Origin of the sequence: Streptomyces sp. NPDC002994 (assembly GCF_040611155.1) — a bacterium.
Classification (GTDB): domain Bacteria; phylum Actinomycetota; class Actinomycetes; order Streptomycetales; family Streptomycetaceae; genus Streptomyces.
This window is the reverse complement of record NZ_JBEXNQ010000002.1, coordinates 1-398,995: the sequence shown is the minus strand read 5'-3', so window position 1 is coordinate 398,995 and position 398,995 is coordinate 1. Positions and strand designations below refer to the sequence as shown.

Here is a 398,995-nt window from a genome sequence, read left to right as displayed (position 1 = left end):
GTTGATAGGCCAGATGTGGAAGCCCGGTAACGGGTGGAGCTGACTGGTACTAATAGGCCGAGGGCTTGTCCTCAGTTGCTCGCGTCCACTGTGTTGTTCCCGGGTTGCGAACAGTTATCGCACCGGTTGAACAGATCCACTTACTTAATTGAAGAGTGTGCTTGTTCGCTAAGCCCGATAGGGTTTCGGTGGTCATAGCGTTAGGGAAACGCCCGGTTACATTCCGAACCCGGAAGCTAAGCCTTTCAGCGCCGATGGTACTGCAGGGGGGACCCTGTGGGAGAGTAGGACACCGCCGAACAATCTTTCAGGACCCTTGGTCCAGCGTTCATGCTGGATCAAGGGTCTTTTTTGTTTTTCCGAAGCGCGTCGGATGGCCGACTGCGCGAGAATGACTGCGTTACCCCAAGACAGGAGCCAACCGATGTCCACCAACTCTTCCGACGATCGCCCGGAGCGCGAGCCGCGCCGGCGAGACGGCGATGACAGGGGCGGATACCGCGGCGGTCGTGACGACCGTGCGCCGCGCCAGGACAACGATCGCGGTGGGTTCCGTCGTGACGACCGCCCCACCGGCGGAGCGCCCCGTGGTGGTCGTGACGACCGCCCGAGTGGTCCGCGCCGTGATGACGACAGGGGCGGGCGTCCGAGCGGTGGTGGCGGTGGCTTCCAGCGTCGTGACGACCGGTCAGGCAGCGGCCCTCGCCGTGACGACAGCCGAGGCGGCCGTCCGGCCGGCGGCGGTGGCGGTGGTTACCAGCGTCGTGACGACCGGCCGAGCAGTGGGCCGCGTCGTGATGACGAGCGTGGCGGTGGGTTCCGTGGCGGTCGTGATGACCGTGCGCCGCGCCGGGATGACCGTCCCAGTGGTGGTGGCGGCGGGTTCCAGCGTCGCGACGACCGTCCGAGCGGTGGTGGCGGCGGGTTCCAGCGTCGTGACGACCGTCCGAGTAGTGGTGGTGGCGGGTTCCAGCGTCGTGACGACCGGCCCAGTGGTGGTGGCGGTGGTTACCAGCGTCGCGATGACCGTCCCAGTGGTGGTGGCGGTGGCTACCAGGGTCGCGATGACCGTCCGAGCGGTGGTGGCGGGTTCCAGCGTCGCGATGACCGTCCGAGCGGTGGTGGCGGTGGCTCCCAGGGTCGTGACGAGCGCCCCAGTGGTGGTGGCGGTTACCAGCGCCGGGATGACCGTCCCAGTGGTGGCGGCGGTTTCCAGCGTCGCGACGACCGCCCCAGTGGCGGCGGTGGCGGGTTCCGTGGCGGCCGTGATGACCGTGCGCCGCGCCGGGACGACCGTCCCAGCAGTGGTGGTGGCGGGTTCCAGCGCCGTGACGACCGTCCGAGCGGTGGCGGCTCCCAGGGTCGTGACGAGCGCCCCAGTGGTGGTGGCGGTTACCAGCGTCGGGACGAGCGTCCCAGTGGTGGCGGGTTCCAGCGTCGCGACGACCGTCCGAGCGGTGGTGGCGGCGGGTTCCAGCGTCGCGATGACCGTCCCAGTGGTGGTGGCGGCGGGTTCCAGCGTCGCGATGACCGTCCCAGTGGTGGTGGCGGTGGTTACCAGCGTCGGGACGAGCGGCCCAGTGGTGGTGGCGGGTTCCAGCGTCGGGACGATCGGCCGAGCAGTGCGCCGCGTCGTGATGACGAGCGTGGTGGCGGGTTCCGTGGCGGGCGTGATGACCGTGCGCCGCGCCGTGATGACCGTCCCAGCAGTGGTGGCGGCGGGTTCCAGCGCCGGGACGACCGTCCGAGCGGTGGTGGCGGTGGCTACCAGCGTCGCGACGACAGCCGGGGCGGGCGTCCCAGCGGTGGTGGCGGCTATGAGCGCCGCGACGACCGGCCGAGCAGTGGGCCGCGTCGGGACGACGACCGCGGTGGCTACCGCGGCGGCCGCGACGACCGTGCGCCCCGTCGTGACGACCGCGGCGGTGACCGCGAGGGGTACCGCGGGCAGCGTGACGACCGGGAGCGGGAGCCCATCAAGAGGCTTCCCATTCCCGAGGACGTCACGGGTCACGAGATCGACAAGGACGTTCGGCAGGAGCTCCAGAGCCTGCCGAAGACCCTCGCTGAGGATGTCGCCAAGAACCTCGTCATGGTCGCGAACCTCATCGACGACGAGCCCGAGGAGGCGTACGCGTACTCGCGTATCGCCCTGAGGCTCGCCTCGCGAGTGGCTGCGGTGCGTGAGGCCGCCGGCTTCGCGGCGTACGCGACTCAGCGGTACACCGAGGCGCTTGCGGAGTTCCGCGCGGCCCGCCGTATGACCGGCAGCGTGGAGCTGTGGCCCGTGATGGCGGACTGCGAGCGCGGGCTCGGGCGGCCGGAGCGGGCAATGGCGATGGCCGGTGAGCCGGAAGTGCTGAAGCTCGACAAGGCCGGCCAGGTCGAGATGCGTATGGTCGCGGCCGGTGCGCGGCGGGACATGGGGCAGATCGATGCGGCCATCGTGACCCTCCAGGGGCCCGAGCTGGCGTCGAATTCGGTGCAGCCGTGGACCGCGCGACTGCGGTACGCGTACGCCGATGCGCTGCTGACCGCCGGGCGTGAAGCCGAGGCGCGTGAGTGGTTCGCCAAGGCGATCGAGGCGGACAAGGATGGTCTGACGGACGCTTCGGACCGACTCGCTCAGCTCGACGGTGTCGACTTCGTCGACGCCCTCGATGAGGAGCGCGAGGAGTCCGGTGAGTCGGCGGCCGAGGCTAAGGCTGAGACTGTCGTGAAGGACGACGTCGACGTCGACGTTGAGGACGATGACGCGAGTGGCGTGGAGCCTGTTGAGGGCGACAAGGACTGATTGAGTCCGCGTGAGTAAAGGGCGGCACCCCCGGTGGGGTGCCGCCCTTTCGCGTTTCCGGGGGTTCAGCTCACGTCGAGGCTGCGCAGGACCAGGCCCGTCGCCGGCTTCGGGCCGAACGACGTGGATTTGCGGGGCATCGTGACGCCCTGGCGGGCCAGGTCCCGGACGATTTCCTCGCGTACCGGATGCATCAGGACGGCCGTGCCGCCGTGGCGTTCCGCCTGGGTGACGGCCGCCTCCGTGCCGTGGATGTACGCGATGTGCTCGGGGGCGTCGGGAATCGACCACAGGTGGTCGAGCAGAGTGGCGTGCAGGACCGTCGCGTCCAGGGTCCGCCAGGCCGCGGGGCGGTCGGCCGGGATCGTACGGGACAGGAGGGTTTCGTCCGGGCGGTCGATCAGGTGGTACGCGCCGTCTCCCGCCAGGAGGAACGCGTTGCCGGCGGTCGCCGCCTCGGCGAGGGCGTCCAGCGCGAGGGGGAGCGGGCCTGGGACCTCGCGGATGCGGAAGGTGTCGGCGACCGCGGCGAGGGCGTCCGCGACGGGGAGGCGGTGCAGCACGCGGTGGATGGCGCGGACCTGGAGCGGGTAGCGGGCCGTGTCGATGAGGAGGACCAGGCCGGAGCCCCAGGCGCCGGCAGCCGGGTGTTCCGCCTGGAGGCGGAGGTACGTCGCCCAGCGGTGGTGGCCGTCCGCGATCAGGGCTTGGTGGTGGGACAGGTCCGCCGATACTTCGGCCAGTTCGGCGGGGTCCGTGATGGACCACAGGCGGTGGCTGAAACCGTCCTCTGTGGTGGTGGACAGGAGCGGGGAGCGCAGGATGGTGCGTTCGATGACGGCGGTCGCGCCGGTGGCGTTGCCGCCGCTGCGGTAGGTCAGCAGGAGCGGTTCGAGGTTGGCGGCCGTCGCGCGCATCAGGGCCGCGCGGTCGGCGACGACGTGCGGCATGACGTCCTCGTGGGGGAGGACGATGCCCTCCGCCGGCGGCGTGAGGGTGAGCGCGCCGATGACGCCGCGCTGGAGCAGGTCACCGCTGCGCTGCTCGTACACGTAGAGGGACGGTACGGGGTCCGGGGCGAGTACACCTTCGGACAGCCAGCGGTGCAGGGTGTCCGCGGCCTGCTGGTTGCGGGTGGCGGGCGTGGCGGCCTGCGGGAGGATCAGCCGGACGATGTTGTACGGGTCGGCCGATTCGAGGTGATGCAGGCCGTCGGGGCGTACCACCACGTCGTACGGCGGGGACGTGACGGCGGCCAGGCTGCTCACTCGCTCGGGGACGTAGCGCAGTCCACGGAAGGGGGCCAGGCGCAGGCCGTGGTCCTCGTCGGACCGACCAGGTGTACTCATTGGTGCATCGTAAGTGGGGTCGTCCTATGGGCGATGATCGGGGGACAGGCACCGAGCTAGGAGTGGTACGGAATGAGCCAGCAGACCAGGACCCGGCCCGACGCGTGCGCGCGTGCGCTGAGGGAGGCGTACGACACGGCTCTGCTGGACCTGGACGGTGTCGTTTACGCGGGCGGTGAGGCCATCGCGCACGCGGTGGACGCGCTCGCGGTCGCCCGGGACGGCGGGATGCATCTCGCGTATGTGACCAACAATGCTTTTCGGACGCCTGAGGTGGTGGCGGAGCACCTCACGGAGCTCGGGGTGCCTGCGGAGGCTTCCGATGTCATTACGTCGGCGCAGGCTGTGGCTCGGCTGATCGCGGATCAGGTTCCTGGTGGGGGGCGGGTTTTGGTCGTGGGCGGTGAGGGGCTGCGGGTCGCGCTGCGTGAGCGGGGGCTGGTGCCGGTGGAGTCGGCCGACGATGACCCGGTTGCCGTGGTGCAGGGGTACGGCGGGCCCGATCTGGCGTGGGGGCGGTTCGCGGAGGCGTCGTATGCGGTGGCGCGGGGTGTGCCGTGGTTCGCGTCTAACACGGATCTGACGATTCCCAGTGCGCGGGGGATCGCGCCGGGTAACGGTGCGGCCGTGGAGGTCGTACGGATCGCCACGGGCGCGGAGCCGCCGCAGGTGGCGGGCAAGCCGTTGCCGCCGATGCATCGGGAGACGATTCTGCGGACCGGGGCGGAGCGGCCGCTGGTGGTCGGGGACCGGCTGGATACGGACATCGAGGGCGCGAATGTGGGGGGCGTGGATTCGCTGCTCGTGCTGACCGGCGTTACGGACGGGGCGCAGTTGTTGGCGGCTGCGCCGAAGTATCGGCCGACTTATGTGGATGCGGATCTGCGGGGGTTGCTTACTGGGCAGCCCGAAGTGGCCGAGGCGGGTGGCGGGTTCGCGTGTGGTGGGTGGACCGCTTCTGTGCGGGGCGCCGAGCTGGTGGTTGAGGGGGAGGGGGCGGCGATGGATGGGCTGCGGGCGTTGTGTGCGGCGGCTTGGACGTATGCGGGGGACGGGGTGTGCGGGCTGGACGGGAGCAAGGTGCTGGACAGGGTGGGGCTTTAAGGGCCCGCCCTGCGGAGCTTTTCCCTACCCGCCTCTTCCCGACCTGGGGCGCTGCCCCAGGCCCCGCTCCTCATACGCCGGAGGGGCTCCAACAGAGCTCCATGCGAGGGTAGGCTAACCTAACTTCGTGTTGGTTGAGAGTCCTCCGAAGCAGAGCGCGGTGCAGATCCCCGCGTCACCCAAACGCAATGCCGTACGTGCCGGGGGGTTGGTTGTCTCCGTCGGTGTGCTGCTGTTGGTCGTCGGTGCGAGTATCGCGATTGGCGCCAAACCGCTTGCGCCGGGCGAGGTGTGGCACGGACTGTTCCATGCCTCAGGCACCGGCAACGACGTGATCATCCAGGACGTGCGGGTGCCCCGCACCATCCTCGGTGTGCTCGTCGGTGCGGCGCTCGGGCTGTCGGGTGCGGTCATGCAGGGGCTCACCCGTAACCCGCTCGCCGAACCGGGAATCCTCGGGGTGAACGCGGGGGCCGCGGCCGCCGTTGTGTCCGCCATCAGCTTCTTCGGGGTCACCTCCCTGACCGGATATGTCTGGTTCTCGTTCATCGGCGCGGGAGTTGTCTCCGTGCTGGTGTACGTCCTGGGTGGCAGCCGCGGCGCCACACCGGTACGGCTCGCGCTCGCCGGCACGGCCATGACCGCCGCCCTGTACGGCTACGTCAACGCCGTACAGCTGATGGACTCGGCCGCGCTGGAGCAGATTCGCTTCTGGACCGTCGGCTCGCTGGCCTCCGCCGACATGGAGATCATCGGCAAGGTCTGGCCGTTCATCGCCGTTGGTGTGGTGCTGGCGCTGCTGATCTCGCGGCCGCTCAATGCCATGGAGATGGGCGAGGACACCGCGAGGGCGCTGGGTGCGCATCTGGCCCGTACGCGCGTACTCGCGATGGTCGCCGTGACGCTGCTGTGTGGTGCCGCTACCGCCGCTTGCGGGCCGATCGTCTTCATCGGGCTGATGGTGCCGCACCTCGTCCGGGCCATCACCGGGCCCGACATGCGCTGGATCCTGCCGTACGCCGCGGTGCTCTCGCCGGTGCTGCTGCTGGGCTCGGACGTCATCGGGCGGGTCGTCGCCCGGCCCTCCGAACTCCAGGTCGGCATCGTGACCGCGCTGGTCGGCGGGCCCGTCTTCATCCATCTCGTACGCCGCCGGAAGATGGCTCAACTGTGACTGTGACCGTCAGCCCCACTTCGCGGACGCGGGCATCCCGCGCGATACGCACCCGCGGCGGGTTCTCCTTCCGGGTCGAGCCCAGGGCACTCCTCGCCACGCTGCTGCTCACCGCCGCCGCGCCGGCCGTGGGGGTCGTGCTCATCGGCAGTGGCGACTTCCCGATGTCTCCCGCTGACGTCGTACGTACGCTCCTTGGAAACGGCACCTCCTCGCAGGAATTCATCGTCACCGAGCTGCGGATGCCGCGGGTCGTCGTCGCGCTGCTCGTCGGTGCGGCGCTCGGGCTGTCGGGGGCCGTCTTCCAGTCCATCTCACGCAATCCGCTGGGCAGTCCGGATGTCATCGGATTCGGGCAGGGCGCTACGGCCGGCGCGCTGGTCGTGATGGTGCTGTTCAAGGGCAACGCCCTCGCGGTGACGGGAGGCGCGCTCGTCGGCTGTCTGCTGACGGGAGCCGCGGTCTACTTCCTCGCCTGGAAGCGTGGTGTGCACGGCTTCCGGCTGGTGCTTGTCGGGATCGGGGCGGCCGCCATGCTCACGGCGCTCAACCACTACCTGATCACCAAGGCCAGCATCGTCGACGCGACCCGCGCCACCGTGTGGATGACCGGCTCGCTCGACGGGCGTGGGTGGGAGCAAGCGTGGCCACTGTTGGGTGTCTGCGCCGTTTTCGTTCCGCTGGTGCTGGGGCACGGGCGGTCGCTGCGCATGACGGAGATGGGCGACGACGCGGCGTACGCCCTCGGAGTGAGCGTGGAGCGAGGACGGCTGGTGCTGATGCTGTCCGCCGTACTTCTCATCGCGGTGGCCACGGCCGCCGCCGGGCCCATCGCCTTCGTGGCGCTGAGTGCGCCACAGCTCGCCCGCCGGCTGACGCGCTCGCCGGGGCCCAACCTCGGGGCCTCGGTCTCCATGGGCGCCACGCTGCTCGTCGTCGCCGACTGGGCGGCCCAGCAGGGCTTCGGCGACACGCAACTGCCGGTGGGTGTGGTGACCGGGGTGCTCGGCGGCTGTTATCTGCTGTGGCTGCTGGTGACCGAGCGTAAGGCGGGACGTATATGACGATCGAGAAGAACCTCAGGAGCATTCCAGTGCAGCGTCAGCGCCTCAGTGCGGAATCGGTGACCCTCGCCTACGACCAGCGGGTCATCGCAGAGGACCTCTCCGTCGAGATACCCGACCATTCCTTTACGGTCATTGTCGGGCCCAACGCGTGCGGCAAGTCGACGCTCCTGCGCGCACTGTCACGGATGCTCAAGCCCACGCGGGGGCGGGTGCTGCTGGACGGGAACGCCATTGGGTCCATGCCCGCGAAGAAGGTCGCCAGGACGCTGGGGCTGCTGCCGCAGTCGTCCATCGCACCGGACGGGATCACGGTCGCGGATCTCGTGGCGCGCGGGCGCTACCCGCACCAGGGCCTGCTGCGGCAGTGGTCGCCGGAGGACGAGCGGATCGTCGAGGAGTCGATGGACGCGACGGGCGTCGGCGAGCTGGCCGACCGGTACGTCGACGAACTGTCCGGCGGGCAGCGGCAGCGCGTCTGGATCGCGATGGCGCTGGCCCAGCAGACGCCGCTGCTGCTGCTCGACGAGCCGACGACCTTCCTCGACATCCAGCACCAGATCGACGTGCTGGATCTGTGCGCGGAGCTGCACGAGACGCAGGGGCGCACCCTCGTCGCCGTACTGCACGACCTGAACCATGCCGCGCGTTACGCCACGCACCTGATCGCCATGCGGGACGGCGAGATCGTCGCGCAGGGGCCGCCGGCCGAGGTGGTTACGGCGGAGCTGGTGGAGCGGGTCTTCGGGCTGCGCTGCCAGGTCATCGACGACCCGCAGACCGGGACGCCGCTGGTGGTGCCTGCGGGGCGCCAGGCGCGCGGCGGCCGGGCCGCTGTGGCCGTCGGGGCGGCGGGGGCTACAGCGGCTACAGCAGCTTCCTGAGGCGGATCAGGTCGCGGAAACCGGCTTCGAGCCTCACCCGGCCCGAAGCCCAGGCCCTCGCGAAGTTCAGCTCGCCCCCGACCATGGCGACCAGGTCGTCACCGGTCATGGCCAGGCGGATCTCGGCGCGCTCACGCGGGGGACCGTCGAAGGTGTCCCGTACGTCGATCCGGCCGCCCGCGAGGCGGCCGGTGAACGTGATGTCCAGATCCGTGATGTGACAGCTCAGGGAACGGTCGAGCGCCGCTGCGCTGCGTACGCCGTCATCGGCCTGAGCCAGATTGTCCGAAAGTTTGTCGAGTGCGCTGCGGCACTCCTCCGTCGTTGCCATCGGGATCGACGGTACCCCAGCGCTTCGGGGTAGCGTCGGGGCATGAACCACGAGGTCGAGGACAAGGGTGAGGCGGCGGCAGCCACCGCTGCCGCCACGGTGTACGACCCGGCCGCACCGGCGCCTCTCGGGGTCGAGCGCACCCCCACCGGGCACGCCGACGTCGACATGCTGCTCGAACGCCTGGGCGACGCGGACCACCTCGCGGCGGACGGGCACATCGAGGTGTACGAGGATGTACACGGGGGGCTGCGTGAGGCGCTGACCGCGCTGGACGCACGACCGGGACCCCCGGTGCCCCCTTCCTCGTACGACATCAGGAGCTGAACCGAACGTGGCAGGAGTCGCGCGCCGCCGCCTCGACGCCGAGCTGGTCCGCCGGAAACTCGCACGCTCACGGGAGCACGCGAGCCAGCTGATCGCCGCAGGGCGGGTGAAGGTGGGCGGCGCCGTCGCGACCAAGGCCGCCACCCAGGTCGAGACCAGCGCCGCCGTCGTGGTGCTCAAGGACGACAACGACCCCGACTACGTCTCGCGGGGCGGGCACAAGCTGGCCGGTGCGCTGGAGGCGTTCGTACCGCAGGGGCTGAAGGTCGAGGGGCGGCGGGCGCTGGACGCCGGGGCTTCGACCGGTGGATTCACCGATGTGCTGCTGCGGGCGGGGGCCCGGGAAGTCGTCGCCGTTGATGTGGGGTACGGCCAGCTCGCGTGGTCGCTGCAGTCCGATGAACGGGTGACCGTCAAAGACCGTACCAACGTGCGGGAAATGACACTCGAGACGATTGACGGGGAGGCGGTCGACTTGATCGTCGGTGACCTGTCTTTCATTCCGCTGGGGCTGGTGCTGCCGGCGCTGGTGCGGTGTGCCGCGCCGGACGCCGATCTCGTGATGATGGTGAAGCCGCAGTTTGAGGTCGGCAAGGACCGGCTGGGGAGTGGGGGCGTCGTGCGCAGCCCCGAGCTCAGGGCCGAAACGGTCCGGTCTGTGGCGCGCCAGGCGTGGGGGCTCGGGCTGGGCGTACGGGGCGTCACCGCCAGTCCGCTGCCCGGGCCTTCGGGGAATGTCGAGTACTTTCTGTGGCTCCGGGCCGGAGCTCCCGAGCTCGACCCGGCGGATGTTGACCGTGCAGTGGCGGAGGGGCCGAGTTGACAACGACGACAGCGACGACCGAGACGACGACAGACAGATCTGCTGAGCCTCCTGGGGGAGCACGCACCGTATTCCTGCTCGCGCACACCGGACGCCCCGCGGCGATCCGCAGCGCCGAACTGGTCGTACAGGGGCTGCTGCGCAACGGCATCGGGGTGCGCGTGCTGGCCGCGGAGGCGGCCGATCTGCCGCTGCCGCCGTCCGTCGAGACGGTGACGGAAGCCTCGCCGGCCGTACTCGACGGCTGTGAGCTGCTGATCGTCCTCGGGGGGGACGGGACGCTACTGCGCGGCGCCGAGTTCGCGCGCGCCTCCGGAGTGCCGATGCTCGGCGTCAACCTCGGCCGCGTCGGCTTCCTCGCGGAGGCCGAGCGGGACGACCTGGACAAGGTCGTCGACCGGGTCGTCACGCGTGCGTACGAAGTCGAGGAGCGTATGACCCTCGACGTCCTCGTGCGTAACAACGGTGATGTCATGTACGCGGACTGGGCGCTCAACGAGGCCGCCGTGCAGAAGGTTTCGCCCGAGCGGATGCTTGAGGTGGTCCTGGAGATCGACGGGCGACCGGTGACCGGGTTCGGCTGCGACGGCATCGTCTGCGCCACCCCGACCGGCTCCACGGCGTACGCCTTCTCGGCCGGCGGGCCCGTGGTCTGGCCGGAGGTGGAAGCGCTGCTGATGGTGCCGATCAGCGCGCACGCGCTGTTCGCCAAGCCGCTGGTGACGTCGCCGAATTCGGTGCTCGCGGTGGAGGTGCAGCAGCACACGCCGCACGGCGTGCTGTGGTGCGACGGCCGCAGGACGGTCGAACTGCCCGCCGGTGCGCGGGTGGAGGTGCGGCGGGGTGCCGTGCCGGTGCGGCTGGCGCGGTTGCACCATGCGTCGTTCACCGACCGGCTCGTCGCGAAGTTCGCCCTTCCGGTGTCGGGGTGGCGCGGGGCGCCGCACTGAGTCCAGGCGTCGGCCGGTGGCCGGCCGTACAGGGCCGATCTTGCCCACCCTGAGCTTGTGAATTCGTGCTGAGGGGCGGGGGCCGTCGAAATGGGGGGCCGGAACCTCGTAAGGTCGTGTCCGTGTTGGAGGAGATGCGGATACGGTCGCTGGGCGTCATTGATGACGCCGTCGTCGAGCTGTCACCCGGGTTCACCGCGGTGACGGGTGAGACCGGCGCGGGCAAGACCATGGTCGTCACCAGCCTCGGGCTGTTGCTCGGCGGGCGCGCCGACCCTGCCCTCGTGCGGATCGGGGCCAAGGCCGCGGTCGTCGAGGGGCGGATCACCATGCCCGCCGACGCGCCGGCCGCCGTACGGGCCCAGGAGGCGGGGGCGGAACTCGACGACGGAGCGCTGCTGGTCAGCAGGACCATCTCGGCCGAGGGGCGTTCGCGAGCCCATGTGGGCGGGCGCTCGGTACCCGTGGGGCTCCTCGCGGAGCTGGCCGACGACCTCGTCGCCGTACACGGGCAGACCGATCAGCAGGGCCTGCTGCGGCCGGCCCGGCAGCGGCAGGCGCTCGACCGGTACGCCGGAGACGCCGTCGCCGTACCCCATGCGAAGTACGCGGCCGCGTACCGGCGGCTGCGGAAGGTGGCGGTGGAGCTGGACGAGCTGACCACGCGGGCACGTGAGCGTGCGCAGGAGGCGGATCTGCTGCGCTTCGGGCTCGACGAGATCGCGGCGGTCGAACCGCGGGCCGGTGAGGACGTCGAGCTTGCGGCGGAGGCGGAGCGGCTGGGGCATGCGGAGGCGCTGGCGTCGGCCGCGTCTGTCGCGCATGCGGCCCTTGCGGGGAATCCGGAGGATCCGGAGTCTCTCGATGCGAGCACCTTGGTGGCCGGGGCTCATCGGGCGCTGGACGCGGTGCGGGCTCATGATCCGGCGCTTGCTGTGCTTGCTGAGCGGATCGGTGAGATCGGGATCCTGCTGGGAGATGTGGCGGGCGAGCTGGCGGGGTACGCCGACAATCTTGACGCGGATCCGCTGCGGCTGGCCGCGGTGGAGGAGCGGCGGGCGGCGCTCACCCAGCTCACACGCAAGTACGGCGAGGATGTCGGGGCTGTGCTCGCGTGGGCCGAGGAGGGGGTTGCGCGGCTGACCGAGCTGGAGGGTGACGACGACCGGATCGGTGAGCTGACCGCTGAGCGGGACGCGTTGCGGGACGAACTGGCGGGGCTGGCGCAGGCGTTGACCGATGCGCGTACGGAGGCGGCGGAAAGGTTCGCCGACGCCGTTACTGGTGAACTGGCGTCGCTGGCCATGCCGCATGCTCGGGTCACGATTGATGTGCGGCAGACCGAGGACCCTGATGGGGTTGAGGTCGGTGGGCGGCTGGTGGCCTATGGGGCGTCCGGGGTTGATGAGGTCGAGCTGCTGCTCGCGCCGCATCCTGGTGCTCAGGCGCGGCCGATCGCCAAGAGTGCTTCGGGGGGTGAGCTCTCGCGGGTGATGCTGGCGGTGGAGGTCGTCTTCGCCGGGTCCGATCCCGTACCGACGTATTTGTTCGACGAGGTCGACGCGGGTGTGGGCGGCAAGGCTGCGGTCGAGGTCGGGCGGCGGCTTGCGAAGCTGGCGAAGTCGGCACAGGTTGTCGTGGTGACGCACTTGCCGCAGGTCGCGGCGTTCGCCGATCGGCAGTTGCTGGTGGAGAAGACGGTGGACGGTGCGGTGACCAGGAGCGGGGTCACGGTGCTGGAGGGCGAGGACCGGGTGCGGGAGCTTTCGCGGATGCTGGCGGGGCAGGAGGACTCGGAGACTGCTCGGGCGCATGCGGAGGAGTTGTTGGCTGCGGCGCGGAGCGATGCGTAGGGCGTGTGCGTGTTCGCGTGGTTGCGGTTGGCGGGCTCGTGCGGGTGCGTGCCGCTCCGGGGGCGGCGTTCGGAACTGCATGATTTAGGCGCGCTGCGGGGTCTGTTGAAGTGACCGGCGTCCTGCCCACAAATCACGCTTTACGTTCCGAACACCACCCCCTGCGCGTCCCGCACCCTCCCGCGAGTGGTCGCTTCCGCCGCTGTTCGTAGGGTGAGGCTTATTGGTTTCGGTGCGGTTGCCGTGTACGGGGCCGCTGATCACCCTTGTGGGTGATGGCTGTGAGGTACGACCAGGGGGTCGACCCTTTCGTGGTGCCGGAACGCGCGTGCGGGCTGGCATTCTGGGCGACGCACCACGTCCGCCGTTCGACGCCGACTCAGGAGCTCCGACCCACGTGAGCAGCACCCCGGTCCCGCCGTACGGCCAGCCGCCGCTGAGTGTCGTCCAAGTCCTCGGCGGCGGGAGCGCGGGCAGCAGCGCGCACGTCAGGTCGCTGGCCGCGGGGCTTGTCGCGCGGGGGCTTCGGGTCAGCGTCTGTGCCCCTGCGGGGCTTGAGGCGGCGTACGACTTCGGTGGTTCCGGGGCACGGTTCTTTTCCGTACCCCGGCGCAGTGATCCTGCGGCCGTGGCGGCGTTGCGGGCGGCTTGTGCGGACGCGGATCTCGTGCACGCCCATGGGCTGCACGCCGCCGTGCGGAGCGCGCTGGCGCTCAGGGGGCGGCGGATTCCGCTTGTGGTCACCTGGCACACCCGGGCGGACACCGAGGGCCCGCGAGGGCATCTCGTGCGGCTGCTGGAGCGCAGGGCGGCCAGGGCGGCCGCCGTGGTGCTGGGGACGTCGTCCGATCTGGTCGACCGGGCGCGTACCAGGGGTGCGCGTGACGCGCGGCTCGCGCCGGTGACCGTTCCCGCGCCGCGTCCGCCGGTGAACTTTCCCGAGAGCAAGGCGCGTGCCGATCTCGGTGCGGTGGACCGGCCGTTGATCATGGCGGTCGGGAGTCTTGTACGGAGCCGGGGATACGGGGCCCTCCTGGACGCGGCCCGGACCTGGCGCGAGCTGGTTCCCACGCCGCTGCTGGTGGTCGCCGGCGAAGGGCGTGAGCGGGGCGCCCTTCAGCGGCGTATCGAGGCCGAGTCGCTGCCTGTCAGGCTTATTGGCCGGCGTGAGGATGTTGGGGAGCTGCTTGGTGCCGCCGATGTCGCGGTGCTGGCCAGTCGGTGGGAGGGGCGGTCCGTGCTGGCGCAGGAGGCGCTGCGGGGTGGGATTCCGCTGGTGGCCACGGCGGTCGGCGGGGTGCCGGAGCTGGTGGGGGATGCGGCTGAGCTTGTTCCGTACGGGGACAGTGAGGCGCTCGCGGGTGCCGTCGTCCGGTTGCTGGGGGACCCGGCGCGGAGGCTGTGGCTGGCCGAGGCGGGCAAGGCGCAGGCCGCTACCTGGCCCACCGAGGACGAGACGGTGGCGCAGGTGCTCAGCGTGTACGACGAGTTGACCGCCTCTTAGGTGGTGTGGCGGCGGGCTCGCAGGGCGAGGCTCAGGGCCAGGACCGTCTGGGGGTCGTCGAGGTCCGTGCCGAGCAGTTCGGAGATGCGCGCCAGGCGGTTGTAGAGGGTCTGGCGGTTCAGGTGCAGCTCGCGAGCCGTTTCCGCCTTGCGGCCCGCGTGGGCGAGGTAGGTCTGGAGGGTCGGGAGGAGGGGCGGGCGGGACGTGCGGTCGTGGTCGCGGAGGGGGCCGATCGCCCGGTCGACGAAGGCCGCCAGGTCCGGGTGCTCGCGCAGGCGCCACAGGAGCAGGTCGATGTCGAGGCGCCTGGCGTCGTACCAGGGGCGGTCGGAGAGTCCCTGAGCCGCTGTGGCTGTCTCCGCCGCGTGGCGCAGGCCCGCCGATGCCGCTGTCCAGCTGCCGGCTACGCCTACGACCACCACGGGAGGATGCGCGCCCGCGCGTTCCAGGCCGGCTCGTTCCACCCCGGCGCGCAGGGCCGCTGCCACGCGGTCGGCGACCGCCGTACGTTCTGATTCGGAGCGCAGGCCGAGGAGAAGAGGTACGCGGCCTTCTACCGGGCGTACGCCCAGGAGGACCGGTACGCCGACTGCGGAGAGCTCCTCCAGGACGGCTCGCGCCAGGACGGCCCAGTTGCCCGCCGGGGCCAGCTCGGCCGCCAGCCGCATCACGACGGGGAGCAGCGGGCCCTCGCCCGGCTTGAAGCCGAGGACTCTGGCCTGCGCGGGGGCGTCCTCGGCCGCGATGCGGCCCTCCGCGAGGTCGGTGAGGAAGTCGCCACGGCCGCGCGCGGCCAGTTCTTCCTCTTGGCGGGCCTGCATCAGGACCACCGCGAGGATTCCGGCCGCCCGCTCGGCCGCGATCCGGTGGACGGGGAGGAGGGGGGAGGAGACCGCGAGGAGCGCGATTCTGGCCCGTACGGCGCCTGTGCCGTGGCCGCCGCCCGGTACGTCCACGATCACGCCGTTCGCGGGCGGGCCCTCCTCGCGCGCCTCGCGCTGTCCGCGCAGGCCCTCCCACACCTGGAGGGGGTCGGCGCAGGCTTCACCCGACTCGGGTGCGGCCGCGTAAAGGAGCTGTCCGTCCGCCGTCTCCAGGAAGACCGGGTTGGAGGTGAAGTCCGCGAGGATGCCGAGTACCTGGGGAATCCCGCCGCCGCCGAGCAGCGCCTCCGTGCAGCGCCGGTGGACCTCCTCGGCGCGCCGCAGGAGTGTGTAGTGGCCGTTGACGATCTCGGTGTGGACCTCTTCGGTCACCGATACGAACGGCACCTCGCGGTGCAGCTGTACGAGCGGGAGCCCGGCGGCCCGCGCGGTCTCCACGATCGTCGAAGGGAGGCGGCTGAAGCGCGGGCCGAGTTCGACGACCAGGGCGGCGATCCCCCGGTCCGCGAGGCGGCGTACGAAAGCGCGCTGTTCGGCGGGGCGCGTACCGAGGCCGAGGCCCGTCGTCAGGAGCAGTTCGCCGCCCTTGAGCAGCGAGGCGATGTTCGGCACCTCGCCCGCGTGCACCCAGCGCACCGTACGGTTCAGCCGGTCGGCGCAGGCGACGACCTCGGGAAGTCCGCTGCGGAGCCCCGGCAGCTCCAGCGCCCGCCGCACGGTGATGCCGCCTTGCGTTTCCACTGCGATGTACCTCGTGACGTTGTTCCTGCCGTGCCCCAGGAAGGCACCGCATTCGGTGGACGCTACCCGCGTGGCTGTTCCAGGAACATCACCCTGCGGTTACGAGACACATCGCGTGGTCCCGTGGGCCGACAAGTCGTCGCCCCTGCGCAGCTTTTGAGTGACCCCGTGTCGATTGTGGTGTGCGTCACTCGCGCCAAGACTGTCGCCCCCGTACATAGAGAGAGGGCGCGGCATGTCTGACAAACCCGCACGTGAAGTCCAGCGGCTCAAGGCGAATTCCGTCGGACTGGTCGGTGTGGTCTTCATGGCGGTCGCCACCGCGGCGCCGATCACCGCGATGACCGGAAATCTCCCTATCGCCGTGGGCTTCGGCAATGGGACGGGGGCTCCCGCCGGTTATCTCTTCGCCACGATCGTCCTGACCGTCTTCTCGGTCGGATACGTCGCCATGGCGAAGCGCATCACCGCCGCCGGAGCCTTCTACGGCTACATCTCGCACGGCCTGGGCCGCATCGCGGGCATGGCGTCCGGGATGCTCGCCGTTCTCGCGTACATCGTCTTCGAGGCCTCGATCGTCGGCATCTTCGCCTACTTCGGCCAGACGACCGTCGCCGACCAGCTCGGTGTCGACATTCCGTGGATCGTGTACGCCGCCGGGATGCTCGCCGTGACCGGCGTTCTCGCGTACTTCGACATCAACATCACCGCCAAGGCCCTCGGCATCATGCTCGTCGCCGAGATCGCTGTGCTTTTCGCCGTTGCTACGGCTGTTCTGCTTGCCGGCGGCGGTCCGGACGGCATTCCCGTGGAACCCATCAATCCCGTGAACGCCTTCACCGGCACGTCGGCCGGGCTCGGTCTCTTCTTCGCCTTCTGGTCGTGGGTCGGCTTCGAATCGACGGCGATGTACGGCGAGGAGTCCCGCGACCCGAAGCGGGTCATCCCTCGCGCGACCCTGATCTCGGTGGTCGGCGTGGGGCTCTTCTACATCTACGTCTCCTGGATGACGATCGCCGGCAACGGGCTCGACGGCTCGGTCAAGGTCTCGTCCTCCGCCTCCCCGCTCGATCTCTTCTTCGACCCGACGGAGGCCTTCATCGGGGCGTGGGCCGTCGACGCCTTCCAGTGGCTGCTGCTCACGGGTTCGTTCGCCTGCGGCATGGCGTTCCACCAGTGCGCGTCGCGTTACCTGTACGCGATCGGCCGCGAAGGCTTCCTGCACCCGGCTCTTGGGCGTACGCACCGTTCGCACGGGTCGCCCTACATCGCGTCGTACGTCCAGTCCGGCATAGCCACCCTGCTGGTCGCCGCCTTCTGGCTCGCCGGTGAGGACCCGTACATCCACCTGTACACGCTGCTGGCGATCCTCGGCACGATGGCGATCCTCATCGTCCAGACGCTCTGTTCGTTCGCGGTGATCGGCTACTTCCGCAAGAACCACCCGGAGGACCGGCACTGGTTCAAGACCTTCACCGCCCCGCTGCTCGGCGGCATCGGCATGATCGCCGTCGTCGTACTGCTCGTGATCAACATGGAGACCGCGGCCGGACTCGCCGCCGACTCCCTCTTCTTCAAGCTGATCCCGTGGATCGTCGGCCTGGTCTTCTTCGGCGGCCTCGGACTCGGTCTCTATCTCAAGGCCAAGCAGCCCGACCGCTACGCGATCATCGGCCGGATCGTCCTCGAGGACGCGGCCGAGCGCACCGACGACAGCGAAACCAGTCAGCCAGCCGCGACCGTCTGAGGAGCTCTCCCATGTCCCGTACGCACGTCATGCACGCACTTCGCCAACTCGCCGCTGAGCACGCCGCCGCCCGCAGGCTTCGCATGCCCGCCGCCGAGGTCCGCGGCTCCAGCCGCCGTGAACTGCTCGGCCGCGCCGCCGCCCTGGGGCTCGGTACGGTCCTGGCCGGGCCGGCAGTGACCGCCGCCCAGGCCGCGCCGGCCCCGGTAGCCGCAGGGGGCGCCGGGGCGCCCAGAATCGCCGTGGTCGGCGCGGGCATAGCCGGCCTCACCGCGGCCCTGACCCTCAAGGACGCGGGCCTCGGCTGCACGCTGTACGAGGCCAACCCTGACCGGGTCGGCGGCCGCATGTGGACCCAGCGGGGCCACTGGGCGTACGGGCAGACCTCCGAGATCGGCGGGGAGCTGATCGACACCAGCCACAAGAAGATCCTCGAACTGTGCCGCCGTTTCAACCTGCCGACGGAGGACTTTCTGGGCGGGGGGCCGATCGGCGCCGAGGAGGTGCTCTGGTTCAACGGGGTGTACTACCCGCGCGAGCACGCCGACGACGACTTCAAGGACGTCTTCCAGGCTCTCCACCGCGACCTCCAGGAAGCGGGCGAGGTGAAGTGGAACCAGACCACCCCGGCCGGCACGGCTCTCGACAACATGTCGATCCATGAGTGGATCGACTCACGCGTGCCGGGCGGGCACTCCTCGCAGCTCGGACGCTTCATCGACGTCGCTTACAACGTCGAGTACGGCGTCGAGACGAGCGAGCAGTCGGCCCTCGCCCTTGTCCTGCTGATGGGCTACCAGCCGAACCCGGGACACTTCAACGTCTGGGGCCTGTCCAACGAGCGCTACCACATCACCGGCGGCAACGATCAGCTCCCGCGCGCCATCGCGCAATCGCTGCCGGCGGGCACGATCCAGATGGGCAAACAGCTCACGGCGGTAAGGGCCAACGCCAATGGCACCCAGACCCTTACCTTCACCGACGCGGGAACGACCACCACCGTCACCGCGGACCACACCGTCCTGTGCGTACCGCTGCCCGTCCTCCAGCGCCTCGATCTGTCGGGCGCCGGCTTCGACCCGCTCATGACGAACCTGGTGCGCGATGCCCGCATGGGCAACTGCACCAAGCTCAACATGCAGTTCTCGTCGCGTCCGTGGCGCGGCGAAGGCGCCTGGCCCGGGGTGTCGGCGGGCGACTGCTTCACCGACATCGACGTACAGCAGACCTGGGACACCACCAAGCTCCAGCCCGGGACCGGCGGCATCCTCATCCAGTACGGCAGCGGGCGACTCGCCAAGGCGCTCACCCCGGGCACGCCCTTCGCCACCGAATCGGATCCGTACGTACGGGACCTCGCGGCGCGCCGTTCCCGTGAAGTGGACGCGTTCTTCCCGGGAACGTCGAAAACGTGGACCGGGAAGGCCCAGCTGTCAGCCTGGCACCGCAATCCGTACGCCCTGGGTGCGTACTCCTACTGGCCCATCGGCTATCTGCACCGGTACGCCGGCTACGAAGGCACCGCACAGGGGAACGTTCACATCGGCGGCGAGCACTGCAGTTACGACTTCCAGGGCTTCATGGAGGGCGGCGCGACCGAAGGGGAACGCGCCGCCCGTCAGGTGATCGGCAAGCTGGCCTAGAAGGGCGAGCCGGCCGAGTCAGCCGCCGTACGCACCACTCGCCGTCAGCCGCAGTGCCGTGTCGATCAGCGGCACGTGGCTGAAGGCCTGCGGGAAGTTGCCGACCTGGCGCTGCAGCCTGGAGTCCCACTCCTCGGCGAGCAGCCCCAGGTCGTTCCGCAGTCCCAGCAGCTTCTCGAAGAGCTTTCGCGCCTCGTCGACCCGCCCAATCATCGCCAGGTCGTCGGCCAGCCAGAACGAGCACGCCAGGAACGCGCCCTCGTCGCCCGCCAGGCCGTCCAGGCCCTCGTCGTCACCAGCGGTCGGGTAGCGCAGTACGAAACCGTCCTCCGTGGACAGCTCGCGCTGGATCGCCTCGATCGTGCCGATGACCCGCTTGTCGTCGGGCGGCAGGAAACCCATCTGCGGAATGAGCAGCAGGGAGGCGTCCAGTTCTTGCGAGCCGTACGACTGCGTGAAGGTGTTGCGCTCCGGGTCGTAACCCTTCTCGCACACATCGCGGTGGATCTCGTCGCGCAGCTCGCGCCACTTCTCGACCGGGCCGTCCGCGTCTCCCATCTCGATCAGCTTGATGGTCCGGTCGACGGCGACCCAGGCCATCACCTTCGAGTGCACGAAGTGGCGGCGCGGGCCGCGCACCTCCCAGATGCCCTCGTCCTTCTCGTTCCAGTGGTCTTCCAGGTAGCGGATCAGCTTCAGCTGGAGGAGCGAGGCGTAGTCGTTGCGCGTCAGACCTGTCATGTGGGCCAGGTGCAGTGCCTCGGTGACCTCGCCGTAGACGTCCAGCTGCAGCTGGTGCGCCGCGCCGTTGCCGACCCGTACCGGAGTCGAATTCTCGTAGCCGGGCAGCCAGTCCAGCTCCGCCTCGCCCAGCTCACGCTCGCCCGCGATCCCGTACATGATCTGCAGGTTCTCCGGGTCGCCCGCGACCGCGCGCAGCAGCCACTCGCGCCACGCACGTGCCTCTTCGCGGTAGCCGGTGCGCAGCAGCGACGACAGCGTGATCGCCGCGTCGCGCAGCCAGGTGTAGCGGTAGTCCCAGTTGCGTACGCCGCCGATCTCCTCCGGCAGTGACGTCGTCGGCGCGGCGACGATGCCGCCGGTCGGGGCGTACGTCAGCGCCTTGAGGGTGATCAGCGAGCGGATCACGGCCTCGCGGTAGGGCCCGTGGTACGTGCACTGCTCGACCCAGTCGCTCCAGAACTCGGCGGTCGCCTCCAGCGCGGCCTCGGGCTCCGGCAGCGGCGGCGCCGCCTTGTGCGAGGGCTGCCAGCTGATGGTGAAGGCGATCCGCTCCCCGGGCGCGACGGTGAAGTCGGAGTACGTCGTGAGGTCCTTGCCGTGCGTCTCGACCTCGGTGTCGAGCCAGACCGAGTCGGGCCCGGCGACCGCGACCGTGCGCGTGTCGACCTTGTGGACCCAGGGCACCACACGCCCGTAACTGAAACGCATGCGCAGCGCGGAGCGCATGCGCACGCGGCCGCTGACCCCTTCGACGATCCGGATCAGCTGAGGCGCCCCGTCGCGCGGCGGCATGAAATCGGTCACCCTGACAGTGCCGCGCGGGGTGTCCCACTCCGATTCGAGGATCAGAGAGTCCCCGCGGTAACGGCGGCGGGCAGCCGCCGGTGGTCCGGCGTCGGCCGCGTGCGCGGGGCCGATCCGCCAGAACCCGTGTTCCTCGGTGCCGAGCAGTCCGGCAAAAACGGCGTGAGAGTCGAAGCGGGGAAGGCACAGCCAGTCGACCGTGCCGTCCCTGCAGACCAGTGCCGCGGTCTGCATGTCTCCGATAAGTGCGTAGTCCTCGATGCGCCCGGCCACGTTGCAATCTCCAGTCGAACGGCCACGTCCGCCCCAATGGGGCACTTGCGGTCAGGGGATTTTCGACGAGCTCTTGGTCCCGGGAGCGGGCGGTGATGGTGCCTTCGCCGGCCGGCTCGCAGCGATGTATCCGAGCAGGATACGTCGCAGCCAAGTGCTCTGCGCGACGGTACCGGCAACACGAGTGTGCCGAACGGGTGAGCCAGGGGTGAGTTGTGGGTGAGCTTTGTGTGAGCCGCAGGTGGCGCACGTGGCAGACGATGCTGCTCGCGAGCACGAGACGCGGCGCGCGGCCGGAAGCAGCCCCGCCCCGTCGCTGATACCCTGGTACCCCGTGGACCGGTGGCCAGTCTGTGACGATCAGGCGCCCCGAAACCGCAGCGACGGCACGACCCGGATTCCGGGCCGGCAGCCGGTACGCACCTCACTACGCGACCACGGGAGCCCCCTCTTGGCGATGCCGCCCAAATCCATGACGACCAAGCACATCTTCGTCACCGGGGGTGTCGCCTCCTCCCTCGGTAAGGGCCTGACGGCCTCCAGTCTGGGTGCGCTGCTCAAGGCGCGGGGCCTGCGGGTCACGATGCAGAAGCTCGACCCGTACCTGAACGTCGACCCCGGCACGATGAACCCCTTCCAGCACGGCGAGGTCTTCGTCACCAACGACGGCGCCGAGACCGACCTGGACATCGGCCACTACGAGCGCTTCCTCGACGTCGACCTCGACGGCTCGGCCAACGTCACCACTGGTCAGGTCTACTCCACGGTCATCGCCAAGGAGCGGCGTGGCGAGTACCTCGGCGACACCGTGCAGGTCATCCCCCACATCACCAACGAGATCAAGCACCGCATCCGGCGCATGGCGACGGACGACGTGGACGTGGTGATCACGGAGGTCGGTGGCACGGTCGGCGACATCGAGTCGCTGCCGTTCCTCGAGACCGTCCGCCAGGTCCGCCACGAGGTCGGCCGCGACAACGTCTTCGTCGTGCACATCTCGCTGCTGCCCTACATCGGCCCGTCCGGTGAGCTGAAGACCAAGCCGACCCAGCACTCGGTCTCGGCGCTGCGCAGCATCGGTATCCAGCCGGACGCCATCGTGCTGCGCGCCGACCGTGAGGTGCCGCTGTCCATCAAGCGCAAGATCTCGCTGATGTGCGACGTCGACGAGGGCGCGGTGGTCGCCGCGATCGACGCCAAGTCGATCTACGACATCCCGAAGGTGCTGCACACCGAGGGTCTGGACGCGTACGTCGTCCGCAAGCTGGACCTGCCGTTCCGCGATGTGAACTGGACCCAGTGGGAGGACCTGCTGGACCGGGTCCACAACCCCGACCACGAGGTCACGGTCGCGCTCGTCGGCAAGTACATCGACCTGCCCGACGCGTACCTCTCGGTGACCGAGGCGATGCGCGCCGGCGGCTTTGCCAACAAGGCCCGCGTGAAGGTCAAGTGGGTCACCTCCGACGACTGCAAGACGCAGGCGGGCGCCCAGAAGCAGCTCGGTGACGTCGACGCGATCGTCATCCCGGGCGGCTTCGGCGAGCGCGGCGTCAACGGCAAGGTCGGCGCCATCCAGTACGCCCGCGAGAACAAGATCCCGCTGCTGGGCCTGTGCCTCGGCCTGCAGTGCATCGTCGTCGAGGCCGCGCGCAACCTCGCCGGCATCGAGGACGCCAACTCCACCGAGTTCGACGCGGCGACCGCCCACCCGGTGATCTCCACGATGGAGGAGCAGCTGGCGTACGTCGAAGGAGCGGGCGACCTGGGCGGCACCATGCGCCTGGGCCTGTACCCGGCGAAGCTCGCCGAGGGCTCGATCGTCCGTGAGGTCTACGACGACCAGCCGTACGTCGACGAGCGCCACCGCCACCGCTACGAGGTGAACAACGCCTACCGCGCGGAGCTGGAGAAGAAGGCCGGTCTGGTCTTCTCCGGCACGTCCCCGGACAACAAGCTCGTCGAGTACGTCGAGTACCCGCGCGAGGTGCACCCCTACCTGGTCGCCACCCAGGCGCACCCGGAGCTGAGGTCGCGTCCGACCCGGCCGCACCCGCTCTTCGCCGGCCTGGTGAAGGCGGCTGTGCAGCGCAAGACGGGCAAGTGACGCGCTAGCGGTACGCGATACGGTTGACCGGGGTACGGGCCTGATCAGGGCACGTGCCCCGGTTTTTCTTTGTACGAGGGAGGACGGCTTTCATGACCATCAAGGACGCGCCCGAGGAATGGCAGGTCACCGCGACCGCGGTTCCCTTCACGGGTAACAAGACGAGTGTCCGTACGGACGACGTGGTCATGCCCAATGGCAGCGTGGTGCGTCGGGACTACCAGGTGCACCCTGGTTCGGTGGCGGTCCTGGCCCTCGACGAGAACGACCGTGTCCTGGTCATCCGCCAGTACCGGCACCCCGTGCGCCAGAAGCTGTGGGAGATCCCGGCCGGCCTGCTCGACGTACCCGGTGAGAATCCGCTGAGCGCGGCTCAGCGGGAGCTGTACGAAGAGGCGCACGTCAAGGCGGAGGAGTGGCACGTACTGGCCGATGTCTACCCGACGCCGGGGGGCTGTGACGAGGCCGTGCGGATCTTCTTCGCGCGGGACTTGTCGGCGGTCGAGGGTGAGCGCTTCGAGGTCGAGGAGGAGGAGGCCGATATGGAGCACGCGCGGGTTCCTCTTCCGGAGCTCGTGCGGGGCGTGCTCGCCGGGGAGCTGCACAACACATGCCTGGCGGTGGGCGTCCTCGCGCTGACGGCCGCGCTGGCGGGCGACGGAATCGACGCTCTGCGCCCGGCTGACGCGCCGTGGCCGGCCCGCCCCTTCGAGGCCTAGGCCTGTCTCCTGCGGAGCTTTCCCCTACCCCGGACGCCCTGCGGGCGTGTCCTCAAACGCCGGGTGGGCTGGTTTTTGCTGCGCTGGATCCGCAGAGTGCGGCTACCTCGAACTCGGGCAGGCCCCAGACCCAGGCCTCGCACGTCCCTGCGGGCGTGTCCTCAAACGCCGGGTGGGCTGGTTTTTGCTGCGCTGGATCCGCGGAGTGCGGCAACCTGAGCACGGGCTGAGCCCTCGGCTCGGGTGAGGGCCCTGGGCAAGTCCAGCCCCTCCGGCGTTTGAGGAGCGGGGTCTGGGGCGGAGCCCCAGCAGCCCACGCCGGCGAATCCAGCCCGTCCGGCGTTTGAGGACACGCCCGTAAGGCGTAGGGGAATGAAAAACTGCTGATCCGATCGGGGGACGGCCCCGCCGCGCTCCGCACAGTTCGTAGCAGAGCGTGAACTACGCTCGAAGTTCCCGACCGCAGTCGCGGGCGGGCTTGTGCGCAGGCGGACGGGAGCGTGGCCCGTGACGGATCAGGCGGTGGACACCAGCGGCACGGCGGCGGGTTCCGCGGCAGGGCGGACAGCGGGCGAGTTCTTCGGCAGAGCGCGCGAGTTGAAGGAGTTGCGGGCCGACATCGAGCGGGCCGGACTCGACACCCTGGCCGGCCGCAAGGCACCCGGGGCCCGCGTGCTCCTGATCGCCGGACGCCCAGGTTCCGGCCGCACCGCCCTCGCCGCGGAGCTCGCCGCGAGCCTGGCCGACGACTACCCCGACGGCATGCTCCGTGCCCGGCTCACCGACCCGGGCGGCGAACGCGTACCCACCGAGCGCACCGCCCGAGGCCTGCTCGACGACCTCGGGGTCCCGGTCCCGCCGGGAGCCGGCGACGACGAACTGTCTCAGCTGGTCCGCGAGGCACTCGCCGTACGCCGCATGCTGCTGGTCCTCGATGACGCCGCCGACGCCGAGCAGGTCGACCCGCTGCTCCCCGACAACTCGGACTGCCTCGTCGTGGCCACCGCCCGCGGCCCGCTCACCGGCATCCCCGGCGTCCGGCCGTGCACCATCGGCGGCCTGGACACCGGATCCGCCGTCGAACTGCTCGCCCGCTCCACGGGTGCGGTCAGGATCACGGTCGACCCCACGGCGGCCGAGTCACTCGCCGAGGAGTGCGGGGGCCAGCCCGCCGCGCTGACCCTGATCGGCGGATGGCTCGCCGCCAGCCCCAAGGCTTCGGTCGCCGATGTGGCGAAACGGCTGCACGACATGCCCGTCGACCCCAAGCAGCCCACGGGCGGCAGGCCGCTCGCCCGTACCTTCCGTTTCGTGTACGAGGCGCTGCCGCAGCCCACGGCGCGGATGCTGCGGCTGCTCGTCCTCGCGCCCGCCGGTGTCGTGGACGCGCACACCGCCTCCGCCCTGGCCGGCTGCTCGGTCTCCGGGGCCCAGACCGCACTGGACGACTTTGCCGCGCTGGGTCTGCTGCGAAGGGCCGACGGCCGGCAGTACGAGGTGCCCGGCTGCCTCGCGCCGATGATGAAGGCGCAGCTGGAGGAGCGGGACCGGCCCGCAGAGGTGCAGCTGGCCCGGGCCAGGATGCTGGAGCGGACCGTACGGCAGCTCCAGTCCTGCCGGGCGATCACCGAGCCCGACGGCTCCCCGGCGCGCAAAAAGCTGGCGGGGCTGCCGCGCGCGCTGCGCTTCCCGAACATCCCGGCCGCCGGCGAGTGGCTGCGGATCCGGCAGCCCGCGCTGCTCGCCTCGGCCCGCATCGCGGTCGAGGACGGTGAGCTCGACACCCTGGCGAGGCGGCTGGTGGCCGCGCTGGTCCGGGCGCTGGCGGCGCACCGGGGCACCGAAGCGGCGGCTCCCGAGCTGTACGGGCTGCACCGGCTCGTACTCGACGTGGCCGAGCGGTGCGCTCTGCACCGCGAGAAGGCCGCCGCCCTGCTGAATCTCGCCGACCTGGACGCGCGGACCGGGCGTACGGACGAGGCGCTGACGCGCTACCGGGCCGCCCTGGACGCCGGCCGGGCGGCTGGTGACCCGTACGCGACAGGCCGCGCGATGGAATCCGTAGGCGGCACATATCAGGAACTGGGTGACTGGCAGCGCGCCTCCGACTGGTACGGACGGGCGCTGGAACAGCGGCTTACCCGAGGTGAACGGGCGGACGCGGCGCGGCTGTACGGGCGGCTCGGGGCCGTACACACCTATGCCGGGCGCTACGGCGAGGCGCTGCGCAACTGGCGGGCTTCGGCGGCGGGCTACCGCCGGGTCGGTGATCTGCCGGGCCACGCACGGGCGTTGAGCGAAGTGGCGAGGGTGCAGGAGTACGCGGGCCGGCCCGAGGAATCGCTGCGCACCTGTCAGGAAGCCGTGGAACGGGCACGGCAGGCCGAGGACGTACGGCTGCACGCGGCGCTGGAGTTGCGGCTCGCGGACACGCTCGACCGGCTGGGGGACCCGGCGGCTGCCCGTCTGCACAGGAGCGCTGCGGAAAGACTGCTGGGAGATGAGGGTTCTGCCTACGAAATCCGTAGTAGTTCGCCGAGAGATTGATGCTTTGTAAGGCTAGACAGCGGGAAATCCTTCATTAGACTGGCTCTGCCGCGTCATGCTGCGGTGTTCCCCGGGTGTGCCTCACATACCTGGGTATGTATGGCATTGACCCATTTATTCCCCCAGAGCCAAGGACCGTGATCGACGTGAAGGTCGGCATCCCCCGCGAGGTCAAGAACAACGAGTTCCGGGTGGCCATCACCCCCGCCGGAGTGCACGAGCTGGTGCGCCACGGCCACCAGGTATTCGTCGAGCAGAACGCCGGCGTCGGATCTTCGATCACGGACGGTGAGTACGTCGCCGCCGGTGCTCAGATCCTGGCCACCGCCGATGAGGTCTGGGCCACCGCTGACCTGCTGCTGAAGGTCAAGGAGCCCATTGCCGAGGAGTACCACCGCCTCCGCAAGGACCAGACGCTCTTCACCTACCTGCACCTGGCCGCTTCCCGCGAGTGCACGGACGCCCTGCTGGAGTCCGGCACCACGGCGATCGCGTACGAGACGGTGGAGACCGCGAACCGCGCCCTGCCGCTGCTCGCCCCCATGTCCGAGGTCGCGGGCCGGCTGGCCCCGCAGGTCGGCGCGTACCACCTGATGCGCTCGGTCGGCGGCCGCGGCGTGCTGCCGGGCGGCGTCCCGGGTACGGCGGCCGGCGAGGCTGTCGTCATCGGTGGCGGCGTCTCCGGCTGGAACGCCACGCAGATCGCCGTCGGCATGGGCTTCCACGTGACCTTGCTCGACCGCGACATCAACAAGCTGCGCGAGGCCGACAAGGTCTTCGGCACCAAGGTCAAGACGATCGTCTCCAACGCCTTCGAGCTGGAGAAGGCCGTCGTCGAGGCCGACCTCGTCATCGGCGCGGTTCTGATCCCCGGCGCCAAGGCCCCGAAGCTCGTCACCAACGAGCTCGTCGCCAAGATGAAGCCCGGAAGTGTACTTGTCGACATTGCGATCGACCAGGGCGGCTGCTTCGAGGACTCGCACGCGACGACGCACGCCGAGCCGACGTTCAACGTCCACAACTCGGTCTTCTACTGCGTCGCCAACATGCCGGGCGCCGTTCCGAACACCTCGACGTACGCGCTGACGAACGCCACGCTGCCGTACATCGTGGAGCTCGCGAACCGTGGCTGGGTCGAGGCGCTGCGCCGCGACGCCGCCCTCGCCAAGGGCCTCAACACCCATGACGGCCAGGTCGTTTACCGCGAGGTGGCCGAGGCTCACGAGCTTCCGCACGTCGAGCTGGGCACCCTTCTCGGCTGACGCGTCAACGAAAGTCGTCAACCTCACGCATCCGGCCGGACCTTGTCGAACAAGGTCCGGCCGGACGCGTATCCGACCACTTGCGCGGACTCGTTCAACTCGCCGCGAACGTAACCCTTTAACCGTTTCGCGACCCTGCGAAACGCGCGGTCCGTGCCCCGGTTTGCCGCCCGCGCACCCTTGACACAGGGGTGTTCCATTGCCGACACATCGGGCCGGGTCCGGCGGATTGTGTTGCTGCGGACCGGTGACACGCCATAGAGTCGCCAACCGTCGGCATGGTGCCACGCTGACCTATCGATAAGTTTCCTGGTCACGTCCAAGGAGGTAAGACGACTTGTGAATGAGTCGACATTTACTCCCGGGGGTGGTCAACCAGGTACGCCTGCACGGGGCCAGGGCCCATCGGGGCTCCAGGCTGTCGGCTCCGTCGCTGTCCGCACCTTCGCCACTCATCAGCACATGACGACAGCCCACCAGAGCATGGACGGCCTACACGTGAACGCCATGGCCGGCGACCAGAGTGGGGACAAGTCCACCACCCGCTTCGCCGACTTCGACGAGGTGCCCGAGGGGCACTTCTACGATCCCGATGCCGAGTACGAGCCCGACCCCGAGTACGCGGCCACCCTCGCCCCCGACGCTGCCCGCCAGCGCCGCGAGCGGATCGGCCCGACCGGACGGCCGCTGCCGTACTTCCCGATCCCGGGCCCGCTGACCGATCACGGCCCCGCGAAGATCATCGCCATGTGCAACCAGAAGGGCGGCGTCGGCAAGACGACGTCGACCATCAATCTGGGTGCGGCTCTCGCGGAGTACGGACGGCGGGTCCTGCTCGTCGACTTCGACCCGCAGGGAGCCCTGTCGGTCGGTCTCGGCGTGAACCCGATGGAACTCGACCTGACGGTCTACAACCTGCTCATGGAGCGGGGCATGTCGGCCGACGAGGTCCTGCTGAAGACCGCGGTCCCCAACATGGACCTGCTGCCGAGCAATATCGACTTGTCGGCGGCGGAAGTGCAGTTGGTCAGCGAGGTCGCGCGCGAGTCGACACTTCAGCGGGCGCTCAAGCCGCTGCTGGCCGACTACGACTACATCGTGATCGACTGTCAGCCTTCGCTGGGGCTTCTCACGGTGAACGCCCTGACGGCGGCTCACAAGGTGATCGTGCCGCTCGAATGCGAGTTCTTCGCGCTGCGCGGTGTGGCGCTGCTGACCGAGACGATCGAGAAGGTCCAGGAGCGGCTCAACCCCGACCTGGAGCTCGACGGCATCCTCGCCACGATGTACGACTCCCGTACGGTGCACAGCCGTGAGGTGCTGGCGAGGGTCGTCGAGGCCTTCGACGAGCACGTCTACCACACGGTGATCGGACGGACCGTGCGCTTCCCGGAGACCACGGTCGCCGGTGAGCCGATCACGACGTACGCCTCCAACTCGGTCGGTGCGGCCGCTTATCGCCAGCTCGCCAGGGAGGTGCTCGCCCGGTGTCACGCCGAGTGAGTCTGCCGGGGGCCGACGAACTGTTCCGCACGACCGGGGGAATGGCGCTGCAGTCGTCGTCCCCGCGACGCCCGCCGTCGCCGGCGAATCCCGCCAGTCCCGCCAACGGCGAGGCGCGGGTGCCGGGGCCGGCGGGGGAGAGCGATTCCGGGGCGGCGGCGAGCGAGCAGCAGTCCGAGGGCGCGGCGTCCTCGCCCTCGTCCTCTGCCGGTGCGGGGTCGGAGCATTCGGCCGCCGCCGACGCGGAGGCCGGCGGGCATCGCAGCCGGGCCGTGGAAGGCGACCAGGCGGCCGCTGCGGCCGCCAGGGCGCGCCGTGCGCCGGAGAGCCAGCCGCCCTCCCAGCCGGCCGCCCAGCAGCGTCCTGCGGCCCCGGCGACGGGCGCCCAGCCGCGGCGCCGGGGCGGGCGCGGGGCGAACCGTCGTCCCAGCGGCCGCGAACGGCACGACGAGAAGATCACGGTCTACGTCTCGGCCGAGGAACTGATGGACCTCGAGCACGCGCGGCTGGTGCTGCGCGGTGAGCACGGGCTCGCTGTCGACCGGGGCCGGATCGTGCGGGAAGCCGTCGCGGTCGTACTCGCGGACCTGGAGTCGCGCGGCGACGCGAGCATTCTCGTGCGGCGCCTGCGCGGGCGCTGACCGGACCGGACGGTAGCCTGCGCTGCCCCCTGTTCGTCTTTCCGTACCTGGACCCGCGATGCACCCGACCGACGACCCGGCCGACCCCGCCCAGCCCGCCAGTGCCCCACGCCGTCGCTTGGGGCGCGGGCCGGGGGCGTCCCGCGCGGCCGAGCCGCGACCGTCGCGGCTGTCCGGTGGGCCGTCGCCGGCCGCGGAGACGGCTGTTCCCGCATCGGCGCCGGACGGTGCGCCGGGGGCTCGGGAGGGCGGTTCTTCCCCCACCCCGCCCCTTCCCGAAACCGGGGGCAAGTCCCCGGCCCCCCAGGCCGCAGGCCCCTGCGGGGCAGCGCCTGTGACGGTCCGGGCTCCCGGGGACGCCGACTCCTGCGGAGCGGCGCCCATGACCGATGCGTGCTCCTTCTGGGCGGCGGAGGTGGGGGGCCGGGGCGGCGGACTGCCGGCCGGGGCGGACACGGCGGGGCGTCGGTCGGGCGGGGCCGGCGAAATGGCGGGGGACGGGCGGTTCACCGTTCGGCTCGTTAATTTCGAGGGGCCCTTCGACCTGCTGCTTCAGCTCATCTCCAAGCACAAGCTCGACGTCACCGAGGTCGCCCTCTCGAAGGTCACCGACGAGTTCATGGCGCACATCCGCGCCATGGGGGCCGACTGGGATCTTGATCAGACCACCGAGTTCCTTGTTGTCGCCGCCACGCTCCTCGACCTCAAGGCCGCGCGGCTGCTGCCTGCCGCCGAGGTGGAGGACGAGGGGGACCTCGCGCTGCTGGAGGCGCGGGACCTGCTGTTCGCGCGGCTGCTGCAGTACCGCGCGTACAAGCGGATCGCCGACATCTTCAGCGAGCGGCTGGACGCGGAGGCCCGTCGCTACCCGCGTACGGTCGGTCTTGAGCCGCAGCACGCAGCGCTGCTGCCCGAGGTCGTCATCAGCATCGGCCCCGACGGCTTCGCCAAGCTCGCCGTGAAGGCCATGCAGCCCAAGGCCGAGCCGCAGGTGTACGTCGATCACATCCATGCGCCCCTCGTGTCCGTACGGGAACAGGCTGAGGTGGTCGTCGCGCGGCTGCGGGAGGCGGGGGAAGCGACTTTTCGTGTGCTGACCGAGGACGTCTCGGACACGCTCACCGTTGTCGCACGGTTCCTCGCGCTGCTGGAGCTCTATCGGGAGAAGGTCGTCGTGCTGGACCAGGAGGAGGCCCTGGGGGAACTCCTGGTGCGGTGGACCGGCGGGGAAGCGGCGCAGCCCGTCGTCACGGACGAGTTCGATCAAGTGGTGGAAAAGGAGACGGAGTGAGTGAGTCCCCTGCGGTCGCGGACCTCGGGCTCAAGCCCGCCCTGGAGGCGGTCCTCATGGTCGTCGACGAGCCCGCCACCGAGGAACACCTCGCGAAGGTGCTGGAGCGGCCCCGCAGAGCCGTCGCGGACGCGCTGCGGGAGCTCTCCGACGAGTACGCCGCACAGGGGCGCGGATTCGAGCTCAGGCTGGTCGCCGGGGGATGGCGCTTCTACACGCGGCCCGAGTACGCGGCGGCGGTCGAGAGCTTCGTACTGGACGGACAGCAGGCCCGTCTCACCCAGGCCGCCCTGGAGACCCTGGCGGTCGTCGCGTACCGCCAGCCGGTGAGCCGCTCACGCGTCTCGGCCGTACGTGGCGTGAACTGCGACGGCGTGATGCGGACCCTCCTCCAGCGCGGTCTGGTCGGGGAGGCGGGCACGGAACCCGAAACAGGTGCGATCCTGTACAGGACGACGAACTACTTTCTGGAGCGGATGGGCCTGCGTGGCCTGGACGAGCTCCCGGAGCTCGCGCCATTCCTCCCGGAGGCGGACGCGATCGAGGCTGAGACGCTAGAGGGTGTGCCGTCGTTCGATGCGGACGCCCCGTACGCCTCGGACACACACGCAGACGACAAGACGGAATTTTGATGCGAAGCAGCAGCGGCAGGAACAGCGGAAGCGGTAACGACCGGAATCAGCGGGGCGCGGGCAAGGGGCGCGAGCGCGACGACAAGAAGCGCACCGAGCGTCCCGACCGTCCGCGTCCGGAAGAGCGCCGCTACGACGTCGGCCGTGACGCCCCTGGCGCCCGCGACGGCAGTGGTGGCAGTGGCGCGAGCGGTGGCGGCGGTCGTGGCGGCAGTGGCGCGGGTCGTGGCGGCAGCGGCGCCGGCACCGGTCGCGGTGGCAGTGGCGCGGGGCGCGGTGGCGCGAGCGCGGGCGGCGGTCGCGGTGGCGCGGGCGCCGGGCGTGGCGGCAGCAGCGCCGGAGGCCCCTCGAGCACCGGCAGCCGGGGCGCGTCCGCGCGCGGTGGCGCCAAGGGCGGCCCCAAGGCCCCGCAGGGCGGCTTCAGGACCCCCGGTCTGCGCCGTGGCCCGCAGAGCGCCCCTTCGCGGCCGCGCGAGCTCGACGCCAAGCTTGAGGAGCGCGTACGCGAGCGGCACAGCAAGCCCCAGGTGACGACGCCCAAGACGTTCCCCGGAGCCGAGCAGGAGGGTGAGCGCCTGCAGAAGGTCCTCGCCCGCGCCGGCATGGGTTCGCGGCGTGCCTGCGAGGAGCTGATCGAGCAGGCCCGCGTCGAGGTCAACGGCGAGATCGTGACCGAGCAGGGCCGCCGGGTCGACGTGCACAAGGACGAGGTCAAGGTCGACGGCCTGACGGTCGCCACCCAGTCGCACCTCTTCTTCGCGCTCAACAAGCCGGCCGGTGTGGTCGCCACCATGGGCGACCCTGACGGCCGCCAGAACCTCAACGACTACGTGAACAACCGTGAGACGCGTCTCTTCCACGTGGGCCGGCTGGACACCGAGACCGAGGGCATCATCCTGCTCACCAACCACGGCGAGCTGGCCCACCGTCTGACCCACCCCAAGTACGGCGTGAAGAAGACCTACCTCGCCGCGATCCAGGGACCGCTCCCGCGCGACCTCGGCAAGCGGCTCAAGGACGGCATCGCGCTGGAGGACGGGTACGCCCGCGCCGACCACTTCCGCGTCGTCGAGAACACCGGGAAGAACTACCTGGTCGAGGTCACCCTCCACGAGGGCCGCAAGCACATCGTGCGCCGCATGCTGGCCGAGGCCGGCTTCCCGGTCGAGCGGCTCGTGCGGACGTCCTTCGGGCCCATCCCGCTGGGCGACCAGAAGTCCGGCTGGCTGCGCCGCCTCACCAACACCGAGGTCGGCATGCTGATGAAGGAAGTCGGCCTGTAACCGACGCCCCTCTTTCGCCCGAAGCCCCGGGCGGTTCCTGTACGTACAGGAACCGCCCGGGGCTTTTTGCCGCTTGTGGAGTGGGCCTACGCTCCTTTATAGTCACCATGACTATAAAGGAGGCGGGCGTGAGTCTCGCGGACATGCTCGAAGCCCTGCAGCAGCCACTGGTGACCGTCCTGGACACCCCGGTGAGCTGGACCGAGGTCCTCGGGTTCGGCAGCGGCGCTCTCTGCGTCTGGCTCGTCGCCCGGCAGCACATCGCCAACTGGCCGATCGGCATCGCCAACAACCTCTTCTTCGTCCTCCTGTTCACCCAGGCGGGCCTGTACGCCGACGCCGGCCTGCAGGTCGTCTTCATCGCCCTCGCCGCCTACGGCTGGTGGACCTGGACCCACGGGGGTGGACCAGGCTCTACCTCGTCCCTGCCGGTACGGCGCACCAGCCGCACCGAGTGGACCTGGCTGCTGGCGGCGGGGGCGGTGGGGACCTTGGCCCTGACGCTCCTCCTCGACCGCGCCACCGATTCGACCGTTCCTTTCTGGGACTCCCTGACGACCGCGCTGTCCCTCATGGCGACGTACGGGCAGTGCAGGAAGCGCCTCGAATCGTGGTGGCTGTGGATCGCGGCCGACGTTGTGTACGTCCCTCTGTACGCCTACAAGGAGCTGTATCTGACGTCGCTCCTGTACGTCGGTTTCATGGCGCTGTGCGTTCTCGGGCTGCTCAATTGGCGGCGTGACGCGCGCTCCCGGGAACAGCTCGTTGTCCGGGCCGCGGCATGACCGCGTACAAGCACGGACTCGTCCTCGGGAAGTTCTATCCGCCGCACGCGGGTCACCACCATCTCGTGCGCACCGCACGGGAACGCTGCGAGCGGCTCACCGTCCTGGTCTGCGCCTCGTCCGCCGAGTCCGTACCCCTCACCGACAGGGTGGCGTGGATGCGGGCCGTGCACCCGGACGTTGACGTGGTCGGCGCCGTCGACGACATCCCCGTGGACACCACCGACCCCGCCGTGTGGGACGCGCACATGGCGGTCTTCCGGGCCGCCGTTCCGCAGCCCGTCGACGCCGTCTTCACTTCGGAGGCGTACGGCGAAGAGCTCGGCCGGCGCTTCGGTGCGGACGCGGTGTGCGTGGACCCGGACCGTACGGCCTTTGCCGTCTCGGGAACGGCCGTACGCGCCGATCCTGTGCGCTTCTGGGACTACCTGGAGCGGCCGGTACGGGCCGCACTCGCCCGGCGCGTGGTCGTCCTGGGGGCCGAGTCGACCGGGACCACGACCATGGCGAGGGCGCTCACCGAGCACTACCGGCGCCGCGGCGGCGTATGGGAACGGACGCAGTGCGTTCCCGAGTACGGCCGGGAGTACAGCGAGCGGAAACTCGCCGCACTGCGCGCACAGCGTCCGGACGCCGACTGGGCGGACGTAGCCTTCACCACGGAGGAGTTCCCGCTGATCGCGCGGCGGCAGTGCGACGACGAGGAAGCGGCGGCCGGAGCGGGCTCGCCCGTGCTGTTCTGCGACACCGATGCCTTCGCCACCACGGTGTGGCACGAGCGCTACCTGGGAGGCCCGAATACGGACGTCGCACGGATCGCCGCAACCGCGAGGGGCGGGCAGCACCTGTGGCTGCTCACTGACCACGACCGCGTGCCCTTCGAGGACGACGGCCTGCGCGACGGCGAACACCTGCGGCCCTGGATGACGGCACGCTTCCGCGACGAACTGACCCGTACAGGGCGCACATTCCGCACCCTCGGCGGACCGCACGAAGAGCGGCTCGCGACCGCCGTCGCCGCCGTGGACGCGCTGCTCGCCGAGGGGTGGGGCTTCACCGATCCCCTTCCGGAGAAGCGATGAACGAACAGAGCGACTACAACCCGCGCGACTTCGAGCCGTTCGCCGTCACCGTCGACCTCGCCGTCTTCACAGTGCGCGAGAGCCGGCTGCACGTTCTGCTGATCCGGCGCGGACAGGACCCGTACGCCGGGGCGTGGGCGCTGCCCGGCGGCTTCATACTGCCCCGGGAGTCCGCGGAAACCGCCGCCCGGCGCGAACTGGCCGAGGAGACCGGCCTGTCGCAGGAGTCCGCCGCCGCGCTCCACCTGGAGCAGCTGCGTACGTACAGCGAACCGGACCGCGATCCACGGATGCGCGTCGTCTCCGTCGCGTACACCGCGCTGGTGCCCGGTCTGCCGGAGCCGCGCGGCGGCGGCGACGCCGCGCACGCCCAGTGGATGCCCGTCGGCGGCTTGCCCGCGCTCGCCTTCGACCATGCGCGGATCATCACCGACGCACAGGAGCGCATCCGCGCCAAGCTCGAATACACCTGCCTGGCCACGGCTTTCTGCCCGCCCGAATTCACCCTGGGCGAGCTCCAGCAGGTGTACGAGACGGTCTGGGGCGTAGAGCTCGACCGGCCCAACTTCCGCCGCAAGGTGCTCGCCTCGCCCGGCTTCGTGGAGCCGGTGGAAGGGGCGCCCCGGCGTACCGGAGGACGGGGGAAACCCGCCGCCCTTTACCGCGCCGGGAACGCCGCCGCTCTGCACCCACCACTTCTGCGCCCCGAACGACGATCCGAAGGAGAACGATCCGTATGAAGCAGCCGGCCACCGGTGCTCTCGTGGGACTCGCGCTGGGAGACGCGATGGGCTTCCCGACCGAGTTCAACGACGTACCTTCGATCCTCGCGAAGTGCGGTCCGTGGCGGGAGATGGAACTGCCCGCGCCCGCGATCGTCACGGACGACACCCAGATGACGCTCGCGCTGGGGCGCGGGATACGGACGGCCATGGACCGCGGGGTGCTCGGGCCGCTGAGACTGGCGCGGCCGGTGCGCGAGGAATTCGTGGACTGGTACCACTCGCCCGAGAACAACCGGGCCCCCGGCAACACCTGTCTCGTCGCCTGCCGGCTGCTCGACAGTGACCTGCCCTGGCAGCAGGCCAGTCAGCTTGGCTCCAAGGGGTGCGGGGCCAACATGCGGGTCGCGCCGGTCGGGCTCGTGCCGGGGCTGAGCGAGGAACAGCGCGCCGGGGCGGCGCAGTTGCAGTCGGCGCTCACGCACGGGCATCCGACGGCGCTGGCGGCGAGCGATCTGACGGCACACGCGGTGTATCTCCTGGCGCAGGGGGCGGAGCCGACCGGTCTGGTGGGGCTGCTCCGTTCGTACGCGTACGAGAACCGCACCCGGTACCACGAGCGCTGGCTGGGCGACCTGTGGACGCACGCCCACGACGCCTCGCCGGAGGTTTTCATCGCCCGCGGCTGGGACGAGTGCCTGGCCGTACTGGAACGCCTCGCCGAGGCACTGCGCTCGCCGTCCCCGGAGACCGATCCGTGCCTGGCGACGGGTGACGGCTGGATCGCCGAGGAGGCGCTCGCGACCGCGCTGCTGTGCTTCCTGCTCTTCCCCGGGGAGCCGGTCACCGCCCTGCGCCGCGCCGCGTGCACGAAGGGCGACTCGGACTCGATCGCGTGCCTCGCCGGAGCGTTCGCGGGAGCGCACCTGGGAGCGGGCGCGTGGCCGGCCGAGTGGGCGGAGCGCATCGAGTACAGAAGCGAGCTGCTGGCCCTGGGTGCGCTCTGGGACGCTTGAACGCCTCAGCGGGCTGAAGCGCGGCGCGTGCGGAGCAGGAAGTCCTCCACGCGGGGCCGGTCCGGCTCTGGCGGGAGGGGGCTCTTCGCTGCGGCCGCTTCGGCCTCCACCGTGAGAACGTTCATCCGGCGGTCGACCTCCTGCCACGCCACCTCACCGCGCTTGACCGCGAGCAGCTGCTCGCGGTCCTCGCCGACGTCGATGACCAGCTCGCCCGTACGCAGCAGATCGCGGCAGCTGCCGAGCAGCCGCAGCAGGTGCATGGCGTGCTTCCAGCGGGGGGCGCCGTGCTGCCGTACGTCCGCCTCCAGCTTCTTGCGCTGGCCGGCCGCGTACCGGGCGAACGTCTGGTGGGCCCGGCGGGAGAGGAACGCGTCGCGCAGCGCGAGCAGCTCGCGGCCGGTGGCGTCGACGTGCTCGACCAGCGGGGAGTGCAGGCACTCCAGGATGTTGGGATTGGCGCGCAGGGCCAGCTCGCAGAAACGTTCCAGCTCCCAGGAGAACTGCTCGTCCGCCGGGCCCTCGACATGCGTCGGCGGCTTCTCGAAGCGCCAGTACAGCGGCGTCGGCGCGACGAAGACACCACGCCGGTCCGTGTCGCTGCCGTCCGTCGCCAGGCCGAAGGCGCGCGAGCCCATCACGCAGGAGTAGACGGTGTGGTCGCGTACGAGGTCTTCAGGCAGGGCGGGCGGGATCATGCTCCGGATTGTGCCGCAGTCAGGGCAGCCGGATCGAACCACTTTCGAGGAGCCCGCACCGGCCCACCACGGCGGGCCGGTCGCCGTGCCAACTACGCTGGATCATGCAGGGGCAATCCGCGGTGTGGAGCGAGGAGTACGACGTGGCAGTACGAGCAGTGCGTGGGGCCGTTCAGCTGGAGCGGGACGAGGCCGAGCACATGAACGAGCAGGTCAGCGAACTGCTCTCGGCCATCCTGGAGCGCAACGGGCTCACCCCCGACGACCTCATCAGCATCTGGTTCACCGCCACCCCCGACCTCCACAGCGACTTCCCGGCCGCCGCCGCGCGCAAGCTCGGCATCGTCGACGTACCGCTGATCTGTGCCCAGGAACTGGACATAGCAGGCGCCATGCCGCGTGTCGTACGGATCCTCGCGCACGTCGAGTCGGACCTGCCCAAGTCCTCCGTCTCGCACATCTACCTCGGCGCCGCAGCCTCCCTCCGCAAGGACATCGCCCAGTGAGAACCGCCCTCGTCATCGGAACCGGCCTCATCGGCACCTCCGCCGCCCTCGCCCTCGCCGGGCGCGGCATCACCGTCCACCTCACCGATCACGACCCGGCTCAGGCCCACACCGCCGCCGCGCTCGGCGCCGGCACCGACGAGGCGCCCGAAGGCCCCGTCGACCTCGCCATCGTCGCCGTACCGCCCGCCCACGTGGCCACGACGCTGGCCGACGCCATGCGGCGCGGGATCGCCCGCGCGTACATCGACGTCGCCAGCGTCAAGGGCGGACCGCGCCGCGAGCTGGAGGCCCTGGGCTGCGACCTCACGTCGTACATCGGTACGCACCCGATGAGCGGCAAGGAACGTTCGGGCCCGCTCGCCGCGACCGCCGACCTCTTCGAGGGACGCCCCTGGGTCCTCACCCCCACCCGGGACACCGACACCGAGGTGCTGAACCTCGCGCTGGAGCTGGTGGCGCTGTGCCGGGCCGTTCCGGTGGTGATGGACGCCGACGCCCACGACCGCGCGGTCGCGCTCGTCTCGCACACCCCGCAGCTCGTCTCTTCGATGGTCGCGGCGCGGCTGGCGGACGCGGACGAGACGGCGGTACGGCTGTGCGGCCAGGGCATCCGGGACGTCACCCGCATCGCCGCCTCGGATCCTCGGATGTGGGTCGAGATTCTCTCCGCCAACCCCGGCCCCGTCGCGGATGTGCTCACCGGGGTCGCCGCCGACCTCGAGGAGACCGTTCAGGCACTGCGCGCCCTCCAGTCCGCCGACGACGACAAGCGACAGGGCGGCGCCGACGGCATCGAGGACGTCCTGCGGCGCGGCAACGTGGGCCGCGAGCGGGTACCGGGCAAGCACGGGGCCGCCCCCACGGCGTACGAGATCGTCGCTGTCCTCATCAGTGACCGTCCCGGCGAGCTGGCCAGGATCTTCGCGGACGCGGGGCGTGCGGGCGTCAACATCGAGGACGTACGGATCGAGCACGCGACGGGACAGGAGGCGGGCCTCGTCCAGCTGATGGTGGAGCCGGCGGCCGCACCGGGGCTGAGCACGTCGCTGCGGGAGCGTGGCTGGTCGATCCGCCCGTAGCAGGGCGCGCCGCCGATGGCGATGTCCGCTTTGTGGTGGCTTCGCAGGGGCGTCGAGGGCGGGGCCGGGGACTCGGTAACCTTGTGTGGGGCCCGTCGGGTCCCCGCATGCCCAAGCCCGTGTACCAGGAAGGTGTCCTACACCGTGGAAACCGCCGCCCGGACCGCCCCGGCAGCAGTGATTGTCGCCATCGACGGCCCCTCCGGCACGGGCAAGTCCAGCACCTCCAAGGCCGTCGCCGCCAAGCTCGGGCTGAGCTACCTGGACACCGGCGCCCAGTACCGGGCGATCACCTGGTGGATGCTCAACAACGGCATCGACGTCGCGGACCCGGTCGCCATCGCGGACGCGGCGATCAAGCCCGTGATCGTCTCCGGCACCGACCCGGCCGCTCCCACGATCACGGTGGACGGAGTCGACGCCTCCGGGCCGATCCGCACCCAGGAGGTCACCTCGAAGGTGAGCGCCGTGAGCGCCGTGCCCGAGGTGCGCACCCTCATCACCGAGCTGCAGCGGTCCATCGCGAAGGGTGCCGAGCTCGGCATCGTCGTCGAGGGGCGCGACATCGGTACGACCGTGCTGCCGGACGCGGACCTCAAGATCTTCCTGACCGCCTCTCCCGAGGCGCGCGCCGCCCGCCGCAGCGGCGAGCTGAAGGGCGCGGACGTGTCCGCGACCCGCGAGGCCCTGCTGAAGCGGGACGCGGCCGACTCCAGCCGCAAGACCTCGCCGCTCGCCAAGGCGGACGACGCCGTCGAGGTCGACACCAGCGACCTCACGCTGGAGCAGGTCATCGAGTGTGTCGTTACCCTGGTCGAGGGGAAGCGGGCCGCGAAGTGACCGCACCCACTCTGCGTGGTGCGGCGGTCGGTCGCGGCATCGGCATCGGGCTCATGTACGGGCTGTGGAAGCCCCGCGTGCTCGGTGCCTGGCGAGTGCCCATGAGCGGTCCGGTCATCCTGGCCGTGAACCACTCGCACATGATCGACGGCCCCATGCTGATGGGCACCGCGCCCCGGCCGGTGCATTTCCTGATCAAGAAAGAGGCGTTCGTCGGCCCCCTCGACCCGTTCCTGCGCGGAATCGGGCAGCTGAAGGTGGACCGTACGACCGCCGACCGTACGGCGATCTCGAACGCGCTGGGTGTGCTGAGCGACGGCGGGGTCCTCGGGATCTTCCCGGAGGGCACCAGGGGCGAGGGCGACTTCGCGTCGCTGCGCGCCGGGCTTTCGTACTTCGCCGTACGCAGCGGGGCGCCGATCGTCCCGGTGGCGGTGCTCGGCAGTACGGAGCGACGTGGCCGGCTGATACGGGAGCTGCCGCCGCTGCGCAGCCGCGTGGACGTCCTCTTCGGCGACCCGTTCGAGGCCGGCGACGGCAGCGGACGGCGCACGCGCAAGGCGCTGGACGAGGCCACCGTACGTATCCAGGAGCGGCTGACCGCCCACCTGGAAAGTGCCAGGCGCTTCACCGGGCGCTAGGCGAGACTTGAGTAGTGGACCGCGCGAATCGGGTGGTCCATCGATGATGATGAACGAGGAACGGACTTCATGAACGACCAGAATCACTCCGGCGACGAGCACGGAGCACTTGGCGACGCCGAGTACGCGGAGTTCATGGAGCTCGCCGCGCAGGAAGGCTTCGACCCCGAAGACGTCGAAGGCGCGATCGGCGAAGCCGGTCACGGCCCGCTGCCCGTCCTCGCCGTCGTCGGCCGCCCCAATGTCGGCAAGTCGACCCTGGTGAACCGCATCATCGGCCGCCGCGAGGCCGTCGTCGAGGACAAGCCCGGCGTCACCCGTGACCGCGTCACCTACGAGGCCGAGTGGGCCGGCCGCCGCTTCAAGATCGTCGACACCGGCGGCTGGGAGCAGGACGTCCTCGGCATCGACGCGTCCGTCGCCGCCCAGGCGGAGTACGCGATCGAGGCCGCCGACGCGGTCGTCTTCGTCGTCGACTCCACGGTCGGCGCGACCGACACCGACGAGGCCGTCGTCAGGCTGCTGCGCAAGGCAGGCAAGCCCGTGGTGCTCTGCGCCAACAAGGTCGACGGCCTGAGCGGCGAGGCGGACGCGACCGCGCTGTGGTCGCTCGGCCTGGGCCAGCCGCACCCGGTCTCCTCGCTGCACGGCCGTGGCACCGGCGACATGCTGGACGCCATCCTGGAGGCCCTGCCGGAAGCCCCGGCCCAGTCCTTCGGTCTGGCCACCGGCGGCCCGCGCCGTATCGCGCTCATCGGCCGTCCGAACGTCGGCAAGTCGTCCCTGCTCAACCGGGTGGCGAACGAGGACCGCGTCGTCGTCAACGAGGTCGCGGGCACCACACGCGACCCGGTCGACGAGCTGATCGAGCTCGGCGGCATCACCTGGAAGTTCATCGACACGGCCGGTATCCGCCGCCGTGTCCACCTCCAGGAGGGCGCGGACTACTACGCCTCGCTGCGTACCGCGGCCGCCGTCGAGAAGGCCGAAGTCGCGGTCGTACTGATCGACGCCAGCGAGTCCATCAGCGTGCAGGACCAGCGGATCATCACGATGGCCGTCGAAGCCGGCCGCGCGCTGGTCATCGCGTACAACAAGTGGGACACCCTCGACGAGGAGCGCCGCTACTACCTGGAGCGCGAGATCGACACCGAGCTGGCGCAGGTCGCGTGGGCGCCCCGGGTGAACGTGTCGGCGCAGACCGGCCGTCACATGGAGAAGCTGGTCCCGGCGATCGAGACCGCGCTGGCCGGCTGGGAGACGCGCATCCCGACCGGCAGGCTCAACGCCTTCCTCGGCGAGATCGTCGCCTCCCACCCGCACCCGGTCCGCGGCGGCAAGCAGCCCCGCATCCTCTTCGGGACGCAGGCGGGTGCCAAGCCGCCGCGGTTCGTGCTCTTCGCCTCCGGCTTCCTGGAGGCCGGCTACCGGCGGTTCATCGAGCGTCGCCTCCGCGAGGAGTTCGGCTTCGAGGGCACGCCGATCCACATCTCGGTGCGGGTGCGCGAGAAGCGCGGCCGCAAGAAGTAACGCCGGACGGCCTGTCAGGGCCTAGAACCCCCGACGGGGAGCGGGCGGCAGCGCGGCCGGGAAGTGATTCCCGGTGTGCTGCCGCCCGTTGCTGTTGGGGGTGGTGTCGCTGTCGCTGCTCGTGACGCGCCAGAAGCCGGTGTGCGCGCCGTGCGTTCCCTGGCCGCTGTGGCTCGTGTGGCCGGGACCCTGGCCGTGGCGCGCCCCCTGGGCGAAGCCCGTGAACCCCAGGTCCTCCTCGCCGGTGCGGTCGCCGGGCAGTGCCCGGAAGGACCTGCGGTACTCCGAGTAGAGCGCGTCGTAGATCGGCGTGTGCGAGGGCTCGGCCCGGGATTCCCGCGACGGTCGCATCGAGGGGATCTGGCTCTGGTACGGCTGATGGCGTGAGGGGTCGTATGAGTGCACGTATGTGCCAACGACCCCAGCGCCCGACGGATGCGGGCCGAGCAGGGAATTCCCTGCTCGGCTGGGGTAAGCGGCGCACATGGACCGGTCGTGCGGCCCCGTGCCCGTCAGGTGCCGGCCAGCGGCATGGCGGCGGCGGCCAGCACGCCACGGGCGGCGGCCCGCTCCAGCGCGTTGCGCAGCAGGTCCTCGCGCGGCTGCTGGCCGATCGAGCCGGCGGGCGCGGTGTAGACGAGGACGGTGCTCGACTTGTTGGCCGCCGTCCGCCAGCCGTCGGTGACCTGGAGCGGCTGGTGGGCCTGCCACCAGGAGACCGGGTTTCCGCCGCTGGTGCCGGGCTGGAGTACGGCGTGCAGCTGGCCCATGGCGAGCAGGACCGACCAGCCGGGCAGTGCGGCGGGGACCTCGGCCATGTCCTTGACCGGCTGGAAGCCCTGCTCGGTGACGAGCGGCAGGAACTCGTCGGTGGTGCCGTCGGAGCCGGGGCGGGCGACGGGCCCGGTCGGCTCGACGACCAGGGCCGGGTGCAGCTGGCCGTCGATCAGTACGAGGCCGCTGGTGATCCCGAGCACGGCCTGGCCGGGCGAGCCGCCGTACTCCTCGGCACGGGGCAGGTCGGAGGCTCCGCCGGTGATGCTGCGTACGGCGCCCTGGAGCTGTTCCTCGGCCACGCGCACGACCTGCGAGGGGATGCAGGTGGCGTGGGCGAACGCGAGCACAGCGGTTTCGTCTCCGACGAACAGCACGGTGCTCGTGCGTTCCACTTCGGAGTCGCCCTGGGTACGGCAGGAGGTGCAGTCGTAGCTGCCCGGGGCGTTCTCGCCGGCGAGCAGCCGGTCGGCTTCTTCGTTGCCGATCTCGGCGCGTACGTCGTCGCTGACGTCGAGCATGCGCGGCACGGGGGGCTCCTCGGACTCGGTGCGGGTGCCGGGCGGATCCCGGCTCGTCAAGAAGACAACGGGTGATCTGCGGCCGGGGTCACGCGAAGAAGGGAACGGAATCGAACCGAACGGCACGGGCGGCCCCCGCCGCTGTCCGGTCGGCCGACCGGGTGGGGCTTTTCCGGTTCGCCGCGCGGCACCCGGGCCGATGCCCGGGCGCCTGCCTAGCGTGGCGCGATGCCCACGCTGCCGCGGTCCCGCTGGTCCCATCACGTGCCGGTCGCCCTGCTCGCCGTACTGCTGGCCCTGTGTCCGACGGGCGCGCGGGCCACGCCTCCGCCGCCCGTCGGCGCTTGCGCGGCCACCGAGTGGCCCTGGAACTGCCTCGCCCAGTGCGAGAGCAGCGGCGACTGGCACATCAACACCGGCAACGGTTACTACGGCGGACTGCAGTTCTGGCAGGCGACGTGGGCGGAGCACGGCGGGCTCGCGTACGCCCCGCGCGCCGACCTCGCCACCCGGGCGCAGCAGATCAAGGTCGCGGAGAGGGTGCTCGCCACCCAGGGATGGAAGGCGTGGCCCGTCTGCTCGAAGCGCTACAAGCTCTTCGGCCGGGTCCACTTCGTGAAGGCCGGGGACACGCTCGCCTCGATCGCCCGCCGCTATCGCGTCAAGGGCGGCTGGAAGGCGCTCCACCGGGCCAACGCGGAGGTGATCGGCCGCGACCCGGACCGGATCCGCACCGGCCTCATGCTGGTCCTTCCCTCGGCGAAGAGTGCGTCGGCCCGTGGCGCAGTTCTGACGCCTCTCCGCTGAAGACCACCGCGCCGCGGCGCAGTTCATGCACGAAGACGGGGCGGCCCGCCGACGTCCGGCTCAGCAGGGCGGGCGGCATTCTCTGTTCCGCCGTCACGACTGTGGTGGCCGGTGCCAGTGCGGCGAGCAGTTCGTACGTACGGGCCGCCACGGGTGGGGACATGCCCTGGGTGGGCTCGTCGAGGAGCACCACACGGGCGCGCGATACGAAGGCACGGGAGACCGCCAGCATGCGCTGCTCGCCGCCGGAGAGGGTGCCCGCGCGGCGGGGGAGCAGGGCGCGCAGGGCCGGGTAGGCGGTGAGTGCCGGTGCGATGTCCTCTTGGGGTGAGGAGAGCGCGAGTTCCAGGTTCTCCGCGACGGTGAGGGACGCGTACACGGCGTTCCTGTCCGGTACGAAGCACAGGCCGTGGCGGGCGCGGTCGTGAGGGCGCAGGCGGGTGATGTCCCTGCCGTGCCACAGGACCTGGCCGGAGGTCAGGGGCACGGTTCCGGCGAGGGCGCGCAGAACGGTCGTACGGCCGGAGCCGTTGCGGCCGAGGAGGACGGTGGGGGCGCCGCCCGCCGGTACGGGGAGGTCCACTCCGTGAAGGGCCTCCAGGGGGCCGTAGCGGACGCGGGCGCGGCGCAGTTCCATGACGTTGGTCATGGGGCCGCTGCCTCGATGCGTCCCGCCGTCATGGTGTGCACGGTGTGGGCGATGTCCGCGACCAGGTCGAGGTCGTGCTCGACGACGAGCACGGCCATTCCGTCGGCCGCGAGGGCGGCCATGATCCGGGCCAGTCGCTGTGCCTCTGCCGTGTCGAGCCCGGCGGCGGGCTCGTCGAGCAGGAGGGTGTGCGGGCGGCCCGCCAGCGCCCTGCCGAGCTCCACGCGGCGCAGGGTTCCCGTGGGGAGGGCGGCCGCGGGGTGGTGGCGGACGGGGCCCGCGAGGTCCAGGAGGCGCAGTACGGACTCCAGGGCGGTGGGGTCGGTCCGTACGTGGCCCTGTTCGGCGCCGAGCGCGATGTTCTCCTCGACGGTGAGGGAGGGGAAGACGGCGAGGTCCTGGAAGGTACGGGCGATGCCGAGGCGGGTGCGGGTGTGGGGGGGTGTGCGGGTGATGTCCGCGCCGCCCAGCTCGATGCGGCCGGAGTCGGGGCGCAGGGTGCCGGCCAGGCAGTGGAAGAGGGTGCTCTTGCCGGCTCCGTTGGGGCCGATCAGTGCGGTCACCCTGCCGGGTTCGACGGTGATGTCTACGCCGTCGAGGGCGGTGTACGCGCCGTACGTGAGGCGTAGGGCGTGGGCGGTGAGGGGTTGCCCGGGGGTGCCCCCCGCCCGCCTCTGCCAGGCTGGGGCTTGCGCGGCTCCGCCGCGGTGCGGGCCGCTGCGCGGGGCTTTCCCCGACCCGCCCCTTCCCGCAGTGACATTCTGCGGCTCCGCCGCGTGGGGGCGCTGCCCCAGACCCCGCTCCTCAAACGCCGGAGGGGCTGGATGGTGCGGCCGAATCCAGCCCGTCCGGGGTCTGGGGCCGGCCCCCACGCGGCGGAGCCGCAAAGTGTCACTGCGGGAAGGGGCGGGTCGGGGAAAAGAAGCCTTTGCCTGCCAGGGATAGCGGCCCAGCAGCACTGCCAGTACGCCGATCACCGCCGCCGCCGCGCCGCCCCGTGCCCCCGCGTCCAGGCCCACCAGCAGCGCCGCCGCCGCGCATGCGCCCAGGAGGTTGTCGGCGCCCAGGACCACTACCGCCGCGAACCACAGCAGTGCGCGCACCGGGTCGTACGCCGCCGGGTCGAACGCGCGCAGGCCCATTCCCAGCATGCCGCCGCCCAGCGCGGCCAGTGCCGCGCCCGTGACGAAGGTGAGCAGCTTCAGGGCGGGGACGGGAACGCCCGCCGCCGAAGCGCCCGTCTCGTGGTCGCGCATCGCCGCCAGCGCGCGGCCCGCGCGGCCCCGGCGCAGCGCGGCCACGGCCAGCAGAGCAGTGGTCAGAAGGGCCAGCTCCAGGGCGTAGTACACGCGGTCGGAATGGAAACCGGCCGGGCGGGCCAGGCCGAGGCCGGACGTCGCGTACGGCTGCGCGAAGACGAAGCGGCTCACCGCGACGCCGAACGCCAGTGTGGTCAGGGCCAGTGCGAGGCCGCGGCGGCCGATCGCCGGCCAGCCGAGGAGTACGCCCAGCGGGGCCACCAGCACCACCGCCACGGCCAGGGCCGGGAGTTCCGGCATGGCGGGCAGGCCGGGGAAGCGGCCCGCCGCCAGGAGGGCGGTGAAGAGGGCGCCGAGGCCCGCGTACGCCGCCTGACCCAGCGAGATCTGGCCGCCCCGGCCCGTCACCACCACCAGTGAGAGGAGGATCACCGCCAGCGCCGGGACCTGGATGGACGTATGGAGATCCGATCCCGCGAAGCCGAGAGGGAGGAGGAAGAGGACCCCCGCCACCAGCCACGCGACCGGCGGTGCGGCGGGGAGGACGGGCGCCGAAGGGCGGGGGAGCGCGTCGCGGGCGTCCGTGGTGGGCACCGCCAGGGCCGCGATCAGCAGGGCCACCACGAAGAGGTTCGCGCCGATCGCCTGGACGAGCGGCTCGGCCCAGGCCGCCGACGGGTGCACCCGCGTCAGTTGCGCCTGCGCCACCCCGATCGCCAGCGCCGCGCCCACCGCGACCGGCAGGCTCCGCATCCGCGCCACCACCGCCACCGCGATCACTTCGACGACGAGCAGGGGGAGGCCGTACGGGTCCAGGCGTACGTACGGGGCGAGAAGTACGCCCGTCAGGCCCGCCGTGAACGAGCCGAACGCCCAGCCCGCCGCCGCCACCCGGTCCGTGTTCGTCCCGCCCAGCGCGGCCAGCGCACGGTTGTCGACGACCGCCCGCAGCTCGCGCCCGAAACGCGTCCACCGTGTCACCGCGCCCACCAGGGCCGCCAGTACCCCTACCGTCGCCAGCTGCGCCCATGGGTCGCCGGCCAGCAGCACCGGCGCGTCCGCGCGGGCGCCTGTGCCCCACACCAGCGCCGCGCCCCCGACCAGCAGGACGAATACGCCGATGGACGCGACCAGGGTCTGCGCCGGATCGCTGCCGAGGACCGCCAGCGGCCGGAACACCGCCCGGTCGAGGAGCAGTCCGAGGCCGGGCGCCACGACCACCAGCGTCACGGCGGCCGCGAGGGGCAGCGGCCACTCCCATTCCACCGCCAGTTGGCGCAGCACGTACGCGCACACCATGGCGATCGCGCCGTGCGCCAGGTTCAGTACGCCGGTCGCGCGGTAGGTGACGATCAGTCCGATGCCGGTGAGCGCCGCCGCGCTGCCGACGGCGAGCCCCGCCAGCGTCAGGTCGTACGTGAGGGACGACACCGCGTCAGGCCTCGGCGGCGGGGGGTCCGGGGGGCGGGGGTTCGCAAACGGGGCAGAGGTTCAGGCCGGACGGGTCGTCCGGTGGCGCGGCGTCCGGTTTGCCGGTGACGAGCGGGCAGTCGGGCCGGTGGAGGAGCGTCCCGCCGGGGACTTGGAGCAGCGGGCCCCGGGCGGACGGGGACGGCGGCGTGGGGACTTCCTCCGGTGCCGCGGCGGTGTCCTCCCGCGTGGGCGCCGGCTGCCGGTCGCCGTGTGCGAGGAGCACCGCGGCGGCGACGATCAGCGCCGCGCCGGGCACCGTGCAGGAGGCGAGGTACGGGAGCTGCCGTTCGGCGAAGCGCTCGCCGGAGATTCCGTACCAGCCGATCACGCACAGCACCGCACCGCAGACCAGAGCCGCCAGGCCGGCCCACAGCAGCGGCCTGTCGCGCGGTCGCGTCCTTGGCACCGGGACCCCCCTAGAGGCACTTACGGGTCAGTACGAGCCTGTCCTTGGCGGCGGATACGTTGCACTATGCCGTGAAGCGACAGACCCTGGAAGCATCGGGCGAAACGGCCCGGTCGGACACCCGGTGGTGAGCCAGATGGTCCTCGGCAGACACCCTCGTACTGCGGCATGGGCGGCCGCCGCAGTGCTGATACTGGTACCGGCCGCCGCGGCATGCGGCGACGACAACGGCACGCCGCAGACGCCGACGCGCTCCCCGGCCACCAGCCCTCCGGTGACCCCGGACAAGAACCAGCCCGCCGACCTCACCGCGGCCAGGGCCGAGGTGGAGAAGAACTGGAAGACGTTCTTCGATCCCAAGGCGTCCACGGAGGACAAGGTCAGGGTGCTCCAGAACGGCGAGCAGATGCGGCGCGTGCTGACGGCCTTCGCCAATGACCCGAACGCCGCGAGGTCCTCGGCGAACGTCACCGCCGTGAAATTCACTTCCGCCACCGAGGCGGATGTGACGTACGACCTGCTCGTCGGCGGACAGCCCGCCGTGCCCAACAGCAAGGGCACCTCGGTCCTCCAGGACGACGTGTGGAAGGTCTCCGTGAAGACCCTGTGCGCCCTGGTCCAGCTCAGCGGCAATGCGCCGGCTGTGCCGGGCTGCTGAAAGCCTGCTGCTCGCGGCGTTCCTCCTGCTGAGCGCCGCCTGCGGCAGCCGGCTGCCCGAGAGTGAGTTCGAGGGCCGCCGGAGTGCCCCGCCGCCCGCCCGGGAGGCCGAGCCGATACGGATCGGCATCATCAGCAGTGCCACCAGCCCGGTCGGCGGCTCGGCCTTCAGCGGGCCCGGGGAGGGCGCCCGGGCGTACTTCGACGCGCTCAACGCGGGCGTCGGCATCGACGGCCGCAAGGTCGAGGTGTTCACCTGCGACGACGGCGGCAGTGGCGTCGGCAACAACGACTGCGTGCACAAGCTCCTCGACGAGCGGAAGGTCTTCGCGCTGGTCGCGACGACCGCCCTGGAGTACGCGGGCGCCCCCCGGGTCGCCGACGCGGGCGTCCCCGACATCGGCGGCCAGCCGATCGGTCCGGCGTACGACACCTACCCCCACCTGTACGGGATCTACGGCAGTGATGCCCCGCGCACCGGCGGGAAGCCGGGCTGGAACGGCACGCTCTACGGCGGCACCGAGGTCTACCGCTACTTCAAGCGCGAGCACGGCGCGCGCACCGCCGCCGTGGTCGCCTACAACCAGGCCTCGTCGGCGGCGTACGCCCGGCTGGTCACCAAGGGGCTGAAGGCCGAGGGGTACCGGGTCGTCACCGAACAGGTGGACTTCGCCCTCCCCAATTTCCGGGCAGTGGCGGCGGACCTCAAGGACCAGGGGGTCGACCTGGTCTTCGACGCGATGGACACGCACGGCAACGCCCAGCTGTGCGAGGCGATGGACGACGTGGGCGTGGAGGTCACCGCGAAGGTCACCAATGTGCAGAACTGGTCGTCCGCCGTTCCACGGGATTTCAGGGACGCGCCACGCTGCCGCAACGCCCTGTGGGTCACCGGGGCCAGCCGCAATTACGAGGAGGTGAGCCATCCGGCCGTACGGGAGTTCCGCGAGGCGATGAAGGGGGTGCGGGACCGGCTGCTCTCGCAGTGGCAGTTGGAGGGCTGGGCGGCCGCCATGTGGTTCGCGGACGCCGCGAAGTCGTGCGGACGGCAGCTCACCCGTGCGTGCGTCGAGGCGTACCTGAACCGCGAAGAGCCGTACACCGCACGCGGACTGCTGCTTCCCGTGTCGTACAAGCGACTGGCCGAGCCGCCCGAGACCAGGCGCACGTGCCTGTCGGTGGCGCGGTGGCGGGACGGGGCGGGATGGGTGACGCAGGGCGGGGACATGACCGGCAACTGCTTCACCGTTCCGCAGCTTCCCTACCGGCCCTGATGCACAGAACGGCAGTTTGGTTGCCCCGCTCACGCTATCGATGTCACAACCGTATTGGAACGATTCGATGCGCCCGGGGCCGATCGGTTTCCGACCAGTACAGTCCATTTCTGAAAGCAAGCGGACATGGACCACGTCCGCGGAAGATCTGGGGGTCGCGTCGGCGTATGCACATCTCATTCCTGCTCCACAACGCGTACGGCATCGGCGGCACGATCCGTACGACCTTCAACCTCGCCCAGGCGCTGGCCGAGCAGCACGACGTCGAGATCGTCTCGGCCTTCCGCCACCGCGACGAGCCCGCGATGGGCGCCCCCGCCGGCGTACGGCTGGACTATCTGGTGGATCTGCGCAAGAAGAGTCACGGATACGACGGCGACGACGAGCGGTTCACGCAGCCGGCAAAGGTGTTCCCGGCCGGCGACGGGCGCCACAAGCAGTACAGCCGGCTCACCGACGCCCGTATCGCCACGCATCTGAAGTCCACGGAGGCGGACGTCGTCGTCGGCACCCGCCCCGGACTCAACGTGCACATAACCCGGCAGACCAGGCGCGGCCCCGTGCGCGTCGGCCAGGAGCACCTCACCCTCGCCGGGCACGGCTACCGGCTGCGCCGCGAGCTGAGCCACCGTTACGGCCTGCTCGATGCCATCACCACCGTCACGGAGGCCGACGCCAACGACTACCGGACCCGGCTCAAGCTGCCCGGCGTACGCATCGAGGCTGTGCCGAACAGCGTGCCCGCGCCCCTCATAGCGCCGGCCGACTCCAGCGCCAAATGGGTCGTCGCGGCCGGCCGGCTCACCAAGGTCAAGCGGTACGACCTGCTGATCGAGGCGTTCGCGAAGGTCGTGGCCGCCCGCCCCGACTGGCGGCTGCGCATCTACGGCAGCGGCGACGCGAGCGGCAACGAGAAGAACGCCCTGCACGCCCTCATCAACGAACTCGGGCTGCACAACCACGTCTTCCTGATGGGATCGGCCAACCCCATCGAGCCCGAGTGGGTCAAGGGCTCGATCGCGGCGGTCACCTCCAGCCACGAGTCCTTCGGCATGACCATCGTCGAAGCGATGCGCTCCGGGCTGCCGGTGGTCTCCACCGACTGCCCGCACGGGCCGCGCGAGATCATCAATGAGGGATCCGACGGGCGGCTGGTGCCGGTGGGGGACTCCGACGCTGTTGCCGACGCGCTCCTTGGGCTGATCAACGACGACGAGCTGCGGCGTGCGATGGGAGCGGCCGCGCTCGACAGCTCGGCCCGCTTCGACCCGGGGCACATAGCCGAGCGCCATGAGGCGCTGTTCACCGAACTTCTCTCGCGCGGCGCCAACAGCCGCTCGCGCAGCCGGGTCCAGGACGCGCTGTACCGCTCCCGGGGAGCGGTGTTCGACGGGGCGTACTCCCTCCGCTACAAGGCCGCCTCCGTGCTCCGGAAAGGGCAGACCGCATGACCAGCACCCCGACCCGCACGGAGCCGCCGCGCGCCGACTGCATCGCGGACTCCGCCGGCGGCGTCACCTTCGACATCGTGGGTGACGCGTCGCCGGGCGCGGTGCTCGTACTGCGGCGGCGCGGCGGGAAGACGTCCGCGGACGTCATGCGACTGCCGCTCACGCCCACCGGGGACGACCGGTCGCGAGCGGTGTTGCCGAGTACGGTCGAGCTGGCTGAGGGGCGTTGGGACGTCTTCACGGCCCACGGGGACGAGACCGGGGAACAGCGCATCGAGCCCGGCATCAGGGACCTGCGCTCGCTCGTCGACCGCGCCCCGGACCCCGGGCGCGCGCAGGTCGCCGTACGCATCCCCTATCCGACGGCCGACGGCAAGCTCGCGGTGCGCAGCTGGCTGCGGGCGCCGCACGCGGAGGCCGGGAGCATCACGTTCGCCCAGGGTGCGATGACGCTGGAGGGGCGGCTGTACGGGGCCGGGGCCGGGCTCGACGAGGGCGCGGTCGCCGAGGCCAGGCTGCGCGGCGCGAAGAAGGACGTGCACCGGGTGCCGGTGACGGTCCGGGAGGACGGCACGTTCACCTTCACGCTGGCGTACGAGCCGCTGGCCGAGGGGCGCGGCGACGAGCAGCGGCTGTGGGACCTGTGGCTGTGCCCGGCGGAGGCAGAGCCCGGGCAGGCGGCCGGGATACGGGTGGGGCGCATCCTGGACGACGTCTGGGACAAGAAGGGCGTCTTCCGCTACCCGGTGCGGCCGGTAGAGGGGCCGAGGGTGACCCGGCCGACCACGGCGTACCCCTACTTCACCGTCGACAACGATCTCAGCGTGCGGCTCGACACCGCGAAGTGAAGAGGAAGAGCAGCCGGGGTTGAGGACCGTACCTGTCCGCAAGCCCTGGCAGACTCGCCCCCATGTTGGAGACCTCCGCACGTCTGCTGCGCCTGCTCTCGCTGCTCCAGGCCCACCGCGAATGGTCCGGGCCCGACCTGGCCCAGCGGCTCGGCGTCACCCCGCGCACCGTGCGCCGCGACGTCGACCGGCTGCGCGAGCTCGGCTACCCGGTCAACGCCAGCCCCGGCACCGGCGGCGGCTACCAGCTCGGGGCGGGCGCCGAACTGCCGCCGCTGCTGCTCGACGACGAGGAGGCGGTGGCCGTCGCGGTCGGCCTGCGCACCGCCGCGGGTCAGGGCATCGAGGGCATCGGTGAAACGTCCGTACGCGCGCTGGCCAAGCTCGAACAGGTGCTGCCGAACCGGCTGCGCCGCCGCGTCGGCGCGCTCAACGACTTCACCGTCCCCATGCTGCGCGGCCCGGGCGCGTCCACCGTCGACGCCTCGGTCCTGACGGAGCTGGCCAACGCCTGCCGGGACAGCGAGCGGCTGCGCTTTGAGTACCGGGACCACGGCGGCAGTTCCTCCCGCCGGACCGTCGAGCCGCACCGCCTGGTGTGCACCGAGCGCCGCTGGTACCTCGTCGCCTGGGACCTGGACCGCTCCGACTGGCGTACGTTCCGGGCGGACCGGATCACCCCGACGCCCCCGCACGGACCGCGCTTCGTCCCGCGCGATCCCCCGGCCGAGGACTTGGCGGCGTACGTCTCGAAAGGCGTCTCCACCGGGGCGTACGCCGCGACGGCAGTGGTCCGGCTGCTGGTGCCTCTGGACGAGGCGCGGCAGGCGGTCTCGCCCAGTGCGGGCGTACTCGAAGCCGTCGACGAGCACAGCTGTCTGCTGCGCACCGGGGCGGCGAGCCTCGAGGTGCTGGTCATTCACATCATGCTGATGGGCTTCGACTTCGAGGTCGTCGAGCCGCCCGAGCTCACCGACCGGATCAGGTCGGCCCGTGATCTCCTCGCGCGCGCTCTGGATCGAGGGGCGCCGGCTTGACCTGGGCGGCCCGCTGGATCGCCGCGAACTCGGGGTGGTGCAGGTCGAAGGCGGGCGACTCGGAGCGGATGCGGGGGAGGGTGACGAAGTTGTGGCGGGGCGGCGGGCAGGAGGTCGCCCACTCCAGCGAACGTCCGTAACCCCACGGATCGTCGACGTCGACCTTCGTCCCGTACTTCGCCGTCTTCCAGACGTTGTAGAGGAACGGCAGCGTTGACAGGCCGAGCAGGAACGCGCCGATGGAGGAGATGGTGTTGAGGACCGTGAAGCCGTCGGCCGCCAGGTAGTCGGCGTACCGGCGCGGCATGCCCTCGGCGCCCAGCCAGTGCTGGACCAGGAACGTGGTGTGGAAGCCGATGAAGAGCGTCCAGAACTGGATCTTGCCGAGCCGCTCGTCGAGCAGCTTGCCGGTGAACTTCGGCCACCAGAAGAAGAAGCCGGCGAAGGTCGCGAAGACGACCGTGCCGAAGACGACGTAGTGGAAGTGCGCCACCACGAAGTACGAGTCGGTGACGTGGAAGTCGAGCGGCGGTGAGGCGAGGATGACGCCGGTCAGGCCGCCGAAGAGGAAGCTCACCAGGAAGCCGACGGCCCACAGCATCGGCGTCTCGAAGGAGAGCGATCCCTTGAGCATCGTCCCCGTCCAGTTGAAGAACTTCACTCCGGTCGGGACCGCGATGAGGAACGACATGAAGGAGAAGAACGGCAGCAGCACCGCTCCCGTCGCGAACATGTGGTGCGCCCAGACGACCAGCGACAGCCCCGTGATCGCCATGGTCGCGCCGACCAGCATCACGTAACCGAAGATCGGCTTGCGGGAGAAGACCGGGATGATCTCCGTGATGATGCCGAAGAACGGCAGCGCGATGATGTAGACCTCCGGGTGGCCGAAGAACCAGAAGAGGTGCTGCCACAGCAGCGCCCCGCCGTTCTCCGCCTCGAAGACCATCGATCCGAAGCGCCGGTCCGCCTCCAGGACCAGCAGGGCCGCCGCCAGTACGGGGAAGGCGACCAGCACCAGGATCGAGGTGAAGAGGACGTTCCAGGTGAAGACCGGCATGCGGAACATGGTCATGCCGGGCGCGCGCATCCCGATGATGGTGGTCAGGAAGTTGACCGCGCCGAGGATCGTGCCGAAGCCGGAGAGCGCCAGGCCCATGATCCACAGGTCGGCGCCGATGCCGGGGGACCGCTCCAGGCCGTTGAGCGGGGCGTACGCGAACCAGCCGAAGTTCGCCGGGCCGCTGGGGACGAGCAGCGAGCCGAGCACGATGAGGCCGCCGAAGAGGAACAGCCAGTACGAGAGCATGTTCAGCCGGGGGAACGCGACGTCCGGGGCACCGATCTGGAGCGGCATGATCTCGTTGGCGAAGCCGGCGAAGGTCGGGGTCGCGAAGAGCAGCAGCATGATCGTGCCGTGCATCGTGAACGCCTGGTTGAACTCGTTGTTGCTCATCAGCTGGAGGCCGGGCCTGGCCAGCTCGGCGCGCATCATCAGCGCCATCAGGCCGGCGATCAGGAAGAAGACGAACGACGTGATCAAGTAGAGATGCCCGATTTTCTTGTGGTCCGTGGTCGTCAGCCAGTCCACGATCAGGCGGCCGGGCCGCCGCTCCGGTCCCGGCCCCGCGACCGCCGCGGCGGTGTCCGTCTCCGTCCCCATCGCTTTGCCCCCCATCGGGCTTCAGGTAGCAGGCAGGAGACACATGATGCTCGCGTCGGCCCCCGGCCCGACAGGGGGCGTACGCGGATTATGTGGGGGAACCGTGAATTCGGCTACGGGGCGTCAGATTTCCCGGGTGCCCGGTGAGGGGAATTCCCGGCAACCCCCTGCGGGGCGCCGGGAATGAATTCGGAACCTGTTATTGCGTGATCATTCGAAGGTTGTTCCATTCGCGTCCAGCGGCACGGAACTGTCCTTTCGGGTGAAGGCGTTCATGCCAAACGCTCGTCGTGATCCTGTGACACAAGTGTGACCGCTGAGGTATCTGGGGCGGTGACACTCAGCTCCGGCCCCCGTACTTCCTTCAGCGTTCCGGGCGGCCTACGGTGAGTTCATGGCATCCCTACCGACCCCTTCCGCACAGCCCGACGACGCTCCCGAGGCGTACGTCGGACTCGACGCCGCCGGCGCGGAGCGGCTGGCCCGCGAGCGAGGCTGGACCACCGTCAGGGCACTTCCGCCGGGCTCGATCATCACCATGGAGTACCTGGAGGGCCGCCTCAACTTCGAGGTCAAGGACGACACCGTCATCCGCTGCTGGAAGGGCTGACCCGCCGCACACGGTGAAGGCCCCGGTGGACTCCATGGGAGCCCACCGGGGCCTTCGCCTGCGGGGAGAGGCCTGTGCGTACCGTCCCCGCGGTCTTGCGGGCGGGTCAGCCGCCGGCCACCGGCCGGGGCGACGTCCCGGGACGCGCCGCGCCCGTACGGTCGGCGTGCGGACCCCGGCGGCTGCCCGCCGGGGTGACGGACGTCCGCTCCGCGCGGCCCCCCTTCATCCCGGTGGTCAGCCGCTGCGGGAGGTGACCGGCCGTCCTGGTGCCGCCCGTGGAGCGGCCGCCGCTGCCCGCGCCCACCGGCTCGCGAGCCGGCGTGTCGGTCTGGGCGGAGTACGGGGCGGTGGGGTGGCGCTGCGGGAAGAGGGCGGGGGACAGGCGGCCGCCGGCCGGCGCGGGCTGCGCGGCGCCGAGCTTGCGACGCGCACGCCGGGCCTCGCGGACCGCGAAGATCCAGGCTTCGGTGCGCCCGATCAGCGGCTCGAACCACGGCAGGCTGAGCAGGATCAGCAGACCGGCGGCCCAGCCGAGGAGCACATCGCTCAGCCAGTGGGTGCCCAGGTAGACGGTGGTCGCGCCGACACCCAGCGCGACGAGGGCCGAGAGCACCGAAAGCCAGCGCCTGGCCCGCGGGGTGGTGGCCAGGTAGGCCAGGATTCCCCACGTCACCACGGCGTTGGCGGTGTGACCGGAAGGAAATATATCGCCGCCCGCGAACATCTCGGCCGAGCCGATCTCCGTCGCGTAGTGCGGGCCGAGGCGGCCGAGGCCGAGCTTGACCGAGCCCACCGTCACGTTGAGCAGGAGGAGCGAGGCGCCCAGCGTCAGCAGCGGTCGCAGCGTGTGCTGCCGCCAGGAGCGCCAGCCGAGCCAGGCCGCCACCATGACGGAGGTGGGGCCGCGCTGCCCGAGCACCACGAAGTAGTCCAGGAAGGGATGGACTTCGGGCCACTGCTCGTACGGCCGGAACAGCATGACCTTCCAGTCGAGGGCCACCAGCCAGGACGTGATCAGCACAGCCCAGACGATGGCGATGTAGAACGCCAGCGTCGAACCGAAGAGGGCCGTACGGGTACGGCTCATCCCGGGGATCTCTATCTTCGGCGGCTCCGCTTCCCGGTCCAGCCGGGCAAAGAGTTGGTCGGTACGCACTGAATCGACGTTACAGCGAGTGAGTGACAAGCCCGGCCCATCCGGCATCTTTGTGATGACGATGTGATGTGGGGTGTGTCTCACCGAGTGGGTAATTCCCGGCCGTTCGGGAAAGCCGGGCGGCCTCATGCTCAATTAATTCGGAGGCCCGCTCGTAAGAGTGAATGCGCGTCGATGAATTCCGTTCACCGGAACTCGGCATGGAATTTCCCGCTCCCTCATGTGCCCATCAAGATCACCGGCAGCTCCCCGGCGGGTCGTCGGCGGGTCCGGGGTGAAGTGGCGCACGCCACACCCGCCTCCCGCCCTGGTGAGAGGTGCACCACGCGGCACGGGTGTGAACTCGCGTACTCTGACGGCTCACTCGCCCGTCGATGCCGGGCCCGCAGGGACGTAGGACAACGCCGTCCCGCCGGTCCGCCGAGCGCGAGGGATGTCACTGGGAGGGACGTACATGTCAGGGACGACCACGGCCGGAACACAGCGGTCTGCGGGCGCCCCCGGGCACCGGCCGCGCGTGAAGAACGTGAAGACCGTCAGGGCCGTCGGCAATCGCTGGGCCGTGCTGGTCGTCCTGTGCGTCAGCCTGCTGCTGGTCGCCCTCGACGCGACGATCCTGCACATCGCCGTCCCGGCCGTCTCCGAGGACCTGCGTCCCGGCGCGATGGAACTGCTCTGGATCGTCGACGCCTACCCGCTGGTCTGCGCCTCGCTGCTGATCCTCTTCGGCACGCTCGGCGACCGTGTCGGGCGCCGCCGCGTCCTGCTGCTCGGTTACGGACTCTTCGGCGCCGCGTCCGCGCTCGCCGCCTTCGCCGACAGCCCGCACGTGCTCATCGCCGCCCGCGCCCTGCTCGGCATCGGCGGCGCGATGATCATGCCCGCGACGCTGTCGATCCTCCGCCAGGTCTTCCCCGACCGGCGCGAGCGCGCCCTCGCCATCGGCATCTGGACGGCGGTCGCGGCCATAGGCGCGGCCACCGGGCCGGTACTCGGCGGCTTCCTCATCGAGCACTTCTGGTGGGGCTCCGTCTTTCTCATCAACATCCCGCTGATGGCGCTGATCCTGCCGGTCGGCCGCTGGCTGCTGCCGGAATCCCGGGGGAGCGGCCAGGGGCCCTGGGACGTGCTCGGCGCGCTCATGGCCGCGGCCGGTGTGCTCGGCGTCGTCCTCGGGGTGAAGCGGATCGGCAGCGGCGAAGGCATCGCCGATGCCAGGACGCTGCTGCCGCTGCTCGTCGGCTCGGCGCTGCTCGTTCTCTTCGTACGGCGGCAGCGGACGCGGACGCAGCCGCTCATCGACGTGACGATGTTCGCCAGGGCGGCCTTCTCCACCTCCGTCGGATGCATCGTTCTGGCGATGCTGGCGCTCGTCGGCCTGGAGCTGATCGCCGTCCAGTACCTCCAACTGGTGCTCGAACTGAGCCCGCTGGAGACCGGACTGCGGCTGCTGCCGCTGACCTTCGCCGCGATGGCGGCCGGCGCCACCGGCTCGTACACCCTCCAGCGCCTCGGCCCGCGCGCCATGGTCTCCTCCGGCTTCGCGCTGACCGCCGCGGCCGTGCTCGTACTGACCCTGATGGGACAGCACGACCGGCCCGCGCTGCTGACCGCCGGGTTCGTGCTGCTCGGCTTCGGGCTCCAGACCACGCTCTTCGGGGCGTACGAGTCGATGCTGAGCGAGGCCCCGGCCGAGCACGCGGGCGGCGCCGCCGCCATCGGCGAGACCTCCTACCAGCTCGGCGCCGGCATGGGCATCGCGCTGCTCGGCAGCGTCATGAACGCCGCCTACGCGCCCCGGGTCGCCACGGTCCCCGGGGTCTCCTCGGCACAGAGCGCGGGCGCGGCGAACTCGCTCGGCGAGGCGTACACGGTCGCGGACCGGATCGGCGGACCCGCCGGTGAGGCGCTGCGCTCCACCGCGCGGCAGGCCTTCGTCCACGGCCTGCACGTGACGCTCTTCGTCAGCGCGGGCCTGTTGCTGCTCGGCGCGCTGGCCGCGCTGAGGCTGCCGCGGCTGATGGACTGCGGGGCGCGGGAAGAGAAGAAGCAGGAGCCTTCGCCGCAGGTGAAGGTCCCGGCGCGTCGGGAGCCCGCTGAGCGGGCCGGGTCTGGACGGGTCGCGCGCTGACCCGTAACGTCGGCCGCGAGCAGTAACTACCACTGCTAGTTTTATGCGCACCGTGAGCCGAGCAGCCGCCGGAGGGCCAGGAATGTCCGCAACTTCAAAGCTTCCGCCGTTCGACCCCAGCGACCCGATCGGCATCGACGATCTGCTGGCCCCCGAGGACCTCGCGATCCGCGAGACCGTACGGAACTGGGCCGCTGACCGCGTCCTGCCGTACATCGCCGACTGGTACGAGCGCGGGGAACTGCCCAACATCCGCGAACTGGCCCGCGAGCTCGGCTCGATCGGCGCGCTGGGCATGTCCCTGGAGGGCTACGGCTGCGCGGGCGCGTCCGCCGTCCAGTACGGTCTGGCCTGCCTGGAGCTGGAGGCCGCCGACTCCGGCATCCGCTCCCTGGTCTCCGTACAGGGCTCGCTCGCCATGTACGCGATCCACCGCTTCGGCTCCGAGGAGCAGAAGCAGCGCTGGCTGCCCGGCATGGCCGCCGGAGAGATCATCGGCTGCTTCGGCCTGACCGAACCCGACCACGGCTCCGACCCGGCGGGGATGCGGACGTACGCCAAGAAGGACGGCACCGACTGGGTGCTGACGGGCCGCAAGATGTGGATCACGAACGGTTCCGTGGCGGGCGTCGCCGTCGTCTGGGCGCAGACGGACGAGGGTATTCGCGGCTTCGTCGTGCCGACCGACGCCCCCGGCTTCTCGGCGCCCGAGATCAAGCACAAGTGGTCCCTGCGCGCCTCGGTCACCAGTGAGCTGGTCATGGACGAGGTGCGGCTGCCCGCCGACGCCGTACTGCCGGACGTCACGGGGCTCAAGGGGCCGCTGAGCTGCCTGAGTCACGCGCGGTACGGAATCGTGTGGGGCGCGATGGGCGCCGCCCGCGCCAGCTTCGAAGCGGCGGTGGACTACTCGAAGACGCGCGAGCAGTTCGGAAAGCCGATCGGCGGCTTCCAGCTCACCCAGGCCAAGCTCGCCGACATGGCGGTCGAACTCCACAAGGGCATCCTGCTCGCCCACCACCTGGGGCAGCGCATGGACGCGGGGCGGCTGCGGCCCGAGCAGGTCAGCTTCGGCAAGCTGAACAATGTGCGCGAGGCGATCGAGATCTGCCGTACGAGCAGGACGATCCTCGGCGCGAACGGCATCTCGCTGGAGTACCCCGTGATGCGGCACGCGACGAACCTCGAATCGGTGCTGACCTACGAGGGCACCGTCGAAATGCATCAGCTCGTACTGGGCAAGGCGCTCACCGGCCTGGACGCCTTCCGGTGACGGTGAGCGGCCCCGCCCATTAGCTCTGGTTGAAGAAACCGTTCGTGTCGCGGCTCGCGGCCTCACCGCTGACGACCTCGGTGTCGGCGGGGCTCAGCAGGAACACCCGGTTCGCGACGCGCTCGATCGAACCGCGCAGGCCGAAGGTCAGGCCGGCTGCGAAGTCGACGATGCGCTTGGCGTCGGAGGGCTCCATGGACGTGAGGTTCATGATGACCGGGACACCGTCCCGGAAAAGCTCCCCGATGCCACGCGCGTCCCGGAAGCCGTCCGGGGTGACCGTGGCGATTCTGGGGGCCTTGTCGTCGGACGGCTCCGAGACCGCCTTGACCCGCGGGTCCGTGACCCAGGGCTCGGCGCTCTCGTTGTTTCCCTCGGCGTACTCGTCGTCGTAGTAGCGGTCGTCGTCGCTGTCCTCGACGAGCCCGAGCCAGGCACTGGCCTTGCGCACCGATCCCATGGGACGCCTCCTTTCACCGCGGTCGGTCTGTGTACCGCTCCCCCTATGGTCGTCCATCATGCGGATTACGCGCCAAGTGGATAGTCGCCGCGCAGGGGATTCGTGACGGTACTGGTGCAGAACTTGTGGCGATTCGTCAAGGTTCCTACAGCGTCGGGCTGCTGACAGAGTGAAAAATACGACCGTCGGGCCACACGGGTGATGAGGGGGACGGACGGGTGAACACGGGACGCTGAGACCGCCTCGATACGATGCGGGCCGCACCGTCTCACGCCTCCTGGGGGAGCGCCTTGTTCGGAATAGTCAGGCCCTGCAGTCACCGGCTCTCGGCGGGGCTCAGGACGGAGTGGATGGCCCATCTGTGCGGGCTCTGCCTGGCACTTCGCGGTGACCACGGGCAGCTCGCGAGGGTCGTGACGAATTACGACGGCCTGATCGTCTCGGTTCTGACGGAGGCTCAGTCCGAGCGCGTCACGGGATGGCGGCGTACGGCAGGACCCTGTCCCCTGCGCGCGATGCGCACCGCGCCCGTCGCCCAGGGCGAGGGGGCCAGGCTCGCGGCGGCGGTCTCGCTCGTCCTGGCCTCGGCGAAGATACGGGACCACGTCGCCGACCGGGACGGGGTGTTGGCCCGCAGGCCGGTGGCCGCGGCCGCGCGGCGGGTCGCCGCGGGCTGGGACAGGGCGGGCGCGCGGACGGGCGCCTCGCTGGGCTTCGACACCGCGCTGCTGGTCGACGCGGTGGACCGGCAGGCCGGGATCGAGGCGCTGGCGGGGCTTGGTACCTCCGTCCTTACGGTCACCGAGCCGGCCGAGACGGCGACCGCCGCTGCCTTCGCGTACACCGCCGTACTCGCGGGCAGGCCGCAGAACGCGGCGCCGCTCGCGGAGGCGGGCCGGCTCTTCGGGCGGCTCGCGCATCTGCTGGATGCCGTGGAGGACCTGGAAGCTGACGCGGCGTCGGGTGCGTGGAACCCGCTGACCGCGACGGGTACCGGCCTGGCGGAGGCGCGCCGGCTGTGCGACGACGCGGTGCATGGAGTACGGCTGGCGCTGCGGGACGCGGAATTCACGGATGCCAAGCTGGCGCACGTACTGCTGGCGCACGAGCTGGGGCGGTCGGTGGACCGGGCGTTCGGGACTGCGGCTTGCGGCCACCAGGGGCAGGCGCAGGCGTACGGCGCGCCGCCGCCCATGTCCGGGGGTGGCGGGGGTGGACCGTACGGCTCGAACAACCCCTATGGGGGCGGGGGGCCCGGGGCTCCGGGTGGCGGCCACGGTGGTTCCGGTGGTCACGGTGGCCCCGGTGGGATGCCGCCCGGATTCATGGGCGAGCCGCGCAAGCCCGGCAGGCGCGGCTTCTGGGCCGGATGCGCCGTCGCGATCGGGCTGTGCTGCACCTGCAAGTGGTGTTGCGCCGCGGAGTACGAAGGGCCCTGGTCGCGGAAGAAGCGCGAGGGCTGCTGCCACAAGTGCGACTGCGAGGACTGGGTCTGCCACTGCAACTGCGGCTGCTGCGACTGATGACGCGGGCGGCGCCTTGGGCTCCCCGTGCCCGTAGCGCCCGTGTGGAAAGGTTGCGCGCATGAGCACAGATCCGCAGCAGGACTGGAAGCACTGGCACGAGCAGCGCACCGAGACGGTCTCCGCGCCGTACGGCCCACTCTCGCTCACCGGCACGCACTGGCTCTCCGACTACCCGGAAGGTCGTATTCCGGACGTGCCGGGGCGGTGGACGGCCGACGGCGACGAGGTGGTTCTGACCGCCTCGCCCGAGGACCGGATCACTGTCGACGGGGAGCCGCTGACCGGCGAGGTCAGGCTGACCGCGGACACCGGGCCCATCCCCGAGTCCCGCGTCGAGGCCGCCGGGCGGCGGCTCGTCGTGCTGCGCCGGGAAGGACTGTGGGCGGTCCGGGTCTTCGACCCCGAGTCGTCGGCGCGGCGTGCTTTCGCGGGGATGGAAGTGACGCCGTACGACCCGAAATGGGTGCTGCCGGGCCGCTTCCGCCCGTACGACGCAGGGCGCACCACCATCCAGGTCGAGAACGCGGACGGGCGCGAGCGCGGGCTCGGCCTCGCCGGGGAGATCGCGTTCGACATCGACGGCGCCGAGCACACGCTCCGGGTCGCCGTCGAGGACGACGGCTCGCTCTGGGCCGTCTTCGCCGACGCGACCAGTGGGGACAGTACGTACCGCTTCCGCTTCCTGCGGCCGCCCGCGCCGGCGGCCGACGGCACGGTGACCGTCGACTTCAACCGGGCGCTGCTGCCGCCGTGCGCCTTCGCCGACCACTTCATCTGTCCGTTCCCGCCGCCGGGCAACACCCTGTCGGTTCCGGTTCCGGCGGGGGAGCGGCGGCTGTCGCCGGCGGGCGACCGCTGACCTCTCGGAACCGGCCCGGGCCCGGCCAAGGCCCTGCCCTGCCCCGGTTGTCGCGTCCGGGCCCCGTCGGCCGAAAGACGCCCTTGCGCGGGCAGTTGGCGCCGCGAATACTCCCGAGGAGCGCTTGTCAGGGGCACGACCTGTCCGGAATCCGGACGGGGACCGGTCCGGTTCACTGACTGCGCCTCACGGGCCCGTCTCACCCCACGAGTGGGCCCCCTAACTTCCCCTTGGGAGGAACGAAACGTGAGGATCAAGCGCACCACCCCCCGCAGCGGCATAGCGAGACGATCCCGCCTGATAGCCGTCACGGCAGGACTCGTCGCCGCGGCCGCACTCACCGTACCGAGCGCCAGTGCCGACACGGCCAGTACGTACAGCGCCGACCAGCTCACCTCCGCGAGTGACGCGGTCCTCGAGGCCGATGTCGCCGGTACCGCCTGGCACATCGACAAGGCGACGAACGCGCTGGTCGTCACGGCCGACAGCACCGTCTCCGCCGCCGAGATCGCCAAGATCAAGCGCGAAGCCGGGACGAACGCAGGCGCCATCCGTGTCGAGCGCACCCCCGGCAAGCTCTCCAAGCTGCTCTCCGGCGGCGACGCGATCTACGCCACCAGCTGGCGCTGCTCGGCGGGCTTCAACGTCCGCAACAGCGCGGGTACGTACTTCTTCGTGACCGCCGGCCACTGCACCGACGGCAACCCGCCCTGGTACACCAACTCCTCCCGTACCACGAGCATCGGCCCCACGGCCGGATCCAGCTTCCCGGGCAACGACTACGGCCTGGTCCGGTACGCCAACACCTCGCTCTCGCACCCCGGCACCGTCGGCAGCCAGGACATCACCAGCGCGGCCAACGCCACCGTGGGCATGTCCGTCACCCGTCGCGGCTCGACCACCGGCACCCACAGCGGTTCCGTCACCGGCCTCAACGCCACGGTGAACTACGGCGGCGGCGACATCGTCTACGGCATGATCCGCACCAACGTCTGCGCCGAGCCCGGCGACAGCGGCGGCCCGCTCTACTCCGGCACCCGCGCCATCGGTCTGACCTCGGGCGGCAGCGGCAACTGCTCCTCCGGTGGTACGACGTTCTTCCAGCCGGTCACCGAAGCCCTGAGCGCGTACGGCGTCAGCGTCTACTAAGTCCGAAGACTGCGGCCAGCAGCAGATGAGTCCCCGTCCGGTCGACCGGACGGGGACTCACCGTTGAGTGGCGTTCCCGAGCTTCCTCCAACCGGCCGCTTCACAGCAGCAGTTGACGCAATCCGCCCCCGCGCCGTCGGAATCCGGTGCGCGAGGGGCGAGTACCGGACAGGACTAGTCCTCACCCGCTGCTGTCCGGGTGGTCGCAGGCGGTGTTCGCGAACGTTACGGGTGCAGGCGGTGACCGGCTTGTAAAGACCTGGGGGGCGCAAAGAGGTTGTCGTGTGCGCGTCCTGAAGTCGACCTTGTGTGCTACCGATCAGCATCGGAATAGTGGGCGTACTCCGGACCTGCCCCCCCACCTTGCGGGTCCGAACCCCCCACAGGAGGTCATTACGTGAAGCACCGACGCATACCCAAGCGGCGCGTGGCCATTGCCGGAGCCGGCATCGCGGCCCTGGTAGCAGCGGGAGTCACCCTCCAGACTGCGAACGCCAGCGAGGAAACCCCTCAGTACACCGTCAAGACGCTGTCGGCGACGGGGGCAGGGAAGCTTGCCTCGGACCTCAACTCGGTCCTGGGCGGTGACGCCGCCGGGGCGTATTACGACAGCAAGTCCAAGGCGCTCGTGGTCAATGTGGTGGACGAGGTGGCGGCCCAGGGCGTACGGAAGGCGGGCGGCAAGGCCAGAATCGTCGAGAACTCGCTGGCTGAGCTGACGGCCGTACGCAGCACTCTGACGGACAAGGCCACCATCCCCGGCACCTCGTGGGCCACCGACCCGGTGACGAACAAGGTCGTCGTGACGGCCGACCGTACGGTCAAGGGCGCCGCGTGGGCGAAGCTGGAGAAGGTCGTCGGGACGCTGGGTGAGAAGGCCGAACTGAAGAAGTCGGCCGGGGAGTTCAAGCCGCTGATCGCGGGTGGCGACGCGATTCTCAGTGGCGGCGGGCGGTGTTCGCTCGGCTTCAACGTCGTCAAGGACGGTGCGCCGCACTTCATTACGGCCGGCCACTGCGGGCAGGCCGGCAGCCAGTGGACGGACTCCACGGGCGGCGCGCTCGGCACGATGGCCGCGTCCACCTTCCCCGGCAACGACTTCGCGCTCGTGAAGTACGACGACGGGGTCGAGCACCCGAGCGAGGTCAACCTCTACAACGGCAGTACGCAGCCGATCACCCAGGCGGCCGAGGCGACCGTCGGCATGGCGGTGACGCGCAGCGGGTCCACCACGCAGGTGAGCGACGGTGAGGTCACCGCGCTCGACGCGACCGTCAACTACGGCAACGGCGACATCGTGAACGGGCTCATCCAGACCACGGTCTGCGCCGAGCCAGGTGACAGTGGCGGCTCGCTCTTCGCGGGCGACGCGGCGATCGGACTCACGTCGGGCGGCAGTGGCGACTGCACGTCGGGCGGCGAGACGTTCTTCCAGCCGGTGCCGGCGGCGCTGGCCGCGCTGGGCGCGGAAATCGGCTGACCTCCTCGGGCCCTGGCTTTGGCCTGGGCCTTGGCTCGATCGGCTGACCGGGGGCCCCGTCCGGTGCGCGTGCGTGCGCGCCGGCCGGGGCCTTCCGCGGCTGCGCCGCATCTCGGGGCTCCGCCCCGCACCCCGGTCCTCAAACGCCGGACGGGCTGGATTTGGCCGGCGTGGTGTTGGACGGGTGGTCCTCAAGCGCCGGACGGGCTGAGTCGGCCGTCGTGCCCAGCAGGGCGCCCACCGGGGCCCCGGTGAGCAGGGTGCGGGCCGCCGGCCGGGGGGCGCCCGGCGGGTGGGCCCCTACGTGCCGACCGGGTGGGAATCGGACGCGTCCGGGCGGCGGCGCAGCGATGCCATGGCCAGGGTGATGGCTGCGCCCGCGACTGCCCAGGCGGCGAGTACCAGGAGTGGTCCGGTGGTCGCGTTTCCCTTGAAGTACGCGATCGAGCGGGCCACCCACGTGCCCGCGCCCGGCGGCAGGGCGGGCCCGATCGCCTCCCAGAAGGGCGGCAGCATCGGGAGCGGGAACGCGCCGCCCGCGCTCGGGTTGCCCGCGATCACCACGAGCAGGACCGCCAGGCCGATGCCCACGATGCCGGTGAGCGCCTGGAGCGCGAGTGTGATCGCGCCGACCGCGAAGACCACCAGCGCCCCGAGGCCCCACAGCGCCATGACGCTGCCCGGCAGGGCGCCGAGAATCGGGCCCACGATGATCGTGCCGCCGATCCCGCCCGCGATCGAGTACAGCGCCATCACGCCGAGCCTGATCACGGCGCGTTGCCTGTTCGCGGGCCGGGAGCCCGCGCTGATCGCCAGGATCGAGGCGCAGAGGTAGCCGCCTACGCACCACCCCACCACCAGGTAGAAGGCGGAGAGGCCGTCGAAGTCCTCGGAGGACGCCGGGGCCACGTCAACGGTGCGTACCTCCCGCTGCTGGGACGCCTCGACCCTGGTGGTGAGCGTGGTCAGGGCCGACGACAGCACCGTGCCTCCGCCGGAGGCGACCAGCAGGGTGTCCGTCTTCGATGCCGGGTCCACGATCAGGGCGCCGTCGATGTCCCGGTTCATGATCTGCCGCCGGGCCGTGGCCTCGTCCGGGAGCGCGCGGGGGTCCAGCGGGGCGCCGGGCAGGCCCCGGAGCTGCTCGACGAGCCGCGCGGCCGACTGCCCGGGCGCGACGACGGCGAAGGGAACGTCCCTCGGCTTCGGATGGTGCAGCGCTCCCACGTAGGACGCGATGAACAGCAGCTGCAACGCCAGTACGCCGATGACGAGCAGCGCGGCCCGTGGCGTGACGGCGTTCTTCACCTCGTCCACGAAAGTCATGCCCCCACGCTCCGTGGCCCCCGGCGTTTGCGCAGGTGGGGCCGGGCCGAATGGCTGAGGACACGGGTATCGCACGTACGTTCGAAACTTGGTCTATGGTGGAGATGGGGGAGGTGAGAGCAGGATTGATTCAGGGGACTCAGGAGGTGCGATGCCCACGTTCACGCATCTGCACACCGTTTCGGGGTTCTCCCTGCGTTATGGCGCCTCTCACCCCGAGCGGCTGGCCGAGCGTGCCGCCGAGCACGGCATGGACGCCCTCGCCCTCACCGACCGGGACACCGTCGCCGGTACGGTCCGCTTCGCCAAGGCGTGCGCCAAGGCCGGCATACGGCCGCTCTTCGGCGCGGAGCTGGCGCTGACGGCGGGGGAGCGTACCCGCGAAGAAGGCCGCGAAGAAGGGCGTACGCAACGGCAGCGCACGCCGGTGCGCGGCGGAGCGTTCGTCGACGAGTCCGCACCCCGCGCCACCTTCCTCGCCCGGGACGGCGCCGCCGGCTGGGCGGATCTGTGCCGGCTGATCAGCGCCGCCCACGAGGGCGGCGGCCGGAACCCCGTACTCGAATGGGAGCGGAATCACGGCGACGGTCTCACCGTGCTGCTCGGCCCCGGCTCCGACGTCGGCCGGGCGCTGGCCGCCGGCCGCCCCGACCGCGCCGCCACTCTCCTCGCGCCCTGGCGGGAGATCTACGGCGACGCCCTGCGCCTCGAAGTCGTCCACCACGGCCGTACGGGCACGGGCCCCGGCTCGCTGCGACTGGCCGCCCGCACCCTCGGCCTCGCCGCCGAACAGGGTGTGCCTCCCGTGCTGACCAACGCCGTGCGGTACGCCGACCCCGGGCTCGGGCCGGTCGCCGACGTACTCGACGCCGCCCGCAGGCTCGTACCCATCGACCCGCGCGGGCCCCTCGACAGCGGCGAGCGTTCACTCAAGAGCGCGGACGACATGGCGCGGATCGCCGAGCTGGTCGCGGAGGCCGCCGGGTTCCGGCAGGGCGTCGCCCACCGGCTGCTCGCGCTGACCGAGGAGACCGCCGCCGCCTGCCGCGTCGACCCCGAGGACGACCTCGGGCTCGGCACCGTCCACTTCCCCGAGCCGCACCTCGTCGGCGCCGGCCGCCGCACCGCGCAGCGCGTGCTGGAGTCCCGGGCCGCAGCGGGCATGGTGCTGCGCGGATACGATCGCGGGCCGCGCGCCCGCGAGTACTGGCAGCGGATGCACCACGAGCTGGACATCATCGCCCACCACGGATTCGCCTCCTACTTCCTGACCGTCGCCGGGGTCGTCGACGACGTGAAGAGGATGGGGATCCGGGTTGCCGCGCGCGGGTCCGGCGCGGGCTCCCTCGTCAACCACCTCATCGGGATCGCCCACGCCGACCCCGTCGAGCACCACCTCCTGATGGAACGCTTCCTCTCCAAACGGCGGTCCGTGCTCCCCGACATCGACATCGACGTCGAGTCCGCCCGCCGCCTGGAGGTCTACCGCGCGATCATCGGCCGCTTCGGCACCGAGCGGGTCGCGACCGTCGCCATGCCCGAGACGTACCGGGTGCGTCATGCCGTACGGGACGTGGGCGCCGCACTGTCCATGGACCCGGCCGAGGTGGACCGTATCGCCAAGGCGTTCCCCCACATCCGGGCGCGCGACGCCCGCGCCGCGATGGAGGAACTGCCCGAGCTGCGCGAGGTGGCCGCCGAGCAGAGCCGGCACGGGCGGATGTGGGAGCTCGTCGAGGCGCTCGACGCGCTGCCGCGCGGAATCGCCATGCACCCGTGCGGGGTGCTGCTCTCCGACGCCTCGCTGCTCCGCCGTACGCCCGTCATGCCCACCAGCGGCGAGGGCTTCCCCATGTCCCAGTTCGACAAGGACGACGTGGAGGAGCTCGGGCTGCTCAAGCTCGACGTGCTCGGCGTACGGATGCAGTCGGCCATGGCACATGCCGTCGCGGAGCTGCGACGCGCGGCGGACGTGACGCTCGACCTCGACGACCCGAAGCAGGTGCCGCAGGGCGACCCGGCGACGTACGACCTGATCCGCTCCACCGAGACGCTCGGCTGCTTCCAGATCGAGTCGCCGGGCCAGCGCGATCTGGTCGGCAGGCTCCAGCCGTCGACCTTCGGCGACCTGGTCGTCGACATCTCGCTCTTCCGGCCGGGGCCGGTCGCCGCCGACATGGTGCGGCCCTTCATCGAGGCCAGGCACGGCCGCGCGCCCGCCCGCTACCCGCACCCGGACCTGGAGGACGCGCTGCGCGAGACGTACGGCGTGGTCGTCTTCCACGAGCAGATCATCGAGATTCTGCGGATCATGACCGGCTGCGACCGGGGTGAGGCGGACCAGATGCGGCGCGGGCTCTCGGAACCTGACATCCAGGGGCAGATCCGGGCGTGGTTCGCGGAGCGGACGCGGCAGCGCGGGTACACGCCCGAAGTGACCGCCCGTACCTGGGAGATCGTCGAGGCGTTCGGCTCGTACGGCTTCTGCAAGGCACACGCGGTCGCCTTCGCTGTGCCGACATATCAGTCGGCGTGGCTGAAGGCCCACCACCCCGCCGCTTTTTACGCCGGACTGCTCACGCACGACCCCGGCATGTACCCGAAGCGGCTGCTGCTCGCGGACGCGCGGCGGCGCGGGGTGCCGGTGCTGCCGCTGGACGTGAACCGGTCCGCGGCCGCCCACCAGATCGAACTGGTGTCTGGCGGAAAGGGGATGAAGGGCGCTAAAGGGTCCGAGGGGATGTGGGGGATACGGCTCGGGCTCGCGGACGTCTACGGCATCAGCGAGGCCGAGACCGCGCGGATCGTGGCAGGCCGGCCCTACTCCTCGCTGCTCGACCTGTGGCAGCGGGCCCACCCGAGCCGGCCCCTCGCCGAACGGCTCGCACAGGTGGGCGCGCTGGACTCGTTCGGCGCCAACCGCCGCGACCTGCTGCTCCACCTGTCCGAACTGCGCGCCGGACAGCGGACTTCCGGGGCGACCGGTGGGCAGCTCTCCCTCGGCGAGGGGCAGAAGGCCGCGTCGGCCGGACTCCCCGACCTCAGCGAGGCGGAGCGCCTCAGCGCCGAGCTCGGCGTACTCGGAATGGACGCCTCCCGCCACCTGATGACGGACCACTACACCTTCCTCAAGGAGCTGGGCGCGACCTCCGCCAAGCGGCTGCGGATGGCCGAACACGGCCAGACCGTCCTGGTCGCGGGCGCCAAGGCCGCCACCCAGACACCTCCGGTCCGCTCGGGGCGACGGGTCATCTTCACGACCCTCGACGACGGTACGGGCCTGGTCGACCTCGCCTTCTTCGACGACAGCCACGCCGCCTGCGCGCACACCGTCTTCCACTCCTGGCTGCTGCTGGTGCGTGGAGTGGTGCAGCGGCGCGGGCCGCGGAGCCTGAGTGTGGTCGGATCGGCGGCCTGGAACCTGGCGGAGCTGGCGGAGTTGCGGCGTACGGGCGGACTCGACGCCGTCGCGGCGCGGCTGGCGGCGCCTGCCGAGCCGGTGGAGGAGGCGCCGGGGAAGGACGAGGGTGACGGTCGCCGCATCCACCTCCCCACCGGCTACGAGATGAACCCCTGGGCCGACCTCCAGCCCGCGGGTGAAGGCGTACCGACCGGCCGCAAGCTGTGGCACTCGAGCCCAGGGAGCGCGGGATGATCCTTTACGTACGCTTCCACGTCGCGGGGACCGAGCTGTCCGAGGCCGCGCTCCCCACCCTGCTCGGGCTGATCGAGGACATCGCCCCCACCGTCCAGGCGCTCCCGCCCGACGGCGCGCTCGTCGATGTCCGGGGCGCCGAGCGGTACTTCGGGCGGGACGCGGCCGGGCTCGCCGCGCTGCTGCGGGTGCGCGCCCTCGCGCACTGCGGCGCCGACTGCACGATCGGTGTGGGCGCCAACCCCCTGCTGGCCAGGGCCGCCGCGCAGGACGCGTCGCCGGGGAAGACCCTGGTGGTACCCGGCGATCCGGAAGCCGTCGCCGCGTACCTCGGCCGCAAACCGGTCGCCTCCCTGTACGGCGTCGGGCCCGCGACGGCCCGTGCCCTCTGCTCGTACGGACTCGACACCGTCGGCAAGGTCGCCGCCGCACCGCTCGCGACCCTCCAGCGGATCGTCGGCGTACGGGTGGGGCGCGAACTCCAGGAGCGGGCGCGCGGCATCGACCGTACGCCGGTCGTCCCCAACGCGGCCTCCCGCTCACTCGCCTCCGAACGGCGCTTCGACCGCGACGAGCTGGACCCGGTCCGCCACCGCCGCGCGCTGCTCTCGCTCTCGGAGGAGGTAGGGGTCAGGCTGCGCGGGGAGGGGCAGGTGTGCCGTTCGCTGGCGCTGACCGTGCGGTACGCCGACCGTTCCACCACCACCCGCACCCGGGCCCTGGCGGAGCCGACGGCCCACTCGGCCGCGCTCACCGCCACGGCGTACGGGATCTACGCATCGCTCGGCCTGCAACGGGCCAGGGTGCGCGCCATCGCGCTCCGCGCGGAAGGGCTGACCCCGGCGGAACAGGCCGCGCACCAGCTCACATTCGACCCGGCGGACGACAAGGCGCGCCGGATCGAGGCGGTGGCGGACCGGGCGCGGGCGAAGTTCGGCCCGGGGGCGGTCGTGCCCGGATCGCTGTCCGACCGGCGCTTATCGCTACTCAACAGGCACTCGGGCCCGGCTGATTGACTCTTCGTCAATTTTTACCGACGCGTCACTTCACTCTTCGACTACTGGCGCGTAATTTGGCGTGAGCACGCCATCTTTGTGATCCGGGTCACAGGGCGCACCCCCCATCGCAACTCCCCTTGAGCCGCAAGGAGATCACCCGATGCTGCCCTGGAAACGCGCACTGAGACCTGCCGCCGCCCTGCTCCTGGCCATTGCGGCCACCCTCACCCCCACCGCCACCGCGAGCGCCGCCACCGAGACAGCCCCCACCAGCGGGTGGAACAACTACGCCTGCAAGCCGTCCGCCGCCCACCCCCGCCCCGTCGTCCTCGTCCACGGCACCTTCGGGAACTCCGTCGACAACTGGCTCGGCCTCGCCCCGTACCTGGTCAAGCGCGGCTACTGCGTCTTCTCCCTCGACTACGGGCAACTCCCCGGCGTGCCGTTCTTCCACGGCCTGGGCCCGATCGACAAGTCGGCCGTCCAGCTCGACACCTTCGTCGACAAAGTGCTCGCCACCACCGGCGCCCCCAAGGCCGATCTCGTGGGCCATTCCCAGGGCGGCATGATGCCGCGCCACTACCTCAGGTTCCTCGGCGGAGCCGACGAGGTGAACGCCCTCATCGGCCTCGCGCCAGACAACCACGGCACCACCCTCCTCGGGCTCACCAAGCTCCTGCCCTACTTCCCGGGCGCCGGCGACCTGCTGACCACCAAGACCCCTGGCCTCGCCGATCAGATCGCCGGGTCCCCCTTCCTCACCCGGCTCAACGAGGGCGGCGACACCGTTCCCGGCGTGCGCTACACGGTCATCGCGACCCGGTACGACCAGGTGGTCACCCCGTACCGCTCGCAGTTCCTGGACGGTCCGGGCGTACGGAACGTACTCCTCCAGGACCTGTGCCCCATTGACCTCTCCGAGCATGTGGCGATAGGCCTGATCGACCGGATCGCGTTCCACGAGGTGGCCAACGCCCTCGACCCGGGCCGGGCCACCCCGACGACGTGCGCCTCAGCCGCCACCGGCTGAACCGCAGAGAGGTGACCGATGAAGCCGATGAAGCCGATGAAGTTCAGTTACGTCATGCTCCCCGACTACCCGCTCCAGGAGTCCCTGGCCTCGATCAGGCTCGCCGACGAGCTCGGATTCCACGCCTGTTACGCCGCCGACGAGACGTGGCACAAGGACATGTGGCAGCTCTTCGCCGCCGCGGCCGGACAGACCAGCCGCATACGCTTCGGCCCGAGCCTGTCCTCCGTCGTCCTGCGCGAGCCCACCCTCATCGCCCAGGCGCTGGCCACGCTGGACGAGTTATCGGACGGGCGGGCCGAAGGAGTGCTGTCCTGCGGGAACTTCGGGCTTCTGGCGCAGTACGGCATCGAGTGGTCCAGGATCAAGCCGCTGTCCCGTACCAAGGAGGCCCTCAAGGTCGTACGCACACTGCTGGACGACGGATCGATCACGTACGGCGGTGAATTCTTCTCGTACGACGGGCTCTTCACCTTCGCCCGGCCCGTCCAGGAGCGGCTGCCCGTCAAGCTCGGCGCGATGCGCGGCCCGAAGTCGTTCGAGGCGGCGGGGGAGCTGTCGGACGGCTGCCATCACGCGCTCAGCTACACGCGTGAGGCGTACGACTACGCCGTCGACCACATCCGCATCGGCGCCGAGCGGGCGGGCAAGGACTGGCGGAACCTGGACATCGGAGCCTGGGTCGTCTTCGCGACCGGCCCGGACTCGGCGAAGGCCAAGGAGGCCGCCCGTTCCATGGTCGGCATCTACGCCTCCTCGATGCCCGAGGAGCAGCTGCGCCGCAACGGCGTCGACCCGGCCGAACTCAAGCCGGTCATCGACGCCATCGCGGGTGGCGACCTGGCCAGGGGCATCGAACTGACCTCGCCCGAGGTGGCCGACAGGCTGTCGGTCTCCGGTACGCCCGAGGAGTGCCTGGAGAAGATCCGCCGCGAGATCGAGCCGAGCGGCGTCAACCACATGATCTGCGCGATCACGGACCGCAGCCTGGTGAAGGCGTTCACCGGCCGGGAGCTGGACGGTGTCGCCGACGTGGACACTCAACTGCGGCTCATCCACGACCGGATCATGCCCGCCTGGGCGTAACAACTGGGCGGCCGGATATATGGGCTACCGCCCCCACCCGGGAAACGAGGTGGGGACGGCAGCGGTCTTACGGCCCGGCAGGGGTCAGCGGCGGGCGGCCTTGCGGCGGACCGAGCCGAACATCACCGCGGCACCGATCGCCAGCGCGCCGGCGCCGCCGATGGCGAGGTACGGGGTGCTGCCGCTGCCACCCGTCTCGGCCAGGTTCTCGCCGGAGCCGGCGGCAGCAGCGGTGACGGGCTGCGCGGCGTCGCTGTTGGCCTCCGGCGCGTTGGCGGCGGGCTCTTCGGCGGCGGGCTCGGCGTCGTCCTGGCCGGTGGCCGGGGCCGCCGACTCGGCGCCGGTCTTGTTGTCGCTGTCGCCGTGGCCGTTGTGCTCCACGGTCGACTCGTCGGCCCCGTCCGCGATCTCGTCCTCGGTGGGCGCCGACGCGACCGGAGCCGGGACGGCGCCCGATCCGCCGGTGTCCTTGCCGAAGACCACGTCGGAGCACGTGTAGAAGGCCTCGGGGCTGTCCGAGCGCTGCCAGACGCTGTAGACGAGGTGACGGCCCGTCTTGTTCGGGAGGGTGCCGTCGAAGACGTAGTCGCCGTTCTCCATCTTCGGGTCCGTGACGTCGGCGAAGGGCTTCTGCTCCAGGTCGGACCACTTCAGCGGCTTGGTGGGGTCGTAGCCGTCCTTCGTGATGTACAGCTGGAACGAGCCCTTGTGCGGGGCCGTGCCCTTGTAGCGGAAGGTGTGCTTGCCGGCGGCGAGCTTCGACGACGGCCAGTCGGCGCGCGGCAGGTCCAGGCCCTTGTACTTGTCGTTGCCGGCGCTGCACAGCTTGCCGTCAGGGATCAGCTGCTTGTGGTTCCCGGCGGCGTTCGCGATGTTGACCGCGTTCCAGTCGTAGAACGCCTGCACACCGCTGGCCGCGACCGCCGCCTTGCACGCCGCCGAGTCGGGGCTCTCCGGGCCCTCCGCGTAACAGGCCGACACCCGGGAGACCGGGTCCGTCATCGAACCGTGGGCGGACGCCGGACCGGCGGACAGGGCGGTCAGGGCGAGCGGCGCGATGCCGAGGGCGGCGATCGAGGCAGCGGTACGACGGCGACGAGCGGTCATCGGGACGTTCTCCTTGCGATGGGGGAGCGTGTGGGGGTACGGGACGGAGATCGAATCCGGCGGCGCAGCCCCCCGAAACCAGCGGCGCCGACGGACTGAACCCCGCCCCGGCGATCAGCACGCTAGCCCCAAGAACCGGCGAAACCCGCTGCTGACGGCGGTGTCCGGCGATCTTTATGCTCCCTTTAAGGCGAGACTAAGAAGGGCCTCAGGAAGACAGGGCCCAAAGTCACTGCCTCACTGCTCCTTCGGGTCGAGGTCTCGAAGCACGGCCCCCAGCCGGCGTGCTCCCTCGTCCAGTTCCGTGTGGTCGGCGGTGGCGGCGAAGCCGAGGCGGAGGTGGGCTGCCGGCGGCTCGGTGGCGAAGTAGCGGCTGCCCGCGCTCACCGCCACGCCCCGCTGCCGGGCGGCGGCACTGAGTGCCGTGTCGTCCACGCCGGGCGGCAGCCGGAGCCACAGGTGGAGTCCGCCGGCGGGAACGCTCGTGACGGTCGCTGTCGGCAACTCGCGGGAGAGCGCGGCAGAGCAGTCGCGTCCGGTCAGCCGACCCACCGGTAGCGGCGCTCCGGGCGCCCCGTCCCGCCGTACCGCAGCGTTACCTCGGCGCGGCCCGTATCCGCGAAGTACTCCAGATAGCGGCGCGCGCTCACGCGGGACAGCGATCCGGACTCGGCACACTCGGTGGCGGAAAGGCCCGCCGGATGCTCGCGCAAGGTGCGCTCCACCAGCTCCGCGGTGTGCGCCGCGAGGCCCTTCGGGAGCTCGCGCGAGCCAGGCGGGCGGGTGCCGAAGATCTGGTCGACGTCCGCCTGGCGCGCCTCGCCCTGCTCGGCGAGCTCGTCGAAGCGGGTGCGCATCGACGCCACATGCCGCAGCTGCTCCTGGAGAGCGGCCTGGTGGAACGGCTTGATCAGGTAGTGCAGGGCGCCTGCCCGCAGCGCCGCCCTGATGATCTCCGCATCGCGGGCCGCCGTGATGAACAGCGCGTCCACGGTGTGCCCGTACTCGCCCCGCTCCTCCGCCGCGCGCAGCTCGCGCAGCACGCTGATCCCGTCCATATCGGGCAGATATACGTCGAGCAGTACCAGATCGGGACGAAGGTGCTCGGCCGCGCGCAGCGCCTCGGCGCCGCTGTGCGCCACCCCGACGACCGTAAAACCATCCATCGCGGACACGCAGCGGCTGTGCAGCTTGGCGACCATGAAGTCGTCGTCCACCACCAGCACCTTGGTCACCGCGCCAGGCTAGGTCGCGACCACAACGACCACAACGTCCGTTGATTGCGGAAGGGAGACAGCTTGTTAACGCGCGGGCAACATGTGGGCCACTTCACAAGTTTTCGTGAATCCCCAGTTCAAACGACAGGTGGTGGCCCAGGTGCGCATGCGCACTCCCCTCGCCCTGCTCGGGGCGGCACTGCTGGTACTGGTGGGGCCGCCGCTGCTCACGACAGGCAGCGGCGCCGACACCGGCACGCAGATCCCCGGCCTGCGCTTCATGGTTCCCAATACACCCGGCGGCGGTTACGACATCACGGCCCGTACGGCCGCGAAGAACGCCGAGGACGCCGGTCTCACCCACAACATCGAGGTCTTCAACCTGCCGGGAGCCGGCGGCACCGTCGGCCTCACCCGGCTCGTCGGCGAACACGGCAACGGCAAGCTCGCCATGTCGATGGGCCTCGGAGTCGTCGGCGCCGTACACACCAACAAGTCGCCCAAGACACTTGGCGACACGACGCCGATCGCCCGGCTCACCGAAGAGCAGGACATCGTCGTCGTCAGCAAGGACTCGCCCTACAAGACCATCGACGACCTCGTCGCCGCCTGGAGGAAGCAACCCGCCAAACTCCCCGTCGGCGGCGGCTCCTCACCCGGCGGACCCGACCACCTCGCCCCGATGCTGATGGCGAAGGCCGCGGGCATCGAGCCGAAGTCCGTCAATTACATCCCCTTCGACGGCGGCGGCGAACTCCTCGCCTCCATCCTCGGCAACAAGGTCGCCTTCGGCGTCTCGGGCGTCGGCGAATACCTCGACCAGATCAAGTCGGGCGAGCTGCGACTGCTCGCCGTCACCGGGCCCAAGCGCGTGCAGGGCCTCGACGCCCCGACCCTGCGCGAGTCGGGCCTCGACACGGACTTCACCAACTGGCGCGGCATCGTCGCACCGCCCGGACTCACCGACGCCGAGCGCGACAAACTCGTCGCGCTCGTCGAGAAGCTGCACGCCTCGCCCGAATGGCAGGCGTCGATGAAGAAGAACGGCTGGGACGACGCGTTCCTGACCGGGGAGAAGTTCGGCGACTTCCTGGACGAGCAGGACACGCGCGTGAACTCGGTGCTGAAGGAGCTGGGGCTGTGACCACCGGAACCGAAACCCCGGCCGCGGCCCGCGCGCCCCGCTCCTGGCTGCGCGAGCACTCCGAGCTCGGCGTCAGCGTGTTGTTGTTGGTGCTCGGGGTGCTGGTGCTCAGCGACGCCCTCACCATGGACGTCGACATCACCCAACGCGGCCCCGTCGGCCCCAAGACCGTCCCGGTCGTCGTCGGAATCGCCCTGCTGCTCGTCGCCGTACTCCTCGCCGTCGACGTCCTGCGCGGCGGGCGCGGTGAGGCGGAGGGCGGCGAGGACATCGACCTGAGTGAGCCGAGTGACTGGCGTACGGTCCTGCTCCTCGCCGGCGTCTTCCTCGGCAACGCCGTGCTCATCGACCCGCTCGGCTTCCCCATCTCCGGGGCCCTGCTCTTCTGGGGATCGGCGTACGCGCTGGGCAGCCGCCACTACGACCGCGACCCGCTCATCGCGGCCGGCCTCTCCCTCCTCACCTTCTTCGTCTTCAACAACCTGCTCGGAGTCCCGCTCCCCGGTGGCCCCCTGATGGAGGTGCTCTGAGTCATGGACTCCCTCAATTCCCTTATCGACGGCTTCGGCACGGCCCTCACACCGATCAACCTGCTCTGGGCCGCGATAGGCGTCCTGCTGGGCACAGCCATCGGCGTACTGCCGGGAATCGGCCCGGCGATGGCGGTGGCCCTGCTGTTGCCGGTGACGTACGGTCTCGAACCCACCGGCGCCTTCATCATGTTCGCGGGCATCTACTACGGCGCGATGTTCGGCGGCTCGACGACCTCGATCCTGCTCAACACCCCGGGTGAGAGCGCCGCCGTGGTCGCGGCCATCGAAGGCAACCCGATGGCGAAGGCGGGACGCGGCGCGCAGGCGCTGGCGGCCGCCGCCATCGGTCACTTCGCGGGCGGCATGATCGGCACGATCCTGCTCGTCGCGCTGGCCCCGACCGTCGCCTCGCTGGCGGTGGACATCGGCGCGCCGGACTACTTCGCCATCATGGTGCTGGCCTTCATCGCCGTGACGTCGGTGCTGGGTTCGTCCCGCATCAGGGGCGCGGCGTCGTTGTTGATCGGCTTGACCATCGGGCTGGTCGGCCTGGACCAGATGACCGGCCAGCAGCGTCTGACCTTCGGCTCGCTCCAGCTCGCCGACGGCATCGACGTGGTGATCGTCGCGGTGGGCCTCTTCGCGATCGGCGAGGCACTGTGGGTGGCCGCGCACCTGCGGCGTGCGGTGGCCGAGCCGATTCCGGTCGGCCGTCCCTGGCTCGGCAAGGCCGACGTCAAGCGCACCTGGAAGTCCTGGCTGCGCGGCCCGCTGATCGGCTTCCCGTTCGGCGCGATCCCGGCCGGCGGCGCGGAGATCCCGACGTTCCTCTCGTACGTCACCGAGAAGCGCCTCTCGCGGCACAAGGAGGAGTTCGGCAAGGGCGCCATCGAGGGCGTGGCGGGCCCGGAATCGGCGGCCTCGGCCTCCGCGGCCGGCACCCTCGTCTCGATGCTGACCCTGGGCCTGCCGACGACGGCGGTCGCCGCCGTCATGCTGGCCGCGTTCCAGCAGTACGGAATCCAGCCCGGCCCCCTGCTCTTCGAACGCGAACCCGACCTGGTCTGGGGCCTGATCGCCTCGCTCTTCGTCGGCATGGTGCTCCTGCTCCTGCTCAACCTGCCACTGGCGCCGCTCTGGGCGAAGCTGCTGCGCATCCCGCGCCCGTACCTCTACGCGGGGATCCTCTTCTTCGCGGCGGTCGGCGCGTACGCGGTGGGCGGTGAGGCGCTGGACCTGGTGATCCTGCTGGTCATCGGCCTGATCGGGTTCGGCATGCGGCGGTACGGGCTGCCGGTGCTGCCGGCGGTCATCGGCGTAATCCTCGGCCCGGCGGCGGAACAGCAGCTGCGGCGCGCGCTCCAGATCAGCGACGGCAGCGCGGTTGGTCTCTTCAACACCCCCTTCTCGGTGACGGTTTACGCCGTGATCGTGATCCTGCTGGCCTGGCCCTGGCTGAAGAAATTGGTGACGCGCGGTCGTCGTAACGTGTCGGCATGACCGACGACATGAGCATCCGCCCCGCCACGTCCGCCGACGTACCGAGGGTGAAGGCCGTGACCGACGCGGCCTATCACCACTACATCGAACGGATCGGCGTCGTGCCGGTCCCGATGGAGGCCGATCACAGCGCGAACGTCGCGGCGGGGCGGGTGTTCGTGACGGGCGACCCGGTGATCGGGGTCCTCGTCCTGGTCCCCGAGGCGGACCACCTCTTCCTCGACAGCATCGCGGTCCACCCCGACGCCCACGGGCGGGGGGTGGGCCGCCGCCTGCTGGAGTACGTCGAGGAGCACGCGCGCTCGCTCGGGCTGCGGGAGGTGCGTCTCTATACGAACGCCAAGATGTGGGAGAACCAGAAGCTGTACCCCCACTTCGGGTACGAGCTGGTGGAGCGGCGGGTGGAGGACGTGTACGACCGCTTCCACTACCGCAAGCGGCTCTAGGCCCGTGCGCCCTGCGGGCGTGTCCTCAAACGCCGGACGGGCTGGATTTGCCAGCCGCGCCGCGCGCCGCGCCGCGCCGTGCCCTCAGACGTGCAGCAGGGCGGTAAAGGCCTGAGAGGTACGGGCCAGATCCTCCAGCGTGTCCAGGGAGCGGCGGGCTTCGGCCGCCGCCTCCGGGTGCCGGTCCGCGAGGCCGCTCGCCTCGAACTCGTCCTCGTCCAGCCGCAGGACGGTGGCGCCGTCCGCCGACACCCACAGGTCGAGGTCCAGGTCCTCGACCTCCACCCGGCCGTCGGCGACCACCGCCGGGCGGGTCACGTCGCAGTACCAGCCCTTCAGCGTCCCGTCGGCCGCCGTGACCTCCTTCACGGCGTACCACCGGTCGCGCCAGTAGTGCTCCGTGAAGACGTCGCCGGGCTCGAACCGTACGAAGCCGAAGTCCCGTACGCCCGGCGCCGCCCACGGCGCGCGCACCACCAGGTGCGTGCCGTCGTCGGAGACCACGGACGCCGGGTAGCGGATCTTCGTACGGCCGGCCTTGACGAGGGCGATCTCAACCGATTGCGCGGACATGGCGTACCTCCGAGGCGCAGATCTCGTATCCGAACCATGTGTTGACGGCGAGCATGGGCTGGTTGTCCGCGTCGTTGCTCGTGTACGCGTCCGTGTAGCCGGCGGCGCGAGCGCGGAGCAGGGAGTCGGTCTTGGCCAGCTTCGCGAAACCGCGGCCCCGGTGGGCGCGCACGGTGCCGGTCATGCCGGACCAGTAGCGGGTGAGGCCGTCCGTCTGGGCCGCCGTGAACGCCGCGATCCTGCCCTCGGCCACCACGACCGTGGAGAGGCTGTGGTCGAGAAGCGGGTGGTTCCAGGTGTGATTGACCCAGTCGTCGTAGTCGGTGAAGTCCGTGCTGATGTCGCTCGGCTCGTCGGCCGAGGCCTCGGCGTCGGCCTCGAACACCGGCCGCGGGTCGTCCAGGAAGTCCGCCGCGGTACGGAGTTCGACCCCGGCGGGGAGCGGCTGCCGCGCGGGGAGCCGGCCGTTCGCCAGGTCGAGGCGCTGGAAGTGCGCGGGGCGGGTCGGCCGGTAGCCGCGCTTTTCGGCGAACGCGCGGGACTCGGGCGTGTCCAGCACCCACACGTAGACGGCCATGGCGCCCTCGGCGCTGAGATGCTCCTCCGCCGCGCGCAGCAGCAGCGAACCGGCGCCGTTGCGGCGGTGGTCGGGGTGGATGTGCGGCGTGACGTACGACTGGCCCGGCTCGGTGCTGTCGTACGCGATACCGGCGGTGGCGGTGCCGATGATCTCGCCGTCCTGCTCGGCCACCAGCATGCGCATCTTCTTGTCCGGGTGCGCGGTTCTGTGCTCGAAGGCCACTGACTCCGGGGTCGTCACCATGAAGGGGACGGCGGCGCGGCGTACCCGGATCCAGCCTTCGGTGTCGGCGGCGTCGGTGGGCACGAGGTCGCGAACGATCAGCGTCATGGGGCGGACGTTACGGGCAGATCGTGCCCCGGTGCCTCCCATTTTTCTCTGGCCGTGGGGGACAATCGAGGCGTGACCTTGAAGATCGACATTGACGTGGACGCCGGTATCGCGCCGTACGAGCAACTGCGCGCCCAGATCTCGGAGCAGGCCCGCGCCGGTGCGCTGCCGGTGGGGTACAAGCTGCCGACCGTACGCGGCCTCGCGGAGGATCTCGGTCTCGCCGCGAACACGGTGGCGAAGGCGTACCGGGCGCTGGAGAGCGACGGGGTGATCGAGACGCGGGGGCGGAACGGGACGTTCGTGGCGGCGGCGGGGGGTGCGGCGGAGCGGCAGGCCGCAGCTGCCGCCCAGGGGTACGCGGAGCGTGCCCAGCGTCTTGGCCTCGGGCATGCGGAGGCGCTGGCGGCGGTTCAGGACGCGCTGCGGGCGGCGTACGGGGCGTAGCGCTGTGCGGGGGGCGTTGCCTGCGGCGCTTTCCCCGACCCGCCCCTTCCCCGGCTGTGACATTTGCGGCTCCGCCGCGTGGGGGCGCTGCCCCAGCCCCCGGTCCTCAAACGCCGGACGGGCTGACTGTGCTGGGGGGTGCTGCCGAGGCTCCGCCCCGACCCCGCTCCTCAAACGCCGGAGGGGCTGGGTGCGGCCGCATATCCAGCCCGTCCGGCGATTGAGGACACGCCCGAAGGGCGTCCGGGGGCCTGGGGGAGGACTTGCCCCCAGTTCGGGCTACAGGTACAGGCCCGCGTCCGAGCCGTCCGGCTGGGACGGGACCGACGCCGGGCCACTGCCGCGCCGCAGCGCGTACAGCTCCGCCAGGGTCGCGCCCTCGCGGCCGACGCCCTCGTCCGTGCCGAGCCAGCTCACCGCCTCCGCCCGCGTCAGCGATCCCACCTCGATGCGCGCCATGCAGCGCCCCGGCCGCACCACCGCCGGATGAAGACGCTCCAGGTCCTCGTTGGTGGTGACGCCGACCAGGACGTTGCGGCCCTGCCCCAGCAGACCGTCCGTCAGGTTCAGGAGGCGGGAAAGGGCCTGGCCCGCCGTGTGCTTCGCCTCGCCCCTGATCAGCTCGTCGCAGTCCTCGAGCAGGAGCAGCCGCCAGCGGCCCTTCGCCGAACCGTCGTCCTCACCGATCGCGATGTCCATCAGATAGCCGACATCGTTGAAGAGCCGCTCCGGGTCCAGTACGCAGTCGACCTGGCACCAGTCCCGCCAGGAACGCGCCAGCGTGCGCAGCGCCGACGTCTTGCCCGTGCCCGGCGGGCCGTGCAGCAGGAGCAGGCGGCCCGCGATGTCGTCCGGCGTCACCTTCATCAGCCGGTCCATCGCCTCGGCCACCGGCGCCGTGTAGTTGGGCCGTACCTCGTCCCACGTACCAGCGGCGATCTGCCGGGTGGTGCGGTGCGGGCCGCGGCGCGGGGAGACGTACCAGAAGCCCATCGTGACGTTGTCGGGCTGCGGTTCGGGTTCGTCCTGCACACCGTCCGTCGCCTGCTTCAGGACCTTCTCCGCGAGGTCGGAGGTGACGGCGGTGACGGTCACGTCCGCACCGTGGCTCCAGCGGGAGACCAGCAGCGTCCAGCCCTCGCCCTCGGCGAGGGTCGCGCTGCGGTCGTCGTCGCGGGCGGCGCGCAGGACTGTCGCGGACGGCGGGAGGAGCGTGGCGCCGGATTTGACGCGGTCGATCGACCGGCTGTGGGAGTACGGCTGCTCGCCCGTGGCGAAACGGCCGAGAAACAGCGCGTCGACGACGTCCGACGGGGAATCGCTGTCGTCGACGTTCAGCCGGATCGGCAGAGCGGCCTCAGGGTTTGCGGACATGGCGCCCATGATCCGGCACCGGGCCGCCCCGTGCACCCAGGTTTCGTACGTTCATCCCTTCCACGGAGCAGCGTGCCGTTACGTGCCTGTTCCTGTGATACCTGCCGGAATGCCAACTGCCGCCGATACCCTGGCCGGTGATGGGACGCCATGGGTGGGACTCGGGTGCAAGGCGGTGGCGGTTCACCGCACTGATCGGCGTGGGCCTGGCCGCGATCGCCCTCGTACTGACGATGTGCGCGACTCTTCCCGATCTCCCCGACGGAAACGGCCGCGGCGGCGGCGATGCCGGAACCACCACCGACGGTGACAAAGTGCATGGGACCCCCGCCCCGCGGTCCGGCGCCCCGGAGCCCGCGCTCGGCTGGGGCTTCACGCACACCCAGTACAGCGCCGACGAGGGCGACGCCGGCGCCCTGCGCCGAGCCGAAGACACGCTGTCCGCCCAGTCACTGCCGCAGATCCAGCACATCATGGGGTGGGGCGCCGAGAACCCGGAGCCCTCTCCCGGCCGGTATCAGTTCGACGCGCTCGACAGCCGCGTCGACCTGATCCGCAAGACGGGCGGCACACCGGTCATCACGCTGTGCTGCGCGCCGGACTGGATGAAGGGCGGCAAGGCGGGTGCCGGGGAAACCGACTGGAGCAAGGAGTCCCTGGAGACCGCTCCGCGCCCCGAGCACTACGAGGACTTCGCGAAGCTCGCCGGGACCGTCGCCAAGCGGTACCCCGACGTACGCCACTTCATCGTCTGGAACGAGTTCAAGGGCTTCTTCGACGACGGCAGCCGACGCTGGAACTACGAGGGCTACACCCGCCTCTACAACCTCGTGTACGCCGAGCTGAAGAAGGTCAACAAGGACAATCTCGTCGGCGGGCCTTACCTCGTGATGGACAGTTACGAGCCTCGCGACACGACGTATGCCTCCAACCTCAAGGGGCCCTGGGGCAGCGTCGACCAGCGCGTTCTCGACGCGTACACCTACTGGAACAAGAACAAGAAGGGCGCGGACTTCGTCGTCGTCGACGGCGCCAGTTACACCCGCGACGACGAGCTGCTGCCCGACGAGTTCCGGGCCACGGACAAGCTCACCGCCGTGAGCGAGTGGATCGGTCAGCGGTCCGGGGGACTGCCGGTGTGGTGGGCCGAGTACTACGTCGAACCGGGCGACGACGATGACGACCGCGACGGCTGGAGCGAACCGCACCGCGTCGCCGTGCACGCCTCCGGGCTCATGGCGATGGCCCGCGGCGGCGCGAGCACGGCCTTCTACTGGAATCCGCAGAACACAGGGCCCAAGTGCGCCGGATGTCTGTGGCGGTCCACTCAGCTCGCCGACGGCGGCGGGGCCCTGCCGATGATGAAGCTGCTGTCGCGGTTCGCGAAGGAGTTCCCGCCGGGGACCCGGTACGACGAGACCGTGCGGGTCGCCGCCGACGACGTACCCCATGTACGCGTCCTCGCCGACGACAAGGCGGTCCTGGTGGTGAACACCCTCGACCGGTCCATCAAGGCCGAGGTCGACGGGAAATCGTTCGACATGCAGGGGTACGAGGTGAGGTGGCTGACGCGCCGCAGCTGAAGCCCCCCACCCCTCTCACGACATCGTCAGGAACCGCTGCACCAGCGACGCCAGCAGCACCGCCAGCAGCGGCAGCGAGAACCAGAACGTGCTCTGCAGCCACTGCAACTGCCGCACGCCGGGTGCCACCGCCACCCGTACGACCTCCCGCGCCGCCAGCAGCACGATCAGCGCCAGCGCGGCCAGCGCGCCCACGACCGACCAGGGCGTCCAGGTGATCTTCGGGCCCGCCGGGCCGGGGTCCGGCTTCGCGACCGGGCCGTCGGGCTGCTCGCGCAGCGCGTACATCGACACGTCCGCGTTCGACAGGACTTGTCTCAGCTCCGGCCGCTTGTCCAGATTCGCGGTCAGCCGCTTCTCCCAGGTGGGCGAGTAGCCGGCGTCGAGCCGCAGGTACGTCGACTGACTGCGGTTGATCATGAGGTACGAGTTCGGGCCCGCGTCCTTCAGGGACTTGACCAGGCCCGCCACCAGCACCGGATCGACGGGCGCGAGCGTCGGTACGTAGGTGACCTTCTCCATGTCCCGCGCGCCCCACGGGATCGCGGGGGTGACGTTGTCGATGGTGTCGTTGCTCATCCACAGCAGCCGCACCGACGGATCGTCGTGCGCGTACACGAACTCCATCGCCGCGACCTCGCCGGACCTTGTCCGCTCGAAGGACTCGTTGCCCCAGCGGGAGACCAGGAAGCCGCCCATCAGGATCAGGCCGGTCAGCAGCGCGGCCAGCGGCGCGAGGCTCTTGCGGTCCGCCTCCCGCTCGGCGACGGTGACGCCGGTACGGGGGAAGAGCGCGAGCCCGGCCAGCAGGGCGGCGCCGGGTAGCGCGAACATGAAGACGCGCAGGGCCATTTCGCCGCCGTACGACTGCATGCCGAAGCCCAGGAACGGCACGAAGGCCAGCACAAGCAGCGAGCGCTCGCTGTAGCCGGCGAAGCGCCGCCGCCACCAGCCCCAGCAGGCGAAGGCCATCACACCGCCGGCCATGGCCACCCGGACGTACAGCACCAGCTTGTGGGTCGAACTGCCGCCCTCGATACGGCCGGAGACGGACGACGTCACGTTGCCGCCCACGCCACCGACCCCGCCGAACAGTTCGTCGAAGTGGCCGGACCAGTACGGCTCGGCGAAGAAGCCGATCCAGACCGCGACCAGCACAACGAACAGCATCGGCAGGCCGCGCAGGGTCGAGCGGCCGGTCATCACCAGGACGGCGAGTACGCCGAGCATCACGAACGGCGTGAGCTGGTGGGCGGGGACGGTGGCGGCGAAGAGGCCCACGACGACCAGCAGCAGCACCGCCTTCTCGCTCCGCCCGGCCGGCCTGACCTCGGCCTCGCCCGGCCGCCGCTTCCTCCACAGCACGCGGGGCTCGCGGAACCAGACCAGGAGGATTGCGACGAACGCGATGTACATGCCGTACGTGAAGCCCTGCGGCGAGAAGTAGTCCTGGCCGACCCAGCCGCTCAGTACGAAGATCCACGCCCCGGCCCACTTGGCGCGCCAGCTCGCCCGCATCGAGCGCACCAGCAGGAACAGCGGCGGGAGGTAGAGCAGCTGCATGGCCAGCGGCCACCAGCGGATGACGGAGGACATGTCCTCGACGCCGCACGCCTCGGCGACGAAGGTCGCCAGGGCGAAGAAACCGGGCCAGCTCCAGCGGGCGTCGAGGTCGGGCACCGCCGTGCCGGTCCGGTCGATGTAATCCATGAAGCCGAGGTGCTGCCAGGCGGTCGGGAAGCGAGGCTCGGCCTCCAGCACGGCGGGAAGCGCGTGCAGCGACACGACGGTGGCCAGCAGGGCCGCAGTCAGAAGTACGGTCCTCGGCCGGTCGAGCCACAGCAGCGAGGCGAACGACAGCGCGAGCAGTCCGGCGCCGAGCAGCGTCGCCGCCGGGAGTACGGAGATCAGCCCGAGGCCGCCGATACGCTCCAGGCCGGCCTCGCCGATGCCCTGCACCGGCAGCCAGTAGAGCGCGAGCGCGGCCAGGAGCAGCAGCCCGACGCCGAGTTCGGGGACGCGCATGCGCAGGGGTGTGCGGCGGGGCGCGGGCGGTACGTCGTGCGCCTGGGAGGCGGAAGCCACCTGCTCGACGCGCCCGACGCGTTCCTCCCGCTTCTCGCTCGCTTCTGCGGACGGTGTGGCAGCAGGTACGGACGAGGCGGAGCGGGGTGACGGAATCATCCTCGGCACGGGTGACTTGAGCGCCCACGTCGGCCGCTCCCCGCCCTCACCGGGCCCGCCGGAGCCACGGCGCCCACCGGACGCACCCGCCCCGGCAGGCGCGCCGGGGTATGCGGACCTGCCGGACGCGCCGGAGTTGCCGGACGCGCCGCAGTTGCTGGACCCGGCGGGCGCGCCGGACTGGGCGGACCTGCTGAAGCCGCCGGACGTGCCGGAGCGGGTGGATGTGCCGGACCCGGCAGGCGCGACGGGGTCGGTGGAGTCGGCAGGGCTGTCGGGGTTGCCCGTGCCGCCGGGCCCGGCCGCCCCGACGCTCCCCGCCGCAGGCGTACCCGTGGCCGGAGTCTCCGGTCCCGGTCGCACGTCGGGGCGGCGCTCCGGGTGGTCGAAGTCCAGCCGCGCCCCGAGCGGCATGGTGGGCGCGTCGAGCGCCGAGCGCAGCGCCCAGCGCGTCCCGAACTCGCCGCCCGGCGGCCTTTCCTCACGCGGCGGGTCGGCCGAGTCGCCGCGGTCGCCGTCCACCGCCAGGTCCGCCAGGTCACCGTCAGGGGCCGCCGCCTCCGCGCCCTTGGATCCGGCGGGCGGCGCCGACCGCACCACCCGGTGCAGCATCACGCCCGCGACCGAGGCCACGACCGCCAGGCTGGAGATCTCCGCGATCCCCGCCCCGACGAGCCCCATGCGCGGCAGCAGCAACAGCGTCAGGCCGAGCACCAGGACGCACAGCCCGCCCTGGAGATAGGCGAGAGGGGACGTGCGGCTCTGGGCGCGCAGGACCGCGAAGTACACCTCTATGACGACGCGGAGCAGCGCGCCGACGGCGAACCAGCGCAGCAGCGGGGTGGCGGCATCGGCGTACCCCTCGCCGAACACGCCCAGGATGTAGGGGGCGCCGAAGAACAGGACGGCCGCCACCGGCACCATGATGCGCGCCATGCGGCGCAGCGCGGCCCGGCAGTTCCGGGCGAGGGTGCTCGGGTCGTGCGCGCCTTCCACCGTCAGCGAGGCGCCCATGTTGATCGCGAGCAGATTGACCGTGCCGCCGATGGTCGTGGTGATGTAGAAGTACGCGTTGTCCTCGGAGCTGACCTGCGAGGCGACGATCACCGGCACCGCGTAGACGACGGCCAGCGAGAAGAGCGAACCGGTGTAGTCACCGGCCAGGAACCGGCCCATCTGCCGCAGCGTCGGCGGCTGGACGTGGTCCTCGGTGGCCATGACGTGACGCGGCACCAGGCGGCGGAAAACCAGCCAGCCCAGCGGGATCACCGACACGGCGATCGCCGCGACCCACGAGACGAAGACGCCCGCCGTCGGGATGGAGGCCGCGATCACGACCAGCAGCACCAGCTTGACCGCCGAGAAGACGGTATTGCCGACGGGCACCCACAGCGCGCTGCGCAGGCCCGTCAGGACCCCGTCCTGGAGCGTGAGCAACGACCACGCCACCACTGCGAGTACGAACCCGAGGCCGTTCAGTGGGCCGCGCAGGAAGCTGTACGACGGGCCCCACAGGCCGAGCGTCGACAGGAAGACCAGCGCGGCCACCGCGACCACGACCGAGCTTCCGGCGTACGTCCGCAACACCAGCCGCCCGGTCCTGCGCCCCGCCACCGGGATGAAGCGCGCGAGCGCCCCGGTGAGCGTCAGCGCGGTCAGGCCGGCCAGCAGCTTCATCGCGGCGATCGCCGCCGAACCCTGGCCGACCGCGGACTCCGAGTAGTACCGGGCCGCGGCCAGCCAGAAGCTCAGGCCGAGGAGCGCGCTGATGCCCGTGTTGAGCATGAGCGCGTAGGCGTTGCGGAAGAGCGGATTGCCGCCGCCCTTCCCCGGCAGCCGCAAGCGGCGCCCGGACGACGGCTGGCGCGCCGTCGCCGGGCTCTCGGCCCGGTCGGTGGTGGTCGTGTCAGACACGGCTCCTGCTTACCTTCCGGCCGGCCGCTCGGACTCTGCGGACCACGGCGTACCCCTTGGTGAGCACCCGGTCCCCGGCGAAGTCACGGGCGATCGACCGACCCTCCACGAGTCGCTCGAACTCCTCGATACCGGTCTTGCGCTGTACGGTCACCCGCTCCAGGGCGTACGGCCCCTGGCACCGCGCCGCGAGCGCGTTCCCCACGGCGAGCGACTGCGCGAACCCGGCCTCGCGCACCGTGCGGCGCACGCGGCGGCTGGAGTAGCCGTACGGGTAGGCGAAGGAGACGGGCCGGGTCCCGAGCTCCTCCGTGACGATCTCGCGGCAGCGCAGCGTCTCGAACCACAGCTCGTCGTCCGGGAGTTGATCCATTTGCGGGTGGGTGTGGCTGTGGCCGCCGATCTCGGTTCCGGCGGCCGCCAGTTCCCGTACCTGGTCCCAGTCGAGCATGGTGTCGATGGCGCCCCCGCCGTCGTACGGGCCGCGCAGCCAGCCCGTCGAGACGAACAGGGTCGACGCGAAACCGTGCTTGGCGAGGGCGGGGAGGACGTGCCGGTGCACGCCCTCGTAACCGTCGTCGAAGGTGATCAGCACCGGCCGCTGGGGCAGCTTGGAGCCACCCCGCCAGGCCGCGCCGAGCTGCGCCGTGGTCAGCGGGGTGAAGCCGCGCTCGTCGAGCAGTTCCATCTGCTCGGCGAACGCCTCCGGGGAGACCGAGAGGCCGTACGCCGCCTTCGCGGGCCGGTGTCCCACCGCGTGGTACATCAGGATCGGTACCGCCGGTCCGGTCACCGCGTCTCACCTCGCACGGACGGTCTTTCGGAGGCCGGGCGCGGGCCGGGCACCGAAGCCGAAGCCGGAGTCGGAGCCGAAGCCAGGACCGGGACTGAGAACGCGCCCCCGCCCCTGCGCGCCCGGACGCTCCCGAGGACGTACCCGCCCGCCGCTGCCGCCACTCCGGCCACAATGGCCCCGGCCCGCCCCGCGCCGCCCGGCCGCCCGAGGGCCGCGTCGCGCAGCCCCCGGGCGACACCGGCCGGCAGGACGCGTGTCGTGTAGCGGCGTTCGGACTCAAGTCCCTTGTCCGCACCGACACTTCGCGCCACCAGTGCCTTCGACAATCCCTCGGCGTACGCCCGCGTACGGAAGTAGCCGAAGCGCTCCCGGACGGCCGGGACCTTGTGGTGGATCACCGAGCGGTCGTCGATCAGCAGCACCGCGTCCGGCAGCGCCTGGGTGAGCCTGATGCACAGCTCCGTCTCCTCGCAGCCCAGCGGCCGCTTGTCGCCGTCCCTGCCGATGCCGGTGGCGAAGCCGCCCGCCGCGTCGAACGCCGACCTGCGGAAGGAGGCGTTCCCTCCGAGGACGTTACGGACCCGGACCCGCCCCGGCGGCAGGCCCTTGTACGTACAGCCGACGACCCAGTCGAACTCCTCGGGGAACCAGTCCGGCCGGCGGCCGGACGCCCAGGCGGGCATGGTTCTGCCCCCGACGGCCATCACGCGGGGATCGGCGTACCCCTCGGCGAAGTACCGCAGCCAGTCGCGCTCGGCCACGGCGTCGTCGTCGAGGAAGGCGACGATCCCGCCGCGAGCCGCGGCGATGCCGGTGTTGCGGCCCGCGGAGAGGCCGCGGGGGCCCGCGTTGGCGAGCACCCGCACCTCCTGACGATCGTTCTTGTACTCCTTGCCGAGCCGCTCCAGCAGCGCCGGATTGTGGTCGACGACCAGCAGTGTCTCGGCGGCGGGCCGTGACTGGCGGCGCACCGAGTCGACCGCCGCGAGGATGTCCTCCCAGCGGTCCTCGGTGTACACACAGATCACCACCGAGATGTCCAGGTGGCTCAAGACACCTCTCCCCGGCTGGCGCCCGGCGCGAAGGCCGGCGGCCTGCGGCGTCCGGTGCGCCGCTTCCCCTGCTCCTTCAGGATCACTCTGAGGACGCGCAATCCGTCCCGCACGGCGCTGAGATTGCTCATGCCGTGGATGCGTACGTACTCGTGGCTGGGGATCTCCTGGACCCGCAGGCCGGCCTTGACGACCCGGATGTTCATCAGGGTCTCGACCTCGAAGCCCGTGCAGTCGAGGTCGATCTTGTCGAGGCAGTGCCGCCAGAAGGCGTTGTAGCCGTAGCACAGGTCCGTGTAGCGCGCGCCGAACTTGGCGTTGACCACGGCGCACAGCACCCGGTTCCCGAGCTTGCGGATCGGCGTCATGTCGTCCGTGCCGCCGCCGTTGGCGAAGCGCGAGCCCTTGGCGAAATCGGCCCCCGAGACGAGCGCAGACACGTAACTGACGATCTCATGACCGTCGGCCGATCCGTCCGCGTCGACCATCACGATGATCTCGCCGGTGCAGGCGGCGAATCCGCTGATCAGTGCGTCGCCCTTGCCTTTTCCGCGCTGCTTGACGACCTTGATTCCCGGCCAGAGATCACGGGCCACCTGGACGGTGTCGTCGGTCGAATTCCCGTCGACCAGGATCACTTCGTGGATCCACGCGGGAAGGGTCTTGAAGACGTACGGGAGATTCTCCGCCTCATTCATGGCGGGGATCACGACACTCACCGGCGGTGCTATGGCGAGATGTGAAGAGATCGGCCGGTAAGCGTGGCCGACGTGGCCGGATATTAACGGATCTTGCCCCTCGATCGCAGGGCGGAGGAATGAGCTCATGAGTCTTTTCCCTCTCCACCGGTGGACCGCCCGCCCCCGGGCGGTCCGGATGAGTTTCCGGTTCGAAAGGGGGGTTCTCACCCTGCCCATGACGGCATGTCACTCCGTACGGACGGGCGAGCTGGCACAGCTTTCCCGCGCGGCACGCGACTCGGCACAGTACTGATCGCCGAGCACGACCCCCCTACCGCGCCCCGCACCGGGCCCCATCGCGACGCTTGAGCCCTCCCCTAGAGCCGCTTTGCATGATGAACCGTTGCGGGTGGATGTACGACGGTATTGATGATTGGGACTGTATGGCAAGACCTGGAACGTGGCCTCGCTTTTTTGCGCCTTTGGTATTGCATGGACGGTCACATACGGAACCGTCCCGATCGGAATTCGCCGATCCGCTTGAGTAGTCTGTCCGCCGGTTCGAACAATTCCGGCCGTTCGACGACCGTATTGCGCAATGCCCGGACCGGAGCGCGGTGCGCCCAGTGTCCGAGTGCGACGGGATGACGTCGCATCATCCACCCCTCCGACACCATGATTTCGCGGGTCTTGAGGGAGTCTTTGTACTGTTTCTGGCCGCGGCCGAGATCGATGTACGCGATACCGTCGGCGGCGGCGGCCTCAGCGATACGCAGGTGCATGAGCAGGCCGGGAGAGAATTTCGCGAACTCCGGATCATAGGCCGGAAACCAGCAGCTGATGATCCTTTCCGAACGCGGCCCGAAATGCGCCGCGACGGGCTTGCCGTCCGCGTAGAGCACCGACAGTAGGCCGCTGAAGGATTCCGTCCGGGTGTGGAACAGATGCTCCACGAGCCCGGTGATCCACGGCTGGGTGAAACGGTCGCTGCGCCCGGTCCTGCGGTACTGCGCGGACTTCCAGCGCATCAGCGTCCGCAGCGCCGCCGGGTCGCGCTCGTCGTGCACGTAACTCAGCTCGCCGACCGAGCGGGTCAGCCTGCGCTCCTTGGCGAGCGTCGACTTGAGGAACTTCGGCGAGTTCTTCCGCAGGTGGGCGAGGTATGCGTCGTAACCGTCCTGGGTGTCGATCACGGGTGAGGCGAACGACCCGGTGACGCCGGGGTCGAACGGCCCCTGCGCCTGCCCCTGCGTCAGATGATCGAACTCCCACACCGCGAGCTCGCACGCCCGCAGCAACTCCCGCGCGTCCCACTCGAAGCCCGGTCTGTGCACCAGACCCTGACTGTCGGAGACGCCGAGACCGATGGCCCGGCCGACGCCGGTGGCGGATCTCTGATGCGGGAAGAACGCCGCGGGCTCACCGCCTTCGCGTACGACCGCGATCCGCACCCCGCGCCGGTACCGGCCGAGGGCCAGCGTGAACTCGGGGGAGAGGAAAGGGTTCGCCAGCTCTGGCGCCCCGTGCAGGTGGGCCTTGGACTGCATGGCGGTCCAGGCCGTTCGGTCGGCGGCGCTGAGCTCGCCGGGGTGGAGCACGCTGGTGTCGGTCATGTCAGGGGGCCTGCCTTCTCGCCGTAGGGCCGCCGGGGCGCCGTACCAGCGCCAAGAGGAAGAGCAGGGCGCTGATTCCGGCGATCGCCGCGACCCCGCCCCTGATCGACCAGGTCTGCGTGGCCAGCATCGCCTGGGCCACCAGCAGGTTGAGCGCGACGGCTCCCGCCGCCGATGCCACCAGGCGGCCCAATGGCTCCAGGCCCCGAAGGCCGGCGGCCACGGCGCAGGCCGGCGCCACGATCAGGAAGAAGAGAGTGAACGGCGCGCGAAGTGGCGACGCTAGGTCCGCGAGCGCCAGTACGGCGCCGACCCCCGACACGGCGAGTGCCGCGCCCGCGAGAACGGGCGGCGAATCCGTGACAACTGCCGATGGCTTGTTACCGATGGTCTGCATTGGCGACTTTGCCCCCTGAAGCGCCGGATGCCGGGCTTCAATGTCGCGCAGCCCACTCGGGCGCGTCAAGGACGCGGAGAGGTGTGAGGAAGATCCCAGGGGAAAGTTCTTGGCATGGACACTTCCGGTGATGTATGGGGACTGCTACGAAAGTTGAGGCGGAATTCCTGCTAAGGGAGGTTCCATGAAACTGTCCCGAATCGCGGCATTCTCATCCTCACTCCTGCTCACCGCGGCCCTCGCCCTCACCGGGGCGAGCGCGGCGCAAGCAGCCCAACAGGCCGAATCCCCGGACTATGTGGCCCTCGGCGACTCCTATTCCTCGGGAGTCGGCGCCGGCAGCTACGACAGCGCGAGCGGCAACTGCAAGCGCAGCGCGCGTGCCTACCCGGTCCTCTGGGCGGCGTCCCATTCACCCTCGACGTTCGAGTTCACCGCTTGTGCCGGCGCTCGTACGGGTGATGTGACAGCCGGTCAGCTTGCCCCGCTCAACGCCTCCACCGACCTCGTCTCCCTCACCGTCGGCGGCAACGACGCCGGCTTCGCGGACGTCATGACGACGTGCGTCACCCAGTCCGAGTCCGCGTGCCTCGCCCGGATCGCTCAAGCCCGCGCCTACGTCGACACCACCCTGCCCGGCAAGCTCGACTCCGTGTACACGGCGATCAGAGCGAAGGCCACCACGGCGCACGTCGTCGTACTCGGCTACCCCCGCTTCTACAAGCTCGGCGGCGGCTGCATCGCCGGGCTGACCGAGAGAGAGCGCGCCGCGATCAACGACGCCTCCGACTACCTCAACACCGCCACCGCCAAGCGCGCGGCGGACCACGGCTACACCTTCGCGGAGGTCACTCCGGCCTTCACCGGCCACGAGATCTGCTCGTCGGCGCCGTGGCTGCACAGCGTGAAGTGGACCAACATCGGCGAGTCGTACCACCCGACCGCGGCAGGCCAGTCGGGCGGATACCTGCCCGTCTTCACCTCTGCTGCCTGATCTGCGCGGCCGCCGGACTCCCGGCGGTGTAGGAGGCCCCGTCCGTCGGGGTCTCCTGCTCGCAGGTCACCGAGAACGCCACGGAGTTGGACGTGGCCGCCACCGGGCTCCTGACCTCCACGCTGATCTCGTCGTGGTGGGTGCTGTCCTCCTTGTACGTCAGCTCGGTGTGGTTCACCTGCTTCGACTTCTCCTCGCCCGCGCCGAAACTCAGCGTCCTCCACCCGGAGTCGGAGGACTCACCGCTGCCGGTCACCCACCGGTAGCCGACCTCGGCGGGGACGCGCCCCACCGTGAAGGTCGCGGTGAACGACGGCGCCTGGCCCTCGGGCGGCGGACAGGTGCCGGAGTAACTGCCGGTCACCGTCGTGACGGTGACCTTCACGGACTGGTGCGGCGGGGTGGCCGTACCCCCGTTGCCGCCACCGTTGGTCCCGGTCCCGCCGGTGTCGCCGCCGCCGTTCCCGGTCGTGCCCGTGCCCGTATCCCCGCCGGTGGAGCCGCCGGTGCCGGCGCCGCCGTCCGTCCCGCCGCCGTTCTTGCCGCCACTGTCGCTGCCACTGTCACCGCCTCCGCCGGAAGCGGAGTCGGTGCCGCCCCCGTCGTCGCCGGTCGCGCCGGACGAGGTGCCGCCCGAAGCCGTCCCCGGGTCCTTGGCGTTGGCGTTCACCAGCGCCCACGTGATGCCCCCCACGGCGAGCAGCAGCGCGACCACCCCCGCCACCAGCACCACGACACCGCGCCGGGGCCGGTCCTGCGTCGTGGTGGAGGTCGTCGCGCTGGGGAGGGGCTGAGGAGCAGGGGGAGGAGTGTGGCTGCCGTACGGCGAAGGCACCGCGACCGGCGTGGAGCCCGTGATGGTCGGACTGTACGGACCGGACGCGACCGGCACGGCCCCGGTACGCGGCGGCGTACCCCCGGATTCCACGATCCGCAGCAGACGCTCCGCCTCCCCGGCGGACATCCGCTCGGCCGGCTCCTTGCGCAACAGTCCCTCGATCACCGGCGCCAGCGCGCCCGCCCGCGCCGGGCGCGGCAGCTCCTCGTCGACCACCGCGCGCAGGGTGGACAGCGGCGTGTCCTGACGGAACGGCGAGTTGCCCTCGACCGCGGCGTACAGCAGCACCCCGAGCGACCACAGATCCGACTCCGGCCCCGGCGTACGCCCCATCGCCCGCTCCGGCGCCAGGAATTCGGGCGACCCGATCAGCTCGCCGGTCATCGTGAGCGCCGAGGTTCCCTCGACCATCGCGATGCCGAAGTCCGTCAGTACGACGCGGCCGTCATTGGCGATCAGTACATTGCCGGGCTTCACGTCGCGGTGCAGTACGCCCGCCTCGTGCGCCGCGCGCAGGGCCGCCAGGACCTCGGTGCCGATCCGGGCGGCACGCTGCGGGCTCAGCGGACCCTCCCCGTCCAGTACGTCGGAGAGCGACAGCCCGCGCACCAGCTCCATCACGATCCACGGGCGGCCCTCCTCGGTGGCCACGTCGTACACGGTGATCACATTGCGGTGCGAGATACGGGCGGCCGCCCACGCCTCGCGCTCCAGCCGCGCGTACAGCCGCTGTCCGTCCGTGGCGCCGAGCCCGGACGGCGCCCGGACCTCCTTGACCGCGACCTCGCGGCCCAGGACGTCGTCGCGGGCGCGCCACACGACGCCCATGCCGCCCTCACCCAGGGGTGCCAGCAGGCGGTAACGGCCCGCGATCACCCGCTGCTCATTGCCCGGCTGTTCGCTCACTGGCGAGCCTCCTGTCCGCAGCAGAGCGGCATCACGGAAGAAACCACTCAAAGTTAGCTCAACTCCGGCCTGCTGGAGCCTCCTTGAACAGCAATCCGCCCGCCCGGCGGTCCTTCGCGCGTAAACTGTCCAACTCACCCTGGAATCAGTCGTATTCGGAGAGTAATCGTCACGTGGTCGTCAACCCCCGTACTGGGGTGGTGAATCACACCGGCGGGATACACGAGTGTCTCGACGGGGCGATAGGGTTAACCTGCCCGGGCCGGGTGCCCTCGTACGGGTGGGGAGTGACATGGAACAGATAACGGTGCGCAGCAGGCCTCGAGTGCCTGCGATCACATGCGGGAGCAGTGCGACCAGCTCGCGCCTCGACCGCCATCTCGCGGTGCTCGGCGGACCAGCCGTGCCGCTCGGTGAGACGGCTGAGGCGACCCTGTTGATGCGCGAGCTCACGTCACGTGATGTGGCGCACTCGCGGGCGAGCAGGAGCGGGCGCGTCTCGCTCTTCGCCCCGCTGCGGCGACTGCGTCGATCGCTCTTCGGCAGCCGCCACTGACGCGGCGGATCAGCAGTGCGACCGCGCTCAGGCGATCACACCGTCCCGGCGCAGCGCTGATATCTGTACGTCCGTCATCCCCAGGCCGTGCAGCAGCGCGTCGGTGTGCTCGCCGAGTGCGGGAACCGGACCCATCAGCGGGTCCGCTCCACCCGGCATAGTGATCGGCGGCAGCATCGCCCGCAGGGGCCCCGCCGGTGAATCAATCTCACGCCAGCGGCCGCGCGCCGCCAGTTGCGGATGCGCCGCCACGTCGGCCACCGTGTTCAGCCGGGCGCAGGCGATACCGGCCGCCTCCAGCGCCGCGATCGCCTCCGGCGCACTCATCACTCCCAGCGCCTCCGCGACCACCGCGTCGGTCTTGACCCGGTTGCCCGTCCGGGCGGTGTTCGTGGCGAAGGCGGGATCGTCCGCCAGTTCCGGACGCCGGAGCACCTGCTCGGCGAGGCGCCGCCACTCCCGGTCGTTCTGCACCGACAGCAGCACCTGACCGCCGTCCGCCGTCGGGTAGGCGTTGTACGGCGAGATGACGGCGTGCGCGACGCCGGTGCGCGCCGGGGCCTCACCTCCATGCATCCCGTGGTGCAGGGGATGCCCCATCCACTCACCGAGTGCCTCCAGCATGGACACCTCGATCGGCCCGCCGAGCCCGGTCGTCGCGCGCCGCAGCAGGGCGGCCAGGACCCCGGAGAACGCGTACATCGCCGCGGCGATGTCGGCCGCCGGAATGCCCGCCTTGACCGGCTGCTCAGGCGTGCCGGTGACCGACACGAGCCCCGCCTCGCACTGGACGAGCATGTCGTACGCCCGCTTGTCGGCGTACGGCCCGTCGGCGCCGTAACCCGAGATGTCGACGGCGACCAGCCGCGGGTGCGCGGCGCACAGGGTGGCGGCGTCGAGCCCTAGCCGTGCTGCCGCCCCGTTGGCGAGGTTCTGCATGAACACATCGGCCCCGGCGATGAGTTCCCGTACCGCGTCCAGACCACGCGAGTCCTTCAGATCCACCGCGAACGACTCCTTGCCGCGGTTGCACCACACGAAGTGCGAGGCGAGGCCGCGCGCGGCGGTGTCGTAGCCACGGGCGAAGTCGCCGCCGTCCGGTCGCTCGATCTTGATGACGCGGGCACCGAGGTCGGCGAGCTGGCGGGTGGCGAACGGCGCCGAAACGGCCTGTTCGACGGCGACGACGGTGATGCCGTCGAGGGGGAGAGGCAGGGGCTGAGTGCTCATGCCCCACTGACTATCGTGTACGTCACACCTTTGTCACCCGGACATGTTGGCGGAGAACCCGTTCACTTTCCGCCGTTCGCGTACTTGCGGACGGCGAGCGGCCCGAAGACTGCGGGCCAGGGCGCCGGGGCCGGTGCTACAGCAGCGCGAACTGCCCCTCCGGGCCCTCCTCCCGGTGATCCAGGACCGACGCCGGGCGCCGCACCGCATCCGGCACCGGGAGTACGCCCGCCTCCGTCAGCTCCGCCCGGCTGATCCGCCTCCCGCCCCGCAGCTCCCCCCGGCCCGCGTCGAGCTCGGCCAGCAGCGCCAGCACCGTGATCAGCTCCAGCAGGTCGGACGTCCACTCCTGCGGCCACGCCGAAGGGCGGATCGCCTCCAGGGTCCCCGGCTCACCCCGTGCCGTACGCCGCTCGAACCACAGATCCAGCACCCGCACCCCGCCCACATGGAAGTCCCATGCCGCGGCCGGTACGGGCGAAACGCGACCCTCCCCGACGTGCAGAACCTCCTCCTCCGCGTCGTATCGCAGCACCGAAGGCCACGCCGGGACGGCGGCCCGGACATAAGGGCGGCGGCCGCCCGGCAGCCTGGGGCGCTCCCCACCCCGCGCACCCCGCACCTGCACCACAGTCATCCGGCGGCCCAGCTCCACGCCCGCAGCCCAGACGTCCGGCCCCACCGGCAGCGGAACCACCGCGCCCGACGGTGAGGGCTCGGCAGCCGCGACCGCCCACGCCAGTACGTCCCCGGCAGCGACCTCGTGTCCGTAACGGTCGCTGAGCAGCGCCCGCAGCCCCGGCGCCAGATTCGGTTCGCGGCCGCCGGGGCGGCGGTGCAGCGGCCGGATGCGACCGGGGCGGCCGGCGGGGGAGCGGCCGTCCGGGAGCAGGGCGCTGACCAGCAACGCCGGCCCGGCGGCGGCCCCGGGTACGTACGCCTGCTCCACGGCGAAGAGCTGGTCCGAATCGTCGGCCACCCGCCACAGCTCCGGCCGGGCCGCGTCGATCAGCCGGTGGTCCGGGATCAGCCACTGTTCGTCGAAGGGGCCGTGGAGGATCCGGACCGGCTCCGGGCAGGGGCCGGTCTCTCGTACGAGGCGGCCCGTGCCCGTCGACCGCCCGGGCAGCGCGGCCACCGAAGTGCGTGTCGTACGCGCCCGGGTGGCCCCGAACAGCGCCTCGCGGTCGGCCCCCTCGGCCCGTACAAGCGCGTCCCAACGGGCCCGCAGCGTACGTCTGTCCGGCGCCAGCACCCAGCCCCGCCCCAGCCGCAGCGGCGCCACCGACCAGGGCATCAGTTCGTCAAGCAGCGGGGAGTCCGGGGCAATCATGCGGGCATCGTAGCCACGCCACCCGACCGCAAGTCAGTGCGCGTCCACCGTCACCGAGAAGGAGAAGCGGTCGCCCCGGTAGCGGATGCGCGCCACGTCCACGACCCGCCCCTCCCGGTCGTACGTCACACCCGTGTAGTGCAGGATCGGGCTGAGCAGCGGCACCTTCAACAGGTCCGCCGTCGCCGGATCGGCCAGCCGCGCCTCGACCGTGTCCGTGATCTTGCTGATGCGTACGCCCACCACGTCCCGCAGCACCTTCGTCATCGGCCAGCGTTCGAGATCGGCCACGTCGAGACCGGCGGCGACATCCGACCGAACCGCGTTCTCGGCCCAGTTCGTCGGCTCCCCGCTCTCGCCGTCGCAGCGCAGCCGTTTGTAGGTGACGACCTCTTCCTCGTCCGGGAAGTACTCGACGAGTTCGCCGGGAACGGGCGTCGGCCCGTGCCCGAGGATCGTCGTCAGCTCCCCGGACTGCTGGGCCACGATCGCGTCGATCGAGCCGAGCAGCCGGCGCGGCGCACCGCGCCTGGCGCCCGGCTCGATGAACGTGCCGCGCCGCCGGTGCCTGCTGATCAGGCCCTCCGCCTCCAGCTCCTTGAGGGCCTGGCGCATGGTGAGCACGCTCACGCCGTAGTGCGTGGCGAGCTGCTCCTCGGTGGGCAGCCGCAGCGAGGCGTCGGGCGTGCGGCCCAGTATGGAAGCGCGCAGGGACTGCGAGACCTGGTACCAGAGCGGGAGCTTCCGGTTCAGGACCAGCGAGTCGGGGGCGAATGCGGTCACGGTTTCATTTCTCCGTCGGCACGGTACGACGTACGTACTACTACGACCTGAAGTGGCGTTGCAGACCATGCCACACGTCGTCGTACGCCGGCTGCAGGTGGTCGGCGGACGCCGCCTGAGCGGTCGCCGTGACAGGCCAGCGCGTCTCGAACATGAAGGCAAGACCGTCGTCGATCTTCTGCGGCTTCAGCTCGGCGGCGCTCGCCCGGTCGAAGGTCTCACGGTCGGGCCCGTGCGCCGACATCATGTTGTGGAGCGAGCCGCCACCCGGCACGAAGCCTTCGGCCTTCGCGTCGTACGCGCCCTCGATCAGGCCCATGTACTCGCTCATCACATTGCGGTGGAAGTACGGCGGCCGGAAGGTGTCCTCGCCGACCAGCCAGCGCGGCGCGAAGACGACGAAGTCGACGCCCGCCAGCCCCGGGGTGTCGGACGGCGACGTAAGGACGGTGAAGATCGACGGGTCGGGGTGGTCGTAGCTGATGCTGCCGATGACGTTGAAGCGGTGCAGGTCGTAGACGTACGGGACGTGATTGCCGTGCCAGGCGACGACGTCGAGGGGCGAGTGGTCGTACGTCGCCGACCAGAGGTTGCCGCAGAACTTGTTCACCACCTCCACCGGGCCCGCGTCCTCGTACGCCGCTACCGGAGCGAGGAAGTCGCGGGCGTTGGCGAGGCCGTTCGCGCCGATCGGGCCGAGGTCGGGGAGCTGGAACGGCTGGCCGTAGTTCTCGCAGACGTAACCGCGAGCCGTCTCGTCCAGCAGCTCCACGCGGAAGCGCACTCCGCGCGGGATCAGCGCGATGTGGCCGGGATCGCAGCGCAGCAGGCCGAACTCGGTGCGCAGCAGCAGGCCGCCGCGCTCCGGAACGATCAGCAGCTCGCCGTCGGAGTCGCTGAACACGCGGTCCGTCATGGAGGAGTTGGCGTGGTAGAGGTGAATCGCCATGCCGGTGCGCTGGGTCGTGTCGCCGTTGCCGCCGACCGTCCACAGGCCGGCCAGGAAGTCGGTGCCGGGCGAAGGCTCGGGCAGCGGGTTCCAGCGCAGCCGGTTCGGGTCGGGGACGGTCTCCGTGAAGGGCGCGCTGCGCAGGTTGCCGTTGTCGGTGCGTACGAACGCGGGGTGCGCGGCCGACGGCCTGATCCGGTACAGCCACGAGCGCCGGTTGTGGGCGCGCGGCTCAGTAAAGGCTGAGCCGCTCAGCTGCTCGGCGTACAGGCCGAGCGGGGCGCGCTGGGGTGAATTGCGGCCGTGCGGCAAGGCGCCGGGGACGGCCTCCGAGCTGTGTTCGTTGCCGAAGCCAGAGGAGTGGGCCAGTCCCTCAGCCGTTTTCCTCGCCTGCTCGATGCCGTTCATCGTCCGCTCCCGGGGTGCCGAAGGAATCCTATGGTTGACAGTAGGATTCGCAGAGCCGCCCGTCAACGGGTGTCATACCCGCCGGAACGGTCGGCATCATGGATCCCGTGCCCCCGACGAACTCACTCCGCCGAGCCCCCGTGCAACAGCGCAGCGCCGAGCGGCTCGCCCGGATACTGGACGCCTGCGCCCAACTCCTGGACGAAACCGGCTACGAGCGGCTGAGTACGCGGGCGGTCGCCGCCCGCGCGGGCGTGCCCATCGGCTCCGTCTACCGCTTCTTCGGCAACAAGCGCGCCATGGCCGACGCCCTGGCCCAGCGCAACCTCGACCGTTACGCCGAGCGGATCAGTGGCCGCATCGCCGCGATGCCGGGTGAGGACTGGCGCGGCGCCATCGACGCCGTACTCGACGAGTACATCGCCATGAAGCGGACCGTCCCCGGCTTCCGCCTCGTCGACTTCGGCGTCCAGATCCCGCTGGGTGTCCGGGCGGGCGACCCCGGCGACGCCGACATCAATTACCGCGTCACCGACCGCCTGACCGACCTCCTCTCTGCCCACCTCGGCCGCACCCCGGACGCGGCCCTGCGCCGGACGGTCCTGGTCGCCGTAGAGGCGGCCGACGCGGTGCTCCAGCTCGCCTTCCGCGTGCGGCCGTCGGGGGGCCCGGACCTCATCACCGAAACGCGCGCCGTGCTGCACGCGTATCTGGCCCGGACACTCGACTGATCCTCTTCGCCCGGGCCTCCCCATCATGCCTACCGGTCGGTATGCTCGGCCGTGCTCGCGCGTCACCGCCGCCGTCGCCGCCGCCCGCTGGAGGGCTCATGTCCGAACCCCGCACCGCCCTGCGTATCTGTCCCCTCTGTGAAGCCACCTGCGGTCTGACCCTCACCATCGAGGGCACCCAGGTGACCGGCGCGCGCGGTGACCGTGACGACATATTCAGTCAGGGGTTCATCTGCCCCAAGGGCGCCTCCTTCGCAGAGGTCGACGGCGACCCCGACCGGCTGACCGGGCCCCTCGTCCGTAAGGACGGCGTCCTCCAGGAAGCGACCTGGGCCGAGGCCTTCGACCTCGTCGCCGCCCGGATCCAGCCGATGGTCGCCGAGCACGGGCCCAACTCCGTCGGCGTCGTACTCGGCAACCCCAACGTCCACACCATGGCCGGCGCCCTCTACCCGCCCGTCCTCCTCTCCCTCCTGCGCACCCGCAGCCTCTTCACCGCCAGCACCGTCGACCAGATGCCCAAGCACGTCTCCAGCGGGCTTCTCTTCGGCGACCCGTTTGCCATCCCGGTGCCCGACCTGGACCGTACGGACCACCTCCTGCTCCTCGGCGCCAACCCGCTGGATTCCAACGGCAGCCTCTGCACCGCCCCCGACTTCCCCGGCAAGCTCAAGGCGCTGCGCCGCCGCGGCGGCACGCTCGTCGTCGTCGATCCGCGCCGCACGCGCACCGCGAAGCTCGCCGACCGGCACGTCCCCATCAGGCCCGGTACGGACGCGCTGCTGCTGGCCGCGCTCGCCCAGGTTCTCTTCGAGGAGAAGCTGGCGGACCCGGGCGTACTGGAGGAGTACGTCGACGGGCTGGCCGAAGTCCGGGACGTCGTACGGGACTTCACGCCGGAGGCCGTCGCTGCCGCCTGCGACATCCCCGCCGACGAGATCCGCCTGCTGGCCCGTGGCCTCGCCGCCGCGCCGACCGCCGCGGTGTACGGCCGGGTCGGCAGCTCCACCGTCGAGTTCGGCACCCTGGCCAACTGGCTCGTCGACGTACTGAACATCCTCACCGGCAACCTCGACCGCCCCGGCGGCGCCCTCTTCCCGCTCTCCGCCACCGTTCCCGCGCCGCGCCCCGCCGGCCCCGGCAAGGGATTCGCGCTCGCCCGCTGGAGGAGCCGGGTCAGTGGCCACCCGGAGGCCAAGGGTGAACTGCCGCTGTCCGCGCTCGCCGAGGAGATCGACACCCCGGGGGAGGGGCGGGTGCGTGCGGTCATCGCCATCGCCGCCAACCCCGTGCTCTCCGCGCCCGACGGGCTCCGCCTCGACCGCGCCCTGAGCGAGCACCTCGACTTCATGGTCAGCGTCGATCCGTACCTCAACGAGACTTCGCGCCACGCCGACGTCGTGCTGCCCCCGCCGCCGCCGTCCCAGAGCGCGCACTTCGACTTCGCCTTCAACGGCTTCGCCGTTCACAACCAGGCGCGTTACAGTCCGGCCGCCGTCCCCCTGGAGGACGGACGGATGGACGAGAGTGAGATCCACGCCCGGCTGATCCTCGCGGTGAGTGGCATGCACGGCGCCGATCCGGCGTCCGTCGACGACCTCGTCATCGAGCGCGCCCTCACCAAGGCGGTCGCCGAACCGCACTCGCCCGTCCACGGCGGCGATCCCAAGCAGCTCGCCGCCGTACTCACCGGGCGCACCGGACCCGAGCGTCGCCTGGACATGATGCTGCGCCTCGGCCCGTACGACCTGGTCCTCGCCGACCTGCTCGCGCAGCCGCACGGCGTCGACCTCGGCCCGCTCACGTCCCGCCTTGCGCAGGTGCTGAAAACCCGCAGCGGAAAGGTCGAGTTGCTGCCGCAGCCCATCGCCGCCGACCTGCCGCGGCTGCGGCGCGCGCTGGACGAACGGCCCGCCGCCCTCGTGCTCGTGGGCCGCCGCCACCTGCGCTCCAACAACAGCTGGCTGCACAACATCCCTTCGCTCAACGGCGGCAGCAACCGCTGCACCATCCAGGTCCACCCCGACGACGCGGCCCGGCTCGGTCTCACCGACGGCGAGGACGCCCGTATCGCCGCGGAGGGAGGGGAGCTGAAGGTTGTGGTGGAGGTGACGGACGCGGTACGCGCCGGAGTGGTGAGCCTCCCGCACGGCTGGGGGCACGACCGCGAAGGCGTCCGGATGGGGGTGGCCGCGGCCACTCCCGGCGTCAACGTCAACCAGTTGCTCGACGGGAGCCGGCTCGACCCGCTGTCGGGCACAGCCGTGCTCAACGGATTCCCCGTCGAGGTAACACCCATATCGTGACCTGGGGTTTTGCGCTTATTGCTCGCGTGTCAACATCTTGTTAACGCGTCGGAGGGCGACCTAACGTCATCGAACCGCCTGGTCTGGTGGGAGTTCAAGGGCGAACGTTAGGTACCCCAAATGCTGACAATCCTCGGATTCGTCATGATCGCGACCTTCCTGGTCCTGATCATGATGAAGAAGATGTCGCCGATCGCGGCGCTCGTGCTGATCCCGGCACTGTTCTGTGTGCTCGTCGGACAGGGCGCCAAGCTCGGCGACTACGTCCTCGAAGGTGTGGGCAATCTCGCGCCGACCGCCGCGATGCTGATGTTCGCCATCGTGTACTTCGGCGTGATGATCGACGTGGGTCTCTTTGACCCGATCGTGCGCGGCATCCTGCGCTTCTGCAAGGCGGACCCGCTGCGGATCGTGGTCGGGACGGCCGTGCTCGCCGCGATCGTCTCGCTCGACGGCGACGGCTCGACCACCTTCATGATCACGGTCTCGGCGATGTATCCGCTGTACAAGCGGCTCGGGATGAGCCTGGTCGTGATGACCGGCGTCGCCGCCACCGCGAACGGCGTCATGAACACGCTGCCGTGGGGCGGGCCGACCGCCCGCGCCGCCACCGCGCTGAAGCTGGACGCGGCGGACATCTTCGTGCCGATGATCCCGGCGCTGGCCGTGGGCCTGCTCTTCGTCTTCGTGCTGGCGTACGTACTGGGCCGGCGGGAGCGCAAGCGGCTCGGGTATCTCACCCTGGACGAGGCGGTCGAGGCGGAGGCCGAGGTCCTCGTCACGGCGGGTGGCGGTGGCGTCGGCGGTGGCACTGAGCCGCGCAAGAGTGTGGGTGGCGGCGCTGATGCCGACGCCGATGCCGGTCCGGCGTACAACGCTGACGGGGGAGGGTTCCAGGGCCTCGACCCGAACCGCGCGACCCTTCGTCCGAAGCTCTACTGGTTCAACGCCGGGCTCACCGTCGCGCTGCTCGCCGCCATGATCATGGAGCTGCTGCCGATCCCGGTGCTGTTCCTCCTCGGCGCGGCGCTCGCCCTCACGGTCAACTACCCGAAGATGACCGACCAGAAGGCCCGTATCGCCGCCCACGCGGACAACGTCCTCAACGTCGCCGGCATGGTCTTCGCGGCCGCCGTCTTCACCGGCGTCCTCACCGGCACCGGCATGGTCAAGCACATGGCGGACTGGCTCGTCGGCGCGATCCCCGAGGGCATGGGCCCGCACATGGCGATCGTCACCGGCCTCCTGAGCCTCCCGCTGACGTACTTCATGTCCAACGACGGCTTCTACTTCGGTGTCCTGCCGGTGCTGGCGGAAGCCGGCGCGGCGCACGGTGTGTCGTCGCTGGAGATCGCCCGCGCGTCGCTCGTCGGGCAGGCCCTCCACATGTCGAGCCCGCTCGTGCCCGCCGTGTACGTCCTGGTCGGCATGGCCAAGGTGGAGTTCGGCGACCACACGAAGTTCACCGTGAAGTGGGCCGCGCTCACGTCGCTGGTGGTGCTCGCCGCCGGAATCGCCTTCGGCATCATCTGATGATGCCGGGCAGGGGCTGGCTGGTGCGCCTCGTCATCGCCTTCGGCTTCGCGCAGGCGGCGGTGTCGATGGCGCGCCCGGCTGTTTCCTACCGGGCCCTCGCCCTGGGCGCGGACGAGCGCGCGGTCGGTGTGATCGCGGGCGTGTACGCGCTGCTTCCCCTGTTCGCCGCCGTACCGCTGGGGCGCCGGACGGACCACGGGCGGTGTGCACCCCTGTTGCCCGCGGGTGTTGTCCTGATCGCCGCCGGGTGCGCCCTCAGCGGTACGGCGAACTCCCTTGCGGCGATGGCCGCGTGGAGCGGGGTGATGGGTCTCGGACACCTCTGCTTCGTCATCGGCGCCCAGTCCATCGTCGCCCGGCAGTCCGCGCCGGCCGAACAGGACCGTAACTTCGGCCACTTCACCATCGGGGCGTCCCTGGGCCAGCTCGTCGGACCGGTCGCGGCAGGCCTGTTGGTCTCCGGCCACAACGGTGCGATGGCCCGTACCAGTGCCCTCGCCCTGGTCGTTTCGGCGGGCGTCGCGGCGGTGTCGTTCGGCTCGCTCTGGCGGATCGAGCACCGGGCGGAGCGTGCGGTGCGTTCGGCGGGCGTGGCGAAGGTTCCGGTTCACCGCATCCTGCGGACGCGGGGCGTGCCGGCCGGGATTTTCATCAGCCTTGCCGTGCTCTCCGCGACGGACGTCCTCACGGCGTACTTGCCGGTCATCGGCGAGCACCGGGGGATCGCCCCATCGGTCGTCGGCCTGCTGCTGAGCCTGCGGGCCGCGGCGACGATCGCCTGTCGGCTGGTGATGACGCCGATGATCCGGGTGCTCGGCCGTACGACCCTGATGACCGTCACGTGTCTTGTGGCCGGGGTGCTGTGCGCCGGGATCGCGCTCCCGGTGCCGGTGTGGGCGCTCGCGGTGATGCTGGCCGTGCTCGGCTTCTGCCTCGGCGTGGGCCAGCCGCTGTCGATGACGACGGTGGTTCAGGCGGCGCCGCCGGAGGCGCGTTCGACGGCGCTCGCACTGCGCCTGACCGGCAACCGCCTGGGTCAGGTCGCGGCGCCGGCGTCGGCGGGCCTGGTGGCCGGAGTGGCGGGCACGGCGGCGCCGTTCGCGATGCTGGGGGTGCTGCTGCTGGGAGCGTCGGCGCTGGCGCTGCGGGATCGGGGGCGCGGGGGCGGTTCGAGGCGGGGTGGCGCTTCGAGGCGTGGTGGCGCTTCGACGCGGGCGGCGGGCGGCTGCGCCGCGTCACGCGGGACTCGCCGGACGCGGACGAAGTCGCCGTAGGCCGGTGCCCGGACGCCCTTCGGGCGTGTCCTCAATCGCCGTACGGGTTGGATTTTTGTCCGCTCAGCGGCACCATCCAGCCCCTCCGGCGATTGAGGAGCGGGGTCTGGGGCGGAGCCCCGGAAAGCCCCGCAGGGCACCCGTTCGCTCCGGCGGCGGACACGCACTGTGGGCCAGTCAGGTCATATCTGATGCCTTCTCAGCGATTCGACGCTTCTTCGCGCCCGATATGTGACATCTAATCAGGCGATCGAGTGATCAGTACGACAATCATCTCGGCTTGAAGGAGCCCGCATGACCACCACGACATCTCCTCGCTCCCACGGTGTCCGCTCGGGCACGGCAGCCCTCGCCACGCTGGCCCTCGCAGGGGTGTCCCTGTGGGGCGCGTCGGCGGCGTTCGCCGTGGAGGGCGACAGCGGTGAAATCAAGATCCACAAGTCCGGAACCCGCGCCGCCGACACCAACGACCACTACGAGGTCTGTACGTTCAAGCTGTCCGCGTCCAACTTCGAATCGGTGAAGCTGGTCAACTGGACGGTCACTCCCCCGCAGCCGAAGACCCCCGTCGAGCCCATCCTGTCGGGAGGTCTCGTCATCATGAACGGCAAGGGGACCACCGCGGACTACTCGCTCCCGGACGGTCACTACCAGCTCAGCTGGACCTTCCCGGGCGGTGTCCCGAAGCAGAAGATCTTCAAGGTCAACTGCGCGAAGAAGCAGGACGACAAGCCCGCTCCGCGCGGCGCTGTCCCCGCGGGTGGCGGCGGGGCCGCGGACATCGGTACCGGCACGGGCACGGGCGCCGAGACCGACGACGGCTCGTCGGCAAGCTTGGCGCCCGCCCTGGTCGCGGGTGCTGCGGGAGTGGCCGGGCTGATCTTCGTCCGTCGGGCCCGCCGCCGCGCAAATGGCGCCGCGTAACACCCGCTACCGCCGTCGGAGCGGTCCCAGCCGGGGCGTGCGCCTCGCTATGACCGCGACTGTGACGGTGACGTTGGTGACCGGTGTCGTCCGGGGGTGCGGCGATTCGCCCCCCGACGCACCGGTCACCGCCGCCCACGACACGGCAGCGCACGATACGGCGGCCAAGAACCCGGCGCCGGAACCTGCTGCGAATGCTGCGAATGCCGTGAAGGTACGGGAGCCGACGCCGGAACAGGTCCCGAAGCCGGCGCCCACGTCGGTCCCCACGTCGGTCCCGACGCCGGTTTCGACGCCGGTTTCGACGCCGGTTTCGAAACCAGTACCCAAGCCGGTTCGGAAGCCGGTACCCAAGCCGGTTCCGAAGCCGGTCCAGGCGACGTATCCGCCGCTGCCCCCATCGCCACCGCTGAGTGTGGCCGTCCCCGCCATCACCATCGAGTCGCCCATCATCGGGCTCGGGCTCGACCCGGCAGGCCACCTGGCCGCCCCGCAGGTCGACAACCCGCGCCTGGTCGGCTGGTACCGGGACGGCCCGACCCCCGGAGAGGCGGGAACGTCCCTCCTCGTCGGCCACCGGGACACCCGGACCGGACCGGCCATCTTCCTCAACCTCAACGCACTCGTCCCCGGCGACGTCGTCCACGTCGTACGGGAGGACCGCCGGACCGCGGTGTTCACGGTCGACGCCGTGCGGACGTACAAGAAGGAGGCATTCCCCGACGCCGAGGTGTACGGCGCCAAAGCCGGCCGCCCGGAACTGCGGATCCTGACCTGCGGCGGCGCCTTCGACAAGAAGACCGGATACGCCTCCAATGTCGTCGTTTTCGCTCACCTCACGGACGTGAAGTACGCGTAACCGCGCCCCTCGACCAGGCCGTCGGTCCGGTCGAGGGGCTTCCGCGCGCGAACAGCACCCACCGAAGGGACTTCACCATGCCTCTCATGCCTCTGCGGATCACCCCCGCCCGCCTGGCCACCGCCACCGGGGCCGTACTCCTCGCCGCCGGCGCCCCCGCCGCGTACGCCACCTTCGGCGGCGACCCCGCCGCCACCCCGGCTGCCGCCGCACGGGGAACGGCGTACGTGGAAACGCGGCTGTTCTTCGGGACCGAGCGGCCGGACGGCGGTCCGGATGTCTCCGACAAAACATTCATGGGCTTCATCGACCGGCACGTGACGCGCAGCTTCCCGGACGGGCTTACGGTGCAGAACGGCCGGGGCCAGTGGCGCGACGCCAACGGCACGATCGAGCGCGAGCGTTCGTACGAACTGACGCTGCTGTACCCGGCCTCGCAGGCCAAGGCCCGCGACCCGCAGATCGAGCGCATCCGCGACGCTTACGAGCGCGCGTACGCCCAGGAGTCCGTCGCCCGTCTCGACGATCCGATCCGCGCCGACTTCTGACAGGGCGTTCACGTAGTTCCGACTCTCCGTGGTCACGCTGTGCCGTGAGCCGGCGGAAGCCGGGCCCGCAGGGCGACGTGGAGGGCGTCGGCGCAGGCGGCTCAGCGGCCGACGGCGCAGGCGTCCCCGTTGAGCGTGAACCGCGGCGGCGACGACGAGTCACCGGTGTGGTGGGCGAGGTAGCCGAGGGTGATGCTCGCGCCAGGAGTGATCGTGGCGTTGTGCGAGGCGTTGGTGGCCGTGATCGTATTGCTTCCCTGGGTGAGGTCTGTGTTCCAGTCGGAGGTGACGGTCTGCCCGAGGGGCAGCGGGAACTCCAGCGTCCAGCCGTTCACCGGGGTGCTGCCGGTGTTCGTGACCGTGAGGTCGACCGTCGTGCCGGTGCCCCACGTCCGCACGGTGCGGTCCACCCGGCAGGTGGGTTCCTCCCGTGCGAAGGACACGCGGTGCAGGCCGCCGGGCAGGTCGTTGACCACGTAGAACTCTCCGTCGACGGTCGTGCCGATCGACGTCACCTGGGTGGGCATCTCCCCGATCTCGGCCTGCTCGTAGCCGCCTTCGCCGTCGGGGCGCAGCGCCCAGATCGTGGACGAGCAGTAGTCGGTGGCGATGTACGTACCACCGACGAGGTCGGCGTACTTCTGGCCCCGGTAGACGTGACCGCCGATGACCGAGCAGCCGCCGGTGTACGGAGAGTATGTGAAAACCGGCTCGGTGTACTTCTCGCCGGGCACGCAGTCACCGCCGTCGAACCTCTCCAGGCCCTCGTAGCAGGACCAACCGAGGTTCAGCCCTCCCTGTCCGGACGGGAGGTGGTCGACCTCCTCCCATCGGCCCTGGCCGACGTCGCCGATCCACATCGAGCCGTCGGTGCTGTCGAAGGAGAACCGCCACGGGTTGCGCAGCCCGTACAGCCAGATCTCCTCGCGGGCGCCGGGGGTGCCTACAAAGGGGTTGTCGCCGGGAACGCAGTAAGGGAGCCGGCCGCAGCCGCGGCTCACGTCGATGCGCATGATCTTGCCCAGCAGGGTGTCCAGTCGCTGCCCGGAGCGCAAGGGGTCCGCGGAACCGCCGCCGTCACCGATGCTCCAGTACAGGTCGCCGTCGGGGCCGAACGCGAGCTGGCCGCCGTTGTGGTTGCTGTACTCGGCGTGCGGCTGGGAGAGCAGGGTCTCCAAACGGGACTCGTCGAGCCGGTAGCGGGCGAGAGTGACCGCGCCGTCGGGCAGTGCCGTGTACGCCAGGTACAGGTGGTGGCTGTCGGCGAAGTCGGGCGGGACGGCGATGCCGAGCAGGCCGCGCTCGTTGCCCGATTCGTCCACGGCCGACGTGATGTCGATGAGCGGGTCCCGGGCCAGGCCGGTGTCCGGGTGGTAGACGCGTACGGTGCCGGACTTCTCGGTGATGAACAACCGGTCCGTGCCGTCATCGGGAGCGACGAGGGCGGTGGGCCGTCTCAGCCCGGAGGCGACCTGGGTGGTGGTCGCACGGAGCGACGGGAGCGGGACGGACGAGGGTTCCGCCGCCGCGCCGGTCGGCATGGTGTCCGCCGTCGCGGGCGGGGCCGCCGCGAAGGGCTGGGCCGCGGCGGCGGGCAACGGGGTGAGTGTGGTCAGCAGGAGGGCCAGCAGGAGCTGCCCGGTCCAGCGGCGTCGTAACATGTCGGCTCCAGATGTACGTCAGGGCACGGGCGTGTCCCGCCGGACGGCGCCGCGTCCGGCGGGACGGCCCAGTGGGCGGCGAGGTCAGCGGAAGTTCACGTCGCTGCACAGGAAGTACGTCTGGTCCATGTGCGAGGCCTGCCAGATCGTGTAGACGACGTGGCGACCGCTGTAGCCGGACGTGCTCACGGGGATCGAGTAGTTCTGGCTGGGCCCGTACTTGCCGGTGCGGGCGACCAGTTGGAGGTCGCTCCAGCGCAGCGGCTGGGTGGTGGGGTCGAAGCCCTGCCGGGTGACGTAGACGAGGAAGTAGTCCGCGCCGTGACTGGCCTGGTCGTACAACTTGACAGTGAAGTTGCTGCCGATGTCCGTGGTCTTCCAGGCGCCCACGGTGTCCAGGGAGTTGTAGCGGCCGCCCTCGGTGCGGCCGCCGCTGCACAGCTGGCCGTCGGGGACGACCGCCTGGAAGTTGCCGCCGGAGCCGTTGCGGTAAAGGCCGTTCCAGTTCCACATGGCGTTGGGGTTGGCCTGCCATGCCTGCCAGCACATGGGGTCCTGCTGTGCCATGGCCGGGTTCTGGAAGTCGCTGCCCCAGCGCTGCCAGCAGCCGTAGTTGCGCGATGCCGGGTCGACGACCGATCCGTGGGCCGCGGCGGTGCCGCTCCAGGGGACCAGGCTGAGGAGCACCGCGGCGAGGGTGCTCAGGACGAGCGTGAGACGGCGCCGCATGGTAGTGGCATGTATATGACAATGCATGATCTTCTTCTTTCCGGTGGGGGGATGCCGGGTTCCCGGCGAGGCGGCTGTCGACTGCGTGGGAGCGCTCCCGCAACTCCAGGTTGCGCGTCGCGAAACGAAGCGGCAACGTTCGTTTGCGCCACTTCCGCGCCGCGTGGCGCAAACGATGCGATGTGAGCCGTGGGACTCGGTGCTGGCGTACCGCAGGGCTGATCGCGCCGCTGGAGCGGAAGAACGGCTGGACCCTGGCCGAGACCCGTTGCCCAGGCAAGCCGAACCTCGCCCGCTGACCTGCACCTTCGAATTCCATTCGACGGATTGGTGTTCACAGGGTTGTCAGAGGCATCGCCGGACTCCTACAGTCGCGACCGAAACCGGGGTGGGAGCGCTCCCACCCGTGGGTAAATGGGAGCGCTCCCGAAAACCCGCACAGCATCCCCTGTCCGATCCGGTTCCCTCAGATCCCCCGCCTACGTGGGCAGCGACCTGGCGTGGGGCACCTCGCCCGCCTGACCGGCCCGGCGACTGCGGAGGAGAAAGACGCAACCCCACCCACCACAGGAGACATCATGGCTCGAAGCAAGAAACGATCACTGTCCTTACTGGCGGTGCTGGCCACCCTGCTCAGCGGACTCGGTCTGGCCCTGATCGGCCAGAACAGCGCGCAGGCGCACGGTGTGACGATGACGCCCGGATCGCGGACCTACCTCTGCTATCTGGACGCCAAGACCAGCACCGGCGGGCTCGACCCGACGAACCCGGCGTGCAAGGCGGCGCTCGCGGAGAGCGGCTCGACCGCGCTGTACAACTGGTTCGCCGTGCTCGACTCCAACGCGGGCGGACGCGGCGCGGGCTACGTGCCGGACGGCAAGCTGTGCAGCGCCGGCGACCGCTCCCCGTACAACTTCACCGGCTACAACGCCGCGCGCGCCGACTGGCCCCGGACGCACCTGACCTCCGGGGCGACGATCAGGATCAAGCACAGCAACTGGGCGGCGCACCCCGGCGACTTCCGGGTGTACATCTCAAAGTCCGGCTACTCGCCCACGAAGCCGCTGGGCTGGGGTGACCTGGAGCTCATCCAGACCGTCACCAACCCGCCGCAGTCCGGCGCGGTGGGCAGCGAGTCCGGTCACTACTACTGGGACCTGAAGCTGCCCTCGGGCCGCTCCGGTGACGCGATGATGTTCATCCAGTGGGTGCGGTCGGACAGCCAGGAGAACTTCTTCTCCTGCTCCGACATCGCCTTCGACGGCGGCAACGGCGAGGTGACCGGCATCCGCGGCTCGGGGAGCACGCCCACCCCCACGCCGACCCCGACCCCGACGCCCACCCCCACCCCCACGCCGACCCCCACCCCCACGCCGACCCCGACGCCCACGCCGACCCCGAGCGACCCGCACACAGGGTGTATGGCCCTCTACAAGGTGACGAACTACTGGAACGGCGGCTTCCAGGGTTCCGTCGAGGTGATGAACCACAACACCACCGCGCGTGACGGATGGGCCGTGCGCTGGCAGCCGGGCGCCGGCACCAAGATCAACCAGGTCTGGAACGGCACCCTCAGCACCGGCTCCGACGGCACGGTCACGGTCAAGAACGTCGACCACAACCGCACCATCCCGCCGGACGGCACCGTGACGTTCGGCTTCACCGCCACCTCGACCGGGAACAACCTGCCGGTCGGCTCGATCACCTGCGTCAATCCATAACACCGGCAACGACGGCGCCGGCTTCCGCCTCCGCGGGGGCCGGCGCTGTCGTGTGTGCGGGAGTGGGCCCGGGACCTGCAGCTGCGGTACCGGCATGACCGGCATACGAGCCGCGAGCTGTGGCCTCGGCGCCAGGGCTCCCAAACGTCTCGAACGCTACTCCCCACCGATGCCACGTGATCTGCCGGATCATGTCACTCCTCTGCGAGCCCACCAGTCCCCAGGCCGAACCCGGACCCCGTCGTCCGGAGCGTCGCCCACACGTTCTTGCCGACCTGCCGTTCGGTTACGCCCCAGGTCTCGGCCAGAGCCTCGACGAGGAGCAGGCCGCGCCCGGCCTCCGCGTCGGAAGGTGGCGTGAGAGGCGGCGGCGCGGGCAGGCGGCGTTCGGTGCGGGCGTCGGTGACCTCGATGCGCAGGAGACCGCCGGAGTCGAGCGCGAGCCGCAGCTCAAAGTCGCGGCCCGGTACGCGGCCGTGAGTGACGGCGTTCGCCGCGAGCTCGGCGACGATCAGCGCAGCGATGTCGGAGGAGTCACTGCCGTAGGGGAGACCCCACTCGTGGAGCTGGTGCACGGCCAGTAGCCGGGCCAGCCTGGCGGCTTTGCGGGTGGCGGAGAACCGCTGCCGGAACACACGTACGGTAACGGGTGGTTGGGCCTCGGACGGCTGTGTCTCGGTATGCATGGGCCCACCGTGGCGGGCTGCCAGTGCCGTTCACCAGCGGACACGTCCGTACGCTGAGCCACCGTACGGACACGCGGTGTGGACAGTACGGTGGCGCGTGCCGTAACCCTGGGTGCATGGCCGGGGACTGGGAACACGACGAGCCGGAATCATCGGACAGCCTGAAGACGTTCGGGGCTTTCGTCCAGGGGTTGCGGGAACACGCGGGCTTCACGAGAGAGGAGTTCGGGCAGCTGGTGCAGTTCTCCAAGCACACGATCGAGTCGATCGAGCTGGGGAGGCGGATGCCGGACAAGGACTTCGTGGAACGGGCGGAGTTGGCGCTGGGGGGTACGGGCGCGCTGCGGAGGGCGTTCGGGCACTTGACGCGACAGCCGGGCTTGGCGGCGTGGTTCAGGAAGTGGGCGCGGCTGGAACAGACGGCGGTGAGTCTGGATACGTACGAATGCAGGCTCGTGCCGGGGTTGTTGCAGTCGGAGGGCTATGTGCGCGCTGTGTTTGAGGACGACACTCCGCCGCTCTCCGACGAGCAGATGGAGATTCAGCTGGCTGCCCGTATGGATCGGCAACGACTGCTGGGTGAGCGGCCCAATACATCGTTCAGCTTCATTATCGACGAGGCCGTCTTCCGGCGTCGGATCGGTGGTGCAGAGGTCACGTCCGAACTTATTGACCACGTGCTGGACAGTACGAAGCCACGGAACGTCGTCTTGCAACTCATGCCGCTGGACTGCGAGCACCACGCCTGCCTTGCGGGCCCGCTGCAACTGCTGGAGACGCCGGATGGGCGGCGATTCGCTTACTCCGAGGGGCAGCAGAACGGTCGGCTCATCTCTGTCGTGAAAGAGGTCGCCGTGCTCCATCAGCGTTATGCGACACTGCGCTCGCAGGCCCTTACCCCCAAGGACTCGCGTGGCCTGCTGGAGCGGATCCGAGGAGCCCTATGAGCACCGAACTCGCGTGGTTCAAGAGCAGTTACAGCAGTGCCCAGGGCGACAGTTGCGTCGAAGTAGCCCTGTCCTGGCGCAAGTCCAGCTACAGCGGGACCCAGGGCGACGACTGCGTAGAGGTAGCAACCTGCCCCGGCACCGTCCACGTCCGCGACTCCAAGGACAAGTCCGGCCCCGTCCTCGCCCTCCCGCCCCACGCCTGGGCGGCCTTTCTCACACTCGCGGGATCCTCTGGCGCGTAAAAACTAACAGCGCTAGTTTGGGTTTCGGAAGACTACCCGGCTCGGTGCTCTGGAGGATTGCGATGAAGGCCCATGACGCGATGTACATCGGTGGCCAGTGGCGGCCCGCCGTCGGTCAGGACACGATCGCGGTCGTGAACCCGGCCAACGAGCAGGTCATCGGCCATGTCCCCGCCGGCACCGCCGAGGACGTCGACGCGGCGGTACGTGCCGCACGCGACGCCTTCGCGGGCTGGGCCGCCACCCCGCCCGCCGAGCGCGGCGCGAAGATCGCCGCCCTGCGGGACGCCCTGGTGGCCCGTAAGGACGAGATCGCCGCCACGGTCACCGCCGAACTGGGCGCCCCGCCCCAGCTCGCGGCCGCCGTCCACGCCGGCCTGCCGATCGTGATCGCCGGTTCGTACGCCGAACTGGCCGCCACGTACAGCTTTGAAGAGAAGACGGGCAATTCGACCGTCCTGATGGAACCGGTGGGGGTCGTGGGCGCGATCACCCCTTGGAACTACCCGCTGCACCAGGTCGTCGCCAAGGTGGCGCCCGCCCTCGCGGCCGGCTGCACGGTCGTCCTCAAGCCCGCCGAGGACACGCCCCTCACCGCTCAGCTCTTTGCCGAGGCCGTGCACGAAGCCGGTCTGCCCGCCGGAGTGTTCAACCTCGTGACGGGGCTCGGCCCGGTCGCGGGTCAGGCGCTCGCCGAGCACGACGACGTGGACTTGGTGTCCTTCACCGGCTCGACCGCCGTCGGCAAGCAGATCGGCGCGCTGGCGGGCTCTGCCGTCAAGCGGGTCGCCCTGGAGCTGGGCGGCAAGTCCGCCAATGTCATCCTGCCGTCGGCCGACCTGGCCACTGCGGTGGAGACCGGGCTCGCCAACGCCCTGTCCAACGCCGGGCAGCGGTGCAGCGCCCTGACCAGGGTGCTCGTACACAAGGACCAGTACGACGAGGCCGTCGCTGTCGCCGCCAAGGCGATCGCGGCGTACACCCCGGGCGACCGGATCGGCCCGATGGTCAACAGCAAGCAGCTGGAGCGGGTACGCGGCTACATCGAGAAGGGCGTCGAGGAGGGCGCCCGAATCGTGGCGGGCGGCCCCGAAGCCCCCCTGGACACTGGCTATTACGTCTCCCCGACCGTCTTCGCGGACGTCACCCCGCAGATGACGATCGCCCAGGAGGAGATCTTCGGCCCGGTCATCGCGTTCCTGAAGTACGAGGACGAGGAGGACGCGCTCGCCATCGCCAACGGCACCGTCTACGGGCTCGCGGGCGCGGTGTGGGGCGAGCCGGAGCAGGCCGTCGCCTTCGCCCGCCGGATGGAAGCGGGTCAGGTCGACATCAACGGCGGGCGCTTCAACCCGCTCGCGCCCTTCGGCGGCTACAAGCAGTCGGGCATCGGCCGCGAGCTCGGGGCGCACGGTCTCGCCGAGTACCTCCAGACCAAGTCCCTCCAGTTCTGATCCGGGAGCAACCCACCATGGCCCGCGACCGAGTCCGCGCCGCAGTCCTGTCCGCCGTCGGTGCTCCCCTGGAAATCACTGACATTGAGCTGCCCGATACGGGCCCCGGCCAGGTGAGGGTCCGTCTCGCCGCCGCCGGTGTCTGTCACTCCGACCTGTCCCTCTCGAACGGCACCATGCGCGTGCCGGTTCCCGCCGTACTCGGCCACGAAGGTGCCGGTACGGTCGTCTCCGTCGGCGAGGGCGTCACGCATGTCGCCCCCGGTGACCCGGTGGTCCTCAACTGGGCGCCGTCCTGCGGGAATTGTCACCACTGCGGCATCGGCGAGGTGTGGCTGTGCGCCAACGCGCTGTCCGGCGCCGGCAGCGTGTACGCCCGTACCGCGGACGGCACCGACCTCCACCCCGGCCTGAACGTCGCGGCGTTCGCCGAGGAGACCGTCGTCGCGGCCAACTGCGTGCTGCCGGTCCCCGACGGCATCCCGCTCACGGAGGCCGCGCTGCTCGGCTGCGCGATCCTCACGGGTTACGGCGCCGTGCACCACAGCGCGCGGGTCCGCGAGGGCGAGTCGGTCGCGGTCTTCGGGGTCGGTGGCGTTGGTCTCGCCGTTCTCCAGTCGGCGCGTATCGCGGGGGCGGGACAGATCGTCGCCGTCGACGTCTCGCCGGAGAAGGAAGAGCTGGCGCGGGCCGCCGGGGCGACGGACTTCGTCGTCGCCTCCGAGACCACCGCGAAGGAGATCCGCAAGCTCACGGGCGGTGCGCAGGGCGTCGACGTCGCCGTCGAGTGCGTGGGCCGGGCCGTCACCATCCGCACCGCCTGGGACTCCACGCGGCGCGGCGGCCGTACGACGGTCGTCGGCATCGGCGGCAAGGACCAGCAGGTCACGTTCAACGCCCTGGAGATCTTCCACTTCGGCCGTACGCTCTCGGGTTGCGTGTACGGAAACTCCGACCCCGAGCGCGACCTGCCCGTACTCGCGGACCACATCCGCGCCGGCCGCCTCGACTTGAGCAGCATGGTCACCGAAGAGATCGGCCTCGACGGCATCCCGGCCGCCTTCGACAACATGCTGGCGGGCAAGGGAGGCCGGGCGCTGGTCGTCTTCTAGGTTCTGGAACCACCCCAGACGCTTCCGAGCGGCTGGGGTGGCTAGTCCCATGCGTTGAAGAGCACTCCGCCCAACGTGGTGATCTCGGCATAGCGAATCTGACGCCATTCGCCCTGGGTGAGAACTGAAGTGTCCACGTCGGAGAGAGGCGTGGAGAGCTGCTCGCCGCTGAGGACTTCAAGTCCCGCGTGGGTGAAGGCGCAGGCCCACGGCGGCGGGGCGAGGTACTCCCTGGTGTCCCAACGCCGGCGGTCCCGGGCGAAGGCGACCCAGGGGTGGTGGGCATGACACAGGATGACGTGGTCGGCCGAGCCATCGACGATCGACGCGGTGTGGAAGGTGCAGGGGTACGCCTGTTCCTCCACTTCACCCACCTTGCCTCCGGCGGCGCGGGCGGCTGCGTACAGGCCGGTGCGGAAGGCCCGCAGGTCCGTTGCGGGAAGCGGGCCGTCCTTCGGCCGGAACATGCCGGTCGCACCGCGCGGCGGCAGCGTGAAGACCGTGTTCTCGTCGTTGACCATGCGGCTCATCCTGCCCAGTACGAGATGGCCGGGCGGCGATTATTCGGGTCTGGCGGCCGTCCGGGGCCGGGGCGAGTCGATCCGGCCCGGGAGCCCGGCAACGATTCCAAGGCCGCGCCGCCATCCCCACAGCGACAGGCCAGGTGGAAACCCCGAGGTCAGGGCTCAGGCTGAGGCAGGAGAAAGTCGTGCTGCCAGATCAGTTGACCTCCGTACCATCCGGTCGGTACGTTCCCGGCACATCTCGGAGCCACCCCCTCTTCCCCCTCTCCGTCCCCGCACCCACCGGAGTGTGCACCGCATGGACACGGCAGCTTCCCCGCTCAAGGACACCACGCCGGACGCGCCGGCCACCGATCGCAACCGGCGCAAGGTGGCGACCGCCGCCGCCCTCGCCTCCGCCGTCGAGTGGTACGACTACTTCGTCTTCGGTATCGCCGCGGCTCTCGTCCTCGGCGACCTGTACTTCCCCTCCGGCAGCTCGTCCGCCGGCGTACTCGCCGCCTTCGCCACCTTCGCCGTCGGCTTCCTCGCCCGCCCGGTCGGCGGCGTCATCGCCGGCCACTTCGGCGACAAGCACGGCCGCAAGCCGATGCTGGTCCTGGCCCTGACACTGATGGGCGTAGCCACCACTGGCATCGGTCTCCTGCCGACGTACGCGACCATCGGGATCGCCGCTCCGATCCTGCTCGTCCTGCTCCGCGTCCTCCAGGGCATCGCCGTCGGCGCCCAGTGGGGCGGCGCGATGCTGATGGCGACCGAGTACGCCCCCGAGGGCAAGCGCGGGCTGTACGGCAGCCTGGTGCAGCTCGGCGTACCCATCGGCGTCGTCACCGCGAACACGGTCTTCCTCATCGCGGGCGCCACGACCAGCGAGAGCGCGTTCGCGTCGTGGGGCTGGCGGGTGCCGTTCTTCGTCGGCGTGCTGGTGCTCGTACTCGCCTGGTACATCCACACGCGGGTCGAGGAGACTCCGGCGTTCCGCGAGGCGGAGCGCGCGCTGGCCGAGCAGGAGAAGGGGGCGGCGCGCTCTCCGCTCCGTACGATCCTGACGAAGCACCTCGGCACGGTCTTCCTGGCCGGCGGTTCCTTCGCGGTCAACACCGCCACCTTCTACATCATCATCACCGGGGTCCTGGACTACGCGACCCGCGAACTGGAAATGGAGCGCAGCGCGGTCCTCACCGTCTCGCTGTGCGTCAGCCTCACCCAACTGGTTCTCATCCCCGCGTCGGCGGCGCTCTCCGACCGGATCGGCCGGCTGCGCATCTACGCCCTGGGGGCGGTGGGGCTGCTGGTGTGGGCGGTGCCGATGTTCCTGCTCATCGACACGAAGTCGCTGCTGTGGCTGGCGGTCGGGACGTTCGTGACGAGCTGCTTCCTCAGCATCATGTACGGGCCGCAGGCGGCGCTGTTCGCCGAGCTGTTCACGGCGGAGATGCGGTACACGGGCGCGTCGCTCGGGTACCAGATCGCGGCGGTGTTCGGAGGTGGGCTGGCGCCGTTCATGATGGTGCTGCTTCTTGAGGCGACCGGTACGTCGATGGCGGTGTCGGCGTACATCATCGGGCTTGCGGTGATCGCCCTGATCTCCATCAAGATCCTGTCGAACCGGGCGGCCGCAGCAGCCGCAGCAGCCGACTAGGGCGGGGCGTTTGCGCCTGCCCCGGCCCGGTCGGGCCGGGGCAGGCACGGGCGTTCGCCCGGCCGGCGTCAGCAGCTCGTGAGGATGACGAGTCGCTGGGTCGCCCGGGTCATCGCGACATAGTGGTCGACCGCTCCTTCGATGCCCTCGCCGAACGCCTCCGGGTCGATGAGCACGACCAGGTCGAACTCCAGCCCCTTCGACAGCTCCGGGGTCAGCGACCGGACGCGGGACGTCGTCCGGAACGTTGGATCTCCGATGACGCAGGCGGTCCCTTCGGCATTCGCGGCGAGCCAGGTGTCGAGGACCGAGTTCAGATCCGCAGCGGATCCGTGTACGACGGGGACGCCGCCGCTGCGGATGGAGGTCGGCACGTTGGCGTCCGGGAGCACGGCCCGGATGACCGGCTCGGCCTCCGCCATGATTTCTTCCGGCGTCCGGTAGTTGATGCTCAGGGAGGCCAGGCTGATCCGGTCGAGCCCGATCCGCTCCAGACGTTCCTGCCACGACTCCGTAAACCCGTGCCTGGCCTGGGCGCGGTCCCCGACGATGGTGAAGCTCCGGGACGGGCACCGGAGCAGCAACATCTGCCACTGTGCGTCGGTCAGTTCCTGAGCCTCGTCCACGACGATGTGCGCGAACGGGCCGGCGAGCAGATCCGGGTCGGCGGTGGGCAGTTCGGACTCGTCGACCAGGCTGACCCGGGCGTCCTCGCCGCGCAGCATCGTCACCAGGCCTTCGCCGTCGTCACCGTCGGCGCCGGAGTCGGCCGCGGCCTCGATGAGGTGGTCGACGACCTGCGCCATGCGCTCGCGCTGGGTGGCGAGGATGGCCTCGTGCCGGCGCTTGCGGCGGGCCGTCTCCGGGTCGCCGAGCCGCTGCCGTGCCGCGTCCAGGAGCGGCAGGTCGGACACGGTCCAGGCCTGGGGGTCCACGCGCCGCAGCTTCCGTACGTCGTCGGGGCTGAGCCAGGGAGCGCACTTCCGCAGGTAGGCGGGTACCGACCACAGGTCCGCGACGAGGTCGGCCGCTTCGAGCAGCGGCCACGCGCGGTCGAAGGTCGTGAGCAGTTCCCTGTCCTGCCCCAGCGACGTGCGGAGCAGCTCGGGCGAGACGTCGCCGTCGTGCTTGTCCACCAGGATCGTGAGCAACTCCTCCCAGATCTGGTCGCGCGCCTCGTTGTGCGGAATACCGGGTGCCGCTTCAAACGCCACGGCCCAGTCGTCGGCGCTCAGCCAGATATCGGACCAGTGGGTCGTGACCGTCATCCCCTTGGTGGGCGGCTCCTCGTAGAACCTGACGGCCGTCTCGATCGCCTTCACCAGGTTCGCGGACGACTTCAGGAGGGCCACGTCCGGGTCGGCTTCGATCCCTGCCGCGGCTCCCTCGGTGACGAGGTCCCGCAGGGTGCAGGTCTGCACGCCCTCCTCTCCGAGGCTGGGGAGTACGTCGGCGACATAGCCCAGGTAGGGCCGGCTCGGACCGACGAACAGCACGCCGCCCCGGCGGCGTGCGAGGCGCGGGTCGGAGTAGAGGAGATAGGCGGAGCGGTGCAGAGCGACGACGGTCTTTCCCGTACCCGGACCGCCGTCGACGACGAGAGCGCCGCGCGATCCCGCGCGGATGATGGCGTCCTGGTCGGCCTGGATGGTGCCGAGCACGTCTCGCATCCGGGGCGACCGGTTGCTGCCCAGGCTGGCGATGAAAGCGGACTGGTCGTCGAGCGCGGCGTGCCCGGCGAACCCTTCGGAGGTGAACACCTCGTCCCAGTAGTCGCTGATCCGGCCGCGGGTCCAGCGATACCTGCGGCGGCTCGCCAGCCCCATCGGGTTGGCGTGGGTGGCTCCGAAGAACGGCTCGGCGGCGGGGGAGCGCCAGTCGAGCAGCAGCCGTCGGCCCGTGCTGTCCGTAAGGCCAAGTCGTCCGACGTACACGGGCTCGGGATGGTCCGCGCCGACCATGTGTCCGAGGCACAGGTCCAGACCGAAGCGACGCAGTGCGCGCAGGCGGGCGGTCAGCCGGTGGATCTCCATGTCCCGGTCCATCGCCTGCCGACCGGTGCCTCCGGGCCGCTTGCGCTCGGCATCGAGTTGGTCGGTCAGTTCGGCGATCGACTGCTCAAGGCACTCCGCGATGGCCGCGAAATGCTGCTCGTCGCCGGCGATCAGCGTCGGGTCGGCCTTGGGGGAGAGGCGGCCGGGAAGGTCAAAAGCGCTGGTGGTCGAAGGGTTCACGTCATGAGCTCCGATATGAGGCCGCTTGCAACCATTGATTGCGCGCAGCAAGGCCTGGTGGTTCACGCGGGCACGGGCGGCCCTTCTCAGCTGATCGCGTCGAGCAGCAGTTCCGCGGCCACCGTCGCCCCGTCAGTGCGGATCGATCCGGCCACGGCGGTTGCTCGTGCGCGGGTCTCGGGGGTCAGGGCCGTGCTGAGGGCGGCCGACAGGGACTCGAAGGCCGGAGTCGGACCGTCGTGTGCCGCGCCGATGCCCAACTCGGCCACCCGGGCCGCCCAGTACGGCTGGTCCACCATCTGGGGCACCACCACCTGGGGCGCGCCGGCCCGGGCCGCGGTCGTCGTGGTGCCCGCGCCGCCGTGGTGCACGACGGCGGCCACCCGGCGGAACAGTGCCTGCTGGTTGACCTCACCGAGGGCGAAGCAGTCGTCCTGGTCGTCGCTCAGGGCCAGGTCCGCCCAGCCGCGGGAGACGACCGCGCGGCGGCCCTGCGCGCGGACCGCCTCGACGGCCACCCGGGCGGCGTCCTTCGCGGCGCGCATGGGCATGCTGCCGAAGCCCACGTACACCGGTGGTGTACCGGCGTCCAGGAACGCCACCAACTCGGCCGGCAGCGGGCGTTCGTCCGGCAGGATCCACGCGCCGGTCTGCACCACGTCGAGGTCCGTCGCATCCTGCCACGGGCCCAGGGTCGGGTCCGCCGCGAGCCACGGCTGGTCGGTGAAGACGTGGTCGCGGACGTTGTCCACCGGGGGCAGGCCGATCGCTGCCCGGTGGGTGTTGAGCGGCGCGGCGTACAGCGCGTTCACCTTCTCGGCGTCCAGGTCCCAGAGCACCCGGTTGTCGGTCTCTCCCGGTGGGAACGGACGGCCCGGCCGCTGCTGCGGCGGGTAGTTCCGCGACGGGAGTTCGAACGGATGGAAGCACGCGTACACGTAAGTGGATGCCCAGCTTCTCGGCCACCGACCGTGCGCCGGCCGGCATCAGGCCGGTCGCCAACAGCGCATCGCATCCCTCGGCGGCCGCGGCGAGCGTGCCGAACCGCTCGGCGACCAACTCGGCCGCGATCCGGGGCACGTCCGCCGCCGACGGCGGCGTCACCCCGGTCACCAGCTCGCGCACCGACTGGCCGAACGGCACCAGCTCCACGCCGACACCGGCCAGCAGCTCCGCGAACTCCTTGTCCGGCGGCGCGCACACCCGCACCTCCACGCCGAGTGCCCGCAACCGCACCGCGAGCCCCACCAGCGGTTCGACGTCCCCGCGCGACCCGTACGTCGACAACAACACACGCATGCAGTGACTCTCACTTCCGCAGATTCTGGCTCAGGCCGGTGATTCTGCGGCACGACCGGGGCCTTGCCGCAAGCCCCCCAGTGCGCTATAAGTTAAGAGTGGCAAGGAGTGGTTATCTCCTTGCCCTTTGTCGTTTGCTGTGGAAATTCCTCGCGATACGGCGGCGCGCCGCGTGAAGGTCGGCATTCCGAGGGGACCCCGGGCCTGCTTCTCTCGCCGCACGTGCCCCGCACCGTTCCCAGTGGCCGTAGGGCGGCTCGAAGCAGCCGGTCTCCATGAACGGGCCGTTGATCTTCACCTCGTAGTTGGTCTTCTGCACGAACGCCGTGACGCAGGCGTCGGGAGGGACGCGAAGGCCGCCCCGGGCTCCCGTACCCCTGCCCCCCGCCCGCCCGCCGTCACACCCGAAGCGTGCCCAGTGCCACGTCCACCTCCTTCAGGGCGTTTGCCCCCGCCTTCAGCGAGTCGTACACGAAGTGCACCTTCGCGTCCTCGATGCCGCAGTACTCCGAGATTCCCACGCGCAGCTGACGGCCGACCATCTCGTGCCACCCCAGCTCCGCGAACTCCGCCTCCTCGTAGGCGACCAGCCCGAGCCACAGCATCCGCTTGCCGCGCAGGCGGGGGACGCGCCGCCCGTACGCGAAGCCGTTGTTCCACACCCGGTCGACCCACCCCTTGAGAATGGCCGGCAGCCCGAACCACCACAGCGGGAAGACCACGACGATCGTGTCCGCCGCCTCGACGCGCCGCATATGGGCCCGTACCTCGGGGGAGTACTCCTTGTCCAGGTCCGCCCAGTCGGGCTCGTCGGCCGGGATCATCCGCGGGTCGAAGTCCTCGGCGTGCAGGTCGAGTACGTCGACGCTGTACCCGTCCTCGGCGAGGCGGACGCGGGCCCGCTCCGCGAGCTGCGCGGTGAGGGAGTCGGGCCGGGGATGAGTGACTACCAGCAATGCGTGCTTGCTCATCGCTGACCGCCCGTGAGACGGACCAGCATCTTGCCGGTGTTCGCTCCGCGCATCATGCCGAGGAACGCGGCCGGCGCCTGCTCGATGCCGTCGGTCACCGTTTCCTCGGTGTGCAGCGAACCGTCCGCGAGCCAGCCCGCCGCCTTGCCGATCCATTCGGGGAAGAGCTCGAAGTAGCTGCTGACGAGCATGCCGCGCAAGGTGACTTCCCGGGCGGCGGCCTGGAAGAGGTTGTTGGGACCCGGCGCCGGTTCGGTGGCGTCGTAACCGCTGATCGCGCCGACGAGCGCGATCCGGCCGCCGGTGCGCATCGCACCGATCGCGGCCTGGAGGTGGTCGCCGCCCACGCTGTCCAGATAGACGTCGATGCCCTCCGGGGCGGCCTGCGCGAGCTGCTCGGCGACGGCGCCCTGGCGGTAGTCGACGGCCGCGTCGTAACCGAAGCCGTCGAGCAGCTTCTTGGTCTTGGCCGGTCCGCCCGCCGAACCGATCACCCGGGACGCGCCGAGCTTTCTCGCCAGCTGCCCGGCGACACTGCCGACCGCCCCCGCCGCCGCGGACACGAACACCACGTCGCCCTCCCGGACGGGAGCGACGCGGGTGAGCGCGGCGTACGCGGTCAGGCCGGTGGTGCCCAGCGCGCCGAGGTAGTCCTGCGGACGGGCCAGGCCCGGATCGACCACGGTCGCCGCCGCGGCGTCGAGGACGGCGTACTCCCGCCAGCCCAGGAAGTGCGAGACGGTCGAGCCGACGGGGACGGAAGCGTCGCGGGAGGCGATCACTTCGCCGATCGCGCTGCCGTCCATCGCGGTGTCCAGTGCGAAGGGCGGGATGTAGGAGGGGGCGTCGTCCATCCGGCCGCGCATGTACGGGTCGACGGACATCCAGGTGTTACGGACGAGGATCTGGCCCTCGGCGGGCTCCGGCACGGGGGTGGTGACGAGGGCGAAGTCCTCGGGGACGGGGGCGCCGACGGGGCGGGAGGCGAGCCGGATCTCCCGGGATACGGGGGCGGTGAATGTGTCGGACATGGTCTGTGGTTCCTCTTCCTGCTGCTTCGGCCGGGTTGATGTGACCACCTTGGAGGGGGCCGCGCACGGACCACTGACGGACCGCGCACGGCCGCGCACGGCCGCCCAACACCCTTTCCGCAGCGCGCATTAGCGTGGTCCCCATGCGATTCGACGTGCTGGGCCCGCTGAATGTGACGACGGACGACGGCTCGCCCGTGGTCGTGCCCGAACCCAAGGTCCGGGCGCTGCTGGCCTGTCTGCTCGTTCACCACGGGCGGCCCGTTCCGGTAGACCGGCTGATCGACGACCTCTGGGGTGACGACGCGCTGCCCGGCAGCCCCGGGAACACCCGCAACACCCTCCAGACCAAGGTCTCCCAGCTGCGCAGGACCCTGGAGAAGGCCGAGCCCGGCGCCCGCGCGCTGGTGGAGTACGGGCCGGCCGGATACGCCCTGCGCGTCGCGGACGAGGCGGTGGACGCGGCCAGGTTCGCCGCACTGACGGCCCGAGCGCGAGCCGGGGCCCACGACCGCGACACCGCGGACGGTGACGCGGACGGTGACGGGCGTACGAAGGCCGCGTCGCTGCTCGCCGACGCGCTGGCGCTGTGGCGAGGGGACGAGGCGTACGCCGACTTCCGCGACGCCGGATTCGTACGGGCGGAGGCGGCCCGGCTGGAGGAGCAGCGGCTGACCGTGGCGGAGGAGCTCGCCGAGCTGCGCCTGGAGTTGGGCGACCACCGGGTGCTGGCCGACGAGTTGGCGGGGCCCGTGGCGCTCCACCCCTTGCGGGAGCGCCTGCGGGCCGTCCACATCCGGGCCCTCTACCGGGCCGGGCGCCCGACGGAGGCGCTGGACGCCTACCGCGACCTGAAGCAGCGGCTGGCCGACGAGCTGGGCCTCGACCCCGGCGCCGAACTGACCGCCCTCCACCAGGCGATGCTGGAGCAGGACCCGGCGTTGGCTCCCGAGTCGGCCGTCGCTGCTGCTGCCTCCTCCTCCGCCTCCGACGACGCCCGGCCGCCGCGTACGAACCTCCCCGCCCCGGTGACCGGACTGGTAGGGCGCGACGACGCGGTCAGCCGGGTGTGCGCGCTGGTCGGCGAGGCCCGGCTGGTTACGCTCACCGGCCCCGGCGGGGTGGGCAAGACGCGCCTGGCGCTGGAGGCGGCGGCGCGGCTCGCGGACGCCTTCGCGGACGGCGTGTGGCTTGTCGAACTCGCGGGCGCGGGGGGCGCGGGGGGCGTGCGGGGCGGCGAGACGGCGTCGGTAGTGGAGAGCGTGGCGGCCGCCCTTGGCATACGCGACGACACCCCACGCGACGCGGTCGCGGACGCCGAGGCCGCTTCCACGCGAGGCATCGCCACGCCGGAACGCCTCGCCGAAGCGATCGGACCACGTCGGCTGCTGCTCGTCCTGGACAACTGCGAGCACGTCGTCGAGCCCGTCGCCGCCCTCGCCGAGCAGCTCCTGCGCCGGGCCCCGCACCTGCACATCATCGCCACCAGCCAGGAGCCGCTGGCCATCGCGGGCGAGAGCCTGGACGCGGTGGCGCCGCTGGCCGAGGCCGACGCGGTACGGCTCTTCGCGGCCCGGGCGGCGGCGGCCGCGCCCGGCTTCGCACTGGACGACGGCAACACCGAAGCCGTCACCCTCATCTGCCGCCGCCTCGACGGCATCCCGCTCGCCCTGGAACTCGCCGCCACCCGCGTACGCGCCCTGGGTGTCCACACGCTCGCGGACCGCCTGCACGACCGCTTCCGGCTCCTGAACCAGGTACGCCGCGACGCCCCCGCGCGCCAGCGCACGCTGCGCGCGGTGATCGACTGGAGCTGGGAGCTGCTGACCGCCCCCGAGCGGAGCGTCCTGCGCCGGCTGTCCGTGTTCCGGGCCGGGTTCGGACTCGACGCGGCCGAAGCGGTCTGCGCGGCGCGGGACGTACGTACCGACGACATCCTCGACGTCGTCACGCGCCTCGTGGACCGCTCGCTGGTGGTCCCGGCCGAGGACGCCTACGACGCCCGCTACCGAATGCTCGAATCCGTGACGGCGTACGGAAGGGAGCGCCTTGAGGAGGCGGACGAGTCCCTGCCGGTACGGCTTCGCCACGCCGCCCACTGCGCCGACCTGCTGGAACGGGCCGAGCCCCGCCTCTACGGCGCCGACCAGCGCCGCTGGCTGCGCAGAATCGACAGCGAAGCCGCCAACGTGCGCGCCGCTCTGGACACCGCCGTGGAGCAGCGCGACGCGACGCTCGCGCTGCGGCTCGTCAACGCGATGTCCTGGTACTGGTTCCTGCGCGGGCGCCTCGGTGAGGCGTGCCGGGCGCTGGATCTCGCGCTGGGCTGCGCGGGCGGACCGGCGCGGGCGCGCGCCGGCGCCGGGGCGAGACGCGCGGCCTTCGCCCTGCTGACCGGGGACGGTTCGCTGCTGGGCGAGACATTCGACGCGGCGGATCCGCGCGCCCGCTTGCTGCTGGAGTACGCACGGTGCGGCTTCGAGGGCTTGGACGTTCGGGACGGCCAACTCGGCGTGATGCTCACCGAGTTCATGGCAGCCGACGACCGTTGGGGCGTGGCGGCGGTACTGAACGCCCGCGCGACCAGGGCCGGCTACCGGGGCGACCTGCCCGAGCTGCGGGCCAGCGCCCGGGAGAGCGCGGCGCTGTTCGGAGAACTGGGCGACCGCTGGGGTCAGTTGCGCTCATCGGAACACCTGGGCGTACTGGCGGAGATCGCCGGATCGTACGAGGAGGCGGCCCGCCTGCACCAGGAAGGCGTACGCAGCGCGCAGGAACTGGAGCTGTGGACCGATGTGTCCTTCCGGCTGGCCCGTCTCGGCCGCGTCGCGCTGCTGACCGGCGACGACGCCGGCGCCACCGACTACCACGAGCGGGCCGCGCGGCTCGCGGCGGAGCAGGCGCACCGCCCCGCCGAACAGTTCGCCGAGACCGGCCTCGCCCTCGGTGCCCGCCGCCGGGGCGAGCTCGACGCCGCCGAGAAGTACCTGCGCCCCTGGCTGGAGTGGAACCGCCGCCTCGGCGTCGACTCCGGCGCCGCGCTGATCCTCGCGCAACTGGGTTACGTCGCCGAACTGCGCGGGGACGCGGAGCGCGCGTTGGCACTCCACCTGGAGGGCCTCGCGGCGGCCCGCAGAACCGCGGATCCCCGGGCGGTGGCCCTGGCCCTGGAAGGCCTGGCCGGCGCCCGTGCGGCGGCTGGCGCGGCGACCCCCGCCGCGGAACTCCTGGGCACGGCCGGCGCGCTGCGCGCCTCGGTGGACGCGAGCCTGCCGCCGGCCGAACGCGGCGACGTGGACCGGGCGGCGGCGCTGGCGAGGGCGGCGCTGGGTGAGCCGGCGTTCGAGGAGGCGCTGGCCCGGGGCTGGAACCTGCCCCCGGAAGCGCACGCCTGACCCTGCGGGGAAACAGCGCCGCAGGCACCCGCACTCGCACCCCCCGCCCCCGCCCCCCCCGCCTACCTCCCGTAGGCGGCCGACCAGCCGTCCGCCACCGCGTACGCCGGCACGCCCGCCGGGTCCGCCTCGCCCCGGGCCACCGCCCCCGCCACATCCACCGCGTGCCGAACAGCCGCCCGGAACAGCAGCGACCCGGTGCTGACCCTGGCCACCCCCAGCGCTGCCAGCCGTGCGACCGTCAACCGACCCGGTGCGTACAGGATGTTGAGCGGCGCCTCGTACTCGGCCGTCAGGGCGGTGATGACGGACTCGTCGTGCAGCCCCGGTACGAACAGGCCGTCCGCGCCCGCCTCCTGGTAGGCGGACAGCCGGTGCGCCGTCTCGTCCGCGTGGCCCGGCAGCCAGTGCGTATCCGTGCGCGCGTTGACGAACAGATCCGGCGCGGCTTCCTTCACCGCACGGATCACCTCGCGCTGGTGCGTCAGCGGTGCGAGCGTGCCGTCCGGGCGGCCGTCCTCGATGTTCACCCCCGCCACCCCCGCCCGTACGAGATCGGCGGCCAGCGCGGCGATCTCGGCCGGGTCGGCGCTGAATCCGCCCTCGATGTCCACGGTGACCGGGACCGGCAGCCGCGCGAGCCCGCGTCCGAGGTGGAGCGTCTCCTCGCGTGCGGTGCCGGTCGCGTCCGGTTTGCCGGCGGCCGACGCGACGCCGAGGCTGGTCGTCCCGATGGCGGCGAAACCGGCCTCGGCGAGGGCGGCGGCAGAGGCGTGGTCCCAGGCGTTGGGGAGGACGAGCGGCGTGCCGGGGCGGTGGTGCAGGGCGCGGAATTCGTCGTAACGGCTCATGAGTTCGTCTCCTCCAGTAGTACGTCGAGCACGCCGCAGGCCAGCGCCAGGGCGTGCCGGGATCCGGGGCACGGGCGGATGCCGTGGCCGAAGGGCGCGTCGGCGGACGCCAGGTCCAGGGGTACGTCGGTGCCCTCGGGCACGGGCCGGCCGTGCAGCGCCGCCCCTGCGGCGGTGACGCGCTGCGTGGCGCGGACGGGTGGGGCCAGGCGGAGGGTGTCGGCCACCAACTCGTCGGTGGAGCGCGGGGATTGACGTCCAGCCCCGGCTTCGAGGGCGTTGGCGATCAGCGCGGCCGTGGCGTCGCAGGTCTGCACGAGCAGCCCGATCCGGTTCGCTACGCGCTCCGGCTCGTCGTCCGGCAGCAGGCCGACCAGGGTGCGTACGCCCTCGTCCGCGCGCGCCATCACCTCCGGCGCCGCGCCCGGCCGGTACGCCGCCGCGACCGCGCGGGTCGCGGGGACGACGTCCGCGTGGGCGCCGAGTGCGGTGCCGAGGACGGCTACCGGGATGTAGGGCGCCGCGTCGGGTGATGCGGCCTGACGGGTCAGAACCCTGGCCGACTCCCGCAGCCGGTTGGGGTCGAGGCGTCCTAACTCGCCCTCGGCCAGGGCGCGGTGCCGTGCGTGCACCGCGCCGTTGCTGAAGCGGGCCACGGCGCCGCGCAGCCATCGCATGGTTTCGGGTACGCCGCCGGCGGGCGCTTCCGGTACGAGGAAGTGCGGGTCGCTGAGCACGGTGCGGGCGTCGGGAGTGGGCGTTGTCATGCCGCTGAACGTACCGCCGCGACGGTTCGGCCACCGCCGAAGGATGCGGGAGGCCGGGCGGCGCCCGGTTACAGCGTCCCGGGCTCGATGCCCAGTGCCTCGCGCAGCGCCCGTTCCCCGGGCTCCGTGACCTTCACCGCCCGCTCCGAGCCGATCCGTACGCACCATCCCGCATCCAGCGCATGACGGCACAGCGCCGCCCCCGCCACCCCCGCCAGATGCGGGCGGCGCTCGGTCCAGTCGAGGCAGGAGCGTACGAGCGGCCGCCGGCCCGTGCGTTCCAGGCCGATGCCCAGCGCGCCGAACCAGCCCAGCCCCTCCTCCGTGAGCGCGAAGCCGGTGTCCTGCCGCAGCAGGCCACGTGCCGTCATCGCGTCCGCGATCACGATGCCGATCCGCCCGGCGAGGTGGTCGTAACACGTGCGGCCACGCGCCATCGCGCTGCTCGCACTCGCCGCCCGCAGCGAACGGGGAGGCTCCGGGGGTGACACGGGCGCCACCTGTGCGGCGAGGTCCTCGACGAGGTGCGCCGTGCTCGCGTCGGCCAGCCGGACGTACCGGTGCCTGCCCTGCCGCTCCTCCGCGAGCAGCCCCCCGGCGACCAGCTTGCCGAGGTGCTCGCTCGCGGTCGAAGCGGCCACCCCCGCGTGGCGCGCCAGTTCGCCGGCCGTCCAGGCCCGCCCGTCGAGCAGCGCCAGACAGAACGAGGCCCGGGTCTCGTCGGCGAGGAGTGCGGCGAGTGACGCCAGGCGCCTCGCGGGGGAGGAGTGGTGGGAGTTGTCTTGCGCCATGCGTTCCAGGATGCGTCAGGGATCGTTCGGCGTACGCCGAACCGCCCCCCACTGCTCGTACTGGAGCGCCAAACCGTCGATCAGCGCCCGCAGCCCCGTCTCGAAGGCGCCCTCGTCGACCTTCTGCCGCCGCTCCGCGAGCAGATGGGCCTGGCCGAGGTGCGGATAGTCCGCCGGATCGTACGCCGTCTCGTCGTCGACGAAGCCGCTCGCGAACGAGCCGAGCGCCGACCCGGTGATGAAGTACCGCATCAGCGCGCCGATGTACGTCGCCTGGGCCGGCGGCCACCCCGCCCTGACCATCGCACCGAACACCGCGTCGGCGACCCGCAGGCCGGCCGGCCTGCGCCCCGGCCCGCGCGCCAGTACCGGAACGATGTTGGGGTGCTCCGTGAGCGCCGCACGGTAGGAGACGGCGTAATCGTGCAGAGCGGTCCGCCAGTCGCGGCCGTCCGCCGGGTCGAACATCGACAGGTCGACCTTGGCGCTCACCCCGTCGGCGACCGCGTCGAGGATCTCGTCCTTGTTGTGGAAGTGGTTGTAGAGGGACGGCCCGCTGACCCCGAGCTCGGCCGCGAGCCTCCGCGTCGACACCGCGTCGAGGCCTTCCGCGTCCACGAGCGCACTCGCCGCCCCGACGATGCGGTCACGGCTGAGGAGGGGCTTGCGCGGTCGGGCCATGCGGCACATAGTAGGCCGTGCGGCAAGAAACTAGCAGTGCTAATTTAACGCTGATCAAAGCTGACCAGAAGTGGGGTGCCGGGATGAATCTGGAGCTCAGCGAGGAGCAGACCGCGGTGCGGCGGCTCGCCAAGGACTTCACCGACCGCGAGGTCACCCCGCACGTCGTCGAGTGGGACCGCGCCGAGAGCGTCGATCGGGCCATCGTGAAGAAGCTCGGCGCGCTCGGGTTCCTCGGCCTGACGATCCCCGAGGAGTACGGCGGCTCCGGCGGTGACCACCTCGCGTACTGCCTCGTCACCGAGGAACTCGGCCGCGGCGACTCCTCGGTGCGCGGCATCGTGTCCGTATCGCTCGGCCTCGTCGCCAAGACCCTCGCGCACTGGGGCACCGAGGAGCAGAAACGGCAGTGGCTGCCCGGCCTCACGTCGGGCGAGCTGGTCGGCTGCTTCGGCCTCACCGAGCCCGGCACGGGCTCCGACGCCGGCAACCTCACCACCCGCGCGGTGCGCGACGGCGACGAGTACGTCATCAACGGCTCCAAGATGTTCATCACCAACGGGACCTGGGCTGATGTCGTGCTGCTCTTCGCCCGTTCCACGGACGCGCCCGGCCACAAGGGCGTCTCGGCCTTTCTGGTGCCCACCGATACCCCCGGCCTCACCCGCCGCGAAATCCACGGCAAGCTGGGCCTGCGCGGCCAGGCCACCGCCGAGCTGTTCCTGGAGGATGTACGGGTCCCCGCCTCCGCGATGATGGCGCCGGAAGGCAAGGGGTTCTCGGTCGCCATGTCGGCTCTCGCGAAGGGCCGCATGTCGGTCGCGGCGGGCTGTGTGGGCATCGCCCAGGCCGCCCTGGACGCGGCGGTGAAGTACGCGACCGAGCGCGAGCAGTTCGGCAGGACCATCGCCCACCACCAGCTCGTACAGGAACTGATCACCGACATCGCGGTCGACGTGGACGCCGCCCGCCTGCTGACCTGGCGCGTCGCCGATCTCATCGACCGTGGCCGGCCGTTCGTCACCGAGGCCTCCACGGCGAAGCTCTTCGCCTCCGAGGCCGCCGTACGCGCCGCGAACAACGCGCTCCAGGTCTTCGGCGGCTACGGCTACATCGACGAGTACCCGGCCGGCAAGCTGCTGCGCGACGCCCGCGTGATGACACTGTACGAAGGCACCAGCCAGATCCAGAAGCTCGTCATAGGCCGGGCACTGACAGGAGTCTCCGCGTTCTGAGCGGCGGGGACAATCAGAGGGTGACGATGAAGCCGCGCTGTGCCGTACTCGACGACTATCAGGACGTCGCGCTGTCCACCGCCGACTGGTCCCGCGAGATCGCCGTCGTGATGAGGGAACGCACGCCGTTCAGCGGCCAGTTGTTCGCCCGGTTGCCCCGCCTGGGGCTCATCCTCGGGCTGGCCCGGCAGGTGGTACGGGAGAATCTGAGCGCCTGACATCTGCGCGCCTGACATCTGAGTACGTGAGGTGAGTACGTGAGCGGATGTGAGCCGCGTCGCATTCGCCCATGCTGTCGGACATGAGCGACACACCGGTAAAGCAGCAGAACACGACGGCGTACTACGGACAGGCGGTCGCCGCCTTCGTCACAGCCCTGGGAGCGGTAACCCTCGGCATCCTCTACATGGACGCCGACGCCTGGGTGCGTGCCTTCCTCGGCATCGGCGTCCTGTACCTGGTGACCTCCGCGTTCACTCTCGCCAAGGTGATCAGGGACCGGCAGGAGGCCGGGCAGATCGTGAGCCGCGTCGACCAGGCCCGCCTGGAGAAGCTGCTCGCCGAGCACGACCCGTTCCAGAAGCTCTAAGCGCTTGCTCACCTTCGGGGTATGGTGTTCGTTCCTGCTGGACGGAAGGGGCGAGCCATGAGTACGGCGGACGAGATGGCCGAGCCACGCGACAACCACGACGACACGGACAAGCCGTGGAGCGAGGTCACCCCCGAGGCGGCCAGGAAGCTGCTGGTCGCCGCCGTCGAGGCGTTCGCCGAGCGGGGCTATCACGCGACCACGACCCGCGACATCGCGGGACGCGCGGGCATGAGCCCGGCGGCGCTCTACATCCACTACAAGACGAAGGAAGAGCTGCTCCACCGGATCAGCCGCGTCGGGCACGACAGGGCCCTGCAGATTCTGCTGGCCGCGGCGGAAGGGCCGGGCACGGCCGCCGAGCGGCTCGACCTTGCCGTACGCTCCTTCGTCCGCTGGCACGCGGAACGGCACACCACCGCGCGCGTCGTCCAGTACGAACTCGACGCGCTCAGCGACGAGCACCGCACCGAGATCGTGGAGCTGCGCAGGCGCACCGACGCCGCCGTACGCCACATCCTGAACGACGGTGTGAAGGCGGGGGAGTTCGACGTCCCGGACGTCCCCGGCACCACCCTCGCCGTGCTGTCGCTGTGCATCGACGTGGCGCGCTGGTTCAACGCCCAGGGGCGCAGGACACCCGACGAGGTCGGCGAGTTGTACGCCGACCTCGTGCTGAGGATGGTCACCGCCCAGAAGTAGTCACGGAGTAGTCGCGGAGCAGTCGCGCGGGCGGCTCAGAAGTAGTAGCGGGACACCGACTCCGCCACGCACGCCGGCTTGTCGCCGCCCTCGCGCTCCACCGTGACGACGGCCGTCACCTGCACGCCGCCGCCCGCCTCCGTGACCTCCTTGAGCACCGCCGTCGCCCGCAGCCGCGAGCCGACCGGCACGGGGGACGGGAAGCGCACCTTGTTGGCGCCGTAGTTGATGCCCATCTTCATGCCCTCGACCCGGAGGATCTGCGGAACGAGCGCCGGCAGCAGCGACAGCGTCAGATAACCGTGCGCGATGGTCGTCTTGAAGGGGCCCGCCGCGGCCTTCTCCGGGTCCACATGGATCCACTGGTGGTCGCCGGTCGCCTCGGCGAACAGGTCGATCCGCTTCTGGTCGACGTCCAGCCACTCGCTGTGCCCCAACTGCTCGCCGACCCCGGCGCGCAGCTCCTCGGCGGAAGTGAAGATCCTCGGCTCTGCCATGTCCCGGCCCCTGCCTCTCGTGCGGCTACATTCTGGAAGCTCATGTCTAAGCGCTTGCTCAGCATGGTTCCACTGCTGTGTTCTGTCAACGGAAGCTGTCGACGCAGGACCAGTAGGGTTCGAGGGGTGCCGCAGATACCAGAGAAGATCCACGAGCTCACGGTCGGCCAGCTGTCCGCGCGCAGCGGCGCCGCCGTGTCCGCCCTTCACTTCTACGAGTCCAAGGGCCTCATCAGCAGCCGCAGGACCACGGGCAACCAGCGACGCTACAGCCGTGACGCGCTGCGCCGCGTCGCCTTCGTCCGCGCGGCGCAGCGCGTCGGCATTCCGCTCGCCACGATCAGGAACGCGCTGGCCGAACTGCCCGAGGAGCGCACGCCCAACCACGAGGACTGGGCGCGGCTTTCCGAGGCGTGGCGCTCGGAGCTGGACGAGCGCATCAAACAGCTCGGCCGCCTCCGCGACCACCTCACCGACTGCATCGGCTGCGGCTGCCTGTCGCTGGAGACCTGCGTGCTGTCGAACCCCGACGACGTCTTCGGCGACCGCCTGACCGGTTCCCGGCTGCTTCCGGAAGGCCGGAGCCCACAGGAACGCAAGAAGCAGCGAAGCGCCTGAGCCGTCCCGTACCGGGCAGGCCGCTACAGCAGGGCCTCGCGCACCAGTTCGGCGTTCGAAGTCGCCGGCCGGCCGTCCGGAAGCAGCAGGGTGTCCTCCAGGCCGGCCCTGGTCGCCAGGCCGAGCCGGCGGGCCAGCCGCAGCACCGGCCAGGCGCCGCCGTCCTCGCCATGCAGGAGTACGGGCCTGCCCCGCGCATCGCCCAGCTCGGCCAGGAGTACGCGGGCCGACCCCTCCGCCGTGGCGGGGTCGGTGTCCGTCACCTCGGCGAGCACGCGCAGGACCCGGGGCGCGAGCGGCGAGCCGAGGAAGCGGCGTACGCCGTCGGTGCCCGACCAGAGGCCCGCCTCCACGCCGACGCCCCGCTCCATCAGGGCGGCCGCGAGCTCTTCCGCGCCCGGCTCGTGCCAGTTCACGGAAGCGTGATCGGGCAGCACCGTCCAGGAGCGCACGTACTCCACCCGGCGCCGGGGATCGGGCTCCGCCCAGGCGCCCGTGGTCACCCCGACCGGCACGCGAGCCACAAGCGCGGCCCGTATCGCCGTGAGCGTCGCCGCCACCGCGCGGGGCGACAACGTGTCCTGTCCGCAAGGAGACTTGGGATGCACATGCACATCACAGGCCCCGGCGGCGACAGCGGCCGCAGCGGCCTCGGCCATCGCACCGGGCGACACCGGCACGGCAGCACCGTCACCGGCACCGCGCGGGCCGTTCAGGCAGACCTGAACCCGAACCTGGACCGGAACCTGATCCTGAAGCCGAGTCATGCAGTCGATGGTGCCAGCCACCACTGACAACGCGGAGGCACGGCAGCGAAGGAGCGCCGCGCCCCCGCGCGCTCACGCCACCGACGCCAGTTCCCTGCGCCGTGCCTTCTTGGACTCCGCCAGTGCCTCGGGTGTCAGAACCGGCTGCGGCACCAGAATGCCGCAGCCCGTACAGACCGGGCCGAACCACGGCTCATGCGCCAGCTCCTGCTTCCAGACGATCCTGCTCTCCGCGCACACCGGGCAGTTCGCCCCGGGCTCGGATTCCAGGGCGGTTATCAGCCGGCGCAGTACGCCGCCGAGTGGCGCCACCGGATGGACAGCGGGATCGTCGCACCAGGCCACTCCGCACCCTCCCCAGGTGCGGCGGTGCCAGTCGTCGAAGGAGCCGGGGCGCCGCAGCCCGTCGTGCTTCTCGCGCTTGCGGCGCTGGGCGAACTCCACTTCGTACGCGAGCCAGACGGCCCGCGCCTCTTCCAACTCGTCGAGCGCGGCCACCAGCCGCGCCGGATCGGGCGCCCTGTCCTCTGGTTCGATCATGTGCCGTGAGCACAGATGATCCCAGGTCGCCCGGTGCCCATAAGGGGCAAACCGCTCAAGGCATTTGCGCAGTGAATACCGCCGCAGTGCCAGGTCACACCGCGGGTCGCGCACCTGTCTCGCAAGACTTCGGAAACCGGCCATCGTAATTGCCACCTCCGTCGCTGGTACTTCGGCGTCACAGAGTGGACGTACGGGTGCCCCGTTCGGCTCCATCGAAAATCGAATGGACGTCATCAGTGGCGATTTCGAAAAGGTGACGCATGCTCACTTTCCGGCGGGCGCGTACCGCCAGTAACGTCCGTCGCACCGGCCTCCCCTCCAAGGAGCACGCATGCGACGACGACGCCGTCCCAGTCCCGCACAGCACAGAACAGCCCTGGCAGCAGCGGTAATCGCACTTGCCGCAGGCATGCTGTCCCCCCTGCCGCAGGCCACGGCCGACACCGCCCGGAGCCCCGCGCCTGTCACCGATCACTGCCGGAGCCAGTGCGACGACATCCTGCCGCCCGGTCAGAACGGCAACGCAACTCTGGCCGAGATTCTCGCCCACAGGGTCCTCGGCACCCGCCCCGCACACAGCTCCGACCAGATAGCGAAGTACGACGCCCTGGTCGCGGGTCACCAGGGCCTGACCGACGACAAACTCACCACCTTCTTCAACGACGCCTCGTTCGGAGTCCCCGACGACCAGATCCGCTCCGTGATCCGCCCCCGCGACGACGTGACGATCACCCGCGACAAGGCGACCGGCGTCCCGCACATCAAGGGCACCACCCGCTACGGCACCGAATTCGGCGCCGGTTACGCGGCGGGACAGGACCGGCTGTGGCTCATGGACCTCTTCCGCCACATCGGACGCGGCGAACTGACCTCGTTCGCCGGCGGCGCCCTCGCCAACCAGGGCCTGGAGCAGCAGTTCTGGCCGCAGGCCCCGTACACCGAGGAAGACCTCCAGGCCCAGATCGACCGCATACGGACCACGAAGGGCGCGCGCGGCGAGCAGGCCATGGCGGACGCACAGGCGTACGTCGACGGCATCAACTCCTACCGCGAGAAAGCCAAAAAGGGGCGCTACTTCCCCGGCGAGTACGTCCTCACCGGCAAGGTCGACGCCATCACCAACATCGGAGAGATCAAGCCCTTCAAGGTCACCGACCTGATCGCGCTCGCCTCCGTCGTCGGCGGCCTCTTCGGCGGTGGCGGAGGCGGCGAGGTCCAGTCCGCGATCTCGCTGCTCGCCGCGCAGCAGAAGTACGGCGTCGCCGAAGGCACCGAGGTCTGGGAGTCCTTCCGCCAGCGCAACGACCCCGAGGCCGTCCTCACCGTCCACGACGGCACCAGTTTCCCGTACGCGGGCAAGCCGGAGAACCCCCGCGGGGTGGCCATGCCCGACCGCGGCTCCGTGACACCCGAGCAGCTCGTGTACGACCGCGAGGGCGCGGCGAAGACGGAGCGGGCGGGCGAGAAGGACCCGGTGAAGGCACCGAAGAGGCTCAAGCCGCTCCAGGGCATGTACGACGACGGTGTTCTCCCCGGCGCGGACTTCACGAAGAAGCGCGGCATGTCCAACGCCCTGCTGGTCTCCGGCAAGCACACCGCGAGCGGAAACCCGGTCGCCGTCTTCGGCCCCCAGACCGGCTACTTCGCCCCGCAGCTGCTCATGCTCCAGGAGCTCCAGGGCCCCGGCATCAGCGCCCGCGGCGCCTCCTTCGCGGGCGTCGGCATGTACGTCCAGCTCGGCCGCGGCCAGGACTACGCCTGGTCGGCCACCTCAGCCGGACAGGACATCACCGACACGTACGCGGTGGATCTGTGCGAACCGGGCGGCGGCGCGCCGTCCAAGTCCTCCACCCACTACCTCTTCCGGGGCACCTGCACCCCCATGGAGAAGCTGGAGAAGCGCAACGCCTGGAAGCCGACGCTGGCCGACTCCACGGCGGCCGGCTCGTACCGGATGCAGGTCTGGCGCACGAAGTACGGCACGGTCACCCACCGCGCCACGATCGGCGGCAAGCCCGTCGCGTACACCTCGCTGCGCTCCACCTACCGGCACGAAGCCGACTCGATCATCGGCTTCCAGATGTTCAACGACCCGTCGTACGTGCGGGACGCCGCGTCCTTCCAGAAGGCCGCCCAGAACATCGACTACGCCTTCAACTGGTTCTACGCCGACTCCCGCACTGCCGCGTACTACAACAGCGGCATGAACCCGGTGCGGGCGGAGGGCGTCGACGCCTCGCTGCCGGTGAGGGCGGAGAAGGCGTACGAATGGCGGGACTTCGACCCGCGGTTCAACACCGCCGCCTACACCCCGCCCGCAGAGCACCCGCAGTCCACCGGCCAGGACTACTACATCTCCTGGAACAACAAGCAGGCGAAGGACTTCACCGCCGCGGGCTTCGGCAACGGCTCCGTACACCGGGGTGACCTGCTCGACGACCGGGTGCGGAAGCTGGTGGGCGAGGGCGGCGTGACGCGTGCCTCGCTCACGCGGGCGATGGCCGAGGCGGCGGTGACCGACCTGCGGGGCGAGGACGTACTGCCGGAGCTGGTGAAGGTGCTGCGCTCGAAGCCGGTTGCCGACCCGGATGTGGCCAGGGGCATCCAGCAACTGGAGTCGTGGCGCGCCGCCGGCGTCCAGCGCAAGGAGACGGCCCAGGGGTCGCGTACGTACACGCACCCCGACGCGGTGCGGATCATGGACGCCTGGTGGCCGCTGCTCGTCGAGGCCGAGTTCAGGCCCGGCCTCGGTGACGAGCTCTACGGCGAACTCACCAAGAGCCTCACCACCGACGAGGCGCCGTCGGCCGGGCACGGCCCGACGGGGGCGCATGCGGGCTCCGCGTTCCAGTACGGGTGGTGGAGTTACGTCGACAAGGACCTGCGCGAGGTCCTCGGGCAGGAAGTCAAGGGCCCGCTGGCGAGGACGTACTGCGGCAACGGGGACCTCGCGGCCTGCCGTGACACGCTCCTCGTCACGCTGAAACAGGCTGTCGCCAAGCCCGCGACGGAGGTCTACCCGGGCGACGACAGCTGCAAGGCGGGGGAGCAGTGGTGCGCGGACTCGATCGTGCACCGGGCGGTGGGTGGCCTCACCCACCCCGCGATGCACTGGCAGAACCGCCCGACCTACCAGATGGTCATCGAGTACCCGTCACATCGCTGAGGGCTCTTTCCCCCACCCGCCCCTTCCCACAACTGGGGCGCTGCCCCAGACCCCGCTCCTCAAACGCCGGAGGGGCTGAAGTTGCCCAGTGGCGCAACATCCAGCCCGTCCGGCGTTTGAGGACACGCCCGGAGGGCGTCTGTGTGGTCTGGGGGCTGGGGCTTGCCCCCCACGCGGCGGAGCCGCAGAGTGTCACGGCGGGAAGGGGCGGGGCGGGGAATTAGCCCGCCGCAGGCGTCCGCTCTACCCCCCGATCCGGCCCGCAGCGATCACCACCCTCGCCAGCTCCGCGTGCAGGATGTCACTGTGCGCCCCGGAAGGTGGACCTCCGCGCCGTACGACCGCCGCCGCGTCCACATTCACACACCCCGAGCCCGGGACCCCGTCCCGCAGCGCCTGCGCCAGCGTGAGCACCGGCGTGTCCCGGACCGCCTGGATCCCGCCGAAACCGATCGCACCCCACCGACTGCCCAGCCCGACCACCCCCGCCGAGTCACCCGCCAGCCGCGACGCCAGCGGATAGATGACGCCGAGCGCCGAGTCGTGGCGCGAGTAACAGGCCACCACGGGCCCGTCCACCCGCCGCTCCATCCCCCGCAGCGCGCCACCACTGCCCACCGCGTGCGGCAGCCGCGCAGCAAACGCGTAGTGCGAGAAGGCGCCTTGGAGCATGGTCACGGACTTCACGTTCCGTACGTCGCCGGGCAGCCCCCGCAGCGCGAAGGCGACCAGCCGCGCCCCCTGACTGTGCCCGACCAGATGCACCCGCATCGAGGGGGACGACCGGGCGAGCTGCCCGAGCAGCGGCCCGAGCCCCAGCCGGCCGACCGTCCCGGCCCGCCGCTTCATCTCGTAGTACGTCGCCTGGCGGAGCAGCTCCTTCGCCCCGTTCCAGAACTTCTTCAGGCCGCCGCCGAGCGACAGGGCCTGCACCACCGGCTCCTCGGCTCCGGTCTCCGCCAGCGCGGCAGTGAAGTCGCGGCACACGGTAAGCGTGTCGTCGTACAGCATCCGCGGCAGCGCCTGCGACTCCATGTCGGACGCGTCGGAGCCGTGCACCGCTACGAGCCCGCCCCCAGAGAGACCGGCCAACTCGCGTACGAGCGCCCCGAATTCCTCGAACGCCGCCACCTCCTCCGGCCGCTCGTCGAGCAGCTCGGCCAGCCGCTCCACCACCTGCTCGCGGCCGGGAAAGGCCTCGGCCAGCGCCTGCCGGGTGTGCTCGTCGAGGCCGGGACCGGCGTCGGCGGCCGGGGCGGCGCTCCGGTCGAAGTCCGGGATCGGTTCGTCCGCGAACCGGATCGACGGCCACACGATGCCCGCATAGCCGAGCCGTACGCCGGGCGAGTCCGCGAGCAGACCAGGAAAGGGGGCGTAGAAACGGTCGTACATCCTGGTCGCCACCGAGCGGTTGCTGTTCCAGCCGTGCGCGAACATCACCAGGTCGGTGACATCGAGTTCCGCCAGCCGGTCGCGCTGACGCGTGTTCACGTCACCGTCCGCGTCGAACGTGATCTCCCGGTACGGCTCCACACTCACACCCGCCATGGCGCAACCCCTCGGGTCCGTGCGGGCCCGCTACCCGCCGCCTCAGCATCCCGCCGGACCGCAGGACTGGCCATACGTCACGTCAGAGCAGATCCGCCGCCGTGATCCGCCGCAGCTGGACGAGTACGTCGCACGAGGGCGCGCCCCCACCCTCAGCGGTACAGCAGATACTCCCGGCGTACGGAGCTGAACGCCGCAAGGTCGGATCGCCAGGCGTCCACCACCTCGCCCGTCCCCGCCCCCGCGTTGATCATCGTGCGGACCCGCGTATTGCCGGTCAGCTTGTCGATCCAGTTGTCGGCCCGCCACGCGAAGCCGCTCCAGCTCTTCTTCGCGGTGATCAGCAGCGCGATGCCGGTGCGCACAGGGTCGTACGCCTCCCGGTCGTGCACATGCAGCTGTACGCCGCCGATCGTCTTCCCCTGGAACTTGGAGAACGTCGGCGCGAAGTACGCCTCCCTGAAGTGCACCCCGGGCAGCCCGGCGGCGTTCGCGGTCTCCGCCCACCGGCGGTCGATGCCCTCCGCGCCCAGCAGTTCGAACGGCCGGGTCGTGCCCCGCCCCTCCGACAGGTTGGTGCCCTCGAAGAGGCAGGTGCCCGCGTACACGAGCGCGGTGTCGGGCGTCGGCATGTTGGGGCTCGGCGGCACCCACGGCAGCCCCGTCGAATCGAAGAAGTCGCCGCGCCGCCAGCCCGTCACCCGCACCGTCTCCAGCGCCACCGGCCGCGCCAGGAACTCGCCGTTGAAGAGCCGCGCCAGCTCGCACACCGTCATCCCGTGCGCCTGCGCGATCGGCTCGCGCCCCACGAACGTCGCGAACCCTTTGTCCAGCACCGGACCGAGCGCGGCGCGCCCCGTCACCGGGTTCGGCCGGTCGAGCACCACGAACCGCTTGCCCGCGAGGACCGCCGCCACCATGCAGTCGTACAGCGTCCAGATGTACGTGTAGAAGCGCGCGCCCACGTCCTGGATGTCGAAAACGATCGTGTCCACGCCCGACGCCGTGAAGATGTCCGCGAGAGGCTGCCCGCTCTTCAGGTACGTGTCGTACACCGGAAGCCCGGTCGCCGGATCGTCGTAACGCCCCTCCGAGCCGCCCGCCTGCGCCGTGCCGCGAAAGCCGTGCTCGGGCCCGAAGACGGCGGTCAGGTTCACCCGGTCGTCGGCGTGCATGACGTCCACGATGTGGCGTACGTCCGAGGTGATGCCCGTCGGATTGGTGACGACGCCGACTTTCTGCCCCGCCAGGAGCGCGTAACCGTCGGCGGCCAGCCGGTCGAAGCCGGTGCGCACCCGAAGGTGCCCGGGGCGGCCGGGGTGCCCGGTGGCGGCCGACGGGGCCGCGGCGCCGAGTGCTCCCGCCGCCCCCGTGGCGGCCAGCAATCTGCGTCTGGACAGGTTCATCCCAGTACCTCCGTGATCGGCGCCGTCTGTCATGGCCACGCACGCTAGCGCGCGCGGCGGCGCCGGGGAACGAGCCGGGCACGGCGGGTTGGCGGCGCCCGGCCCCTTCCGCTGCTCCATACCGACCGGTTAGTCTGCCGAGGCTGTCGGCAGGAGAGGTGGGCCTCAAGGATGAGCCAGTTGAGCCAGTTCCAGGACGCGGGAGTCGTCGTCACCGGTGCGGGAGGCGGCATCGGAGCCGCCCTCGCCCGCAGATTCGCGGCCGAGGGGGCACGGGTCGTCGTCAACGACCTCGACGCGCAGAAGATCAAGGCGATCGCCGACGAGACCGGCGCCACCGCCGTCGCGGGAGACGCCTCCGCGATCGTCGAAGAGGCCCGCGAGGCACTCGGCGGCAAGGTCGACGTGTACTGCGCCAACGCGGGCCTCGCCTCGCCCGGCGACGCCTTCGCCGACGAGGAGGTCTGGGCCGCGGCCTGGGACGTCAACGTCATGGCTCACGTCAGGGCGGCCAAGGCGCTGCTGCCCGACTGGCTGGAGCGCGGGAGCGGCCGGTTCGTCTCCACCGTCTCGGCGGCCGGCCTGCTGACCATGGTCGGCGCGGCCCCGTACAGCGTCAGCAAGCACGGCGCGCTGGCCTTCGCCGAGTGGCTCTCGCTGACCTACCGCCACCGGGGCGTCAAGGTTCACGCGATCTGCCCGCAGGGCGTACGCACCGACATGCTGACCGCCGCGGGCTCGGCCGGCGAGCTGGTCCTCGCGCCCACCGCCATCGAGCCGGAGGACGTCGCCGTCGCGCTCTTCGACGGCATGGCGGCCGACCGCTTCCTGATCCTCCCGCACGCCGAGGTGGCCGGGTACTACCAGGCACGCGCCGGGGACCCGGACCGCTGGCTGGGCAACATGAACCACCTTCAGCAGAAGTGGGAAGAGGCAGCCCGATGAGCGAGACGACGACCAAGACGACGAGCGAGTCGATCTATTCCGCCAAGCCCTGGCTCGCCCAGCTCACCGACGCTCAGCGGGCGCCCATGGACCCGCCGGCCACCCTGCTGCACGCCTTGAAGAACGCGGTGAACCGCGCGCCGGACCACCCCGCCCTCACCTACTTCGACGGCCGCCTCACCTACCGCGAGACCGACGAGCTCTCGGACTCCGTCGCGGGCCACCTGGCCGCCAAGGGCCTGCGGCACGGTGACCGGGTCGCGGTCATGCTTCAGAACAGCCCGCACTTCGTCATCGCGCTGCTCGGCGCCTGGAAGGCCGGCGCCGTCGTCGTACCGCTCAACCCGATGTACAAGTCGGCCGAGGTCGGCCACGCGCTCGGGGACGCCGAGGCGACCGCGCTGATCTGCTCGGACCGCGCGTGGGAGGCGTACCTGCGCGAGGCCGCGGAGGCCTCTTCCGTACGCATCGCCCTCACCGCCTGTGAACTCGACCTCCAGACCAGGAACGACACCCGGGTCCTGAACTTCGAGCGGGCGGCTCCGGCTTCCGACGCGGACGACCTGGTGACCGTCGCCCGCCTGGGCCTCCCGGCCCCGGCGGACCGCGAGCTCACGGCCACCGACGTGGCGCTGATCAGCTATACCTCGGGCACGAGCGGCACCCCCAAGGGCGCGATGAACGTCCACGGCGGGATCATGTACAACGCCGAGCGGCAGCGCACCGGGCACCCCGTCGCCGAGGGCGCTGCGTACTTCGCGCTCGCGCCCCTCTTCCACATCACCGGCATGGTCTGCGAACTGGCCGTCTGCGTCGCCAACGCCGGCACGCTCGTCCTCGCCTACCGCTTCCACCCGGGCGTCGTCCTCGACGCGTTCACCGAGCACCGCCCCGCCTACACCGTCGGCCCCTCCACCGCCTTCATGGCGCTCGCCGCGACCCCCGGTGTCACGCGGGACCACTTCGCCTCCTTCGAGGTCATCTCGTCGGGCGGCGCGCCGGTGCCGCCGGCCCTCGTCGAGAAATTCCGGGCGGGATTCGGCCCGTACATCCGCAACGGTTACGGCCTCACCGAGTGCACCGCTCCCTGCGCGGCCGTGCCGCCCGAGAAGGAAGCCCCGGTGGACCCGGCCTCGGGGACGCTCTCCGTGGGCGTACCCGGCCCGGACACGGTCGTACGTATCGTCGACGAGAAGGGCGCGGACGTACCCTTCGGCGAGCAGGGCGAGATCGCCGTGAGCGGCCCGCAGGTCGTCCCCGGCTACTGGCGCCGCCCGGAGGCGACCGCCGAGGCCTTCCCCGGCGGCGAACTGCGTACCGGCGACATCGGGTTCATGGACGAGGACGGCTGGCTCTACGTCGTCGACCGCAAGAAGGACATGATCAACGCGTCCGGCTTCAAGGTCTGGCCGCGCGAGGTCGAGGACGTCCTCTACACCCACCCGGCGGTGCGGGAGGCGGCCGTCGTCGGCATCCCCGACGCGTACCGGGGGGAGAGCGTGAAGGCGTACGTCAGCCTGCGCCCCGGAGCGGAGGTGGCGCCGTCCGAGATCTCCGCGTACTGCGAGGAGCGGCTGGCGGCGTACAAGTATCCGCGCGAAGTGGAGATCCTGCCGGAACTTCCCAAGACGACGAGTGGGAAGATCCTCAGGCGGGAACTGCGTTCCCGTTCCTGAACCCTCATGTGGTTGTTTCGACGAAAGGCAGGTGGCGGCACATGGCCAGGACGACGGACGGAAGCGGCATCCCCGTCCCACAGCGGCTGCTGGCCGCCGCCACCCGCCTGTTCGCCGAGCGCGGGTACGACCGCACGTCGGTGCAGGAGATCGTCGAGGCGGCCGGCGTCACCAAGGGTGCGCTGTACCACTACTTCGGCTCGAAGGACGATCTGCTGCACGAGGTGTACGCCCGTGTCCTGCGGCTCCAACAGGAGCGGCTGGACGCGTTCGCGGACGCGGACGCGCCGGTGGAGCGGCGGTTGCGGGACGCGGCGGCGGATGTGGTGGTCACGACCATCGACAACCTCGACGACGCGTCGATCTTCTTCCGGTCCATGCACCACCTGAGTCCGGAGAAGGACAAGCAGGTGCGGGCGGAGCGGCGGCGGTATCACGAGCGGTTCCGGGCGCTGATCGAGGAGGGGCAGAAGGAGGGCGTCTTCTCGACGGCGACGCCGGCGGATCTGGTGGTGGACTACCACTTCGGGTCGGTCCATCACCTGTCGACGTGGTACCGGCCCGATGGCCCCCTCACCCCGCAGCAGGTGGCGGACCATTTGGCGGACCTGCTGCTGCGGGCGCTGCGGCCGTAGGGGGCGCGGGTGCGGGTGCTGCGCGGGGCTTCCCCTACCCGCCCCTTCCCGAACTGGGGGCGAGCCCCCAGACCCCCGGGACGCCCTGCGGGCGTGTCCTCAAACGCCGGACGGGCTGGATTCGGCCGCACCATCCAGCCCCTCCGGCGTTTGAGGAGCGGGGTCTGGGGCAGCGCCCCTCACGCGGCGGAGCCGCAAAGTGTCACAGCGGGAAGGGGCGGGGTGGGGAAAGCCCCGCGCAGCGGCACCCGCACCCGTACGACCCCTACACGTACTTCTTGAGCTCCCGCCGCGCCAGCGACCGCTGATGCACCTCGTCCGGCCCGTCCGCCAGCTTCAGCGTCCGCGCCGCCGCCCAAAGCTCCGCCAGCGGGAAGTCCTGGCTGACGCCACCCGCCCCGTGCAGCTGCACCGCATTGTCGAGGATGTCGACGACCGCCCGCGGCGTAGCGATCTTGATCGCCTGGATCTCCGCGTGCGCCCCGCGATTGCCCACCGTGTCCATCAGCCACGCCGTCTTGAGCACCAGCAGCCGCAGCTGCTCGACGGCCACCCGCGCGTCCGCGATCCAGTTGTGTACGACGCCCTGCTGGGCGAGCGGCTTGCCGAAGGCCTCGCGCGACACCGCCCGCCGGCACATCAGCTCGATCGCCCGCTCCGCCATGCCGATCAGCCGCATGCAGTGGTGGATCCGGCCGGGGCCGAGACGCGCCTGGGCGATGGCGAAGCCGCCACCCTCCTCGCCGACCAAGGCAGAGGCAGGCACCCGCGCCCCGTCGAAGACGACCTCGGCGTGGCCGCCGTGGGAGTGGTCCTCGTACCCGTACACCTGCATCGCGCGCCGGATCTCGACGCCAGGCGTGTCACGCGGCACCAGGATCATCGACTGCTGACGGCGGACATCCGCACCCTGAGGATCGGTCTTGCCCATCACGATGAAGATCTTGCAGTCCGGGTTCATCGCCCCTGAGATGTACCACTTGCGCCCCGTGACGACGTACTCGTCACCATCACGCTCGATCCGCGTCTCGATGTTCGTCGCGTCCGACGAGGCGACCTCCGGCTCGGTCATCGCGAACGCCGACCGGATCTCGCCCGACAGCAGCGGCTCCAGCCACTGCTTCTTCTGCTCGTCGGACGCGAATTGCGCCAGCAGTTCCATGTTTCCCGTGTCCGGCGCCGCGCAGTTCAGCGCCGTGGGCGCCAGGTGCGGGCTGCGGCCGGTGATTTCGGCGAGCGGCGCGTACTGCAGATTCGTGAGCCCGGCGCCGTACTCCGCATCCGGCAGGCTGTGCTGGTCTACAAAGAAAAGGTTCCACAGGCCCTGCCTGCGCGCCTCCGCCTTGAGGTCCTCCACGACCTGCGGCGTGTCCCACGGCGACGCGAGCAGCTCGCGCTGCTCGTGCGCGACGGTCTCGGCCGGGTACACGAAGTCGTCCATGAAGGCGAGAAGCTTGCCGCGGAGCTCTTCGGTCCGTGCGTCGTATGCGAAATCCATGGTGGTGTCTCAGCCTTCCTGAAGGGTGGTCAGGCCGTGCTCGATGAAGACGGGCACGAGGTCGCCGATCCGGTCGAACCCGGCGCCGACGGTCTGCCCGAGCGTGTAGCGGTAATGGATGCCCTCGAGGATCACGGCGAGCTTGAACCAGGCGAACGCCGTGTACCAGGCGATGGCGGAGGTGTCCCGGCCGGACCCGGCGGCGTACCGCTCGACGATCTCGCGCGCCGACGGGTGACCGGGCGCGCCGGCCGTCGTGGAGACGGGGGAGTCGGGCAGCTCCAGCTCGTGGCTGTACATCACGAGCAGCCCGAGGTCGGTGAGCGGGTCGCCGAGGGTCGACATCTCCCAGTCGAGGATGGCGTTGATCCGGTCGTCGGCGCCGCCGATCAGGACGTTGTCGAGACGGTAGTCGCCGTGTACGACCGTGGGCGCGGGGGAGTCGGGCAGCGAGCGCCCGAGCGCCGCGTGCAGCTCGTCGATGCCCGCCAGTTCGCGGTTGCGGGAGGCGTCGAGCTGCTTGCCCCAGCGGCGCAGCTGCCGGTCGAGGAAGCCCTCGGGACGGCCGAAGTCGCCCAGGCCCACGCCCTGCGGATCCACGGCGTGCAGGGCGACGAGGGTGTCGACCAGGCCGAGTACGGCGGCACGGGTACGTTTGGCGCCCAGCGCGGCGAGCTCGTCGGCCGTACGGTACGGAACGCCCTCGACGTACTCCATGACGTAGAACGGCGACCCGATGACCGACTCGTCCTCGCACAGCAGCAGCGGCGCGGGCACCGGCACATCGGTCGGGTGCAGCGCGCTGATCACCCGGTACTCCCGCTTCATGTCGTGCGCGGTCGCCAGCACATGGCCGAGCGGCGGCCGCCGCACCACCCACCGGGACCTGCCGTCCGTGACGGCGTACGTCAGGTTCGAGCGGCCGCCTTCGATGAGCCGGGCGCTGAGCGGTCCGCTCACCAGCCCCGGCCGCTCGCGGTCGAGATGACCGCGCAGCTGCTCGGGATCGAGACCTGGCGGGTGGACTGCGCTCATGGGGGCACCTCCGAGGGCGAACACTGCTGACAAGACGACGTCGCGACTCATCATGCCGACCAGTCGGTATGCCGTCCAGTGTGCCGACGTACCCCGAGACGCGGATCACGCGTGGCAGGCGACCGGTTTCCCGCCGTTCATGGCCGCCATGTCACCGAAGACGACCACCGGATCGAGCGGCGAGCCCTCCGGCAGGCCGTCCAGTTCGGCGTACGCGCGGTGCAGGTTGGCGACGAGCCGCTCGCTCTCGCGCAGCTCTGCGAAGACCCCGAGGTCGGCCTCCCGGGCGGTCTCCAGGGGCGTACGGCCCTTGGCGTGCCCGGCCTCGGCGAGCTCGGCGACGTACCGCAGATAGCGCTCGGTCGCGTCGTACGCCGAGGGGTCGGTCACGGGGCCGTGTCCGGGGACGACCGTCTCCGCGCCGAGCGAGCGGAGCAGATCGAGGGAGCGGAGCGACCCGCTCAGCGATCCCATCGGGACGAACGGCGTGCCGCCCTGGAAGATCAGGTCGCCGGTGAAGACGATCCCGTACTCCGGCAGGTGAATGATCGAATCGCCGGTGGTGTGCGCGACGCCCGGGTGGATCAGCCGCACCTCGGTCCCGCCCGCGTGGACGGTGAGGCGCTCGCTGTACGTGAGGGTGGGGGCGGTGACAGTGATGTCACCGAAGTCGTGGCCCGGCCACATCAGGTGCAGCTGGAGCCCGACGGCGAGGACCTCGGCGCGGCAGGTGTCGTGCCCGATGACCGTGGCTTCGGGTACGAAGACGCTGTTGCCGTAGGTGTGGTCGCCGTGGTGGTGGGTGTTGACGACGGTACGGGGGAGCGGCGCGCCGGTCGCGAGGAGCGCTTCGCGCAGGGCGTGCGCGCGGCGCTCGGTGGCCGCGGTGTCGACGAGCAGGGTCGAAGCGCCGTCGCTGACGAACCCGGCGTTGTTCAGGCACCAGCCACCGTCCGGCTGGATGTACGCGTGCACGTCGGGCGCGAGCTGAACGATGTACGGGTCGTCGGTGGCAGGCACTGGGGTTCCCCCGGGTCGGGACGCGTCAGGTTGGGGCGGGTCGGTCAAGGGTCGAACTGGTCAGGGAGAGCCTGCCAGTTCATGCCCGCCCGGGGGAAGGCAGGTCCGGGACACGGACCTCGTACTCAGTGATCGTCCCAGTGGCCGTCGTGAGCGGCGTGACGGTGGCCGTCGTGGACGTAGTCGACGTGATCGCCGTGCGTGACGGCGCTGTGCCCGCAGTTCTTGGCGTGCTCATGGGTGTGACCGCTGTGCGTGACGTGATCCGTGGACTCGCATTCGTCCCAGTGTCCGGAGTGCTCGCGGTGCATGTGCCCGTCGTGCGCGTAGTCGGTGTGGTCGCCGTGCGGCACCGCGACGTGCCCGCAGACCGGACCGTGCACGTGCTCGTGAGTGGGGTGCTCCTGGTGAAGAGCGGTCATTATGCTCACCTCTGGTGCGATTCCGGATACTTTGTGACAGCTCCAGGCTAGTCCCGGACGACCGCTTCATCCGTCTCCCATCCCTGCGCCGCGGCGAATTCGTCACCGTGTTCCGCGGACCACCTGCCCAGCGCCCGGATCGGCTCCAGGAGGCTCGCGCCGAGCTCGGTCAGCGCGTACTCGACGCGCGGCGGTGCCTCGGCGTAGGCGCGGCGCTCCACCAGGGCGTAACCCTCCAGGCGGCGCAGCGTCTGGTTGAGGACCTTGGCGCTGATGCCGCCGATCTCGGCGCGCAGCTCGCCGGGGCGGCGCGGGCCCTCGCCGAGTGCGTAGATGACGACGGCGTTCCAGGTGTTCGAGAGCAGATCGAAGCCGAGTCTGGCTCGGCAGTCCGCGAGCAAGCCGTTCACAACTACTCTCCCCGCACGGTCCGTTGGGCACCGATCGGTAACCAACGGATCTCCTAGCGTCCTGTCCTGACACGTTACGCGGGAGAGGAACACACATGCGCATCGGAATTCTCGGTACGGGCAACATGGCGGACGCACTCGGAACCCAGTGGGCCAGGGCGGGCCACGAGGTGCTGGTCGGCGGCCGCTCGGCGGACCGCGCGGCCGAACTCGCCGGCCGTATCGGCGGCCGGGCGGGCACGCTGCGCGAGGCCGCCGCCTTCGGGGACGCGACGCTGCTCGCCGTCCCGCACGACAGCGTGCCCGCGGTTCTGCAGGAGGCGGCGGGCGCGGACGAAGGCGGCGAAGGCGGCGACGGCGTACTGCGCGGCCGCGTCCTGATCGACTGCACCAACGCGGTCGGGCCCGGCTTCGTCCTGACGACACAAGGCGGCCCGGGTGCGGCGGAACGTATCGCCGGCGCGACCGGCGCCCACGTCGTCAAGGCCTTCAACCACTGCGCCGACAGCGTCTGGCGGCTGACCCCGCCCGCCTTCGCCGACGGGCCACTGGCTGTGCCGCTGTGCGGGGACGACGAGGCGGCGCTGGAGACGGTACGGACGCTCGTACGGGACATGGGCTGCGTACCGCTGGCCGCGGGGGGCCTCGACCGGGCGGTGTACGTCGAGACCGCGACGGCCTTCCTCATCGGGCTGTGGGTGAACGGTGAGGACCCGCGCCGGATGCTGCCGCCCTTCGAGGCGGCCACGGCCTGAGCCGGCCCGACCCCTCAGACGACGATCGCCACGGCGAACCCGGCGAGCGCGATCGTGCAGGCCGTCGCCGTCATCGCGGCGCGCACCGACATCGGCGCCGGCCTGGCGGTGCTGCCGACGGCCTGGATGCGGTGGTGGGCGACCCGCAGGAACCCCAGCCAGACCAGCACGCAGAGCGCCGTGGCGATCACCCCGGCCACGCTGATCTCATCATGCACCGCCTGCTTCGCCGCCAGTACGGCCACCACCGTGCAGGCCAGCGTGGTCCTGCGCCAGGCGAGCCGGGTCCGTTCCGGTTGAAGGCCGGGGTCCCTGGCGGGGTCGGGTGCGGGGCCGGGGTCGGCCGGGCCGGTCAATTCCGGCCGTCCCAGCCGAAGAGGACGACCACGACCATGACGACGGCGACGACGGCCACCACGAGGCTCAGCACGGTCGGGAAACGGGTGACCGGGAGGTCGTCACCGCGCCGCATGGCCTGCTCGCAGCGCACCCAGTGATTGACCGCCCGCAGCGCACACAGCACACCGGCCGCCAGCAGTCCGAGCGCCATGCCGGCACGCACGCCCCAGGCGAGTCCGGGCAGGAACTGGTCGACCGCGAAACCGCCGCCGATGAGAGCCAGCGCGGTACGGATCCAGGCGAGGAAGGTGCGCTCGTTGGCCAGCGAGAAGCGGTAGTCGGGGGTCTCGCCCTCTTCCCGGATGCGCTGCGGCGCGAACCAGAGCCGCAGACTCCGCACGAACTCGATCACGCGCCGCACCTTACCGGGCCGATTGTCAGTGGCCCCGCCTACGCTGCGGTGCATGGACGACGTTGTGCGTTTCCCCTTGTACGAGACGGAGTACGAGCTGGTCGCGGCCGAAGAGCTGGCCGATGACCCGGCGTTCTGGCTCGCGCACCTGTGGAGGACGGCAGGAGACCCCGAGGAGCTGACCGAGCGCTTCGGCACGGACACCGCGGACCTCGACGCCATGCTGGAGCGGCTCGCCGACGAGGAGAGACCGTGGCCGGTCCTCAGAGTCCCCTTCAGCGGTGGCCATACGGTTGTCGTCGTCTACCGCAACTTCCCCGAGGCCAGCGGCATTGACTTCTTCGTCCACCACCCCGACTGGGGCCGGATCGGCCACCTCGGCAAGTTGGACGGCCACGACGCCGGCCCCGGCCTGTCCTGGGCCGAGCTGACGGCGATCGCCGCGTCCCCGGCCGACGGGCGCGAAGGCCTCGACGACCCGTCACAGCGCCTGCTGCTCCTGCTGCCGGTGCTCGGTGACGCCGATACGCCCGACGAGGCGGTCGACGTCGTCGAGCGGGCGCTGACCGACTGCGGCATACCGGCGGCCGGGGCGCGGGAGACCGCAGCGCACCTGCTGGGCGCGGGCTTCTTCGGCGACGGGGCGTACTGGTACGTCACGGACGCGAGCCCCCTCGCCGTCTGCGACGAGCCGCACAGCCCCCGTACGGTCCCGCTCGCGCAGGGCATTACCGCCGCCCAGGCGCGATCCCTCGCAGATGCTCTGGCGGGCAGCAGGGCACAGGAGGTGCGGTCAGCCGGCCTGCCCAGCACCTGACGAGGGCAGCGGACCGGGGCCGGCGAACGCGCGCAGCCGTTCCCACGCCGCGAGACCGTCCGGCACCCACTCCCAGTCACCTTCGGCGAGCCGTCGCTCCAGCTCCGCGCGGGTCAGGAAGCCGTACCACGCGACCTCCTCCGCCTGCGGATTCACCGGGAGCTCGCACCGCACCTCGTAGACGTACGACCACCAGGTCTGCGCGCCGTCCGCGCTCGCGTAGAGGAACTTGAACAGCGGTACGGGCGCGGGCAGCCCGGACACACCCAGCTCCTCCTCCGCCTCCCGCAGCGCCGCCTCGTCGTACGACTCGCCCGCACCGACGACCCCGCCCACGAACATGTCGTACATCGAGGGGAAGACCAGCTTCACGGGCGTCCTGCGGTGCACGAAGTACCGGCCCTCGCCGTCCCGCGCCAGGACGAAGACGCAGCGATGGCGCAGGCCGCGGGCGTACACCTCGCCGCGCGGGGCCTGTCCGACGACTTCGTCGTTCGCGTCGACGACGTCCAGAATCTCGTCAGCGGGAGTCACGGGAGTCATACGGCCCATCCAACCTCACCGCCATGTATCCACCGGTTGACGCCCCGCCCGCCTCTGCCGAAGATCTGACGCACGAGTAACTTCTCACTCCACTTCGCCCCGGCAAGGACGGAAACCATGGCGTACGACGCTGATGTGATCGTGATCGGGGCGGGCCTGGCAGGCCTGGCGGCCACCGCGGAGCTCGTCGACGCGGGCCGCAAGGTGATCCTGCTCGACCAGGAACCCGAGCAGTCCGTCGGCGGTCAGGCGCACTGGTCCTTCGGCGGCCTCTTCTTCGTCGACTCGCCCGAGCAGCGCCGCATGCGGATCAAGGACAGCCGCGACCTCGCACTCCAGGACTGGCACGGCACGGCGGGCTTCGACCGCGAGGAGGACCACTGGCCGCGCAAGTGGGCCGAGGCGTACGTCGACTTCGCGTCCGGCGAGAAGCGGGCCTGGCTGCACGGGCAGGGCGTGCGCTTCTTCCCGGTGGTGGGATGGGCCGAGCGCGGCGGTTACGACGCCACCGGGCACGGGAACTCCGTACCGCGCTTCCACATCACCTGGGGCACGGGCCCCGGCATCGTCGCCCCCTTCGAGCGCCGCGTGCGCGACGGGGTGGCGCGGGGCCTGGTCCAGCTGCGGTTCCGCCACCGCGTCACCGGCCTCGCGCGCAGCGCCGGGTCCGTGGACACCGTCACCGGCGAGATCCTGGAGCCCTCGGCCGCCGAGCGCGGGGTCGCCAGCAGCCGCGAGGCGACCGGGTCCTTCGAGCTCAGGGCGCAGGCGGTGATCGTCACCTCGGGCGGGATCGGCGGCAACCACGAGCTCGTACGCGCCAACTGGCCCCAGCGGCTGGGCACCCCGCCCGCCTCGATGCTCTCCGGCGTACCCGCGCACGTCGACGGCCTGATGCTCGGCGTCACGGAGGCGGCGGGCGGCCGCATGATCAACCGCGACCGGATGTGGCACTACACGGAGGGCATCCAGAACTGGAACCCGATCTGGGCCAAGCACGGCATCCGCATCCTCCCCGGGCCCTCCTCCCTCTGGTTCGACGCCCGCGGCAAGCGCCTGCCCGTGCCGCTCTTCCCCGGCTTCGACACTCTCGGCACGCTCGACCACATCATGAAGACGGGGTACGACTACACCTGGTTCGTCCTCGACCAGAAGATCATCGGCAAGGAATTCGCGCTCTCGGGTTCCGAACAGAACCCTGACCTCACGGGCAAGTCGGTCCGTGACGTCATCGGCCGCGCACGGGCCGATGTCCCCGGCCCGGTCAAGGCGTTCATGGACAAGGGCGCGGACTTCGTCGTCGAGAAGGACCTGTCCGCGCTGGTCCGCGGCATGAACGCGCTCACCGGGGCTGCATCTGATCAAAAAACGGTGCTGATCGACGAGGCGGAGCTGCGCCGCGAAATCACCGCCCGGGACCGGGAGATCACCAACACCTTCACCAAGGACCTCCAGGTGATGGCGATCCGTGGCGCCCGCAATTACCTCGGCGACAAGCTGATCCGTACGGCCGCGCCGCACCGCATTCTCGACCCCAAGGCGGGTCCGCTCATCGCCGTACGCCTGCACATCCTCACCCGGAAGTCGCTCGGCGGCCTGGAGACCGACCTGTCCTCGCGGGTGCTGACGGAGGGCGGCGGCGTACTGCCGGGCGTGTACGCGGCGGGGGAGGCGGCGGGCTTCGGCGGCGGCGGCGTCCACGGCTACCGCTCCCTGGAGGGCACCTTCCTGGGCGGCTGCCTCTTCTCCGGCCGCACGGCGGGCCGCGCCGCGGCGAGGGCGGTGGCGTGATCCACATCACCACGGCACGATCGAGCGCGGGCGATGATTCCGGGGCGGCGTGATGGTCTCCATTGTCGTAACCCCGAAGCGAGGCAGGGAAAGTGACCATGGGTAAGTACGTTCAGCTCGGTGCGGTGAAGACCTGGTACGCAGAGCAGGGCAAGGGCGAACCGCTGGTGCTGATGCACGGTGGTCTGGTCGACGCCCGGTTCTTCGAGCCGAACATCGGGCCGCTGACCGAGCACTTCCACGTCTACACGCCGGAGCGTCGCGGCCACGGGCACACGCCGGACGTGGCGGGGCCGATCACGTACCAGCTGATGGCCGACGACACCATCGCCTTCCTGGAGACAGTGGTGGGCGAACCGGCCGACCTGGTGGGGCACAGCGACGGGGCGTTCACCGCGATGCTGGTCGCGATGCAGCGGCCGGAACTGGTGAAGCGGCTGGTGATGATCAGCGGCGGCTTCAACAAGTCCGGTTCGGCCGAGCCGGAGGGGGCGGAGTGGGACGTGGACGCGATCGCCGAGTTCCTCGGTCCGGCCTACGGCGAGGTCTCACCGGACGGCGAGGAGCACTTCAAGGTTGTCGCCACGAAGATCGGCGAGATGGCGGCGAAGGAACCCGACCTGCGGGCGTCGCAGCTGAGCGCGGTCGCCGCGCGCAGCCTGGTGATGTTCGCCGACGACGACCTCGTGACGCCGACGCACATGGTCGAGATGTTCGAGGCACTGCCGAACGCGGAACTGGCCATCGTCCCCGGCACCTCCCACTTCCTCACCCAGGAGAAGCCGGAGCTGGTCAATCACCTGGTCCTCGACTTCCTCACCCGGGACCCGGTCCCCACGGTCGCCCCCATCCGCCGGGCGCCCACGTCCTGACTGTCCGGCCCGTCCAGGGGGTCCCTCCCATGCCCTTGAGGCTATGGGGGAGTTTGAGGACACGCCCGAAGGGCGTCCGGGGCCTGGAGGCTTGGCCCCCACGCGGCGGAGCCGCAAATGTCGCAGCCGGGAAGGGACGGGGTGGGGAAGAAGCCCGCCGCGGGAAGAAGCCCGCCGCGAACCCTCCGCCTACGCCGGCCCCGCCGCCCCGTCGAGCCGCTCCACCACCCGGAAGCGTTCCGCGACGATCATCGTCGTGTCGTCGACCGTGAACTCCGGGTCGCCCAGCGCCTCCCGCATCTCCTCGCTGTGCCAGAACCTCTCGTGCCCCGCCCGCCAGTCGGCGACCGACGTGTAGCCCTCGCCCTCGTCCAGCGCGTGCTGGAGATCGACGTCGCCGAGCGACAGCACCCGCACCTCGGTCAGCTCGATCACCGCCACCTCGCGGCCGTCGGAGTCGATCACCACGGACCGCTCGCCGACCGGCGGCAGCTCCTCCTTCTCGGCCTCGTACTCGGCGAGCAGTCCGGTCGTCGAGACCTTCTCGCCCTCCAGCACGGCTGCGACCAGCCGGTCCCGCAGCGGCCCGGGGAAAGCGAACAGACACGGCGGCAGCGACGAGTGCTCAGGCATGGGGGCAAGACTAGGCCCTGAGGACAGCGGGTAAGCGGTTGTGGCAGCTCAGTGCCGGTTTCAACTACCGCCGCCGCGCGCAAAGTTGGTTTAGACCGCCCTTGACGTGGACTACCCCCTACCGCTTTGCTGTGCGTGATCAAACGCTCGCACTCTGCGCCGTGGAGGACCCGCGGATGCCCCCACCTCCGCCACCCCTCGGCCGCTCACGCCGCCGTACCGACCGCTTCTTCGAGCCGGCCCTCGACGACGCCGAACTCGTCACCGTACGCGCCCAGCTGGCCCAGGGCCGCTGGACCAGAGCCCGTTCCCTGCTCGCCGAGACCGGAGACGACTGGGACCGCCGGAGCCACCGTCTCGTCGTACTCGCCCAGGCCACCGGCGCCGCCGCCTGGGCCGGCGACTGGCTGCTCGCCGAGCCCGAGAGCGCCGACGCCGTCACCCTCATCGCCTGTGCCACCGTCCTCGGCGCGCTGCGCCGCAAGGAATCCGAGGACCGGGCGCGCGAGGCATGCCGCCGCGCCGCCGAGCGCTCACCGGCCGACCCGACCCCGTGGCTCGGCCTGCTGCTCCTGGCCCGCTCGCTCGGTACGGAGGAGGAGGTCACCCAGCTCTTCGACCAGGTGCGGCTGCGCCACCCCGAGCACCACCACGCCCACCACCTGATGGCCGCCCGCCTCGCCGAACGCAGACCGGACATAGGCAACGACCCCCTCCATGAGGTGTACGACTTCGCCGCCTGGGCCGCCGAACAGGCTCCCGCCGACTCGCCGCTCGCCGTACTCCCCGTGGTGGCCCACGCCGAGCGCTACCGCGCCCTCGCCGTCGCCGGCCAGGTGCCGAAGGACCCCGCCGCCTCCGGCCACTGGTCCGGCCGCCGGGCCCGCCAGGTGATGAAGGCGGCATTCGACTGGTGGCTGGAGTGGGAGCACGAGGGTCACCCGCGCCGCCTCATCGACCTCAACTACCTGGCCCACGCGAAGCTCTGCGAGGGCAGGCCCGCCGAGGCGGCCGCGCTCCTCAACCGCATAGGCCCGCACGCCACCGAGGCCCCGTGGTCGTACCCCGACCGGGACCCGCACCAGGCCTTCCGCGCCGCGCGCAGCGCCGCGCTCGGGATCGCATGACTCAGCAGTTCAACCCTCACCATCACCCACCGAAGCGAAAGGACAACCCCGCCATGTCGACGGGCAGTTCGAGCACGAGCGAAAGAAGCAGAGACACCACCAGCAGCGAGATCCGTACGTACAAGGGGCAGGAGCGGGCCCTGCGAGCCGGCCGCCTGGGCACCACGGGCCTGCTCCTGTCCGTACTGGCCGCGAGCGCCCCGCTCATGGTCGTCGCAGGTGTCATGCCCACCACATACGGCGTGATGGGCATCGTCGGCCAGCCCCTCCTCTTCGTCATCCTCGGCGTCGTCCTGATGCTGTTCAGCGTCGGATACGCCGAGATGAGCCGGCACGTCCACAACGCCGGCGCCTTCTACGCGTACATAGCCCGCGGCCTCGGCCCGACCGCCGGCGCCGGAGCCTCCCTCGTCGCCCTGGTCGCGTACAGCGCCATGCAGGTCGGCATCTACGGCATCCTCGGCTTCGAGATCTCCGGGCTCTTCGCCACCTACCTCGACCTCACCGTCGCCTGGTGGATCCCCGCCCTCCTAGCGGTAGCAGTCGTCGGCGCGCTCGGCTGGCTCAAGATCGACCTCAACGCCAAGGTGCTCGGTGTCCTGCTGGTCGTCGAGTGCGCGCTCGTCGTGATCTTCGACGTGGCGGCGATCGCCGACCCGGCCAAGGAGGGCCTGTCCCTCCAGGCGTTCAACCCCGAAACCCTCACGGGCGCCGGCCTCGGCACCGCGCTCTGCTTCTGCATCGCCGCCTTCGTCGGGTTCGAGCAGGCCCCGGTGTACGCCGAGGAGACCAGCCGCCCGCAGATCGTCGTCTCGCGCGTGATGTTCCTCGCCGTCGGCTACGCCGCGCTCTTCCTGGCCCTCAGCGCCTGGGCCCTCAGCGTCGCCACCGGACCCGGCCAGATCGTCAAGGTCGCGGGGGAGCAGGGGCCCGGACTCCTCTTCACCCTCACCGAGAGCAGACTCGGCTCCACCTTCACCGACGTACTCCACGTCCTCTTCGTGACCGGCATGTTCGCCGCCCTGCTCAGCTTCCACAACGTCGTCGCGCGGTACGCGTTCGCCATGGGCCGAGAAGGCCTGCTGCCGGCCTCCTTCGGCCGTACGAACAAGACGAGCGGCGCCCCGGCCGCGGGCTCGCTGCTCCAGTCCGGCGTCTCCCTGGTCATCGTGCTCGCCTTCGCCTTCACCGACGACACCCCGGCCGGCGACCCGACGGTGCCCGTGCTGCACCTGTTCACCTGGATGGGCAACGTCGGCGCGCTCGGCGTCATTCTGCTGATGGCCGCCGCGTCGTTCGCGGTCATCGCCTTCTTCGTACGCCGCGGAGCCGGCCGCGCGCAGGCGGGACGCCTCGCGGCCTCGGGCATCGCGGCGGTCGCGCTCCTGGTCATCGCCTTCTACACGGTCAAGGACTTCGGCGTGCTGGTGGGCGCGGGCCCCGGCTCCGCCCTGAGCTGGATCCTGCCGGGCATCATCGGCGTCGCGCTCGTCGGAGGCCTGGTGTACGGCGCGGTGCTGCGCTCGGCGAAGCCCGAGGTCCATGCCCGGATCGGCTTGGGCAACGAGGCCTTCCAGCTGGAGAAGCAAGCCACCGAAGTCTGAACGGAAGTGGTGACGGAATTCTGACGGACACCCGCGATCGCTGGCCCCTGGCGGCCGCGGGTGTTCGAATTGTTGTGTGACTCCTCAACCACCGGCCGGCCCGGACAGCGGTGGCGCCCCCGTCGGCCGCCGCCTCGTCCTCGGCATGCTGGGCCTCGGCGCCGCGGGCCTGGCCGCCGCGCCGTACCTCCAGAACGGGCTCGAAGCCTTCCTCGGCTCCGCCGCGGACAAGGACCCCACCGGCCTGACCGGCCTCCTCCCGAACGGCGGCGGCTTCCGCTACTACTCCGTCGCCTCCTCCGTGCCGCGCAAGGGCCCGGAGAACTACCGACTGAAGGTCGACGGCCTGGTCGACAGGCCCACCACGTACACCCTCGACGACCTGCGCGCGATGGAGCAGACGCGCATCGTGCGCGACGTCCAGTGCGTCACGGGATGGCGGGTCCCTGACACGCCGTTCGAGGGCGTACAACTGTCACGGCTGCTGTCCGCAGCAGGGGTGAAACCGGTGGCCAAGGCGATCCGCTTCACCTGCTTCGACGGCACGTACAGCGAAAGCCTCACCCTCCAGCAGGCCCGCCGTAAAGACGTATTGGTCGCTCTGCGCATGCAGGACAAGCCACTCAGCCACGCGCACGGCGGCCCGGTGCGGCTCTATGTCGCGCCCATGTACTTCTACAAGTCGGCGAAATGGCTCTCCGGCATCACCGTCACGCCCGAGGTGCGGCCCGGGTACTGGGAGGAGCGCGGCTATGACGTCGACGCGTGGGTCGGCCGTTCGAACGGACGCGACGATGCTCCTACGGTCTGAACTCCCCACCCGTCTCCGCCGCTTCAGCCGCTCCGAGCGCTGGGTGCACCGCGCCACGGCCGGCCTGACCCTGCTGTGCATAGCGACGGCGGCCTGTCTGTACGTACCGCAGCTCGCTGAACTCGTCGGCCGCCGGCACCTGGTGGTCACCGTGCACGAGTGGTCGGGGCTGCTGATCCCCGCGCCGTTCCTGTTGGGCCTCGCCTCCCGAGCCTTCCGCTCAGACCTGGGCAGGCTCAACCGTTTCGGGCCGCACGACCGGCAGTGGCTGCGGGCCGCTCTGCGGCGGGACATGAGTCACGCGTCGCGCCCGGCGGGGAAGTTCAACGCGGGCCAGAAGCTCTACGCGGGCTGGATCGCGGGCGCGGTGCTGGTGATGCTCGGCACCGGGCTGCTGATGTGGTTCACGGACCTGGCGCCGCTGGTCTGGCGTACGAGCGCCACCTTCGTCCACGACTGGCTCGCCCTCGCCATGGGCATCGTGATCGCCGGGCACATCGGGATGGCCCTGATGCGGCCGGAGTCCCGGCGCGGCATGCGCACCGGGACTGTCGACCGCGAATGGGCGGAGCTGGAACACCCGCTGTGGGCGGAGGAGTTGAAAGACTCCCCCGGGCACTCCCCGGACCTAAAGGACGAGTGACAACAGCAGGACGAAGCCCAGCGAGACCACCGAGATGATCGTCTCCATCACCGACCAGGTCTTGACCGTCTGGCCGACGTCCATGCCGAAGTACTCCTTGACCAGCCAGAATCCGGCGTCGTTGACGTGGCTGAAGAAGAGCGAGCCCGCACCGACCGCGAGCACCAGCAGCGCCGCGTGCGACGCCGACATGTCGGCCGCGAGCGGGGCGACGAGACCGGCGGCCGAGATGGTGGCCACGGTCGCCGAACCCGTCGCGAGCCGGATGGCGACGGCGATCAGCCAGGCCAGCAGCAGCGTCGGGATCGCCCAGTCCTTGGAGAAGTCCAGGATCATCTGGCCGACGCCCACATCGATGAGCGTCTGCTTGAAGCCGCCGCCCGCGCCGACGATCATCAGCACGCCCGCGATCGGGGCGAGCGACTTCTCGACGGTCGAGGAGAGACGGTCCTTGGTGAATCCGGCGGCCCGGCCCAGCGTGAAGAGTCCCACCAGTACGGCGGCGAGCAGCGCGATCAGCGGCGAGCCGATGACGTCCGTGACCCGCTGAACGGCGTTCTCGGGGTTGTCGACGACGATGTCCACGAGCGCCTTGGCCAGCATCAGCACGACCGGCAGCATCACGGTGGCCACGGTCGCGGCGAAGCCGGGGCGGCGCTCCAGGTCCTCGGACGGACGCTGAAGAACCATCTTCTCGGGCACCGGTACGTCGACCCAGCGGGCAGCGTACTTCGAGAAGACCGGCCCCGCGATGATCACGGTCGGGATGGCGACGAGCACACCGAGGCCGAGCGTGAGGCCCAGGTTGGCGTCGATCGCGTCGATCGCGACCAGTGGCCCGGGGTGCGGCGGGATCAGCCCGTGCATGACGGACAGGCCGGCCAGCGCCGGGATGCCGATCCGCATGAGCGAGTAGTTGCCGCGCTTGGCGACGAGCAGCACCACCGGGATCAGCAGCACGATGCCGACCTCGAAGAACAGCGGCAGCCCGATGATGCTCGCGATCAGCACCATCGCCCACGGCATCGCACGGCCGCTCGCCTTCGCGAGGATCGTGTCGACGATCTGGTCGGCGCCGCCGGAGTCGGCGAGCAGCTTGCCGAGGATCGCGCCGAGCGCGATGAGCACGCCGACGCCCGCGACCGTATTGCCGAGGCCGGTCGAGAAGCTGGTGATGGCCTTGTCGAGCGGGGCGCCCGCGAACGCGCCGAGTGCCAGCGACCCGATGGTCAGCGCCAGGAAGGCGTGAAGCTTGAACTTCGTGATGAGCAGGACGATGACGGCAATGCCGGCGAGGACGGCTATCCCCAACTGGCCATTGCCCGCCGAGGTGATCGGCTCGACGGCGCCCGCTGCCAGCGTCTCGACGCTGAGACTGGTCACGGCTCTCTACTTTCTGAAGTCTTGGGAGTCTTGGGAGTCTTGGCTGTCGAGCCGGCACAGGGCCGCGACGGCTCGTTCGGTGATGTCGTCCACAGACCCCGAGACGTCCACGGACACGCCCGCCTCGTCCTCCTGGAGCGGCTGCAGGGCGGCGTACTGCGAATCGAGCAGCGCGGTCGGCATGAAGTGGCCCCTGCGCTCCCGCATCCGCTCCTCGATCAGCTCCCGGTCGCCCGTGAGGTGCAGGAATACGGCGTCGGGGGCGGCCGTGCGCAGCCGGTCGCGGTAGGCCCGCTTGAGCGCGGAGCTGCTCACGACTCCGCCGAGCCCGGCCCTGCTGTGTGCCCACTGGCCGATCGCGTCGAGCCAGGGCCACCGGTCCGAGTCGTCCAGCGGGGTGCCGGCCGACATCTTGGCGATGTTGGCCGGCGGGTGGAAGTCGTCGCCCTCGGCGTACGGGACGCCGAGCCGGGCGGCGAGCAGGGGACCGATGGTGGTCTTGCCGGTCCCTGCCACGCCCATCACCACGACGACGTGGGGGCTGTTCATGAGTGGAGTGCCTCGCTGTCTTCTTCGACATCGGTCCGTCGCGCTACTGAAACCTATTAGGTACGACGTATTCAAGACCCTGTGACATAAACGTCGTACTTATTCTTCCCGGAGGCCGCCCCGTAGGCTGAGCCCCATGACCAACCAGGCCCGGGGACTGCACTCCCAGCTGCTGGAAAGCCTCGGTCCCGCGATCACAGCCGGTGAGTATCCGCCCGGCAGCGTGTTGCGTACGGACGAGCTCGCCCAGCGCTTCGACGTATCGCGCACGGTGATCCGCGAGGCCGTCCGGGTCCTGGAGTCGATGCACCTCGTGGAGTCCCGCCGCCGGGTGGGCGTGACCGTACGCCCCACCGAGGAGTGGAATGTCTACGATCCGCAGGTGATCCGGTGGCGGCTGGCCGGCGCCGACCGCCCCCGCCAGCTGCGTTCCCTCACCGTCCTGCGGTCCGCCGTGGAGCCGGTGGCGGCGGGACTCGCCGCGCAGTTCGCGACCCCGGAGCAGTGCGCGGAGCTCACCGAGCAGGCGCTCGGCATGGTCGCGACCTCACGCGGCCGGCAGCTCGACGCTTACCTCGTGCACGACATCGCGTTCCATCGCGTCGTACTGCGTGCATCAGGCAATGAAATGTTCGCCCGGCTCGGCGATGTGGTGGCCGAGGTCCTCAGCGGGCGCACCAGGCACCAGGTGATGTTCGAGGATCCGGACCCCGCGGCCGTCACGCTGCACGTCCAAGTCGCCGAAGCGGTAAGGGAAGGCGACGCGGCACGGGCGGAGCGGCTGACCCGCGAGATCGCGGTAGGCGCCCTCCAGGAGCTGGACGTCCTCGCCCCATAATTCGCCCGGAATGTCCACCCCAATATCCTCCCGTTCGTCTTAAATCAACTTTCTGAACACTCTTGACGCTTGTATGTCCGACCTCCGAGCATTCTCCGCATGGTCTTGTCAGACAGCCGGACAGGTGGCGGCGCACCCCGGCGCATCAGCGCGATGGAAGCCGTCCTCACCCACCTCCGGGACGCCATAGAGCGGGGTGAACTCGTCGTCGGCGAGAAGCTCCCGACGGAAGCTGAGCTCGGAAAGCACTTCGAGGTCAGCCGCTCCGTCGTACGCGAGGCCCTGCGCGCGCTCCAGGCGCTCGGCCTCACGGTGTCCCGGGCCGGCAAGGGCACGTACGTCGCGGCCAGCGGCGTCGACGAGAACCCGGTCTTCGGTGCGTACTCCGCCCGGGACCTGATCGAAGTGCGACGGCACGTCGAGATCCCCGTCGCGGGTTACGCTGCTACGCGTCGCACGCAGGACGACGTAGACCTGCTGACGCACCTGATCGGGAAGATGGAGCAGGAGCCCGACCCCACCGCTTGGGTGGCGCTCGACACGCTCTTCCACATTTCCGTCGCCCAGGCGTCGGGCAACCCTGTCTTCCTCAAGATCATCGAAGAGATCAGGGACGCCCTTGCCCGGCAGTCCACCCTCCTGAACCAACTCGGGGACCGACGACGCCAGTCGGACCTCGAGCACCGGGCGCTCGTAGAGGCGATCGTCGGCGGCTCCGAAGGAGCGGCGGTGCGGGCCATGGCCGCGCACCTCGAACACGTCGAGATCACGCTCAACACGATCGTGCGCCCCGGTACCGCACAGCACCCCCCAAATGAAGGCGAAGAAACAGCATGAGTGACCGCACCCTGTCTGCGGCCCCCGCCGGTCCCGCCGATCCCGTATCGACATCCCCACATGTCGACGCGGGTGACGAGGGTTACAGCAAGGACCTGAAGTCCCGCCACATCAACATGATCGCGATCGGCGGGGCGATAGGCACCGGCCTGTTCCTGGGCGCGGGTGGCCGCATGGCCGGAGCAGGCCCGTCCCTCGCCATCGCGTACGCCGTCTGCGGAGTCTTCGCCTTCTTCGTGGTCCGCGCGCTGGGCGAACTGGTTCTCTACCGCCCCTCCTCCGGCGCCTTCGTCTCCTACGCCCGTGAATTCATGGGCGAGAAGGGCGCCTTCGCGGCGGGTTGGCTGTACTTCCTCAACTGGTCGACGACGGCAGTGGCCGACATCACAGCGGCCGCGACGTACGCCCACTTCTGGGCGATGTTCAGCGACGTACCGCAGTGGGTGCTCGCACTGATCGCGCTCGCCGTGGTCCTCACCGCGAACCTGATCTCGGTGAAGTACTTCGGCGAGATGGAGTTCTGGTTCGCGATCGTCAAGGTCGCCGCCCTGGTCGTCTTCATGGCGATCGGCATCTACCTGGTCGTCACCCAGCACCAGCTCGACGGCCACACCCCCGGTTTCTCGACGATCACTGACGGCGGCGGCCTGTTCCCGGTCGGCATGCTGCCGATGCTCCTGGTCATCCAGGGTGTCGTCTTCGCGTACGCCTCGGTGGAGCTGTGCGGTGTCGCGGCGGGCGAGACCAAGAACCCCGAGAAGATCATGCCGAAGGCGATCAACTCGATCATGTGGCGCGTCGGCATCTTCTACGTCGGCTCGGTCATCCTCCTCGCGCTGCTGCTCCCGTACACGGCGTACTCGGGCGGCGAGAGCCCCTTCGTCACCGTCATGAACAAGCTCGGCGTCGCGGGCGCGGCGGACGTCATGAACCTCGTCGTCCTGACGGCGGCCCTCTCCAGCCTGAACTCGGGCCTGTACTCCACCGGCCGGATCCTGCGCTCCATGGCCCTGTCGGGCTCCGCGCCCAAGTTCACGGGCCGCATGAACAAGGGCCAGGTCCCGTACGGCGGCATCCTCCTCACCGCCGGCTTCGGTGTCCTGGGCGTCGGCCTGAACTACGTCATGCCGGGCGAGGCCTTCGAGATCGTCCTGAACTTCGCGTCGATCGGCATCCTCGGCACCTGGGGCATGATCATGCTCTGCTCGCTGCTCTTCTGGCACCGCTCGAAGGACGGCCGGGTCACGCGCCCGTCGTACCGTCTGCCCTGGGCCCCGTACACCCAGATCGTCACCCTCTTCTTCCTCGCCAGCGTCGTCGTCCTGATGTGGTGGGGCGGCGGAGTCGGCCGTACGACCGTGATGTGCCTCCCGCTGATCGCGGCGGCGCTGGTGGGCGGCTGGTTCGTGGTCCGCAAGCGGGTCGCGGCGCTGGCAGCAGACCGCGCGTAGGACGCCCCCCGGACGCCCTACGGGCGCGTCCTCAATCGCCGGACGGGCTGAATTGGCCGGTGCGACTCAATGCGAGCCGCACCGGCCAATCTCGTCACACCCACCAAACCGGCCGCGCCGCCAAGTGCGGCCGCATCGGGCTCCCCCGCCGATTTCAGCCCGTCCGGCGTTTGAGGACCGGGGTCTGGGGCGGAGCCCCAGTTTCGGGAAGGGGCGGGGTGGGGAAAGAACCGCCCCCGGCCGAGCCTCCGCCGCTGGGCGTGTTCAGCCCGGCCGGCTCTTGAGGCCGGGGTCCGGAGCGGAGGCCCCAGGTACGGAAACGCCAGGGCCGGGGGAAGAAACCGCCGCCAGCCGCGCAGCCGCCGCCTCCAGCACCATCTCCAGCGCCGCCGGATACCCACTGCCCGCCATCTCCGCCACCAGCATCCCCGCAGTCGCGGCGATGTGCGGACAGCTGTCCGACGGCAGCCGCGCGTACGTCCCCCGCCACGCCCGCTCCTCCGCCTCCCGTGCCCCCACCGGCAGCGCCGGCGCCACCGCGTCCAGCGCCGCGAACGACAGCGTCTGATCCACGAAGACGTGGTAAATCCGCACCGCCTCCCGATCCGGGAAGCCGGCCCCGCGCAGGATCCCCAGGATCGTCTCCACCGCCTGGATCTCATGCGCCCGCCCCGTAACCCGCGCGCAGGTCAGCATCGCCGCCTGCGGATGCGCCTGGTACTCGGCGTGCATCATCAGCCCGAGCCTGCGCAGATCCGCCCGCCACTCCCCACTCGGCCAAAACCGCCGCAGCGTACGCCCGATGAGCTCGTCGGCGACCGCGAGCAGGAGATCGTCGGTGTCCCGGAAGTACCGGTAGAGCGCACTGGGATCGGCCCCGAGCGACGCCCCGAGCCGCCGCACCGTCAGCGCCGCCGCCCCGTGCTCCCTGATCAGCCGCAGCGCGGTCATCACGATCAGTTGCTCGGACAGCACCGTGCCCCGCTTGGTGGGCCGCCTGCGCCGACGCGCCTCCTCCGCCACCACTCGCTCACGCTCACTCATGCGCGGACCTTACGACAACACCGTTGACCTGTAGGGGGCCGGGAGAGTTCGATGTGCCGCCACAAGGGCTCACGATTGGAATCACACCCATGCGCCACAGCGTTGCCGCCGACCTCGTCTTCACCGGCGGCCCCGTCCTCACCCTGGACGCCGCCCGCACCCGCGCCACCACCGTCGCCGTCACCGGCGATCGCGTCACCGCCGTCGGCCACGACGAGGTACGCGACCTCATCGGCCCGAAGACCGAAGTCGTCGACCTGGCCGGCAAACTGCTCATCCCCGGCTTCCAGGACGCCCACATCCACCCGGTGTCGGCCGGCCTCGAACTGGCGCGCTGCGACCTGACAGGCACCCGTACGGCCGCGGAAACCCTCGCAGCGGTACGGGCGTACGCCGAAATCCACCCCGAAGAGGAGTGGATCACCGGCGGCGGCTGGTCCATGGAGGCCTTCGACGGCGGCAGCCCCACGAAGGACCTGCTCGACGCCGTCGTCCCCGACCGCCCCGTCTACCTCCCCAACCGCGACCATCACGGAGCCTGGGCCAACACCCGCGCCCTCGACCTCGCCGGCATCGACCGCACCACCCCCGACCCCGCCGACGGCCGTATCGAGCGGGACACCCACGGCGAGCCCACCGGCCTCCTCCAAGAGGGCGCCATGGACCTGGTGGCCCGCCTCACCCCGCCCTCCACGCCCGCCGACCGGCTCGCCGCCCTGCTCCGCGCCCAGCGACTGCTCCACTCGTACGGCATCACCGCCTGGCAGGACGCCATCGTCGGCACCTTCGGCGCGATGGAAGACCCCGCGGACGCCTACGTCGCCGCCGCCCGCGACGGCTCGCTCACCGCCCGCGTCACCGGCGCCCTCTGGTGGGACCGTGAACGCGGCGCCGAGCAGATCCCGGAACTCGTCGCCCGCCGCGAGGAATTGAGCCACGGCCGGTTCCGCGCCGGATCGGTGAAGATCATGGTGGACGGCGTCGCCGAGACAGGCACCGCCGCCCTCCTCACCCCGTACCTGGACGGCTGCGGCTGCCCCACGGCCAACCGGGGCACCAGCTTCGTCGACCCCGCCGACCTGCGCCGGTACGTCACCGAGCTGGACGCACTCGGCTTCCAGACCCACTTCCACGCCCTCGGCGACCGCGCCGTACGCGAGGCCCTGGACGCGATCGAAGCGGCCCGCGCAGCCAACGGATGGCGCGACACCCGCCCCCACCTCGCCCACCTCCAAGTCGTCCACCCCGACGACATCGGCCGCTTCAGGCAGCTCGGCGCCACCGCCAACATCCAGCCCCTGTGGGCCGCCCACGAACCGCAGATGGACGAGCTGACCATCCCCTTCCTGGGGCCGGAGAGGGCCGGCCACCAGTACCCCTTCGCCGCCCTGCTGCGCTCCGGCGCCACCCTCGCCGCGGGCAGCGACTGGCCGGTCAGCAGCCCCGACCCGCTGCACGGCATCCACACCGCCGTCAACCGCGTCGAACCCGGCGGCACAGGACCGGTCTTCCTCCCGGAGCAGCGCATCGGCCTGACCGCCGCCCTCGCCGCGTACACGGCGGGCTCCGCCCACGTGAACCACCTCGACGACACCGGCAGCGTCCGCGCGGGATCCCTCGCGGACCTGGTGGTGCTGGACCGCGACCCGTACGCGGCGCCGCCCGGCGAAATCGCCGCGACCCGCGTCGCCCGCACCTACATCGGCGGGCAGCAGGTCTACGACGCTGGTCTGTAGAGCGAGTACGGTGCGGGAAAACGGGGCGTACTCGTCGCGCGAGGAAGGAAGTTCACGTATGACACAGCAGGTCCAAGGCGTCATCGCACCGGGGAAGAACGAGCCGGTGCGGGTGGAGACCATCCTCGTCCCGGACCCGGGACCGGGCGAGGCCGTCGTCAGGATCCAGGCGTGCGGCGTCTGCCACACCGACCTGCACTACAAGCAGGGCGGCATCAACGACGACTTCCCCTTCCTCCTCGGCCACGAGGCCGCGGGCACCGTCGAGTCGGTCGGTGAGGGCGTCACCGACGTCGCCCCCGGTGACTTCGTCATCCTCAACTGGCGTGCGGTGTGCGGCCAGTGCCGGGCCTGCCTGCGCGGCCGCCCCCAGTACTGCTTCGACACCCACAACGCCGAACAGAAGATGACCCTGCTGGACGGCACCGAACTGTCCCCGGCGCTCGGCATCGGCGCGTTCGCCGAGAAGACCCTCGTCGCGGCCGGCCAGTGCACCAAGGTCGACCCGTCCGTCTCGCCCGCCGTCGCGGGCCTGCTCGGCTGCGGCGTCATGGCCGGCATCGGCGCGGCCATCAACACCGGCCAGGTGGGCCGTGGCGACTCGGTCGCCGTCATCGGCTGCGGCGGTGTCGGCGACGCGGCCGTCGTCGGGGCCAGGCTCGCGGGCGCGGCGAAGATCATCGCGGTCGACATCGACGACCGCAAGCTTCAGACCGCCCGCACCATGGGCGCCACCCACACCGTCAACTCCCGCTCCACCGACCCCGTCGAAGCCATCCGCGAGCTCACCGGCGGATTCGGCGCCGACGTCGTCATCGAGGCGGTGGGCCGCCCCGAGACGTACAAGCAGGCCTTCTACGCCCGCGACCTGGCCGGCACCGTAGTCCTGGTCGGCGTCCCGACCCCCGACATGCGGCTCGAACTCCCGCTCATCGACGTCTTCGGCCGCGGCGGAGCCCTCAAGTCGTCCTGGTACGGCGACTGCCTGCCCTCCCGCGACTTCCCCATGCTGATCGACCTGCACCAGCAGGGCCGTATCGACCTCGCCGCCTTCGTCACCGAGACCATCGGCCTCGGCGACATCGAGAAGGCCTTCGCGCGCATGCGCGAGGGCGACGTACTGCGCTCGGTGGTGGAGTTCTCATGACGACCGCACCCGCACGCGTCGACCACCTGGTCACCTCGGGCACCTTCTCCCTCGACGGCGGCACCTGGGACGTCGACAACAACGTCTGGATCGTCGGCGACGACACCGAGGCGATCGTCATCGACGCGGCCCACGACGCGGACGCCATCGCCGCCGCACTCGGCGGCCGTACCCTGCGCGCGATTGTCTGTACGCACGCCCACAACGACCACATCGACGCCGCCCCGGCGCTCGCGGCCGCGACCGGCGCCCCCATCCTGCTCCACCCCGACGACCTGCCCCTGTGGAAGCACACCCATCCCGACCGCGCCCCCGACGGCGAGCTCACCGACGGCCAGACCCTCACCGTCGCGGGCACCACGCTGACCGTCCTGCACACCCCCGGCCACGCGCCCGGCGCGGTCTGCCTGTACGCCCACGAGCTGGCCACCGTCTTCACCGGCGACACCCTCTTCCAGGGCGGTCCCGGCGCCACCGGCCGGTCCTTCTCCCACTTCCCGACGATCGTCGACTCGATCCGAGACCGGCTGCTCACCCTCCCGCCGGACACGGAGGTACGTACCGGCCACGGCGACGCCACCACCATCGGCGCGGAGGCCCCGCACCTCCAGGAGTGGATCACCAGGGGGCACTGAAAACAGAAGAACCCCCAGCTGAGCTGGGGGTTCTTCGCTGGTGTCCGAGGGGGGACTTGAACCCCCACGCCCGATAAAGGGCACTAGCACCTCAAGCTAGCGCGTCTGCCATTCCGCCACCCGGACAAGGTGTCTGTCTCGCGGCCCTGGGCCGTTCCGACGTGGAAAACCATAGCAAACATTCAGACCCCCTGATCACACCCCTGGTCAGCGGCGGGAGGATGAGGGGGACCACCAGCAACGCCAGTGGGAGGAAGCAGCGTGAGCGAGTCGAAGACGGCCGGCCGGGCCGACAAGGACATGCCGGTCTCGGGCGAGGACGAGGTCGTCGATCTCTGTCGTGACCTGATCAGGATCGACACCAGCAACTACGGAGACCACTCGGGACCGGGGGAGCGGGCGGCGGCGGAGTACATCGCGGAGAAGCTCGCCGAGGTGGGGCTCGAACCGCAGATCTTCGAGTCCCACCCGGGGCGGGCCTCCACCGTGGCCCGGATCGAGGGCGAGGACCCGTCGAAGCCCGCGCTGCTCATTCACGGGCACACCGACGTCGTACCGGCCAACGCCCAGGACTGGACCCACCACCCCTTCGCGGGCGAGATCGCGGACGGCTGTGTGTGGGGCCGGGGCGCGGTCGACATGAAGGACATGGACGCGATGACCCTCGCGGTCGTACGCGACCGGATGCGCAGCGGCCGCAAGCCGCCGCGCGACATCGTGCTGGCCTTCCTCGCCGACGAGGAGGCGGGCGGTACGTACGGGGCGCGGCATCTCGTCGACAAGCACCCGGGCCTCTTCGAGGGCGTCACGGAGGCGATCGGCGAGGTCGGCGGCTTCTCCTTCACCGTCAACGAGAACCTGCGGCTGTATCTCGTCGAGACGGCGCAGAAGGGCATGCACTGGATGCGGCTCACCGTGGACGGCACGGCGGGGCACGGCTCGATGACCAACAACGACAACGCGATCACCGAGCTGTGCGAGGCCGTGGGGCGGCTCGGGCGGCACAAGTGGCCGGTCAGGATGACCAAGACCGTACGGTCCTTCCTGGACGAGCTCTCCGACGCGCTCGGCACCCCGCTCGACCCCGAGGACATGGACGCGACGCTCGCCAAGCTCGGCGGCATCGCGAAGATGATCGGCGCCACCCTGCGCAACTCCGCCGCCCCGACCATGCTCGGCGCCGGCTACAAGGTGAACGTGATCCCCGGGCAGGCGACCGCGCATGTCGACGGGCGGTTCCTGCCCGGGTACGAGGACGAGTTCCTCGCCGACCTCGACCGGATCCTCGGTCCGCGCGTGCGGCGCGAGGACGTGCACGGCGACAAGGCCCTGGAGACCAGCTTCGACGGGGACCTCGTCGACGCGATGCAGGTGGCGCTGCGGGCCGAGGACCCCATCGCGCGGGCCGTCCCGTACATGCTCTCCGGCGGCACCGACGCCAAGTCCTTCGACGACCTGGGGATCCGCTGCTTCGGCTTCGCGCCGCTGAAGCTGCCGCCCGAGCTGGACTTCGCCGGGATGTTCCACGGCGTCGACGAGCGAGTCCCGGTGGACGGGCTGAAGTTCGGCGTACGCGTCCTGGACCGCTTCCTGGACAAGTGCTGAAACTACTTTCCAACTAATCGGCCGGACGTGCTATTTGACTGAAAAGAGTGAAAGGGAACATACGCTAGTAGCCCCGGCACTTTTCCTTCGTTACTCGGTGTGCGGTCCGCGGCTGGGATCGCATTTGCCAACTAGGAGGAAAAGTAATGATCAAGAAGGTCGTCGCTGCTGCGGCTGCTACTGGTGGTCTGGTTCTCGCCGGCGCGGGTATGGCCGTCGCTGACTCGGGTGCCCAGGGTGCTGCTGTCGGGTCCCCCGGCGTGCTTTCGGGCAACGTCGTCCAGGCCCCGATCCACGTGCCGGTGAACGTGTGCGGCAACACGGTCTCCGTGATCGGGGCGCTGAACCCCGCCTTCGGCAACACCTGCGTCAACAAGTGACGTTGTGCATGAACCCGTGAGGGTCTGAGTCCCGGGTGGCCCCGGAGTGCGCTTCAACGCACTCCGGGGCCACTGGGAATTCGGCTCGCGGCCGGCACATCGTTCCGCGGGCATTCGGTGAAGGTAAAAGGCAGAGGAACGTACCAATGCGTCAGGTAACGAGAAAGAGCCTGATCACCGTGGCGGCCGCGAGTGGTCTGCTGGCCATGAGCAGCGGCAACGCGCACGCCGGCTCAGGGGCCGAAGGGTCCGCGTCGGACTCCCCGGGCGTACTCTCCGGGAATTCCGTGCAGGCTCCCGTGCACGTCCCGGTCAATGTGTGCGGGAACACCGTGAACGTCATCGGTGTGCTCAATCCGGCGATGGGCAACAGCTGCGCCAACGGCTCGAAGAGCTCGGGGCCCGGCAAGAACAACGGCGGCGGATCGACGGCCAAGGGGCGCACGAGCGACTCACCCGGTGTCGGCTCGGGCAACAACGTCCAGGCACCGGTCCACGTGCCGGTGAACGCCTGCGGGAACACGGTCACCGTCGGCGGCCTCGGCAACGCGGCCACGGGCAATGACTGCGCCAACGACTCGACCGGTACGCCGCCGGGGCACGGCCCGGGGAAGCCTCCGGGCAAGCCCGACGAGCCGGGGAAGCCGGGCGAGCCGGGGAAACCGGGTAAGCCCGGAGAGCCGGTGGAGCCCACGCACCCGGGTAAGCCGGGTAAGCCGGGTAAGCCGGGGACTCCGGGCGAACCCACGGAGCCCGGTGTGCCGGCGGACCCGGACGAGCCGGCGGCGCCCGGCAAGCCGGACAGTCCGAACGGCCCGGACACCCAGACCGTCACCCAGCCCAAGGGCAGCGACGTGCTCGCGCAGACCGGCGCCGGTGCTCCGCTCGGCGTGGTGATCCCGGCAGGTGCGGGGCTGCTGCTGGCCGGTGCGGTGCTGTACCGCCGGTCGCGGTCAGCGACGTAAGGCAGGAAATGTGCCGGTACGGCCGGCATGCAACGGAGCGGGCCCCGCGATCGCGGGGCCCGCTCCGTCTTCACCAGGTGGGACGGAGCTGGCGGATGATCCGCCTGCGCAGCCGCACGCGGCGGCTGCCGTCCCGGCGCAGAGTCAGTCGGTCCAACTCCCAGTGTCCGTACTCGGCATGGTCGGTCAGCAGGCGCGTCGCATCCTTGCGGGAGACCCCGCGTGGCACGTACACGTCGACAAATTCGTATTCCGGCATCGCATCTATTGTGCGTCCAGAGCCCGAGTACGGATAGCGTCTGCACTATGTCTGATGCTGCGCAGCCCACCGCTGCCGAGGTACGCGCCGCCGCCGAGGCGGTCAAAGTCGCGCTCGACCGTCACCTCGACGCGGTCGAACGCCGCACCGGGGACGACGACCCTGCCGTCTATGACGCGTTCAACGAGCTTGCCGCGGCCGCCGAGGCGTACGACGAGCGGCTCTACGACCGCTACGACGAGGTCACGCCCTTCGAGATTCCGGGAACCGACGAATCCCTGCCGCCTTACACCGGGCCGGAGGAGCCCAACGCGGTCAGCGTCCTGATCCGCCGCGACTACGCGGTGGTGGAGACCCAGCGGCTGCTCGCGCAGGCGCAGCGGATCGCCGACCTCGACCCGGACGTCGACGCCCCGGCGATCGAGGTGGAGATCGATGCCGAGGTCGGCGCCGAGGAGCGCGGCAACGCGGTGGCGATCGTCGGCGGCAGCGTCCATGCGGCGCTCGGAGTGCTCTTCGGGGAGTACGAACCGGATGAAATCGCTTCCCGGCACAAGGAATTCGGCCTGGAGGAGGGCGACTCCACCCTGTGGGTGGCCGCCTCGGACGACCTGCCTGAGCCGGGGGAGTGGCTGAGCGCCCCCTTCGAGCAGGTCGATCCGCAGCGGGTCGTGTGCCGCTTCGACGTCAGCTCGGTCTTCGACGACGAATTCGACGAGGCCGACGGTCCCGACCAGGTCTGACCGCCGGCCTGCGCCGGGTGTTCGCTACGTCGCCGGTTGCTCGGCCGGGGGCTGGAGCAGGGTGCGCAGGCGTGTGGTGCGCGGCCGGTCCGGGATCTCGGCCACCGCGCGGGGCAGGGCCTGGTCGACACCGTGGACCACGGACAGGTGCCGTTCGCCGCGGCTGAACGCGGTGTAGATCCACGGGCGGCTCAGCGCCGGGGCGGCGTCGCCGGGCAGGACGACCACGACCGCGGGCCACCGCATCCCGGTCGCCTGGTGCGCGGTGAGCGCCCAGGCGTGCCGCACCGCGGTCTCCACTTTCTCCTTGGGTACGACGACGGGTGTGCCCTCGCAGTCGAGGTGCAGGCCGTCGGCGTCTGCCGACACGACCGTGCCGGGCAGCGTCCGGCCGGGCGCCGGGACGTACGCGATCCGGTCTCCCGGGTCGAAGCCGCCGAACCGGCCCGGGCCGGGGTTGAGCCGCTGCTTGAGCGCGGCGTTCAGCGCGCGGGTGCCCGCGGCGCCGCCGTGGCCGGGGGTGATCACCTGGGTCTGGGCCGGGGAGACCCCGAAGGCGCGCGGCACCGAGTCGGCGACCAGCTGGACGGTGCGGTGCACGGCCTCGCCCGCGTCTCGCACGGGGACGATCACCACCTCCTTGCCGGGCGCCTCGACCTGGTTCAGCTCTCCGATCGCGATGCCGGAGACCAGCTCACCGATCGGCCCGGGATCGGGCGTACGCGAGATGACGTACGGGCACGCGCGGGCGGCCAGCAGGTCCGCGAAGACCCGGCCCGCGCCGGCGGACGACAGGACGCCGGGGTCGCCGCTGAGGACGAGCCTGGTGCCGTCCGCCAGCGACTCCACGAGAATCGCGGCGGTCTCGACGTCCAGCTGCGGGGCGTCCAGCACGACCAGCAGATCGAGGGCGAGCGTGCCGTCCTCGTCCCGGCCGGGGCCTTCGGTCCCGGCGACCAGCCCGGCGAGGGTGACGGACGCCGACGCGTCGCCGATCGCGGCGGCGACGCGCCGCTCGCCGTCGGCGCTGTGCGACGCTGCGTACGCCCGCAGGCCGGCCCCGCGTGCGACGGCGACCAGGGCGGCCGGTTCGGCGCGGGCGGTCTCGCCGCCGCTGTGGGCGACCAGGCCGTTCGCCGCGACGGCGCGGATCAGCTCGGCGGCGGAGGGCGGGACGGGCCCCGCGTCCCAGCCAGTGCTTTCCTTCGCTTCGTTCCCGAACGTACTGGCCAGCCGGGCGAGGCCGTCGGCGAGGCTTTCCTCGGCGAGGGCGTACCGCTCGAGCCCCAGCAGAACCTCCACGGGCTCGTCACCCTCGTCGGCTCCGCCGTCCTGGAAGACCAGAACCACACCCTCGGCGACAGCACTCTGGATGGCCTCGTCCGGGTCGGGCACCTTGTGCTCGGCCAGCGCCTTGCGGACGGCGCCGGACTCCAGGGCGGTGTGGCCCTGGACCGCCGCCCGCTCCAGGAGCCAGCCGACGAGCGCCGCCGTCCTGCGCTCGTCGCCGGGACCACACTCCGCGCCGAGCAGGGCGCGGGCGAACCCGTCGGCCTGTTCGGGCCGCACACCCGGTACGGACAGCAGCTGCCAGGGGTCGTCGCGCAGCACCTGCCCGGCCTGCTCCCCGAGGACGCCCGCGACCGCCCCGGCGAGCGCCTCCGGGGCACCGCCCTCGGCCAGCACGGCCCGTACGGAAGCCACGGCCTCGGGCGCGACGGTGACCGCCTCGGCCGCCGGCGCGACCGGAGTGGGAGCCGGAGTGCGCGGGGGCGCGGGCGCGACACGGCGCGGGGCGGGCTCCGCGGACGCGAAGAACGCCTCCCCGGACTTGGTGCCGCTCTCCACGGCCCGTACGGCCGCGAGCAGATCGGCGGCCTGCCCGCTCAGCTTGGCACCGGCCTCGACGGGCGCGGTCTTCTCGGCCTTGCGCCGCTCAATCCGCTCCCGCAACGCCCGCTGAGCAGCAATCTCAGCCTCAGCCTCCGACAACTGCGGCACAACGGCCGCCGCTCCACCCTCCGCCGCGCCTTCCCCGACCCCGTCCGGCCGGCCTGCGGTGCCACCACCGCTGGACAGGTTCCCGTCGAGGGCATCCTCGGAATCCGTCGCGCCCGCGCCGACGGGAGTGCCCGCAGGGCTGTCACCGCCGTCGGCGGACGGCCCTTCGGCGGCTGCCATGTCGGTGCCGGCTGGTTGGCCCGGGGTGTCCTCGGCGGCGGTGGGGTGGGGGGTGTCGGCGGGGTGCACGTGGGTACCTGCGTTCTCGTTCGCGTCCGTCGGGGCCGCTGCCGCACGCGCTTCGGGCTCGGCGGCGGCCACGGCGTCGGATCCGGGGCCGGGCTCGGTGTGGGGCTTCGTGTTGTCCCCGGCGGCTCCCGGCGCCGGGAGCGCGGGTTCGGCAGTCGGCTCGTCGCGGTGCTCGGCCGGGGATCCGGGGGTTGCCCCGGGAAGCGCAGTCACAGCGTGCTCCAGTCCTGGTCGGGATAGCGGTGCACGGGCGCCGACACGTCGTCGAGCGCCTGGCAGATCTCGTCTGGAAGACTAAGCGCCTCCACTGACAATGCTTCCGCGAGCTGCCGCGCGTTGCGCGCGCCCACGATCGGGGCCACCACCCCCGGCCGGTCGCGGACCCACGCGAGGGCCACGTTGAGGGGGGTTGTCGCCAGGCCGTCCGCGGCCGTCGCCACCGCGTCCACGATGCGGCTCGCCGCGTCGTCGAGGTACGGCGCGACGAACCCGGAGAGGTGCTCCGAGCCGCCGCGCGAGTCCGGCGGGACGGAGCGCCGGTACTTGCCCGTGAGTACGCCCCGGCCGAGCGGCGACGACGGCAGCAGTCCGACACCGAGGTCCAGTGCGGCCGGCAGGACCTCACGCTCGACGCCCCGCTGCAGCAGCGAGTACTCCATCTGCGTGCTGGCGAGCCGGGTGCGTACACCGGGCGCCGCGAGCTGCCAGGTGGCGGCCTTCGCCAGCTGCCAGCCGGAGAAGTTGGACACCCCCGCATACCGCGCCCGGCCGCTGCCAACCGCGATGTCGAGCGCCTGGAGCGTCTCGTCGAGCGGCGTCGCCGAGTCGAAGGCGTGCACCTGCCACACATCGACGTAATCCGTGCCGAGCCGCTCCAGCGACGCGTCGAGCGCCGCCAGAAGGTGGCCGCGGGAGCCGTCGAAGCGCCGGTCGGGGTCGGGCACGCTGCCCGCCTTGGTCGCGATGACCAGATCGCGCCGCGGAACGAGCCGTTCCACGAGCTGCCCGAGCAGATACTCCGCGTCCCCGTCGCCGTACACGTCCGCCGTGTCGACGAGCGTGCCGCCCGCGTCCCAGAAGGCCTTCAACAGATCGGCGGCATCGTGCTCGTCGGTGTCCCGGCCCCAGGTGAGGGTGCCGAGCCCGATTCTCGATACGCGCAGGCCCGTGCGGCCGAGATGCCTCTGCTCCATGGGCGCTGAGATTACTGGCCCGGCGGCGGGCCGCAGCAGACCCTGTGGACAACTCCCAACTCGCGCGGGAGCTCGCCGCAGGACGCCCCGCCCCCTGACGGATCGCACCCCCGCGCGTTAGAGTCCCCGGCACAGGGACGTTACTGATCAGTAAAGGGAGTGGCTATGCGGCTCGGCATCAATCTCGGTTACTGGGGCGCCGGGATGGACGGCGACAATCTGGCCGTCGCCCAGGAAGCGGACCGGCTCGGCTACGACGTCTGCTGGGCCGCCGAAGCCTACGGCTCGGACGCCGCCACCGTGCTCTCCTGGGTCGCCGCCCAGACCGAGAACATCGACGTCGGCTCCGCGATCTTCCAGATCCCGGCCCGTGCGCCGGCGATGACCGCGATGACCGCCGCCACCCTCGATTCTCTCTCCGGCGGCCGCTTCCGCCTCGGCCTCGGCGTCTCGGGCCCGCAGGTCTCCGAGGGCTGGTACGGCGTGAAGTTCGACAAGCCGCTGGCCCGCACCCGCGAGTACGTCGAGATCGTCCGCAAGGCCATGACCCGCGAGCGCCTGTCGTACGAGGGACAGCACTGGACGCTGCCCCTGCCCGACGGCCCCGGCAAGCCGCTGAAGCTCACGGTCCACCCGCAGCGCGAGCACATCCCGCTCTACATCGCCGCCATCGGCCCCAAGAACCTGGAGCAGACCGGCGAGATCGCCGACGGCGCGCTGCTGATCTTCCCCTCCGCCGAGCACATCGAGGAGACCGCGCTCCAGCACCTCCGCGCGGGCCGCGAGAAGGCCGGCAAGAGCATGGACGGCTTTGACGTCTGCCCCACCGTGCCGCTCGCGGTCGGCGACGACATCAACGCGCTGGCCGACACGTTCCGCCCGTACACCGCCCTTTACGTCGGCGGCATGGGCAGCCGCAAGCAGAACTTCTACAACCAGCTCGCGCAGCGCATGGGCTACGAGAAGGAAGCCGCCGAGATCCAGGACAAGTACCTGTCCGGCGACAAGAAGGGAGCCGCCGCCGCGATCCCGCACCAGCTGATCGACCAGACGACCCTGCTGGGCTCCGTCGAGCGGATCGCCGAGCGGATGCAGGCGTACGCCGCTGCCGGGGTGACAACGCTGACGCTGGCCCCCGCGGGCTTCACGCTCGACGAGCGGATCGCCGCCCTGCGGGCCGGCGCCGACGCCCTGGAGCTCGCCGGTCTGGCGTAATCCCGCAGGACGAGAAAGCGGGAGAAAAGTCTGCGGCCGTGGTGGGGGCTCGGGGGGTCTTCCCCGCCACGGCCGTCATGCACAACAACGCCTCAGGGCCCGCTGGGGTTACGCCCCCGCACCTCCCAGGGGTTCGTCATTCTGGCTGAGTTGACCGCCGCAGCTGTTGCCTGCCGTCCCGTACCGCTCTTGACTTGTTCTTTGCGGACGTCTGCACGGAGGTACACGGAGGTATTCAGTGATGCTGTCGGCCCGAAGTATTTTTCAGGAGATTCTGGACAAGGACGAGTCTTTCCGGCTCTTTTGCTCCATTGCCGCCAGCGGCGAGAGCCAGGGCGGCTGGGAGAACGGCCGCATCGCGGCTCTGGTGCCCGAGAGCATGAGGCATCTCGCTCCGAAGATCACCCGGCACGGCGCCGACGAGGACAAGCACGGCCGGCTCTTCAACGCCCTGCTCAACAAGCGGGAGCTCGAACCCGTCCCGGTCCCGCCGGAGACCGACTACACGATGCTGCTCGAACAGCGCGGCATCGGCCTCGCCCACGACAAGCTGGGCCGCGACGAGCCGCTGACCGAGCAGGACATCCTCGTCTACCTCTCGCACAGCCGGGTGACCGAACAGCGGGCGGCCGACCAAATGGACATGCTGGTCAAGTACTTCGGCGAGCACCCCGAGGTGGGCAAGCCGATCAGGATGATCTGCCACGACGAGGAGAACCACCTCGCGTACTGCCACGAGGAGCTGCTCCGGCTGGCCCGCGCGGGACACGGCCGTACCATCCAGCGCGTCCTGCGGGAGTGCGCCATGGCGGAGTGCCGCGTCTACCGGGACGTCAGCCTCGCCGTCATGGCCCACATGGGGCGCATCCTGAAGTGGCCGAAGGCCAAGTCCGCCGCGCTCGCCACGGGCATCCACGCCATGTACGCGTACGAGCGCCTCGGCGGCTGGCGGCGCATGGTGAGCCTGACGATGCCGGAACGGCGGGACGCGCTGGGCGGGCCGGCGACGTCCGCGGCCACAACCGCCTGAGCACCGCCGAGCACCGCTGAGAACCGCACCGCACCGCGCAACGGCAGCCGGTCAGAGCCAGCCGCGGCGCTTGAACAGCCGGTACAGGCCGATCTCGCACATCACCATCAGCACGATCACGGCGGGATAGGCCCACACCCAGGTCAGCTCGGGCATGTGATCGAAGTTCATGCCGTAGATCCCCGCGACCATCGTCGGGACCGCGGCCATCGCCGCCCACGCCGAGATCTTCCGCATGTCGTCGTTCTGCCGCACACTCATCTGCGCGAGATGCGCGGACAGAATGTCGGACAGCAGCCGGTCGAGCCCGTCCACCTGCTCGTTCGCGCGGGTGAGGTGGTCGCTGACATCCCGGAAGAAGGGCTGCGCGTGCTCGTCGACGAAGGGCAGACCGGGGTTCGACAGCCGCAGCATCGGCTGGGCGAGCGGCCCCGTCGCGCGGCGGAATTCGAGCACCTGCCGCTTGAAGGTGTAGATCCGCGCGGCGGTGTTTTTCGAATCGCGGCTGAACGGTGCGAACACCTCCGCCTCCAGCTCCTCCAAGTCGGTCTGGAGCTCGGCGCCGACCTCTATGTAGTAGTCGACGACGGCGTCGCTCACGGCGTACAGGACGGCGGTCGGACCGTGCCGCAGTACCTCGGGCTCCGCCTCCAGACGGTGGCGTACGGCGGCCAGCGGGGCGCCCTCCCCGTGCCGCACCGTCACCACGAACGAGTCGCCCACGAAGACCATCAGCTCGCCCGTCGTCACGGTGTCGCTCTCCGGCTCGTAGATCACCGGCTTCAGCACCGCGAAGAGCGAATCGTCGTACACCTCCAGTTTGGGCCGCTGGTGGGCCGACAGCGCGTCCTCGACGGCCAGCGGATGCAACCCGAACTCGCTGCTCACGAGATCGAATTCCTTCTCGGTCGGCTCGTGCAGCCCGATCCACAGGAAGGTGTCCCCGGCGGAGGCGGCCCGTGCCTCGGCGAGGGCGTCGGAGAAATCGGAAGGGCCCTCGGTACGGCACCCTTCCCGGTAGATGGCACAGTCGACGATCACGGCGCGCATTCTCCCCCGGTACGGGCCCGGGCACACCCCGGAGCCGGCTTCGGCCTAGGCTGGCGGCCATGGCCACGCTGATTCTCGTACGCCACGGACGTTCCACCGCCAACACCGCGGGGCTGCTCGCCGGCTGGACGCCAGGTGTCGCGCTCGACGAGCGCGGCGCCGCGCAGGCGGCCGCGCTGCCCGGGCGGCTGGCCGACGTACCGCTCGCCGCAGCCGTCACCAGCCCCCTCGAACGCTGCCGCCAGACCCTTCAGCCGCTGCTCGACGCGCGGCCGGGTCTCCCGCTGTACACCGACGAACGGATAGGGGAGTGCCACTACGGCGACTGGTCGGGCCGCAAGCTCGCCGAGCTCTCCGACGAGCCGCTGATGGCCGCCGTGCAGCAGCACCCCTCCTCGGTGACGTTCCCGGGAGGGGAGTCGATGCGGGCCATGCAGGCGCGCGCGGTCGACGCCGTACGGGACTGGAACGCGCGCATCGAGGCCGAGCACGGCGAGGACGCCGTGTATCTCATGTGCTCTCACGGCGACATCATCAAGTCCGTCGTCGCGGACGCACTCGGGCTTCATCTCGACCTCTTCCAGCGGATTCACGTCGACCCGTGTTCCCTGACGGCCGTCCGGTACACCGCGCTGCGCCCCTTTCTTCTGCGGCTCGGCGACACGGGCGACCTCGCCTCGCTGGCGCCGCGCGAGAGCGGCGACGACGGGGACGCGGCCGTAGGGGGCGGCGCAGGCGCACCGTGATCGATCGGCGCAGTAGGGTGGACGCGCCCCAAGACCGCGCATACAGACGATTTCAGCGCTTGGATGAGTACAAGGGAGATCAGGACGTGTCCCGTCAGGTATTCCTCTACGACCCGCCGGACCGCTTCGTCGCCGGTACGGTCGGGCTGCCTGGACGTCGTACGTTCTTCCTCCAGGCGTCCGCGGCCGGCCGCGTCACCAGCGTCGCCCTGGAGAAGACCCAGGTGGCCGCGCTGGCCGAGCGGATCGACGAGCTGCTGGACGAAGTGGTACGCCGCACCGGGGGCAACGCCCCCGTGCCGGCCGTGGCTCCGGCCGATGTCACTGACAGCGCCCCCCTTGACGCCCCCGTCGAGGAGGAGTTCCGCGTCGGCACCATGGCGCTCGCCTGGGACGGTGAGGAACAGCGCATGATCGTCGAGGCGCAGGCCCTCGTCGAGCTGGACGTGGAGACCGACGAGGATCTCGCGGAGGCCGAGGAACGGCTCCTCCAGGACGAGGAGAACGGCCCGCCGATGCTGCGTGTCCGGCTGAGCGGCGCCCAGGCCAGAGCCTTCGCCAAGCGCGCCCTCGAAGTCGTCAACGCGGGCCGGCCGCCGTGCCCGCTGTGCAGCCTGCCGCTCGACCCGGAGGGACACGTATGCCCGCGTCAGAACGGATACCGCCGGGGAGCGTGACTCCGGCGGACGACGGCCTCCTCACCGTTCTGGCGAAGGGGCAGCTGATGGTGCGCGGACGCGTCCGTGAAGCGTCCAACGCGGTGCTGTACTGCGAGATCGAGTACGAGGGCGTATCGGCGTCCTGCGTGTACAAACCCGTCGCCGGTGAACGGCCGCTGTGGGACTTCCCCGACGGCACACTCGCACAGCGCGAGGTGGCGGCGTACGAGATCTCCGAGGCGACGGGGTGGGGGCTCGTGCCGCCGACTGTGCTGCGGGACGGTCCGTACGGAGAGGGCATGTGCCAGCTGTGGATCGAGACGCCCGAGGAAGGCCCCGACGGCGGTCTGCTGGCCCTCGTGGAGGACGAGGAGCCCGGCGAGGGCTGGAAGGCGATCGCCTTCGCCGAGGTGGGGGAGGGGCGCACGGCGCTTCTCGTGCACGCCGACGATGCGCGTCTGCGGCGCCTGGCGGTCCTGGACGCGGTGATCAATAACGCCGACCGCAAGGGCGGGCATCTGTTGCCGACGGCGGACGGGAAGCTGTTCGGCATCGACCACGGGGTCACGTTCAATGAGCAGGACAAGCTGCGCACGCTGCTGTGGGGGTGGGCGGGGGAGCCGTTGACGGCCGAGGCCCTCGAGGTGGTGGCCCGGCTGGCGGAGGAGCTGGCCGAGGGGCGGCCGCTCGCCACCCGTATGGCCGAACTGATCACCTCGGCGGAGGTGGACGCGCTGCGGGCGCGGGTGACGGCGCTGCGCACGACGGGGCGTCACCCGGAGCCGAGCGGGGAGTGGCCGGCGATTCCTTGGCCGCCGGTGTAGGTGCGGGGTGCGGGGTGCGGCTGCCGCTGCGCGGGGCTTGTCCCCGACCCGCCCCTTCCCGCCGTGACACTCTGCGGCTCCGCCGCGTGGGGGCAAGCCCCAGCCCCCAGACCCCACAGACGCCCTCCGGGAGTGTCTTCAAACGCCGGACGGGCTGGAAATGCTCCCGCACCCCTCCAGCCCCTCCGGCGTTTGAGGAGCGGGGTCTGGGGCGGAGCCCCAGGGGTGGGCAAAGCCCGCCGCAGGCGTCCCGCGCAAGAGTGCGTAACCGGACACGTTTCCGTATCCGGTTCGTATCCGGAACCTGCGTCCGGTTACGCTCAAGGCATGCATGCCTGGCCCGCTTCTGAGGTCCCCGCCCTGCCTGGCAAGGGCCGCGACCTCAAGATCCACGACACCGCGACCAGTGGGTTGGTTTCCCTCGACCCCGGTCCCGTCGCCCGTATCTATGTCTGCGGCATCACGCCGTACGACGCGACTCACATCGGTCACGCGGCGACCTACAACGCGTTCGACCTCGTGCAGCGCGTGTGGCTCGACACCAAGCGGCAGGTTCATTACGTCCAGAACGTCACGGACGTAGACGATCCGCTGCTCGAGCGGGCGATCCGCGACGGACATGACTGGACCGAACTCGCGGAGCGCGAGACCGCGCTCTTCCGCGAGGACATGACCGCCCTGCGGATGCTGCCGCCGCAGCACTACATCGGCGCCGTCGAAGCCATACCCGGCATCGTGCCGCTCATCGAGCGGCTGCGGGACGCGGGCGCGGCGTACGAGCTCGAAGGGGACGTGTACTTCTCCGTCGAGGCCGACCCGCACTTCGGCGAGGTGTCCGGCCTCGACGCCGACGCGATGCGGCTGCTGTCCGCCGAGCGCGGCGGCGACCCGGAGCGCCCGGGCAAGAAGAACCCGCTCGACCCGATGCTCTGGATGGCCGCCCGTGACGGCGAGCCGAGCTGGGACGGCGCCTCGCTGGGCCGCGGCAGGCCCGGCTGGCACATCGAGTGCGTGGCGATCGCACTCGACCACCTGGGCATGGGCTTCGACGTACAGGGCGGCGGCTCGGACCTCGCCTTCCCGCACCACGAGATGGGCGCGTCCCACGCCCAGGCACTGACCGGCGAGTACCCGTTCGCGAAGACGTACGTACACGCCGGAATGGTCGCTCTGAACGGCGAGAAGATGTCGAAGTCCAAGGGCAACCTGGTCTTCGTCTCGAAGCTGCGCCGCGACGGCGTGGACCCGGCCGCCATCCGCCTCACGCTGCTCGCGCACCACTACCGGGCCGACTGGGAGTGGACGGACCAGGTGCTCGAAGACGCCCTGGAGCGGCTCGGCCGCTGGCGCGCGGCCGTGTCCCGGCCTGACGGTCCCTCCGCCGACGGCCTGGTCGAGGAGATCCGCGAGGCGCTCTCCAACGACCTCGACGCCCCGGCCGCCCTCGCCGCCGTGGACCGCTGGGCCGCCGCGCAGGCGTCCGAAGGCGGTACGGACGAAGGCGCGCCCGGTGTCGTCTCGCGCGCCGTCGACGCGCTGCTCGGCGTGGCCCTGTAGTTGTTTTTCGGACCTTCCCGCCCCTGGACCTCTCATGGAGAGGGCCGGGGGCGGTTCCGTGTTCCGGCTTAACGCTGCGGACAAATGCCCTCGTGTGATGAGGTGTTCGCTTTGGTGGAACGCTTGTCGGAAAGGCGACCTCATGCACCGTTCCTTAGATCGTCGAAGACTGCTCACCGCCGGCGCCGCGCTGGGCGGCGCCGCACTGCTGGCCCCGTTCCCGGGCGCGGCCCACGCGGCCACCGGCACCGGAGAGACGTGGCCGGCCAGTTTCCCGCTGCCGGACGGCTTCCAGCCCGAGGGCATCGCCATCGGCTCGCGCCCGTACGCGTACTTCGGCTCCCTGCGCGACGGCTCCGTGTACGCGGCGAGCCTCGCGACCGGCCGTGGCCGGATCATCAGTGAGGGCACGGGCGCGATGTCCGTCGGTCTCAAACTCGACGGCGCGGGGCGCCTGTTCATCGGCGGCGGCTTTTCCCGCCAGATCAGGGTCGTCGACACCCACGGCGGCGCGATCCTCGCGACGTACGACGTCGGCACGCCCACCAGCATGGTCAACGACGTCGTGCTGCGGCCGGGGATCGCCTGGTTCACCGACTCCTTCCGCCCCGTGCTCTACGGGCTGCCGCTCGGGCGCCACGGCGAACTGCCGTCGGCGGACCGGATCATCACCCGGAACCTCACGGGGGAGTGGCTCCAGGGCGCCGACTTCACGGCCAACGGCATTGAGCGCACCCCCGACAGCCGGGCCCTGCTGGTGGTCAATGTGGCCCTGGACGGCGGGGCGCTGATGCGCGTCGACCCGCGTACCGGAGACGCCCGCAAGGTCGACCTCGGCCCGCTCAAGATCCCCAACGGCGACGGCCTCCTGCTGCTCGGCCGCCTCCTGTACGTCGTACAGCAGGCCCAGAGCGCGATCGACGTCGTACGCCTCAACGAGGCCGGTACGAAGGGCGTTCTGGTCACCCGGATCACCGACCCCGGCTTCAGGATCCCCACGACGGCGGCGGCCTGGGGCGACCGGATCTACCTGCCAAACGCTCGCTTCGACGTGGAGCCCATGCCTGGAACCGACTACGACGCGGTGTCCGTAGCCCGGATCTGAGCCCGGACAAGACGACTGAGGGGCGGCGCCGGTCGGCGCCGCCCCGCTTCACTCCTCTGTGGAATCCTCCGGCCCGTCCGCGCCCTCCGGGCGTTCCGGCTCCGCGCGAGGCGGCTTCGGCGGTCTCGTACGGCCGCTGGAGCTGTCGCGCAGGTACGTACCGGAGCCCTCGCTGCCGTCCGTCGCGTGACCGTGGCCGGTGCCCGGCCCACCGCCCGGCCCCCCGCCGGGCCCTGGCCCGCCGTCACGCCGTCGCAGATACCGCTCGAACTCGCGGGCGATGGCCTCGCCCGTCGCTTCGGGAAGCTCCGCGGTGTCCCGCGCCTCCTCCAGCGACTGCACGTACTCCGCGACCTCGCTGTCCTCGGCGGCCAGTTGGTCCACGCCGACCTGCCACGCCCGTGCGTCCTCGGGGAGTTCGCCGAGCGGGATCCGCAGATCGATGAGGTCTTCGAGGCGGTTGAGGAGCGCCAGCGTGGCCTTGGGGTTCGGCGGCTGCGACACGTAGTGCGGCACGGCGGCCCACAGGCTCACGGCAGGAACGCCCGCGTGCGTACAGGCCTCCTGGAGGATTCCCACGATGCCCGTGGGGCCTTCGTACTTGGTCTCCTCCAGATCCATGGTCCGCGCCAGATCCGCGTCCGACGTCACGCCGCTGACCGGCACCGGCCGGGTGTGCGGGGTGTCGCCGAGCAGCGCGCCCAGGATCACGATCATCTCGACGCCCAGTTCGTGGGCGAAGCCGAGGATCTCGTTGCAGTACGAGCGCCAGCGCATGGACGGCTCGATGCCGCGGACCAGGACGAGGTCACGGGGCTTGTCGCCGCCGATCCGTACGACGGAGAGCCGGGTGGTGGGCCAAGTGATCTTGCGGACGCCGCCGTCGATGAACACCGTGGGCCGGTTGACCTGGAAGTCGTAGTAGTCCTCGGCGTCGAGCGCCGCGAAGACCTCGCCCTTCCATTCCCGGTCCAGATGCGCGACCGCGGTGGAGGCTGCGTCGCCGGCGTCGTTCCAGCCCTCGAACGCGGCCACCATGACCGGGTCGATCAGCTCGGGAACCCCCTCGAGCTCGATCACCCAGTGCCCCCTTTCGAAGTTCCCTTGTACACGCACCAACCTTAAGGCTTCCACCAGCGCGGTGACGCCTGATGCGAATGAGGGAAGCGTGCCCTGCGTCCGCCGAATCATTCGAGATCAGAGCCCCGACGTCTGCGGCGCCCCTACAGCGTAGAGCGCAGCCACTGCTCGACGCTCGCGATATGCACCGTCGCCCACGACCTGGCGGCTTCCGCGTCCTGGTCGCGCAGGGCGGCGAGGATCGCGCGGTGCTCGTGGAGCGTACGGCTGACCGCGTCCTCCTGGGTCAGTCCGCGCCAGATACGAGCCCGGGTGGTCGGCCCGGAGAGCCCATCGAGCAGCGAGCACAGCACCGAGTTGCCGGAGCCCTGCACGATGCGGCGGTGGAATTCGAGGTCGCTCGCGACCAGCTCCTCGACGGACGGGTGCGGCCCCAGGGCATCCAACTGGGCGCTCAGTGCGTCCAGTTCCGCCGCGCTGATCCGGGTGGCGGCCATCGCGGTGGCGGCGGGCTCCAGGATGCGGCGTACGGCGAGGAACTCCAGCACCGTGTCGTCCCGGTGGAAGTCCACGACGAAATTCATCGCTTCGAGCAGGAGTTGAGGATCGAGACTGGTGACGTACGTGCCGTCGCCCTGGCGTACGTCGAGGATGCGGATCAGCGACAGGGCGCGTACCGCCTCGCGCAGCGAATTGCGCGACAGTCCCAGCTCGGCGGCGAGTTCGCTCTCCTTGGGGAGGCGGTCGCCGGGGCGCAGGGCCCCCGAGACGATCATTTCCTTGATCTTCTCGATCGCCTCGTCGGTGACAGCCACGGTGGGTCTCCTCATCGCTTCGCTCAGACATTCAGACGTCCGATGTATGGCTCCATTCTGTAGGTACGAAGCGAGCACGAGTAAGCCCGCGACCAAGCCCATGGGTAAGGGGCAGCCACCCTAGGCGGCTGCCCCTTACCAACTTCTGCGCGCGAGGGGCGTCAGGACCTGCGGCCCAGCACGTCCTCGACCTCGGCGCGGACCTCGTCCGTGGCCAGGCCCCGGATCGTCAGCGTCGTACGGCGGCGCAGTACGTCGTCCGCCGTCTCGGCCCACTCGTGGTCGCGGGCGTACACGACCTGCGCCCAGATCTCCGGCGCGTCCGGGTGGATGCGCTCGGCCAGCGCCGCGTCCTCGTTGGCCAGGCGCGCGATGTCGAAGGACAGCGAGCCGTAGTGCGTGGCCAGGTGGCGTGCCGTGTCCGCGGCCATCCGCGGGCCCGGTGTGCCGCCGTCGACGAGCAGCCGGTGGGCGACCGCGTTCGGGTTGGATATGCCCGGCAGCGGCTGCTTCTTCGGCAGGCGCGAGATCGGCTCCATGTCCTCGCCCAGCGGGTGGCCGGGCAGGGCGGCGAGCTTGTTCATGACCGTTCGCCCGATGTGACGGAACGTCGTCCACTTGCCGCCCGCCACCGACAGCATGCCGCCGCGTCCCTCGGTGACCACCGTCTCGCGCTTGGCCTTGGAGGTGTCTCCGGGACCGCCGGGCAGTACCCGCAGACCCGCGAAGGAGTACGTGATCAGGTCGCGGGACAGCTGCTGGTCGCGGATCGAGTAGGCGGCCTCGTCCAGGATCTGGGCGATGTCCTTCTCGTTGACGGCGACGTCCGCCGGGTCGCCCTCGTACTCCTCGTCGGTCGTGCCGAGCAGGAGCTGGTCCTCCCACGGCAGCGCGAAGGTGATGCGGTACTTGTCGATCGGCGTCGCCAGCGCGGCCCGCCAGGGGGCCGTGCGCTTGAGGACCAGGTGCGCGCCCTTGGAGAGCCGGATGGACGGGGCCGCGTCCGGGTTCTCCATCTTGCGCAGGTGGTCGACCCACGGCCCGGTGGCGTTGAGCACCAGGCGGGCCGTGACTCCGAACTCCGAGCCGTCCAGGCGGTCCTTGAGCTCCGCGCCCGTGACCCGCCCGTTGGTGAAGCGCAGCCCGGTGACCTCGGCGTGGTTGAGTACGGTCGCGCCCGACTGGGCGGCGGCACGGACCGTCATCAGGGCCATGCGCGAGTCGTTCATCTGGTCATCGCCGTACACCGCGACGGCCTTGAGGTTTTCCGTACGGAGCTCGGGCACCTCACGCGCGGCCTTCGCCGCGCCGATGACATGGCCGACTCCGTCGCCGAAGGCGGACAGCGCCGAGTAGGCGAAGACGCCCGCGCCCAGCTTGGCCGCGCCGTGCGGCCCGCCCTTGTAGACGGGGAGGTAGAACTTCAGCGGGTTGGCCAGGTGCGGCGCGACGTCCCGGGAGACGGCGCGCCGCTCGAAGTGGTTCTCCGCGACGAGCTTGACCGCGCCGGTCTGGAGGTAGCGCAGTCCGCCGTGGAGCAGCTTGGAGGAGGCGGAGGAGGTGGCGCCGGCGAAGTCGCCGGCGTCCACCAGAGCCACCCGCAGCCCCGACTGAGCGGCGTGCCAGGCAGTGGAGATGCCCAGGATGCCGCCGCCGATCACCAGGAGGTCGTACGTCGCCTTGGAAAGCTGGTCCCGGGTTTCGGCGCGGCTCGTGGTGGAACCGTCGGCCGGGCGCGTCCCGAGGGCGGGGACGCTCTGCAGGGTGGTCATTTTCGTAACTCCTCGTCAGCTCTCGTCGTCGAGCCAGCCCATGGACCGCTCAACGGCCTTGAGCCAGCTCTTGTACTCGCGGTCCCGCGTGGCCGCGTCCATGCGGGGGGTCCACTCGGCGGCCCTGCGCCAGTTGGCGCGCAGCTCGTCGGTGCTGGACCAGAAGCCGACGGCGAGGCCGGCGGCGTAGGCGGCGCCGAGGCAGGTGGTCTCGGCGACCATGGGCCGCACCACCGGTGCGTCCAGGAAGTCCGAGAGCGTCTGCATCAGCAGGTTGTTGGAGGTCATGCCGCCGTCGACCTTGAGGGCCGTCAGCTCGACGCCGGAGTCCTTGGTCATGGCGTCGCTGATCTCGCGGGTCTGCCAGGCGGTGGCCTCCAGGACGGCACGGGCGATGTGCGCCTTGGTGACGTACCGGGTGAGGCCGGCGATCACACCGCGGGCGTCGGGACGCCAGTACGGGGCGAAGAGGCCGGAGAAGGCGGGCACGAAGTACGCGCCGCCGTTGTCCTCCACCGAGGAGGCCAGCGTCTCGATCTCGGCGGCCGACTTGATGAGGCCCATCTGGTCGCGCATCCACTGGACGAGCGCGCCGGTGATGGCGATCGAGCCTTCGAGGGCGTAGACGGGCTTCTGGTCGCCGATCTGGTATCCGACGGTCGTCAGCAGGCCGTTGTACGAATTGACGGGCGTGTCACCGGTGTTCATCAGCATGAAGGTGCCGGTGCCGTACGTCGACTTGGCCTCGCCCTCGGCGAAGCAGGTCTGCCCGAACAGCGCCGCCTGCTGGTCACCGAGCGCCGAGGCGACGGGGACGCCCATCAGCGGGCCGGCCTTGGCGACGCCGTACACCTCGGCGGAGGAACGGATCTCCGGCAGCACGGCGGCCGGGATGTCCATGGACTGCAGGATCTTCTCGTCCCACCGCATCTCGTGCAGGTTCATGAGAAGGGTGCGCGAGGCGTTGGTGACGTCGGTGACGTGTACGCCGCCGTCGGTGCCGCCCGTCAGGTTCCAGATGACCCAGGAGTCCATGGTGCCGAAGAGGATGTCGCCGGCCTCGGCGCGCTCACGCAGGCCCTCGACGTTGTCGAGCAGCCAGCGGACCTTGGGTCCCGCGAAGTACGACGCGAGCGGCAGGCCGGTCTCGCGGCGGAAGCGGTCCTGGCCGACGTTGCGGCCGAGCTCCTTGCAGAGCGCGTCGGTGCGGGTGTCCTGCCACACGATGGCGTTGTGGACGGGCTCACCGGTGTTCTTGTCCCACATCAGCGTGGTCTCGCGCTGATTGGTGATGCCGATCGCCTTGACGTCGGCGGGGGTGATGCCCGCCTTGCTGATCGCGCTGGCGACGACTTCCTGGACGTTGGTCCAGATCTCGGTCGCGTCGTGCTCGACCCATCCCGGCTTCGGGAAGATCTGCTCGTGCTCCTTCTGGTCGACCGCGACGATCCGGCCGTCCTTGTCGAAGACGATGCAGCGGCTGGAGGTGGTGCCCTGATCGATGGCCGCGATGAACGGGCCGGTGCTGTGTACGTCGTTCACGGTGTGCTCCCGGAGGTCTGTAGAGGGTCGGCCGGTCGGCTCAGACAAACGCGATGTTGTAGATACCCGCGGCGATCGCCGCGCCGGCCAGCGGGCCGACGACGGGGATCCAGGCGTAGCCCCAGTCGGAGCCGCCCTTGTTCGGCAGGGGGAGCAGGGCGTGGACGATGCGCGGCCCGAGGTCACGGGCCGGGTTGATCGCGTAGCCGGTCGGGCCACCGAGCGAGAGGCCGATGCCGACCACGACGAGGGCGACCATCAGTCCGCCGACGGCGCCGAGACCCTTGCCGCTGTCATTGAGGCCCTGGGTGAGGACCGCGAGGACGAGCACGACGGTGCCGATGATCTCGGTGGCGAGGTTCTGCCAGACGTTCCGGATCTCAGGACCGGTGGAGAAGATGCCGAGCACGGGGCCGGCCTTGGGTGCGGCCTTCTGGTCGACCAGGCCCTCTTCGGCAGGCTGCTCCGCGAGGATTTCCGGGTCCGTGAGGTGGGCCTGGAACTGGCCGTAGTACGCGATCCAGACCAGGGCGGCGCCGATCATCGCGCCGAGTATCTGGCCGGCGATGTAGACCGGAACGTCGCTCCAGTCGCTGTCCTTGATCGCGATGCCGACGGTGACCGCCGGGTTGAGGTGGGCGCCGGAGAGGCTGCCCGTCATGTAGACGGCAGTCAAGACCGCGAAGCCCCACCCGAAGGTGATGGCGAGCCAGCCGGCGTTCTGCGCCTTCGAGCGCTTGAGCACGACGGCGGCGACGACGCCTGCGCCGAGCAGGATGAGTACGGCGGTACCGATGATCTCGCCGATGAAGATGTCGGAGGTAGACACCCGCGACTCCTTTGTCCTTGCGTCCAGGGGAAAGGCGAACCCCGGGTCCCTCCGGGTGGTTCGCGCCCTCGGTGAGGGCCTAGCCCGGTCCCTTGGCGTTGCCACACTCTAGCGCGTATTGCCGGTAGGTGTTCGGCATTGCCGACCGATGAACGGCAGTTTTGCCCCCGGTTAACACGCACGTCAAGAGTTCTGCGACCGGGTGTCGCGATCGTTACCAGCGTGACAGCAGGGGCGTGACGGGGGGTGGAGCCGCGCCTTAGAAACGCCCGGCGCCCAAGTCCCGGGACACCGCGCGGGCGCAGTCCCGTACGGCCGCGACGAGCTCGCCGCGGAGCTCTCCGCCCTCACCGCAGATCCGCTCCACCGCGCCGGTCACGCCGACCGCGCCGACGGGCATCCGCCGGCGGTCGTGGATGGGGGCGGCGATGGAGGCCACCCCGTCCCAGGTCTCCTCCACGTCGGCGGCCCAGCCGCGCGCCCGGGTCAGGTCGAGCACCTTCTCGAAGTCGTCCGCGTCCGTGATCGTGCGCGGAGTGAAGGTCTTGCGCTCGTTCTCGACGACCTCGTTGTGCGCCACCGGGTCGTACGCGGACAGCACCTTGCCCAGCGCGGAGGAGTGCAGCGGCTGCATCGCGCCGACCTCCAGCACCTGCCGGCTGTCGTCCGGCCGGAAGACGTGGTGGACGATCAGCACGCCCTTCTGGTGCAGTACGCCCAGATAGACGCTCTCGCCGCTGGAGCGGGCCAGGTCGTCGGTCCACACCAGCGCGCGGGCGCGCAGCTCGTGCACGTCCAGATAGGTGCTGCCGAGACGCAGCAGCTCGGCGCCCAGCTGGTAGCGGCCGGAGGCGGAATCCTGTTCGACAAAACCCTCCGCCTGGAGGGTGCGAAGGATGCCGTGCGCCGTACCCTTGGCAAGTCCGAGGGACGAGGCCACTTCGGACAGACCGAGCCTGCGCTCGCCACCCGCGAGCAGGCGCAGCATCGCTGCCGCCCGCTCGAGCGACTGGATGTTCTTCGCCATGCTCGGCCACCTCCACCTCGGTTCGACAATGCTGAACACTATCGGCTCATGCCGACCTGGTGTCACCGACGGGGGTTCACCCCGCGACCGTGAGCAATCAGAGCACGACACCGTCCGCCCCGTGGGACGCCTTCACGCCGCGGACGGGGTCACGGCTACGCTGGCCTGGTGCGCCTTCCGCCGGGAAGCCGCAAAGCCGACAGCCGTCGCACCCCAGGGAGCAGATCCATGGCCTCGTTGCCAACCCCAACGCCTGCCAGCCACAGCAGCCGCGCACAAGCCCTCCGCGAAGCACTCGCCAGTCGAGTGGTGGTCGCCGACGGGGCGATGGGCACCATGCTCCAGGCGCAGGACCCCAGCCTCGAGGACTTCGAGAACCTCGAAGGCTGCAACGAGATCCTGAACATCACCCGCCCCGACATCGTGCGCACCGTCCACGAGGAGTACTTCGCGGTCGGCGTCGACTGCGTCGAGACCAACACCTTCGGTGCGAACTTCGCCGCGCTCGCCGAGTACGACATCCCCGAGCGCGTATTCGAGCTGTCCGAGTCGGGCGCCCGCATCGCCCGCGAGGTGGCGGACGAGTTCGAGGCCAAGGACGGCCGTCAGCGCTGGGTGCTCGGCTCCATGGGACCCGGTACGAAGCTGCCGACGCTGGGCCACGCCCCGTACATCACGCTGCGCGACGCCTACCAGCAGAACGCCGAAGGCATGCTCGCGGGCGGCGCGGACGCGCTCCTGGTGGAGACCACCCAGGACCTGCTCCAGACCAAGTCCGCGATCATCGGCGCCCGCCGCGCCATGGACGTCGCCGGCATCACCGTCCCCCTGATCTGCTCCGTGACGGTCGAGACGACCGGCACCATGCTGCTGGGCTCCGAGATCGGCGCCGCGCTCACCGCGCTGGAGCCGCTCGGCATCGACATGATCGGCCTGAACTGCGCCACCGGCCCGGCCGAGATGAGCGAGCACCTGCGCTACCTCGCCCGCCACTCGCGCGTCCCGCTCTCCGCCATGCCCAACGCCGGCCTGCCCGTCCTCGGCAAGAACGGCGCGCACTACCCCCTGTCGGCCGAGGAGCTGGCCGACGCCCAGGAAGCGTTCGTACGCGACTACGGCCTGTCCCTGGTGGGCGGCTGCTGCGGTACGACGCCCGAGCACCTGCGCCAGGTCGTCGAGCGCGTACGTGACCTCACCCCGGCCCCCCGCGACCCGCGCCCCGAGCCGGGCGCCGCCTCCCTCTACCAGACCGTCCCCTTCCGCCAGGACACGTCGTACCTGGCCATTGGCGAGCGTACGAACGCGAACGGGTCGAAGAAGTTCCGCGAGGCCATGCTGGAGGGCCGCTGGGACGACTGCGTGGAGATGGCCCGCGACCAGATCCGCGAGGGCGCGCACATGCTCGACCTGTGCGTCGACTACGTGGGCCGTGACGGCGCCGCCGACATGGCCGAGCTGGCCGGCCGGTTCGCCACCGCCTCCACCCTGCCCATCGTGCTGGACTCCACCGAGCTGGACGTCCTGCGGGCCGGCCTGGAGAAGCTCGGCGGGCGCGCCGTCATCAACTCGGTCAACTACGAGGACGGCGACGGCCCCGAGTCCCGCTTCCAGAAGGTCACCAAGCTGGCGCAGGAGCACGGCGCCGCGCTGATGGCACTGACCATCGACGAGGAGGGCCAGGCCCGCTCCGTCGAGCACAAGGTCGCCGTCGCCGAGCGGATCATCGACGACCTGACCGGCAACTGGGGCATCCACGAGTCGGACATTCTCATCGACTGCCTCACCTTCACCATCTGCACCGGCCAGGAGGAGTCCCGCAAGGACGGCGTCAACACGATCGAGGCCATCCGTGAGCTCAAGCGGCGCCACCCGGACGTGCAGACCACGCTGGGCCTGTCGAACATCTCCTTCGGCCTGAACCCGGCCGCCCGCATCGTCCTGAACTCCGTCTTCCTCGACGAGTGCGTGAAGGCCGGCCTGGACTCGGCCATCGTGCACGCGAGCAAGATCCTTCCGATCGCCCGCCTCGGTGAGGAGCAGATCCAGGTCGCTCTGGATCTGATCTACGACCGCCGTGCGGAGGGTTACGACCCGCTGCAGCGGTTCCTGGAGCTGTTCGACGGCGTCGACACCAAGTCGATGAAGGCCGGCAAGGCGGAGGAGCTCCTGGCGCTGCCGCTGGACGAGCGGCTTCAGCGCCGGATCATCGATGGCGAGAAGAAGGGCCTGGAGGCCGACCTCGACGAGGCGCTGACCGAGCGGCCCGCGCTGGCGATCGTCAACGACACGCTGCTGGAGGGCATGAAGGTCGTCGGTGAGCTCTTCGGCTCCGGCCAGATGCAGCTGCCGTTCGTGCTCCAGTCGGCCGAGGTCATGAAGACCGCGGTGGCCTACCTGGAGCCGCACATGGAGAAGACGGACGACGAGGGCAAGGGCACGATCGTGCTGGCCACCGTCCGCGGTGACGTCCACGACATCGGCAAGAACCTCGTCGACATCATCCTGTCCAACAACGGCTACACCGTCGTCAACCTCGGCATCAAGCAGCCCGTCTCCGCGATCCTGGAGGCCGCCGAGGAGCACCGCGCCGACGTCATCGGCATGTCGGGTCTCCTGGTGAAGTCCACCGTGATCATGAAGGAGAACCTCCAGGAGCTCAACCAGCGCAAGATGGCCGCAGACTTCCCGGTCATCCTCGGCGGTGCGGCGCTGACGAGGGCGTACGTCGAACAGGATCTGCACGAGATCTACGAGGGCGAAGTCCGCTACGCCCGCGACGCGTTCGAGGGATTGCGCCTGATGGACGCCCTGATCGGCGTCAAGCGCGGCGTCCCCGGCGCCAAGCTCCCCGAGCTCAAGCAGCGCCGTGTCCCGACGAAGGCCACGACCGCCGTGCTCGAAGTCGAAGAGCCCGAAGGTTCCGTACGCTCCGACGTCTCCATCGACAACCGGATCCCGGAGCCGCCGTTCTGGGGCACCCGCGTCGTCAAGGGCATCGGCCTGAAGGAGTACGCCTCCTGGCTCGACGAGGGCGCGCTGTTCAAGGGGCAGTGGGGCCTCAAGCAGGCGCGGACCGGCGACGGGCCGACGTACGAAGAGCTCGTCGAGACCGAGGGCCGGCCCCGGCTGCGCGGCTGGCTGGAGCAGCTCCACACCAAGAACCTGCTCGAAGCCGCCGTCGTCTACGGCTACTTCCCCTGCCACTCCAAGGGCGACGATCTGATCCTCCTCAACGACGACGGATCCGAGCGCACCCGCTTCACCTTCCCGCGCCAGCGCCGCGGCCGCCGCCTGTGCCTGGCCGACTTCTTCCGCCCGGAGGAGTCCGGCGAGACGGACGTGGTGGGTCTTCAGGTCGTCACCGTCGGATCAAAGATCGGCGAGGCCACGGCCGAGCTGTTCGAATCGAACTCCTACCGTGACTACCTCGAACTGCACGGTCTTTCCGTCCAGTTGGCGGAAGCGCTCGCCGAGTACTGGCACGCCCGCGTCCGCAGCGAACTCGGCTTCGGGGGAGAGGACCCGGACGCCGTGGAGGACATGTTCGCGCTGAAGTACCGCGGCGCGCGCTTCTCGCTCGGTTACGGCGCCTGCCCCGAACTGGAGGACCGCGCGAAGATCGCCGAACTGCTGCAGCCCGAGCGCATCGGTGTCCACCTCTCGGAGGAGTTCCAGCTCCACCCCGAGCAGTCCACCGACGCGATCGTCATCCACCACCCCGAGGCGAAGTACTTCAACGCGCGATAGGCCCGCACGAGTCGTACACTGGTCGGTCCAGCGCAGGCCGGTCGCCTTCCCACCTGGGGAGACGGCCGGCCTTCTCGTCCCTTCAGGAGGTGTGCCCGGATGACCAGTACCGTCCCCGCGCCCAGTACCCGTACGGCCGAAGGCTCCGCACTGCAGGCCGTCTTCCTCGACATGGACGGCACCCTGGTCGACACCGAGGGTTTCTGGTGGGAGGTCGAGGCGGAGGTCTTCGCGGACCTCGGGCATGCGCTGGACGAGGCGTGGCGCGACGTGGTGGTCGGCGGGCCGATGACCCGCAGCGCGGGCTACCTCATCGAGGTCACCGGCGCGGACATCACCCTGCCCGAGCTCACCGTGTTGCTCAACGACCGCTTCGAGAAGCGCATCGGGCGCGGAGTGCCGCTGATGCCGGGTGCGGCGCGGCTGCTGGCGGAACTGGCCGCCCACGAGGTGCCCACCGCCCTGGTCTCCGCCTCGCACCGGCGCATCATCGACCGCGTCCTGGAGACGCTGGGCCGCGAGATGTTCACGCTCACGGTCGCGGGCGACGAGGTGGCCCGTACGAAACCGCACCCCGACCCGTATCTGCACGCCGCAGCGCTGCTCGGCGCCGAGCCCGGCAGATGCGCGGTCGTCGAGGACACGGCGACCGGTGTGGCGGCCGCCGAGGCGGCCGGCTGCCGCGTGGTGGCCGTCCCGTCCGTCGCGCCGATCGCGCCCGCGCGCGGCCGGGTGGTCGTGGGATCGCTCGAAGAAGTCGATCTCGCCTTTCTCACGACTTTGATCACACGGATGAACTGAACCGCGCACTGAGCGTATTCGCGCTATTGGGCGGAAACCGTGGGCATGGGGCCGTGCATTTTCCGTGACACACGCAGCCGGAAATGCACAGGCGGTCATAAGGCTCGGTCTGGTGACCTTAGTCACCCCCAGGCCTGCCCCGATCGGCGCCCCAGGGCGTCAAAGCGGCCTTCACGGGCCGTATTTGACGCCGTTGTGTCCTGATTGGTGGAGTGGTGTACGAATCATTCCCGGCCCGCGGCGACGACCCGTCGGGAATCATGATCACCAGCCGATAACGCGGCGGCCCGGCCCCGGTAAAGCCTGCCGGGCGATTCCCACTAATCTCAACACGAGAACTTCGCCGCATCACCACGTGCCTCAACGCTCAACCAGTTGCTGGGGCCACGGAAACCGATCGCTCTGATCCGGCCCGATCGCTCCGCCCCGACCGGGCGGCCGCGGCGGAGTGTCCCGTACACCGCTGAAACCCAGTGCCGGATGAGGGAGAACGTCCAGGATGAACCGCAAGACTTTGGTGCTGCCGGCTGTGATTGGCCTGCTCGCGCCCGTGCTCGCCGGCTGCGGCGGCGCGGACAGCGGCGGCAAGGGCGGTGCCATCGTCGTGGGCACCACGGACCAGTTCGTCGCGACGAAGGACGCGCCCGCGCCCTTCGACCCGGCGTTCGCCTATGACGCCGGTGCCTGGAACGTCCTGCGGCAGACCGTCCAGATGCTGATGCACGTCCCGCGCGGCGGCGGCGAGCCGGTGCCGGACGCGGCCTCCAAGTGCGGCTTCACGGACACCCAGAACGAGAGCTACCGCTGCACCCTGCGCAGCGGGCTGACGTTCGCCGACGGTGACGCGCTCACCGCCGAGGACGTCAAGTTCTCGATCGACCGCGTACTGAAGATCAAGAACAACAACGGCCCGGTCGCACTACTGTCGAACATCGATACGATTGAGACCAACGGGGACCACGGGATCGTCTTCCACCTGAAGACGCCGGACGCCACGTTCCCGTACAAGATCGCCACGCCTGCCGCCGGGATCGTCGACTCCGACACGTACAAGAGCGACAAGCTCCGGGACGGATTCGACGCCGAGGGCTCGGGCCCGTACACGCTGAAGACCGAGACCGAGGGCGAGCGGGTCGTCAAGGCGGTCTTCACCAAGAACCCCGAGTACAAGGGCGACTTGGAGCTCCGCAACGACAAGGTCGAACTGCGGTCGTTCGCCGACACCCAGTCCATGGAGAAGGCGCTGCGGGACGGCGACATCAGCATGATGACGCGCACCCTGCAGCCCGAGCAGATCAAGGACATGTCGGAGAACCCGACCAAGGGCATCGAGCTCGTCGAGATGCCCGGCCTGGAAATCCGCTACCTGGGCTTCGACACCGAAGACTCCACGGTGAAGAACAAGGCGGTGCGCCAGGCGCTGGCCGCCGTCGTCGACCGCGGGGAGCTCGCGAGCGAGGTCTACCCGGCCACGGCCGAGCCGCTGTACTCGCTCATCCCGAACACCATCACCGGCCACCAGAACGCGTTCTTCAACAAGTACGGCGAGCCGAACCGGCCGAACGCCGCAGGCATTTTGAGCGCGGCCGGCATCAGCACGCCGGTGAAGCTGACGCTGAACTACACGAGCGACCACTACGGCACGGCGACGAAGAAGGAGTTCGAGGTGCTCCAGGAGCAGCTCAACGCCACGAAGCTCTTCGACGTCGGCATCAAGGGCACCGAGTGGTCGAAGTTCCGTGACAGCCAGAAGCGCGGCGAGTACGCCGTCTACGGCATGGGCTGGTTCCCGGACTTCCCGGACGCCGACAACTACGTCGCGCCGTTCCTGGACAAGGACAACTTCCTCAACACCCCGTACGTCAGCAGCGAAACCAGGAACAAGCTCATTCCCGAGTCGCGCCGCGCGGCCGACCGGGCCTCGGCCGCGAAGCCGTTCGAGCGGATCCAGGAAATCGTCGCCAACGACGTACCGGTGCTGCCGCTGTGGCAGGGCAAGCAGTACGTAGCCGCTCGCGACAACATCACCGGCGTCGAGTGGGCGCTCAATTCCTCGGCCGACCTGCAGCTGTGGGAGTTGGGCCGCGGCGTCTCCTGACGCCGGCAGTATCCGGCCGCGAAACCCGCGTCGCCGGTGGGTAATTCATCGAATCTGTGAGGCAAGGATCCGTGAAAAGGCGTAACCAGTGGCTGACGGCACCGCTTGCGGCGGGACTGGCGGCGGGGCTGCTCAGCGGTTGTGGCACCGAGGAGGGCGGCCCGGGGGGCACTGACGGCGGCGTGGTCATCGGAATGTCGGACGAGGTGCTGGCCACCGATCCGGCATCGGGTTACGACCCAGGTTCCTGGCTGCTGTTCAACAACGTCTTCCAGTCGCTGCTGAGCTTCCCCAAGGGCAGCACCTCTCCGCAGCCCGAGGCCGCCGAGACCTGCGACTTCGACAAGGGCGGCAGCACGGTCTTCCGCTGCACGCTGCGTGACGGCCTGAAGTTCAGCAACGGCAACGAGCTGACCTCGAAGGACGTCAAGTACTCCTTCGAGCGCTCGCTGAAGATCAACGACAAGGCCGGCCCCGCGGGCGTCATGCTCGGCTCGATCGGCAGGATCGAGACGCCGGACGCGAAGAACGTCGTCTTCCACCTCAAGGTGCCGGACGCCACCTTCCCGAGCAAGATCGCCTCGGGCGCCGGCTCCATCGTCGACCACCGCGAGTACGCCTTCGACGAGCTGCGCACCGACGAGAAGGCGGTCGGCTCGGGGCCGTACAAGCTGGACAGCTTCGGCGAAGCCCAGGCGGACTTCTCCGTGAACGAGAACTACAAGGGCACCGCCGAGACGAAGAACTCCGGCGTCACCATGAAGTTCTTCCACGGCGACCAGAAGGCGCTCGCCGCTTCCCTCAAGCAGCGTGACGTGGACGTCGCCTACCGAGGCCTCACGGCGGACGACATCGCCGAGCTCGAGAACTCGTCGACCGGCGACGACCAGGGCATCGAGGTGGTCGAGGGCTCCAGCGCCGAGGTCCAGCACCTGGTCTTCAACATGAAGGACCCGGTCGCCGGCAAGCTCGCCGTGCGCAAGGCGATGGCGTTCCTCGTCGACCGCGACGCCCTCGTCCGGGACGTGTACCAGTCCACCGCCACCCCGCTGTACTCGATCATTCCGAGCGGCATCGACGCCCACAACACGGCGTTCTTCGACGCCTACGGCGGCAGCCCGCAGCCCGCCAAGGCCGAGCGGGTCCTGCGCGGTGCGGGCATCACCGGCAAGGTGAAGCTCACCCTCTGGGCCACGCCCAGCCGCTACGGACCCGCCACGGTCCACGAGTTCGAGACGATAGCCAAGCAGCTCAACAAGAGCGGGCTCTTCGACGCGACCGTCAAGTCGGCCGAGATCAACGAGTACGAGAAGAACATCGCGGCCGGCAAGTACGGCGTATACGTGAAGGGCTGGGTCCCCGACTACCCGGACCCGGACAACTTCACCCTGCCGTTCTTCGGCAAGGACAACGTCCTCGCCAACAACTACGAGAACCGCCGGATCACCGACGGCATCATCCCGGACACCGCCGCCGCGACCGAGCGGCCCACGGCGGACGAGGACTTCGGCAAGCTCCAGGACATCGTCGCCGAGGAGGTGCCGATCATTCCGCTGTGGCAGGGCAAGCAGTACGCCGTGGCCTACGACGACATCTCAGGCCTGGAGTGGACCCTGGACGCGTCGACCGTCTTCCGTTTCTGGGAGATCAGCAAGGGCTGACAGCAAGCGACGCCGGGACCCGGCCCCCGCATGGGGCCGGGTCCCGGCGTCCTGGCTTCCGCTGCTGGGCGCCTTACTGGGCGCCGGGCCTGACCAGGCCGCTCTCGTACGCGTACACCGCGGCCTGCACGCGGTCGCGCAGTCGGAGCTTCGTCAGCACGTGCCCCACATGCGTCTTCACGGTCGTCTCGCTCACGAAGAGGTCGGCGGCGATCTCCGCGTTGGACAGCCCGCGGGCCACCAGCTTGAGCACCTCGACCTCACGGTCGGTCAGCGTGTGCAGCGTGTCCGGAACCTGATTCTCGCCGGACGGCAGGTGATCCGCGTACTTGTCGAGCAGCCGCCGCGTGATGCTCGGCGCCAGCATCGCCTCGCCGGCGGCCACCACCCGGATCGCCTGCACGAGCTCGTTGGCCGGCGCGTCCTTCAGCAGGAAGCCGCTGGCCCCGGCGCGCAGCGCCTCCACGACGTACTCGTCGAGGTCGAAGGTGGTCAGCACGAGCACCTTCGCCGGACCGTCCTTGCCGGGACCGCTGATCTGACGGGTCGCCTCCACGCCGTCCATCCGCGGCATCCGGATGTCCATCAGGACTACATCGGGCTGCAGCGCCCGGACCTGGTCGAGCGCCTGCAGACCGTCTCCGGCCTCACCGACGACCGCGAGATCCTGCTCGGCCTCCAGAATCATCCGGAAGCCGGTGCGCAGCAGGGGCTGGTCGTCGACCAGTAGGACGCGGATAGCCACGGAGTCTCCTTCTCTAGACCGGGTCCATTCTGCCCTGGCCGCCGCAGGGCCTGTCCGGCGGATCAGGGCCGCGGCCGCGGCGTCTGGCACGCCCCTTCGCCGAGTTGCCGAAACACCCGAATAGCTCCGCTTTGAGGATGCTCCGGCGCCTTGCGATGCACCGCACCAGACGCCGCGGCCTTTCCGACCCTGACCCGCGGGACAGCCCTAGGCCGGATCGGCCGGTCGCACCGTGATGGCGACGGGCAGCGGGTACACCGGGGGAGTGCCGCCGAACTCCGGACAGACCGCCCTGTGGTCGCACCAACCGCAGAGCTTGGTCGGGCGGGGCCGCCAGTTCCCCGTCTCGGTGGCTTCCTTGATGGCGGCCCACAACGCGAGCAGCTTGCGCTCCACCCGCTCCAGATCCGCCTCGACCGGGTCGTACGTCACCACGTCGCCGCTGCCGAGATACACCAGCTGAAGCCGGCGCGGTACGACGCCCTTCCACCGCCAGATCACCAGCGCGTAGAACTTCATCTGGAACAGCGCGCCCTCGGCGTACTCCGGCCGGGGCGCCTTGCCTGTCTTGTAGTCGACGATCCGGACCTCGCCGGAAGGCGCCACATCCACCCGGTCGATGATGCCGCGCAGCCGCAACCCCGAATCCAGCTCCGTCTCGACGAAGAGCTCCCGCTCGGCGGGCTCCAGGCGGGTCGGGTCCTCCAGCGTGAACCACCGCTCGACCAGCTCTTCGGCCTCCACCAGCCAGCGCGCCAGCCGCTCGCCCTCCGGATCCTCGGCGAAGAGCTCCGTGAGCTGCGGCTTGGACTCCAGGAGCCGGTTCCACTGGCCGGGCACCAGCGCCCTGGCCCGCCCCGCCGTACGCTCCGTCGCCGGGTCGTCGAAGAGCCGCTCCAGCACGGCGTGCACCAGCGTGCCCCGCGTCGCCGCCTCGCTCGGCTTCTCGGGCAGCTTGTCGATCACCCGGAACCGGTAGAGCAGCGGACACTGCATGAAGTCGCTCGCCCGGGAGGGGGAGAGCGACATGGGGCGCTGGGCAGCGTCGGCCCGACCGGAACTCGTAGTCATGTCCAAGACCCTACGGCCCGCCACTGACAGTCGTCCGCATACCATCGACGGCAGACCCCCTCGCTGCACGGTCGGCTGATCACCGGGTGCGGCGGCGAGTGACGCCTGCGAACGAAGGGCCCCTGTGAACGAGAGCGGCGAGCGCGACAAGCGCGTCGGGAGCGACGGGAGCGGCGACAAGCCGCAGCGCCCGCGCGAGCCGGGCGGCGGCCTCCTCATGGGCCGCCCGTTCGGCGTGCCGGTGTACGTCGCCCCCAGCTGGTTCCTCGTCGCCGCCCTCATCACCTGGGTCTTCGGCGGCCAGCTCGACCGCGTGCTCCCGGAGTTGGGAAACCTCCGCTACCTCGTCTCCCTCTTCTTCGCCGTCGCGTTCTACGCCTCCGTACTGGTCCACGAACTGGCCCACACCGTGGCGGCGCTGCGCTTCAAGCTGCCGGTGCGCCGCATCCAGCTCCAGTTCTTCGGCGGGGTGTCGGAGATCGAGAAGGAGTCGGAGACGCCGGGGCGCGAGTTCGTCCTCGCCTTCGTCGGCCCGCTGCTCTCGCTCGTACTGGCCGGTGTCTTCTACGCCGGCATGCGCGTCGTGGAACCCGGCACCGTGCCCGGCGTCCTGCTGGCCGGCCTGATGATCTCCAACCTCATCGTGGCCGCCTTCAACCTGCTGCCCGGCCTCCCGCTGGACGGCGGCCGGATGCTCCGCGCCCTCGTCTGGAAGATCACCGGAAAGCCGATGAGCGGCACCATCGCCGCCGCCTGGGTCGGCAGGGCGCTCGCCGTCGCCGTGCTCATCGGTCTCCCGCTGCTCACCCACACCGGCGCCCTCGGCAACGCCACCGAGGACATCGGCGGCATGGAGACCGTCACCGACGCCCTGCTCGCCGCCATCCTCGCCGCGATCATCTGGACCGGCGCCGGCAACAGTCTGCGCATGGCACGGCTGCGCGAACACCTCCCCGACCTGCGCGCCCGTACGCTCACCCGGCGCGCCGTCCCCGTCGAATCCGCCACCCCGCTCTCCGAGGCCCTGCGCCGCGCCAACACGGCAGGAGCGCGCGCCCTGGTCGTCGTCGACGGGCAGGGGGAGCCCACCGGCGTCGTCCGCGAGGCGGCCATCGTCGGCGTACCGGAACACCGCAGGCCCTGGGTGGCGGTGAGCGGTCTCGCGCAGGACCTCACCGAGGACATGAAGATCCCGGCCGAGCTGGCGGGCGAGGCCCTGCTGGAGCGCCTGCGCGCCGCCCCGGCCACCGAATACCTGGTGGTCGAGGAGACGGGCGAGATCTACGGCGTGCTGTCCACCGCCGATGTGGAGCGCGCCTTCGTGTCGGCCATGGCCCGCCCGCAGTAGAGAGCCCGGGCTCAAAAGACCGGTAGGCTGTTCACATGTCCGAACCGACCGGTGCCGCCCGACGTCGCGGCCCCTTCCAGGTCGGGGATCAGGTCCAGCTCACCGACCCCAAGGGACGCCACTACACGTTCACGCTCGAGGCCGGGAAGAATTTCCACACCCACAAGGGTTCCTTCCCCCACGACGAGCTGATCGGTGCTCCCGAGGGCAGTGTTGTCCGTACCACGGGAAACGTCGCCTACCTCGCGCTGCGCCCCCTGCTCCCCGACTATGTCCTGTCCATGCCCCGCGGTGCCGCCGTGGTCTACCCCAAGGACGCGGGGCAGATCCTGGCCTTCGCCGACATCTTCGCCGGCGCCCGCGTCGTCGAAGCGGGAGTCGGCTCCGGCTCGCTGAGCAGCTTCCTGCTGCGCGCCATCGGTGACCAGGGCATGCTGCACTCCTACGAGCGCCGCGAGGACTTCGCCGAGATCGCCACGCAGAACGTGGAGCGCTACTTCGGCGGTCCGCACCCCGCCTGGCAGCTCACCGTCGGCGACCTCCAGGACAACCTGTCCGACACCGACGTCGACCGCGTGATCCTGGACATGCTCGCCCCGTGGGAGTGCCTGGACGTCGTCCGCAAGGCGCTCGTCCCCGGCGGCATCCTCTGCTGCTACGTGGCCACCACCACGCAGCTCGCGCGCACCGTCGAGTCCATCCGCGAGATCGGCTGCTTCGCGGAGCCGACCGCCTGGGAGTCGATGATCCGCAACTGGCACGTCGAGGGTCTGGCCGTGCGCCCCGACCATCGGATGATCGGCCACACCGGCTTCCTGCTCACCGCCCGCCGCCTCGCGGACGGCGTGGAGGCCCCGCTGCGCCGCCGCCGTCCCGCCAAGGGCGCGTACGGCGAGGACTACACGGGTCCCGGAAGCGAGAGCGGGTCGGCCTCCCGAGGCTGACCCGACAACGAGCAAGCGCCGCCGCTGAGTTCCCCGACCGACCGGGGAACTCAGCGGCGGCGCTTTTCCGTTACCGGATTTCTGTTACGGGATTTCTGTTACGGGTACGGACCCCGCCGTTCCGCGGCGGTGTGACGTGTGGCACGATGCTCGCCACCCCACCGGTACAGCCCCAGGAGACACCCCGCGTGCAGACCTCCGCCACCCTGGACCTCGCGCACAACCGGCCCCGCCCGGTGCACTGGCTCGCCACCGCCGCCGCCATGGCCGCGGTCGTAGCCACGGCCGGACTGCTCCAGCCCGAAGCCGCCACCGCCTCCCAGACCGCCCCGGGAGCCGGACCGGTCAAGGCCGCCGCCGCGGCCGCGCCCGACGCGTCGAGCGCCGTGTACCCCCTGGACTGCCACGGCGAGAAGCCCGCCGTGGTCAAGGAGGGCTCCGGCGACCTCGACGGCGACGGCCGGCCCGAAACCGTGGCGGTCGTGCGCTGTGTGTCGGGAATCGGCACCCCGCCGAGCGGCGTCTACGTACTCACCGGGCCCGCGTCGCGCGTCGTGGCGACCCTGGTGGACCCCGCGGACGGCCTGGGCATCAGCGATTTCGCCGTGAGCGCGGGCGTGGTCTCCGCGACCCTGCTCGGCTACTCGTCGCCGGACGTGCCGCGCTGCTGCCCGGACCGGCAGGAGAAGGTCAAGTGGCAGTGGAAGGGCGGCAAGTTCGCCAGAACCGTCGTGCCGGACGCGCGCAGTATGTGATTCGTCACTCAGCGTCGGGTCCGTAGACCTCGACCCGGTCCGCGACGCGGCGTACGTGGATGCAGTCGCCCGGGCACTCCTTCGCCGAGTCGACGACGTCGCTCAGAAGCGTCAGGGGCACGGGCGTTGTGGCGCCGGGGCTCTGCAGCAGTTCGTCGCCGGAGCCCTTCACGTACGCCAGGCCGTCGATGTCGAGCTCGAAGACCTCGGGGGCGTACTGGACGCAGATGCCGTCGCCGGTGCAGAGATCCTGGTCGATCCACACCTCGAGCGGGTCACCGGTCTGTGCGCCGTCGTCGGTGGGAGCCTTCTGCTGCACGGTCATATCTCCTGCCGTTTTCTGCGCGGTTGTAGCAATTGGAGCCAGCCCTGACGGGTGTTGAACACTTCGACGATACAACCGGCCGCTTTGCCGTGTTGATGGGTGGGTATTCCCCTGGTGTGAGCGAGTACGCAAGGGTGAAGATCGGACACACCCCGCAGTCTTTGTGATCTAGGGGTTTCAACCAGCACCCGCCCAGGTAGGGTCAGGAAGCGTCCAGCTCCCCTTGGAGGAGGTGAGGACCGTGGCAGCCCACGACGACGACATCAACCGCGGCATCCGGCCCGGGCGAGGGTCTGAGGACCCCGCCGGTCAGGTTGCCTATCTCGAGCAGGAAATCGCCGTCCTGCGCCGCAAGCTCGCCGACTCTCCGCGTCACACGAGGATTCTCGAAGAGCGGATCGTCGAGCTGCAGACCAACTTGGCCGGCGTGTCCGCACAGAACGAGCGGCTCGCCAATACGCTCCGTGAGGCCCGCGACCAGATCGTGGCCCTCAAGGAAGAAGTCGACCGGCTCGCGCAGCCGCCGGCCGGCTTCGGTGTCTTCCTCATGGCGAACGAGGACGGCACGGCCGACATCTTCACCGGTGGCCGCAAGCTACGGGTGAACGTCAGCCCCAGCGTGGAGCTCGAAGAGCTCCGGCGTGGCCAGGAAGTCATGCTCAACGAGGCCCTCAATGTGGTCGAGGCCATGGAGTTCGAGCGCGCCGGGGAAATCGTCACCCTCAAGGAAATCCTTGAGGACGGCGAGCGCGCCCTGGTGCTCGGGCACACCGACGAGGAACGGGTGGTGCGGCTCGCCGAGCCGCTGATGGACGTCACCATCCGCCCCGGCGACGCCCTGCTGCTCGAACCCAGGTCCGGTTACGTCTACGAAGTCATCCCCAAGAGCGAGGTCGAGGAGCTCGTCCTCGAAGAGGTCCCGGACGTCGACTACGACAAGATCGGCGGTCTGGGCAACCAGATCGAGCTGATCCGCGACGCGGTCGAGCTTCCGTACCTCTACCCCGACCTCTTCAAGGAGCACGAACTGCGGCCCCCGAAGGGCATCCTGCTCTACGGCCCGCCCGGCTGCGGCAAGACGCTGATCGCGAAAGCCGTCGCCAACTCCCTTGCCAAGAAGGTCGCCGAGGTGACCGGCAAGCCCGCGGGGAAGAGCTACTTCCTCAACATCAAGGGCCCCGAGCTCCTCAACAAGTACGTCGGTGAGACCGAGCGGCACATCCGCCTCGTCTTCCAGCGTGCCCGGGAGAAGGCGAACGAGGGCACCCCCGTCATCGTCTTCTTCGACGAGATGGAGTCGCTCTTCCGCACCCGTGGCTCGGGTGTCAGCTCGGACGTGGAGAACACCATCGTTCCGCAGCTGCTCGCCGAGATCGACGGCGTGGAGGGCCTGGAGAACGTCATCGTCATCGGCGCCTCCAACCGCGAGGACATGATCGACCCGGCGATCCTGCGACCGGGCCGGCTCGACGTCAAGATCAAGATCGAGCGTCCGGACGCCGAGGCGGCGAAGGACATCTTCGCCAAGTACCTCCGGTCCACCCTGCCGCTGCACGCGGACGACCTGGCCGAGCACACGGGCTCCAGGGAAGCCGCGGTCCACGGCATGATCCAGTCGGTCGTCGAGCAGATGTACGCCGAGTCCGAGGAGAATCGCTTCCTCGAGGTCACGTACGCGAACGGCGACAAGGAAGTCCTGTACTTCAAGGACTTCAATTCCGGCGCGATGATCCAGAACATTGTCGACCGGGCCAAGAAGATGGCCATCAAGGCCTTCCTCGACCAGAACCAGAAGGGCCTTCGGGTTTCCCACCTCCTCCAGGCTTGCGTGGACGAGTTCAAGGAGAACGAGGACCTGCCGAACACTACGAACCCGGACGACTGGGCCCGTATCTCCGGAAAGAAGGGCGAGCGGATTGTATTTATCCGCACGCTCGTCACTGGAAAACAGGGCGCGGACACCGGACGCTCCATCGACACGGTGGCAAACACCGGTCAGTACCTGTAGATCGCAGACCGGCTGCGGGTACCCGTCGGGTATCCGCAGCCGGTTGCATTCTCGCCATTACGGGCCACCACACCGACCACACCAGAGCAATGACGCAATTGATCTCCCCACCGGCGCAAAGGCGTTCTAGGCTGGCTCTTCGGTACCGCCGAGTCGCGCTGTGCGGGACCTGGCGCCGCACACGCACCGGAGAACCAGCGGTACTTGAGTGCCGCCCCCGTCCGGGGGCGACGCGGGCAAGGAGGGCCGCATGACCGTACGGCGAGTAATGGGCATCGAGACGGAGTACGGGATCTCCGTCCCCGGCCACCCGAACGCCAATGCCATGCTCACCTCGTCCCAGATCGTCAACGCCTACGCGGCGGCGATGCACCGGGCGCGACGCGCCCGCTGGGACTTCGAGGAGGAGAACCCGCTGCGGGACGCGCGAGGCTTCGACCTCGCCCGGGAGGCCGCCGACAACAGCCAGCTCACCGACGAGGACATCGGCCTCGCCAATGTCATCCTGACCAATGGCGCGCGGCTGTACGTCGACCACGCGCACCCCGAGTACAGCTCCCCGGAGGTGACCAATCCGCTGGACGCGGTGCTCTGGGACAAGGCCGGCGAGCGGATCATGGCGGAGGCCGCGGAGCGCGCCGCCCAGCTGCCCGGCGCCCAGCCGATCCACCTCTACAAGAACAACACCGACAACAAGGGCGCGTCCTACGGCACGCACGAGAACTACCTGATGAAGCGGGAGACCCCCTTCTCGGACATCGTGCGCCACCTGACCCCGTTCTTCGTGTCCCGGCAGGTCGTCACGGGCGCAGGCCGGGTGGGCATCGGCCAGGACGGCCACGAGCACGGCTTCCAGATCAGCCAGCGGGCCGACTATTTCGAGGTTGAGGTAGGCCTCGAAACGACCCTCAAGCGCCCCATCATCAACACCCGCGACGAGCCGCACGCCGACGCCGAGCGCTACCGCAGGCTCCACGTCATCATCGGGGACGCGAACCTCTCCGAGATCTCGACGTACCTCAAGCTGGGTACGACCTCTCTGGTTCTCTCGATGATCGAGGACGGCTTCATCAATGTCGACCTCGCGATCGACCAGCCGGTGCGCACCCTGCACCAGGTCTCGCACGACCCGACGCTGCAGCGGCTCATCACGCTGCGCAGCGGCCGGACACTCACCGCTGTGCAGCTTCAGATGGAGTACTTCGAGCTGGCGCGCAAGTACGTCGAGGAGCGGTTCGGCGTCGACGCCGACGACCAGACCAAGGACGTCCTGGGGCGCTGGGAGGACGTACTGAACCGGCTCGAGAACGACCCGATGAGCCTGTCGGGCGAGCTGGACTGGATCGCGAAGCGGGAGCTCCTGGAGGGCTACCGCAGGCGCGACAGCCTCGACTGGGACGCCCCCCGGCTCCACCTGGTGGACCTCCAGTACGCCGACGTACGCCCCGAGAAGGGCCTGTACAACCGTCTGGCGGCCCGCGGGAAGATGAAGCGGCTCCTGGGCGAGGGTGGGGTGGACCGGGCCCGCACGAAGCCTCCTGAGGACACCAGGGCGTACTTCCGCGGGCGCTGCCTGGAGCAGTACGCGGACGATGTCGCGGCGGCCTCCTGGGACTCGGTGATCTTCGACCTGCCGGGCCGGGACTCGCTCCAGCGCGTCCCCACCCTGGAACCGTTGCGCGGTACACGTAACCACGTGAAGGAACTGCTCGACCGGTGCAGGACGGCGGAAGACCTGGTCCGGGTGCTCTCCGGCGGCTGAAAGGGGCGACGGGTGGGAATCATCGAGGTGGTCCCCACGCGTTGTGAAAGTACGGCGCGGATGTCAGACCCCGCTTGTAGGGTCTGATCAAGGACATCGAACCGAGCGAGCGGGGTGAGGTAGAGATGGCGACCAAGGACAGCGACGGCGGACAGCAGAAGGCGACACGTTCCACCGAGGAGGTCGAGGAGACCGCGCAGGACGCGCAGGCCTCCGAGGACCTCAAGGAGCGCCAGGAAAAGCTGTCGGACGACGTCGACTCGGTGCTGGACGAGATCGACGACGTACTCGAAGAGAACGCCGAGGACTTCGTGCGCTCCTTCGTCCAAAAGGGCGGGGAGTAAAGCCCGTTGTCCGTCCCGGTGGCCGTGGACCCAGGTCCGCCGCACCGGGACGGATGACCGGCAACCGTACGGGTATGGTCCGTGCACAGTTCGAAAGATCGGCCCGGCCCTCCAGTGGCGGGCCGCCGCCTATCCGGAAGGAAACGCGTGGAAGCCAACCCTCGTAGCACCGGGCGTCTGCCGGCAGCCTTCCTGACGCCGGGCTCGTCGTCATTCATGGACTTTCTGGGCGATCACGCACCCGACATGCTGCCGGGAAACCGCGTCCTGCCGCCCATGAAGGGCGTCATCGAGGCTCCGCACGGCACGACGATCGTCGCCGCCGCGTTCCCCGGCGGCGTGGTGCTCGCCGGCGACCGGCGGGCCACCATGGGCAACATGATCGCCCAGCGCGACATCGAGAAGGTCTTCCCCGCCGACGAGTACTCGGCGGTGGGCATCGCCGGCACCGCCGGTCTGGCCGTGGAGATGGTCAGGCTCTTCCAGCTGGAGCTCGAACACTTCGAGAAGGTGGAAGGCGCCCAGCTCTCCCTGGAGGGCAAGGCGAACCGGCTCTCCACCATGATCCGCAGCAACCTCGGCATGGCCATGCAGGGCCTGGCCGTCGTCCCGCTCTTCGCGGGCTGGGACGTCGACCGCGAGAAGGGCCGCATCTTCTCGTACGACGTGACGGGCGGCCGTTCCGAGGAGAAGGGGTTCGCGGCGACGGGCTCCGGGTCCATCTTCGCTCGCGGGTCGATGAAGAAGCTCTACCGCGACGACCTGACGGAGCAGCAGACGACCACCCTGGTGATCCAGGCGCTGTACGACGCCGCCGACGACGACTCGGCGACCGGCGGCCCGGACGTGGCCCGCCGTATCTATCCGATCGTCACCGTGATCACCGAAGAGGGTTTCCGGCGGCTCACCGAGGCGGAGTCCTCCGAGCTGGCCCGCTCGATCCTCGAGCGGCGGCTGGAGCAGCCCGACGGTCCCCGGGCCGCGCTTCTCTGACGGCTCCTGTCCTTGGAATCAACGTGATAACGACAGAAAGGGACGGATAGCCGGTGTCGACGCCGTTCTATGTCTCACCCCAGCAGGCCATGGCCGACCGGGCGGAATACGCCCGGAAGGGCATCGCCCGCGGTCGCAGCCTCGTCGTGCTGCAGTACGCCGACGGCATCGTATTCGTCGGCGAGAACCCGTCCCGCGCGCTGCACAAGTTCAGCGAGATCTACGACCGGATCGGCTTCGCCGCCGCCGGCAAGTACAACGAGTACGAGAACCTGCGGATCGGGGGCGTCCGGTACGCCGATCTGCGCGGATACACCTACGACCGTGAAGATGTGACGGCCCGTGGCCTCGCCAACGTCTACGCGCAGACGCTGGGCACGATCTTCTCCAGCAACGCGGAGAAGCCGTACGAGGTGGAGCTGGTCGTCGCCGAGGTGGGGGCCCGCCCCGAGGGCGACCAGATTTACCGGCTGCCGCACGACGGTTCGATCGTGGACGAGCACGGCTCGGTCGCGGTCGGCGGCAACGCCGAGCAGATCAGCACCTTCCTCGACCAGCGCCACCGGGACGGGATGACGCTCGCGGAGGCGCTCAAGCTCGCAGTGCAGGCGCTCTCGCGGGACACCAACGGCAGCGAGCGGGAGATCCCCGCCGAGCGGCTCGAAGTGGCGGTCCTGGACCGTACGCGCCCGCAGGAGCGGAAGTTCAAGCGCATCGTCGGCCGTCAGCTGTCGCGTCTGCTGGAGGCGGACGGCGACGCGGCCGCGCCCACCGACACTCCTTCGGACACCGAGGAGTCGTAGCCCCGGACCCGCACCGGCTGGTGCCCCGGACCGCCCAGCGGCCCGGGGCACCGTCGCGTCCGGGGACCCGTCAGACGGGGGCGGTGGAGCCGCGCACCATCAGTTCCACCGGGAGGTCGCCGCCCTCGGGCCGCCGACCGTCCAGGACGGCCAGCAGCGCCGCCATGCCGCGCTCCCCGACCTGCTCGGCGGGCAGCCGCACGGTGGTGAGTTCGGGTTCCACGGCAGTCGCGAGGGCCAGGTCGTCGAAGCCGGTGACCGAGACGTCCTCGGGCACCCGCAGCCCGAGGCGCCGCACCGCCTTGCAGGCGCCCGCCGCGAGGATGTCGTCGTCACAGACGAGCGCGGTGGGCCGTGGGCCGGGCCCGGTCAGCGCCAGCTCCGCGGCCTGCCTGGCGCCGTGTACGTCCAGGGGCGCCCGCACGGTGCGTACGACGGCGTCGGGGGCCCGGCGCAGCGAGTCGTGGAGTGCCGCCGCGCGTACGTCGAAGGTCCAGGAGTCCACGGCCGACGCGAGATGGACGAACCGGCGGTGGCCGAGGGCGAGCAGATGCTCCGTCACCAGGCGCATTCCGTCGGCGATGTCGAGGTTCACGTGCGCGGCGGCGCCGGAGTCCTCCGGGTCGCTGTCGAGCATCACGAGCGGCAGCCCCGCGCCGCGGATCGCGCCCAGCGCCTCGGTGGCCATCGAGGACGCGATGACGCCGTCGAGGGCGGCCTGCGCCGACGCGAACGGGTCCCTGGCGGGCTCGGTGCCCTCGGGGGAGGGGTAGAGGACGACGCCGAAATCGTGCTCGGCGGCGGTGCGGGCGGCGCCCGCGTAGACCCGGGCGAAGAATTCGTTGGTCAGCGCGGGCACGACGAGCAGCGCGGTCCTGGTCCGGCCGAGCCGCAGGTTCCGGGCGGCGAGATTCGGGCGGTACCCGAGCTCCCGCGCGGCCCCCCGGACGAGATTCGCGGTGCGTTCCGACACACGCCCACGCCATTTGCCGGCCAGTACCAGCGACACGGTCGCCTGCGAGACCCCGGCGGCGCGGGCCACGTCCCTGCTGGTCGGCGGGGTGGGGGGCGTGCCCGCAGAGGCGGCGTCGTGGGTGTCGTCCCGGCTGGTCACTCGTGCCTCCGCACAGACGGTTTCTCGCCGCGAGGTGGACCCGCGGACTGGCTCATGGTACGTATGGCACAGGACGTTATACGTAAAACCTCGGCGCGCGCCGGGGCGGAGAGGGGCAGACATGGCCGCCGGATACGCGGATCTCCTCAGGACGCGGTACGCCGCGCGCCTGCTGGCGGGCACCCTGGTGGGCCGGCTTCCCAACGCCACCGCCCCGATCGCGATCGTGCTCTTCACGCGCGCCGAGGGCGGCAGCTACTCGCTGGCGGGCGGCCTGGCCGCGGTGTACGGGCTCGGGAACGCGGTGGGGCAGCCGCTGCTCGGCCGCGCCGTGGACCTGTACGGGCAGCCGCGCGTGCAGCTCCCGGCCGCCGTCCTGTCCGCGCTCGGCATGGTCCTGCTCACCTTCGCGGGAATCGATCCGCTGGCCCTCGCGTACGCCGCCGTGGCCCTCGCCGGTCTCTTCACCCCGCCCCTCGAAGGCGGCCTGCGGGCGCTGTGGCCGAATGTGCTCGGCCGCGAGGACCGGGTGCACCGGGCGTACGCCATGGACGCGGTGGCCCAGGAAATCATGTTCACCGTCGGTCCCTTGCTCGTCACGCTGCTCGTGGCGCTCTGGTCGCCGGCCGCCGCACTGCTCGTCATCAACGTGATAGGCGTGCTGGGCGCGCTCTCCGTCGTACTCTCCAAGCCGTCGCGGACCTGGCGTTCCGCGCCCCGTGAGGCTCACTGGCTGGGCGCCCTGCGCTCGCCGGGCCTGCTGGCCCTGCTCGGCTCGTTCTTCTTCATCGGTCTCGCTCTCGGCTCGATCACCGTCGCGGGTGTCGCGTACGCCGACGACCACGGCCGGGAAGCGGTGTACGGCTGGCTGATGGCGGCCCTCGGCCTCGGCGCGCTCGCCGGCGGCATGGTGTACGGCGCCCGGCAGTGGGCCGGCGCCCCCGAACGGCGGCTGCGGTTCATCGTCGCCCTGCTCGCGCTCGGGTACCTGCCGCTGATGCTCACTCCGGGCATCCCCGCGATGGTCGTACTGGCCGCGGTCTCCGGAGTCTTCCTGGCGCCCGCGCTCGCCTGCGCCTTCATCGTCGTCGACCGGCACGCCCCGCGCGGCACCGTCACCGAGGCCTTCTCCTGGCTGGTGACCACCTTCGGCGTAGGCGCGGCGGTGGGAACCGGCGCCGCGGGACCGGCCGTCGAACACGGCGGCACCGCCGCGAGTTTCGCCGTCGCGGCGGTCGGCGGAGTGGCCGCGCTGCTGGTCCTGCTGGCCACCCGGCGGGTTCTCACGATTCCCGTCGCGGCTCCCCTTCCCCACGACTCTGTCGTAATGCCTTGCGAAAATGATCGAATCGGTGCGGCCGAACCCGGTTTCAGGACAGGCCATCAGGCGTAATGTTCAGTCATGGACCGCCGCATTTTCGGGCTGGAGAACGAGTACGGCGTCACGTGCACGTTCAGGGGACAGCGCCGACTGTCTCCTGACGAAGTGGCGCGCTACCTCTTCCGCCGTGTTGTGTCATGGGGCCGCAGCAGCAATGTCTTCCTGCGGAACGGCGCCCGCCTCTACCTCGACGTGGGATCGCATCCGGAATACGCAACTCCCGAATGCGACAACGTGACCGAGCTCGTCACCCACGACAAGGCGGGCGAGCGCATTCTCGAAGGCCTGCTCGTCGACGCCGAACGCCGCCTGCACGAGGAGGGAATCGCGGGCGACGTCTATCTCTTCAAGAACAACACCGACTCTGCGGGAAACTCCTACGGCTGCCACGAGAATTACCTCGTGGCCCGCCATGGGGAGTTCTCCAGGCTCGCGGACATCCTCATCCCGTTCCTCGTCACCCGCCAGCTCATCTGCGGCGCCGGCAAGGTGCTGCAGACCCCGCGTGGCGCGGTCTTCTGCGTCAGCCAGCGGGCCGAGCACATCTGGGAGGGCGTCAGCTCCGCGACGACCCGCTCCCGGCCGATCATCAACACCCGCGACGAACCGCACGCGGACGCCGAGCGCTACCGCAGGCTCCACGTCATCGTCGGCGACTCCAACATGTCCGAGACGACCATGCTGCTCAAGGTCGGCGCCACCGACCTCGTCCTGCGCATGATCGAGGCGGGCACGGTGATGCGTGACCTCACCCTGGAGAACCCGATCCGGGCCATCCGTGAGGTCAGCCACGACATCACCGGGCAGCGCAAGGTGCGCCTGGCCAGCGGCCGCGAGGCCTCCGCCATAGAGGTACAGCGCGAGTACTACGACAAGGCCGTGGACTTCGTCGACCGCCGCGGCATCCGTACGGGCACGGTCGAACAGGTCCTCGAACTGTGGGGCCGCGCGCTCGACGCGATCGAGGCCGAGGACCTCGACCGGATCGGCACCGAAATCGACTGGGTCATGAAGTACAAGCTCATCGAGCGCTACCGCGCCAAGCACAACATGACCATGTCGCACCCCCGGGTCGCTCAGATAGACCTCGCCTACCACGACATCCACCGTCGGCGCGGGCTCTATTACCTGCTGGAGAAGAAGGGACAAGCCGCGCGTATCTGCAACGACTTGAAGATCTTCGAAGGCAAGTCGGTACCGCCGCAGACCACCCGGGCGCGGCTGCGCGGAGACTTCATCCGCAGGGCTCAGGAACAGCGGCGGGACTTCACCGTCGACTGGGTACACCTCAAGCTCAACGACCAGGCACAGCGCACCGTGTTGTGCAAGGACCCCTTCCGGTCGGTCGACGACCGGGTGGAAAAGCTCATCGCCGGTATGTGATCCGGCCATTGCCGGATTTACCGGAACGCGACCCGGGCCCCGCACGTTCCTCGTGCGGGGCCCCGGCCACGCCTTAGAGTGTCGGGCGACTACTGTGCCGTCTGAGATCTGAGGAACACGTGCGCCGACTTGCCGGCCTACTTGTCGTCCCCCTGCTGCTGCTCTCGACAGCGGCGTGCGGCAACGACAAGGGCTCCGATTCCACCTCGTCAAAGAACGGACTGCCGGCGATCACCGCGGGCGAGAAGTTCGGCGAGAAGCCGACCCTCGCCAAGGGGGAGGGCGACCCGCCCAAGGAACTGAAGACCGAGGTCCTCAGCAAGGGCAAGGACGATGCTGCGACCCTCAAAAAGGGTGACGCCATCGAGGTGAACTACCTCGGCCAGCAGTGGGACTCCACGAAGCCCTTCGACAACAGCTTCGACCGCAAGCAGCCCTTCCCGCTGACCCTCGGCGCCGGCCAGGTCATCCCCGGCTGGGACCAGGGCCTGGAGGGCCAGAAGGTCGGCAGCCGCGTCCAGCTCGTCATCCCGCCGGAGCTCGGCTACGGCGCGCAGGGCCAGCCCCCCACCATCAAGCCCAACGCGACCCTGGTCTTCGTCGTGGACATCCTGACGGCCAAGACCATCCCCACGTCCGCCAAGGGCAAGGAAGTCGCGCAGGACAACATCGACCTGCCCAAGGTCGCCACCAACACCGACGGCAAGGCGCCGAAGGTCACCGTGCCGAAGAAGTCCGACCCGCCGAAGAAGCTCGTCTCCAGCTACGTGCTGGAGGGCGACGGCGCGACGGTGAAGGACTCCGACACGGTTTCCGTCGCCTACCAGGGGCTGGTGTGGAAGGACGGCAAGCTCTTCGACAGCACCTACGCCCAGGGCAAGACTCAGCAGTTCGCGCTGCCGCAGGTCACCCTGAAGGGTCTCAAGGACGGTCTGATCGGCAAGAAGGCCGGCAGCCGCGTGCTCCTCGTCATTCCGCCGGACCAGGCCTTCGGTGACAAGAAGCAGCAGTCCATCCCCGCCAACTCGACGCTGGTGTTCCAGGTGGACATTCTCGCGGTGATGTAAGACTGTCCAGGTTGCCCATTTCGTAGTACAGAGGAGCATTTTCCGTGAGCATCGAGAAGCCCGAGGTCGACTTCCCGGGTGGCGAGCCGCCGAAGGACCTGCAGATCAGGGACATCTGGGAGGGCGACGGCGCGGTGGCCAAGGCGGGCGACAACGTCAAGGTCCACTACGTGGGCGTGGCGTTCTCCACCGGTGAGGAGTTCGACTCCAGCTGGAACCGCGGCACGCCGCTGCAGTTCCCGCTCGGTGCCGGCCGGGTCATCGCCGGCTGGGACCAGGGCGTACAGGGCATGAAGGTCGGCGGTCGCCGTGAGCTGATCATTCCCCCGCAGCTCGCGTACGGCGACAACGGCGCCGGCGGCGTCATCAAGCCGGGCGAGACGCTGATCTTTGTCTGCGACCTCGTCGCGGTCTGATCCGGTAGCTCGAAAAGGCCACAAAAGAGGGGCCCCATGCCATCCGGCGTGGGGCCCTCGGCTTTTGCCGCGACACCCCGGGGCGGTACGGTCGGCGGTCGTAGAGCAAGAGAGAGGGTGCCGATGGCGATTGCCAAGGCCGAACGGTTGATGAATCTGGCGTTGTGCCTGCTCGGGACCCGGCGCCCGCTCAGCAAGCGCGAGCTCCGGGGGTCCATCGAGGCCTACCTGGAGGCCGGCACCGACGATTCCTTCAACCGGATGTTCGAGCGCGACAAGGACGATCTGCGCGAACTCGGTCTGGTCATCGACACCGTCGAAAACCTCGACGGCGACGCCGGCTACCTGGCCCGCCGCGACAGCAACCGCCTCCCCGCCATCACCCTCGACGCCGAAGAGGCCGCCGCCCTCGGCCTCGCCGCCAAGGTCTGGCAGCAGGCCCGCCTCGCCGGCGCCGCCAGCGGCGCGCTCCAGAAGCTGCGGGCAGCGGGCATGCCGGAGGCGGAGGACCCGTACGCGGGCCACCAGAGCGCCCTCGAACCGCGGATCCCGGTCCACGAGAGCGCCTTCGAGCCGCTGATGCTCGCCTGCCGCGACCGGCGCCCCGTCGTCTTCGACTACCGCAAGGCCAACGCCGCCCGCCCCGAGACCCGGCACGTCGAGCCGTGGACGCTGGAGTGCTGGCGCGGCCACTGGTACCTCGCGGGCTGGGACCGCGAGCGCGGTGCCGAACGCGTCTTCCGGCTCTCCCGCATCACCGGCAAGGTCCGCTCCCGCGCCGGGTCCTTCATCGCCGAGGTGCCGGACGTCGTGACCGTACGCGAGACCGTCGAGAGCTGGGCGGGCGAGACCGCCACCCGCACCGCGCTGATCAAGCTGCGCCAGGGCTCCGGCTACCCGCTGCGGGCCAGGGCCACCGCCGTACGGGACCTGGGTGACGGCTGGGACGAGCTGGCGATTCCGTACGGTCACGGGCTCGACGCCTGGCTCGTGGAGCTCGGCCCCGAGGTCGTCGTACTGGAGCCCGCTGACCTGCGGGCGGACGTCGTGGACCGGCTGCGCGCCGTGGCCAAGGACTGAGAAGGACCGAGGACACAGCCACCATGGCCACGAATGCGATCGACCAGACCCGGCGGATGCTCTCCCTGGTGACGTACCTGCGCGAGCGCCCCGGCGCGCACGTCAGCGACGTCGCCCGCGCCTTCGGGATCACCGAGGACGAGCTGATCTCCGACCTCGACGTCCTGCCCATGTGCGGAACGAGCTTCCGCGGCGGCGACCTGCTCGACATCGACACCGACGGCGACCGGATCTGGTGGCACAACGCGGATGATGTCGCGGAGCCGCTGCGGCTCGCCGCCGACGAGGCCACCGCGCTGCTCGTCGCCGCCCGCGCCGTCTCCACCCTTCCTGGCCTGCGCGAGGGCGACCGGCAGGCGCTGCTGCGGGCCACGGCGAAGCTGGAGGCCGCGGCGGGCGAGGCGGCGGGCGCCAGCTCCAGGCTCTCGGTGACCTTCGAGTCCGAGGGCGGGGTCTTCGCGGACGTCGACCGGGCGATCTCGGAACGGCGCCGGCTGTGGCTGCGCTACTACTCCCCGGCGCGCGACGAGCTGACCGAGCGCGAGGTCGACCCGATCCGGCTGTTCGCCGTCGGCCACACGTACATGGAGGCCTGGTGCAGGCTCTCCGAGGCGCGGCGTACGTTCCGGCTCGACCGGGTCGCGGAGATCAGGCTGCTCGACGAGCCGTCCTCGCCGCCGGAGATCGAGCTCCGTGACCTGTCGGAGGGACTGGTCCAGCCGTCCGCCGACGACCCCGAGGTCGTGGTCGAGGTGGGGCCCGGCGGGCGCTGGGTCGCCGAGTACTACCCGCACGACAGCGCGCAGGAGCTGCCCGACGGCGGCCTGCGGATCACCCTGCGTACGCCGGAACCCGCCTCGCTGCGGCGGCTCGCGCTGCGGCTCGGCAGAGACGGGCACATCGTCTCGCCGCCGGAGCTGGCGGTCAGCGCGCGGGAAGCGGCCCGCGAGGCGCTCGCGGCCTACGAGAGCCCCGGCCAGGCGTAACCAAGGAGATTGGTGGACATGTCGCTACTGCCAAGGGTCCCCACCCAGGTGGGCCCGGTCCTCTTCAAGGCGGGCTGCCCCGACTGCGGCGCCCGCTTCGAACTGTCCGCGGGCTCCCTGCGCCTCGCGATCGGCGCCAGCCGCCGTACGACCTTCTACTCCTTCACCTGCCCCGAGTGCGAGGCGGCGGTGCGCAAACCGGCGGGCGAGCGGATCGTCGAGCTGCTCACCGGGGGCGGCGTGCGGACGCTGCGACTTCACTCCACCGTCTGACCGTCTAGGCTCTGCGCATGTTCTGGCCGATGCTCGCAATCGCTCTTGGTTTCTTCGGCCTCGCCGTGCTCGGCGTGCTGGCGATCCGGGTGTTCATGGAGGTCCAGCGCCTCGGGCGCCAGGTCGCCGCCACCTCGCGTGAGATCAACACGGCGGCGGAGAACCTCGAACGGGCGGCCGAGGGCCTGGCTCGCAGTGGCGAAGCCTGGCGGTAGGAAGCGGGGCTGCGATCGGCACGGTTCCGGGGGCGTAGGCTGGTTGAGCGGCTCCAGGAGCGAGGCGTGGGCCGCAATCCGTAGTACGCACGGGCATTGCCCTGCGTTTACTCCTACGGGTTACGATCGCAGCCAGCGCGGCGACCGGACATGTGTCCGGCCGGTCGGGCATCAGACTCCCTGTCGCCTCGGTGAAGAAGGTAAAAGCTATGGGTAGGCTCGGCCCCACCGAGATCATTCTCATCCTCGTCGTCATCATCCTGCTGTTCGGTGCCAAGAAGCTTCCGGACATGGCCCGTTCGCTGGGCAAGTCGGCCCGCATTCTCAAGAGCGAGGCCAAGGCGATGAAGAAGGACGACGACCAGAGCACCCCGGCCGACCCGCCGCCGCACGCGACGGGCAACGCCCAGGACCACACCACGCCCGCCCCTCGTACGATCAAGGCCGCGCCCGGGGACGTGACGAGCTCGCGCCCGGTGGCCGAGCCCACCGACACGACCAAGCGCTGACACCTGGGCCGCCGCAGGCACCGTTCCGCGAGGAACGATGAACGCCTGCCGCACGAGATGAGGACGTGGGTTGCTCAAGTCTGCCCCCAAACTGGAGAAGGACCCCGAGGGGCGCATGCCTCTCGTGGAGCACCTGCGTGAGCTTCGCAACCGGCTCGCCAAGGGCGTGCTCGCGATCATGGCGGTCACGATTGTGGCCCTCGTGTACAGCGAGGACCTCATGAAGTTCATGACGAAGTCGGTGCCGAAGTGCCCGCCCAACGTCACGAGTGACGGCGGCAACTGCGCGATCGTCTCCTTCAACACGCTGACGGCTCCGTTCACCGTGACGATCCAGGTGAGCCTCGTCGCCGGTCTCGTGATCTCGAGTCCGGTCTGGCTGTACCAGCTGTGGGCCTTCGTGGCGCCGGGACTGCACAAGAACGAGAAGAAGTACACGTACGCGTTCGTCGGAGCCGCGGTGCCGCTGTTCTCGGCCGGCGCCTACCTCGCCTATCTCATTCTCCCCATCAGCGTGAAGGTGCTCCTCAGCCTCACGCCGGGTGGCTCGGCGAACATCCTGTCCCTGGGCGACGTCCTCGACTTCACCCTGCGCATGGTGCTCGTCTTCGGCCTTGCCTTCGAGCTGCCGCTGATCCTCGTGATGCTCAACCTCACGGGCATCCTCACCGGCCGTCGCATGCTCGGGTGGTGGCGCGGCGTGATCATGGGTGTCTTCCTCTTCGGCGCGATCATCACGCCGACGACCGACCCCGTCGGCATGCTCGCCCTGGCCGGGCCGATCACCCTCCTGTACTTCATGGCGGTCGGATTCTCGGTCCTGAACGACAAGCGGCGGGCCCGCAACAACCCCGACGCCGAGCTGGACGACGACGAGGCCTCGGAGCTGGACCTCACTCCCGAGGCGATCGGTGAGATCGAGACCGTTCCCGGCGCGCGCGCACTGCCCGAGCAGGCAGGGGCTGGGAGTACCGGGTCGGGGCCGAAGCAGTTGCAGAGTTACGACGACGTCACGTGACCTTGTAGGGTCCGCCGGGTGACCAGTGAGATCACCCTCTTCGTCAATCCCACCGCCGGACGCGGCCGGGGCGCGCACGCCGCGCAACCGGCCGCTTCTGCTTTGCGGGACGCGGGATTCTCCGTACGCACGGTCCTCGGCCAGGACGCGGACGACGCCCTGCGGCGGGCGCGCGACGCCGTCGCGGGCGGGACCGGGGCCCTGATAGCCGTCGGCGGAGACGGGATGGCCTCGCTCGCTCTGCAGGCCGTCGCCGGGACGCGGACGCCGCTGGGGGTGATCGCCGTCGGGACCGGCAACGACTTCGCCCGTACGCTCGGACTGCCTGTACGGGACCCGGCCGCCGCCGGGAGAGTCGCCGCCGAAGCGCTCAAGGGCGGGCGGATCATGGACGTGGATCTGGGGCGGGTGGGGGAGAAGTGGTTCGGGACCGTACTCGCCTCCGGGTTCGACTCGCGGGTCAATGACCGGGGGAACCGGATGCGGTGGCCGAGCGGGCGGTTCAAGTACGACCTCGCGATGATCGCGGAACTGGCCTCCTTCAGGCCCATTCCGTACCGCATCACGCTCGACGACGGGGAGGTCCGCGAGGTCGAGGCGACGCTGGTCGCCGTGGGGAACGGGACGTCGTACGGGGGCGGGATGCGGATCTGCGCCGACGCGCGGACCGACGACGGGCTCTTCGACATCACGGTGGTGGGGGACTGCTCCCGCACGACGCTGATCCGGGTCTTTCCGAAGGTCTACAGGGGGACCCATCTCGGTCATCCCAAGGTTTCCGTCCACCGGGCGGCCAAGGTCGAGCTGGCGGCGGTGGGGGTTACCGGGTACGCCGACGGTGAGCCGCTGGGGGCGCTGCCGCTGACCGCCGTGTGCGTGCCGGGGGCCGTCAGGGTGCTCGGCCCTCGGGTGCTTGGCCCTCGTATTTAAAGATCGGGCTGACTGTCATACGTGGCGGGTAGGCTCGAAGACAAGATGACAGAGGACCTTTCCCCAGCTGAGCGTTACGCCGCTGCCCGGATCCGTACAGCCGAGCAGGCCACCGCGCTTGCGCCGTTCCGCGAGCTGTACGACTTCGAGCTGGACCCGTACCAGGTCGAGGCATGCAAAGCCCTTGAAGCCGGCAAGGGCGTGCTCGTGGCCGCCCCGACCGGCTCGGGCAAGACCATCGTCGGCGAGTTCGCCGTGCACCTGGCGCTCGCCGAGCGCCGTAAATGCTTCTACACCACGCCCATCAAGGCGCTGTCCAACCAGAAGTACCAGGACCTCGTGCGGCGTTACGGCGCCGACAAGGTCGGGCTGCTGACCGGTGACAACAGCGTCAACCCCGACGCGCCGGTGATCGTCATGACCACCGAGGTCCTGCGGAACATGCTGTACGCGGGATCGCAGGCGCTGCGGGGGCTCGCGTATGTCGTGATGGACGAGGTCCACTACCTCTCCGACCGCTTCCGCGGCGCCGTCTGGGAAGAGGTGATCATCCACCTCCCCGACTCGGTGACGCTGGTGTCGCTGTCGGCGACCGTGTCGAACGCGGAGGAGTTCGGCGACTGGCTGGACACCGTCCGCGGCGACACCGAGGTGATCGTCTCCGAGCACCGGCCCGTGCCGCTGTGGCAGCACGTGCTCGCCGGGCGCAAGATGTACGACCTCTTCGAGGAGTCCGACGACGGCAGGGGCGGCAGGCGCGAGGTCAACCCCGACCTGGTGCGCCTGGCGCGCATGGAGAACAGCACCCCCTTCGCGCGCGGCCGCGGCCGCGGAAACATGCGGGAGGCGGACCGGGAGCGCGAGCGCAGACAGCGCAGCCGTATCTGGACGCCCGCCAGGCCCGAGGTCATCGAGCGGCTCGACGCCGCGGACCTGCTGCCCGCGATCACGTTCATCTTCAGCCGGGCCGGCTGCGAGGCCGCCGTGCAGCAGTGCATGTACGCGGGCCTGCGGCTCAACGACCAGGACGAGCGCCTGCTGGTCCGCGAGATCGTCGAGGAGCGGACGGCCTCCATCCCGGGCGAGGACCTGAACGTCCTCGGGTACTACGAATGGCTCGAAGGCCTGGAGCGGGGCATCGCCGCGCACCACGCCGGCATGCTGCCGACCTTCAAGGAGGTCGTCGAGGAGCTCTTCGTGCGCGGGCTGGTCAAGGCCGTCTTCGCGACCGAGACGCTGGCGCTCGGCATCAACATGCCGGCCCGCTCGGTGGTGCTGGAGAAGCTCGTCAAGTGGAACGGCGAGCAGCACGCGGACATCACCCCCGGTGAGTACACGCAGCTGACCGGGCGGGCCGGGCGGCGGGGCATCGATGTCGAGGGTCACGCGGTCGTGCTCTGGCAGCGCGGCATGGACCCGGGGGCCCTCGCGGGACTGGCCGGGACACGTACGTATCCGCTGCGCTCCAGCTTCAAGCCGTCGTACAACATGGCGGTGAACCTGGTGCAGCAGTTCGGACGGCACCGGTCGCGCGAGCTGCTCGAGACGTCCTTCGCGCAGTTCCAGGCCGACAAGTCGGTCGTCGGGATCTCGAAGCAGGTCCAGAAGAACGAAGAGGGAATTCAGGGCTACCGGGAGGGCATGACCTGTCACCTCGGGGACTTCGAGGAGTACGCGCGGCTGCGCCGCGAGCTCAAGGACCGCGAGACCGAGCTGGCCAAGCAGGGCGCGACGCAGCGGCGGGTCGCGGCGGCCGCGTCGCTGGAGAAGCTGAAGGCCGGCGACGTCATTCACGTGCCCACCGGCAAGTTCGCGGGGCTGGCGCTGGTGCTGGACCCGGGGCTGCCCGCCGGGCGTGCCAACGGGCACCGCGGGTTCGACCAGCACGACGGGCCCCGGCCCCTGGTGCTGACCGCCGAGCGGCAGGTCAAGCGGCTCGCGTCGATCGACTTCCCGGTGCCGGTCGAGGCGCTGGAGCGGATGCGGATCCCGAAGTCCTTCAACGCGCGCAGCCCGCAGTCGCGGCGCGATCTGGCGTCCGCGCTGCGGACCAAGGCCGGGCACATCGTGCCCGACCGGCATCGCAAGCAGCGCGCGGTCGCGGCCGACGACCGTGAGATCGCGCGGCTGCGCACCGCTCTGCGCGCGCATCCGTGCCACGGCTGCGACGAGCGCGAGGACCACGCGCGGTGGGCCGAGCGCTATCACCGGCTCCAGCGGGACACGAAGCAGCTGGAGCGCAGGATCGAGGGGCGGACGAACACCATCGCCCGTACCTTCGACCGGATCTACGCCCTGCTGACCGAGCTCGACTACCTGCGCGGCGACGCGGCCACCGAGCACGGCAAGCGGCTCGCCCGGCTCTATGGCGAGCTCGACCTGCTGGCGTCCGAGTGCCTGCGCGAGGGCGTGTGGGAAGGGCTGAAGCCGGCCGAGCTGGCGGCGTGTGTCTCGGCGTTGGTCTTCGAGGCGCGCCAGGCGGACGACGCGGTCGCGCCGAAGGTACCGACCGGGCCCGTGAAGATCGCGCTGGCTGAGATGGTCCGCATCTGGGGCAGGCTCGATGCCCTGGAGGAGGACTTCAAGATCAACCAGGCGGAGGGCGTCGGGCAGCGCGAGCCCGACCTCGGCTTCGCCTGGGCGGTGTACATGTGGGCCTCCGGCAAGGGTCTCGACGAGGTGCTGCGCGAGGCGGAGATGCCGGCCGGGGACTTCGTCCGCTGGTGCAAGCAGGTCATCGACGTACTGGGGCAGATCGCGGCGGCCGCGCCGTCATCGGCGGAGGGCAGTACGGTCACGAAGAACGCCCGCAAGGCAGTGGACGCTGTGCTGCGGGGCGTTGTCGCGTACTCGTCGGTGGGCTGACGGTTCGTCTTCTTTGAGTGTTACTGGTGCGCCGCTCCCCTGGAAGCCTGAGGGGAGCGGCGCACTGGTGTGTGTGGGGTCAACGGGGCCTGTGTGACGTGTGGTTGTGAGTTATCCACAGGGGTGGTGCGGTGTCGGACCTGTGCGCTTCCATGGACTCACTCGGAGCGCACGACACGACGCGCGCCACCTGAACAGGGGAGACCCGTCATGACCACCACGGACACCGATGCGGCCGTCGGCGTACGGCCGAAGGGGCCAGGGATGACCGTGGCGGGTCCGCCTCGGGGCGCGGTTCGCCATGGTCGAGGCCGTGCTTGTACTGGCCGTGCTGGCGCGGCGCTTCGAGCTGGACGTCGACCCCGGAGAGATCCGGCCGGTGCCGACGCTCACCCTTCAGCCGGACCGGGAAGTGCTGGCCACGCTGCGGGCGCGGTAGGGACAGGGCATGTTCATCGAGATCGACAGACGGGGGGATGTGCGACGATCGACGGTATGAGCACCACAGGGCGACGGGTCGGACGGCCGCGCGCCGACCAGCGTCCGGACAGCGGGCTCATGCCCCGTGAGGAACTCCTCGAGGCGGCGGCCGAGTTGTTCACCACCCAGGGTTACGCGGCCACGACGACCCGTTCCATTGCCCAACAGGCGGGGATGCGTCAGGCGACGATGTACCACCACGTCACCGGCAAGGAAGAGTTGCTCGCCGGCCTCCTGGATTCGACGGTCGCTCCCTCTCTGGTCCTCGCCCGTCGCCTGCTGGCCGACGACACCGCGTCGGCGGAGGCCCGGCTGTGGCAGCTCTGCCGCTCGGACGTCGAGCTGCTGTGTGGTGGTCCGCACAATCTCGGCGCCCTGTACCTGCTGCCCGAGGTGCGCACGGAGGCCTTCGCCGGCTTCCGCCGCGTACGCGCCGATCTCAAGGACGCCTACGGGCAGTTGCTGGCCGCGACGAAGGTCTGCGGAGCGCTCGGCGAGGGCGAGCTGGCGCTCCGTACCGACCTCGTTTTCGGGCTCATCGAGGGCGTGATCCTGATCCATCGCTCGGATCCGGACCGCCCGCCCGAGGCCTTCGCCGAGGCGACGGCCGATGCGGCGCTGCGCATAGCGGGCGTCGCGGAGCGCCCGGCCGTCTGACGTTACGCCGAAGTCCTCACCTGGCTCTGCCTTGTGAGCGCCTTGGTCTTCCCCGCGCGCAGGACGAGGAAGACCGGCAGTGCGAACGGTGAGAGCAGGATCGTCAGCACCAGCAGTGGGCCCATCACCAGCGGATGGAGGGAGAGCCTGCGCGCTTCGAGGAACATCCACTGGCCGATCAGCAGGTCCCAGGCGATGATCTGCGCCCAGATCGCCCCGGCGCCGTTGGCTTTGGCCGCCAGTTCACGGAAGACGTCGATGTCGGGGGATGCCACCGCCGCCCACAGCTCGGGGAAGACCGGGAGTGCCATGGCGAAGTAGACGACGAGGACCGGAGCGACGGTCCAGGGTGATGCCGCGAGCCGTGCGGTCGGCGGCCAGGCCGGGGCGAAGATCAGCAGCAGCCATACCGGGGTGGCCAGCAAGAAGGTGATGTCGAAGAGCGTTCCGGTCATGCGACGAGCTCCTTGTCAGTGTCGTTCGCTTGTGCGCGGGCGGGAGTGGTACGCAGCGATACGAGCGTTCCCGCGGCCGCGCCGGCCAGGATCAGCGCCGCGGCCGTCAGCGTTGCGCCGTCCGGATGGATCAGGGCCTGGCCGCGCAGGGCCTGCCAGGTGACCAGGGCGAGGACGGCGGCGTACGACCCGGAGGCCACCAGGACCAGCCGCAGCCGTACGCGTTCGTCGCGCAGGGGGGCCAGGCGCGGGGCCAGGGCGATGAGGACCAGCAGAAAGAGTGGGATCAGCTGAAGGGCGTGCATGCCGACGAAGTGCGGTATGCGCAGGTCGCCGCCGGTCGTGGACCAGCCCGTCAGTGGCATCGAGGGGCCGCCGTCCGGTACGCCGACGCTGTGCGCGCCGACCACGTCGGAGACTCCCCGGCCGCCGGCCGCCCGCTGCTCGGGAGTGGGCTGCGACATCAGGTTGCCCAGGGCGGCTCCGACCAGCGCGATGACCGCGCCGAGCCGCATTGCCCAGGCGGCCGCGCGGTCGGCCGGCCGAGAGCGGAAGAGCAGGATGGATATGACCAGGGAGCTGATCCACAGCGTCACGATCGTCACGGCCATGACGTTGAACAGCAGTCCGTCGAAGGCGGTTTCGTAGTTGAAGTGGCTCCGCCTGCCGCGTATCACCTGGCCGACGATGATGACCATCTCGATCGCACCCGTCAGGGCGACGACGGTGCCCGCCCACCATGCCAACCGGCGGCCGCGGGTGGCGAGCGACAGCATCCAGGCCAGCGTCATCGCGTACATGAGCAGCGATATCGAGAACTTGAGGGGTTTGAACCAGATGGGCGAGCCCACCAGGACCCGTTCGTCGACGGCCATCCCCACCGCCGAGACGACGGCCAGCACGGCCATCACGGCGGAGAAGACGAGCAACGGCCGGTGCCAGGCGAGCCATGGGCGGGATGAAGGCGCGTTGAGCGGCATAGGGGTCCCCCAGGAGAAGTAATGGATAGTGGCGCTGTCCACTATCCGATAGCGAGACTATCTATGATGAGATGGGGGTTGGCAAGCACGGAGAGGGTGAACGCGAAGTGCGCATCGGTGAGTTGAGTCGCAGGACCGGGGTTCCGGTGCCGACGGTCAAGTACTACGTACGGGAAGGGCTGTTGCCGGCCGGTCAGCTGACCAGCCCCAACCAGGCGAGTTACGACGAGACGCACGAGCGCAGGCTGCGGCTGATCCGCGCGCTGCTCGATGTGGGCGGGCTGAAGGTGGCCGCCATCCGGGACGTCCTCGCGGTGGTCGACGATCCCGCCCGGCCGGTGCACGGCATACTCGGCGAGGCCACGAACAGCATCATCAAGCGGTACGGCGAGGAGTCGGACGACGAGGCCGTGGCCGCCCGCGCCGAGGTGGACGCCCTGATCGCCCGGCGCGAGTGGCAGGTCGATCCGGACAATCCGGCCGCCGCCGCACTCGCGGCGGCGCTGGCCGCGCTCGGCCGCCTCGGACACGGCGGCTTCAGCCGGGTGCTGGACGACTACGCCGATGCGGCCCAGACGGTCGCCCGCGCGGATCTCGGTTACGTCCAGGGGAGGGCCGCGATGGACGACCTCGTGGAGAGCGTGGTGATCGGCACGGTACTCGGAGACGCGGTACTCATGGCGCTGCGCAGGCTCGCGCAGGTGGACGAGTCCGCCCGTACCTACGGAGGCGACAAGACCCCCCGCTGAAGATCAGCGAGGGGCCGGGTCAATTCCGTACGGACAACAACGGGGGAGCGGACGGTCAGGCGGCGGGCTCCTGCTCGCGCTCAACCTGCTCGTTCCACTCGCGCTTGATCGCACGCCACGCGTCGTCGTCCTGGCCGAGACGCCAGTAGCCCGAGATGGACAGCCGCTCGCGCGCGATCCCGCGGTCCATGCGCAGATGGCGGCGGAGGTCCTTCACGAAGCCCGCCTCGCCGTGGACGAAGGCGTGGACGTCGCCCGCCGGGAAGTCGAAACCGCGCACCGCGGCGATCAGGGCCTCGCCGACCGGGTTCTCGCCCCGGTGCAGCCAGGTCACGTCGATCCCGTCGGGCGTGGCGATCTTCTGCTCCTCCTCGGGGCCCGCCACCTCGACGAAGGCGTGGGCGACGGCGCCGTCCGGGATCCGTTCCAGGGAAGCGGCGATCGCCGGAAGCGCGCTCTCGTCGCCCACCAGCAGATGCCAGTCGGCCGCCGGGTCCGGCGCGTAGCCGCCACCGGGGCCGAGGAAGCGCACCGTCTCGCCGGACCGTGCCCGCGCCGCCCACGGACCGGCCAGGCCCTCGTCGCCGTGCACCACGAAGTCCACGGTCAGCTCGCGCTGTACGGCGTCCCACGCCCGCACCGTGTACGTCCGGGGCACCGGCCACTGCTCGGCCGGGAACTCCTCGCGGATGCGGGCCATGTCGAACGGCTCCGGGTACACCGCTCCGGCCGCAGGGAACAGCACCTTGATGTAGTGGTCGGTGAACTCGTCGGCCGCGAAGCCGGCCAGCCCCTCACCGCCCAGGACGACGCGCACCATGTGCGGCGTGATCCGCTCGGTGCGCACCACCTGTGCCTCGCGAACCTGCGGTGTCTTGCGGGCCGGTCGTTCCGCCACGGCGCTTTCCCCTGACTCTCGCTTGCTCAGACGCTTGGATGCTTAGGCTTACCTAAGTTAGCAGTCTAGCCGTGGAGAGTGGCGAGCAGCCGCTGCAGCGAGCTGCCGAGCCCCCACCGCGCCGCGAGTTCGTCGAGCGACGCGGGGTCGCGCGGCTCGGTGGGCAGCGCCGGATCGAAGTCCGGCAGCGGTACGTCGGAGGCGACGCGCACCACCTTCGGCGCGACGGCGATGTAGTCCCGCGCCTCGTCCAGCCGCTTGCGCTGCGACGGCGTCAGTTTGGACATGGGGTCGCCGACCGCCGCCATGATCCCCGCCAGGTCCCCGTACGCGTCGAGGAGTTTCGCGGCCGTCTTCTCGCCGATCCCGGGAACGCCCGGAAGCCCGTCGCTCGGGTCGCCGCGCAGGAGCGCCAGATCGACGTACCCGGGACCGTTCACCCCGTACTTGTCGCGAAGCCACGCCTCGTCGGTGACCTGGAGCGAGCCGACACCCTTCAGCGGGTACAGCACCCGCACCTCCCGGGCGTCGTCGACCAGCTGGAAGAGGTCGCGGTCCCCGGTGACGATGTCCACGGGCCCGGTGGCCAGGCCCGTGAGCGTCCCGATCACATCGTCCGCCTCGTACGGCTCCACGCCCACCCGGGCGATCCCGAGCGCGTCGAGCACGTCCTCGATGATCGGCACCTGCGGGCTGAGCGTGTCGGGGATGACCTCCTCGTCCGGGCCCGTCTCCGTTTCCTCCGCGACGCGGTGCGCCTTGTAGGAGGGAATCAGGTCGACCCGCCACTGCGGCCGCCAGTCGGCGTCCATGCAGGCGACGAGGTCGTCGGGATGGTGGGTCTGGACGAGTTGGGTGATGAAGTTGAGCAGGCCGCGTACGGCGTTGACGGGCGTACCGTCCGGGGCGCGTACGGAGTCCGGGACTCCGAAATACGCGCGGAAGTAGAGGGAAGCGGTGTCGAGGAGCATCAGGCGTCGCGTCACACCCCGATGATGCCGTACAGCCCCCATGCCGTACGTCGCGAAAGTGACCGGCAGGTGAAGTGGATCACTCCACTGTTTGGCTCGTATAAGCACGGGCAGGCGTCGCCTCGGAGCGGACCCATTGTGGATTCAACTTCTTGATGGGTGAATCGGACCGAATCCGTACCGCTCCACGGCTCGCCGGCCGCGGGGGTGGTGTGGCGAGCCGTTTTCGGTTCAACGCGTGAGGTATATGTGTCCAGGCTGCAAGCCGATCACTTGTACAAAGTGTTCGGCAGACGACCCGAAGAGGCGGTACGGAAGCTCGAAAGCGGAGCGGACCGTGACGACCTGCGCGCCGACGGGACGACGGCCGCGGTGATCGACGCCTCGTTCACCGTCGAACCGGGCCAGATCTTCGTGGTCATGGGACTGTCCGGATCCGGCAAGTCCACGCTGCTGCGGATGCTCAACGGGCTGCTGGAGCCGACCGCCGGCCAGGTCCTCTTCGACGGCCAGGACCTCACCGCACTGAGCCCCGCCGCACTGCGCGCCGTACGCTCCTCGAAGATCAGCATGGTGTTCCAGCACTTCGCGCTCTTCCCGCACCGGAGCGTTCTCGAGAACGCCGGATACGGCCTCGAAGTGCAGGGCGTACCGCGCGCCGAACGCGAGAAGCGCGCCACCGAGGCACTGGAACTCGCCGGCCTCAAGGGCTGGGAGAAGTCCTGGCCCGACGAGCTGTCCGGCGGTATGCAGCAGCGCGTCGGTCTGGCCCGCGCGCTCGCCACGGACGCCGACGTCCTGCTGATGGACGAGTCGTTCAGCGCCCTCGACCCGCTGATCCGCCGCGACATGCAGGACCAGCTCCTCGAACTCCAGAAGCGCCTGAAGAAGACCATCGTCTTCATCACCCACGACCTCAACGAAGCGATGCGCCTCGGCGACCGCATCGCCGTCATGCGCGACGGCCGCATAGTCCAGCTGGGCACCGCCGAGGACATCCTCGTCACCCCGGCCAACGACTACGTCGCCTCCTTCACCCAGGACGTGGACCGCTCCCGGGTGCTCACCGCGGGCGCCGTCATGGCCGACCCCGAGACCGCCTTCGGTACGACGGCGGATGACGGCCAGGAGCTGCGCGACGCGAAGGACGTGCTCGGCGCCGCTCCCGCGACCGTCTCCGAGGACACCCCGATCATCGAACTCTTCACCCCCTGCTCCACCAGCGGTGCGCCCGTCGCCGTGACCGACGCCGACGGGAAGCTCATCGGCGTCGTACCGCGGGCGAGGCTGCTGGCCGTGCTCGGTGAGCCGATGATTCCGGCACCGGCACCGGCACCGGCTGCGACTGAGACTGCGGCTCCGGCCGAGGCCGAGGTGATCGCCAGTGCCTAGGATCCCCATGGGTGAGTGGGTCAACAGCGGCGTCGACTGGCTCCAGACCCATCTCTCCACCGTCTTCGACGCGGCCAGCACCGTCATCAGCGGCATGCAGGACGGCATCTACAACGCCCTCGCCGCCCCCGAGCCGCTGCTGCTCGCCGGCATCCTCGCCGTCATCGCGTGCCGGCTGCGCGGTCTGGCCGCAGGCGCCCTCGCCTTCGCCGGCTTCGCGCTCATCGACTCGATCGAAATGTGGGACGACGCCATGTCGACCCTCTCGCTCGTGCTCGTCGCGACCATCATCACGCTGGCCATCGCCGTACCGCTCGGCATCTGGTCCGCACGCTCCAAGACGGTCAGCGCCGTGACGCGCCCGGTCATGGACTTCATGCAGACCATGCCGGCGATGGTCTACCTGATCCCCGGCGTGCTGTTCTTCGGCGTCGGCGCCGTTCCCGGCATCATCGCGACGATCATCTTCGCGCTGCCCCCGGGCGTACGTATGACCGAGCTCGGCATCCGCCAGGTCGACGGCGACCTCGTCGAGGCGGCCGAGGCGTTCGGTACGAGCCCGCGCAACACCTTGCTGCGCGTGCAGCTCCCGCTCGCGCTCCCGACGATCATGGCCGGTATCAACCAGGTCATCATGCTGGGCCTGTCCATGGTGGTCATCGCCGGCATGGTCGGCGCCGGCGGCCTCGGCGGCGCGGTCTACCGCGCGCTCGGCAACATCGACGTCGGTCTCGGCTTCGAAGCCGGTCTGTCCATCGTCATCCTCGCCATGTACCTGGACCGGATGACCGGCGCGCTCGGCCACCAGGTCTCCCCGCTCGGCCGCCGCGCGCTCGCGAAGGCCAAGGGCCTGAAGATGTGGAACTACCGTCCGCAGCCTGCCGTCGCCATCGCCGGAGTCGTCATCCTCGCCCTCATCGCGGGCGGCATGAGCATGTTCGGCGGCGCCAAGTCCGCCAACGCCGACGCCGACGACCCCAAGAACGTCGGCCAGGGCAAGAAGATCTCCATGGGCTACATCCCGTGGGACGAGGGCATCGCCAGCACCTTCCTCTGGAAGGAACTGCTGGAGCAGCGCGGCTACGAGGTCGACGCCAAGCAGTACGAGGCCGGCTCGCTCTACACCGGTCAGTCCACCGGCCAGATCGACATCCAGACCGACGCCTGGCTGCCCGTCACGCACGAGAAGTACTGGGCGAAGTACCAGGACAAGCTGGAGGACATGGGCTCCTGGTACGGACCGACCTCCCTGGAGCTGTCCGTCCCCTCGTACATGAAGGGCATCGACTCCCTCGAAGACCTCAAGGGCAAGTCGGACCGGTTCAAGGGCCGCATCATCGGCATCGAGCCCAGCGCCGGAATGATGGGCCTCCTCAAGGACAAGGTCCTGAAGGAGTACGGCCTGGAGGACGAGTATGAGGTCGTCGACGGCTCCACGCCCGGCATGCTGGCCGAGCTCAAGCGCGCGTACGCCGAGAAGGAGCCCATCGTCACGACGCTGTGGTCGCCGCACTGGGCGTACAGCACCTACGACCTGAAGAAGCTCAAGGACCCGAAGGGCGCCTGGGGCAAGGGCGACGGCGTGCACACGCTCACGCGAAAGGGCTTCTCGGACGAGAACCCGGCCGTCGGCAAGTGGCTCAAGAACTTCAGGATGACCGAGAAGCAGCTCACGGATCTCGAAGCGAAGATCCAGGCGGGCGGCAAGGGCAAGGAGCAGGACGCCGTCCGCGCCTGGCTGAAGGACAACCCGGGCCTGGCCGACAAGTGGGCGCCGGTCGCCAAGACCTCCAAGGCCGCCAACGGCAAGGACGAGCGCGACCGCGCCGTCGAGATGGCCTGGTTCCCGTGGGAAGAGGACATCGCCGCCACGTACCTCTGGAAGGAAGTCCTGGAGGAGCGCGGCTACAAGATCAACCTCAAGCAGTTCGAGGTCGGTCCGATGTACGCCGCGATGTCGCGCGGCCAGGTCGACGTACAGCTCGACGGCTGGCTGCCGTACACGCAGAAAAACTACTGGGACAAGTACGGCGACAAGCTGAGCGACATCGGCTCCTGGTACGGGCCGACGTCGATCGAGGTCGCGGTCCCGTCGTACGTCAAGGACGTCAAGACCCTCGAGGACCTCAAGGGCAAGGGCGAGAAGTTCAAGGGCCGCGTCATCGGCATCGAGCCGGGCACGGCGACGATGGAGAACCTCAAGAAGAACGTCCTGCCCGGCTACGGCCTGGACAAGGAGTACGAGGTCGTCGACAGCTCCACACCCGGCATGCTGGCCGAGCTGAAGCGCGCGTACGCCAAGAAGGAGCCCGTCGCGGTGCTCCTGTGGACCCCGCACTGGGCGTACAACGAGTACCCGATGACAAAGCTCAAGGATTCGAAGAAGCTCTTCGGCGAGGGCGACCGGCTGCACATCATCGGCAGCAAGGACTTCCCGGCGAACTACCCGAGGCTGACGAAGTGGTTCAAGAACTTCAAGCTCAGCGAGCAGCAGCTCGGCGGGCTGGAGAACGAGATCCACAAGCGCGGCACCGGGCATGAGGAAGAAGCGGTGAAGGCCTGGATGAAGGAGAACCCGGGCATCGCGGAGAAGATGGCGCCGGCCGCGGGCTGAGCCGGACGCCGTAGCACCACCGAGGGGTGGACATCGCCTGGCGGGCGATGTCCACCCCTCGGTGTGTTCTGACCTGGACAGGGGGGCCTTCCCTGACGTATGTACGAAACCGGCGCGCGAAGCTGCGTAGGCTGCTCTCAGTGCCGGTGACTGATGACTGGTGACGACCACGAGACAGGGAGGGAGCCGGAGCGATGGACGACAAGGAAACTCTTCGGGTCGGTACGGCCGTCCGGAGGCGTCGCAAGTCCCTGGCCCTCACTCTGGCCACGGTCGCGGCCCGCAGCGGCCTCTCGGTGCCATTCCTCAGCCAGATCGAGAACGAGCGCGCCAGACCCAGCACCCGCTCCCTGGAGCGGGTGGCCCACGCGCTGGAGACCTCGGCGGCCGAGCTGATCGCCGCCGCCGACTCGGGACGTACGGTCGATGTCGTACGCGCCGGGGAGGCAGACGGCGATGGCGCGGCCGTGCGGTGTGTCGTGCGCGGCAGGCATCAGCTGCGCGCCACCGAATACATCGGGGAGCAGGAAACCGGGCGCGAGTTCCAGCACCACGGCGACGAGCTGATGTACATCGCCGACGGCGCCGCCGAGGTGGAGGCGGAAGGCCGGGCGTACCGGCTGGAGCGAGGCGACACGCTGTTCCTGTCCGGCGGCGTACGGCACCGGTGGCGGGCCACCGAACCGGGCACCCGGATCCTCGTCGTAGCGGCGGCCGGCACGGTCGGACACGGCGACGACGGCGACTCCGACGCCGACCCGCGTCAAGCCGGCTGACGGCGGGCAGGCCGCTGTGCGCCCACGCGTCGTCTCGCTCGTACCGTCCCTGACGGAGGCCGTGGCCGTCAGCGCGCCCGGCCTGCTCGTCGGAGCGACCGACTGGTGCAGCCACCCGGCGGACCTCGACGTCGTACGGATCGGCGGCACGAAGAATCCGGACGTCGAGGCGGTCGTACGACTGCGCCCCGATCTCGTGATCGCCAACGAGGAAGAGAACCGCGAGCCCGATCTCGCCGCCCTGCGGCAGGCCGGGCTCACCGTCATGGTCACCGTGATCCGCGATCTGCCCGAGGCCCTCGCCGAGCTGGAGCGGGTCCTGGTCGACGGCTGCGGGTTGAGCGGCCGACCCGCCTGGCTCGACGCGGCGGACGCGGCCTGGGGTGAGGTTCCGATGGACGGCCCGCGGCTGAAGGCAATCGTGCCGATCTGGCGCCGGCCCTGGATGGTGCTGGGCCGCGACACCTTCGCCGGGGACCTGCTGGCCAGACTCGGCGTCGACCACCTCTACGCCGGCCACGCCGAGCGCTACCCGCGCATCCCCCTCGACGAACTGCGCGCGGCCGGGCCGGACCTCGTCGTACTCCCCGACGAGCCCTACCGCTTCACGGCCGACGACGGGCCCGAGGCCTTTCCCGGGCTGCCCGCCGCGCTCGTCAGCGGGCGTCATCTCACCTGGTACGGGCCATCATTGGCCGAGGCGCCCCGGGTGCTGCGAGCAGCACTCCGCTGACCAGGCCGCGAGCCGTACGTACGCCGGCGACCGCCCAGGCGACGACGAGCGCCGCGTACAAGGCCGCTGCCAGCCAGCCGAGGGCGTCGAGGCCGGTGTGGCGGGCGAGTCCGGCGGCGCCCGTCACGCACGTACCGACGGGGAAGGTGAACGCCCACCACGTCATGGCGAACGGCATGCCGTTCCTGGCCGCCCTGACCACCATCGCCGCAGCGAGCGCCAGCCACAGCAGCGCGAAGCCCATCACGGGAACGCCGTAGATGACCGCGAACGCGCCGAGCGCGTCGGCGTACGGCGCTTGGGTCGCGCCCGGCGCCACGTCCGCGAGCGAGTTGACCGCGGTGGTGGACTGGCCGAGCGGCCCGAGGACGAGGAACAGGGTCGGCGTCAACGCGAGCGGCAGCGGGCCGTGTCGCAGGAGGCGCGCGAAGATCAGCGGCATCATCAGCAGCGTCGCGAGCAGGCTGAGCCCGAACATCGCGTAACAGCCGAGCAGCATCGACTCCCGCCACTGGCCCTCGGGCAGATACGGGACGAGCTGCGGCCCGAGCGCGGCCGCCACCATCGGCGCCACCACCGGCAGCAGCCACACGGGCGAGGCACTGCCGGGCTCGACCCGGTGACGTACGACCATCAAGTACGGGATCGCGACGGCCGCCCCCAGACCGACTACCGTGCCCGCGCCCCACAACACCGTGCCGACGGCGACAGCGGCGTCGAGGCCGATGACGTCCCTGCCGACCGTCACCGTGGCGCCGCCGACCGACAGCAGCGCCATGGCCAGGCAGCCGTAGAAGGGGGCGACGGCCGGGTCGAGGAGGTGCGCCCCGGCCTGGTCGCGGTGGTACGCCCAGTGCCCGGCGCGGGCGAGCAGCAGTGCGCCGAGCAGCAGCGCGGACAGCCCCCAGACGACGGTGAGCGCGGGGCGCAGGCTGGGGACGGCGAAGGGGAGGGCGGCGCCGGCATTGGCGACGATGGAGGTGCCCATGACCGTGGCGTACCAGTTCGGGCCGAGATGGCGCAGCGCGGGGAGCCGCCGTCCGGCGCGGGCGGCGAGGAGAGAGCGCGGCTGCGCATACGTGGCCATACGCCCACACTGGACGGACCGGGCGGCCCCCACCAGGGACGGTCTTCCTATGAGGTCATAAACTGACCTTATGGCTTTCGATGGCTCCACCTCCGCCCCGGCCTCCGGCGACAGGGGGCCGCTCGCCCACCGGGTGCCCGACCTCGGCGCCATGGAGCTGCTGCTCGGTGTCGCCCGGCTCGGCAGTCTGGGACGCGCGGCGCGGGAGCTCGGCATAAGCCAGCCTGCCGCGAGCAGCCGTATCCGGTCCATGGAACGGCAGCTCGGTGTCGCCCTGGTCGACCGTTCGCCGCGCGGTTCGCGCCTCACCGAGGCGGGGGCGCTCGTCACCGACTGGGCGCGCCGGGTGGTGGAGGCGGCCGAGGCCTTCGACGCGGGGGCACAGGCGCTGCGCGGGCGGCGGGACTCGCGGCTGCGCGTCGCGGCCAGCATGACGATCGCCGAGTATCTGCTGCCGGGCTGGCTGATCGCGCTGAGCGGACAGCGCCCCGGTACGGCGGTGTCGCTGCTGGCGGGCAACTCCGCCGCCGTCGCCGCGCGGCTGCTCACCGGTGAGGCCGACCTGGGTTTCGTGGAGGGCCTGGCCATACCGGACGGGCTCGACGGCGTCGTCATAGGCCACGACCGGCTCGTCGTGGTCGCGGCCAAGGACCACCCCTGGGCGCGCCGACGCCGCCCGGTGGACGCGCGGGAACTGGCCGAGGCGTCACTCATCCTGCGCGAGAAGGGCTCCGGCACCCGGCAGGTCCTGGACGCGGCGCTCGCCGGGTACGGCGGCCTGGCCGACCCCCTCCTCGAACTCGCCTCCACGACAGCGGTGAAGGCAGCGGCCGTCAGCGGGGCGGGCCCCAGCGTGCTCAGTGAGCTGGCCGTGCGGGAGGAGCTGGCCTCCCGCCGCCTCGTCGAAATCCCGGTCGAAGGCGTGCGGCTGCGCCGCGACCTGCGGGCGGTCTGGCCGACGGGACCCCGGCCCACGGGGCCCGCGCGGGACCTGCTGGGGCTGACGCGCCCGGCTCCGGAGAAGGGCTGACTGTTTGTCATGGCCCTTAGCGGATACCCGAAGGGCATGACTGAACAGGACAAGAACACCAAGCCCAAGTCCAACGCCGGCGCCAACAACAACGCCACAGCGACCCGCGCCGCCTCCAGGACCGCCGCGTCCAAGACCACCGGAAAGGCCGCGGACACGGCGGGAACCGCGAAGGCCACGGCCAATGACGCCACCGCGAAGGCCGCGGACACGGCGGGCACGGCGAAGGCCGCGGCCGCCGACACCACCGCGAAGGCCACGGACGCGCTCGGTTCCGCCAAGGCCGCCGGAATCAAGGGAGTCGAGGCGAGCCGTCAGGCCCTGGACTCCGCGGCGGGCAAGGTCGCGTCGACCGCGTCCACCGCGTGGGTGCTGCTCAACGCCCGCAAGGCCGTCATCGCGGGCGCGAGCGCCGGCGCGGTGGCGATCGGCGCCGCCTCGTTCGTAGCGGGCCGCAAGGCCGAACAGCGCACCATGGGCCCGATCACGCGCCTGCTGGCCGGCCGTATCTGACGTGCGCGCACGGCGTACTGTCCAGAGCCGCCTTGTCAGGTCGGGAGCTGCCGCTTACGCAGCGGCGACCGTGGCCGCCGCCACCAACGCCTCCATCACCCGCAGGTCCCCGCCCATCTCCGGGTGCCACTGGACGCCGAGCACCCACTGTTCGCCGGGCAGTTCGAGGGCCTCCGGCGTCCCGTCGGCGGCGTACGCCGACACCACCAGGCCGTCACCGAGCCGGTCGGCGGCCTGGTGGTGGTACGTCGGTACGCCGGTCTCCTCCGGTACGACCGAGGCGTAGCGCGTGCCGGGCACCGGCTTCACCGCGTGCTCGCCGAAGGCCCCCAGGCCGCCGGTGTGGCCGTCCAGGTGCTGAACAAGGGTGCCGCCGAGCGCGACGTTCAGCAGCTGCATGCCGCGGCAGATGCCCAGCAGCGGCGTACCGGACGCCAAAGCGGCCTCGATCAGGGCGAGTTCCCACGCGTCCCGCTCCCGGGCCGGCGGCCCGGTGCGGGGGTGCGGCTCGGCTCCGTACCGTACGGGCTCCACATCCGCGCCGCCCGCGACGACCAGGCCGTCGAGGCGGGCCACCACCTCCCCGGCGTACGACGGCGAGTCGGGCGGCACCATCGCGGCGAGGCCGCCCGCCGCCTGCACGAGGCGCGGATACCCGGCCGGGAGCAGGGCGGCGGGCATGTCCCAGACGCCCCACTTGGCGCGCTCCAGGTAGGTGCTGATGCCGATGAGCGGCTTGGACACGGATCCTCCGGTCGGTGTGGGACTCAGTGGTGAATCAGTGGTGATCAGTCGCGTTCGAGTTCGGCCTCGGCCTCGGCGAGCGCGGCGAACTCCTCCTCGGGAGCCGCGGCAACGAGCCGGTGCCGACTGTAGAACGCGAAGTAGGCGAGAGCGACGACGTACACCCCCAGCGCGATGAACGCCGCGTCCTTGTCCACCAGGAACGTCGCCACCAGCGCGGACAGCGCCAGCGCGAAGGCCACGGACGAGGTGAGAATGCCGCCCGGCGTGCGGTAGGGGCGGTGGAGTGCGGGCTCGCGCCGACGCAGCACGATGTGGGAGAGCGCCATCAGGGCGTACGAGATGGTGGCGCCGAAGACCGCGATGTTCAGCATCCGGGCGCCGTCGCCCGTCCCCGCCGCCAGCGCGAAGCCGATCGCGCCGGGGATGAGCAGCCCGAGGTACGGGGCCTTGCGGCGGCTGGTCAGCGACAGGAAGCGGGGCAGGTAGCCGGCCCGGGAGAGCGCGAAGAGCTGCCGCGACCCGGCGTAGATGAGCGAGAAGAACGAGGCGACGAGGCCCGCCAGTCCCGCGTAGTTGACGAAGCGGCTGAGCGGCGTCGGATCGCCGTCTCCCTGGAGCGCCACGACCAGCGGATTGCCCGCGTCCTGCACGGCCGCCGAGCCGCGCGCGCCGGTGGCCGCGAAGAAGGTGATCAGGGCGAGCAGCGCCAGGACGGCCATGGAGATGGCCAGGGCGCGCGGCATGGAACGTACGGGGTCCTTGGCCTCCTCGGCGGCCAGCGGAACACCTTCCACGCCGAGGAAGAACCACATGCCGAAGGGGAAGGCGGCCCAGATGCCGAGCAGTCCGAAGGGCAGCCAGGAGTTGGCGCCGAGGGCTTCCTTGTCGACCGGGATGTCGTTGAGGTTGTCCGCGCTGAACTCGGTGAACGCGCCGACCGCGAAGATCAGCAGCGCGGCCACGGCGATGGCGGTCACGATGAGGCTGAAGCGCAGCGCCTCGCCGACGCCCCACAGGTGGATGCCGATGAAGATGACGAAGCAGGCCAGGTAGACCGGCCAGCCGGCGGTGAGTCCGAAGAGGTTCAGCGACTCGACGTACTGGCCGATGAAGATGGAGATGGCCGCGGGCGCCAGGATGTACTCGATCAGGATCGCGGTGCCGGTCAGAAAGCCGCCCCAGGTGCCGAGCGCGCGCCGGGCGAAGCCGTAGCCGCCGCCGGCCGTGGGCAGGATGGCGGACAGCTCGGCGAGGGAGAAGACCAGGCAGGCGTACATCACGCCCATCAGGAGGGTGGCGATCGCGAGCCCGCCGAAGCCGCCTTCGGCGAGGCCGATGTTCCAGCCGGAGAAGTCGCCGGAGACGACGTACGCGACGCCGAGTCCGGTGAGCAGCAGCCAGCCGGCGCTGCCGCGGCGCAGGGTGCGCCGTTGCAGATAGCCGGCGTCGGCGTCGGTGTCGGGGGAGGCTGGTGCTGCTGTGGGTGGTGGTGGGGTGCGCGAGTCGGTGCTGTCGGCCATGAGCCGCTCCTGCCTCGGGTCAATGCTCGGGTCAATGGTGGGTCGCCATACCTTTGTGGTTCGGCCGGTCCCAGCGCAAGACCTGTGCGTTAAGCCGCTGTTACGGATCCGCATCGTCCGGCGTCACACGGCACCTGTCAGGTGAGGAATCCCCGCAGCAGCGCGGCCGTGCCCGAGCAGTGCTCGCGCATCACCTCGCGCGCCCCGTCCGCGTCGCCGTCGAGCACCGCCTCGACCAGCGCGGTGTGCTGCTGCTGGGAGTGCTCCAGGTTGCGTACGAGCAGCGGGATGCAGTCGAGCAGGCCGTTCACCGTGGCGCGTACGGCGGCGTACTGCGCGGTCAGGGTCGGCGATCCGGACAGCTCCGCGAGCGTGAGATGCAGCAGCGTGTCCAGCCGGCGGTAGTCGGCCAGCGGCGCGTCGTGCGTCGCGGCGAGCGCCGCCCGCAGCCGCCGCGCGCCGTCGTCGTCGAGCCCGTACGCCGCACACAGCCCGGCCGCACCGACCTCCAGCACCTCGCGGAAGCGCAGCGCGTCCTCCACGTCGACGGACTCCACCCGCCGGCGCAGCTCACCCTCCCCGGAGGCGTCCGGGTGCGGCAGCACGAACGTTCCGCCGTACCTGCCGCGCCTGCTCTCGACGAGGCCCTGGTCCTGGAGGACCTTCAGGACCTCGCGCAGCGTGACCCGGCTGATCCGCAGGCGGTCGGCCAGCTCGCGCTCGGCGGGCAGTCGTTCCCCGACGGGCACGAGGCCCAGGCGCAGGACCTGGAGGATCTGCTCCAGCGCCTCCTCGAAGCCGTTCCCCGCCCGGACGGGCCGCAGGACCGGCGTCAGAGGGTCCATCGAGCCGATTTCATTCGCCACGTTGCGGTTTCCCCTTCCCAAGCAATGGTCTTCAGCAATACCTTATGGCTTCCGGCTGACCGAAGGAGGAAATTTCCGTGGCAGACCGCACACCCCCGCTAGCTCTCGAGGAGCTCCGTGCCCTCGTGGCGAGCGGTGAAATCGACACAGTGGTCCTGGCCTTCCCCGACATGCAGGGACGCCTCCAGGGCAAGCGGTTCGCCGCCCAGTTCTTTCTCGACGACGTACTGGACCACGGCACCGAGGGCTGCAACTACCTCCTGGCCGTCGACACCGAGATGAACACGGTCGACGGATACGAGATGGCCTCCTGGGACCGCGGCTACGGCGACTTCGCCATGCACGCCGACCTCTCCACCCTGCGGCGCGTTCCCTGGAACGACGGCACGGCCATGCTCATCGCCGACCTGGCCTGGAGCGACGGCTCACCGGTAGTGGCCGCTCCCCGCCAGATCCTGCGCCGCCAGCTGGAGCGCCTCGCCGAGCTCGGCTACACCGCACACGTCGGGACAGAGCTCGAATTCATCGTCTTCAAGGACAGTTACGAGCAGGCCTGGGACCGGGGCTACAAGGACCTCGTACCCGCGAACCAGTACAACATCGACTACTCGGTCCTCGGCACAGGCCGCATCGAACCCCTCCTGCGGCGTATCCGCAACGACATGACGGCGGCGGGCCTGACCGTCGAGTCGGCCAAGGGCGAGTGCAATCCCGGCCAGCACGAGATCGTCTTCAAGTACGACGAGGCTCTCGTCACCTGCGACCAGCACGCCATCTACAAGACGGGTGCCAAGGAGATCGCCTCGCAGGAGGGCGTCTCGCTCACCTTCATGGCGAAGTACAACGAGCGCGAGGGCAACTCCTGCCACATCCACCTCTCCTTGCAGGATGCGGACGGCCGCAACGTCATGGCGGACGAAGCGGCGACCGACGGAATGTCCCCCGTCATGCGGCACTTCCTGGCCGGACAGCTGGCCGCCCTCCGCGATTTCGCGCTCCTCTACGCGCCGAACATCAACTCCTACAAGCGCTTCCAGCCCGGCTCCTTCGCCCCGACCGCCGTCGCCTGGGGACACGACAACCGCACCTGCTCGCTCCGCGTCGTCGGCCACGGCCGCTCGATGCGCTTCGAGAACCGGCTGCCCGGCGGCGACGTCAACCCGCACCTCGCCGTCGCCGGCCTGGTCGCGGCCGGCCTCTACGGCATCGAGCACAAGCTCGAACTCCCCGAGGTCTGTACGGGCAACGCGTACACCGGCGGTTACGAGCACGTGCCCACATCGCTGCGCGAGGCCGCCGAACTCTGGGAGAACAGCCCCATCGCCAAGGCCGCCTTCGGCGACGAAGTCGTCGCGCACTACCGCAACATGGCGCGGGTCGAACTCGAAGCGTTCGACTCCGCGGTGACCGACTGGGAGCTCCGCCGCTCCTTCGAACGACTGTGAGGCCCGCCTTGTCCTCCTCCTCTTCCTCCCTCGAGCACCAGATTCTGAACCCGGCAACCGAAGAGGTCATCGCCACCGTCGCCGCCTCGACCGCCGCCGACATCGACGCGGCTGTCGTACGCGCCACAGGGGCGCAGCGTGCCTGGGCGGCCGCCGCCCCCGCCGACCGCGCCCGCCTGCTGCGCCGCTTCGCCTCCGTCGTAGACGTACACATCGAGGAACTGGCCCAGCTGGAGGTCCGCGAGGCCGGGCACACCCTTGGCAACGCCCGCTGGGAAGCGGGCAACGTACGCGATCTGCTCGATTTCGCCGCCGGGGGAGTGGAACGCCTCAGCGGCCGGCAGATCCCGGTCGCCGGCGGCCTGGACATCACCCTCCTCGAACCACTCGGCGTCATCGGCGTGATCGCACCGTGGAACTTCCCCATGCCGATCGCCGCCTGGGGAGCGGCCCCCGCGCTCGCCGCCGGTAACGCCGTCATCCTCAAGCCCGCCGAGACCACCCCGCTGACCGCCCTGCGCCTCGCCGAACTCGCCCTCGAAGCCGGGCTCCCCGACAACCTCTTCCAGGTCCTGCCGGGAGCGGGCGACGTGGCGGGCAACGCCCTGGTCGAGCATCCCGGCGTAGCGAAGATCGTCTTCACCGGCTCGACGCGCGTCGGCAAGCACATCATGGCCAAGTGCGCCGATCGAGTGAAGCGCGTGACCCTCGAACTCGGCGGGAAGAGCCCCAACATCGTCTTCGCCGACGCCGACATCGAGGCCGCCGTCGCCGCCACCCCCATGTCCTTCCTGGACAACTCCGGGCAGGACTGCTGCGCCCGTACGCGCATCCTCGTCCAGCGTTCGGCGTACGACCGCTTCCTGGAGCTCCTGGCCCCCGCGATCGAGAGCGTGGTGGTCGGCGACCCGTCGGACGACAAGACCCAGATGGGCCCGCTGATCTCCAAGTCGCAGCTGGAGCGCGTACGGTCGTACGTCCCCGAGGGCGCGGAGGCGATTCGAGGCAGCGCCCCCGAGGGCCCCGGCTTCTGGTTCGCGCCGACCGTCCTCACCGGCGTACGCCCGGACTCGGCGGTCGCGACGGAGGAGGTCTTCGGCCCGGTCGCCGTAGTCCTCCCCTTCGACGACGAGGAGGACGCGGTCCGCCTCGCCAACGCCACCGACTACGGCCTGTCCGGATCCATCTGGACACGGGACGTGGGCCGCGCGCTGCGCGTGTCCCAGGCCGTCAGGGCGGGAAACCTCTCCGTCAACTCCCACAGCAGCGTGCGCTATTCGACCCCGTTCGGCGGCTTCAAGCAGTCGGGGCTCGGCCGCGAGCTGGGCCCCGACGCGCTCACCGCTTTCACCGAAACCAAGAACATCTTCATCAGCACGGAGGCCTGAAACCATGACTGCGACTGACTCGACCGAATCGACCGAATCCATCGTGTGCCGCCGCCTGGTCGGACGTACGGCCGTCATCACGGGCGCCGGCAGTGGCATCGGTCTCGCGACCGCGCGCCGCCTGGCCTCCGAGGGCGCGCATGTCGTCTGCGGCGACATCGACGAGATCGCGGGCAAGGCCGCGGCCGACGAGGTGGGCGGCACGTTCGTACGGGTCGACGTCACCGACGCCGAGCAGGTCGACGCGCTGTTCAAGACGGCGTACGACACCTATGGCTCGGTGGACATCGCCTTCAACAACGCGGGCATCTCGCCGCCCGACGACGACTCGATCCTCACCACGGGCCTGGAGGCGTGGAAGCGCGTCCAGGACGTCAACCTCACGTCCGTGTACCTGTGCTGCAAGGCCGCCATCCCCTACATGCAGCGCCAGGGCCGCGGCTCGATCATCAACACCGCGTCGTTCGTCGCGATCATGGGCGCCGCCACCTCCCAGATCTCGTACACGGCGTCCAAGGGCGGCGTCCTGGCGATGTCCCGTGAACTCGGCGTGCAGTTCGCGCGCGAGGGCATCCGCGTGAACGCGCTCTGCCCGGGGCCGGTCAACACGCCCCTCCTCCAGGAGCTGTTCGCCAAGGACCCGGAGCGGGCGGCGCGCCGGCTCGTGCACATCCCGGTCGGCCGGTTCGCGGAGGCGGACGAGATCGCGGCGGCGGTGGCCTTCCTGGCCAGCGACGACTCGTCGTTCATCAACGCGACGGACTTCCTGGTGGACGGAGGCATCGCGGGGGCGTACGTGACCCCGCTCTAGCCGATCGCCGAGGGCGCCGGGCTGAAGACCTCAGCCCGGCCCTCACCCTCACCCTCTCGCTCTACAGGAACGTGCGGCCCTCGCCCCGGTACGTCGGTACGGTCGCCGTCACCGCGTCGCCCTCGATCAGCTGAAGCGCGTCGAACCGCTCGCACATCTCGCCCGCCTTCGCGTGCCGGAACCACACCTTGTCGCCGATCAGCAGATCGTCGGCGGCGGAGCCGATCAGCGGTGTCTGCACCTCACCGGCCCCCTCCTGGGGGTCGTACCGCAGCCCCTCCGGGAGATACGGGACGGGCGACCGGTCCGGGCCCGGGGCCCCCGAGGCGGGATAGCCGCCGCCGAGCACGGTCACCACGCCCACGCCCGGCCTGCGGACGACGGGCTGGGCGAAGAGGGCGGCGGGGCGGCCGGTGAACGACGTGTAGTTGTCGAAGAGCCGCGGTACGAACAGCCCGGAGCCCGCGGCGATCTCTGTCACGGACCGCTCGGCGGCGGTGTGCTGGACGCTGCCGGTGCCGCCGCCGTTGACGAACTCAAGGTCCGGCGCCACGGCTCGTACCGCCCGTACGACGGCCGCCCGGCGGACCGCCAGCTCCCTGCGCGCGGCGCCCTGCATCATCCTGATCGCGCGGGAACGCAGTGGCTGCCCCGCGACCGCGTCCCCGACTCCGGCGACGTGACCCTCGTACGCCATGATGCCGACCAGTCGGAATCCCGGGCGGCGGGCCACCGAGCGGGCCAGCTCGGCGAGCTGGGCGGGTCCGCGCAGCGGCGAACGCAGGGCTCCGATCCGTACGCGGCCCCCGAGCAGCCGCAACGACGTGTCCAGCTCCAGGCAGACCCGGATCTCTTCCCGGCCGCCCTCCCGGGCCCGGTCGATCAGCTCCAGCTGCGCGGGATCGTCGACCATCACGGTCACGGCGGCGGCCAGCTTCGCGTCCCCGGCCAGCTCGGCGAACGCACTCCTGTCCGCCGACGGATAAGCGAGCAGCACATCCTCGAACCCCGACCGCGCGAGCCACAGCGACTCCGCCAGGGTGAACGACATGATGCCCGCGAAGCCGTCCCGTGCCAGTACGCGCTCCAGCAGCGACCGGCAGCGTACGGACTTGCTCGCCACCCGGATCGGCTTGCCGGCCGCCCGGCGGACCAGGTCGGCGGCGTTGTCGTCGAACGCCTCCAGGTCGACGACGGCGACGGGAGCGTCGAGGTGGGCAGTGGCCCGGTCGTACCTGGCCCGGTCGGCAGCGCGCGGTGTCATGGCCAGAGCTTGCCAGAGCGGATTACCGCTGGGTAGGGGGATGATCCGGTCAGATGCCGCGAGCCCGGGGACTGGTTCCCGCCTGGCCCGCGGCAGCCCGTAGAGTGGCGCTCACGCGGTGAGGACGACTCGAACGGACCTGCCCCGAAAGGCGATCGGGCATCGCGGGGACAGGCCGGGCGAACCACGAACAGGGGGGCGGATGAGCACCGAGGCACACCGTGCCCCTCTCCCACCCCGCCCCACCACCCCACCACTCCCGGCCACCTGGCACGCCCCGGACCACCCCCCGCGGCCGCCGCAGCCGCAGCCTTCACCCCCCGCACCCCCCGCCGCGCCGAGGCCCCCTGGCCCGATGCCGCCACCCACCGCAGGCCACGAGGCCGGTCCCACTACAGCACCAGCACCCCCTCCGGCTGATGGCCGGAGTGCGCCGGCTGCTGCCGCTCCGCGCCACCCCGCGCCAACGCCGCCGCCCGCCGCAGGTCCCCACGCCGGGCCCGCACCGGCCGCTCCGCTTCGCTCCGCCTCCGCGCCGTCGGCCGATGGCCGGGGTACGCCCGCTGCTGCCGCTCCGCGTCACCCCGTCGCGGCGCCGGCGCCCGCGTCAGGCGCGCAGGACGGGCGTCGTTCCGTGCCCGAACCGCGCGGGTACTCCGCCCCGGCCCCGGCGTACCCCGGTGCCCCGCGAGTCGCCAGTGGTGCGGGGGGCACCGGCGGTGGCGACGGGCGGCAGGGCGGGCAGGGCGAGCAGGGGGGTGCGGTATCCCGGGACGTGCCGGCCGTCGAGACCACTGCGCGGCTGCGGCCCGTGCCCGCCGCGCCGGGGGCCCTGCCGCCCGAGGCTCCGCCGCCGCCCGCAGGTCTGCCCGTAACGCCGCTGCCCGGCTCCACCCGGCGCAGGCCCGTCGGGGCCGTCGACCTGGGCCGGCAGCCGGGTGCGCCCCGGCCCGCGCAGTTCGCTGCACCGCGCGCCTGGGGGGTAGCGGTGCCGGAGACGCCGGCCGAGACCACCACCCGGCTGCGTCCCGTCCGTACCCGACGCCCCGCCCGCGTCGTGGCCGCCGCGGCCTGCCTCGTACTCGGCCTCGGCCTGATCGGCGGTGCCGTCACGGGCAGCTGGCTCACCGGCGGCGCGGACGCCGAGGCCGCCGCTCCCACCGGTTACGCCGAGGCGCGCGGCCTCTGGCACAGCGCACCCGTCGACACCCTCTTCCCGCCGAAGATCAAGGGCGACGGCGCGGGCCCCGGCGGCGCCGACCGCGTCTGGACGCGCGTGGCCGTCGCCCCTGACAGCGGCTGCGCGAAAGCCCTCGACCCGCTGCTGCTCAAGGCGCTCCAGCCGGTCGGCTGCCTGCGCCTGCTGCGCGCCACTTACAGCGACGCCACCACCAGCAGCGTCACCACGGTCGGCATGATCTTCACAGAGGCCGACGCGCCGGCCATGAAGGCGCTGCGCGCCCGCTTCACCAACGAGGTCCTCACCGACCGCACCGACCTGATGCCCCGCACCTACCCGGCCGAGGGCACCGTCGCCGCCGGTTTCGGCGACCGGCAGCGCGCGAGCTGGACGGTGAGCGTGCTCACCGACGTACCCGTCGTCGTGTACGCCGTCTCCGGCTTCGCCGACGGTCGCACCGTCGCCGACCCGCAGCCCGCCAGTCGCGCCACCACCGCCGGTGCGACGAACGCCCCCGCCGAGGCGGGCCTCGGCCACGAGGCCGAGGGCATCGCCGAGCAGGTCGAACGCGGCCTGCGCAGGACCGCACGCCCGGCCACGGAGCCTCCCCGATGAACCACGTAACCGGCGCCGCCGAACCCCGCCGCGCCCCCCGCCGCACCCGCCCCCGCGCCGTCGTCGCCACCCTCGCCTCCACCGCCCTGGTCCTGCTCCCGCCCACCCCCGCCGCCCACGCCGACAGCATTCGCGCCCAGCAGTGGGCGCTCGACGCGCTGCACACCGAAGAGGCCTGGCGTACGACCAAGGGCGAGGGCATCACCGTCGCAGTACTCGACACCGGCGTCGACGGCAGCCACCCCGACCTCGAAGGCCGGGTACTGGCGGGCAAGGACCTCATAGGTTTCGGCGCGGGGAAGGGCGACCGCGCCTGGGCCCGCCACGGCACCGCCATGGCCGGGATCATCGCCGGCCACGGAAACGGCCCCGGCCGCGCCGACGGCGTCGTCGGTATCGCGCCCGAGGCGAAGATCCTCCCGGTCCGGGTGATCCTCGAAGGCGGCGACCCCGCCCGCAAGAGAGCCCGCACCACCCGCGGCAACGCCCTCGCCCAGGGCATCCGCTGGGCCGCCGACCACGGCGCCGACGTCATCAACCTCTCCCTCGGCGACGACAGCAAGTCCGCCCACCCCGAGCCCGCCGAGGACGCCGCCGTCCAGTACGCCCTCGCCAAGGGCGCCGTCGTCGTCGCCTCCGCCGGCAACAGCGGCGAGGACGGCGACCACATCTCGTACCCCGCCGCCTACCCCGGCGTGATCGCCGTGGCCGCCGTCGACAGCGCCGGTACCCACGCCTCCTTCTCCACCAGCCGCTGGTACGCGACGGTCAGCGCCCCCGGCGTCGACGTGATCATCGCCGACCCCGACCGCCGCTACTACGAGGGCTGGGGCACGAGCGCCGCCTCCGCCTTCGTCTCCGGCGCTGCCGCGCTCGTACGATCCGCGTACCCGGACCTGACCCCCGCCCAGGTCAAGAAGCTCCTCGCGGACACCGCCCGCAACGCCCCCGAGGGTGGCCGCGACGACGCCCGCGGCTACGGCTTCGTCGACCCGGCCGCCGCCATCGAGGCGGCCGGCAAGCTCCGCCCCGCGGCCCTGCGCCCGGCCTCGGCCCCGTACGGAAAGAAGTACTTCGGCGCGGGCCCCGACCCCCTGCGCGAGTCCGACGAACCGGCCGGCTGGCTCGCCCCCGTCGCCGGCGGCCTCGGCGCCCTCCTGCTGGCCGGCGCCGTGGCCCTCTGGCGAAGCGCCAGGGTCAGCGCGCCCCGCCGACTGCCCTGACGGCCGTACGCGCCACGTCCTCGACGAGCGTGATACCCGCCTCCTTGGTGGTGTCGCCGTCCGAAAGGACGGCGACCAGCCACACCCGCCCGTCGACCGTGACCCGCCCGATGCTGTTGATGTCCCACAGTCCGGTGGCGCTGCGCCGCAGCCACCCGTTCTTCAGTGCCCAGCCGTCCCCGGCCGCCGAGACACCCCAGTCCTGCCCGGAGGTTATCTGCTTCATCAGCCCCTGGATGTACGCACGCGACTGCTCGTCCAGCTCCGATTCCTTGCCGAACACGGCTCCCAGCAGGGTGAGTTGATCCTTCGCCGTGGTCTGCGTCAGCCCCCACCGCTCGCCGTCGCCACCTTCGGTGGAGGTGAGCCCCAGCCGCTTGTTCGCGGCATCGAGACCCTCGCTGCCACCGATCGCGTGCCACAGGGCGGTCGCCGACGCGTTGTCGCTGTTCACGATCATGTCCCTGGCGTGCGCCTTCTCCCGCGCGGTCAGCACCCGCCCGGTGTCCTGCGCCCGCAGCAGCAGCGCCGCCAGAATGTCGGCCTTGACGATGCTCGCCGTGTCGTACGCCTCGTCCCCGTAGACCGCCGCATCGCCGCTCTCCAGATCGAGTACGCCGACGGACACCGACGCGTCCGTGTCCGCCGCGACCGGACCGACCGCCTTGGCCAGCACCGCGTCGAGATCCACGACCTGCGCCGTGGGTTCCCGGGGCTCCACGATCACCCGTTCTCCCTCCAGCGCGGAGTGCTGGGGCGTGCTGTCCGCAGACGACTCCGACACCGGATCCGGCGGCTTCCGCTCCACGGGGTTCGTATGCGCGGCGACCGTACAGGTCACCAGCATCACGGCCGTCAGTATGGAGGCTCTCTGTCGAGGCATGGGCCGGACGCTAGGAAAACAAACTTGGCGTCGGCTGTGCCGCAGATGAAACCCCGATGAGAAAACCCTCACCGCCCGGCGGCTAGGCTCGACGCGTGGCGCTCAAGAACATCCCTGACCCCGGTTTCTCCGACGACGACGGCACCGCCGACCCCCGGCTGACGGCGGCCCTCGCCGCCTGGTCCGCCGACAGATCGGCCGAACCGCAGGTCCTTCAGGCGCTCAAGAGCGCCCGGCTGCTGGTCCCCGTCGTCGCCGTACTCGGCGAAGCCGAGACCGACGAGACCAGCGGGCTGCGCCGCGAGAAGAGCAGCGACATGGCCGTGCCGACCCTCCAGGCCGGCGACCGCCGCGCCCTCCCCGCGTTCACCTCCACCGAGGCCCTCGTCCGCTGGAACCCCGAGGCGCGCCCCGTCGCCGTACCGCTGCACCAGGCGCTTCAGGCCGTCGCCCACGAGCGGGCCGACACGCTGGTCCTCGACCTGGCCGGTCCTGTGCCGTACCAGCTCACCGGCTCCGCGCTGCTCGCCGCCGCCGAGGGCCGCACCAGCGCGGTGCCGCTCGACGACCCGGCCGTCACCGACGCGGTACGGGCCGCTGTCGCCGCGGAGCCGGCCGTGCTGCGCGCCCACCTCGGCCCGGGCAGCGCCGACGGCACCCTCGCGCTGGTCCTCGCCCCCGGCGCCGAACCGGCCGAGGCGGCCCGCCGCGTCGCGCAGGCACTGGCCGCCGACGAAACGCTGAGGGCCCGCCTGGTGCGCGGCCTCGACCTGGCATTGCTGCCGGCGGGTGCCACGCCTCCCGGCGAGCCCTTGTTCGTACGGGGATAATTCTTAGCTCAGCCGTAAACCGGGCCCGTGTACTTCTCGCCCGGGCCCTGGCCCACCTCGTCCGGCACCGTCGACGCCTCACGGAAGGCAAGCTGCAGGGACTTCAGCCCGTCCCGCAGCGGCGCCGCGTGGAACGAGCTGATCTCGGTCGCGCTGGCGTCCAGCAGGCCGGCCAGCGCGTGCACCAGCTTGCGGGCCTCGTCGAGGTCCTTGTGCTGGTCGCCGTCCTCGGTCAGGCCGAGCTTCACGGCGGCGGCGCTCATCAGGTTGACCGCCACCGTCACGATCACCTCGACGGCCGGTACTTCCGCGATGTCGCGCGTCATGGCGTCGAAGTCGGGGGCTTCGCCGGGGGATTCACTGGGGGAGGTCGCGTCACTCATGACGCACACGATATGCCCCGGACAGTAAGGCTCTGGCCTCAGTCCGGCCGGGGTCGCCGCTCCCCCCGAGAGCTGCTAACCTTGTGTAACGACCGGCCGGACACCTGTGTGCCCGGCCCACAAGTGGAGGCTCCGATCTCCCACCTGGCTGTCCTCACGGACGGCGGGTCACCGGTCAGGCGGTCCCCATCGTTCCGTACGGACGATGGAGCGCCGCTCGATATTGCGCCCCGCGGTTGATGCGCGGTGGTGCTCCGGTACATCCAGGAGCCCCGCCTGTGTTCCCGTCCGGGGCATTTTTCATGGCTCCCTGAGGTTGGTCTCACGAAACAGACGTTACGCGGCTGTCTGCCAGACAGTCGTGTGGTGCTACTGAGGAGGATCCATCAGCGCTGAGCCCCGCATTAACGACCGGATTCGCGTTCCCGAGGTGCGACTCGTCGGACCCAGCGGCGAGCAGGTCGGCATTGTGCCTCTTGCGAAGGCCCTGGAGCTTGCGCAGGAGTACGACCTCGACCTGGTCGAGGTCGCGGCGACCGCCCGTCCGCCCGTGTGCAAGCTCATGGACTACGGGAAGTTCAAGTACGAGTCGGCCATGAAGGCCCGTGAGGCGCGCAAGAACCAGGCGCACACGGTCATCAAGGAAATGAAGCTCCGGCCGAAGATTGACCCGCACGACTATGACACCAAGAAGGGTCATGTCGTCAGGTTCCTCAAGCAGGGCGACAAGGTCAAGATCACGATCATGTTCCGTGGTCGTGAGCAGTCCCGCCCCGAGCTCGGCTTCCGACTGCTTCAGCGTCTGGCTTCGGACGTCGAGGACCTTGGCTTCATCGAGTCGAATCCCAAGCAGGACGGCCGGAACATGATCATGGTTCTCGGCCCGCACAAGAAGAAGACCGAGGCCATGGCCGAGGCGCGCGAGGCCCAGGCGGCCCGCAAGGCCGAACGCCAGGGCTACGCCACCGACGACGCCGAGCAGGCCGAGTCGACGGACGAGGTCGCCGAGGCCCCGGCCGAGGCACAGACCGAGACCCCTTCCGAAGCGTGATCCGGGGGCTGCCATCCAGGCGGCCCCGGTTCGGCCCAGGAAGCCACAGTCCCCATACCACTGCCTGACGCTCCCGCTTTCCGGTACGCACCGGGGGAGCGCCACTGACGAGGAGAGAACGGCGCTATGCCGAAGAACAAGACGCACAGCGGTGCCAGCAAGCGCTTCAAGGTCACCGGCTCCGGCAAGATCATGCGCGAGAAGGCCGGCAAGCGCCACCTCCTGGAGCACAAGTCCTCCAAGAAGACCCGCTCGCTGACCGGCGCTGTCGTGGTGTCCCCGGCGGACGCCCCGAAGATCAAGAAGCTTCTCGGCAAGTGATGTCGCGGCTCCGGGCAACCGGGGCGCGACGTCGAGACCGAGACCAATACGTTTCCGGGCCGTGTGAGTTCACCCGCGGCCCCGCTACAAGGAGTTAACAAGTGGCACGCGTCAAGCGGGCAGTCAACGCCCACAAGAAGCGCCGGGCAATTCTCGAGGCGGCCAAGGGCTACCGCGGTCAGCGTTCGCGCCTGTACCGCAAGGCCAAGGAGCAGGTCACCCACTCCCTGGTCTACAACTACAACGACCGCAAGAAGCGCAAGGGCGACTTCCGTCGGCTGTGGATCCAGCGCATCAACGCCGCTGCCCGCGAGAACGGCATGACGTACAACCGCCTCATCCAGGGTCTGAACGCCGCCAACATCGAGGTGGACCGCAAGATCCTGGCCGAGCTCGCGGTCAACGACCCGAACGCGTTCGCCTCCCTCGTCGAGGTCGCCCAGAAGGCGCTCCCGAGCGACGTCAACGCCCCGAAGACCGCCGCCTGATCCAGGCGAGCGACACCGTCTTCAGACCGGACCCGCAGGCGTTCGCCGCCTGCGGGTCCGGTGCGTTGTACCGCACGTGCACGACCCCCTTCGTACGCAGAGAAGTGAGCCGCCGACCATGGGCACCCCCGAGCTGATCTCCCCGCGATCCCCGCGCGTCGCCGCCGCCAAGCGGCTGGCCAAGCGGAGCTTTCGCGGCAAGGAGCGCCGGTTCATCGCCGAGGGGCCGCAGGCCGTGCGCGAGGCGGTCGAGCACCGCGGTGACAGTGGCGAGCCGACCCTGATCGAGCTGTTCACCACCGTCGAGGCCGCCGAGCGGTACGCCGACATCGTGGGCGCCGCCCGCGCCGTCGGCGCCCGCGTGCACCTGGCGCCCGACGAGGTGCTCGCCGAGGTCTCGCAGACCGTCACCCCGCAGGGCATCGTCGGCGTCTGCCACTTCCTGGACTCGCCCTTCGAGGAGATCCTGGCCGCGAAGCCCCGGCTCGTCGCCGTCCTCGCGCACGTCCGCGACCCGGGGAACGCCGGTACGGTGCTGCGCTGCGCGGACGCCGCCGGCGCCGACGCGGTCGTCCTCACCGACGCCTCCGTCGACCTGTACAACCCCAAGTCCGTACGGGCATCCGTCGGCTCGCTCTTCCACCTGCCGGTCGCCGTCGGAGTCCCCGTCGAGCAGGCCGTCAGCGGGCTGAAGAGCGCGGGCGTACGCATCCTGGCGGCCGACGGCGCGGGCGACGACGACCTCGACGACGAGCTCGACGCGGGCACCATGGGCGGGCCCTCGGCCTGGGTCTTCGGCAACGAGGCCTGGGGGCTGCCGGAGGAGACCCGCGCACTCGCGGACGCCGTGGTGCGCGTTCCGATCCACGGCAGGGCCGAAAGCCTCAACCTCGCCACGGCCGCCGCGGTGTGCCTCTACGCGTCCGCGCGTGCGCAGCGTGCTTCCGGAGGGTGCCGCAGCGTTACCTCCAGCTAGTAGGGTGACGGGCTCGGGGGCCCTCCCCCAAGCTCTCGGCTCTTCCCCCAAGCTCTCGGCTTCGCTCGAGCAGGGAGGGGCCCCCTTGCGCAGGGAGGTACCCCCTCCGCTCTTCGGAAGAGGTGGGATACGGGGATGGCTGTGGGCACGAATGGTCCGTCGAGCCCGTCGCGGGACGGCCACGGGATCGAACCCGACGACCTCCCCGACGGCCTCGCCGTCGCCGATGAGAGCGGCCGCGTCGTGTGCTTCAACGCCGCCGCGGCGCGGATCACCGCCATCAGCAAGGACGACGCTCTCGGCAGACCGCTGGAGACCGCCCTGCCCCTCGAAGACCTCGAAGGCCGGCGCTGGTGGAGCCTGACCGATCCGTACGGCGGACTCGCCACCCGGAGCGGGCAGCCCGAACGCAATCTGCTGCTGCCCGGCGGCCGCGAGGTGCTGGTCTCCGCACGGTACGTACGCCAGGAGCCGACCGGGCCCGTGCGGCGGGTCGTCGTCTCCATCCGCGGCACCGAGGCCAGGCGCCGCACCGAGCGCAGCCACGCAGAGCTGATAGCCACCGTCGCCCACGAGCTGCGCTCCCCGCTGACCTCGGTCAAGGGGTTCACGGCGACGCTGCTCGCCAAGTGGGAGCGCTTCACGGACGACCAGAAGAAGCTGATGCTGGAGACCGTCGACGCCGACGCGAGCCGGATCACCCGGCTGATCGCCGAACTGCTCGACATCTCGCGCATCGACTCCGGACGTCTCGAGGTGCGCAGGCAGCCCGTGGACGTACCGACGGCCGTCGGACGCCACATCCAGGCGCACATCTCCAACGGCCAGCCGCCGGACCGCTTCCTGGTCCGTATCCAGCAGCCGCTGCCCGATCTCTGGGCAGACCCGGACAAGATCGATCAGGTGCTCGGCAACCTGCTGGAAAATGCGGTGCGGCACGGGGAAGGAAAGGTCACCATTGAGGTGAGCGCGGCCCCGATGAAGACCGCCGACCACTCCGTGAAGGGAACAGCCGTGACCGTGAGCGACGAAGGCGCCGGCATTCCCGAGGAGTCGATGGGGCGCGTCTTCACCCGGTTCTGGCGGGGCAGCAAGCGCGGCGGCACCGGCCTCGGCCTGTACATCGTCAAGGGCATCGTCGAGGCGCACGGCGGCTCGATCACCGTCGGGCGCGGACCCGGTGGCGGCGCCCAGTTCCGATTTATTCTGCCCGTCGGCGCTCCGGCCTATCTCGCCTGAGCGGCCCACGGGCTTCTTCACCTCTCGCGGCCTTTAGACTCGACCTTTGGCACCTTTGCGTCCTCAGTCGTCGAGCGGGGGCCACGCCACCAGCCAATCGGAAGTACGGGAAGAGATGTCCGCACCCAATAAGTCGTACGACCCTGTTGAGGTCGAGGCGCTGAAACCGGAAGAGATCGAGCGCATGCGGGACGAGGCGCTCGCCGCCTTCGACGCCGCGGCGGATCTCGACGCGCTCACCCACGCGAAGACCGCGCACACCGGCCCCACCTCGCCGCTCTCGCTCGCCAACCGTGAGATCGGCGCCCTGCCGCCGGCCGCCAAGGCCGAGGCCGGCAAGCGCGTCGGCATGGCGCGCGGCGCCGTGAACAAGGCCCTCGCCGCCCGCCTCGCCGCCCTGGAGGCGGAGCGCGACGAGCGCGTACTGGTCGAGGAGGCGGTGGACGTCACACTGCCGTACGACCGCGTACCGGCCGGTGCCCGGCACCCGCTGACCACGCTGATGGAGCGCGTCGCCGACGTCTTCGTGGCCATGGGCTACGAGGTCGCCGAGGGCCCCGAGGTGGAGGCGGAGTGGTTCAACTTCGACGCCCTCAACTTCGTGCCCGACCACCCGGCGCGCCAGATGCAGGACACCTTCTTCGTCCAGGGCGCCGATGGGTCGAAGAGCGACGAATCCGGTGTCGTGCTGCGTACGCACACCTCGCCCGTCCAGGCCCGCGCGCTGCTCGACCGGGAGCCGCCCGTGTACGTCGTGTGCCCCGGCCGCGTGTACCGCACGGACGAGCTCGACGCCACGCACACCCCCGTCTTTCACCAGATCGAGCTCCTGGCCATCGACGAGGGCCTCACCATGGCCGACCTCAAGGGGACCCTCGACCACATGGTCCAGGCGCTCTTCGGCGAGGGCATGAAGACCCGGCTGCGCCCGAACTACTTCCCGTTCACCGAGCCGTCCGCCGAGATGGACATGGTCTGCTACGTCTGCCGCGGCGAGTCCGTCGGCAACCCGGACCGTCCCTGCCGCACCTGCGGCAGCGAGGGCTGGATCGAGCTGGGCGGCTGCGGCATGGTCAACCCCAAGGTGCTCACCGCCTGCGGCGTCGACCCCGAGAAGTACAGCGGGTTCGCCTTCGGGTTCGGCATCGAGCGGATGCTCATGTTCCGCCACAACGTAGAAGACATGCGAGACATGGTCGAGGGTGACGTCCGGTTCACTCGGCCCTTCGGGATGGAGATCTGATGCGGGTCCCGCTTTCCTGGCTGCGGGAGTACGTCGATCTCCCCGCCACCGAGACCGGCCGTGACGTACAGGCCAAGCTCGTGTCCGCGGGCCTGGAGGTCGAGAGCGTCGAGCAGCTCGGCGCCGGCCTCAAGGGCCCCCTGGTCGTCGGCAAGGTCCTCACCATCGAGGAACTGACCGAGTTCAAGAAGCCGATCCGTTTCTGCACCGTCGACGTCGGCATGGCCAACGGCACCGGTGAGCCGCAGGAGATCGTCTGCGGCGCCCGCAACTTCGCCGTCGGCGACAAGGTCGTCGTGGTCCTGCCCGGCGCCGTCCTGCCCGGCGACTTCGCGATCGCCGCGCGCCAGACCTACGGCAAGACCTCGCACGGCATGATCTGCTCCGGCGACGAGCTGGGCATGGGCGACGACGGCAGCGACGGCATTATCGTGCTGCCGCCGGAGTACGAGGTCGGCACCGACGCCATCGAGCTCCTCGAGCTCGTCGACGAGGTCCTCGACATCGCCGTCACGCCCGACCGCGGCTACTGCCTCTCCATGCGCGGCGTCGCCCGTGAGGTCGCCACCGCGTACGGGCTGCCGCTGCGCGACCCGGCGCTGCTCGACGTGCCCGCCCCCAACTCGTACGGCTACCTCGTGAAGGTCGCCGACCCGCAGGGCTGCGACCGCTTCACGGCCCGTACGGTCGTCGGCCTGGAGCCCGAGGCCCGCTCCCCGATCTGGCTGCGGCGCCGGCTGCAGAAGGCCGGGATGCGGCCGATCTCACTCGCGGTCGACGTCACCAACTACGTGATGCTGGAGCTCGGGCAGCCGCTGCACGCGTACGACCGGTCCCGCATCGACGGGCCGATCGGCGTCCGCCGCGCCGAGCCGGGCGAGAAGTTCACGACGCTCGACGGCACCAAGCGGGTCCTCGACGCCGAGGACCTGGTGATCACCGACAACCGCGGTCCGATCGGTCTCGCGGGTGTCATGGGCGGCGCCAACACCGAGATCGCCGACTCCACCACCGACGCCGAGACGGGCCAGGTGCACGGCACCACCGAGGTCGTCATCGAGGCGGCGCACTTCGACGCGCTGTCCATCGCCCGTACGGCGCGCCGGCACAAGCTCTCGTCCGAGGCGTCCAAGCGCTTCGAACGCGGCACCGACCCGCAGACGACCTCCGCGGCCGCCCAGCGGACCGTCGACCTGCTGGTGCTGCTCGCGGGCGGCACCGCCGAGGCCGGTGTCACCGAGGTCATCGCGCCCTCCGCGCCGCGCACGATCTCCATGCCGGCGAACCACCCCGACCGGGTGGCGGGTGTCGACTACGGCCGGGAGACCGTCGTACGACGCCTCCAGGAGGTCGGCTGCGACGCGTACGGGCAGGACGAACTGGTCGTGACCGTGCCGTCCTGGCGCCCCGACCTGGCCTTCCCGAACGACCTGGCCGAAGAGGTCATCCGGCTGGAGGGTTACGAGAACCTGCCCTCCACCCTGCCGACGCCGCCCTCGGGCCGCGGGCTCACCGACCGGCAGCGGCTGCACCGCCGCATCGGCCGTGCGCTGGCGGGTGCCGGTTACGTCGAGGCGCTGAGCTACCCGTTCATCGGGGATGCCGTGCTCGACCAGCTCGGCCTGGCCGCCGACGACGACCGCCGCCGTACGGTCAAGCTGGTCAACCCGCTCTCCGACGAGGAGCCGTCGCTGCGCACCACGCTGCTGCCCGGCCTCCTCGGCGCGCTGCGCCGCAACGACGGCCGCGGTTCGCACGACCTGGCGCTCTTCGAGACCGGCCTCGTCTTCCGGCCGACCGGTGAAGAGCACAAGGCCGCGCGGCTGCCCGTCGACCGCCGGCCCACCGACGAGGAGATCGCCGGTCTCAACGCCACCCTGCCGCGTCAGCCGCGCCGCGCCGCCGTCGTCCTCGCGGGCGCCCGCGAGCAGGCCGGCTGGTGGGGCAAGGGCCGCCCGGGCAACTGGGCGGACGCCGTCGAGGCCGCTCGCACGCTCGCCCGTGAGGCCGGCGTCGAGCTGATCGTGCGCGCCGACCAGCACGCCCCGTGGCACCCCGGCCGCTGCGCCGCGCTGTACGTCACCGTGAACGGCGAGGAGACCCTCGTCGGGCACGCCGGTGAGCTGCACCCGCGCGTCATCAAGGCGCTCCACCTGCCGGAGCGCACCTGCGCGATGGAGGTCGAGACCGACGTGCTGGAGCAGGCCGGTACTGGAGTACTGCGGGCTCCGCGGATCTCCGCCTTCCCGGTGGCGACCCAGGACGTCGCGCTGGTCGTCGACGAGGGCGTGCCCTCGGTGGACGTCGAGGCGGCGCTGCGCGAAGGCGCCGGTGAACTCCTCGAAGCGCTGCGGCTGTTCGACGTGTTCACGGGTGAGCAGCTCGGCGCGGGCAAGAAGTCGCTCGCGTACGCGCTGCGCTTCCGCGCCGCCGACCGCACGCTGACCGTCGAGGAGGCCACGGCCGCCCGCGACGCCGCCGTCGCGCTCGCCGGCGAGCGCACGGGCGCGGTGCTGCGCGGGGCATAGCACCTGTTGAAGCAGTAGCGAAGCGGTGGTACTGAGGGGCGTGTCCGGAGTTACGGATGCGCCCCTCACTCATTTGGGTGAGAAGTGGGGGTGGGGTACGCGAACAGGGACGGACGGTCGACACAATCATTCCGGCCGACGAGGGCCAGCGTCGTACAGGCAGCGTCGTACAGGGCCAGGGCCTAGGGGGCCGTCGGGATGATCCGTACAAAGACCTGGCGGAGCGTGCGCCGCGCATGCGTCTCGTACGCGCGGCGCGCCCTCGTCTTCGGGCTGCCCGCCGTCTGGCTCGTCGCCGCGACCGTCTGGGAGCTGACCTGCCCGTTCGCCTCCCACGACGCGATGGCGCCGCGCTTCGTGACCTGCGCCGCGTTCATCGCGCTGGTCGTCTACCTGCTGACGAGCGTCCGGCTCGGCCTCGTGAGGGAGTTGCGCCGGGCCCGTGAGGTCGCGCGCGCCGCCCAGCAGGTGCTGCTGCGGCCGCTGCCGCCCCGGCTCGACGGGCTCGCCCTCGCGGCGGGACAGCTGTCCGCGAGCCGCGGGGCGACGGTCGGCGGCGACCTGTACGAGGCCGTCGCCACCGTGCACGGGGTGCGGGTCGTCATCGGCGACGTACGGGGGCACGGGCTCGCCGCCATCGGGGCGGTCGCCGCGCTGCTCGGCAGCTTCCGTGAGTCCGCGCACGACGAGGCCGAACTGGCGGGCGTCATGCGGCGGCTGGAGCGGGCGCTGCAACGGCACCTGCGGGACCGGGCGCGGTCCGAGCACCCGTCGGTGAGCGGCGCGGACCCGGACAATCCGGTGGCCGAGGAATTCGTCACCGTACTGCTGCTGGAGATCCACGAGGACGGCGAGGTACTGGCGCTCAACTGCGGCCACCCGTGGCCCTACCGGCTGCGCAGGACCGCCGAACAGCTCGCGGGCGGCGACCCGATGCCGCCGCTCGGCATGTTCCCGCTGCCCGCCGACCTGTCCGCACACCGCTGTACGCGCCTGCTTCCCGGCGACGCGCTCGTTCTGCACACCGACGGGGCGGAGGACGCCAGGAACGCCTCCGGGGAGTTCTTCTGCCTCCAGCGGGCGCTCACCGAGGCCGCCGCGCTGGGCTCGCCGGTATCGCCGGCCGTGGTGGTGCAGCGCGTCCACACGGCGCTGCTGCGGCACACCGGCGGGCGGCTCGTGGACGACGTCGCCCTGCTGGTCGTGCGCAACGACCGCAGGCGAATGCCGGCGCAGCCCGGGGATCAGGGGCTGCGCCGTTCGCGCGCGGAATCCTCCAATCGGTGACCGGCCGTCGCTCCGGCACCCGGTGGAACGGCTACGGCTCCGTCCGCCCTGCCGCGGAGTGTCGGGCAGACCGGCAGGGCGGACGGTGCAGGATCGGGCCGCCGCACTGTACGAGGGGGAGCCGGCGGCCCGGCCGCCTCTTTCAGGAGGCGCCTCAGAGTCAATCGGATACGGGGTGCGGTGCGGCAGAGCGCGCGGGGCACGAACGCGGGCACTTGGTTCACACCCCGTGTGAAAGCACCCCCACTACGATGGCCCCACCGAGCCACCGGAGAGGCCCATGCAGCCGAATACCCTGCTCGACGCCCTGCTCGACGAGGCGGGCATCTCCAACGCCGGCCTCGCCGCCCATGTGAACCAGGCGGGCAGCGCGAGAGGTCTGGCGCTGAGGTACGAACACACCGCCGTCGCGCGGTGGTTGAAGGGCCAGCGTCCGCGCGGCCAGGTGCCCGACCTGATCTGCGAGGTCCTCGCGGCCCGGCTGCACCGGCCCATAACGCTGGACGACATCGGGTTCGGCATGCCGGGCGAAGAAGCCATGCCGCACGGCTCCCCGCTGACCGGCTTCGTGGAGCGGGCCACCGCGCTGTGGCGTTCCGACGAGCAGCAGCGGCCCCACATCCTCGGCGCACCGGCTGTGACCGGGACTCCGGCGGTGATGCCCGTCTGGGAGTGGGAGAACCCGCCGGAGGACGCGGACGTCTCGCGCAAGGGACAGACGCGCGTCAGCGTCGCCGACATACAGATGCTGCGCGCGGCGAGAGCGCACTACGAGCTGATGTACCGGAAGGCGGGCGGCATCGCGACCCGGTCGCGCATCGTGGGCTTCCTCAACGCCGAGACCGCGCCTTTGCTGAGGGGCAGTTACTCCAACGCCATGGGCCGCCACCTGCACCGCGCGACGGGCGGCCTGGTGGCGGTGGCCGGCATCTGCGCGTACGACTCGGACGCTCAGGGACTCGCTCAGCGGTACTTCCACCAGGCCCTGCGGCTCGCGAAGGCCAGCGGGGACCGGGGACTCGGGGCGTACATCATCGCGCTGCTCGTCAACCAGTCGCTGTTCATGGCCGAATACCGGCAGGCGGTGGCCTTCGCGGAGGCGGCGCTGCGCACGGCGGGCAAGCAGATCACGCCGGCGCTGGCCGCCGATCTGCACGCGATGCAGGCCAAGGCGTACGCCCATCTCGGCGACGGCAGGGGCGCGTTGTCGTGCATCCGGCGTGCCGAGAGCGAGGCCGAGTGCATCAGGCCGGGCAGCGAACCGGACGAGACCGGCTACGTCCAGCCGGGCCTGGTGAACGTACAGGTGGCCGAGGCGCTGCTGAGCCTGGGTGATCTGCCCGCCGCGCGCGAGCACGCGGACGCGGCGGTCGGTTCTCCGGCGCACGACAGGGGCCGGGTGCACCGGCTCGCCATGCTCACGCACATCGAGCTGCGGCAGGGCAAGGCCGACCGGGCGGTGGAGATCGCGACGGAGATGGCGCAGCGGGCCCAGGGGATGGAGTCGCAGCGGCTGCGCGACCGGTTGCGGGCGGTGCGCGAGCATCTGGTGGGAAGCGGGTGCTCCGGCGCCGAAGAGGCGGCCGAACTGATCGACGGGGCTCTGCGCGTTCCGCTGTGACCGTGATCCTGCTGCGATGTTGCCATCGACTTGTCGGAAGGTGGCAAAACAGTGCAGTGGACGAACTTAAGCGAACAGACTGTGTACAAGAATCGTTGGTTCCGGATCAACCTCGCGGACGTCGAACTCCCCGACGGCCGGCACCTCGACCACTTCGTCATACGGCTGCGTCCGGTGGCTGTGGCGACGGCGGTCAACGAGGCCAACGAGGTGCTGTTGCTCTGGAGGCACCGCTTCATCACCGACAGCTGGGGCTGGGAGCTCGCCGCCGGAGTCGTCGAGGACGGCGAGGACGTCGAGACCGCCGCGGCGCGTGAGATGGAGGAGGAGACCGGCTGGCGGCCCGGGCCGCTGCGCCATCTCCTCACCGTCGAGCCGTCCAACGGCCTCACCGACGCCCGGCACCACCTCTACTGGGCCGAGGAGGCGACGTACATCGGCCATCCCGAGGACGACTTCGAGTCCTCGCGGCGCGAGTGGGTCCCGCTCAAACTCGTCCCCGACATGGTGGCCCGGGGCGAAGTCCCGGCCGCCAACATGGCGGCCGGGCTGCTGATGCTTCACCACCTGCGCCTCGGCTAGAGCGCCCCCCAGCGGCCCAGGACCTAGCGGCCCAGGGCTTGCCAGAGGGTCACCGCGAGAGCCCCTGTCGCGGTGAGTGCCGAGATGGTCGGCAGCGGCCAGCGGTGGTGCTCCAGGGCCGTCACACGCGCGGCCAGGTCGGCCAGGTCGCTGTCGGCCTGGTCGCCCCGGTGGGCCAGCAGCGCCAGATTTCCGTCGATCCTGGTGAGCCCCACGTCGAGGCGGCGACGTAACTCGGCGTACTCCTCGACGACCACGGCCTGATCGGTGTCGATACTCACGGTTCGCTCCTTCTTCCGACAGGGCCGTCCGGCGGCCCTGTGCATGTGGCACAGAGCCAACTCGCCCTGTGCTCATGGCGGGAGCGTGTGTGCGGGGCATATGCGTGTACGCCCCGCACACTCCGTGCGAATCGCGGCTCAGGAGTACGGGTAGAAACCGGATCCCGTCTTACGCCCCAGCCTGCCCGCGTCCACCATGCGCTGGAGCAGCGGCGGAGCGGCGTACAGCGGCTCCTTGAACTCGTCGTACATCGAGTCGGCGACCGAGGCGACCGTGTCCAGGCCGATGAGGTCCGCCAGCTTGAGCGGGCCCATCGGGTGGGCGCAGCCCAGCTCCATGCCGTTGTCGATGTCCTCGCGGCTCGCGATGCCCGACTCGAACATCCGGATCGCCGAGAGGAGGTACGGGATGAGGAGCGCGTTGACCACGAAGCCCGAGCGGTCCTGGGCGCGGATCGCGTGCTTGCCGAGCACGTTCTGCACCACGGCCTCGGAGCGCTTGATGGTCTCCTCGGAGGTGGTCAGCGCCGGGATCAGCTCGACGAGCTTCTGCACCGGGGCCGGGTTGAAGAAGTGGATGCCGATGACCTGGTCCGGGCGGGAGGTCGCGACGGCCAGCTTCACCAGCGGGATCGAGGAGGTGTTGGAGGCGAGAATCGCGTCCCGACGGGTCACCACCTGGTCGAGGACCTGGAAGATCTCCGTCTTGATCGACTCGTTCTCGACGACCGCTTCGATCACGAGGTCGCGGTCCGCGAACTCGCCGAGGTCGGTCGTGAAGCTGAGGCGGGCGAGTGTCTCGTCCCGCTCCTCCTCGGTGATCTTGCCGCGCTCGGCGGCCTTCGAGAGGGAGTTGTAGAGCCGGGTGCGGCCGATCTCCAGGGCCTCGCCCGTGGTCTCGGCGACCTTCACCTCGAGGCCGCTGCGGGCACACACCTCGGCAATGCCTGCGCCCATCTGGCCGCAGCCCACTACTCCGACGCGCTGCACATCCGCCATGGAGTCCGTCACATCGTGCCTTTCGCTGATCAACAGTTCGGCAGGCCCCGGCCGTGCCGGTGCCCGCCTCGGCCCCCGACGTTACTCCGGACCCACGTGTGCGTGACGGGCCGGGGCGGGCATGCTCTGCGGAAACGATGGGACGTATGCACCTAGTAAGGGGCGACATATGGGTCAGATCGGTCGAAGAGGGTTGTTGGCGGCAGCGGCCGGGGTGCTGTCCATGCTCGCGGTCACCGGGGACGCGGCGGCCGCCGCCCCCGCCGGGCGCCGGGCGCCCAAGCGCGAGCTCCGGGGGATGTGGCTGGCGAGCGTCGCCAACCGCGACTGGCCCTCCAAGGCCGGTCTGACCGCCGACGAGCAGAAGGCCGAACTGCTGGCCCATCTGGACACGGCGGTACGGCGCAGGCTGAACGCGGTGATGTTCCAGGTGCGGCCGACCGCCGACGCCCTGTGGCCTTCGCCGTACGAGCCCTGGTCGCAGTACCTCACCGGCGTACAGGGCAAGGATCCGGGCTGGGACCCGCTGGGGACGGCGGTGGAGGAGGCGCACCGGCGGGATCTCGAGCTGCACGCGTGGTTCAACCCGTACCGGGTCGCCAATCACACCGATCCGTCGCGCCTGGTCGCCTCGCATCCGGCGCGCGTGCACCCGGAGTGGGTCCTGCCGTACGGCGGGAAGCTCTACTACGACCCGGGGCTGCCGGAGGTCAGGAGCTTCGTGCAGGACGCGATGATGGACGCCGTACAGCGCTACGACATCGACGCCGTGCACTGGGACGACTACTTCTACCCGTATCCGGTCGCGGGGCAGGTCTTCGACGACGACGAGGCGTACGCGCGCCACGGCGCCGGCTTCCCGGACCGGGCCGCCTGGCGGCGCGACAACACCGACCGGCTGGTGAGCGAGATGGCCGCCCGCATCAAGGCGGTCAAGAAGAAGGACAGACAGGTCCGCTTCGGGATCAGCCCCTTCGGGGTGTGGCGCAATGCCTCGACCGACCCGCTCGGCTCACAGACCCGGGCCGGGGTGCAGACGTACGACGATCTGCACGCCGACACCCGCAAGTGGGTGAAGGAGGGCTGGATCGACTACATCGTGCCGCAGCTCTACTGGAACATCGGTTTCGCGGCGGCCGACTACGCCACGCTGCTGCCCTGGTGGGCCGACGTCGCACGCGGCACGAAGGTCCACCTGTACGCCGGCGAGGCCCTCTACAAGGCCGGTGACCCGGCGCAGCCCGCGGCCTGGCAGGATCCGGCGGAACTCTCGCGCCATCTCACGCTCGGCAAGGATTACGCCGAGGTGCGGGGCCACGTCTTCTTCTCGGCGAAGGAGGTCGCGGCGGACCGCATCGGCGCGATGGACCGGGTAGTGGCGGACCACTACCCGGACAGAGTGAAACCGCCCAACTGAGGCGGCGGCCGGTCGCCTGCCGCTGCGGGATGCGGGGCTCTTGCGATGCGGGGTTACTCCGTCGGACCCTTGTGCCGTACGACGGAGTCCGGACCCGGCGACACCAGCGCCTCGTGTCCGTCGTCGAAGCGGACACGGTACGGCGGGTTGCCCTCGGACCCCAGCACCTCGACGATCTTCGCGACCTTGTCCTCGTGACCCACGGTCCTGCCGTGCACCAGCAGCTGGTCGCCCACGCTCGCTTGCATCGGGACTGCCCTTCTCGAGGCCGGCTCTACGTAAGGCCCAGTCTATGACCGGGGGTGGGAGTTGGCGCTGCGCTGTTGCGCCGTTCAGGTCCGCGCGCGCTGGGTGACCGCGATGCAGACGAGTACGCCGACGGCCGCGAGCGGGGCGGCGGGGGACAGGTGCTCGCCGAGGAGGGCGACCGACCAGAACAGGGTCAGCAGCGGCTGGGCCAGCTGGATCTGGCTGGCCTTGGACACACCGATCTCCGCCATGCCGCGGTACCAGACGACCAGGCCCAGGAACTGCGAGCCGATCGCCACCCACAGGAGCCCCGCGACGCTGTGCGCCGTGAAGTGCACCGGCTCGAAGGCCAGCGCCACGGCCGCCACCGGTACGGCGAGCGGCAGGCACAGGACCAGCGCCCAGCCGATGACCTGCCAGCCGGGCATCAGGCGCGCCAGCCTGCCGCCCTCGGTGTAGCCGGCGGCGCAGACCAGCAGGGCGCCGAAGAGGTACAGATCGCCGGTGGACAGCGCACCGCCGCTCTCGCGCACCGTGAAGGCGATCACCACGGCGGCGCCGGCGAGGGCCGCCAGCCAGAACGCGCGCGACGGGCGGGCACCGGTGCGCAGCGCCGACATGGCGGCGGTGGTCAGCGGCAGCAGCCCGACCACCACGGCGGCGTGCGAAGTGGTGGACGTCTGGAGAGCGAGCGTGGTCAGCATCGGGAAGCCGAGGACCACGCCGCCGCCGACCACCGCGAGACCGGCCCAGTGGCGGCGGGCCGGTACGGGTATCCGCAGGGCCAGCAGGGCGGCGCCGGCGACCAGGGCGGCGAGAACGCTGCGTACCGCTACGAGCGACCAGGGGCCGAAACCTTCGAGACCCCAGGCGGTGGCCGGGAAGGTGAGAGAGAAGGAGACGACACCGAGCGCGGCGAGGATTGTTCCGCTGCGGGCCGCTCCGGTAGTGCCCACTGCTACTGCCGTTGTGCGGATAGCGCTATTCTGTACTGTCATGCATGAGCGTAGCAGTGTCGCGGAACTGGCCCAATCCCTCAGGCGTGAACTCAACCACTACTCCCCAGGTGGAAAGTTGCCGTCGAGCCGGATGCTCGTGGAGCGCTACCGGGTGAGTCCCGTGACCGTCGCGCGGGCCCTCGCCCAGCTCGCCGCCGAGGGCCTGGTGGTCACCCGTCCCGGCGCGGGCGCGTTCCGTACGCAGCCCCGTACGGACACGGCGGCGCCCGGCGACACCTCCTGGCAGGAGGTCGCGCTCAGCGCCAACGCCACGAGCGAGCTCGTACCGCGCTCGGTCGACGCTTCCGGCGTCCTGGTCACCCTCGCCGCACCGCCGCCCGGCGTCATCGAGTTCAACAGCGGCTACCTCCATGCCTCCCTCCAGCCGGAGCGCGCTATGGCAGCCGCCCTGGCGCGGGCCGGCCGGCGGCCCGGTGCCTGGGGCCGGCCTCCGATCGACGGCATCCTCGAGCTGCGCGAATGGTTCGCCCGGGGAATCGGCGGAGCCATCACCGCCGCCGAGGTCCTGGTGGCCGCCGGCGGCCAGAGCGCGCTGACGACCGCCCTGCGCGCGCTGGCCCCGCCCGGCGCACCGGTGCTGGTCGAGTCGCCGACGTATCCCGGCATGCTGGCGATCGCCCGCGCGGCGGGACTGCGTCCGGTACCGGTACCGGTGGACACGGACGGCGTACGCCCCGAACTCCTCGCCGCGGCCTTCAAGGCCACCGGCGCGCGCGTCTTCGTCTGCCAGCCGCTCTTCCAGAACCCGACCGGGGCGGTGCTCTCGGCGGAGCGCCGCCCCGAGGTGTTGCGCATCGCTCGGGAGGCCGGGGCATTCGTGATCGAGGACGACTTCGTACGGCGGCTCGTCCACGACGACGCGGGGCCGCTGCCCCGGCCGCTCGCCACGGACGACCACGACGGCGTGGTCGTGCACGTCTGTTCGCTGACCAAGGCGACCTCGCCCAGCTTCCGGGTGTGCGCGCTGGCGGCGCGCGGGCCCGTGCTGGAGCGGCTGCGGGCCATCCAGGTCGTCGAGAGCTTCTTCGTGCCGCGGCCGCTCCAGGAGGCGGCTGTCGAGCTGGTCGGCTCCCCGGCCTGGCCGCGCCACCTGCGCACGGTCGCGGCGGAGTTGAGGGGCCGCCGCGACACCCTCGCCGCCGCCCTGCGCCTCGACCTCCCCGAACTCGCCCTCCCGCACATCCCGGCGGGCGGCTACAACCTGTGGCTGCGCCTGCCGGACGGCGCGGACGAGAGCGCGGTGGTCTCGGCGGCGCTCCGGGCGGGCGTCGCGATCGCGCCGGGGCGCCCGTACTTCAGCGCGGAGCCGAGCGCGGGACACGTCCGGCTGAGCTTCGCCGGGGTGGCGGGTCCGGCGGAGATCACGGAGGGCGTACGGCGGCTGCGGACCGCGTGCGAGGGGCTCCGGAGGAGCCCGTCCGGCGATTGAGGACCCGCTCGGAGGGCGTCCCGGGTGGGTGGGGAACAAGCCCCGCGCAGCGGCTACCGCTTGACCGCCCGCAGGACCACGAACTTCGGGTCGCTCGCCACCAGTTCGCTGTTGCCGAAGATCCGCCGCAGCGTGACGTGGTAGCCAAGGTGCCGGTTCCCGACAACCCACAGCTCCCCACCGGGAAGCAACGCATCCCGCGCCCCGCCGAACATCCGCCGCGCCGTCGCGTCCGTCGTCGCCTGATGGCTGTGGAACGGCGGATTGTTCAGCACGAGATCCACCGTCCCCTCCGGCACGCCCGACAGACCGTCGCCCACCACAAACTCCGCCTTGCGGTCCGCCCCGCCATTCGCCCGGAACGTGGCCTCCGCGGACGCCACCGCCTGGAACGACTCGTCGGTGAACACAACCTCCGCCTCGGGGTTGGCGAGCGCCGCCGCCAGCCCCACCACACCGTTGCCGCAGCCCAGGTCCACGACGCGCTCGGCACCACGCCGCCGGGGGAGGTGGCGCAGGAAGAATCGCGTGCCGATGTCGAGTCGCTCGGCGCAGAAGATGCCCGCGTGGTTGGTGACCGTAAGACCGGACACCACACCGACATCGGAAGGCAGCGCATAACTGTGCGGCCACGGGTCGCCGCCCCGGGCGAGCCCCGGGTCCGGCGTACAGAAGATCAGCCGGGCCTTTTTCGCCGCCAGCGACGTCCGCGTCGTACCGAGAATCCGCTCGAACAGCCTGAGCGTCGAGGTGTGGATCTCCTTGACCATCCCCGTGCCGACGACCACCGTGCCCGCGTGGACGTGCGGGGCGAGCCGGTGCAACTGGTCCTCAAGGAGTGCGAGGCTCTTCGGCACCCTGATCAGGAGTACGTCGATCCGCTCCGGCGGGGCCTCCTGGGTGGAGAGGAGACGTACCGCCGACGCGTCGATCCCGTTGCGCTCCAGGTTCACCCGGGTCGCCTGCTGGGCGAGGAACGAGTCGGTGATCTGCGTGGGACGGCAGGGGGCGAGCGCGGTGGCCAGGGCGCCCCAGCGGTCGCCCACCACGACGACGGTGCCGGACAGGTCCGCAGGGGCAGCGTCGCCGGTTCCGTTGTCGGTTCCTTCGAGATGCCGCAGCAGATACTCGTCCGCCGCGTCCCAGGCGCGCAGCCTGTCGCGAGGGTCCTCGGGGAAGCGAACGAGGTCGTACTCGCCCAGTGACGTCGTCAAATGGTTCATTGTGCCCTCAGGCTAGCCGAGCGCCCGTCCGCGCCTCACTCCCGCTGGGACGGCGGCCTGGTGATCACACTGAAGGTGGTGCCGAACGGATCGGTGATCTCCGCGTACCGGCCGTACGGGAAGTCCGTCGGTTCACCGGCCGCGCCTCCCGCAGCGACCGCACGCTCCGCCACCGCGTCGGTGTCCGCGACCTCGAAGGTGGTCTGCCAGGCGGAGACGGCGGCGGTGGGGTCGCCGAAGATGCCGCCGATCTCGTGACCGTCGGGCCGGCGCAGGAAGGTGAAGTCGAAGCCGGGGAGGTCTTCGTTGCCGTCGAGGGTGAAGCCGAAGAGCGCCGTGTAGAAGTCCCGCGCGGGGCCGGGGTGGGGCGTATTCAGATCGTTGCGGATCAGGGAGCCGGGTTCGTTCACGATCCGGCAGCCGGGGTGCGTGCGGCCCTGCCAGAGGCCGAACGGGGCACCGACGGGGTCCAGGGCGAGAGCCATGCGCCCACGGTCCGCTATGTCCACCGGAGCCTGCGTCAAGGTGCCGCCCGCGTCGACGACGCGCTTGGCGGTGGCGTCGCAGTCCTGGGTGGCGAAGTACACCCGCCAGAAGCCGGGGGCCGGGTCCGGCTCGGAGGCCGGACCAAGGCCGGCCACGGCCCGGCCGCGCAGCAGACATGTGGTGTAGCCGCCGGTCTCGGCGGTGGGGGCGGCGGTGTGGAAGTCCCAGCCGAACAGCGCGCGGTAGAAGTCCGTCGCGCGGTCCAGGTCGGGGACATCGAGGTCGATCCAAGTGGGGGTGGAGTCAGGCTGGTTGCTGTCGACGAGGCTCATCGCTGCTCCTGTTTTCCGGGGCTGATACGTCGAGGCTAGGCCCGGTATAGGACAGCTTCTGGCCTAGAGGTGGATCAAGTCGACATGGCGAAGACGGCGACGAAGAAGGCCACGTAGAGCACCAGGGCCGCGACCGCCCCGCCGACCACCACGAGGACGACCTTCATCGCTGTCTCTATGGGCCGACGGGCGGGGCGGGCGGGCCACGCGGGGACTTCGGAAGAACGTTCGTGCTCACTCATGGCGCCATTCTCTTGATCGCGGTGGCGGTCCCGCAATCCGTAGAAGTACTCATGCCTGAGCGGCCGATAGCCTGAGCCGCATGGACGAGCTCGACGGAGTGGAGATCATCGCCTTCGCGGACGCCCAGGCGTTCGAGGGCTGGCTGGCAGAGCATCACATGCGCCACGAGGGTGTGTGGGTCAAGGTCGCCAAGAAGAAGTCCGGCATCCCGACGGTCACCGACGACGAGTTGGTCGACATCGGTCTGTGCTACGGCTGGATCTCCGGGCAACGCCGGTCTCTCGACGAGCAGCACTACCTGCAGAAGTACGTGCCCCGTCGGCCCAGAAGCCTGTGGTCGCAGGTGAATGTGGACAAGGTCGCGATGCTGACGGCCGCGGGGCGGATGCGCGAACCCGGCCTGGCCGAGGTGCGCAGGGCGCAGGAGGACGGGCGTTGGGCGGGGGCGTACGAGTCGCAGAAGACGGCGACGGTGCCACCGGACCTCGCGGTGGCGCTCGATGCGAACCCTGAGGCCAAGAAGGCGTTCGAGGCGCTCGACAAGACGGGGCGCTACCAGGTGATCCTGCCGCTGCTTCAGGCGCGCACGCCACAGACCCGGCAGATCCGGCTCCAAAGAGCCCTGCACGTGCTGGTGAACGGTGAGGGGCCGGGCTGAGTCAGCTCGGTGCTCCACGCCGTTCGCGTCGGGCACGCCGCCCGGTGGGGGGCGGCTCGCGGGGTTACCGTCGGCGCCATGGACGGTGATCGCCGAGGGTGGCGGCAGTGTTTGCTCGGCGGGGCGGTGTTCGCCGTGTGCATGGCCGGTACCACGCTGCCGACGCCGCTCTACCCCCTCTACCAGGAGAAGTTCGGTTTCTCCGAGCTGATGGTGACCGTCGTGTACGCCGTGTACGCCTTCGGGGTCATCGGCGTGCTGCTCCTGGCGGGCAACGCCTCGGACGCCGTGGGCAGGCGGCCGGTCCTGCTGGTGGGCCTGGGATGCGCGGCGGCGAGCGCCGTCTGCTTCCTGAGCGCCGACGGGCTGGATTGGCTTTATGCCGGGCGGCTCTTGTCGGGGCTGTCCGCCGGCCTGTTCACCGGGGCCGCCACGGTGTACGTGATCGAGTCGGCGCCGCACGGCGGCCTCTCCCGGGCCACGTTCGTGGCGACCGCCGCCAACATGGGCGGGCTGGGCTGCGGTCCACTGCTCGCCGGAGTGCTCGCACAGTACGCCGCCTGGCCGCTGTATCTGCCGTTCGCCGTACACCTCGCACTGGTGGCCTGCTCGGCCGCCGTCCTGCTGTGGCTGTCGGAGACCGTACGCGAGCGGCGGCCGCTGAGTACCGTACGGCCGCAGCGGCCCGGCCTGCCCTCGCAGGTGCGGGCGGTGTTCGGGCCGGCGGCGATCGCCTCGTTCGTGGGGTTCGCGTTGTTCGGGGTGTTCACGTCGGTCAGTCCGGCGTTCCTCGCGCAGTCCCTGGACGTGCACAACCACGCCGTGAGCGGGCTGGTCGTCGCGCTGGCCTTCTTCGCCTCGACCGCGGGGCAGCTGGCGGTAGGCCGGGTCGGGGTGGGGCGATCGCTGCCGCTGGGCTGCGCCGGGCTGCTGGCCGGGCTGGCGCTGCTCGCGGGCGCGCTGCGGTGGGACCTGCTGCCGCTGGTGGTGCTGAGCGCGCTTGTCGGCGGGGGCGGGCAGGGGCTGGCCTTTCGCGGGGCGCTGTCCGCGGTGGCCGAGGCGTCGCCCCCGGACCGTCGCGCGTCCGTGGTCTCGACGCTGTTCGTGGTGGCGTACGCGGGTATCTCGGTGCCGGTGATCGGGGTGGGAGTTCTGGCGGGTCCGATCGGCCTGGAGGGGGCGGGGCTGGTGTTCATCGCGTGCATGGCCGTCCTCGTGTCGACCGCGGCCGTCTACTTGCTCCGGCGGCCGGCACGGGCGAGGACATGAGCACCTGCGGACGCCGTGACCCGCACGGCGCCCGCACGCAGGTAGCGACGATTGAGGAGCCCGCTCGCGATACGGTCGGGTGGCCCACGCCCCGCTCATCCTGGGACCGTCGAAGCACTGGCAGCCAGGACGGGCGTGTCCCGGGCGGCTCTGGCCCGGTGCTTCACCGCCCTCGTCGGGCAGCCCCCGCGAGCCCGGCACCACGATCGGCGCCGTAGCGAGCGAACACCGGCAGGCGCGGGCATCGTTGCATAAAACTGCGGTGTTGCGTATAGTCATGCCATCGACGAGGAGGACTCGATGGTGGTACGTGCAGCAGTCGCAGGGGCGAGTGGATACGCGGGCGGGGAATTGCTCCGCCTGCTCCTCGCCCACCCCGGCGTGGAGATCGGCGCCCTGACCGGCCATTCCAACGCGGGGCAGCGACTGGGCTCCCTCCAGCCGCATCTGCTGCCGCTGGCCGGCCGCGTGCTGGAGCCGACCACCGCCGAGGTGCTCGCCGGGCACGATGTCGTGTTCCTGGCGCTCCCGCACGGCCAGTCCGCCGCCGTGGCCGAGCAACTCGGCGACGACGTGCTCGTCGTCGACATGGGCGCCGACTTCCGGCTCCAGAACGCGGCCGACTGGGACCGGTTCTACGGTTCGCCCCACGCCGGGACCTGGCCGTACGGCCTCCCCGAGCTCCCCGGCGCCCGCGCCGCGCTCGAAGGCTCGAAGCGCATCGCGGTGCCGGGCTGCTACCCGACCGCCGTCTCGCTCGCCCTCTTCCCGGCCTACGCCGACCGGCTCGCGGAGCCCGACGCCGTGATCGTCGCCGCCACCGGCACCTCCGGCGCGGGCAAGGCGCTCAAGCCGCATCTGCTCGGCAGCGAGGTGATGGGCTCCATGTCGCCGTACGGCGTCGGTGGCGGCCACCGCCACACCCCCGAAATGATCCAGAACCTCAGCGCCGCCGCCGGGGAGCGCGTCACCGTCTCCTTCACGCCCACGCTGGCGCCCATGTCCCGCGGCATCCTCGCCACGTGCAGCGCGAAGGCGAAGCCGGGCGTGACGGCGGCGGGCGTGCGGGAAGCTTATGAGAAGGCGTACGCCGACGAGCCGTTCGTGCACCTCCTCCCGGAGGGGCAGTGGCCCGCGACCGCCTCCGTGTACGGCTCCAACGCCGTCCAGATCCAGGTCGCGTACGACGAGAGCGCCGGCCGCGTCATCGTGATCAGCGCCATCGACAACCTCACCAAGGGCACCGCCGGCGGTGCGGTGCAGAGTATGAACATCGCCCTCGGACTCCCCGAGGACACAGGTCTTTCCACGACAGGAGTGGCTCCGTGAGCGTCACGGCACCGAAGGGATTCACCGCGGCGGGCATCGCCGCGGGGATCAAGGACAGCGGCAACCCCGACCTGGCCCTCGTGGTCAACAACGGACCCCGCCTGGCCGCCGCGGGCGTCTTCACCTCCAACCGCGTGAAGGCCGCCCCGGTCCTGTGGTCCGAGCAGGTCGTCAAGGGTGGCCGGATCTCCGCCGTCGTCCTCAACTCCGGCGGCGCCAACGCCTGTACGGGCCCCAAGGGCTTCCAGGACGCCCACGCCACCGCCGAGAAGGCCGCGCAGGTCCTCGAAGGGCACAGCGCCGGTGAGATCGCCATCGCCTCCACCGGCCTCATCGGCATCAACCTCCCCATGGACAAGCTCCTGCCCGGCATCGAGAAGGCCGCCACCGAGCTCTCGGCGCACGGCGGCGAGAAGGCCGCCATCGCCATCAAGACCACCGACACCGTCCACAAGACGGCTGTCGCGGGCGGCGAAGGCTGGACCGTCGGCGGCATGGCCAAGGGCGCGGGCATGCTCGCACCCGGCCTGGCCACCATGCTCGTCGTGCTGACCACCGACGCCGACGTCGAAGCGGACGTACTCGACAAGGCGCTGCGCGACGCCACCCGCCTCACCTTCGACCGCGTCGACTCCGACGGCTGCATGTCGACGAACGACACCGTGCTGCTGCTGGCGTCCGGCGCGGCCGGGGTGACACCGGCGTACGACGACTTCGCCGCCGCCGTACGCACCGTCTGCGACGACCTCGCCCGCCAGCTCATCGGTGACGCCGAGGGGGCCAGCAAGGACATCCGGATCGAGGTCATCAACGCCGCGACCGAGGACGACGCCGTCGAGGTGGGCCGCTCCATCGCCCGTAACAACCTCCTCAAGTGCGCCATCCACGGCGAGGACCCGAACTGGGGACGGGTGCTGTCAGCGATCGGCACCACGCGGGCCACCTTCGAGCCCGACGAGCTCAACGTCGCCATCAACGGCGTCTGGGTCTGCCGGAACGGCAGCGTCGGCGACGACCGCGACCTCGTCGACATGCGCTACCGCGAGGTCAAGATCACCGCGGACCTGGCCGCCGGCAGCGAGTCGGCCGTCATCTGGGCCAACGACCTCACCGCGGACTACGTCCACGAGAACAGCGCGTACAGCTCATGAGCACCCGCAAGCACACCGCACTGCCCAAGGCGCAGATCCTCGTCGAGGCGCTGCCCTGGCTCACGCGCCACCACGGCCGGACCGTCGTCATCAAGTTCGGCGGCAACGCCATGATCGACGAGGACCTGAAGGCCGCCTTCGCCCAGGACGTCGTCTTCCTGCGGCACGCCGGCCTCAAGCCGGTCGTCGTGCACGGCGGCGGTCCGCAGATCAGCGCGCAGCTCGACCGGCACGGCCTGGTGAGCGAGTTCAAGGCGGGGCTCAGGGTCACCACCCCGGAGGCCATGGACGTCGTACGCATGGTCCTGGCCGGCCAGGTGCAGCGCGAGCTCGTCGGGCTGCTCAACCAGCACGGGCCCCTCGCCGTCGGCATGACCGGCGAGGACGCGCACACCATCACCGCCACCCAGCACTACCCGCGGATCGACGGCGAGTCCGTCGACATCGGGCGGGTCGGCGAGATCACCGCCATCGACACCGGCGCCATCCAGGCCCTGCTCGACGACGGACGTATCCCGGTCGTCTCGTCCATCGCCCGCAGCGCCGACGACCATCACGTGTTCAACGTGAACGCCGACACGGCGGCGGCCGCGCTCGCCGCCGCGCTCGGGGCGGAGACGCTGATGGTGCTGACCGACGTGGAGGGCCTGTACGAGGACTGGCCGAACAGCGACGAAGTGATCAGCCGGCTCACCGCCAGGGAGCTGGAGAAGCTGCTGCCCGAGCTCTCCAGCGGCATGGTCCCCAAGATGGAGGGCTGCCTGCACGCCGTACGCAACGGGGTCAACACCGCCCGCGTGATCGACGGCCGCGTGCAGCACTCGATCCTGCTGGAGATCTTCACCGACGAGGGCATCGGCACGATGGTCGTGCCCGACGAGCACGAAGGGGGAACGACGAAGTGACCGCGAACCAGGAGCTGACACAGCGCTGGCAGTCCGTCATGACGGACAACTACGGCACGCCCAAGCTGTCGCTCGTACGCGGCCAGGGCGCGAAGGTGTGGGACGCCGACGGCAAGGAGTACACCGACTTCGTCGGAGGCATCGCCGTGAACGCCCTCGGCCACGCGCACCCCGCGATCGTCGAAGCCGTCTCCCGCCAGGTCGCCTCCCTCGGTCATGTCTCGAACCTCTTCATCGCCGAGCCGCCCGTCGCACTCGCCGAGCGGCTGATCCAGATCTCCGGCCGCCCCGGCCGCGTGTTCTTCTCCAACTCCGGCGCCGAGGCCAACGAAGCCGCCTTCAAGATCGGGCGCCTCACCGGCCGTACGCACATGGTCGCCACCGAGGGCGGCTTCCACGGCCGCACCATGGGCGCCCTCGCCCTCACCGGACAGCCCGCCAAGCAGGCACCCTTCCTGCCGCTCCCCGGTGACGTCACGCACGTGCCGTTCGGCGACGTCGAGGCCCTGCGGGCGGCCGTCACCACCGACACCGCACTGCTGATCATTGAGCCCATCCAGGGCGAGATCGGCGTCGTCGTCCCGCCCGAGGACTACCTGAAGGCCGCGCGCGAGATCACCCGCGCCACCGGCACCCTGCTCGTCCTCGACGAGATCCAGACGGGCATCGGGCGCACGGGCCGCTGGTTCGAACACCAGGGGCACGACGGCGTCGACCCCGACATCGTCACCCTCGCCAAGGGACTCGGCGGCGGGCTGCCGATCGGCGCGACGATCGCCTTCGGCGACGCCGCCGACCTGCTCAAGCCCGGCCAGCACGGCACGACCTTCGGCGGGAACCCCGTCGCGTGCGCCGCCGGACTCGCCGTACTGGACACCATCGCGGCAGACGGACTCCTCGACCACGTGAAGCGGATCGGGGAGAAGCTGCGCGACGGAATCGAGTCACTCGGGCACCCGCTTGTCTCCCACGTCCGTGGTGCGGGTCTGCTCCTGGGTATCGTGCTCACCGAGTCCCTTGCTCCGCAGGTGCAGCAGGCGGCTCAGGACGCCGGTCTCCTGGTGAACGCGCCCGCCCCCGATGTCGTACGGCTCATGCCGGCGTTTCTCATCGGAGACGAAGAGGTGGAAGCGTTCCTCCGGGCCCTGCCCGGCGTTCTTGACACCGCACACGGGGACCGACGATCCGGAGAATGACACAGATGACCGAGGCGCAGGCGCAGGACAACGAGCACGGCGGCCAGGCAGTGCCGCAGACCCGCACTGCCAGGCACCGCCGGATCGTGGACATCCTGAACCGGCAGCCGGTGCGCTCGCAGAGCCAGCTCGCCAAGCTCCTCGCCGACGACGGGCTGAGCGTCACCCAGGCGACGCTCTCCCGCGACCTCGACGAACTGGGCGCGGTGAAGATCCGCAACACCGGTGGCGAGCTGATCTACGCCGTGCCGAGCGAGGGCGGTTTCCGCACGCCGCACGCGCCGCTGGGCGAGTCCGCCAAGGAGGAGCGCATGCGGCGCCTCTCCGGGGAGCTGCTGATCTCCGCCGAGGCCTCGGCCAACCTCGTTGTGCTGCGTACGCCGCCGGGCGCCGCCCAGTTCCTGGCCTCGGCCATCGACCAGGCCGAGCTGAACGCGATCCTCGGCACGATCGCGGGCGACGACACGCTGCTCCTGATCAGCCGCGACCCGGCGGGCGGCCAGGCGCTGGCCGACCACCTCCTGCGCCTGGCCCAGAACGACCGTTAGTAGCCCGGGCTGTGCCCTGCCCGAACCGGGGCGCTGCCCCAGACGCCGCTCCTCAAACGCCGGAGGGGCTGGAGGGGTGCGGCAGCATACGCTCCCGCGCACGGAGCAGCCGGTCCGCCGCCACGCGCACATGGCGCGGCTGCCACGCCGCCCGGCGCTCCTGGAGCCACTCCTGCGGCAGGCGGTCGGCGGACGGCAGCAGAGCCCGGGTGACCTCTCGTACGACCGCCGGTGACGGGTCGTCGATCAGCCCGGTGATGCGGTCGGTGGCCACCACGTCGAGCGTGCGCAGCCCCGCGACGGCGTGGGCGCGTACCGGCGGGCTGGGGTGGTTGATCAGCGGCCACAGCACGGCGGCGTCCGCCCGCGTACCGCATTCGCCGAGTCCTGCGGCGGCCGCCGGATGCCTCTCCGGTACGTCGGCGCACATCGCGCGGTACAGCGGGAGCGGGTCGGTGCCGTGCCGGCGCAGCACCCACCGCGCACATGCCCGTACGAGCGTCGACCGGTCGGCGAGGAACGGCGCCGCCTCGCCCGGCCGGTCGAGCCGGTTGAGCGCGGTGACCCCCGCGGACCGCACCCGCGGCTGGCGCGACCCGAGCAGCAGGCCGATGATCTCGCTCTCCCCGTCACCGGCGCCCGGCAGCGCCGCGATCGCCGCCGACGCGCACAGATCCTGGATCACCACATCGCTGTCCTTGGCGGCTGTACGCGCGAGCCGCAGCGCACTGAACAGCCCCCGGTCCAGCGCGATGCCGAGGCCCAGGCGCCGCGTGGCGCGGTCGCCACTGGTGAGGAGAGCCTCAATGGTCTCGTCCGGGGCCCGGAGCAGCGCTTCTTCGACCAGGTCGCGCACCGGGCCGCCATGGCTCCGGCCGGCCACGCGGAGCGCCACAGCGGTGAGGATGGTCAGAGTCTCGGGTGACAGGCCGGGCAGCGCCGCCCGCAACAGGCCCCGTGCCCGCTCCCGTACCGGAGCAGCCCAGTCCGCGCAGCGGACCGCCATCAGGGGGAGCAACGCGGGGGACACGGTCACCGAACGCAGAGCGGCCTCACGGATCCGGCCGTCCGGATGGCACAGCGCGACGCCGAGCGCCCACTCGCCCCTGGTCGCGGCGTGGAGGATCCGAGAGTCCGAGGGGAGCCTGTCGTACCAACTCAGGCCGATCGCACGGACTCCGAGATCCAGGGCCAGCCAGGCCCGCGGGTCATGGATGTCGAGCAGCGTGCCTATGGACTTCTCGTCGCGGTCGAGCCCGGCAATGGCTCTGCGGGCCGTCTCGTCTTCTGCGTTCACCGGCCGATCGTAAGGCTGGACGGCCAAGCGCTACGCCTTGGCCGCCAACGGCCTGCTGTGCTCCCGAACCTGGTCCGGCGTCAGGTACACCGAGGTGTTCTCGAAGTCCTGGAGCGTGCCCGCCCGCCGGGCCTGGAAGTCCGTACGGACGAAGTCGTCGCCGGCGACCGCGTTGAGCGTCCAGTTGGTCATGACCCGGGTCCTGGCGGTCATGGTGGGCAGGGCGAACAGGTGGTAACCGCGGGCCACGGCCTGGGCGGGGAGGCCGTGCAGCTCCATGCCCAGGGGCTTGGAGACCGCGTCCCGGCCGCCGAGGTCCACGACCAGGCCGAGGTCCTTGTGGACGTACGGCTTCAGCGGCATGCCGCGCAGCCGGGCGATGATGTTGTCGGCGAGGACCTTGCCCTGGCGCTGGGCGTGCTGCGCGGTCGGCGGGCACAGCGCGTCGCCGCCCTTCGCGACGTCGGGGACGGCGGCCGCGTCGCCCGCCGCGAACAGGCCGTCGAAGCCGGGGACCGTCAGCTGCGGCGTGGCGGCGAGCCGGCCGCGTACCGTCTCCGCTCCCAGCGTGGCCACCAGCGGGCTCGCGGCGACTCCGGCGGTCCAGATCAGGGTGTGCGACGGCAGCGTACGGCCGTCGGTGAGCTTGACGGCTGTCGCGTCGACGGAGGCGACCGACGTGCCCAGCGAGAACTCGATGCCCCGGTAGCGCAGCATCGCCATGGCCTTCTCGCCCAGCTTCTCGCCCAGTTCGGGCAGTAGCCGCGGGGCCACGTCCACCAGATGCCACTTGATCTGCGTACGGTCCAGATTCGGGTAGCGCCCGACCGCGGCGGAGGTGAGGCGCTGCAGGCAGGCGGCGGTCTCGGTGCCGGCGTAGCCGCCGCCGACCACCACGAACCGCAGCCGCGCCGCGCGCTGTGCGGCGTCGGTCGTGGCGGCGGCGATGTCGAGCTGGGCGATGACGTGGTCGCGCAGATGCGCCGCCTCGGCCAGGGACTTCATGCCGCGCCCGTGGTCGCGCAGGCCCGGGATGTCGAAGGTGCGGGTGGTGCTTCCGGCGGCGAGGACGAGCTGGTCGTACGGCTCGGTCATCACCTCTCCAGTGATCTTCCTGATGACGCACACCTTGGCGTCGGCGTCGATGCCGATGGCGCCGCCGGGACAGATCCGGGTGCGGCGCAGCCGGCGGCGCAGGGACACCGCGACCGACTGGGGGGTGAGGACTCCGGCCGCCACATGCGGCAGCAGCGGGAGGTAGAGCTGGTAGTCGGACGGGGACACCAGTACGAGCTCGGCCTCGCCGGGAGACAGCTTGCGTTCCAGTCGCTGGAGGCACTCGACCCCGGCGAAACCCGCGCCGACCACGAGGATCTTCGGTCGCGTCATGGTGAACACTGCTCCCTACGGTTACCGACAGCTGCTCGTCCTACCTTCGATGCCGGAGCCGGCGGCCGCGCGTCGGCGGGGGCATTCGGGGCCGTCAGCCGCGCCGGCCTGCGCGGACGGCGTCCGCGACGGGGCCCTCCGCCTGCTGGGCGCGGCACAGGAACCGGTAGTGGTCGCTGGTTTCCATCAGCTCCGCATGGCTTCCCGCGGCGACCACCTCGCCCGCGTCGAGCACGACGATCAGATCCGCGGCCCGGATGGTCGAGAACCGGTGAGCGATGACCAGCAGCGCGCATTCCGTGGAGGTCTGCCGGATCGACCGGCGAAGAGCCGCCTCGTTGACGGCGTCCAGGTGGGCGGTCGGCTCGTCGAGCAGCAGCAGGCTGGGCCGGGTGAGGAGGGAGCGGGCGATGGCGATGCGCATGCGCTCGCCGCCCGAGAGCGCCATGCCGTGCTCCCCGGCGTCGGTGTCGAGACCGCGTGGCAGCCGGGACGCCAGCTCCGTCAGCTGGGCCAGCTCCACCACCCGGGCGAGTTCGTCCGCCCCGGCCTCCGGGGCGGCGTACAGCAGGTTCTCCCGCAGGGTGCCGTACAGCACCGGGGCGTGCTGCTCGACGAGGCCGATCCGCGCGCGGTGCTGGGCGCGGCTGAGGGTCCGTACGTCGCCGCCTTCGAACAGGACCAGGCCGTGGTCCGGGTCGTAGAAGCGCTCGGCGAGGGCGAAGACGGTGGATTTGCCGACGCCGGAGCTGCCGATCAGGGCGACATGGCCGCGCTCCGGCACCTGGAAGGAAACGCCGCGCAGCACCGGCCTGCGCGGGTCGTAGCCGAACCACACGTCCCTGAACTCCAGAACCGGAGGGCGGGGGCCGCCCTCCCCCGACGGGGCGGCGCCGCGCAGGGGCGCGGAGTCCGGCTCTTCCGGCAGGTCGAGGATCTCGGTGATCCGCCGCAGCGCGCCCGCGCCCTGCTGCATGGTGCTCACCGCCTGGAAGACCGCGCCGACCGGCCCCACCAGATAGAGCATGTAGAGCAGGAAAGCGGCCAGATCCGCGACCGAACCGCCCTGCCCGGCCACCCGTACGCCGCCGATGAGCAGGACCACCAGGAAGGAGCCGTGGACGGTCAGTTCGATGACCGGTGCGACCACCGCGTCGAGCTTTCCCACCCGTACGCTCGCGGAAAAGGCGGACCTGGCCTCCGCTCCGATGCGCTCGGCCTCCCGCCGTTCGGCCCGGCTGGCCCGTACGGTCCGGATGGCACCCAGAGCCCGCTCCAGCTCCGCGGTCATCGAGCCCGTGGCCTGCTGGGCGACGTGCGAGGCGCGTGCGATCCCGCGCAGCACCGAGATGACGGTCAGCCCACCGAGGACGATCAGCGTGATGACGATGAGGAAGAGGGCCCAGTCGAGCCACACCATCAGGGCGACCACACCGAGCAGGCCGATGGTGCCGGTCACCGCGTCGGTGAAACCTTCGGCTATGAGCAGGCGCAGGGCTGTGCTGTCGGTACCGGCGCGTGAGATCAGGTCCCCTGTCCGGTGCCGGTCGTACGTCCTCATGGGCAGCCGCAGCAGGCGGTCGATGAGGTTGAGGCGGATGCCGAGCACCACGCCTTCGCCGGTGCGCGCGAGGACGTAGCCCGCCACCGCCTGCACCAGTGCCTGGGCGACGAACAGCGTGATCAGCAGACCGACGGATCCCGCGATGCCCGATCCCGCTCCGGACGACTCGATCACTCGCCTGACCACCAGCGGCTGGGCCAGGCCCAGGGCCGAGGCGACCAGCGTGAGCCCCACAGCGCCGGCGATCCACCGCCGGTGCCCACGGAGCACGCGCAGGACCTGGCGCGGTCCGGTCAGGCGGTTCATGTCACGGCTCATGGCACGGTGAAGAAGGCCCGGAAGTAGTCGGGCGGATGGCCCTCACCGACCGGTACGCCCTCGGCCTCCACCCAGGCGTGCGCCGCGAACGGCGGTATCCGCCGCGCCCCCACGCACCAGGTGGGCCACTGCCCGTGCAGGCGGCACAGCATGGCGGTGGCCAGCGACCGGGGCAGGCAGCCCTCGGGCGCCGCGCAGGTGAGGCTGACCGCGACCACCGCGTCCCGGGCCGCCTCGGTCTCGCCGTAACTCGCCGGCCGGGCACCGTTGCTCACCCGGCCGAGCACCGCGCGGATACGTCGTGGGGGGCGGTGGGCCAGCAGCCGGGCAAGGCCCACGACAAGGAGCGCCTGAACCCGGCGCGCCAGGGGCACCGCGCGAGGCTTGTGAGCGACAGCTTGAGGAAGGGGCACCGGAAATCTCCTCTACTGCGGTCTCTGGGGGCTACCGTTCCACCAGCCCGGACGAGCTGAGCGCCTCGATCAGATCCTGCACGTCCTCACGCGCGCTCGCGTCATCGACGTCGCAGGCACCGGTCAGCTGCCGCACCGCATCCTCGGAGGTGCCGCCGGCCATCAGCGTCCGTACGACCTGGGCGCCGGTGGGGTTCAGTTCCCAGTACTCGCCGCTGTCCTCGTCGAGCAGCGCGATCCCGTACTCGGTGTCGGCACAGGAAACGCCCGTACGCAGCTTGAGTGTCATGGCATCGCTCCCGCTTTCGGGTGGGTGGCGGCCCGCTCCCAGGTACGCAGCCAGATTTCGCAGGCCACCGCCTGGTAGAGCGCGTCGTGCAGGTCGTAGGGGTGTTGCCGCAGCGGTCCGGTGCACAGCTTGCGCAGCGCGGCCGCGTCGATCAGGCCGGTCCGGCCCAGGCGGGAGTCCTCGAACAGGGCCAGCAGCTCCGCGCGGTTGCGTCGCAGCGCGGCGTCCAGGTCGCAGGTGCCGCCGGATTTGACCTGCCGGCCGAGGGTCCGGCCGGGAACGACGCCGCGCATCGCCTCCTGGATCAGCGGCTTGTACCCCCATGGGGGGCGCTTCTCCTCGCGCCGCACCGCGAGCGCCGCTTCGAGCACGCGGTCGTCGTAGTAGGGCGCCGAGAGTGTGAGTCCGATCCGGGCGGCGAGCCGGCTGATCTGGCGGACGGGACGGGCCGAGTCACGTATCCCGACCAGGTCGTCATGCAGCCCCCGCGGCCCGAGCGGCCGCGCGTTCGCGGCCTCGCTCCGGATCAGTTCCCGTACGGCGTCGGCCGCGTCCGGGGTGACCCACGGGGCCAGCCGCGGCGTCGGGCCCCAGTCGAGCGCGGGGGCCGTGTCGGGCGGCGGTGGTGTGGTGAGCCGGTCCGCGGCTCCGTTCAGCCACCTGCCGTACGGAGTGCCGTCGCACAGCTGCCTGAGCATCTGGCCGCGCGGCCACCCGTACTTGGCGGCGAACCCGCGCAGTTGGAGCAGGGCCGTCACCGGGCGCCGGCGCAGCAGCGTACGCAGATGTGATGTGGCGCAGCCCAGCGTCTCGTCACCGCCGAAGCCGGTCAGGTGCAGCCGCGATCCGTGATCGGCGGCCCGGTCGGCGATGGTGAGCCACCGGGCGTAGTCCGCTATGCCCCCACAGGGCTCGTCCAGCAGTTCGTCCAGCGGCTCGTTCATGTCCAGCAGCCCGTGATAGATCAGCGGCATCTCGTCGGCCGGGATGATGTGGTGCTCGATGCGGCCGATCGCGGCCGCTGTGAACTGCGCCCACTGCACGTCGTCGTCGAGCGGATCCGGGCTGGCGGCGGTGCACGCGATCACCTGCGGGCCGTCCCGGGCCGCCAGGCAGCACAGCGACGTCGAGTCCAGACCGCTCAGATCGCTGCTGACCAGCTCGCGCCCACCGGTCCGGACCCCCACGGCCGTTGTCAACGCATGCCGGAGCGCTGCGGCGCCTTCGGCCAACGGCAGTTCGGGTTCGGGCGGAAACCACCACCGGACCTGGCGCGACCGCCCGTCGGCGTCGAGCACCAGGTAGCTGTCGGGCGCCACGAAGCCCACGTCCCGCCACACCGGGCCGTACGTGAGCGGATGGAGCACGGGCGGGTCCAGGAGATGAAGGGCGAGCCGCTGCTCGTCCAGGCCCGTCCCGCCGAGCAGGGCCAGTACATCGGCCCGGTCCGACGCGACCGTGGCGCCGTCGATGTCGGCCCGGAACAGCCGCCGGAAGCCGGTGACCGAGCCCTGGGCGCGTACCCGCCCGTCCACCGACGCGATCAGATGGAAGCTTCCCGTGAGCCGGCGTGCCAGGGCGTCGACGTCGGCGACCGTACGCACGTGGGCCGCGGCCTCGGCAAGACGGCCGGCGGTTACGTCGAATTCCCCCAGCACCGCCAGCTTGTTGGCGCCCGCCTGCCCGCAAGCCATGTCGTGTTCGCCCCACCGCCCCATCAGCCAGGGCCGTCCTGAGGGGTGAGGGACAGTCAGCTCCGCACGATCCCGCAGCGCGTTGTCCGTGCCGGCGGCTGACGGGCGGTCGCAGTCCGGAAGTACGACGAACCAGGAAGGAATGGAATCGAGTTCGGAGAATCCCGGCACCACGCACCGCCCTTCCACCCAAGCCGGCGACGGGTGCTCACGCGCCTGCCGCCGGTTTCTCGGATTTCCCGGTTCCTCAGACCTCAGAGGAGGTTGCCCTTGATGAGGATGTCGGGCGGACCTTTGCCCTTCCTGAACGGCTTACCGGTCTCCTTCGCAAAGGAGCCGAGCCGAGTCAGCGTCGGACGCTCGTATGCGCGCATCTCAGTACACCTCCTTTCTTTTCCCGGATCATGCGGGAGCGGCCGGTATCAGCTGACCGCAAAGGACGTACTGGAATGGTTCACGGAATCCGGACGTAGCAGATATCGCCGGCAGTCCGGTCAAGCGGCTTCTCTCCGGCTATGGACCCCTCACACCGGCGAGGACGGTCCAGCCATGTGGAGTTGGGCGCGATGACCCCGTGCACTTCCAGGCTAGACCCTCCTCCCGGGCCGGTCATCCGGAGGAGATACGGCCAGGCGCCCCGGGGCCGCATTGACGAAACATACGGTGGAGTGCATACTTATGCTCATCACCGCATGCATCGTAAGGAGAAACCCGTGACCGAGCGCGTCGTACTCGCCTACTCAGGCGGACTGGACACCTCCGTCGCCATCGGCTGGATCGCCGAGGAGACGGGCGCCGAGGTCATCGCCGTTGCCGTGGACGTCGGCCAGGGCGGCGAGGACCTGGACGTCATCCGCAAGCGCGCGCTCGCCTGCGGTGCTGTCGAAGCCGAGGTCGCGGACGCCAAGGACGAGTTCGCCGAGGAGTACTGCCTCCCCGCGATCAAGGCCAACGCCCTCTACATGGACCGCTACCCGCTGGTCTCCGCCCTCTCGCGGCCGACCATCGTCAAGCACCTGGTCGCCGCCGCCAACAAGCACGGCGCCTCGATCGTCGCCCACGGCTGCACCGGCAAGGGCAACGACCAGGTCCGCTTCGAGGCCGGCATCTCCGCGCTCGGCCCCCACCTGAAGTGCATCGCCCCGGTCCGCGACTACGCGATGACCCGTGACAAGGCGATCGCCTTCTGCGAGGAGAAGAACCTCCCGATCGCGACCACCAAGAAGTCCCCGTACTCCATCGACCAGAACGTCTTCGGGCGCGCCGTCGAGACGGGCTTCCTGGAGGACATCTGGAACGCCCCGATCGAGGACATCTACGAGTACACCGCGAACCCGGCGCTCCCGCGCGAGGCCGACGAGGTCGTCATCTCCTTCAAGGAGGGCGTCCCGGTCGCCATCGACGGCAAGCCCGTCACCGTCCTCCAGGCGATCCAGCAGCTCAACGAGCGGGCGGGCGCGCAGGGCATCGGCCGGATCGACATGGTCGAGGACCGGCTCGTGGGCATCAAGTCCCGTGAGGTGTACGAGGCTCCGGGTGCGATCGCACTGATCACCGCCCACCAGGAGCTGGAGAACGTCACCGTCGAGCGCGAACTGGCCCGCTACAAGCGGCAGGTCGAGCAGCGCTGGGGCGAAATGGTCTACGACGGCCTGTGGTTCTCGCCGCTCAAGCGGGCGCTGGACGGTTTCATCAACGAGGCCAACCAGCACGTCACCGGCGACATCCGGATGACCCTGCACGGCGGCCGCGCCGTCGTCACCGGCCGGAAGTCCGACGAGTCGCTGTACGACTTCAACCTGGCGACGTACGACTCGGGCGACACGTTCGACCAGTCCAAGGCGCAGGGCTTCATCGAGATCTTCGGCCTGTCGTCGAAGATCGCAGCACGGCGTGATCTGCGGGCGTAGCCCGACGTGACCTTGCCCAGTCAGTAGCCTTACAAGCCGCCTTCCCGTCCTCCGCGGCGGGGAGGCGGCCGCACATCCCCACCCTCTGAGGAGCAGTAGCTGTGAGCAGCAACAACGGTGACGTCCGGCTCTGGGGCGGCCGGTTCGCCGACGGACCGGCCGAGGCCCTGGCCAAGCTGTCCGCGTCCGTCCACTTCGACTGGCGTCTCGCGCCGTACGACATCGCCGGTTCCCGCGCCCACGCGCGCGTGCTCCACAAGGCGGGGCTGCTCACCCAGGACGAGCTGGAGCGCATGCACGCCGGTCTCGACCAGCTGGAGGCCGACGTCGCGGACGGCTCGTTCGTCGGCACCATCGCCGACGAGGACGTCCACACCGCCCTGGAACGCGGCCTCCTGGAGCGCCTCGGCGCCGACCTCGGCGGCAAGCTGCGCGCCGGCCGCTCCCGCAACGACCAGGTCGCCACCCTGTTCCGGATGTACCTGCGGGACCACGCCCGCGTCATCGGCGGCCTCGTCGCCGAGTTGCAGGACGCGCTCGTCGGCCTCGCCGAGGCGCACCCGGACGTCGCCATGCCCGGCCGTACGCACCTCCAGCACGCCCAGCCGGTCCTCTTCGCCCACCACGTCCTGGCCCACGTCCAGTCCCTGTCCCGGGACGCTGAGCGGCTGCGCCAGTGGGACGAGCGTACGGCCGTATCGCCGTACGGATCGGGCGCTCTGGCGGGGTCGTCCCTCGGCCTGGACCCGGAGGCGGTCGCCGCCGACCTCGGCTTCGAGCACGGCTCGTCGGGCAACTCCATCGACGGCACGGCGTCGCGCGACTTCGTCGCCGAGTTCGCCTTCATCACCGCGATGATCGGCGTCAATCTCTCCCGGATCGCGGAAGAGATCATCATCTGGAACACGAAGGAGTTCTCCTTCGTCACCCTCCACGACGCCTTCTCCACCGGCTCCTCGATCATGCCGCAGAAGAAGAACCCGGACATCGCCGAGCTCGCGCGCGGCAAGTCCGGCCGCCTCATCGGCAACCTCACCGGCCTGATGGCGACGCTGAAGGCGCTCCCGCTCGCGTACAACCGCGACCTCCAGGAGGACAAGGAGCCGGTCTTCGACTCCTGCGACACGCTCGAAGTCCTGCTGCCCGCCTTCACCGGCATGATGGCCACGCTCACTGTCAACCGCGAGCGCATGGAGGAGCTGGCGCCGGCCGGCTTCTCGCTCGCCACCGACATCGCGGAGTGGCTGGTCCGGCAGGGCGTGCCGTTCCGCGTCGCGCACGAGGTCGCCGGTGAGTGCGTCAAGGAGTGCGAGCTGCACGGCATCGAGCTCGACCAGCTCACCGACGACCAGTTCGCGAAGATCTCCCCGCACCTCACCCCCGAGGTGCGTACGGTCCTGAACGTCGCCGGCGCTCTCGCCTCCCGCAACGGGCGCGGCGGCACCGCGCCTTCGGCGGTCGCGGTCCAGCTCGCCGAGGTGAAGGCCGACTTGGCGACCCAGCACGCCTGGGCCACCGCCAAGAACTGAACCGCGCGGTCCGGTTGAGTACGGTAGTGAGGGACCGTACTCGACCGAACACGCGCGGAGGCCCACGATGCCCTTTGCCCGTCTGGCGACGGCGACCACTGCCACCGCCCACATCGGACTCGGCCTCGCGGCCGTCGGCCGTCCGGGGTACATCACGCCCGACCGGGACCGTGATCTGCCCGCCGGCCGCACCCCCGACGCCCTGCGCGAGCGCACCCACGAACTGCTGGACGCCGCTTACGCGCAGGGCGTGCGCTATTTCGACGTCGCACGCTCGTACGGCCGGGCGGAGGAATTCCTCGCGGAGTGGCTGCGCGCCAGGCCCGACGTGCAGGACGTGGTGATCGGCAGCAAGTGGGGCTACACGTACACCGCCGACTGGCGTACCGACGCAGAGGTCCACGAGGTCAAGGACCACAGCGTGGCGGCCTTCGAACGGCAGTACGCCGAGACCGCCGCCCTGTTGGGCGACCGCCTCGACCTCTACCAGATCCACTCCGTCACGCCCGACAGCCCGGCACTGACCGACCCCGCGCTCCACGCCCGGCTGGCGGAGCTGGCCGCCGACGGCGTCACGGTCGGCATCTCCACGAGCGGCCCCGCCCAGGCGGAGGCCGTCCGGGCGGCGCTCGCCGTCACGGTGGACGGCAAGCCGCTCTTCCGCACGGTCCAGGCGACGTACAACCTGCTGGAGACCTCGGCGGCGGCAGCGCTGGCCGAGGCCCACGACGCGGGCCTGACCGTGATCGTGAAAGAGGCGCTGGCCAACGGCAGGCTCGCCGGGCCCGCCGCACCGCCCGCGCTGCGGGCCGTCGCCGGCGAAACGGAAGCCACCTGCGACGCCGTCGCCATCGCGGCGATCCTCCGGCTGCCGTGGGCGGGTGTCGTCCTGGCGGGAGCGGCGACCGTGCTCCAGCTGGCGTCGAATCTGCACGCCCCGGTGGTCGACCTCGACGAAGGGCATCTGGCCCGGCTGGGGGAGCTGGTGGAGGAGCCGGCGACGTACTGGAAGCACCGCTCGGAGCTGCCATGGAGCTGAGCCGCTCAAAAGTCAAAATGGGACACATTGCCACAATACGCTCATAACTGGTCACTCTCTGTTTCACTGTCGCCGGGCAGCTGATCGGCGCCCTCTTGCACGAAGGAGACAGAAACAGAATGAAGATCACGAGCGGCATCCTGAAGCGCGTCGCCGTCCCGGCTGCCGTCATGGGCATGGCACTGCCCCTGGTCCTTGCCGGGTCGGCCGCCGCCCAGCAGCCGGGTCCCGCCTCCACCGTCACCCGCGCCTTCGGGCAGGTCCAGTACTCCGCGTACAGCGGTGAGGACAACAAGCTCACCGTCACTGCTGAGACGGACGTCAACAACAACACCGTCCTCGTGGTCACGGACCTCGAGGGGATCGACGCCGGTCCGGGCTGTCAGCAGGCGAGCCCCACTGCCGCCGTGTGCGGCCTGGCAAGCTCGGTCACGCGCATCAGCGCCCAGCTGGGCGACGGCACGGACACCGCGTACATCGCGGTGAACATCGCCAGCTCGGTCGACGCCGGCACCGGGGCCGACACCGTGGAGACCTCTGGCGGCAACGACACGATCACCCTCCGGGACGGCGTGGGGGGCAATGACTCCGCCAGCTGCGGCGGGGGAACGGACACGGCCTCCGGCAACATCGGCGACCGTATCTCCACCAACTGTGAGCGCCGGGCCACCTACTAGAACGTAGCGAGCGAGGCGTAAGGCGCTGCGACGCGCACGGGCTCCGGAAGGGGTGCAGGCCGTGCGCGTCGGGAGCTTGCGAGACATTAATGTCTCATTCGGGTTATGGTTGTCTCATGACTGTCGATCGCGAGCAGGTGCTCCGCACCGCGGCCGCCCTCCTCTCCCGCAAGGCGACCGCGACCATGGACGAGGTCGCCAAGTCGGCCGGTATCGGCCGGGCCACCCTGCATCGCCACTTCGCCGGGCGTGAAGCCCTGGTCAAGGCGCTTGAAGAACTCGGCATCCGCGAGTTCGAGGCCGCGCTCGACGCCGCCCGGCTCGACGAAGGACCCGCCGAGGAAGGCCTGCGCCGCCTCGTCGCCGAGATCGAGCCCGCCGCCGGTCTGCTCGCCTTCCTCGTCACCGAGAACCAGCTCTTCGAGGGCGCCCAGGTGCACGAGGGATGGGGCCGTCTGGACGCGCGCGTGTCCGCGCATTTCCGGCGCGGACAGCAGCAGGGCACGTTCAGGATCGACCTCACCCCGGCCTGGCTGACAGAGGCCCTGTACGGGCTCATCGGCACCGGCGCGTGGGCCGTCCAGGACGGCCGGGTCGCGGCCAAGGACTTCCAGTACATGATCGTCGAGTTGCTGCTCGGCGGAGCACGTCGGACCGTGGAGCAATGACCAGTAGCGGCCGGCACCAGATGGCGCGGAACGCCGTCCACCATCCCGGCCGCTGGCTCGCCCTCGGCGTCCTCGTCCTCGCTGTGCTGCTGGTCGCCGTCGACGCGACGGTACTCGGGCTCGCGACGCCGTTCCTCAGCGAGGACCTCCAGCCCTCCGGCACCCAGTTGCTGTGGATCGGTGACGTCTACTCGTTCATCATCGCCGGCCTGCTCGTCTCGATGGGCAGCCTCGGCGACCGCATCGGCCGCAAGAAGCTGCTGCTGACCGGCGCGGTGGCGTTCGGTGCGGTCTCCGTGCTGAACGCCTACGCGACCAGCCCCGAGATGATGATCCTCGCCCGCGCGCTGCTCGGTGTGGCCGGTGCGACGCTGATGCCCTCCACGCTCGCGCTGATCCGCAACATCTTCCACGACGCGGAGGAACGCAGCTTCGCCATCGGCGTCTGGGGCGCCGCGGCCTCGGCGGGCGCGGCCGTCGGCCCGGTCGTCGGCGGCTTCCTCCTCGAAAACTTCTGGTGGGGCTCGGTCTTCCTCATCAACGTGCCCGTGATGGTGATCCTGGTCATCGTCGGCATCAAGCTGCTGCCCGAGTCGAAGGACCCGTCACCGGGTCCGTGGGACCTGCTGAGTGTCGCGCTCTCGCTCGTCGGCATGGTGTGTGTCGTGTACGCCGTCAAGGAGGCGGCCGCGCACGGTTTCCGCTGGGACATCGGACTCACGGCGGTGATCGGTGTGGCGGGGCTCTTCTGGTTCGTACGGCGCCAGCTCACGCTTCCGTCGCCGCTGCTGGACATGCGCCTGTTCCACCACCGCGGGTTCTCCGGCGCGGTCCTCGCCGACCTGCTGACCATCCTGGGCCTGTCGGGCCTGGTCTTCTTCCTCTCGCAGTTCCTGCAACTCGTCCAGGAGCGCTCGCCCCTGGAGTCGGGTCTCATCGAACTGCCCGCCGCGGCCGGCGCGGTGGTCGCAGGTCTGGCGGCCGGCTACGTCGCGCGCAGGCTCTCGGTCCGCACCGCGGTGACCGGCGGTCTGATCGCGCTCGGGCTCGGTCTCTTGACCTGCACCATCGCCACGGCGGACACCGGCGTGCCTATGCTGGTCGCGGCCATGATCGTCGGCGGCATCGGGGCGGGCCTGGCCTTCACCGTGACGGCGGACGTCATCCTGTCCAGCGTCCCCAAGGAACAGGCAGGAGCCGCGTCGGCCGTCTCCGAGACGGCGTACGAACTGGGCGCGGCGCTCGGCATCGCCCTGCTCGGCTCGATCGTGACCGGCATCTACCGCGGTTTCGATGTGCCCGCGGGCACCCCGGCCGAGGTGGCGGACGCGGCGCACGACTCGCTCGGCGGAGCCGTGGAGTCGGCGGCGGCGCTCCCGGCCGACCGGGCCGCCGCGCTGATTTCCGCCGCGCAGGACGCCTTCACCGACGGCTTCCAGGCGGCGGCGTGGGTGGGCTCGGTGGTGCTGTTCGCGACGGCGGTCGCCGCGTGGTTCATGCTCCGGGGCCAGAAGCTGGCGGTGGGCATCGTGGAGGACCTGGACTGAGGGACGGTGTACGTACGACGAAGGGCCGTGCCACCGGTGGGTGGCACGGCCCTTCGTCGTACGTACGAGCCGCCGCCTCAGGCAGCCTTCGCCTTGGTGGCATACATGTCGACGTACTCCTGGCCGGAAAGCCGCATGACCTCGGCCATCACCGAGTCCGTCACGGCGCGCAGCACGTAGCGGTCGCGGTCCATGCCCTCGTAGCGCGAGAACTCCATCGGCTCACCGAAGCGCACCGTCACCTTGCCGGGGCGCGGGAGGCCCGCGCCGCCCGGCTGGAGCTTGTCAGTACCGATCATCGCGAACGGCACCACCGGCGCGCCGGTCATCAGCGTGAGGCGGGCGATGCCCGTACGGCCGCGGTAGAGGCGGCCGTCGGGGGAGCGGGTGCCCTCCGGGTAGATCGAGAAGATCTTGCCCTCTTCGAGGACCCGGCGGCCGGTCATCAGCGCCGCCACACCGCCGCGGCCGCCGTCCCGGTCCACCGGGATCATGCCGCAGCTGGTGAAGAACCAGGCCATCAGCCGGCCCTTGAGCCCCTTGCCGGTGACGTACTCGTCCTTGCCGATGTAGTAGACCTGCCGGTCGCAGCAGATCGGCATGATCATCGAGTCGATGAACGTCAGATGGTTGCCCGCCAGGATGACCGGACCGGTCCCGGGAATGTTCTGGGCGCCCTCCACCTGTGGGCGGAACATCAGGCGCAGGATCGGTCCGAGCACTGCCTTGATGAGCGCGAGACGGGACAACGGTTCCTCCGGTGTCGTGGCCGGGTCGGGCCGGCGACCTGTTCTGGATGAAGTCTGTGCAGGTGAGGACGATACTCGCGGTGTCCGCCCGACCGCACATCGGGTTCATCACTTCGATACGCAGTGTTGACGTGTGTTTCCACTGTGTTCCGTCCACGGTCTCGTCTGCGTAAGACGTAGGCGCCTACGATCGGGCCCTCATTCTTGGCAGGTGCGGGACATGACAGAGGAGCGTTCATGACACAGGGCGGACAGCGAAACCCCGGGCGGCGCACGGTTCTTGGCGCGGCCGTACTCGGGGCGGGCGGAGTCACCCTCGGCCTGCCGGGTACGGCGAGCGCCGCCGGGGACTCGTCGTCGTACCGGGATCTTCCCGTACCGACCGTCGTGGCGCACCGCGGAGCCAGTGGCTACCGCCCCGAACACACGCTCGGCTCGTACCAGCTCGCCCTCGACATGGGCGCGCACGTCATCGAGCAGGACCTCGTCCCCACCAAGGACGGGCACCTCGTCTGCCGCCACGAGAACGACATCACCGGGACCACGGACGTCGCGGCGCACCCCGAGTTCGCGTCCCGCAGGACGACGAAGTCCGTCGACGGCGTCTCCCTCACCGGCTGGTTCACCGAGGACTTCACCCTCGCCGAGCTCAAGACGCTGCGTGCCAAGGAGCGCATCCCCGGCACCCGGCAGGAGAACACCCTCTACGACGGCCGCTGGACGATTCCCACCTTCGAAGAGGTACTGCGCTGGGCCGAGCAGGAGGGACGGGCCCGCGGCCGGCGGGTCTGGCTCCACGTCGAGACCAAGCACCCCACGTACTTCCGCGGCCTCGGCCTCGGCCTCGAAGAGCCGCTCGCCAAGCTGCTGCGCAAGTACGGCCGGCACAAGAAGAACTCCCCGAACTTCCTCCAGTCGTTCGAGCCCAGCAGCATGCAGCGCCTCGCCGAGCTCGTCGCGGCGCCCCGCGTCGTCCTGCTGTCCGGAGCCGGCACCCGCCCCTGGGACTTCGAGGTGGCGGGCGACCCGCGCAAGGTCGCCGACCTGGTCAGGCCCGAGGGCCTGAAGTGGATCGCCGGCTTCGCCCAGGGGCTCGGCCCCACGCTCGACCTGATCATCCCCAAGGACGCGGCGGGCAAGCTCGGCACGCCGACGACGCTGGTACGGGACGCGCACGCGCAGGGCCTGATCCTGCACCCGTACACGATGCGCAACGAGAACACCTTCCTGCCCGCGGACTTCAGGCGCGGCACCGACCCGGCGGCGTACGGAGACGCCTTCGGGGCCTTCCAGGTGTACTTCGAGCAGGGCATCGACGGGATCTTCTCCGACAACCCGGACACGGCGCTGCTGGCGGCGGCGGACTTCACACGCCGTTGACCATGGTGAGGGGGCCGATCTCCACGGACGGGTGACTGTGGCGCCGCGCGGCAACCGCCGACCGCCGGCGCCACGTCCCGCCTGGCATGACCTACCCCGTACCTGCCGCCCCGCCCAGGGCCACCCCGCCCACGTCGTACACCCTGTTCAGTACGCTGCGCCCCCTGCTCGCCGCCGAAGCCGTGGCCGAGGCCGCGGGCGGGGGAGTGGAGCCCGGCGATCTCGAACAGGCCGTATGGCTACGCCTTCTCGAGCTCCTCGACGGGTCCGGCCCGCCGCCCGACCCGGCGGGCTGGCTGCTGCACGCCGTACGGACCGAGGCGAACCTGGCCCGGCGCGCGACGCGCCGCGAACTGCCCTACCCCGCCCCGCCGGCCGCGACGACGGACACCGCCTGCCCGGAACGCGCCGCGCTGAGCGCCGAGCGGCGGCGCGTGCTGCGCGCGGCGGTGCGCAGGCTGCCCGGCAGGTGTCCACGGCTGCTGGACGCGATGCTGTCGCCCACTGATCCCACGTACCGGGAAATCGCAGGGGCGTTGGGAATGTCACAAGGCAGTTTGGGGCCCATGCGTTCCCGTTGCCTGGGATGCCTGCGCAGAATGCTGGCGGCGGAGGTTGCAGCTCCTGGGCAAAGGGGAAAGGAGCGATAAGCAACCGGCGTATCAGGCGAGCGGGAGGCATGCACACATGGGCATGAGCGTGACCATCTCAGCGGCAACGGCGCAGGATGCCGAGCAGATCCTGAAATTGCAGTACCTGTGCTACCAGAGCGAGGCTGAGCTGTACGGCGACTACAGCATCGAGCCGCTCACCCAGAGCCTCGACGACCTGCGTGCCGAACTCGCGCGCGGCCACGCGCTGGTGGCGCGGCTCGGGGACGAGGTGGTCGCGTCGGTGCGCGCGGCGGTCGACGAGGCGGGGACCGCGAGGATCGCCAAGCTCATCGTGCATCCCCGGATGCAGCGGCACGGGCTCGGGGGGCGGCTGCTCGACGCGATAGAGGAGCACTTCGCGGGGGAGCCGGCGGCGAAGCGCTTCCAGCTCTTCACGGGGCACCGGAGCGAGGGAAATCTGCGCCTCTACCGGAGCCACGGTTACGCCCCGGTCGCCACGGAGCAGATCGCCCCTGGCTTCGCGCTGGTAACCCTCCAGAAGGAGACGGTGCCGGCGGAGGCGTACGCGGCGAGCGCGTAGCGGACGGGGGCCCTGCGGGCGGCTCTGCCGCGTGGGGCTCCGCCCCAGACCCCGCTCCTCAAACGCCGGAGGGGCTGGAGGGGTGCGGCAGCATATCCCAGCCCGCGTCTGTGTTGTCTGGGGGCTGGGGGCTTGCCCCAGTTCGGGAAGGGGCGGGGTGGGGGAAAGCCCGCCGCAGGCGCCGTCCTAGCCGCGCCGCCGCCCCGCCTTACGCAACCACACCACACCAGTGACCGGCAGCAGCACCGGGATGAACAGGTAACCCATCCCGAACCCCGACCACACCGTGGCGTCCGGAAACGCCGACGGCTCGATCACCGTCCACGTCCCCACCACCAGCACCCCCACCAGCTCCGCCGCACAGCACACCAGCGCCGCCCGCCGAGCCGCCTCCCCGCCCCGTACCAGCGTGTACGTGATGAACGCGTACACCACCGCGGCCACGCCCGACAGCGAGTACGCCAGCGGAGCCCGGTCGTACTCCGTGGCGATCTGGTAGATCGACCGGGAAACCGCGCCGACCGACATGACGCCGTACAGCCACACCAGCAGCAGCCCCGGCCCCTTCACCAGCCGAGTGGCAGACTCACTCACCGTCAGCCTCCCCAGATGTCGTGAAGCCGGACTTCGAGCACGGCCAGCACGACCGCGCCGGTCGCGACCGTCACCGAACCCCAGCGAGTCCGTTCCGCCAGCGAGAGGAAGCCGGCCGCGGGCACCGCCGCGAGCGCCCCGACGAGGTACGAAACGAAGATCACCGCACCGTCGTGCGGCTTCTCGCCGCGTGCCAGCTGCACGACGCCGACCACCACCTGGGCGAGCGCGAGCACGGTCACCACGGCCATGCCGATGAAGTGCCAGTCCTTGGTGGGCTGGTCGCGGTAGGCGGCGTAACCGCACCACGCGGCGAGTACGAGCGCGGCCACGGAGACCGTGACCGTCAGGGCGTCAAGCATGACGACGAGCGTATTACGGCCGTTTACGTCCGCGACAACGGGTGGGCGTAGGGTCGTTCCCCATGAAGATCCACGCCCAAGCCCTCCTGTTCGACAACGACGGAACGCTCCTCTCCTCCCTGGAGTCGGTGATCCGCTGCTGGACCCGCTGGGCGGCGGAGTACGGCATATCGGCGGAGGAATTCGCGGCCGTAGAGCTGCACGGGCGCCCCGCCGCCGAGATCGCCGCGGATCTGCTGCCCGCGGATCTGGTGCCGGGCGCGGTGGTCCGTATCGAACAGCTCGAGGTCGAGGACGTGACCCGGCCCGGGGGTGCCGTGCTGCTCCCCGGTACCGCCGAACTGCTCGCGAGCCTGCCCGCCGACCGCTGGGCCGTCGTCACCTCCGCCACCCGCAGGCTCGGCGAGGCCCGCCTGGCCGAGGTCGGCATCCGCCCCAAGGTGATGATCGCCGCGGACGACATCACGCGCGGCAAGCCCGACCCTGAGCCCTACCTCCTGGCGGCCCGCAGCCTGGGCGTCGACCCGGCGCGCTGCGTGGTCTTCGAGGACGCTCCCGCCGGGCTCCAGGCCGGCCGCGCGGCCGGCATGAAAACCGTGGCGCTGGCCACAACCCACGACCGCTCGGAGCTGGTCGCGGACATCGTCGTGAACGACCTCTCGGCGGTGTCGGCGCAGGCCACGCACGACGGCTTGGAGATCGTTGTCGCGGACTGACCGCGACCGACAGGGGTCCGCCGGCGAGACAGAAGTGTCCGCTATTCGGACACGGTAGATCGATGCGTACGCACGTCTGGTTTACTCGTCGCATGACCACGACGAGCAGCCGCACCCTTGCGACCGAGGCGACGATGACGCCCGGTGCTCGTTGTATGTGTCGAATGTGCGCCTTCTGAGGGCCCCTGCCTGAGCCTCGCGCCCCGAAGCGAGACCCGACAGCCGCGCCCCGCGTCCACCCGAGTGCGTCCGTACTCGAAGGACCGGGCCCGCCTGCCCCGCGCACGCGTTGCCTCCGGTACCCACCGACCCAGCCGTGCCACGTCCACAAGACGAATGCCCCGTGCCCGGCGGACACCTTCGCCGCGCACTCGACAGTGACGGAAACCCTGTGATCACCACTACGGGCCTCACCAAGGTCTATCCATCGCGTGGCCGCGAAGTCACCGCCCTGGACGGCGTCGACCTGCATGTCCGTGAGGGCGAGGTGTACGGAGTCATCGGCCAGAGCGGCGCCGGGAAGTCCTCCCTCATTCGCTGCGTCAACCTGCTGGAGCGCCCCACCGCCGGCACGGTCACCGTCGACGGCCAGGACCTCACCGCACTCGCCGGCCGAGGCCGCCGCGCAGGCAAGGGGCTGCGCGAGGCGCGCAGCCGCATCGGCATGGTCTTCCAGCACTTCAACCTCCTCTCCTCGCGCACGGTGCAGGACAACGTCGAGCTGCCGCTGGAAATCCTCGGCGTATCCGGGCAGGCACGCTCCCGCAAGGCGCTCGAACTGCTCGACCTCGTCGGCCTCGCCGACAAGGCCAAGGCCTACCCCGCCCAGCTCTCCGGCGGCCAGAAGCAGCGCGTCGGCATCGCCCGCGCCCTGGCCGGCGACCCCAAGGTGCTGCTCTCCGACGAGGCCACCTCGGCGCTCGACCCCGAGACCACCCGCTCGATCCTCCAGCTCCTTCGCGACCTCAACCAGCAGCTCGGCCTGACCGTCCTGCTCATCACGCACGAGATGGACGTCGTCAAGACGATCTGCGACTCGGCCGCGCTGATGAAGAAGGGCCGCATCATCGAGTCCGGCACGGTGAGCGAACTCCTGGCGACGCCGGGATCCGAGCTGGCTCATGAGCTCTTCCCGGTGGGCGGCCAGGCATCGGGCCCCGGCCGCACCGTCATCGACGTCACCTTCCACGGTGAGGCCGCGACGCAGCCGGTGATCTCCCAGCTCTCCCGTACGTACAACATCGACATCTCGATCCTGGGCGCCGCGATGGACACCGTCGGCGGCAACCAGATCGGCCGGATGCGCATCGAGCTGCCCGGACGGTACGAGGAGAACGTCGTCCCGGTCGGCTTCCTGCGCGAGCAGGGGCTTCAGGTCGAAGTCGTCGACGAGGACGTGCCCGTAGAGATCCCCGCCCAGGCCCCCGCGCTGGTCAAGGAAGGTGCCAAGTGAACTGGTCGGAGATGCAGCCGCTGCTGACGCAGGGAACCATCGACACCCTCTACATGGTGCTGTGGTCCACCGTCGTCTCGGTCATCGGCGGCCTGCCGCTCGGCATCCTGCTCGTCCTCACGGACAAGGGCGGGCTGCTCCAGAACGTGGCCGTCAACAAGGTCATCGGCGTGATCGTGAACATCGGCCGGTCGCTGCCGTTCATCATCCTGCTGATCGCACTGATCCCCTTCACGACGCTGGTCGTGGGTACGTTCATCGGCCCCAGCGCGATGATCGTGCCGCTCGCCATAGGCGCCATCCCCTTCTTCGCCCGGCTCGTCGAGACCGCGATCCGCGAGGTCGACCACGGCCTGGTGGAGGCGGTCCAGGCGATGGGCGGCGGCGTACCGACCGTCGTCTTCAAGGTGCTGCTCCCGCAGTCGCTGCCGTCCCTGATCTCCGCCGTCACCACCACCGTGATCGTGCTCGTCGGCTACTCGGCGATGGCGGGCGCGGTCGGCGGCGAAGGCCTCGGCAGCAAGGCGGTCACGTACGGATACCAGCGCTTCGAGACCGAGTTCATGCTGGTCACCGTCGTCGTCCTGATCGCGATCGTGACCGTCGTGCAGCTCATCGGCGACGGCGCGATCCGGCTGCTGGCCCGTCGCGGACGTACCGCCTCCTAGTTCTTCCTCTCCCCAAGAAGCCCGCACTCCTTGTCCGGGCGACCACCACCGCAACACCAGAAAGAGGCACTTTTCGTGCATAAGAACATCAAGATCACCGCGGCTGCCGCCGCCTCCGCCGCCCTCGCCCTCGGCCTCGGCGCCTGCGGCACCGCCTCCGACCCGGGTGCCAAGACCGAGTCCGGCGGCAAGGCCGACGCCTCCAAGGCGCTCGTCGTCGCCGCGTCCCCGACGCCGCACGCCGACATACTGGGCTACGTCAAGGACAACCTGGCGGCGAAGGCCGGCCTGAAGCTCGAAGTGAAGGAGTTCACGGACTACGTCCTGCCGAACACCGCCACCCAGAGCGGTGAGGTCGACGCCAACTTCTTCCAGCACAAGCCGTACCTCGACGACTTCAACAAGAAGAAGGGCACGACCATCGTGCCCGTCGCCAATGTCCACCTCGAGCCGCTGGCCCTCTTCTCCAAGAAGGCCAAGGACATCAAGGACATCAAGCCCGGCCAGACGGTGGCGGTGCCCAACGACACCACCAACGAGGGCCGCGCGCTCAAGCTGCTCGCCGACAACGGCCTCATCACGCTGAAGGACGGCGCGGGCCAGGACGCCAAGCTGACCGACATCAAGGACAAGAAGGGCCTTGAGTTCAAGGAGCTGGAGGCGGCCACGCTGCCCCGCGCCCTGAACGACGTCGACGCGGCGGTCATCAACGGCAACTACGCCATCGAGGCCGACCTCGAGCCCGCCAAGGACTCGCTGGCGATCGAGAAGGCCGAAGGCAACCCGTACGCCAACTTCCTCGCGGTCAAGAAGGGCAACGAGAAGGACGCGCGCGTGCAGAAGCTCGCCGAGCTCCTCAACTCCGCCGAGGTCAAGAAGTTCATCGAGGACAAGTACGACGGCTCGATCGTGCCGGCCTTCGGCGCCGTCAAGTCCTGACGCCCGTACGGTCCTTGTGAGCCGAGGCCCCGCCGGCCCGCACCGGCCGCGCGGGGCCTTCGCGTGCCCGGGAGCCCGCCACCCGACCATGCGCACGGCGGGGATGATGCTGCATGCTGTGCCTTTAGCCTTTACGTCCTTTACGACGGTCCACGGCATGGAGCTGAGCATGACTACCACCTTCCCGGACATCTCCATCAGCACGGACCGGCTGGTGCTGCGGCCCTTCGACGAATCGGACATCCCGGCGCTCACCGAGATGATGAAGGACGAGATGGTCACCGCCTGGACGTCGGCTCCCCACCCGTACACCACGCGCGATGCCGAGCGCTGGGTCCGCAGGATCGCTCCTGCGGAGCGCACCCAGGGCCGCGGGATCGCACTCGCCGTCACCGAGTTCCTCACCCAGCGGCTCGTCGGGACCGTTCACCTCCAGCACACCGACTGGCGCACCCGTGCCACCGAGGTCGCCTATGTGACGGCCCCGTGGGCGCGCGGCGAGGGCTACGCCACCGAGGCGGTGCTCGCCGTCGCCCAGTGGATCTTCCGCGACCTGCGGTTCGAGCGCCTGGAACTGCGCACCGCCGCCGACAACACCGCGTCGCAGCAGGTCGCGCAGAAGATCGGCTGTATCAGCGAGGGTGTGCTGCGCAACGCCTGGATAGCGCGTACACGGACCGAGAACGGCACGGACGGCGGCTGGACCGACATCCGCACCGACTTGATCGTATGGAGCCTGCTGCCCGAGGATCTGGAAGGCGTCGCCGACCGGATGGCCGACGCCGGCGGCTACGGCTCGTACAACGACTGGAACTGACCGCCCGCCCGGGTCCGTCCTGGTCTGTACCAGGTACTGTCACCGCACCAACCAGCGACAACTCCAGGAGACTGACAGGATGGCCGACCGGGTCACGGTGATCGGCTGGGACGGATCGCCGCTCACCGCTGCGGCCAGGTCCGCCCTCGCGGCCGCGACGCTCGTCGCGGGCGCCGCACACCACCTGGCGCTCCCCGAAGTGCCGCCGGGCGCCGAGCGCATCCGCCTCGGCAGCGTCGACCTCGCCGCCCGCCGCATCGCCGGGCACCGGGGCACCGCCGTCGTCCTCGCCGACGGAGACCCCGGCTTCTTCGGCGTCGTACGGACGCTCCGCGCGCCCCAGCACGGCCTGGAAGTCGAAGTGGTACCCGCCGTCTCCTCGGTGGCCACCGCGTTCGCCCGCGCCGGGATGCCCTGGGACGACGCCCAGATCGTCGTCGCCCACCGCCGCACGCTGCGCCGGGCCGTCAATGTGTGCCGGGCGCACACCAAGGTCGCCGTGCTCACCTCCCCGGGCGCCGGGCCCGCCGAGCTCGCGCTCCTCCTCGAAGGAGTGCACCGCACCTTCGTCATCTGCGAGGAACTGGGCACGGCCCGCGAGCAGGTCACCGTCCTTACTTCCGACAAGGCCGCCGACCACGCCTGGCGCGACCCCAATGTCGTCATAGTCATCGGGGGCAGCGGCGGACCCGCCACCCCCGCCTCCGGCACCGGCCCGGGCGGTCCGGGCGGCGGCTGGATCGGCGGCCGCGATCCCGGCTATCCGCCCGCCGTACGGGGCTGGGCGCTGCCCGCGCGGGAGTACGGCGACGGGCTCGACGCGCTCGGGGAGGGCGAGTCCACCGGCCTGCGGGCCGCCCAGCTGGCCCGCCTCGGGCCGCGTACGGGCGACCTCGTCTGGGACATCGGCGCGGGCAGCGGGGCGCTCGCCGTCGAGGCGGCCAGGTTCGGCGCCGCCGTCATCGCCGTCGACGCCGACCTGGACGCGTGCGACCGTACGGCGGCCGCCGCACGGCGTTTCGGCGTACAGCTGCATGTCGTGCACGGGCGGGCGCCATACATCCTGGAGGACCTGCCCGAGCCCGATGTCGTACGCATCGGGGGCGGGGGAGTGCCCGTCGTATCCGCGTGCGCGGACCGCAGGCCCGAGCGGATCGTGACGCACGCGTCCACGCGCGACGAGGCCGAGGCGATCGGCCGGGCGCTCGCCGAGGGCGGCTACACCGTCGAATGCGCGCTGCTCCAGTCCGTCGAACTCGACACCGGCGCCTGGTCGGAGCGCGACCGCTCGGTGGTCTTCCTGCTCTCCGGCGTACAGGAGCGGCGCGAAGCGTCTCGGTGAGCGGTACGGATCGCGCCCCGTGACCATGCCGCTGCACGGCGCGGGGTAGGCTGGCCGATCGTTGTACCGCAGCCGGGCGTTCGGCGCTTCGTTCGCCAATGTCCGGAAACGGGGCCCGTTTTGGCGCTCTATGTGGTACGGCGCAGCCGGGGGGCCGCGCAACGTGGCGTAGCCCACAGCGGGCCGTGGCGGGACTTCCTGCCCTGGCGGCGAACGGCCGCGAGAATGCATGGTGTCCGCGGGGCTTTCGTGCCGCGTGACGGGGACGCTCGTTGTTGTTTTGACGGGTGCCGAACGTGCCGCGAGCGGGCGTCCCGTGCGAAGGGCCGAAGGAGCACAAGCGATGGGCGAGGGGTACGCATGACTGACACCGGCCGGGTCCCGGGCGAGGGACTGCCGGAGGACGCAGGCATGGTGGCGCAGCCGGGTATCTCAGCTCCGGGCGCGTACACCTTCCTCGAACCCTCCGAGAGCGCTGCCGAGGACGACGACCTGCTGCTGATGCCGGGCGCGCAGGGCGCGTGGAGCGACCCTCAGGTCGTGCCGGCGCCGCAGCAGATAAGTGAAATGCCGCAGCCGCAGGCGCAGCCACAGCAGCAGCCGCAGCACGCGCTTCAGGCTCCCGAGGCGGCGCAGACGCAGCTGCCCGAGCAGATGTCCGAGGTGCCGCAGGCGATGCCGCAGACGCAGTCGGCAGACCAGGTACACCAGGCGGCAGAGGCTCCCGAGCGACATCTGGCCTCTGTCCCGCAAGCGCCTGAGCCGGCCCAGCCGCAGGCGCAGGCACAGCCGCTGCCTCAGCCGCAGGCTGAGACGGGGGAGCCCGGCGCGCACGAGGCCGGTGGCCGCGATTCCGGTTCCTTGGACCTCAGCGTCGTACGCACTCCGCAGCCGGCGCCCGCCGCGGCCCACACGCCGCCCCCGGCACGCCGCCCGCTGCACCTCGGCCCGCCGATGCCGGAGGCGTCAGGTGGTGTCGTACGCTCGCTGGCCGACCGGGGGCCCGCGAGTGGCGCCGGCGGTGTGGCGATGCCGCCGCAGAATCCGGTGCCCGTACGGCAGCCGAGCCCGGTGGTCACCGGCCCCGAGTACCTGGACATTCCGAGCGACGAGGTGGCTGCGCTGCCCGGGCCGCAGCTCGGCGCGATCCCGTCACAGGCTGCCATGTCGTGGCCTGAGCCTCAGCAGTCGCAGGCTCCTCAGGAGACCGCTGCAGAAACGGTCGTTCCGGAGGCTATAACTCCGGAACCGCAGCCTCAGGCTGTCCCCGAGCCGGAGCTCCCGGCTGAGCCTGCTCCGGCGCCTGCGCCGATCGCGGAGGAGGCAGTGAGCGTAGCGGCCGAACCCCCGGAGCCGGTGGCCGTCGAGCCGGAGCCGGAGCAGTCGGAACCACAACACCCCGAGCCCCAGCCAGCGCCCGAGCTCCAGCCTGCGCCCGAGCCCCAGCAGCACCCAACACCCCTGCCGCCTCAGGAGTCGCAGCCCGTCGGCCAGTTCGTCCCGGTCGAGGGCTCTCTCCCGACCGCGCCGCACCTGGCCCCGGCGCCGGCGGAAGAGCCGGCCGCCGAGCCGGAGCCCGAGCCGCTGCCGGAACCGGTCGCAGTTGCCGCAGAAGCGCCCGAGCCCCAGGCGGCGCCGGAAGCGGAGGCGGCACCCGCGCCCGCCCCCATGCCCGAAGCCCTTCCGGAGCCCGCCGAGACCCCGGCGCCGGAACCGGAGCCCGTAGCGGTCGCGGCCCCGGAAGAGCCCGTGGCCGAACCGGCCGCCGCAGTCGTAGAGCCGGAGCCCGCCCCGGAACCCGAGCCCGCTCCCGAGCCGGACCCTGTCCCGGAGCAGCTCGCCGAGCCCGCCACCGACACCGTGGCCGAGGCCGCTGCCCCGGTCTCCGTGACCGTTCCCGCCCCGCGCGACGGTGCGGCGGAACTGCCGGTGCAGCAGGCCCCGGAGGCCGAGCCCGCAGCAGCCGCCGAGGCCCCCCAGCCAGAAGCGGCTCCCGAGCCCGAACCCGTACCCGAGCCCGAACCCGTGGTCGTCGCGACCGAAACCGCCCGCGCCCCGGCCTATGACGACGCCGAGCGCGAAGCGGTCCTGCGCGTGATGCGCGAGCGCCGCGACATCCGCAACGGGTTCCGCAGCGACCCCATCCCGCACGAGGTCCTCCTGCGCGTCCTGGAAGCCGCGCACACCGCGCCGAGCGTCGGCCACTCCCAGCCCTGGGACTTCGTGGTCATCCGCTCCGCCGAGACCCGCCGGACGATGCACGAACTCGCCGTCCGCCAGCGTGACGCGTACGCCAAGTCGCTGCCCAAGGGCCGGGCGAAGCAGTTCAAGGAACTGAAGATCGAGGCCATCCTCGACACTCCGGTGAACATCGTCGTCACCGCCGACCCGACCCGCGGCGGCCGCCACACCCTCGGCCGCCACACGCAGCCGCAGATGGCGCCGTACTCCTCCGCCCTCGCGGTCGAGAACCTCTGGCTCGCGGCCCGCGCCGAAGGACTGGGCGTCGGCTGGGTCAGCTTCTTCGACGAGCGGGAGATGGTCCGCGCCCTGGGCCTGCCCGAGCACCTCGAAGTGGTCGCGTACCTCTGCGTAGGCTACGTCGACGAGTTCCCAGAAGAACCCGAGCTGATGCAGGCGGGCTGGTCCAAGCGCCGCCCCCTCTCCTGGGTCGTCCACGAGGAGACGTACGGCCGCCGCGCCCTGCCGGGCGAGGAGCCGCACGACCTCCTCCAGGAGACCGTCTCCAACATCCGCCCCCTCGACGCCAAGGCGCTCGGCGAGGCGTGGGAACGCCAGAAGCGCATGACGAAGCCGGCCGGCGCGCTCGGCATGCTGGAGATCATCTCCGCGCAGCTGAGCGGACTGTCCCGGATGTGCCCGCCCCCGATCCCCGAGCCGGCGGCGGTCGCGATCTTCGCGGGTGACCACGGCGTACACGCGCAGGGCGTCACGGCCTGGCCTCAGGAAGTGACCTCGCAGATGGTCGCGAACATCCTCGGCGGCGGCGCGGTCTGCAACGCCTTCGCGAGCCAGGTCGGCGCGGAGGTCTGCGTAGTGGACGTCGGCGTGGCAGGCGAACTGCCCTCCACTCCGGGCCTGTTGCCCCGCAAGGTGCGCGCGGGCACGGCCGACTTCACGACGGGGCAGGCCCTCACCCACGAGGAGGTGCTCGCCGCGATCGAGGTGGGCATCGAAACGGCGCGCGATCTGGTGGCGGCGGGCAACAAGGCGCTGATCACCGGTGAGATGGGCATCGCCAACACCACCGTCTCGGCCGCTCTCATCGCCGTCTACACAGGCCAGGACCCGGCCGAGATCACCGGCCGCGGTACGGGCATCAACGACGAGATGCACGCCCGCAAGGTAGACGTCGTACGCCGCGCCCTGGATCTCCACCAGCCGGACCCGGCGGACCCGATCGGCGTCCTGGCGGCGGTCGGCGGCCTGGAGCACGCGGCGTTGGTCGGCTTCCTGCTGGGCGGAGCGTCCCTGCGCACACCGGTCATCCTGGACGGGGTGAGCGCGGGAGCGGCGGCGCTGGTAGCCCGGGCGATCGCCCCCGAGGCACTCGCGGCCTGCATCGCGGGCCACCGCAGCGCGGAACCGGGCCATGTGGCCGCCCTCAACAAGCTGGGCCTGCGCCCCCTGGTCGACCTGGACCTCCGCCTCGGCGAGGGCACGGGCGCGCTGCTGGCACTGCCGGTGGTCCAGAGCGCGGCAAGGGCGATGCACGAGGTGGCTACGTTCGACTCCGCCGGAGTAACCGAAAAGTAGCCGCCCGGCTGCGCTCCCGCACCCCCGCCGCGGGCTGCGGCGGGGGTGAGCAGGGCTGCCCCGACACGGCCACGGTGCCAGGAGGGGCCGTGTCGGGGCGCTCCCCGCAGGGTGTCGAACGCAACGCGCCCGAACGTCCCCAGTGCCCGAACGTTCGGCACCCGAGGAGACGCCCCGACGCGGCACCGACCCCCCAGGGGTGGCAGAGCGAACGCGCCCCGGGCGGAGCACTTTTCCCCACCCCGCCCCTTCCCGTAACCGGGGCCGGCCCCAGCCCCGGTCCTCAATCGCCGGACGGGCTGAATACGGCCAGGACTGGAGATGGGCCCAGCCCCAGGTCCTCAAGCACCGGACGGGCACGGCCCCGACGTGGCGGCGTAAGTCGCTGGAAGGCGCTAGAAGCCATCCACGCCCACTTCGGTGATGCCTGCGTAGAGCCAGCCCCACACCATGCCGCTGGGCGTCTTCGGGTCGAACAGGCCCGGGGCCAGCTTGTCCATCTCATCCAGGAACACCCGCGCCACGGCCTCCTGGTCCTCCTCCACCGTATAGGGGTGCCAGCAGGCGTTGCTGTAGCGGTAGACGGCCTCGAGGATGCGAGTGAAGACATCGAGGTCTGGCGCGAGCGACACCAGCGTCCGGTCCGTCGGCCCGTCCAGTCGGCTCCAGATGTGCACGGACCCGTCGTGGCGGTGCAGATACAGGTCGCCGTAGTCGCACATGCCGAAGGCGATCAGGTCCGCGGCGGCCATACCGCTGGGCAGGCCGTCCTCGGACAGGGCGCCGTCGGCCGGGGGTCGCATGGCGTCGGACGAGCGGGCCTCGTACTCGGCCCCGTGGCACACCCACCACGTGGGCAGGCCGATGTCCCGCAAGTGCCGTCTGCTTCCAGGGTGTTCGAGCCCCTCGGGCAGTTCGCTCTCGGGTATGCGAACCACGTGCCGCTCCCCAAAGGCGTCGTCGACCCGGGCCGCGCTGAGCGGACCCGTCGGCCGCCGCTGCGCCGGTTCCGGTCCCAGCGGCGGCTCTTCGGACGACGTGGGGTCGATCCAGCCACGCGGCCAGTCCCGCAGCACCTCAGCGTCTGTCTCGAGCACCGCTATGCCGTGCGTGTTCTCGACAAGATGGCGGATCCTGCCGCCCTCGGCGGCGAACGCGACGGCGCCTTCCCAGCTCTCCGGCGCCATCAGCTCCCAGTTGCCCAGCTCGGGCGCATCAAGCACCTCCGTTGACCAGGGCGCTTCTGTCAGCGTTCCGTCGTCCCTGACCTTCACCCTCCGGCCCGTCTCCGCGTCGAGCCAGAGCGGACCGCGGTGGTCGACCACCTCCACGAGCTCGCGGCCCTCGTACATGCGGCGGTGGACCTGGTAATAGTCGCCGTTCAGACTCGGGTGGGCCATGAACCAGTTGGCCGGCCGCCACCAGGCCCACACCGTTCGCCACGGCATCCTCGGCTCGGCCGTCGCGATCCGCTCGGCGTACTCCTCGTGGCCGGTCGCCTTCGCCGCGAAGTGCAGCCAGGAGGCGAACTCGGCGGGCGCCACGTCCGCGTCGCCGAAGATCGCTTCGGCCTGCAGGAAGACCTCTCGCCCCACGCTCTCCGCGCCATTCGCAGCGGCGATGTGGTCGCGCACCGCCGTGCGATCAGCGGTCAACAGCCGTGCGGGGTCGGCCAGTATGTCGTCCAGCTCCTCACTCATGCGGCCATCCTGTCAGCCACCACCGACACCCCACCCAGTCACCCGGGATGTGGGGTGGTGACGAAAGCAGACTCACCATCTGGGATCCGGTACAAACAACCCACAGCAGCGATCTTGCTCAGGGCAGCGCTCACCGAAGGCCGGCATCCCCCGGTTCCGCTCGTCCCGCCCGCCCATGTCGAGGAAGTCCACCTTGCCTCGGGCGCTGCGCTGGAGAGCTTCCTAGACCTTCCCACCGAGGCAGTCGTCCTGGACCGCCTGCGGGAGGTGGCCCTCGGAGTCGGAGAGGACTACGTCCTCATCTTCACGCCGGAGGGGCACACACTGACCTTCCACCTTCTTGGCCGTGGTCAAGCCCCTGGGCCGCATCCGGGGCGGTCGGACTCCAGGAGTCCAAGGGCGATGAGTTTCGCTGTTGGTTCCAGTCTGTATCCCCGACACGCGATCAACCGCACTCGAGGAGAGCATCATGACCGCTACCTACACATTCGACGTCTTTTCCAGCCTCGACGGCTTCGGCGCCGCCAGCGGCAACTGGACCGGTTACTGGGGCAAGCAAGGCCCCGAGCTCCTCGACCACCGCCTCGCCCTGTACAGCGAGGAGCAGCGGATGATCTTCGGGGCCAACACGTATCGGGCGTTCGCGCGGATGCTGGCCTCGAGCACCGAGGGGTCCGAGGTGCGTGACCCATGGGTCACACGGATGAGGAGCCTGCCGGCAACGGTGGTGTCGACCACGCTAAAAGGATCCCTCGATTGGCCGGATGCGAACGTCGTGAGCGGCGATGCCGTCGACGTCGTCGCTCGGCTCAAGGAGGAGTCCGAGGTACCGCTGCGCTCGCACGGGAGCCTGTCGATGAACCGGGCGCTGATGGCCGCCGGTCTGGTCGACCGCGTCCAGGTGACGCTCTTCCCTGTGATCACCGGTCAGACCGGGCTGGACCCGATTTTCCAGGGTGCGGCCGACTTCGACCTCGAGCTGATCGAGCGCCGGACCCTCGACGGCCACATCCAAGAGCTCATCTACCGGCCCACCCTGCATGTCTGAGTCCATCCATGCACCCGCACCCCACCCCGCCAAGCAGCCGGACCTGACCGGATGTTCCCGCTGACCGGCACGCCAACGCCGACCCTTGCCGGACGCGCCGGCGCTGCTGCTCCGGGCTGAACTCGTTGACGTACTGCCCGCGCGGCCCCGTCAGCAGCCCTTCGGTAACCAGCCGGCCGACCCCGGCCGCCGCTTCCTTGGTACCGATCTCGAACGTCCGGGCGATCTCATCACGGGTCATGAACCGCTCGCAGCTTCGGTGGATCACGGTCCGCATCAGCCGGTAGGCGCGCTCGGTCAGGGCCATCGTGACGACGCTGTAGAGGGGGTAGCCGTCGCGGAGGGTCACCAGCCCTTCGGCGGCGAGCTGTTCCAGGGCGGACCCGACCACGCGCGCGGACAGCCGGCCCCGGGCCCCGGTCCTCAAGCGCCGGACGAGCTGAATGAGGCCAGGGGTGGACAGGGGCCGGCCGCAAGGCCCCGATCTTCAAGCGCCGGGCGGGCCGGGTGTGGCCCGGGGACGGAAAAGGGGGGTGCGGCCAGGGGCGGAGACGGGGGCTGTGACGACCCAGACCCCGGTCCTCAAGCGCCGGGCGGGCGCTGGGGCTCCCGACGCGCCCCGGATGCCGGTCTTCGAGCGGCTGGCGGGCTGGGTGCGGCCAGGGGAGGCTGAGGTTCCGGCGCCCCGGATCGCGGTCGTCGAGCAGCGGGCGGGCCGGATATCGCCGGGGGCGGGCGCGCTCCGCGCTCGCTACCGCTTCCGGCCGCCGGTGACCTCCTCGCCCCCGGCCCGTAAGGTATTCGCTGGGGCCCGCCCCCGCCCCCACCAGCCGCTTCACCGTCGCAGCGGCGCAAGGCCCCGAGCCGCCGCACCCACCTCCCCGCCCCGAGGAGCCGCACGCCATGACCGCGTCGAACGCCGCCGCAAGCGACCCCCACCCCGCCTACCCCGTCGGACTCCGCCTCGCCGGCCGGCGCGTAGTCGTCATCGGCGGCGGCCAGGTCGCCCAGCGACGCCTCCCCGCACTCATCGCGACCGGCGCCGACATCGTCCTCGTATCGCCGACCGCCACCCCCTCCGTCGAGGCGATGGCAGAAGCGGGCGAGATCCGGTGGGAGCGCCGACCGTACGCCGACGGAGACCTGGCCGACGCCTGGTACGCCCTGGTCGCGTCCAGCGACACCGCCGCCAACACCGCCGCCTCCGCCGAAGCCGAACGTACCCGCACCTGGTGCGTCCGTTCCGACGACGCCGAGGCCGCCACCGCCTGGACCCCGGCCACCGGCCGCTCCGAGGGTGTGACCGTCGCCGTCCTCACCAGCGGAGGCCCGGACCCCCGCCGCACCGCCGCCGTACGCGACGCCATCGTCGAGGGCCTGCGCGACGGGACCCTCGTCGCCCCGCACCACCGCACCCGCACCCCCGGCGTCGCCCTCGTCGGCGGCGGCCCCGGCGACCCGGACCTGATCACGGTCCGCGGCCGCCGCCTCCTCGCCGAGGCGGACGTCGTCATCGCCGACCGCCTCGGCCCGCGCGACCTCCTCGACGAACTCCCGCCGCACGTCGAGGTGATCGACGCCGCGAAGATCCCGTACGGCCGCTTCATGGCCCAGGAGGCCATCAACAACGCGCTCATCGAGCACGCGAAGGCCGGCAAGGCGGTCGTACGCCTCAAGGGCGGCGACCCGTTCGTCTTCGGCCGGGGCATGGAGGAGGCGCAAGCCCTCGCCGAGGCCGGCATCCCGTGCACCGTGGTCCCCGGCATCTCCAGCTCCATCAGCGTCCCGGGCGCGGCCGGAATCCCCGTGACCCACCGGGGAGTGGCGCACGAGTTCACGGTGATCAGCGGCCACGTCGCTCCCGAGGACTCGCGCTCCCTCGTCGACTGGAAGGCGGTCGCGGGCCTGCGCGGCACGCTCGTACTCCTCATGGCCGTCGAGCGGATCGGCGCGATCGCCGAAGCCCTGACGGCGTACGGCCGCTCGCCCGAGACGCCCGTGGCGATCATCCAGGAGGGCACGATGGCGGCCCAGCGCCGCGTGGACGCGACGCTCGCGACCGTTGCCGAGAAGGCCAGGACCGAGGACGTACGCCCGCCGGCGGTCATCGTCATCGGCGAGGTGGTCACCGTAGGCCCGAACCGCGCGAAGTAACCGAGCGAAGTAATCGCGCGAAGCAACCGCGCGAAGCAACCGAGGCAGGCGGGGCGAAACGGTAACCCCGGGTAACCCGACCCCGCCGCCCACCCATTGGCACCCCACCCACGACAAGGCAGTATCACCCTGTGGCCGACCTCATCACCATCGACGACCCCGACGACCCGCGTCTGAGCGACTACGCGGGCCTGACCGACGTCGAACTCCGGCGCAAACTCGAACCCGCCGAGGGCCTGTTCATCGCCGAGGGCGAGAAGGTCATCAGGCGTGCCAGGCACGCCGGTTACGAGATGCGGTCGATGCTGCTGTCCGCCAAGTGGCTGGACGTCATGCGCGACGTGATCGACGAGGTCCCGGCCCCGGTGTACGCCGTGAGCCCGGACCTCGCCGAACGCGTCACCGGTTACCACGTCCACCGCGGCGCCCTCGCCTCGATGCAGCGCAAGCCGCTCCCGGCCGCCGAGGACCTGCTCAGCGGAAGCAGCCGGGTCGCGGTGTTCGAAGACATCGTCGACCACGCCAACCTCGGGGCCGCCTTCCGCAACGCGGCAGCCCTCGGGATCGACGCGATCCTGCTCAGCCCGCGTTGTGCCGACCCCTTCTACAGGAGGTCGGTGAAGGTCTCGATGGGAGCCGTCTTCCAGGTTCCGTGGACCAGGCTGGACTCCTGGCCGAAGGACGTCGAGCTCCTGCGGTCCGCGGGATTCACGTCCGCCGCGCTCTGCCTGAGCGAGCAGTCGATCACCCTCGACGAGCTCGTCCAGCGGCAGCACGAGAAGCTGGCCCTCATCTTCGGCACCGAAGGGGTGGGGCTCACGCCCGAGGCACTGATGGCGGCCGACGAGCACGTCCGCATCCCGATGGGCGCCGGAGTCGACTCGCTCAACGTGGCCGCCGCCTCTGCCGTCGCGTTCTACGCGACGCGAGTACGGCCGGCCTGACCCCGGAGCGGCTGCGGCTCACAGGGGCCGCGGGACCTCCGGGGCCGGCCGCCCGTCCACCTCGAGCGATACGCCGAGACTCCTGGCCGGGCCCTGACACCCCTGCGCCGCCGCGATCCCCAGCGCCACCAGCAGCGTCACCACGACGAAGACGACGAGGCGCTGTCGCAGCAGCCTCGGGTTCGCCGGACGCCGCCCGGTCGACGTCGTCCTGGTCCCCGGTCTCGTCGCGGGACGCCCGTTCGTACGGCCGCCGGAACGTGTCGTGTTGCGCGCGCCCGGAGGGCGTGAACCCGTTCGCGCGGTCGAGGCGCGCGGGGCCTGAGCGCGCGGCGCGGGCGTACCCGGCGCGCGCCCCCGCGCGTCCGGTTCGACGTACTGCTCGACGTACTGCTCGATGTACCGCTCCGAGAGCCGCCCGGTGGGCCGCTCATGATCGCCGCGGGGAGCGGAAGGCCTGGCCTCGCTGACCCCCTGGGCCTCCCGCGCCGCGATCTCCTTGAGCCGCATGGACAGCTGAAGCGTGCTGGGCCGCTCCTCCGGGTCCTTGGCGAGGCAGGCCCGCACCAGCGGCGCGAGCGCGTCGGGCACGCCGTACAACTGCGGCTCCTCATGCACCACGCGGTACAGCATGACCTCGGAACTGCCCTGGCCGAAGGGGGAGTCGGCGGTGGCCGCGTACGCCAGAGTGGCCCCCAGCGCGAACACGTCCGTGGCCGGCGTGACCGCCGCCCCGCGCACCTGCTCGGGCGCGAGGAAGCCGGGGGAGCCGACCGCCGTACCGACATGGGTGAGGGTGCTCGCCCCGGTCGCCCAGGCGATGCCGAAGTCGATGATCCGAGGTCCCTTGGGCGACAGCAGGATATTGGAGGGCTTCAGATCGCGGTGGACAACACCCGCCTCGTGCACAGCCACCAGCCCCTCGGACAGCGCCGCCCCGATCGAGGCCACCTCCGAGGCGACCAGCGGCCCCTCGTCGACCACCTTGTCGTGCAGCGACGGTCCCGGAACGTACTGAGTCGCGAACCACGGCCGGTCCGCCTCCAGATCGGCCGCCACCAGCCGCGCCGTACACCCGCCGCGGATCCGCCGTGCGGCGGACACCTCGCGCGCGAAGCGCGACCTGAACTCCTGATCCTCCGCCAGGTCCGGCCGGATCACCTTAAGGGCGACGCGCTGGCCGCGCCGGTCGGAGCCCAGATAGACGACTCCCATGCCACCCGCCCCGAGCCGCCGGTGAAGCCTGAACGAGCCGACGACACGCGGGTCCTCGCGCCGGAGCCGCATCATCGCCATGTCCGTCCCCTACCTCTGGTGAGGCCTCCCCCACCCCGCTGCTGACCGGTCCGTCCGACGTCGCACAGCTTACGTACCTGCGGCCCGGTGTGCTCATAGGCCGCGCCCTCGCGAATCGATCGATTGTCAGTGCCGGGTGGGAAGCTTGAAGAGTGGTCAGGGGGCGGCCGATCCGTCGCCTCCGGCCCGTGCGAGATCTCAATGGTCCGTCGCAGAAGGGGGATTGGATCAATGAAGGGCGATCGCGTGGAGATAGTGGTAGACGCGGGAGACACCACCCGTACGTACGAGGTGGTGGCCTCCCGGGCAGGCCGACGGGTGGAAACGGCGGTCCGCAGGGGAGTGGTGGAAGTGAGCGAAGTCACCCGCAGCGGCTCCGTGGTGCGCACCGCGCGCTTCATGGCGACCAGGGTGCTCGCCCTGGTCGAACAGCCGGTCCCCAGGGAGGACGCCTCAGAGCACGCCGAACACTCCGAAGGCGCGACGAGGCGGCGTCCCCTCCGGGAAGACCCCAAGACGTAGGGCGCTCTCTCCACCCTGGGGAGTACGCCGCAGGGCTGTCGCTCATCCTCCGGGAGGCCCGGCAATCAGTACGCGGGCATGACGACCCGGTCCTGACGGGCCCCTAATGTTGAAGTCAAGCGGCGGGTGGAGCACTCGTCCCCCGAGGTCAGACACCCGCCGCTGCCAACAACGAAAGGAGAGGGGCCATGGCGGACACGGCATCACGAACGATGATCCGTACGCAGGGACGCAGGGCATTCGCCTCGTTCGGCAACCGTCCGTCAGGCACGCGCCACCCCCTGGTGGCGACGGCCATGGCTCTTCCCCTCGCGGCGCTGCTCGTCGTCCTCTTCGGAGGCTGGGAAGCAGTGGTCACACAAGCGTCGTCCGTGGGCGTGATGCTCGGGCGCTGAGCGGCGCCCACGGCCCGGTAGAGCGGACCGGTCCAGGACATCCGGCCATTTCAATACCCCGTGGGGACGGGGGTGCGGCGGACGACTGCGTTTGCCCGGACAGCTGGGGAGCTGTCCGGGCAACGCCTTTTCCCGCCCCGGGCGGCAGCACGTAACCGGGGCTCCGCCCCGGACCCCGCTCCTCAAACGCCGGACGGGCTGAATTTTCAGCCCGTCCGGCGTTTGAGGACACGCCCGAAGGGCGTCTGTGTGGTCCGGGGCCTGGGGCTTGCCCCAGTTCGGGAAGGGGCGGGGTGGGGAAGAAGCCCAGCGCAGCGCGTAGGCTCCCGGGCGGCACCGACCGCACCACACGCTCCGGGGGGACCGTGACCGTATCCGTATCTGTAGCGCGAGCGCTGAGCGCCGCCGCACACGACGCCGCACGCCGGCCCGCACCTCGCCCTCCGCGCAGCGCAACACCCACCCCCTGCCCCTGCGCACGCCCCCACATCCTGGCCGACAGGCCGGACGGCACGGTCGTACGCCACGGTGACGTGGTCGCCAAGTCCCACGCCCCCGACACGGACCTCGGCGCCCTCACCGCCCGCGTCGCCACCGCCGCACACCCACTCCTCACCGGAATCCTCCTGTCACCCCTGCCCGTGCCGGCCGCGAAAGGGGACGCCCGCGTCACCGTGCTGCACGGCCGGCCGCTCACCCTGTGGCCGTACGGAACCCCCGTCGACCCGGAGGATCCCGACGCCGCCCCCTGGGAGGACGCCGCAACCCTCCTCGCCCGGCTGCACGGGGTCGCCCCCGGCGCGCTCCAACTCCCCGCGCCGCTCCCGCCCATGCGCGGCCCCGCGAAGGCCGCCCGCGCCCTCGCACGTATGCAGGCGGCAGAACCTCACCCCGCCGCCCCCACCGTGCTCCGCGCCTGGACCCGCCTCCCCGCCTGGGCCCGAGGGGAAGCCCCGTCCCCCCACGACCGCGCGGCGCTCTGCCACGGCGACCTCCACCTCGGCCAGCTCGTCCGTCACCCACCCCACGCCGCCGCCGAAGGCCACTGGCTGCTGATCGACGTGGACGACATGGGCGTCGGCGACCCCGCCTGGGACCTGGCCCGCCCCGCGGCCTGGTACGCCGCCGGCCTGCTCGCACCGGACATATGGGACCGCTTCCTCGGTACGTACCGGGCGGCGGGCGGTACGGCCGTGTGCCCGGACGGCGGCGATCCGTGGCCCCAACTCGACGTACCCGCCCGCGCGCTGACCGTCCAGACCGCCGCCCTGGCCCTCGCCAAGTCCGCCGCCGAGAACCGGCCGCTGGACGAGGTGGAGGAGATGATGATCGAGGCCTGCGCCCGAATCGTGGCTCTACCGGCCGAGTTGGAGTCCGGAGCCACGTCGTAGGGTGAACGGACCGTCGCCGGGCATGCATTCCGGCGATGCCGAACCGACGGCGAGGAGTTGACCCGACCATGCAGTGCCCCAAGTGCCATGCACCCATGCACACGTACAACCGCAATGGTGTCCAGATCGAGCAGTGCAGTGGTTGCCGCGGGATCTTTCTCGACTACGGCGAGCTGGAGTCGCTGACCCGCCTGGAGTCACAATGGACCCAGCAGGCCCCGCCTCCGCCCCCGGCCCCGCAGCAGCCCTACCCGGCCGCTCCCGCCCCCGCCTGGGGCGCCCCGCAGCACGGTCACCACGGTGGCCACCACGGCGGCCACCGCCAGAAGGGCTTCGGCCGGATGCTCTTCTCGTCCTGACCATGAACACGAAGCAGCCCCGGCCGTGAATCACGGCCGGGGCTGCTTGCGGGTGGTGCGCGATACTGGGATTGAACCAGTGACCTCTTCCGTGTCAGGGAAGCGCTCTCCCGCTGAGCTAATCGCGCGGGCTGATCATGCTGCGTTCCTACGTTCCTGCTAACTGCGTGCGCGATACTGGGATTGAACCAGTGACCTCTTCCGTGTCAGGGAAGCGCTCTCCCGCTGAGCTAATCGCGCGGGACGGACACCCCGGTCAAAGTACAGCCGGGGATCCAGTGGACGATACTGGGATTGAACCAGTGACCTCTTCCGTGTCAGGGAAGCGCTCTCCCGCTGAGCTAATCGTCCTTGGAGGTGGAGACGGGATTTGAACCCGTGTAGACGGCTTTGCAGGCCGTTGCCTCGCCTCTCGGCCACTCCACCAGGAGTGCATGACAGGGGGTCGGGAAGATCCCCCACACCGAGCGGACGACGAGATTCGAACTCGCGACCCTCACCTTGGCAAGGTGATGCTCTACCAACTGAGCCACGTCCGCTTGTCTTACCCGGGGCGTTCCGTGTCCCGGCGACGTGTTGAACTCTAGCGGATTCCGGGGCCAGTACAAAAACGCGTTTGTGCAGCGTGCTGCGGTGCGTCCGCCCCGGCGCAGGTCACCGCCGTCCGCTCTAGACTCGGGGCCGTGCACGACCTTCCCCCTTTGGCCCGCTTCGGCGGCCTTGTCGCCTCTGATCTGCGCGATGTGACCAGCGACCCAGCCGCACTCGACTCCGCCGGCTTCTGGGCCGTCACCGCGGACTTCGAGGGCCGTCTCGTCTGTGCCCGCTTCGGCGACGTACGCACCGAGCCGGTCCCCGCCCCGGTGCCCGGCGCCTGGCACGGTCCCGCCGCCGGTGACTGGACGTCGTCGATGGACCGCGCCGCGTACACAGCGGGCGTACGCCGCATCCGTCAGCACATCGCGGCCGGCGAGGTGTACCAGGCCAACCTCTGCCGCGTCCTCACCGCGCCGCTGCCCGACCGCGCCGGCGCACGCGCCGACGTCGACGCGCTCACCGCCCTGCTCGCCCAAGGAAACCCGGCGCCGTACGCAGGAACGATTCGGCTCCCCGCGCACGGCGTCGAGATAGCCACCGCTTCCCCCGAGCTCTATCTCCGGCGCGACGGGCGGACCGTCGAGTCGGGGCCGATCAAGGGCACCGGGCGGACCGCCGGCGACCTCCTGGAGAAGGACCACGCCGAGAACGTGATGATCGTGGACCTGGTCCGCAACGACCTGGGGCGGGTCGCGGTCCCCGGCTCCGTGACCGTTCCGCAGCTGTGCGTCGTCGAGCCGCACCCGGGCCTCGTGCACCTCGTCTCCACGGTGCGCGCCGAGCTCGCCCCCGACGCCGGCTGGGCCGCGCTGCTCGCCGCGACGTTCCCGCCCGGCTCGGTGACGGGCGCCCCCAAGTCGAGCGCCCTCACGATCATCGAGGCGCTGGAGACCGCGCCGCGCGGCCCGTACTGCGGCGGCATCGGCTGGGTGGACGCGGATCGCGGCACCGGCGAGCTGGCCGTCGGCATACGGACCTTCTGGATCGACCGCACCCTCCCCGGCGGCCCGGTCCTGAGGTTCGGTACGGGCGCGGGCATCACCTGGGGCTCCGACCCCGGGCGCGAATGGGAAGAGACCGAGCTGAAGGCCTCCCGGCTGCTCGCGGTAGCGTCGGGCACGTACCGGGAGACGGGAAGGACCGCGTCATGAAACTTTGGGTCGACGGCGGGCTGCAGGATGCGGCGACCGCCAGGGTGTCCGTACTCGATCACGGTCTGACCGTGGGCGACGGCATCTTCGAGACGGTGAAGGCGACCGCGGGACGGACCTTCGCCCTCACCCGGCACCTGGACCGGCTGGCCCGCTCGGCGCGCGGTCTCGGCCTGCCCGAGCCCGACCTCGACGAGGTACGCCGCGCCTGCGCCGCCGTCCTGGACGCCAATCCCCACCTTATGGCGAAGCTCGGCCGGCTGCGGATCACCTACACCGGCGGCCTCTCGCCGCTCGGCTCCGAGCGCGGGGACACCGGCCCCACTCTGATCGTCGCCCTCGGGGAGGCCGGCCGCCGCCCCGACAGCACCGCCGTGATCACCGTCCCCTGGACGCGCAACGAGCGGGGCGCCCTCACCGGGCTCAAGACCACGTCGTACGCCGAGAACGTCGTCGCACTGGCCCGCGCCCGCGAACAGGGCGCCTCCGAGGCGCTGTTCGCGAACACCGTCGGGCAGCTCTGCGAGGGCACGGGCTCCAATGTCTTCGTCGTGCTCGAAGGGCGGCTGCTCACCCCGCCCGTCTCCTCCGGCTGTCTCGCCGGCATCACGCGCGCCCTGGCCGTCGAATGGACGGGCGCCGAAGAGGCCGACTTGCCGCTCGACGTGCTGGAGCGGGCCGACGAGGTCTTCCTGACCTCCACGCTGCGCGACGTGCAGGCGGTGCACCGGGTCGACGGGCGCCAACTGCCGGGCGCGCCGGGCCCCGTGACGGCCAAGGCCATGCGCGTCTTCGACGAGCGGGCGGCGTCGGACCTGGACCCGTAAAAGCGCCGGATATTTGGGATGACGGGTGGCCGTCCGGCGGGTACAACTCCCCTGATGACCACAACCCTGCGGCCCACAGCGCCGCTTCAGCAAGGCGCCGACGGCGCGAAGTCGCGTACGTACGAAGTCTGCGTGAACAGCCGCCCGGTAGGTGCCGTCGAGCTGTCCACGGATCCCCGCTCGGGGACCGCCGTGGGCCGGGTCGCCGGACTGCGCATCGACGAGGCCGACCGGCGCCGCGGGAGAGCGACGGTCGCCGCGCTCGCGGCCGAGGAGGTGCTGCGCGGCTGGGGCTGCCGCCGCGTGGAGATCTCCGTCCCGGCCGAGGCGGCGGCCGCGCTGCGCATGGCGTCCGCGCTCGGCTACGCCGAACGCGGACGCAACATGATCAAGACCTTGCCCGCGCGGCCTCCCGCGCTGCCCGAAGGCGTCGTGGGCAGGCCGATGAGCGAGAGCGAATTCGAGACCTGGCTCGCCCACACCAAGGCGGGTTACGCCCGGTCCCTGTCCGAGCGCGGACTCTCCGAGGAGGCGGCGCGGGCCAAGTGCGACGCCGACCACGCGGTCGCGCTCGCCGACGGAGTCGCCACCCCGGACACCTACCTGGGCGTCCTTGTCCGGGACGACAAGGTGGTGGGCACGCTCTGGCTGGCGCTGCGGCACCCGCACCCCGGCCAGAGCGGTGCGTACGTCTTCGACGTCGAGATCGCCGCGGAGTGCCGGGGCCAGGGGCTCGGGCGCGCGCTGCTGCTGCTCGCCGAGCGCGAGGCACTGGCGGCCGGGACCGAGCGCATAGGCCTCAACGTCTTCGCGGACAACACCCCGGCCCTTCGGCTGTACGAATCACTCGGCTACGAGCCGGTTTCGTACCACCTCTACAAGCAGCTGCTCTGAGGGCGAGTGCGCGGGGCAGGCGACCGTGCGGGTCAGGCGAGCAGCCGGTCGACGATCTCCTCGATGCGCTCGCGCAGCCCTTCCTGGCTCTTCCCGCCGTCCAGCCGCTCGTCGCCGATGACGTACGTCGGCGTGCCGGTGACGCCGATCGCCTTGCCCTCGGCCTGGTCGGCGTCGACGATCAGGAGGTGCCTGCCGTCGATCAGGGCGGTGTCGAACTCCTCGGCGTCCAGCCCCAGTTCGGCCGCGATCTCCAGCAGAAGGGGCTCGCCCTTCGCCGCCAGCTCCTCGGTACGGGCGAGGACCGCCTCCACGTACGGCCAGCCCTTGCCCTGGTCGACAGCCTCTTCGGCCGCCTGCGCGGCGGCGTAGGCGTGCTTGTTCTTTTCGAGGGGGAAGTGGCGCACGCGTACGTCGAGCCGGTCGCGGTAGCGCTCACACAGGGCGCGCACGTCGTCCAGCGCGGCGTGGCAGTCGGGGCACTGGAGGTCGCACCAGAGGTCGAGGACGACGGGGCGCGCGGGAGAGGAGTCGGTCATGGGACCAGTCTCCCAGCCCGGCACGCGGGCCCCCAACCGGGACCTGGGGAGGAGGAGCGCCCCCGAGATCTCCCTGAGGTCGTACGGGGGCGTGGCCCCGGCAGCCTCGGCCGGTGCAGGATGGAGGGGAACGTACCCCCCGTACACCCTGGCACTGGAGGACCGGATGCTGGCAGAGACGATCTGTTCCGCGGCGTCCGCGGCCGGTCTGGGCATCGCCGCGATCACCGCGTACCGCAAGCGATTCCTGGCTGCGACGCGCATCGCCGCCTATTCGCTCGTGCCGGTCGGACTGGTGATGACCGGCGTCGTCGAGTGGGTTTCGGGCATCGCCTTCAAACCGGTGGTCTGGGTGGGCTTCGGCGTGCTCGGCCTCTCCTGGGTGCTCTTCATGACGACCAGGGCGGTGGAGCGCCGTACCGGTGGCACCCGCCAGGAGCGCAAGGCCGCGCGGGCCGCCCAGCGCGAAGCGGTCGCTCCGAAGGCGGGCGCGCCGTCGCTCGGTGGGGGCCTCCCGGCGGCAGCGGAGCCGAAGCAGCCTCAGGCCGGGCCGGCCAAGTCGGCCAAGCCGGCCAACAAGGGGCAGACGCAGTCGGAGGACTTCAGCGACATCGAAGCGATCCTGAAGAAGCACGGCATCTGACAGGAAACCTGGCAACTCGGACGCCGAAGCGATCACTGGAAGATCGCGAATGGTCAAGATCCGGCGAACTCCCGTCGCAGGTGGGCGTGTTGGTCGTCACCGGTGGTCGCGCTGCGTCATCATCGGCCCGAGATGCTGGACACAACCCGGGGCGAAGTCCCCGCACCCACCGAAGAAGAACCGCGCGGTTGCCTTTTCGCGCTTTCCCAGCCACCCCTGATGATCTTCCTCGCGCTCATCGGCTTCCTGCTGCTGATGGCGGCGATGCACGATCTCTTCCTGCTGTGAGCGGGCGGGATCTCAGCCCGCCGCTTCCTTGCGCCGTGCCCGGTACGCCGCCACGTGCAGCCGGTTCCCGCAGGTGCGGCTGTCGCAGTAGCGGCGGGACCGGTTGCGCGACAGATCCACGAAGGCCCGCCGGCAGTCCGGGGCCTCGCAGCGGCGCAGCCGCTCGTGCTCGCCGGAGACCACGATGAAGGCCAGCGCCATTCCGCAGTCCGCCGCGAGATGGTCCGCGACCGAGGCGCCGGGTGCGAAGTAGTGCACGTGCCAGTCGAAGCCGTCGTGGTCGGTCAGCCGCGGTGTGGTGCCGGCCGCCGCCACGAGCTGGTTGATCAGCTCCGCGCAGGTGTGGGGGTCGGGCGCCGCGAACACGTCCGCGAAGCGCCCTCGCACGTCCCGTACGGCCCTCAGGTCGGCCTCGGTGAGCGTGCCCACGTCGCTGACGTGATGGAGCCGCACAAAGCCGTACAGCGCCTCGATGTCTTCGAGCCGGTCGCCGCTCTGGTCACTCTCCGGCGCCGTGTTCACCAGATCGACGACGACGTCTAGGGCGCGCCGGGTGTCGTGGGGGATCAGCACGATTCGCTCCCTGGCCTGCTGCGGGCGGGCGCCCGCAGATGCCGGTCGACTTTAGCGGCTCGCGCGCGGAGCGCACCGGCGCCGTCCCCACGGTGGATTCCGCGAAGACGGCGGCGATGCATGCCGTATACCGTATGCAGTTGTCCGCCCCACGCCGTCGCCCCGAGTCGGACGGCGGTGGGTGGCTCTCGGTCTGGCTCAGTTCTCCGCCAGGATGTGTGAGAGTTCCGTGTCGAGATCGAAGTGACGATGCTCGGTGCCAGGTGGTACCGCGGCGTCCGTCCGCTTCAGGAACGACTCCAGGGCCCGCGCCGGGGCTTCGAGCAAGGCTTCTCCTTCCGGGGAGCTCAGGGCGATGCACACGACGCCCTGGCCATGACTGCGGGACGGCCAGACTCTGACGTCGCCGGTACCGGTGGGCCGGTGAAGGCCCTCGGCGAGGAGATCGCGGGCGAACACCCACTCGACGGTTTCCTCGGCTCCGGTGTGGAAGGTGGCATGCACGGCGTAGGGATCGGCCGTGTCATACCGCAGGCCCGCGGGTACAGGCAGTGATGACTCGCTCGACACTACGAGGCGCAGGTGCAGCTCGCAGCTGACCGTGGTGTTCATAAGCGCCAGGGCCTTTCGCTCAGTGTGCGCTCGGGGATTCGCACGTCGGCGAAATCGACATGCCACCTACGGTGTCGTTGTAAACCCCTCTGACCTTTTTGCGGCTCTTCAGGTACCTCGTACGGCGGAGTGACACTTGAGGCAGTACGACCATTTCGACGAGGTGATCCGGTCCGGTAGGTTGGGCCCTATGAATGCGGAGAGTAACGAGCGGGAAGAAGTCGTCGACCCGGCGGCGGCGGCGCCCGCCACGGGGGGCGCGAAGGGGTCCGAGCGCGAGCTGGGCTCCCGGGCGCCGCAGGTCATCAAGCGCTACAGAACGCTGCACCTGAGCTGGCAGGTCGGTGTGTTCGTCATCGGCCTGGCGGTCGTGGCGGCGGGCGTGGTCATGCTGCCGCTGCCCGGGCCCGGCTGGCTGGTGATCTTCGGTGGCATGGCGATCTGGGCCACCGAGTTCGTGTGGGCGCAGCTGGTGCTGCGCTGGACGAAACGGAAAGTCACCGAGGCGGCCCAGAAGGCGATGGATCCCAAGGTCCGGCGGCGCAACATCGTCCTCACCACGATCGGCCTGGTGATCGTCGCGGTGCTGGTCGGGATCTACGTCTGGAAGTTCGGCATGGCGATGCCGTGGAACATCGAGCAGTGACCGTCGCGTGACGGACAAGTGACCGGTAATGGGTTCGGGCGACCCGCTGACATGGGGTAATGTTTGCGGAGCGCCGGGGCGATTAGCTCAGTGGGAGAGCGCTTCGTTCACACCGAAGAGGTCACTGGTTCGAACCCAGTATCGCCCACCCGGACCGAAGGCCCGGAAGACGAAAGTCTTCCGGGCCTTCGCCGTTCCCGGAGCCGGGAACGGCGAGCCCTCAGCGCATCCGCCCGAGGGTGTCCCGCAGCCGTCGCGCGTCGCGCAGGCGCTGCTCGTACGTCGCCCCCACGGCCAGCAGGAGCAGGCCGGCAAGGGCCGGCGGCAGCCAGCGGGGAAGAGATCCGACCACTTGGACGACGTACGGCGCGAGCTCGTGCAGCGCGACCAGGGCGAGCACCGCGGAGCCCAGTACCAGCAGGGCCTGGAGCCGCTGCCGGGCGCCCATGAGGGTCACGGCGAGCGCGGCCGCGCCGAGGAGCAGCGGGCGCAGCCAGTGCTGGTCGCCCCAGGCCGCGATCAGGCTCGGCAGGAGTGTCGCGGCCAGCCCCGGGCCGTACGCCGCCCAGGACGAGGCCTCGGGGTCGCGCCGGCGCCGCAGCACACCGATCGCGAGCGCAGGGATGGTGACCGGCAGCGTGTACGCCTCGGGCGTGACGACGTCCGAGGCGCCGAGGCGGACCCAGGTGGCCAGTACGAAGAGCACGGCAGCCGCGTATCCGACGGGGCGACGGTCGGCCCGTACAGCGGTGCCGGCGGCGATGACGCCGGAGAGCGCCAGGACCAGCGCGAGGGTGGGCGCGTGGCCCACCGTGAGGCCGATCGCGAGCAGCCCCGTAGCGGCGCCCGTGACCTCCAGGGGCGCGGCGGTGACGTGGTCGCGGATACGGGCGGCGAGCACGGCGGCCGCCGCCGGGACGGCGAGGATGACCAACCCGGCGTGATGGGGCGCGAGTTCGAACGAGGCGGCGGCGGCGCCGGCCAGTCCGGTCGCGTACACGACGGCCGCCGCCGCGGCGACCGGCGGCGTAACGGCTCCCTTGGCGAGCACGGCGGCCGCGCCGAACAGGGCCAGCATGACGCCGAGCACGGCGAAGGTGGCGGCCTGGGCGGCCAGCGCCAGCAGTGAGACGGAGAGCGCCGACGCGACGGCGCAGGCGAGCGCGGTGAGCGCGAGGGACGAGCCGGGTGCCGCCGTGGCGCGGACCGCCAGGGCCAGGGGCACGGCGGCCAGGAGCACGTACAGGGTTACGGCCGCCGGGTAGCCGAAGTCCAGCGCGGCCGGGGTGGCGTACGCCGCGGCCCAGGCCAGCGCGAGAGCCACGCATGCCGCCGGGGCGCGCCGGGTGGAGCCGGGTGCGGTCAGGCGGCGCGCTGCCGCGGCGACGGCGGCCACGGTCAGCAGGACCAGCGGGGCGGTGGACGTCCAGGACCAGGGCAGCTCGGAGGCCAGCGCTTCGCGGACGCCGGCCGGGGCACCGGACCAGGCACGCTCCGCCCAGGCGGCGGGGCCCAGCAGGGTGACCGCGACCAGCGGCAGCGCCCACACGGCGCCCGCCGCCAGCACCGCACCGGACGAACCGGCCAGGCCCAGGACCATGGGGCGCGGCAGGTTCGCCCGTACGACGGCCAACAGGGCCACTGCGCACAGCACGTACACCGGCATGGCCCAGGCGTCCGGCACGGCGGGCCGCAGCACGCCACCGACGGCCGCCAGCACCGCGAGCCCGGCAACTGCCGAGGCGGCGACGGCGTGCGGCGACGGTGCGGCGACGGGCGTCGGGGGCGCGGCGTGCGGCGTCGGCGCGGCGGTGCGGGGCGAGCCGGTCTCACTGCCCGGCGACGGCGCCGCCTGCGGCGTGGGCTGCTTGGTGTCCGGCGATGGGGCGACAGCATGCGGCGAGGTGACCTCGCTGTCCCGCGTCGGCGCGGCCGCGTGCGGCGTCGGCGCTTCGTGCAGCGGTGGCACGGCCGTGTGCGCGGTCTCGCCGCCCGCCGTCGGCGCGGTGGCCTGCGAGGTGGGTGCTGCCGACTGCGGGGACGGCGCGCGCCAGGCGGCGAACAGGGCGAGGGCGGCCAGCGCCAGCAGCAGTGCGCCCGGGCGCAGTGCGTCGGTGGTGCTCGCGGCAGCCAGCGACATGGAGCCGGCGCTGAGCAGCGCCCCCGCACCCGTCAGCCAGGCCCCGGCACACGCCAGCGGGCGTACCGCGCGGCCGGTGCCCCACAGGGCCACGGCGACGTCGAGCGCGGCCGTGGCCAGCAGCGCCCAGGTGAGCGTGAGCGGGCCGGCGTCGGCCGCCAGCGCCCAGAGAACGAAGGGGAGTTGAGCGGTGATCAGCGCGGCGGGCAGCGGCAGCCTCAGCCGGCCGAAGCCCAGACCGTACGCCGCCCAGAGCGCGGCCAGTACGGCCGAGCTGACCGCGGCGTACGCGAGAGAGTCCATGTCCGGCGCCGCGACGCGGTGCACCGCGTACGCGTCGAGCACCGTGAGAGCCAGCCCGAGCGCGCCCACCGACTCGGCGGTCGAGACGAGCCCGCGGCGCAGCAGCAGGGCCGGCGCGGCCAGCGCCAGGGCCGTCACGGCGCCCAGCACCGCCGAGCGGCCGCCGATGCCCATGTGGCCCCAGCTGACCAGGGTGAAGGCGACGGCGGCGATGGTCAGCAGGATGCCGCCGAGTGTCAGCAGCACGTTCTGAGCGCTGCGCGGTGAGGCCTCGTGCTGCGGGGCGTGCTGCGGGGCGAACTGCGGCGCGAAGGGGTTCTGTGGGGCTACGGGCTGCTGCATGGCACTGAGCAGCCAGGCCCTGCGGGCCAGCAACTGGGCGCGACGGGCTTCAATATGACCCAGTTCGCGGTCGAGGATCACCAATTCCTCGGCGGGTGGTGGCGCGTTCTCCATGGTTGGGAGTGTGGCGCCCGACACACGGCGGGGCATGGGTGCGGATACTCAGATCCGAAGTGAGTACGCATGGACACGCGTGCCGCGCGCAGACTTGGGGGATGGACTGGAGCCAGTACCGCTTCCGCAGCGTGTGGGACCTGCAAGCCCCGCCCGTCGCGGTCTACACCGCCCTGGAACAGGTCGACGCGTACCCGCGATGGTGGCCACAGGTGCGGCGGGTCACGCGCCTGGACGACAGCACCGGCATCGTCCGGGTGCGTTCGTTCCTGCCGTACGAACTCGTCTTCACCCTTCAGCAGAAGCGGCGCGCACCGGAAATCGGCGTACTGGAAGCGGCCATGACCGGCGACATGGAGGGCTGGGCGCGCTGGACCGTGCGGCCGCACGCCAACGGGACACGCGCCCTCTACGAACAGGAAGTGCGGGTGCGCAAGGCGCTGGTGCGCCGGCTCGCCGTACCCGGGCGCCCCCTGCTCATCGCCAATCACGCGCTGATGATGCGCGGTGGGCGGCGCGGGCTGGCCGCCGCACTCGCGGTTTGAACCCACCCCGTGAGGGCCTGTATGGTTCAGTCCGTTCCCGGGCGATTAGCTCAGTGGGAGAGCGCTTCGTTCACACCGAAGAGGTCACTGGTTCGAAACCAGTATCGCCCACCCGGGGAAGGCCGGTCCGTCACAGACGGACCGGCTTTTTTGTGTTCCCGTGCACGTTCCGCTCCGGCCCTCTCAGGCTGCCGCCGCCGGGATTTCGGGGCGCAGCGGCCATGCCGGATTCACGGCCTCCTCCGACCCGTTGCGTGCGAACCACGCCTGGAGACCACGCGCTTGTGCCGCGTGCCACACCGCCTGGAGGGTGTGCAGTTCGGCCGGCGAGAGCCGCTCAAGACGCGCGGCGAAACGGCGCCCCAGCGCGCGTACGACTTCCAGCGAGGCCGTCGCGTCGGCGGCCGCGTCGTGCGCGCCGTCCAGCTCCACCTCGTACTGCGCACACAGATCGGTGAGCGTACGGCGGCCCTTGCGGTAGCGGTCGAGATGCTTGTCCAGTACGCGCGGATCCAGCACGCACAGCGGGCGGCTGTCCAGATAGCGCGTGAGCGACGACGCGCGGTGGCGCCTCAGCTCGCGGTCCAGCAGCGTCAGATCGAACGGCGCGTTCATCACCACCAGCGGCCGGCGCGCGATGCTCTGCTCGGCGAGGCCCCTGGCTATCTCCTCCACGACCGGCGCGGGCCAGCGGCCGTTGCGCTGAAGGTGATCGTCCGTCAGCCCGTGGATCGCGGCCGCCTCCGCGGGCACCGGAATGCCCGGATTCACCAACCAGCGCGTCACCCGCACCCGTCCGCCCGGCGTGTCCTGCACGACCAGCGCGGCGGAAACTATGCGGTCCTCCTCGACATCCACGCCCGTGGTTTCGGTGTCGAACGCGGCCAGGGGTCCTTCGTACCAGCACGTCATGTCGAACTCCTCTAGCTCCCTTGGCAGATGGCGTGCGTCCCCTGCCCGAACCGGTGATACCCGGCTCGTTTGTGCGGTACGCCGTTTGCGGGGCAGGCAGAGCGGAGACAACACAGGTGACGGGGCGTGCAATTGACGGCCCGTCGCGGGGAAAGATCGGCACAGCCCGGAAGGCACCGTCAGCCATGGCGCTCGCGCAGCCCGAACCGGGCGGGCTGCTGCCCGAGCGGATCGCACCGCTGCGCGGCGGACTCGCCACCACTGCCTGCATGGAGACTCTTCAGGTGGGCTATCTGCACGCGGTCGCGGCGGCCGCGGGATGTTCTCTCTCACAGCCGTTTCCGGACAACGGCATCGACTGGCACGTGAGCCACAGCGCTCCCGAGCACACCGTCGATGACGAAGTCACCATCAAAGTGCAGCTCAAATGCACCTACCAGATCCCGCCGCACCCGGCCGGGGGCGCGTTCTCCTTCACGCTCGACAACGCGCACCTGGAGAAGCTCGCCCGCAGCCCGGTTTCGGTACACAAGATTCTGGTCGTGATGCTCGTACCGCGGACCCAGGAGGACTGGCTGCGCGCCGGTCACGACCGCCTCGATCTGCGGCACTGCTGTTACTGGACCAACCTGGCCGGACACCCGGTGACGGGCAGGCGCAGGACAACTGTGCGGATCCCGACCTCGCGGATATTCGACGACCGAGCACTCTGCGAGATCATGACCCGGGTCGGGGTGGGAGGGAGACCCTGATGCAACACCGGCCGATCGACGAGCCCGTACGACCACACCCGAGCACGGAGTCCGACAGTGGCTTCACCACGGGTGCGGGGGTCTGGGACGCGGTTGCGGGGCCCGACCCCGCCACGGTGGACCCCGCCGTGCTCGGCGTCCTGCTGGCCCGGCACGGCTGGCGGCGGCGCGGGGGAGCGGCGGGGCGCTACGCGCGCTGGACCGCGCCCGGACCGTCCGACGGCGCTACGAGCCTGCTCGTACCGGAGAGCAGGGCGTTCCCCGACAGCGACGACCTGCTCGGCGAGGCACTGACGGCGCTCGCCCGGTGCGCCGCGCCCTCCGCCCGTGAGGTACTGGTCTCACTCGCCGTCCCGAGCGACGAGATCCGCTGGTGGCGCGACGTACCGGAAGGCCCTTCCGGAACCGCCTCGTGGACCGCGCAGGAGCAACTGCGCTCGGCGGCGCGCCAGATGCTGCTCGCGGCGGCGCTCGCCGCGCGCGGGCGCGCCGGGTACTACGGCGCGCGGCACCGGCGGCAGGCGCAGACGTCGCTGGAGGGCGTGCTGGTGGGGCCGGCTCCCGGTGGGCGCGCGCTCACGGCGTTCGTACCGGTGGAAGCGGGGCGCGGCGCTGTCGTACGGCTGCACCACGCCCTGCACGCGGCCCGCGAGGCCGTCGACTACAAGCGGGCGACGGGCGGCATGGACGCCTTCGACTCGGCCGTCGAGGCGGGCGTGAGCCGCGAGCTCACGGACGCGGTGATCGCGCTGGTGCACGGCTCGGAGGGCACGCGGATCGGGCTGGAGTGGTCGCCGGCCGCCGGGGTGCCGGAGGGATGCGCGGCGCACCCGGAGGCGGTGGAGTTCTCGCCGGGCGACCTGCCGGCGCTGCGCGAGGCGGGTGCGCGCTACCTGCACGGCGAGTCCTCCGTGGCGGTACGGATCACGGGCACGGTGGTACGGATGCGGCGCTCGGGGCCGCGCGGGGCCGGCACGGTGCGGCTGCGCGTCCTGGCGGGCGCGGAGGTGCCGTACGTACGGATGGTGCTCGACGAGGAGGCGTACCGCATCGCCGGCCACGCCCATCTGGTCGGGCTGCCGATCAGGGTGCACGGGCAACTGGAGAGCCGGGGCGGCTTCCGGCGGCTCACGGGGGCGGACAGTGTGGTGCCGGTGCAGGTGGACGACGCTGAGCGGGACCGGCTGATGAAGTCGCTCCAGGAGAATCTGGACTTTTTCGAGGAGGCGTGCGGCGGGGAGTAGCGGCGGGGAATTAACCGTTTAGCGATGTGGTCGCCGGGCTCGGTACGATTCAGGGGCGCGCAGTCTCCTCTGTCGCGACCCCCTCAGTCAGGAGTGACCGGTGTCAGACGTCCGTGTGTTCATCCAACGCGATTCCGAGCGGGAAGAGCGCGTGGTGACCACGGGCACTACGGCGGCGGAACTCTTCCCCGGCGAGCGCACCGTCGTGGCCGCGCGCGTGGGCGGCGAGCTGAAGGACCTGGCGTACGTCGTCGCTGACGGCGAGGAGGTCGAGCCGGTCGAGATCTCCTCCGAGGACGGCCTGAACATCCTGCGCCACTCCACCGCGCACGTCATGGCGCAGGCCGTGCAGGAGCTCTTCCCCGAGGCCAAGCTCGGCATCGGCCCGCCGGTCAAGGACGGCTTCTACTACGACTTCGACGTCGAGAGGCCGTTCACCCCCGAGGATCTCAAGGCCATCGAGAAGAAGATGCAGGAGATCCAGAAGCGCGGGCAGCGCTTCTCCCGCCGCGTGGTCTCGGACGAGGCCGCACGCGAGGAGCTGGCGGACGAGCCGTACAAGCTGGAGCTCATCGGCATCAAGGGTTCGGCCTCGACCGACGACGGCGCGAACGTCGAGGTGGGCGGCGGCGAGCTGACCATCTACGACAACCTGGACGCCAAGACCGGCGACCTGTGCTGGAAGGACCTGTGCCGCGGTCCGCACCTGCCGACCACTCGGAACATCCCCGCCTTCAAGCTCATGCGCAACGCCGCCGCCTACTGGCGCGGCAGCGAGAAGAACCCGATGCTCCAGCGCATCTACGGCACCGCGTGGCCGTCGAAGGACGAGCTGAAGGCGCACCTGGAGTTCCTCGCCGAGGCCGAGAAGCGCGACCACCGCAAGCTCGGTTCCGAGCTGGACCTCTTCTCCATCCCGGAGCAGATCGGCTCCGGCCTCGCGGTCTTCCACCCCAAGGGCGGCATCATCCGCCGGGTCATGGAGGACTACTCGCGCCGCCGGCACGAGGAGGAGGGGTACGAGTTCGTCTACACCCCGCACGCGACCAAGGGGAAGCTCTTCGAGACCTCGGGGCACCTGGACTGGTACGCCGACGGCATGTACCCGCCCATGCAGCTCGACGAGGGCACGGACTACTACCTCAAGCCCATGAACTGCCCGATGCACAACCTGATCTTCGACGCGCGGGGCCGGTCCTACCGTGAACTGCCGCTGCGCCTCTTCGAGTTCGGGACCGTGTACCGGTACGAGAAGTCGGGCGTCGTGCACGGCCTGACCCGGGCCCGCGGCTTCACTCAGGACGACGCGCACATCTACTGCACCAAGGAGCAGATGGCGGAGGAGCTCGACCGTACGCTCACCTTCGTCCTCGGGCTGCTGCGCGACTACGGCCTGACCGACTTCTACCTTGAGCTGTCCACCAAGGACCCGGAGAAGTTCGTCGGGTCGGACGAGATCTGGGAAGAGGCCACCGAGACGCTTCGCCAGGTCGCCGAGAAGCAGGGCCTCCCGCTGGTCCCCGACCCGGGCGGCGCGGCCTTCTACGGCCCGAAGATCTCCGTGCAGTGCAAGGACGCCATCGGCCGTACCTGGCAGATGTCGACCGTCCAGCTCGACTTCAACCTTCCGGAGCGCTTCAACCTGGAGTACACCGGTCCCGACGGCACCAAGCAGCAGCCGGTCATGATTCACCGTGCTCTGTTCGGCTCCATCGAGCGCTTCTTCGCGGTGCTGCTCGAGCACTACGCGGGTGCGTTCCCGGCGTGGCTGGCTCCGGTGCAGGCGGTCGGCATTCCGATCGGCGACGCGCACATTCCGTACCTTCAGGAGTTCGCCGCGGAGGCGAAGAAGAAGGGGCTGCGGGTCGACGTGGACGCCTCCTCGGACCGTATGCAGAAGAAGATCAGGAACCAGCAGAAGCAGAAGGTTCCGTTCATGATCATCGTCGGTGACGAGGACATGAGCGCGGGCACGGTGTCGTTCCGCTACCGCGACGGGTCGCAGGAGAACGGCGTCCCGCGCGACGAAGCGCTGGCGAAGCTGGTTGATGTCGTGGAGCGTCGCGTTCAGGTCTGACCTTCCGCGATCGTTTTCGCAGGCCCCCGGCGAGCACTAGCCCGCCGGGGGCCTGTTCGCGTCCTCTCTTGCGAAGGTCTGGATCAGCCAGGACGAGAACGAGCCCGTCACCGCGCCCAGCAGCGCCAGGCCGCCCGTCATCAGGCCGACGGCGATGATTCGTCCACCCCCGGTCACCGGCGACACATCGCCGTACCCGACCGTCGTCAGGGTCGAGCAGACCCACCACACGGCGTCCCCGAAAGTATGGATCGTGGCGCCCGGCGCCGCGTGTTCCTGCTGTAGACGGCCAGTGCGCCGGTGAAGCCCAGCAACAGCGCCGACAGCCCCGCATACGTGATCACGCGCGCGTGCAGGCTCAGCCGCGGCTGAGCGCGCCGGCTCTGCACCGCCGTGTAGACCCGCACCATGCGCAGCGGACGCAGCAGCGGCATCAGCAGTACCACGGTGTCCAGCCAGTGCGTGCGGACGAAGCCCCGCCGCCCCGTCAGCCGCCACCGCAGCAGATAGTCGGCGGCGAACAGGCTCCACAGGACCACGATCACCACCACGCACGCGTTCCGCCAGGCCGGGGGCAGGCCGTGGGCCAGCACCAGGACCGCGTACGCGGCGAGGAAGAGCAGCGACGCGGCGAAGAGCGGGATCTCGCTCCGCTGCTCCCAGCGCCGTGCCGGACTGCTTTCATGATCGGCGTGCATCGACCCAGCATGGCCGCCAGGCCCCTGACAGCGCCCCGGCGACACGTTCGGCGGGTACCAAGTCATATGCTGCACTCCATGACGATTGAGCCGGAGCAGCAGATCGGAGTCGGGACGCCGGACGCGTTCCAGCGCCTGTGGACGCCCCACCGGATGGCGTACATCCAGGGGGAGAACAAGCCGACCGGTCCGGGGGCCGAGGACGGCTGCCCGTTCTGCTCGATCCCGGCGAAGTCCGACGAGGACGGGCTCGTCGTCGCGCGCGGTGAGCACGTGTACGCGGTGCTGAATCTTTACCCGTACAACGGCGGGCACCTGATGGTCGTCCCGTACCGCCATGTCGCCGACTACACGGACCTGGACGACGCCGAGACCGCCGAGCTCGCTGCCTTCACCAAGCGTGCGATGACGGCGCTGCGGACGGCTTCCGGGGCACAGGGTTTCAACATCGGGATGAACCAGGGCGCGGTCGCCGGGGCGGGTATCGCGGCGCATCTGCACCAGCACCTCGTGCCGCGCTGGGGCGGGGACACGAACTTCATGCCGGTCGTCGGGCACACCAAGGTGCTGCCGCAGCTGCTCGGGGACACCCGCAAGATGCTGGCCGACGCCTGGCCGGCGGCCTGACCAACGGGCGCCCCGCGCCCCCGCCCCGCGGGGTCACGCGTCGTACACGTCGGCCTTCCTCGGCGCCGCGTCCTGGACCAGGCCGCTGAGGATCAGGGAACGGTTGCTGAAGCGGTCGGTGTCCACGCCGTGGTCGTCGAGTACGCGGATGGCCGCCGCGTGGACGACGCGCAGTACGGGCGCGGCCGCGCGCATCGCGTCGTCGGCCATGAAGCGGTGCCGCCAGGGCTTCTCCGCCCAGGCGTGCCGCAGGCCGAAGGGCTCCGGGAGCACGATCTTGCCGCCGAAGTAGTCAAGGATCGGCGGGAACCAGGTGAACGGGGCACGGACGGCCAGTCGTACCACTTCGTTGGCGTCGACGAGCGGCAGCTTCTTGTCCACCGTCTCCCAGAACTTGACCGGCTTGCTCACGGTCACCGTCTTGGCCGCGGGCTTTGTGGTGAAGAGCGAGTGGACCGGGCCCAGCGCGTGGCCCGTGACCTCGATGCGCAGCGTCTCGTGCAGCACGGTGACGGTGATCAGCATGGTGATGACCAGCTGGCCGTCCCAGAGTGTGAACTGCACGCCCAGATAGTGGCGGTTTCCGGCGCCGAACTGCTGCTCGTTGCAGATCCGCTGGATCTCGTGGCCCTTGGTCTGGAACGCGGCGACGTCCTGGCCGTCGGGCCTGGTCACCTCGGCGGCGTTCTCGCCGATCGGGGCGACGACCCAGTGCCGTACGGACGGCTTGGGGAAGCCGCCGGTGTGCAGGGGGCCGCGCTCCAGCATGCGCAGCTGGTCGTGGATGGCGCGTATGACGTCCCAGCTGCGGAATCCGTGGATCTCCTTGCCGGGGTCCCGTGAGACGAGCTCTTCGGCGAGCTGCCAGCTGCCCCATCGCGTGCCCATGCCGAGTATTCCCTTGGGGCCCGCGTAGAAGACCGAGTTGCTGTACTGCTCGGCGGTGAGCTTGGCGAGCGACTGGCGCAGCTGCTCGGCGGCCGACTCGTTGGGGTCACGCGGTACGGCTTCGGGGATCTTGGCGCCCACGCCGCCGCCCGACAGCAGTGCTTCCCACCGGGCCCGCATGTCCTTGGCCGTGGACTCGCTGATCTGCTTCGCCCACAGCCAGCCGATGACCGGGGCGACGAGCATCGCCCGCAGATAGATCGCCCAGAAGCCGCCGAAGGGCAGTTTGATGAGGGCGATCACGGCGAGTCCGCCGACGGCGACCAGGGCGGCCGTCGCGAGGGCGCCGGCCCGCTTGTCCTTGGAGCCCGCGATCGTACGGCGCAGCTGGAAGACGCCCAGCCAGATGAGCATCCCGGGCAGGAAGGCCAGGCCGAAGAGCGCCATGACGCCGGTGAGTTTCGCGTCCCGTTCCTTGCGGATGCGGGTCGCGGCGAGGCAGTGCTCGACGACGGTCTGCGGTTCGGTGCCGAAGGACTGGATGAGCGCCTTGCGGGCCCCGCCGAGCATGCGCACCTGCACGGCGCGTGAGAAGGCCTCGCCCAGGTTCGGTTCGAGGAGGGAGAGCTTGCCCTTCTTGACCTCGGACTTGTGCCACTCGCTGTCGGCCTTGAGGATCTCGGTGACCGGGCTGTCGCGGTACGCCGCCGAGGCCAGGGCCTGGGTCGCCGCCGTCTGGCCCGCCGATCCCTGGAGCGGGACCTGCGCCCCCGGTGAGAAGTCGAACCCGTCATCCGCCACTGCTGCCCCCATCGCCGCACGTAACCGCCCCTGCGGCCTGTTCCCAACTGCTTGTCCAGTAGTGTCCCTGCCCGTCATGGGACAGTGAAATGCCGCCCGCCGCAAGAGAATTGGGCGGGCGGCTGGTCAACTATGGGCCTATGTTCCCTTTTCTGCCTGTTCGCGAATCTTGCCCGCCAGCTGAGGCGGCATCGGTTCGTGGCGGGCGTACGAGCGGCTGAACCGTCCGGTGCCGTGCGATACCGACCGCAGGTCCAGGGCGTACCGGCCGAGTTCGATCTCCGGAACCTCGGCCCGCACGAGCGTGCGCCCCTGCCCGCCCGCCTGCTCGGTTCCGACCACCCGGCCCCGCCGTCCCGACAGGTCGCTCATCACCGGCCCGACGTACTGGTCGGGCACCAGCACCAGCACCTCGGCGACCGGCTCCAGGAGGTGGATCTTCGCCTCGGCGGCGGCCTCGCGCAGCGCCAGGGCGCCCGCCGTCTGGAACGCCGCGTCGGAGGAGTCGACCGAGTGTGCCTTTCCGTCGAGCAGCGTGACCCGTACGTCCACGAGCGGGTAGCCGGCGGCCACTCCACGTGCCGCCTGGGCGCGTACACCCTTCTCGACGGACGGGATGAACTGGCGGGGTACCGCGCCGCCCACCACCTTGTCGACGAACTCGATGCCGCTGCCCGGCGGCAGCGGCTCCACCTCGATCTCGCAGATCGCGTACTGGCCGTGGCCGCCGGACTGCTTCACATGCCGCCCGCGGCCGACCGTGCCGGCGCCGAACGTCTCGCGCAGCGACACCTTGTGGGGTACGACGTCCACCCGCACCCCGTACCGGCTGCGCAGCCGCTCCAGCGCCACGTCGCGGTGTGCCTCGCCCAGGCACCACAGCACCAGCTGGCGGGTGTCCTGGTTCTGCTCCAGGCGCATCGTCGGGTCCTCGGCGACCAACCGGGCCAGCCCCTGGGAGAGCTTGTCCTCGTCCGCCTTGCTGTGCGCCTGGATGGCGAGCGGCAGCAGCGGGTCGGGCATGGTCCACGGTTCCATCAGCAGCGGGTCGTCCTTCGCGGACAGGGTGTCCCCGGTCTCCGCGCGCATCAGCTTCGCGACGCTGGCGATGTCACCCGCGATGCAGCGGTTCAGGGTGCGCTGGTGCTTGCCGAACGGGGACGACAGTGCGCCGATCCGCTCGTCCACATCGTGGTCCTCATGGCCCCGGTCCGTCAGGCCGTGCCCCGACACGTGCACCGTCTCGTCGGGCCGCAGGGTCCCGGAGAAGACCCGCACCAGGCTGACCCGCCCGACGTACGGGTCGGACGCCGTCTTGACGACCTCGGCGACCAGCGGCCCGTCGGGGTCGCAGGTGACCGCCGGGCGGGGCCTGCCGTCGGGGGTCGTGACCACCGGCGCCTCGCGCTCGGCAGGCGTCGGGAAACCGCCGGTGATCAGCTCCAGCAGCTCGATCGTGCCGATGCCCTCGCGGGTGCCTTCCGCCGCCGGCGCGGCGGCGAGTACCGGATGGAAGGTGCCGCGCGCGACGGCTCGTTCCAGGTCGTCGACGAGCGTCTTGTAGTCGATCTCCTCGCCGCCGAGATAGCGGTCCATGAGGGTCTCGTCCTCGCTCTCGGCGATGATCCCCTCGATCAGCCGGTCGCGCGCCTCGGCGATCCGGGGCAGCTGCTCCCCGTCCGGCGGTGTGTCCTTCCGCTCGCCGGAGGAGTAGTCGAAGATCCGTTGCGACAGCAGGCCGACGAGCCCTTTCACCGGGGCGTGCCCGTCGGGTCCCTTGGGGCCGTACAGCGGCAGATACAGCGGCAGTACGGCGTCGGGGTCGTCGCCGCCGAAGGTCTGCGCGCAGACCCGGGTCATCTCGTCGAAGTCGGACCTGGCCGCTTCGAGGTGGGTGAAGACGATCGCCCGCGGCATGCCGACCGCGGCGCACTCCTCCCACACCATCCGGGTCGAGCCGTCCACTCCGTCCGATGCCGAGACGACGAAGAGGGCGGCGTCCGCCGCCCGCAGACCGGCCCGGAGTTCCCCGACGAAGTCGGCGTATCCGGGGGTGTCGATCAGATTGATCTTTACGCCGCCCCATTCGACGGGGGCCAGCGACAGCTGCACCGAACGCTGCTGCCGGTGCTCGATCTCGTCGTAGTCGCAGACGGTCGTGCCGTCCTCGACGCGGCCCGCCCTGTTGACCGCTCCAGCTGCCAGCGTGAGGGCCTCGGCCAGGGTGGTCTTTCCGGATCCGCTGTGGCCGACCAGCACGACGTTGCGTACGGACGAGGGCCGGTCGGCCGCTACTGCCCTGCCGGCGGCCCCGGGGTGTGAATGTGTCTTGTCGCCCATGATTCTGCCTCCCAGTTCGAGCACGGTGAGGAGAGGGGGCGCGGACATGTGGGAGCCGCAGTGGCGAGGCGACACCAGTGACGCCCGCGGTCTTTCGAGCTTTCCACTCGCGCCACGGCACGTCCATACGTAGTACGCGATCGAGAGGCGCCAGGAGGCCCTGTGACGGCCCGGCGATGCCCCGGCGGTCTCCCGGGACCATCGTCGCTACGATGGGCCAGCCGGTAGCCATAGGGGCCACACGGCCACCGAACCCTCGGGAAGGCCATGCTGAACAAGTACGCGCGTGCATTCTTTACGCGTGTCCTCACACCGTTCGCCGCGTTTCTCCTCCGCCGTGGGGTGAGCCCCGACGCGGTGACGCTCATCGGCACGGCCGGAGTGATGGCGGGTGCGCTGGTCTTCTTCCCCCGGGGAGAGTTCTTCTGGGGCACGATCGTCATCACGCTCTTCGTCTTCTCCGACCTCGTCGACGGCAATATGGCGCGGCAGGCGGGGGTTTCGAGCCGCTGGGGCGCGTTCCTGGACTCGACGCTCGACCGGGTCGCCGACTCGGCCGTCTTCGGGGGCATCGCGCTCTGGTACGCGGGCACAGGCGACGACAACATCCTGTGCGCCGTCGCCATCTTCTGCCTGGCCAGTGGCCAGGTCGTCTCGTACACCAAGGCGCGCGGCGAGGCGATCGGCCTGCCGGTCGCGGTCAACGGCCTGGTGGAGCGCGCCGAACGGCTCGTCATCACGCTCGTCGCCGCCGGACTGGCCGGACTGCACAACTTCGGGGTGCCCGGCATCGACGTACTGCTGCCGATCGCCCTGTGGGTCGTGGCAGTCGGCAGCCTGGTGACACTCGGGCAGCGGGTCGTCACCGTACGCAGGGAAGCGGCGGAGGCGGACGCCGCCGGCGCGCCGGGGAGCGAGGCCACGTCGTGAGCGGCGCCAGGGAACGGCTGACGGACACGCTGTACGGCCTCGGCTGGGGCACGGTCAAAAGGCTGCCGGAACCGGTGTCCGTCGCCCTCGGGCGCACGATCGCCGACACGGTCTGGAAGCGGCGCGGCGCGAGTGTGCTGCGGCTGGAGTCCAACCTCGCCCGGGTCGTGCCGGACGCGGGCCCCGAGCGCCTCGCCGAGCTGTCCAAGGCCGGCATGCGCTCGTACATGCGCTACTGGATGGAGTCCTTCCGGCTGCCCGCGTGGAGCCCGGAGCGCGTGAAGAACGGCGTCCAGATCGAGGACATAGACCGCCTCACGGACGTGATCGCCTCCGGGCGGGGCGTCATCCTCGCACTGCCGCACCTCGCGAACTGGGATCTCGCGGGCGCCTGGGTCACCACCAAGCTGGAGATTCCCTTCACCACGGTCGCGGAGCGGCTCAAGCCCGAGACGCTGTACGACCGGTTCGTCGCGTACCGGGAGGGCCTCGGGATGGAGGTCCTGCCGCACGAGGGCGGCAGCGCCTTCGGGACTCTCGCGCGGCGGCTGCGGGCCGGCGGCCTCGTCTGCCTGGTCGCCGACCGCGACCTGTCCGCGTCCGGCACCGAGGTGAAGTTCTTCGGCGATACGGCGCGCATGCCCAGCGGGCCCGCACTGCTGGCACAGCAGACCGGGGCGCTGCTGCTGCCCGTGACCCTCTGGTACGACGATTCACCGGTGATGAGCGGGCGGGTCCACCCGCCCGTCGACGTACCGGATACAGGGACCAAGGCCGAGAAGACGTCGGTCATGACGCAGGCGCTGGCGGACGCCTTCGCCACCGGGATCGCCGACCACCCCCAGGACTGGCACATGCTGCAACGGCTGTGGCTCGACGACCTCGAGCCGCGTCAGGAGAGCTCGTGAAGATCGGCATTGTCTGCCCGTACTCGTGGGACGTGCCGGGTGGCGTCCAGTTCCACATCCGTGACCTGGCCGAGCACCTGATCCGGCTCGGGCACGAGGTCTCCGTCCTGGCCCCCTCGGACGACGAGACACCGCTGCCGCCGTACGTCGTGTCCGCCGGCCGGGCTGTGCCCGTGCCGTACAACGGCTCGGTCGCGCGCCTCAACTTCGGCTTCCTGTCGGCCGCGCGGGTGCGGCGCTGGCTGCACGACGGCAGGTTCGACGTGATCCACATCCATGAGCCGACCTCGCCGTCGCTCGGGCTGCTCGCGTGCTGGGCCGCGCAGGGGCCGATCGTCGCCACCTTCCACACCTCCAACCCGAAGTCCCGGGCGATGATCGCGGCGTACCCGATCCTGCAGCCCGCGCTGGAGAAGATCAGCGCGCGTATCGCGGTGAGCGAGTACGCGCGGCGCACGCTGGTCGAGCACCTCGGCGGGGACGCGGTCGTCATCCCCAACGGCGTCGATGTCGACTTCTTCGCGAAGGCCGAGCCCGAGGCGGACTGGCAGGGCAACACCATCGGCTTCATCGGCCGCATCGACGAGCCGCGCAAGGGCCTGCCCGTCCTGATGCGTGCCCTGCCGAAGATCCTGGCCGAGCGCCCGGACACCCGGCTGCTGGTCGCGGGCCGGGGCGACGAGCAGGAAGCGGTCGCATCCCTCCCCAAGGAGATGCGCGACCGCGTCGAGTTCCTCGGCATGGTGAGCGACGAGGACAAGGCGCGGCTGCTGCGCAGTGTCGACCTGTACGTCGCCCCGAACACCGGTGGCGAGAGCTTCGGCATCATCCTCGTCGAGGCGATGTCGGCGGGCGCGGCGGTGCTGGCGAGCGACCTGGACGCGTTCGCGCAGGTACTGGACCAGGGGGCGGCGGGCGAGCTCTTCGCCAACGAGGACGCGGACGCGCTCGCCTCGGCGGCGGTGCGGCTGCTGGGGGACCCGGAGCGGCTGGTGGAGCTGCGGCTGCGGGGCTCGGCGCACGTACGGCGTTTCGACTGGTCGACGGTGGCGGCGGACATCCTGTCGGTGTACGAGACGGTGACGGACGGGGCGGCGTCGGTGGACACGGATGAGCGGGTCGGCCTGCGGGCACGTTTCGGGCTGGCCCGCGACCGGGACTGACTGTGCGGTAGCGATGGTGCCGGGTGCCGGGCCCTACGGGAACGGCATTCGGGACTGCACGATTTAGGCGCGGAGCAGCGGTGCCTGAAAGCCTCTCCGGCGTCCTGCCCACAAATCACGCTTTACGTCCCGAACACCGCTCCCTACGGTCCCGGCCCCCTCCCGTCGTCGTGGGGTACCAGTCACGACCGTTGCTGGGCCACCGGTGGCCGGGTCGCGGGCCTCCTGGTGCCGTGGCCGACGGCAGTACCCCGCCCCGAGCCGGGAACGACCCGCAGGCTGTCCACCGGCGGGAGGGGGCGGGGCGCGCAGGGGGTGGTGTTCGGGACGTAGAGCGTGATTTGTGCGCAGGGAGTGGGCTTCGTACAAAGGGCGCTGCTGGGCGGCTAAATCATGCAGTCCCGAACACCGCCCCCGGAGCGGCACGCCCCCGGCACCCCCAAAGGGCCCCGCACCGCCCGGGTAACGTGGCCGCCCGTGACCGTAACCCTCATCTGGATCGTCGTAGCCCTCTTCGCGATCGGGCTGTACCTCAGCTGGACCGCGGGCCGGCTGGACCGCCTGCACGCCCGTATCGACGCTTCCCGCGCCGCGCTCGACGCCCAGCTGCTGCGCCGCGCGTCGGTCACCCAGGAGCTGGCGACCTCCGGTGTGCTCGACCCCGCCGCTTCGATCCTGCTGTACCAGGCCGCGCACGCCGCCCGACAGGCCGAGGAGGACCACCGGGAGGTCGCCGAGAGCGAGCTCAGCCAGGCGCTGCGGGCGGTCTTCGGGGAGGTGGCGCAGGTGGACGCGGTCAAGGAGGCGCCCGGCGGCGAGGAGGCCGCGGAGGAGCTGGCGGCTGCCGTACGGCGCGTCCCGATGGCCCGGCGTTTCCACAACGACTCCGTACGCGCCGCCCGCGCCCTGCGCCGCCACCGCAAGGTCAGGTGGTTCCGGCTTGCGGGCCACGCACCGTTCCCGCTGGCATTCGAGATGGACGACGCACCTCCTGTGGCGCTGGCCGACCGCCCCGGCAGCCAGTAAAGACGCCCCGGTGGCCAGTAGAACGATCCACCGGCTACACATTGGCACTTGCGGTGGACTGGTCGGGCGATGTTCTCTCGGAGAGAGCAAAAACCTTCTTTCCTTCGAGTGAGGTCCATCCGTGTCCAGCACCAGCAACTTCCAGGCCCCCGAGACCGGCACCGCACGCGTGAAGCGCGGCATGGCGGAGCAGCTCAAGGGCGGCGTGATCATGGACGTCGTCAACGCCGAGCAGGCGAAGATCGCCGAGGACGCGGGCGCCGTTGCCGTCATGGCGCTGGAGCGGGTGCCCGCCGACATCCGCAAGGACGGCGGCGTGGCCCGGATGTCCGACCCCAACATGATCGAAGAGATCATCGAGGCCGTCTCGATCCCGGTCATGGCGAAGTCCCGCATCGGCCACTTCGTCGAGGCGCAGATCCTGCAGTCCCTCGGTGTCGACTACATCGACGAGTCCGAGGTGCTGACCCCGGCCGACGAGGTCAACCACTCGGACAAGTGGGCGTTCACCACCCCCTTCGTCTGTGGCGCCACCAACCTGGGTGAGGCCCTGCGCCGTATCGCCGAGGGCGCGGCCATGATCCGCTCGAAGGGCGAGGCCGGCACCGGCAACGTCGTCGAGGCCGTGCGTCACCTGCGCCAGATCAAGAACGAGATCGCCAAGCTGCGCGGCTACGACAACAACGAGCTGTACGCCGCCGCCAAGGAGCTCCGCGCCCCGTACGAGATCGTCAAGGAGGTCGCCGAGCTCGGAAAGCTTCCGGTCGTGCTGTTCTCCGCCGGTGGCGTCGCCACCCCCGCCGACGCCGCGCTGATGCGCCAGCTCGGCGCCGAGGGCGTCTTCGTCGGCTCCGGCATCTTCAAGTCCGGCGACCCGGCCGCCCGCGCCGCCGCGATCGTGAAGGCCACCACCTTCTACGACGACCCGAAGATCATCGCGGACGCGTCGCGGAACCTGGGCGAGGCCATGGTCGGCATCAACTGCGACACCCTCCCCGAGTCCGAGCGCTACGCCAACCGCGGCTGGTAGTCCCGGTGATGAGCAACCCCGTGATCGGAGTCCTGGCTCTCCAGGGCGACGTACGGGAGCACCTGGTCGCCCTGGCCGTGGCGGACGCCACGGCCAGGCCGGTCCGGCGCCCCGAGGAACTCGCAGAGGTCGACGGCCTGGTCATTCCCGGTGGCGAGTCCACCACCATGTCCAAGCTGGCCACGCTCTTCGGCATGCACGAGCCGCTGCGTGAGCGGATCAAGGACGGCATGCCGGTCTACGGCACCTGCGCCGGCCTGATCATGCTCGCCGACAAGATCCTGGACCCGCGTTCGGGCCAGGAGACTTTCGGTGGCATCGACATGATCGTGCGCCGCAACGCCTTCGGACGACAGAACGAGTCGTTCGAGGCGGGGGTCGAGGTCGCGGGCATAGCGGACGGTCCCGTCGAGGGCGTCTTCATCCGCGCCCCGTGGGTCGAGTCGGTCGGCGCCCGCGTCGAGGTGCTCGCCGAGCACGACGGCCACATCGTCGCCGTACGTCAGGGCAACGCCCTCGCCACGTCGTTCCACCCCGAACTGACGGGCGACCACCGGGTGCACGAGCTCTTCACAGAGATGGTGCGCGCCGTAGGCTGACGGGATCCCGGTAGGATCTCTGCCGAACGCAGCAGTATTTGGTGACGCGAAGGAGACAGGCGGATGTCCGGCCACTCTAAATGGGCTACGACGAAGCACAAGAAGGCCGTGATCGATGCCAAGCGCGGCAAGCTCTTCGCGAAGCTGATCAAGAACATCGAGGTCGCGGCCCGCACCGGCGGTATCGACCCCGAGGGCAACCCGACGCTCGTCGACGCCATCCAGAAGGCAAAGAAGAGCTCCGTCCCCAACAAGAACATCGACTCCGCGGTCAAGCGCGGCGGCGGTCTTGAGGCGGGCGGCGTCGACTACCAGACGATCATGTACGAAGGCTACGGCCCGAACGGTGTCGCGGTGCTCATCGAGTGCCTCACCGACAACCGCAACCGCGCCGCCTCCGACGTACGCGTCGCCATGACCCGCAACGGCGGTTCGATGGCCGACCCGGGTTCCGTGTCGTACCTCTTCAACCGCAAGGGCGTCGTCATCGTCCCCAAGGGCGAGTTGTCCGAGGACACGGTTCTGGACGCCGTCCTGGAGGCGGGCGCCGAGGAGGTCAACGACCTCGGTGAGTCCTTCGAGGTCCTGAGTGAAGCCACCGACCTGGTCGCGGTCCGCACCGCGCTGCAGGACGCCGGCATCGACTACGACTCGGCGGACGCCAACTTCGTCCCGACCATGCAGGTCGAGCTGGACGAGGAAGGCGCGCGGAAGATCTTCAAGCTGATCGACGCGCTGGAGGACAGCGACGACGTACAGAACGTCTTCGCCAACTTCGACGTCTCGGACGAGGTCATGGAGAAGGTCGACGCGGCCTGAGCTTTTGATCAGTACGTAGTAACGGACGGGCCGACGGGACACGCTCCCGGCGGCCCGTCCGTGCGTTGTCAGAGCCAGCGGCTACTGTGCTGATCAGTCGAAAGAGTGAGGGGGCGGGACGCGATGCGCGTACTGGGCGTGGACCCGGGGCTGACCCGGTGCGGCGTCGGCGTCGTCGAAGGTGTCGCGGGCCGGCCCCTGAAAATGCTCGGGGTCGGAGTCGTACGTACGCCGTCGGACGCCGAGTTGGGGGAGCGTCTGGTCGCCATCGAGCGCGGCATCGAGGAATGGCTTGACGAGCATCAGCCCCAATTCGTGGCCGTGGAGCGGGTGTTCAGTCAGCACAACGTCCGTACGGTCATGGGTACGGCCCAGGCCAGCGCGGTCGCCATGCTGTGCGCCGCCCGCCGCGGACTGCCCGTCGCCCTGCATACGCCCAGTGAGGTCAAAGCGGCGGTCACCGGCAACGGCCGGGCCGAGAAGGACCAGGTCGGCGCCATGGTGACCCGGCTGCTGCGGCTGGACGCCCCGCCCAAACCGGCCGACGCCGCCGACGCCCTCGCGCTCGCCATCTGCCACATCTGGCGCGCCCCCGCGGTCAACCGCCTCCAGCAGGCGCACGCCGCGGCCCGCACGCCCCGCATCCCTGTACGGAAGGTCACGCGATGATCGCGTTCGTCAGCGGCCCGGTGGCCGCACTCGCCCCCACCACGGCGGTCATCGAGGTCGGCGGCATCGGCATGGCCGTGCAGTGCACGCCGAACACCCTGTCCACCCTGCGCCTGGGCCAGGACGCGAAGCTCGCGACCTCCCTGGTCGTACGGGAGGACTCGCTGACCCTCTACGGCTTCGCCGACGACGACGAGCGGCAGGTCTTCGAGCTGCTCCAGACCGCCAGCGGCGTGGGCCCCCGGCTCGCCCAGGCCATGCTCGCCGTGCACTCGCCGGACGCGCTGCGCCTGGCGGTCTCCACCGGTGACGAGAAGGCGCTCACCGCCGTCCCCGGCATCGGCAAGAAGGGCGCCCAGAAGCTGCTCCTCGAGCTCAAGGGCCGCCTCGGTGAGCCGCTCGGCACCGGCGGTCACGTCGGCGCCCAGCGCGTCGCGTCGGGGCCCGCGCCGTGGGGCGAGCAGCTGCAGGCCGCGCTCATCGGCCTCGGGTACGCGTCGCGCGAGGCCGAGGACGCGGTCGCCGCGGTGACCCCGCAGGCAGAAGCGGCCCTTGCCGGGGGCAGCCAGCCGCCCGTACCGCAATTGCTGCGCGCCGCGCTCCAGACCCTCAACCGCGCCCGCTGATTCGAGAGATCCGCACATGAACTGGGACGAGACCGGACCCGACACCGACCAGCGGCTGGTCGACTCCGGCGCCGACGGCGAGGACCAGGCCGTCGACGCCGCACTGCGCCCCAAGGACCTGGATGAGTTCGTGGGCCAGGAGAAGGTTCGCGAGCAGCTCGACCTGGTCCTGAAGGCGGCCCGCGCCCGTGGTGCCACCGCCGACCACGTGCTGCTGTCCGGTGCCCCCGGGCTCGGCAAGACCACCCTCTCGATGATCATCGCGGCCGAGATGAACGCCCCGATCCGCATCACCTCGGGCCCCGCCATCCAGCACGCCGGCGACCTCGCCGCGATCCTCTCCTCCCTCCAGGAGGGCGAGGTCCTCTTTCTCGACGAGATCCACCGGATGTCACGCCCGGCGGAAGAGATGCTCTACATGGCGATGGAGGACTTCCGGGTCGATGTCATCGTCGGCAAGGGGCCCGGCGCCACCGCCATCCCGCTGGAGCTGCCCCCCTTCACCCTGGTCGGCGCCACCACCAGGGCCGGCCTGCTGCCGCCCCCGCTGCGCGACCGCTTCGGCTTCACCGGCCACATGGAGTTCTACGAGCCCGCCGAGCTGGAGCGGGTCATCCACCGCTCCGCGCGCCTCCTCGACCTGGAGATAGACGTGCAGGGCGCCGCGGAGATCGCCGGGCGCTCGCGCGGTACGCCCCGTATCGCCAATCGCCTGCTGCGCCGCGTCCGGGACTACGCCCAGGTCAAGGCCGACGGCGTCATCAACCGTGACATCGCCGCCGCGGCCCTCAAGGTGTACGAGGTCGACGCCCGCGGCCTCGACCGGCTCGACCGGGCCGTGCTGGGCGCACTGCTCAAGCTGTTCGGCGGCGGACCCGTGGGTCTTTCCACGCTCGCGGTGGCCGTGGGGGAGGAGCGGGAGACGGTCGAAGAGGTGGCCGAGCCGTTCCTCGTAAGGGAAGGTCTGCTGGCCCGTACGCCGAGGGGCCGGGTGGCCACGCCCGCCGCCTGGGCGCACCTCGGCCTCGTACCGCCGCAGCAGGGTAACGGAGGAAACGGACAACGGGGTCTATTCGGGACGTGACGGACGTGACGGCGCGGAAGGTCGCCCCGTCAGGAACCGCGGTGCGATGCTGGGCGTTGTTCCATTGATGCGGACTCGCTTAGACTCCGCCGATGCCGTCCTTCCAGGGTCGGCGTGCCCACCCCCGTAGATCAGGCCGCCTCCCAGCGCGGTCGTGCGAAGGAATTTCGTCCCGTGGATATCTTGACCTTCCTCCCCTTCATCGTGCTCATCGGGGCCATGTTCCTGATGACCCGGTCCGCCAAGAAGAAGCAGCAGGCGGCTGCGCAGATGCGCAACGAAATGCAGCCCGGCACCGGCATCCGGACGATCGGGGGGATGTACGCCACCGTCAAGGAAGTCAACGACGACACGATCCTCCTCGAGGTCGCGCCCGGCGTGCACGCCGTCTACGCCAAGAACTCCGTCGGTGCCGTCCTCGACGACGAGGAGTACAACCGCATCGTCCACGGCGAGAGTGCCGACCTTGCGGTCGACGCTCCGGTCGTTCCCGACGACGCCTCGTCGCTGACGGACACGGACACGGACTCCGACGTGGACGCCGCCCGCATCGACCTCGGCAAGAAGCCCGAGGCTGACAAGGCCGACAAGGCCGAGGACGTCACCGCCGCGGCCGGCGACGAGCCGAAGGACAAGAAGACCGACGGCGAGAGCGACGCGAAGTAGTCACGTAGGGGGACCGCGGCGCGCCCACCGGCGTACCCCGGTCCCCGGATCGTGTCGACTTCCGCGGGGCTGGGCCCCACATACTTCGTGGCCGCCTTGGCGCTCACCCGGCGCGGGGGCGGTTGGACAGGGAGAAACGAGAAGGTGGCAGCACCGAAGAAGGGCCGCAGGCCCGCGGGGGCTCCGGGCAGGCCAGGGCGCGCCCTGGCTCTGATCGTGATCGCCATGGTCGCGCTCACCAGCGGGATGTTCGCGACCGGTGAGCTCACGCCGCGTCTGGGCATCGACCTCGCCGGCGGCACGAGCATCACGCTTGAGGCCAGGCCGGAGCCCGGCAAGCCGAACGCCATCAACAAGACCAACATGGACACCGCGGTCGGCATCATCGACCGCCGTGTCAACGGTCTGGGCGTTTCCGAGGCTGAGGTTCAGACTCAGGGCGAGAAGAACATCATCGTCAACATCCCCAAGGGGACGAACGAGAAGCAGGCCCGGGAGCAGGTCGGCACCACCGCTCAGCTCTACTTCCGGCCGGTAGTCACGTACACCGCCGGCACCCCGATCCCCGACGCCACGCCCTCCCCGAAGGCCTCGACGAGCGGCAAGGACGGCAAGGACGACAAGTCCACGCCGACCGCGACGCCGTCGGCCAGTGCCACCACCCAGGGCCGCGCCGTGACGGACGGGCTCAAGAAGGCCCCGACGCCGACGCCCACGGGCAGCGCTTCCAAGAGTCCGGACGAGACCGGGAAGCCGTCGGCCCCGCCGTCGGCCGATCCCGCGACCTCCGCGCTGGAGAAGAAGTTCGCGGCTCTCGACTGCACCAAGAAGACCGACCGCGTCCAGGCCAACCGGGGCGTCAAGCCCGAGGACCCGATGGTCGCCTGCGGCAAGAACAACGCGGGCCAGTGGGAGAAGTACATCCTGGGCCCGGCCGAGGTCAACGGCAAGGATGTCGACGACGCCAGCGCCACCCTGGACACCCAGCGCGGCGGCGGCTGGAAAGTGAACATGGAGTTCACCGACGCCGGCTCCAAGAAGTTCCAGAAGATCACCAGCAAGCTGTCACAGCAGCAGATGCCGCAGAACCAGTTCGCCATCGTCCTCGACGGCGAGGTCGTCTCGGCCCCCACGGTCAACGAGACCCTGAGCGCCAACGCCGAGATCTCCGGCAGCTTCACCCAGGAGTCGGCCCAGGACCTGGCCAACATCCTTTCGTACGGCGCGCTGCCGCTCACCTTCAGCGAGGAGACCGTCACCACGGTCACCTCCGCGCTCGGCGGCGAGCAGCTCAAGGCCGGCCTGATCGCCGGTGCGATCGGTCTCGCGCTGGTCGTCATCTACCTGCTCGCGTACTACCGCGGCCTGGCGTTCGTCGCCATCGTCAGCCTCATCGTCTCGGCGATCCTGACGTACACGATCATGACGCTGCTCGGCCCGGGCATCGGCTTCGCGCTGAACCTCCCCGCGGTGTGTGGTGCGATCGTCGCCATCGGCATCACCGCGGACTCGTTCATCGTGTACTTCGAACGCATCCGTGACGAGATCCGCGAGGGTCGTACGCTCAAGCCCGCCGTGGAGCGTGCCTGGCCGCGCGCCCGGCGCACGATCCTGGTGTCCGACTTCGTGTCGTTCCTCGCCGCCGCGGTGCTGTTCGTCGTGACCGTCGGCAAGGTCCAGGGCTTCGCCTTCACGCTCGGCCTGACCACCCTGCTCGACGTCGTCGTGGTGTTCCTCTTCACCAAGCCGCTGATGACGCTGCTGGCGCGCACGAAGTTCTTCGGCCAGGGTCACCCCTGGTCCGGTCTGGACCCGAAGCGGCTCGGCGTACAGCCCCCGCTGCGCCGTACCCGTCGCGTCTCCGCCCCCATCGACCCGAAGGAGGCCTGAGATGTCCCGACTCGGCAGTCTCGGCGCCCGCCTCTACAACGGTGAGGTCGGTTACGACTTCGTCGGCAAGCGGAAGTTCTGGTACGGCCTCTCGATCCTGATCACCATCACGGCCATCGTCGGCCTGGCGGTGCGGGGCCTGGTCATGGGCATCGAGTTCGAGGGCGGCGCCGTCTTCACGACGGCCAAGACGAACGTCTCCGTCGCCCACGTACAGGAAGAAGCCGAGAAGGCGTCCGGGCACGAGGCGATCGTCCAGGAGCTCGGTAACGGCGGCATGCGTATCCAGCTCAGTGGTCTGGACACCCAGACCGCGAATCCGGTCAAGGACGAGCTCGCGAAGGACCTCGGTGTCGCCCCGGACGACATCACCTCCGAGCTGGTCGGCCCCAGCTGGGGCGAGCAGATCGCCAACAAGGCCTGGACCGGCCTCGCGATCTTCATGGTCCTCGTGGTCATCTACCTCGCCATCGCCTTCGAATGGCGCATGGCCGTGGCCGCCCTCATCGCCCTGATCCACGACCTCACGATCACCGTCGGTGTGTACGCACTGGTCGGTTTCGAGGTCACACCGGGCACCGTGATCGGTCTGCTGACGATCCTTGGTTACTCCCTCTACGACACCGTCGTCGTCTTCGACGGTCTCAAGGAGGGGTCGAAGGACATCACGAAGCAGACGCGCTGGACGTACAGCGAGATCGCCAACCGCAGCCTCAACGGCACCCTGGTGCGTTCCATCAACACCACGGTCGTCGCGCTGCTCCCGGTGGCGGGCCTGCTGTTCATCGGTGGCGGTGTGCTGGGCGCGGGCATGCTCAACGACATCTCGCTGTCGCTGTTCGTCGGCCTGGCCGCCGGTGCTTACTCCTCGATCTTCATCGCCACTCCGCTCGTCGCCGACCTGAAGGAACGCGACCCGCAGATGAAGGCCCTGAAGAAGCGCGTGCTCGCCAGGCGGGCTGCCGAGATGGCCAAGGGCGAGTGGCAGAACGCCGATGGCTCTGTCGGCTCCGACGGCTCCGACGAGGCGCAGCACCACGCCGGGGACGACTCGGCGCCCGCCGGGGCGGTCGTCGGCCGGCCCCGTGGCGGCAGCGGTGGCCGCGGCAGGCCTTCGGGCAAGCGGCGATGACCACCACCACGCAGGAGCTCCTGCTCAGCCGCATCCGCGACGTACCGGACTATCCGAAGCCCGGTGTGATGTTCAAGGACATCACCCCGCTGCTCGCGGACCCGGTGGCGTTCACGGCGCTGACCGACGCCCTCGCGGAGCTGTGCGTACGCTGCGGCGCCACGAAGATCGTCGGTCTGGAGGCGCGCGGCTTCATCCTGGCCGCGCCCGTCGCGGTCCGCGCCGGCCTCGGCTTCATCCCCGTACGCAAGGCGGGGAAGCTGCCGGGTGCGACGCTTTCGCAGGCGTACGAGCTGGAGTACGGCACCGCCGAGATCGAGATCCACGCCGAAGACCTGGCCGACGGCGACCGTGTCATCGTCATCGACGACGTCCTCGCCACCGGCGGCACCGCCGAGGCCTCGCTGGAGCTCATCCGGCGGGCCGGAGCCCAGGTCGCCGGGGTAGCGGTGCTCATGGAGCTCGGATTCCTGGGCGGCCGCGGCCGTCTGGAACCGGCGCTCAGGGGTGCTCCGCTGGATGCCCTGATCACAGTCTGACGGGGTCTGACCAGCACGGCTGTACGTGAGAGGCGGGGCCCGCAGGAATTGCGGGACCCGCCTTTCGCGTTGGCTCAGGTAACAGGCCCGGGGGCAACCAGAAGCCAGGCATCGTTACCATGGGCTTTCCGGGCCTGACCGGGGGACCCGGACCCGCACGAGGAGCGCTCTTGCCAGACGAGGCCCAGCCACTCTCCCCCAGCTCCCGTCCGGGGGACGCCGCAGCCGCGCAGCCCGACCAGCGGCAGCAGGCCGCCAAGGCCGCGGCGAGCCCGGCCACGCCCGCGGCGAGCCCGCCGGCCCCGCCGAACAGCGGCATCCACGCGAGCGGCCCGCCGGCCACCGGCGCGAAGAGCGGCGCCCCCGCCAAGAACCCCGAGCCCACCGGCAAGCCGAAGACCGCCCCCGAGCGGGCCGGCGGCCAGACCACGGGCTCGACGCCGCCCCCCGTTTCCGCGCCCAAGCCGGTCCAGGGCTCCACCCCGCGCACCACCGGCGGCTCTTCCAACCGGGTACGGGCCAGGCTCGCCCGGCTGGGCGTACAGCGCTCCAGCCCGTACAACCCGGTCCTCGAACCGCTGCTGCGCGCCGTGCGCAGCAACGACCCGAAGATCGAGACGTCGACGCTGCGCCAGATCGAGCGCGCCTACCAGGTCGCCGAGCGCTGGCACCGTGGCCAGAAGCGCAAGAGCGGCGACCCGTACATCACGCACCCGCTCGCCGTGACGACGATCCTCGCCGAGCTCGGCATGGACCCGGCGACGCTGATGGCGGGGCTGCTGCACGACACCGTCGAGGACACCGAGTACGGCCTGGACACCCTGCGCCGCGACTTCGGCGACCAGGTCGCTCTCCTGGTCGACGGCGTCACCAAGCTCGACAAGGTCAAGTTCGGCGAGGCCGCGCAGGCCGAGACCGTACGCAAGATGGTCGTCGCCATGGCCAAGGACCCCCGCGTCCTGGTCATCAAGCTCGCCGACCGCCTGCACAACATGCGCACCATGCGCTACCTCAAGCGGGAGAAGCAGGAGAAGAAGGCCCGCGAGACGCTTGAGATCTACGCGCCCCTGGCTCACCGCCTGGGCATGAACACGATCAAGTGGGAGCTGGAGGACCTCGCCTTCGCGATCCTCTACCCCAAGATGTACGACGAGATCGTGCGCCTCGTCGCCGAGCGCGCGCCCAAGCGCGACGAATACCTCGCCATAGTGACCGACGAGGTCCAGTCCGACCTGCGCGCCGCCCGCATCAAGGCCACCGTCACCGGCCGGCCGAAGCACTACTACAGCGTCTACCAGAAGATGATCGTCCGCGGCCGTGACTTCGCGGAGATCTACGACCTGGTGGGCATTCGGGTACTGGTCGACACGGTCCGCGACTGTTACGCCGCACTCGGCACCGTCCACGCGCGATGGAATCCGGTCCCCGGCCGGTTCAAGGACTACATCGCGATGCCGAAGTTCAACATGTACCAGTCGCTGCATACGACGGTCATCGGCCCCAGCGGCAAGCCCGTCGAACTGCAGATCCGTACGTTCGACATGCACCGCCGCGCCGAGTACGGCATCGCCGCGCACTGGAAGTACAAGCAGGAAGCCGTCGCCGGCGCCTCCAAGGTCCGTACCGACATCCCCAAGCACACCGGGCGCGGCCAGGACACCGTCAACGACATGGCGTGGCTCCGGCAGCTTCTGGACTGGCAGAAGGAGACCGAGGACCCCAGCGAGTTCCTGGAGTCCCTGCGCTTCGACCTGTCCCGCAACGAGGTCTTCGTCTTCACGCCCAAGGGCGACGTCATAGCGCTGCCGGCCGGTGCGACACCCGTCGACTTCGCGTACGCCGTCCACACGGAGGTCGGCCACCGGACCATAGGAGCGCGGGTCAACGGGCGGCTCGTACCGCTCGAATCGACCCTCGACAACGGCGACCTGGTGGAGGTCTTCACCTCCAAGGCGGCCGGGGCCGGACCCTCCCGCGACTGGCTCGGCTTCGTCAAGTCGCCGCGCGCCCGCAACAAGATCCGCGCCTGGTTCTCCAAGGAGCGCCGCGACGAGGCCATAGAGCAGGGCAAGGACGCCATCGCGCGGGCCATGCGCAAGCAGAACCTGCCGATCCAGCGCATCCTCACCGGCGACTCCCTCGTCACGCTCGCGCACGAGATGCGCTACAGCGACATCTCCTCGCTGTACGCCGCGATCGGCGAGGGCCACGTCACGGCCCAGAGCATCGTCCAGAAGCTGGTGCAGGCGCTCGGCGGCGAAGAGGCAGCCACCGAGGACATCGCCGAGAGCGCGCCGCCCTCACGCGGCCGCGGCAAACGCCGCTCGAACACCGACCCGGGCGTCGTGGTCAAGGGCGTCGACGACGTGTGGGTCAAGCTGGCCCGCTGCTGTACGCCCGTGCCCGGCGACCCGATCATCGGCTTCGTCACGCGCGGCAGCGGCGTATCGGTGCACCGCGCCGACTGCGTCAACGTCGACTCGCTGTCGAAGGAGCCGGAGCGCATCCTCGACGTCGAGTGGGCCCCCACCCAGTCCTCGGTCTTCCTGGTCGCCATCCAGGTCGAGGCACTGGACCGGTCCCGGCTGCTGTCGGACGTCACCCGCGTCCTGTCCGACCAGCACGTCAACATCCTGTCCGCGGCCGTCCAGACGTCCCGCGACCGGGTGGCCACCTCACGCTTCACCTTCGAGATGGGCGACCCCAAGCACCTGGGGCACGTCCTGAAGGCGGTGCGCGGCGTGGAGGGCGTGTACGACGTCTACCGCGTCACCTCGGCCCGCCGGCCGTAGCCGCTCTTTGCGGCTAAGCCGCCGCCGCATACGACAAACGGCCCCGGTACAGATGTGTACCGGGGCCGCTGCACGCACAGGCAGTCAGCCGCCGAACTCCTGGAGGCCCTTCAGCGCCTGGTCCAGCAGCGCCTGCCGGCCTTCCAGCTCGCGCGCGAGCTTGTCCGCCTTGGCGTTGTTGCCCGCCGCACGCGCCGTGTCGATCTGCGAGCGCAGCTTGTCGACCGCGTCCTGGAGCTGGCCCGTCAGACCCGCGGCGCGGGCGCGCGCCTCAGGGTTCGTACGGCGCCACTCGTTCTCCTCGGTCTCCTGGAGCGCCTTCTCCACCGCGTGCATCCGGCCCTCGACCTTCGGGCGGGCGTCGCGCGGCACGTGGCCGATGGCCTCCCAGCGCTCGTTGAGGGAACGGAACGCGGCCCTGGCCGCCTTCAGATCCTTCACCGGCACCAGCTTCTCGGCCTCGGCCGCGAGCTCCTCCTTGAGCTTGAGGTTCTCGGACTGCTCCGCGTCCCGCTCCGCGAAGACCTCGCTGCGCGCCGCGAAGAACACGTCCTGGGCGCCGCGGAAGCGGTTCCACAGGTCTTCCTCGGCCTCGCGCTGGGCGCGGCCGGCGGCCTTCCACTCGGTCATCAGGTCGCGGTAGCGCGCGGCCGTCGCGGCCCAGTCGGTGGAGCCCGAAAGGCTCTCCGCCTCCGCGACCAGCTTCTCCTTGGCCTTGCGGGCCTCCTCGCGCTGAGCGTCCAGCGAGGCGAAGTGAGCCTTGCGCCGCTTGGAGAACGCCGAGCGGGCGTGCGAGAAGCGGTGCCACAACTCGTCGTCGGACTTCCGGTCGAGCCTGGGCAGGCCCTTCCAGATGTCCACGAGCGCCCGCAGCCGCTCACCGGCCGACCGCCACTGCTCGCTCTGGGCGAGCTCCTCGGCCTCGACGACCAGCGCCTCCTTGGCGTGCTTCGCCTCGTCGGTCTGCTTCGCCTTCTCGGCCTTGCGCTCCTCGCGGCGCGCCTCGACCGTCGCGACCAGCGCGTCGAGGCGCTTGCTCAGCGCGTCGAGGTCACCGACGGCGTGGTGCTCGTCGACCTGCTGCCGCAGATGGCCGATCGCGGCCTGGGCGTCCTTGGCCGACAGGTCGGTGGTCTTCACCCGCCGCTCGAGGAGGCCGATCTCGACAACCAGGCCCTCGTACTTGCGCTCGAAGTAGGCCAGGGCCTCCTCGGGAGAGCCCGCCTGCCAGGATCCGACGACCTTCTCGCCATCGGCCGTACGCACGTACACGGTGCCGGTCTCGTCGACACGGCCCCACGGGTCGCTGCTCACAGCGCCTCCTCCACATGACGCCCGCGAAGGGCTGTTCACCCCTGGGCATCGTCCACAGTTTCTTTCGCGGGGCCACAGACGCCCTGCACACCGCCAACATAGGCGAACGGCAGGGCGGCTGTCCGCATCCCGCACTTCCGGATTTACTTGGTGACGGTCGCCTTGTCGATCACGACGGTGGCCTTGGGCGCCCCGTCGCCCTGACCGCTCGCCTCACCCGCGTCAGCGATCTTCTTCAACACGTCCTGACCACCCTTGATGGTTCCGAACGGTGTGTAGTTGGGCGGCAACTTGCTGTCCTGGTAGACGAGGAAGAACTGACTGCCGCCGGTCCCCGGTCCCGCGTTCGCCATCGCGACCGTGCCCGCCGGGTAGACGCCGCCCTTGAGCTTCGGGTCCTTCAGGTTCTCGTCGGGGAGCTTGTAGCCGGGCGTACCCGAGCCCTGCGCGGTCGGGTCGCCGCACTGCAGGACGTAGATGCCGCTCGTCGTCAGCCGGTGGCACTTCGTGTGGTCGAAGTAGCCCTTGCCCGCGAGGAAGTTGAACGAGTTCACCGTGCGCGGGGCCTTCGCCGCGTCCAGGCCGAGCGTGATGTCACCGCAGGTGGTCCGCAGCTTCATCGTGTACGACGCGGACTTGTCGATGGTGAGCGCGGGCTCCTTCTTGTACGACAGCTTCTTGACCGATCCCGCGGCGGGCTTGGCACAGGGATCGGCCGGCGGCGCGGCCTTGCTGTCCTTCGTGTCGCCGCCGCTCAGCGCGCCCGTCGCGTACGCCGTCGCTCCCGCCGCGAGCACCACGGCGAGCGTCGAGGCGATCACGGTGTTGCGGCGGCGCGCCTTGCGCCGGTTCTCGGCGCGGCGCTGCTGCTGGCGTTCGAACTTTTCCCGGGCGAGCTGCCGCCGCCGCTGATCGCTGCTGACCACCGGTGTTCTCCTCGTACGTCTCGTCTGTCACTGCTGTCCGGCCGAGCCGAGCTTGCCCGTACCGTATATGGGTTCGCTGTGGGTTGAGCGGCGCCGGTAGGCTCTGACCTGTTGCGAATCAATCCAGCAACCTCCCGCCGGACGACATATTGAGGACGATCGTGCTTATTGCCGGGTTCCCCGCCGGGGCCTGGGGGACCAACTGTTACCTGGTCGCCCCCGCCGCGGGCGAGGAGTGCGTGATCATCGACCCGGGCCACCAGGCCACCGCGGGCGTCGAGGAAACGCTCGCGAAGCATCGCCTCAAGCCCGTCGCGGTCGTCCTCACCCACGGCCACATCGACCACGTCGCCTCGGTCGTCCCGGTGTGCGGAGCGCACGACGTACCGGCGTGGATCCACCCCGCCGACCGGTACATGATGAGCGACCCCGAGAAGGCGCTCGGCCGCTCGATCGGCATGCCGCTGATGGGCGAGCTGACCGTGGGGGAGCCGGACGACGTCAAGGAGCTCACCGACGGCGCGGAGCTGAAGCTGGCCGGTCTCGACTTCACCGTCTCGCACGCGCCCGGCCATACGAAGGGGTCGGTGACCTTCAGGCTCCCCGAGCAGTCCGACATCCCGTCGGTCTTCTTCTCGGGCGACCTGCTGTTCGCCGGCTCCGTCGGACGCACCGACCTGCCCGGCGGCGACCACGCCGAGCTGCTCGAGTCGCTGGCCCGCGTGTGCCTGCCGCTCGACGACTCGACCGTGGTCCTGTCCGGCCACGGCTCCCAGACGACCATCGGCCGCGAGCGCGCCACCAACCCGTACATGCACGGTCTGGCCGCCGCTCCCCGACGAGGAATGTGACGAGACAAGTCCCCATGAGCACCTTCAAGGCCCCCAAGGGCACGTACGACCTGATCCCGCCGGACTCCGCGAAGTTCCTGGCGGTGCGCGAGGCGATCTCCGCGCCGCTGCGCAACTCCGGCTACGGCTACATCGAGACGCCCGGCTTTGAGGACGTCGCTCTCTTCTCGCGCGGTGTCGGTGAGTCCACCGACATCGTCTCCAAGGAGATGTACGCCTTCGAGACCAAGGGCGGCGACCAGCTGGCGCTGCGCCCCGAAGGCACCGCGTCCGTGCTGCGCGCGGCCCTCGAAGCCAACCTGCACAAGAGCGGCAACCTGCCGGTCAAGCTCTGGTACTCCGGCTCGTACTACCGATACGAGCGCCCGCAGAAGGGCCGCTACCGCCACTTCTCGCAGGTCGGCGCCGAGGCGATCGGCGCGGAGGACCCGGCGCTGGACGCCGAGTTGATCATCCTGGCGGACCAGGCGTACCGCTCGCTGGGCCTCTCGCAGTTCCGCATCCTGCTGAACTCGCTGGGCGACAAGGAGTGCCGGCCGGTCTACCGGGAGGCGCTCCAGGGCTTCCTGCGCGATCTCGAACTGGACGAGGACACGCGTCGTCGCATCGAGATCAACCCGCTGCGGGTGCTGGACGACAAGCGCGACGACGTACAGAAGCAGCTGGTCGGCGCGCCGATGCTGCGCGACTACCTGTGCGACGCGTGCAAGGCGTACCACGAGCAGGTGCGGGAGCTGCTGAACGCGGCGGGCGTCGCCTATGAGGACGACGAGAAGCTGGTGCGCGGCCTCGACTACTACACGCGGACGACGTTCGAGTTCGTCCACGACGGGCTCGGCTCGCAGTCCGCGGTGGGCGGCGGCGGCCGCTACGACGGCCTGTCCGAGATGATCGGCGGCCCCGCGCTGCCGTCCGTCGGCTGGGCGCTCGGCGTGGACCGTACGGTGCTGGCGCTGGAGGCGGAGGGCGTCGAGCTCGACCTGCCGGCCACGACCAGCGTGTACGCGGTGCCGCTGGGCGAGGAGGCGCGCCGCGTCCTGTTCGGTACGGTCACCGAGCTGCGCAGGGCGGGAGTCGCGGCCGACTTCGCCTACGGCGGCAAGGGGCTCAAGGGCGCGATGAAGAACGCCAATCGCTCGGGCGCGCGCTACACGATCGTCGCCGGCGAGCGGGATCTGGCGGACGGCCAGGTCCAGCTGAAGGACATGGAGACCGGCGAGCAGGTGCCGGTGGCCCTGGACGCGATCACCGCAGAAATCCAGCGCCGCCTGTCCTGAGTACCGCACGGGACACGGGCCCGGCCGTCCATCAGGGCGGCCGGGCCCTGCCGTTCGCCCGTCAACATGGTGGGCGCGGATTCGTCCTGCCGGGCCATGCCGGTTCCGGACAGTCCCGTACTGTCCTCCTGCGCCTGGCCGGCGTCCAGGATCGTTACTTCCCGCCGGTCAGGGCCCTGCCGGAGCCGAACGGGCGGGACGCGTGTGCGTACGTCGTTATGGTTGTCGAACGGTGGACACGGGTGGCGGTGCGGCAGAATGGGCCAGGTCCGGCAGCCCACTCAGCGACGGAACGGCGACATGACGACTGCAGCGGTAGACGACCGCACCTCCAACGGTGCGCAGGAAGGCCCGACGGGCACGACCGGCAGCGGCCGCCCCTTCGCCCTGCTGCTGGTGATCACGGGTCTGGCCGGGCTGCTGGCCTCCTGGGTCATCACGATCGACAAGATCAAGCTCCTCGAGGACCCGAACTTCACTCCGGGCTGCAGCCTCAACCCCGTTGTCGCGTGCGGCAACATCATGAAGAGCGAGCAGGCGGAGGCCTTCGGGTTCCCCAACCCGATGCTCGGCCTCGTCACTTACGCGATGGTCGTCGCCATCGGCGTGGGTCTGCTGGCCGGGGCGCGCTACCGCCGCTGGTTCTGGCTCGGTCTGAACGCGGGCACGCTTTTCGGCGTCGGCTTCTGCACCTGGCTCCAGTACCAGTCGCTCTACAACATCAACTCGCTGTGCCTGTGGTGCGCTCTGGCCTGGGTCGCCACCATCGTGATGTTCTGCTACGTCACCACGCACAACATCAAGCACCGGATCCTCCCGGCGCCGCGCGGCCTGCGCAGCGCACTGATGGAGTTCCACTGGGTGCCGCCGGTCATGTGGATCGGGATCATCGGCATGCTGATCCTGACGCGCTGGTGGGACTTCTGGACCAGCTGAGCCGCCTTCGTTCTCGCGGCCTCGCGGCGTTGTCAGTGGGCTGACATAGGCTTCATGCGTGGAGCCAGACCTGTTCACCGCAGCCGCGGAAGACCGCCAGCTCAAGGATCCGTCCAGCAGCCCGTTGGCCGTACGGATGCGTCCGCGCACCCTCGACGAGGTTGTCGGCCAGCAGCATCTGCTGAAGCCGGGCGCCCCGCTGCGGCGGCTGGTGGGGGAGGGCAGCGGCGGTCCCGCCGGACCGTCCTCGGTGATCCTCTGGGGGCCGCCCGGCATCGGGAAGACGACTCTGGCGTACGTCGTCAGCCTGGCCACCCAGAAGCGCTTCGTGGAACTCTCCGCGATCACCGCCGGGGTGAAGGAAGTACGGGCCGTCATCGACGGCGCCCGCCGCGCCTCCGGGGGCTACGGCAAGGAGACCGTCCTCTTCCTCGACGAGATCCACCGCTTCAGCAAGGCCCAGCAGGACTCGCTGCTGCCCGCCGTCGAGAACCGCTGGGTCACGCTCATCGCGGCGACCACCGAGAACCCGTACTTCTCGATCATCTCTCCCCTCCTCTCCCGCTCTCTGCTGCTCACGCTGGAGTCGCTGACCGATGACGATCTGCGGTCCCTGGTGCACAGGGCCCTCACCGAGGAGCGCGGTCTCGGCGGCGCGGTCACGCTCTCCGGTGACGCCGAAGCGCATCTGCTGCGGATCTCGGGCGGCGACGCCCGGCGCGCCCTCACTGCGCTCGAAGCGGCCGCGGGCGCCGCCATCTCCAAGGGCGAGGAGGAGATCACGCTCGAAACGGTCGAGGAGACGGTCGACCGCGCGGCGGTGAAGTACGACCGCGACGGCGACCAGCACTACGACGTGGCGAGCGCCCTCATCAAGTCCATCCGCGGCTCCGACGTCGATGCGGCGCTGCACTATCTGGCCCGCATGATCGAGGCGGGGGAGGACCCCCGGTTCATCGCCCGGCGCCTGATGATCTCGGCCAGTGAGGACATCGGCCTCGCCGACCCGACCGCGCTGCCGACGGCCGTCGCCGCCGCCCAGGCCGTCGCCATGATCGGCTTCCCGGAGGCCGCCCTCACCCTCAGCCACGCGACGATCGCGCTGGCCCTCGCGCCCAAGTCCAACGCCGTGACGAACGCGATCTTCGCCGCCCAGGCCGACGTACGGAAGGGAATGGCGGGCCCGGTTCCCGCGCATCTGCGCGACGGGCACTACAAGGGCGCGGCCAAGCTCGGCCACGCGCAGGGCTATGTGTATCCGCACGACGTGCCCGGTGCGATCGCCGCCCAGCAGTACGCCCCGGACGCCGTGCAGGGCCGCCATTACTACGAACCCACGCGCTACGGAGCGGAAGCCCGTTACGCCGACGTCGTCGAGAAGGTGCGCGGCCGGCTGCGCGGCGACGGTCAGTCCGAAACGCGCCCTTGACGCCCCGGCCGCTTCACTGCGAAGCGGCCGCCTCGAAAAGCTGGTGCATGGCGCGCCGCAGCCCGATGACGTCGCGCACCGGTTCGCGGAAGTCGAACCGCGCGTCGAAGACGCGCCCGTCGGCGCCGCCGCTGAAGCGCACCCGCAGCCCGAACCGGTCAAGCGCCAGCGGCACCGCGCTCGTTCCGGCGGCCCGGTCGCCCACCAGAGCGCACAGCTGCCGCACCTGTTCGCTGTGCACGGCGTGCAGATGCTGAAGCAGCTCGGCCTCGTGCTCGACGAGCGGATCGGCGGCAGCCGCCACGAACCCCTCGGGGTCGACCATCCCCGTCCCCCACAGGTCGTCCACGCGTGCCTCCCCGACCTCCAGCCGCAGCAGCATGCGCCCCGGCTCCGCCACGCCACGTACGCAGGTGAGCCACCCGGAGACCCACGCGCGGCCCCGGATACGGTTGGGGACGGAGACCGGCGCTACGTCGGTGATCTCCAGCACCACGCGCAGCTCGTCGTCCTGTGCGTGGGTGGCGGCCCGTACGGCCGGAGAGTCCGCGGGATAGACCAGCAGCACTTCACCGTCGGGCCCTACGCTCCGCTCGTCGGGGACCAGCTGGTCAGGACGGGCCACGACAGGGCCCGGGAGAAGCAGTACCGCGGACGAGGTACTCTGTACGAGAGTTCGTGTGCGCTCGGCTGCTGACGGCATCCGCGCGATTTCAAGTCCGCTGGGACGCGGCTGACCACGATCTGATCGGACCTCCGTCGCGTCGACACTCTTGATGTCGGCCTTCTTTGTGTTGTCCGTGACGTGACTGGTGTTCCCCGGGCGAGACATGCGATCTCCTTGAGTAAGGTGAGCCTAACCTAACCTACAACGGAGGTCTGGAGAACGTGCCTAACCAGTCGCGTCCCAAGGTCAAGAAGTCCCGTGCGCTCGGCATTGCGCTGACGCCGAAGGCTGTCAAGTACTTCGAGGCCCGCCCCTACCCGCCGGGCGAGCACGGCCGTGGACGCAAGCAGAACTCGGACTACAAGGTCCGTCTGCTCGAGAAGCAGCGTCTGCGCGCCCAGTACGACATCAGCGAGAAGCAGATGGCCCGCGCCTACGACCGCGCCAAGAAGGCCGAAGGCAAGACCGGCGAGGCCCTGGTCATCGAGCTCGAGCGCCGCCTCGACGCCCTCATTCTTCGTTCGGGCATCGCCCGCACGATCTACCAGGCCCGTCAGATGGTCGTTCACGGCCACATCGAGGTCAACGGTGGCAAGGTCGACAAGCCGTCGTTCCGTGTCCGTCCCGACGACGTCGTGATGGTCCGCGAGCGCAGCCGCGAGAAGCACCCCTTCCAGGTTGCTCGCGAGGGTGGCTACGACACCGACGGTGAGACGCCGCGCTACCTCCAGGTGAACCTGAAGGCCCTGGCCTTCCGCCTGGACCGCGACCCGAACCGCAAGGAAATCCCGGTCATCTGCGACGAGCAGCTCGTCGTCGAGTACTACGCCCGCTGATCCAGCGGCCGTAGTCGGGCAATTGCCTCAGCCCGTCGTCTCCTCGTTCCGTACGGAACGGGAGGCGGCGGGCTCTCGCGTGTGCGGGGCACCGTTCCTCGCTGCCGGCGCCGCGCCGCGCGGCAGCGGCGGGGCAGGCACCGGACGGGGTGGCCCCTCGAACGCCCTCGCCACCGCCGCGTCCAGCCCCAGCGCGGCGCCCTCGCACCGGAACGTCTCGTACCGGCTGTCGCCCAGCCGCTCGCGCGCCTTCTCCTCGCACAACGCGTGCGGAGCGTTGTAGTACGCCGAACCGAACAGCGGCAGTCCCACCGACGGCCAGATCCGCTCGGCCGCTCCCTGAAGCACGGCCGCCTCCGCCGGATCACCGGCGTCGAGGGTGACCAGCGCCAACAGCTCCAGGGCGAGCACCGCGCCGAGCAGATCGTTGAAGGCGTGGTCGATGGCGAGGCACTCCAGCAGCAGCTCCCTCGCCCGGGCCGGGCGGCCGTTCGTACGCTCGGCATAGGCGCGGACGTACAGCGCGTACGCGAGAGCCCAGCGCTCTCCGTGGTCCTCGCAGACTTCGCTGACCTCCTCGCAGATCGCGACGGCCCGCTCCAGATCCCCGCGGAACGCCACCGCCATCGCCAGCTCGACCTGCCCCATCAGCACATTGCTGTTGAGCTCGCCGATCTCCTCGTACCGGGCGAGCGCCTCCCGCAGCAGCTCCTCGGCGCGCGGCATGTCGTCGGTGACCAGCGCCAGGCAGCCGGACCGGTGCACCGCGTACGCCGCCGCGAGGGCGTTCGCGCTGAGCTCGGCGCCCTCCCGGCACTCCTGAAGCGCGGCGAGCGCTGCGATCGCGTCGCCCTGCAGCACGGCCACATAGCCGAGCACCCACAGCGCCTTCAGCCGGTGCGCCTCGTGCTCGCCCTCCGCCTCCAGCGCGTGGTCCAGCCAGTGCCGCCCCTCCGACAGGCGCCCGCAGCCGACCCAGTAGAACCAGAGCGTGCCCGCCAGATACTGGCCCAGGTGCACGTCCTCGGCGTGATCGAGCGAGTACTCCATCGCCCGGCGCAGATTGGGCAGTTCACTGTCCACGCGCGCCGCCACCTCGGCCTGGCGGGGGCTGAACCACTCCAGTTCGCACCAGGTCGCGAGCCCGAGGTACCAGTCGCGGTGCCTGCGGCGCACGCGCTCCGCGTCGCCCATGGCCGCCAGCCAGTCGGCGCCGTACTCCCGGACGGTGTCGAGCATCCGGTAGCGGACCCCCGCCGGCGTGCTGACGGACTCGCGGGCCACGACGGACTGCGAGATCAGATCGGTGAGTACGTCGAGCACACTGCTGTCCGGGAGCTCGGGCCCGCCGCAGACGTACTCGGCCGCCTCCAGGTCGAACTGCCCCGCGAACACCGAAAGCCGCGCCCACAGCAGCCGCTGCTCCGGCGTGCACAGCTCGTGGCTCCAGCCGATCGCCGTACGCAGCGTCTGGTGGCGGGGGAGCGCGCCACGGGTGGAGCCGGTCAGCAGCCGGAAACGGTCGTCGAGCCGGTCCAGCACCTGCTCGACGGAGAGCGCCTTGAGCCGCCCGGCCGCCAGCTCCAGAGCGAGCGGAATCCCGTCCAGGCGGCGGCACAGCTCGTGCACGGCGCCGCTGTTGGCGTCCGTCAGCCGGAAACCGGGCTGCCCCGCGGCGGCCCGGTCGGTGAAGAGCCGGACCGCCTCCGGGTCCGGCATCGGCGGCAGGGGGAAGGTCTGTTCGCCGTCGACGCACAGTGGCAGCCGCCCGGTGGCCAGTACCGTCAGTCCGGGAGCACGCCGCAGCAGCTCCCTGACCAGCCCGGCGACAGCGTCCACCAGGTGCTCGAAGCCGTCGAGTACGAGCAGCAGCCGGCGCCCCGCCAGATGCTCCACCAGCACAGTGCGCGGCGGCTTGCTGGTGTGGTCGGTCAGCCCCAGTGCCTCGACGACCGCGTGCTCCAGCAGTCCGGGGTCGGTGAGTGCGGACAGCTCGGCGAGCCGGGCCCCGTCGCAGTACCGTTCCTGCGCTTCAGAGGCGGCGCGCAGTGCGAACCGCGTCTTGCCGACGCCGCCCACCCCGGTCACGGTGACCAGCCGGGCGTTCTCCAGGAGACGGCTCAGCTCCGCCAGTTCCACCCCGCGCCCGACGAACGGATTCAGCTCCGCCGGAAGGCCGCCGTGAGTGGAGGAGTGGGGCGCGGAAGGGGAAGTGCGTCGCATGAAACACGGAGCGTACCGATCCGTAAGCACTCCGTACAATCACCCCGGTGGCGGCCGCTGTGCCTGCCCGTAATGCGGTACGGACCCGGAGCCCTGGCGCGATAGGCTCGCAGAACGACTTTTCTCACGTATAGGGAGCGGTGCAAAGTGTCCGGTGGAGAGGTGGCCGGCATCCTGGTGGCCGTCTTCTGGGCGATCCTGGTCTCCTTCCTCGCCGTGGTGCTGGTGAGACTGGCCCAGACGCTCAGGGCGACGACCAAGCTGGTGGCGGATGTGACCGAGCAGGCCGTCCCGCTGCTGGCGGACGCCTCCGCGACCGTGCGGTCCGCGCAGACCCAGCTCGACCGGGTGGACGCCATCGCGACGGACGTCCAGGAAGTCACCTCCAACGCGTCCGCGCTCTCGACGACCGTCGCGTCGACTTTCGGCGGCCCGCTCGTCAAGGTCGCCGCCTTCGGGTACGGCGTACGGCGGGCGATGGGCCGCGACAAGGACGCTCCGGCGACGACGGAGCAGCCGTCGCGTCGCACTGTGATCGTCGGCCGGACCGTGCCGTCCGCCCGGCGCAGGAAGCGGAAGGGCTGAAGCCGCAATGTTCCGCCGTACGTTCTGGTTCACCGCAGGCGCCGCAGCCGGCGTGTGGGCCACCACCAAGGTCAACCGCAAGCTCAAGCAGCTGACGCCCGAGAGCCTCGCCGCGCAGGCCGCCGACAAGGCGATCGAAGCAGGTCACCGGCTCAAGGACTTCGCGCTCGACGTCAAGGCGGGAATGGCGCAGCGCGAAGCCGAACTCGGCGAAGCCCTCGGCCTCGAAGCACAGAACGACCCCAAAGTCATCGAGCACCGACGCGTCGCTGCTCTCGACCACTCACAGCATTCGTACAACCGGAATGAGGACCACTGATGGAGTCGGCTGAAATCCGCCGCCGCTGGCTGCGCTTCTTCGAGGAGCGCGGACACAACGTCGTGCCTTCGGCGTCGCTCATCGCGGACGACCCGACCCTGCTGCTGGTCCCCGCGGGCATGGTGCCCTTCAAGCCGTACTTCCTCGGCGAGGTCAAGCCGCCCGCCCCGCGCGTCACCAGCGTGCAGAAGTGCGTGCGTACGCCGGACATCGAAGAGGTCGGCAAGACCACTCGCCACGGCACGTTCTTCCAGATGTGCGGCAACTTCTCGTTCGGCGACTACTTCAAGGAAGGCGCCATCCAGTACGCCTGGGAGCTGCTCACCAGCTCCGTGGCGGACGGCGGCTACGGCCTCGACCCCGAGCGGCTGTGGATCACGGTCTACCTCGACGACGACGAGGCCGAGCAGATCTGGCGCGACAAGATCGGCGTACCGGCCGAGCGGATCCAGCGCCTGGGCAAGAAGGACAACTTCTGGTCCATGGGCGTGCCCGGACCCTGCGGCCCGTGCTCCGAGATCAACTACGACCGTGGCCCCGAGTTCGGCGTCGAGGGCGGCCCGGCCGTCAACGACGAGCGGTACGTGGAGATCTGGAACCTGGTCTTCATGCAGTACGAGCGGGGCGCCGGCGACGGCAAGGAGGACTTCCCGATCCTCGGTGACCTGCCGTCGAAGAACATCGACACCGGCCTCGGTCTCGAGCGTCTGGCGATGATCCTCCAGGACGTGCAGAACCTCTACGAGATCGACACCTCGATGGTGGTCATCGACAAGGCCACCGAGCTGACCGGTGTCCAGTACGGCGCCGACCACGCCTCCGACGTCTCGCTGCGCGTCGTCACCGACCACATGCGTACGTCGGTGATGCTCATCGGCGACGGCGTCACCCCCGGCAACGAGGGCCGCGGCTACGTGCTGCGCCGCATCATGCGCCGCGCCATCCGCAACATGCGCCTCCTGGGCGCCACCGGCCCCGTCGTCGCCGAGCTCGTCGACACCGTGATCACGTCGATGGGCGCGCAGTACCCGGAGCTCCTCACCGAGCGCAAGCGCATCGAGACCGTGGCCCTCGCCGAGGAAGCCGCGTTCGTGAAGGCCCTCAAGGGCGGCACGAACATCCTCGACACCGCCGTTACGGAGACCAAGGCCGCCGGCGGCAAGGTCCTCTCGGGCGACAAGGCGTTCCTGCTCCACGACACCTGGGGCTTCCCGATCGACCTCACCCTGGAGATGGCCGCCGAACAGGGCCTCTCCGTGGACGAGGACGGCTTCCGGCGCCTGATGAAGAAGCAGCGGGACATGGCCAAGGCCGACGCCAAGGCCAAGAAGACCGGCCACGCCGACGTCTCCGCCTACCGCGAGGTCGCCGACACCTCCGGCGCCACGGAGTTCACCGGCTACACCCACACCGAGGGCGAGTCGACCATCGTCGGCCTGCTCGTGGACGGCCTGCCCTCCCCGGCCGCCACCGAGGGCGACGAGGTCGAGGTTGTCCTCGACCGCACGCCCTTCTACGCCGAGGGCGGCGGTCAGCAGGCCGACACCGGCCGCATCAAGCTGGACACGGGCGCCATCATCCAGGTGCGCGACGTACAGCAGCCGGTCCCGGGCGTCTCCGTCCACAAGGGCTCGGTCCAGGTCGGCGAGGTGACCGTGGGAGCCTCCGCGTACGCCGCCATCGACCTGAAGCGCCGCCGCGCCATCGCGCGCGCCCACAGCGCCACGCACCTCACGCACCAGGCACTGCGCGACGCGCTCGGCCCGACCGCCGCCCAGGCCGGTTCGGAGAACTCGCCGGGCCGCTTCCGCTTCGACTTCGGCTCGCCGAACGCCGTACCGGGCACGGTCCTCACCGACGTCGAGCACAAGATCAACGAAGTGCTCGCCCGTGAACTCGACGTCCAGGCCGAGGTCATGTCGATCGACGAGGCCAAGAAGCAGGGCGCCATCGCGGAGTTCGGCGAGAAGTACGGCGAGCGCGTGCGCGTCGTGACCATCGGCGACTTCTCCAAGGAGCTGTGCGGCGGTACGCACGTCCACAACACCGCTCAGCTGGGTCTGGTGAAGCTGCTCGGCGAGTCGTCGATCGGCTCGGGCGTGCGGCGCATCGAGGCCCTGGTCGGCGTCGACGCGTACAACTTCCTGGCGCGTGAGCACACGGTCGTCGCCCAGCTCCAGGAGCTGGTCAAGGGCCGTCCGGAGGAGCTGCCGGAGAAGATCTCCGGGATGCTCGCCAAGCTCAAGGACGCCGAGAAGGAGATCGAGAAGTTCCGCGCGGAGAAGGTCCTCCAGGCCGCCGCGGGTCTCGCCTCCGGCGCCAAGGACGTGCGCGGCGTCGCGGTCGTCACGGGCCAGGTGCCGGACGGTACGTCGGCCGACGACCTGCGCAGGCTGGTCCTGGACGTACGCGGCCGGATCCCGTCCGACCGCCCGACGGTCGTCGCCCTGTTCACCACCGCCAACGGCCGCCCGCTGACCGTCATCGCCACCAACGAGGCCGCCCGCGAGCGCGGACTCAAGGCCGGCGACCTGGTCCGTACGGCCGCCAAGACCCTCGGCGGCGGCGGTGGCGGCAAGCCGGACGTCGCACAGGGCGGCGGCCAGAACCCGGAGGCCATCGGCGACGCCGTGGCCGCCGTCGAACGCGCTGTCGGCGAGAGCGCCTGATGCGACGCGGCCGTCGCCTCGCGATCGATGTCGGGGACGCCCGCATCGGGGTCGCCTCGTGCGACCCCGACGGGGTGCTGGCGACGCCGGTGGAGACCGTGCCGGGACGCGATGTCCCGGCCGCCCACCGGCGGCTGAGGCAGCTCGTCGAGGAGTACGAACCGATCGAGGTCGTGGTCGGCCTTCCTCGCTCCCTCAGTGGGGGCGAGGGGCCGGCGGCCGTCAAGGTCCGGGCGTTCGTTCAGGAGCTCGCTCGCGGCATCGCACCGGTTCCGGTGCGACTTGTCGACGAGAGGATGACCACAGTGACGGCCACTCAGGGACTGCGCGCTTCGGGCGTGAAGTCCAAGAAGGGCAGATCTGTGATCGACCAGGCGGCGGCAATTGTCATCCTTCAGAACGCTCTGGAAGCCGAACGGGTCTCGGGCCGTCCCCCGGGCGAGGGCGTCGAAGTGGTTGTCTGATCGCGATACGGTAACGTTCCGCGCGATGCGGCGGTGTTCGAACAGCTGCCGCACAAAGAAGAGGCGGAACGGATGCCGTGCCCCACGCGCGAAGCAGCCACCGCCTCGCGGCACACTATGGGGTTTCATGACTGAGTATGGCCGGGGCGCAGGCCACGAACCGTGGCATCCCGAGGACCCGTTGTACGGGGACCAGGGATGGGCAGGACAGCAGGCCGCACATGGTCAGCAGGGTCCGTACGGAGGTCAGCCGCAGCAGTACCAGCAGGAGCCGCAGCAGCCCGAGCAGCCGTACTACGAAGGTCAGCAGCACCAGCAGCACCCCGGCTACGCGGAGCAGCAACAGCCGTACAACCAACAGCAGTACGGCAACAACGGCGGCTGGGACACCGGCCAGCACCCGCACCAGCAGCAGGAACCGGTCCCGTACGGCATGAACCCGGTGCCCGACCCCTACACGGGCCAGCAGCCGGCCTACGGCGCCGCCGAGAGCCCCGACTACTACGCCGCGCCGGACGCCTACCCCCCGCCGCAGCCCCCGAACCAGCGCCGCGCCCCCGAGCCGGAGCCGGCCCCCGAGTGGGCCCCCGAGCACGAAGCGCCGGAGGAGCACCCGTTCTTCACGGGAGCCGACGACCGCGACGACGACGCGTACGACGACGAGCCGCGCGAAGCGCGCAGGGGCCGGGGCAGCGACCGCCGCGGCGGAAAGCCCAAAAAGAAGAAGAGCCGCAACGGCACGGCATGCCTCTTCGTGACGGTGGTCCTGGTCGGCGGCGTGGGCGGCATCGGCTACTTCGGCTACCAGTTCTACCAGGACCAGTTCGGCGCCCCGGCCGACTTCGAGGGCACCGGCACTGGTTCGGTCGAGGTCGAGGTCGAGGTCCCCAAGGGTGCGGGACTGGGCGAGATCGGCAGCATTCTCGCCCGCAAGGGGGTGGTCAAGAGCTCTGGCGCCTTCGTCTCGGCGGCGACGGCGAACCCGAAGAGCCAGGGAATTCAGGCCGGCGTCTACCCGATGAAGAAGGAGATGTCCGGCAAGGCGGCCGTCGATCTCATGATCAACCCGTCGAACTTGAACGCCCTTATTGTCAAGGAGGGCGAGCGGAATGTCGCGATCTATGAGGCGATCGACAAGAAGCTGAAGCTCGACGCCGGTACCACGGAGGACGTGGCCGAGAAGGAGTTCAAGGACCTCGGGCTGCCCGAATGGGCCAACGACGACCCCGACATCAAGGACCCGCTGGAAGGCTTCCTCTATCCGTCGCGTTACGACATCGGCGGAAAGTCGACGCCCAAGTCCGTCCTCAAGCAGATGGTCGCGCGGGCCAAGACGAATTACGAGGCTGCGAATGTCGAAGCCGAGGCACAGAGGCTCGGGCTCGACTCCCCGATGGACCTGATCACGGTGGCGAGCCTCGTCCAGGTCGAGGGCAAGTACAAGCACGACTTCGACAAGGTGTCCAGGGTCGTCTACAACCGCCTCAAGCCGAACAACACCGAGACCGTGGGGCGGCTCGAGTTCGACTCCACGATCAACTACATCAAGGCCGAGAGCCGGCTCGACATCGGGGCCGTCGACGGTCTGAGGCAGATCAAGGACCCGTACAACACGTACGACATCAAGGGGCTGCCGCCGGGTGCCATCAGCAACCCGGGCGCCGTGGCGCTGAACTCGGCGATCAACCCGAAGCCCGGCCCTTGGTACTACTTCGTCTCGGTCACGGCGGATAAGACCCTCTTCGCGGTGACCAACGCCGAGCATGAGAAGAACCGGCAGCAGTACGAGGACGAGCTGGAGAAGTCCGGACAGTGAGCACAACTCGACGCGCGGCCGTCCTCGGCTCGCCCATCGCGCACTCCCTCTCGCCCGTACTGCACCGCGCCGCGTACGAGGCGCTGGGCCTGACCGACTGGTCGTACGACCGCTTCGAGGTGGACGAGGCCGGGCTCCCCGGCTTCTTCGCGGAGCTCGACGCGTCCTGGGCGGGCCTGTCCCTCACCATGCCGCTCAAGCGCGCCGTCATCCCGCTGCTCGACGAGATCAGCGACACGGCGGCGTCGGTCGAGGCGGTGAACACGGTCGTCCTCACCGAGGACGGCCACCGGCTCGGCGACAACACCGACATCCCCGGGATGATCGCCGCCCTGCACGAACGCGGTATTGCGAAGATCGACTCCGCGGCGATCCTCGGCGCCGGAGCCACCGCCTCGTCCGCGCTCGCCGCGCTCTCCCGCCTGTGTACGGGGCCGGTCACCGCGTACGTCCGCAGTTCCGCCCGCGCCGACGAGATGCGGCAGTGGGGCGAGCGGCTCGGAGTCGACGTACGCATCGCCGACTGGGCGGAGGCGGAGCAGGCGTTCGACGCACCGCTCGTCATCGCCACCACCCCGGCCGGGACCACGGACGCCCTCGCGCAGGCCGTGCCGGACCGCCCCGGCACGCTCTTCGACGTCCTGTACGAGCCCTGGCCGACCGCACTCGCCGCCGCCTGGTCCGCGCGCGGCGGCGCGGTCGTCGGCGGCCTCGACCTGCTCGTACACCAGGCCGTGCTCCAGGTGGAGCAGATGACGGGCTGCGCCTCCGCGCCGCTCGCCGTCATGCGGGCCGCCGGCGAGCGGGCGCTCGGAACCGAGTCGTGAGCGAGGCGGCGGAGCAGCCGCAGGCCGCGCCCGAGCTGCTGAAGCTGACAGTCCACTTCCTGCCGGAATGGCTGGTTCTCAGCCTGGGCGCGGCTGTTCTGCTCCTGGTGCTGGGGGGCTGGACGCGCAAGCGGTGGCGCACCGCGGCGGGGCCTGGGACCGCGAAGGACCGTCCCGCCGACTGAGCAGGCCGTCCGTTTGCTGGACCGGCGGCCGGATCTCCGCCCGGTCGTGGGAGGATCAGGGTGGCGGGCCAGGGCCGCGCACCCGGTCGCGCCGTCGCAGTTCCAGGCGCGAGCATGAGGAGCACCGTTGAGCAGGTTGCGCTGGCTGACCGCGGGAGAATCCCACGGCCCCGCACTCGTCGCGACGTTGGAGGGCCTTCCCTCCGGCGTCCCCGTCACCACGGAGATGGTGGCGGACGCGCTCGCCCGGCGGCGCCTCGGCTATGGGCGCGGCGCGCGGATGAAGTTCGAGAAGGACGAGGTCACCTTCCTCGGTGGCGTGCGGCACGGGCTCACCATGGGCGGCCCCGTCGCGATCATGGTGGGCAACACCGAGTGGCCCAAGTGGGAGCAGGTCATGTCGGCCGACCCCGTGGACCCCGAGGAGCTGGCCAAGCTGGCGCGCAACGCGCCGCTGACCCGCCCGCGTCCCGGGCACGCCGACCTCGCCGGGATGCAGAAGTACGCGCTCGATGAGGCACGGCCCGTCCTTGAGCGCGCGAGTGCGCGCGAGACCGCGGCCCGCGTGGCGCTGGGTACCGTCGCCCGCTCGTACCTGAAGCAGACCACCGGCATCGAGATCGTGTCGCACGTGGTGGAGCTGGCTGCCGCCAAGGCGCCGTACGGCGTGCTGCCCGTCCCCGCCGACGAGGCGAAGCTCGACGAGGACCCGGTGCGCTGCCTGGACGCGGACGCGTCGAAGGCGATGGTGGCCGAGATCGACCAGGCCCACAAGGACGGCGACACGCTCGGTGGTGTTGTTGAGGTGCTGGCTTACGGCGTGCCCGTCGGGCTCGGGTCGTTCGTGCACTGGGACCGCCGGCTCGACGCCCGGCTCGCCGCCGCGCTGATGGGCATTCAGGCCATCAAGGGCGTCGAGGTCGGCGACGGCTTCGACCTGGCCCGGGTGCCGGGCAGCAAGGCGCACGACGAGATCGTGCCGACCGCCGAGGGCGTACGTCGTACCACCGGGCGCGCCGGCGGCACCGAGGGCGGTATGTCCACCGGTGAGCTGCTGCGCGTACGGGCCGCGATGAAGCCCATCGCCACCGTGCCGCGCGCGCTCGCCACCATCGACACCGCCACCGGTGAGGTCGCCGCCGCGCACCACCAGCGGTCCGACGTGTGCGCCGTTCCGGCCGCCGGGATCGTGGCCGAGGCCATGGTCGCGCTGGTCCTCGCGGACGCCGTCGCGGAGAAGTTCGGCGGCGACAGCGTCGGCGAGACCCGGCGCAACGTGCGGAGTTACCTCGACAACCTGGTCGTCCGGTGAGCGCGACAGGCCGGCCGGTCGTCGTACTCGTCGGGCCCATGGGGGTCGGCAAGTCGACCGTGGGCGCACTCCTCGCCGACCGGCTGGGCGTGGCGTACCGGGACACGGACGCCGACATCGTCGCGGCCGAGGGACGGCAGATCGCCGAGATCTTCGTCGACGAGGGCGAGGCGCACTTCCGTGAGCTGGAGCGGCAGGCAGTGCGGGCCGCCCTCGCCGAGCACACGGGCGTACTCGCGCTCGGCGGCGGCGCGGTCCTCGACGACGGCACCCGGGCGGCCCTGGCCGGGCTGCCCGTCGTCTACCTCTCCATGAACGTGACCGAGGCGATCAAGCGCGTCGGGCTCAACACCGCCCGCCCGCTGCTGGCCGTCAACCCGCGCCAGCAGTGGAAGCAGCTGATGGAAGCGCGCCGGCATCTGTACGCCGAGGTGGCCGACGCGGTCGTCGAGACGGACGACCGCACCCCCGAAGAGGTCGCGCAGGCGGTCCTCGACGCACTCGAATTGAAGGAAGCATGACGGAGCAGGCAGTCACCCGTATCCAGATCGGCGGCAGCGAGGGCTCGGAGCCCTACGAGGTGCTGGTCGGCCGGCAGCTGCTCGGTGAGCTCCCCGGCCTGATCGGCGACCGGGCCCAGCGCGTCGCCGTCCTGCACCCCGAGGCGCTCGCCGGCACCGGCGAGACGATCCGCGAGGACCTCGCCGCCCAGGGCTACGAGGTCATCGCGATCCAGCTGCCGAACGCCGAGGAGTCCAAGACCGTCGAGGTCGCGGCGTACTGCTGGAAGGCCCTCGGTCAGACGAACTTCACGCGTACGGACGTGATCGTCGGCGTCGGCGGCGGAGCCACCACCGATGTGGCCGGTTTCGTCGCGGCGACCTGGCTGCGCGGGGTGCGCTGGATCGCCGTACCGACGACCGTGCTCGGCATGGTCGACGCGGCCGTCGGCGGCAAGACCGGCATCAACACCGCCGAGGGCAAGAACCTCGTCGGCGCCTTCCACCCGCCGGCCGGTGTGCTGTGCGACCTGGCGGCGCTGGACTCGCTGCCGGTCAACGACTACATCAGCGGCCTCGCCGAGGTCATCAAGGCGGGCTTCATCGCCGACCCGGTGATCCTCGACCTGATCGAGGAGGACCCGGCGGCGGCCCGTACGCCCGAGGGGCCGCGCACCGCCGAGCTGATCGAGCGCGCGATCCGGGTCAAGGCCGACGTGGTGTCGAGTGACCTGAAGGAATCGGGTCTGCGCGAAATCCTCAATTACGGTCACACGCTCGCGCACGCCATCGAGAAGAACGAGCGCTACAACTGGCGTCACGGCGCGGCTGTGTCGATCGGCATGGTCTTCGCCGCCGAGCTCGGGCGTCTCGCGGGCCGTCTCGACGACGCGACCGCCGACCGGCACCGCACGGTGCTGGAGTCGGTCGGGCTGCCGCTCACCTACCGCGGCGACCAGTGGCCCAAGCTGCTGGAGACCATGAAGGTGGACAAGAAGTCGCGCGGGAACGTGCTGCGCTTCATCGTGCTCGACGGTCTGGCCAAGCCGACCGTGCTGGAGGGCCCCGACCCGGCGGTGCTGCTGGCGGCGTACGGCGAGGTGTCCAAGTGACGCGGCGCGTCCTGGTACTGAACGGGCCCAACCTCGGCCGGCTCGGCTCGCGCGAGCCCGACGTGTACGGCGCGACTTCGTACGCGGGGCTGGTGGAGGAGTGCGGACGGCTCGGCAAGGAGCTGGGCTTCGACGTCGACGTACGCGAGACCAACGACGAGGGCGAGATGATCCGCTGGCTCCACGAGGCCGCGGACGGGTCAATTCCGGTCGTTATCAACCCGGGTGCCTTCACGCATTACTCGTACGGAATGAGGGACGCGGCGGCCCAGCGCACCGCGCCGCTCATCGAGGTGCACATCTCGAACCCGTACACGCGTGAGGAGTTCCGGCACACCTCGGTGATCGCCGCCGTCGCCAGCGGTACGGTCGCGGGCTTCGGCATCGGCTCGTACCGGCTCGCGCTGCGCGCCCTCGCCGAGGAACTCGACGGCTGAGCGGGCACTCTGGACCTGCCCCCGCCGTTCACAGTAGAACGGCGGGGGCAGGTACCTTTCGGTAGGCCCGGGCCGTCCTGGCCGAGCAAGAGTCGCCTGTACGAGACGGAGTGGCACCGGATGCAGCACGCAGTGGGGGCTCCGCTGCCACCACCCCACAGGCCCGCCGCAGGGTGGACGCAGGGCGCCCCGCACCCCGCCGGACCGCACGCAGGGCCTCCCGGGGGCCCGCCGGCCCCTCAAGGGCCTCCGCACGCCTCACAGGCCCCTCAGGCGCCTCAGGGCCCTCACGCCCCCGGAACGGCCCCTGGGCACGCACCGGCTTCTGGCTGGACCCCGCAGGCCCCACCACCCCCACACGCCCCGCAGAACGCGCAGCGGCCGCCGTCCCGGGAGAGCACCGGACACATCCAGCTGCCGCCCGGCGGCCCGGTCCCCGTCCCGGCGCCGCCGCCCGCCGCCGCGCCCACGGACACCGGTGGGACGACGCTGGCGGTGCTCCTCATCGGCCCCGCGGGCGCGGGCAAGACGACCGTAGCCAAGCACTGGGCCCAGCACCGCAGGGTGCCGACCGCGCACATCAGCCTCGACGACGTACGCGAATGGGTGTGCTCGGGGTTCGCCGACCCGCAGTCCGGCTGGAACGACCAGTCCGAGGCCCAGTACCGCCTCGCCCGCCGCACGTGCGGCTTCGCCGCCCGTAACTTCCTGGCCAACGGCATCTCGTGCATCGTCGACGACGCGGTCTTCCCGGACCGTCCCGTCGTCGGACTCGGCGGCTGGAAGCGCCACGTCGGGCCCGGGCTGCTGCCCGTGGTCATACTCCCCGGTCTGGAGATCGTGCTGGAGCGCAACGCCCAGCGCAGCGGCAACCGGCGCCTGTCGGACGAGGAAGTCGCCCGTATCCACGGCCGGATGGCGGGCTGGTACGGCTCGGGGCTGCCGATCATCGACAACTCGCAGTACGACGTGCCGACTACGGCCCGCGTACTGGACGAGGTGCTGGCCCGCTCGATAGCCAGCCCGCCGGCCTGGTAGGGCCGGTCGGCCGGTCTCACACAGCGCCGGGGCGCCCGGTCGGACGCGCTGAAGCGGCCGGACGGCGCCCGCGCTCGTACGCTCGAAACATGTCAGAGCTGTATGCGGTCCGCCGGGGACGGCTGCGCGACCGGTGCGCCGCTGCCGGCAGCGCCGCCGCACTGGTCTCCCGTCCCGCCAACGTCCGCTACCTGGCGGGCGGAGCCCCGCCCGGCGCAGTCCTCCTGCTGGGGCCGTCCGCCGGAGAGGCCGACGTGCTGGTCTGCCCCGGTACGTCGGTCGTCGACCCGGCGGACGGGCGCCCCGACGAACAGCTGCGGATCACGGTCCTGCCCGCGCCGGGCGGCGACGCCGTCGTCGCGGCGGCCAGGACGGCGGCGGCGGCCGGCGCGGACTCGCTCGCCGTCGAGGAGCATCACCTGACGGTCGCCCGGCACCGGGCGCTCGCCTCGGTCGCCCCACGGCTGCGCCTGGGCGACCTCGCCGGCGCCGTCGAGCAGCTGCGGATCGTCAAGGACGAGGAAGAGATCGCGTCCCTGCGGATCGCTGCCGAGATCACCGACCAGGCCCTCGGCGAAATGCTCGAATCGATCCTCGTCGGCCGCACCGAGCGGCATCTCGCCCTGGAACTCGAGCGCCGCCTGGTGGACCACGGGGCGGACGGGACCGCCTTCCCCACCTCGGTCGCCACCGGGCCGCACGCCGGCCTGGGCAGGCACCGGCCGTCGGACCGGCGGGTCGAAGAGGGTGATTTTCTCTCCGTCTGCCTCGGCGCGAACTACCGCGGCTACCGCTGCGAGATCGGCCGTACCTTCGTCATCGGTACGACGCCCGCCGACTGGCAGGTGGAGCTGTACGACGTCGTATTCGCCGCTCAGCGGGCGGGCCGGGAGGCGCTCGTGCCGGGCGCCGAGTACCGCGAAGTCGACCGCGCGGCCCGCAATGTACTGGCCTCGGCGGGCCACGGCGAGGCCCTCCCGCCGCAGACCGGGCACGGTGTGGGGCTCGAAATCGAGGAGGACCCGCAGCTGGCACCTGCGGCCATGGGTAAACTGGACGCTTGTGTGCCGGTCACCGTCGAACCGGGGGTCCACCTCCCGGGCCGGGGCGGTGTCCGGATCGATGACACGCTCGTCGTGCGCCCCGAGGCGGACGGCGGACCCGAGCTACTCACCATTACGACCAAGGAGCTGCTCGCGCTGTAGTGCAGTGCCGCAGCGCGCTTCCTCGGTCCCACCAGCCTTCAGTCCAGGAGATTCCGCAACCGTGGCTTCCACGAACGACCTCAAGAACGGCATGGTGCTCAAGCTCGACGGGGGCCAGCTCTGGTCCGTCGTCGAGTTCCAGCACGTCAAGCCCGGCAAGGGCCCTGCCTTCGTGCGCACCAAGCTCAAGAACGTGCTGTCGGGCAAGGTCGTCGACAAGACCTTCAACGCCGGTGTGAAGGTCGAGACGGCCACCATCGACCGGCGCGACATGCAGTTCTCGTACATGGACGGCGAGTACTTCGTCTTCATGGACATGGACACCTACGACCAGCTGATGGTCGACCGGAAGTCCGTCGGCGACGCCGCCAACTTCCTGATCGAGGGCTTCACCGCCTCCGTCGCCCAGCACGAGGGCGAGGTGCTCTACGTCGAGCTCCCGGCCGCCGTCGAGCTCACCATCCAGCACACCGACCCGGGCGTCCAGGGCGACCGCTCCACCGGCGGCACCAAGCCCGCCACGCTGGAGACCGGCCACGAGATCCAGGTTCCGCTCTTCATCACCACCGGTGAGAAGATCAAGGTCGACACGCGCACGAGCGACTACCTCGGCCGGGTGAACAGCTAACCGTGGCTGCCCGGAATACGGCGCGCAAGCGCGCCTTCCAGATCCTCTTCGAGGCCGACCAGCGCGGTGAGTCCGTGCAGACGGTCCTCGCGGACTGGATGCGGCATGCCCGGACCGACACGCGTCAGCCGCCGGTCAGCGAGTACACGATGCAGCTCGTCGAGGGGTACGCGGAATACGCGGACCGCATCGAGGAGCTCATCGCCACGTACGCCGTCGACTGGACGATCGACCGGATGCCGGTCGTCGACCGGAACATCCTGCGGCTCGGCACGTACGAGCTGGTGTGGATGGACGAGACGCCCGACGCGGTGGTGATCGACGAGGCGGTGCAAATCGCCAAGGAGTTCTCCACCGACGACTCCCCGTCCTTCGTGAACGGCCTCCTGGGCCGTTTCAAGGACCTCAAGCCGAGTCTGCGTCGCCAGTAGTAGCCAGTGAAAAGCCCTGCCGGGGTTATTAACGGCTGAAAGGGCCCGCAGCGCGCTTTTGAGCGTGCTGCGGGCCCTTTCGTTGCGTTCGGCCGCGGGGCGATATACGAAGAACTCCGGGGCCGGCGGAAGCCCGAAAGCTTCCGCCGGCCCCGGCGTTACGTTTCTGCTGGCGCCGCTCGGACTCAGGCGTCCTCGTGAGCGACCGCACGGCGCGCGTCCGCGTCGAGCACACCCCAGCTGATCAGCTGCTCGGTCAGGACCGAGGGCGACTGGTCGTAGATGACGGCCAGCGTGCGCAGGTCGTCCTGACGGATCGACAGGACCTTGCCGTTGTAGTCGCCGCGCTGCGACTGGATCGTCGCGGCGTAACGCTGGAGCGGGCCCGCCTTCTCGGCCGGGACGTGAGCGAGGCGCTCCAGGTCCAGGCGCAGCTTCGGCGGCGGCTCGGCGGCGCCCCCCGGCGTCGTGCCCGGCAGGAGCTCCTGGACCGGGACGCCGTAGAAGTCCGCCAGCTCGGCGAGGCGCTGTACGGTCACGGCACGGTCGCCGCGCTCGTACGAGCCGACCACGACGGCCTTCCAGCGGCCCTGGGACTTCTCCTCGACACCATGAAGGGAAAGGCCCTGCTGGGTGCGGATGGCGCGGAGCTTGGCCCCGAGCTGTTTTGCGTATTCGCTGGACATATGGCTCCCCGGACGCTGTGACGACGTGCGGCTCGGCCGCGCGGCTGGTCTCACTTGGTAACTCACTGTGAGGTTACGCAGCGTTACTTGGGTGCGTCAAGCCGAATGGGTCCAGACCGCCTACGCGGGGGGTCTCGCAAGGGCGGCCGAATAGTGCTGGTACGGTGGGTGGCGCAATTCCGACGTCCTTTAAGGTCCGTCCCGTGAGGCGGAGAAGGAGGTCCGTTTCCAATGGACACGGTTAATTCCGATGCCCCGCGCCCTGTTCTCGAGGGCCCGGACATCGAGCGGGTACTGACCCGCATCGCCCACGAGATCGTCGAGCGCGCCAAGGGTGCCGACGACGTGGTGCTCCTCGGCATCCCCACCCGCGGCGTCTTCCTGGCCCGCCGGCTGGCCGCCAGACTCGAACAGATCACCGGCCGCACCATGCCGGTCGGCTCCCTCGACATCACCATGTACCGCGACGACCTGCGTATGCGCCCCGCGCGGGCCCTCGCCCGTACCGAGATCCCCGGTGACGGCATCGAGGACCGGCTCGTCGTGCTCGTCGACGACGTGCTCTTCTCCGGCCGTACGATCCGGGCCGCGCTGGACGCGCTGGGCGACATCGGCCGCCCCCGCGCCGTACAGCTGGCGGTCCTCGTCGACCGCGGCCACCGGGAACTGCCGATCCGCGCCGACTACGTCGGCAAGAACCTCCCCACGTCGTTGCGGGAGACGGTCAAGGTCCAGCTCTCCGAGGAGGACGGCCGCGACGCCGTGCTGCTCGGTCTCCAGCAGACCGCTCCGGCCGGCGAGCAGTAGCGGGGCCTTTTGTACGGACCCGGACCGCCGGGGCCGTGCACCGGCCTGCCCTCCTGCCCGCCTCCACACACGCGCCCCTCACGAACCACGGAGCACCAGATGAAGCGTCACCTCATCTCGGCCGCCGACCTCACCCGCGACGACGCCGTACTGATCCTCGACACCGCCGAGGAGATGGCCCGCGTCGCGGACCGGCCGATCAAGAAGCTGCCGACCCTGCGCGGACGTACGGTCGTCAACCTCTTCTTCGAGGACTCGACCCGCACCCGCATCTCCTTCGAGGCCGCCGCCAAGCGCCTCTCCGCCGACGTCATCAACTTCTCCGCGAAGGGCTCGTCCGTCTCCAAGGGCGAGTCGCTCAAGGACACCGCGCTCACCCTGGAGGCGATGGGCGCCGACGCCGTCGTCATCCGGCACGGCGCTTCCGGAGCCCCCTACCGCCTCGCCACCTCAGGCTGGATCGACGGCGCCGTCGTCAACGCGGGCGACGGTACGCACGAGCACCCCACCCAGGCGCTGCTCGACGCGTTCACGATGCGCCGCCGGCTCGTCGGCGCCGACGCGGGGATTGGGCGTGACCTCGAAGGACGCCGGATCACGATCGTCGGCGACGTACTGCACAGCCGCGTCGCCCGCTCCAACGTCCTCCTGCTGCACACCCTCGGCGCCGAGGTGACGCTCGTCGCGCCGCCGACGCTGGTGCCGATCGGCGTCGAGCACTGGCCGTGCGAGGTCTCGTACGACCTCGACAGCGTGCTGCCGAAGTCGGACGCGGTCATGATGCTGCGTGTGCAGCGCGAGCGGATGAACGCCGCCTTCTTCCCGACCGAGCGCGAGTACTCGCGGCGCTACGGGCTGGACGGCGACCGGATGGCGCGGATGCCCGAGCACGCCATCGTCATGCACCCCGGCCCGATGAACCGCGGCATGGAGATCACGGCCCAGGTCGCGGACTCCGACCGCTGCACGGCCGTCGAGCAGGTCGCCAACGGCGTCTCGACCCGGATGGCCGTCCTGTACCTGCTTCTCGGCGGCAACGAGTCCGCCATCAGCCCCAGCTCGCCCCAGGCACGCACCGAGGAGAACAAGTAATCATGAGCAAGATCCTGATCCGCGGTGCGAAAGTACTGGGCGGCGAGCCGCAGGACGTCCTGATCGACGGCGAGACGATCGCCGAGGTCGGTACGGGACTGAGCGCTGAAGGCGCGACCGTTGTCGAGGCCGAGGGCAAGGTCCTGCTGCCCGGCCTCGTCGACCTGCACACGCACCTGCGCGAGCCCGGCCGCGAGGACTCCGAGACCGTCCTGACCGGTACGAAGGCCGCTGCTGTCGGCGGCTTCACGGCCGTCCACGCCATGGCCAACACCTTCCCGGTCGCGGACACGGCCGGTGTCGTCGAGCAGGTCTGGCGCCTCGGCAAGGAGTCCGGATACTGCGACGTGCAGCCCGTCGGAGCCGTCACCGTCGGCCTGGAGGGCAAGAAGCTCGCCGAGCTCGGCGCCATGCACGACTCCGCCGCCGGCGTGAAGGTCTTCTCCGACGACGGCAAGTGTGTCGACGACGCCGTGATCATGCGCCGCGCGCTGGAGTACGTGAAGGCCTTCGACGGCGTCGTGGCGCAGCACGCCCAGGAGCCCCGCCTGACCGAGGGCGCCCAGATGAACGAGGGCATCGTCTCCGCCGAGCTGGGTCTCGGCGGCTGGCCGGCCGTCGCCGAGGAGTCGATCATCGCCCGCGATGTGCTGCTCGCCGCCCACGTCGGCTCGCGCGTGCACATCTGCCACCTGTCGACCGCCGGCTCGGTGGAGATCGTCCGCTGGGCGAAGTCCAAGGGCTGGAACGTCACGGCCGAGGTCACCCCGCACCACCTCCTGCTGACGGACGAGCTGGTCCGTACGTACAACCCGGTCTACAAGGTGAACCCGCCGCTGAGGACCGAGGCCGACGTCATGGCCCTGCGCGAGGCTCTCGCCGACGGCACGATCGACTGCGTCGCCACCGACCACGCCCCGCACCCGCACGAGGACAAGGACTGCGAGTGGGCGGCGGCGGCCATGGGCATGGTCGGTCTGGAGACCGCCCTGTCCGTCGTCCAGCAGACGATGGTCGACACCGGCCTGCTCGACTGGTCCGGCGTCGCCGACCGCATGTCCTTCCGCCCGGCCGCCATCGGCCGCCTGGAGGGCCACGGCCGTCCCGTCTCGGCAGGCGAGCCTGCCAACCTCACGCTGGTCGATCCGGCTTACCTTGGAGCAGTGGACCCCTCGGGCTTCGCCTCCCGCAGCCGTAACACCCCCTACGAGGGCCGTGAGCTGCCGGGTCGCGTCACCCACACCTGGCTGCGGGGCCGCGCAACGGTCGTCGACGGGAATCTGGCGTGACACCTTTCATCCATCTGGCCGCCGAGGCCGCCGCCGCGGAGCGGAAGTCGGCCGAAGTGACCGACTGGGCCGCCCGCATCGGCTGGGTCGTCGGGCTGCTGCTCTTCATCGCGCTCGTGTACTGGCTGATGCGCCAGGGCTGGAAGTGGCGCGCCACCCTCCAGTCGGACCTCCCGGCCCTGCCCACCGCGCCCGAAGCGCCCGGTGAGGCGAAGCTGAGCATGAGCGGCCGCTACCACGGCTCGACGACCGCCGGGCAGTGGCTCGACCGGATCGTGGCCCACGGTCTCGGGACGCGCAGCAGGGCAGAGCTGAGGTTGACCGACGCGGGCCTTGAGGTCGTACGCCCCGGGGCGGCCGACTTCTTCGTCCCGGCGGCGGCGCTGCGCGAGGCCAGGCTCGACAAGGGCATCGCGGGCAAGGTCCTCGCCGAAGGCGGCCTGCTGGTCGTCACCTGGCAGCACGGCGACCAGCAGATCGACTCCGGCTTCCGCTCCGACCGCGCGGCCGAGCACACGGCCTGGGTCGAGGCCATCAACTCCATGACACGAATTTCTACGGAAGGCACCGCACGATGACGATCTCCACCCGGGGAGCCGCCAAGGCTCCCGCCGTACTCGTCCTGGAGGACGGCCGCAGCTTCCGCGGCCGTGCCTACGGGGCCGTGGGGGAGACCTTCGGCGAGGCGGTGTTCAACACCGGCATGACCGGCTACCAGGAGACCCTCACCGACCCGTCGTACCACCGTCAGGTCGTCGTCATGACGGCCCCGCACGTCGGCAACACCGGCGTGAACGACGAGGACGACGAGTCGGCCAAGATCTGGGTCGCCGGCTACGTCGTACGCGACCCCGCCCGCATCCCCTCCAACTGGCGCTCCCGCCGCTCCCTCGACGACCAGCTCGTCGCGCAGGGCATCGTGGGCATCAGCGGCATCGACACCCGCGCGCTCACCCGCCATCTGCGCGAGCGCGGCGCGATGCGCGTCGGCATCTTCTCCGGCGAGGCACTGGCCGATGAGGAGGCGCTGCTCGCCCGCGTCAAGGAGGCCCCCCAGATGGTGGGCGCCTCGCTGGCCGCCGAGGTCTCCACCGACGAGCCGTACGTCGTCCCCGCGATCGGTGAGAAGAAGTTCACCGTCGCCGCGATCGACCTCGGCATCAAGGGCATGACCCCGCACCTGATGGCCGAGCGCGGCATAGAGGTCCACGTCCTGCCCGCCACCGCCACGGCCGAGGACGTGTACGCCGTCGCCCCCGACGGCGTGTTCCTCTCCAACGGCCCCGGCGACCCGTCCACGGTCGACCTCACCGTCATCAAGGACGTCCTCGCCCGCAAGACGCCGCTCTTCGGCATCTGCTTCGGCAACCAGATCCTGGGCCGCGCGCTCGGCTTCGGCACGTACAAGCTGAAGTACGGCCACCGCGGCATCAACCAGCCCGTGCAGGACCGTACGACCGGCAAGGTCGAGGTCACCGCGCACAACCACGGCTTCGCCGTCGACGCCCCGCTCGACAAGGTCTCCGAGACCCCGTACGGGCGCGCCGAGGTTTCCCACGTCTGCCTGAACGACGACGTGGTGGAGGGCCTCCAGCTGCTCGACCAGCCGGCCTTCAGCGTCCAGTACCACCCCGAAGCAGCAGCGGGCCCGCACGACGCCGCGTACCTGTTCGACCGCTTCGTACAGCTCATGGAGGGCCAGCGTGCCTAAGCGCACCGATATCCAGTCCGTCCTGGTCATCGGCTCCGGTCCGATCGTCATCGGCCAGGCCGCGGAGTTCGACTACTCCGGCACGCAGGCCTGCCGGGTCCTCAAGGCCGAGGGCCTGCGCGTCATCCTGGTCAACTCCAACCCGGCGACGATCATGACCGACCCGGAGATCGCCGACGCCACGTACGTCGAGCCGATCACGCCGGAGTTCGTCGAGAAGATCATCGCCAAGGAGCGCCCCGACGCGCTGCTGCCGACGCTGGGTGGCCAGACGGCCCTCAACACGGCCATCTCCATGCACGAGCAGGGTGTGCTGGAGAAGTACGGCGTCGAGCTCATCGGCGCCAACGTCGAGGCCATCAACAAGGGCGAGGACCGCGAGCTCTTCAAGGGCGTCGTCGAGGCCGTCAAGGCCAAGATCGGTTACGGCGAGTCCGCCCGCTCGGTCATCTGCCACTCCATGGACGACATCATCGCGGGCGTCGACACGCTCGGCGGCTACCCCGTCGTCGTACGCCCCTCCTTCACCATGGGCGGCGCCGGCTCCGGCTTCGCGCACAACGAGGACGAGCTGCGCCGCATCGCCGGACAGGGCCTCACGCTCTCGCCGACCACCGAGGTGCTCCTGGAGGAGTCCATCCTCGGCTGGAAGGAGTACGAGCTGGAGCTGATGCGCGACAAGAACGACAACGTCGTGGTCGTCTGCTCCATCGAGAACTTCGACCCGATGGGCGTGCACACCGGCGACTCGATCACCGTCGCCCCGGCGATGACGCTGACCGACCGCGAGTACCAGCGGCTGCGTGACGTCGGTATCGCGATCATCCGCGAGGTCGGCGTCGACACCGGCGGCTGCAACATCCAGTTCGCGATCAACCCCGACGACGGCCGCATCATCGTCATCGAGATGAACCCGCGGGTGTCGCGTTCGTCCGCGCTGGCTTCCAAGGCCACCGGCTTCCCGATCGCGAAGATCGCGGCCCGTCTCGCCGTCGGCTACACGCTGGACGAGATCCCGAACGACATCACCGAGAAGACCCCGGCGTCCTTCGAGCCCACGCTCGACTACGTCGTCGTCAAGGTGCCGCGCTTCGCCTTCGAGAAGTTCCCGCTCGCCGACGCCACCCTCACCACCACCATGAAGTCGGTGGGCGAGGCCATGGCGATCGGCCGCAACTTCACCGAGGCGCTCCAGAAGGCCCTGCGCTCACTGGAGAAGACCGGCAGCCAGTTCGCCTTCACCGGCGACCCGGGCGACAAGGCGGCGCTGCTGCAGACCGCCAAGGTTCCCACCGACGGCCGCATCAACACCGTCATGCAGGCCATCCGGGCCGGCGCCACCCCCGAGGAGGTCTTCGACGCCACGAAGATCGACCCGTGGTTCGTCGACCAGATGTTCCTCATCAAGGAGCACGCGGACGAGCTCGCCGCCGCCGACAAGCTCGACCCGGACCTGCTCGCGGAAGCAAAGCGCCACGGCTTCTCCGACATCCAGATCGCCGAGATCCGCGGGCTGCGCGAGGACGTCGTACGCGAGGTCCGGCACGCCCTCGGCGTCCGCCCGGTCTACAAGACGGTCGACACCTGCGCCGCCGAGTTCGCCGCGAAGACCCCGTACTTCTACTCCTCGTACGACGAGGAGAGCGAGGTCGCGCCGCGCGAGAAGCCCGCGGTGATCATCCTCGGCTCGGGCCCGAACCGTATCGGCCAGGGCATCGAGTTCGACTACTCCTGTGTCCACGCCTCCTTCGCACTCAGCGATGCCGGCTACGAGACCGTGATGGTCAACTGCAACCCGGAGACCGTCTCCACCGACTACGACACCTCCGACCGCCTGTACTTCGAGCCTCTGACGCTCGAAGACGTGCTGGAGATCGTCCACGCGGAGACCCTCGCGGGCCCGATCGCCGGCGTCATCGTCCAGCTCGGCGGCCAGACCCCGCTGGGCCTCGCCCAGGCGCTCAAGGACAACGGCGTCCCGGTCGTCGGCACCCCGCCGGAGGCCATCCACGCCGCCGAGGACCGCGGCGCCTTCGGCCGCGTCCTCGCCGAGGCCGGACTGCCGGCCCCCAAGCACGGCACCGCGACGACCTTCGACGAGGCCAAGGCCATCGCCGACGAGATCGGCTACCCGGTCCTCGTACGCCCGTCGTACGTGCTCGGCGGACGCGGCATGGAGATCGTGTACGACGAGACGCGCCTCTCCTCGTACATCGCCGAGTCCACCGAGATCAGCCCCACCCGGCCGGTCCTGGTCGACCGCTTCCTCGACGACGCCATCGAGATCGACGTCGACGCCCTCTACGACGGCACCGAGCTCTACCTCGGCGGCGTCATGGAGCACATCGAGGAAGCCGGCATCCACTCCGGCGACTCCGCCTGCGCGCTGCCCCCGATCACCCTCGGCGGCTTCGACATCAAGCGGCTGCGGATCTCGACCGAGGCCATCGCCAAGGGCGTCGGCGTACGCGGACTGATCAACATCCAGTTCGCGATGGCCGGGGACATCCTGTACGTCCTCGAAGCCAACCCGCGCGCCTCGCGCACCGTCCCCTTCACCTCGAAGGCGACCGCGGTGCCGCTCGCGAAGGCCGCCGCCCGCATCTCGCTGGGCGCGACCGTCGCCGAGCTGCGCGCCGAGGGCATGCTGCCGAAGACCGGCGACGGCGGCACGCTGCCGCTCGACGCGCCGATCTCCGTCAAGGAGGCCGTGATGCCGTGGAGCCGCTTCCGCGACATCCAGGGCCGCGGCGTGGACACCGTCCTCGGCCCGGAGATGCGCTCCACCGGTGAAGTCATGGGCATCGACTCGGTCTTCGGCACGGCGTACGCCAAGTCGCAGGCCGGGGCGTACGGTCCGCTGCCGACGAAGGGCCGCGCGTTCATCTCGGTCGCCAACCGCGACAAGCGCACGATGATCTTCCCGGCGCGCGAACTGGTCGCCCACGGCTTCGAGCTGATGGCCACCTCCGGTACGGCCGAGGTGCTCAAGCGCAACGGCATCAACGCCACCGTCGTACGCAAGCTGAGCGAGGGCGAGGGCCCGAACGGCGAGCGGACGATCGTCCAGCTCATCCACGACGGCGAGGTCGACCTCATCGTCAACACGCCGTACGGCACCGGCGGCCGCCTCGACGGCTACGAGATCCGTACGGCAGCTGTGGCGCGCAGCGTCCCCTGCCTCACGACGGTCCAGGCCCTCGCGGCCGCCGTCCAGGGCATCGACGCGCTCGCCCACGGCGATGTCGGGGTCCGTTCCCTTCAGGAACACGCACAACGCCTGACAGCGGCCCGCGAGGTCTAGCGGCCCAGGAGGGGGACACCGGATGCGGTGTCCCCCTCTTCATGAGCCCAGCCCGCAACCCGAGCCCCCGAGGAACGCACCGTGTACAAACTCTTCTTCAACCTCATCTTCAAGCGCATGGACCCCGAGCAGGCCCACTACATGGCCTTCCGCTGGATCCGCCTCGCCGCCCGCGTCCCGGTCCTGCGCACCTTCGTCGCCGCCGTCCTCGCGCCCCGGTACGCCTCGCTGCGCACCGAGGCGCTCGGCTTGCGCATGCACGGCCCGTTCGGCCTCGCCGCCGGCTTCGACAAGAACGCGGTCGCCATCGACGGCATGTCGATGCTCGGCTTCGACCACATCGAAATCGGTACGGTCACCGCCCAGCCGCAGCCCGGCAACCCCAAGAAGCGCCTCTTCCGCCTCGTGAAGGACCGCGCGCTCATCAACCGCATGGGCTTCAACAACGAGGGCTCCGAGGCCGTGGCGGCCCGCCTGGCGGCCCGTAACCCGGTCTTCAGGACCGTCGTCGGCGTCAACATCGGCAAGACCAAGGTCGTCCCGGAAGAGGAGGCCGTCGCCGACTACGTCACCTCGACCGAGCGCCTCGCCGGCCACGCCGACTACCTGGTCGTCAACGTCTCCTCCCCGAACACCCCCGGACTGCGCAACCTCCAGGCCACCGAGTCGCTGCGCCCGCTGCTGACGGCGGTGCGTGAGGCGGCCGACCGTACGGTCACCGGCCGCCGCGTGCCGCTCCTCGTCAAGATCGCGCCCGACCTGGCCGACGAGGACGTCGACGCCGTCGCCGACCTGGCCCTGGAGCTCGGCCTGGACGGCATCATCGCCACCAACACGACCATCGCCCGCGAGGGCCTCGGCCTGAAGTCGGACCCCGCTCTCGTCAAGGAGACCGGCGGACTGTCCGGAGCGCCCGTCAAGGCGCGCTCCCTTGAGGTCCTGCGCCGCCTGTACGCCCGTGTGGGGGACCGGATCACCCTGGTCGGGGTCGGGGGCGTCGAGAACGCCGACGACGCCTGGCAGCGCATCCTGGCGGGCGCCACGCTCGTACAGGGCTACAGCGCCTTCATCTACGAGGGCCCGTTCTGGGCCCGCGCGATCCACCAGGGCCTCGCCGAGCGTCTCGCGAACAGCCCGTACGCCACGCTCGCCGAGGCTGTCGGCGCCGGGACCCGGGAGACTGCCAAGTGACTGAAGCGACCGTCGAAACCTTCGGCGCCCGCCTGCGCCGGTCCATGGACACCCGCGGACCGCTCTGCGTCGGCATCGACCCGCACGCTTCGCTGCTCAGCTCGTGGGGCCTGAACGACGACGTCAAGGGCCTGGAGACCTTCACCCGCACGGTCGTCGAGGCGCTGGCCGACCGGGTCGCCGTACTGAAGCCGCAGTCGGCGTTCTTCGAGCGCTTCGGCTCGCGAGGCATCGCCGTACTGGAGAAGGCGGTCGAGGAGGCCAGGGCGGCGGGCGCGCTGGTGCTGATGGACGCCAAGCGCGGTGACATCGGCTCCACGATGGGCGCGTACGCCGAGACGTACCTCCACAAGGGCTCGCCGCTCTTCTCGGACGCGGTGACGGTCTCGCCGTACCTCGGCTTCGGCTCGCTGCGCCCGGCGCTGGACGCCGCCGTGATCAACGGCTGCGGCGTCTTCGTACTCGCGCTCACGTCCAATCCCGAGGGCGCCGAGGTCCAGCGGGCCACCGCCGCCGACGGCCGGTCGCTCGCGCAGCTCATGCTCGACCACATGGCGGCCGAGAACGAGGGCGCCGAGCCGCTCGGGTCGGTCGGCGCGGTGGTCGGCGCGACGCTCGGCGACGCGGGTGTAAATCTCGCGATCAACGGTCCGCTGCTGGCTCCGGGCATCGGGGCGCAGGGCGCGACGCCGGCGGACCTTCCGGGTGTGTTCGGGTCGGCCGTCGGCAATGTCGTACCGAGCGTGAGCCGCGGTGTACTGCGCTTCGGGCCCGATATTGCCGGACTGCGAGAGTCCGCTTCTCGCTTCGCAGACGAGGTCAGGGCGGCCGTCTCGGGCGCGTAACGGGGTGTCAGCGATTCATGTTGACGGAATCCTGACCGAAAACCGGGGTGTTATGTCTGATATGCCTTAGTCGACAGAGGCTGACCAGGACTTTTCGCTGCTTCTCGCTGACTGGAGCGGTCATGGCCGCTAGTCTCCGTCGAGAGCAAACGTGCAGCTCGTTGTTTTGCAGCTCGCTGTTCGTTGCTCGCCCTGGTGTGGGGCGACTAGGTTCCTCACCGGTCCGTATCCGACAGTTCGACATCCGAGGTGACGTAGGCGTGGCTCTTCCGCCCCTTACCCCTGAACAGCGCGCAGCCGCGCTCGAAAAGGCCGCCGCGGCTCGCCGGGAGCGGGCCGAGGTCAAGAATCGACTCAAGCACTCCGGCGCCTCGCTCCATGAGGTCATCAAGCAGGGACAGGAGAATGACGTCGTCGGCAAGATGAAGGTCTCCGCCCTTCTCGAGTCTCTGCCGGGCGTGGGCAAGGTCCGCGCCAAGCAGATCATGGAGCGGCTCGGGATTTCCGAGAGCCGTCGTGTGCGCGGTCTCGGCTCCAACCAGATCGCCTCTTTGGAGCGCGAGTTCGGCGGCGGAGCTGCCTGACGTTCTCGGGCACCCCCGAGAACCTGGATAATCGCATCCATGGCTGCAACATCCCGGGGGACGACCCCCGTACCCCCGGACGTACGTCCGCGGCTGACCGTGCTCTCCGGCCCTTCGGGTGTCGGCAAGAGCACGGTCGTCGCCCATATGCGCAAGGTCCACCCCGAGGTATGGCTCTCGGTGTCGGCCACCACACGCAAGCCGCGACCCGGCGAGCGCCACGGCATCCAGTACTTTTTCGTCAGCGACGACGAATTCGACAAGCTCGTCGCCAATGGTGAGCTGCTGGAATGGGCCGAGTTCGCCGGCAATCGTTATGGCACGCCCCGGCGTGCCGTGAGCGAGCGGCTCGAAGCGGGCGAGCCCGTGCTCCTGGAGATCGATCTCCAGGGTGCACGGCTGGTCCGTGAATCGATGCCCGAGGCTCAACTGGTCTTCCTGGCCCCGCCCAGCTGGGACGAGCTGGTCCGCAGGCTGACCGGCCGCGGCACGGAGGCGCCCGATGTCATCGAGCGCCGTCTCGAGGCCGCAAAGATCGAACTCGCCGCGGAGGCGGAGTTCGACACCACCCTGGTCAACACCTCCGTCGAGGACGTAGCGCGTGAGCTGCTAGCCTTGATGGAAGTTGCTTGATCTCTGTTCACTTATCGGAAGGTAGAGCGTGTCCTCTTCCATTTCCACGCCCGAGGGCATCATCAACCCGCCGATCGACGAGCTGCTCGAGGCTACGGACTCGAAGTACAGCCTCGTGATCTACGCGGCGAAGCGCGCGCGTCAGATCAACGCGTACTACTCGCAGCTCGGTGAGGGTCTGCTCGAGTACGTCGGTCCGCTGGTGGACACCCACGTCCACGAGAAGCCGCTCTCGATCGCCCTGCGCGAGATCAACGCGGGTCTGCTGACCTCCGAGGCCATTGAGGGTCCGGCGCAGTAGTCAGCAGGCGCAGGAAATCTTTTTCACCACAGGCCCGGCAGTCTCACTGCCGGGCCTGTGGTGTGTCATAGGGGACGTAACCGTCGTACGAAGCGGGGAGACGCAGTGGACAAGCCCAAGGTCGTGCTGGGAGTCAGCGGGGGCATCGCCGCCTACAAGGCGTGCGAGCTGCTGCGACGGCTGACCGAATCCGGCCACGATGTACGCGTCGTGCCGACCGAGGCGTCGCTCCACTTCGTCGGCGCCGCCACCTGGTCGGCGCTCTCCGGCAACCCCGTCTCGGCGGAGGTCTGGGACGCCGTCCACGAGGTCCCGCACGTACGGATCGGGCAGGCCGCCGATCTGGTCGTGGTGGCCCCCGCCACCGCCGACATGCTGGCCAAGGCGGCGCACGGGCTGGCCGACGACCTCCTCACGAACACGCTGCTCACCGCCCGGTGTCCGGTGATCTTCGCTCCCGCCATGCACACCGAGATGTGGGAGCACCCGGCCACCCAGGAGAACGTCGCGACGCTGCGCCGCCGCGGCGCGGTCGTCGTCGAGCCCGCGGTGGGCCGGCTGACCGGTGTGGACACCGGCAAGGGCCGGCTGCCCGACCCGGACGAGATCTTCGAGGTCTGCCGGCGGGTTCTCGCGCGGGGCGTGAGTGAGCCGGATCTCGCAGGCCGGCATGTCGTGATCAGTGCGGGCGGTACGCGTGAGCCGCTGGACCCGGTCCGCTACCTGGGGAACCGTTCCTCCGGCAAGCAGGGATACGCCCTGGCCCGCACCGCCGTCGCCCGTGGCGCCAGGGTCACGCTCGTCGAGGCCAACACCGGCCTGCCGGACCCGGCGGGCGCCGATGTGGTGCGCGCCGGGACGGCGGTGCAGCTGCGCGAGGCCGTGCTCAAGGCCGCGGCGGACGCGGATGTGGTCGTGATGGCGGCCGCCGTGGCTGATTTCCGCCCGGCGGCGTACGCCGAGGGAAAGATCAAGAAGAAGGACGGCCAGGAGCCCGCCGCGGTCGAGCTGGTCCGTAATCCCGACATCCTCGCGGAGCTCTCGGCCGAGCGGCGCGGGCGGCCCGGGCAGGTGGTCGTCGGCTTCGCCGCCGAGACCGACAACGTGCTCGCCAACGGCCGCGAGAAGCTGCGCCGCAAGGGCTGTGACCTGCTGGTCGTCAATGAGGTGGGGGAGCGCAAGACGTTCGGCTCCGAGGAGAACGAAGCCGTCGTGCTCGACGCCGACGGGGGCGAGACTCCGGTGCCGTACGGGCCCAAGGAGGCCCTGGCCGACACGGTCTGGGACCTCGTGACACGTCGGCTCGGTTAATTCGTGGTTCGCTGTGCCGGAAGCCACAAACGCGTGCGAATCCGGCGTATTGTGCTCTGGCGAAGGGTGAGGGCCGTCCCGCACAATGCAGTGCCGCTGGTCACAGGGCCTCCAAGAAGCGAGACACATGGTCCGCCGACCGGAAGCGACCGATAAACTGGTCCCGGACCGACGCCGGGCGCAGCTCCCGGTCCGTTCCATCAATGCTCAGCCAGCAGCCGCTGCAACCCCAGGGAGCGATGTGTCCCGCCGCCTGTTCACCTCGGAGTCCGTGACCGAGGGCCACCCCGACAAGATCGCTGACCAGATCAGCGACACGATCCTCGACGCGCTCCTGCGGGAGGACCCGGCTTCCCGGGTCGCCGTGGAGACCCTGATCACCACCGGCCTGGTGCACGTCGCCGGCGAGGTGACCACCAAGGCCTACGCAGACATTCCCACGCTCGTACGCAACAAGATCCTCGACATCGGGTACGACTCCTCGAAGAAGGGCTTCGACGGCGCCTCCTGCGGCGTGTCGGTGTCCATCGGCGCGCAGTCTCCCGACATCGCCCAGGGTGTCGACACGGCGTACGAGACGCGGGTCGAGGGCGACGAGGACGAGCTCGACAAGCAGGGCGCGGGCGACCAGGGCCTGATGTTCGGGTACGCGTGCGACGAGACGCCCGAGCTGATGCCGCTGCCGATCCACCTGGCGCACCGGCTCTCGCGCCGGCTCTCCGAGGTCCGCAAGAACGGGACGATCCCGTACCTGCGTCCCGACGGCAAGACCCAGGTCACCATCGAGTACGACGGCGACAAGGCCGTCCGCCTCGACACGGTCGTCGTCTCCTCGCAGCACGCCTCCGACATCGACCTGGACTCGCTGCTCGCCCCCGACATCCGCGAGTTCGTCGTCGAGCACGTCCTGAGCGGCCTCCTCGAAGACGGCATCAAGCTGGACACCGAGGGCTACCGCCTGCTGGTCAACCCGACCGGGCGCTTCGAGATCGGCGGCCCGATGGGCGACGCCGGCCTCACCGGCCGCAAGATCATCATCGACACGTACGGCGGCATGGCCCGCCACGGCGGCGGCGCCTTCTCCGGCAAGGACCCGTCCAAGGTCGACCGCTCGGCCGCGTACGCGATGCGCTGGGTCGCCAAGAACGTCGTGGCCGCGGGTCTCGCCGCGCGCTGCGAGGTCCAGGTCGCGTACGCGATCGGCAAGGCCGAGCCGGTGGGTCTCTTCGTGGAGACGTTCGGCACGGCCACGCTGGACAGCGAGAAGATCGAGAACGCCATCGCCGAGGTCTTCGACCTCCGCCCGGCCGCGATCATCCGTGACCTCGACCTGCTCCGGCCGATCTACGCCCAGACCGCGGCGTACGGCCACTTCGGCCGTGAGCTTCCCGACTTCACGTGGGAGCGCACGGACCGCGTGGACGCGCTGCGCGCGGCGGCCGGCCTCTAACCAGGACTGGCGCACTGCTCGGCCGCGAAGGCCCCGGACCGTATCGGTCCGGGGCCTTCGTGCTTGTCGCGCTGTCAGTGGGGTCTGATAGGAATTTGGCTGTGAGCAGGAACGATGAGCGGTCCGACGAGCAGCCCGGGGGCGGGGCCGGGGTGCCGGAGCAGCTTGCGCTCATTCGGGAGAGTGTGCGGAAGGCGAAGGTTCCGAAGGCCAAGCCGCGGACGTGGCGGGGGGCGCCGCTCGCCAAGGAGCTGCCCGTTGCCCGGGTGATGGTCAACAAGGGGGTGCTGCACCTCGACCAGTACTTCGACTATGCCGTGACGGAGGAGCTGGACGCCGTCGCGCAGCCGGGGGTGCGGGTGCGGGTGCGGTTCGGGGCCGGGGCGCACAACGTGCGGGGCGGACGCCGTGAGGGCGGCGGGATGATCGACGGGTTCATCGTCGAGCGCCGGGCCGAGTCGGACTACGCCGGGCCGCTGGCCGCGCTCGCCTATGTGGTGTCCCCGGAGCCGGTGCTCGGTCCGGAGCTGCTGGCGCTCTCGCGGGCGATCGCCGACCGGTACGCGGGGAGCCTCGCCGACGTACTGCAACTGGCCGTTCCGCCGAGGAACGGGCCGGCCGAGGCGAAGCCTTCGCCGGAGCCGCTGCCGCCGCCGGAGGCGCCGGGGGCCGGGACGTGGGAGCGGTATGCGTACGGGCCCGCGTTTCTGCGGGAGCTGGCGGCGGGCGGGGCGCCGCGGGCCGTGTGGAACGCGTTGCCGGGGCCGCACTGGCCGGACGAGCTGGCGCGTGCGGTGGCCGCGACGCTCGCCTCCGGGCGGGGCGCGCTGGTTGTGGTGCCGGACGGGCGGAGCGCGGCCCGGGTGGACGCAGCACTCACCGCGCTGGTGGGCAAGGGGCACCACACGCTGCTGACCGCCGACGCCGGGCCGCAGAAGCGCTACCGGCAGTGGCTGGCCGCGCGGCGGGGGTCGGTGCGGGCGGTGGTCGGGACGCGGGCCGCGATGTTCGCGCCGGTGGCGGATCTGGGACTGGTGGTGGTGTGGGACGACGGGGATTCGAGTCACGCCGACGATCACGCGCCGTTTCCGCATGTGCGGGAGGTGCTGGAGCTGCGGGCGCAGCACAGTAAGTGCGGGTTTCTGCTGGGGGCTGTCAGTTGCACGGTTGAGGCGGCTCAACTCGTGGAGAGCAAGTGGGCCGTGCCGTTGCGTGCGGGGCGTGAGCAGGTGCGGGCCGCGGCGCCGCTGATTCGTACGGTGGGCGATGAGGAGGTGGCCCGGGACGGAGCGGCGCGGGCCGCGCGGCTGCCGAGTCTGGCGTGGCAGACCGTGCGGGACGGGCTCAAGTCCGGGCCGGTGCTGGTGCAGGTGCCCCGGCGTGGGTACGTACCGAGCCTGGCGTGCGAGCGGTGTCGTACGCCCGCCAGGTGCCGGCACTGCGCGGGGCCGCTCGAAGCGGCCGACCAGCAGGAACTGCACTGCGGGTGGTGCGGCCGGGACGCGGCGGGGTGGCGGTGCGGCGAGTGCGGGAGTGTGCGGCTGCGGGCCCAGGTGGTCGGGGCGCGGCGTACGGCGGAGGAGCTGGGGCGGGCGTTTCCGGCTGTCCCGGTGCGTACGTCCGGGCGCGACCACGTGCTGGAGAGCGTGCCGGGGGTGCCGGCGCTCGTCGTCAGTACGCCGGGGGCCGAGCCGGTGGCCGAGGGCGGTTACGCGGCCGCGCTGCTGCTGGACGGCTGGGCCATGCTCGGGCGGCAGGACCTGCGCGCCGGGGAGGAGGCCCTGCGGCGCTGGATAAGCGCCTCGGCGCTGGTCAGGGGGCAGGGCGAGGGCGGCGGCACGGTCGTTGTGGTCGCCGAGCCGACGCTGCGGCCCGTGCAGGCGCTGGTGCGGTGGGATCCCGTGGGGCATGCGCAGCGGGAGCTGGCGGAGCGGGCCGAGCTCGGCTTTCCGCCGGTGTCGCGAATGGCGGCGGTGAGCGGGCGGGCGGAGGCGATCGCCGCGTTCCTGGCGACCGCGGAGCTGCCGGGCGAGGTGGAGGTGCTGGGCCCTGTGCCGCTGCCGGTCGCGGAGCCCGGGCGGCCTCGCCGACCGGGCGACCCCCCGGTGGGTGAGGTCTGGGAGCGGGCGCTGCTGAGGGTTCCGCCGGGGAGCGGGGCGGCGCTTGCTGCGTCGCTGAAGGCTGCGCAGGCGGCGCGGATGGCTCGTGGCGGGGGCGATCCGGTGCGGATCAGGATCGATCCGCCGGACATCGGCTGAGTGGGGGAGGGCGGGAATTGAGCCCGTCCGGCGATTGAGGACAAGGCCCGTAGGGCGTTCTGGGGGGGGGCGTTCCCAGTTCGGCCGTCCCGTTGTGCGGCGCGCAATCGGCGTGGTGGCGGGACGGCCGGGCGGGGGTCAGCCGTTGCGGGGGCCCGGGAAGGCGTTCGGGCGGATCTCCTCGCGCAGGGAGTGGGTCGCGGCCGTCGGCTGCGGCGGCATGGACCGGGCAGCGGGCACCGACGGCACCGGCGACGGGGCGGGAAGAATGCGGGTAGCGGTCGCCGTCTCGACCGCCGGGAGTTCGGCTTCGGCGGGCGTACCGGTCTGCTGTGCCGCCCGCCGCGCGCCGTAACGGCGGTGCACCGCCTGCTTGGTCACCCCGAGCGCCGAACCGACCGCGTCCCAGGAGAAGCCGAGCGAACGGTCGAAGTCCACGGCGGCGGTCACCAGCGTCTCGACGCTGTCCCGCAGCTCCTGGGCGAGGCGGACGGTCGGCGCCGGGGCCCGGCCGTAGACGACGAAGCCCGTGGAAGGGCCGGAGCGACGCGGGCGGTAGACGTTGCCGAGCTGGGCGGTGAGGGTCCGCAGGGCGTCCACCTGCCGGCGGACCCGCTCGATGTCCCGTACCAACAGATGCAGGCTGGCCCGTGCTTGGGCGTCGTGGGTTGCGTGGTCGGCCATGAACAAGCCTCTCGAACCGGCGTGAAATAAGGGGCGGAAGAAGGGAAGGGAGCCGCGTGTGCGGGCCGTTTTGGTCAATCTCTCTTGACCAACGCGTCACCCGCCCGCGGGGTCACGCTGCTGGGGGCGTATGCGCACATGCGCGGGGCGCGCGGATGTGCGTACGCCCCCAGGAGTCATGGCCTTCAGAGGCCCATAGACTGGTGCGCCTCTTGCCCGCCGCACCCGTTCCGCCCTTCCTGCCCGAGAGGCCCGCGCCACCGATGAAGCTCGTCTTCGCAGGCACCCCCGAGGTCGCCGTACCCGCCCTGGACGCCCTGATCGCCTCCGGCCGGCATGAAGTTGCCGCCGTCGTGACCCGGCCCGACGCCCCGGCCGGACGTGGCCGCAGGCTCGTCGCCAGCCCCGTCGCCGCGCGGGCGGAAGAGGCCGGGATCGAGGTGCTCAAGCCGGTCAGGCCGCGCGACGAGGACTTCCTCGCGCGGCTGCGCGAGATCGCGCCGGACTGCTGCCCCGTCGTCGCGTACGGCGCGCTGCTGCCCAAGACCGCCCTCGACATCCCGGCCAAGGGATGGGTCAACCTGCACTTCTCCCTGCTGCCGGCCTGGCGCGGCGCCGCCCCCGTCCAGCACGCGATCCTCGCGGGCGACGAGGTCACGGGCGCCTCGACCTTCCTGATCGAGGAGGGGCTCGACTCCGGGCCGGTGTACGGAGTGGTGACTGAGCAGGTACGGCCCACCGACACCAGTGGTGACCTCCTCACCCGGCTCGCCTTCGCCGGCTCCGGGCTGCTCGCCGCCACCATGGACGGCATCGAGGACGGCACGCTGCACGCCGTACCGCAGCCCACCGAGGGCATCACGCTCGCACCCAAGATCACCGTCGAGGACGCGCAGGTCGACTGGAAGGCTCCCGCACTGCGCGTCGACCGTGTCGTGCGCGGCTGCACGCCCGCCCCGGGCGCGTGGACGCTGTTCCGCGGCGAGCGGCTCAAGCTGGTCGCGGTGAAGCCGCTGCCGGAGCGGACGGACCTCGGGCTGGCTCCGGGTGAGCTCGCCGTGGGGAAGAAGAATGTGTACGTCGGGACCGGGTCGCATCCCGTCGAGCTCCTCTGGGTGCAGCCGCAGGGCAAGAAGCCGATGCTCGCGGCCGACTGGGCGCGCGGCGTGCGCATCGCCCCGGGCGAACACCTGGGCTCGGCGGACGTAGGCTGAGAGGGTTCGTCCCCCTCTCCAGCGGAGCACCTTTTTCGTGAGTGACCAGCCAAGCAGCAGTGCAGCCAAGCGACCCGCCAAGCGTCCGGCCAAGCCGCACCGGCGTCCCCAGAAGGACCCGGTCCGCTTCCTCGCGTTCGAGGCGCTGCGCGCCGTCGACGAGCGCGACGCGTACGCGAACCTCGTCCTGCCACCGCTGCTGAAGAAGGCCCGCGCCAAGGGCAACTTCGACGAGCGCGACGCGGCGCTCGCGACCGAGCTGGTGTACGGGACGCTGCGCCGCCAGGGCACGTACGACGCGGTCATCAGGGCCTGCATCGACCGGCCGCTGCGCGAGGTGGACCCGCCGGTGCTTGACGTGCTGGCGCTCGGCGCGCACCAGTTGCTCGGCACCCGCATCCCCACCCACGCCGCCGTCTCCGCGAGCGTGGAGCTGGCGCGCGTGGTGCTCGGTGAGGGGCGTGCGAAGTTCGTCAACGCTGTGCTGCGGAAGATCTCCAAGCAGGATCTGGACGCCTGGGTGGAGCAGGTCGCTCCGCCGTACGACGACGATGCCGAGGAGCACCTGTCGGTCGTCCACTCGCATCCCCGCTGGATCGTCTCCGCGCTCTGGGACGCTCTGGGCGGAGGCCGGGCCGGCCTCGAGGACCTGCTGGAGGCCGACAACGAGCGGCCCGAGGTGACGCTCGTCGCCCGCCCCGGCCGCTCCACCGCCGATGAACTCCTGGATGTCCTGGGCGAGGACTCCGGGCTGCCGGGCCGCTGGTCTCCCTACGCCGTACGGCTGACCGAGGGTGGCGAGCCGGGGGCCATCGCCGCCGTTTCCGAGGGCCGCGCCGGCGTCCAGGACGAGGGCAGCCAGCTGGTCGCCATCGCTCTGGCCGACGCGCCCGTCGACGGGCGCGACGAGCGCTGGCTGGACGGGTGCGCCGGGCCCGGCGGCAAGGCCGCCATGCTGGCCGGGCTCGCCGCTCAGCGCGGCGCCGCGCTGCTGGCCGCCGAAAAGCAGCCGCACCGGGCGCGTCTTGTCGAGCGGGCGCTGGTGGGTAATCCCGGCCCGTACCAGGTCATCGCCGCCGACGGCCTCAACCCGCCGTGGCTCCCGGGCTCTTTCGACCGCGTGCTGATGGACGTCCCGTGCTCGGGGCTCGGCGCGCTGCGCCGCCGTCCGGAGGCGCGCTGGCGACGCCGGGCCGAGGATCTGGAGGGCTTCGCTCCGCTCCAGCGCGGTCTGCTGAGGGAGGCGCTGAACGCTGTGCGGGTGGGCGGCGTCGTGGGGTATGCGACCTGCTCGCCGCACCTCGCCGAGACCCGGATCGTCGTCGACGACGTACTCAAGGGGCGCGGTGGGCACGCACCGGTCGAGGCCGAGTGGATCGACGCCAGGCCGCTGATGCCCGGCGTCCCGGCGCTGGGCGACGGTCCCGACGTACAGCTGTGGCCGCACATGCACGGCACGGACGCGATGTACCTGGCCCTGCTGCGCCGGACGGCCTAGTGCTGTCAGTGCCCGTTGATAACGTGCTTCGTCCAGTCGTGGAGTTCATGAAGGGACGGGGTACGTGCGGAATGTGACATGCCATCAGGTCGGCGAGCAGCGGTTGGCCGAGGCGCTCGACGACATCGACGGGCGGGCCTACACGCGGTGGCACTCGCTGCGGTACGGCAGCATCTCGCCGACGCTGATCCGGGCCATGGCGGACGAACTGCTCGACCATGTCGCCGCGCGAACGGTGACGGAGCCGGGGCTCGACGCTGCGGCCGGCACGGTCGCCGTCACCGCCGCGGAGTGTGTGCAGGGAGTGCTGAGCATCATGTGCTTCCCGAGCGGGGACCAGGAACTCCGGTTCCCCCTCGTCGGGGAGCGGATCAGCACGGACCCGGACGACGACGAGTTCGGGGACGGGCCCATCACCTTCCGGGACGTCGTCAAGGAGGCGCCCACCGCGCGGACCTGGCTCGACATGTTCGAGATGTGTGTCGTCAGCGGGCATGTGTGGGACTGGGAGCGGGTCACCGGGCTGCTGCTGCGCGACGACTACGCGCCCGCCATCCGTGACGGCGTGCCCTACAACCGGTACACCTCCGTCTCCGACCCCGCCGACCTCGCCGCCATGGACGCCCTGTGCCCCTATCTCACCGAGGCGGCCGGGGATCTGCCCCGCGACTGGCCTACGGTTCCGCTGCGCAAGCCGGACGCCGGGGAGCGCACGGAGGCCGCCCGGCGGCTCGACGAGGTCGGCGACGCGCTGAGCGCGGACCAGCAGCTGCTCCGCGTACTCCTCGACGACGACCAGCACGCCTTCGAGGACGCCCTCGTCGCCCGGCTGGTCGCGTACCGGGAGAGCGTCGAGGCCGATGCCGGTGATCCCGCGCCTCGGTCCCTCCTCCCCCTCGGCACCCTCGCCCTGGCCTGCCTCGCCGTCCAGGTCCATGGGTGGGAACTCGGTGTCCGGTCCGGGTATCTGCCGTACGGTCTGCTGGGATCGCCGGACGCGCCGCGCCGGGCGGCGGAGGGGAACCGGAACAATTTGGGCTGCTGGGCCGCCAAGTAGGCCACCCACGCCCTGCGACCCCGCTAGCCCCGACGGCGCCGAGCCTCAGTCCGTGTCTTTCGCGATGATCCGAAAGACACGGACTAGTAGTGCTTCGTTAGGTTTTGGGTCTGCTCTTGGCGAGGGGGCGGCCGCAGGTGGTGCAGATGCCGGTCCAGCACTTCAGCAGGTCCTGAAAG

General features: G+C 70.6%; 362 protein-coding genes, 8 tRNA genes, 2 rRNA genes and 6 pseudogenes. 252 read left to right on the top strand and 126 right to left on the bottom strand.

Annotated features, from left to right (window positions below; translation table 11 throughout):
• Together ABZX79_RS03810 and rrf are read left to right on the top strand one after the other, a co-directional pair.
• Positions 1 to 73: ribosomal RNA gene (locus ABZX79_RS03810) — 23S ribosomal RNA — on the top strand; the annotation flags it as partial.
• A 111-nt stretch (positions 74 to 184) separates the two neighbouring features.
• A 5S ribosomal RNA gene (gene rrf / locus ABZX79_RS03805) occupies positions 185 to 301 on the top strand.
• A gap of 387 nt (positions 302 to 688) precedes the next feature.
• Here the strand turns inward: rrf and ABZX79_RS03800 are convergent.
• Positions 689 to 2,014, bottom strand: a complete 1,326-nt coding sequence (locus ABZX79_RS03800) for a hypothetical protein (protein WP_355251003.1) — start codon at positions 2,012 to 2,014, stop codon at positions 689 to 691.
• 78 nt (positions 2,015 to 2,092) lie between these two features.
• On the opposite strand from ABZX79_RS03800, the gene ABZX79_RS03795 reads away from it, so the two are divergent.
• Positions 2,093 to 2,794: a hypothetical protein gene (locus ABZX79_RS03795; protein ID WP_355251000.1), complete on the top strand. Its 702-nt coding sequence runs from the start codon at positions 2,093 to 2,095 to the stop codon at positions 2,792 to 2,794.
• Positions 2,795 to 2,859: 65 nt separating this feature from the next.
• On the opposite strand, the gene ABZX79_RS03790 is transcribed toward ABZX79_RS03795, so the two are convergent.
• Positions 2,860 to 4,143: a DUF1015 domain-containing protein gene (locus tag ABZX79_RS03790; RefSeq protein WP_355250997.1), complete on the bottom strand. Its 1,284-nt coding sequence runs from the start codon at positions 4,141 to 4,143 to the stop codon at positions 2,860 to 2,862.
• Positions 4,144 to 4,215: 72 nt separating this feature from the next.
• Between ABZX79_RS03790 and ABZX79_RS03785 the strand changes: the two genes are divergently transcribed.
• From ABZX79_RS03785 to ABZX79_RS03770, 4 genes are all read left to right on the top strand, one after another.
• Positions 4,216 to 5,247 carry an HAD-IIA family hydrolase gene (locus tag ABZX79_RS03785; protein ID WP_355250994.1) on the top strand — a complete coding sequence of 344 codons (1,032 nt, stop codon included), beginning with the start codon at positions 4,216 to 4,218 and terminating at the stop codon, positions 5,245 to 5,247.
• Between the two features lie 160 nt (positions 5,248 to 5,407).
• Entirely contained in the window at positions 5,408 to 6,421 is a 1,014-nt protein-coding gene (locus ABZX79_RS03780; RefSeq protein ID WP_355251079.1) for an iron chelate uptake ABC transporter family permease subunit, read from the top strand.
• Complete coding sequence (locus ABZX79_RS03775) at positions 6,418 to 7,485, top strand: iron chelate uptake ABC transporter family permease subunit (RefSeq protein WP_355250991.1); 1,068 nt, start codon at positions 6,418 to 6,420, stop codon at positions 7,483 to 7,485. Before ABZX79_RS03780 ends, ABZX79_RS03775 begins: the two co-directional genes overlap by 4 nt.
• Positions 7,482 to 8,369, top strand: coding sequence for an ABC transporter ATP-binding protein (locus ABZX79_RS03770; RefSeq protein ID WP_355250988.1), 888 nt, complete (start codon positions 7,482 to 7,484; stop codon positions 8,367 to 8,369). Before ABZX79_RS03775 ends, ABZX79_RS03770 begins: the two co-directional genes overlap by 4 nt.
• Here ABZX79_RS03770 and ABZX79_RS03765 read toward each other — a convergent pair.
• Entirely contained in the window at positions 8,353 to 8,700 is a 348-nt protein-coding gene (locus ABZX79_RS03765) for an SCP2 sterol-binding domain-containing protein (protein WP_355250985.1), read from the bottom strand. The two genes, ABZX79_RS03770 and ABZX79_RS03765, sit on opposite strands and share 17 nt — an antisense overlap.
• Before the next feature lie 42 nt (positions 8,701 to 8,742).
• On the opposite strand from ABZX79_RS03765, the gene ABZX79_RS03760 reads away from it, so the two are divergent.
• From ABZX79_RS03760 to ABZX79_RS03740, 5 genes are all read left to right on the top strand, one after another.
• On the top strand, positions 8,743 to 9,027 hold the full coding sequence (locus ABZX79_RS03760) for a hypothetical protein (RefSeq protein ID WP_355250983.1): 285 nt from the start codon (positions 8,743 to 8,745) through the stop codon (positions 9,025 to 9,027).
• Between the two features lie 7 nt (positions 9,028 to 9,034).
• The gene (locus ABZX79_RS03755) at positions 9,035 to 9,850 is read left to right on the top strand and encodes a TlyA family RNA methyltransferase (protein ID WP_355250980.1); all 816 of its coding nucleotides are present in this window, start codon (positions 9,035 to 9,037) and stop codon (positions 9,848 to 9,850) included.
• A complete protein-coding gene (locus ABZX79_RS03750) occupies positions 9,847 to 10,800 on the top strand; it encodes an NAD kinase (protein ID WP_285439473.1) in 954 nt (317 codons plus the stop codon). The genes ABZX79_RS03755 and ABZX79_RS03750 overlap by 4 nt, the downstream gene beginning before the upstream one ends.
• 134 nt (positions 10,801 to 10,934) lie before the next feature.
• Positions 10,935 to 12,653 (top strand): DNA repair protein RecN, encoded by a 1,719-nt coding sequence (gene recN, locus ABZX79_RS03745; RefSeq protein ID WP_355251076.1) that lies wholly within the window; start codon positions 10,935 to 10,937, stop codon positions 12,651 to 12,653.
• Positions 12,654 to 13,050: 397 nt separating this feature from the next.
• The gene (locus ABZX79_RS03740) at positions 13,051 to 14,157 is read left to right on the top strand and encodes a glycosyltransferase family 4 protein (protein ID WP_355250976.1); all 1,107 of its coding nucleotides are present in this window, start codon (positions 13,051 to 13,053) and stop codon (positions 14,155 to 14,157) included.
• Here ABZX79_RS03740 and ABZX79_RS03735 read toward each other — a convergent pair.
• Positions 14,154 to 15,782, bottom strand: a complete 1,629-nt coding sequence (locus tag ABZX79_RS03735) for a PucR family transcriptional regulator (RefSeq protein ID WP_355250973.1) — start codon at positions 15,780 to 15,782, stop codon at positions 14,154 to 14,156. The two genes, ABZX79_RS03740 and ABZX79_RS03735, sit on opposite strands and share 4 nt — an antisense overlap.
• Positions 15,783 to 16,017: 235 nt before the next feature.
• Between ABZX79_RS03735 and ABZX79_RS03730 the strand changes: the two genes are divergently transcribed.
• Both ABZX79_RS03730 and ABZX79_RS03725 read left to right on the top strand, forming a co-directional pair.
• A complete protein-coding gene (locus ABZX79_RS03730; protein WP_355250970.1) occupies positions 16,018 to 17,529 on the top strand; it encodes an APC family permease in 1,512 nt (503 codons plus the stop codon).
• 11 nt (positions 17,530 to 17,540) lie between these two features.
• Positions 17,541 to 19,172: an NAD(P)/FAD-dependent oxidoreductase gene (locus tag ABZX79_RS03725; protein WP_355250967.1), complete on the top strand. Its 1,632-nt coding sequence runs from the start codon at positions 17,541 to 17,543 to the stop codon at positions 19,170 to 19,172.
• Between the two features lie 18 nt (positions 19,173 to 19,190).
• On the opposite strand, the gene ABZX79_RS03720 is transcribed toward ABZX79_RS03725, so the two are convergent.
• The gene (locus ABZX79_RS03720; protein ID WP_355250964.1) at positions 19,191 to 20,993 is read right to left on the bottom strand and encodes a glycoside hydrolase family 15 protein; all 1,803 of its coding nucleotides are present in this window, start codon (positions 20,991 to 20,993) and stop codon (positions 19,191 to 19,193) included.
• 457 nt (positions 20,994 to 21,450) lie between these two features.
• Here ABZX79_RS03720 and ABZX79_RS03715 point away from each other — a divergent pair, with 457 nt between their 5' ends.
• The 13 genes from ABZX79_RS03715 to ABZX79_RS03655 all read left to right on the top strand — a co-directional run bounded on the left by ABZX79_RS03715 (position 21,451) and on the right by ABZX79_RS03655 (position 36,583).
• Complete coding sequence (locus ABZX79_RS03715; protein WP_355250961.1) at positions 21,451 to 23,100, top strand: CTP synthase; 1,650 nt, start codon at positions 21,451 to 21,453, stop codon at positions 23,098 to 23,100.
• A 92-nt stretch (positions 23,101 to 23,192) separates the two neighbouring features.
• Positions 23,193 to 23,819 carry an NUDIX hydrolase gene (locus ABZX79_RS03710; protein ID WP_355250958.1) on the top strand — a complete coding sequence of 209 codons (627 nt, stop codon included), beginning with the start codon at positions 23,193 to 23,195 and terminating at the stop codon, positions 23,817 to 23,819.
• A gap of 507 nt (positions 23,820 to 24,326) precedes the next feature.
• A complete protein-coding gene (locus ABZX79_RS03705; RefSeq protein WP_355250955.1) occupies positions 24,327 to 26,366 on the top strand; it encodes a tetratricopeptide repeat protein in 2,040 nt (679 codons plus the stop codon).
• 146 nt (positions 26,367 to 26,512) lie between these two features.
• Positions 26,513 to 27,628 carry an alanine dehydrogenase gene (ald, locus tag ABZX79_RS03700; RefSeq protein WP_215132675.1) on the top strand — a complete coding sequence of 372 codons (1,116 nt, stop codon included), beginning with the start codon at positions 26,513 to 26,515 and terminating at the stop codon, positions 27,626 to 27,628.
• A gap of 339 nt (positions 27,629 to 27,967) precedes the next feature.
• Positions 27,968 to 29,131, top strand: coding sequence for a ParA family protein (locus ABZX79_RS03695; protein WP_355250952.1), 1,164 nt, complete (start codon positions 27,968 to 27,970; stop codon positions 29,129 to 29,131).
• The gene (locus ABZX79_RS03690) at positions 29,128 to 29,772 is read left to right on the top strand and encodes a hypothetical protein (protein WP_355251072.1); all 645 of its coding nucleotides are present in this window, start codon (positions 29,128 to 29,130) and stop codon (positions 29,770 to 29,772) included. The genes ABZX79_RS03695 and ABZX79_RS03690 overlap by 4 nt, the downstream gene beginning before the upstream one ends.
• A 58-nt stretch (positions 29,773 to 29,830) precedes the next feature.
• On the top strand, positions 29,831 to 31,063 hold the full coding sequence (locus ABZX79_RS03685; protein WP_355250949.1) for a segregation/condensation protein A: 1,233 nt from the start codon (positions 29,831 to 29,833) through the stop codon (positions 31,061 to 31,063).
• On the top strand, positions 31,060 to 31,695 hold the full coding sequence (scpB, locus tag ABZX79_RS03680; RefSeq protein WP_355250946.1) for an SMC-Scp complex subunit ScpB: 636 nt from the start codon (positions 31,060 to 31,062) through the stop codon (positions 31,693 to 31,695). The genes ABZX79_RS03685 and scpB overlap by 4 nt, the downstream gene beginning before the upstream one ends.
• Positions 31,695 to 32,978, top strand: coding sequence for a pseudouridine synthase (locus tag ABZX79_RS03675; protein ID WP_355250943.1), 1,284 nt, complete (start codon positions 31,695 to 31,697; stop codon positions 32,976 to 32,978). Before scpB ends, ABZX79_RS03675 begins: the two co-directional genes overlap by 1 nt.
• 128 nt (positions 32,979 to 33,106) lie before the next feature.
• A complete protein-coding gene (pnuC, locus tag ABZX79_RS03670) occupies positions 33,107 to 33,763 on the top strand; it encodes a nicotinamide riboside transporter PnuC (RefSeq protein ID WP_355250940.1) in 657 nt (218 codons plus the stop codon).
• Positions 33,760 to 34,845, top strand: a complete 1,086-nt coding sequence (locus ABZX79_RS03665) for an AAA family ATPase (protein ID WP_355250937.1) — start codon at positions 33,760 to 33,762, stop codon at positions 34,843 to 34,845. Before pnuC ends, ABZX79_RS03665 begins: the two co-directional genes overlap by 4 nt.
• The gene (locus ABZX79_RS03660) at positions 34,842 to 35,585 is read left to right on the top strand and encodes an NUDIX domain-containing protein (protein ID WP_355250934.1); all 744 of its coding nucleotides are present in this window, start codon (positions 34,842 to 34,844) and stop codon (positions 35,583 to 35,585) included. Before ABZX79_RS03665 ends, ABZX79_RS03660 begins: the two co-directional genes overlap by 4 nt.
• The gene (locus tag ABZX79_RS03655; RefSeq protein ID WP_355250931.1) at positions 35,582 to 36,583 is read left to right on the top strand and encodes an ADP-ribosylglycohydrolase family protein; all 1,002 of its coding nucleotides are present in this window, start codon (positions 35,582 to 35,584) and stop codon (positions 36,581 to 36,583) included. Before ABZX79_RS03660 ends, ABZX79_RS03655 begins: the two co-directional genes overlap by 4 nt.
• 5 nt (positions 36,584 to 36,588) lie before the next feature.
• On the opposite strand, the gene ABZX79_RS03650 is transcribed toward ABZX79_RS03655, so the two are convergent.
• Positions 36,589 to 37,281, bottom strand: a complete 693-nt coding sequence (locus tag ABZX79_RS03650) for a nucleotidyltransferase domain-containing protein (RefSeq protein WP_355250928.1) — start codon at positions 37,279 to 37,281, stop codon at positions 36,589 to 36,591.
• 143 nt (positions 37,282 to 37,424) lie between these two features.
• On the opposite strand from ABZX79_RS03650, the gene aroH reads away from it, so the two are divergent.
• The 5 genes from aroH to der all read left to right on the top strand — a co-directional run bounded on the left by aroH (position 37,425) and on the right by der (position 41,880).
• Entirely contained in the window at positions 37,425 to 37,787 is a 363-nt protein-coding gene (aroH, locus tag ABZX79_RS03645; protein ID WP_355250925.1) for a chorismate mutase, read from the top strand.
• Positions 37,784 to 38,869 (top strand): prephenate dehydrogenase, encoded by a 1,086-nt coding sequence (locus ABZX79_RS03640; protein ID WP_355250922.1) that lies wholly within the window; start codon positions 37,784 to 37,786, stop codon positions 38,867 to 38,869. Before aroH ends, ABZX79_RS03640 begins: the two co-directional genes overlap by 4 nt.
• A gap of 132 nt (positions 38,870 to 39,001) precedes the next feature.
• Positions 39,002 to 39,709, top strand: a complete 708-nt coding sequence (gene cmk, locus ABZX79_RS03635; protein WP_355250919.1) for a (d)CMP kinase — start codon at positions 39,002 to 39,004, stop codon at positions 39,707 to 39,709.
• Positions 39,710 to 39,762: 53 nt separating this feature from the next.
• Positions 39,763 to 40,350, top strand: a complete 588-nt coding sequence (locus ABZX79_RS03630; protein WP_355251069.1) for a lysophospholipid acyltransferase family protein — start codon at positions 39,763 to 39,765, stop codon at positions 40,348 to 40,350.
• Positions 40,351 to 40,419: 69 nt separating this feature from the next.
• Positions 40,420 to 41,880, top strand: coding sequence for a ribosome biogenesis GTPase Der (gene der, locus ABZX79_RS03625; RefSeq protein WP_355250916.1), 1,461 nt, complete (start codon positions 40,420 to 40,422; stop codon positions 41,878 to 41,880).
• Between the two features lie 21 nt (positions 41,881 to 41,901).
• On the opposite strand, the gene ABZX79_RS03620 is transcribed toward der, so the two are convergent.
• Together ABZX79_RS03620 and ABZX79_RS03615 are read right to left on the bottom strand one after the other, a co-directional pair.
• Positions 41,902 to 42,285, bottom strand: coding sequence for a hypothetical protein (locus ABZX79_RS03620; RefSeq protein ID WP_355250913.1), 384 nt, complete (start codon positions 42,283 to 42,285; stop codon positions 41,902 to 41,904).
• A 107-nt stretch (positions 42,286 to 42,392) separates the two neighbouring features.
• Positions 42,393 to 43,184 (bottom strand): hypothetical protein, encoded by a 792-nt coding sequence (locus ABZX79_RS03615; RefSeq protein WP_355250910.1) that lies wholly within the window; start codon positions 43,182 to 43,184, stop codon positions 42,393 to 42,395.
• A gap of 219 nt (positions 43,185 to 43,403) precedes the next feature.
• On the opposite strand from ABZX79_RS03615, the gene ABZX79_RS03610 reads away from it, so the two are divergent.
• Positions 43,404 to 43,982: a transglycosylase family protein gene (locus ABZX79_RS03610; protein ID WP_355250907.1), complete on the top strand. Its 579-nt coding sequence runs from the start codon at positions 43,404 to 43,406 to the stop codon at positions 43,980 to 43,982.
• Here the strand turns inward: ABZX79_RS03610 and ABZX79_RS03605 are convergent.
• From ABZX79_RS03605 to ABZX79_RS03595, 3 genes are read right to left on the bottom strand one after another with little or no spacing between them, the layout of a single operon-like run.
• Positions 43,915 to 44,631 carry an ATP-binding cassette domain-containing protein gene (locus ABZX79_RS03605; protein ID WP_355250904.1) on the bottom strand — a complete coding sequence of 239 codons (717 nt, stop codon included), beginning with the start codon at positions 44,629 to 44,631 and terminating at the stop codon, positions 43,915 to 43,917. The two genes, ABZX79_RS03610 and ABZX79_RS03605, sit on opposite strands and share 68 nt — an antisense overlap.
• Positions 44,628 to 47,321: an ATP-binding cassette domain-containing protein gene (locus ABZX79_RS03600; protein WP_355250901.1), complete on the bottom strand. Its 2,694-nt coding sequence runs from the start codon at positions 47,319 to 47,321 to the stop codon at positions 44,628 to 44,630. The genes ABZX79_RS03605 and ABZX79_RS03600 overlap by 4 nt, the downstream gene beginning before the upstream one ends.
• A gap of 4 nt (positions 47,322 to 47,325) precedes the next feature.
• Positions 47,326 to 47,769 (bottom strand): hypothetical protein, encoded by a 444-nt coding sequence (locus ABZX79_RS03595; RefSeq protein ID WP_355250898.1) that lies wholly within the window; start codon positions 47,767 to 47,769, stop codon positions 47,326 to 47,328.
• A 184-nt stretch (positions 47,770 to 47,953) separates the two neighbouring features.
• Between ABZX79_RS03595 and ABZX79_RS03590 the strand changes: the two genes are divergently transcribed.
• From ABZX79_RS03590 to ABZX79_RS03570, 5 genes are all read left to right on the top strand, one after another.
• Positions 47,954 to 48,427 carry a hypothetical protein gene (locus tag ABZX79_RS03590; RefSeq protein WP_355250895.1) on the top strand — a complete coding sequence of 158 codons (474 nt, stop codon included), beginning with the start codon at positions 47,954 to 47,956 and terminating at the stop codon, positions 48,425 to 48,427.
• Positions 48,402 to 49,700 carry an ABC transporter substrate-binding protein gene (locus ABZX79_RS03585; RefSeq protein WP_355250892.1) on the top strand — a complete coding sequence of 433 codons (1,299 nt, stop codon included), beginning with the start codon at positions 48,402 to 48,404 and terminating at the stop codon, positions 49,698 to 49,700. The genes ABZX79_RS03590 and ABZX79_RS03585 overlap by 26 nt, the downstream gene beginning before the upstream one ends.
• Positions 49,701 to 49,867: 167 nt before the next feature.
• Positions 49,868 to 51,151 carry a glycosyltransferase family 4 protein gene (locus ABZX79_RS03580; protein WP_355250889.1) on the top strand — a complete coding sequence of 428 codons (1,284 nt, stop codon included), beginning with the start codon at positions 49,868 to 49,870 and terminating at the stop codon, positions 51,149 to 51,151.
• Entirely contained in the window at positions 51,148 to 51,999 is an 852-nt protein-coding gene (locus ABZX79_RS03575) for a hypothetical protein (protein WP_355250886.1), read from the top strand. Before ABZX79_RS03580 ends, ABZX79_RS03575 begins: the two co-directional genes overlap by 4 nt.
• A gap of 62 nt (positions 52,000 to 52,061) precedes the next feature.
• Complete coding sequence (locus ABZX79_RS03570) at positions 52,062 to 53,036, top strand: YafY family protein (RefSeq protein WP_355250883.1); 975 nt, start codon at positions 52,062 to 52,064, stop codon at positions 53,034 to 53,036.
• Here ABZX79_RS03570 and ctaD read toward each other — a convergent pair.
• On the bottom strand, positions 52,981 to 54,699 hold the full coding sequence (gene ctaD, locus ABZX79_RS03565; protein WP_355250880.1) for a cytochrome c oxidase subunit I: 1,719 nt from the start codon (positions 54,697 to 54,699) through the stop codon (positions 52,981 to 52,983). The two genes, ABZX79_RS03570 and ctaD, sit on opposite strands and share 56 nt — an antisense overlap.
• Before the next feature lie 394 nt (positions 54,700 to 55,093).
• On the opposite strand from ctaD, the gene ABZX79_RS03560 reads away from it, so the two are divergent.
• Positions 55,094 to 55,309, top strand: a complete 216-nt coding sequence (locus tag ABZX79_RS03560; protein WP_214977159.1) for an I78 family peptidase inhibitor — start codon at positions 55,094 to 55,096, stop codon at positions 55,307 to 55,309.
• Between the two features lie 106 nt (positions 55,310 to 55,415).
• Here ABZX79_RS03560 and ABZX79_RS03555 read toward each other — a convergent pair whose 3' ends face one another.
• Complete coding sequence (locus ABZX79_RS03555) at positions 55,416 to 56,468, bottom strand: phosphatase PAP2 family protein (protein ID WP_355250876.1); 1,053 nt, start codon at positions 56,466 to 56,468, stop codon at positions 55,416 to 55,418.
• 454 nt (positions 56,469 to 56,922) lie between these two features.
• Here ABZX79_RS03555 and ABZX79_RS03550 point away from each other — a divergent pair, with 454 nt between their 5' ends.
• Together ABZX79_RS03550 and ABZX79_RS03545 are read left to right on the top strand one after the other, a co-directional pair.
• Positions 56,923 to 58,599, top strand: coding sequence for an MFS transporter (locus tag ABZX79_RS03550; RefSeq protein ID WP_355250873.1), 1,677 nt, complete (start codon positions 56,923 to 56,925; stop codon positions 58,597 to 58,599).
• An 82-nt stretch (positions 58,600 to 58,681) separates the two neighbouring features.
• Positions 58,682 to 59,872 (top strand): acyl-CoA dehydrogenase family protein, encoded by a 1,191-nt coding sequence (locus ABZX79_RS03545; RefSeq protein WP_355250870.1) that lies wholly within the window; start codon positions 58,682 to 58,684, stop codon positions 59,870 to 59,872.
• A 19-nt stretch (positions 59,873 to 59,891) separates the two neighbouring features.
• Here ABZX79_RS03545 and ABZX79_RS03540 read toward each other — a convergent pair whose 3' ends face one another.
• Complete coding sequence (locus tag ABZX79_RS03540; RefSeq protein ID WP_355250867.1) at positions 59,892 to 60,332, bottom strand: cell division protein SepF; 441 nt, start codon at positions 60,330 to 60,332, stop codon at positions 59,892 to 59,894.
• A gap of 290 nt (positions 60,333 to 60,622) precedes the next feature.
• On the opposite strand from ABZX79_RS03540, the gene ABZX79_RS03535 reads away from it, so the two are divergent.
• The 4 genes from ABZX79_RS03535 to ABZX79_RS03520 all read left to right on the top strand — a co-directional run bounded on the left by ABZX79_RS03535 (position 60,623) and on the right by ABZX79_RS03520 (position 65,346).
• Positions 60,623 to 61,855, top strand: a complete 1,233-nt coding sequence (locus ABZX79_RS03535) for a DUF5685 family protein (protein WP_355250864.1) — start codon at positions 60,623 to 60,625, stop codon at positions 61,853 to 61,855.
• A gap of 61 nt (positions 61,856 to 61,916) precedes the next feature.
• Positions 61,917 to 62,717 carry a DUF1684 domain-containing protein gene (locus ABZX79_RS03530; protein WP_355250861.1) on the top strand — a complete coding sequence of 267 codons (801 nt, stop codon included), beginning with the start codon at positions 61,917 to 61,919 and terminating at the stop codon, positions 62,715 to 62,717.
• A 246-nt stretch (positions 62,718 to 62,963) separates the two neighbouring features.
• On the top strand, positions 62,964 to 63,866 hold the full coding sequence (locus ABZX79_RS03525; RefSeq protein ID WP_355250858.1) for a S1 family peptidase: 903 nt from the start codon (positions 62,964 to 62,966) through the stop codon (positions 63,864 to 63,866).
• Positions 63,867 to 64,263: 397 nt separating this feature from the next.
• Positions 64,264 to 65,346, top strand: coding sequence for a S1 family peptidase (locus tag ABZX79_RS03520; RefSeq protein WP_355250855.1), 1,083 nt, complete (start codon positions 64,264 to 64,266; stop codon positions 65,344 to 65,346).
• Between the two features lie 300 nt (positions 65,347 to 65,646).
• On the opposite strand, the gene ABZX79_RS03515 is transcribed toward ABZX79_RS03520, so the two are convergent.
• Positions 65,647 to 66,672: a DUF3533 domain-containing protein gene (locus ABZX79_RS03515; protein WP_355250852.1), complete on the bottom strand. Its 1,026-nt coding sequence runs from the start codon at positions 66,670 to 66,672 to the stop codon at positions 65,647 to 65,649.
• A gap of 151 nt (positions 66,673 to 66,823) precedes the next feature.
• On the opposite strand from ABZX79_RS03515, the gene ABZX79_RS03510 reads away from it, so the two are divergent.
• The 4 genes from ABZX79_RS03510 (at position 66,824) to ABZX79_RS03495 (ending at position 73,441) form a co-directional block, all read left to right on the top strand.
• Complete coding sequence (locus tag ABZX79_RS03510; RefSeq protein WP_355250849.1) at positions 66,824 to 70,327, top strand: DNA polymerase III subunit alpha; 3,504 nt, start codon at positions 66,824 to 66,826, stop codon at positions 70,325 to 70,327.
• Positions 70,324 to 71,343 (top strand): helix-hairpin-helix domain-containing protein, encoded by a 1,020-nt coding sequence (locus ABZX79_RS03505; RefSeq protein ID WP_355250846.1) that lies wholly within the window; start codon positions 70,324 to 70,326, stop codon positions 71,341 to 71,343. The genes ABZX79_RS03510 and ABZX79_RS03505 overlap by 4 nt, the downstream gene beginning before the upstream one ends.
• 142 nt (positions 71,344 to 71,485) lie before the next feature.
• Positions 71,486 to 72,355 (top strand): alpha/beta fold hydrolase, encoded by an 870-nt coding sequence (locus ABZX79_RS03500; protein WP_355250843.1) that lies wholly within the window; start codon positions 71,486 to 71,488, stop codon positions 72,353 to 72,355.
• A gap of 36 nt (positions 72,356 to 72,391) precedes the next feature.
• On the top strand, positions 72,392 to 73,441 hold the full coding sequence (locus ABZX79_RS03495; protein ID WP_355251066.1) for an LLM class flavin-dependent oxidoreductase: 1,050 nt from the start codon (positions 72,392 to 72,394) through the stop codon (positions 73,439 to 73,441).
• Between the two features lie 84 nt (positions 73,442 to 73,525).
• Here the strand turns inward: ABZX79_RS03495 and ABZX79_RS03490 are convergent, their stop codons facing one another.
• The 3 genes from ABZX79_RS03490 to ABZX79_RS03480 all read right to left on the bottom strand — a co-directional run bounded on the left by ABZX79_RS03490 (position 73,526) and on the right by ABZX79_RS03480 (position 75,783).
• Complete coding sequence (locus tag ABZX79_RS03490; protein ID WP_355250840.1) at positions 73,526 to 74,548, bottom strand: lytic polysaccharide monooxygenase; 1,023 nt, start codon at positions 74,546 to 74,548, stop codon at positions 73,526 to 73,528.
• 237 nt (positions 74,549 to 74,785) lie between these two features.
• Positions 74,786 to 75,100 carry a hypothetical protein gene (locus tag ABZX79_RS03485; RefSeq protein WP_355250837.1) on the bottom strand — a complete coding sequence of 105 codons (315 nt, stop codon included), beginning with the start codon at positions 75,098 to 75,100 and terminating at the stop codon, positions 74,786 to 74,788.
• Entirely contained in the window at positions 75,088 to 75,783 is a 696-nt protein-coding gene (locus ABZX79_RS03480; RefSeq protein ID WP_355250834.1) for a response regulator, read from the bottom strand. Before ABZX79_RS03480 ends, ABZX79_RS03485 begins: the two co-directional genes overlap by 13 nt.
• Before the next feature lie 142 nt (positions 75,784 to 75,925).
• On the opposite strand from ABZX79_RS03480, the gene ABZX79_RS03475 reads away from it, so the two are divergent.
• From ABZX79_RS03475 to ABZX79_RS03460, 4 genes are read left to right on the top strand one after another with little or no spacing between them, the layout of a single operon-like run.
• Positions 75,926 to 76,909 (top strand): tripartite tricarboxylate transporter substrate-binding protein, encoded by a 984-nt coding sequence (locus ABZX79_RS03475; protein ID WP_355250831.1) that lies wholly within the window; start codon positions 75,926 to 75,928, stop codon positions 76,907 to 76,909.
• Entirely contained in the window at positions 76,906 to 77,439 is a 534-nt protein-coding gene (locus ABZX79_RS03470; protein ID WP_355250828.1) for a tripartite tricarboxylate transporter TctB family protein, read from the top strand. Before ABZX79_RS03475 ends, ABZX79_RS03470 begins: the two co-directional genes overlap by 4 nt.
• Positions 77,440 to 77,442: 3 nt before the next feature.
• Entirely contained in the window at positions 77,443 to 78,942 is a 1,500-nt protein-coding gene (locus ABZX79_RS03465; protein ID WP_355250825.1) for a tripartite tricarboxylate transporter permease, read from the top strand.
• The gene (locus ABZX79_RS03460; protein WP_355250822.1) at positions 78,939 to 79,388 is read left to right on the top strand and encodes an N-acetyltransferase; all 450 of its coding nucleotides are present in this window, start codon (positions 78,939 to 78,941) and stop codon (positions 79,386 to 79,388) included. Before ABZX79_RS03465 ends, ABZX79_RS03460 begins: the two co-directional genes overlap by 4 nt.
• Before the next feature lie 84 nt (positions 79,389 to 79,472).
• On the opposite strand, the gene ABZX79_RS03455 is transcribed toward ABZX79_RS03460, so the two are convergent.
• Together ABZX79_RS03455 and ABZX79_RS03450 are read right to left on the bottom strand one after the other, a co-directional pair.
• Entirely contained in the window at positions 79,473 to 79,961 is a 489-nt protein-coding gene (locus ABZX79_RS03455) for a DUF402 domain-containing protein (RefSeq protein WP_355250819.1), read from the bottom strand.
• Positions 79,942 to 80,871: a GNAT family N-acetyltransferase gene (locus tag ABZX79_RS03450; protein ID WP_355250817.1), complete on the bottom strand. Its 930-nt coding sequence runs from the start codon at positions 80,869 to 80,871 to the stop codon at positions 79,942 to 79,944. Before ABZX79_RS03450 ends, ABZX79_RS03455 begins: the two co-directional genes overlap by 20 nt.
• Positions 80,872 to 80,943: 72 nt before the next feature.
• On the opposite strand from ABZX79_RS03450, the gene ABZX79_RS03445 reads away from it, so the two are divergent.
• Positions 80,944 to 81,318 carry a GntR family transcriptional regulator gene (locus ABZX79_RS03445; protein ID WP_355250815.1) on the top strand — a complete coding sequence of 125 codons (375 nt, stop codon included), beginning with the start codon at positions 80,944 to 80,946 and terminating at the stop codon, positions 81,316 to 81,318.
• Between the two features lie 279 nt (positions 81,319 to 81,597).
• On the opposite strand, the gene ABZX79_RS03440 is transcribed toward ABZX79_RS03445, so the two are convergent.
• Positions 81,598 to 82,692 carry a DUF5925 domain-containing protein gene (locus ABZX79_RS03440; protein ID WP_355250813.1) on the bottom strand — a complete coding sequence of 365 codons (1,095 nt, stop codon included), beginning with the start codon at positions 82,690 to 82,692 and terminating at the stop codon, positions 81,598 to 81,600.
• Between the two features lie 140 nt (positions 82,693 to 82,832).
• Between ABZX79_RS03440 and ABZX79_RS03435 the strand changes: the two genes are divergently transcribed.
• The gene (locus ABZX79_RS03435; RefSeq protein WP_355250811.1) at positions 82,833 to 84,275 is read left to right on the top strand and encodes a xylan 1,4-beta-xylosidase; all 1,443 of its coding nucleotides are present in this window, start codon (positions 82,833 to 82,835) and stop codon (positions 84,273 to 84,275) included.
• A gap of 15 nt (positions 84,276 to 84,290) precedes the next feature.
• Here the strand turns inward: ABZX79_RS03435 and ABZX79_RS03430 are convergent, their stop codons facing one another.
• The 6 genes from ABZX79_RS03430 to ABZX79_RS03405 form a co-directional block, all read right to left on the bottom strand.
• Positions 84,291 to 88,373, bottom strand: coding sequence for a polysaccharide biosynthesis C-terminal domain-containing protein (locus ABZX79_RS03430; RefSeq protein ID WP_355250808.1), 4,083 nt, complete (start codon positions 88,371 to 88,373; stop codon positions 84,291 to 84,293).
• Positions 88,366 to 89,166 (bottom strand): polysaccharide deacetylase family protein, encoded by an 801-nt coding sequence (locus ABZX79_RS03425; RefSeq protein ID WP_355250806.1) that lies wholly within the window; start codon positions 89,164 to 89,166, stop codon positions 88,366 to 88,368. Before ABZX79_RS03425 ends, ABZX79_RS03430 begins: the two co-directional genes overlap by 8 nt.
• Entirely contained in the window at positions 89,163 to 90,221 is a 1,059-nt protein-coding gene (locus tag ABZX79_RS03420; protein WP_355250803.1) for a glycosyltransferase family 2 protein, read from the bottom strand. The genes ABZX79_RS03425 and ABZX79_RS03420 overlap by 4 nt, the downstream gene beginning before the upstream one ends.
• Positions 90,218 to 91,048 carry a glycosyltransferase family 2 protein gene (locus tag ABZX79_RS03415; RefSeq protein WP_355250800.1) on the bottom strand — a complete coding sequence of 277 codons (831 nt, stop codon included), beginning with the start codon at positions 91,046 to 91,048 and terminating at the stop codon, positions 90,218 to 90,220. The genes ABZX79_RS03420 and ABZX79_RS03415 overlap by 4 nt, the downstream gene beginning before the upstream one ends.
• Positions 91,049 to 91,401: 353 nt before the next feature.
• Positions 91,402 to 92,514: a GNAT family N-acetyltransferase gene (locus tag ABZX79_RS03410; protein ID WP_355250797.1), complete on the bottom strand. Its 1,113-nt coding sequence runs from the start codon at positions 92,512 to 92,514 to the stop codon at positions 91,402 to 91,404.
• A 1-nt stretch (position 92,515) separates the two neighbouring features.
• Positions 92,516 to 92,911 carry a hypothetical protein gene (locus tag ABZX79_RS03405; RefSeq protein WP_355250794.1) on the bottom strand — a complete coding sequence of 132 codons (396 nt, stop codon included), beginning with the start codon at positions 92,909 to 92,911 and terminating at the stop codon, positions 92,516 to 92,518.
• Between the two features lie 184 nt (positions 92,912 to 93,095).
• Here ABZX79_RS03405 and ABZX79_RS03400 point away from each other — a divergent pair, with 184 nt between their 5' ends.
• On the top strand, positions 93,096 to 93,905 hold the full coding sequence (locus ABZX79_RS03400; protein WP_355250791.1) for an SGNH/GDSL hydrolase family protein: 810 nt from the start codon (positions 93,096 to 93,098) through the stop codon (positions 93,903 to 93,905).
• On the opposite strand, the gene ABZX79_RS03395 is transcribed toward ABZX79_RS03400, so the two are convergent.
• Complete coding sequence (locus ABZX79_RS03395) at positions 93,889 to 95,571, bottom strand: serine/threonine-protein kinase (protein ID WP_355251063.1); 1,683 nt, start codon at positions 95,569 to 95,571, stop codon at positions 93,889 to 93,891. The genes ABZX79_RS03400 and ABZX79_RS03395 overlap by 17 nt on opposite strands.
• A gap of 370 nt (positions 95,572 to 95,941) precedes the next feature.
• On the opposite strand from ABZX79_RS03395, the gene ABZX79_RS03390 reads away from it, so the two are divergent.
• The gene (locus ABZX79_RS03390) at positions 95,942 to 96,205 is read left to right on the top strand and encodes a hypothetical protein (protein ID WP_355250788.1); all 264 of its coding nucleotides are present in this window, start codon (positions 95,942 to 95,944) and stop codon (positions 96,203 to 96,205) included.
• Positions 96,206 to 96,232: 27 nt separating this feature from the next.
• Here the strand turns inward: ABZX79_RS03390 and ABZX79_RS03385 are convergent, their stop codons facing one another.
• From ABZX79_RS03385 to hmgA, 4 genes are all read right to left on the bottom strand, one after another.
• Positions 96,233 to 97,435 (bottom strand): CaiB/BaiF CoA-transferase family protein, encoded by a 1,203-nt coding sequence (locus tag ABZX79_RS03385; RefSeq protein WP_355250786.1) that lies wholly within the window; start codon positions 97,433 to 97,435, stop codon positions 96,233 to 96,235.
• Positions 97,436 to 97,571: 136 nt separating this feature from the next.
• Positions 97,572 to 98,768 (bottom strand): type ISP restriction/modification enzyme, encoded by a 1,197-nt coding sequence (locus ABZX79_RS03380; RefSeq protein WP_355250783.1) that lies wholly within the window; start codon positions 98,766 to 98,768, stop codon positions 97,572 to 97,574.
• 33 nt (positions 98,769 to 98,801) lie between these two features.
• Positions 98,802 to 99,551 (bottom strand): GntR family transcriptional regulator, encoded by a 750-nt coding sequence (locus ABZX79_RS03375; protein ID WP_355250781.1) that lies wholly within the window; start codon positions 99,549 to 99,551, stop codon positions 98,802 to 98,804.
• A 40-nt stretch (positions 99,552 to 99,591) separates the two neighbouring features.
• A complete protein-coding gene (gene hmgA / locus ABZX79_RS03370) occupies positions 99,592 to 100,908 on the bottom strand; it encodes a homogentisate 1,2-dioxygenase (RefSeq protein WP_355250778.1) in 1,317 nt (438 codons plus the stop codon).
• Between the two features lie 98 nt (positions 100,909 to 101,006).
• Between hmgA and ABZX79_RS03365 the strand changes: the two genes are divergently transcribed.
• From ABZX79_RS03365 to ABZX79_RS03335, 7 genes and pseudogenes are all read left to right on the top strand, one after another.
• Positions 101,007 to 101,639: a TetR/AcrR family transcriptional regulator gene (locus ABZX79_RS03365; RefSeq protein WP_355250775.1), complete on the top strand. Its 633-nt coding sequence runs from the start codon at positions 101,007 to 101,009 to the stop codon at positions 101,637 to 101,639.
• 98 nt (positions 101,640 to 101,737) lie between these two features.
• Positions 101,738 to 103,945: a molybdopterin oxidoreductase family protein gene (locus ABZX79_RS03360; protein ID WP_355250773.1), complete on the top strand. Its 2,208-nt coding sequence runs from the start codon at positions 101,738 to 101,740 to the stop codon at positions 103,943 to 103,945.
• A gap of 120 nt (positions 103,946 to 104,065) precedes the next feature.
• Positions 104,066 to 105,478 (top strand): citrate:proton symporter, encoded by a 1,413-nt coding sequence (locus ABZX79_RS03355; RefSeq protein ID WP_355250770.1) that lies wholly within the window; start codon positions 104,066 to 104,068, stop codon positions 105,476 to 105,478.
• Positions 105,478 to 106,755, top strand: coding sequence for an MFS transporter (locus ABZX79_RS03350; protein ID WP_355250767.1), 1,278 nt, complete (start codon positions 105,478 to 105,480; stop codon positions 106,753 to 106,755). Before ABZX79_RS03355 ends, ABZX79_RS03350 begins: the two co-directional genes overlap by 1 nt.
• Positions 106,756 to 107,049: 294 nt before the next feature.
• A complete protein-coding gene (locus tag ABZX79_RS03345) occupies positions 107,050 to 107,679 on the top strand; it encodes a hypothetical protein (RefSeq protein ID WP_355250764.1) in 630 nt (209 codons plus the stop codon).
• A gap of 364 nt (positions 107,680 to 108,043) precedes the next feature.
• Positions 108,044 to 108,538, top strand: a pseudogene (locus tag ABZX79_RS03340) (class F sortase); the annotation flags it as partial.
• An 86-nt stretch (positions 108,539 to 108,624) separates the two neighbouring features.
• A complete protein-coding gene (locus ABZX79_RS03335; protein ID WP_355251060.1) occupies positions 108,625 to 109,086 on the top strand; it encodes a DUF3574 domain-containing protein in 462 nt (153 codons plus the stop codon).
• Between the two features lie 101 nt (positions 109,087 to 109,187).
• Here ABZX79_RS03335 and ABZX79_RS03330 read toward each other — a convergent pair whose 3' ends face one another.
• The gene (locus ABZX79_RS03330) at positions 109,188 to 110,747 is read right to left on the bottom strand and encodes a PQQ-dependent sugar dehydrogenase (RefSeq protein ID WP_355250761.1); all 1,560 of its coding nucleotides are present in this window, start codon (positions 110,745 to 110,747) and stop codon (positions 109,188 to 109,190) included.
• Positions 110,748 to 110,831: 84 nt separating this feature from the next.
• A complete protein-coding gene (locus ABZX79_RS03325; RefSeq protein ID WP_355250758.1) occupies positions 110,832 to 111,503 on the bottom strand; it encodes a lytic polysaccharide monooxygenase in 672 nt (223 codons plus the stop codon).
• 551 nt (positions 111,504 to 112,054) lie between these two features.
• On the opposite strand from ABZX79_RS03325, the gene ABZX79_RS03320 reads away from it, so the two are divergent.
• Entirely contained in the window at positions 112,055 to 113,197 is a 1,143-nt protein-coding gene (locus ABZX79_RS03320; RefSeq protein ID WP_355250755.1) for a lytic polysaccharide monooxygenase, read from the top strand.
• A gap of 194 nt (positions 113,198 to 113,391) precedes the next feature.
• Here the strand turns inward: ABZX79_RS03320 and ABZX79_RS03315 are convergent, their stop codons facing one another.
• On the bottom strand, positions 113,392 to 113,883 hold the full coding sequence (locus ABZX79_RS03315; protein WP_355250752.1) for an ATP-binding protein: 492 nt from the start codon (positions 113,881 to 113,883) through the stop codon (positions 113,392 to 113,394).
• A gap of 116 nt (positions 113,884 to 113,999) precedes the next feature.
• Here ABZX79_RS03315 and ABZX79_RS03310 point away from each other — a divergent pair, with 116 nt between their 5' ends.
• The 4 genes from ABZX79_RS03310 (at position 114,000) to ABZX79_RS03295 (ending at position 117,641) form a co-directional block, all read left to right on the top strand.
• A complete protein-coding gene (locus tag ABZX79_RS03310; RefSeq protein WP_355250748.1) occupies positions 114,000 to 114,830 on the top strand; it encodes a helix-turn-helix transcriptional regulator in 831 nt (276 codons plus the stop codon).
• On the top strand, positions 114,827 to 115,075 hold the full coding sequence (locus tag ABZX79_RS03305; protein ID WP_355250746.1) for a DUF397 domain-containing protein: 249 nt from the start codon (positions 114,827 to 114,829) through the stop codon (positions 115,073 to 115,075). The genes ABZX79_RS03310 and ABZX79_RS03305 overlap by 4 nt, the downstream gene beginning before the upstream one ends.
• Before the next feature lie 62 nt (positions 115,076 to 115,137).
• The gene (locus ABZX79_RS03300) at positions 115,138 to 116,529 is read left to right on the top strand and encodes an aldehyde dehydrogenase family protein (RefSeq protein ID WP_355250744.1); all 1,392 of its coding nucleotides are present in this window, start codon (positions 115,138 to 115,140) and stop codon (positions 116,527 to 116,529) included.
• Positions 116,530 to 116,546: 17 nt separating this feature from the next.
• Positions 116,547 to 117,641: a Zn-dependent alcohol dehydrogenase gene (locus tag ABZX79_RS03295; RefSeq protein ID WP_355250742.1), complete on the top strand. Its 1,095-nt coding sequence runs from the start codon at positions 116,547 to 116,549 to the stop codon at positions 117,639 to 117,641.
• A gap of 41 nt (positions 117,642 to 117,682) precedes the next feature.
• Here the strand turns inward: ABZX79_RS03295 and ABZX79_RS03290 are convergent, their stop codons facing one another.
• On the bottom strand, positions 117,683 to 118,171 hold the full coding sequence (locus ABZX79_RS03290) for a hypothetical protein (RefSeq protein WP_355250739.1): 489 nt from the start codon (positions 118,169 to 118,171) through the stop codon (positions 117,683 to 117,685).
• Positions 118,172 to 118,463: 292 nt separating this feature from the next.
• On the opposite strand from ABZX79_RS03290, the gene ABZX79_RS03285 reads away from it, so the two are divergent.
• Positions 118,464 to 119,807 (top strand): MFS transporter, encoded by a 1,344-nt coding sequence (locus tag ABZX79_RS03285; RefSeq protein WP_355250736.1) that lies wholly within the window; start codon positions 118,464 to 118,466, stop codon positions 119,805 to 119,807.
• A gap of 68 nt (positions 119,808 to 119,875) precedes the next feature.
• On the opposite strand, the gene helR is transcribed toward ABZX79_RS03285, so the two are convergent.
• The 4 genes and pseudogenes from helR to ABZX79_RS03265 form a co-directional block, all read right to left on the bottom strand.
• Complete coding sequence (gene helR / locus ABZX79_RS03280; RefSeq protein WP_355250733.1) at positions 119,876 to 122,041, bottom strand: RNA polymerase recycling motor ATPase HelR; 2,166 nt, start codon at positions 122,039 to 122,041, stop codon at positions 119,876 to 119,878.
• Positions 122,042 to 122,127: 86 nt separating this feature from the next.
• A pseudogene (locus ABZX79_RS03275) lies at positions 122,128 to 123,340 on the bottom strand (glycosyltransferase).
• 398 nt (positions 123,341 to 123,738) lie between these two features.
• Complete coding sequence (locus ABZX79_RS03270; RefSeq protein WP_355250730.1) at positions 123,739 to 124,311, bottom strand: NAD(P)H oxidoreductase; 573 nt, start codon at positions 124,309 to 124,311, stop codon at positions 123,739 to 123,741.
• Entirely contained in the window at positions 124,308 to 125,342 is a 1,035-nt protein-coding gene (locus tag ABZX79_RS03265) for an NADP-dependent oxidoreductase (RefSeq protein WP_355250727.1), read from the bottom strand. The genes ABZX79_RS03270 and ABZX79_RS03265 overlap by 4 nt, the downstream gene beginning before the upstream one ends.
• A gap of 143 nt (positions 125,343 to 125,485) precedes the next feature.
• On the opposite strand from ABZX79_RS03265, the gene ABZX79_RS03260 reads away from it, so the two are divergent.
• Positions 125,486 to 128,737: a BTAD domain-containing putative transcriptional regulator gene (locus tag ABZX79_RS03260; RefSeq protein ID WP_355250724.1), complete on the top strand. Its 3,252-nt coding sequence runs from the start codon at positions 125,486 to 125,488 to the stop codon at positions 128,735 to 128,737.
• 62 nt (positions 128,738 to 128,799) lie between these two features.
• Here the strand turns inward: ABZX79_RS03260 and ABZX79_RS03255 are convergent, their stop codons facing one another.
• The 4 genes from ABZX79_RS03255 to ABZX79_RS03240 all read right to left on the bottom strand — a co-directional run bounded on the left by ABZX79_RS03255 (position 128,800) and on the right by ABZX79_RS03240 (position 131,827).
• Positions 128,800 to 129,588: an isocitrate lyase/phosphoenolpyruvate mutase family protein gene (locus tag ABZX79_RS03255; RefSeq protein ID WP_355250721.1), complete on the bottom strand. Its 789-nt coding sequence runs from the start codon at positions 129,586 to 129,588 to the stop codon at positions 128,800 to 128,802.
• Entirely contained in the window at positions 129,585 to 130,355 is a 771-nt protein-coding gene (locus ABZX79_RS03250) for a hypothetical protein (RefSeq protein ID WP_355250718.1), read from the bottom strand. Before ABZX79_RS03250 ends, ABZX79_RS03255 begins: the two co-directional genes overlap by 4 nt.
• A 68-nt stretch (positions 130,356 to 130,423) precedes the next feature.
• Positions 130,424 to 131,146, bottom strand: coding sequence for a winged helix-turn-helix domain-containing protein (locus tag ABZX79_RS03245; protein ID WP_355250715.1), 723 nt, complete (start codon positions 131,144 to 131,146; stop codon positions 130,424 to 130,426).
• Between the two features lie 15 nt (positions 131,147 to 131,161).
• Positions 131,162 to 131,827: a TetR/AcrR family transcriptional regulator gene (locus tag ABZX79_RS03240; RefSeq protein ID WP_355250712.1), complete on the bottom strand. Its 666-nt coding sequence runs from the start codon at positions 131,825 to 131,827 to the stop codon at positions 131,162 to 131,164.
• An 83-nt stretch (positions 131,828 to 131,910) separates the two neighbouring features.
• Between ABZX79_RS03240 and ABZX79_RS03235 the strand changes: the two genes are divergently transcribed.
• The 4 genes and pseudogenes from ABZX79_RS03235 to ABZX79_RS03220 all read left to right on the top strand — a co-directional run bounded on the left by ABZX79_RS03235 (position 131,911) and on the right by ABZX79_RS03220 (position 134,353).
• Positions 131,911 to 133,062 (top strand): acyl-CoA dehydrogenase family protein, encoded by a 1,152-nt coding sequence (locus ABZX79_RS03235; protein WP_355250709.1) that lies wholly within the window; start codon positions 131,911 to 131,913, stop codon positions 133,060 to 133,062.
• Between the two features lie 26 nt (positions 133,063 to 133,088).
• Positions 133,089 to 133,238, top strand: a pseudogene (locus tag ABZX79_RS03230) (D-2-hydroxyacid dehydrogenase family protein); the annotation flags it as partial.
• A gap of 125 nt (positions 133,239 to 133,363) precedes the next feature.
• Positions 133,364 to 133,651, top strand: coding sequence for a YiaA/YiaB family inner membrane protein (locus ABZX79_RS03225; protein ID WP_214903999.1), 288 nt, complete (start codon positions 133,364 to 133,366; stop codon positions 133,649 to 133,651).
• 57 nt (positions 133,652 to 133,708) lie between these two features.
• Entirely contained in the window at positions 133,709 to 134,353 is a 645-nt protein-coding gene (locus ABZX79_RS03220; protein ID WP_355250705.1) for a TetR/AcrR family transcriptional regulator, read from the top strand.
• Positions 134,354 to 134,388: 35 nt separating this feature from the next.
• On the opposite strand, the gene ABZX79_RS03215 is transcribed toward ABZX79_RS03220, so the two are convergent.
• Positions 134,389 to 134,850, bottom strand: coding sequence for a MaoC family dehydratase (locus ABZX79_RS03215; protein WP_355250702.1), 462 nt, complete (start codon positions 134,848 to 134,850; stop codon positions 134,389 to 134,391).
• A gap of 126 nt (positions 134,851 to 134,976) precedes the next feature.
• Here ABZX79_RS03215 and soxR point away from each other — a divergent pair, with 126 nt between their 5' ends.
• Positions 134,977 to 135,468, top strand: a complete 492-nt coding sequence (gene soxR / locus ABZX79_RS03210) for a redox-sensitive transcriptional activator SoxR (protein WP_355250699.1) — start codon at positions 134,977 to 134,979, stop codon at positions 135,466 to 135,468.
• Between the two features lie 23 nt (positions 135,469 to 135,491).
• On the opposite strand, the gene ABZX79_RS03205 is transcribed toward soxR, so the two are convergent.
• Together ABZX79_RS03205 and ABZX79_RS03200 are read right to left on the bottom strand one after the other, a co-directional pair.
• Positions 135,492 to 136,235: a 3-keto-5-aminohexanoate cleavage protein gene (locus ABZX79_RS03205; RefSeq protein ID WP_355250696.1), complete on the bottom strand. Its 744-nt coding sequence runs from the start codon at positions 136,233 to 136,235 to the stop codon at positions 135,492 to 135,494.
• Between the two features lie 72 nt (positions 136,236 to 136,307).
• Complete coding sequence (locus ABZX79_RS03200) at positions 136,308 to 136,919, bottom strand: hypothetical protein (RefSeq protein WP_355250693.1); 612 nt, start codon at positions 136,917 to 136,919, stop codon at positions 136,308 to 136,310.
• Positions 136,920 to 137,187: 268 nt separating this feature from the next.
• On the opposite strand from ABZX79_RS03200, the gene ABZX79_RS03195 reads away from it, so the two are divergent.
• Positions 137,188 to 139,944, top strand: a complete 2,757-nt coding sequence (locus tag ABZX79_RS03195) for a penicillin acylase family protein (RefSeq protein ID WP_355251057.1) — start codon at positions 137,188 to 137,190, stop codon at positions 139,942 to 139,944.
• 243 nt (positions 139,945 to 140,187) lie between these two features.
• Here ABZX79_RS03195 and ABZX79_RS03190 read toward each other — a convergent pair whose 3' ends face one another.
• Positions 140,188 to 141,492 (bottom strand): serine-threonine protein kinase, encoded by a 1,305-nt coding sequence (locus ABZX79_RS03190; RefSeq protein WP_355250690.1) that lies wholly within the window; start codon positions 141,490 to 141,492, stop codon positions 140,188 to 140,190.
• A gap of 152 nt (positions 141,493 to 141,644) precedes the next feature.
• The gene (locus ABZX79_RS03185; RefSeq protein WP_355250687.1) at positions 141,645 to 142,898 is read right to left on the bottom strand and encodes a DUF1343 domain-containing protein; all 1,254 of its coding nucleotides are present in this window, start codon (positions 142,896 to 142,898) and stop codon (positions 141,645 to 141,647) included.
• Between the two features lie 171 nt (positions 142,899 to 143,069).
• On the opposite strand from ABZX79_RS03185, the gene ABZX79_RS03180 reads away from it, so the two are divergent.
• The 3 genes from ABZX79_RS03180 to ABZX79_RS03170 are packed head-to-tail and all read left to right on the top strand — an operon-like array spanning position 143,070 to position 146,154.
• Positions 143,070 to 143,843 carry an SDR family oxidoreductase gene (locus tag ABZX79_RS03180; RefSeq protein WP_355250684.1) on the top strand — a complete coding sequence of 258 codons (774 nt, stop codon included), beginning with the start codon at positions 143,070 to 143,072 and terminating at the stop codon, positions 143,841 to 143,843.
• The gene (locus ABZX79_RS03175) at positions 143,840 to 145,519 is read left to right on the top strand and encodes an AMP-binding protein (RefSeq protein WP_355250681.1); all 1,680 of its coding nucleotides are present in this window, start codon (positions 143,840 to 143,842) and stop codon (positions 145,517 to 145,519) included. The genes ABZX79_RS03180 and ABZX79_RS03175 overlap by 4 nt, the downstream gene beginning before the upstream one ends.
• A gap of 41 nt (positions 145,520 to 145,560) precedes the next feature.
• Entirely contained in the window at positions 145,561 to 146,154 is a 594-nt protein-coding gene (locus ABZX79_RS03170; RefSeq protein ID WP_355250678.1) for a TetR/AcrR family transcriptional regulator, read from the top strand.
• A 265-nt stretch (positions 146,155 to 146,419) separates the two neighbouring features.
• On the opposite strand, the gene ABZX79_RS03165 is transcribed toward ABZX79_RS03170, so the two are convergent.
• The 5 genes from ABZX79_RS03165 to ABZX79_RS03145 all read right to left on the bottom strand — a co-directional run bounded on the left by ABZX79_RS03165 (position 146,420) and on the right by ABZX79_RS03145 (position 150,539).
• Entirely contained in the window at positions 146,420 to 147,652 is a 1,233-nt protein-coding gene (locus tag ABZX79_RS03165; RefSeq protein ID WP_355250675.1) for an acyl-CoA dehydrogenase family protein, read from the bottom strand.
• A 9-nt stretch (positions 147,653 to 147,661) separates the two neighbouring features.
• On the bottom strand, positions 147,662 to 148,687 hold the full coding sequence (locus ABZX79_RS03160) for a phosphotransferase family protein (protein WP_355250672.1): 1,026 nt from the start codon (positions 148,685 to 148,687) through the stop codon (positions 147,662 to 147,664).
• Between the two features lie 105 nt (positions 148,688 to 148,792).
• Complete coding sequence (locus tag ABZX79_RS03155; RefSeq protein WP_355250669.1) at positions 148,793 to 149,707, bottom strand: MBL fold metallo-hydrolase; 915 nt, start codon at positions 149,705 to 149,707, stop codon at positions 148,793 to 148,795.
• A gap of 125 nt (positions 149,708 to 149,832) precedes the next feature.
• Entirely contained in the window at positions 149,833 to 150,129 is a 297-nt protein-coding gene (locus tag ABZX79_RS03150) for a hypothetical protein (protein ID WP_355250666.1), read from the bottom strand.
• A 47-nt stretch (positions 150,130 to 150,176) separates the two neighbouring features.
• Positions 150,177 to 150,539, bottom strand: coding sequence for a helix-turn-helix domain-containing protein (locus ABZX79_RS03145; protein WP_355250663.1), 363 nt, complete (start codon positions 150,537 to 150,539; stop codon positions 150,177 to 150,179).
• A gap of 95 nt (positions 150,540 to 150,634) precedes the next feature.
• Between ABZX79_RS03145 and ABZX79_RS03140 the strand changes: the two genes are divergently transcribed.
• Positions 150,635 to 151,294 carry an NAD(P)-binding domain-containing protein gene (locus tag ABZX79_RS03140; protein ID WP_355250660.1) on the top strand — a complete coding sequence of 220 codons (660 nt, stop codon included), beginning with the start codon at positions 150,635 to 150,637 and terminating at the stop codon, positions 151,292 to 151,294.
• 14 nt (positions 151,295 to 151,308) lie between these two features.
• Here ABZX79_RS03140 and ABZX79_RS03135 read toward each other — a convergent pair whose 3' ends face one another.
• Entirely contained in the window at positions 151,309 to 151,650 is a 342-nt protein-coding gene (locus ABZX79_RS03135; RefSeq protein WP_355250657.1) for a DUF202 domain-containing protein, read from the bottom strand.
• Positions 151,647 to 152,045 (bottom strand): DUF202 domain-containing protein, encoded by a 399-nt coding sequence (locus ABZX79_RS03130; RefSeq protein ID WP_355250654.1) that lies wholly within the window; start codon positions 152,043 to 152,045, stop codon positions 151,647 to 151,649. The genes ABZX79_RS03135 and ABZX79_RS03130 overlap by 4 nt, the downstream gene beginning before the upstream one ends.
• A gap of 52 nt (positions 152,046 to 152,097) precedes the next feature.
• On the opposite strand from ABZX79_RS03130, the gene ABZX79_RS03125 reads away from it, so the two are divergent.
• Complete coding sequence (locus ABZX79_RS03125; protein WP_355250652.1) at positions 152,098 to 152,862, top strand: hypothetical protein; 765 nt, start codon at positions 152,098 to 152,100, stop codon at positions 152,860 to 152,862.
• Here ABZX79_RS03125 and ABZX79_RS03120 read toward each other — a convergent pair.
• Entirely contained in the window at positions 152,839 to 153,396 is a 558-nt protein-coding gene (locus tag ABZX79_RS03120; RefSeq protein WP_355251054.1) for an NUDIX domain-containing protein, read from the bottom strand. The genes ABZX79_RS03125 and ABZX79_RS03120 overlap by 24 nt on opposite strands.
• 126 nt (positions 153,397 to 153,522) lie before the next feature.
• Here ABZX79_RS03120 and ABZX79_RS03115 point away from each other — a divergent pair, with 126 nt between their 5' ends.
• A complete protein-coding gene (locus ABZX79_RS03115) occupies positions 153,523 to 155,196 on the top strand; it encodes an FAD-binding dehydrogenase (RefSeq protein ID WP_355250649.1) in 1,674 nt (557 codons plus the stop codon).
• Between the two features lie 98 nt (positions 155,197 to 155,294).
• Positions 155,295 to 156,068: an alpha/beta hydrolase gene (locus ABZX79_RS03110; RefSeq protein WP_355250646.1), complete on the top strand. Its 774-nt coding sequence runs from the start codon at positions 155,295 to 155,297 to the stop codon at positions 156,066 to 156,068.
• Between the two features lie 189 nt (positions 156,069 to 156,257).
• On the opposite strand, the gene ABZX79_RS03105 is transcribed toward ABZX79_RS03110, so the two are convergent.
• Positions 156,258 to 156,701 (bottom strand): ASCH domain-containing protein, encoded by a 444-nt coding sequence (locus tag ABZX79_RS03105; protein WP_355250643.1) that lies wholly within the window; start codon positions 156,699 to 156,701, stop codon positions 156,258 to 156,260.
• A 176-nt stretch (positions 156,702 to 156,877) separates the two neighbouring features.
• On the opposite strand from ABZX79_RS03105, the gene ABZX79_RS03100 reads away from it, so the two are divergent.
• The 4 genes from ABZX79_RS03100 to ABZX79_RS03085 all read left to right on the top strand — a co-directional run bounded on the left by ABZX79_RS03100 (position 156,878) and on the right by ABZX79_RS03085 (position 160,886).
• The gene (locus ABZX79_RS03100; protein WP_355250641.1) at positions 156,878 to 157,828 is read left to right on the top strand and encodes a hypothetical protein; all 951 of its coding nucleotides are present in this window, start codon (positions 156,878 to 156,880) and stop codon (positions 157,826 to 157,828) included.
• Between the two features lie 53 nt (positions 157,829 to 157,881).
• Positions 157,882 to 159,432 (top strand): APC family permease, encoded by a 1,551-nt coding sequence (locus ABZX79_RS03095; protein WP_355250638.1) that lies wholly within the window; start codon positions 157,882 to 157,884, stop codon positions 159,430 to 159,432.
• A gap of 145 nt (positions 159,433 to 159,577) precedes the next feature.
• Positions 159,578 to 160,243, top strand: a complete 666-nt coding sequence (locus tag ABZX79_RS03090) for a molybdopterin-dependent oxidoreductase (protein WP_355251051.1) — start codon at positions 159,578 to 159,580, stop codon at positions 160,241 to 160,243.
• Positions 160,227 to 160,886: a cytochrome b/b6 domain-containing protein gene (locus ABZX79_RS03085; protein ID WP_355250635.1), complete on the top strand. Its 660-nt coding sequence runs from the start codon at positions 160,227 to 160,229 to the stop codon at positions 160,884 to 160,886. Before ABZX79_RS03090 ends, ABZX79_RS03085 begins: the two co-directional genes overlap by 17 nt.
• Here ABZX79_RS03085 and ABZX79_RS03080 read toward each other — a convergent pair.
• On the bottom strand, positions 160,872 to 162,269 hold the full coding sequence (locus ABZX79_RS03080) for a gluconate:H+ symporter (protein ID WP_355250632.1): 1,398 nt from the start codon (positions 162,267 to 162,269) through the stop codon (positions 160,872 to 160,874). The two genes, ABZX79_RS03085 and ABZX79_RS03080, sit on opposite strands and share 15 nt — an antisense overlap.
• A 6-nt stretch (positions 162,270 to 162,275) precedes the next feature.
• The gene (locus ABZX79_RS03075; protein ID WP_355250629.1) at positions 162,276 to 162,818 is read right to left on the bottom strand and encodes a gluconokinase; all 543 of its coding nucleotides are present in this window, start codon (positions 162,816 to 162,818) and stop codon (positions 162,276 to 162,278) included.
• Positions 162,819 to 162,954: 136 nt separating this feature from the next.
• Between ABZX79_RS03075 and ABZX79_RS03070 the strand changes: the two genes are divergently transcribed.
• From ABZX79_RS03070 to ABZX79_RS03060, 3 genes are all read left to right on the top strand, one after another.
• Positions 162,955 to 163,656: a FadR/GntR family transcriptional regulator gene (locus ABZX79_RS03070; RefSeq protein ID WP_355250626.1), complete on the top strand. Its 702-nt coding sequence runs from the start codon at positions 162,955 to 162,957 to the stop codon at positions 163,654 to 163,656.
• Positions 163,657 to 163,755: 99 nt separating this feature from the next.
• Entirely contained in the window at positions 163,756 to 164,493 is a 738-nt protein-coding gene (locus ABZX79_RS03065) for a FadR/GntR family transcriptional regulator (RefSeq protein WP_355250623.1), read from the top strand.
• On the top strand, positions 164,490 to 165,944 hold the full coding sequence (locus ABZX79_RS03060; RefSeq protein WP_355250620.1) for an amino acid permease: 1,455 nt from the start codon (positions 164,490 to 164,492) through the stop codon (positions 165,942 to 165,944). Before ABZX79_RS03065 ends, ABZX79_RS03060 begins: the two co-directional genes overlap by 4 nt.
• A gap of 264 nt (positions 165,945 to 166,208) precedes the next feature.
• On the opposite strand, the gene ABZX79_RS03055 is transcribed toward ABZX79_RS03060, so the two are convergent.
• Complete coding sequence (locus ABZX79_RS03055) at positions 166,209 to 166,988, bottom strand: TetR/AcrR family transcriptional regulator (RefSeq protein WP_355250617.1); 780 nt, start codon at positions 166,986 to 166,988, stop codon at positions 166,209 to 166,211.
• Between the two features lie 89 nt (positions 166,989 to 167,077).
• Here ABZX79_RS03055 and ABZX79_RS03050 point away from each other — a divergent pair, with 89 nt between their 5' ends.
• The 3 genes from ABZX79_RS03050 to ABZX79_RS03040 are packed head-to-tail and all read left to right on the top strand — an operon-like array spanning position 167,078 to position 170,506.
• Positions 167,078 to 168,724, top strand: a complete 1,647-nt coding sequence (locus ABZX79_RS03050) for an amidohydrolase (protein WP_355250614.1) — start codon at positions 167,078 to 167,080, stop codon at positions 168,722 to 168,724.
• A 58-nt stretch (positions 168,725 to 168,782) separates the two neighbouring features.
• Positions 168,783 to 169,871, top strand: coding sequence for an S-(hydroxymethyl)mycothiol dehydrogenase (locus tag ABZX79_RS03045; protein WP_355250611.1), 1,089 nt, complete (start codon positions 168,783 to 168,785; stop codon positions 169,869 to 169,871).
• On the top strand, positions 169,868 to 170,506 hold the full coding sequence (locus ABZX79_RS03040) for an MBL fold metallo-hydrolase (RefSeq protein WP_355250608.1): 639 nt from the start codon (positions 169,868 to 169,870) through the stop codon (positions 170,504 to 170,506). The genes ABZX79_RS03045 and ABZX79_RS03040 overlap by 4 nt, the downstream gene beginning before the upstream one ends.
• 38 nt (positions 170,507 to 170,544) lie before the next feature.
• Here ABZX79_RS03040 and ABZX79_RS03035 read toward each other — a convergent pair.
• A tRNA-Leu gene (locus tag ABZX79_RS03035) sits at positions 170,545 to 170,632 on the bottom strand.
• Positions 170,633 to 170,806: 174 nt separating this feature from the next.
• Between ABZX79_RS03035 and ABZX79_RS03030 the strand changes: the two genes are divergently transcribed.
• From ABZX79_RS03030 to ABZX79_RS03020, 3 genes are all read left to right on the top strand, one after another.
• Positions 170,807 to 172,111, top strand: a complete 1,305-nt coding sequence (locus ABZX79_RS03030; RefSeq protein WP_355251048.1) for a M20/M25/M40 family metallo-hydrolase — start codon at positions 170,807 to 170,809, stop codon at positions 172,109 to 172,111.
• Positions 172,112 to 172,257: 146 nt separating this feature from the next.
• Positions 172,258 to 172,491, top strand: coding sequence for a chaplin ChpH (chpH, locus tag ABZX79_RS03025; RefSeq protein WP_355250606.1), 234 nt, complete (start codon positions 172,258 to 172,260; stop codon positions 172,489 to 172,491).
• Between the two features lie 146 nt (positions 172,492 to 172,637).
• Positions 172,638 to 173,456, top strand: a complete 819-nt coding sequence (locus ABZX79_RS03020; RefSeq protein ID WP_355250603.1) for a chaplin family protein — start codon at positions 172,638 to 172,640, stop codon at positions 173,454 to 173,456.
• A gap of 70 nt (positions 173,457 to 173,526) precedes the next feature.
• Here ABZX79_RS03020 and ABZX79_RS03015 read toward each other — a convergent pair whose 3' ends face one another.
• Positions 173,527 to 173,715, bottom strand: a complete 189-nt coding sequence (locus tag ABZX79_RS03015) for a DUF5703 family protein (protein ID WP_355250600.1) — start codon at positions 173,713 to 173,715, stop codon at positions 173,527 to 173,529.
• A gap of 47 nt (positions 173,716 to 173,762) precedes the next feature.
• Here ABZX79_RS03015 and ABZX79_RS03010 point away from each other — a divergent pair, with 47 nt between their 5' ends.
• On the top strand, positions 173,763 to 174,458 hold the full coding sequence (locus ABZX79_RS03010) for a hypothetical protein (protein ID WP_355250597.1): 696 nt from the start codon (positions 173,763 to 173,765) through the stop codon (positions 174,456 to 174,458).
• Between the two features lie 24 nt (positions 174,459 to 174,482).
• On the opposite strand, the gene ABZX79_RS03005 is transcribed toward ABZX79_RS03010, so the two are convergent.
• Together ABZX79_RS03005 and ABZX79_RS03000 are read right to left on the bottom strand one after the other, a co-directional pair.
• Positions 174,483 to 176,639 (bottom strand): helix-hairpin-helix domain-containing protein, encoded by a 2,157-nt coding sequence (locus ABZX79_RS03005; RefSeq protein ID WP_355251045.1) that lies wholly within the window; start codon positions 176,637 to 176,639, stop codon positions 174,483 to 174,485.
• Positions 176,640 to 176,917: 278 nt separating this feature from the next.
• Positions 176,918 to 177,901 carry an aldo/keto reductase gene (locus ABZX79_RS03000; protein WP_355250594.1) on the bottom strand — a complete coding sequence of 328 codons (984 nt, stop codon included), beginning with the start codon at positions 177,899 to 177,901 and terminating at the stop codon, positions 176,918 to 176,920.
• A gap of 165 nt (positions 177,902 to 178,066) precedes the next feature.
• Here ABZX79_RS03000 and ABZX79_RS02995 point away from each other — a divergent pair, with 165 nt between their 5' ends.
• Positions 178,067 to 179,116 (top strand): LLM class F420-dependent oxidoreductase, encoded by a 1,050-nt coding sequence (locus ABZX79_RS02995; protein WP_355250591.1) that lies wholly within the window; start codon positions 178,067 to 178,069, stop codon positions 179,114 to 179,116.
• Between the two features lie 241 nt (positions 179,117 to 179,357).
• Entirely contained in the window at positions 179,358 to 180,146 is a 789-nt protein-coding gene (locus ABZX79_RS02990; RefSeq protein ID WP_355250588.1) for a ferritin-like domain-containing protein, read from the top strand.
• Positions 180,147 to 180,197: 51 nt separating this feature from the next.
• On the opposite strand, the gene corA is transcribed toward ABZX79_RS02990, so the two are convergent.
• Positions 180,198 to 181,196, bottom strand: coding sequence for a magnesium/cobalt transporter CorA (gene corA, locus ABZX79_RS02985; protein ID WP_355250586.1), 999 nt, complete (start codon positions 181,194 to 181,196; stop codon positions 180,198 to 180,200).
• 59 nt (positions 181,197 to 181,255) lie between these two features.
• Here corA and ABZX79_RS02980 point away from each other — a divergent pair, with 59 nt between their 5' ends.
• From ABZX79_RS02980 to ABZX79_RS02960, 5 genes are all read left to right on the top strand, one after another.
• On the top strand, positions 181,256 to 181,942 hold the full coding sequence (locus ABZX79_RS02980) for a histidine phosphatase family protein (protein WP_355250583.1): 687 nt from the start codon (positions 181,256 to 181,258) through the stop codon (positions 181,940 to 181,942).
• A gap of 86 nt (positions 181,943 to 182,028) precedes the next feature.
• Complete coding sequence (locus ABZX79_RS02975; protein WP_355250580.1) at positions 182,029 to 182,619, top strand: DUF3090 domain-containing protein; 591 nt, start codon at positions 182,029 to 182,031, stop codon at positions 182,617 to 182,619.
• Positions 182,583 to 183,425, top strand: a complete 843-nt coding sequence (locus tag ABZX79_RS02970; protein ID WP_355250577.1) for an SCO1664 family protein — start codon at positions 182,583 to 182,585, stop codon at positions 183,423 to 183,425. The genes ABZX79_RS02975 and ABZX79_RS02970 overlap by 37 nt, the downstream gene beginning before the upstream one ends.
• 327 nt (positions 183,426 to 183,752) lie before the next feature.
• Positions 183,753 to 184,982, top strand: a complete 1,230-nt coding sequence (mshC, locus tag ABZX79_RS02965; protein WP_355250574.1) for a cysteine--1-D-myo-inosityl 2-amino-2-deoxy-alpha-D-glucopyranoside ligase — start codon at positions 183,753 to 183,755, stop codon at positions 184,980 to 184,982.
• Between the two features lie 142 nt (positions 184,983 to 185,124).
• Positions 185,125 to 186,087, top strand: coding sequence for a superoxide dismutase (locus ABZX79_RS02960; RefSeq protein ID WP_355250571.1), 963 nt, complete (start codon positions 185,125 to 185,127; stop codon positions 186,085 to 186,087).
• A gap of 48 nt (positions 186,088 to 186,135) precedes the next feature.
• Here ABZX79_RS02960 and ABZX79_RS02955 read toward each other — a convergent pair whose 3' ends face one another.
• From ABZX79_RS02955 to ABZX79_RS02930, 6 genes are all read right to left on the bottom strand, one after another.
• Complete coding sequence (locus tag ABZX79_RS02955) at positions 186,136 to 187,167, bottom strand: PAC2 family protein (protein ID WP_355250568.1); 1,032 nt, start codon at positions 187,165 to 187,167, stop codon at positions 186,136 to 186,138.
• Positions 187,168 to 187,310: 143 nt separating this feature from the next.
• Positions 187,311 to 187,982 (bottom strand): FadR/GntR family transcriptional regulator, encoded by a 672-nt coding sequence (locus ABZX79_RS02950; RefSeq protein ID WP_355250565.1) that lies wholly within the window; start codon positions 187,980 to 187,982, stop codon positions 187,311 to 187,313.
• Positions 187,983 to 188,143: 161 nt separating this feature from the next.
• Positions 188,144 to 189,754: a glycerol-3-phosphate dehydrogenase/oxidase gene (locus tag ABZX79_RS02945; RefSeq protein ID WP_355250562.1), complete on the bottom strand. Its 1,611-nt coding sequence runs from the start codon at positions 189,752 to 189,754 to the stop codon at positions 188,144 to 188,146.
• Between the two features lie 15 nt (positions 189,755 to 189,769).
• Positions 189,770 to 191,296 carry a glycerol kinase GlpK gene (glpK, locus tag ABZX79_RS02940; protein WP_355250559.1) on the bottom strand — a complete coding sequence of 509 codons (1,527 nt, stop codon included), beginning with the start codon at positions 191,294 to 191,296 and terminating at the stop codon, positions 189,770 to 189,772.
• Between the two features lie 40 nt (positions 191,297 to 191,336).
• Positions 191,337 to 192,125 (bottom strand): MIP/aquaporin family protein, encoded by a 789-nt coding sequence (locus ABZX79_RS02935; RefSeq protein ID WP_355250556.1) that lies wholly within the window; start codon positions 192,123 to 192,125, stop codon positions 191,337 to 191,339.
• 259 nt (positions 192,126 to 192,384) lie between these two features.
• Positions 192,385 to 193,152, bottom strand: coding sequence for an IclR family transcriptional regulator (locus ABZX79_RS02930; RefSeq protein WP_355250553.1), 768 nt, complete (start codon positions 193,150 to 193,152; stop codon positions 192,385 to 192,387).
• Positions 193,153 to 193,380: 228 nt separating this feature from the next.
• Here ABZX79_RS02930 and metH point away from each other — a divergent pair, with 228 nt between their 5' ends.
• The 4 genes from metH to ABZX79_RS02910 all read left to right on the top strand — a co-directional run bounded on the left by metH (position 193,381) and on the right by ABZX79_RS02910 (position 201,459).
• Positions 193,381 to 196,899 (top strand): methionine synthase, encoded by a 3,519-nt coding sequence (gene metH / locus ABZX79_RS02925; RefSeq protein ID WP_355250550.1) that lies wholly within the window; start codon positions 193,381 to 193,383, stop codon positions 196,897 to 196,899.
• A gap of 99 nt (positions 196,900 to 196,998) precedes the next feature.
• Positions 196,999 to 197,700 (top strand): HAD family phosphatase, encoded by a 702-nt coding sequence (locus ABZX79_RS02920; RefSeq protein ID WP_355250547.1) that lies wholly within the window; start codon positions 196,999 to 197,001, stop codon positions 197,698 to 197,700.
• 499 nt (positions 197,701 to 198,199) lie between these two features.
• A complete protein-coding gene (locus tag ABZX79_RS02915; protein WP_355250544.1) occupies positions 198,200 to 199,798 on the top strand; it encodes an ABC transporter substrate-binding protein in 1,599 nt (532 codons plus the stop codon).
• 71 nt (positions 199,799 to 199,869) lie between these two features.
• Complete coding sequence (locus tag ABZX79_RS02910) at positions 199,870 to 201,459, top strand: ABC transporter substrate-binding protein (protein WP_355250541.1); 1,590 nt, start codon at positions 199,870 to 199,872, stop codon at positions 201,457 to 201,459.
• Between the two features lie 73 nt (positions 201,460 to 201,532).
• On the opposite strand, the gene ABZX79_RS02905 is transcribed toward ABZX79_RS02910, so the two are convergent.
• Together ABZX79_RS02905 and ABZX79_RS02900 are read right to left on the bottom strand one after the other, a co-directional pair.
• The gene (locus ABZX79_RS02905) at positions 201,533 to 202,204 is read right to left on the bottom strand and encodes a response regulator transcription factor (protein WP_355250538.1); all 672 of its coding nucleotides are present in this window, start codon (positions 202,202 to 202,204) and stop codon (positions 201,533 to 201,535) included.
• Between the two features lie 207 nt (positions 202,205 to 202,411).
• A complete protein-coding gene (locus ABZX79_RS02900) occupies positions 202,412 to 203,275 on the bottom strand; it encodes a RecB family exonuclease (RefSeq protein ID WP_355250535.1) in 864 nt (287 codons plus the stop codon).
• 124 nt (positions 203,276 to 203,399) lie between these two features.
• Here ABZX79_RS02900 and ABZX79_RS02895 point away from each other — a divergent pair, with 124 nt between their 5' ends.
• The 3 genes from ABZX79_RS02895 to ABZX79_RS02885 all read left to right on the top strand — a co-directional run bounded on the left by ABZX79_RS02895 (position 203,400) and on the right by ABZX79_RS02885 (position 206,322).
• A complete protein-coding gene (locus ABZX79_RS02895; RefSeq protein WP_355250532.1) occupies positions 203,400 to 204,623 on the top strand; it encodes a site-2 protease family protein in 1,224 nt (407 codons plus the stop codon).
• Between the two features lie 35 nt (positions 204,624 to 204,658).
• On the top strand, positions 204,659 to 205,567 hold the full coding sequence (locus ABZX79_RS02890; protein ID WP_214976533.1) for a tRNA (adenine-N1)-methyltransferase: 909 nt from the start codon (positions 204,659 to 204,661) through the stop codon (positions 205,565 to 205,567).
• A gap of 188 nt (positions 205,568 to 205,755) precedes the next feature.
• Positions 205,756 to 206,322 (top strand): hypothetical protein, encoded by a 567-nt coding sequence (locus ABZX79_RS02885; RefSeq protein ID WP_355250529.1) that lies wholly within the window; start codon positions 205,756 to 205,758, stop codon positions 206,320 to 206,322.
• Positions 206,323 to 206,326: 4 nt separating this feature from the next.
• On the opposite strand, the gene ABZX79_RS02880 is transcribed toward ABZX79_RS02885, so the two are convergent.
• Positions 206,327 to 206,647, bottom strand: coding sequence for a ferredoxin (locus ABZX79_RS02880; protein ID WP_355250526.1), 321 nt, complete (start codon positions 206,645 to 206,647; stop codon positions 206,327 to 206,329).
• 241 nt (positions 206,648 to 206,888) lie between these two features.
• Here ABZX79_RS02880 and arc point away from each other — a divergent pair, with 241 nt between their 5' ends.
• The 5 genes from arc (at position 206,889) to prcA (ending at position 212,557) form a co-directional block, all read left to right on the top strand.
• Positions 206,889 to 208,655 carry a proteasome ATPase gene (arc, locus tag ABZX79_RS02875; protein WP_355250523.1) on the top strand — a complete coding sequence of 589 codons (1,767 nt, stop codon included), beginning with the start codon at positions 206,889 to 206,891 and terminating at the stop codon, positions 208,653 to 208,655.
• 250 nt (positions 208,656 to 208,905) lie between these two features.
• Entirely contained in the window at positions 208,906 to 210,417 is a 1,512-nt protein-coding gene (gene dop, locus ABZX79_RS02870; protein WP_355250520.1) for a depupylase/deamidase Dop, read from the top strand.
• Between the two features lie 125 nt (positions 210,418 to 210,542).
• A complete protein-coding gene (locus ABZX79_RS02865; protein ID WP_215132496.1) occupies positions 210,543 to 210,761 on the top strand; it encodes a ubiquitin-like protein Pup in 219 nt (72 codons plus the stop codon).
• A gap of 177 nt (positions 210,762 to 210,938) precedes the next feature.
• The gene (gene prcB, locus ABZX79_RS02860) at positions 210,939 to 211,754 is read left to right on the top strand and encodes a proteasome subunit beta (protein ID WP_355251042.1); all 816 of its coding nucleotides are present in this window, start codon (positions 210,939 to 210,941) and stop codon (positions 211,752 to 211,754) included.
• Positions 211,755 to 211,807: 53 nt separating this feature from the next.
• The gene (prcA, locus tag ABZX79_RS02855; RefSeq protein WP_355250516.1) at positions 211,808 to 212,557 is read left to right on the top strand and encodes a proteasome subunit alpha; all 750 of its coding nucleotides are present in this window, start codon (positions 211,808 to 211,810) and stop codon (positions 212,555 to 212,557) included.
• 70 nt (positions 212,558 to 212,627) lie between these two features.
• On the opposite strand, the gene ABZX79_RS02850 is transcribed toward prcA, so the two are convergent.
• On the bottom strand, positions 212,628 to 213,671 hold the full coding sequence (locus ABZX79_RS02850) for a LacI family DNA-binding transcriptional regulator (protein ID WP_355250513.1): 1,044 nt from the start codon (positions 213,669 to 213,671) through the stop codon (positions 212,628 to 212,630).
• 121 nt (positions 213,672 to 213,792) lie between these two features.
• On the opposite strand from ABZX79_RS02850, the gene ABZX79_RS02845 reads away from it, so the two are divergent.
• The 14 genes and pseudogenes from ABZX79_RS02845 to ABZX79_RS02780 all read left to right on the top strand — a co-directional run bounded on the left by ABZX79_RS02845 (position 213,793) and on the right by ABZX79_RS02780 (position 226,931).
• Positions 213,793 to 215,064, top strand: a complete 1,272-nt coding sequence (locus ABZX79_RS02845) for an MFS transporter (protein ID WP_355250510.1) — start codon at positions 213,793 to 213,795, stop codon at positions 215,062 to 215,064.
• A gap of 9 nt (positions 215,065 to 215,073) precedes the next feature.
• Complete coding sequence (gene pafA, locus ABZX79_RS02840) at positions 215,074 to 216,435, top strand: Pup--protein ligase (protein WP_214976543.1); 1,362 nt, start codon at positions 215,074 to 215,076, stop codon at positions 216,433 to 216,435.
• A 119-nt stretch (positions 216,436 to 216,554) separates the two neighbouring features.
• Positions 216,555 to 217,502: an FKBP-type peptidyl-prolyl cis-trans isomerase gene (locus ABZX79_RS02835; RefSeq protein WP_355250506.1), complete on the top strand. Its 948-nt coding sequence runs from the start codon at positions 216,555 to 216,557 to the stop codon at positions 217,500 to 217,502.
• A 44-nt stretch (positions 217,503 to 217,546) separates the two neighbouring features.
• Entirely contained in the window at positions 217,547 to 217,918 is a 372-nt protein-coding gene (locus tag ABZX79_RS02830) for an FKBP-type peptidyl-prolyl cis-trans isomerase (RefSeq protein ID WP_355250504.1), read from the top strand.
• 123 nt (positions 217,919 to 218,041) lie between these two features.
• Entirely contained in the window at positions 218,042 to 218,998 is a 957-nt protein-coding gene (locus ABZX79_RS02825) for a WYL domain-containing protein (RefSeq protein ID WP_355250501.1), read from the top strand.
• 23 nt (positions 218,999 to 219,021) lie between these two features.
• Complete coding sequence (locus tag ABZX79_RS02820; protein WP_355250498.1) at positions 219,022 to 219,984, top strand: WYL domain-containing protein; 963 nt, start codon at positions 219,022 to 219,024, stop codon at positions 219,982 to 219,984.
• An 18-nt stretch (positions 219,985 to 220,002) separates the two neighbouring features.
• Positions 220,003 to 220,257 carry a phage terminase large subunit family protein gene (locus ABZX79_RS02815; RefSeq protein WP_215132472.1) on the top strand — a complete coding sequence of 85 codons (255 nt, stop codon included), beginning with the start codon at positions 220,003 to 220,005 and terminating at the stop codon, positions 220,255 to 220,257.
• Positions 220,258 to 220,274: 17 nt separating this feature from the next.
• Entirely contained in the window at positions 220,275 to 220,472 is a 198-nt protein-coding gene (locus ABZX79_RS02810; RefSeq protein ID WP_355250495.1) for a hypothetical protein, read from the top strand.
• 209 nt (positions 220,473 to 220,681) lie between these two features.
• A complete protein-coding gene (tatA, locus tag ABZX79_RS02805) occupies positions 220,682 to 220,981 on the top strand; it encodes a Sec-independent protein translocase subunit TatA (protein WP_215132469.1) in 300 nt (99 codons plus the stop codon).
• 115 nt (positions 220,982 to 221,096) lie between these two features.
• A complete protein-coding gene (tatC, locus tag ABZX79_RS02800; protein WP_355251039.1) occupies positions 221,097 to 221,999 on the top strand; it encodes a twin-arginine translocase subunit TatC in 903 nt (300 codons plus the stop codon).
• Positions 222,000 to 222,017: 18 nt separating this feature from the next.
• Positions 222,018 to 222,929, top strand: coding sequence for a diacylglycerol kinase (locus ABZX79_RS02795; protein ID WP_355250491.1), 912 nt, complete (start codon positions 222,018 to 222,020; stop codon positions 222,927 to 222,929).
• 45 nt (positions 222,930 to 222,974) lie between these two features.
• Positions 222,975 to 225,794 (top strand): DEAD/DEAH box helicase, encoded by a 2,820-nt coding sequence (locus ABZX79_RS02790; protein WP_355250488.1) that lies wholly within the window; start codon positions 222,975 to 222,977, stop codon positions 225,792 to 225,794.
• A gap of 274 nt (positions 225,795 to 226,068) precedes the next feature.
• Positions 226,069 to 226,233, top strand: a pseudogene (locus ABZX79_RS02785) (cytochrome P450); the annotation flags it as partial.
• A gap of 56 nt (positions 226,234 to 226,289) precedes the next feature.
• Positions 226,290 to 226,931 (top strand): TetR/AcrR family transcriptional regulator, encoded by a 642-nt coding sequence (locus ABZX79_RS02780; RefSeq protein ID WP_355250485.1) that lies wholly within the window; start codon positions 226,290 to 226,292, stop codon positions 226,929 to 226,931.
• A gap of 2 nt (positions 226,932 to 226,933) precedes the next feature.
• Here the strand turns inward: ABZX79_RS02780 and ABZX79_RS02775 are convergent, their stop codons facing one another.
• Positions 226,934 to 227,386, bottom strand: coding sequence for an ABA4-like family protein (locus tag ABZX79_RS02775; protein ID WP_355250482.1), 453 nt, complete (start codon positions 227,384 to 227,386; stop codon positions 226,934 to 226,936).
• Entirely contained in the window at positions 227,383 to 228,294 is a 912-nt protein-coding gene (locus ABZX79_RS02770) for a hypothetical protein (RefSeq protein ID WP_355251036.1), read from the bottom strand. The genes ABZX79_RS02775 and ABZX79_RS02770 overlap by 4 nt, the downstream gene beginning before the upstream one ends.
• Before the next feature lie 179 nt (positions 228,295 to 228,473).
• Here ABZX79_RS02770 and ABZX79_RS02765 point away from each other — a divergent pair, with 179 nt between their 5' ends.
• The gene (locus ABZX79_RS02765) at positions 228,474 to 229,115 is read left to right on the top strand and encodes a MerR family transcriptional regulator (RefSeq protein WP_355251033.1); all 642 of its coding nucleotides are present in this window, start codon (positions 228,474 to 228,476) and stop codon (positions 229,113 to 229,115) included.
• A gap of 55 nt (positions 229,116 to 229,170) precedes the next feature.
• Here ABZX79_RS02765 and ABZX79_RS02760 read toward each other — a convergent pair whose 3' ends face one another.
• Positions 229,171 to 230,013: a siderophore-interacting protein gene (locus ABZX79_RS02760; RefSeq protein WP_355250479.1), complete on the bottom strand. Its 843-nt coding sequence runs from the start codon at positions 230,011 to 230,013 to the stop codon at positions 229,171 to 229,173.
• Positions 230,014 to 230,078: 65 nt separating this feature from the next.
• Positions 230,079 to 230,984, bottom strand: a complete 906-nt coding sequence (locus ABZX79_RS02755) for a 5'-3' exonuclease (RefSeq protein ID WP_355251030.1) — start codon at positions 230,982 to 230,984, stop codon at positions 230,079 to 230,081.
• Between the two features lie 249 nt (positions 230,985 to 231,233).
• On the opposite strand from ABZX79_RS02755, the gene ABZX79_RS02750 reads away from it, so the two are divergent.
• The 4 genes from ABZX79_RS02750 to ABZX79_RS02735 all read left to right on the top strand — a co-directional run bounded on the left by ABZX79_RS02750 (position 231,234) and on the right by ABZX79_RS02735 (position 236,499).
• Complete coding sequence (locus tag ABZX79_RS02750) at positions 231,234 to 232,376, top strand: glycine betaine/L-proline ABC transporter ATP-binding protein (protein WP_355250476.1); 1,143 nt, start codon at positions 231,234 to 231,236, stop codon at positions 232,374 to 232,376.
• Positions 232,369 to 234,990, top strand: a complete 2,622-nt coding sequence (locus ABZX79_RS02745) for an ABC transporter permease/substrate binding protein (RefSeq protein WP_355250473.1) — start codon at positions 232,369 to 232,371, stop codon at positions 234,988 to 234,990. The genes ABZX79_RS02750 and ABZX79_RS02745 overlap by 8 nt, the downstream gene beginning before the upstream one ends.
• Before the next feature lie 194 nt (positions 234,991 to 235,184).
• Positions 235,185 to 235,766: a helix-turn-helix domain-containing protein gene (locus ABZX79_RS02740; RefSeq protein WP_355250470.1), complete on the top strand. Its 582-nt coding sequence runs from the start codon at positions 235,185 to 235,187 to the stop codon at positions 235,764 to 235,766.
• Positions 235,767 to 235,782: 16 nt separating this feature from the next.
• Positions 235,783 to 236,499, top strand: coding sequence for a helical backbone metal receptor (locus tag ABZX79_RS02735; RefSeq protein ID WP_355250468.1), 717 nt, complete (start codon positions 235,783 to 235,785; stop codon positions 236,497 to 236,499).
• Here the strand turns inward: ABZX79_RS02735 and ABZX79_RS02730 are convergent.
• Complete coding sequence (locus ABZX79_RS02730; protein WP_355250465.1) at positions 236,438 to 237,586, bottom strand: TDT family transporter; 1,149 nt, start codon at positions 237,584 to 237,586, stop codon at positions 236,438 to 236,440. The genes ABZX79_RS02735 and ABZX79_RS02730 overlap by 62 nt on opposite strands.
• Positions 237,587 to 237,656: 70 nt before the next feature.
• Here ABZX79_RS02730 and ABZX79_RS02725 point away from each other — a divergent pair, with 70 nt between their 5' ends.
• Both ABZX79_RS02725 and ABZX79_RS02720 read left to right on the top strand, forming a co-directional pair.
• Positions 237,657 to 238,616 (top strand): LysR family transcriptional regulator, encoded by a 960-nt coding sequence (locus ABZX79_RS02725; protein ID WP_355250463.1) that lies wholly within the window; start codon positions 237,657 to 237,659, stop codon positions 238,614 to 238,616.
• Between the two features lie 36 nt (positions 238,617 to 238,652).
• Entirely contained in the window at positions 238,653 to 239,129 is a 477-nt protein-coding gene (locus ABZX79_RS02720) for a hypothetical protein (protein ID WP_355250460.1), read from the top strand.
• Between the two features lie 54 nt (positions 239,130 to 239,183).
• Here ABZX79_RS02720 and ABZX79_RS02715 read toward each other — a convergent pair whose 3' ends face one another.
• The 3 genes from ABZX79_RS02715 to ABZX79_RS02705 all read right to left on the bottom strand — a co-directional run bounded on the left by ABZX79_RS02715 (position 239,184) and on the right by ABZX79_RS02705 (position 242,241).
• Positions 239,184 to 239,873: a gamma-glutamyl-gamma-aminobutyrate hydrolase family protein gene (locus ABZX79_RS02715; RefSeq protein WP_355250457.1), complete on the bottom strand. Its 690-nt coding sequence runs from the start codon at positions 239,871 to 239,873 to the stop codon at positions 239,184 to 239,186.
• A gap of 44 nt (positions 239,874 to 239,917) precedes the next feature.
• Positions 239,918 to 241,396: an ethanolamine permease gene (gene eat, locus ABZX79_RS02710; protein ID WP_355250454.1), complete on the bottom strand. Its 1,479-nt coding sequence runs from the start codon at positions 241,394 to 241,396 to the stop codon at positions 239,918 to 239,920.
• Between the two features lie 137 nt (positions 241,397 to 241,533).
• Entirely contained in the window at positions 241,534 to 242,241 is a 708-nt protein-coding gene (locus ABZX79_RS02705; RefSeq protein ID WP_355251028.1) for an FCD domain-containing protein, read from the bottom strand.
• Positions 242,242 to 242,339: 98 nt separating this feature from the next.
• On the opposite strand from ABZX79_RS02705, the gene ABZX79_RS02700 reads away from it, so the two are divergent.
• From ABZX79_RS02700 to ABZX79_RS02690, 3 genes are read left to right on the top strand one after another with little or no spacing between them, the layout of a single operon-like run.
• On the top strand, positions 242,340 to 243,707 hold the full coding sequence (locus ABZX79_RS02700; RefSeq protein ID WP_355250451.1) for a glutamine synthetase family protein: 1,368 nt from the start codon (positions 242,340 to 242,342) through the stop codon (positions 243,705 to 243,707).
• Between the two features lie 8 nt (positions 243,708 to 243,715).
• Positions 243,716 to 245,095 carry an aldehyde dehydrogenase family protein gene (locus tag ABZX79_RS02695; protein WP_355250449.1) on the top strand — a complete coding sequence of 460 codons (1,380 nt, stop codon included), beginning with the start codon at positions 243,716 to 243,718 and terminating at the stop codon, positions 245,093 to 245,095.
• A gap of 4 nt (positions 245,096 to 245,099) precedes the next feature.
• Complete coding sequence (locus tag ABZX79_RS02690; RefSeq protein WP_355250447.1) at positions 245,100 to 245,906, top strand: 3-oxoacyl-ACP reductase; 807 nt, start codon at positions 245,100 to 245,102, stop codon at positions 245,904 to 245,906.
• Between the two features lie 61 nt (positions 245,907 to 245,967).
• Here ABZX79_RS02690 and ABZX79_RS02685 read toward each other — a convergent pair whose 3' ends face one another.
• On the bottom strand, positions 245,968 to 247,170 hold the full coding sequence (locus tag ABZX79_RS02685; protein WP_355250445.1) for an amino acid deaminase/aldolase: 1,203 nt from the start codon (positions 247,168 to 247,170) through the stop codon (positions 245,968 to 245,970).
• Positions 247,171 to 248,158: 988 nt separating this feature from the next.
• Between ABZX79_RS02685 and ABZX79_RS02680 the strand changes: the two genes are divergently transcribed.
• On the top strand, positions 248,159 to 248,965 hold the full coding sequence (locus ABZX79_RS02680; protein WP_355251026.1) for a hypothetical protein: 807 nt from the start codon (positions 248,159 to 248,161) through the stop codon (positions 248,963 to 248,965).
• Entirely contained in the window at positions 248,962 to 250,188 is a 1,227-nt protein-coding gene (mycP, locus tag ABZX79_RS02675) for a type VII secretion-associated serine protease mycosin (RefSeq protein WP_355250443.1), read from the top strand. Before ABZX79_RS02680 ends, mycP begins: the two co-directional genes overlap by 4 nt.
• On the opposite strand, the gene ABZX79_RS02670 is transcribed toward mycP, so the two are convergent.
• Positions 250,163 to 251,071, bottom strand: a complete 909-nt coding sequence (locus ABZX79_RS02670; RefSeq protein ID WP_355250440.1) for a serine hydrolase — start codon at positions 251,069 to 251,071, stop codon at positions 250,163 to 250,165. The genes mycP and ABZX79_RS02670 overlap by 26 nt on opposite strands.
• A gap of 95 nt (positions 251,072 to 251,166) precedes the next feature.
• Between ABZX79_RS02670 and ABZX79_RS02665 the strand changes: the two genes are divergently transcribed.
• Positions 251,167 to 251,901 carry an SseB family protein gene (locus ABZX79_RS02665; RefSeq protein WP_355250437.1) on the top strand — a complete coding sequence of 245 codons (735 nt, stop codon included), beginning with the start codon at positions 251,167 to 251,169 and terminating at the stop codon, positions 251,899 to 251,901.
• 8 nt (positions 251,902 to 251,909) lie between these two features.
• Here ABZX79_RS02665 and ABZX79_RS02660 read toward each other — a convergent pair whose 3' ends face one another.
• The gene (locus tag ABZX79_RS02660) at positions 251,910 to 252,284 is read right to left on the bottom strand and encodes a DUF1844 domain-containing protein (protein WP_355250434.1); all 375 of its coding nucleotides are present in this window, start codon (positions 252,282 to 252,284) and stop codon (positions 251,910 to 251,912) included.
• A 385-nt stretch (positions 252,285 to 252,669) separates the two neighbouring features.
• Here ABZX79_RS02660 and infC point away from each other — a divergent pair, with 385 nt between their 5' ends.
• The 10 genes from infC (at position 252,670) to ABZX79_RS02610 (ending at position 263,620) form a co-directional block, all read left to right on the top strand.
• Complete coding sequence (gene infC, locus ABZX79_RS02655; RefSeq protein ID WP_308296014.1) at positions 252,670 to 253,335, top strand: translation initiation factor IF-3; 666 nt, start codon at positions 252,670 to 252,672, stop codon at positions 253,333 to 253,335.
• A gap of 126 nt (positions 253,336 to 253,461) precedes the next feature.
• A complete protein-coding gene (gene rpmI, locus ABZX79_RS02650; RefSeq protein WP_215132429.1) occupies positions 253,462 to 253,656 on the top strand; it encodes a 50S ribosomal protein L35 in 195 nt (64 codons plus the stop codon).
• A 101-nt stretch (positions 253,657 to 253,757) separates the two neighbouring features.
• Entirely contained in the window at positions 253,758 to 254,144 is a 387-nt protein-coding gene (gene rplT / locus ABZX79_RS02645) for a 50S ribosomal protein L20 (RefSeq protein ID WP_138898714.1), read from the top strand.
• Positions 254,145 to 254,262: 118 nt separating this feature from the next.
• On the top strand, positions 254,263 to 255,120 hold the full coding sequence (locus tag ABZX79_RS02640) for an RNA methyltransferase (RefSeq protein WP_355250429.1): 858 nt from the start codon (positions 254,263 to 254,265) through the stop codon (positions 255,118 to 255,120).
• A 135-nt stretch (positions 255,121 to 255,255) separates the two neighbouring features.
• The gene (locus tag ABZX79_RS02635; RefSeq protein WP_355250426.1) at positions 255,256 to 256,359 is read left to right on the top strand and encodes an ATP-binding protein; all 1,104 of its coding nucleotides are present in this window, start codon (positions 255,256 to 255,258) and stop codon (positions 256,357 to 256,359) included.
• Positions 256,360 to 256,474: 115 nt separating this feature from the next.
• Positions 256,475 to 257,602 carry a phenylalanine--tRNA ligase subunit alpha gene (gene pheS / locus ABZX79_RS02630; RefSeq protein ID WP_355250423.1) on the top strand — a complete coding sequence of 376 codons (1,128 nt, stop codon included), beginning with the start codon at positions 256,475 to 256,477 and terminating at the stop codon, positions 257,600 to 257,602.
• Entirely contained in the window at positions 257,602 to 260,130 is a 2,529-nt protein-coding gene (gene pheT / locus ABZX79_RS02625; protein WP_355250420.1) for a phenylalanine--tRNA ligase subunit beta, read from the top strand. The genes pheS and pheT overlap by 1 nt, the downstream gene beginning before the upstream one ends.
• A 198-nt stretch (positions 260,131 to 260,328) precedes the next feature.
• A complete protein-coding gene (locus tag ABZX79_RS02620) occupies positions 260,329 to 261,417 on the top strand; it encodes a PP2C family protein-serine/threonine phosphatase (RefSeq protein ID WP_355250417.1) in 1,089 nt (362 codons plus the stop codon).
• 280 nt (positions 261,418 to 261,697) lie between these two features.
• Positions 261,698 to 263,038 (top strand): transcriptional regulator, encoded by a 1,341-nt coding sequence (locus tag ABZX79_RS02615; protein ID WP_355250414.1) that lies wholly within the window; start codon positions 261,698 to 261,700, stop codon positions 263,036 to 263,038.
• A 51-nt stretch (positions 263,039 to 263,089) separates the two neighbouring features.
• Positions 263,090 to 263,620: an NUDIX hydrolase gene (locus ABZX79_RS02610; RefSeq protein WP_355250411.1), complete on the top strand. Its 531-nt coding sequence runs from the start codon at positions 263,090 to 263,092 to the stop codon at positions 263,618 to 263,620.
• A gap of 23 nt (positions 263,621 to 263,643) precedes the next feature.
• Here ABZX79_RS02610 and ABZX79_RS02605 read toward each other — a convergent pair whose 3' ends face one another.
• Both ABZX79_RS02605 and ABZX79_RS02600 read right to left on the bottom strand, forming a co-directional pair.
• Positions 263,644 to 263,901 carry a hypothetical protein gene (locus ABZX79_RS02605; RefSeq protein ID WP_355250408.1) on the bottom strand — a complete coding sequence of 86 codons (258 nt, stop codon included), beginning with the start codon at positions 263,899 to 263,901 and terminating at the stop codon, positions 263,644 to 263,646.
• A gap of 138 nt (positions 263,902 to 264,039) precedes the next feature.
• Positions 264,040 to 264,900 (bottom strand): 3-hydroxybutyryl-CoA dehydrogenase, encoded by an 861-nt coding sequence (locus ABZX79_RS02600; RefSeq protein WP_355250405.1) that lies wholly within the window; start codon positions 264,898 to 264,900, stop codon positions 264,040 to 264,042.
• Between the two features lie 169 nt (positions 264,901 to 265,069).
• Between ABZX79_RS02600 and ABZX79_RS02595 the strand changes: the two genes are divergently transcribed.
• The gene (locus ABZX79_RS02595; protein WP_355250402.1) at positions 265,070 to 266,317 is read left to right on the top strand and encodes a family 10 glycosylhydrolase; all 1,248 of its coding nucleotides are present in this window, start codon (positions 265,070 to 265,072) and stop codon (positions 266,315 to 266,317) included.
• A 53-nt stretch (positions 266,318 to 266,370) separates the two neighbouring features.
• Here the strand turns inward: ABZX79_RS02595 and ABZX79_RS02590 are convergent, their stop codons facing one another.
• Together ABZX79_RS02590 and ABZX79_RS02585 are read right to left on the bottom strand one after the other, a co-directional pair.
• Complete coding sequence (locus tag ABZX79_RS02590; RefSeq protein WP_355250399.1) at positions 266,371 to 266,565, bottom strand: DUF1918 domain-containing protein; 195 nt, start codon at positions 266,563 to 266,565, stop codon at positions 266,371 to 266,373.
• Positions 266,566 to 266,649: 84 nt separating this feature from the next.
• Positions 266,650 to 267,564 carry a DMT family transporter gene (locus ABZX79_RS02585; protein WP_355250396.1) on the bottom strand — a complete coding sequence of 305 codons (915 nt, stop codon included), beginning with the start codon at positions 267,562 to 267,564 and terminating at the stop codon, positions 266,650 to 266,652.
• On the opposite strand from ABZX79_RS02585, the gene ABZX79_RS02580 reads away from it, so the two are divergent.
• Entirely contained in the window at positions 267,563 to 269,014 is a 1,452-nt protein-coding gene (locus ABZX79_RS02580; protein ID WP_355250394.1) for a PLP-dependent aminotransferase family protein, read from the top strand. The two genes, ABZX79_RS02585 and ABZX79_RS02580, sit on opposite strands and share 2 nt — an antisense overlap.
• Before the next feature lie 53 nt (positions 269,015 to 269,067).
• On the opposite strand, the gene ABZX79_RS02575 is transcribed toward ABZX79_RS02580, so the two are convergent.
• The 3 genes from ABZX79_RS02575 to ABZX79_RS02565 form a co-directional block, all read right to left on the bottom strand.
• On the bottom strand, positions 269,068 to 270,237 hold the full coding sequence (locus ABZX79_RS02575) for a methyltransferase (protein WP_355250391.1): 1,170 nt from the start codon (positions 270,235 to 270,237) through the stop codon (positions 269,068 to 269,070).
• A 35-nt stretch (positions 270,238 to 270,272) separates the two neighbouring features.
• A complete protein-coding gene (locus ABZX79_RS02570) occupies positions 270,273 to 271,055 on the bottom strand; it encodes a VOC family protein (protein WP_355250390.1) in 783 nt (260 codons plus the stop codon).
• A gap of 74 nt (positions 271,056 to 271,129) precedes the next feature.
• Positions 271,130 to 271,297 (bottom strand): hypothetical protein, encoded by a 168-nt coding sequence (locus ABZX79_RS02565; RefSeq protein WP_355250387.1) that lies wholly within the window; start codon positions 271,295 to 271,297, stop codon positions 271,130 to 271,132.
• Between the two features lie 80 nt (positions 271,298 to 271,377).
• Here ABZX79_RS02565 and ABZX79_RS02560 point away from each other — a divergent pair, with 80 nt between their 5' ends.
• From ABZX79_RS02560 to ABZX79_RS02525, 8 genes and pseudogenes are all read left to right on the top strand, one after another.
• Complete coding sequence (locus tag ABZX79_RS02560) at positions 271,378 to 271,956, top strand: YdeI/OmpD-associated family protein (RefSeq protein ID WP_355250384.1); 579 nt, start codon at positions 271,378 to 271,380, stop codon at positions 271,954 to 271,956.
• A gap of 78 nt (positions 271,957 to 272,034) precedes the next feature.
• Positions 272,035 to 273,225: an MFS transporter gene (locus ABZX79_RS02555; protein WP_355250381.1), complete on the top strand. Its 1,191-nt coding sequence runs from the start codon at positions 272,035 to 272,037 to the stop codon at positions 273,223 to 273,225.
• Positions 273,226 to 273,315: 90 nt separating this feature from the next.
• Positions 273,316 to 273,420 (top strand): annotated as a pseudogene (locus ABZX79_RS02550) (AraC family transcriptional regulator); the annotation flags it as partial.
• A 105-nt stretch (positions 273,421 to 273,525) separates the two neighbouring features.
• Entirely contained in the window at positions 273,526 to 274,554 is a 1,029-nt protein-coding gene (argC, locus tag ABZX79_RS02545; protein WP_355250379.1) for an N-acetyl-gamma-glutamyl-phosphate reductase, read from the top strand.
• Complete coding sequence (gene argJ, locus ABZX79_RS02540; protein WP_355250376.1) at positions 274,551 to 275,705, top strand: bifunctional glutamate N-acetyltransferase/amino-acid acetyltransferase ArgJ; 1,155 nt, start codon at positions 274,551 to 274,553, stop codon at positions 275,703 to 275,705. The genes argC and argJ overlap by 4 nt, the downstream gene beginning before the upstream one ends.
• The gene (gene argB / locus ABZX79_RS02535) at positions 275,702 to 276,610 is read left to right on the top strand and encodes an acetylglutamate kinase (protein ID WP_355250373.1); all 909 of its coding nucleotides are present in this window, start codon (positions 275,702 to 275,704) and stop codon (positions 276,608 to 276,610) included. Before argJ ends, argB begins: the two co-directional genes overlap by 4 nt.
• A gap of 38 nt (positions 276,611 to 276,648) precedes the next feature.
• Positions 276,649 to 277,806, top strand: coding sequence for an acetylornithine transaminase (locus ABZX79_RS02530; RefSeq protein WP_355251021.1), 1,158 nt, complete (start codon positions 276,649 to 276,651; stop codon positions 277,804 to 277,806).
• A 5-nt stretch (positions 277,807 to 277,811) separates the two neighbouring features.
• Entirely contained in the window at positions 277,812 to 278,354 is a 543-nt protein-coding gene (locus tag ABZX79_RS02525; RefSeq protein ID WP_069929634.1) for an arginine repressor, read from the top strand.
• 52 nt (positions 278,355 to 278,406) lie between these two features.
• On the opposite strand, the gene ABZX79_RS02520 is transcribed toward ABZX79_RS02525, so the two are convergent.
• The 7 genes from ABZX79_RS02520 to ABZX79_RS02490 all read right to left on the bottom strand — a co-directional run bounded on the left by ABZX79_RS02520 (position 278,407) and on the right by ABZX79_RS02490 (position 285,692).
• Positions 278,407 to 279,651 carry a hypothetical protein gene (locus ABZX79_RS02520; protein WP_355250370.1) on the bottom strand — a complete coding sequence of 415 codons (1,245 nt, stop codon included), beginning with the start codon at positions 279,649 to 279,651 and terminating at the stop codon, positions 278,407 to 278,409.
• Positions 279,652 to 279,681: 30 nt separating this feature from the next.
• Positions 279,682 to 281,040 (bottom strand): NAD(P)/FAD-dependent oxidoreductase, encoded by a 1,359-nt coding sequence (locus tag ABZX79_RS02515; RefSeq protein ID WP_355250367.1) that lies wholly within the window; start codon positions 281,038 to 281,040, stop codon positions 279,682 to 279,684.
• A gap of 94 nt (positions 281,041 to 281,134) precedes the next feature.
• Positions 281,135 to 282,910: an ABC transporter ATP-binding protein gene (locus ABZX79_RS02510; protein ID WP_355250364.1), complete on the bottom strand. Its 1,776-nt coding sequence runs from the start codon at positions 282,908 to 282,910 to the stop codon at positions 281,135 to 281,137.
• A gap of 8 nt (positions 282,911 to 282,918) precedes the next feature.
• Complete coding sequence (locus ABZX79_RS02505) at positions 282,919 to 283,335, bottom strand: lasso peptide biosynthesis B2 protein (protein ID WP_355250362.1); 417 nt, start codon at positions 283,333 to 283,335, stop codon at positions 282,919 to 282,921.
• A 31-nt stretch (positions 283,336 to 283,366) separates the two neighbouring features.
• Entirely contained in the window at positions 283,367 to 283,624 is a 258-nt protein-coding gene (locus tag ABZX79_RS02500; RefSeq protein ID WP_355250359.1) for a lasso peptide biosynthesis PqqD family chaperone, read from the bottom strand.
• Positions 283,621 to 285,492, bottom strand: a complete 1,872-nt coding sequence (locus tag ABZX79_RS02495) for an asparagine synthase-related protein (RefSeq protein WP_355250356.1) — start codon at positions 285,490 to 285,492, stop codon at positions 283,621 to 283,623. The genes ABZX79_RS02500 and ABZX79_RS02495 overlap by 4 nt, the downstream gene beginning before the upstream one ends.
• An 80-nt stretch (positions 285,493 to 285,572) precedes the next feature.
• Entirely contained in the window at positions 285,573 to 285,692 is a 120-nt protein-coding gene (locus ABZX79_RS02490; protein ID WP_355250353.1) for a keywimysin-related RiPP, read from the bottom strand.
• Between the two features lie 339 nt (positions 285,693 to 286,031).
• On the opposite strand from ABZX79_RS02490, the gene ABZX79_RS02485 reads away from it, so the two are divergent.
• The 6 genes from ABZX79_RS02485 (at position 286,032) to ABZX79_RS02460 (ending at position 292,688) form a co-directional block, all read left to right on the top strand.
• Complete coding sequence (locus ABZX79_RS02485; protein ID WP_355250350.1) at positions 286,032 to 287,228, top strand: argininosuccinate synthase; 1,197 nt, start codon at positions 286,032 to 286,034, stop codon at positions 287,226 to 287,228.
• Between the two features lie 101 nt (positions 287,229 to 287,329).
• Positions 287,330 to 288,757 (top strand): argininosuccinate lyase, encoded by a 1,428-nt coding sequence (gene argH, locus ABZX79_RS02480; protein ID WP_355250347.1) that lies wholly within the window; start codon positions 287,330 to 287,332, stop codon positions 288,755 to 288,757.
• A gap of 67 nt (positions 288,758 to 288,824) precedes the next feature.
• Positions 288,825 to 289,796, top strand: coding sequence for an aldo/keto reductase (locus ABZX79_RS02475; RefSeq protein WP_355250344.1), 972 nt, complete (start codon positions 288,825 to 288,827; stop codon positions 289,794 to 289,796).
• A gap of 119 nt (positions 289,797 to 289,915) precedes the next feature.
• Positions 289,916 to 290,473 carry a hypothetical protein gene (locus ABZX79_RS02470; protein WP_355250341.1) on the top strand — a complete coding sequence of 186 codons (558 nt, stop codon included), beginning with the start codon at positions 289,916 to 289,918 and terminating at the stop codon, positions 290,471 to 290,473.
• 116 nt (positions 290,474 to 290,589) lie between these two features.
• On the top strand, positions 290,590 to 291,141 hold the full coding sequence (locus ABZX79_RS02465; RefSeq protein WP_355250338.1) for a helix-turn-helix domain-containing protein: 552 nt from the start codon (positions 290,590 to 290,592) through the stop codon (positions 291,139 to 291,141).
• Positions 291,138 to 292,688 carry an MFS transporter gene (locus ABZX79_RS02460; RefSeq protein WP_355250335.1) on the top strand — a complete coding sequence of 517 codons (1,551 nt, stop codon included), beginning with the start codon at positions 291,138 to 291,140 and terminating at the stop codon, positions 292,686 to 292,688. The genes ABZX79_RS02465 and ABZX79_RS02460 overlap by 4 nt, the downstream gene beginning before the upstream one ends.
• A gap of 77 nt (positions 292,689 to 292,765) precedes the next feature.
• Here the strand turns inward: ABZX79_RS02460 and ABZX79_RS02455 are convergent, their stop codons facing one another.
• Complete coding sequence (locus ABZX79_RS02455; protein ID WP_069929641.1) at positions 292,766 to 293,437, bottom strand: lysophospholipid acyltransferase family protein; 672 nt, start codon at positions 293,435 to 293,437, stop codon at positions 292,766 to 292,768.
• A 237-nt stretch (positions 293,438 to 293,674) separates the two neighbouring features.
• Here ABZX79_RS02455 and ABZX79_RS02450 point away from each other — a divergent pair, with 237 nt between their 5' ends.
• The 3 genes from ABZX79_RS02450 to ABZX79_RS02440 all read left to right on the top strand — a co-directional run bounded on the left by ABZX79_RS02450 (position 293,675) and on the right by ABZX79_RS02440 (position 296,011).
• The gene (locus tag ABZX79_RS02450; RefSeq protein ID WP_355250332.1) at positions 293,675 to 294,817 is read left to right on the top strand and encodes a glycerophosphodiester phosphodiesterase; all 1,143 of its coding nucleotides are present in this window, start codon (positions 293,675 to 293,677) and stop codon (positions 294,815 to 294,817) included.
• Positions 294,818 to 294,903: 86 nt separating this feature from the next.
• A complete protein-coding gene (locus ABZX79_RS02445; RefSeq protein WP_355250329.1) occupies positions 294,904 to 295,467 on the top strand; it encodes a sigma-70 family RNA polymerase sigma factor in 564 nt (187 codons plus the stop codon).
• Positions 295,468 to 295,504: 37 nt separating this feature from the next.
• Positions 295,505 to 296,011 carry a GNAT family N-acetyltransferase gene (locus ABZX79_RS02440; protein WP_355250326.1) on the top strand — a complete coding sequence of 169 codons (507 nt, stop codon included), beginning with the start codon at positions 295,505 to 295,507 and terminating at the stop codon, positions 296,009 to 296,011.
• A gap of 186 nt (positions 296,012 to 296,197) precedes the next feature.
• Here the strand turns inward: ABZX79_RS02440 and ABZX79_RS02435 are convergent, their stop codons facing one another.
• Positions 296,198 to 296,539: a hypothetical protein gene (locus ABZX79_RS02435; protein ID WP_355251017.1), complete on the bottom strand. Its 342-nt coding sequence runs from the start codon at positions 296,537 to 296,539 to the stop codon at positions 296,198 to 296,200.
• Positions 296,540 to 296,607: 68 nt separating this feature from the next.
• Positions 296,608 to 296,967 carry a hypothetical protein gene (locus ABZX79_RS02430; RefSeq protein ID WP_355250323.1) on the bottom strand — a complete coding sequence of 120 codons (360 nt, stop codon included), beginning with the start codon at positions 296,965 to 296,967 and terminating at the stop codon, positions 296,608 to 296,610.
• Between the two features lie 62 nt (positions 296,968 to 297,029).
• Between ABZX79_RS02430 and ABZX79_RS02425 the strand changes: the two genes are divergently transcribed.
• From ABZX79_RS02425 to cobT, 7 genes are all read left to right on the top strand, one after another.
• A complete protein-coding gene (locus ABZX79_RS02425) occupies positions 297,030 to 297,683 on the top strand; it encodes an HAD family hydrolase (protein ID WP_355250320.1) in 654 nt (217 codons plus the stop codon).
• 391 nt (positions 297,684 to 298,074) lie between these two features.
• Complete coding sequence (locus tag ABZX79_RS02420; RefSeq protein ID WP_355250317.1) at positions 298,075 to 299,136, top strand: ATP-binding cassette domain-containing protein; 1,062 nt, start codon at positions 298,075 to 298,077, stop codon at positions 299,134 to 299,136.
• The gene (locus ABZX79_RS02415; RefSeq protein WP_355250314.1) at positions 299,133 to 299,804 is read left to right on the top strand and encodes a methionine ABC transporter permease; all 672 of its coding nucleotides are present in this window, start codon (positions 299,133 to 299,135) and stop codon (positions 299,802 to 299,804) included. The genes ABZX79_RS02420 and ABZX79_RS02415 overlap by 4 nt, the downstream gene beginning before the upstream one ends.
• Positions 299,805 to 299,879: 75 nt before the next feature.
• The gene (locus ABZX79_RS02410; RefSeq protein WP_355250311.1) at positions 299,880 to 300,743 is read left to right on the top strand and encodes a MetQ/NlpA family ABC transporter substrate-binding protein; all 864 of its coding nucleotides are present in this window, start codon (positions 299,880 to 299,882) and stop codon (positions 300,741 to 300,743) included.
• A gap of 169 nt (positions 300,744 to 300,912) precedes the next feature.
• Positions 300,913 to 301,560, top strand: coding sequence for a GNAT family N-acetyltransferase (locus tag ABZX79_RS02405; RefSeq protein WP_355250308.1), 648 nt, complete (start codon positions 300,913 to 300,915; stop codon positions 301,558 to 301,560).
• Between the two features lie 79 nt (positions 301,561 to 301,639).
• Positions 301,640 to 302,902 carry a precorrin-6y C5,15-methyltransferase (decarboxylating) subunit CbiE gene (cbiE, locus tag ABZX79_RS02400; RefSeq protein WP_355250305.1) on the top strand — a complete coding sequence of 421 codons (1,263 nt, stop codon included), beginning with the start codon at positions 301,640 to 301,642 and terminating at the stop codon, positions 302,900 to 302,902.
• Positions 302,903 to 303,262: 360 nt separating this feature from the next.
• Positions 303,263 to 306,679, top strand: coding sequence for a nicotinate-nucleotide--dimethylbenzimidazole phosphoribosyltransferase (gene cobT / locus ABZX79_RS02395; protein WP_355250302.1), 3,417 nt, complete (start codon positions 303,263 to 303,265; stop codon positions 306,677 to 306,679).
• Between the two features lie 395 nt (positions 306,680 to 307,074).
• On the opposite strand, the gene ABZX79_RS02390 is transcribed toward cobT, so the two are convergent.
• Positions 307,075 to 308,379 carry an SUKH-4 family immunity protein gene (locus ABZX79_RS02390; RefSeq protein WP_355250299.1) on the bottom strand — a complete coding sequence of 435 codons (1,305 nt, stop codon included), beginning with the start codon at positions 308,377 to 308,379 and terminating at the stop codon, positions 307,075 to 307,077.
• Between the two features lie 469 nt (positions 308,380 to 308,848).
• Here ABZX79_RS02390 and ABZX79_RS02385 point away from each other — a divergent pair, with 469 nt between their 5' ends.
• Positions 308,849 to 309,427 carry a dihydrofolate reductase family protein gene (locus ABZX79_RS02385; RefSeq protein WP_355250296.1) on the top strand — a complete coding sequence of 193 codons (579 nt, stop codon included), beginning with the start codon at positions 308,849 to 308,851 and terminating at the stop codon, positions 309,425 to 309,427.
• Here ABZX79_RS02385 and ABZX79_RS02380 read toward each other — a convergent pair.
• Positions 309,399 to 309,854 (bottom strand): hypothetical protein, encoded by a 456-nt coding sequence (locus tag ABZX79_RS02380; RefSeq protein WP_355250293.1) that lies wholly within the window; start codon positions 309,852 to 309,854, stop codon positions 309,399 to 309,401. The two genes, ABZX79_RS02385 and ABZX79_RS02380, sit on opposite strands and share 29 nt — an antisense overlap.
• A 476-nt stretch (positions 309,855 to 310,330) precedes the next feature.
• On the opposite strand from ABZX79_RS02380, the gene cobA reads away from it, so the two are divergent.
• Together cobA and ABZX79_RS02370 are read left to right on the top strand one after the other, a co-directional pair.
• On the top strand, positions 310,331 to 311,581 hold the full coding sequence (gene cobA / locus ABZX79_RS02375; protein ID WP_355250290.1) for a uroporphyrinogen-III C-methyltransferase: 1,251 nt from the start codon (positions 310,331 to 310,333) through the stop codon (positions 311,579 to 311,581).
• Between the two features lie 131 nt (positions 311,582 to 311,712).
• Complete coding sequence (locus tag ABZX79_RS02370; protein ID WP_355250287.1) at positions 311,713 to 312,525, top strand: RNA methyltransferase; 813 nt, start codon at positions 311,713 to 311,715, stop codon at positions 312,523 to 312,525.
• A gap of 18 nt (positions 312,526 to 312,543) precedes the next feature.
• On the opposite strand, the gene ABZX79_RS02365 is transcribed toward ABZX79_RS02370, so the two are convergent.
• A complete protein-coding gene (locus ABZX79_RS02365; RefSeq protein ID WP_355250284.1) occupies positions 312,544 to 313,821 on the bottom strand; it encodes a serine/threonine-protein kinase in 1,278 nt (425 codons plus the stop codon).
• A 231-nt stretch (positions 313,822 to 314,052) separates the two neighbouring features.
• On the opposite strand from ABZX79_RS02365, the gene ABZX79_RS02360 reads away from it, so the two are divergent.
• The 4 genes from ABZX79_RS02360 to ABZX79_RS02345 all read left to right on the top strand — a co-directional run bounded on the left by ABZX79_RS02360 (position 314,053) and on the right by ABZX79_RS02345 (position 316,488).
• Positions 314,053 to 314,343: a hypothetical protein gene (locus ABZX79_RS02360; protein WP_355250281.1), complete on the top strand. Its 291-nt coding sequence runs from the start codon at positions 314,053 to 314,055 to the stop codon at positions 314,341 to 314,343.
• A gap of 188 nt (positions 314,344 to 314,531) precedes the next feature.
• On the top strand, positions 314,532 to 314,738 hold the full coding sequence (locus tag ABZX79_RS02355) for a hypothetical protein (protein ID WP_215132187.1): 207 nt from the start codon (positions 314,532 to 314,534) through the stop codon (positions 314,736 to 314,738).
• 365 nt (positions 314,739 to 315,103) lie between these two features.
• Positions 315,104 to 316,129 carry an aminoglycoside phosphotransferase family protein gene (locus ABZX79_RS02350; protein ID WP_355250278.1) on the top strand — a complete coding sequence of 342 codons (1,026 nt, stop codon included), beginning with the start codon at positions 315,104 to 315,106 and terminating at the stop codon, positions 316,127 to 316,129.
• A gap of 68 nt (positions 316,130 to 316,197) precedes the next feature.
• Positions 316,198 to 316,488 carry a zf-TFIIB domain-containing protein gene (locus ABZX79_RS02345; protein WP_214976619.1) on the top strand — a complete coding sequence of 97 codons (291 nt, stop codon included), beginning with the start codon at positions 316,198 to 316,200 and terminating at the stop codon, positions 316,486 to 316,488.
• 53 nt (positions 316,489 to 316,541) lie between these two features.
• Here ABZX79_RS02345 and ABZX79_RS02340 read toward each other — a convergent pair.
• The 5 genes from ABZX79_RS02340 to ABZX79_RS02320 form a co-directional block, all read right to left on the bottom strand.
• Positions 316,542 to 316,616: transfer RNA gene (locus ABZX79_RS02340), tRNA-Val, on the bottom strand.
• Positions 316,617 to 316,656: 40 nt separating this feature from the next.
• Positions 316,657 to 316,728, bottom strand: a tRNA-Val gene (locus ABZX79_RS02335).
• A gap of 39 nt (positions 316,729 to 316,767) precedes the next feature.
• Positions 316,768 to 316,839: transfer RNA gene (locus ABZX79_RS02330), tRNA-Val, on the bottom strand.
• A 1-nt stretch (position 316,840) separates the two neighbouring features.
• Positions 316,841 to 316,914 (bottom strand) — tRNA-Cys (locus ABZX79_RS02325).
• Between the two features lie 40 nt (positions 316,915 to 316,954).
• Positions 316,955 to 317,027 (bottom strand) — tRNA-Gly (locus tag ABZX79_RS02320).
• Between the two features lie 144 nt (positions 317,028 to 317,171).
• On the opposite strand from ABZX79_RS02320, the gene ABZX79_RS02315 reads away from it, so the two are divergent.
• Genes ABZX79_RS02315 through ABZX79_RS02305 form a run of 3 tightly spaced genes read left to right on the top strand, consistent with a single transcriptional unit; the run spans position 317,172 to position 319,957 of the window.
• Positions 317,172 to 318,236: a chorismate-binding protein gene (locus tag ABZX79_RS02315; RefSeq protein WP_355250274.1), complete on the top strand. Its 1,065-nt coding sequence runs from the start codon at positions 317,172 to 317,174 to the stop codon at positions 318,234 to 318,236.
• Positions 318,233 to 319,063 carry an aminodeoxychorismate lyase gene (locus ABZX79_RS02310; protein ID WP_355250271.1) on the top strand — a complete coding sequence of 277 codons (831 nt, stop codon included), beginning with the start codon at positions 318,233 to 318,235 and terminating at the stop codon, positions 319,061 to 319,063. The genes ABZX79_RS02315 and ABZX79_RS02310 overlap by 4 nt, the downstream gene beginning before the upstream one ends.
• Before the next feature lie 54 nt (positions 319,064 to 319,117).
• Positions 319,118 to 319,957, top strand: a complete 840-nt coding sequence (locus ABZX79_RS02305; protein ID WP_355250268.1) for a GNAT family N-acetyltransferase — start codon at positions 319,118 to 319,120, stop codon at positions 319,955 to 319,957.
• A gap of 32 nt (positions 319,958 to 319,989) precedes the next feature.
• Here the strand turns inward: ABZX79_RS02305 and ABZX79_RS02300 are convergent, their stop codons facing one another.
• Positions 319,990 to 320,496 (bottom strand): DsbA family protein, encoded by a 507-nt coding sequence (locus tag ABZX79_RS02300; protein WP_355250265.1) that lies wholly within the window; start codon positions 320,494 to 320,496, stop codon positions 319,990 to 319,992.
• 166 nt (positions 320,497 to 320,662) lie between these two features.
• Here ABZX79_RS02300 and ABZX79_RS02295 point away from each other — a divergent pair, with 166 nt between their 5' ends.
• Positions 320,663 to 321,139, top strand: coding sequence for a hypothetical protein (locus tag ABZX79_RS02295; protein ID WP_355251014.1), 477 nt, complete (start codon positions 320,663 to 320,665; stop codon positions 321,137 to 321,139).
• A 132-nt stretch (positions 321,140 to 321,271) separates the two neighbouring features.
• Positions 321,272 to 321,427 (top strand): hypothetical protein, encoded by a 156-nt coding sequence (locus ABZX79_RS02290; RefSeq protein ID WP_355250262.1) that lies wholly within the window; start codon positions 321,272 to 321,274, stop codon positions 321,425 to 321,427.
• Positions 321,428 to 321,439: 12 nt separating this feature from the next.
• On the opposite strand, the gene ABZX79_RS02285 is transcribed toward ABZX79_RS02290, so the two are convergent.
• Together ABZX79_RS02285 and ABZX79_RS02280 are read right to left on the bottom strand one after the other, a co-directional pair.
• Positions 321,440 to 322,000: a CGNR zinc finger domain-containing protein gene (locus ABZX79_RS02285; protein ID WP_355250259.1), complete on the bottom strand. Its 561-nt coding sequence runs from the start codon at positions 321,998 to 322,000 to the stop codon at positions 321,440 to 321,442.
• A 198-nt stretch (positions 322,001 to 322,198) separates the two neighbouring features.
• Positions 322,199 to 322,612, bottom strand: a complete 414-nt coding sequence (locus ABZX79_RS02280) for an SsgA family sporulation/cell division regulator (protein ID WP_003987206.1) — start codon at positions 322,610 to 322,612, stop codon at positions 322,199 to 322,201.
• A 190-nt stretch (positions 322,613 to 322,802) separates the two neighbouring features.
• Between ABZX79_RS02280 and ABZX79_RS02275 the strand changes: the two genes are divergently transcribed.
• A complete protein-coding gene (locus ABZX79_RS02275; RefSeq protein ID WP_355250255.1) occupies positions 322,803 to 323,258 on the top strand; it encodes a TIGR02611 family protein in 456 nt (151 codons plus the stop codon).
• 76 nt (positions 323,259 to 323,334) lie between these two features.
• Positions 323,335 to 323,406, top strand: a tRNA-Val gene (locus tag ABZX79_RS02270).
• A 72-nt stretch (positions 323,407 to 323,478) separates the two neighbouring features.
• Here ABZX79_RS02270 and ABZX79_RS02265 read toward each other — a convergent pair.
• Positions 323,479 to 326,157 carry a hypothetical protein gene (locus tag ABZX79_RS02265; RefSeq protein WP_355250252.1) on the bottom strand — a complete coding sequence of 893 codons (2,679 nt, stop codon included), beginning with the start codon at positions 326,155 to 326,157 and terminating at the stop codon, positions 323,479 to 323,481.
• 101 nt (positions 326,158 to 326,258) lie between these two features.
• Between ABZX79_RS02265 and ABZX79_RS02260 the strand changes: the two genes are divergently transcribed.
• The gene (locus ABZX79_RS02260) at positions 326,259 to 326,702 is read left to right on the top strand and encodes an SRPBCC family protein (protein ID WP_355250249.1); all 444 of its coding nucleotides are present in this window, start codon (positions 326,259 to 326,261) and stop codon (positions 326,700 to 326,702) included.
• A 39-nt stretch (positions 326,703 to 326,741) separates the two neighbouring features.
• Positions 326,742 to 326,813 (top strand) — tRNA-Val (locus ABZX79_RS02255).
• Between the two features lie 72 nt (positions 326,814 to 326,885).
• On the opposite strand, the gene ABZX79_RS02250 is transcribed toward ABZX79_RS02255, so the two are convergent.
• Positions 326,886 to 327,614 (bottom strand): 3'-5' exonuclease, encoded by a 729-nt coding sequence (locus ABZX79_RS02250; protein ID WP_355250246.1) that lies wholly within the window; start codon positions 327,612 to 327,614, stop codon positions 326,886 to 326,888.
• A 185-nt stretch (positions 327,615 to 327,799) separates the two neighbouring features.
• On the opposite strand from ABZX79_RS02250, the gene ABZX79_RS02245 reads away from it, so the two are divergent.
• The 3 genes from ABZX79_RS02245 (at position 327,800) to thrS (ending at position 331,687) form a co-directional block, all read left to right on the top strand.
• Positions 327,800 to 328,366, top strand: coding sequence for a DUF4365 domain-containing protein (locus tag ABZX79_RS02245; RefSeq protein WP_214976630.1), 567 nt, complete (start codon positions 327,800 to 327,802; stop codon positions 328,364 to 328,366).
• The gene (locus tag ABZX79_RS02240) at positions 328,366 to 329,610 is read left to right on the top strand and encodes a hypothetical protein (RefSeq protein WP_355250243.1); all 1,245 of its coding nucleotides are present in this window, start codon (positions 328,366 to 328,368) and stop codon (positions 329,608 to 329,610) included. The genes ABZX79_RS02245 and ABZX79_RS02240 overlap by 1 nt, the downstream gene beginning before the upstream one ends.
• 100 nt (positions 329,611 to 329,710) lie before the next feature.
• Positions 329,711 to 331,687 (top strand): threonine--tRNA ligase, encoded by a 1,977-nt coding sequence (thrS, locus tag ABZX79_RS02235; protein ID WP_355250240.1) that lies wholly within the window; start codon positions 329,711 to 329,713, stop codon positions 331,685 to 331,687.
• Between the two features lie 36 nt (positions 331,688 to 331,723).
• Here thrS and ABZX79_RS02230 read toward each other — a convergent pair.
• Positions 331,724 to 332,385: pseudogene (locus ABZX79_RS02230) on the bottom strand (potassium channel family protein).
• Positions 332,386 to 332,451: 66 nt separating this feature from the next.
• Between ABZX79_RS02230 and ABZX79_RS02225 the strand changes: the two are divergent.
• Positions 332,452 to 333,012, top strand: a complete 561-nt coding sequence (locus ABZX79_RS02225) for an HIT domain-containing protein (protein ID WP_355250237.1) — start codon at positions 332,452 to 332,454, stop codon at positions 333,010 to 333,012.
• A 33-nt stretch (positions 333,013 to 333,045) separates the two neighbouring features.
• Here the strand turns inward: ABZX79_RS02225 and ABZX79_RS02220 are convergent, their stop codons facing one another.
• Together ABZX79_RS02220 and ABZX79_RS02215 are read right to left on the bottom strand one after the other, a co-directional pair.
• Positions 333,046 to 334,713, bottom strand: coding sequence for a hypothetical protein (locus ABZX79_RS02220; protein ID WP_355250234.1), 1,668 nt, complete (start codon positions 334,711 to 334,713; stop codon positions 333,046 to 333,048).
• Between the two features lie 126 nt (positions 334,714 to 334,839).
• Positions 334,840 to 337,041, bottom strand: a complete 2,202-nt coding sequence (locus ABZX79_RS02215) for an elongation factor G-like protein EF-G2 (protein ID WP_355250231.1) — start codon at positions 337,039 to 337,041, stop codon at positions 334,840 to 334,842.
• Positions 337,042 to 337,308: 267 nt separating this feature from the next.
• Between ABZX79_RS02215 and pgsA the strand changes: the two genes are divergently transcribed.
• From pgsA to ABZX79_RS02140, 15 genes are all read left to right on the top strand, one after another.
• Complete coding sequence (gene pgsA / locus ABZX79_RS02210; RefSeq protein WP_355250228.1) at positions 337,309 to 337,971, top strand: phosphatidylinositol phosphate synthase; 663 nt, start codon at positions 337,309 to 337,311, stop codon at positions 337,969 to 337,971.
• Positions 337,968 to 338,879 carry a phosphatidylinositol mannoside acyltransferase gene (locus ABZX79_RS02205; protein WP_355250225.1) on the top strand — a complete coding sequence of 304 codons (912 nt, stop codon included), beginning with the start codon at positions 337,968 to 337,970 and terminating at the stop codon, positions 338,877 to 338,879. Before pgsA ends, ABZX79_RS02205 begins: the two co-directional genes overlap by 4 nt.
• On the top strand, positions 338,876 to 340,042 hold the full coding sequence (locus tag ABZX79_RS02200; RefSeq protein ID WP_355250222.1) for a glycosyltransferase family 4 protein: 1,167 nt from the start codon (positions 338,876 to 338,878) through the stop codon (positions 340,040 to 340,042). Before ABZX79_RS02205 ends, ABZX79_RS02200 begins: the two co-directional genes overlap by 4 nt.
• 477 nt (positions 340,043 to 340,519) lie before the next feature.
• Positions 340,520 to 341,068, top strand: coding sequence for a hypothetical protein (locus ABZX79_RS02195; protein ID WP_355250219.1), 549 nt, complete (start codon positions 340,520 to 340,522; stop codon positions 341,066 to 341,068).
• Positions 341,069 to 341,189: 121 nt separating this feature from the next.
• Entirely contained in the window at positions 341,190 to 342,098 is a 909-nt protein-coding gene (pdxS, locus tag ABZX79_RS02190) for a pyridoxal 5'-phosphate synthase lyase subunit PdxS (protein ID WP_214976643.1), read from the top strand.
• A gap of 5 nt (positions 342,099 to 342,103) precedes the next feature.
• Positions 342,104 to 342,697 (top strand): pyridoxal 5'-phosphate synthase glutaminase subunit PdxT, encoded by a 594-nt coding sequence (gene pdxT / locus ABZX79_RS02185; protein WP_355250216.1) that lies wholly within the window; start codon positions 342,104 to 342,106, stop codon positions 342,695 to 342,697.
• A gap of 63 nt (positions 342,698 to 342,760) precedes the next feature.
• Entirely contained in the window at positions 342,761 to 343,516 is a 756-nt protein-coding gene (locus ABZX79_RS02180; protein WP_355250213.1) for a YebC/PmpR family DNA-binding transcriptional regulator, read from the top strand.
• 123 nt (positions 343,517 to 343,639) lie between these two features.
• Complete coding sequence (ruvC, locus tag ABZX79_RS02175) at positions 343,640 to 344,185, top strand: crossover junction endodeoxyribonuclease RuvC (RefSeq protein WP_355250210.1); 546 nt, start codon at positions 343,640 to 343,642, stop codon at positions 344,183 to 344,185.
• Complete coding sequence (ruvA, locus tag ABZX79_RS02170; RefSeq protein ID WP_355250208.1) at positions 344,182 to 344,811, top strand: Holliday junction branch migration protein RuvA; 630 nt, start codon at positions 344,182 to 344,184, stop codon at positions 344,809 to 344,811. Before ruvC ends, ruvA begins: the two co-directional genes overlap by 4 nt.
• A 16-nt stretch (positions 344,812 to 344,827) precedes the next feature.
• Positions 344,828 to 345,895, top strand: a complete 1,068-nt coding sequence (gene ruvB, locus ABZX79_RS02165) for a Holliday junction branch migration DNA helicase RuvB (protein ID WP_355250206.1) — start codon at positions 344,828 to 344,830, stop codon at positions 345,893 to 345,895.
• Between the two features lie 174 nt (positions 345,896 to 346,069).
• Positions 346,070 to 346,561 (top strand): preprotein translocase subunit YajC, encoded by a 492-nt coding sequence (yajC, locus tag ABZX79_RS02160; RefSeq protein ID WP_355250204.1) that lies wholly within the window; start codon positions 346,070 to 346,072, stop codon positions 346,559 to 346,561.
• 144 nt (positions 346,562 to 346,705) lie between these two features.
• A complete protein-coding gene (gene secD / locus ABZX79_RS02155; protein ID WP_355250202.1) occupies positions 346,706 to 348,451 on the top strand; it encodes a protein translocase subunit SecD in 1,746 nt (581 codons plus the stop codon).
• A 1-nt stretch (position 348,452) separates the two neighbouring features.
• On the top strand, positions 348,453 to 349,583 hold the full coding sequence (gene secF, locus ABZX79_RS02150; protein WP_355250199.1) for a protein translocase subunit SecF: 1,131 nt from the start codon (positions 348,453 to 348,455) through the stop codon (positions 349,581 to 349,583).
• Entirely contained in the window at positions 349,580 to 350,122 is a 543-nt protein-coding gene (locus tag ABZX79_RS02145) for an adenine phosphoribosyltransferase (protein ID WP_355250196.1), read from the top strand. The genes secF and ABZX79_RS02145 overlap by 4 nt, the downstream gene beginning before the upstream one ends.
• A 119-nt stretch (positions 350,123 to 350,241) precedes the next feature.
• Positions 350,242 to 352,914 carry a RelA/SpoT family protein gene (locus ABZX79_RS02140; protein ID WP_355250193.1) on the top strand — a complete coding sequence of 891 codons (2,673 nt, stop codon included), beginning with the start codon at positions 350,242 to 350,244 and terminating at the stop codon, positions 352,912 to 352,914.
• Between the two features lie 84 nt (positions 352,915 to 352,998).
• On the opposite strand, the gene ABZX79_RS02135 is transcribed toward ABZX79_RS02140, so the two are convergent.
• Together ABZX79_RS02135 and ABZX79_RS02130 are read right to left on the bottom strand one after the other, a co-directional pair.
• A complete protein-coding gene (locus ABZX79_RS02135; protein ID WP_355250190.1) occupies positions 352,999 to 354,228 on the bottom strand; it encodes a DUF349 domain-containing protein in 1,230 nt (409 codons plus the stop codon).
• A 143-nt stretch (positions 354,229 to 354,371) separates the two neighbouring features.
• Positions 354,372 to 355,154 (bottom strand): peptidylprolyl isomerase, encoded by a 783-nt coding sequence (locus ABZX79_RS02130; protein ID WP_355250187.1) that lies wholly within the window; start codon positions 355,152 to 355,154, stop codon positions 354,372 to 354,374.
• Between the two features lie 161 nt (positions 355,155 to 355,315).
• On the opposite strand from ABZX79_RS02130, the gene ABZX79_RS02125 reads away from it, so the two are divergent.
• From ABZX79_RS02125 to ABZX79_RS02110, 4 genes are all read left to right on the top strand, one after another.
• Positions 355,316 to 356,005 (top strand): MBL fold metallo-hydrolase, encoded by a 690-nt coding sequence (locus ABZX79_RS02125; protein ID WP_355250184.1) that lies wholly within the window; start codon positions 355,316 to 355,318, stop codon positions 356,003 to 356,005.
• Positions 356,006 to 356,019: 14 nt separating this feature from the next.
• Positions 356,020 to 357,282, top strand: a complete 1,263-nt coding sequence (gene hisS, locus ABZX79_RS02120) for a histidine--tRNA ligase (protein ID WP_355250182.1) — start codon at positions 356,020 to 356,022, stop codon at positions 357,280 to 357,282.
• 300 nt (positions 357,283 to 357,582) lie between these two features.
• The gene (locus ABZX79_RS02115) at positions 357,583 to 358,218 is read left to right on the top strand and encodes a vitamin K epoxide reductase family protein (protein WP_355250179.1); all 636 of its coding nucleotides are present in this window, start codon (positions 357,583 to 357,585) and stop codon (positions 358,216 to 358,218) included.
• 58 nt (positions 358,219 to 358,276) lie between these two features.
• The gene (locus tag ABZX79_RS02110; protein WP_355250176.1) at positions 358,277 to 359,647 is read left to right on the top strand and encodes a replication-associated recombination protein A; all 1,371 of its coding nucleotides are present in this window, start codon (positions 358,277 to 358,279) and stop codon (positions 359,645 to 359,647) included.
• 13 nt (positions 359,648 to 359,660) lie between these two features.
• On the opposite strand, the gene ABZX79_RS02105 is transcribed toward ABZX79_RS02110, so the two are convergent.
• Complete coding sequence (locus ABZX79_RS02105) at positions 359,661 to 360,350, bottom strand: DUF2470 domain-containing protein (RefSeq protein ID WP_355251012.1); 690 nt, start codon at positions 360,348 to 360,350, stop codon at positions 359,661 to 359,663.
• A 185-nt stretch (positions 360,351 to 360,535) separates the two neighbouring features.
• On the opposite strand from ABZX79_RS02105, the gene rpsD reads away from it, so the two are divergent.
• Entirely contained in the window at positions 360,536 to 361,150 is a 615-nt protein-coding gene (rpsD, locus tag ABZX79_RS02100; RefSeq protein ID WP_028814090.1) for a 30S ribosomal protein S4, read from the top strand.
• A 27-nt stretch (positions 361,151 to 361,177) separates the two neighbouring features.
• Here the strand turns inward: rpsD and ABZX79_RS02095 are convergent, their stop codons facing one another.
• On the bottom strand, positions 361,178 to 363,373 hold the full coding sequence (locus tag ABZX79_RS02095; RefSeq protein WP_355250172.1) for an AAA family ATPase: 2,196 nt from the start codon (positions 363,371 to 363,373) through the stop codon (positions 361,178 to 361,180).
• A 147-nt stretch (positions 363,374 to 363,520) separates the two neighbouring features.
• Between ABZX79_RS02095 and ABZX79_RS02090 the strand changes: the two genes are divergently transcribed.
• From ABZX79_RS02090 to nusB, 15 genes are all read left to right on the top strand, one after another.
• On the top strand, positions 363,521 to 363,958 hold the full coding sequence (locus ABZX79_RS02090) for a DUF948 domain-containing protein (RefSeq protein WP_355250169.1): 438 nt from the start codon (positions 363,521 to 363,523) through the stop codon (positions 363,956 to 363,958).
• Between the two features lie 7 nt (positions 363,959 to 363,965).
• On the top strand, positions 363,966 to 364,277 hold the full coding sequence (locus ABZX79_RS02085) for a DUF6167 family protein (RefSeq protein ID WP_355250167.1): 312 nt from the start codon (positions 363,966 to 363,968) through the stop codon (positions 364,275 to 364,277).
• Positions 364,277 to 366,946: an alanine--tRNA ligase gene (gene alaS, locus ABZX79_RS02080; RefSeq protein ID WP_355250164.1), complete on the top strand. Its 2,670-nt coding sequence runs from the start codon at positions 364,277 to 364,279 to the stop codon at positions 366,944 to 366,946. Before ABZX79_RS02085 ends, alaS begins: the two co-directional genes overlap by 1 nt.
• Entirely contained in the window at positions 366,946 to 367,410 is a 465-nt protein-coding gene (gene ruvX, locus ABZX79_RS02075; RefSeq protein ID WP_355250161.1) for a Holliday junction resolvase RuvX, read from the top strand. Before alaS ends, ruvX begins: the two co-directional genes overlap by 1 nt.
• Positions 367,411 to 367,537: 127 nt before the next feature.
• Positions 367,538 to 369,226 carry an endolytic transglycosylase MltG gene (gene mltG, locus ABZX79_RS02070; RefSeq protein ID WP_355250158.1) on the top strand — a complete coding sequence of 563 codons (1,689 nt, stop codon included), beginning with the start codon at positions 367,538 to 367,540 and terminating at the stop codon, positions 369,224 to 369,226.
• Positions 369,223 to 370,053, top strand: coding sequence for a shikimate dehydrogenase (locus ABZX79_RS02065; protein ID WP_355250156.1), 831 nt, complete (start codon positions 369,223 to 369,225; stop codon positions 370,051 to 370,053). The genes mltG and ABZX79_RS02065 overlap by 4 nt, the downstream gene beginning before the upstream one ends.
• Positions 370,050 to 370,238, top strand: coding sequence for a hypothetical protein (locus ABZX79_RS02060; RefSeq protein WP_355250153.1), 189 nt, complete (start codon positions 370,050 to 370,052; stop codon positions 370,236 to 370,238). Before ABZX79_RS02065 ends, ABZX79_RS02060 begins: the two co-directional genes overlap by 4 nt.
• A 127-nt stretch (positions 370,239 to 370,365) precedes the next feature.
• Entirely contained in the window at positions 370,366 to 371,550 is a 1,185-nt protein-coding gene (gene aroC, locus ABZX79_RS02055; RefSeq protein ID WP_355250151.1) for a chorismate synthase, read from the top strand.
• A 38-nt stretch (positions 371,551 to 371,588) separates the two neighbouring features.
• Positions 371,589 to 372,071: a shikimate kinase gene (locus ABZX79_RS02050; RefSeq protein ID WP_355251009.1), complete on the top strand. Its 483-nt coding sequence runs from the start codon at positions 371,589 to 371,591 to the stop codon at positions 372,069 to 372,071.
• Positions 372,068 to 373,162: a 3-dehydroquinate synthase gene (gene aroB, locus ABZX79_RS02045; RefSeq protein WP_355250149.1), complete on the top strand. Its 1,095-nt coding sequence runs from the start codon at positions 372,068 to 372,070 to the stop codon at positions 373,160 to 373,162. Before ABZX79_RS02050 ends, aroB begins: the two co-directional genes overlap by 4 nt.
• On the top strand, positions 373,159 to 373,599 hold the full coding sequence (gene aroQ / locus ABZX79_RS02040) for a type II 3-dehydroquinate dehydratase (protein WP_355250146.1): 441 nt from the start codon (positions 373,159 to 373,161) through the stop codon (positions 373,597 to 373,599). The genes aroB and aroQ overlap by 4 nt, the downstream gene beginning before the upstream one ends.
• A 120-nt stretch (positions 373,600 to 373,719) precedes the next feature.
• Positions 373,720 to 374,637 carry a Pro-rich N-terminal domain-containing protein gene (locus ABZX79_RS02035; RefSeq protein WP_355250143.1) on the top strand — a complete coding sequence of 306 codons (918 nt, stop codon included), beginning with the start codon at positions 373,720 to 373,722 and terminating at the stop codon, positions 374,635 to 374,637.
• A gap of 89 nt (positions 374,638 to 374,726) precedes the next feature.
• Positions 374,727 to 375,842: an aminopeptidase P family protein gene (locus ABZX79_RS02030; RefSeq protein WP_355250140.1), complete on the top strand. Its 1,116-nt coding sequence runs from the start codon at positions 374,727 to 374,729 to the stop codon at positions 375,840 to 375,842.
• 61 nt (positions 375,843 to 375,903) lie between these two features.
• Complete coding sequence (efp, locus tag ABZX79_RS02025; protein ID WP_214976693.1) at positions 375,904 to 376,470, top strand: elongation factor P; 567 nt, start codon at positions 375,904 to 375,906, stop codon at positions 376,468 to 376,470.
• Between the two features lie 2 nt (positions 376,471 to 376,472).
• A complete protein-coding gene (gene nusB, locus ABZX79_RS02020; RefSeq protein WP_214976695.1) occupies positions 376,473 to 376,901 on the top strand; it encodes a transcription antitermination factor NusB in 429 nt (142 codons plus the stop codon).
• A 185-nt stretch (positions 376,902 to 377,086) separates the two neighbouring features.
• On the opposite strand, the gene bldD is transcribed toward nusB, so the two are convergent.
• Complete coding sequence (bldD, locus tag ABZX79_RS02015) at positions 377,087 to 377,587, bottom strand: transcriptional regulator BldD (protein WP_093801867.1); 501 nt, start codon at positions 377,585 to 377,587, stop codon at positions 377,087 to 377,089.
• A 231-nt stretch (positions 377,588 to 377,818) separates the two neighbouring features.
• On the opposite strand from bldD, the gene pyrR reads away from it, so the two are divergent.
• The 14 genes from pyrR (at position 377,819) to ABZX79_RS01945 (ending at position 394,363) form a co-directional block, all read left to right on the top strand.
• Positions 377,819 to 378,394, top strand: coding sequence for a bifunctional pyr operon transcriptional regulator/uracil phosphoribosyltransferase PyrR (pyrR, locus tag ABZX79_RS02010; RefSeq protein ID WP_355250135.1), 576 nt, complete (start codon positions 377,819 to 377,821; stop codon positions 378,392 to 378,394).
• A gap of 99 nt (positions 378,395 to 378,493) precedes the next feature.
• Complete coding sequence (locus tag ABZX79_RS02005) at positions 378,494 to 379,486, top strand: aspartate carbamoyltransferase catalytic subunit (protein ID WP_355250132.1); 993 nt, start codon at positions 378,494 to 378,496, stop codon at positions 379,484 to 379,486.
• Positions 379,487 to 379,488: 2 nt separating this feature from the next.
• The gene (locus ABZX79_RS02000; protein WP_355250129.1) at positions 379,489 to 380,775 is read left to right on the top strand and encodes a dihydroorotase; all 1,287 of its coding nucleotides are present in this window, start codon (positions 379,489 to 379,491) and stop codon (positions 380,773 to 380,775) included.
• The gene (locus tag ABZX79_RS01995) at positions 380,772 to 381,353 is read left to right on the top strand and encodes a hypothetical protein (RefSeq protein ID WP_355250126.1); all 582 of its coding nucleotides are present in this window, start codon (positions 380,772 to 380,774) and stop codon (positions 381,351 to 381,353) included. Before ABZX79_RS02000 ends, ABZX79_RS01995 begins: the two co-directional genes overlap by 4 nt.
• Positions 381,350 to 382,486 (top strand): glutamine-hydrolyzing carbamoyl-phosphate synthase small subunit, encoded by a 1,137-nt coding sequence (gene carA / locus ABZX79_RS01990; RefSeq protein WP_355250123.1) that lies wholly within the window; start codon positions 381,350 to 381,352, stop codon positions 382,484 to 382,486. The genes ABZX79_RS01995 and carA overlap by 4 nt, the downstream gene beginning before the upstream one ends.
• A complete protein-coding gene (gene carB / locus ABZX79_RS01985; protein WP_355250120.1) occupies positions 382,479 to 385,790 on the top strand; it encodes a carbamoyl-phosphate synthase large subunit in 3,312 nt (1,103 codons plus the stop codon). The genes carA and carB overlap by 8 nt, the downstream gene beginning before the upstream one ends.
• Positions 385,791 to 385,871: 81 nt before the next feature.
• Positions 385,872 to 386,981: a quinone-dependent dihydroorotate dehydrogenase gene (locus ABZX79_RS01980; protein ID WP_355250117.1), complete on the top strand. Its 1,110-nt coding sequence runs from the start codon at positions 385,872 to 385,874 to the stop codon at positions 386,979 to 386,981.
• Positions 386,978 to 387,826 (top strand): orotidine-5'-phosphate decarboxylase, encoded by an 849-nt coding sequence (gene pyrF / locus ABZX79_RS01975; RefSeq protein WP_355250114.1) that lies wholly within the window; start codon positions 386,978 to 386,980, stop codon positions 387,824 to 387,826. The genes ABZX79_RS01980 and pyrF overlap by 4 nt, the downstream gene beginning before the upstream one ends.
• A gap of 260 nt (positions 387,827 to 388,086) precedes the next feature.
• Entirely contained in the window at positions 388,087 to 388,410 is a 324-nt protein-coding gene (locus ABZX79_RS01970) for an integration host factor (protein ID WP_028814066.1), read from the top strand.
• Positions 388,411 to 388,449: 39 nt separating this feature from the next.
• On the top strand, positions 388,450 to 389,043 hold the full coding sequence (gene gmk, locus ABZX79_RS01965; RefSeq protein ID WP_355250111.1) for a guanylate kinase: 594 nt from the start codon (positions 388,450 to 388,452) through the stop codon (positions 389,041 to 389,043).
• A gap of 28 nt (positions 389,044 to 389,071) precedes the next feature.
• Positions 389,072 to 389,344, top strand: coding sequence for a DNA-directed RNA polymerase subunit omega (gene rpoZ / locus ABZX79_RS01960; RefSeq protein WP_028814064.1), 273 nt, complete (start codon positions 389,072 to 389,074; stop codon positions 389,342 to 389,344).
• Between the two features lie 105 nt (positions 389,345 to 389,449).
• Positions 389,450 to 390,655 carry a bifunctional phosphopantothenoylcysteine decarboxylase/phosphopantothenate--cysteine ligase CoaBC gene (gene coaBC, locus ABZX79_RS01955; protein WP_355250108.1) on the top strand — a complete coding sequence of 402 codons (1,206 nt, stop codon included), beginning with the start codon at positions 389,450 to 389,452 and terminating at the stop codon, positions 390,653 to 390,655.
• A gap of 241 nt (positions 390,656 to 390,896) precedes the next feature.
• On the top strand, positions 390,897 to 392,105 hold the full coding sequence (gene metK / locus ABZX79_RS01950) for a methionine adenosyltransferase (RefSeq protein ID WP_215137708.1): 1,209 nt from the start codon (positions 390,897 to 390,899) through the stop codon (positions 392,103 to 392,105).
• A 101-nt stretch (positions 392,106 to 392,206) separates the two neighbouring features.
• Positions 392,207 to 394,363 (top strand): primosomal protein N', encoded by a 2,157-nt coding sequence (locus tag ABZX79_RS01945; protein WP_355250105.1) that lies wholly within the window; start codon positions 392,207 to 392,209, stop codon positions 394,361 to 394,363.
• A gap of 138 nt (positions 394,364 to 394,501) precedes the next feature.
• Here ABZX79_RS01945 and ABZX79_RS01940 read toward each other — a convergent pair whose 3' ends face one another.
• A complete protein-coding gene (locus tag ABZX79_RS01940) occupies positions 394,502 to 395,047 on the bottom strand; it encodes a hypothetical protein (RefSeq protein ID WP_355250102.1) in 546 nt (181 codons plus the stop codon).
• A 263-nt stretch (positions 395,048 to 395,310) separates the two neighbouring features.
• Here ABZX79_RS01940 and fmt point away from each other — a divergent pair, with 263 nt between their 5' ends.
• The 3 genes from fmt (at position 395,311) to ABZX79_RS01925 (ending at position 398,816) form a co-directional block, all read left to right on the top strand.
• Positions 395,311 to 396,261 (top strand): methionyl-tRNA formyltransferase, encoded by a 951-nt coding sequence (gene fmt / locus ABZX79_RS01935; RefSeq protein WP_355251006.1) that lies wholly within the window; start codon positions 395,311 to 395,313, stop codon positions 396,259 to 396,261.
• A gap of 37 nt (positions 396,262 to 396,298) precedes the next feature.
• A complete protein-coding gene (locus ABZX79_RS01930; protein WP_355250099.1) occupies positions 396,299 to 397,759 on the top strand; it encodes a transcription antitermination factor NusB in 1,461 nt (486 codons plus the stop codon).
• 64 nt (positions 397,760 to 397,823) lie between these two features.
• The gene (locus ABZX79_RS01925; protein ID WP_355250096.1) at positions 397,824 to 398,816 is read left to right on the top strand and encodes an immunity 49 family protein; all 993 of its coding nucleotides are present in this window, start codon (positions 397,824 to 397,826) and stop codon (positions 398,814 to 398,816) included.
• The last annotated feature ends 179 nt before the right edge of the window (positions 398,817 to 398,995 follow it).

What these genes read in the sequence shown, in the direction of transcription:
- ABZX79_RS03325 (WP_355250758.1), bottom strand. Translation starts at nt 111,503, where the DNA reads ATGCATTGTCATATACATGCCACTACCATGCGGCGCCGTCTCACGCTC.
- ABZX79_RS03510 (WP_355250849.1), top strand. Translation starts at nt 66,824, where the DNA reads ATGCCCACGTTCACGCATCTGCACACCGTTTCGGGGTTCTCCCTGCGT.
- ABZX79_RS02595 (WP_355250402.1), top strand. Translation starts at nt 265,070, where the DNA reads ATGGGTCAGATCGGTCGAAGAGGGTTGTTGGCGGCAGCGGCCGGGGTG.
- bldD (WP_093801867.1), bottom strand. Translation starts at nt 377,587, where the DNA reads ATGTCCAGCGAATACGCAAAACAGCTCGGGGCCAAGCTCCGCGCCATC.
- ABZX79_RS02580 (WP_355250394.1), top strand. Translation starts at nt 267,563, where the DNA reads ATGCATGAGCGTAGCAGTGTCGCGGAACTGGCCCAATCCCTCAGGCGT.
- hisS (WP_355250182.1), top strand. Translation starts at nt 356,020, where the DNA reads ATGAGCACCTTCAAGGCCCCCAAGGGCACGTACGACCTGATCCCGCCG.
- ABZX79_RS03495 (WP_355251066.1), top strand. Translation starts at nt 72,392, where the DNA reads ATGAAGTTCAGTTACGTCATGCTCCCCGACTACCCGCTCCAGGAGTCC.
- ABZX79_RS02030 (WP_355250140.1), top strand. Translation starts at nt 374,727, where the DNA reads ATGTCAGAGCTGTATGCGGTCCGCCGGGGACGGCTGCGCGACCGGTGC.
- mltG (WP_355250158.1), top strand. Translation starts at nt 367,538, where the DNA reads ATGACTGAGTATGGCCGGGGCGCAGGCCACGAACCGTGGCATCCCGAG.
- pyrR (WP_355250135.1), top strand. Translation starts at nt 377,819, where the DNA reads ATGGACACGGTTAATTCCGATGCCCCGCGCCCTGTTCTCGAGGGCCCG.
- ABZX79_RS02790 (WP_355250488.1), top strand. Translation starts at nt 222,975, where the DNA reads ATGACAGAGGACCTTTCCCCAGCTGAGCGTTACGCCGCTGCCCGGATC.
- ABZX79_RS02445 (WP_355250329.1), top strand. Translation starts at nt 294,904, where the DNA reads ATGACCTACCCCGTACCTGCCGCCCCGCCCAGGGCCACCCCGCCCACG.
- tatC (WP_355251039.1), top strand. Translation starts at nt 221,097, where the DNA reads ATGCCTCTCGTGGAGCACCTGCGTGAGCTTCGCAACCGGCTCGCCAAG.
- ABZX79_RS02385 (WP_355250296.1), top strand. Translation starts at nt 308,849, where the DNA reads ATGACCGCTACCTACACATTCGACGTCTTTTCCAGCCTCGACGGCTTC.
- ABZX79_RS02720 (WP_355250460.1), top strand. Translation starts at nt 238,653, where the DNA reads ATGACTGAACAGGACAAGAACACCAAGCCCAAGTCCAACGCCGGCGCC.
- ABZX79_RS03115 (WP_355250649.1), top strand. Translation starts at nt 153,523, where the DNA reads ATGGCGTACGACGCTGATGTGATCGTGATCGGGGCGGGCCTGGCAGGC.
- ABZX79_RS02465 (WP_355250338.1), top strand. Translation starts at nt 290,590, where the DNA reads ATGACTGTCGATCGCGAGCAGGTGCTCCGCACCGCGGCCGCCCTCCTC.
- ABZX79_RS03515 (WP_355250852.1), bottom strand. Translation starts at nt 66,672, where the DNA reads ATGACTTTCGTGGACGAGGTGAAGAACGCCGTCACGCCACGGGCCGCG.
- ABZX79_RS03450 (WP_355250817.1), bottom strand. Translation starts at nt 80,871, where the DNA reads ATGACGCTGATCGTTCGCGACCTCGTGCCCACCGACGCCGCCGACACC.
- ABZX79_RS03435 (WP_355250811.1), top strand. Translation starts at nt 82,833, where the DNA reads ATGGGACGCCATGGGTGGGACTCGGGTGCAAGGCGGTGGCGGTTCACC.
- ABZX79_RS03005 (WP_355251045.1), bottom strand. Translation starts at nt 176,639, where the DNA reads ATGGCAGCCGCCGAAGGGCCGTCCGCCGACGGCGGTGACAGCCCTGCG.
- ABZX79_RS02260 (WP_355250249.1), top strand. Translation starts at nt 326,259, where the DNA reads ATGGACTGGAGCCAGTACCGCTTCCGCAGCGTGTGGGACCTGCAAGCC.
- ABZX79_RS03175 (WP_355250681.1), top strand. Translation starts at nt 143,840, where the DNA reads ATGAGCGAGACGACGACCAAGACGACGAGCGAGTCGATCTATTCCGCC.
- ABZX79_RS03630 (WP_355251069.1), top strand. Translation starts at nt 39,763, where the DNA reads ATGTACGGGCTGTGGAAGCCCCGCGTGCTCGGTGCCTGGCGAGTGCCC.
- ABZX79_RS03150 (WP_355250666.1), bottom strand. Translation starts at nt 150,129, where the DNA reads ATGACCGCTCTTCACCAGGAGCACCCCACTCACGAGCACGTGCACGGT.
- ABZX79_RS03415 (WP_355250800.1), bottom strand. Translation starts at nt 91,048, where the DNA reads ATGAGCTCATTCCTCCGCCCTGCGATCGAGGGGCAAGATCCGTTAATA.
- ABZX79_RS03110 (WP_355250646.1), top strand. Translation starts at nt 155,295, where the DNA reads ATGGGTAAGTACGTTCAGCTCGGTGCGGTGAAGACCTGGTACGCAGAG.
- ABZX79_RS03545 (WP_355250870.1), top strand. Translation starts at nt 58,682, where the DNA reads ATGTCCGCAACTTCAAAGCTTCCGCCGTTCGACCCCAGCGACCCGATC.
- argC (WP_355250379.1), top strand. Translation starts at nt 273,526, where the DNA reads ATGGTGGTACGTGCAGCAGTCGCAGGGGCGAGTGGATACGCGGGCGGG.
- ABZX79_RS02035 (WP_355250143.1), top strand. Translation starts at nt 373,720, where the DNA reads ATGCAGCACGCAGTGGGGGCTCCGCTGCCACCACCCCACAGGCCCGCC.
- mshC (WP_355250574.1), top strand. Translation starts at nt 183,753, where the DNA reads ATGCATGCCTGGCCCGCTTCTGAGGTCCCCGCCCTGCCTGGCAAGGGC.
- ABZX79_RS02865 (WP_215132496.1), top strand. Translation starts at nt 210,543, where the DNA reads ATGGCGACCAAGGACAGCGACGGCGGACAGCAGAAGGCGACACGTTCC.
- ABZX79_RS03100 (WP_355250641.1), top strand. Translation starts at nt 156,878, where the DNA reads ATGCCCCCACCTCCGCCACCCCTCGGCCGCTCACGCCGCCGTACCGAC.
- ABZX79_RS03585 (WP_355250892.1), top strand. Translation starts at nt 48,402, where the DNA reads ATGCGCCGGCTGTGCCGGGCTGCTGAAAGCCTGCTGCTCGCGGCGTTC.
- cobA (WP_355250290.1), top strand. Translation starts at nt 310,331, where the DNA reads ATGACCGCGTCGAACGCCGCCGCAAGCGACCCCCACCCCGCCTACCCC.
- ABZX79_RS02510 (WP_355250364.1), bottom strand. Translation starts at nt 282,910, where the DNA reads ATGAACCGCCTGACCGGACCGCGCCAGGTCCTGCGCGTGCTCCGTGGG.
- ABZX79_RS02450 (WP_355250332.1), top strand. Translation starts at nt 293,675, where the DNA reads ATGACACAGGGCGGACAGCGAAACCCCGGGCGGCGCACGGTTCTTGGC.
- ABZX79_RS02290 (WP_355250262.1), top strand. Translation starts at nt 321,272, where the DNA reads ATGCTGGACACAACCCGGGGCGAAGTCCCCGCACCCACCGAAGAAGAA.
- ABZX79_RS03580 (WP_355250889.1), top strand. Translation starts at nt 49,868, where the DNA reads ATGCACATCTCATTCCTGCTCCACAACGCGTACGGCATCGGCGGCACG.
- ABZX79_RS03335 (WP_355251060.1), top strand. Translation starts at nt 108,625, where the DNA reads ATGCCTCTGCGGATCACCCCCGCCCGCCTGGCCACCGCCACCGGGGCC.
- ABZX79_RS02990 (WP_355250588.1), top strand. Translation starts at nt 179,358, where the DNA reads ATGCTGTCGGCCCGAAGTATTTTTCAGGAGATTCTGGACAAGGACGAG.
- ABZX79_RS03295 (WP_355250742.1), top strand. Translation starts at nt 116,547, where the DNA reads ATGGCCCGCGACCGAGTCCGCGCCGCAGTCCTGTCCGCCGTCGGTGCT.
- ABZX79_RS03665 (WP_355250937.1), top strand. Translation starts at nt 33,760, where the DNA reads ATGACCGCGTACAAGCACGGACTCGTCCTCGGGAAGTTCTATCCGCCG.
- ABZX79_RS02945 (WP_355250562.1), bottom strand. Translation starts at nt 189,754, where the DNA reads ATGACCACCCTGCAGAGCGTCCCCGCCCTCGGGACGCGCCCGGCCGAC.
- ABZX79_RS03610 (WP_355250907.1), top strand. Translation starts at nt 43,404, where the DNA reads ATGCCCACGCTGCCGCGGTCCCGCTGGTCCCATCACGTGCCGGTCGCC.
- ABZX79_RS03730 (WP_355250970.1), top strand. Translation starts at nt 16,018, where the DNA reads ATGTCTGACAAACCCGCACGTGAAGTCCAGCGGCTCAAGGCGAATTCC.
- ABZX79_RS02815 (WP_215132472.1), top strand. Translation starts at nt 220,003, where the DNA reads ATGTCGCTACTGCCAAGGGTCCCCACCCAGGTGGGCCCGGTCCTCTTC.
- pgsA (WP_355250228.1), top strand. Translation starts at nt 337,309, where the DNA reads ATGCTGAACAAGTACGCGCGTGCATTCTTTACGCGTGTCCTCACACCG.
- ABZX79_RS02685 (WP_355250445.1), bottom strand. Translation starts at nt 247,170, where the DNA reads ATGACACCGCGCGCTGCCGACCGGGCCAGGTACGACCGGGCCACTGCC.
- ABZX79_RS03185 (WP_355250687.1), bottom strand. Translation starts at nt 142,898, where the DNA reads ATGAACCTGTCCAGACGCAGATTGCTGGCCGCCACGGGGGCGGCGGGA.
- ABZX79_RS03660 (WP_355250934.1), top strand. Translation starts at nt 34,842, where the DNA reads ATGAACGAACAGAGCGACTACAACCCGCGCGACTTCGAGCCGTTCGCC.
- ruvX (WP_355250161.1), top strand. Translation starts at nt 366,946, where the DNA reads ATGCGACGCGGCCGTCGCCTCGCGATCGATGTCGGGGACGCCCGCATC.
- ABZX79_RS02960 (WP_355250571.1), top strand. Translation starts at nt 185,125, where the DNA reads ATGCACCGTTCCTTAGATCGTCGAAGACTGCTCACCGCCGGCGCCGCG.
- ABZX79_RS02440 (WP_355250326.1), top strand. Translation starts at nt 295,505, where the DNA reads ATGGGCATGAGCGTGACCATCTCAGCGGCAACGGCGCAGGATGCCGAG.
- ABZX79_RS03260 (WP_355250724.1), top strand. Translation starts at nt 125,486, where the DNA reads ATGCGATTCGACGTGCTGGGCCCGCTGAATGTGACGACGGACGACGGC.
- ABZX79_RS02920 (WP_355250547.1), top strand. Translation starts at nt 196,999, where the DNA reads ATGACCAGTACCGTCCCCGCGCCCAGTACCCGTACGGCCGAAGGCTCC.
- fmt (WP_355251006.1), top strand. Translation starts at nt 395,311, where the DNA reads ATGAAGCTCGTCTTCGCAGGCACCCCCGAGGTCGCCGTACCCGCCCTG.
- ABZX79_RS03265 (WP_355250727.1), bottom strand. Translation starts at nt 125,342, where the DNA reads ATGTCCGACACATTCACCGCCCCCGTATCCCGGGAGATCCGGCTCGCC.
- ABZX79_RS03050 (WP_355250614.1), top strand. Translation starts at nt 167,078, where the DNA reads ATGCGCCACAGCGTTGCCGCCGACCTCGTCTTCACCGGCGGCCCCGTC.
- ctaD (WP_355250880.1), bottom strand. Translation starts at nt 54,699, where the DNA reads ATGGGGACGGAGACGGACACCGCCGCGGCGGTCGCGGGGCCGGGACCG.
- ABZX79_RS02000 (WP_355250129.1), top strand. Translation starts at nt 379,489, where the DNA reads ATGAGCAAGATCCTGATCCGCGGTGCGAAAGTACTGGGCGGCGAGCCG.
- ABZX79_RS02930 (WP_355250553.1), bottom strand. Translation starts at nt 193,152, where the DNA reads ATGGCGAAGAACATCCAGTCGCTCGAGCGGGCGGCAGCGATGCTGCGC.
- ABZX79_RS03055 (WP_355250617.1), bottom strand. Translation starts at nt 166,988, where the DNA reads ATGAGTGAGCGTGAGCGAGTGGTGGCGGAGGAGGCGCGTCGGCGCAGG.
- ABZX79_RS03195 (WP_355251057.1), top strand. Translation starts at nt 137,188, where the DNA reads ATGCTGTCCCCCCTGCCGCAGGCCACGGCCGACACCGCCCGGAGCCCC.
- ABZX79_RS03795 (WP_355251000.1), top strand. Translation starts at nt 2,093, where the DNA reads ATGGTCGCGAACCTCATCGACGACGAGCCCGAGGAGGCGTACGCGTAC.
- ABZX79_RS02575 (WP_355250391.1), bottom strand. Translation starts at nt 270,237, where the DNA reads ATGAACCATTTGACGACGTCACTGGGCGAGTACGACCTCGTTCGCTTC.
- ABZX79_RS03220 (WP_355250705.1), top strand. Translation starts at nt 133,709, where the DNA reads ATGAGTACGGCGGACGAGATGGCCGAGCCACGCGACAACCACGACGAC.
- ABZX79_RS02095 (WP_355250172.1), bottom strand. Translation starts at nt 363,373, where the DNA reads ATGCGACGCACTTCCCCTTCCGCGCCCCACTCCTCCACTCACGGCGGC.
- ABZX79_RS03190 (WP_355250690.1), bottom strand. Translation starts at nt 141,492, where the DNA reads ATGGCGGGTGTGAGTGTGGAGCCGTACCGGGAGATCACGTTCGACGCG.
- ABZX79_RS03500 (WP_355250843.1), top strand. Translation starts at nt 71,486, where the DNA reads ATGCTGCCCTGGAAACGCGCACTGAGACCTGCCGCCGCCCTGCTCCTG.
- ABZX79_RS02915 (WP_355250544.1), top strand. Translation starts at nt 198,200, where the DNA reads ATGAACCGCAAGACTTTGGTGCTGCCGGCTGTGATTGGCCTGCTCGCG.
- ABZX79_RS02360 (WP_355250281.1), top strand. Translation starts at nt 314,053, where the DNA reads ATGAAGGGCGATCGCGTGGAGATAGTGGTAGACGCGGGAGACACCACC.
- ABZX79_RS02240 (WP_355250243.1), top strand. Translation starts at nt 328,366, where the DNA reads ATGCAACACCGGCCGATCGACGAGCCCGTACGACCACACCCGAGCACG.
- ABZX79_RS03205 (WP_355250696.1), bottom strand. Translation starts at nt 136,235, where the DNA reads ATGACTCGGCTTCAGGATCAGGTTCCGGTCCAGGTTCGGGTTCAGGTC.
- ABZX79_RS02670 (WP_355250440.1), bottom strand. Translation starts at nt 251,071, where the DNA reads ATGCCTCGACAGAGAGCCTCCATACTGACGGCCGTGATGCTGGTGACC.
- ABZX79_RS02300 (WP_355250265.1), bottom strand. Translation starts at nt 320,496, where the DNA reads ATGACCGACTCCTCTCCCGCGCGCCCCGTCGTCCTCGACCTCTGGTGC.
- ABZX79_RS03785 (WP_355250994.1), top strand. Translation starts at nt 4,216, where the DNA reads ATGAGCCAGCAGACCAGGACCCGGCCCGACGCGTGCGCGCGTGCGCTG.
- ABZX79_RS02525 (WP_069929634.1), top strand. Translation starts at nt 277,812, where the DNA reads ATGACCGAGGCGCAGGCGCAGGACAACGAGCACGGCGGCCAGGCAGTG.
- ABZX79_RS03075 (WP_355250629.1), bottom strand. Translation starts at nt 162,818, where the DNA reads ATGAACAGCCCCCACGTCGTCGTGGTGATGGGCGTGGCAGGGACCGGC.
- ABZX79_RS02490 (WP_355250353.1), bottom strand. Translation starts at nt 285,692, where the DNA reads ATGCGCGCATACGAGCGTCCGACGCTGACTCGGCTCGGCTCCTTTGCG.
- ABZX79_RS02305 (WP_355250268.1), top strand. Translation starts at nt 319,118, where the DNA reads ATGACCACAACCCTGCGGCCCACAGCGCCGCTTCAGCAAGGCGCCGAC.
- mycP (WP_355250443.1), top strand. Translation starts at nt 248,962, where the DNA reads ATGAACCACGTAACCGGCGCCGCCGAACCCCGCCGCGCCCCCCGCCGC.
- ABZX79_RS03715 (WP_355250961.1), top strand. Translation starts at nt 21,451, where the DNA reads ATGCCGCCCAAATCCATGACGACCAAGCACATCTTCGTCACCGGGGGT.
- ABZX79_RS02390 (WP_355250299.1), bottom strand. Translation starts at nt 308,379, where the DNA reads ATGAGTGAGGAGCTGGACGACATACTGGCCGACCCCGCACGGCTGTTG.
- cbiE (WP_355250305.1), top strand. Translation starts at nt 301,640, where the DNA reads ATGGCCGACCGGGTCACGGTGATCGGCTGGGACGGATCGCCGCTCACC.
- ABZX79_RS03390 (WP_355250788.1), top strand. Translation starts at nt 95,942, where the DNA reads ATGGAACAGATAACGGTGCGCAGCAGGCCTCGAGTGCCTGCGATCACA.
- ABZX79_RS03270 (WP_355250730.1), bottom strand. Translation starts at nt 124,311, where the DNA reads ATGAGCAAGCACGCATTGCTGGTAGTCACTCATCCCCGGCCCGACTCC.
- ABZX79_RS03300 (WP_355250744.1), top strand. Translation starts at nt 115,138, where the DNA reads ATGAAGGCCCATGACGCGATGTACATCGGTGGCCAGTGGCGGCCCGCC.
- ruvB (WP_355250206.1), top strand. Translation starts at nt 344,828, where the DNA reads ATGAACTGGGACGAGACCGGACCCGACACCGACCAGCGGCTGGTCGAC.
- ABZX79_RS03575 (WP_355250886.1), top strand. Translation starts at nt 51,148, where the DNA reads ATGACCAGCACCCCGACCCGCACGGAGCCGCCGCGCGCCGACTGCATC.
- ABZX79_RS02590 (WP_355250399.1), bottom strand. Translation starts at nt 266,565, where the DNA reads ATGCAAGCGAGCGTGGGCGACCAGCTGCTGGTGCACGGCAGGACCGTG.
- ABZX79_RS02620 (WP_355250417.1), top strand. Translation starts at nt 260,329, where the DNA reads ATGATCCGTACAAAGACCTGGCGGAGCGTGCGCCGCGCATGCGTCTCG.
- ABZX79_RS03355 (WP_355250770.1), top strand. Translation starts at nt 104,066, where the DNA reads ATGCTGACAATCCTCGGATTCGTCATGATCGCGACCTTCCTGGTCCTG.
- argB (WP_355250373.1), top strand. Translation starts at nt 275,702, where the DNA reads ATGAGCACCCGCAAGCACACCGCACTGCCCAAGGCGCAGATCCTCGTC.
- ABZX79_RS03160 (WP_355250672.1), bottom strand. Translation starts at nt 148,687, where the DNA reads ATGAGCGCAGTCCACCCGCCAGGTCTCGATCCCGAGCAGCTGCGCGGT.
- ABZX79_RS03285 (WP_355250736.1), top strand. Translation starts at nt 118,464, where the DNA reads ATGGACACGGCAGCTTCCCCGCTCAAGGACACCACGCCGGACGCGCCG.
- ABZX79_RS03305 (WP_355250746.1), top strand. Translation starts at nt 114,827, where the DNA reads ATGAGCACCGAACTCGCGTGGTTCAAGAGCAGTTACAGCAGTGCCCAG.
- ABZX79_RS02560 (WP_355250384.1), top strand. Translation starts at nt 271,378, where the DNA reads ATGGACGAGCTCGACGGAGTGGAGATCATCGCCTTCGCGGACGCCCAG.
- ABZX79_RS03030 (WP_355251048.1), top strand. Translation starts at nt 170,807, where the DNA reads ATGCCGGTCTCGGGCGAGGACGAGGTCGTCGATCTCTGTCGTGACCTG.
- ABZX79_RS02730 (WP_355250465.1), bottom strand. Translation starts at nt 237,586, where the DNA reads ATGGCCACGTATGCGCAGCCGCGCTCTCTCCTCGCCGCCCGCGCCGGA.
- ABZX79_RS02780 (WP_355250485.1), top strand. Translation starts at nt 226,290, where the DNA reads ATGAGCACCACAGGGCGACGGGTCGGACGGCCGCGCGCCGACCAGCGT.
- ABZX79_RS03020 (WP_355250603.1), top strand. Translation starts at nt 172,638, where the DNA reads ATGCGTCAGGTAACGAGAAAGAGCCTGATCACCGTGGCGGCCGCGAGT.
- ABZX79_RS03015 (WP_355250600.1), bottom strand. Translation starts at nt 173,715, where the DNA reads ATGCCGGAATACGAATTTGTCGACGTGTACGTGCCACGCGGGGTCTCC.
- ABZX79_RS02845 (WP_355250510.1), top strand. Translation starts at nt 213,793, where the DNA reads ATGGCCGCCGGATACGCGGATCTCCTCAGGACGCGGTACGCCGCGCGC.
- ABZX79_RS03125 (WP_355250652.1), top strand. Translation starts at nt 152,098, where the DNA reads ATGGACGACGTTGTGCGTTTCCCCTTGTACGAGACGGAGTACGAGCTG.
- ABZX79_RS02995 (WP_355250591.1), top strand. Translation starts at nt 178,067, where the DNA reads ATGCGGCTCGGCATCAATCTCGGTTACTGGGGCGCCGGGATGGACGGC.
- ABZX79_RS02280 (WP_003987206.1), bottom strand. Translation starts at nt 322,612, where the DNA reads ATGAACACCACGGTCAGCTGCGAGCTGCACCTGCGCCTCGTAGTGTCG.
- ABZX79_RS02460 (WP_355250335.1), top strand. Translation starts at nt 291,138, where the DNA reads ATGACCAGTAGCGGCCGGCACCAGATGGCGCGGAACGCCGTCCACCAT.
- ABZX79_RS02825 (WP_355250501.1), top strand. Translation starts at nt 218,042, where the DNA reads ATGGCGATTGCCAAGGCCGAACGGTTGATGAATCTGGCGTTGTGCCTG.
- ABZX79_RS03530 (WP_355250861.1), top strand. Translation starts at nt 61,917, where the DNA reads ATGAGCACAGATCCGCAGCAGGACTGGAAGCACTGGCACGAGCAGCGC.
- ABZX79_RS02890 (WP_214976533.1), top strand. Translation starts at nt 204,659, where the DNA reads ATGTCCGAACCGACCGGTGCCGCCCGACGTCGCGGCCCCTTCCAGGTC.
- ABZX79_RS02980 (WP_355250583.1), top strand. Translation starts at nt 181,256, where the DNA reads ATGGCCACGCTGATTCTCGTACGCCACGGACGTTCCACCGCCAACACC.
- ABZX79_RS02740 (WP_355250470.1), top strand. Translation starts at nt 235,185, where the DNA reads ATGGACGACAAGGAAACTCTTCGGGTCGGTACGGCCGTCCGGAGGCGT.
- ABZX79_RS03255 (WP_355250721.1), bottom strand. Translation starts at nt 129,588, where the DNA reads ATGAGCCGTTACGACGAATTCCGCGCCCTGCACCACCGCCCCGGCACG.
- ABZX79_RS03350 (WP_355250767.1), top strand. Translation starts at nt 105,478, where the DNA reads ATGATGCCGGGCAGGGGCTGGCTGGTGCGCCTCGTCATCGCCTTCGGC.
- ABZX79_RS03710 (WP_355250958.1), top strand. Translation starts at nt 23,193, where the DNA reads ATGACCATCAAGGACGCGCCCGAGGAATGGCAGGTCACCGCGACCGCG.
- ABZX79_RS02145 (WP_355250196.1), top strand. Translation starts at nt 349,580, where the DNA reads ATGACCACCACCACGCAGGAGCTCCTGCTCAGCCGCATCCGCGACGTA.
- ruvC (WP_355250210.1), top strand. Translation starts at nt 343,640, where the DNA reads ATGCGCGTACTGGGCGTGGACCCGGGGCTGACCCGGTGCGGCGTCGGC.
- ABZX79_RS02425 (WP_355250320.1), top strand. Translation starts at nt 297,030, where the DNA reads ATGAAGATCCACGCCCAAGCCCTCCTGTTCGACAACGACGGAACGCTC.
- ABZX79_RS03540 (WP_355250867.1), bottom strand. Translation starts at nt 60,332, where the DNA reads ATGGGATCGGTGCGCAAGGCCAGTGCCTGGCTCGGGCTCGTCGAGGAC.
- pheT (WP_355250420.1), top strand. Translation starts at nt 257,602, where the DNA reads ATGCGGGTCCCGCTTTCCTGGCTGCGGGAGTACGTCGATCTCCCCGCC.
- ABZX79_RS03765 (WP_355250985.1), bottom strand. Translation starts at nt 8,700, where the DNA reads ATGGCAACGACGGAGGAGTGCCGCAGCGCACTCGACAAACTTTCGGAC.
- ABZX79_RS03400 (WP_355250791.1), top strand. Translation starts at nt 93,096, where the DNA reads ATGAAACTGTCCCGAATCGCGGCATTCTCATCCTCACTCCTGCTCACC.
- ABZX79_RS03095 (WP_355250638.1), top strand. Translation starts at nt 157,882, where the DNA reads ATGTCGACGGGCAGTTCGAGCACGAGCGAAAGAAGCAGAGACACCACC.
- alaS (WP_355250164.1), top strand. Translation starts at nt 364,277, where the DNA reads ATGGAGTCGGCTGAAATCCGCCGCCGCTGGCTGCGCTTCTTCGAGGAG.
- ABZX79_RS02180 (WP_355250213.1), top strand. Translation starts at nt 342,761, where the DNA reads ATGTCCGGCCACTCTAAATGGGCTACGACGAAGCACAAGAAGGCCGTG.
- ABZX79_RS02565 (WP_355250387.1), bottom strand. Translation starts at nt 271,297, where the DNA reads ATGAGTGAGCACGAACGTTCTTCCGAAGTCCCCGCGTGGCCCGCCCGC.
- ABZX79_RS03770 (WP_355250988.1), top strand. Translation starts at nt 7,482, where the DNA reads ATGACGATCGAGAAGAACCTCAGGAGCATTCCAGTGCAGCGTCAGCGC.
- ABZX79_RS02475 (WP_355250344.1), top strand. Translation starts at nt 288,825, where the DNA reads ATGCCCTTTGCCCGTCTGGCGACGGCGACCACTGCCACCGCCCACATC.
- pheS (WP_355250423.1), top strand. Translation starts at nt 256,475, where the DNA reads ATGTCCGCACCCAATAAGTCGTACGACCCTGTTGAGGTCGAGGCGCTG.
- ABZX79_RS02345 (WP_214976619.1), top strand. Translation starts at nt 316,198, where the DNA reads ATGCAGTGCCCCAAGTGCCATGCACCCATGCACACGTACAACCGCAAT.
- ABZX79_RS02810 (WP_355250495.1), top strand. Translation starts at nt 220,275, where the DNA reads ATGTTCTGGCCGATGCTCGCAATCGCTCTTGGTTTCTTCGGCCTCGCC.
- ABZX79_RS03760 (WP_355250983.1), top strand. Translation starts at nt 8,743, where the DNA reads ATGAACCACGAGGTCGAGGACAAGGGTGAGGCGGCGGCAGCCACCGCT.
- ABZX79_RS03345 (WP_355250764.1), top strand. Translation starts at nt 107,050, where the DNA reads ATGACCACCACGACATCTCCTCGCTCCCACGGTGTCCGCTCGGGCACG.
- ABZX79_RS02530 (WP_355251021.1), top strand. Translation starts at nt 276,649, where the DNA reads ATGACGGACAACTACGGCACGCCCAAGCTGTCGCTCGTACGCGGCCAG.
- pafA (WP_214976543.1), top strand. Translation starts at nt 215,074, where the DNA reads ATGGACCGCCGCATTTTCGGGCTGGAGAACGAGTACGGCGTCACGTGC.
- ABZX79_RS02355 (WP_215132187.1), top strand. Translation starts at nt 314,532, where the DNA reads ATGGCGGACACGGCATCACGAACGATGATCCGTACGCAGGGACGCAGG.
- ABZX79_RS02755 (WP_355251030.1), bottom strand. Translation starts at nt 230,984, where the DNA reads ATGCTCCTCGACACCGCTTCCCTCTACTTCCGCGCGTATTTCGGAGTC.
- ABZX79_RS02500 (WP_355250359.1), bottom strand. Translation starts at nt 283,624, where the DNA reads ATGACACTCAAGCTGCGTACGGGCGTTTCCTGTGCCGACACCGAGTAC.
- recN (WP_355251076.1), top strand. Translation starts at nt 10,935, where the DNA reads ATGCGGATACGGTCGCTGGGCGTCATTGATGACGCCGTCGTCGAGCTG.
- der (WP_355250916.1), top strand. Translation starts at nt 40,420, where the DNA reads ATGAACGACCAGAATCACTCCGGCGACGAGCACGGAGCACTTGGCGAC.
- ABZX79_RS03065 (WP_355250623.1), top strand. Translation starts at nt 163,756, where the DNA reads ATGGTCTTGTCAGACAGCCGGACAGGTGGCGGCGCACCCCGGCGCATC.
- ABZX79_RS02635 (WP_355250426.1), top strand. Translation starts at nt 255,256, where the DNA reads ATGGCTGTGGGCACGAATGGTCCGTCGAGCCCGTCGCGGGACGGCCAC.
- ABZX79_RS03225 (WP_214903999.1), top strand. Translation starts at nt 133,364, where the DNA reads ATGAGCGACACACCGGTAAAGCAGCAGAACACGACGGCGTACTACGGA.
- ABZX79_RS02245 (WP_214976630.1), top strand. Translation starts at nt 327,800, where the DNA reads ATGGCGCTCGCGCAGCCCGAACCGGGCGGGCTGCTGCCCGAGCGGATC.
- ABZX79_RS03170 (WP_355250678.1), top strand. Translation starts at nt 145,561, where the DNA reads ATGGCCAGGACGACGGACGGAAGCGGCATCCCCGTCCCACAGCGGCTG.
- ABZX79_RS03395 (WP_355251063.1), bottom strand. Translation starts at nt 95,571, where the DNA reads ATGGGCGTCGTGTGGCGCGCCCGCGACGACGTCCTGGGCCGCGAGGTC.
- ABZX79_RS03105 (WP_355250643.1), bottom strand. Translation starts at nt 156,701, where the DNA reads ATGCCTGAGCACTCGTCGCTGCCGCCGTGTCTGTTCGCTTTCCCCGGG.
- ABZX79_RS03365 (WP_355250775.1), top strand. Translation starts at nt 101,007, where the DNA reads ATGGATCCCGTGCCCCCGACGAACTCACTCCGCCGAGCCCCCGTGCAA.
- ABZX79_RS02435 (WP_355251017.1), bottom strand. Translation starts at nt 296,539, where the DNA reads ATGTCGGTCGGCGCGGTTTCCCGGTCGATCTACCAGATCGCCACGGAG.
- ABZX79_RS02470 (WP_355250341.1), top strand. Translation starts at nt 289,916, where the DNA reads ATGAAGATCACGAGCGGCATCCTGAAGCGCGTCGCCGTCCCGGCTGCC.
- ABZX79_RS03465 (WP_355250825.1), top strand. Translation starts at nt 77,443, where the DNA reads ATGGACTCCCTCAATTCCCTTATCGACGGCTTCGGCACGGCCCTCACA.
- ABZX79_RS02215 (WP_355250231.1), bottom strand. Translation starts at nt 337,041, where the DNA reads ATGGGCGACAAGACACATTCACACCCCGGGGCCGCCGGCAGGGCAGTA.
- ABZX79_RS03605 (WP_355250904.1), bottom strand. Translation starts at nt 44,631, where the DNA reads ATGACCAACGTCATGGAACTGCGCCGCGCCCGCGTCCGCTACGGCCCC.
- ruvA (WP_355250208.1), top strand. Translation starts at nt 344,182, where the DNA reads ATGATCGCGTTCGTCAGCGGCCCGGTGGCCGCACTCGCCCCCACCACG.
- ABZX79_RS03070 (WP_355250626.1), top strand. Translation starts at nt 162,955, where the DNA reads ATGACCAACCAGGCCCGGGGACTGCACTCCCAGCTGCTGGAAAGCCTC.
- ABZX79_RS02115 (WP_355250179.1), top strand. Translation starts at nt 357,583, where the DNA reads ATGACGACTGCAGCGGTAGACGACCGCACCTCCAACGGTGCGCAGGAA.
- ABZX79_RS03330 (WP_355250761.1), bottom strand. Translation starts at nt 110,747, where the DNA reads ATGTTACGACGCCGCTGGACCGGGCAGCTCCTGCTGGCCCTCCTGCTG.
- metH (WP_355250550.1), top strand. Translation starts at nt 193,381, where the DNA reads ATGGCCTCGTTGCCAACCCCAACGCCTGCCAGCCACAGCAGCCGCGCA.
- ABZX79_RS03060 (WP_355250620.1), top strand. Translation starts at nt 164,490, where the DNA reads ATGAGTGACCGCACCCTGTCTGCGGCCCCCGCCGGTCCCGCCGATCCC.
- ABZX79_RS03385 (WP_355250786.1), bottom strand. Translation starts at nt 97,435, where the DNA reads ATGAGCACTCAGCCCCTGCCTCTCCCCCTCGACGGCATCACCGTCGTC.
- ABZX79_RS03165 (WP_355250675.1), bottom strand. Translation starts at nt 147,652, where the DNA reads ATGGATTTCGCATACGACGCACGGACCGAAGAGCTCCGCGGCAAGCTT.
- ABZX79_RS02900 (WP_355250535.1), bottom strand. Translation starts at nt 203,275, where the DNA reads ATGACTACGAGTTCCGGTCGGGCCGACGCTGCCCAGCGCCCCATGTCG.
- ABZX79_RS03240 (WP_355250712.1), bottom strand. Translation starts at nt 131,827, where the DNA reads ATGGCCCGACCGCGCAAGCCCCTCCTCAGCCGTGACCGCATCGTCGGG.
- ABZX79_RS02880 (WP_355250526.1), bottom strand. Translation starts at nt 206,647, where the DNA reads ATGACCGTGCAGCAGAAGGCTCCCACCGACGACGGCGCACAGACCGGT.
- ABZX79_RS02640 (WP_355250429.1), top strand. Translation starts at nt 254,263, where the DNA reads ATGGGCACCCCCGAGCTGATCTCCCCGCGATCCCCGCGCGTCGCCGCC.
- hmgA (WP_355250778.1), bottom strand. Translation starts at nt 100,908, where the DNA reads ATGAACGGCATCGAGCAGGCGAGGAAAACGGCTGAGGGACTGGCCCAC.
- ABZX79_RS02660 (WP_355250434.1), bottom strand. Translation starts at nt 252,284, where the DNA reads ATGAGTGACGCGACCTCCCCCAGTGAATCCCCCGGCGAAGCCCCCGAC.
- ABZX79_RS03505 (WP_355250846.1), top strand. Translation starts at nt 70,324, where the DNA reads ATGATCCTTTACGTACGCTTCCACGTCGCGGGGACCGAGCTGTCCGAG.
- ABZX79_RS02515 (WP_355250367.1), bottom strand. Translation starts at nt 281,040, where the DNA reads ATGACGCGACCGAAGATCCTCGTGGTCGGCGCGGGTTTCGCCGGGGTC.
- corA (WP_355250586.1), bottom strand. Translation starts at nt 181,196, where the DNA reads ATGCGCGCCGTGATCGTCGACTGTGCCATCTACCGGGAAGGGTGCCGT.
- ABZX79_RS03090 (WP_355251051.1), top strand. Translation starts at nt 159,578, where the DNA reads ATGCTGGGCCTCGGCGCCGCGGGCCTGGCCGCCGCGCCGTACCTCCAG.
- ABZX79_RS02820 (WP_355250498.1), top strand. Translation starts at nt 219,022, where the DNA reads ATGGCCACGAATGCGATCGACCAGACCCGGCGGATGCTCTCCCTGGTG.
- ABZX79_RS02140 (WP_355250193.1), top strand. Translation starts at nt 350,242, where the DNA reads ATGGGCTTTCCGGGCCTGACCGGGGGACCCGGACCCGCACGAGGAGCG.
- ABZX79_RS03655 (WP_355250931.1), top strand. Translation starts at nt 35,582, where the DNA reads ATGAAGCAGCCGGCCACCGGTGCTCTCGTGGGACTCGCGCTGGGAGAC.
- ABZX79_RS03140 (WP_355250660.1), top strand. Translation starts at nt 150,635, where the DNA reads ATGCGCATCGGAATTCTCGGTACGGGCAACATGGCGGACGCACTCGGA.
- ABZX79_RS02405 (WP_355250308.1), top strand. Translation starts at nt 300,913, where the DNA reads ATGACTACCACCTTCCCGGACATCTCCATCAGCACGGACCGGCTGGTG.
- ABZX79_RS02430 (WP_355250323.1), bottom strand. Translation starts at nt 296,967, where the DNA reads ATGCTTGACGCCCTGACGGTCACGGTCTCCGTGGCCGCGCTCGTACTC.
- ABZX79_RS01940 (WP_355250102.1), bottom strand. Translation starts at nt 395,047, where the DNA reads ATGGCCGACCACGCAACCCACGACGCCCAAGCACGGGCCAGCCTGCAT.
- chpH (WP_355250606.1), top strand. Translation starts at nt 172,258, where the DNA reads ATGATCAAGAAGGTCGTCGCTGCTGCGGCTGCTACTGGTGGTCTGGTT.
- ABZX79_RS02085 (WP_355250167.1), top strand. Translation starts at nt 363,966, where the DNA reads ATGTTCCGCCGTACGTTCTGGTTCACCGCAGGCGCCGCAGCCGGCGTG.
- ABZX79_RS02050 (WP_355251009.1), top strand. Translation starts at nt 371,589, where the DNA reads ATGGGGGTCGGCAAGTCGACCGTGGGCGCACTCCTCGCCGACCGGCTG.
- ABZX79_RS03570 (WP_355250883.1), top strand. Translation starts at nt 52,062, where the DNA reads ATGTTGGAGACCTCCGCACGTCTGCTGCGCCTGCTCTCGCTGCTCCAG.
- aroB (WP_355250149.1), top strand. Translation starts at nt 372,068, where the DNA reads ATGACGGAGCAGGCAGTCACCCGTATCCAGATCGGCGGCAGCGAGGGC.
- ABZX79_RS03200 (WP_355250693.1), bottom strand. Translation starts at nt 136,919, where the DNA reads ATGGCCGGTTTCCGAAGTCTTGCGAGACAGGTGCGCGACCCGCGGTGT.
- ABZX79_RS03685 (WP_355250949.1), top strand. Translation starts at nt 29,831, where the DNA reads ATGCACCCGACCGACGACCCGGCCGACCCCGCCCAGCCCGCCAGTGCC.
- cobT (WP_355250302.1), top strand. Translation starts at nt 303,263, where the DNA reads ATGACTGACACCGGCCGGGTCCCGGGCGAGGGACTGCCGGAGGACGCA.
- ABZX79_RS02005 (WP_355250132.1), top strand. Translation starts at nt 378,494, where the DNA reads ATGAAGCGTCACCTCATCTCGGCCGCCGACCTCACCCGCGACGACGCC.
- ABZX79_RS03405 (WP_355250794.1), bottom strand. Translation starts at nt 92,911, where the DNA reads ATGCAGACCATCGGTAACAAGCCATCGGCAGTTGTCACGGATTCGCCG.
- ABZX79_RS03460 (WP_355250822.1), top strand. Translation starts at nt 78,939, where the DNA reads ATGACCGACGACATGAGCATCCGCCCCGCCACGTCCGCCGACGTACCG.
- ABZX79_RS03250 (WP_355250718.1), bottom strand. Translation starts at nt 130,355, where the DNA reads ATGACAACGCCCACTCCCGACGCCCGCACCGTGCTCAGCGACCCGCAC.
- ABZX79_RS02705 (WP_355251028.1), bottom strand. Translation starts at nt 242,241, where the DNA reads ATGGACCCTCTGACGCCGGTCCTGCGGCCCGTCCGGGCGGGGAACGGC.
- dop (WP_355250520.1), top strand. Translation starts at nt 208,906, where the DNA reads ATGACCGTACGGCGAGTAATGGGCATCGAGACGGAGTACGGGATCTCC.
- ABZX79_RS02570 (WP_355250390.1), bottom strand. Translation starts at nt 271,055, where the DNA reads ATGAGCCTCGTCGACAGCAACCAGCCTGACTCCACCCCCACTTGGATC.
- ABZX79_RS03455 (WP_355250819.1), bottom strand. Translation starts at nt 79,961, where the DNA reads ATGTCCGCGCAATCGGTTGAGATCGCCCTCGTCAAGGCCGGCCGTACG.
- ABZX79_RS02615 (WP_355250414.1), top strand. Translation starts at nt 261,698, where the DNA reads ATGCAGCCGAATACCCTGCTCGACGCCCTGCTCGACGAGGCGGGCATC.
- ABZX79_RS02555 (WP_355250381.1), top strand. Translation starts at nt 272,035, where the DNA reads ATGGACGGTGATCGCCGAGGGTGGCGGCAGTGTTTGCTCGGCGGGGCG.
- ABZX79_RS03490 (WP_355250840.1), bottom strand. Translation starts at nt 74,548, where the DNA reads ATGACCGCTCGTCGCCGTCGTACCGCTGCCTCGATCGCCGCCCTCGGC.
- ABZX79_RS02295 (WP_355251014.1), top strand. Translation starts at nt 320,663, where the DNA reads ATGCTGGCAGAGACGATCTGTTCCGCGGCGTCCGCGGCCGGTCTGGGC.
- carA (WP_355250123.1), top strand. Translation starts at nt 381,350, where the DNA reads ATGACGATCTCCACCCGGGGAGCCGCCAAGGCTCCCGCCGTACTCGTC.
- ABZX79_RS03290 (WP_355250739.1), bottom strand. Translation starts at nt 118,171, where the DNA reads ATGAGCCGCATGGTCAACGACGAGAACACGGTCTTCACGCTGCCGCCG.
- secF (WP_355250199.1), top strand. Translation starts at nt 348,453, where the DNA reads ATGTCCCGACTCGGCAGTCTCGGCGCCCGCCTCTACAACGGTGAGGTC.
- ABZX79_RS03550 (WP_355250873.1), top strand. Translation starts at nt 56,923, where the DNA reads ATGTCAGGGACGACCACGGCCGGAACACAGCGGTCTGCGGGCGCCCCC.
- ABZX79_RS03085 (WP_355250635.1), top strand. Translation starts at nt 160,227, where the DNA reads ATGCTCCTACGGTCTGAACTCCCCACCCGTCTCCGCCGCTTCAGCCGC.
- ABZX79_RS02585 (WP_355250396.1), bottom strand. Translation starts at nt 267,564, where the DNA reads ATGACAGTACAGAATAGCGCTATCCGCACAACGGCAGTAGCAGTGGGC.
- ABZX79_RS02220 (WP_355250234.1), bottom strand. Translation starts at nt 334,713, where the DNA reads ATGGGGGCAGCAGTGGCGGATGACGGGTTCGACTTCTCACCGGGGGCG.
- ABZX79_RS03245 (WP_355250715.1), bottom strand. Translation starts at nt 131,146, where the DNA reads ATGGCGCAAGACAACTCCCACCACTCCTCCCCCGCGAGGCGCCTGGCG.
- ABZX79_RS03410 (WP_355250797.1), bottom strand. Translation starts at nt 92,514, where the DNA reads ATGACCGACACCAGCGTGCTCCACCCCGGCGAGCTCAGCGCCGCCGAC.
- ABZX79_RS02970 (WP_355250577.1), top strand. Translation starts at nt 182,583, where the DNA reads ATGCCCGCGTCAGAACGGATACCGCCGGGGAGCGTGACTCCGGCGGAC.
- ABZX79_RS03040 (WP_355250608.1), top strand. Translation starts at nt 169,868, where the DNA reads ATGACGACCGCACCCGCACGCGTCGACCACCTGGTCACCTCGGGCACC.
- ABZX79_RS03675 (WP_355250943.1), top strand. Translation starts at nt 31,695, where the DNA reads ATGCGAAGCAGCAGCGGCAGGAACAGCGGAAGCGGTAACGACCGGAAT.
- ABZX79_RS02775 (WP_355250482.1), bottom strand. Translation starts at nt 227,386, where the DNA reads ATGACCGGAACGCTCTTCGACATCACCTTCTTGCTGGCCACCCCGGTA.
- ABZX79_RS02225 (WP_355250237.1), top strand. Translation starts at nt 332,452, where the DNA reads ATGCTGCACTCCATGACGATTGAGCCGGAGCAGCAGATCGGAGTCGGG.
- ABZX79_RS02365 (WP_355250284.1), bottom strand. Translation starts at nt 313,821, where the DNA reads ATGGCGATGATGCGGCTCCGGCGCGAGGACCCGCGTGTCGTCGGCTCG.
- ABZX79_RS03360 (WP_355250773.1), top strand. Translation starts at nt 101,738, where the DNA reads ATGTCCGAACCCCGCACCGCCCTGCGTATCTGTCCCCTCTGTGAAGCC.
- gmk (WP_355250111.1), top strand. Translation starts at nt 388,450, where the DNA reads ATGGCTGCAACATCCCGGGGGACGACCCCCGTACCCCCGGACGTACGT.
- ABZX79_RS03560 (WP_214977159.1), top strand. Translation starts at nt 55,094, where the DNA reads ATGGCATCCCTACCGACCCCTTCCGCACAGCCCGACGACGCTCCCGAG.
- ABZX79_RS02600 (WP_355250405.1), bottom strand. Translation starts at nt 264,900, where the DNA reads ATGGCGGATGTGCAGCGCGTCGGAGTAGTGGGCTGCGGCCAGATGGGC.
- ABZX79_RS03235 (WP_355250709.1), top strand. Translation starts at nt 131,911, where the DNA reads ATGAATCTGGAGCTCAGCGAGGAGCAGACCGCGGTGCGGCGGCTCGCC.
- ABZX79_RS03315 (WP_355250752.1), bottom strand. Translation starts at nt 113,883, where the DNA reads ATGCATACCGAGACACAGCCGTCCGAGGCCCAACCACCCGTTACCGTA.
- ABZX79_RS03380 (WP_355250783.1), bottom strand. Translation starts at nt 98,768, where the DNA reads ATGATTGCCCCGGACTCCCCGCTGCTTGACGAACTGATGCCCTGGTCG.
- ABZX79_RS02105 (WP_355251012.1), bottom strand. Translation starts at nt 360,350, where the DNA reads ATGCCGTCAGCAGCCGAGCGCACACGAACTCTCGTACAGAGTACCTCG.
- tatA (WP_215132469.1), top strand. Translation starts at nt 220,682, where the DNA reads ATGGGTAGGCTCGGCCCCACCGAGATCATTCTCATCCTCGTCGTCATC.
- ABZX79_RS03180 (WP_355250684.1), top strand. Translation starts at nt 143,070, where the DNA reads ATGAGCCAGTTGAGCCAGTTCCAGGACGCGGGAGTCGTCGTCACCGGT.
- ABZX79_RS03320 (WP_355250755.1), top strand. Translation starts at nt 112,055, where the DNA reads ATGGCTCGAAGCAAGAAACGATCACTGTCCTTACTGGCGGTGCTGGCC.
- ABZX79_RS03440 (WP_355250813.1), bottom strand. Translation starts at nt 82,692, where the DNA reads ATGTCCGCAAACCCTGAGGCCGCTCTGCCGATCCGGCTGAACGTCGAC.
- ABZX79_RS03650 (WP_355250928.1), bottom strand. Translation starts at nt 37,281, where the DNA reads ATGATCCCGCCCGCCCTGCCTGAAGACCTCGTACGCGACCACACCGTC.
- eat (WP_355250454.1), bottom strand. Translation starts at nt 241,396, where the DNA reads ATGGCCGACAGCACCGACTCGCGCACCCCACCACCACCCACAGCAGCA.
- ABZX79_RS03790 (WP_355250997.1), bottom strand. Translation starts at nt 4,143, where the DNA reads ATGAGTACACCTGGTCGGTCCGACGAGGACCACGGCCTGCGCCTGGCC.
- ABZX79_RS02250 (WP_355250246.1), bottom strand. Translation starts at nt 327,614, where the DNA reads ATGACGTGCTGGTACGAAGGACCCCTGGCCGCGTTCGACACCGAAACC.
- ABZX79_RS03215 (WP_355250702.1), bottom strand. Translation starts at nt 134,850, where the DNA reads ATGGCAGAGCCGAGGATCTTCACTTCCGCCGAGGAGCTGCGCGCCGGG.
- ABZX79_RS02770 (WP_355251036.1), bottom strand. Translation starts at nt 228,294, where the DNA reads ATGGCCGTGCTGGCCGTCGTCTCGGCGGTGGGGATGGCCGTCGACGAA.
- ABZX79_RS03010 (WP_355250597.1), top strand. Translation starts at nt 173,763, where the DNA reads ATGTCTGATGCTGCGCAGCCCACCGCTGCCGAGGTACGCGCCGCCGCC.
- ABZX79_RS03725 (WP_355250967.1), top strand. Translation starts at nt 17,541, where the DNA reads ATGTCCCGTACGCACGTCATGCACGCACTTCGCCAACTCGCCGCTGAG.
- rpmI (WP_215132429.1), top strand. Translation starts at nt 253,462, where the DNA reads ATGCCGAAGAACAAGACGCACAGCGGTGCCAGCAAGCGCTTCAAGGTC.
- ABZX79_RS03045 (WP_355250611.1), top strand. Translation starts at nt 168,783, where the DNA reads ATGACACAGCAGGTCCAAGGCGTCATCGCACCGGGGAAGAACGAGCCG.
- ABZX79_RS02725 (WP_355250463.1), top strand. Translation starts at nt 237,657, where the DNA reads ATGGCTTTCGATGGCTCCACCTCCGCCCCGGCCTCCGGCGACAGGGGG.
- ABZX79_RS02275 (WP_355250255.1), top strand. Translation starts at nt 322,803, where the DNA reads ATGAATGCGGAGAGTAACGAGCGGGAAGAAGTCGTCGACCCGGCGGCG.
- ABZX79_RS02310 (WP_355250271.1), top strand. Translation starts at nt 318,233, where the DNA reads ATGAAACTTTGGGTCGACGGCGGGCTGCAGGATGCGGCGACCGCCAGG.
- ABZX79_RS02265 (WP_355250252.1), bottom strand. Translation starts at nt 326,157, where the DNA reads ATGGAGAACGCGCCACCACCCGCCGAGGAATTGGTGATCCTCGACCGC.
- ABZX79_RS03000 (WP_355250594.1), bottom strand. Translation starts at nt 177,901, where the DNA reads ATGGAGCAGAGGCATCTCGGCCGCACGGGCCTGCGCGTATCGAGAATC.
- ABZX79_RS03310 (WP_355250748.1), top strand. Translation starts at nt 114,000, where the DNA reads ATGGCCGGGGACTGGGAACACGACGAGCCGGAATCATCGGACAGCCTG.
- ABZX79_RS02690 (WP_355250447.1), top strand. Translation starts at nt 245,100, where the DNA reads ATGACTGCGACTGACTCGACCGAATCGACCGAATCCATCGTGTGCCGC.